We start from the raw sequence: 452,142 nt of genomic DNA on the forward strand, positions 1-452,142 counted from the left end.
GAGCGCGAAATGGCCGGTCATGGCATAGGGCGTCATCGCCGTGATCCAGAGCTGGCTGGACGAACAGCCAAGCAGCACCGTGACCCACACCGCATCGGGGCGATCGGGCATCAAGCGTAGCGCCACGCGCCAAAGCGCAAGCAGCCCGACCATCAGCAGCACCGGCCCTGCCAGATTGGGATCGCCCAATTGCCAGAACAAGGCCTGGATCGCGCTGTTCACCGGCAGATAGGCCGCAGTCCAATAATCCGCCGCGCCGAAGGGGGAGAAGAATTCGGGCATGATCGCCCGGCGATAGGGTTCCCATTCGACCGGGATCGGCCGGGCGAACAGCCCTTCGCGCATATAGGCGGCGGCGAAGCGGGCGACTTCCTCGTCACGGGAAATGGCGTAATTTTGGAACAGGGCGTAGTGGCCTGCCCAGGCCGCTAGCCCCATAAGCAGGACAAGAGGCACGATGATGCGCGCGGTCGGGCGTGGCAGGCGGATGCCCTTCCCCTCCGCAAAGGGTGCGGCCAGCGCCAGCAGCAACAGCGAGCCGAGGAGGAGCGGAAAATCCTGATCGAGGAACAGGATGACCGGTAGGCTGATCCCCTGCCGCCAGGTGACATGCCAGACGAAGGTGGCACCCAACCAGAGCGTCAGCCCGATCGCGCCGGCCAGGAACAGGCGGCGCGCGCTCACGAAGCTGGTCGCCCCGCCGCCGGTCACGCCGCGACCAATGTCCGGTTGACGAAGATGCCGTCCATTTCGACCAGCAGCGGGAAATGGCCCTTATTATTGGCGAAGAAGGCGGACGGCACGAAAGCGCGGGCTTCGAGCCAGTCGATCATCGCGCGATAGCCGGTGCCCCCTTCATAAATGGGACGGACGCCGAGTTCGGTCTGGATGCCCAGCATCTGTGCCAGCGCATCGCCCGCGCCTTCGCACACCGACAGGTCATGGCCCTGCGTGTCCATCTTCAGGAAGGGGCGGGTAAAGCCATGCTGCGCCTTTAGATCAGGCAACACAGAGTCGAGGCGGCGGCATTGCATTTCGACCGTTTTGGTCACCTTGTTGCGATCGGCGAAGATGGCATCCTGCTCGCCCGACGGTGCTTTGAGCGAGGAGAATTGATCGGCGGCCATGATGTTGAAGCTGGCGGTGCCGTCGAAGTCGGAGAGCGCCATGTTGAAGACATGCCAGTGGCGGTCGGACGCGGCGTGGCGCTGTAGCTCGGCGAACACGTCCGGGTTCGGCTCGAAGGAGAGGATCAGCCCCTTATAGCCCGCATCCTTGCGCAGCATCGTCGCATATTGGCCGCGATTGGCACCCACGTCGAACAGGCAATCGACGGCAAAGGTCGTCAGGAAGCGCCGGAGCGCCTGGATTTCGGGATATTGATGCACCCGCCCGGCCAGCGCCAGACGCGCGGCTAGCCTGCGGTCGGACAATTCGCGCCAATAGCGGTTCATGCGCGCGCGGCCAGCACGGTTTGATAGATGTTCATCGTCGCCACCGCCATGTCGTTCCAGCTTCCCATATCATCTCCATAGGCGCGCGCCGCCGCGCCCTGTGCCTGCCTGATGGCGGCGCTTTGCACCAACGGCAAGAGCGCTGCGGCCAAAGCGGGGACATTCCCCGCCGCCGCCCGGATCGCTACGCCGTCCGGCAATTGCCCGAACATGCCCGCATCCGACGTGACCATCGCCTTGCCATGATGCAGCGCAGAGAGGAAGGCACCGCTCGAATCGATGTGGCGATAGGGAAAGACCATGATGTCGGCGCGGGCCATATGCGCGTCGAGGCGGCCTTCGGTCAGGAAGCCGAAATCGGTGAGCAGCCGGTCGGCAAAGCCTGCTTGCGCTACCTGCGCCAGGAGCGGCGCGATGTCCATGAAGGGCTTGCCCGCCAGCATCAGATCGAAATCATGGTCAGCGCGCCAGAGCGAGAGGCAGGCGTCTATCGCGAGGTCTACGCCCTTATAGGGGCGGATCGTGCCGAAGAAGAGCAGGCGGGGTTTCGTGGAGGCGGGTACGGCGGCCAGGTCGGCGGCGCTGGCGGCTGCCAGCCGCATCGGCGGGTGCGGGGTGATGTGGATGCGGGCGCGGTCGATGCCCTGCGCGATGAGGGCGGCGCGGGTGGTGTCGCCATGGACGATCAGTGCATCCATGCCGTCAAGCAGCGCGCGGTAGCCCCGGCCCTGCAGCCCGGCATCGGCATGATAGGCGTCGGCATTATGGACGGTGTGGACCAAAGCAGTGCGCCCTTTGAGTCGCTTCAACATCAGACGGTCTGCGGGGGCGAGAGGGAGCCATTGGATATGGCCCACATCGGCGGCAAGGAGCGGCGTGAGGTCGCCCAGCGCGCAAGTCAGGCCATATTCTGCGGCCTTTGCCAGGCGAAAGGCACGGCCTTCGCCCAGGCGGTCGCGCAGCGCTTCGCTGCGGCGGAAGAAATGGGGGGCGTAGGCATAGTTCTGCGGCACGATCGCATCGGTGGCGCGCATGGGGCGGCCGAGCAGCGTGACGTCCGCACCCTGCCCCGCTAGCGCCGCGCAGAGGCTGTCGTCATAGCGCCCAGTGAAGAGCGACGGGTCAAGCATCGCGACCTTCATGCCCGCGCCAGCCTTTGGAGCGAGATGAGATGCAGGATGGCCGCGCCGGCGAGCGTCAGCGTGTAGAGACCCAGGAAGGTGAGGTCGAAGCCTTGGGGTGTCAGCGCCAGGGCCAAGGGCGCGCTGGCGAGCGATCCGGCGAGGAAGGGCAAGGAGCGATGCAGCAGGGTCGAGAAGCGGCCGAGCGCGCCCTGCACATAGACCGAGACACAGATGATCGTGAGCGCCGCCAAGGCCGCGACGATTAGGGCGAGTTCCGTCCGGTCGATCGTGGCACGACCGTCGAACAGCGTGGCGAACAGCCAGTCGCCGACGCCCAGCAACAGCGACGACAGCAGGACGGCAAAGACCAGCCCTGCGCCGAGCGAGCGGGCGAGCAACTGGCGCAGCCTTGCGCGGTCCCCGGCATGATAGGCGCGGGTGATGCGCGGCAAGGCGGCCTCCACGACGGCGCGGACCAGCATCGACAGGGCGCGCGACATTTTGAAGAAGAAGTCGAAGATTAGCATCGGGCGGGCGTCGGACGTGGCTATGGCGATGGTAAAATAGGGCGCATTATAGGCGATGATGTCGGAGACGGTGAAGGCCGCTGACGCGCCTATGTCGCGCAGATAATGGGCGCGGACATGACCGCCGCCGACGCGGAAGGCGAACCAGTGGCGCGCGCCCATCCCCAGTCGCCGGTGGACATGGGCGATAGCCCAGCCGATGACGAGCAGGCTGACCGCCAGTTGCAGCGCGATCGACAGGCGCGGGTCCATGCCCAGGAGGATGGCGAGCAGCAGCGTGATCGTCAGCACCCGCCGTCCGCAATCGAGCGCTTCCCAGAGGAAATTGCCGTCCACTGCCGCCAGCGCCCGCTTGGCCAGCAAGGCAGGCAGGTTGAGGCAGGCGGACAGGAAGAAGAGCAGGAACAGCAGCGGCATCGCCGTATCGAACCAGCCGAGCGTCAGCGCCCCGATCAGGATCGCCGTCCCGCCCAGCATGATGAGGCCAAGGAACAGGAACAGCACCCCCATTTCCTCCAGCCGGAAACCGCCATCCGCCTGATCCCCACCCAGCCAGTGCCGCCGCAACCGGGCGTAGATGATGCTGGTCAGGCCGAACTCAGCCGAAATGGTGAAGTTGCCGAACGCGACCAGCAGCAGGAACGCCTGAAATTCGGCCAGCGGCAACACGCGGACGAAGACGAAGGTGACGGCAAAGCCCCAGATCAGCACGAGGCCGACATTGGCGAGCTTGACCAGTGCGAGGATGCGGGCGGATGCCTCCATCCGCGCGAGGACGCTCACCGCGTCGCGGCTCCGCCGGGCTTGCGGGCGCGGAACAGCCGGTCGTCCAGTGCGTAATAATGGCGCGCGGCGACGTCGATGCTGCTGGCGTCGATTTCTTCGAGGTCGAAGCCGGCGGCGCGGATGCGGTCGGCGAAATCGGGGCCATATTGGCGCACATGATCCCACTGGCCAAAGCGGCGCTCGCGCTCGCGCGGGGGGATGTCGAAACTGCCATCTTCGGTCGGCTTGGTCCAGAGCGGCACGATCAGCCAGGCTTCGCCGCCCGGCTTCAAGGCGCGGTAGATGTTGCGTAGCACCGCCATGTCGTCGGGCACATGCTCCATCACATGGCTGGCGTAGAACAGGTCGTAGCGGTCGGTGACGGCCAGTTCCATCAGGTCGATTTGCGCCATGTTGGGGACGGTATAGCGCGACGGATCGAGATCGGCGGGCATATAATAAGCGGCGGCGGAAAAGCGGCGGACGAGGCTGGCTTCATTGGGCGCCATATGCAGGATCGCGCCTTCGGTTGGCACGGTCAGGCGGCCATTGGCGATCAGCCAGTTCATCAACCGTTCGCGCGGCGATGCGCCACATTCGGGGCAGCCCCATTCGCCATTGTCGCCATAGCGGAAGAAGCCCACCACGGTCGCGCCACAGGCCGGGCAGCCCCGCTTGCGCCGCACGCCCGCAGCTTTGCGCGCCTGGAGCGCGGTTCGGGTCAGATGCTTGCCGACGGCCTTGGCCACCCGCTGGACAGTAATCACGGCATTCTCCGCTTGGGAACAGGGGATGGGCTATACAATATCGCGGGCGTTTGACGAGGGGGGGGGGTGAGAGGCCTTGTATATTCTCGAAGGCATCTCCTTGCAGGGGAGATGGCTGAGCACAGCGCCGACGGAGGGGTGTTGCCCTATCGTGAGGGTGACACCCCTCCACCGGCTTCGCCGGTCCCCTTCAACAGAGTCACGTGCCTCTGTTGAACCTTCCAGGGGAGGATTTTTTTCGTCAGTCCACCACCCCATCCGCCGCCGCGATGATGGGCGCGAATTTTTCGGCGGTCAGGCTGGCGCCGCCGACCAGGCCGCCATCGACATCGGCGATGGCCATCAGTTCGGCGGCATTGTCGCCATTCATCGACCCGCCGTACAATATGCGCATGCCTTGCGCTTCGTCGCCGATCCGGCTGGCGAGCGCAGCGCGCAAGGCGGCGTGCATGGTCGCTACGGCCTCCATCGTCGGGATGCGGCCAGTGCCGATTGCCCAGATGGGTTCATAGGCGATGGCGAGCCAGTCCGCCGCTGCGCCGTCGGGCAAGGAGGCGAGCAGTTGCGCCGACACCACCGCTTCGGCATCGCCCGCGTCGCGCACGTCCAGGCTTTCCCCCACGCACAGGATGACGCGCAGGCCCGCGGCCTTGGCGGCCAACGCCTTGGCGGCGACATCGCTATCGGTTTCGCCCTGGTCCTGCCGCCGCTCGCTATGGCCGACGATGGTCCAGTTGGCCCCCGCTTCGGCCAGCATCGCCGCCGAGAGGCAGCCAGTATGCGCGCCGCTTGCCTGCATGTGGCAATCCTGCGCGCCGATGAAGGCACCGCCCTTGCGTGCGTCCGCCGCGGCGATCAGCGTGGCAGGCAGGCAGAGGCCGACCTCTACCGCTGGATGCTGCGCCGCGCGCGCGCCGATGGCGGCGACCTCGTCCAACGCAGCCTGCATCCCGTTCATTTTCCAGTTGCCGACAACCAGCTTGCGCCTGCCCATCGTCTATTCCCCTTATTCTTTATTGCTGCACGTCGCCCCGCCCCCGCCGCCGCGCGCCAGTCTGCTGTGGCGTCGCGTCTCCATCGGAAGGGACATGGACTGGTCAGAGGCGATGAACGGCGCTCGCGCATTTGTCCAGTGCAAGCCTTGCCGCCGCGCGCATCCGCCCTTAAAGCGGGCCGCCATCCCGCCGCAGTTCGGATATTTTCATGCTTTCTGTCTTTCGCCGCTTCATCAAATCCCGTTTCGGGGCAGTGTTCGCGCTGCTATTCTTAGGGACGATCGCCGCAGCCTTCATATTGGGCGACCTGTCGAGCGGTCAGTTCGGGACCAGCTTTGGCGGTGGCAGCACGGCAGCCAAGGCCAAGGGCTATAAATTGACCGAAACCGAGTTGCAGGAGCGGGTGCAGCGGGTGTTCGACAATGCGCGCCGGTCCGACCCCGGTCTGCAGATCAACGATTTCTTCGCGCAGGGCGGCGCGGCGCAGGTTTATGACCAGTTGGTCGCGTCACTGGCGCTGCGCGCTTTTGCCGACGATCAGGGCATGCACATCTCAAAGCGGCTGGTCGATGCGCAGATCGCGCAAATTCCGGCGTTTCAGGACGCAGCCGGCAATTTCAGCCAGGAGAATTTCCGCAATCTGCTGGCACGCGAGCGGCTGACGGAAAAGGATTTGCGCGACGATATCAGCCGCGAAATCCTGCAGCGGCAATTGCTGACCCCGATCGGCATGGGCGTGAAGCCGACCGACAGCCTGGTCTTGCCCTATGCCTCGTTGCTGCTGGAAGCGCGGCAGGGCACGGTTGCGGCGATCCCGGCGGTCGCGTTCCTGGACGAGAAAGACCCGACCGACGCGCAACTGGCCGATTTCTACAAGCGCAACGCCGATCGCTTCACCATCCCCGAACAGCGGCGCATCCGCTATGCCGTGGTCGATGCCGAGCGTTTCGCGCAAGCCTCGCAGCCAAGCGATGCGGAAATCACCGCCGCTTATAGCCAGAACAAGGCCGCCTATGCCGCCAAGCAGAGCCGGACGATCGAGCAGCTGGTGCTGCCGACCGAGGCTGCTGCCAAGGCGATTGCCGACAAGGTGAAGGGCGGCGTATCGCTGTCCGCCGCTGCACAGGGCGCTGGCCTGGCGGTGGCGACGCTGGCCGACCAGACCCCTGCGACACTTACCACCACGGCGGGCAAGGCTGCGGTCGATGCCGCCTTTGCCGCCAAGCAAGGCGATCTGGTTGGTCCCGTGCGCGGGCCGCTCGGCTGGCTGTTGCTGCGTGTGACGGCGGTCAAGGACATTCCTGCCCGCGCGCTGGCGTCGGTGCGGGACGAAATCGTCGCGACGCTGCGGACGCAGAAGGAAAAGCAATTGCTGGCCGACTTTACCGGCAAGCTGGAGGATCAGATCGCCGATGGCGGGACGTTCGAGGAAGTGGTCAAGGATAATGGCCTCAAGCTCGAAACCAGCCCGCTGCTGCTCGCCACCGGCAAGCAGGTCGAGGATCAGGCCTATGTAGTCGCGCCCGACGTGCAGCCGCTGCTGGCGCCCATCTTTGCGATGAGCGCGGATGATGATGCGCAGATGGTGCCGATCACCCCCGACAAGCGCTATGCGCTGATCGCGCCGGGCGAGATCGTCGCCGCAGCGCCCCCGCCACTGGCCAAGGTCAAGCCGATCGTGCAGGCGCAATATAAGCTGAACGCCGGGAACGATAAGGCCAAGGCATTGGCCGAACAGATCCGCGCCAAGGTGGCCAAGGGCATGAAGTTGGCCGACGCAATTGCACAAGCCGGCGTCAAGCTGCCCGCGCCGCAGACGCTGGGTGGCAAGCGCGCCGACATCATGCGCGGCGAGCAGCGCCCACCGGCCGAAATCGCCATCCTCTTCTCGATGGCGGCGAACACGGTCAAGACGCTGCCGATCGGCCAGGATCGCGGCTATTTCGTGGTCCAGCTCAACGCGATCGAACGGGGCGATGCCAAGAATCAACCCGAATTGATGGCGCAGATGCGCGACCAGCTGGGCGAAGTGATCGGCCAGGAATATGGCCAGCAGTTCGAGCGCGCGGTCGAAAAGCATCTGAAGGTCACGCGCAATGCCAATGCGGTCGAAGGCGTGCGCAGGGCGCTGGCCGCCACCACCAGCGGCAACCAATAAGATGATCGCAGGCGGGGGCGACGCAGCGGCGCGGGCGGCGTTGGAGCGCGGCGAGTCCGCGCTGGTGTGGCGGCGGCAGATTGCCGACACCGACACGCCGATTTCCGCCGCGCTCAAATTGTTCGAGGCCGATCGCGGCGACTATCTGCTCGAATCGGTCGAAGGCGGCGCGGTGCGTGGCCGCTACAGCCTGATCGGCCTGGCCCCCGACCTGGTGTTTCGCGCCCATGGGCAGAGCGCCGCGATCAACCGTCACTGGGCGACCGACCGCGACGCCTTTGCGCCGCTGGAGGCGGGTGCGCTGGATGCGTTGCGCGATCTGGTTGCCGAATGCCGGGCGGAGATGGACCCGGCATTGCCCGCGGCGCTGGCCTGCCTGGTTGGTTATTTCGGCTATGAGACGGTGGGTTTGGTCGAGAAACTGCCCCGCCCTGCCCCCAATCCGATCGACCTGCCCGACATGCTGTTCGTGCGGCCGACCGTCATCCTGATCTTCGATCGCTTGGCCGACCAACTCTATCTGGTCGCGCCGGTGTGGAAGGGCAGTTTTGCCGACGCGGATCGCGCCATCGCGCAGGCGCTGGAGCGGATCGAGGCCACCGCCGCGCGGCTGGCTGCGCCGATCCCGGCCGCCCCCGCTCCGGCCGACATTGCCGACGTTGCGGTGACCCCGGTGCTGGAGCCGGGCCGCTATGCCGCCATGGTCGATCGCGCCAAAGAATATATCGTTGCGGGCGATATTTTTCAGGTCGTGCTGGCACAGCGTTTCACCAGCCCCTTCACCCTGCCGCCGATCGCCCTCTACCGCGCGTTGCGGCGGATCAATCCGTCGCCCTTCCTCTATTATCTCGACCTGCCCGGCTTCGCGCTGATCGGTTCCAGCCCCGAAATCCTCGTCCGCGCGCGCGATGGCGAAGTCACGATCCGGCCGATCGCAGGCACCCGCCCGCGCGGCAAGAACGCCGTGGAGGATGCCGCCAACCGCGAAAGCCTGCTCGCCGATCCCAAGGAGCGGGCCGAACATTTGATGCTGCTCGACCTTGGGCGCAACGATGTCGGCCGCGTGGCGACGGCGGGCAGCGTGACCGTGACCGACAGCTACACCGTCGAATTTTACAGCCATGTCATGCATATCGTGTCCAACGTGGTCGGCCGCCTGTCGCCAGAGAAGGACGCGCTCGACGCGCTATTCGCGGGCTTTCCGGCGGGCACCGTGTCCGGCGCGCCCAAGGTGCGCGCCTGCGAAATCATCGCCGAGCTGGAACCCGAAACGCGCGGCGCTTATGCGGGCGGCGTCGGCTATTTCGGGCCGGACGGCAATATGGACAGTTGCATCGTCCTGCGGACCGCCGTGTTGAAGGATGGCGTGATGCATGTGCAGGCGGGTGCGGGCATCGTTGCGGATTCGAACCCCGACTATGAACAGCGCGAATGCGAGGCCAAGAGCGGCGCGCTGCTGGCGGCGGCGCGCGAAGCCGTGGCATTAGCGCGGGATGCGGGGTTCGGGCAGTAAACGGGGCTAAGGCTTATCGGCACGCCCGCCATCCGGTCGCACCGCGTTCGGCCTGGTCGAGATGGAAATGGTCGCGGTGCGCGGCATTATAGTCGGGTGACAGGACGGTCGCAAACAGGTCGCACGCCCCGTCGCGCACGGCGCGCAGGAATTGCGCATCCTCGCCCTCACCTTTCCAATCGCGCAGCACGCTGATGCTGCGGCCGTCGGCCAGGGTGAAACCGGCCACGTCGAGCGCATCGGCGGTCGCATGTTCGCTATAGTCGCCTTCGCTGCGGCCATACATGCGGCGGCAGCTATAGCTGCCCAGATGGCGCACGGACCGTACCGACTGGCCGTAGATGCGCTGGGCGGCGGGCTGCACGACCTGCCACTCCCATAGTTTGAGCGCGGCGACGACCGGGCAGGACGGCGCGACCGACGCCGGGGCCAGCGCGATCGCGTCCTTTTCCGCGCGCAATCGCACCGCATCGGCATAGGCGCACTGGTCGGTGCCGCCCGGCTCCACCGCGACATAATCGACGCCCGCCCGGTCGAGCAGCGCGCGGCATTGCGCGGCGTCACCGGTCAGCGCGGTCAGCTTGCGCCCGGTGAACATGCCGATCGGTTGGCTGAGGTCCAGGTCGGTCCAGGGCATGTCCTGCGGCCGCTGCCGCACCAGCGCATAGCCAAGCAGCAGGAGAAACAGCAGGACGGCGAGCAGGACGAGGCGGCGGAGGGTCACATGAAGTTTGCGCATGGCTCAAGCACGCCTGACCCGCGCCATAGGTTCCGACGTGACCGGATATCCCAGATGATCGGGGATGCATAAATGCCGCTCGCCATCCCGCTCCTCCTGCCAGGGCCGTACTTTTTCGACAGGATAGGCGCGCGCATGGGCGACGAGGTCAGCATAGTTGGCGCACAGGGCCAGCCGCTCCAGATTGCGCCGGGTCGGATAGATCACCTTCCCCTCCCCCGCATCGCATTGCGCCAGCGTGGCCGCCGCGCCGCTCCAGAACAGCTTTACATTTTCGGTCGTATCGACGGTGGCCATCTGCCCGTCCGGCGCGCGGGCGATGTAGAAGCGCGTGTCGAATATCCGCGTCGCCTGATCGAAGGGCGCGGGATGCCAGCGGGCGAAGGGCGTCAGCGCATCGAACGCGACGCTTAGGTCATGCCGGTCGAGCAGAGTGCGCAAGGGCACGCCATCCTGCAGCCCGTCACGCAGACGCAGCACGGTTGCCGCGTCCACCACGCCATGCAAGCCAACGCCCAGCCCGGCTTCCTCGATCGTCTCGCGAATCGCGGCGATGCGCGCGGCGGCTTCGTCCTGCTCCAGTCCATGGTCGATGCGCGCGGCCAGATCATGATCCTCCGCATCAACCGCGCCGCCGGGAAAGACCAGCGCACCAGCGGCAAAGGCCATGGTGCTGGCCCGTTCCATCATCAATATATCCGGCGGCCCATCGGCCCGGTCGCGCACGATCACGACGGTGGCAGCCGGACGGCTGCGCTGTTCCAATTCTGTCATGAGACCGCCTTAGGCGCGCGGGGCGCTGGCGGTAAAGTCCTTCGAGCAACCCCAAAGGGAGGGGTTGGTGGAGCCTAGCGGGATCGAACCGCTGACCTCGTCATTGCGAACGACGCGCTCTCCCAGCTGAGCTAAGGCCCCAAAGGAGCGCTGCCTATAGGCGAGGGATTTGGCGCTTGCAACGGTCTTTTTGCACGATCGCTTGCGCCGCCGCCGCGCGCGGTGCCAAAGCGTTGGCCCGTTCCACAAGAGGCCCCTATGCCGACCATCGCCCTGCTGATCATCTCCAATGTCTTCATGACCATTGCCTGGTATTGGCACCTCAAGGGCGGGATGGAGAAGCCGATCCTGCTGGTCATCCTGATCAGCTGGGGCATCGCGCTGGTCGAATATTGCTTTGCCGTGCCCGCCAACCGCATCGGCTATGCCCATGGCTGGAGCGCGGGGCAGCTCAAGGTCGCGCAGGAAGCGATCGCGCTAGTCATTTTCGGCGGCTTCATGGTCACCGTGCTGGGCGAACCGCTCCACTGGCGCCACCTCGCCGCCTTCGCCTGCATCATGGGCGCGGTGGGGTTTTTGTTCGTGGGGAAGTGAGTCGGATCAGGGCAGCAGGAGCGAACTGTCGCCATAGCTGTAGAAACGATAACCGCTGCCAATGGCGTGAGCGTAGGCGGCCTGCATCCGGTCGCGGCCCATCAGGGCGCTGACCAGCATGAAGAGGGTCGATTTGGGCAGGTGGAAATTCGTCATCAGCCCGTCGATGGCGCGGAAGCGGTAGCCGGGGGTTATGAAGATGCGGGTTTCGTCGGCGAAGGGGTGGATGATGCCGTCTGCGCTCGCCGCGCTTTCCAGCAGGCGCAGCGACGTCGTGCCGACCGCGATCAGGCGACCGCCCGCCGCGCGCGCGGCGTTCAGCCGGTCGGCGGTGGCTGGTTCGATCCGACCCCATTCGGCGTGCATGCGATGGTCGTCGGTGTCGTCGGCCTTGACCGGCAGGAAGGTGCCTGCGCCGACATGCAGCGTCAGCGTTTCCGTCAGGACCCCGGCGTCCGCCAGCGCCGCTATCAGGTCCGGCGTGAAATGCAGCGCGGCGGTGGGGGCGGCGACGGCGCCATCCTCGCGCGCGAACATGGTCTGATAATCGCTGACGTCGCGTTCGTCGGTCGGGCGCTTGCTGGCGATATAGGGGGGCAAGGGCATGCGGCCGGCCCGTTCCAGCAGCACTTCCACCGGCTCGGTGCCTTCGAAGTCCAGCGTCACGCCGCCATCTTCGTCGCGCGGCCCGGCGATCGCGGTGACGCCTGCGCCGAAGTCGATCCGGTCGCCATCGCGCACCCGCTTGGCATTGCGCAGAAAGGCCTGCCATTGGCGCAGGCCCAGGCGCTTGTGCAGCGTCGCGCCGATCCGCGCTTCGCCACGCGTCCCTTCCAACTGGGCAGGGATGACGCGGGTATCGTTGAAGACCAGGACGTCGCCCGCACGCAGCAAGCCCGGCAAGTCGCGCACCGTGAGGTCGGCGAAGTCCCCTGCCCCCGGCACCAGCAACAGCCGTGCGGCATCGCGCGGGCTGGCGGGGCGCAGCGCTATGTTTTCCGGCGGGAGGTCGAAGTCGAACAGGTCTACGCGCATCGGTCTATCTGTTTCGTGTGATCAAGCCAGCAACCGTTCGTGTCGAGACGGGCGCGCCGCTGCGCGAGCGGCTTCTCGACTTCGCTCGAAGCGAACGGAAAGCTGTGGCCTATTATTGTTCCGGTGCAGGCGCGGTGATCGAGGGGGCGGCGGGGGCGGCCATGCCGGGCATCGGCGTCGTCACCGGCGGCTTGCCGTCACTTTCGATCGAGGCCTGCAGGATCGTGCTGGGATTGGCGGGCGGTTCGCCCTGCGCGATCGAATCGACATATTGCATGCCTTCGATCACGCGACCGAAGACGGTATATTTCTTGTCGAGCTGCATCCGGGGCAGCAGGACGATAAAGAACTGGCTGTTGGCGCTGTCCTCGCTCTGCGCACGCGCCATCGACAGGGTGCCGCGCAGATGCGGCATCGGGTTGAATTCGGCCTTGAGGTCGGGGAGCTGCGATCCGCCGGTGCCGTCGCCCTTGGGGTCGCCGCCCTGCGCCATGAAGCCGGGGATGACGCGGTGGAATTTCAGGCCATTATAGAAGCCCTGGCGCGTCAGTTCCTTGATCCGCTCGACATGCGCAGGCGCGATGTCGGGACGCAACTGGATGCGGACGCGGCCGCCGGTCGACAGGTCCAGATCCCAGATATTCTGCGGATCGGCCGGGACGGTCGCGGGCGGCAGCTTGGGGGTAAGGTCGGTTTCCAGCGACTTGGCATTGTCCTGCGCGCGCACGGCAGCCTCGGCCCGCTTCGCTTCGTCACCCCCGCCGCCACCGGGCGCACCCTGCGCATAGGCAAAGCCGGAGGTTGCGAGGGCGACACCGATCGCCATGGTCTTGAGCGCGCAGGTGAAACGCATGAAGCAGACTTCCTTGATCTTATGGGCATAGGGCCAAGCCGCCCTGATAGCGCGCTGATCGCGATTGGCAACTGAACGCAGGCTGAGCGGAATTATACCCCGCCCTTGCGGCCCATCTTTTCGACCCGCGCCACGACTTCATCGCGCACGGCGGGACTGACGAATTTGTGGATCGGCCCGCCGTACAGCGCGATCTCCTTGACCAGGCGCGACGCGATCGGTTGCAGGCAGACGTCCGCCATCAGGAAAACGGTCTCGACACGCGCATTGATCTGCTGGTTCATGCCCGCCATCTGATATTCATATTCGAAGTCGGCAACGGCGCGCAGACCGCGCACGATGACGCTCGCCCCTTGCGATTCGGCGAAATCCATCAGCAGCGAATTGAAACCGATGACGACGATGTCGGCGTCGATTTCCGCACATTCGCGCCGCACCATGTCCAGCCGCTCTTCGTCCGAGAACATGGGCGATTTGGCGATATTGGTCGTGACCCCGATCACCAGCTTGTCGACCAGCTTCGCGCCGCGCCGGATGATGTCCATATGGCCCAGGGTGATGGGATCGAAGGTGCCGGGATAGACGCCGATACGCTGCTTGCTCATGGGGCTTAGCGATCCCTTTCGATGATATAGTCGGCGATGGCGCGCAACAGGTCGGCCTCCGCGCCATAGCCGTGCAGATGCGCCTTGGCCTGATCGACCAGCATATGCGCCTGCGCCCGTGCGCGGTCGACGCCCAGCAGCGACACAAAGGTTTCCTTGCCGGCCGCCGCATCCTTGCCCAAGGCCTTGCCCGCCAAGTCCGCGTCGCCCTCGACATCCAGCAGATCGTCGGCAATCTGGAAAGCGAGGCCAATGTCGCGGGCATAGCCATGCAGGCTGGTGCGCGCCTCCACCGGGATGCGCGCCATGATCGCGGCCGCCTCGACGCAGAAGGCGATCAAGGCCCCGGTCTTGAGATTTTGCAGGCGGGTGACGGTGGCGAGGTCGAAGCGCGATTTTTCCGCCTCCAGGTCCATCATCTGGCCGCCCGCCATGCCCGCCGGACCACTCGCGAGCGCGAGCGCCCTGACCAGGTCGATGCGGACAAACGGGTCGGCATGAGTCTGCTCGTCGGCCAGGATTTCGAAGGCGACATCGTGCAGGCAATCGCCGGCCAGGATCGCGCTGGCTTCGTCAAAGGCCTTGTGGACGGTCGGCTTGCCGCGGCGCATATCGTCATCGTCCATAGCGGGCAGATCGTCATGGATCAGCGAATAGACATGGATGCACTCGACCGCCAGGCCGACCCGCAGCGCCGATTCGCGCGCGATGTTGAACAGGTCGCAGGTCGCTTCGACCAGCAGGGGGCGCAACCGCTTGCCGCCACCGATCGCGGCATGGCGCATCGCTTCATAGAGGCGTGCGCGCGCATCGTCGGGCACGGGCAAGAGCAGGTCGAACGCATGATCGATCCGCGCGGCGACATCGCGCGAACGGCTGGTCAGCAACGCCGCCGACGAAACATCCCCCCCCATGCCGCTTAGTCCGCGCCGAACGGCTGCGCGCCGGTCACCGCGCCATTGGCGTCGACCGTCAGCTTGGCGATCCGCGCCTCGGCCGCCTGCAGCCGGTCGGCGCAGCGTTTGCGCAACGCTTCCCCCTGGGCATAAAGCGAGATCGACTCATCGAGCGGCACATCGCCGCTTTCGAGCCTGCGCACGATCGATTCGAGGGCGCGTAACGCATCCTCGAACGAAAGCTGGGTGGGGTCCGGGGCTTGCGTGCTGCTGTCGGTGGCCATGCCCTTGCATTGACCGCCACCGCTCGCCCGGTCAAGCCCGCAGCGGACAATCGGGCATATGCCTTATGGTTCGGACAGCCCACTGACTGCACTGCGGCATGACGTCATATCAAGCGCATGGCGGGAATAGCGCAGTTTTGCGTTGACGCATCATGCTGCACACGCACATAAAAGGATCGCTATGAAATCTTATATCACCCTGATCGCCGCCGCGAGCCTTGGCTTGCTGTCCGCCTGCAACCAGAATGACGAACCCGAAGTCGTGGGCGGCCCCGCCGACCCGATGGCTGCGGAACTCGCCAACGCCGCGCCCGTCGAGCTGCCGCCGTCGGTCAAGGCCAACAAGCAGTTCCGCTGCAAGGACAACAGCTTGCTGTTCGTCGATTATATGAGCGACGACAAGACCGCGCTGCTGCGCACCGAAAAGGGCGGCGCAGCCACCACCCTGAAGGCAGCCGAAGCCGGTCAGCCCTTCACCGCCGAGGGCGGCTACACCATCGACGGTTCGGGCGACAATGTCACCATCACCGTCCCTGGCAAGAGCGCGCAGGCCTGCCACGTTTAAGGCGGCCTGATCCTTTCAACCATTTCCAGGCCGGACCGCCCCTAACGGTCCGGCCTTTTTCTTGTCCGCGCATTGGGGGGTTTCGCCCAATTGTCGGTGGTCAGGTAGGGCGGTACCCGAACCCGAAAGCGACCATTAGCTAGACGTGATAGGACTTCTTAGATTTCAAAGGGCGGATCACGCTGTCAAACTACGGGATTAAACACCTAGGCAAATTTGGTGGTGCTGATATCTCTTAGGCCATGCTCACGCCCGAACAGATCGAAGCCATTCTGAACGACACTTTTTTTACTTGGGGCAAAGAGCGGGAATCCGAGATCGCTAGCGGCATCAAGTTCGCTCATTACACAAGCGCTCAGGTCGCCGTGGATATTATCAAGGCCCGCGATGAGGATCGTTGCCTGTGGCTCCGTAATGCCATGCTAATGAACGATTTCAGTGAGATCGAATATGGCCAGCAATTGCTCCGACTTACCCTAACGAATGAGCAGCTTTGCAATAGGCTTATTGAAGCTTGCAACGGAATTCATGAAAGTATTCTGAGCGCTTTCACTATGATGGACCAAGAGGTCTACGCCATCAAGCGCAGCACCTACCTATTAAGTCTTGCGCTTCATAAGGGAGCCGAACTTCATCAAGGCAAGCTCAGCATGTGGCGTGCCTATGGGGGAGATGCGAACGTCTGCATCCTTCTCAATCCCGAAGCTTTCATGACGCCCCAAACGGCCTACGACGTCGTGATAGCTCCGGTTGATTATGGCGGCCCTAGCAAGTTCGTGGCGGGCATCGCGCATATTGTTGAAGCGATGATAGCGAACCGGGATGCGCTGCGGCAGATCGATCCAGAAACGGTTAAGACAAACCTGAAATACGCAGTCGACGTAATGATCCTTTCGGCAAAACATCCGGGTTTCGAGGAGGAAAATGAGTGGCGAATTATTCACCGAGCACAACTAGCCCCCGTTGCAAATAGCCCCCCTAGCAAGATTGTCAGCATCAATGGTATTGTGCAGAAGGTATTTTACTTACCGATGCGAAACATACCCGAACATCAGGTGCAAAATGCGGACATAAACAGTTTGTTGTTTAAGATCCTCATTGGCCCGACTCCCAATCCGAATTTGGTTTGGGAGGGGTTTGTGACATTGCTGGATGAAAACGGCGTAAAAGATGCGGTAGACAAGGTGATCGCCTGCAACATACCTCTGCGACGATGAGCCAATTATCGTAGCTAAGGGTATGTAGATATTCGACCGGATCTAATCGAACCTGTTACCACCAAGCCGTGGCTGCCGATTGGGCTTCCTTTTCGGAAGAGCGGGAACTGGCGCAATGGCGCTTACTACCGCCCGTATTTCTTTGCCCCTCTGCGCGCAATGGCAGCAGGCAAGTACGGGAGAGGCGCGACAGCCTCTTATCCCGTTTCTCCCGCCCGATCGACGCATGTCCACCAAAGCATGCACGCCGCCATTGCTCTCCGCCCACGCGGCCGCTAAAGGCGCGGCATGTCCAGCACCGCCACCCAGATCACCCCGGAAATCGTCGCCGAACATGGCCTGAGCCCGGAAGAATATGACCGCGTTCTAAAGGCGATCGGCCGCGCGCCGAACCTGACGGAACTTGGCATATTCTCGGTCATGTGGTCGGAGCATTGCTCGTATAAATCCTCCAAGATCCACCTGATGAAGCTGCCGACCACTGGCCCGCAGGTGATTTGCGGCCCCGGCGAAAATGCCGGCGTGGTCGATATCGGCGATGGGCAAGCGGCGATCTTCAAGATGGAGAGCCACAACCACCCGTCCTATATCGAACCCTATCAGGGCGCGGCGACGGGCGTCGGCGGCATTTTGCGCGACGTGTTCACCATGGGCGCGCGGCCGATCGCCAACATGAACGCGCTGCGTTTCGGGCGACCCGATCACCCCAAGATGCGCCACCTGATCTCTGGCGTGGTGCGCGGCATTGGCGGCTATGGCAATTGCGTGGGCGTGCCGACCGTCGGCGGCGAGGTGAATTTCCACCCCGCTTATGACGGCAATATCCTGGTCAACGCCATGACGGTGGGCATCGCCGACACCGACAAGATTTTCTACAGCGCCGCGTCAGGCGTGGGCAATAGCATCGTCTATGTCGGCTCCAAGACCGGGCGCGACGGAATCCATGGCGCAACCATGGCGAGCGCCGATTTCGGCGATGACGCCGATGCCAAGCGCCCCACCGTGCAGGTTGGCGATCCCTTCACCGAAAAGCTGCTGATCGAAGCCTGCCTCGAACTCATGGCGTCGGACGCGATCGTCGCGATTCAGGATATGGGCGCGGCGGGCCTCACCTCCTCCAGCGTCGAAATGGCGTCCAAGGGCGGCGTTGGCCTGCTGCTCAACATGGATGCCGTGCCGCAGCGCGAAACCGGCATGACCGCCTATGAAATGATGCTCTCCGAATCGCAGGAGCGCATGTTGATGGTGTTGAAGCCCGGCCGCGAAGCCTTTGCCGAAGCCATTTTCCACAAATGGGAACTGGACTTCGCGATCATCGGCGAAGTGACCGACAGCGGCCGCATGGTGCTGGTCCATCATGGCGAAACCGTGTGCGACATTCCGCTCGCCCCGCTGGCCGATGATGCGCCGCTCTATGATCGCCCGTCGATGCCGGTGGAAGACTATAAGGCCTGGTCGGGCGTCAAGCCGCTCGGCGACATTCCCGAAAGCACCGACATCGGCGCGGACCTGCTCAAACTCATGGGCAGCCCCGACATCGCCAGCCGCCGCTGGATCTGGGAACAATATGATCACATGGTCGGTGCCGACACCGTCCAGCGCCCCGGCGGCGACGCCGCAGTCGTCCGCGTCCATGGCAGCCAAAAGGGCATCGCAATCAGCACAGATTGCACCCCGCGCTATTGCTATGCCGACCCCTATGAAGGCGGCAAGCAGGCGATCGCCGAATGCTATCGCAATCTGAGCGCGGTCGGCGCAACGCCCCTGGCGGTGACCAACTGCCTCAACTTCGCCAACCCGCAGCGCCCCGAAATCATGGCGCAACTGACGGGCTGCCTGGATGGCATGGGCGATGCCTGCCGGGCCTTGGACTTCCCGATCGTGAGCGGGAACGTGTCGCTCTATAATGAGAGCAAGGCGACCGGCGGCGGCAGCGCCATCTTGCCGACGCCTGCGATCGGCGGGATCGGCTTGCTGGCCGATGTGGATGCTATGGCGACGGTGGCATTCAAGAATGAAGGCGACGCCATCTGGCTGATCGGCGGAGAAGGCACGCATCTTGGCCAATCCATCTGGCTGCGCGAAATCGCCGGTCGCGAAGCAGGCGAAGCGCCCAAGGTCGATCTGGCCGCCGAACGCGCCCATGCCGACACCATCCGCGCCCTCGTCGCTTCGGGCACCGCCAACGCGGTCCATGATGTGTCCGACGGCGGCCTGATCGTCACCATCGCCGAAATGGCCTTGGCGGGTAAGATCGGGGCAACACTTGACCTCGCGCTCACGACTACGTCTGCCTTTGGCGAAGATCAGGGCCGTTACGTCCTGACGACGGCCAATGACATAGACGTGCCCGGCGCCGTCCGCATCGGCACCGTTGGTGGAGCCGCAGTAGCGGGCGTAGCCCTCACCGACCTGCGCGCCGCGCATGAAGGCTTCTTCCCCAAATTGATGGACAGCGAACTCTAACGATTGGGTATCACGCCTGTCCGCAGGCGAAGCATATGCCCAATCGCCATGTCTCGTAGATCCAGTGATCAGGCCGATTGGGCAGCGTCACATGAATCAGCCAGGGTTGCCCTGCGGTCAATGACTGCAGAACGACCCTGCACGTCACGCGCGCATAGCGATCGGCAACTGGCCTACCCTGCTTGATCGCCTCCGCCGCCCCACCATAGGCCCACCTGTATACGCATCGGCAATCTCGATAGCGACCGCGCCTCCTCCACGATATCGTTCTTATGATTCCGCACGCGCATCAGCCGCGCGCCTTGATAGATAATTATTCGCAATAGCATTGACTCTGCGAAACGTTCTCAATAATTCCCCGGTCAGCAATCAGGGGGAAACATTCCATGTCCAACACCACATCCACGCCATCATTCCTGGCCTTGTCCTGCGTCGGCGCAATGGCCTTCGCCACGGCCGCACAGGCCCAAGAGGCCACATCGGGCCAGCGTCTGGGCGGCATGACCGTCACCGACACGGTCATCGACGAATCCGCAGTCAAAGTCGAAAAGGCGGAATCGCCCAAATATGTGCGCCCCCTGCTTGACACGCCGCAAACCATCACGGTCATCGGCAAGGCTACGATCCAGCAGCAAAATCTGCTGACGCTACGCGATGTTCTTTCGACCGTACCGGGCATTACCTTCGGCGCGGGCGAAGGTGGGTTTGGCTATGGCGATCGGATCATCTTGCGTGGTCAGGATGCCAAGAATGATGTGACCATCGACGGTGTGCGATCGGGTGCCTTCCTCAACCGCAACGAGGTCTACAATATCGAGCAGGTCGAAGTGACCAACGGTGCCAATTCGGTCATGAACGGCGGCGGCTCGGTTGCCGGCACGATCAATCTGGTGACCAAGCGGCCGCTGGCGGACGATCAGACGATGCTCAGCGCAGGTATCGGCACGGACAATTATTACCGAGCGACCGTGGACACGAACAAGCGCCTGAACGACCTGATCGCGGTGCGGATCAACGCGGTCTATCATGAAAATGACGTACCCGGCCGCGATGTCGAAGATTATAAGCGCTGGGGCATCGCGCCCGCCATCACCATCGGCATCGATGGCCCGACCAGCCTGACCATTCAGGCCGAGCATCTGGATGACAAGGCGATGCCGCAATATGGCCTTCGCTATTATGCCAATAATGGCGGATTTCTCGAAGAATTCGACCGCAGCGGCTATTATGGCTTTGCCAATCTCGACCGGCAGGACAGCAAGACCAATAGCCTGCAAACCATTTTCAGCCATGCATTCAGCGATAAGTTGAAGATCCGCAACCTCACGCGCTATGAAAATATCCAGCAGAATACCGTTACCAGCCAACCCAACGGGACATTCTGCCTGTCCACCAATTTGCAGCCGATGGATATCAACGGTGCCAGCGCGCCCTGCACCGTGACGAGCGGAGGCGTCACCACCAGCGTTCCTGCAGGCTATTATCTGCCGACCGGCGGACGCGGCGTGCAACGGCTCATCTCCAACAGGACCGCCTATAATCAGTTCGACATCAGTGCCGATTTCGAAACCGCCGGGATTACCCACAGCTTGGTGCTGGGCGCATCGGCCATGTGGGAGCAATATCGCCAGAAGCAGGGCACGTTGCCGCGCAATGCAGACGGCTCCACCCCCGCCTTTCCGCTCGTCAGCATATCCAATCCCGGCGAAGTCGTCTCCGGTCCGGCAGGCTACACCTATGGCAGCAATATCTACACCGGGCCGGTCAACTTCATCCTCGCCAGCAATAATGTCGGCGAGCAGACCAGCTATGCCGCTTATCTATTCGACGCCATCAAGTTTAGCGACTTTTTCGAGATCAATGGTGGCGTCCGGTACGAAAAGGCCAAGGGCTTCAACCGTTCGTTCAGCTATGTGACAACGCCAGGTGCGGCCAATCTCGGCGCCATCAATGCCGTCACCGGCCCGTTCCGTGTGAACGACAATCTGTTTTCCTATCGGATCGGTGCCGTGGTGAAACCGACGCCCAACACCAGCCTGTATGTTGCCTATGGCAACTCCAAACTGCCCTCGAAAGTATCGGTCGATGGCTCCTGTGCCGCGCTGACCTGCAACGTTGAGCCGGAAACCACCAAAAATTATGAGATCGGTGCCAAGGCCGATTTGTTCGATGCCAAGCTCTTGTTGACCGCCGCCATCTTCCGCAACGATCGCGACCAGATCAAGGTCGTGTCGGGCGACCCGACCTTGCCGGACCAGGCGACCGATGGCCACCAGCGGGTCGAGGGGCTTTCGCTCGGCGCATCGGGCAACATCACCGGCAATTGGACCATTTCGGCCAATTATATGTATCTCAAGAGCGAGATCAAACAGGGTGTGTCCGACTTCTGTCTGGCCAATCCCGGTGCGACCGATCCGACAGCGGGTACGTGCGCCAACAGTGCGGCATTTATCGATCCGACGGCGGGCTATGCGCTGACGAATACACCCAAACATTCCGGCAGCCTGTTCACCACCTACCGCTTCGATTTCGGTCTGGAACTGGGCTATGGGCTGACCTACCAGGGTAAATTCCTGCTCAATCAACCGACATTGGCCCAACTGACGGCGGGCATTTATGTCGGCTATTCCGTACCAAGCTATACCATTCACCGGCTCATGGTGAACTATCCGATCACGGACCGGCTCAAGGCGCAGGTCAATGTTCAGAATTTCACGAACGAGAAATATGTGACGACGGTGCGCAATGCCGTCGGCGGCAGCTGGGCGCAACCCGCACCGACCCGATCGGCTGTCTTCAGCCTCAACTACCAGCTCTGATCCCGCATACCCCGACACTGTCCCGGTCGGGGAAGGACGGACGGCGATCTACCCTCTCCTCAGGTCGCCGTCCGCCCGCATTCGCACGAGGTCAAAGTCGCGATTGATTCGCATTAGTCATTGCCCTATTCAAGACCGAGCAACGGATGGAAAGGGGGGCGCTGTTATGCTTCACGCTGCAATTCAACCCATGACGGACGATGACAGTGCTACATTCGCCGACCGTCCTCCGGTGCCATCGGCCCCTCTCGTTTCGCCAACGATATACACTGCCGCCCGCGATCCCTATGGTTTCAGCAGGCAGCCCAATATTCCGGCGATTATGGTTATCATTCTGGTCCACGCCCTGTTGATCGGCATGCTGATCCAGGTGCGCAGCCATGTGATACGCGTGCAGGAAGCAAAACTGACTGTCGTCAACCTCGCACCGCCGCCACCCCCGCCTCCCTCTGCCTCGGCAGCGCCGCCGCAACCATCGTCACATGAGGTCATCGCCCCGCCGCCGATCGTGCAGACGCCCGTTCCCATGCCCCAGGCTGTCCAGACATCCCTCGCGCCACAGGCCGTTTCCGCCCCCGCACCGACTCTTGTGGCCGTCGCTGGCCCGGCCGCGCCGACCGCCCTGCCACCCGCCCCGCCCAGCCTCATTCAGGGTGGCGATATCGGGACGCAGATGGTGTCGGGCAAACCGCCCCGCTATCCGATCGAGAGCCGCCGCAAGCGCGAGCAGGGCACGGTCGTCCTCCAGTTGATCCTGGGGGTCGATGGGACGGTCGAAACGATCATGGTCAGCCAAAGCAGCGGCTTTTCCCGGCTCGACAACGCCGCACGCGATGCGGTGAAGCACTGGCGCTGGAAACCTACGCTGCGTGATGGTCAACCGATGCGGGTGCGAGGCCTTGTCGAAATCCCCTTCGTCCTGCGACCCGATCCTGATTAACGGAAGCCCCTTAATTCCATGCTGATCGCCATTCCTGACCTGCTCGATGCGCCGGGCATCGCCGCCATTCGCGCGCTGATCGACCCAACGACCTGGGTCGATGGCAATGTGACATCGGGCCATCAATCCGCGCTGGCCAAGCGCAATCTGCAATTGCCCGAAGACGCGCCCGCCGCCATTTCGGCGGGGCAGGTCATCCTCGACGCGCTGGGCCGGTCGTCCCTGTTCATCGCCGCTGCGCTGCCGCTCAAGATTTTTCCGCCGCTATTCAACAGCTACGAAGGCGGACAGGCCTTTGGCATACATGTCGATAACGCCGTGCGTATACAGGCGGGCACTGGCGTTCGGGTACGCTCGGATCTCTCGGTCACCGTGTTTCTGGAGGCACCCGACGCCTATGAAGGCGGCGAGCTGACGATCGAAACCAATTTCGGAGTGCAACAGGTAAAATTGCCAGCGGGTCACGCCGTGGTGTACCCGTCATCCTCCCTGCACCGCGTGGAGCCGGTTACGCAGGGACGTAGGGTCGCGAGCTTTTTCTGGGTCCAGTCGATGATCCGGGACGATGGAGCACGGCAGATGCTGTTCGACCTCGATCGCAGCGCTCAAGGCGTAGCCGCGGCATTGGGCCATGATCATGGCGAGGTCATCAGGCTCACCGGCGTCTACCATAATTTGCTGCGCCGCTGGGCCGAAGCCTGACAGGGCAGCGTAACCCGTGGCGGAGCGGCCGTGCCCTGATCGAACATCGTGGGGGCGGCTGTCGCCATCCCCCCGGATTCGCACATCCCCCTTGCACCCCTTGCGACACCCCGCCTATCAGCAGCGCAAAGGGATAAAGAGGATTGCGGGCCGATGAGCTATTATGATGTTCTGATCGTGGGTGCGGGCCATGCCGGCGCGCAGGCGGCGATTTCGCTGCGCCAGCACGGGTTCGAGGGCAGCGTCGCGATGATCGGCGACGAAAAGGACCCGCCCTATGAGCGCCCGCCCTTGTCCAAGGAATATTTCGCAGGCGACAAGAGTTTCGACCGCATCCTGATCCGTCCCGCCACCTTCTGGGGTGAGCGCAACATCGACATGCTGCTCGGCCGCCGCGTCAAGAGCGTCGATCCGGTCGGCAAGTTCGTGACGGTCGGCACCGAGGAAATCGGCTATGGCAAGCTGATCTGGTGTACCGGCGGCACCCCCCGGATGCTGACCTGCAACGGCGCAGATGCGTCCAACGTCCATGCGGTGCGCCGCCGCGACGATGTCGATGCGATGATGGCAAAGCTCGACAGTATCAATCATGTCACCATCATCGGCGGCGGCTATATCGGCCTGGAAGCCGCCGCCGTCCTGACCAAATTCGGCAAGACCGTCGTGCTGCTCGAAGCGCTCGACCGGGTGCTGGCGCGGGTCGCGGGCGAACAATTGTCGCGCTTCTACGAAGCCGAACATCGCGCCCATGGCGTCGACCTGCGCACCGGCGCGCGGATGGACTGCATCGAGGTTGTCGATGGCGAGGCAACCGCCGTGCTAATGGAAGATGGCGAGCGGATCGAGACCGATATGGTGATCGTCGGCATCGGCATCATCCCCGAAACCGGCCCGTTGATCGCGGCGGGCGCAGCGGGCGGCAATGGCGTCGACGTCGATGAATATTGCCGCACCAGCCTGCCCGACATCTATGCCGTGGGCGATTGCGCCGCGCACGCCAACCGCTTCGCCGGTGGCGCACAGATGCGGCTCGAATCCGTGCAGAACGCCAATGACCAGGCCAAGGTCGCGGTGGCGCACATCCTGGGCAAGGAAGAGGCTTACAACGCCGTGCCCTGGTTCTGGTCGAACCAATATGATCTCAAGCTCCAGACCGTCGGCCTCTCCACCGGCTTCGATCAGGCGATCACCCGCGGCGATCCAGCGACGCGCAGCTTTTCGGTCGTCTATCTGAAAGGCGGCAAGGTCATCGCGCTCGATTGCGTCAACATGGTCAAGGATTATGTCCAGGGCCGCGCCCATGTCCTGTCCGGCGCGGCGCTTGACCAGACGCAACTGGCCGATGCCAGCGTGCCGTTGAAGGAAGTCGGGCTGGCATAAAGTAAAAATCCGTTCGGCCCCGGACTTGATCCGGGGCTGTCGAAGCCCTTTTCTTCTACTTAAGAAGAGCGGCCCTTCGACAGGCTCAGGGCGAACGGAAACATATACCTACCCCCGAAAACTCGCCTTCATCGCCAGCTCCCAAGGCCCTCCGCGATAATGCCACGCCGCCAGCCCGGCGATCACGAAGGGTCGCGGCACAAAGTTCGCCCGCAACTGCTCTGCCAGCGCCTTCGCTTCCGCAGGCGCAACCTTGTTCTGCACCGTCACATGCAGCCGGGGTCGCGCCTGGTCCTGCGGCGTCAATAGCCCCGTAAACGCCTCCGCCAGTTCGTCGCGCATCGCCGCCAGTTCCGGGCTGTCGATCCGATAGGCCACCCCCCGCCCCAGCATCATGACCTCGCTCAACCGCGCCGCCGGAGCCGGTCCCCGACACAAGGCCTTGAGCCGATCCCTCACCTCCCCCAACACCGAAGGCGGCAGATGATGGAACAGCGTGATATGCGCCGACAGAAAATTGCGTTCAGGCGGAAAATGCGCCCGGCGCAGCCCGTCCGCCCAGGCGAAGTCCGCCGCCCCCATCAGCGCGCTGACGATGATGGGGGCCGGTGGGGCAGCCTCAACCAGCCGGATGCGCCTTCAACCATTCCAGCACGGGTTCAGGCTGGGTTTCGCCATAGGGGTCTTCATCTTCGCCACTATCGTTGATTCCGGGCTCCTCGAACCAGGCAACGATCTTACCGTCTTCCACGACCATGGCGTACCGCCAACTACGGTCGCCAAAGCCCAGATGGTTCTTCTTGATCAACATGCCCATCCGCCGGGTAAAATCCCCCGACCCATCGGGCAACAGCTTCACATTTTTGAGACCCAATTGCTTGCCCCACTGGAACATGACGAAGGCATCGTTGACCGATATGCAATAGACATCATCGATACCGACCGCCTTGAAATCATCGTACGAACGCTCGAACGCCGGGCATTGCTCGGTCGAACAGGTCGGCGTGAAAGCACCAGGCAGCGAGAACACCACGGCGCGCTTGCCCGCGAACAAGTCGCCGGTCTGCACATCCTGCCAGCGATAGGGGTTTGGCCCCTCGACGCTTTCATCGCGCACGCGCGTCTTGAGCGTCACATTCGGTACGGTTCTTCCGAGCATCAGTGCGTCTCCCAATCAGGGCCGCCTTGTCGCACAGGCGGCAAGCATCTTTATGGGGATTAGGAAGCCGGACGGCAATCGCGCCCTGCCTTCAATCGACGCAGCGCCTCAAAGCTCGCCGCGCGAACGCCTTATTTCGAACCATTTGCGCACATTCTCATTATGCTGCTGATAGGTGTCGGCGAAGATGTGGCCGCCCTTGCCGTCCGCGACGAAATAGAGCGCCTTGGTCTCGGCCGGATGCAGCACGGCGAGGATCGACAACCGCCCCGGATTGGCGATCGGCCCCTTGGGCAGGCCGACCATCGCATAAGTATTATAGTCGTTGACGTCGGCAATCTCCGACTTGCGGATGCGCCGACCCAACGGCTTGCCGCGCGTGATCGGGTAGATGATCGTCGGGTCGGCCTGCAACATCATATTGGTGCGCAGGCGATTGCTATAGACGCCCGCGACCGTCGGCCGCTCGGCGGCAACGGCGGTTTCCTTCTCGACGATACTGGCCAGGATGACCGCTTCCTTCGGCGTCTTTGCGACCGTATTGGGCGCGCGTTCGGCCCATAATTTGGCCAGCGCCTCGTCCATCGCCGCTTGCATGCGCTTCAGCACGGCGGCGCGCGGCTCACCCTTGTCGAAGGCATAGCTGTCGGGCAGCACGCTCCCCTCCTCCGGCACGGGAATGTCGCCGGTCAGTTGGTCATTCGCCATCAACCGCTCATGCACCAGGATGGAGGGCATGCCTTCGGGAATGGTGATCAACCGGGTCAGCGTCTTGCCGCCCTGCAGGATGGAGAGAATATCGCTGTTGCTGGCCCCGGCCGGAATGACGAACTCCCCCGCCTTGATCGGCGTGCCCGCCCCGAAAATCTTGGCCCGCGTCAGGAAAGCATCGGCCGACCGCACCGCGCCCGCCTGTTTCAACAGCACCGCCGCATCGGACAGCGTAGACCCCTCGCGCACGACCACGCTGACATCCTGGGCCGCCGGCCCCTGTTCGGTCCAGCCCGCCACGAAGCGAAAGGCAATGAAAGCCGCAACGGCGAGGCCGATCAGCAGGACGATACAGCCCAGTCGTTGCTTCGAATTCCGGTTCGATCGTCTTGCCATCATCACCATCGCCCCAGAGGAATATCCACGACCGCCAAATCCTCCCCTGATCCTCCCCTGTAAGGTTCGGCAGAGGCACGTGACTCTGCCGAAGGGGACCGCCGAAGGCGGTGGAGGGGTATCAACCTCTCGATAGGGTGACACCCCTCCATCAGGGCTACGCCCTACCACCTTCCCCTACAGGGAATTGTCGCGAAATTCATCACCCACAGGTTCTTCCGTCATCCCCGCGAAGGCGGGGATCCATCTCCGGACCTAAAATCAAGACGATAAGGTGGGAGATGGGTTCCCGCCTTCGCGGGAATGACGATGCTTCGTAAGCAATCCGCATTTCGCAACGATCCCCTACCAGGGGAGAAATTTCGTCCTCAGATCGCCTTCATGATCAACGACGCATTAGTCCCACCAAAGCCGAACGAATTGTTCAGCACCGCGCGCACCTTGCGCTGCTTGGCGACATGCGGGACAAGATCTACACCCTTGCAGCTTTCGCTCGGTTCATCGAGGTTGAGCGTCGGCGGCACGATCTGGTCGCGCATGGCAAGGATGCAGAAGATGCTTTCCACCGCGCCCGCGCCACCCAGCAAATGGCCGATCGCCGACTTGGTCGAACTCATCGACATCGCGCCGATCTGGTCGCCGAACAAACGGCGCACTGCGCCCAGTTCCAGTTCGTCGCCCATCGGCGTCGATGTGCCATGCGCGTTCACATAGTCGATATCTTCAAGGCTGAGGCCCGACTTCTTGAGCGCCATCTGCATCGAACGGAACGCCCCGGAGCCTTCCGGGTGCGGCGCGGTGACATGATAAGCGTCACCCGACAGGCCATAGCCCAGCACTTCGGCATAGATGTTCGCGCCGCGCGCCTTGGCCCGCTCATATTCCTCCAGCACGACGACGCCCGCGCCTTCGCCCATGACGAAACCGTCGCGGTTGACGTCATAGGGGCGGCTGGCGCGCGTCGGATCGTCGTTGAAATTGGTCGAGAGCGCCCGCGCCTGCGAGAAACCGGCGATGCCGATCGGGCAGATCGCGCTCTCCGCGCCACCCGCCAGCATGACGTCGGCATCGTCCATCGCGATCATGCGCGCGGCGTCGCCGATCGAATGGGCGCCGGTCGAGCAAGCGGTGACGACCGCATGGTTCGGTCCCATCAGGCCATATTTGATGCTGACCTGGCCAGAGATCAGGTTGATCAGGCGGCCATGGACGAAATGCGGGCTGACCCGGCTCGGCCCCTTGTTCGCCAGGACCAGCGATTCGCTCTCGATGCCCGGCAGGCCGCCGATGCCCGACCCGATCGAGCAACCGGCCCGGAACCGTTCCTCCTCGGTCATGTTGAGCAGGCCCGCGTCGCGCAGCGCCTCGCTCGCGGCGGCGATGCCGAAGACGATGAACAGGTCGACCTGGCGCTGGATCTTGTGATCCACCTCCAAATAGGGGTCAAAGCCATATTCATGCTCTTTGGGCTTCACTTCGCATGCGATGCGGCACTTATAATCGGTCGGGTCGAACCGCGTGATCGTCGCCGCGCCGGATTTGGACGCGATGATGTTCTTCCATGTGGTTTCCACATCCCCGCCAAGCGGGCTGACCATGCCAAGGCCGGTTACGACGACGCGACGCATATATTTGCTCCGAAATAGTCTCTTTGACGCAATGTAGGTCTGGCCGATCCGGCCTGCAAACGCTGCATCAGATACGAAAAAGCTCCCCGCGCTCCGGGGTCACCGGACAGGAGGAGCCATTTCCTAACACGAAAGGCGGCCCGCTTATTGCGGGCCGCGAAACGCCTTACTGCTTGCTGTCGATATAATCGATGGCATCCTTGACGGTGGCGATCTTCTCGGCCGCATCGTCGGGGATTTCGACGCCGAATTCTTCTTCGAACGCCATGACCAGCTCAACGATGTCGAGGCTGTCAGCGCCCAGATCGTCGATGAAGCTGGCATCCTCGGTCACCTTTTCGGCTTCAACGCCCAGATGCTCGACGACGATTTTCTTTACGCGATCCGCGGTCTCACTCATGAGTGGTCCTTCTTGACTGGTATCGTTGGTGGTTGTGAATAACCGTTAAGGCAATGCCCTAGAGCCATGCGCCGATAGAGGCAAGAGGCAAGGCCGCCAAGTCCTTTTCAATGTGCCGATCGATCATTTCCCGATGATCCGGCCCTTATTGCGGCATTTACCAAAATTTCAGCCGCATCTGCAAGGGTGGACGCCATGCCCGCCCTCTCCCCAACCGATCGGCTTGTCACGCGCGCGCGCATGCGGCTGGTGGCGCGCTGCATGCTGGCGGCGACCATCATCGGCCTGATCATCCTGTTTGCGGGCGCGCAGGGCACGGTGGATTCGCTGGGACGGCCGCTGGGCACGGACTTCTCCAATGTCTGGACCGCCGGATGGATGGCCGATCATGGCCGCGCGGCGGAGGCATGGGACTGGACGATTCAGCATGACGTGCAGCGGCAGGTCCATCATGACCCGGCCATTCCCTTCTATGGCTGGCATTATCCGCCCCCCTTCCTGATCATCGCCACCTTGCTGGCGCAGCTTCCCTATGTGGCGGCGTTGCTGGTGTGGCAGGGCGTGACGCTCTTGCTCACCCTGCTGCTGGTCAAGCGGATACTTCCCGCTGAACGCGATGCATGGCTGCTGGCGCTGGGCGCGCCTGTCGTGCTGATCTGCCTTGGCCATGGCCAAAATGCCTTCCTCACGGCCAGCCTGCTGGGCGGCGGGATGTTGCTGCTCGACACGCGCCCCTGGGTGGCTGGAATCCTGTTGGGGGCGCTCGTCTACAAACCGCAATTCGCGGTGCTGATCCCCGTCCTCATCCTGGCGCGCGGCAATCTGCGCGCGTTCGTTGCGGCGGGCCTGACCGTCGTTACGCTGTGCCTGCTGACATGGGCGATCTGGGGCTGGGCGGTGTGGCAAGCCTTCATCGATTCCCTGCCGCTGACCCGCCACATCATCATCGAAGCAGGCGCGACCGGCTGGGAAAAGATTCAAAGCCCCTTCGCCGCGATCCGCCAATGGGGCGGATCGATCCCCCTCGCCTATGCCGTGCAGGCGGTGATCACGATCGGCGCGATCCTGACGGCGGCGCTGGTCGCACGCCGGGGCAGCATGGCCTTGCGCGGCGCAGCCGCCCTCAGCGCGGCCCTGCTCTGCACCCCCTATGTGCTGGACTATGACCATGTGTTGCTCGGCGTCGCCATAGCCTTTGTCGCGGCGGACATGGCCAACCGTGGCGTCCTGCGGTGGGAGCCGACATGGCTCGCTTATGCCTGGCTCGCACCGCTCTTCGGACGGGCGGTGTCGGACCTGACCCTGATCCCCGTCAATCTGATCGCGGCGATCGCGATCCTCGCCATCACCGCCCGCCGCACAGCGCAGTTCGACGCGCTGATCTTGCCATGGCCCCCGCGCCTGACGGCCTATCGGCAATAGCCCTCCTGCCCGGTCGCCACGATCAGGCAGTCGGTCTTGTCGGCGAGATATTTGAACCCCGTCTCCGCCCCCCTGCCCGGCCGGATCGTCAGTTCCTTCCCATCGCGCGTGAAGCGGATCATCGCCCCCCCGGCCATGCCGACATAATCACCCTGCCGGTCGAGATTATCCTTGTTGGTCAACGCATAGCTGCCCGGCTTCCCGTCAGGTGCAGGCTGGATGTCGAGGAACAACCCCTCCGGCCCGGTCCAGCGCCCGATCCAGTCGTCGGTCGGCAACCGACCCGTCGGGCCATCCACGCTATTGATCGCGTCGCTATCCTCGATCGTCTCGACCGTCGGCACGCTGGCCGTGACATTGGCGACATTGTCCGTCTCGGCGGCAGGACCACATCCGGTCAGCAGCGCGCCAGCCAGCAACAACGGCAGCGTGAAGCGGGACGAAAGGCAGCAGGTCATCGGTCGATCTCCTTGGCTATCGGGCAGAACAAGTCGCGAAACGGCACATTCGATCCATATGCGCCTAAGACGTCGCCTTGCCAGCGCCGCCGTCTATCGCCAAACACGCAGACCGGGGGACGATATGACGAACAGCATGATGCAACGACCCAGGGCGAAATTCGTCCGGGAAACGCCCGACGTCCGGCGTCAGGCCTTGATCGAGGCGACCGCCCGCTGCCTCGCGGAAAAGGGCGTCGGCGGAACCTCCGTCCGCGCGATCTGCGCTCAGGCGGGCGTGTCCTCCGGCCTGCTCACCCATTATTTCGAGGGCGTCAACGCGCTCATCCTCGCCACCTATCTCGATGTCGGCGCAACCGTGTCCGCCGCGCTCGACCAGGCAGTGGAAGAGGCCGGCGATGACCCGCGCGACCGGCTGCGCGCCTGTCTCCAGGCCAATTTCCGCGCGCCCATATTGGACCCGGACCTGCTCGCCACCTGGATCGCCTTCTGGAGCCTCGTCAAAAGCGATCCCGCCATCGCTGCTGTCCATGCGCAAGTCTATGCCGCCACCCGCGCCCAGCTCGAAAGCCTGCTCCTCGCCGCGGTGCCGGAAATGCCGCCCGCCCGCGCCCGGCTCGCCGCGATCAGCCTGACCGCGCTCGTCGATGGCCTCTGGCTCGAACTCTGCCTCGATCCTTCCACCTTCTCGGCGGAAGAGGCGCAGGCCATGGTCGAACGCGCGATGATGCTGGCGCTCGGCCAATGGCGCGGTGAGTGGGTCGATCAATCCGATCGGCTGTGATCGCTTTTCTCACTCACCCCATCCGAGAAAACCAATTTCCATTACACTGCCCGCTTCCCTACATGGGTCAGGCAACAGCAACCCACATAAGGAACTGGACAGCCCATGGCTCTCATCAACACCACCATCAAGCCGTTCGCAGCGACCGCCTATAAGGAAGGCAAGTTCGTCGACGTCACCGATGCCGACGTGAAGGGCAAGTGGGCGATCTTCTTCTTCTACCCCGCCGACTTCACCTTCGTCTGCCCCACCGAACTGGAAGACCTGGCCGGCATCTACCCGACCCTCCAGGGCTTGAACGTCGAAGTCTATTCGGTCTCGACCGACACGCATTTCAGCCACAAGGCCTGGCACGACACCTCGCCCGCCATCGGCAAGATCAACTATTATATGCTGGGTGACCAGTCGGGCCAGATCACCAACAATTTCGACGTGATGCGTCCCGGCGTCGGCCTTGCCGACCGCGCGACCTTCCTGGTCGATCCCGAAGGCGTGATCCAGTTCATGGAAATCACCTCGGAAGGCGTCGGCCGCAACGCGACCGAACTGCTCCGCAAGGTGAAGGCTGCGCAATATGTCGCCGCCCATCCCGGTGAAGTCTGCCCGGCCAAGTGGGAAGAAGGCGAAACCACCCTCGCCCCCTCACTCGACCTGGTCGGCAAGATCTAAAAACGACCCGCAGCGCGGCCCCCTTGGCCGCGCTGCCCTGAACGGCCGCCGGGTTGCCCCAAAGGGCACGGAACCCGGCGGACCCTTCAACGCTATCTAAACCGTCATCCTATTCTCATCGGGGTCTTTGGGTCGCACCATCCCCCGAAGGGCCGCCGCACGCCCCCCTCCCTCAATATGCGGCGGCGGCCCGCTTTCATGCAACGGAGCAAGGCACGATGTTGGACGCAAATCTCAAAGGACAGCTGAAAGGCTATCTGGCGAACATCACTCAGCCGATCGAGCTGGTGGCTTCGCTGGATGAAGGCGCAAAGTCGCGCGAACTGGGCGAATTGCTGGGCGACATCGCCGAGCTGTCGGACAAGGTGACCGTTGTCACCGGCATCGACAAGCGCGTCCCCAGCTTCATGATCCGCCGCGCAGGCACCGACATCGGCGTGCGCTTCGCGGGCCTGCCGATGGGCCATGAATTCACCTCGCTGGTCCTCGCGCTACTCCAGGTCGGCGGCCACCCGTCAAAGGCGGCGCAGGACTTGATCCAGCAGATCAAGGATATCGACGGCGACTTCGCCTTCGAAACCTATTTCTCGCTCTCCTGCCAGAACTGCCCCGACGTGGTGCAGGCGCTCAACCTCATGAGCGTCCTCAACCCCCGCATCAGCCACGTCGCCATCGACGGCGCGCTGTTCAAGGAGGAGGTCGACAGCCGCAAGGTCATGGCCGTCCCCACCGTCTTCCTCAACGGCGAACCCTTCGCCAGCGGCCGGATGGAACTGGAACAGATCGTCGCCAAGATCGACAGCGGCGCGGCCACCCGCGCCGCCGAAAAGATCAAGGCCCAGGAACCCTTCGAAGTCCTCATCGTCGGCGGCGGTCCCGCGGGCGCGGCGGCGGCCATCTACACGGCGCGCAAGGGCATCCGCACCGGCGTCGCGGCCGAACGCTTCGGCGGCCAGGTGCTCGACACGATGGATATCGAAAATTTCATCTCGGTCTCGCGCACCGAAGGGCCAAAGCTCGCCTCCGCCATGGAAGCGCACGTCAAGGATTATGACGTCGAGATCATGAACCTGCAAAAGGCGGCGAAGCTGATCCCGGCCCGCACCGAAGGCGGCTATCATGAGGTCGTGCTGGAAAATGGCGCCTCGCTGAAGGGCCGCACCCTCATCCTCTCCACCGGCGCGCGCTGGCGGCAGATGGGCGTGCCCGGCGAAGAGGAATATCGCAACAAGGGCGTCGCCTATTGCCCGCATTGCGATGGCCCGCTCTACAAGGGCAAGCGCGTCGCAGTGATCGGCGGCGGCAATAGCGGCGTCGAAGCCGCGATCGACCTCGCCGGTATCGTCGCCCATGTGACGCTGATCGAGTTTGACAGCCAGCTCCGCGCCGACGCGGTGCTGCAACGCAAGCTCGCCAGCCTGCCCAACGTCAAGATCATCACCTCGGCCCTCACGTCGAAGGTCGATGGCGATGGCGACCGCGTCACCGGCCTGTCCTACAAGGACCGCAACAGCGGCATCGAACATGACATCGCACTGGAAGGCATCTTCGTCCAGATCGGCCTCGTCCCCAACACCGAATGGTTGAAGGATGCGGTCGCCCTGTCCCCCCGCGGCGAAATCGAAATCGACGCCCGCGGCGAAACCAGCGTCCCCGGCGTGTTTGCCGCAGGCGACTGCACGACGGTCCCCTACAAGCAGATCGTCATCGCCATGGGCGCAGGCTCGACGGCAGGCTTGTCGGCCTTCGATTACCTGATCCGCTTGCCTGCGAGCGAAGAGGCCGCGCAAGCGGCGTGATGCCAGGCGCCTTGCACGGGGTTTGAAAGAACGGCCGATCCGGCGACGGGTCGGCCGTTTTTTATGGGTGCTGGGCAATGGCCGGAGTGCGCCCATTCCAGATGTAAGATAAATCAAACGTGGTTCTCGAAATTACCACATCTTCACTCTCCCTGAACCGCCTCTACGAGTTCCCGTACATAGGTCACAAGAGGATGTAAAAATTCGGGATTATTAGCAATGATTAGCTTCACTATCTCAATGCCATCCGAAGTCTTATCGTACTCTATTCGTGCGTCACTAAGAGTAGTAAACAGTTTGGCCAAAAGCTTGGCTGCGTCAACTTGCCGGAGCCACTGCGTATCATTCAAGGCCGGATCCGTCCCTGAAATCGCCAGCGATCGTTCAGCAGCTAACTCCATGAGTTTTGCATGCACCGTATCCGCGTCCACCGCGCTTTCAGGATCCTTAACGCGTATTCTCGCTGCTACCGCTGCAGGATCAAGTAGGTAGCACTCTAGATGCCGCCGAGGGAGAAACCGCAGCCGTCCACGCGATTCCCGTACCATGTCCGCTTTCTCTAGGTCAGCCAGCATCTCCGTATCGAAACCAAAAATAACCTTTACCGGAAGAGTTGCTACCGCCGAACTGAGCCGTGAGTAGGCTTCGTATACAATTTTCTTATCTCTACGCTTGGCGCCGAAATCGCCGGTTGCAGCCACCGTGGTAAAAATTGTACCACGCGGAACCGGGCCAACCGTTTCACGATAAAGATACGGGAAAAGGGTTTCTTCAGTTTCACCTTCTACCCAGATAACGCGATCAGCAGCAAAAACATCCGCCATCGATACACCTAGATGAGAAGCTACCTCACGAAACGTGCTAACCTCTGCTGGATCGAGCCGACTGATTGTCGACTTGTACCCGTTTCGCTTAACTAAATGTACCGTGGATGGATTGGAAAATCCAACTACTTCGGGAGCATGGGTGGAGATGATATACTGATGTTGTGCATACTCAGTCTGGAGAATGCGGAGCAAAGCCTTAACGGCGGCAGGGTGAAGAAAACTATTAATCTCGTCCACAACAATCACAGTATCCTCGACTGTCATTATTGCAACCAGTAGTGCGAGTGTTTGAGCAACCCCGGTGCCACTTTGCGTTAGTGGAAAACTGAGACCCACGTTCTGCCGCTCTATCGTCGGCCAAACACGGATTTCAGTCACTCCAGGATTTCCAGGCTGTATACGCGTACTTATATTTCCAACAGTCGGAAACAACTCACGAAGATGTGATACGAGCTTGTCAAAAAGATCGCCCCGATCACCAGACAGTGTGGCCAGAACAGCGGCTAGATTAGAAGCATTCTGATCTAGTCGTTCAATATGAGCGGTCGATGTTTGCCCGATGCTATAACGTTCTGCGGAAAAGTAGAACATTTTTGATCGCCACAAGTTATGAATAGTAGCTGGCAAAGTGTCTTCGCTATTATTGTGTGCGCTTATTTCTATATTCCCATTATTCGTAACTAGCTTGGCCGCTACTGCCTGGCCGTATCCTAGCCATTTAAATAGCCCATGCGAAGGATATGGCGCTGCAAATTCGCGACCGGGACGATGTTCCAAGTTGATGAAGAAGGGTGGCCCATCGAGAAGTTGTTGAACGTAGCCTACCGGACTGCCCGGCACACCGGCCGGAGCGGGAATAATGCACGGCGCATTTCTGGAAACCGCGCGTTTTATTTCAGAACCGCTGACTTCGATACGCAGTTTAATCGAAGGTGATGGTAGCGCCTCGTCTCTCCACTCAATCGGGGTGCGATGTCGATCGTCCGAGAGCGTTGGTTGAAGCGCTCGCAGAAACGCACTTTTGCCAACGTTGTTTGGTCCTACGATTAAATTTGCGCCACTTCCAAAACATACGTCGTCGCTATCCTCAAAAGACTGAAAACCGGTAACCCGCGCTTGAAGCAATCGCATCTTTTTCTCCTGCTTAGGAAACATAGCGTGGACGTATCGATCCGTCACAGTCATTAGAGCGCTTTTCGATCAGTCCGGATCATATCCGCACGAGCTGAAGTAGTTGGCGCATTCTCTGGGCTGGAAGATATCCACGAGCCTGCCGATGAGGTCCCAGAGGCCGCTCACCGTGCGCTCGCCGATCTTCCTGAGCATGGCCTTGAGCTTGGAGAAGGCTTTCTCGATGGGATTGAAGTCTGGGCTGTAGGGCGGAAGGAAGCGCAAGGTTGCGCCTGCCGCTTCGATCCGCTCGCGCACCGATGCGCGCTTGTGGCTCGACAGGTTGTCCATAATGACAACGTCGCCGAGCCGCAGTTCGGGCACGAGAACATGGGTGACATAGGCTTCGAACCAGTCGCCGTTGATCGGGCCATCGAGCACCATTGGCGCGACCATTCCGGTCATGCGCAATCCGGCAACCAGCGTGGTCGTCTTGCGGTGGCCGTGCGGGAAGCCCATCCGCAGGCGCTCGCCCCTGGCGCAGCGGCCATGGCTGCGGGTCATGTTGGTCGCGGTCCAGGTCTCGTCGATGAACACGAGCCGTTCGGGGTCAAGATCGAGCTGGCCATCGAACCAGTCATGTCGTTGGCTCAGGACATCGGGGCGGTCCTGCTCGATCGCATGGCCAGTCTTTTTTTGCGCGTCATACCGTGACGAACGAAGAAGCGGTGAAGCCCGGCCACCGAGACGTGCAGGCCCAGATCGATCAACGCCGCCCGCAGTTCTTCAAGCGAGATGTCCTTGCGCGCTTCCCATATGGCGAGGATTTCAGCCTGCCGCTCCTCGATCCGGCGCGATCGCATATCGCCACCTTGAGGCTTGGGAGCAAAGCTGCCGGTCGTACGCCGCTGATCCTGCCAACGGATCGCTGTCGAGGGCGCTACACCAAACCGAGCCGCCGCAGCACGACAACTCATCCCGGCATCGATCGCCGCCAGAAGCCGCTTACGTAAATCCATCGATAGAGGTTGGCCCATCCATGCTGGCCTCCTTCACCAGCACAGACTCTGAATCAGAAATCACGCCCCGTGGAAATCCCTTAACGATTCATAACGGTCGAAAACCGCTTGTCTTATGACTTTGTGGTCCGTTCGGGTCAGGATGCGATGTCCGGTCCGGGGTGGCCACCCCGGACCGGACGGAAGGGGACGGATCGCAAAACCGCTGGTCGTGAAGGGACCGGGTTAGAGTAGGATCGCCCCTTTCTTTTTCATCAGGCCCGAACGGATACCGGGGCTTTTAAGGCCCGGATGACAAGCATGGGACAGCGAAAAAGATGAGCAACTCTCTACCACAAACCATCGGCATCGACATCTCCAAAGCGACGTTGGACTGCTATGTCCATCCCATCGGGATCGAGCGCCAGTTCCCCAACACCACCAAGGGCCACAAGACCCTGATCGCATGGGCCGGGCAATGGGAGGTCGAGCGGATCGCCTATGAGGCTACCGGCATCTACCACCGCGCGCTGGAGGTCGCGCTCGGCCATATGCCCTGCGTCAAGCTCAACCCGGAACGGGCAAGGCGCTTCGCTCAGGCGACAGGCACGCTCGCCAAGACCGATCGCATCGACGCCAGGCTGCTCGCACGGATGGCGGTGACGCTGAAACCCCCGGTCAGGCCCGCCCGAAGCCCGCAGCAGAACCAACTGGCCGAACTCGTCAACGCCCGCGATGGTCTGGTGCGTGATCGCACCGCGCTCAAAAACCGCGAAAAGAACCTCACCGTCACGCTGCTTAAGCGCCAGTGCAGCCAACGGCTCGAACAGATCGCTCGCCACATCGCTGCGCTCGACGCTGAAATCGCGGCCGTCATTGCCGCAGATGAAAAGCTCGTCCGGCGCCACCACATTCTCACCAGCATCGCTGGCCTCGGCACACTCACCGCCAACCAGATCATCGCCACCATGCCCGAACTCGGATCGCTCGATAACAAGCAGGCTGCCTCGCTCGCCGGACTTGCCCCGGTCGCGCGCCAGTCCGGCCAATGGAAAGGCAAAAGCTTCATCCGCGGCGGTAGGGCCAATGTCCGACAGGCTCTCTACATGCCTGCTCTGGTCGCCGCCCGATTCAATCCAAACCTCAAGGCCAAATACCAGCAGCTCATCGCTGCCGGAAAACCCGCCAAAATCGCCATCACAGCCATCATGCGAAAGCTCATCGTCACCGCAAATGCGCTACTCAGGGCAGATCGTCTCTGGACCACAGCATGCGCTTGACCATCACGGATACTCTAATGCGCGCCCTCGATAAGCGTTAAAGCACTAAAGGTCGCCTTTTCGCAATTCAGCCGTCTCGGGCGACGTGTGGCTCAGGCAACTAGTGACACCACGTCTGCTACACCCGATACCCTGGTCAGCAGCACACATTTTCTGCGATCGGCGATACCCGCAAAAACTGCCTAGCAGTTGGAGGTAGGTGCCCTACCTCACGCCAACTCTTGCAACCGCCGCACCATCGGCTGTCCATTCTCGCGCGCGCGCCACAGGTCGTAATTCGCCTGCATGGCCAGCCACGCCCGCGCCGTGCTTGTCCCCGCCTGTTCCAGCCGCAGGGCCAGATCAGGGCTGATCGCCGCCTTGCCATTCAGCACGCGCGAAAGGGCGACACGCGACATGGCGAGACGGCTGGCCGCTTCGGTGACGGACAGGCCGAGCGCCACAATGACTTCATCACGCAGCAATTCGCCGGGATGGGGAGGGTTATGCATCATCGTCATGGCCTCAATGATAATCCTGATAATCGACAAGTTCGGCATCGGTGCCGACAAAGCGGAACGTCACGCGCCAATTGCCATTGACCCACACCGACCAATGCCCCTTGAGATCGCCCTTCAGCGCGTGCAGTTTGAAGGACGGCAAATTCATATCCGCTGGCCCCGCCGCCACGTCGAGCAGGCCCAGGATATTGCGAATTTTCTTCGCATGGGATGCCTGGATGCCCCGCGTCGTGCCGCTGGTATAAAAGGCCTCAGGCCCCTTGTGCCGGAACCCGATGATCATGACGAAGTGTATCGCGTATCGTTACACGATGCAAGTGCGCTCGGAACGGGCCTTGATCCCGGTCGATACCCCTGTCCTACATCCCCCAACCTATGCCATGCTCGCCCGGCTCTTTCTCTCGGTCCGCCCCCTCATCCCTCGCGCGCGCGCCCGCACGTCACCCCGCACTTCGCAAAAATTCGCCTATTGCGAAGTTCACGCCACCCGTCCGTCCCCCGCACAAACGCTGGGCCAGCGACGGTGTGAACTTCACATGATTTTGCAAAATTGCGGAGCGGGCATCCGGCCCGTCACCACCGCCCCCAGCTCCCGAAAATCCCCGGATCGATCTCCAGACTCGGCGCGAGCGCCCCCGCCCCGCCGCGCATGTCTGCGCCCCCCATGCCAAAGGTCACCACACTGCTGCCAGCATCGCCCAGCACCAGCGGATCGAGCATCAGCGCGGCGCTCAGCCGGTCGGTCGTCACTTCCGTCAACGTGCCGATCCGCGTCAGCGCAAACAGCTTCTGCGCAAAGGCATAAGGGAGCCGGATGCAGCCATGGCTGGCGGGATAGCCCGGATTATGCCCCGCATGCAGCGCGATCCCGTCCCAGGTCAGCCGCTGCATGAAGGGCATCGGCGCATTGCTATAGAGATTGGAGCGGTGCCATTGCCGCTTTTGCAGGATCGGGAAGCTGCCGGTCGGCGTGGCCTTGTTTTTCGTCCCCGTCGACACGCTGGCCGCGCCGATCAGCCGGTCGCCGCGATAGACATGGACCTGCTGCCGCGCGAGGCTGACGATCAGGTAGAGCGGCCCGTCCGCGACCCCATCATCGCTCCAACTATACGCCCCCGGCCTGAGCGGCCCATCCGCGACCTGCGCCCGCACGGACGGCACACAAAAAGACGCGCAACACAGGAGAATAAGCAGCCGGAAGAAAAGCATAAGCCTTTCTTAACCATAACCCCGCCCCGCGCCAGAGGGGGAGAAAGCGCTTTATCGCATCGGTCCCGCCTTGGGACAGGGAGGTGGGGGAGTTGGGTTAGGAGGTTGGAGATAAACCAAGAGCCTCCACTCTCCGTTCGTGCTGAGTAGGGGCTGAGCGAAGTCGAAGACCCGTATCGAAGCATCATGCGACGCGCTTGATCCTTCGATACGCCATTTCGACTTCGCTCAATGGCTACTCAGGACGAACGGGAGGGGGAACACGGAAGAATGAGGAGAAACCCCCTAAAGCAGCACCAACTGCGCAACCGGCGCAAAGCTGCGCCGATGCAGCGGGGTCGGCCCATGCGTCCGCAGCGCGGCCAGATGCTGCGCGCTGCCATAGCCCTTGTTGCTGGCCCAGCCATAATGCGGATGCCGCGCCGCTGCCTCCACCATCATCCGGTCCCGCGCTTCCTTGGCCAGGATGGAGGCCGCGGCGATCGACAGGCTCTTGGCATCGCCACCGACGATCGCGCTCGACGCATGCGGCCAGTCCGGGCAGCGATTGCCATCGACCAGCACATGCGCGCAATCCCGCCCCAACGCCGCCACCGCACGGGTCATCGCCAACATCGTCGCCCAAAGGATATTGAGCCGGTCGATCTCCTCGACACTGGCAACCCCCAGCCCCCAGCACAGCGCCCGATCCTTGATCTCCACCTCCAGCGCCGCCCGGCGGGTCGCCGACAATTTCTTGCTGTCGTCCAACCCCTGTGGACAATCATCAGCGCGCAGGATCACGGCAGCCGCCACCACCGGCCCCGCCAACGGCCCCCGCCCCGCCTCATCCACCCCAGCGACAAGGCCGGGATGATACAGGCTTTCATGCGCAAAATCAGGCATGGAAAGTGAACGGTGCCCCCATCGGCCCATGCCCACCGCCAAAGCCCGGGGCCAGCATCAACGCCGCCCGCACATAGTCCCGCGCCCGCGCGATCGCGTCAGGCAAGTCCATCCCCTGCCCCAACCCAGTCGCAATCGCGCTGGCCATGGTGCAGCCGGTGCCATGGGTATGCGGCGTATCAATCCGCGCATCGCTCCAGGTTTCGGCAACGCCGTGGGGGCCGATCAGCCGGTCGGTGAGCATCACCCCCTCGCCATGCCCGCCCTTGGCCAGAACATGGGTGTCAAAACGCGCCGCGATCGCCTCCCCGCCGAGCGCCGCCAGTTCAGGAATATTGGGCGTGACCAAGGTAGCGATGGCCATCAGCTTGTGGAACGCGGCAATCGTATCCGCATCCGCCAACAACGATCCGCTCGTCGCGACCATGACAGGATCAAAGACGATCGGCACACCATCAAGCCCCGCCAGCTGCTCAGCCACCGCCATCGCCGTCTGCGCCGACCCGATCATGCCGATCTTCACCGCATCGACGCCGATGTCGCAGATACAGCTTTCCATCTGCGCCAGCACCATGTCGGTCGGGATCGGGTGAACGCCCTGCACCCCCAACGTATTCTGCGCCGTGATCGCCGTGATCGCCGTCATGGCAAAGCCGCTAAGCAGCGTCACGGTCTTGAGGTCCGCCTGAATCCCCGCGCCCCCGCCACTGTCGGACCCGGCAATGATCAAAATGCGCGCAGGCGTCATGGCTTATGCTTGCGTATGGTGGCCGCAGGATTGGCGGCCAGCGCCTTGCCCGTCCGCGTCGGCCGGTCCATCAACTCGCCGCCGCAATTGGGACAACGATCGTCCAGCGCCTCGGCACAGGTCGCGCAAAAGGTGCATTCGAACGAACAGATGAACGCGCCCGGCACATCGGCTGGCAAGTCCGCACCGCAGCGCTCGCAATCGGGGTGCATGTCAAGCATCGCCCATTTCCGTCATGCCAGCGCACGCTGGCATCTCTCTTTTCTTTTTACTCGAACCAAAACAAGCGAGATCCCAGCGTTCGCTGGGATGACGACGGGAATGGAGACTCACGCCGCCGCCCTCTCGACCGCAGCGCAGATCCGCTCGACCACGTCCCTCACCTGGTCCGCACTGTCGCCTTCCGCCATGACCCGGATCACAGGCTCCGTTCCCGACGGACGAATGACGAGGCGGCCCACACCGGCCAGTTCCGCCTCAGCCTGCGCGATGACGCGCTGCACGTCTCCATGCTCCAGCGGCTTGCCCCCGGCAAAGCGCACATTTTTGAGCAATTGCGGCACCGGATCGAACTGGTGCAATGTTTCGCTGGCGGGCTTGCCCGACCGCACCAGCGCGGCCAGCACCTGCAAGGCTGCAACCGTGCCGTCGCCGGTGGTAGCATAGTCGGACAGGATCATATGCCCCGACTGTTCCCCCCCGACATTGAACCCACCCTCGCGCATCCGCTCCAGCACATAGCGATCGCCGACCTTGGTGCGCTCCAGCGTGATCCCCTGCCCCGCCAGACAGCGTTCCAGGCCCAGATTGGACATCACCGTCGCCACCAGCCCACCGCCGCGCAACATCCCGTCGCGCGCGAAATTGGTCGCGATCAGCGCCATGATCTGATCGCCATCGACGATCTGGCCTTTCTCGTCGACCACGATCAGCCTGTCCGCATCGCCGTCCAGCGCAATGCCGATGTCGGCCCCCGACGAGACGACGGTTTCCTGGCACAGCAAGGGCGATGTCGATCCACAGCCGTCGTTGATGTTGGTGCCATTGGGGCTAACCCCCACCGCCACGACCGTCGCGCCCAATTCCCACAGCGCGGATGGCGCGACCTGATAGGCCGCACCATTGGCGCAATCGACCACGATCTTGAGGCCGTCGAGCCGCAGGTCGGCAGGGAAGCTGGACTTGACCGCATGGATATAGCGCCCGCGCGCGTCCTCGACCCGGCGCGCGCGGCCAATATCCTTGGACGGCGCAAGCGGAATCTCCTGCCCGATCAGCGCTTCGATCTTCAGTTCGTCCTCATCAGACAGTTTGTAACCATCCGGCCCGAACAGCTTGATACCATTGTCGAAATAGGGATTGTGGCTGGCCGAAATCATGACACCCAGGTCCGCGCGCATCGAATGAGCGAGCAGCGCGACGGCGGGCGTCGGGATCGGCCCGAACTGCACCACGTCCATGCCGACAGCGGTAAAGCCCGCGACCAGCGCATTTTCGACCATATAGCCCGACAGCCGCGTATCCTTACCGATCACGACGCGATGGCGATGGGCACCACGCAGGAAATGCGTGCCCGCCGCCATGCCGACCTTCATCGCCAGGTCTGGGGTCATGGGCCATTGGTTGGTGCGCCCGCGGATACCGTCGGTGCCGAAATATTGCCTGCTCATGCCCGTGTCATGCACCGGAGAGCTGCCCGGTATCAAGCCACAACCGCGACGCTGCAGCCGATAGGCGGGGCGCGGCAAGTTTTTCTTGATCGACAATCCACCCGTCGCCCGCCATCGGCGCAGGATGGAAAATTTCAACGCCATCGTCGATGCCATCTCGGCCGCCGTGTTCTTCAAGCTGCCGATGCTGGGGACGCAGATCGAATTGATCGTCCTCTACCTCGCGCTGCCGATGCTGTTCTTCACGCTATGGCTGGGCTTCCCGAATATCACCCAGGTCGGCCGCGCCATCCGCATCCTGCGCACCCAGCCCGAAAAGGGCGAAGCGGAGGGCGATGTCAGCCAATGGGCAGCGCTCAGCACCGCGCTGTCCGGCACGATCGGCCTGGGCAATATTGCGGGCGTCGCCGTCGCCCTGACGATGGGCGGGCCGGGCGCGATCCTGTGGATGTTCGTCATCGGTTGGTTCGCGATGACGGTGAAGATGGCGGAAGTCACGCTCGGCCTCAAATATCGCGTGTTCGACGCCCAGGGCCATGTCCATGGCGGCCCGATGTATGTCCTGAAGGCCGTCGGCGCAGCGCGCGGCTGGCCCAAGGTCGGGCTGGCGCTGGGCGGTGCCTACGCCTTTTTCGCTTTGTTCGGGGCGATCCCGATGGTGCAAGTCAACCAGAGTTTCGCACAGGTCAAGGTCGTCACAGGCCTCACCAACGGCTGGGGCTATGGCATTTTCCTCGCCTGTGCCGTGGCGCTGGTGACTCTTGGCGGCGCGGCCTGGCTGGGCGAAGTCGCCAAGCGGCTGACCCCGCTCAAGGTGGCCGTCTATCTGGTCGGGGTATTCGCCATCCTGATCCTGCACTTGGGCGCCATCCCCGGCGCGCTGGCGTTGATCTGGGACGGCGCTTGGACCGGCAGTGCGGCGACCGGTGGCGCGATCGGTGCCTTCGTCGCGGGCATGCGCCGCGCGGTCTTCGCCAGCGAGGCGGGTGTCGGTTCGGCAGTGATGGCGCACAGCCTCGCCCGCGCGCGCCGTCCCGTATCCGAAGGCCTGGTCGCGCTATTGGAGCCGCTGCTCGGCACGATGATCGTATGCGGTCTCGGCGGCTTGGCGCTGGTCGTGGCAGGCACATGGAATAGCGGGCTGGAAGGCATCGCCATCACCTCGGCCGCCTTCGCCCAGGTTTCGCCCTGGTTTCCCTGGCTGCTGGCTGTCGTGGTATTCCTGTTCGCTTATTCGACGCTGGTCGCTTGGGGCTTCTATGGGTTGCAGGCCTGGGGCTATCTGTTCGGCCACGGTACGCGCGCGCAATGGACGTACAAGATCCTCTACGTCGTCGCCCTGCCCCCTGCCGCCGCGATCGACCTGGGCCGGGTCGTCGGGATCGTCGATTCCAGCTTTTTCCTGATGGCCATTCCCAACGTCATCGCGCTCTATTTGTGCGCAGGGGAATTGCGGCGAGACGTGAAAGCCTATCTGACGCAAAAAGAAAGCCTCGCCGGTTAGGGCGGGGCTTCCTATTCATTTGGCAGCGGTGGCGTCAGATCTTGTCGCCGAGCGCACCCTTGACCGAACCAGCCACATCCTGACCGGTGCCCTTGACCTGCTGGGCCTTGCCCTCGGCTTCCAGACGATCATTATCGGTCGCCTTGCCAACGGCTTCCTTGACGTTGCCGGCCAGTTTGTTGCCAGCAGCCTTCAGCTTGTCAGTTGCTTCACCCATGTTCAGTCTCCTGTTGGTTGGTGTTGCCTATTCAACCGACAATCAGAATAAAGGTTGCCGTCAAACCGCTCCCGTAACGAAATCGCCGATAGCTGTTGCGATGATCACGGCTTGATGCCGAACCGCGCATAGTCCGCGTCGATGCGGGGGTTGATACGGCGCGCGATGGCGATGTCCTTGTCACCGTCGCTGGCCCGACCGAGCCGATGCAACACGATCCCGCGCATGAATTGACTCTCGTCCTTGCCTGGCACCTGGTCGAGGACGGCGGTCAAATCCTGAAGCGCGTCTTCATATTTGCCCATGCGGAACGACACCATGGCACGACTGTCGAGCGCTGCGACGCTGTACGTGCTGGTCTCGATCGCGCGGGTGCAATCCTTGAGCGCGCTATCGAGCATGATATCGCGCGTGCCCTTGATCCAGCAGCGCTCGTTGAGCAGCATGGTCAGGCCAGGCTTTTCCGCAATATGCGCGTCGAGCAGTTCGACCGCCTTGGCCGCATCGCCATAGGTGCCCAGCAGGCTGGCCTTGAGCCGGCGATAGGCATCGCGGGTTTCGCCGCCGATGGCGATCCGCTGATCCACCATCACCAGCGCCTCGTCCAGCTTGTCACTTTCGGCAAGATAAGTGGCAACCGCATTGATCGCGCCAATGGCAGACGGGTCGAGTTGCCGCGCCATCCGTGCATCGGCCAGCGCGCCGGGCACATCGCCCAGCCTGAAGCGCCGGTCAGCGCGGCTGAGATAAAGATCGACATCCGGCTCGATGGCAATCGCCTTGTCGAGATCGGCCAACGCCTTCTTTCGATCACCTACGCCCCAGCGGAAATTGGCGCGACTGCTATAGCCTGACACTTCCTCCGGGTCTTCGGCGATCGCCTTGGTGAACGCCTGCTCCCCCGCTTTGACCTGCGACCAGTTTGCCAACACCTCGTAAGGGGCATCCCAGTAGAAGGTCGGCTTGACCGGGGCGATCAAGCGCGGGGCCAATGCCTGCGCCGTGGCAAGCCGATCGCGTTCGTCGGGCACTTGCGCCGCCGCAATCTCGACCCCGGTCGAATCCATCCGCTCATCCAGTTCGAGTAGCCCGTCGCGCAGATGGACATTGCGCTTGATCGTGAAGCCCGCGATCGACTGGCTGACATTCTGGTCGCCTTCCAGCACATAGCCCTTGCCGCCATCGGGCAAGCGCAATTTCAGCCGATAGCGCACCCCCGACGGCGGCGGCGTCGCCACCGGAATATCGATCCACGCCGGACGCCCGCGATCAGGCGCGAAGCTGATGTCGTTGACGCCCCGGCCAATGCTACGCCGATGACGATTATCCTCCAGGCGCCAGGGCGTCGCCGTGACGCCGTGCGCTTTCAGCGTCGTGGTCGCCGTGGCGGCATCCATCGCGACACTGACGTCGCTGAACTGCGACTGTCCCATTTGCCGCATGAAGAATCCCCGCACCATGTCGGCGCGCTGCTTGGTATCGAGTTGGCCCAGGGCGACATTGATCATGGACGCCGCCGGGCCGCGCAACACGGCCACCGCATCGAAGACGCTGGGCAGCCGAACGCTACCGCTCTCGTCGGCCTCGATCGCAATGTCGATGATCGGCCGCGCGTTGGCGCGGGTCTGGATCGGCAGCAGGTCTGCACCCGCCGTCCGCACCGGCAGCACCGTGCCGAAAGGCGGCGTATCGCCCAGATCGTCGATCCGCGCGCCGCTGCCCGTGCCATCCATCCACAGCGTCTCGCCATCGATCGTCGCGCGCACAAGCACATGGTCGAACGCGGCGACGCTGGGCAACCGTTCCGGCACGAAATCACCCATGGCGGAACTGGCCAGCACTGGCTCCGCCTCTATCCCCATGCCCCGCAGCAATGCCAGCAACAGCAGTGTCTTGGCCTTGCAATCGCCATAGCGCAGCGTCCAGGTCTGCGCCGGGGTCTGGGGCACATAATTGCCACCATTCATGCCGATCGCCAGATAGCGGATACTATCCTGCACCAGTTGCAGCGCCGCGGCCGCCTTCGCGCGCGGCGACCCGCCCGACGCCTTCAGCCTGTCCAGTTCGCCCGCCAGCCCGCTACCCGGCGCGATCAGCCCCTCGGTCGCATAAAGCGGTGCCATCGTCTTCGATACATCGGCCCAGGACGCGAAGGTGGACAGTTCGAACAAGGGTGGATGGCGATAGCGCAGCGGCGCATCCTCCGGCATCTCCGGCTGCTTGACCAATGGCAGGGCGACGGTCAGTTCGTTGAACCCGCCCTTTTTCTGCTGCTTGACCACTGCATCCTTGGCCAGCAATTTCCACTTGGCCCCGCTGCGCTCATACCATTGGACACGCAGCCGCCCCTGTCCCATCCGCAACGGCGCAGCGAACAGCCCCATCGCACCCTGGACATGTCCACCGAGCGCATCATCCTTCATCGACGTCGTATAGCGCAGGCGGACAATATCGCCGACCTGCACCCCTTCGACCGCCAACGTCGCGGTAAGAACGCCAGTAATCTGCCGCGCTTCGAGATTTTCCTCGCGGCGCAGCACGGCAAAGCGCTTGTCGCCCGCCAGCGCATCGATCACCTGGTCACCGCGCAGGATCGACACTTCATGGATGATGAGGTCGCCCTTGTCGGGTGCCCATGGCAGGGTAAGCGAGGAGAGTTGCGCCAGCGCTTCGGCCGACCCTGCACGGGTCGCGACATCGGCATAGCTCCACAGGCGGCCATCCTCCACCCGCTGCTGGCTGTCGAACAACAGCATCGTCGGCGGTTCGCCCTCGAAGCTCGACAGCGGCGGCACGCTGGCCTTCTCCACCCAGGCGGGTGCCGCCTGATAGAGCGGCATTTCACCCGCCACAGCCGGCGCAGCAACCACCATGGCGATCGGCATCGCCATCCACATCGTCTGTCTCATAAACCCCCGAACATCCCCCGGCATCCGCCTGTCGCCACGCAGGCTATTGCATCGGGGCGGGGCACTCAAGCGATCAGACGAAGCGCGCATACGAAAAAAGGGGCCGGAAAACCGGCCCCTTTCCTGAACTTGCAGTCGGTATCGACTTAGCGCTTCGAGAACTGGAAGCTCTTGCGCGCCTTCGCCTTACCGTACTTCTTACGCTCGACGACGCGGCTGTCGCGGGTCAGGAAGCCTTCGGCCTTGACCGCACTGCGCAGCGCAGGCTCGTACTTGGTCAGCGCCTGGGCGATGCCATGCTTGACCGCACCGGCCTGGCCGGACAGACCGCCGCCCTTGACGGTGGCGATCACGTCATACTGACCGTTACGGTCGGTGACGCCGAAGGGCTGGTTGATGACCAGACGCAGGGTCGGGCGCGCAAAATAGATTTCCTGATCGCGGCCATTGACCGTGATCTTGCCGGTGCCGGGCTTCACCCAGACGCGGGCAACGGCATCCTTGCGACGACCGGTCGCATAGGCGCGGCCGAGGTTGTCGATTTCCTGCGCGCGCAGCGGCATGGTGGGCGCTGCAGGCTCGACCGGAGCGGTAGGCGCTTCGGCTTCAACCGGAGCAGCGGGCGTCGCGGCGGCTTCAGGAGCAGCGGGCGCAGCAGCCGGAGCGGCAGCCGCTTCGGCGGCGATCGCCGCGAGGTCGGACAGGGACTGGCGGTTATCGGACATTATGCACCCACCTTGTTCTTGCGGTTGCGCGACGCGAAGTCGAGCACTTCGGGGTTCTGGGCTTCATGGGGATGCTCGGCACCGGCGAAGACGCGCAGGTTGCGCATCTGCTGGCGGCCCAGCGGGCCACGGGGGATCATGCGCTCGATCGCCTTTTCAAGCACGCGCTCAGGGAAACGGCCTTCCAAAATCTTGGCGGGCGTGGTTTCCTTGATGCCGCCGGCATAGCCGGTGTGCTTGTAATAGATCTTGTCGGTCAGCTTTTTGCCGGTGAACTTCACCTTGCCCGCGTTGATGATGATGACATTGTCACCACAATCGACATGGGGCGTGAAGCTGGTCTTGTGCTTGCCACGCAGGATATTTGCCACGGTCGAAGCGAGACGGCCGACGACGAGGCCTTCCGCGTCGATCAGGACCCACTTCTTATCAACCGTTGCCGGGCTTGCCGACTTGGTCGTCTTCATCAGCGCCTTCATGGTGCCAATACTCCAGAATGAATTAAAGAACCGCAGGCCGTTACCGACCCCCGGAAGTGGGGCGCTAATGACTGGGGAAGCCGTCCAAGTCAAGCGATATGGCGGCTTTCCTGACGGGTAAAATAATACCTTCCTCTAAATCGCGCTCAATCCGGCGTCCGCCAACCCCCGCCACAGGTGCAAGGCCTGGACGCTTTCCTTCACGTCATGGACCCGCACCATCTGCGCACCGAGCTGCGCCGCCCGGAACGCCAGCGCGATGGAACCACCCAGTCGGTCGGCAGCGGGCGCTTCGTTCGACAGCGCGCCGATCAGCCTTTTGCGGCTGCCTGCAAACAGCAATGGCACACCCAACGCCTGAAACGTCGCCAGCCCATTCACCAGCGCAAGATTGTCGGCCAGCGACTTGCCAAAGCCAAGCCCCGGATCAACCATGATCCGATCGCGCGCGATGCCAGCATCGAGGCAGGCCGCGATCCGCCCTTCGAGATGATCGAACACATCCGCCACGACATCGCCATAGCCCGCAGGATTGTCATGCGGATCATCGCCCGCCGACGGCGCATGCATCAGGATGACCGGGCAGCCCGCCCCGGCCACGACCTCCATACTGCGCGGATCATGCGCCAGCGCGCTGACATCATTGACGATCTTGGCCCCCGCCGCCAGCGCCGCCTCCATCACCGCCGCCTTGCGCGTGTCCACCGACACCGGCACGCCCGCCGCCGCCAGCCGCTCGATCACCGGCGCGATGCGGGCGATCTCATCGCCTTCCCACACCTTGTCGGCGCGCGGCCGGGTGGATTCGCCCCCCACGTCGATCAAGGCCGCGCCCGCCGCCGCCATCGCGAAACCCGCATCGGCCGCCGCCTGCGGATCGCCGACATGCTTGCCGCCGTCCGAAAAACTGTCGGGCGTGACGTTCAGGATCGCCATCACCTGCGGCGCATCGAAACGGATGGTCCGCTCACCAAGGACCAAAGGCGCGCGGGTCGCGGAAATATTCGCGGCCAGCCTCTGCGCGCGCTCCGCCAAAACATCAGGCAAGTTGGCGATCGCATCGGCGAACCCAGCCACCGGCACCGTCACCCGCGCCACGCGGCCCCGCCCGACAAAGGCGCTCAGTTCATAGCCCTGGAACCAGATCAGCCCATTACCCATCCGCGCCACCGACCCGTCCGGCAAGCCGATCGGCGACGACACAAACCATGTCGGCCGCAGGTACAGGCGCGCATCGGCGGGAATGGCGGGCAATGTCATCGAGCGGGACTCCCCTCTTTCGTCATGCTGAACTTGTTTCAGCATCCATTGGCTCTAGCCCTGCAGAAACGTGCAACGCCAGAGCCAATGGATCCTGACTTTCGTCAGGATGACGGCGTAGTCATGGCAGCTTTTAAGGCTCGTTCGCCAGCAAATAGGTCTGACGCAGCGTATCGATCGGCTTCAACCCGCCCTCGGCCTCATGATGCCAGAAAGTCCAGCCATTGCAGCTCGGCGCATTCTGCAACGTCGCGCCGATCTTGTGGATCGACCCGGTATCGCTCCCCACCGCCAGCGACCCGTCGGCCCGCACCACCGCCTGCCAGCGCCGCTTGGCGTCGGTCAGCACCGCGCCGGGCTTCAAATAGCCCGTTTCGACCAGCGTCCCGAACGCGACCTTGGGCTGCGACCGGGCGCTCTGCATGATGGTGAGCGCGGACTCATCCAATGGCAGCGCCGCCTCGATCCGCTCCAGCGCAACCTCGATATAGGATTCCTCCCGCTCGATGCCGATCCATTTGCGCCCCAACCGCTTGGCCACCGCGCCAGTGGTGCCGGTCCCGAAGAAAGGATCAAGCACCACGTCGCCCGGCTTGGTGCAGGACAACATCACGCGATAAAGCAGCGATTCCGGCTTCTGCGTCGGATGCGCCTTGGTCCCGTTGCGCTTCAACCGCTCCTGCCCGCCGCAGATCGGCAACACCCAGTCGGAGCGCATCTGCAACTCGTCGTTAAGCGTCTTCATCGCCTTATAGTTGAACGTATATTTGGCGTCCTCACCCTGGCTGGCCCAGATCAGCGTCTCATGCGCATTGGTGAAGCGCGTGCCCTTGAAATTGGGCATCGGGTTGGCCTTGCGCCAGATGATGTCGTTGAGGATCCAGAAGCCCTCATCCTGCAACGCCGTGCCGACGCGGAAGATGTTGTGATAGCTGCCGATCACCCAGATGCTGCCATTGGGCTTCAGGATGCGGCGCGCCTGTTTCAACCACGCCTTGGTGAAGCGGTCATAGGCGCCCAGCGTATCGAACTTGTCCCAGTCATTATCGACCGCATCGACCCGCCCGCCTTCGGGCCGGAACAGGTCGCCACCCAGTTGCAGATTATAGGGCGGATCGGCAAAAATCATGTCGATGCAATTGTCGGGCAGCGCCGCCATCTGCGCGATGCAATCGCCCCGCAGCAGGCAATCGGTCGCAATCTCCGCCGCTGGAACCGCGATCGGTGCGATCGCCTTTTTCCGTCGCGCCGGTGCGACCCGCTCCATGAGACCCATGCGTAAAAACCCCCGTTCGTCTTGAACAACAGCGATGAGTCCTTGGGAGTCCGGCGTCAAGCCCGGCACCCTGGCCTGCCCGATACCAAACGACACAGATGTCGGGGAGAACGAAGCGGGGAACCACAAGATATGGAGTCTGGCGAGTCGCGCGGGACTCAAGATAGGGCGGTGTGACTCAAAAGACTCACGCCCATCCCCGCCCAAAGTTTTTTTGGTTAACGGCGCGCCAAGGTCCAGATCGGCAACAATGGTTGACCCATTGATAACCCTATGGTTATGACTTACCGATGACAGTTGGATTACAGGAAGATAATCGCGGCGCGACGATCGACGCCCAGTTCAAGGCCTTGTCGGACGGCACTCGCCGCGCGCTGCTGGAATATCTCGTCCGCGAAGGCGAACAGAGCGTTCATGCGCTGACCGCGATCGCGGGCGTATCGCAACCCATGGTATCGCGCCACTTGGGCAAGCTCAAACGCGCTAGGCTCGTGACGGCGCGCAGGGCGGGACGGGAAACCTTCTACAGCGCCCGCGCCAAGGGCCTCGCCCCGGTGGTGCAATGGATGGCGGTCTATGGCGCACTCTGGTCGCAACGCTTCACCGCGCTGGAGGATATGGGGGCTTAGGAACGCCCAATTCTGCTCCAACTGCCCCTTTTCTGTTCCCCGGCGCAGGCCGGGGTCCAGGGTTGCTGGGCGCTTCCCCTGCCGCTCCTGGACCCCGGCTTCCGCCGGGGAACAAGGATCGCCGAGGCGCTTAGCCTCAAATCATCGCCATGCCGCCATTCACATGCAGCGTCTGGCCGTTGACATAGCCCGCCTCGCGGCTGGCGAGATAGACCACGGCCGCGCCGATGTCCGCGCCATCGCCCAGATCCCCGACCGGAATCTTCTGCAGGATCGCACCCTTCTGCGCGTCGTTCAGCGCATCGGTCATCGCGGACCGGATGAAGCCCGGCGCGACGCAATTGACGGTGATGCCCCGGCTCGCCAATTCCTGGCCCAGCGATTTGGACATGCCGATGATCCCGGCCTTCGACGCGCAATAGTTGGACTGGCCCGGATTGCCGGTGACGCCCACGACCGACGTGATCGAGATGATCCGCCCGAAGCGCGCCTTCATCATCGGCTTGGCGGCGGCACGGCACAGCCGGAATGCGGCTTCCAGATTGACCGCAATCACGGTCGACCATTCCTCATCCTTCATCCGCAGGATCAGATTGTCGCGCGTCACGCCCGCATTATTGACCAATATGTCGAGCTTGCCGCCCAATGCCTCGACCGCCTGCGGCACCAGCGCATCGACCGAAGCCGGGTCCGACAGGTTGCACACCAGCGTCTTATGATCCCCGCCCAATTCGGCCGCGAACGCCTTGAGCTTCTCTTCATTGCTGCCCGACAGCGCCAGCGTGGCGCCCTGCGCGGCCAGCGACCGGGCAATCTCGGACCCGATCCCGCCGGACGCGCCCGTCACCAGCGCGGTCATTCCTGTGAGGTCAAACATGGTCAGTCTCCCTTGAACATTGGTGGGCGGCGGTCGAAGAAGGCGTCGATCGCCTCGTCATGGTCCGCCGTCGCATGGGCCAGCGCCTGCATCGCGCCCGCCATTTCGAGTATCTGGTTCAATTCCGCCGTCTGCGCCGCACGCAGCAGCCGCTTGGTCATGCGCGTGGCATGAGGCGGATTGGCGGCGATGGCGTCGGCTTGCGCACGCGCGACGTCCATCAGGTCCGCGTCGGGCACCACAGCACCCACCAACCCGATCCGCAGCGCTTCCTCCGCATCGATCGTCTCGCCGGTCAGCGACAATTGGCTGGCCTTGGAGAAACCGACGATACGCGGCAACAGCCACGCCCCGCCATCCCCGGACACCAATCCCAGCTTGACGAAACTCTCGGCAAAGCGCGCCGATTGCGCCGCAATGCGCAGGTCGCACATGCAGGCGAGGTCCATCCCCGCACCGATCGCAGGGCCATTGACGGCCGCGATCACCGGCAGTTCGATCGCCTGGAACAACAAGGGCAGCCGCTGGATGCCCGCCCGATAATTGCGCCGCGTCTGCGCCGGCAGTCCCGCGCGCAGCCCGCCCGCGTCGGGCCGCATCGCGTTCAGGTCGCCACCCGACGAAAAGGCGCTCCCCGCACCGGTCAGGATCGCGACATGGATCGACAGGTCGCGATCCGCCGCCTCGAACACGGCACACAGCGCATCGACCATCGCCGGATCGGAGATCGGATTGCGCCGGTCGGGCTGGTTGAGCGTGACCGTCAGGACCGCGCCATCCAGCTGGGTGAGGACAGCGCTCACAGCGCGCCCAGCGCCGCCTCGATATCGTCCATCGTCACGATGCTACGCACGGTGGCATCGGGCGCTATGCGCTTGATCATCGGGCTCAACACCTTGCCGCCAATTTCGACAAATTCGGTAACGCCCGCGTCCCACATCGCCGCCACGGATTCGCGCCAGCGTACCCGGCCGGTAACCTGCTCGACCAGCCGCAGCTTGATCTCGTCCGGCTCTGCAATCGGCGCGGCCAGCACATTGGCATAGACCGGCAGCAGCGGCGCGACCAGCGCGACCTCGGCCAGGGCCTGCGCCATCGCATCGGCAGCAGGCTGCATCAATTCGCAATGGAACGGCGCGGACACCGGCAGCAATATGCCGCGCTTGATGCCATGCTCCTTCACCATCGCCACGGCGCGGTCGATCGCCGCCTTGTGGCCCGAAATCACGACCTGGCTTGGATCATTGTCGTTGGCGACGGCACAGACTTCGCCCTGCGCCGCGGCATCCGCCAAAGCCTGCGCCTTTTCGATGTCGGCACCCAGCAAAGCGGCCATGGCCCCCTCGCCCACTGGCACGGCTTCCTGCATCGCATAGCCACGCCGCTTAAGTAGCCGCGCCGTCGTACCAGCATCGAGCGCCTCCGCCGCGCACAGCGCGCTATATTCGCCCAGGCTATGCCCAGCGACATAATCGCCCTTCTGCGCGATCGAGAAGCCGCCTTCGCGCTGCATGACCCGCAACGTCGCGATGGCATTGGCCATGATCGCGGGCTGCGCATTTTCGGTGAGGGTCAGTCGATCCTCCGGTCCTTCGACCATCAACCGAAACAGATGATGCGACAGGGCGTCATCGACCTCCTGAAACAGCTCCCGCGCGGCGGGACTGGCGTCGGCCAAGGCCTTGCCCATGCCGACCGACTGGCTGCCCTGACCCGGAAATACAAATGCGCGCATCATCCATCCTCTAACCATCAACCAAAAAAGCGCCGATATTCAACGTCGTTACACTTTGAGACATAAATGCCATTGAGACGTACACGACCCTGCGGCAGTCAGGTCGCGCACGCTTTCCCGCCATCTGTTTCGGCGCGTGGCGGCCCCTTTAACGATGACGGAGTGCTAGGAAAAGGTGCGATATCGCTTTGCAGGGATATGTGGGACGGCGCTGAGCCTGTCGGCCTGCGCCGTCGGCCCGGACTATCGACCGCCACAGGCCGTATCGATGGGGGTGCCCGCCACCTATTATCAGAATGTCGGCACGCCGCAGAATGAGGCCGATCTGGCCCAATGGTGGACCCGGCTCAATGATCCGACGCTCTCGGCCCTGATCGATACGGCGATCGCCAACAATCTGGATATCGTCCAGGCCCAAGCCCGGCTGCGCCAGGCGCGCGAAAGCCTGGCACAGACCAACGCCGCCTTCCTGCCGCAGCTCAATGCATCGGGCAATGGCGGCAAGAATTACCGCAGCCAGGCAGGCGGCACCCGTGTCGATGACAGCGGCAATGTCATCAGCACCGGTGCCAGCAACTGGTCGAGCAGCTATTCCGCCAACACATCCGCCAGTTGGCAGATCGACCTGTTCGGCGAACTCTCCCGCTCGGCCGAAGCCGCACGCGCCGAACTGGCGGGATCAGGCTATGACCTGGCGACCGTGCGGATGACGATCATTTCCGAACTGGTCACCAACTATGTCCAGGCGCGGCTGGCGCAGGAACAATTGCGCATCGCCCGCGAAACGCAGCAGGTGCAGCAGGATAATTTCGATATTGCCGGTTGGCGCTTGCAGGCAGGCCTCGTCTCCTCGCTCGATGAACAGCAGGCCCGCGCGCAACTGGCGCAAACCCGCGCCTCCATCCCGCAGCAGGAAGCGAACCTGCGCGGCAGCCTCAACCGCATCGCCGTCCTGACCGGACAGGCGCCGGGCGAAGCGACCCGCACGCTCGAAACGCCCGCCCCCATCCCCACCGCCACGTCGCAGATCGCCCTTGGCATCCCCGCCGATACGCTTCGCCAGCGGCCCGACGTGCGCAGCGCCGAACGCGCCCTTGCCGCGGCAACCGCGCGGATCGGCGTGGCGGAAGCGCAACTCTATCCCTCGCTTGGCATCAGCGGCAATCTGGGCACCACGTCCAATGCCTTCAGCGATCTGTTCAGCCTGATCACCGGCGGCCTCTTCGCCAATGTGTCGCAAGTCATTTTCGACGGCGGCCGCTTGGCCTCGCAGGTCCGATCGCAACGGGCGGCAACCGACGCTGCCTTTGCCGCCTACAAGCAAAGCGTGCTGACCGCCCTGGAGGATGTCGAAAATGCGATGGCCTCGCTCGCCAGCGCGCGGGCACGGCAGGCCGAATTCACCATCGCCTATGATGCATCGAACAATGCCGCCCTGCTGGCGCGCAGCCAATATCAGGCAGGCCTTATCGACTTCCAGACGCTGTCGAATAGCGAAACCACCCTTTTGAACGCCCGCAACAGCCTCGCCACCGCCCGTTCAGACGAAATTCTCGCCATCGCCCGCCTCTATGATGCCTTGGGCGGCGGTTGGCAGAGCATGGACAACCGCCCCATCGATGAGCAAAAATCATGAGCAATGACGTGACCACCGATCCGGCCCTCGACGAATTTCTGGGCGCCAAGCCCGCCAAACCCTGGCGCAAATGGGCGATCCGGGGCGGCGTCGGCGTCGCGCTGCTCATCGCCATCCTGTTGGTGTCGCAGTGTTTTTCGGGCGACGACAAGCCCAATTACGCGACCCGTGAAGTGCGCAAGGGCGACCTGACCGTTGCCGTCTCCGCCACCGGGAACCTCAAGCCCGTCAATCAGGTCGATGTGGGGTCCGAACAGTCGGGCAAGATCACCGCCGTCTATGTCGACGTCAATGATCGCGTCACGCGCGGCCAGCGGCTCGCCGAACTCGACACCCGCCGCCTGGTCGATTCCGTGAACCAGAACCGCTCGCAAGTCTCCGCTTCCCAGGCCAGCGTCGCCCAGGCCCAGGCCCAGGTCGCGCTTGCCAAGGCGACGCTCGACCGCCAACTCAACGTCTATCAATTGTCGGGCGGCAAAGTGCCCGCCAAGACCGAGATCGACACGGCGCGCGCCAATTATCAGGGCGCAGTCGCCAGCCTGCGATCGGCGCAGGCGCAGGTCGATGTGTCCCGTGCCCAGCTCTCGTCTGCCCAGACCAACCTGTCGATCGCGCAGATCGTCTCGCCTGTGACCGGCGTGGTCCTCTCGCGCGATATCGAGCCGGGCCAGACCGTGGCGGCGTCCTTCAACGCGCCGGTGCTGTTCACCATCGCCGAGGATCTGACCCAGATGGAAGTCGAAGTGTCGGTCGATGAAGCCGATGTCGGCCAGGTCAAGGACGGCCAGAGCGCGACCTTCGCCGTCGACGCCTTCCCCGGCCGCACTTTCCCCGCGACCGTGTCCCGCGTGAATGTCGGCTCGAACGCCAGCAGCACCTCGTCTTCCTCTACCACCACGACCAGCACGACCGGCACCGTGGTCGCCTACACCGCCGTTCTAACCGTGAATAACGAAGATGAAACGCTGCGTCCGGGCATGACCGCCACCGCCGACATCGTGACGCAGGAATTGCACGACGTGCTGCTGATCCCCAACAGCGCCCTGCGCTTCAAGCCGAGCGCGGGCGCAAAGGGCGGCGGCATCACCAGCGTCCTGCCCGGCCCCGGCCGGATGCGGCGCGGCGGCAATGCGCGCCAGGTCAATTTCGGCGCAGGCAGCAGCCAGACCGTCTATGTGCTGGGCGAAGACGGCAACCCCAAGGCGGTGCAAGTCACCATCGGCGCCAGCGACGGATCGCGCACCGCCATCACCGGCGGCGAGATCAAGGAAGGGATGCGCGTCATCACCGGGCAATTGGCTGCGGGCCAGGAAGCCCCGGCCGAAGACCAGCGCCCCGCCGCAACCGATGCCAAGGCCCCCGATCGCCAGCGCAATCCGGCAACGGACGGCAAGCCCGCCAGCGTCGGCTCGCTCGGCAATTCGGGCGACAAGGCCCCCGAAACCGCCCCCGTCGCCCCCACCGAAACGCGCGGCACTGGCCGGCCGAGCGGGACGTAAGGCGCATGGCGATTGCACCGATCATCTCGCTGCGCGGGGTCACAAAAGTCTATGGCGAAGGCCCGACCGCCTTTCAGGCCTTGAAAGGTATCGACCTCGACATCGAACAGGGTGATTTCGTCGCCGTGATGGGACCATCCGGCTCCGGCAAATCGACGACGATGAACATCTTGGGCTGCCTGGACGTCCCATCGGCGGGCACTTTCCTGTTCAAGGGGCACCATGTCGAAACGCTGGACCGTGACCAGCGCGCCCTGCTGCGCCGCCGCTATCTCGGCTTCGTGTTCCAGGGCTTTAACCTCCTCTCCCGCACCACCGCGCTCGAAAATGTCGAACTCCCGCTCATCTATCGCGGCGAGGACAAGAAGACGCGCTATGAGCTCGGCATGGCCGCACTCGACAAGGTCGGCCTCAAGGAGTGGTGGGACCATACGCCCGCCGAACTGTCGGGCGGCCAGCAACAGCGCGTCGCCATCGCCCGCGCCATCGTCACCAGCCCCGACGTGCTGCTGGCCGACGAACCGACCGGCAATCTCGATTCCGAACGATCGGTTGAAATCATGGAATTGCTGACCGATCTCAATCAGAACAGCGGCATCACCGTGCTGATGGTCACCCACGAACCCGACATGGCCGCCTTCGCGCGAACCATCGTCCATTTCAAGGACGGCCTGGTCGAACGCATCGACAATGAGGTGCCGGCGTGATGGGGATAGCGATCAAGCCGTCTCCCCGCGGGGGAGAAGGATACGCAGCCTTAAGCGCGAAGCGACTTAGGCGGAGTTGGAAGAGGGGGGTATGCCCTCGCGGCGGATCGCTGCCCCCTCTCCAAGCGGGGCTAGCCAGCAAGCTGGCAAGCGCCGCTATCCTCTCCCCCAAGGGGCGAGGAGACTTGGGATGCTAGGCACCACCATCACCCTCGCCTTCCGCGCGATCAACCGCCACAAGCTGCGCAGCTTCCTCACGACGCTGGGCATCATCATCGGCGTTGCCGCCGTCGTCACCATGGTGACGCTCGGCAATGGCGCGACCGCGGCCGTGCGCGAGCAGATCAGCTCGCTCGGTGCCAACGTCCTGCAATTGCGGCCCGGCCAGGGCTTTGGTCGCGGCGGCGGCGGCCCCCGCCCGCCCGATTTCAAGCCTGCCGACCTCACCGCCATCCAGAATCAGTTGACCGGCGTGCGCGCCGTCGCGCCGCTGGTGCAGTCGAGCGGCACCGCCATCTATGAAGGCAATAACTGGTCCACCACCGTCTATGGCACGACATCGGCCTATTCCGAGGTGCAGCAATGGACCACCGATGTCGGCCGCCTTTTCCTGCCCGAAGAGGAAGAGGCCGGTCGTCCGGTCTGCATCATCGGCAATACCGTGCGCACCAACCTGTTCCAGGGCGCGGACCCGGTGGGCAAGCGGATGCGGATCAAGGGCATTTCCTGCCAGGTGATCGGCGCGCTCAAGACACGCGGCCAGGGCGGCTTTGGCGATCAGGACGATGTCGTCGTGATGCCGATCAAATTCGTGCAACGCCGCTTCACCGGCGACCGCGACATCAGCCAGATTATGGTCGCGGTGGACGATGCCTATGACACCAGCACCGTGCAGACGAGCCTGGAAGAACTCATGCGCGAACGGCGCAAGATCAAAGCCGGGTCCGAAGACAATTTCAACGTCTTCGACACCAAACAGATCAGCGACACGCTGACCGGCACCACCACCATCCTGACCCAGATCGTCGGCGCGGTGGCCGCCATCTCGCTGCTGGTCGGCGGCATCGGCATCATGAACATCATGCTGGTGTCGGTGACCGAGCGGACCCGCGAAATCGGCATCCGCCTCGCCATCGGCGCGGTCGCGCGCGAAGTGCTGATGCAGTTCCTGGTCGAAGCAATCGTGCTGTCCTGCCTTGGCGGCCTGATCGGCCTGCTGCTGGCGCTGGCCGCAACCGCCGCCATCGCCCCGCTGATGCAGGTGCCCTTCCTCTTCGACATCAAGGTCAACCTGATCGCCTTCGTCTTTTCGGCGGCGATCGGCGTCGTGTTCGGCTATTTCCCCGCCCGACGCGCAGCCGCCCTCAACCCCATCGACGCCCTCCGGCACGAATAGCAGACAGTTCATCCTCCACCGGCGGGGGATCGTTGCGATATTCATCATCCACAAGTTTTTACGTCATCCCCGCGAAGGCGGGGATCCATCTCCGGACCTAAAATCAAGACGATAAGGTGGGAGATGGATTCCCGCCTTCGCGGGAATGACGATGATTCGTAAGCGATCCGCATTTCGCAACGATCCCCCGGCGGGGGAGGTGGCTGGCGCAGCCAGACGGAGGGGTGTCCAGCTATTAATCTAGAGCATGATGACTTTGAGTCGCATCACTCCGTTCGCCCTGAGTAGGGGCTGAGCTTGTCGAAGACCCGTATCGAAGGGTCGGCTGCGCTGTATATCCTTCGATACGCCATTTGCCCTTCGGTCGTCTGCGACTCCGACTTCGCTCAATGCCTGTCCTTGCATATTGGGGTTGGCATTTATTTCAGCCTTGGTTGAATTGGTGCCGACCTGTCTGGGGTCATGACCCCGGACAGGTCGGAGCGGATAGGCTGTGCCTGTCCTTGGGCATAAAGCTCGCGATCCTCAGCAAAGCCGTCCGCTCCATCCATGATCGTCTCGAACGGTTGCCTGAGCCTTGAGCTCGTATGCAAGGTGGAGAAACATGATGTCGAACCAATATGTTGCCGTCGATGTATCTAAGGCGGCACTCGATATTGCCTTACCGGGGGCTAACGGGGTTTGGCGCCGTACCAATTCGGTGGCAGGGATCGCGGCTTTAAGAAGGCGGCTCGCGACCCTTGAACATCCCCATATCGTCTGCGAGGCAACGGGCCGCTATGGCCGGTTGCTCGCTCGCCAGATGGGAGCGGCGGGGATCGCCATGAGCATCGTCAATCCCAGGCAAGTGCGGGATTTTGCTAGAGCGAGCGGTCAACTCGCCAAAACCGATGCGCTTGACGCTGGCATCATCCTACGCTTCGCTGACGCCATGCAGCCCGCCAGAACACCGCCAACACCTGAAAATCAGGCTCGCCTTGCCGAGCAAGTGCGCAGAAGGCGGCAACTGGTCGGTATGCTGGCTACCGAAAAGCAGCGTCTGTCCGGCCTCGATGACGCCGAAACGCTGGCTTCGATCCGCGAGCATATTGCCTTCCTGCAAGGACAAATCGGCCAGTGCGATGCGCGCATAACGGCTGAAATCGAGGCTGATGCCACGCTCGCGCGCAAAGCTATGCTGCTGGAGTCTATTCCAGGCATCGGCGCCACGACAGCGGCAGTGCTGATCGCCGAACTCCCCGAACTTGGTATCGCTGACAAAAAGCAGATCGCAGCCCTTGCCGGCATCGCTCCCATGAACCGTGACAGCGGCCAGTGGCGCGGTCAGGCGCATATTACCGGCGGCCGACTCTCGGTCAGATGCGCGCTCTACATGGCAACATTACCCGCCATCCGCTTCAATCCAACCATCCGCGACTTCTACCAGCACCTCCGCGCGGGAGGCAAAGCGCCCAAAGTCGCCATCACCGCCGCCATGCGAAAACTCCTCATTATCGCAAACGCCATCGTCCAGCAGGATAAACCATGGGCCAATCTCGCTTGACACCCAATACGGTTGCTGAGCGCCTGCCTTGGCAGGCAGTCGAAGGGGCTACTCAGGACGAACGGTTCTGAGTAAAGTCATCACGCTTGTCTTATGACTTTGTGGTCCGTTCGGGTCAGGATGCGATGTCCGGTCCGGGGTGGCCACCCCGGACCGGACGGAAGGGGACGGATCGCAAAACCGCTGGTCGTGAAGGGACCGGGTTAGAGTAGGATCGCCCCTTTCTTTTTCATCAGGCCCGAACGGATACCGGGGCTTTTAAGGCCCGGATGACAAGCATGGGACAGCGAAAAAGATGAGCAACTCTCTACCACAAACCATCGGCATCGACATCTCCAAAGCGACGTTGGACTGCTATGTCCATCCCATCGGGATCGAGCGCCAGTTCCCCAACACCACCAAGGGCCACAAGACCCTGATCGCATGGGCCGGGCAATGGGAGGTCGAGCGGATCGCCTATGAGGCTACCGGCATCTACCACCGCGCGCTGGAGGTCGCGCTCGGCCATATGCCCTGCGTCAAGCTCAACCCGGAACGGGCAAGGCGCTTCGCTCAGGCGACAGGCACGCTCGCCAAGACCGATCGCATCGACGCCAGGCTGCTCGCACGGATGGCGGTGACGCTGAAACCCCCGGTCAGGCCCGCCCGAAGCCCGCAGCAGAACCAACTGGCCGAACTCGTCAACGCCCGCGATGGTCTGGTGCGTGATCGCACCGCGCTCAAAAACCGCGAAAAGAACCTCACCGTCACGCTGCTTAAGCGCCAGTGCAGCCAACGGCTCGAACAGATCGCTCGCCACATCGCTGCGCTCGACGCTGAAATCGCGGCCGTCATTGCCGCAGATGAAAAGCTCGTCCGGCGCCACCACATTCTCACCAGCATCGCTGGCCTCGGCACACTCACCGCCAACCAGATCATCGCCACCATGCCCGAACTCGGATCGCTCGATAACAAGCAGGCTGCCTCGCTCGCCGGACTTGCCCCGGTCGCGCGCCAGTCCGGCCAATGGAAAGGCAAAAGCTTCATCCGCGGCGGTAGGGCCAATGTCCGACAGGCTCTCTACATGCCTGCTCTGGTCGCCGCCCGATTCAATCCAAACCTCAAGGCCAAATACCAGCAGCTCATCGCTGCCGGAAAACCCGCCAAAATCGCCATCACAGCCATCATGCGAAAGCTCATCGTCACCGCAAATGCGCTACTCAGGGCAGATCGTCTCTGGACCACAGCATGCGCTTGACCATCACGGATACTCTAGCGCACAAACCCCTGAAATCCGGCTCTTCCTGAACAGTCATTCAGGCAAAACCCCCATTTGATACATTTTCCGACACTCTTTGCCCCTTCCCGGCACATCCCTGCGACAAGCGGGGCCTATCTCTGTCTTCGACGCCAGAGACGGCGCCCGAAACACAGGCAAAGGAGCAAGCACATGTTCAAGAAGATCATCATGGCCCTGGCCACCACCACCCTGGTCGCCAGCCCCCTCATCAGCGCGCAGGCCCAGGCACAAAGCTACGGCGCGCAGCACCGCCAGGAACAGACCCGCACGGTCGTCAAGCAAAAGCCCAACGGCCGCACCGTGGTCAAGCAGAAGACCGTCGTGAACAAGACCGGGGTACGCAACAATGGCAATGTCGTCTATCGCGGCAACGCCTATCGCCCGAACCGCGCCGCCGTGGTCAATCATCGCTGGGCCAAGGGTCAGCGCTTCGACCGTCGCCAGGCCGCCAATTATCGGGTGATCAACAATTATCGCGGCTATCGCCTCAACGCCCCGCCGCGCGGCTATCAGTGGGTCCAGTCGGGGAACGACGCGGTCCTGATCGCCCTCACCAGCGGCATCATCGGCGCGGTCATCGGCGGCGCGATCCGCTAAATCCCATACCTCCCGACAGCCGGAGGGTCGCACGGATGCCCCAGGGGTTCTCTCTCCCCCCTGGGGCATTTTCCTGTCTAATCCAGGTTAAATACCCCATATTAAGGGATTTTCCTCTATAAGATACCAAAGCGCCGAGCCGGGACCATCCATGCCACTACATCATATCATGTATATCAGCACCGTCGTCGGCACGGTCACGCCGCAGGAGTGCGCCGCCGTCGCGCAACTCTCTGCCGTCAACAATCAGCGCGACGATGTGACCGGCCTCCTGCTGTTCAACTCGCGCCGCTTCCTCCAGGTGCTGGAAGGGCCAAGGGATGCCGTCGAACGCATCTTCGCCCGCATCTATGACGACCCACGCCACCGCGCCGTCGTCAAGCTGCGCGAGGGCACGATCGAGACACGCGAATTCGGCCAATGGGCCATGGCCTATGACGACCCCGCCCGGCCGTCGAACAGCTTGAAGGACAAGGTCGCCGCCCTGCTCGAACGGGCCGGTCCCTCGACCCGCGCGCACTTTATGGGATCAGCCGACCTGCACCGCCCGGCCGTCCGATAAGAGATCAGACCAGGCCGGTCAGATAATAGACCGCAATCACGACAAAGACGGTCAGCGTCTTGATGAGCGTCAGCGCGAAGATGTCCTTATAGGCCTGCCGGTGGGTCAGCCCCGTCACCGCCAGTAGGGTGATGACCGCGCCATTATGCGGCAAACTGTCCATCCCGCCCGACGCCATCGACGCAACCCGGTGCAGCACCTCGCGCGGAATCCCCGCCGCATCGCCCGCCATCAAGAACTGGTCCGCCATCGCCGCCAGCGCGATCGACAGGCCACCCGATGCCGATCCGGTGATCCCAGCGAGCGACGTCACCGTAATCGCTTCATTGATCAACGGATTGGGGATAGCCTTGAGCGCCTCCTTGACGACCAGAAAACCGGGCAGCGCCGCGATCACCGCCCCGAACCCATATTCCACCGCCGTATTCATCCCCGCCAGCAAAGCGCCGCCCACCGCCGCCTTCGACCCTTCGGCAAAGCGCTTGGCCACCGTTCGAAACGCGAAGGCAAGGATCGTCGCAATGCCGAGCAGCAAAGCGCCCTCCACCGCCCATAGCGCGGACACCTGCGCCACTTGCACCTCCACCGGCGCAGCCATCCCCACCAGTGACAAGGTGACGACATCGCCGCTCACCCAGCGCGGAATCGCCATCGTCAGCAGCAGATTGCCCACCCCCACCACCAACAGCGGCAGCAGCGCGATCAGTGGATGCACCGGGGCGGCGTCCTCCACCGGCTCCGGCTCGTTGACCAGCGTTTCAGGCGCGCCATAGCCCTCGCCCGCCGCCATCAGCGTCCGTCGCCGCCAGCCAAGATAGGCCAACCCCATCGCCGCGATGCAGACCGACCCGATCGTCCCCAGCACCGGCGCCGCCCAAGTGGTCGTGCCAAAGAAGCTCGTCGGAATGATATTCTGGATCTGCGGCGTGCCGGGCAACGCGTCCATGGTGAAGGTGATCGCGCCAAGGCCAATGGTCGCGGGCACCAGTCGCTTGGGAATGTCGGCGCGGCGAAACATCTCGGCGGCAAAGGGATAGACGGCGAACACCGCGACGAACACCGACACCCCGCCATAGGTCAGCAATGCCGTCACCAGCATGATTGCCGGAATCGCCCGCCCCGCGCCCACCACGCCGATCACCGCCGTCACGATCGCGCGGGAAAAACCCGAAATCTCGACCAGCTTGCCAAACAGCGCGCCGAGCAGAAACACGGGGAAATAGAGTTTCAGAAAACTCGCCACCTTCTCCATGAACAGCCCCGAAAAGGCAGCAGGCACGGCGGCCGGATCCGTCAGCAACACCGCCAGCATCGCCAGCACCGGCGCCATGATAATGACGCTCATGCCCCGATAAGCGGCGATCATCAGCAGGATCAGTGACAAGGCGGCAATCGCAACGGCCATATACTCTCCTGCTCCTCAAATTTTATGTCCGTTCCCCGGCGAAGGCCGGGGCCCAGTCCAAACCTAACAACTGGACCCCGGCCTTCGCCGAGGAACGCTTTGCCATGGTGGCGCACTATCTATATTCAATCTGCGCTGGCAAGTCTGGCGGATCACATAGCCACGCGAGCCCCTTGCCTTTCCCCCGCATTTCCGCCATAGGCCCGCCTTCGCGACGGACCGGGGTGACTCGCTCTAGTGCGAAGATACGGAACGAGACGACAGCCGGAGGGGCGCTGCACATGGGGTGCGCGTCAGCAATCGGCCAACAGAAAAGGCATTATCATGGCTCTGTACGAGCATGTGTTCCTTGCGCGCCAGGATCTGGCACAGGCGCAGGTGGACGCGCTGGCGGAAATCGCCACCAAGATCGTCGAAGAGAATGAAGGCAAGGTTACCAAGGTCGAGACCTGGGGCCTGCGTTCGCTCGCCTACAAGATCGCGAAGAACCGCAAGGCGCACTACGTCATGCTGAACATCGACGCGCCGGGCAATGTGATCGCGGAGCTGGAGCGCCAGACCCAGATCAACGAAGACATCATCCGCTACATGACCGTCAAGGTCGACGAGCTGGAAACCGGCCCGTCGGTGATGATGCGCAAGCAGGAGCGTTCGGAACGTGGTGATCGCGGTCCCCGCGGCGACCGTGGCGATCGTGGCCCGCGTGAAGATCGTGGTGATCGTGGCCCGCGCCGCGACCGCGAAGAAACCGCTGGCGAATAAGGAGACCTGAACCATGGCACGCCCATTTTTCCGCCGCCGCAAGAGCTGCCCCTTCGCCGCCAAGGATGCGCCGAAGATCGATTATAAGGATGTTCGTCTGTTGCAGGGCTTCGTGTCCGAACGCGGCAAGATCGTCCCCAGCCGCATCACGGCCGTTTCGGCCAAGAAGCAGCGCGAACTGTCCCAGGCCATCAAGCGCGCCCGTCATCTGGGCCTGCTGCCCTACATCGTGAAGTAAGGGAGTAAGCCCCATGGAAATCATTCTGCTCGAACGCATCGAGAAGCTCGGCGCCATTGGCGACGTCGTGACCGTCAAGGACGGCTACGCCCGTAACTTCCTGTTGCCGAACAAGAAGGCGCTGCGCTCCAACAACGCCAATAAAAAGGTGTTCGAGGCCAACCGCGCCAAGATCGAAGCCGACAACGCTGCCCGTCGTGCCGACGCGGAAGCCGCGGCCGATGGTGTCAACGGCACCCAGATCGTCCTGATCCGCCAGTCGTCCAACGCTGGTGCGCTCTATGGTTCGGTTGCGGTCCGCGACATCCTCGAAGCGCTCAGCGCCCAGGGCATCAGCAACGTGACCAAGTCGATGATCGTGCTGGAACGCCCGATCAAGACGCTCGGCGTGTTCGACGTCAAGGTTGCGCTGCACCCCGAAGTCGTGACCACCATCCAGGTCAACGTCGCCCGCTCGCCGGAAGAAGCCGATCTCCAGTCGCAAGGCGTGGACGTGATGGCTGATCTGTTCGAAAAGGACGAGAGCGGCTTCACCGAAGACTATGATCCCAATGCTGAGCCGGGCGAAATCGCCATGGACAAGGCTGAAGACGAAGCCCCGGCCGAAGACGCCTGAGCCTTATCGTCCGATCGAACGAGAAAGCCGCCCCGCAACGGGCGGCTTTTTTGTTGGTACGGCACAAAGGGTTGGCCCTCCGCGTCCAAGTAAATGCTGCACTGCGGGATCGAACCGGGATGCAGCCCGTTTCCCCATTCAGGCTTGCATCGTGGTTGGCCCTTAACCGCGCGTCAGCCAAGGGGACGTCCCATGAAAAATCCATTCGCCTCGGCCATGAAGGCCGCCAGACTGATGCAGAAGGGCCGCCCGATGTCGGCCGCCTTTGCCATGCATGGGCTACTGACGACTCCCGCCAAGCCCCTCAAAAAAGCGCCAGCCCGCAAACCTGCCACCAAACGGATCGCCAAGCCGACCCCGCCCGCCCGGCCTCTGCCCGGCAGCTTCATCGACGGCCTGTTCGAAAGCAAGCATGGCGCGATCCGCTATAAGCTCTACACCCCGACCGGCTCCGCGCGCCGCCGCATGCCGATCGTCGTGATGCTCCACGGCTGTTCCCAATCGGCGGGCGATTTCGCGACCGGCACTGGCATGAACCAACTCGCCGACGAACGCGGCGTCATCATGCTCTATCCCGAACAATCCCGGTCGGCCAATATGGCCCGCTGCTGGAACTGGCACCGGCCCGGCGACCAGCTGCGCGGCAAGGGCGAACCGGCGCTGATCGCCGGACTGACCCGCCACGCCATCGCGTTGGCCCGCGCCGACCCAACGCGCGTCTATATCGCGGGCATATCGGCAGGCGGCGTCGCGGCGGCCATCATCGGCCAGGCCTATCCCGAACTGTTCGTCGCGGTCGGCATTCATTCCGCCCTGACCCGTGGCGACGTCAGCACCGTCAGCGGCGCGCTGGCCGCCATGCGGGGCCGCTCAACGAGCGAGGCCCCCACCGGCCGCACACCCCGCCCCCGCCCCACCATCGTCTTTCATGGCGACGCCGACACCGTCGTCCACCCCTCCAACGCCGACGGTTTCCTATCTCTGCTCGAACGATCGCCCCACGGCCCGCTAGTCAGCCGGTCTGAGGAAGGCATGTCGGAGGGCGGCCGCGCCTTCACCCGCACCGAACATCGCGACGCAAAGGGCGACGTCATGCTGGAAAACTGGACCGTTCATGGCAGCAGCCACGCCTGGTCGGGCGGCGCGCGCGCGGGGTCCTACACCGACCCCGCCGGTCCCGACGCCTCGCGCGCCATGCTGCGCTTCTTCCTCGCCCGTAGGCGCAAGCCAGTGCGCAAGGCAGCACCCTGACGCACGGAACGCCGCCCCGCGCGGCGCGTTGCGCCATCATGAAAAACCCTGCCCTGATCGAAAAGCTGGCCCGCTATCTCGCCACGGACGCACCCGACGACTGGCCCGCCCGCGTTCAGGATGCGGCCAGCATCCTCGCCCTGATGAAAGAACCCGACGAAGCCATGCGCGCCGTCGGCGATGCGGCGATCTGGGAAGCGATGATTGACGCGGCCCTGCGCGAACGCTGGACTGTGGCACCGCCCGCTGCAAATGAAAGCGATTCGGGCGGGTCCGACGAAGAAGGCGAGATCCGGCTGACCTCCGAAGCGGTCGGTCATGATCCGGCCGACTGGGTCCACATACATCATGAGCGGGAGAAGCAATCATGAAGGGGCTATTCAAACTGGCCATCGTCACGGGTCTGGGTGCCATCGCGCTCAAGGGCTGGCGCGCATGGATGGGCGACGGCAAGGTGGCCGACGATCGCGGTCCCATCGGCTCATCCGGCATCGTCCGCGATGCCGGGCCGCAGGAGGGCATTGCGCAGGCGGATTGGAACTTGGTCGATGAACAGTCGGACGAGAGCTTTCCCGCCAGCGACCCGCCGGGCAATTACTGAACCAAACCTCCATTGCTCCCCCGCCACGCGCCCTCTATGAAGCGCGCGCACGGGGCGGCCAAACACCGCCCATAACAGGGGAATGACCGTCCATGCCTTCGGGTCTGATCGCGCTGCTCGACGATGTCGCGGGCATTGCCAAACTTGCCGCGACCTCGCTCGACGATGTCGCCGCCGCGGCTGGTAAGGCCGGCACGAAGGCGGCAGGCGTCGTGATCGACGACGCCGCCGTGACTCCCAATTACGTCATGGGCCTCACCGCCGAACGCGAATTGCCGATCATCTGGAAAATCGCCAAGGGGTCGATCCGCAACAAACTCCTCTTCCTGCTGCCCGCAGCCTTGCTCATCAGCGCGCTCGCGCCCTGGCTGCTGCCACCGCTGCTGATGATGGGCGGCGCCTTCCTCTGTTTCGAGGCGGCGGAAAAGCTGCTGGAAGCGATCCAGGGCGGCCATGACGTCGCCGAGGAAGCGCTGGCGACCCTCAATTCGACCGAGCTTGAAAACCAGAAAGTATCGAGCGCCATCCGCACCGATTTCATCCTGTCGGGTGAAATCATGGCCATTTCGCTCGGCACGGTGGCCGACAAGCCCGTCTGGGAGCAGGCGATCGTCCTGTTCGTCGTCGCCATCGGGATCACCGCGGGCGTCTATGGCGTCGTCGGCCTCATCGTGAAGATGGACGATATCGGCCTCCACCTCGCCCAACGCGCCTCCTACGTCACCCGCGCGATCGGCCGTGGCCTGGTCAAGGCGATGCCGATCCTCATGAAGATATTAAGCGTCGTCGGCACCGCCGCGATGCTGTGGGTCGGCGGCGGCCTCATCGTCCACGGCCTGCACGAATATCATCTCGATCTGATCCCCGACATGATCCACCATCTGGCGCAGGGCGCGGCCCAGGCACTCCCCGCCATCGGCCCGGTGGCCGATTGGGTGGTCAATGCGATCGGCGCAGGCATTGTCGGCCTGGCGATCGGTGCCATCATCGTCGCCGTCCTGCATCTGTTCAAGAAAAAGCACTAAGCCAACGGTCCGTGCCCCTGCGCAAGCAGGAGCCCAGGGCACGACGGCACACCCGATCTTCTGGACCATGGCCGTGACCCACCCCTCTCCATGGCGCATCGAAGCCAGCGCCCTCATCGCCCTCGCGCTGCCGATGATCGCGGGCAATATCGCCTGGTCCGCCATCGCCGCGACGGACCTGCTGCTGCTCGGCCGCCTCGGCGCAGAAGCGGTCGCGGCGGGTGCGCTCGCCATCAACCTGTTCCATGCCTTTCTGCTCTTTGGCATGGGCCTCGTCACCGCCGCCTCACCCCTGATCGCCAGCGAGCGCGGCCGCCGCCGCCATTCCGTGCGCGACGTGCGCCGCACCGTGCAACAGACGCTGCGCGCCGCCCTCTTCTTCGTCCTCCCCGCATGGGTGATCCTGTGGCAGTGCGAAGCGATTTTGCTCGCCATGGGGCAGGATGCCGACCTGTCGCGCGATGCCGGACGATTGATGCACGGCATGCAATGGGCGCTGCTCCCCTTTCTCGGCTTCACCACGCTGCGCACCTTCATCGCAGCGCTGGAACGGCCGATCTGGGGCCTGCTCATCATGCTCTGCGCGCTCCCGTTCAACCTGCTGATTGGCTGGGCGCTGATCTTCGGCCATCTCGGCTTTCCGCCGCTTGGCCTGTTCGGCGCCGGGCTGGCGGGCACCATCTCGTCGGCCTTCCTCTTCTTCGGCCTGCTCGGCGTCATCCTGATCGACCGGCGTTTCCGTCGTTATCGCATCCTCGGTCGTTTCTGGACGCGCGACCGCGAAAGGCAGCGACAGGTATGGGCGCTCGGCCTGCCAATCGCGATCACGCTCGGCTTTGAAACCACCGTATTCAACGCCTCGGCGCTGCTCATGGGGTTGATCGACCGCGACTCGCTCGCCGCCCATGCGGTCGCGATCCAGATCGCCGCTCTGGTATTCATGGTGCCGATGGGCATAGGCCAGGCCGCCACCGTGCGCGTCGGCATCGCCCATGGGCGGCATGACCGCGCCGGGATCGGCCGCGCCGGGTGGCTGGCACTGATCCTCGGCACAGGCTTTGCCGCCGCCGCTGCCGCCGCGCTCATCCTGATGCCCCGCACTCTTGTGTCCGTCTTCCTCGACCTCGACAACCCGGCCAATGCCCGGACGATCAGCCTCGCCGTCAGCTTCCTCGCCATCGCCGCGCTGTTTCAGCTTGTCGATGCCGCACAGGCCGTCGGCGCGGGCGTGCTGCGCGGGTTGCAGGACACGACCATCCCGATGATCTTCGCGCTCATCGGCTATTGGGTGGTGGGGATCGGCATCGGCAGCCTGCTCGCCTTTCCGCTCGGCATGGACGGCCTCGGCATTTGGCTCGGTCTCGCCAGCGGCCTTGGCGTTGTGGCCGTCATGCTGGTCATCCGCTGGTCCTTACGCGAACGGCTGGGCCTCGTTCCGGCCTGATTGCGTTGCGCGTCCATGGTGCGGCGCACAAAGCAATTGAAAGAATCGGCAAAATCAGTCATGAATCGGACATCATGCAAGCCCCGACCGAGATTTTTGAAGCGATCGCGCTCCAGAAGTGCCTGAAGGTGACCTATAACAAGATGGTCGTCACCCTGGCCCCGCACATCCTCTACACGCGCCATGACGAATTGTTCATCGACGCCGTGACCGTCGATCGCGACGGCACCCCCCCGCGCGAACTCAAGCTCGGCACGTTCAAGCTGGTCGGCCTGTCCGACCTCAAAGTGCTGGACGAGCAATTCGAGGCAATGCACGGCCTCTACGACCAGAATGACGACAAATACCGCAACGTTACCCTGTTCGCCGTAGCCCCGGAAAGCGCCGCCGCCTGATCGGCGGACGGCTACGCAACAATCCCACACCCGTCATGCTGAACTTGTTTCAGCATCCATTCGCTCTACGCTGGCCGTGTCTCACCCACGTAGAGCCAATGGATCCTGACTTACGTCAGGATGACGAACACTCCCCTCAGTCTTTTACTTCTTCAACCGATACCCCGTCCGGAACATCCAGGCGATAATGGCAATACACACCGCCAGCATTCCCGCGACGAACAACAGGCTGAACTCGATCCCCACATCGCCCTGGCCAAAGAAGGTCCAGCGGAACCCGGAGATCAGATAGACGATCGGGTTGAAGAAGGTGATCGTCCGCCACGGCTCGGCCAGCATCTGCACCGAATAAAAAGCCCCGCCCAGAAACGTCATCGGCATGATCAGCAGCATCGGGATCACCTGCAACTGCTCGAAACTCTGCGCCCATACGCCAAGGATGAAGCCGAACAGGCAGAAGCTGATCGCGATCAGCACCATGAACCCCGCCATCGCGAACGGGTGCGCGACCTGCACATCGACGAAAAGATGCGCGGTCAGGAAAATGATGCTGCCGACGATCAGCGACTTGGTCGCCGCCGCGCCGACATAGGCGATGATCGTCTCGGTCGCCGACACCGGCGCCGACAGCAATTCATAGATGGTGCCGGTGAATTTGGGCATATAGATGCCGAAACTCGCATTGAAGATGCTCTCGGTGAACATAGACATCATGATGAGGCCGGGCACGATGAAGGCGGCATAGGGAACCCCGTCCACCTCCGTCATCCGCGACCCGATCGCGCCGCCGAACACCACGAAATAGAGCGATGTCGTGATCACCGGCACGAGCAGTCCCGTCATCAACGTGCGCCGAAACCGGTGCAACTCGAACAGATAGATCGCCGCAATGGCGCGCAAATTCTGGAGCATCACGCCGCCTTCTCCTGATGAACCAGGCTCACGAAAATATCCTCCAGGCTGCTCTGCCGCGTATTCAGATCCTTATACGCGATGCCCAGGTCACCCAACCGCCGCAGCAACGACGACACCCCGGTCCGCTCCGCCGTCGTATCGAAAATATATTCGATCTCATGGCCATCATCTTTCAGCGTCACGTCCCATTCGGCCAGTTCGCCGGGCACACTCGTCAGCGGCTCGGCCAGCACGACGCTCAGCGTCTTCTTGCCCAGCTTTTTCATCAGCGCGACCTTATCCTCGACCAGCATCAACTCGCCGCGGTTGATCACCCCCACCCGGTCGGCCATTTCCTCGGCCTCCTCGATATAATGGGTGGTCAGGATGATGGTGACGCCGGTCTGGCGCAATTCGCCGATCAGCGTCCACATGTCGCGGCGCAACTCCACGTCCACGCCAGCGGTCGGCTCGTCCAGGAACAGCACGCGCGGCTCATGGCTCAGCGCCTTGGCGATCATCACCCGGCGCTTCATGCCGCCCGACAATTCCAATATCTTGCTGTTGCGCTTGTCCCACAGCGACAGGTCACGCAGCACCTTTTCGATATGGGCCGGATTGCGCGGCTTGCCGAACAGCCCCCGGCTGAACGTCACCGTGTCGATCACCCGTTCGAACTGGTCGGTGGACAATTCCTGCGGCACCAGCCCGATCGCCGACCGCGCCCCGCGATAGTCGCGCACAATGTCATGCCCGGCCACCGTCACGCTGCCGCCCGTCGCGCGCGCAATGCCGCAGATGATCGAAATCATCGTCGTCTTGCCCGCGCCATTGGGGCCCAGCAGCGCGAAAATCTCGCCCTCCTCGATGGTCAGGTCAACGCCCTTCAGCGCCTCAAATCCCGACGCATAGCGTTTGGTCAGGCCGTCGATGGTAATGATGGATGCCATGGATGGCTCAGCCCCTTTTTGCAGTGCGGCAAAGATAGGGAGAAGATTGCCAAACGCAACCTATTCGCCCTCCCTATTCTTCTCGACGTGTGAACCGAAAGACCGTCGCGGGCGGGAAATTGCGCACCGTCTGGCCGACACGCACGACGTCCAGCCCCAGCGCCTCGATCACCTCCCGATTGACCGGGTGCCGCATCGAATAGGTGAACTGCACGAAGCTGCCCCCCGGCTGCAACATGCGGAAGGACTCCGACAATATGTCGTGATGCATATAGCGGTCCATCGCCAGCAGCGGCAATCCGCTCACCACCACCTGATAATCGCCCGGCTCCCCCGCCGTCGCGGTCGATACGATCTGGGCCGGCGTTTCCAGCACCGATACCTGTGGAAAATGCCGCCGCAGCCCGCGCGCAAAGGCGGGGTTGATCTCCACCACCTCCAGCTTTTCGGGCGGCAGGCCAGTCTTCAGAATGGCGCGCGTGAACACGCCCGTCCCCCCGCCCAATTCCAGCACCCGGCCGTCGGTAGGATCGATCTGCGCCACCATCAACCGCGCGAGATAGCGGCTCGACGGCACCACCGACGCGGTCTGGCGCGGCTTCTGGACCCAGGCGGCCAGGAAATCGAGATATTCGGTGGCGCGGGCGCGAAATTCCCCGCTCGGAAGAGCGATTGCCCGGCTGCGCTTGGGCTTATGCTGCATGGGCGAAATACGACCGCTCTCTATCCATCGCGACTCCCTTAGCGAGCCGGAGCCGTCCCGTCGATTGGCTTTAACGTCTCGATGCGTTCTTGCAGCCAATCAGCCACCGCCGCGATCCGCGCCAGCTTGCGCAGGTCACCATGCATCACCAGCCAGAAGCTGCGCGTAATCTCCACCCGCTCGGCCATCAACGGCACCAACCCTGCGTTCCGCCGTCCGATAAAGTCCGGCAGCACGCCAATCCCCGCCCCCTCCGCGATCATCCGCTGCTGCATGATGATGCTGGTGGATCGCAAATGCGCCTCCAGCCCCGCCTCCACCTCGTCCAGATAATCCAGCTCCGGCGAAAAGATGAACTCCGGCACATAGCCGATCAGCGTATGTCCGCGCAGGTCTGCGGGCGTGTCCGGCCGCCCCGCCCGCGCCAGATAATCGGGCGCAGCATAAAGATGCAGCCGATAATCCCCCAGCCGCCGCACCATCAACCGCCCGCGCTGCGGCCGTGCCAGCATCACCGCCATATCCGCCTCGCGCTTGGACGGATTGAGGAAGCCCGATGCCGTGATCAGGTCAAGCCTGATGCCCGGATGCCGCCGGTTGAAATCGCCCATCCCCGGCGCCAAGACCCAGGTGCCGAACCCCTCCGCCACAGACAGCCGCACTTGCCCCGCCAGCGTGCGCTCCTGCCCGCGCATCTCCTCGATCGCCGCCAGCGCCGCGCTCTCGGCCGCCTCGGCATGGCCCAACAATTCCTGCCCCCGCGCCGTCAGGCTGCGCTCGCCCGCGCCCATTTCGAACAATTCGGCATCCAGCGCCTTCTCCAACCGCGCCAGCCGCCGCGCGATCGTGGTCGCGTCGATCCCCAGCGCGCGCGCCGCCGGTGCCACCTTGCGCGCCCGCGCCACCGCCAGAAACACCCGCAGGTCATCCCAATCGAACATGCCGCCCCACCCCTGCAAAATTGCAGGCCACCCATGCATAACTTCCCCATTGCTTGCAATAACGCAAGCAGCCTAGAAGGCGGCAACAATTTGAGAGGATGCCTTCCATGCGTGAGATTTCGCACAAGCTCGCCTTCACCCATGACGCGCCAGCGACACGCTATAGCGACGTGTTCGATCCCAATAATGGCGGCGTCCAGGCCCGCGTGGCCTTAGGCGATGCCGCCCTGCTCGACCTCGCCGTCGCCGCTGCCAAGAAAGCGCAGCCCGCCTGGGCCGCCGTCAACCCGCAGCGCCGCGCCCGCGTCATGTTCAATTTCAAGGCGCTGGTCGAAGCGAACATGAACGAGCTGGCCCATCTGCTCAGCTCCGAACATGGCAAGGTGATCGCGGATTCGAAGGGCGACATTCAGCGCGGCCTCGAAGTTATCGAATTTTGCTGCGGCATCCCCCACGTCCTCAAGGGCGAATATACCCAAGGCGCGGGGCCGGGCATCGACGTCTACAGCTTCCGCCAGCCGATCGGCATCGGTGCTGGCATCACGCCCTTCAACTTCCCCGGCATGATCCCGCTGTGGATGTCGGGCGTCGCCATCGCGACCGGCAACGCCTTCATCCTCAAGCCCTCCGAGCGTGACCCCTCGGTCCCTGTCCGCCTCGCCGAACTGTTCAGCGAAGCCGGTCTGCCCGACGGCATCCTGCAGGTCGTTCAGGGCGACAAGGAAATGGTCGACGCCATCCTCGACCACCCGGATATCAAGGGCGTCAGCTTCGTCGGCTCGTCCGACATCGCCCATTATGTCTATAATCGCGGCGTGGCCGCCGGAAAGCGCGTCCAGGCGATGGGCGGCGCGAAAAATCATGGCATCGTCATGCCCGACGCCGATCTCGACCAGGTGGTCAACGACCTGTCCGGCGCCGCCTTCGGTTCGGCGGGCGAGCGCTGCATGGCCCTCCCGGTCGTCGTGCCGGTCGGTGAAAAGACCGCCATCGCGCTGCGCGAAAAGCTCATCCCGGCGATCGAAGCCCTGCGCGTCGGCGTCTCCACTGATGCCGAAGCCCATTATGGCCCGGTCGTCACCGCCGCGCACAAGCAGAAGATCGAAAACTGGATTCAGACCGGCGTCGATGAAGGCGCGGAGCTGGTCGTCGATGGTCGCGGCTTCACGCTGCAAGGCCATGAGGACGGCTTCTTCGTTGGCCCCACCTTGTTCGACCATGTCACCACCGGCATGAGCGCGTACAAGGAAGAAATTTTCGGCCCCGTCCTGCAAATGGTCCGCGCCGACAGTTTCGAAGAAGCCGTCGCCCTGCCCAGCCAGCATCAATATGGCAATGGCGTCGCCATCTTCACCCGCAACGGCCACGCCGCCCGCGAATTCGCCGCCCGCGTCGATGTCGGCATGGTCGGCATCAACGTGCCGATCCCGGTCCCCGTCGCCTATCACACATTCGGCGGCTGGAAGCGCTCGGCCTTTGGCGACACCAACCAGCACGGCATGGAAGGTGTGAAATTCTGGACCAAGGTCAAGACGATCACCCAGCGCTGGCCCGACGGCGGTGTGGGCGACGCGGCCAACGCCTTCGTCATCCCAACAATGGGGTAAGGGGATGGGGGAGAGGCACCACCTCTCCCCCCTCGTCATCCTGACGAACGTCAGGATCCATTGGCTCTACGCCAGAGGCGGAAAACCCAGCATGACGCCCCGATCTTCCCAGAACGGATTAGCCCTCTCGATGAGCGCCACCTTCCACGCCCTCTTCCAGGCTTTCAACTGCTTCTCGCGCAGGATGGCCGCCTCCATCGTCTCGGCCACTTCATAATGGACCAGTCGCTTCACATTATAGCGCGATGTGAAGCCGGGAACTGCGCCGGTGCGATGTTGGTGCAACCTACCCATCAAATCAGATGTGACGCCGATATAGATCGTGGCATGACGACCACTGCTCAATAGATAGACGCAAGGTTGACGTTCCATTCCGGGGCCGCGCTAATGGATGCTGACTTTCGTCAGCATGACGGAAAATACAGTATGGACAAGCCATCATGACCCAATTCGACCTCACCGACGACCAACGCGAAATCCAGGAACTCGCGCGCCGCTTCACCGCTGACGCGATCACCCCGCATGCGGCCGAGTGGGACGAAAAACACATCTTCCCCCGCGACACGATCCGCGCGGCGGCGGAACTGGGTTTCGGCGGCATCTATGTCTCCGAAAGCGCCGGTGGCATCGGCCTCGGCCGCCTCGAAGCCGCGCTCATCATGGAAGCCATGGCCTATGGCTGCCCCTCCACCAGCGCCTTCATCTCGATCCACAATATGGCTGCCTGGATGATCGACAGCTATGGCAGCGACGCGCTCAAGGCCGCCTATCTCCCCGACCTCATCGCCATGACCCGCATCGCCAGCTATTGCCTGACCGAAGCGGGTGCAGGCTCCGACGCGGCCAGCCTCAAGACCAAGGCGGTCAAGGATGGCGACCATTATGTCGTCACCGGCTCCAAACAATTCATCTCTGGCGGCGGCGAGAATGAAGTCTATCTCGTCATGGTCCGCACGGGGCAGGAAGGGCCAAAGGGCATCAGCTGCCTCGTCATCGACAAGGACATGCCCGGCGTCAGCTTCGGCGCGCAGGAACGCAAGCTCGGCTGGCACAGCCAACCCACAGCGCAAGTGAATTTCGACGCCGTCCGTGTCCCCGCCGCCAATCTCGTAGGTAGCGAGGGACAGGGCTTCGCCATCGCCATGGCGGGCCTCGACGGGGGCCGCCTCAACATCGGCGCCTGCTCGCTCGGCGGCGCGCACCGCTGCATTGACGAAGCGGTCCAATATACCAAGGACCGCAAGCAATTCGGCCAGTCGATTGCGGACTTCCAGAATACCCAGTTCACGCTGGCCGACATGGAAACCGAGCTTCAGGCCGCCCGCACGCTCCTATACGCCGCCGCCGTCAAGGTGACCGACAATGCCCCGGACAAGACCCGCTTCGCCGCCATGGCCAAACGCTTCGCCACCGACACCGGCTCCTCCGTCGTGGACCGCGCGCTGCAACTTCATGGCGGCTACGGCTATCTGATGGACTATCCCGTCGAACGCTTCTGGCGCGACCTGCGCGTCCATTCCATCCTCGAAGGCACCAACCAGGTCATGCGCATGATCATCGCGCGGGATATGTTGCGGGATTAGCCCAGAGCAGGAAGGATAAAACACCGTCATTCCCGCGAAGGCGGGAACCCATCTCCCAGCCTCGCGTCCGTCGATAAGGCCGGAGATGGATCCCCGCCTTCGCGGGGATGACGAACGGATTTTGAGGAAAAGACATGACCGACCAAGTCCTGACCTTCATCGAAAACACCATCGGCCGCATCCGCCTCAACCGCCCCAAGGCGATCCACGCCCTGACGCCAGCCATGTGCGACGCGATCAACACCGCCCTGCTCGCCTGGCGCAGCGACGACAGCGTGACCGCCGTGATGATCGACCATGCCGAAGGCCGCGGCTTCTGCGCGGGCGGCGACATCGCGCTCATCGCGAACAGCGCCAAAACGGACTGCGTCGAGGCGGAACGCTTCTTCCATCTCGAATATCAAATGAACCATCTGTTGTTCGTCTATGACAAGCCGATCGTCGCCTTCATCGACGGCATCGTCATGGGTGGCGGCGTAGGCATCTCCCTCCCCGCCCGCTATCGCGTCGCAACCGAACGGACGACCTTCGCCATGCCCGAAACCGGCATCGGCCTCTTCCCCGATGTCGGCGGCGGCTGGTATCTCCCCCGCTTGCCCGGCCGGGTCGGCGCATGGCTGGCGGCGACCGGCGCTCGGATCGACGGCGCGGATTGCGCCGCCATCGGCATCGCGACCCACTATATGCCGTCCGACACGCTGGACGAGGTCAAGGGCCGCATCCTCGCCGACCCCGCCAGCTTGGCCGCGATCCTCGACGCCGCCACGCAAACGCCCCCGCCCTCCAAACTCGAAGCCGCCCGCCCCGATATCGACCGCCTCTTCGCCTCGAACAAGGCCGAGGAGATCGTCGCCGCGCTCGACGCCGACAGCAGCGAATGGGCCGCCAAGCAGCGCGCCACCCTCGCCACCAAATCGCCCCAGACGATCAAGGTGGCCTTGCGCCAACTGATCGAAGGCACGGCCCAGCCCGATTTCGCCTCCAACATGGCGATGGAATATGGCCTCGCCTGCGCGATCATCCGCCGCCCCGATTTCGTCGAAGGCGTGCGCGCGCTGATCTTCGACAAGGACAACAAGCCGCAATGGAACCCGGCCACGCTGGAGGATGTCAGCGACGCGATGATCGATACGATCTTCGTGCCCCTCCCCGCCGACCAGCAATGGACGCCACTCCCGGCGCTCGCGACCTGATCTGTCCTACACCGCAGGCACCTGCTATGGTCCTCATGCACGCTGCCTGCCCCACGCCGCCCGCTTTCCGATAGGATCGGGGCCGCGCACGAATATGTCCGTTTTTACGGGAAATATGCGAAGTTAAGCAGGAGAGAAGAGCATCATGACCCAGACCATCGCCTTCATCGGACTCGGCAATATGGGCGGCGGCATGGCCGCCAACCTGCTCAAGCACGGCTATGCCGTCCGCGCCTTCGACCTGTCGGAGGAAGCACTGGCCAAGGCGCAATCCTTGGGCGCCATCCGCGCCAGCAGCGCCGCCGACGCCGCGACCGATGCCGACGCCGTCGTCACCATGCTGCCCGCCGGCAAGCATGTCGAAAGCGTCTATTCGGGCGAAGTCTATGGCGCGGCCAAACCCGGCGCGCTGTTCCTCGATTGCTCGACCATCGACGTCGCCACCGCCCGCCGCGTGATCGACGCGGCGACCGACAGAGGCTTCGACATGGTCGACGCCCCCGTCTCCGGCGGCATCGCCGCGGCCAATGGCGGGACGCTGACCTTCATGGTCGGCGGCACCGACGCCGCCTTCGAACGGGCCAAGCCCATCCTCTCGGCCATGGGCAAGGCGGTCATCCACGCGGGCGGCGCGGGCAATGGCCAGGCCGCGAAAATCTGCAACAACATGCTGCTCGGCGCGACCATGGTCGCCACCTGCGAGAGCTTCGCCATGGCCAAGAAACTGGGCCTCGATCCGCAGACCTTCTATGACATTTCCAGCGTCTCGTCGGGCCAAAGCTGGTCGATGACCAGCTACTGCCCCGTCCCCGGCGTCGGCCCGCAATCGCCATCCGACAATGGCTATCAGGGCGGCTTCGCCGTCGGCCTGATGCTCAAGGACTTGAAACTCGCCACCGAAGCCGCCGCCTTGGTCGGTGCATCCGTGCCCATGGGCAATGTGGCGGAATCGCTCTACCAACTCCTCGCCAACCAAGGCGAAGCAGGGCGCGACTTCTCGCTCATGATCGAAATGCTGGAGGGGAAGTAACCCCCTCCGTTCGTTTCGAGCGAAGTCGAGAAACGCTGGCACCGCGCTTGCCGCTTCTCGACTTCGCTCGAAGCGAACGGTTTTGACTGTTACGTCCCCTTCCCCGCCTCAGCCGCCGCCAGCACGCGCAACACATTGCCCGCCCAGATCTTCTGCACATCCGCCTCGCCATAGCCCGCCTTCAACAACGCTTCGGTGATCCTTGGCAAGTCCAGCACATCCTCCATGCCGACGACCCCGCCGCCCCCATCCCAGTCCGCACCGATCCCCACATGGTCCGGCCCCACGACCTTGAGCGCATGCAGCATATGCGCCATGAAATCATCGAAGGTCGCCCGGTCGGTCTCAGGATAGAGCCGGTCGATCTCCTGCCGCTTGCTCAGCAGTTCCGCCCGCTTCTCCGCCGTCATCTTGCCGCCATCCCGCATCGACGCGAACAGCGCGCCCATCGCCTTCTGCCGTTCGGGGTTGGGCTTGGCCGCCTTCAGATAGGCCCCATAAGCATTCATCTGAATGACGCCGCCCTTGGCCGCCAGCGCCTTCAACCGATCATCATCGATATTGCGCGGATGGTCATAGACCGCCTTGCACCCCGAATGGGTCAGCAGCACCGGCGTCGTGGACAAGGCCAGCAAATCATCCAACACTAGGTCCGAACTATGCGATGCATCGGGCACGATGCCCAGCCGGTTCATGTCCTTGAGCAATTGCTTGCCCAACGGACTAAGCCCACCATAGCGCGGCTTCTTCGACGGGTCGGTCGAACTGTCGGCAAACTGATTATGCGCGAAATGGGCAAAGCCCACCACCCGCACGCCCATGTCATAGAAGGTCTGGAGCAGGCCGATATCCTCGCCCAGCGGATAGGCATTTTCGATCGACATATAGACGACCCGTTTGCCCGCCGCCGCGATCGGTGCCGCGTCCTTCGCCTCCAATGCCAGCGCGAAATTGGCCGGGTCTGCCGCCACCATCTCGCGGATCGACACGCCCCGCATCAGCGCGAAATCGCGCGCCTTGGCAAAACCCTCGACCGTGAACGGCCCTTGCCCCGTATAGATGGCCCAGAAACCGCCATCCAGCCCGCCCTTCTTCATGCGCGGCAAATCGACCTGGGTATAGTCGCTATGCACCCCATGTTCCTCGTCGATCGACCAGTCCGGCAGGTCGAGCGAGGCGGGCGTGTCGAGATGGCTGTCGAGCGTCAGCAGCTTCTGATGCAATTGCTGCACCTTCTTGGGCACGGCCTGCGCCGACACCGCGACCGGGAGCAGCGCGATCAGCGCTGCCCCCATCATATGTCCAACCCGCATCAGATTTCGCCCGAAATGGTGAACTGGAAGGTGCGCGGCGACAGCGGCCGGAAGAAGCCATCGCCCGTCACGGTCGAGGAAATATAGGACAGCACATCCTTGTCGAACAGATTGTCGACGTTGAATCGCGCCTTCACGCTCTTGACCGGCCCCAGGCTGAAACCATCGCCGACATCGACATAGGCGCTGAACACGGTGAAGCCCGGCACGCTCGAACCCGGCGAATTGACGAAGGTGGACCAGCGGCGGCTGGTATATTTGCCGGAGATATTGCCCACCAGCCAGCTCGCCGGTTCGATCGTCATGCCGCCATTGACGATCCATTTGGCGCTGTCGGGAATGAACTTGCCATCGGTCGCATAGGTCAGGGTGGGCGTGACGATATCGTCCTTGAACTTGGCGATATTATAGGTGGCGCTCAGGTTGAAATAGGCAAGGCCATTGAGCGCGGACGGTTTGAACGTGCCGCTGAATTCCGCGCCATAGGCCGTCACCCGGCCGACATTCTGAAAGAAGGTTTCGGTGACGTTGGTCGTGCCGGGCAGGATGCCCGTGATCGACTGGATGCGATTCTTGAACTTGGTGTAATAGCCCGCCAGCGAGGCATAGAATTGCCCCTGATTGGTGCGGATACCCGCCTCGAAATTCTGCGACCGTTCCGGTGCAGGAGCAGGCACGACGGCCGCGCTGCTGTTCAGTGCAACGGAGAAGATGTCGTCCATCCCCTTGGGCAAGGCCATATTTTCAGCATAGGAGGCGAAAATCTGGGTCTGGTTGTCGATCTTGTAGAGGACGCCCGCCATTGGCAGGAACCCGTCGCCATAGCTGGCCCGGTTGGTCTGCGGTCCCCAGCCCGCGACCCAGACGGGCGCAGCGGCGGTGCCCGCATTGCGATAATAGTCGTTGAAGTCGCGATAGCCGCTTTGGCGATAGTCGATATGCAACGCCTTGATCCCCAGGTCGAAGATCAGACTGTCATCCATCAGGGAAATGCGGTCCTTGACGAACGCCTGCGTCGTATGCCGTTCCGACTGATAATCGCGCCGCGCATAGACGAGCTCATCCAGATTGGGCGCGCTGGCGGGCGACCCGTCGGTCGTGTTGAAGCGTGCCTGGGTGCGATTATAGCTGTCGACCTCGGCCCACAGGCCCGCCTCCACGCTATGCGCGCCCATGTCCCAATGGAGCTTGGTGGTCAGGCCATAGCGGTCGCCGCCCACTGTCGACAGGCCATATTGCGTACCGCGCGGCGCCGTCAGCGCCAGGCCTGCCGCCGTTTGCCGCGTATATTGCAACAGGCTGTTGGCATAGCTGTCGGGCGACACGCCATAGCCGCCCTTATCCTCATAATAGGCCGTCGCTTCGGCCCATACACCATCGGCTATCCCCAGATGGACAGTGCCGCCATAGAGCTTGTCCTTCCGCACATTGAGCGCGAGATTATAGGTGTAGGTATAGTTGCTGTTGGAAAAGGCCGGGCCACCCGCCACCGGCGCAAAACCCGGCGTGCTATTGGGCACGACGGCGATATAGCCACGATCCCGGCCGGTGTTGCCGCCCACATCCGGCGTCGCGGAATTGTAGAGTGTGCGGCTCAGCGTCGGCGAGTCATAGTCGAAAAAGTCGTTCGACACGAATTTGAACCGTGCCCAGCTATCACCGCCCAGATCGGCGTGGAGTTGCGCCTCCCAATGCTCGCGATCGACCGTGCCGACGCCGCGCCACAGGTCGCTGTCCAGCTTGGTGCGGCTCACATAGGCGCGGAACGGCCCGACCTGCCCCGTGCTGGCGCGGATGAAGGTCCGCTTCAGCCCGAAATCGCCAAAGCTTTGCGACACGAACAGGCCCATATCCTCCTGCGGCGCGATGCTGTTATATTGCACCACTGGCCCCAGCGTCGAATAGCTGGGCAGGCCTACATCGCCTGCGCCGACGGCGGCTTCGACCACGCCCAGATTTTCATTGTCGACATAGCGGAACACCGGGCTGCCGCCAAACGCATCGCTGCGGCCGGTCGGGATACCATCGACGATGAAGCCGATCTGATCCAGGTTGAACGCGCGGGTCTGGACGCTGTTGCCGAATTCATAGAGGCCAAGCGCCCCATCGGTCTGCACATTGAAGCCGGGCAACTGCTCCAGCATCTTCAGGCCCGAAATGCCCGATGGCGCGGACAGCAGCGCCTCGCGCGTCACCGCCACGACATTGCTCACCTTGTCCTCGCCGATCGCCTCGGACGATTGGGAAATGCGGCGGCCGGTAACGGTGATGCTCGTCTCGTCATCGCCGACCGGCTCCTGCGCATGGGCGGCAGGAACCAGGGCTGCGGCGGCACAGGCCAGCAGCAGCGCGCGAGTGGACGGACGGACGACAAAATGGACGGACATGAAGAGGCTCCCTGGGTGTCATGAGCCGATCAGGGTGACGCGCAGGGCGTCGCACCTCTCCATATTTCGTTATTCAGTTTCCTTCTGAAACGAGGGTGCTGGGAAAAGCCGCCATCAATCTGTCACAAAATCCGTGCCTGTTGCCGATCAGTCACACAGACTTAGCGGCCCTTCCAGACGCCAGGCCGCTTCTCGACAAAGGCCGTCATGCCTTCCTTCTTGTCCTCGGTCGCGGTCAGGATCTGGAACATGCGCCGCTCGGTCAGCAATCCTTGGGCCAGGCCCGTCTCGAACGCGATATTCACCATTTCCTTGTTCACCATTGCGGCCATGGGCGGCATCGCGGCGATGGCGGCCGCGGTCTTGAGCGCATCGTCCAGCAGCTCGGCGGCAGGCACGATCCGGCTTACCAGGCCCGACCGTTCGGCTTCCTCAGCCCCCATCATCCGCCCGGTCAGGCACATGTCCATCGCCTTGGCCTTGCCGACCGCGCGGGTCAGGCGCTGCGACCCGCCCATGCCAGGAGCCACGCCGAGCTTGATTTCGGGCTGGCCGAATTTCGCCGTGTCCGCCGCAATGATGAAATCCGCCATCATCGCCAGTTCGCACCCACCGCCCAGCGCAAAGCCAGCGACCGCCGCGATCCACGGCTTGCGGGTGGCGACCACATGGGTCTGCCAGCCGGAAAAGAAATCCTGCAGGAAGAAATCGGCGCCGTCCTTGTCGACCATCTCCTTGATGTCCGCACCCGCCGCAAACGCCTTTTCGCTGCCGGTCAGGACCGCGCAATGCTGGGTCGGGTCGGCATCATAGGCGGCAAAAGCGGCGCTCAGGTCGCTCAGCACCTGGCCGTTGAGCGCATTCAACGCTTGCGGCCGGTTGAGCGTGATCAGCGTGACCGCGTCGCGCTGTTCGACCAGGATCGTTTCATAGGTCATTGCCATCTCCCATTATTGCGTTGCCAATCAAGACCGCATCAATTCCGATAAATCCTCCCTTGCAAGGGGAGGTGGCAGCCCGAAGGGCTGACGGAGGGGTGTCACCCTCTCGATAGCGGGACACCCCTCCGTCTGGCTGCGCCAGCCACCTCCCCTGCCAGGGAAGGATCCATTATCCACTCTGCTCTATGGACAAGCGACGCCATCCGCCACCCCCTTGCGCCCTAGCATTTCCGCCAAGCCTATCGGCACAGATGCATGAAATCCCGGTCATAGCTTTTGAGGTGCGCGCCGCCATCGACATAGAGCGTCTGCCCCGTCACCGCGGTCGCATCGGCCAAATAGAGGACAGCCTGCGCGATCTGCTCGGCCTGCGGCAATCGGCCAAGCGGCATCATCGCTTCCAGCCGGGCCATCTGGTCGGGATCATAATCGGGCGTCGCGATGGTCAGCCCCGGCGCGACCGCATTGACCCGCACCCTGGGCGCCAGCGCGTTCGCGCTCGTCTGCGTCAGTCCCGCCAGCGCGAGCTTTGACAGCGTATAGGCCAGTTGATCGCCATGCGGATGGTCGATCCGCTGATCCAGAATATTGATGATGCAGCGATCGCAGGTGCCCGCAGGAACCGTCGCGAACGCCTTGGTCAGCATCGCGGGCGCAGCGCAATTGACCGCATAATGGCGCATCAACTCATCAGCCGTCACCGTGTCGATCCGGTCCTGCCCGAACATCGCGGCGCTGTTGACCAATATGTCGGGCGGACGACCGAACCGCTCGGCCACCCGCGCGATCAATTCCTCCGCATTTTCCGGGTCGGCGAAATCGACCACGAAGCCATCCCACTCCGTGCCCTGCGCCTCCAGCGTCAGCGCCAGGTGGGAATCGAGCCGCGTATCATGGCTGCCATGGATCGCGAGCGAATGACCGGCCTTGGCCAACGCCCCGCTTATGATCCCGCCCAGCCGCCGATGCCCGCCCGTGACCAGCGCCAACCGCTTGGTCGCCAGCGGCAACGAACCGACCGGCTCCACCGAAGGCCGTGCGCTGCCCAATGGACGATAGGGACGCTCCTCTTCGATCATGAACCGATGAGCTTCAACACTTCCTCGCGCGACTTTTCATCGTCGCGGAACACGCCCAGCATCCGGCTCGTCTTCATGATGACGCCGGGCGTGCGGACGCCGCGCCCGGTCATGCAGCCATGCGTCGCCTCGATCACCACGGCCACGCCCTGAGGCTTCAAATGCTCCCAGATGCAGTTGGCGACTTCGGACGTCAGCCGTTCCTGCACCTGCAGCCGGTTGGCAAAGGCATGCAGAACCCGCGCCAGCTTGGAAATGCCGACCACATAATCGCCGGGTAGATAGGCGATATGCGCCTTGCCTACGATCGGTGCCATATGATGTTCGCAATGCGACTGGAACGGAATGTCCTTCAGCAACACGACATCGTCATATCCGCCCACCTCATGGAAGATGCGCGACAGATGATAGGCCGGGTCATCGCCATAGCCCCGGCAATATTCGCGCCACGCCCGCGCGACCCGCTCCGGCGTTTCCACCAAGCCTTCGCGTTCCGGCATGTCGCCCGACCATCGGATCAACGTGCGGATCGCATCCGCCACTTCGGACGGAACCGGCTCCTTGCCGTTGCCAACGGTTTCCGCATCGGGATCACATGCCATGAACAGCGCCACTCCTTCTTAATTGCCCCGCATATGAGGATTTGATCCTGTAATGGCCAGCCCTTTCGGGATGACTGGACATGGTATCGCACGGGTGGCAAATCGGCACCGAACGGGATCGTGAACGAACAATAATGACCTTCAAACAAATACCTCATGCGCACTGAACGGATCGCCGCCGTGCTTCTGGCCGCGGGCATGTCGTCCCGCTTTGGCGAAGATGACAAGCTGATGGCCGACCTGCGTGGCAAGCCCGTCGCGGCGCACACGTTGGAAACCGTCGCCTCCATGGCCTTTGCCGAACTGGTCGCGGTGGTCCGGCCGATCGAGGTCGCCCCGGTCCTCCACCGCAAACTGGATCGACGGGGCTACACTATCATCGTCAATGACCGCCCCGAAGACGGCATTTCGGGCAGTATCGTGCGCGCGGTCCAACATCTCATGCCGATGAACAGCGTGCGCGGCATCCTCATCTGCCTCGCCGATATGCCCGACGTGCCGCAAAGCCATTATAACCGCATCTGCCTCGCGGCCGAGGATATCCGTTCGGTCGTCGCCAGCACCGATGGCTTCTCCTCCTCGCCCCCCGCCTTCATCGGCCGCAAGCATTTCCCCGAACTGCTGCGCCTGCGCGGGGATCAGGGCGCGCGCGCCTTGCTCAGTCATGGGCTCCAGATCGACACCAGCGTCGGCATCCTCCACGATATCGACACGCCGGAGGATCTGGTGAACAGCGTACCGCCCCTGTCCGACGACTCAGCTTGACCGGGTCGGGTCGGTCATCGCATCGGCCATCTCGCGCGGATCGGGCGCGCGGCTGAGCGGCAGCGATCCGGTCTGCCGTTCCAGCATCCGATGCACCACCGGCGGCACCGGCCCGGTATGCAACGCCCATATAGCATCGCTATTGGCGATGTCGGCGACGGTCCGCCGCTGATTATGCCGCACATAATCGAGCCAGGTCGACACATGATAGCGCTCGATCCACAGTTCAGGATCGCTCAGATCCCGCATCAATGACCAGCCATGCGCCCCATCGCGCCGCCTGATCCGCCGCCGCTCGCTCATCGCGGTCAGGAACGGCACGACCGATCCCACCGGGATGCGATATTCGATCGTCACCACCACCGGCCCGCTGCGCGGTTCGACCGGCACCGCTGTATCCGGCTCCCGCCACCTATTCTGCAGGTCCAGATTATCGTCGCCAATCTGCGGCAGCGGGCGCATCAGGCCGATCAGCGCCGCCACGAACTGCACCGCCGCCGACGCATAGAGCGCCTCGACCACGCCCTGGCTTTCGGCCAGCCAGCCAAACAGCCAGGCGCCGATCGCCATCCCGCCAAAAGCGCTCATCTGATAGAGCGAAACCGACCGCGCCACCACCCATCGCGGCGCGGACATCTGCACTGACACGTTGAAGGTCGACAGCGCCGTGACCCAGCCGAATCCGGCCAGCAGATAGCCAAGCAGCGCCAGCCCCAGCCAACTGCTCATGCCGGTGATCGCGGTTCCCAGCGCCAGCATCAGCGCCGCATAGCGCACGATATGTTCGACCGACAGCCGCGCGCGCAAGTGCCGGGTCGACAGCGCGCCCGTCACCGCGCCCACCCCGAAGGCGCCGCTGGTGAGGCCAAAGGTCAGCGCGCCGCCCCCCAATATGTCGCGCGCGACCAGCGGCATCAGCGCCGACACCGCGCTCGCGCCAATACCGAACACCGCCGCGCGGAGCAGCACCAGCTGGATATTGGGCGACATCGCCACATAACGAACCCCCGCCCGCATCGCCAAGGCCAGCCGCTCGCGCGGCAATATCTTGGACGGCAGCTCCGGCTCCCAGCGAGACAGCACCACAAGCAGCCCGACATAGCTGACCGCATTGGTCAGGAACGCCGCCGCCGCGCCCGCCGTCGCGACGATGACGCCGCCCAGCGCCGGGCCGACGCTGCGCGCCAGGTTGAAGCCCATGGAATTCATCGCCACCGCGCTCGGCAAGATCGCGCGCGGCACCATGTCGCCGACCGCCGCCTGCCAGGCTGGCCCGTTGATCGCGGTGGCGCATCCCAGCGCAAAGGTGAAAGCGAGCAACAGCCAGGGCGTCATCCACCCGGCCCAGGCTGTCACCGCCAACAACGCCGACACCACCAGCATCCAGCTCTGGCAGGCGATCATCACCTTGCGCCGGTCCAGATTGTCGGCCACCGCCCCCGCCCATAGCGACAGCAGCATGATCGGCAGCGTCGTTGCCGCAGGCACCAGCGCGATCAGCATCGGCGACGCCGACAGCGAAATCATCATCCACGCCGCACCGACCGACTGGATCAGGCCGCCGAAATTGGACGCGAGGCTCGCCATCCAGATCGCGCGAAAGGTGGGGACGGAGAAGGGCGACGGCGCGGGGGGAGACTCGGCTGGTGACACGCCCTCCATGAAGCGGAATTGGACCGCAGCGTCAAACCCACAACGGGCGCAAACTGCCGCTACGTCACGGCCAGTAGGGGTAGAAAAACATATTTCCCGCTTGCACTTTACGTAAACGTAAATACATTCAGTGCCGGTATCCGATGCGCCCGGCAGGGGCGACCCACGGAGAGGAAAGCCACATGGAAGCTTATATTTACGACGCCGTCAGGACACCCCGTGGCCGGGGCAAGCCGGACGGTTCGCTGCACGAAATCACCCCCATCCAACTCGCGACCCAGGTGCTGGAAGCGATCCGCAATCGCACCGCGATCGACACCGTCGATGTCGACGACGTCATTCTGGGCTGCGTCACGCCGGTCGGTGAGCAAGGGGCGGACATCGCCCGCACCGCCGTCCTCAACGCCGATTATGCCCTCACCACGCCAGGCGTCCAGATCAACCGCTTCTGCGCCTCCGGCCTCGAAGCCGTCAACATCGCCGCGGCCAAAGTACTGTCGGGCGAAGCCCTGTTCGCCATCGGCGGCGGCGTCGAATCCATGAGCCGCGTGCCCATGGCGTCGGATGGCGGCGCGCTCGCGATGGACCCGGCGGTCGCGTACAAAACCTATTTCGCGCCCCAGGGCATTGGCGCGGACGTCATCGCCACCAAATTCGGCATCAGCCGCGACGATGCCGACGCCTATGCCGTCGAGAGCCAGAAGCGCGCCAAGATGGCGTGGGACGAGGGCCGCTTCGCCAAATCGATCGTCCCCGTTCGCGACGTGATGGGCCAGGTCGTCCTCGACCATGACGAACATATGCGTCCCGAAGCCACGATGCAGTCGCTGGGCGCGCTCAAGCCCGCCTTCACCGCGATGGGCGAGGAGATGCCAGGCTTCGACACCGTCGCCCTGCTCCGCTACCCCGAACTGGAGCGGGTCAACCATATCCACCATGCCGGCAACAGCAGCGGCATCGTCGACGGCGCGGCCGCCGTGCTGGTGGGCAACAAGGATATGGGCGACAAATATGGCATCAAACCCCGCGCCCGCATCCGCGCCATGGCCTCGATCGGCTCTGAACCGCTGATCATGCTGACCGGCCCCGAATTCGTCGCCGGCAAGCTGCTCGCCCGCGCGGGCATGACCACCGCCGACATCGACCTGTGGGAGCTCAACGAAGCCTTCGCCAGCGTCGTGTTGCGCTATATGCAGGCGATGAAGCTCGACCACAGCCAGATCAACGTCAACGGCGGCGCGATCGCCATGGGGCATCCCCTGGGCGCGACCGGCGCGATGGTGCTGGGCACCGCGCTCGACGAACTGGAACGATCGGGCAAGGGCACCGCGCTCATCAACCTGTGCGTCGGCGCAGGCATGGGCACCGGCATCATCATCGAGCGTATCTAACCCCCTTCTCCGTTCGCCCTGAGCCTGTCGAAGGGCCTTTCTTCTTGAAGAAAAGTGCAAGGCTTCGACAAGCTCAGCCCGAACGGAATTTTAGAGGCAGCATCATCATGCAGACCATCGCATTCACCACCGACGCCGACGGCATCGCCACGCTGACGATCGACGTTCCCGACCAGTCGATGAACGTCATCGGCCCGGACTTCCTGGCCGATCTCGACGCCGCCATCACCCGCATCGCGTCCGAGGACGCGATCAAAGGCGCGGTCATTGCGTCGGGCAAGGACAGCGGCTTCATGGCCGGCATGGACCTCAAATATTTCGGCTCCATGCTCGCAACCAGGGACGGCAGCCGCCCCGCGCCCGCCGCCATCTTCGACCAGGTCTTCGTCCTCAACCAACTGTTTCGTCGCCTCGAAACCTGCGGCAAGCCGGTGGCCTGCGCGATCGAGGGCACCTGCGTCGGCGGCGGTTTCGAACTCGCCCTCGCCTGCCATCGCCGCTTCGTCGGCGACAGCAGCAAAACGCAGCTTGGCCTCCCCGAAATCCTCATCGGCCTCTTCCCCGGCGGCGGCGGTTCGCAACGTCTGCCGCGCCTCATGGGCGTGCAGGCCGCGCTCATGTATATGCTGCAAGGCAAGCTGTTCCGCCCTGCCGAAGCTGCCATGCTCAAGGTGGTGGATCAGGTCGTGCCGCAGGGCACAGCGCTGGAAGCCGCGCAGGCCTGGGTAAAGGCGAACCCCACCGCCACCGCCCAGCCTTGGGACGTCAAAGGCTTCAAATTCCCCGGCGGCGTCGGTCAGTTCGACCCCGGCTTCGTCCAGACGATGGTCGGCGCGCTGCCCATGACCCTCAAGCAGACCCAGCGCAACATGAACGCGCCCGTCGCCCTGCTCTCGGCCGTCTATGAAGGCGCGCAACTCCCCTTCGACCGCGCCATCCGCATCGAAAGCAAATATTTCGCCAAGGTCGCCGCCGATCCGCAGGCAAGCAACATGATCCGCAGCCTTTTCGTCAACAAACAGGCCGCCGAACGTGGCGCGCGCCGTCCCAAGGCTGAACCCAAGGCCCCCACCATGAAGCTCGCCATGCTCGGCGCGGGCATGATGGGCGCGGGCATCGCCACCGTCGCCGCGCAGGCGGGGATGGACGTGGTCCTGTTCGATCGCGACATCGCCTATGCGGAAAAGGGCAAGGCCCATGTCGAAACGGTACTCAAGAAGCGCCTGGGCAAAGGCATGACGCCAGAGAAGATGGCGGCAACGCTCGCCCGCGTTACGCCCACCGCCGACCATGCCGATCTCGCCGGTGCGGACTTCGTGATCGAAGCGGTGTTTGAGGATGTCGCGATCAAGGCGGAAGTGACCAAACAGGTCGAAGCCATCCTCGGTCCGGATGTCATCTTCGGCTCCAACACCTCCACCCTGCCGATCACCAAGCTGGCGACCGCCTGGTCCAAGCCCGCCAACTTCATCGGCGTCCATTTCTTCTCGCCGGTCGAAAAAATGCCGCTGGTGGAAATCATCCTGGGCAAGGAAACAGGCCCGGCCGCCATTGCCAAGGCGCTCGATTTCGTCGCCCAGATCAAGAAGACACCGATCGTCGTCAATGATAGCCGTGGCTTCTACACCTCGCGCTGCTTCGGCACCTATGTGCAGGAAGGCGCGGAACTGGTCGCCGAAGGGATCAACCCGGCGCTCATCGAAAATGCCGGCAAGCAGCTTGGCATGCCGGTCGGCCCGCTTGCGGTCAGCGACGAAGTCTCGATCGAGCTGGGCTATAAGGTGATGACGGCAGCCAAGAAGGAATTGGGCGACGCCCATGTCGTGCAGCGTTCCGACGATGTCATGACGCAGATGGTCGAGCGCGACCGTCTCGGCCGCAAAAATGGCAAAGGCTGGTACGACTATCCCGAAGGCGGCAAGAAATTGCTGTGGTCGGGCATTGCCGACCTCTTCCCCCGCGCCGACGATCAGCCCGATGTCGAAGCGGTGAAGGAACGCCTCCTCTATCGCCAGCTTATCGAATGCGCCCGCTGCTATGAGGAAGGCGTGCTCGAAACGCCGGAAGATGGCGACATCGGCGCGATCTTCGGCTGGGGCTTTGCGCCTTATACCGGCGGTCCCTTTGCGCATATGGACACGGTCGGCATCGCCCATGTCGTCGCCGTGCTGGATCGGTTGCGGGCCGTCCATGGCGACCGCTTCGCCGCCACCGAGCAATTGCGCGCCATGGCCGCCACCGGCGCAACCTTCTACCAGTCGGTGCCAGACCGCGCAGCGGCATGATCGGACTGTAAATCTTAACGACGCTAAGCTACGTCTCCCCGGCAGCAGTTGGGGAGACGTTTTTCTTATGCGCGAAAAGCCGACGGTACTGGTCACGGGCGGCGCTGGCTATATCGGCAGCCATGCCGTGCTGGCGCTCAAAGATGCTGGCTATGGTGTGGTCGTGATCGACAATCTGGTCACTGGCTTCCGCTGGGCCGTCCCCGACGATGTGCCCTTCGTGCAGGGCGATATTGCCGACCAGCCGCTCGTTGAAGCGACGCTGCGCGACCATGGCATCACCGCGATCATGCATTTTGCAGGGTCCGTAGTGGTCCCGGAATCGGTCGAAAACCCGCTCAAATATTATCACAACAACAGCGCCAAGACCCGCGACCTGATCGACAGCGCGGTGCGCGTCGGCGTGCCCCATTTCATCTTTTCCTCCACCGCCGCCACCTATGGCACGCCGGACGTCGAAGCCGTGCGGGAAGACACGCCGCAACAGCCGATCAATCCCTATGGCATGTCCAAGCTGATGACCGAATATATGCTGCGCGACGTCGCGGCGGCGCATCCGATGAACTTCTGCGCGCTGCGCTATTTCAACGTCGCGGGGGCCGATCCGCAGGGGCGCACCGGCCAATCGACCGCGGGCGCGACTCATTTGATCAAGGTCGCCGTCGAAGCCGCCTTGGGCAAGCGCGAGAGCGTCGCCATCTTCGGCACCGATTTTGCCACGCCCGACGGCACGGGGGTCCGCGACTATATCCATGTCAGCGACCTTGCCGCCGCCCATGTGCTGGCACTCGAAGCGTTGATGGCGGAGCCGGATCGCAATCATCTGCTCAATTGCGGCTATGGCCGGGGCTTTTCGGTGCTGGACGTCCTCGACGCCGTGGACCGGGCCACCAACAATCCCATCCAGCGCGTCCTGGCCCCGCGCCGCGCGGGCGATCCCGCTGCGCTGATTTCGGACAATCGCGCCATCCTTGCCGCCTTCCCCTGGCAGCCGCGCTATGCCGATCTCGACCTGATCGTCGCCCATGCGCTCGCCTGGGAGCGTGCCTTGGAGACTCGGGCATGAGCGAAGCCTCGGTTCGCGCCTTCTTCGCCGCCCACGCGCCTGACGTGACGATCATCGATCAGGGCGTCAGTACCGCCACCGTATTGGAAGCCGCCGCCGCGCTCGGCGTCGAACCCGCCCGTATCGCCAAGACCCTGTCGCTGCGCGTCGGCGACCAAGTCGTGCTGGTCTGCACCCGCGGTGACGCGCGCCTCAACAATGGCAAGGCCAAGGCTGCCCTTGGCGCAAAGCCCCGCATGTTGGGCGCGGACGAGGTCGAGGCGATCACCGGCCACCCGGTAGGCGGCGTCTGTCCGTTCGGCCTGACCGCGCCACTTGCGATATATTGCGACATATCTTTGCAGGCCTTCGACACCGTCTTTCCCGCCGCCGGTTCCCGCACCACCTCGGTCGAACTCACACCCGACCGGCTCGCCGCCTTGACCGGCGGACAATGGATCGACATCTGCACCCTCCCGGAAACAGGGGACTAATTCCATGCCGACCGAACATCATTTCACCGACAGCGCCCAGGCCGCCGCCGACATCGCCGCCCGCATCGCCGCCACATTGGAACAGGCCATTGCCACGCGCGGCGTCGCGACCCTCGCCCTGTCGGGTGGCCGCTCCCCCCGCCCGGTACTCGAATCACTGTCCGCTTCGCTGTCCGATTGGAGCAAGGTCATCGTCACATTGGTCGATGAACGCTGGGTCGATCCCACCGACCCCGACAGCAATGAAAAGCTCGTCCGCGACAGCTTGCTGCAAGGGCCAGCCGCCACCGCGCGCTTCGTGCCGATGAAGAACGCCGCCGCCGACGCCTATCTCGGCCAGCTAGCGGCGGAAGCGGACTTCGCCGTCCTCCCCTGGCCGCTCGACATCATCCTGCTCGGCATGGGCGATGACGGCCACACCGCCTCGCTCTTCCCGGAGGCCAAGGAACTGGACGAAGGCCTCTCCATCTCCGCGCTGACCATCGCGGTCACGCCGCCTGCCGCCCCGCACCAGCGCCTCTCGCTCACCGCCCACGCCATTCTGTCCAGCCGCCACATCTTCCTGCAGATCAGCGGCACCGCGAAAAAAGCCGTCTATGATCGCGCCATGGCTGGCGGCCCCGTCGAGGAACTGCCGATCCGCGTCGCCCTGTGCCAGGACGCCGTGCCGGTCGATGTCTGGATCAGCCAGTAAGCCCGGCCAGTTCCACCGCGCGCGCAAACACCGCCTCGAACATCTCCGCCGTCAGTCGCCCAGTATTCTGATTATAGCGCGAGCAATGATAGCTATCGATCAGCATCCGCCCGTCTGGCATGCGATGTTCGGCCAGATGGGCAAAGCGCGCCTTGGGCAATCGTCCGCCCAACACCTTGACCGCTGACTGATGCGCGATCTGGCCGAGCGCCACGAACACCCGCGCATTGGGCAGCGCTGCAACGCCCTGCGCCAGAAACGGTCGGCACTTGTGCACTTCGTCGGGAACCGGCTTGTTCTGCGGCGGCAGGCAGCGGACCGAATTGATGATGATCGCGTCCTTCAGCACCAGCCCATCATCGACCCGCGCATCATAGACGCCCTCGCTAAGCCCAAATTTCGCCAGCGTCTCGAAGAACAATAGGCCCGAATCATCGCCGGTAAAGGGCCGCCCCGTCCGGTTCGCCCCCTGCTTGCCCGGAGCCAGCCCGATGATGCCGATCCGCGCCAGCGGGTCGCCAAAGGCCGGCACCGGCGCATTCCACCAATCGGGATGTTCGACGCGGCATTCCTCGCGCAAGGCGACAAGGCGCGGGCAGAGCGGACAGTCGCGCGGCGGTTCGGTCGGTTCAAGGGGGCTTTCCAGGATCATGGGCAGCAGATAGGCGCTGATCGATGGCCGACACAAGCACGCACATCTATGCCCTGGCGCTGGGATCGAACCGGCCTCTGTCCGCACGCCGCACGCCTGCGCGCCTACTCGACGAAGCGGTCGCGCTGATCGGTCTGCAGATGCGCGTCCTCGCGCTCGCGCCTACCATCGCAACGCCGCCCATGGGTCCATCCTCGCGCCTCTATGCCAACAGCGCGCTGCTGGTCGAAAGCCCCCTGCCCCCGCCCGCTTTGCTCGCCCTGCTCCAGTCTATCGAACACAGGCTCGGTCGCCGCCGCCATCGCCGTTGGGGGGCGCGCAGCGTCGACATCGACATCATCCTCTGGTCCGGCGGCACATGGGCCAGCCGCCTGCTCACCATCCCCCACAGCGCCTTCCGCCAGCGCGCCTTCGTCCTGACCCCACTCGTCGCGATCGCACCGCGCTGGCGCGATCCCCTTTTAGGCCTCACCATCCGCCATCTGCACGCCCGCCTGCAAAAGCACACGCGAAGAGGTTGACCATCGCGGTTCCCCCTATTAGGGCGACCTCCACCGCTAAACGGGTCCATAGCTCAGTCGGTAGAGCAACTGACTTTTAATCAGTAGGTCGCTGGTTCGAACCCAGCTGGACTCACCATTTTTCAAGAACTTAGGCGATCAGCGGTGCAGGGATGCACATCGTAGGTAACCATCTAGGTATCGAAGAATCAATTTGCCCCGATCCTTTCGAACCGGGGCGTCTGGAGGTTTGCGCCATGACCCGCAAACTCACATTGGGAGCGATTCCCGTGTTGTGGTGGTCGCAATATGGGCTGTCACGGCGTCGCGCCGGGCAACGTCGCCTGCAATCTCCTTTTGCAGCGCCAGAGGCTCGCAGTCTGCCGGGCTGAATATCCATATCCCGGAACTGGTATTGGCGTAGCGCCCGCCTGCCGCCACGAACTGGGCAAGCCACACGGCTGGATCAAAGGTGGAGTCGGTCATCGCGCTTCAGCCTCCCCGCCTGCGTCGCTGATCGGGCAGCCAGGCCCGCTCCAGAGGCACTGCAACCCACCCCCGGCCAGTTCCTCATCCTCCGCGTTGTTGGTGTCGTCGGCGTCGCCATCCTCCGCTGGATCATCGGCCTCCGCGTCCTCGCTGTCTTGCAGCAGCGCGGTGGTCTGCATTTCCGGCCCGCCACGCCGGAGGGTTCGCCGATCGCGGTTGTGCCACTCGATCCAACCGGGATCGCCCTGATCGTCCCCATCGTGGGCCTCTTGATCGTTGCCGTCCTCTAAGTCGGCATCGCCGTCCAAGAGGTCCATCAGGTCGATCGCGACAGAGACAAAGCCTTCCAATTGGCCGCGATCGAACCGGGCCAGGATGTTGGAGATTGCGGCCGGTGGCATTGGCATTGCGGCTGGGTGGTTGATGATGCCCATGTTACATTCCCCCGGTAAGGCGGCGGGCATCGGTCGAGATTAGCTTGAGCAACTCGTCGGGTATCTCAAAATCTTGATAGTGCTGGCGTAGCAGGTCGATCTTGGTTGCCACGTCCCGCCCGTTTCTCGACGGAATGCGCAGACAGATGTCCAGTTGCCGCCGAATTGCATTCAATGCCTGCCCCGAATCTTCGTCGGCCAAATCCCAATCCGGCGACGACATCAGCAGGTCGTGAACAGGGTGGCTGTCATACACGCCGGTAAGGCGGTGAAATTCGAAGATGGCCTCGGCCAGACTGTCAGCAGGCGCGCAGACTAGCATCGGCGCGGCAGTGGCGACGGCGGGCATGGCGATCAATGCGGGTAGAATGGCGAGCGAACACATTGCGTCACGCCGCGAAGTTGCTACTTCGTGCATAGTCGTAATCCCTCTTATCCAGGGGTTTCGGTTAGGAGCGAAGCAAGGGCGGCAACCCTTGCTTCGTTCTGATTTCCTGATATCAAGATATCTATGAGCCAGTCAAGCGAAGATATCAAAAAATCATCCCGTGGACGCCCCAGAGCAGACACCAGCCCGGTTATGGTTCGGATGAGCGTGGATGAGTTGGTCCGCTTAGACGCATGGATCGCTAAGCGGGGTCCGCCATTTGTCACTAGGCCAGAGGCAATCAGAACAATTCTGCGGGATACGCTAGTATGACTCCGGTCGATCGAAGCGATATTTTGGCCAAAGCTCAAGCAGAGGTCGCGCGTATTGCCATAGCGAATAACCAAGAAAATTTGGATAGATTGAGGGCCGAGTTCGAGCAGCGCGGATGGAAGCTGACCGGCACGCTAAAAAACAAGTCGTCTTTCACTTTACGCGATCCAAATGGGGCATCTATGACCGGCTTGAATCTCGCAGATGTGGGTTCTCTGTTAGTTGGAACTGCGCTTCAAGGGAAGTAACAAACAGTGGCATACAGGCCGACAAAACATGATCTAGCCTACCGCAATGCTACCGAAGGCGACGACATAGATCCGTTCGACGAGGCAATGTATTTGCGAAAAATAAGTCATGAATATTTGTCAGTTCTCGCGCATGACAATGTCGGTCCTGCAAGCACGAGTTTTAAGGCGATGATCGATGCAGAACTTGGCCGTCGAGGCTCATTGATCGCTAGGCGCGCAAACTGGATCGCCTTATCGGCAGTAGCTATATCGATAGTGGCGCTGTTTACTTAGTGGCATCAGGAATCGCTCTCTGGAGAGCCTCTTTTCTCGATTCAGGTGCCGCAAAATGCTGCACCTGAATTTTGGCACACGCCCCACTAAGGCCGGATCACGGCCCCGATCTCATCCCCCCAGTCGCGAAGGATATGGCGGGTAATGCCATCGGGGCCGATCGTCACAAGGGCCGCGCTACCGCCGATAAAAGACCCGCCTTCGAATAGATTTGCCTTCGTCCGCTGCGCCTCGATCATGGCCAGGCCATCCGTATGAGGATCGAAGCCGGTTATAGTGTCACTGGCGGTCGGATCATCATATTTGAATGGCCCGAACGGCATAAGCCCGGTGGTCCAGTAGCGGATCTGATAGAGCTTTAGAGGCTCCTGATCGCAGTTGAATCCACCGGTTTCATTGCTGATCATGAAGATCATCGGCTTAGCTTCGCGCGGGTCGTAAACGGCCGCGACAATGCCGATTTCGCATGGCGCTTGGTTGCCCCATTGCTCGCGCGTTACCCGCTCGATGTCCAGAATCACGTCGGGCAGCGCTTTCAGAACGTCGCGAGGATCGCAAAGCAACCGTTCGTTAAGCGCGGCCACCAGAAGCGCAGGAGCGATGTGCCCAGTCGCCGCTAGGGCCATCCGGCAGCCTCCGATAAGGCCATCCAGAACGATTGTCTTAGGCTCAAGGCGCAGGACCACGTTCGCATTGTCGTAAATGGCAGTGTCCGTCAGAAGATAGGCGTTCCGACCATCCTGCCAAATATTCAGTGCTGTCATGTTCAATGCTCCTGATAAAGCCCCGCGCTGGTGGCGCAGTTGTTGCGAGAGTTGCGCCAATCGTTGCTACGGTTGCGGCGAGGCTGGCATAGGTGCCGATGCTGGCAATCGTGGCGGTCGATACGCCTGCAACCGTTCCAGCAGCGCCAACGCCAGCCGCACCGAAAAGTCCGGCCCCGGCCGCCGCGCCGACACCGCTGGCGACCAAAGCGACAGCACCGGCTATCATTGCAACCTTTCGTAGCGTCCCCGACATGCAATCGTCCTTGAATGAGGCTCCCGGCAGCACCACGCCGCCGGGGTATAGGTGCGGTCTGGCGTCCGCTGCCTATTGGGAATCTGTGCCGTGTCGCGCGATTGTGCTTCTAAGGAACGGCATGAACGACCGCCCGCCCCAAGCATCGCGCTTGTCGCTATTGGGCGCACGGCGCGCCCTCATCGGTGGGGCGGTTTAGCCGCAGCCATCTTAAGCAATCTGATCGCGTTCGGGTCCAAAAGGCCCGCGCCGACACGCTTGACGCAATAGAAATGGACATAGGGCTTGTTGCTATACGGATCGCGCAGGATACGGGTGCCGATGCGATCGTTGATAAGATAACCCGCCTTGAAGTCGCCGAACGCGATCGGGGTCAGGCCCGCCGTGGCGGCGGCCATGTTCTCATCGAACTCGACCGGATAGCCCAGCAGCGTGGAAGGCTGGCCCTGAATCACGCTTTCGCGCCACAGATAATTTCCGTCGCCGTCTTTCAATTTCGCCAGCTTGGCCGCCGTCTGGCTGTTCATCAACCAGCTTGCGTTCTGCCGATATGGGGCGGTCAGCGAATAGGCGAAGTCGATCAACTCATCGAAAGTGATGGCAGTCGGACTCACTACAGTCGTGACGCTCAGGTCGCCGCCGGGATGGACGCCCGCGCCAGCGCCGCCGGTCACATAGGTCATGAGTCCCATCGGCTTGTTCGTGCCGTTGCCGCTGATAAAGGCCACGTCCTCCTGCCGCGCAAACTCGCCGTTCACTTCATTGGCCAGCCAGGTTTCCAGGTTGAAGTCCACATCGTCCAGCAGGCGTTGCGTGACCGCGACGTTCGCATAGATTTCGCCGGTGTTGAATATGAGGCTGCTCAGTGTCGGCGTGCTGGTTGCCGGGCGCGCGGCGGTTTCGCCGACCCAGCCGGACCCCCATGCTTCATTGCTCCAAACAGTCGAGAAGGCCCCAACGCCGGTTGTCTGGACCGTGGCCAGTCGCCGCATTGGGCTGGTCAGTAGGCGCGACTTGCGAATCTGACGATCCCATTCGACGGGCGCGAGATAGCCGCCATCCGAATTGGTGCCGACCGACATGGCAGCATGAATCTGCGCGCGATGGCCGGTGGCATTCAGGCCGCGCAATTCCTGTTCGGTTTCGCCATTGCGGAAATAAGCCGCGAAGGTCTTGGTATACTCCGGGTCATCGGGCCGCAGACTGCCGCCGCCGTTCAGAATGTCAGCCGCCGCTTTGACCGCGAGACTGTCCACCTCGCCCTCAAGCGCTGCGACGCGATCGTTATAACTGGCCTTGAACGTCTCAAAGGCCGGGATAAGTTTGGCAAGAACGGTTTTTGGGTCCGCCTCAGCCCTTACGCCCAACAGGCCAGATACGGCGCGCGGGAAGTGGTGCAGGTTGCTTTTCATCGTCAAATCTCCTTTTCGAGATTGACCATGCAGCGTGCCGATTTTCGTAAATACGGTTTATGCAAACTATTTCTCACGAAGGATTCGAGCGTATCGTTGCGCTAGTTTCGCCGTGACATTTCGCAGCGTGCGCCGGTCCTCGGCGGGCCAATCAGCTTCAGGCAAACGCCTCCCGCCGCGCGCCGCCGCTGCATCGGCGCGGTCAGCACGAATAAGAGCGCCGGTGTCGATTACCGGGTCCGTAGCCAACTGGTTGACAGGCGACCTCCCTATAGCGCGCAGCAGGCTTATAATGGCGTCAGCGTCATTTTCATCGATCTCGCGCAGGGCCTCCACCGCGACGGCGGCGGCAAGGCGCTGCGCCTGCGATGATATGGAACCGTGATAGGCCTGCACCGCGCGCTTTACCGCTTCCTTCTCAGAAGCAGGTCTAGCGGGGCGGCAAGCATATACGCGAAGGATGCCTGCCGGATACATCAATGCGCCTGCGCTGCCCGTGTGAGTAATTGCCGCTCCATCATGTCCAGCGCGGTGCGGATATACTCGATCGCTCCATGGGCATCGCCGCCATGCAAGTCGGTCGCCAAGTCATGCGTGCTGTAGATCGACGCTATCACAACGTCCGGGGCTTCGATCCCATGCGCCGCATACTGCCCCGCCGCGCTCCGGTTTATGCGTCGGCAAAGATCGATGGCCGTCGCTGTCTGGTCGCTGATTTCCATTTCGTTCTCCTTGGGTGTGCCTCGCGCGCGCACGCGCGGGCGAATTTCTGTGTTAGCGATTTGATCGTGGGACGGGCCGGTCATGAAGGGTGAAGTCCGCAGACTTTGCCCCGCCGGTAGCCCCTCACTCGACTGGCCATCCATCGGGCGCGATCTGGCGCTTAGGCCGGTAGGTGACGCCTCTGTCTGCCGCGTCCTTCACGTCCGCACATTCCTGACAGAGCCATTGATAATTGGAGCGGTCGCCCGTCCCGCCCTTGGCCAGTGGAATGATATGGTCGGCAATCTTACCGATCGCGGTCAGGCCCTTGGCGGTGCAATGCTCGCAAAGGATGACGGTGCGCTTCAATTCCTCGCGGATGCGTTGATGCTCTCGCCCATATCCGCGCTGGGCAGTAGTCTTGCCGCCGTGATCCCATTGCTTACGCATTGCCGAAAAACTCATCAGGCTCCGGCTCATCATCGCGCATGGTGGTGCGCGATCGATCGACCGGCGTAGCGCCCAACTTGGACAGGACGGCGCTATAGGTTTGCAGCACATTGATCCCCGCTTCGCCGCCCTGCTGAAACCGGGCGCGCAGGATACAAGCGATCTCGACCAGCGACCTATCGCTGGCGACCAGCCAAGGGATTTCAGCTTTGAAGCAATCCCACGCCTTGCGCTGGGCATCGTCCAGGAAGGCCGTGGGTTCGCCCAGCGGCGCGACGGTCGGGTCATTGCGCCCTGCGAAGCGGGACGGGTTGCGGGACGCCGTGCCGGTGACAGCGGCCTTCGCGTTCGGGGTGCGGTTTCTCATCGATCCTCCTATGATCTCAATCGTGGCTATGTGCGTTCTTGAACGGGGCGGTCCCCTAGGGCTCGGCCCTCCAGAGCTTCGATCACCCCCCCCACCGGTGCGCAGTGCGCAGACAATCAAACACCCGCACCCCGCGCACCTTCGGGCACAAGTCGCGGAATTGCTGGCGTTGGGCCGGTTCGCAGCGGTGCGCAGAATGAAAAGTGCGCACTGAAAATTCATAGCGCAGGAAAAAATCCGCGCGTGCGAACGGAGCCGGTTGGCAGGCATGGGGTTGCCGGGACTTTGTGCCTGCCCCCCTATCCATTGTCGTTCCAGCCGATCACGTCGCCCTTGTCGTCAAGGTCGTGATCGATAGGGCTATCAGGGGATGAATCTGCCTTTAGTCTATCCCCTGTCACATGTGTCACAATGTCACAAACAGGGCGCGCGCTAGGGGGGATTGGGACAATGTGACCGTTGTGACAGGTATATAGGCCACGTGCCGTTTTCTCGATCTCGCCCGCCTTCGCCATGCGTGTGAGGGCTTGCCTAACAGCCGCATTATTCTTGCCCAAAAGGTCCGAAACCGCCCGTGTTGTAAGGGGTTCGGGGTGCGCTTGGAGTATGTCTAGGATGGCTTGCCGTTCGTTCGTCTTGCCGACCTCATGCGCCGCGCCAAGGATGATCCATGTCCCAATGTCACGTTTGAACTCTAGGGCTGTCTCAACTTCCTCAACGTCTCTGCCGCGAACATACAGAACGGTCTTTGCTGTCCCAATGTCACGTTTGAGGACCATCACCGTATCGGCCGCACCGGTGAGGCCGCGCGTGCCGCTTACCGCGTCAAAGGGATCTTCCGCCTCCATTTTGCGAGTATGGTGGACCACGAGGACGGCAAGCCTATGGCGGGTCGCAAAGCCATGCAGGCCGGTCATGGTCCGATAGTCCGCGTCGTAAAGCTGGTCTTTGCCATTGGCGACCGGACGGACCTTGGCCAGCACGTCCACGATGACAAGGCGCGGCTTTTCAGCATTGTGCGCCCATGCCTCCAATTCATCTAGGCAGCCTTCATCAAGCGTCGGCCATTCCGTCATGAAGGTGAGGCGTTGCGGCGCGATCGTGCGGCGCATAACCTTGAGACGCGATTGCAGCCGCCTGGGGTTATCTTCTAGGGCCAGATACAGGGCGTCTCCCTGTTCGCATTTGATCGATCCGAACGCCAAGCCCCCAGCCGAGACCGCAATGCCTAAGTCGAGCGCAGTCCATGATTTGCCAATTTTGGGAGCGCCAGCAAACAGGGTCAGGCCTTCCGCGACATAGCCGGGAATGACATAACGGATGGGATCAAACTTCATCCCCATTAGGGCGCTTGCGGTGATCCCGTGCGCAGCGGCGAGGCCCTTGGCAGAGCCTTCGCCAATATATGGCATCTGGCGACGTTCGAATCCCCCCGCAGCCGGATCATTTTCAAGATCTTCCCAGCTTTTCATTCCGGCAAGGTCTCCAGCATCTCGGACGTTTCAGCGACGATCAGCAGACGGCGGCATTGCTCTGCCACCATTTCCAAAGCGCTGACTGTGGCGGGTGACAGCATCCATTCGGTCGCGGTATCGACCAATATCCAGCACAATTGCCGGGCGTATGGGGCTTCTTTCAGCTTCGGGATTTTGGCCGTCGCTATGTTCCGGGCAACTCGGATGCGGTCGCGCTGCTTATGCTCGTCATCGCTTATGTTCGGCAGGAAGACGCGGATCGGGTCCAAGGTCTTATCGAACTTGTGCGTCACGGCGTTCATGCGGCACCTCCTGACGGATCGAAGGCAGAGCCAAGGATTTCGTCCAAGGTGAGGCGACCTGGCCGCCGTGTCGGGTGACACGCGCCTTCCACAGCCGCCCGCCGCAGGTTTTCGCGACGCAGTTGTGCAGCGCGCCAGTGGCGCACGTCGAGAATGATTGCCGTCCGATCAGACATGGCCCGTCGCTCCGAAAGCGATCGGCGCGATCAGCGCGGCGCGATGGATGGAAAGCCCGTGACGCGCAGCCAGATATTGGATTTGCGAAAAGCGTGTGGTATGTGCGCCTTTGTCCCCGCCAAAGAGACAATCGACGCCTTCACCCTCGCGGGTGGGGGCGTTTTTGTTCATGGCGTTTACGCTGCATCCCGCGCAGCCATGCGGCCTTCAATCCAGCGGTTGATTTCCTCCATGGGGAAAGCGATGGCGCGCGCGCCGATCTTCACCGGTGCGGGAAATGTGCCAGCCTTGATGTCGTCATAAATGCGCGACCGGCTGCGGCCAGTGCGGCGGACAACTTCGGGAAGTCGAATAAGCGTTTGCATTTGCCATCTCCGTTAGGTTGGATGGCATGGGGCTTATCGGGACGCCCCTACCCTAATCACCCGGTCTAGGGTCGAATATGGCGCTCCGCGTAATAGTCAGCTTCGACGGCCTTTGCCGTCACTCCGTCCTCCTGTGCGACCAGAGATATCGCCGCCTTGGTCTGCTTCCCATTGGCGATATACTCCTTGATCGCGTCAAAACGCTGGCTCCGCGTTCGTCCTTTACGACTTGCCTGCCCCCCCGCAGCCACTTTCTGGCCCCACAGGGCTAGTTGTTCGACGGAACGGCCAAGTTCAAAATCGTTAAATTTCATCTCCATTTCAGTCATTAGGCGTCCAAGTTCGCAAGCGTGAATTATGGCTACTTCAATGGACCCACTTTTCGCAGAAGATGTAAGCAAATCGAGATTTGCCAAACAACGCTTAAAATACCAGCCACGATCTTCGTGGGGGCGAAAAAGGACAGGCGCACCGCCTTTCGATTTCTCAGCAGATGCCAGTTGCTCTGCAAGCCAGGCGCGGTCAGGAAAATAGGATGCCCAATCGCTGGCGTGTGCAGCCTTGGCTTGAAATTCTTTGCTCAGCTTCCCTGGCAGGCCGTTTTCAAACACAGGCGTGCTTTCAACGTCCAAAGTCACGATGCCGTGTTTTCTTCGCTCACCCATGCAATGCCACCACATTACTGCGGCGATTGCCCTTCACAATCCGCGCCAGCTCTGCAGCCCATGCAGTCAGAGCGTGTTGCTTTTCCTTGGCAAAGTCGTGCCGCTGGTAAACGCCCACGATGCCCGCCCGCGTCCCTGCAATGTGGTTTAGGACAGCCTCCGTCACCTCTAGGCGGATACCCATGCGCTGCATGTTGGTCGCCACGCTGCGCCGTATGTCGTGCAGCGACCATTCCGGCACCTCCGCGCTCATAACCTTAGTAAGATCGGCCCGAATGCGATTGACGGCCTTGGATATGCCGCTGGCCGCGTTGTCGGGATTGCCAGCGGCCGGGAATAGCTTGGCGCTGCCATCGATAGTGGGGATTTGTTCGATCAGGTCGATTACCGCCGGTGCCAGATGCAGGATATGAGCCTGCCCATTTTTGGCCCGCTCGGCTGGGATCGTCCAGATTTTGCGCTTCACATCAAACTCTGCCCGCTCGGCCTCAAATACCTCCGATCGCCGCGCCCCGGTCAACATCAGCAATTTCAGGCTTGCTCCCCAAGGCGCGGGCTGGGCTTCGGCAACTTGCCAGAGCGCCCGCAATTCTGCCTCGCTCAATATCCGAACCCTTGATTTCGGCTTAGGGGGCCGCCTGGCATCTCGGCAGGGATTGGCTGGCAGCCGGTCCAGGCCAGGAAGCGCCCACGTATAAAATGCCGACAATTGGGCATGGACCGCGCGCGCCATGACAGGGGCATTGGCTGCGACGTCATCGATTAGCCGCGTCACGTCTCCCCGCGTGATGGCATCCGCCATGCGGTCGCCAATCGTGGGCAGAACATATTTTTCAAATATGCGCGTCACCTCGCCGATCGATCGAAGATCAGCTTTTGCCGCTTGGTATGCAGGCCAAAGCGCACGGACGGTTCCAGCCCCTCCCCCGCCCCGCCTGGGCGTTGCCAGCGTCGCGGACGGGTCTTTGCCTTCCTCGATATCGTTTAGGACCGTGCGCGCCTTCTTGCGGGCCTCCGCAAGTCCGAACCGGGGACCGTAGCGGCCAAGTGTGATGTTACGAATACGTCCGCCCACACGCTTGCGGACAATAAATGTCTTTGTGCCAGATTTGCCAATGCGGAGGCGCAAACCCGGCACCTTGCCATCGCTGATTTCCGCCTGCCCCTCAGCCGGAGGCTTCATTCCCAGAATCTTCGAGTCGGTCAGGACAATGGCCTGCATCACTGCTATCCTCGTTCAGTGGGTCGGCAAATGTGTTACCTTAGGTAACAGATGGCCCGATATACCCCGGCATTAGCTGGAACGATACAGGACATAAAAATGGCTGAATTGCAAGCATTACGGGGTTTTTCGGGACATGCCGGAACACCGCCAACTATAACTTTTAATCAGTAGGTCGCTGGTTCGAACCCAGCTGGACTCACCATAGCCTTCCCCCATGTGCCTGATGATCAAGCCGATCCGCGCGTCGGTCTTTTTAGCGCTTGCCTCGACACCGCTGAGCGGGCATTCTCCTCTCGGTCGCATCACTATGCCGTGACAGGATTGTCACCCCCTGTGTCAATGCGAGGCCCCTATCCATGACCATCATCAATGCGCCCGCCCGTGCCTTTGCCGCCCGGCCATTTGCGGCTGCTGAAACGGCCACGCCCGATCCATGGTTCGATGCTGCGGCCTATGCCCAATTGCTGGGAACCAGTGACAATGATCTAATTCGTGGCGGCGCGGACGATGACGAGATTGGCGGTCTGGGCGGCGAAGACCTGCTTTACGGCGCAGCGGGCGATGATCTGGTCGAAGGCGGCATGGGCCAGGACATCGTCAACGGCGGTAGCGGCCATGACCGGCTATATGGCAACAGCATCGCCAATGATGGCGGTGATGGGGCCGACATTGTGATTGACCGGCATGGCGGCAGCGACATGCTCTACGGTCAGGCGGGCGACGACCTGCTCGAAGTCGAACGGCGCGACCTCTACAGCAACATCATCCTAATGGATGGCGGTGCCGGAAACGACCGGATCACCCTGCGCACGCATGGCCGTTTCTTCGACCATGTCACCGCATTGGGCGGTAGCGGCGATGACCGGATCATGATCGAGGGCGTGCTGACGGGCATGATCGATGCGGGAAGCGGCGACGATCTTGTCACCATCGACCCGCGCTTTGGCGACGTGACGGTCACGCTGGGCGACGGTGCAGACGTGCTGTTGCTCGCGGGCCAGTCTGACGGCCTGCTTGTCGGCCCGACCATCCATGTGACGGACTTTGACAGTGGCACGGATCGGATCGACCTGCAGGCGCTGTTCTGGACGTCCGTGCCTGGATGGACCAGAAGCGACGATCCGTTTGACGCGGGATTTTTGCGTCTGGTGCAGGACGGTGCAGACACACGGCTGGACATCGACCAGGACGGCGGCGGTACCGCTTATGATTTCCAGAGCCTGTTGACGTTCGACGCTACCCTTCCCTCTACCCTGTCGGCTGCGGATTTCGGCATGGCAGTGCCGGGACAGGTCGTTCTGGGCGTGGATCGCTCTTATTATAATGACGACCTGCTGCTGGCATGGGGTGGAACGGTGGAGATGCGCGGGTTGGACGGCTCCGACCGGATTGAAAATCGCGGCGGCGACGGCCTCCTGATCGGTCACACCGGCCGCGATTCTATCGTCGGCGGGATCGGTAACGACATCCTCTATGGCGACGATCCCGAAAATCCGAGCGTCGTTTACGGGGCCGCCGACACGTTGATCGACAGTCGCGGCGGGAATGATCAACTGTTCGGCCAGGCATGGGAAGATGTGCTGATCGTCCGGCGGTCGGGCATGATGGCAGCCAGCGACATCGTGATGGATGGCGGTCATCATAGCGACCTGCTGCTGTTCGATGCGGTCGGTCGGACGCTGGACAGTGTCACCGCCCTCGGCGGAAACGGCGAGGATCGGATCGAGATCGGATCGGTCCGACGTGCAAACATAGACGCAGGCAGCAGCAGTGATCGCGTTCATGTCACCCCGGCGCATGGCCTTGTGACGGTTACACTGGGCAGCGGCGCAGACAAGCTGACGCTTACACCCTCCAGCGTCCCCTGGTCGCCCGGCGGCCTGATCCATATCACCGACTTCACCATCGGCACGTCCCTTTACACAAGCGATCGCGTCGACCTCGACGCTTTTCTCCGCGACACACTGCTTGGCTGGAACGGCCTGTCCAATCCCTTTGCCGACGGCTATCTGCGTCTTGTGCAGTCCGGGCCGGACACGCTGTTGCAACTGGACCGGGACGGCAGCGCTGGCAGTGTCCACGGCTATGCGACGCTATTGGCGTTCGATGCATTCATGGCGAGCGATCTGACCGCATGGCAGCTTGGCTATGATCCGGCGGGCCTTATGGCCGCCCGCGCCGTCGATGACGGGGGGACCGGCAATGATCGGCTAACCGGATCGACCGGCAATGACCTGATCCGCGGTCTCGACGGCAACGACACGCTGATGGGCAGCAATGGCGATGATCTGTTCGAGGGCGGCGCTGGCGCGGACCAGATCACGGGCGGTTCGGGCAATGACATCATGCATGGCGACAGCGCCGGCAGTGATACGGGCGGCAGTGCCGACCGGCTCTATGACAGGACCAGCGGTGATGACCGGCTGTTCGGCCAGGGCGGCGACGATCTTCTGGAGGTGACGCGTGGCAATCGCTATGCCGTGCCAGACCGGGTGCTGCTCGACGGCGGCATCGGGGCCGATCAGATTAATTTCCGCGCGGTTGACCCCTATCACATCGTCACCGCTTTGGGCGGTGATGGCAATGACATCATACTGGTGGACGGGGCTGCGACCGGAAGGATCGACGCTGGCGCCGGTAATGATCGGGTGACCATTGGCGAGGGCAGCGATTTTCGCGTGACGCTGGGCGCGGGCGCGGACCGGCTTTCCCTGGAAGGTAACCGAAACGCCCCAGTGGTTGTGACTGACTTCCACCTCGCCGAGGACAGTCTGGTGCTAGACGCTCGTGCCATGGGCATCTCCCTGAACTCCAGCCAGTTGTTCCTCGATGGTCGACTGGCACTCGCCCAGCGCGGCGCAGACACATTGGTGCTGCAATATGATTATGCGGCCGCCAGGCCTTTTTTCGTCGTGCTGGTGCTTGAAAATGTCCTCGCCACTATGCTGACCAGCACAGACTTGGGCGGCATGACGCCGCCTGACGGCCTCATCTTTCTGCCGCAGTCGCAGGCGGACAGCCTGATCGGTACAACGGGGGACGATCGCCTCTACGGTCTGTTCGGCACGCACCAACTGGCTGGCGGCAGTGGCGACGATCTCTATCTTGTTGATGACGCAGGGGATATGGTCACTGAACAGGCCGGGGAAGGCACGGATGTCATTCATACGAACATGATGCATTACACCCTGCCGGACCATGTCGAACAGCTGACTGGCACATCGCAGTATAAACAATGGCTTACCGGGAACGACTTGGACAATGTCATCGAGGGTAGCGATGGCGAGACAGTGATCGACGGCGGCCTTGGGGCCGACCGGATGATCGGCGGCTGGGGCGGCGACGTGTATATGGTCGACAATGTCGGCGATGTCATCGAAGACGGTTACGGCATGGATGCCGTCCGCACGACACTCCCGACCTACACATTGAGAGGGCCGATCGAAAATCTTTACGGCATGCTCGACAGCGGCCAGACGCTGAACGGCAATCAGCTGGACAATCGCATCGCCGGTGGCGACGGCGCAGACATATTGACCGGATCCTTCGGCGACGACATTCTCAATGGCGGCCGGGGGGCCGATCAGATCGCAGGGGGGCCGGGCGATGACATATTGATCGTCGATCATGTGGCGGATACGGTGATCGAACTGGCTGATGAAGGCAGCGACACGGTCCGCACGGCATTGCTGACCTACACCCTGCCGGAGCATATTGAACATCTCATCGGCACCAGGGCATCCTCGGGTCAGACCCTGATTGGCAATGCCGCCTATAATGAGATTATCGGCACACGCGGCAATGATGTGATCGACGGCGGCGGCAACAATGACCGGCTTAGGGGGCGCGAGGGCGCTGACACATTCCTGTTCAGCACAGCGCCGCAGGCTGTCGGGTTCGACATCATCCTTGACTTCCAGTTGGGCGAAGATCGTTTTGCCCTGTCCCAGGCCGCCTTCGCCGACATCGGGCCGATCGGCACATTGGATGCTGGTGCCTTTCGTCTCGGCAACGCCGCGATCGACGCCGATGACCGCATCCTCTATGATGTCGCGTCCGGACTGTTGGCATATGACGCGGACGGATCGGGGCCGACCGCCGCGCGCCATGTCGCACAGGCGCGCGACCTGTTCGACCTGAGCGCAGCCGACATATTCATCGTGGCCTGATCCAGGAGCAACAACAGCAGGTGACAACCATCCTGTCGATCAACCCCCTCTACCAGGATTGGCTCAACCTGCTGATGGTGCGGATGCGCGCGCCCGATGGGCAGGAATGCGACCGGCATGTGGTGGAGATGCGCCGCGCGGTGGCGTTGCTCCCCTTCGACCCGGTGCGGCGCGTCGCGCTGACCGTATCGATGCCGCGCGCGCCCGTCATGATGGCCGGCTTGCCCGACATGCTCGAAGCGATTGCGGGCTTGCTGGAGGATGACCCTGAAGACTGCGCCAGGCGGGAGGCGATGGAGGAAGCGGGCGTGCAAATCGGTACGCTCATTCATCTGGGGCAAATCTGGAGCATCCCCAGCGTCGTCACCGAGAAGATCGATTATTATCTCGCCGAATATCGCGCCGCAGACCGGATCGCGGCGGGCGGCGGCCTGGACGAGGAGCAGGAGAATATCACCGTCCACGAACTGCCGCTCGATACGCTGTGGACGATGATGGCCAACAAGCAGATCAGCGATGGCAAGCTGGCGATCACGCTGATGGCGCTGCGCCTGCGACGGCCCGACCTGTTCAGCGTGCCGGTGGAATGACCATGACGGAGCGGGCAGCGACCTCGACCGCTTCGCCGTTCAGCCGGAACCAGCAAGCCTCCCCGTCGCCATTGACGCAGATCGTGAGGCCGCTGCCGCGATAGCGCAACGCGAAACGACGCCGCTGTGGGTCTTCCCATTGCGCGACACTCAGCGGCGCGCTGCCCTCGTCCAGCCAGGCGACGTCGGCGTCCGACAATATCGCCGTGCCGCGCAGATCCGCATTGCCCGCGCGCAAGGCCGCCAACGCAAAGGCCTCCGCCTCCAGCGCCATATCGCGCCCTGCCCAATCGACCCAGCCGATCGCATTATCCTGCGCATAGGCATTGTTATTGCCCTGCTGCGTCCGCCCGAACTCGTCGCCTGCGGTCAACATGATCGTCCCGCGCGAAGAAAAGAGCGTGGCGAGCAGTGCGATGCGATCGCGACGACGCGCCGCTTGCACGGCCGGGTCGTCGCTCGGCCCCTCGACGCCATTATTCCAGCTCAGATTCTCGCCATGGCCATCGCGATTTTCCTTGCCATTGGCGAGATTGTGGCGCTGTTCGTAAGATGTGACGTCCGCCAGTGTGAAGCCATCATGCGCGGCAAGGAAATTGACCGTCCGGGTCGTCGCGCCACCAAAAATGTCCGACGATCCCGCCAGCCGGGTCGCCACCGCGCCCAACATCCCGGCATCGCCGCGCCAGAACCGGCGCATATCGTCGCGATAGCGGTCATTCCATTCCAGCCAAGGATCGCCAAAATGGCCCAGTTGATAGCCGCCCGGCCCGATATCCCAGGGCTCGGCGATCATCACCCGGTCGGCCAGGATCGGATCGGCGCGCATCGCCTCCAGCAGCGGCGCGCGCGGATCGAACCCATCCGCCATCCGCCCCAGCGCTGGCGCCAGGTCGAAGCGGAACCCGTCCACCCCCGCCTGCGTCACGAAATAGCGCAGCGAATCGAGGATCAGGCGGCGGACCATCGGCTGGTTGCAGGTAATGGCATTGCCCGTGCCGGTATCGTTAATCAGTTGCCCATTGGCCGCATGCCGGAAATAGTCGCGCGCATTCAGCCCGCGCAGCGATAGCGTCGGCCCCTGGGCATCGCTTTCCCCATCATGATTATAGACCATATCGAGGATGACGCCGATCCCCGCCACATGCAGCGCGGCCACCGTCTCGCGCAGTTCGGCGATGCCGCCAGGCGCCAGGCGCGGGTCGAGCGCGAACCAGTTGACCGGATTATAGCCCCAATAATTGGTGAGGCCGAGCGGCCCCAGATGCCGCTCATCGATCCAGGCATTGATCGGCATCAGTTCGATAGCCGACACATGCAGTCGTTGCAGATGCGCGATCACCGCCGGATGCGCGAGCGCGGCGATGGTGCCACGCTGCGCTTCCGGCACATCGGGATGCAACATGGTGAAGCCACGCACATGGAGCTCGTAGATCAGGCCACCGGGACGGAAACAGGGTAGCGCGCTCGGCAAAGGCGCCAAGGGCGCTTCGACAACGCCTTTGGGCATAAGCGGCGCGGTATCGGGCCCCTCTCCGCGCGGCGCAGCCAGCGCGGGGTCATAGACGAAGGCGCGGTCGATCGCCGTCGCATAGGGATCGAGCAGCAATTTGTCGGGATCGAACCACAGCCCCGCTCCCGGATCATAAGGGCCATCGGCGCGATAGCCATAACGCGCACCTGCGCCCACGCCTGTCGCCTCGCTATGCCACACACCGCACTCGCCGCGCGTCATCGCCATCCGGGTTTCGCAGTCAGCCGCATCGAACAGGCAGAGCCAGACATGGCTCGCCTCCGGTGCCCAGACCGAAAAATGCACGCCACTTGCGCTCAGTCGCGGCGCGGCCGGACCTGCGCTCACGCCGCCGCCGTCAACAAGCTGCGATAAAGCGCCGCATAGCGCGCTGCGCTCTGGCCCCATGACACATCGGTCCGCATCGCCGCCCGCTGCATCGCCTGCCACACTGGCCGATCGCGATGCAGCCGCACCGTGCGCGCAATCGCGCCATACAAAGCCAGTGGGTCCGATGGGGCAAACACCACACCTGTCGCTGCGCCCGCCGCCACCGCCGCCGCATTGGCGTCGATCACCGTGTCCGCAAGCCCGCCAACCCGTGCCACCACTGGCAGACAGCCATAGCGCAGCCCATAAAGCTGGGTCAGCCCGCACGGCTCGAACCGCGACGGAATCAGAATCGCGTCGCCGCCTGCCTGCATCAGATGCGACATCGGCTCGTCATACCCGATCCGCACACCGATCCGCCCGCGATGGCGATCCGCCGCACCCAGAAAAGCGCCCTCCAGCGGATGATCACCCGACCCCAGCAGCGCGAGCTTCGCGCCCAGCCCCACCAGATGATCGAGCGCATCGACCATCAGGTCCATGCCCTTTTGCCAGGTCAGGCGGCTGACGATGATGAAGATCGGCGCGCCATCGGCATCCAGCCCGAACTGCTGCTCCAGAGCGCGCCGATTGGCCGCTCGCCCCGCCAGCGCCCGACCGCTGAAAGCCTTGGGGATCAGTGGATCGTCCGCCGGGTTCCAGATCGCGGTATCGACTCCGTTCAATATCCCGTGCAGCCGCTCCACCCGGCCATTGATCAGGCCGTCCAATCCCATGCCGTGAACGGGCGACCGGATTTCCTCGGCATAGGTCGGGCTGACCGTCGTGATCGCATCGGCCGACACCAGCCCCGCCTTCAGATAGCCCACGCCGCCATAATATTCGACGCCATCCACGCCCCAGGCTTCGGGCGGCAGACCCAATTGCCCAAATACATCAGCAGCATAGCGCCCCTGAAACGCCAGATTATGGATCGTCACGATCTTGGGCACCGCATGGGCTGGGCCAAAGCGCATATAGGCCGCCGTCAATGCCGCCTGCCAGTCATGGACATGCACCACATCGGGCCGCCAACCCTTGATCCCGTCCGCCGCCAAATCCGCCCCGACGCGCGACAGCGCGGCAAAGCGCCGCCAGTTATCGCCCCAGTCATTGCCCGCATGGTCGCCATAAGGCCCGCCTTCGCGCGCGAAGAAATCGGGCGCGTCCAGCACCAGCAGCTCCAGCCCGTCGACGCGCGCGGCCAGTACCGTCGCGGGCACGCCGAACAAAGCGTCATAGCGGCGCACGACCTTCGCCTTGCCGATCCGCGCGATAACCGCGGGATAGCCCGGCACCAGCGTTCGGGTCGCCACCCCCTCCCCGGCGAGCGCACCGGGTAGCGCGCCGGTGACGTCGGCCAGTCCCCCGGTCTTGATCAGCGGATAGAGTTCGGACGCGACCGAGAGCAATTGCATGGCGATCAGGCGACCAGACGTTCGATCATCGGCTGCGTCACCAGGCAGATGCCACTGTCCGTCCGCCGGAACCGTTGCGAATCCTCCGTCGGATTCTCGCCGATGACCAGGCCCGGTGGAATGATGATGCCGGAATCCAGCACGCATTTATGCAGCCGCGCGCCCCGCCCGATCTCGCAATTGGGCATGATGACGCTATCGGTCACCGACGAAAAACTGTGCGTCTTGACCCCGGAGAACAACAGGCTGCGATGCAGCGAAGAGCCGGACACGATGCAGCCGCCCGCGACCAGCGAAGAGGTCGCCGACCCGCGCCGCCCATCCTCATTATGCACGAACTTCGCGGGCGGCGTGACCTCCGAATAGGTCCAGAGCGGCCAGCTGCGGTCATACAGGTCGAGCGAGGGCACGACATCGGTCAGGTCGATGCTCGCCTGCCAATAGGCGTCGATCGTACCGACATCGCGCCAATAGGGCTCCAGCTCGCTTTCGGCCCGCACGCAACTGGCGGAAAAGCGGTGCGCGACCGCTTTGCCATGTTTGACGATATAGGGAATGATATCGCCGCCGAAATCGCGCTTGCTGTGCGGATCATCCGCGTCGCGCCGCAATTGTTCGATCAGGAAACGGGTCTGGAACACATAAATGCCCATCGACGCCAGCGCGACGTCCGGCTGGCCGGGGATAGAAGGCGGGTCTTTGGGCTTTTCGATGAAGGCGGTGATGACATCCTTTTCATCGACATGCATGACGCCGAAACCAACCGCTTCCATCCGCGGCACTTCCAGGCAGCCAACCGTGACATCCGCGCCGCTGTCCACATGCTGCTGCAGCATCAGCTCATAGTCCATTTTATAGACATGGTCGCCCGCCAGCAGCACCATATATTCGGGCGCATAGCTTTCGATGATGTCGATATTCTGGAACACCGCGTCGGCGGTCCCCTCATACCATTGGCTTTCCGACACGCGCTGGCTGGCGGGCAAAATGTCGAAACTCTCATTGCGTTCGGGCCGCAGGAAGTTCCAGCCGCGCTGCAAATGGCGGATCAGCGAATGGGCCTTATATTGCGTCGCGACGCCGATGCGCCGGATGCCGCTGTTGAGCGCATTGGACAGGGCGAAATCGATGATCCGCGCCTTGCCGCCGAAATGGACCGCAGGCTTGGCGCGCTTGTCGGTCAGTTCGGCCAGGCGGCTACCGCGCCCGCCAGCGAGCACATAGGCCATGGCATCGCGCGCGATCGGCTGGTGTCTTATCTGCATTATGGGCCTCTCCTCATTATCGCCCACGATCGCCTGCACGCGCCCGTTGGTGTCACATATCCAGTTCGAACATCAGCGTGGCGAACGGCGGCAGGGTGATGTTCGCCCAGCCCGTCTCATCCGCCATCACCATCCCCATATTCCCCGCGCCGCTACCGCCATAGTCGGCCGCGTCGCTGTTCAATATCTCGCGCCAGCGCCCCCCCGAAGGTAGCCGCATACGATAACCATGGCGCAGCACCGGGGTAAAATGGCTGATCACGACAATGGGTTTCGCGCCGGGCGCGCGTCGCTGCCAGGCGAACACGCTATCCACCGCGCCATCGACCAGCACCCATTCGAAACCCTCCGGCTCACAATCGCGGGCATGAAGCGCCGGGCGGCTGCGATAGAGGCGGTTGAGGTCACCCACCAGATGCTGCACCCCCAGATGGGCGGCATGGTCGAGCAGATGCCAGTCGAGCGCCCGCTCCTCGCTCCATTCGCCGCGCTGGGCAAATTCCTGCCCCATGAACAACAGCTTCTTGCCGGGATAGCCCCACATCAGGCCATAATAGGCCCGCAGCGTCGCGAATTTCTGCCAGTCATCGCCCGCCATCTTGTGCAGCAGCGACGATTTGCCATGCACCACTTCGTCATGGCTCAGCGCCAGCACGAAATTCTCGGCAAAGGCATACATGAGGCCAAAGGTGATGTCGTCATGATGATGGGCACGATGCACCGGCTCGCGCTGCAAATAGCGCAGCGTGTCGTGCATGAAGCCCATATTCCATTTGAAGCCGAAGCCCAGCCCGCCGCTCTCCACGGGATGCGACACATTGGGCCAGCTGGTCGATTCCTCGGCGATCGTCATGATGCCGGGATGCGCGGCATAGAGCGCCCGGTTCATCTCCTGCAGGAAAGCGACCGCCTCGACATTCTCGCGCCCGCCATGGTCGTTGGGTATCCATTCGCCCGGCTCGCGCGAATAATCGAGATAGAGCATGGACGCGACCGCATCGACGCGCAACCCGTCGACATGATAGCGCTCGGCCCAGAACAAGGCGTTGTTGACCAGGAACTGCGCCACTTCGCGCCGCCCGAAATTATAGATGGCGGTGTTCCAGTCGGGATGGAATCCCTTTTTCGGATCGGCATGTTCGTACAGCGCCGTGCCGTCGAAATGCGCCAGCCCATGTTCGTCGGTCGGGAAATGCGCCGGCACCCAATCGAGGATCACGCCGACTCCGGCCCGATGCGCGCCATCCACGAAGCGCGCGAGGCCCGCCGGATCGCCAAAGCGCGCAGTTGGCGCGTACAGCCCCAGCGTCTGATAGCCCCAGCTTGGATCATAGGGATATTCGCTGATCGGCAGAAATTCGATATGGGTAAAGCCCATGCCCACGACATAGGGGATGAGCCGCCGCGCCATCTCGTCCCAGTCGAGGAAACCGCCGTCATCGGCCTTTTGCCACGACCCGGCATGAACTTCGTAGATGGAGATCGGCTCGCGCCGCGCATCTGCCTTCTGCCAATAGTCACGGTGGCGCGCATCGCCCCAGCTATGGTCGAGCGGTCCAGCGACGATCGAGGCAGTGGAAGGCCGCAATTCGCTCTTATAGGCGAACGGATCGGCCTTGAGCGGCAGCGTCACGCCATCCGCGCCGACAATCTCAAATTTATAAGGTGCGCCCGGCTCGATCGCGGGCAGGAAGATTTCCCACACACCGCTATCGACGCGATGGCGCATCGCGCCCCGGCGGCCATCCCACTGATTGAAATCGCCGACCACCGACACGCGCCGGGCATTGGGTGCCCAGACCGCGAAATGCACGCCCGCCACCCCCTCATGGGTCATGACATGCGCGCCCATCTTGTCGAACAATCGGGCGTGGGCACCCTCAGCCAGGAAATGATCGTCCATCGGCCCCAGCACCGGACCGAATCCATAAGGATCGATCAGCGCATAGTCGCTGCCATCGGCATAGCGCGCGACGTAGCGCAGCGGCTGCCGCTTGCGCAGGGCGACCTTGCCATGGAACAACCCAGCCTTGTGCAGCGCAGCCAGCTCACCCACGGCCTTGCCATCGAGGGTCTGCGCGACGACAGATGTGGCTCCAGGCAACAGGACGCAGGCGGTAAAGCCCGTGTCGGCAGGATGCACGCCAAACGTGGCGAAGGGATCGTCATCGCGGCCTTCGACCAGCCGGTCGATCTGCTCGCCTGTCAGCACGATCCTGTCACCCAGCCTCCCATCCTCAGCCGATCTTCCAGATGTCCCGCGCATATTCGCGAATGGTTCGATCGGACGAAAACCATCCCATGCGCGCGACATTGTGGATCGCCATCTTTGCCCACAAGGGCTCATCCGTCCAGAGCCTATCGACATGCCGTTGCGCGGCCGAATAGCTGTCGAAATCGGCCGCCAGCATGAACCAGTCATTGTCGTAAATGCCCTGGATCAGCCCCTTGTACCGATCCGGGTCGTCGGGCGAAAAGACGCCGCTGGCGATCGCATGCAAGGCCTGAGCAAGTTCCCGGCTCTTGCCGATAACGTCCATCGGCACATAGCCCTCGGCGCGGCGGTCATTCACCTCCTGCGCCGTCAGGCCGAAGATGATGATATTGTCGGCACCGACATGATCGCGCATTTCGACATTCGCGCCATCCAGCGTGCCGATCGTCAGCGCGCCATTGACCGCGAACTTCATATTGCCCGTGCCCGACGCTTCCATGCCCGCCGTCGAAATCTGTTCGGACAGGTCGGCAGCCGGGATCATCATCTCGGCCATCGAGACATTGTAATTGGGCACGAACTGCACCTTGAGCAGCCCCTGCACCGCCGGATCATGATTGACCACGCGCGCGACATCGCCCGCCAGCTTGATGATCAGCTTGGCATTATGATAGCTCGACGCCGCCTTGCCGCCGAACAGCTTGACGCGCGGCACCCAGTTGCGTTCGGGATGCGAGCGGATCTGGTCATAGAGCGACACCGCCTCGATGATGTTGAGCAATTGCCGCTTGTATTCATGGATGCGCTTGATCTGGATGTCGAACATCGCCGACGGGTCGATCCGCGCATTCAACCGCTTGCGCAAAAGGTCCGACAGCGCCGCCTTGTTCGCGCGCTTCACCGCGATGAATTTCTCCTGAAACGCCGTGTCATCGGCAAAGGCGTCGAGGTCGCGCAGCGCTTCGGCATCGTCCAGAAACGCCTCGCCGATCGCCTCGCGAATAAGGCCGGTCAGTCCTGGATTGCACTGCATCAGCCAGCGGCGATAGGTCACGCCATTGGTCTTGTTGTTGATGCGGGTCGGATAGAGATTGTGCAGGTCGGCAAAGACCGTAACCTTCATCAGGTCGGTGTGCAGCGCCGATACGCCATTGACGCTGTGTGATCCGGCGAAAGCCAGATTGCCCATGCGCACGCGCCGGTCGCCGCCTTCATCGATCAGCGAGATCGCCCCGATCGCCGCGTCATCGAGTTGCCCTGCCCGTCGCGCTTCGGCCAGCAGGCGGCTGTTGACCGCATAGACGATCTGCATATGCCGGGGCAGCAACCGCTCGAACAACGGCACTGGCCAGCTTTCCAGCGCTTCGGGCAGCAAGGTGTGGTTGGTATAGCTGAATGTGCGCCGGGTAATGTCCCACGCCTCGTCGAAATCGAAGCCATGATCGTCCAGCAATATCCGCATCAATTCCGCCACCGCGACCGCCGGATGCGTGTCATTGAGCTGGATCGCCGCCTTGTCTGGCAGCGTCGCGATGGTGCCGAAATATTGGATATGCCGCCGGACGATGTCCTGCAGCGACGCGGAAGAGAAGAAATATTCCTGCCGCAACCGCAATTCCTGGCCAGCGGCGGAACTGTCGGCGGGGTACAGCACCCGCGTCAGCGCCTCGGCCCGATTGCTTTCGGACAGCGCACCGACATGGTCGCCGGCATTGAACTTGTCGAGCAGGATGGGATCGATCGGCTGCGCTTCCCATAGCCGCAACGTATTGACCCGCTTGCCGCGCCAGCCCGCAATCGGCGTGTCATAGGGGGTGGCGATCACGCGCTCGCTGGGCTTCCAGTGCATCTGGTGCGGCCCGCTATCCTCGCCCTCGGCCGGATCGACCAGCCCGCCAAAGCCGACCTCATAGCTCGCCTCGCGCCGCTCGAACTCCCACGGATTGCCATGCGCCAGCCAGTTTTCGGGCAGCTCGACCTGCCAGCCGTCCGAAATCTCCTGCCGGAACATGCCGTTCACATAGCGGATGCCATAGCCATAGGCAGGCACATCGACCGTCGCCATGCTTTCCATGAAGCAGGCCGCCAGCCTCCCCAAACCGCCATTGCCGAGCGCGGCATCCGGCTCCAGCGCGGCGATGATGTCGATATCGACGCCCAGCGAGGCCAGCGCCGCCTGCATGTCGTCCAGCATTTCCATGTTGGACGCCGCATCGCGCATCAACCGCCCGATCAAAAATTCCAGGCTCAGATAATAGACCCGCCGCCCTTCTTCCTCATAGGTTTTCTGGGTCGATGTGATCCACGCGTCGATCACCCGGTCGCGGATCGAGAGAATGACGGCGTGCAGCCAGTCATGCGGCTTGGCGGCAGCGGCATTCTTGCCGATGCGATAGGTCAGCCGCTCGACAATCTCATGCGCCAGGATTTCCGGGTCCATCCGCCGCGGCGCGGGTTTGGGAAGTTTGGTCTGGCCCTTGAGGTTCATGGCACACGGTCCCCCTGTCTGATCGACGGGGATGATGGCACAGCCGACAAGCCCGCGCCAACGCCAAATTTTGCAGCGCAGCAATTATTTCCGCTGTTTCGCGGGACTTGGGCCTACCCCCTGCGCACCAGCGCCTCTGCCACCCCAGCGCGCAATTGCGCGCGCACCGGATAGGCGCTCGACGGCAGCAATTGGGTCATGAATATCCCGATCAACCGCTCGACTGGATCGACCCAGAAATAGGTCGAAAACACCCCGCCCCAATAATATTCGCCGCGCTCTAAACCCATGGCGAAGCCCAGGCCGAAGCCCACATCCTGATAATCCGCCTCGCTGAACATCGCACTCGACAGGCTGGCAAGGTCGCCGCCGCCGGGCAATTGGTTGGACCGCATCTGCGCCACCGTATCGGCCCGCAGCAGCCGCACCCCGTCCAGTTCGCCCCCGCGCAGCAGCATCCGGGCAAAGCGGTGATAGTCCGCCACCCCCGACACCAGCCCGCCGCCGCCCGACAGGAAGCGCCCCTGCCGCCGCCACCCGCTCCGGGCACCCAGATCCGCGACCTGGCGCTCGCCCTGCTCGTCCAGCCGCCAGGCATCAGTCATGCGATCCGCCTTGGCATCGGGCAAAGCGAAGGTCGTATCGACCATGCCCAGCGGCGCGAAGATGCGCTCGCGAAACACGCTTTCCAGGTCGCGCCCCTCCAGCCGCTCGATCACGACGCCCAGCACATCGGTCGCCACCGAATAATTCCACCGTTCGCCTGGCGAAAATTCCAGCGGCAATGTCGCCAGATCGGCGATGAACTGGTCCGACGTGCGCGGCTGCTGAAATTCGTCCAGCCCCAGCTTGCGATAGCGCGCATCGATCGGCGTCTGCCGCTGCAACCCATAGGTCAGCCCCGACGTATGGCGCAGCAGGTCGATCATCAGCATCGGCCGCTTCAACCGCGCGCGATTGGCGCGCCCGACGCGCAAGTCGGCAAATTCGGGGATAAGCTCGACAACCGGCGTATCGAGCGCAACCTTGCCCGCTTCCACCAGCATCATGAAGGCGACCGACGTCACCGGCTTCGTCATCGACGCGATGCGATAGAGGGCATCGGCCGACAGCGGTTCCCCGCTCGCCCGCGCCGCCCCGCGTGCCCACGACACTACCGGCTGCTCGTCGCGCGACACCAATAATTGCATATGCGGCAAGCGGCCGCTGGCCAGATAGGTGCGGTCGAGAAAGTCCACCAGCGCGTCCAGCCGGTCAGGGTCCATCCCCGCCGCCTGTGCCGCCACCCTGTCCACGCCGTTCGTCATGCCTGCGCCGCTCCGATGCTTGCCCGGCTCCGCGCTAAAGCAGCGACGCGCGCAGGACAACAGCTTGGCGATTGCCAAGGGACCACCCCGCCCTCTATGGCAGGCTATCCGAACGGCAAGCAATTTCAGCACTGGACCCCGACAGGCATGGCCACTGGCCTTTCCGCGATCTTCATGGCCAACCGCGCGGCCCTGCTGCGCTTCCTGCGCGCACGCGGCGCGGGCGAGAATGCCGAAGATCTCTTGCAGGATATGTGGATGAAGCTGGAGGCCAAGGATCTTGGCCCCGTCTCCGACCCCGTTCCCTATCTGTATCGCATGGCCAACAACCTCATGCTCGACCGCTATCGCTCGGCGATCCGGCGCGAACGGCGCGAGCAAGACTGGGCCGAAGGGGCTGGCGGCGTCATGGCCGACCCGACCGACGATGTGCCGGTGGACGAGCGGATGATCCTTGTCCAGCGGCTGGATGAGGCGCGCGCCGTCCTGCGCGACCTTGGCCCGCGCGTCGAACTCATCTTCCGCCGCTTCCGCATCGAAGGCGTGGGACAAAAGGTCATTGCCGAGGAATTGGGGGTCAGCCTGACGACGGTGGAGAAGGACTTGCAAAAGGCCTATCGCGCCATGCTGACGCTCAAGCAAAAACTGGATACGGAATGATGGGGTCGGCGGCGTCAGTCTCTGTAAGGGGCAAAAAATGAACAGGGCTGGAGCAATGACGAACGAGGAGGCACTGGCGTGGGTCATCCGCACGCGCGATCCCGCCTTTACCGACTGGGACGGCTTCACCGCCTGGTTGGAGCGCGACCCCGCCAATGCGGAGGCCTATGATGTGCTAATGGCGGCCGATGCCGACCTCGACGCCATCATGCCGCCCGAACCCGTCGCCTTGCCTGCTCCCGCCAATGATGTAGGCGTGCCGCAACGCCGCCCGCTCCGCTGGATCGGCGGCGGCGCGATCGCCGCCGCGCTGGTCGCGGCCGTGTCGGTCGGCATGATGAACCGGGCCGACATCTACACCGTCACCACCCGCCCCGGCGAAACGCGCAGCATCGCGCTGGACGATGGCACCCGCATCGAAGTCAATGGAGGCACCCGCCTGCGCCTCGACCGCAACGACACCCGCTTCGCCGCGCTCGACAGTGGCGAGGCTGCCTTCACCGTGCGCCACGATGCGTCCGATCCGTTCCGCGTGACGGTGGGCGATGCCGTGTTCGAAGATGCCGGGACGGTCTTCAACATCGTTCACACCCCCGGCGCCGTCCGCATCGGCGTGTCGGAAGGCGAAGTCATCTACAATCCCGGCGCAGAGGCGATCAGCCTACCCGCCGGACGCGGCCTTGCCGATGATGCGCAAGGCTTGCGGGTGATGGATATTGCCCCGGCGGCCGTCGCCAGTTGGCGGCAGGGCCGCCTCGTCTACGCCAATGCCGCCGTCAGCGACATCAGCGAAGATATCGGCCGATCGCTCGGCATCGCGCTCCGCACCACGCCGGGCGCGCGCGCGATGCGCTTCACCGGCACGATCCGGCTGGATAAAGACCCGGCCCGATTCTTTGCCGGGGCCGCGCCGCTGATGGGCCTTTCCGCCGTGCGCCAGGGCGACACTTGGCTGCTGAAAGAAGGGGATGGGCCGCAAAGCTGACCTCTTCCTCGTCACCGCCCTTGCCATAACAAGCGCAGCGCCCGCGCATGGGGCGGACAGACACACCATCAGCATCGCCCCCGGACGGCTGGGCGAGGCGACGATCGCGCTCGCCCGTCAGACCAGGACCAGCATCGGCATGTCCGACCAGTCGCTCGCTGGCATTCGCACCCCGGCCGTTACCGGCAATCTCTCGGTAGAAGCGGCGTTGAAGCGGCTGCTCAAGGGCAGCGGCGCGACCGCGCGGCGCATCGACGGCGCGACATGGCGCATCATCCGCACCCGGCCCGCTCCGCCCGTGAGCGCTCCAGCGCCGATCCCCGCCGCCCCCGCCGACGATCAACCCGAAGCCCAGATCATCGTCACTGCCTCGAAGCGCGAAACGCCCCTGCCCCGCTATGCCGGCATGGTCGAAGCGCTCGACAGCCGCGCCTTTTCCAGCGGCGAAGCGGCAGGCGGCACCGCCACCTTGCTGGCGCGGGTCGCTAGTCTGAGTTCCACCCATGCTGGTGCGGGCCGAAACAAGCTGTTCATCCGCGCCATCGCCGATTCCGGCGTGGCCGGGCCGACCCAGGCCACCACCGGCCAATATCTGGCCGACATGCGGTTGAACTATGCCGCGCCCGACCCCGACCTCAAACTTTATGATGTCGGCCGGGTCGAAGTGCTGGAAGGGCCGCAGGGCACGCTCTATGGCGCGGGATCGCTGGGCGGCATCATCCGCATCATGCCCAACGCCCCCAATCTTGGCGAAATGGGCGGGCAAGTATCGGCGGGGCTTTCTGCCACCCAGCATGGCGACCCCGGCGGCGATCTGTCCGCAACGCTCAACCTGCCGATCGTCGCTGAAAAACTCGCGCTGCGGGTCGTGGGCTATGGCGTGCAGGACGGCGGCTATATCGACGACGTCAATCGCGGGAAGGAGGACGTCAACCGGACCCGTACCTGGGGTGGTCGCGCCGCGCTGCGCTTTGCCCCGGACGATGACTGGACGATCGATCTCAATGGTGTCTATCAACAGATAGAGGGCGATGACGCGCAATATGCGACCCGCTCGGTCGGCCGACTGGAGCGCGCCTCCGCCGTCGCCCAACCCTATCGATCCGACTATCTGCTCGGCAATGTCCGCCTGGAAAAACAATGGGACAGCCTGCGTTTCGTCTCGTCCACCGGCTTCGTGCGGCACGACCTGTCCGAAAGCTATGACGCGACCCAGCCCGGCGGCCCACCAGCGCTGTTCCGCCAGCGCAATGAAGTCGACATCTTCTCCACCGAAAACCGGCTGGTGCGGGATCTCGACAATGGGCTGGGCTGGATATTGGGCGGCTCCTACCTGCAAAGCAGGTCGAAAATCTATCGCTCGCTGACCGGCTTCGGCGCCGCCCTGATCCAGCCGGAGGTGCTTCCCGGCGTGCCCGTTTTCGGCCGGGGTCAGCCAGCGGCGGCGACGGGCGTGCGCAACAGCGTCAAGGAAGCGACGTTGTTCGGCGAAGCCTCCTTCGAACCGGTCCGGGGACTGATCGCCACCTTCGGCGGCCGCCTGACAAACAGCCGCCTGTCCGGCGAGGCGCTCGATCCGGTCGCCGCCCTCTCCTCGGCGGACCTCGCGCGGGCAGAAGCGCAGGCCGATCGCAGCGAGACGATCTTCCTGCCCTCCGCCTCCTTGCTCACCGACGCGATCCCGAACGTCACCCTCTACGCCCGCTTTCAGCAGGGCTTTCGCCCCGGCGGCCTGGCCGTCGATGATCAGCGGGTGCGGCGTTTCCAGAATGACCGCATATCGACCATCGAAAGCGGCTTCCGCATGGGCCTGCCCGGCCGCGACACGATCGCGCTCAGCGCCAATATCGCCTATACCGACTGGCGCGACATCCAGGCCGACGTGACCGACCGGATCGGCCTGCCGACCACCGCTAATATCGGCGATGGGCGCATCTATACGCTCGAAGGACGCATCGTTGCCCGCGCCACCCCGCGCCTGACGCTGGACGGCAGCATCATCTATAATGATAGCCGCCTGACCCGGCAGGCAGCCTTCATTCGGGCGCTGTCCTATGATGACCAATCGCTGGCCGTGCCCAATGTCGCCAATCTGGGCGGACGGCTCGCCTTCGACTATCGCGCGCCGCTGAGCGACCGGATGAACCTCCATCTTACAGGGTCCGCCCGCTATGTCGGCAAATCGCGGCTGGGCGTCGGGCCGATACTGGGCCAGACCCAGGGCGATTATGTCGATACCAGCCTTTCGGCCAGCGTGACGCGCGGGCCGGTGCAATATTCGCTATCGCTCACCAACCTGTTCGACAGCGAGGGCAACCGCTTCTCGCTCGGCACGCCGTTCGACCTTAATACCGACTATTATACGCCGCTGCGCCCACGCACGCTGCGCATCGGCGTCGATTTCGCTTTCTGAACATCCATTCATCGCAAAACGGCACGGAAAACCAAGTTCGGCATCGTCCCTCCCGCACGCGCGCACAGAATATCAAGCGCGGCACGCAGAGGAGACTATATGCGACATCTACTGGCCTGCACGGCCATCGCGCCGGTTCTGGTGGCCCTGACAGCGGCGCAGGCGATGGCGGAAACGACCATCAGCACCGCGACGACAGCAGCCGTCAAGACCTCCACCATCGCCAACGGCGCGCGCGACGATATCACCATCAGTTCGGCCGGGTCGATCACCCTGACCAGCGGCACGGCGGTCACGGTCGACAGCAACAACAAAGTCTCGAACGCGGGCACCATCACCATCAACGACGCCAATAATGTCACCGGCATCCTGATTACCCCCGGCACGAGCGGCGCGATCACCAACAGCGGCACCATCACGCTGACCGAAGACTATACCGCCACAGACAGCGACTCCGACGGCGATATCGACGGCCCGTTCGCCAAGGGCACGAATAAAAAGGGCATCTGGCTGCAGGCGGGCGCCCCCCATGTCGGCGACATCACCCATAGCGGCACCATCAGCATTGAAGGCAATCAGTCGGACGGTATCCGCCTCGACGGCCCTCTGACCGGCAACCTCGCCACCAGTGGCACGATCAGCGTCACGGGCGACAACAGCAACGGCGTCCTGGTCAATGACGTCACCGGTAACGTAACCCTGCGCGGGACGACGACGGCGGTTGGCGCGAACAGCATCGGCGCAGCCTTGCTTGGCGACATCGACGGCGCACTCAAGATTCAGGGCAGCATCGCCAGCACCGGCTATCGCACGACGACCCGGCCGTCCGACGTCACCAAATTAGATGCCGACGATCTGCTTCAGGGCGGATCGGCCCTGGTGATAGCGGGCAATGTCAGCGGCGGCATCATCTTCGACGTGCCGCCCACCGCCAGCGACGATGATGATGAAGATGACACCGATATCGACGATGATGGCCTGACCGACAGCACGGAAGGCACGGCCTCGGTCATCACCTATGGCTCGGCAGCCGCCGTGCAGATCGGCGCGGCGGACAGCGACACGGACATAGGTGCGGTAGCCGCCGATACGTCGGGCTATGGCCTGATCGTCAATGGCGGCATTGGCGGCTATGGCGTTTATGACGGGGTCGCGGCCAATGGCCTGGTCATTGGCGGGCTGGGCGGCGATGTCGACATTGCCAAGGGCGTGCTGGTCGCAGGCACGGTCGCGGCCGTCTCCTACGACAGCGATGCCACCGCCCTGCGGCTGGGTTCGGGCGCGCGGGCCGATACGGTCGAAGTCAGCGGCACCGTCGGCGCAAGCGGATCGGCCAAGACGGGGACGAGCGCGCGCGGGCTCGTAATCGACGCAGGCGCATCGGTCTCGGCGATCAAGGTCAGCGGCGCTGTCGCCGCATCGGCGCTCGACAATGCAAAGGGCACGGCGATCGCCATTCTCGATTCGTCGGGCACGGTATCCAGCCTGTCCAACACCGGCCGGATCAGCGCGACCGGCGGCCTCACCAACACCGCGATCGACCTCAGCGCCAACGGCAGCGGCGTCACCCTGACGCAGGCGCTTGCCTCCGCTACGGCCACCGCGCCGCAGATCGTCGGCGATGTCCGGCTGGGGTCGGGCAATGACGTCATGACCGTGTCGGCAGGCAGCATCACCGGCAACCTCAGCCTCGGCGCTGGCAATGACAGTGTCGCCCTGTCCGGAACGTCCAGCCTGACCGGCAATGTCGCGTTCGGAACCGGCACGTCCAGCCTGACCCTGGCCAACAGCGCCAGCCTGACGGGCAATGTCGATTTCGGCGGCAGCGCCGGGACGCTCGTCCTGAACGGCACTTCGTCCCTGTCGGGGGCGATCAACAATGGCGGCAACGTCGATGTGACGCTCAATGGCGGGACGCTCAGCACTACCAGCACGGGCAGCATCGCGCTGGGTTCACTGTCGGCCAGCGGCACCTCCACCATCGGCGTTGCCATCGATGCGGCGACCGGTGCCAACACCGTCTATGACGTTGCAGGCGCAGCCAGCTTCGCCAGCGGATCGCAGGTGAAGGTGCAACTCAGCCAGGTCGGCGATGCGGAAGGCGACTATGTCATCGTCCGCGCCGGATCGCTCAGCGGATCGCCGACGCTCGGCACCGCCACCCTGCTGCCCTATATGTTCAAGGGCAGCGTCGCGGGCGATGCCACGGCAGGCACCGTCACCCTCTCGATCGCGGCCAAGAGCGTGACCGACCTGGGCCTCACCGGCTCGCTCGGTAGCGCCTATTCCGCCATCTTCAATGCGCTCGACAATGACGCCGATATCGCCGACGCCTATCTCGCCATCAGCGATGGCGAGACGCTGAACGCCAATCTGCGCCAGATGCTGCCCGATCATGCCGGTGGCACGTTCGAAGCGGTGACATCGGGTTCCAGAGCCACCGCGCGCATCCTGTCCGACCCCAACGGCATCTATCGTACCAAGGACGGCCGCCTCGGCTTCTGGCTGCAACAGGTCGCCTTTGGCAGCAGCAAGAGCGTGGGCAATACCGCGTCCTACGATATCAACGGTTGGGGCGCGGGCGGTGGCGCCGAATATCTGACCGATCTCGGCGCATTCGGTGGCTCCTTCGCCTATATCCATAGTAGCGACACCGGCGGCGGCACCGACAATGCCGTCGATTCCGACCAATATGAGCTGGCGGCCCACTGGCGCGGCCAATGGGGACCGCTGCTGGCCTTCGCCCGCCTGTCCGCGGCGCATATCGGTTTCACCGGCACCCGCCATTTCTCCAATGGCGACGTCACCCGCACCGCCGATGGCGATTGGAATGGCAAGCTCTATTCGGCGACCGCCGGTGCCGCCTATCAGATGCAGATGGGCCGGTTCAGCCTGCGTCCGGCGCTCGGCATCGACTATTATCGCCTTTCCGAGAAGGGCTATAGCGAGACTGGCGGCGGCGATGCCTTCAACCTCACGGTGCTGGACCGCACCAGCGACGAAACCACCGCCAACGGCACGGTCACGGCGGGCTATGACTTTGGCAGCTTGAACCCGGAAGATGGCTGGCTGCGGCTGGAACTGGAGGGCGGCCGCCGCCAGATCATCGGCGGATCGCTGGGCGATACGGTCGCCTATTTCAAGGATGGCGACCGCTTCACCCTGACCGCCGAAGACCGCACCAATGGCTGGACCGGCCGCGCCCGCCTCTATGGCGGCACCGAAACATTCCGCGTGGGCGGCGAATTCGGCGCGGAGGAACAACAAAATCACGTCGCCATATCGTTTAGAGCGACGGTAAACTTCGTCCTGTGACGTCCTGACTATGAAAGGACGGGCCACACCCCACAGACCCTCCCGGTCCGTTCTTTCCGATCCGGCAATATCCCTCCCCAAGGGCGCCGGACATAAAGAGGGGCGTCACCGCTAGACCCGGTGGCGCCCCTTATTTATTTTACCCTTGCCATAATTGATCACCGTACTTGAATTATCGGTTGAGAAGCCTTTAACCTCCTAAATTCAAAAGGGGGCTATTCAATGCGTTCATTACTTCTCGTCACGGCAACGATTGGGTTGTCAGCATGTGCGTCTACACCTGCGCCAAACTACACGCCTATTCGAACGCCGATCAGTTTTCCAAAACTGGCCGAAGAAACTCAGGTGTCTTTGGGCGAAGACATGCTGCGGCAGGGATTTTATACCGAAGAGGATGGAATTGAACTGGTCGCAGAAAATAATATCAAAGGATATAGGCTTAGCAAAGGATTCTATCCTCAAATTGCGGAAGACAAAGGTAGCACATATCACTCCTATCGGATGTCCTCAAACCGAGAGGGGGCAGGTTATTTACTTCAAGCCCGCGATTTACTAGGCCTGCCATTACCATTCCCGCAATCGATCCGTGTTTCGAAAACGAAACAGGAAACATGCGTTATTACTGGCGGCTTAAACGGTCCCATATGCGATACGGAACACTCGTTTGAGAGAACCCGTCAGCCAGTCCTGTCAGACCGCGACCTGCAGCAGACATTGCTCTATAGTGGTCGTGTTGGGGATCGCATCAAGATCGGATACCGAGAAAGCAGTGGCAGCATCGCTCGCCCGGCCTTCTCGAATGAGGCTGAATATGACTTATCAGCTTCTAGCGAAATCGCTTACCGAGGTGCGCGGATAAAAGTCATAACGGCTGACAATCAAAAAATTCGCTATGTCGTTTTATCGAACTTCAATACGAATTAAATAACGATATTAAGGGGCTGGCGTTAAGCCAACCCCTTCTTCACCAGTTCATTCACGACCTGCGGGTTGGCCTTGCCCTGCATTGTCTTCATCGTCTGGCCGACGAAGAAGCCGAACAGCGCTTCCTTGCCGCCCTTATATTGCGCGACCTTGTCGCCATTGTCCGCGAGAACCTTGGCCACCACCGCCTCGATCGCGCCCGTGTCCGACGTCTGCTTCATGCCGCGATCTTCCACGATCTTGGCTGGTGCATCGCCGGTTTCCAGCATGATTTCGAACACCTGCTTGGCGAGCGATCCCGACAGCGTGCCGTCGGCGACCAGCGCCAGCAATTCGGCCGCTTGTGAGGGACTGACCGGGCTTTCCTCCAGGCTTTTGCCAAGGCGGTTGAGCGCGCCATACAGGTCCGACAGCAGCCAGTTGGCCGCTGCCTTCGCGACATCGCTCTCGCTCTTCTTCTGCGCGGCGGCGCTTTGCGTCACCAGCAGTTCGAACCAGCGCGCGGTATCGGCGTCCGCCGTCAGCGTCGCCGCATTATAGGGCGAGAGGCCGAGCGCCTGCTCATAGCGCTTGCGTTTGGCATCAGGCAGTTCGGGCAGCGAGGCGCGACATTCAGCCAGAAATGCCTCGTCCAGTTCGATCGGCAACAGGTCGGGATCGGGGAAGTAGCGATAGTCATGCGCGTCTTCCTTCGACCGCATCGACCGCGTTTCGCCCCGGTCGGGATCGTAGAGCCGGGTTTCCTGCACGATCTTGCCGCCTGCCTCCAGCACGTCGACCTGACGGTTCGCCTCATGCTCTACGACGGCCATGACGAAGCGGACGGAATTGACGTTCTTCGTTTCAGTGCGGGTGCCGAATTCCTCGCCGGGCTTGCGGACGGACACGTTCACGTCGGCGCGCATCGAACCCTGGTCCATATTGCCGTCGCACGAACCCACATAGCGCAGGATCGTCCGCAGCTTCGCCAGATAAGCCCCTGCTTCGGCGGGTGACCGCATGTCCGGCTTCGACACGATCTCCATCAGCGCGACGCCCGACCGGTTGAGATCGACATAGGAGCTGGTGGGATGCTGGTCGTGCATCAGCTTGCCGGCGTCCTGCTCGACATGGATGCGCTCGACACCGATCACCTTGGTGCTGGTTTCCGGGTTCTTCTCGTCCAGCACGATCTCGATCTGCCCTTCACCCACGATCGGGTGATAGAGCTGGCTGATCTGATAGCCCTGCGGCAGATCGGCGTAGAAATAATTTTTCCGGTCGAACCGTGACCATTTGTTGATCTGCGCCTCGATCGCCATGCCGGTGCGCACCGCCTGACGGATGCATTCGCGATTGGGCACGGGCAACATGCCGGGCATCGCCGCGTCGACCAGGCTGACCTGCGTATTAGGCTCGGCCCCGAACGCGGTCGCCGCACCGGAAAACAGCTTGGCATGGGTGGTGATCTGGGCATGCACCTCCAGGCCGATCACGACCTCCCACTCGCCGGTTGCGCCCTGGATGCGATAGGTTGATTCAGTCATCAGTCGTCCTTTGAAGGCGTGATCAACGGCACGCCGGGAAAATAGCTGCGATAGAAACGCGGGTCACGGGTTAGGATAGTCGCGTTCAGAGACTGCGCGTGGCCACCGATCAGAAAGTCGGCGAGGATGGATTTAGCCGCCATCGGTTGCTTTCGACGACGATGAACCTGAAAGGCTTTACCCGCCAGAAATGCCCCCTCCGGCATCAAGGGTTCCACATCGATAAGCATCGCAGCCAAAAGAACGCGCAGATCATCCAATGCCTCGAACCTTGGCGCCATTTCGCCAATCACTACCGGGTTTACAAATAGATAGGCACCAAATGCGGCACGATTGATATTGGCAGCGGACCATTCGAACCAATGGGGATCACGATCCAGAACATCAATGAGAACGTTGGAGTCGACAAGGATCACGGTTCGTAATTACCCCGTATCTCCCGCATATACTCATCCGTACTCATGCCGTCAGGATTGGGATATTTCCCGGCGATCGCATTGATCGCTTCGCGCACCCGTCGGCTTCGCTCCGCTGCTTCCTCAGGGCTGAACCCCAGCGGTGCAACCACCACTTGCCCCGCTTCATTCAGCACAACCTTGTAAGGCTGTCCCGGCACCAGACCGGCGGCATCGCGCATGGCTTTGGGGATCAGTATCTGACCCTTGCTCGTCATGGTTCCAGTGTCGATCTTGCTCTGCGCGTTCATTGCCCAATCTCCAGTGTTACCAAGGTAACACTTTGCAACCCTATCTACAATCGCCGGTTACGCGCTGGATGCGATGGGGTGATTCAATCATCGCTTTTTCCGTCTGTTCACACGCTGTTGAGCGCGCCGTTCGAGAATTTTTTGTCTTTCGCGCGTCAAAGGCTGAGACTTTCCTCGCCCAAATTTTCGCCGCATCAGACCCTCGATGAATCCCTCTCCAATAATTTGGACAAGGATTTCACCGATCCATCTCACCACCACTTGTCCGGCCGCGCCACAAACCCTGCCCGTTCCTCGATCGCCAAACCGGCGTTCAGCACGGTTTGTTCGTCCAGCGCCTTGCCGATGATCTGCAAGCCGAGCGGCAAGCCCTGACTGTCCACGCCACCGGGCACCGACATGGCGGGCAGCCCTGCCAGTGAGGCGGGCACGGTGAAGACGTCGTTCAGATACATGGCCAGCGGATCGGCCTGCTTCTCGCCCAGCGTGAAGGCCGCGCTCGGCGCGGTCGGGGTCAGCAGCAGGTCGCATTGCTCGAAGGCCAGATCGAAATCGCGCGCGATCAGCGCCCGGACCTTCTGCGCCTGCGTATAATAAGCGTCATAGAAGCCCGCCGACAGGACATAGGTGCCGATCATGATGCGGCGCTTGACCTCCGGCCCGAAGCCTGCGGCGCGGGTGGCGGCATACATGTCCTGCAGGCCTGCGCCATCGGGCAGGTCGCGCTGGCCATAACGCACGCCGTCATAGCGGGCGAGGTTGGACGAGGCTTCGGCAGGGGCGATGATATAATAGGTCGGCAGCGCATATTTCGTATGCGGCAGCGATACCTCGACCACATTGGCGCCAGCGTCCTTGAGCCAGGCAATCCCCTGATCCCACAGCGCGGCGATTTCCGCGTTCAGGCCATCGGGGCGATATTCCTTGGGAATACCGACCGTCTTGCCCTTGAGATTGCTGGACAATCCCGCTTCCCACTGCGGCACCGGCAGGTCGAGCGAGGTCGAATCCTTGGGATCGAACCCGGCCATCACCTCCAGCAGCAACGCATTGTCGCGCACGGTCCGCGCCATCGGCCCGGCCTGGTCGAGCGACGAGGCAAAGGCGACGATGCCCCAGCGCGAGCAGCGGCCATAGGTCGGCTTGATGCCGCTGATGCCGGTAAAGGCGGCAGGCTGGCGGATCGATCCGCCCGTGTCGGTGCCGGTCGCCGCCGGGCACAGCCGCGCCGCGATCGCGGACGACGACCCGCCCGAAGAACCGCCGGGAGCCAAAGCCGAATTGTCGCCGCCATCGCGCTTCCACGGGCTGATGACGTTGCCATAATAGCTCGTCTCGTTGGAAGACCCCATGGCGAACTGGTCGAGGTTCAGCTTGCCCAGCATCCCCGCGCCCGCATCCCACAGCTTGGCGGACACGGTCGACTCGTAAGTCGGCACAAACCCTTCGAGCATGTGGCTGGCCGCCGTGGTCTGCACGCCCTGCGTGCAGAAGAGGTCCTTCATGCCGATCGGCACGCCCGACAGCGGCTTCACGTCGCCCGCCGCCAGCGCCTTGTCGGCGGCATCGGCGGCTTCCAGCGCCTTTTCCGGCGTTTCGACGATGAAGGCGTTGAGCGCCTTGGCCGCGGCCACATTGGCGTTGAAGCCCTCGGCGACTTCGCGCGCGGAAAAATCGCCTGCGCGGAACCCGTCGCGGATTTCGGCTACGGTAAGGTCTGTAAGGTCAGTCAAAATCTTTATCCCGTTCGGGCTGAGCGAAGTCGAAGCCTTCTGCTGAGCGAAGCGAAGCAGCCTCCCTCCGGTCGGCAGAGCCCTTCGACAGGCTCAGGGCGAACGGGGGAGTGATACGCATCACTCGATAACTTTCGGCACCGCAAAAAATCCATGTTCGGCCTGGGGCGCATTCGCCAGCACCTTGTCGCGGACATTGCCGTCGGTCACGACGTCGTCGCGCAGGCGCTGGTGATTGGGGATGACGGCAGTCATCGGCTCGACGCCGCTGACGTCCACTTCACCCAATTGCTCCACCCAGCCAAGGATGTTGTTGAGTTCGGGCACCATCGCCTCGGCTTCGGCATCGCTCACCGAAATGCGCGAGAGGCTGGCGATCTTTTTTACGGTCTGAAGGTCTATCGACATGGGCCATGCCGCTACCACCCGCTTCCCTCCGCTTCAAGCCGGTTTCGCGCCTCTTGCGCACGCCGGTAGCTTGCGTAAGACAGGGGCGCGCAAATGGGGGCTGCGTCGCCCTTGAAAATCGGAGAGCATGGGTGGCCCGCAAATTTCTCTATGTCATCGCAACCCTCGTGGTTCTGGTGATCGCGGCGTTCGCCATCTATGCGATCTGGGGCATGCAATTGATCCGTGCGGTGATGGTGCCGCGCGAAGAATTTACCGAACTCGCGCCCCTGCCCGCCAACGCCTATGCCGACCCCAAAATGTGGGTCGCCCGCCCGGACATCACGCAGAATAATCCGGCGCTCTGGACGCCCGCAGGCGTCACCCTTCCCGCGACGCTGCCCAAAGCCGCGATCTTCTTCATCCACCCGACCAGCTATATCACGACCTTTGGCGACGCTCATTGGAATGCCGCGCTGGGCGAGAAGGAAGCTGACGCCACCGCCCGCCGCTTCGTGATGAGCCAGGCCAGCGCCTTCAACGCGGCAGGCACCGTCTGGGCACCACGCTATCGCCAGGCCAATTATGGCGCGTTCCTGACCGACAAGCCCGCCGGTGACAAGGCACTGGCCGCCGCCTATCGCGACGTTGCCCAGGCCTTTGCCGCCTTCCTCGCGGCCAACCCGACCGGGCCGTTGATGCTCGCCGGGCATAGCCAGGGGTCACGCCATTTGATGCAATTGCTGCGCGAGGAAGTCGCGGGCAAGCCCGTCGCAGATCGCGTGGCGGCGGTCTATGCCGTCGGCTGGCCGGTCTCGGTGGAGGCCGATCTGCCCGCGCTCGGCCTGCCCGCCTGCGCCCGCGCGGCCCAGTCCCATTGCATCGTCAGCTGGCAAAGCTATGCCGAACCCGCCGATCCGTCCGCCGTGGTCGAAAGTTTCGAGCGCAGGACCGGCTATACCGGCAAGCCCCGCAAGGGCACGCACATGCTCTGCACCAACCCCATCACCGGCGCGTTCAACGGCGCGGCTCCGGCCAGCGCCAACAAGGGCACGCTCGACGCGCGCGAGCAGGGCCAGCCGCCCAAGCTGCTGACCGGCATCGTCCCCGCGCGCTGCGACACCAGCGGCGTGCTGATGATCGGTGAGCCGGTTGACATGGGGCCGTTCACGCTGCCCGGCAATAATTATCATGTCTATGATTACAGCCTGTTCTGGGGCAATGTCCGCGCCGACGCGCAACAAAGGCTCGCCGCCTTTCAGAAGAAGTGACAGCCCGATAACATGCCATTGGTAACGACGGATCGCGTCGCCTTTCGCGAGGCTTTGCCCGAAGGCGGCCGCCTGGTCGGCATGGATGTCGGCACCAAGACCATCGGCCTTGCGCTGTGCGACGCGCGCTGGTCAATCGCCAGTCCCGCCCACACCATCACGCGCGGTAAATTCAGCAAGGACAAGCTGTTGCTGGCCGCCTTCATCACGCAGCAGCAGGTCAAGGGCATCGTCATCGGCCTGCCGCTCAACCTCGACGGCACCGGCAGCCCGCGCAGCCAGTCGAGCCGCGCCTTCGCGCATAATCTGGCGGATTTCGGCCTACCGGTCCTGCTCTGGGACGAACGCTGGTCGACCCAAGCAGTCACCCGCACGCTGATCGAGGCCGACGCCAGCCGCGCCCGCCGCGACGTGCTGGTCGACAAGCTGGCGGCGAGCTACATCCTGCAGGGTGCCATCGACGGGCTGGTCGCCGGGCTGGAATAGCTCACCCCTCGAACGCCGCGATGATCGGGCATGGCCCCTCGTCCGACGCATGGCATTGCCGCGCCAACCGCTCCAGCGCTGCGCGCGCCGCCTGCATCTCGGCGATCTTCGCGTCCAGCGCCGCGATCCGTTCCGACGCCAATTCCCGCGCCCGCGCCCGATCCTGCCCCGCATCCAGATGCAGCAATTCGCCGATCTGCTCCAGCGTGAACCCCGCCCGCTGCGCGCCGCGAATGAAGCCCAGCCGCCGCGCGTCCGCCGCGTCGTAGCGCCGGATACCCTCGCCCCGCTCCGGCGTGGCGAGCAGGCCGCGCCGCTGATAATAGCGCACCGTCTCCACCCCGACCCCGCTGCTGCGCGCGAGTGCGGAAATCGTCATGCTCATCCCTTGACTCCGTACCATGGTCCGCACCCTATATGGGTGGCATGCTCCCTTTGCCCAAGGATATGCCGTCATGACCCAAGCCCGATCCGCCGCCATCTACCGCATGGTGATGCCCGACCACATCTGTCCCTATGGTATCAAGGCGCGCTGGCTGCTCAAGCGGCGCGACTACCGGATCGAGGACCATTGGCTCACCAGCCGCGCGGAAACCGATGCGTTCAAGGCGGCGCATGACGTCAAGACCACGCCGCAAATCTTCATCGATGGTCAGCGGATCGGCGGCCATGACGACCTGCGGCGCTTCCTGGGTCTCACGGTGCGCGATCCCGATGCGACCAGCTATGTGCCCGTCCTCGCCGTCTTTGCGGTGGCCGCGCTGCTGGCGCTGGCGGTCAACTGGCTGACATTCGCCCCGCTCATCGCCTTCGTCACGGTCGAGCGTTTCATCGCCATCGCCATGATGCTGCTCGCCATGCTAAAATTGCAGGATGTCGATCGGTTCGCGACGATGTTCCTGAACTATGACCTGCTCGCCCGATGCCTTCCCCCCTATGGCCGCGCCTACCCGTTCCTGGAACTGGGCGCCGGCGTGTTGATGCTCACGCGCACGCTCGACTGGCTGTCGATCCCGGTCGCGCTCACCATCGGCGGCATCGGCGCGGTGTCGGTGGTCAAGGCCGTCTATCTCGAAAAGCGCACGCTCAAATGCGCCTGCGTCGGCGGCAGCAGCAACGTCCCGCTCGGCTTCGTGTCGCTCACCGAAAATGTGATGATGGTGGCGATGGCCCTATGGATGCTGACAGGCATCCATTGAACAAAAAGCGCGGATGACGGCAGGCATCCATTGAACGGGTCGTGCAGGGTGATGCAAAGGTCCAGGCCGGGGACGACCTCAGTCGACAACCCAATCGGCCGACGCGATCCCTTGCGCATAGAGCAGCACCGACAGGTCGCCATGGACGATCTCGGCCGCGGCGGCGGCGCGCGTCACCGGCTTGGCATGATAGGCGACGCCCAGCCCTGCCCCTTCGATCATCGGAATATCGTTCGCGCCGTCGCCCACCGCCAGGGTCAGGGCGCGATCAATACCACCCGCGATGGCCGCTTCCAGTTCCGCCCGCTTGCGCGCCGCATCGACGATCGGACGAGTGACGCTGCCCAGTAGCGCGCCGTCGGCAATCTCCAGCACATTGGCGACATGCATGTCGAAGCCGATCTCGGCCGCCACCGGCCCTGTAAAGCGGGTGAAGCCGCCCGACACCAGCAAGGTCCGCGCGCCCCGCGCCTTCATCGTGCGGACCAGCGCTTTCGCGCCGCCCATGATGACCACGCGCTCCTGCCGACATTGGTCGATGGCGCTGTCGGCCAAGCCCTTGAGCAGCGCGACACGGCCATGCAGCGCGCCTTCGAAATCCAGCTCCCCGCGCATCGCCCGCTCGGTGATCTCGGCGATCTGCGGCTTGATTCCGGCATAGTCGGCCAGTTCGTCGATGCACTCGACGGTGATCATGGTAGAATCCATGTCGGCGATCAGCAGCTTTTTCTCGCGCCCCTCGACCGGCTGGACGATCACGTCGATGCCCTGCCCGATATCGGCCAGTGCCGCGCGCCCGGATAGCGGGTCAGCGGCGAAGAACAGGTCCGCCGCCTTGTCGCGGTCGAGCCACAGGCTCTGCCCCGGCTGGCACCCCGCCTGCGCCAGCCTATCGGCGGCGGCCGCAATATCCCCCTGCCCGATCGAGCCACTTGCCACTAAGGTCGCGACGAACATGAACACTCCTGACACACAGCAGGGCGAATCCCGCCCACGGGTCGCGCTTATTGCCGGGCCGACCGCCAGCGGCAAGAGCGCGCTCGCCATTGCCCTTGCCAAAGCCACAGGCGGCATCGTCATCAATGCCGATGCCAGCCAGGTCTATGCCGAACTAGCCATCCTGTCCGCACGGCCAAGCGCGGAGGAGATGGGCGATGTGCCCCACCGGCTGTTCGGCCATATCGACGGGGCACAGGCCTGCACCGCGCCCCGGTGGGCGGCCGAGGCGAAGGCGCAGATCGCCGCTGCCCAGGAACAGGGCCGCCTGCCCATCCTGGTCGGCGGCACGGGCCTCTATATCCGCACATTGCTCGACGGCATCGCGCCGGTGCCGGACATCGACCCGGACATACGCGCGACAGTGCGCGCCTTGCCCGTTGCCGAGGCCCATGCCGCGCTAACCCGCGAAGACCCGGAGGCCGCCGCCCGCCTGGCACCCGCCGACACCACCCGCGTCGCCCGCGCGCTGGAGGTGGTACGCTCCACCGGCAAGCCTTTGAAACAGTGGCAGCAGCATAAGAGCGGGGGCATCGCCGACCAGATCACCCTTGTCCCCATGATCCTGCGCCCGCCGCGCGACTGGCTGATCGAGCGCTGCGACCGGCGTTTCGTACAGATGATCGACGCGGGCGCGATCGAGGAGGTCGAGGCGTTGCTCGCCCGCCACCTTCACCCCGACCTGCCGGTGATGCGCGCGATCGGCGTGCCCGAAATCCGCGCCTGGTTGGGCGGCGAGATCGACCGGGAAACGATGATCGAACGCGGCGCGCTCGCCACCCGCCAATATGCCAAACGCCAATATACCTGGTTCACCAACCAGCCCCCGTCGCATTGGCCGCGCGAAACAAGAGAAATTGATAACAATCTGATTGTTAAATTAGCAATTAAATTACAACAATAGCGCTTGACCCGTCATTTTATGTCCATTAGAGGCTGCCACCTTGCTATCGCAGGTCCGCTGTCGCAAAGGACGGGGCCTGCATCATATGAGAAGGATTTATCGTGGCCGAAAAGAGCGGCGCGGACATATTGGTTGAATGCCTGATCGATCTCGGTGTCGAGGTCGTGTTCGGCTATCCCGGCGGCGCGGTGCTGCCCATTTATGACGCGCTCTACAATCATCCCACGATCAAGCATGTGCTGGTCCGCCACGAACAGGGCGCGACCCACATGGCGGAGGGCTATGCCCGTTCGACCGGCAAGCCCGGCGTCGTCCTGGTCACCTCCGGCCCTGGCGCGACCAATGCGGTCACCGGCATCACCGACGCGCTGATGGATTCGATCCCCATGGTCGTCATCACGGGTCAGGTGCCCACGCAACTGATCGGTACCGATGCGTTCCAGGAAGCGGACACGGTCGGCATCACGCGCCACTGCACCAAGCATAATTATCTGGTGAAAGACCCCGGCAAGCTGGCGGGCATCGTTCATGAGGCATTCCACATCGCCAAGACGGGTCGCCCCGGCCCGGTCGTCATCGACATTCCAAAGAATGTCCAGATCGCGACCGCGCCCTATAAGCGGCCCGAACCGGTCCAGCATGCCAGCTACCGCCCGCAGATCAAGGCGGATGCGGCGGGCATCGACGCGGCCGTCGAAATGCTGGCCGCGGCGGAGCGCCCCATCTTCTACACCGGCGGCGGCGTAATCAACTCCGGCCCGCAGGCCAGCGCCCTGTTGCGCGAACTGGCCGCGCTCACCGGCGCGCCCGTCACCTCGACCCTGATGGGCCTGGGCGCTTTCCCCGCATCGTCCGACCAGTGGCTCGGCATGTTGGGGATGCACGGCACCTATGAAGCCAATTGGGCGATGAATCAGGCGGACCTGATCCTGTGCGTCGGCGCGCGTTTCGACGATCGCGTCACCGGGCGTCTGGATGCCTTCGCGCCCAACAGTCGCAAGGTCCATATCGACATCGACCGCAGCTCGATCAACAAGATCGTCGATGTCGATGTCGCCATCCAGGCCGACGTCGCCAGCGCGCTGGACGACATGATCGCCCTGTGGAAGCAGCGCGGCCATGAACAGGCCGACCTGTCGGCATGGTGGGACCGGATCGCGGAATGGCGGACGAAGCAATCGCTCGCCTATGTCGAAAACGGCATCGAAATCATGCCGCAACGCGCGATCGCGGACCTCTACACCGCCTGCCAGGCGACCGGCAAGGATGTCATCATCACCACCGAAGTCGGCCAGCATCAAATGTGGGCGGCGCAGCATTTCGGCTTCGAAGCCCCCAATAAATGGCTGACCTCCGGTGGCTTGGGCACGATGGGCTATGGCTTCCCCGCCGCCATCGGCGCGCAGATGGGCAATCCCGACAGCCTCGCCATCTGCATCGCGGGCGACGCCTCGGTGCAGATGAACATTCAGGAAATGGGCACCGCCAGCCAATATCGCCTGCCGGTCAAGCTGTTCATCCTGAACAATGAATATATGGGCATGGTCCGCCAGTGGCAGGAACTGACCTATGAAAGCCGCTATTCCAACAGCTATTCGGACAGCCTGCCCGATTTCGTGAAGCTGGGCGAGGCCTATGGCTGGACCGGCATCCGCATTGAACAGCCGGGCGATCTGGAAGCGGGCATCCGCCAGATGCTGGAAACGCCAGGGCCGGTGATCGTCGATTGCCGCGTCGCCAAACTGTCCAACTGCTTCCCGATGATCCCGTCGGGCGCGGCGCATACCGAAATGATGCTCGATCCCAACCAGATCGCGGGCATCATGTCGGACGAGGCGAAAGCCTTAGTATGAGGATGGGGGCGTGACGCAGCACCTCCAGCTGCGCGTCCATGTCAGCGAACCGTGGGATTTCGAGCGGATCGCGGGCACGGCCGAGCTGTCGGGCTGGACCATCGACCATGCCGACCCGGCCAATGACGAATGGGTCGTGCATCTGGACGAAGGGTTCGACTTTCACGAGCGGCATATCGGCACGCTGCTGGTCGGTCCCCGCTATGTCGGCGAACATCTCCACCGGATGTTCGATGCGGTGGCGGGCCTGCCCGTCCGCGTCGCCCACCGGCAGGATGATGGCTGGCATTATGCCTTTACGGCGATGATTTCGGAACGGGCAGATCCCAGTGACGCCCATGACGATAGGAATGACGGGACAAGCATGTGATGCATATCCAGGAAGAATTGAACCAGCGGCATGTCCTGTCGCTGACCGTTTCCAACGAAGCCGGCATATTGGCGCGCATCGCGGGCCTGTTCACCGCGCGCGGCTATAATATCGACAGCCTGACCGTGGCGGACATTACCGACGATCACAGCGTCAGCCGCATCACCATCGTCACCAACGGCCCGCCCAAGGTGATCGACCAGATCATTGCCCAGCTCGACCGTCTGGTGCCCGTCCACAAGGTCACCGACCTGACCGAAGTCGGCCCCTTCGTCGAGCGCGAACTGGCACTGGTCAAGGTCAAGGGCACGGGCGAAGACCGGATCGAAGCGCTGCGCCTGGCCGACGTGTTCCGCGCCAAGGTGGTCGACACGACGATCGAAAGCTTCATTTTCGAAATCACCGGCACCACCGACAAGATCGACAATTTCGTCGGGCTGATGCGCCAGATCGGCCTGGTCGAAGTCGGCCGCACCGGCGTCGTCGGCCTGATCCGGGGCAAAGAGCCGGTGTAACCACTTCCCCTCTCCCCGGCGGGGAGAGGGTTGCGCAGACTTGGCAGCTTGCTGCCTAGTCGAAGCTGGGAGAGGGGGCACGACGTTTCAGCGTCCCCACCCCCGCTCCAACTTCATCTAGGCCCGGCCGCGCCGAGCCAAGATTTCATATCCTCTCCCCGGCGGGGCGAGGAGATACGTTCGAGGGAAGAGACAGTCATGAAGGTTTATTACGATCACGATGCGGACATCGGCCTGATCAAGGGCAAGAAGGTCGCCATCCTGGGCTATGGTTCGCAGGGTCATGCCCATGCGCAGAATCTGCGCGACAGCGGCGTTACCGAAGTCGCCATCGCGCTGCGCGCCGGTTCCGCCTCCGCCAAGAAGGCCGAGGGCGCAGGCTTCAAGGTCATGCCGAACGCGGAAGCCGCCGCCTGGGCCGACGTGTTCATGATCCTGGCCCCCGACGAGCATCAGGCCGCCATTTATGCCAACGACGTCCACGCCAATCTGCGCCCCGGCGCGGCGCTGGCCTTTGCCCATGGCCTCAACGTCCATTTCGGCCTGATCGAGCCGCGCAAGGACGTGGACGTCATCATGATCGCGCCCAAGGGTCCGGGTCACACCGTTCGCGGTGAATATGTGAAGGGCGGCGGCGTCCCCTGCCTGATCGCCATCCATCAGGATTCGACCGGCAACGCGCATGACATCGCCCTGTCCTACGCCAGCGGCGTCGGCGGCGGTCGCAGCGGCATCATCGAAACCAATTTCCGCGAAGAATGCGAAACCGACCTGTTCGGCGAGCAGGCGGTCCTCTGCGGCGGCGCGACCGCGCTGGTCCAGGCCGGGTTCGAAACGCTGGTCGAAGCCGGTTACGCGCCGGAAATGGCCTATTTCGAATGTCTGCACGAATTGAAGCTGATCGTCGATCTGATGTATGAAGGCGGCATCGCCAACATGCGCTATTCGATCTCGAACACCGCCGAATATGGCGATATCAAGACCGGCCCGCGCATCATCACCGAAGAAACCAAGAAGGAAATGAAGCGCGTCCTGGCCGACATCCAGTCGGGCCGCTTCGTCAAGGACTTCGTCCTCGACAACCGTGCCGGTCAGCCCGAACTCAAGGCCAGCCGCATCGCCGCCCAGCGCCACCCGATCGAGGAAACCGGCGCCAAGCTGCGCGCGATGATGCCCTGGATCGGTGCCAACAAGCTGGTGGATCAGGAAAAGAACTGATTGTCGCCTCCTCCCTTCGACGAGGCCGGAAGGCGCGTTCGAAGGGAGGGGGATGATCAGCGATGGACCGACAGGATCGGCTCCTTTCTATTGCAGGATGCGCGCGATCATAGGCATGGCCTTGCGCAGGCGCACGCCATCGCAGTCCGGCTCGCCGCAGGTGCAGGCTTCGAGCGTATAGCGGACACCGCACATGACCAGCGTATCGCGGTCAAAGCTATAGTTGGAAATGCCCGCGCGCTCGACTTTTTCCTGGGCCATGGCCTTGAGAGACATGCGAGTCCTACCTTCTTGTTAGGCGTCGATAGTTGATGCTGCGCTGCACAATGTCAATTAACCGACATTGGTTCCGACACTATTTGTCATAATATTGTCTTGCGAATGCCACGGCTCGACGTAGCGCAGGCACCCGCTTGCACCGGACGCGCTCCCCTCCCATATGCCGCCCATGAACGACCAACATCGCAGCACCATGCCGGTCTGGCATGGCACCACCATCATGTCCGTCCGCAAAAATGGCAAAGTCGTCGTCGCTGGCGATGGCCAGGTGTCGATGGGCCAGACCGTCATGAAGCCCAATGCGCGCAAGGTGCGCCGCCTGCATGACGGCTCCGTCATTGGCGGCTTTGCCGGCGCGACGGCGGACGCCTTCACCTTGTTCGAGCGGCTGGAGGCCAAGCTGGAGCGGCATAACGGGCAGTTGATGCGCTCGGCCGTCGAACTGGCCAAGGACTGGCGCACCGACAAATATCTGCGCAATCTGGAAGCGATGATGATCGTCGCGGATAAGGATGTGACGCTGATCCTGACCGGTAATGGCGACGTGCTGGAGCCGTTGAACGGCGTTGCGGCGATCGGATCGGGCGGCAATTTCGCATTGGCGGCGGCGCGGGCGCTGGTGGACTATGAGGCGGATGCCGAGGCGCTGGCGCGCAAAGCGATGGCCGTGGCGGCGGACATTTGCGTCTATACCAATGATCAACTGACCATCGAGACGCTGGATTCCGTCGCCTGATATTTCCTAGCCCTCTCCCGCCTTCGCGGGAGAGGGATGGGTGAGGGTCTTTCTTGATTGCAAGGATAAGACCTCACCGACTTCGCCTAGATCGCTTCGCGATCAAGTCTCCGTAGCCTCTCCCGCGAAAGCGGGAGAGGAAAAGAAGAGATCGACATAGAGATGAACGACAATCTGACCCCCAAAGCCATCGTCGCGGCGCTTGACGCGCATATTATCGGCCAGAAGGATGCCAAGCGCGCTGTCGCTGTCGCGCTGCGCAATCGCTGGCGGCGGCAGCATCTGCCCGACGATCTGCGCGACGAGGTGACGCCCAAAAACATCCTGATGATCGGGCCGACGGGGTGCGGCAAGACCGAGATCAGCCGTCGTCTTGCAAAGCTGGCCGATGCGCCTTTCGTGAAGGTCGAGGCGACCAAGTTCACCGAGGTCGGCTATGTCGGCCGGGACGTCGAACAGATCGTCCGCGACCTGGTCGAGGAAGCGGTACGGCTGGAGAAGGACCGTCGCCGCGAAGCCGTGCGCGAAGCGGCGTCGGAGGCGGCGATGAACCGTCTGCTCGACGCGCTTACGGGCAAGGAAGCGAGCGAAGCGACCCGCCTGTCCTTCCGCCAGCGGATCGAACAGCACCAGATGAACGATGTCGAGGTCGAGGTGGAAATCGCCGACAGCCCGTCGATGCCGATGGATATTCCCGGCATGGGCGGCCAGATCGGCATGATCAACCTGTCCGACATGATGTCCAAGGCGCTGGGCCAGAATCAGAAGAAGCGCCGCAAGCTGCGCGTCGCCGATGCCTGGGACAAGCTGGTCGAGGAAGAGCAGGACAAGCGTCTGGACCAGGATGATGTCGCGCGCGTCGCCATCACCAGCGCCGAGCAGAATGGCATCGTTTTCCTGGACGAGATCGACAAGATTGCGGTCAGCGATGTGCGTGGCGGATCGGTCAGCCGCGAAGGCGTGCAGCGCGACCTGTTGCCGCTGATCGAGGGCACGACGGTCGCGACCAAATATGGCCCGCTCAAGACCGACCATATCCTGTTCATCGCGTCTGGCGCTTTCCATGTTGCAAAGCCCAGCGATCTGCTGCCCGAATTGCAGGGTCGCTTGCCGATCCGGGTCGAGTTGCAGGCGCTGACCGAGGAGGATTTCGTCGCGATCCTGTCGGACACCAAGGCGAGCCTGGTGGCGCAATATCGCGCGCTGCTGGCGACCGAGGGCGTAACGATTGACCTGACGCCCGAAGGCATCCGCGCGGTGGCGCGCATCGCGGCCGAAGTGAATGGTGAGGTCGAGAATATCGGCGCCCGCCGCCTGCAGACGGTGATGGAAAAGCTGCTGGAGGATGTGAGCTTCGAGGCTGAGGATCGGCGCGGTGAAACGCTGGTCGTGGATGCCGCCTATGTCGAAAAGCAGTTGGATGCGATCGCGCGCGACACCGACCTTAGCCGCTACGTCCTGTGATCGATAGGCCGCCGACCGATCCCGTGCGGATCGGTCGGCGGCCTGATCGCGATCAGTTCATCGCCAGGATCATGTTGCGCACCTGGGGATAGACCTGACTTTCCCATTTGCTGCCGGAAAAGACGCCATAATGGCCGACGCCGGGCTGGAGATGGTGGCGTTTCAAATGGGGTCGCAGGCCGGTGCATAGGCCATGCGCCGCTGACGTCTGTCCTACGGCGCAGACATCGTCCTTTTCGCCTTCGACGGTGAGCAAGGCGGTGTGACGAATGGCTCCTGGTTTGACCAGGCGGCCCCGGTGCATCAACTCGCCCTTGGCGAGCGAGGCTTTCTGGAACACCAGATCGACGGTTTCGATGTAAAATTCGCGGGTCATGTCGAGGACCGCGAAATATTCTTCGTAGAAATTCTTGATCTTGTCGGCTTCGACCGTCTTGCCGTCGGCCAATAGCTGATAGAGTTCGCGGTGCTGCGCGCCATGGCGCTCCATATTCATCGCCATGAAGGCAGCCAACTGGATGAAGCCGGGATAGACTTCGCGCCCGTGCCCCGCATAACGGAAGGGCACGACCGAAATCAGATTCTTCTCGAACCATTCGATCGGCTTTTCATTGGCCAGATCATTGACCGCGGTCGGCGCGGCATTGGGATCGATCGGCCCGCCCATCAGCGTCATCGACCGGGGCGTCGCCGCATCCTTGTCTTCCGCCATCAACGCCACGGCGGCGAGCGCCGGAACGCAGGGCTGGCACACCGACACCATATGCGCGCCCGGCCCCATATGCTGGAAAAACTGGATCACATAGTCGACATAATCCTCGAACCCGAAGCGACCTGCGGACAGCGGCACGTCGCGGGCGTTCTTCCAGTCGGTGATATAGACATCATGATCGCATAGCAGGGTTTCGACCGTGCTACGCAACAGGGTGGAGAAATGGCCGGACATGGGCGCGACTACCAGCACCTTGGGCTGGGCCGCATCGACCTCGTCCTTGACGAAGTGCAGCAGGTCGCCGAACGGCAGATCCAGAGCTACTTCTTCACGAACGCTCACTTGTGCGTTGCCGCTGGTAACAGTGCCAATATCATAGGAGGGGCGTTTGTGCGTGAGCTTGGCGCCCTGGAACACATCCATCAGCGCGAACAGGCGGCGAGGCATCGCCCATTGCGCCATCGGTCCCATTCTGTCCCGCATGCCAAGCGCAATTTGCGCGCCAAAGCGCGCTGGCGCCAACATGTCGTTCCAGGCCTGATAACCGCTGTAGAGCATTCGCATAATCGCAATCTTGCCTTGTTACATCACCGCCAACGAATCGGTCTTATCATGTAACGCTATACAATCTTTTTATGTTGCGCCGCATCATCATAAATGGGAGGTTCTTGTCAGCGGGAGGGATTGCCATGGCTATCGCGGAACTCACTTTATCCAGCAAAAATTATTCCTCCTGGTCGCTGCGGGGCTGGCTGTTGTGCCGGATTGCCGGGCTGCATGTCCAAGAAAAAATGATCGCGCTGAATGATCCGGAGAATCGCGCGGAACTGCTGTTGCTTTCGCCCTCCGTACTCGTCCCGCGCCTGACCCATGAGGGCGCGAGTGTGTGGGATACGCTGGCGATCGCCGAATATCTGCATGAGCTGTATCCCGATGTGGGCATGTATCCCGCCGACCGCATCGCCCGCGCCCATTGCCGGTCGGTGTCGGGGGAAATTCATTCGGGCTTTGCCAACCTGCGCTCCGCCCTGCCGATGAATCTGAAGGTCCGGCATGCGCGCTTTCCCATATTTTCCGGCGCGAAGCCGGATATCGAGCGGATCGAAACGATCTGGGCGGAATGCCTCGACAGCTATGGCGGCCCCTGGCTGTTCGGGGACAAGCCTACCGTCGCCGATGCGATGTTCGCGCCCGTCGCCGAACGTTTCCTGACCTATGCCGTGCCAGTGTCGGCGACCGCCGCAGCCTATTGCCAGACTGTCAATGGCTGGCCGCTGATGCGCGAATGGATCGACGAAGCGCGGATCGAGCCGGACGAGGTCGAGGAACTGGATATCGAATTCTGACCCGCCCTTCCCCCTGCCGTGGCATGGGGATAGAAGCGGGTCATGACGATACGCACGCTTGGCCTGGCTCTGGCCCTCACTGCCGCCCTTCCCGCCTCTCTCGCTGCGCAGACGACCGATCCGCAGCAATTGGCCCAATCCGTCCGCACGCTGGCGTCCGACCTGTTCGAAGGGCGCGCGCCCGGCACGATCGGGGAGGAGCGGACGATCGGCTATCTGGTCGGCCGGTTTCAGGCTTTGGGACTGGAGCCGGGTGGTCCCGATGGCCAGTGGGTGCAAAGCGTGCCCCTGCTCCACACCCGCCTCGGCAAGGCGCAGAAGCTGGGCATCGCACAGGGCGGCGTCACGACGGACTGGACCGTTGGCAGCCACGTCTATCTTTCCACCCTCCAGCCCAAGGACAAGGTTGCGGTGGAGGCCGCGCCGTTGGTGTTCGTGGGCTATGGGGTTTCCGCGCCGGAACGTGGCTGGGATGATTATAAGGGCGTGGACCTCAAGGGGAAGGTCGCGGTCTTCCTGATCAACGATCCTGATTTCGAAGCGAACAAAGGCGAGGATGCGTTTGGCGCATTCGGCGGACGCGCCATGACCTATTATGGCCGATGGACCTACAAGTTCGAGGAAGCCGCGCGGCGCGGCGCGATTGGCGCGCTGATCGTCCATGACACGCCCGGCGCTGGCTATGGCTGGAATGTGGTGGTCAGTCCCGGTGGCGAAAATTACGATCTGGTTCGTCCGGCAGACAAGTTGACCAGCCTGGCAGTACAGGGCTGGGTCGAGGGAGACGCCGCCAATGCCTTGTTCGATGGCGCGAGCCTCGATCTGGCTGCGCTGCGCAAGCAGTCGCGCAGCAAGGCCTTCCGTCCCGTGGAACTGACCGGCGCGCGCTTCTCCGCCGCCTTTCCGGTGACGCAGGAAGTGGTGCAGAGCGCTAATGTCCTGGCCCGCATTCCCGGCACCAAGCGGCCGGACGAAACGGTGATGTATGGCGCGCATTGGGACGCCTATGGCAAGGGCGCGCCCGACGCCCAGGGACGCATCTATCGTGCCGGGGCCAATGACGATGCGCTGGGCATCGCAGGCCTGTTCGAAATCGCGCGCGCGTTCAAGGCTGGCCCTGCCCCCGATCGCTCGGTCCTGTTCGCGGCGTGGACGGCGGAGGAGCGCGGGCTGCTCGGCTCCGAACATTATGCCCAGAACCCAGTCTGGCCCCTGGACAGCACCGTTGCCAATCTGACCCTCGACATCCTCCAAACCGCTGGCAAGGCGAAAGATGTCATTCTGGTCGGCAAGGGGCAAAGCACGTTGGAGGATGATCTGGCGAAAGTCGCTGCTGCCCAAGGCCGTGTCGTCACGCAGGAAAGCCTGCCCGAAGGCGGCCTTTTCTATCGGGCCGACCATTTCTCCATGGCCAAGCGTGGCGTTCCCGTGTTGCTGCTGATGGGCATTGCCGGGGCGTCCGACCTGGTCGAAGGCGGCCGCGCGGCGGGACAGGCCTGGGTCGATGCCTATACCGGCCAATGCTATCATCAGGCGTGCGACGCGATCGGCCCGGATTGGAAGCTGGACGGCGCAGCGCAGGATGTCGACCTGCTGCTGAACATCGGCCGTGACCTCGCCACCTCGACCCGTTGGCCGCAGTGGAAGCCGGGATCGGAATTCAAAGCGGTGCGCGACAAGAGCGTAGCGGCGCGCCGCTGACGCCGGAAGGCAGACTTTGCGCGCGATCCGGTCGCCGAAGCGCGGCAATAAAAAAGGGCTTCTCCCGCGTGGGAGAAGCCCTTTTTTGTTAGCTTAGCCTGTCAGCCGATCACGCGGCCAGCTTGCGCAGCACATATTGCAGGATGCCGCCGTTCAGGAAATATTCCAGCTCGTTGATCGTGTCGATCCGGCACAGCGCGGTGAAGGTGAAGGTCGAACCGTCGGCGCGCTTGACGATAACGTCCACATCCTGGCGCGGCTTGAGGCCCGCGACATTCTGGATGGTGAAGGTTTCGTCACCGGTCAGGCCCAGCGTGTCCTTGCTCTCGCCATCCTTGAACTGAAGCGGCAGCACGCCCATGCCGACCAGGTTCGAACGGTGGATGCGCTCGAAGCTTTCGACGATGACCGAACGGACGCCCAGCAGGTTGGTGCCCTTGGCCGCCCAGTCGCGCGACGAGCCAGTGCCATATTCCTTGCCGCCGATGACGACCAACGGCGTGCCGTCGGCCTTATGCTTCATCGCCGCGTCATAGATGGGCATGACTTCGCCTTCGTAACGGGTCATGCCGCCTTCGACGCCGTCGAGCATCTGGTTCTTGATGCGGATGTTGGCGAAGGTGCCGCGCATCATGACTTCATGATGGCCACGGCGCGCGCCATAGCTGTTGAAGTCGGCCTGGGCGACCTGATGCTCGCTCAGCCACTGGCCAGCCGGGCTGGATGCCTTGATCGAACCGGCGGGCGAGATGTGGTCTGTGGTGATCGAGTCACCGAAGATCGCCAAGGGCTTGGCTTCGATGATGTCGTTGACCGGTGCCGGGGTCATGCTCAGCCCTTCGAAATAGGGCGGGTTGGCGACATAGGTCGAGCCTGCGCGCCAGCTATAAGTGTCGCTGCCCGTCACGTCGATCGCCTGCCAGTGCTCGTCGCCCTTATAGACATTGGCGTAGCGCGCCTGGAACATCGCACGGTCCATGCAGCCTGCCATGGTCGAAGCGACCTCGGCATTGGTGGGCCAGATGTCCTTGAGATAGACGTCGTTGCCAGCGGTGCTGACGCCGATCGGCGTGGTGATGAAGTCTTCGATCACCGTGCCCTTGAGCGCGTAAGCCACGACCAGCGGCGGGCTGGCGAGGAAGTTCGCGCGCACGTCGGGCGACACGCGGCCTTCGAAGTTGCGGTTGCCCGAAATGACGGCGGCCGCGACCAGGCCGTTTTCGTTGATCGCCGCGCTGATCGCCGGGGCGAGCGGCCCGGAGTTGCCGATGCAAGTTGTGCAGCCATAGCCAACGAGGTTGAAGCCGATCGCGTCCAGATGCTCCTGGAGGCCTGCCTTGTTGAAATAGTCGGTGACGACTTGGCTGCCGGGGGCCAACGAGGTCTTGACCCACGGCTTGGGCTTGAGGCCCAATTCGTTCGCCTTCTTGGCGACGAGGCCCGCCGCGACCATGACGCCGGGGTTCGACGTGTTGGTGCAGCTGGTGATCGCAGCAATGGTGACGTCGCCGTCGCCAATGTCGAAATCCTCGCCTTCGACCGGAACGCGCTGCTGCGCCTTCTTGTAGACGTTGGCGAGGTCGGCGTTGAACACGTCATCGACTTGCGGCAGCGAGACGCGGTCCTGCGGGCGCTTGGGACCGGCAAGGCTGGGGACGACCGTGGACAGGTCGAGTTCCAGCGTGTCGGTGAAGACGAGATCGGCGGCAGGGTCGATCCAGAAGCCCTGCTGCTTGGCATAGGCTTCGACCAGCGCGAGATTTTCGTCGCTGCGGCCGGTCAGGCGCATATAGTCGATCGTCTTGTCGTCGATGCCGAAGAAGCCGCAGGTCGCGCCATATTCCGGGGCCATGTTCGCGAGCGTAGCACGGTCGGCGAGGCTGAGCGACGCCAGACCGGGGCCGAAATATTCCACGAACCGGCCGACCACGCCCTTCTTGCGCAGCATTTCGGTGCAGGTCAGCACCAAGTCAGTGGCGGTCACGCCTTCGTTCATCGTGCCGACCAACTTGAAGCCGACGACTTCAGGGATGAGCATGGAAACGGGCTGGCCCAGCATTGCCGCTTCCGCCTCAATGCCGCCGACGCCCCAGCCAAGCACGCCCAGACCGTTGACCATCGTGGTGTGGCTGTCGGTGCCGACGCAGGTGTCGGGATAGGCCACCATATTGCCATCGGTATCTTCGCTCGACCAGACGGCCTGGGCGATATTTTCGAGGTTCACCTGATGGCAGATGCCGGTGCCGGGGGGCACGGCGTAGAAATTGTTGAGCGACTTGCTGCCCCATTTCAGGAAGTCGTAGCGCTCCATATTGCGCTGATATTCGATTTCGACATTCTGTTCGAACGCCTTGGGCGTACCGAATTCATCGACCATGACCGAGTGGTCGATGACGAGATGGACGGGCACCTGCGGGTTGATCTTGCTGGCGTCGGCGCCGAGCGCGTTCATCGCGTCGCGCATGGCAGCCAGATCGACAACGCAAGGAACGCCGGTAAAATCCTGCAGCAGCACGCGCGCGGGGCGATACTGGATCTCGCGCTGCGCCTTGCCTTTGTCATTCTGCCAGTCGACGATCGCCTGAATGTCCTCGACCGTCACGGTGACGCCATCTTCGAAGCGGAGCAGGTTTTCGAGCAGCACCTTCATCGAGAAAGGCAGTCGCGAAACGTCTCCCAATTTCGCGGCGGCCTTTTCGAGCGAATAAAAAGCGATGTCCTTGCCGTCGACATTCAAAATGTCGCGGGTGCCGAGCGTGTCCTGTCCGATGGCGGTCATAAGTTGTGCGTCTCCTCGCAAATGCCGCGGCCATGCGGAGGCAAGTTGACGCTTTCCACCCGTCTCTCGCCGACCGGCCCGATGGTCCGGGCAGCAAGGTGGAGGGATGCGCCCCAACCGTCGGCCGAAGCGGGTATGTCCCGATGTTGCAGCGCCATACAGACTGCCGCGCCCAAGTCAAATGGACAAAGCAACCGTTGCACCTTTGGAGGAGGCGCATTTTTTGCGCTTGCCTGACCAAAGCGGGAAACAACTGCCGGCGGTTTCGATTTGAAGCGCGACATCCATGGGATGCGTAGCATTTCATCCAGGGTGGGGCGAGCCCCACCCTGGATGGCAAATCTACCGGGCGTTGAGGAGGGTGATTTGCTCTCCCAGAACGTCATGCGGGGTGCGATAGTTCAGGCACTTGCGAGGGGTGCTGTTGATGCGATCAGCAACGGCCTGGATTTCCTTATCCGATAGCAACGCCAGGTCCGTGTCAGACGGCAGGAAGCGCCGTATGCGACCGTTGCTGTTTTCCACGCTGCCCTTTTGCCAGGGTGCCGATGGCAGGCAGAAATAGCTCGTCATCGCGAGTTTCTTCTGGAGTGTCACAAAGGCAGCAAATTCCGTTCCCCGGTCAAAGGTGATGCTCTGACGCAGGGAAGGGGGCAGCATGTGCAAGTGGTGCTGGATTCCCGACATGACGCCGGCGGAATGCCGACTGGGATTGCGGGCGAGGATAGTAAACCGGCTGCGGCGCTCGACCAGCGAGGTGAGGTTGGCTTTGCCATATTCCAACCTGAAGATCATCAGGTCGCCTTCCCAATGACCAAAGCTGCTGCGATTACCGATTTCGGAAGGGCGTTTGCCAATGGTGTTGGCCAAAGGGATATGCAGACCGCGGGGCTTGCGCGCATAGCGCTGCCGTCGAGATCGACGGGCAACAGGCAGAAGGCGCCACAGGCCCTGGCTTCGTCCGTCCGGCCCATAGACGAACTGGTAGATGGTCTCGTGACAGACGGCTTCACGATTACCGCGATGGCGTCGAAGGTATCCCGCAATCTGCTCCGGCGACCAGGCTGCTGACAAGCGGTCGGCGATATAGGCGGCAAGCTCGGGCTTTCGGGCGATTTTGCCGCCACGCACCCGGCGCCTGTCCGCCATCGTTTGTGCGGCCGTTGGAAAATAGCCACGAAACACCGGCTCGTCATCGAGATGCTGATTACGTTTGAGCTCGCGATAGATGGTCGAACGATGTCGCTGCAGCGACGCTGCTATCTGATGCACGGACCGCCCGGTTGCAGCCAGTTGATAGATCTGTCGCCGCTCATCCAAACCCAGATGCTGGTAGCCGTTCATCATGTGCCTTCCTGGAAAGGGGATCAAACCCCTATAAATCCTAGGATTTCGCACTTCGATCTAGAATCCACCGCCTATAATGACGTTAGTGCGAGACAATGGGGGATTCTTCACATGCACCCTTCCCAAGTCCTGCCTAGCCACGACATGATCGCCGTCTATCGCCCCGGTGGCGTGATGCGCTGTCCCGATTGCGGGCAGAGCCAGTGGCTGATCGGTCGAGTAATGGCGGAATGCGCCTGTTGCGAAGCGGCCCTGCCGCTCGACCTGGGCTATCGGGCGTGGCTCGACACCGCCAACGCCCCGCCCCGATCCCTGCGCCTCTGATCAGCGGGCTTTTTCAGTCGCAATCCACCCTTTGATCTGGCTTTCCAGCACCGTCAGCGGCACCGCGCCTTGCGCCAGAACCGCGTCATGGAAGCGGCGCAGGTCGAACTTTGCGCCCAGGTCCGCTTCGGCCTTCGTCCGCAATGCCCTGATCCGGATTTCGCCGAGCTTGTAGCCCAGCGCCTGACCCGGCCAACTGATATAGCGATTGACCTCGGCATCGATATTGGCCGCGGACAGCGCGCTGTTGTCGGCCATGAAGGCGACGGCGCGCGCCTTGTCCCAGCCCTTGGCGTGGAGGCCGGTATCGACCACCAGGCGACAGGCTCGCCACATCTCGTAAGACAGGCGCCCCATCATTTTTTCAGGCGTGTCGTAGAGACCCATCTCCTCACCCAAATATTCGGTGTAGAGCGCCCATCCCTCGACATAGGCGGTGAAGCCCGCGAGATATTTGCGGAAGGGCGGGAGCGGCAATTCCTGTTGCAGGGCGATCTGGTTGTGATGGCCGGGCACCGCCTCATGCGCGGTGAGCGCGGGCAGTTCCCAGAAGGGGCGCTGGTCGAGCCTGGACGTGTTGACGAAGTACGTTCCCGCTATGCCGCTCTCCGGCGCACCGGGCATATAATAAGCAGTGGTCGTGCCTTCGGCCTCGGCCTCTGGAATGGGTTTGAGGCCGTAGGGCAGGCGTGGCAGGGTGTTGAAATAGCGTGGCAGCAGGCCATCGATCGCCTTGGCCTGGCGCGCGGCGACCTGGAGCAGTTCTTCGGGCGTCTTGGCATAGTAGCGTGGGTCGGTGCGCAGATGCTCGATGAAGGCGGCGCGGTTGGGATAGCCGGCCTTGGCTGCCACATCGTCCATGCGGGCGCGGATGCGGGCGACTTCGGACAGACCGATGGCGTGAATTTGGTCAGGGGTCAGGTCGGTCGTGGTATGCGTCCGAACCCGGCTGGCATACCAGGCCGCGCCGCCCGGCAGGGTGGAGGCGCTGTCGCTCTTGCGGCAGGCGGGCTGGTAATCTTTGACGAACAGGTCATGCCATTTGCCATATTCGGGCGTGATCACGTCGCGGATCAGGGTGATAGCGCGCGCCTGCATCGCGGACCAATCGGGGTCGCTGATCGTGCGGGGCTTGGGGCGGGTGAACGGCTCGTAGAAGCGGGTCGATTCCGGCTTGCCCGCCACGATGCCGCTGATGGTGGCCGCATAATTGCCCAGCACTGAGCAAGGCAGAACATAGCCGCCCTCGATCGCCTGACGGGTGATGGCGAGGGCGTCGCCATTTTGTTTCGGGTAGAGCGACAGGCGAGTGAGATAGCTGTCATATTCGGCGCGGTCGTAGAAAGGCAGGCCATCGCCCATGCCTGCAAAACCCTGGTGCCAGCCATAATAGGTGGTGAACAGCATCAGCCGTTCGGCCTGATGCGCCTCCCCCGCTATGTCGTCGCGCAGCATCCACAACAATACGGCGCGGTTGACCCGATCGGCGGGATCGAGCGTCGTTTCGCCGATCGCTTCCAGCCGGGCCACGAAGGCCTGCTCGGCCTTGATCTGCGCGGCGCGGGCGGTGAGCGACAGGTCATAGATGCGGTCATCATAGGTGCGGACGCCACGCGCGGTCGCCTCGACCGGATGGGTGGAGAGCCACCATGTCCAATGATCGTCCATGACCTGCGTGAGTGTGTCGCGGGGCGTTTGCGCCTGGGCGAAAACGGGCGTGGCGACGGAGAGGAGAAGTGGAAGGATCTTGCGCATGACGCAAGGGGATCGCGTGTCCCCGCTGCTTTGGCAAGGGGTTTCAGGCGGGCGCTACGCCATCGGCCTCGACAATATCGTCGCCCATATAAAAGCCCTGAACGCGCACCCGTTTTTCGACAAGATCGACGGGTACGCGGAGCAGGACGAGGCGGTAGGTGCCGCCAACATCGCGCCGGAGCAGAAAACCGGCGGCGTCGCGAACGAGCCGCCCGGTTTCATCTACGTCAGCGCCACTTTCTATCATGCGGTCAGTCTATCGCATCCTTGATGCCCTTGCCAGCCAGGATGCCGAGGACGAGGAACAGGACGAAGACGGCGAGCGCGATGAAGAAGAGGATTTTGGCGATGCCGACGAAGGTGCCAGCGGCGCCGCCGAAGCCGAGAACCGCCAGCACAGCGGCGATGACGAGTGAGATGACTGCGAGTTTCAACATGGTGATCCGTCCCTTTCGATGGAAATGCTATGATTTCCGAACGGATGACGGCGCACGGGGTTCCCGTCAGACCCAGCCTTCCAGCACTTGGTTGGGGGGACGGTGGCCATCGACCCAACTGCGGATATTGGCGATGACCCGCGCGCCGGTCGCATCGCGGCCTTCGAAGGTGGCCGATCCCATGTGGGGCAGCAATACGACATTGGCGAGGTCGAACAGGCGCGCATCGACCGCCGGTTCATGGGTATAGACGTCGAGGCCTGCGCCAGCGATCCGCCCTTCGTCGAGCGCGACGATCAACGCGGCCTCGTCAGTGATTTCAGCGCGGGAGGTGTTGATGAGATAGGCGTCGGGGCGCATGAGGGATATCCGCCGCACATCGATCAGCCCGCGACTGTCGGCATTGAGCGGACAGTGGATCGAGATGATGTCGCAAGCGGCGAGCAGGGCATCGACATCGCCCACCCATTCCGCTTCCAATTCCTGCTCCACCTCGAACGGCAGACGGTGGCGGTTATGATAAGCGATCGACAGGCCAAAGGCGCGGGCGCGGCGGGCAACGGCACGACCGATCCGGCCCATGCCGATAATGCCGAGCTTCTTGCCGCCGATGCGGTGACCGAGCATCCCCGACGGGCTCCAGCCGCGCCACTGGCCGGACCGGACCAGCTTTTCCCCTTCCGCCAAGCGGCGGGGAACCGAGAGGATCAGCGCCATGGTCATGTCGGCGGTGTCTTCGGTCAGGACGCCTGGCGTGTTGGTGACGATGATCCGCTTCGCCTGCGCCGCGGCCAGATCGATATGATCGACCCCTGCCCCGAAGCTGGCGATCAATTGCAATCGCTCCGGCGCGCCGTTCAGCAGGGCGGCGTCGATTGTGTCGTTGATGGTCGGCACCAGCACGTCGCACTGCGCCATGGCGCGGGCCAGTTCGGTGCGGCTCATCGGGGCGTCGCCGACATTGAAGCTGGCGTCGAACAGTTCGGCCATGCGCGCCTCCACATTGGGCGGCAGGCGGCGCGTGACGATGACGCGCGGCTTGGCAGGGCGCAGTTTTTTGGCCATGGCCCTGCCGCTATGCCCGCCTGCGGCGTCGGTCAAGCGGTTATGCGGGAATGACTGTCGCGATGCCGCGCGGCGGGCTAAGGGATGATCATGGGTGACATGGGAAATGGGTCTGGAATGAAGCTGTTGATGCGGGGCGCTGGCGTGGCGATGGCGCTGGCCATGACGGCGGCGAGTGTCGCCGCGCCAGGCAAGCCGGTGCCCTATTGGGCGTCGATCGCACAGGACGAGGCGCGGATGCGCGTGGGGCCGAGCCTGGATTACCCCTCCAACTGGGTCTATCGCCGCCGCGACCTGCCGGTGAAGGTCGTGCAGGTGCTGGGACTGTGGCGCAAGGTGCAAGACCCGGACGGCGCGCAAGGGTGGATGCATGTGCGCCTGCTCAGCGATACGGCGACCGGGATCGTCAAGGCAGAGGTAGCCCCGCTGCGGCAATCGGCGAGTGATGGCGCGCGGACATTGTTCCGGGCGGAGCGCGGCGTGGTTGGGCGGCTGTCCGACTGTTCGGGCGGCTGGTGCAGTTTCGACGTGCGTGGCCAGCGTGGCTATGTGAAGGCCAGCGACGTGTGGGGCGCGACCGACCAATAGGATCGGACGCGCTTAACTTCGCATATTTCCCGCAAATCTTGAAATTATCATATAGAAACTCGTAACTTTGTTACAATGGTTAGGCCGGGCTGCAATGTGACATGGCCAGCCCCAAGATGGCGAAAATCCGGCCTGTAGGACAGCAATATTTGCCGTTCAGGGTGCGCACTCACCAGGCATAGGCTTTGGGCAGCGCGCCTTCCTCCGGCGTTGCGTAGCGGTCGCGCAATTTGGTCTGACGGTTGTCGAGCGGTTGGGCGATGCCGTCGATCCAGACGGCGAGCGGCGCGGACGTCATTTCGAGCGGGTCGCCGTCCCACAGCACGACGTCCCCTGCCCGTCCGGCCTTCAGCGATCCGATGCGGTCGCCCAAGCCCATGGCTTCGGCGGGCGCGGAGCTGATCGTGCGGAGCGCCTGGCCCCAGCTCAATCCGGTCGCGCCGGGCACCTTGTTCAGCGCGACCATATTGCCCGCCTGCTGCGTGGCGAGGCGCAGTTGCAGCCCTTCGTCGCGGTCCATTAGGCCCATCGAGACGGCCACGCCCGCCTTGACCATGCGGCCGACATTGCTCTGGGTGGCGGCGAGTTTTTCGAAGCTGGAGGGGAGATCGTCGAGACCGCCCGCGATTACCGGCACCTTGGCGGCGGCGATTTGCGGCGCGACCATCCAGCCTTCGGCAGCGCCCGCCAGGATCAGTTTGAGCGCGGGGAAATCCTGCCTGAGCGCAAGGACGGCCAAAATGTCGCGTGCGCTTTCGACATGGACCATCAGCGGCATGGCGCCAGTGACGACCGGGACCAAGGATTCGGCGTCGATGCGGTTCAGAAGCGCGTCCTTGGAACGGCCGTCATAGCTGGCGGGGGCTTTGGCAAACTCCTGGGCTTCGCGCAGCATCGTCTTGAAGGTCAGGATCGCGGCAGGGCGGCTGCCACCGGCGTCCTTGGCGCCCTCCTCGCCCATTTCGACATATTGGAAGGCGCGTGGCTTGGTGATCGGGTTCATGTCTGCGCCGAGGTCCACGACCGCGCCTTGCCCGGCGAAAATGCCGGTGCCGGTCGAGGGGACGACGACGGCGCGGGTGATGCCCGCCGTGCGGCTGATCGCGACCGGGTTGGCGAGCGGGTTGATCGCGGGGGCGACGTCGATCGCGGCGGAGAAAGGCGAGCGGGCGCTGGCGTCGTTGGTTTCGTTGACGGCCGGGACTTCGACCAGGCCGACGCGGGAGAAGCCGGAGACGAGGCCGGGCGTGACCCATTTGCCAGCGGCGTCGATGGTTTTCGTGCCGGGTGGGATGGCGATGCCTGCGCCCGCTGCGGTCACCTTGCCGGCGGTGATGACGACCGTGCCGTTGCGGATCGGTTCGGAGCCGTCACCGATGGCGAGGGTTGCGCCGGTGATGGCGAGGGATTGGGCGAAGGCCGGGGAGGAGAGCAGCGCCAAGGCGGCAATGCCTACCGCCGTTCGGTTCGAGCAGCTTCGAGCGAAGTCGAGAAGCGTCGGTCGAGAACTGCGCCCAGACACGGTTCTCGACAAGCTCGAACTGAACGGATTTTTGGGGGTGCGCTTACTCATTTCACGTCTCCCGCGCCGATCTGGCCGACTTCGAAGTCGCTGACCGGGCGCAATTTGGGGTTGGCGCTGTCGTAGAGCAGCGCGCCGTCGATCCAGACTTTGTCCGGCCGGGTATAGGTGCTGAACGGATTGCCATTCCACAGGACGACATCGGCCATCTTGCCGACTTTGAGGCTGCCGGTCTGGTCGCTGATGCCCATGGCGCGCGCGGGATTGATGGCGAGCCAGGTCCAGGCGATTTCGTCGGAAATGTCTATGCCCATGCGGCGCCCCGCGCCCAAAGCCTTGGCGGCTTCCTGGTTCAGGCGCTGGATGCCGTTGTCGTCGTCGCTATGGACGATGGTGCAGGCACCAGCGCGGTGGACCAGGGGCACATTCTCCTTGATGCCGTCATAGGCTTCCATCTTGAAGCCATACCAGTCGCCCCATAGCGCCGAGCAGACGCCATTGTCGCGCAGCAGGTCGGCGATCTTATAGGCTTCGACCGCGTGGTGGAAGGCGGTGACGCGATAGCCGAACTCCTTTCCCATATCGATGACATTGGCCATTTCATCGGCGCGATAGCAATGATTGTGGACGAGGATCTTGCCCTCCAGCACATCGGCCAGCGTTTCCATGCCGAGGTCGCGGGACTGATCCTTTCCGGCAGCGCGCTTCTTCTGATAATCGCGCGCCTTGATCCAGGTGGCGCGGTTGACCGCCATATTGCCCATGCGGGTCGAGGGTTCGCGCCCCTTGCTGCCATAGACGCGCTTGGGGTTTTCGCCGCATGCCATTTTGAGGCCATGCGGCGCGCCGGGGAACTTCATGCCTTGCATGGTGCGGGCGGGGACGTTCTTGAGCGTGACGCTGCGGCCGCCGAACAGGTTGGCCGAGCCGGGGAGGATTTGCAGGCTCGTGACGCCGCCATTGGCGAGCGCACGGCTGAAGCCTGCGTCCTGTGGCCAGATGCTATGTTCGGCCCAGACATGGGCGGTGACGGGCGCGGTGGCTTCATTGCCGTCGGAATGGGCATCGACGCCGGGCGAGGGATAGTTGCCGAGATGGCTGTGAATGTCGATGACGCCGGGGGTGACATATTTGCCGGTGCCATCGAACACGGAGATGTCGGCAGGGATCGGCGTGTCCGGGCCGCCGATCGCCGTGACTTTCCCGTCCGACAGGAAGATGACGCCATTGTCGATGCGGCCGCCCTCCCCGTCGAAGATCGTCGCGCCACGAATGGCGGTGGCGGTGCCGGGATAGGCTTTGTAGGTGGACGGATAAGGGTTGTCCGGTTCGGCCGAGCTGCCTTGGGTGGCAGCCGGGGCATCCTTGTCCTTCTTCGCGCCGGCGGGACCGGCGACCCCGGCCAGCAGGGCGGCGATCAGCAACGGCGTTGCGCTTGTTCTCATGGCTTATTCTCCGAAGCGATCAGGTCGAGATGCATCAGGCGTTTGATATAGGGCGAGACGAGCAGGACAAGGCCGCCCACCACGATCGCGAACCATCCGATGCGGCTATACACATCCAGCACTTGGGTCACGCCGCCCGCATCGCCGCTGCCGGTGGCGCGGGCGATGAGGCCTGCGATGAAATTGCCCGCCGCCATGGCGAGGAACCAGGTGCCCATGACGAGGCCGACCATGCTGGGCACCGACAGGCGCGTCATCGCCGACAGGCCGACCGGCGAGAAGCAGAGTTCGGCCATGGTGTGGAAGAGGTAGATGAGGAAGACGAACAGGACGGGGGTGAGATTTTCGCCTGCCATCGCTGCACCCGCCACGAGCACCAGGAAGCCGGCTCCGCACAGGATGAGGCCGATGCCGAATTTCGCGGGCGAGGAGGGTTCGAGGCGGCGCTTGTCGAGGATGGTCCATAGCACCGCGAACAAGGGGGCGAGCAGGATGATGAAGACCGAATTGACCGACTGGAACATGGAAGCCGGGACTTCCCAGCCTAAAATGGCGCGATCGACATTGCGGTCGGTGAAGATGTTGAGCGAGGAGCCGGTCTGTTCGAACAATCCCCAGAAGAGCGGGTTGAGCGCGATCAGAAACAGCGCGGCGAACATGCGGTCGCGGTCGACCTTGCCGAGCGTCTTCATCGTGCGCCAGACGATATAGAGGACGGTCAGCGCGGCAAAGCCAAGCAGCGCATAGCCGAGCAGTTCGGCATAGCGGATCACCAGCCAGATGGCGACGACGCCAAGCGCTGCGCCGAGATAGATGGTCCATTCCTGGCTGAGGCCTGCCGCCACGGGCGCGCGCAGCTGGGTGGGCGCGGGCGGTTCGCCCTTGCCCAGCAACCAGGGTTTGAGCCAGACGAACATGACAAGGCCAAGCAGCATCCCGACACCCGCCGCGCCGAAGCCCCAACTCCAGCCGTAGAGTTCGCCGAGCAGGCCGCAGATGATCGGCCCCATCATTCCGCCGACATTGATGCCCATGTAGAAGATGGAGAAAGCAGGGTCGCGGCGGGCATCGTCGCGGGGGTAGAGTTCACCCACCAGCACCGAGATATTGGCCTTGAGGAAACCGGTGCCGACGATGATGCTGGCAAGGGCGAGATAGAAGCCATTGAGGTAGAAACCGTCCTGCCCCCCCGGCCCTTCAGTGATGGCGATCAGGAAATGGCCGATGGCGATGAAGACGCCGCCCACCAGCACCGCCTTGCGCGGTCCCAGGAACCGGTCGGCCAGATAGCCGCCGATGACCGGGGTGATGTAGACCAGTGAGGTGTAGGCACCGTAGAGCAGATAGGCGCGATCTTCGCCGAAGAGGAAATGTTTGGTAAGGTAGAAGATCAGGATGGCGCGCATGCCATAATAGGAAAAACGCTCCCACATTTCGGCGAAGAATAGCAGGAACAGGCCGCGCGGATGGCCGAGCCAGGTCTTGCCCGCTGCCTCCACGCCAGGAATCGAGGTCGCCATCGGGAACCCTTGTCATATGGTTTGACCGGCCCGCCGAACGGAGGCCGAATGATGCCCTGAGAGTAGAGCCAAATTCGCGTCTGTCAAAAACACAGGCGGCCCTTGCGTCATGGCGGTGGCCGGGCCATTTGTCGCGGCGATGTTCAATGACCTCTCCTCCCCGCTCGCCCTGCTCCAGACCCGCCGGTCGGGCAAACCCCGCGATCTGATCGCACCCGGCCCCGATGACGCGCAGTTGCGGCAGATATTGGAGGTCGCGCTGCGGACGCCGGACCATGGCAAGCTCGCGCCGTGGCGATTCGTGGTGGTGCCGTCGGCGCGGCGGGCGGCGTTGGCCGAACTGCTGGAGAGCGCCTATCGCGCCGAGAAGCCCGACGCCGGGCGGCTGGAGATCGAAGCGATGCACCAGTTCGCGCATCAGGCGCCGACCTTGGTGGTCGCCCTGTCCGCGCCAGTCGCGGGCAGCAAGATCCCTGTTTGGGAACAGCAATTGTCGGTGGGCGCGGCGATCATGAATCTGCTGCACGCCACCCATGCGCTGGGCTTCGCCGGTGGCTGGCTGACGGGATGGCCGACCTATAATGCGGATGTGCGCGCGGCCTTTGCGCAGGGGGACGAGACCATTGCGGGCTTCGTCTTCATCGGCACGCCGGGCAAAGCGCAGGAAGAGCGTCCCCGGCCAGATTATGACGCCATCGTATCGGTTTGGGACCGATAATTGCCGCTTTAACCATGATTCGCGCAATGGTCTGACTTGACCCGCATGGCTGTATTATGGCAGTGATGCACCCATGGCCGACGACTCAAAACCCGTCTATCTCCGCCTGCGTGAGATCATTGCCGCTTCCATATTGGACGGGGATTATAGCGATGGCGACCTGCTGCCATCGGTGCGCGCCTTTGCCGCGACGCAGGGGGCCAATCCGCTGACCGTGGCGAAGGCCTATCAGAGCTTTCAGGATGATGGGCTGGTCGTGGTGCGGCGTGGGGTCGGCATGTTCGTGGCCGATGGCGCGACCCGGCGGCTGCGGATAGCGGAACGCGCGCATTTCCTGGAGACGGTATGGCCGCCGGTGGCGGCGCAGATCCGGCGGTTGGGGATAAGGGCCGACGATCTGGACTTGCAGAAGGCCTGAGGGTTTCAGCGTCGGGCCTGCCCTCTCCATTGGGCTGTACGCTTCGTGAGCGTTTCTCGACTTCGCTCGAAACGAACGGATTTTAGTTAAAGCGCTGCCAGTGCGTCGACGGCATCCTGGCGGCGTGCAAAATTCCTGACCGAGACCGCCCGGCCCAGCGCCAGCTTGGCGTCATTCTTGCGCCCGGCAGCGGCATAGGCCTGACCCAGATGCAGGTTGAGCAGGGGATGGCCGGGCGCGCGGGCGACGGCCTTTTCCAGCAGATCGACCGTAGCCGGGCCTTTTTCGCCGGTTTCCAGCAACGTCCAGCCGTAGATGTCGGCGATCATCGGGTTGACAGGCATCAGGCGATAGGCGTGGGCGGCATAGGCGCGGGCCGCTGCCCGATCCCCCGTTTCGACGGCGGCGCGGGCAAGGTCCGCCATCAGCAGCGCGTCATTGTCGCCCAGTTGCGCGCGCACAGCCTGCAGCATCCGCAGCGCGCCGCGCCAGTCGCCCGCCTCCATCGCGACGGCGGCAGCGATACGGCGCATGGCGCTGTCGGTCGGGTTCTGGGTCAGGAAGAGTTGTACGATTTGGGCCGCACGGGCGGTGTCGCCCGCGCGGTTCCATGCCGCGACGAGGCGCAGCGCGACGGCGCGGTCGAAGCGGATATTGGCGGCGCTTTCATAGGCGCGGGCCGCCTCCCCTGCCCGTCCGGCCGCGCCCAGCGTATCGCCCAGCACGATCCAGGCATCCGGCGCGCCGGGGTTGGCGCGGCTGAGCATCCGGGCACGATCGACCGCTGCGTCGGTGCGGTTGGTGCTGAGCAAGGCACGGATATAGGGGATATTGTCGCGCGCCGTGGCGGCATTGGCGGGCGGCGGGCCATCGGCCAGTTGTGCGTCGCTTGGTCCGGCAAACGGATCGGCAGCGGCGCGCACTGGCCAGGCGGCGCGGGCGAGCATGTCGGCAGCCATGGCGCGATTGCCGAGCGCTTCCTGCACGCGCGCCGCGAGGGTCAGCACATAGGGGTCGGCGTCCCGCTGGGCGACGATCGGGGCAAGGGTGGTGGCGGCGGATGGCATGTCGCCGCCCATCTGATAGGCGCGGGCCAGCAGGGTGCGGGCGGTGCGGTTGTCGGGCTGCATCGCGACCAGCGGCGCGAGCGTGTCGGCGGCGAGGACGGCATTGCCATCCTGCAGATGCAACACGCCGCGCAGCAACAAGGTGGCGGGCTCGCCATCGAGCCGCCCCTGCGTCCGCGCCAGCAGCGATCGGGCGAGATCGGCCTTGCCCGCGCGGGCGGCCATGATCGATTGCATCATCCAGGCGCGGGCATTGTCGGGTTCGAGCGCGAGGATACGGCGGGTGAGGCCCAGCATCGCGCCGGCTTCCCCCGCGTCGGCGAGCGTCGCGGCATAGGATTCGAGCGTCGGCACCGATTCGGGGTTGGCTGCGAGCGCGCGTTCGAACCAGGGGCGCGAGGCGGTGAGGCCATATTGGCCGCGCGTCAGTTCAGCGCGCAGGGTCAGCGCCTTGGCATTGGTGGGGGCAAGGCTTACCGCGCGGTCCGCCGCGACGATCGCGCCTGCCTGATCGCCGGTTGCGAGGCGCAGGCGGCCAAGATCGACCCAGCTTTCGACGTCACCGGGCGCCGTCGCGAGAGTGCGCGCCAGCTCCGCCTGCGCCGCGCGCATATCGCCCTTTGCCATGGCGGCGCGCGCCCTGATCCGCGCGGCGGCCAGGCTATGCGCGGCAGGAACGTCGGGCGCGCGGGATTCGCGCAAGGCAGCATCCACGTCGCCCTGCAATAGCAGCGCGTGTGCCATCACGTCGCGGGTGTCGGCGGGTGGTCCGCCCAGTTTTCGAGCGCGTTCGACCTCGGCCTGCGCGCCTGCGCCGTCACCCAGTTCAGCCAGCGCCCGCCCTTGCGCTTCCCGCGCGACGACCGATCGGGGATTGCCCCTGATCGCGTTCATCAATTCGACGCGCGCGGTGCGGGCATCGCCCTTGTCGAGTGCGGTGAGGCCACGGGCCAGCGCGGCGCTGCCGTCGCGTTCATGCGCGCGCCATTGCCACAGGCCCGCCACCCCCAATAACAGCAATATTATTCCGACGATCAGGGCGATGCGGGTGCGGCTCATGGATTATCCCTGCATCTGATATTGTTTGAGAAGATCGTACAAAGTCGGGCGACTAATGCCCAAAATCTTGGCCGCGCCGGAGATATTGCCATCGGTGCGAGCGATCGCGCGGCGGATCGCGCGGCGATCAGCCATTTCGCGCGCTGCTTTGAGGTTCACCAATTCCCCGCCTTCGGCCCGCTCCTCGTCCAGGTCGAGATCGGCGGCGGTCACCAGCTTGCCATCGGCCATGATGACGGCGCGCTTCATGCGGTTTTCCAGTTCGCGCACATTGCCGGGCCATGGCCAGGCATCGAGCGCGGCGAGCGCATCGGGGGCGAGGCCCTTGACCGCCGGATTCATCTCGGCAGCGAAGCGGGTGAGGAAATGGCGGGCGAGCAGCGCCGGATCGCCCGCCCGATCCTTGAGCGCCGGGATGCGGATGACGATTTCGGCGAGGCGATAATAGAGATCCTCGCGGAAACTGCCCGCGCCGATCATGGCGTCGAGATCCTGATGGGTGGCGCAGACGATGCGGGTATCGACGGCGATGGGCGTGCGCCCGCCGATCCGTTCGATCACCCGCTCCTGCAGGAAGCGAAGCAGCTTGACCTGGAGCGCGAGCGGGATGTCGCCGACTTCGTCCAGGAACAGCGTGCCGCCCTGTGCCTGCTCGATCTTGCCTAGCGTCGTCTTGATGGCGCCGGTAAACGCGCCCTTTTCATGGCCGAACAGTTCGGATTCGAGCAGCGTTTCGGGGATGGCGGCGCAGTTGATCGCCACGAACGCGCCATGGCGGCGCGGGCTGGCATCGTGCAGACCCTGGGCGAGCAATTCCTTGCCGGTGCCGCTTGCGCCCAGCAACAGCACCGACACTTGCGCGCTGGCCACGCGCTCGATCATGCGGGCGACCTTCATCATTTCGGGCGCGCCGGTCAGCACCCGGCCCAGCACCCGGCTATCGGCAGGCGCGGTTTCGGCGAGGCGCGCATTTTCCTGTTCCAGCGCGTGGACGTGGAAAGCGCGGCGGACGATGAGGCCGAGTTCATCGATGTCGACGGGTTTTTGATAGAAGTCGTAGGCCCCGCCCGAAATGGCGTCGAGCGCGCTCTCGCGGGCACCATGGCCGGATGCGACGATGACCTTCGTATCCGGCTTGATCCGCAAGATGTCGGCGAGCGTGGCGAAACCTTCGCTGGTGCCGTCCGGGTCTGGTGGCAGGCCAAGATCGAGCGTCACGACATCGGGCGCATGGGCGCGGAGCAGTTCGATCGCCTCTTCCCGGTCGCCCGCGATGAAGAGTTGATAATCCTCATAGGACCAGCGCAATTGCCGCTGAAGGCCCGGATCATCCTCTACGATCAGCAATTTGGGGCGGGTGTCGCTCATCAGGCGGCCTTTTCCTGTGTGTGGGGTGCCCGTGGCAGGCGCAAGGTGAAGCGACTGCCGACGCCAGGGCGGCTGTCGACGTCGATCCGGCCGCCCATCGCCTGCGCCAGGGCGCGGGCTTCGAACGCGCCGATCCCGAAACCGCCCGCCTTGCTGGACGAGAAGGGTTTGAAGAGTTCGCGGCGGATATATTCAGCGCTCATGCCGCGTCCCTGGTCGATGATCTCGACCAGTATTTCGCTGGCATCGGCGGACAGGCGCAGTTCGACCGGCGCGTCGGGGGCGCTGGCGTCGATGGCATTTTGCATCAAATGGGTAACGATCAATTCGACCCGTGCCGGGTCGGCCAGCGCGTCGGGCGCTTCCCCGCTGACCCGTATCAGATGCTGACGCGCGCGCGTGGCGGCCGCATGGTCGAGCAGGCCGCGCAACGCGAACGGGCGCGGATCTTCGGCGCGGCCCTTATTATGCTGCGACAGGCGGGCGAGCAGGTCGTTCATCTTGCCGACCGATTCCTGCAGTGTCAGGATCATGTCGGCGCGAAATTCGGGGTTGTCGGCATGACGTTCGGCATTGCGGGCCAACAAGGAAAGCTGGCTCACGAGATTCTTGATGTCGTGGATGATGAAAGCGAAACGGCGGTTAAATTCGTCGAAGCGGGCGGCGTCGTCGAGCGCCTGCTGGCCCTGCGCCTCGCTGATATAGGTTGCGACCTGCCGCCCGGCGGCGCGCAACATGTCGAAATCCTCCCAGTCGAGCCGCCGGTCGATCGGCGGACGGGCAAGCAGGATCGCACCGGTCAGACGGTTGAAATGGATGAGCGGCACCAGCGCCCAGAGGCGGGCATCCTGCGTCATCCAGTCAGGCAGCGGCAAGGCGGCATCGGTGGCGCGGCGTTTGCCGAGGTCGATGATCCAGCCGCTTTGCTCCAGCCGGGCGACGATAGCGGGCGACAGGGATGCGCCTTCGGGCAGGTCATCGCCCCAATTCCAGTCGGTTTCGAGCATCAACCCGCCCTGATCGTCACGCAACAGCAACAGCGCGGCGGGCGAATCGGTGATGTCGGCAATCGCCTTGGCCACGCGCTCGCCCAACGGGGCGGGGTTTTCGCCGGGGCGGCCGATCGTTTCGCCAAAGCGCATCCATTCGGTGCGATAGTCGTAACGATGCTGAAAGAAATGCTTGGCGACCTGCACTTTCCACAGCGCGCGCAGGCGTGGTGATGGCAGCAGCACCAACGCGGTGACGGCGGCGAAGAAGACTGCGGCGATCTCCACCACCCGCGCATAAGGGCCAGCGATCAGTTCGATCAGGACGGCGGTGGCGGTCAGGAGGATGACATAGAGCGCGACGGCGAAAATCGAGAGCGACTGGAAGGTCAGCGTGCGCGAGAGCGTGAGCCGTTCCGCCATCCCCTTGCGCAGGCCGATGGCGATCACCGGTGCCAGCAGGGCCATCAGAAGGCCACGCAACGCGAAAAGCTCGCTGGCGCGGCCGGGCACGAGATAGCCGATCGCATAGAGCATCAGGTCGTAGGCCCACATCGCCGCCAGCGCGCCGAACAAGAGGGTCACGCCGCCCCGCTCGCGCGATGGCCATGCGGCATAGAGATGATGGAGCAGCAACAGGCTGCCGATCGCGGTCATCATGCGCAGGATGAGCGACACGGTGACGAGCGCGCCATGCAGATCCGGGTCGAGGGCAAGTTCGTACCATGCGAGATCCGTAAAGGTCTGGAGCAGGATCAGCCCCGCAACGGCGACATAGACGGCAACGATCCCCCCGGCCTTCCCGCCCCGACCGACCGGGCCGCGCCGCAGCATGACGAACATCGTCATCAGCCATGCGGCGTTACGCATATTTTCGCCAAGGCCGGACAAAGGTTTGGCAACGCCACCGAACGACACATAGAGTGCCCAGCAGGAGGTGAGCAGCATCGCCACCGATAGCATCCGCATTTCCGCCGCATCGTTGCGGCGACGAAACAGGAAGATGCCTAGCGCTGCGAACAGCACCGCCGCCAGGGCATGGCCCCAGTTACCGACAAATTGGAGCAATAGGCCCATCGCCCGCCGCCCTTAGCGCGCGCCGTCGGGCCAGAGGATGACCCGCACCGTCTGGATCAGGATCAACAAGTCGAGGAAGGGCGTGTAATTCTTGGCGTAATAGAGATCATATTCGAGCTTATTGCGGCTATCCTCGATCGACGCGCCATAGGGATAGTTGATCTGCGCCCAGCCGGTGATGCCGGGCTTTACCATGTGCCGTTCGGCATAATAGCGTAGATGCTGTTCCAGATCCTCGACGAACTGGCGGCGTTCGGGACGGGGGCCAACGAAGCTCATCTCGCCTTTCAAGACCGTCCAGGTCTGGGGCAGTTCGTCGATGCGCAGCTTGCGCAGCCAATAGCCGAGGCGGGTGATGCGCGGATCATCCTTTTCCGCCCAGACCGCCTTGCCCGCGACTTCCGCGTCCTGGCGCATGGTGCGCAGTTTGACGATCCAGAATTCCTGGCCGAACAGACCAACCCTTTCCTGGCGGTAAAAGGCCGGCCCCTTGCTGTCGAGCTTCACCAGCAATGCGGCGAGCAGGATGATGGGGCCGGTCAGCAATAGCAGCAGCGAACTGGCGATGATGTCGAACAGGCGCTTGGCGATGCTGGAGAGCCGGCGGCCGGCCGAGAAGCCATCGGAGAAGATCAGCCAGCTTGGGTTGACGCTATCGAGATCGACCCTGCCGGTCTCGCGTTCCAGAAAGGTCGAGAGATCGTTGACATGGACGCCGGTGGTCTTGATGCGCAGCAGGTCGGACATGGGGATGGCGTTGCGCCGTTCCTCCAGCGCCAGCACCACTTCGCTGGCGTTCAGGCGAACGACGAAATCGGACATGTTGAAGATAGCGCTGCGGTTGATCGCTTCCTGCACCACCTGCGGCCCGTCATTCATGGCGATATAGCCGACGACGAGAAAGCCCGCCCCCCGTTTCTTTTCCAGTTCGCGGATGCGATCGGCCCGGTTGCCCGCGCCCAGCACGACCAGCCGCCGCTTGAACGCTTCGCCGCCCAGCATCGAGCCGAGTAGCAGGCGAACGACGATCAGCAGCGCCATGGCGAGGCCCATGGCGTAGAGCGAATTGGAGCGCCACAAGGTCATGCCCGGCATAAGGAAATAGAGGACGGAAAGGAAGATCACGCCCAGCGAAACAGCAACCAGCAAGCGCGCAAAGGCGAAGCGGATCGATTGGAGCGCCTCGGTGCCATAGACGCCGACGGCGATCATCGCGGTCTGGACGGCAAAGGCGAAGCTGAGCAGCGGGCCCATTCGGGTCATGACATGGTCGATATCCATGCCGATTTGCCGCGCGCGCAATATCCAGCCGCCCTCCGCCGCACAGAGCAGCAGGACGAAATCGAACAGCCCAAGCAGCAGCACAGCGTGCGGCACATAATGTTTGAACAGCCTGATCATGCGTCGCGCCCATTTCCCCAGTCGCCACAAGCGATACTGACAAGGTCGGGAAAAGCCTTACAACCAGCTGTAAGGAAATCCGACAGTGGCGGCACCCTGCCGGAAAATGGCAAAGATTTCCTGAATCCCGCGCAATATCGGGGAATGGATCAGATTATTTGCGGAGCCGGTCGGCGGCGTTGCGGGCCGCCTCCTCCATCACGCGCGCGGCGTCATCGACGGACTGGGCCGCGCCAGTGACGGCGTCGGCCCGCCTGTCGTTGCGGCGATGTTCGGTGAGGTAGAAGAAACCAATGGCCAACATGAGGGCAATCGCCACCAGTGCGAATATGACCCCGCCCGTGCGTGGACGCTTGTCCGCGTCCTCCACGAAGGGCTTTACAGGCGGGTTGGGGTCGATAGGCACACTCATCTCCTTTGGAACAAGGACAACGGGTGGCACCATGCTATCGTTCCAGATCAGTCCTCTACGGACTGACCACCCCGCCCCCGGCTGAGACGATCGACATCCTCCATGATCTCATCGAGCACGGCGGTATCGGTCGTTTCCTGGCTGCGTCGCGAGGGTAGATCGCCGCTTTCCATGAGTAGTTCCAGCGCAGCGCGCCCGCGAGCGACGCGGCTCTTGATCGTGCCGACGGCGACACCGCAAATCTCGGCCGCTTCTTCATAAGCGAAGCCACCTGCGCCGACCAGGATCAGCGCTTCGCGCTGCGGTTGAGGCAATTGCAGCAGGGCGCGTTGCATGTCGCTGAGTTCGACATGCTTGTCCTGGCTGGCGGGTGCCGCAAGGATGCGGTCGGCCGTCAGGTCGTCCCATTCGCCGCGAAAGCGCGAGCGGCGCATCTGCGAGAGATAATGGTTGCGCAGGATGATGAAGGTCCAGGCGCGCATGTTCGTGCCGGCCTGAAACCGGGCGCGTGCCGCCCATGCCTTGAGCAGGGTTTCCTGCACCAGATCATCCGCGACATCACGGTTACCCGACAAGGAACGGCCAAAAGCACGGAGATGCGGGATGACCGCGGCCAGTTCACGCTTGAAATCCGAATCCGAAAGCGCAGCGCGCTCCTCGATCGGCTCTACGTCCTCATCCATGGAAACAACCCCCATATTGGCTGTCGCCCTCGCCGCAGGAACCGACGTCGTCAAAGCCATAAATGCGCCTATACCCTAATCAGAATTTTGCCAAAGGCCATAAGGCCTGAGAAGCATTGGTCAGAGCCAAAGCACCACCAGCATACCGATGACCACTAGCCCCAGCGAAATGCCGAGAACATAACGCACGACATGTTCCTTCGAACCGCCCCGCGCTTCGTTCGTCGTGATATGCTCTTCTTTGTCTGTCATAAATTCTCTCCCCGATCGTCACGCATGACTAACGCAACGACCGGCGGGGAGTTCCAAACGACATGGATATAAGCGTAACGATCAGACCGGCGCGGTCGCTTGATCGAAGAACAACGCCTGCGAAATGGCGGCCTTCACGGTCGAGCGCTGGAACGGCTTGGTGATGAGGAAGGTCGGCTCTGGCCGTTCCCCCGTCAGCAATCGTTCGGGGAAGGCGGTGATGAAGATCACGGGCACCGCGAACTCGGCGAGGATGTCCTTGACCGCATCGATACCGCTGCTGTCGTCGGCCAATTGAATGTCAGCAAGCACCAGCCCCGGACGATCGGCAAGCGCTTCGCGCACTGCGTCTTCGGCGGTCACGGCGATGGCGGTGACGTCATGCCCCAGATCGCGAACGATGGTTTCGATGTCCATCGCGATGATCGGCTCGTCTTCGATGATCAGCACCTTGGCGCGAGTCTGCGCCTCGATCTCGCTCAATGCTTCTTCGACCAAGCCTTCGACATCATTACTGTCCATATCGATCAGATAGGCGACATCATCGACGGTGAAGCCTTCCAGCGCGGTTAGCAGCAGCGCCTGGCGCGGCAGGGGCGTCAGACGGGCGAGGCGCGCCTGGGCAATGGCTTCCCGATCGCCATCGACGGTCAGCGGCACGTCTTCCAGATGGGACGACGACCAGATGGCATGAAAGGTGCGGTAGAGACCAAGACGCGGATCGACGTCAGACGGAAACTCCTCCGGCGCGGCAACGATCGCTTCGAGCGCGGCGCGAACATAGGCGTCGCCATGCGTCTGGCTGCCGGTCAATGCGCGCGCATAGCGACGCAGAAACGGAATATGGGGGTGTAGTTGCTGTCCAAGCGACATCGTCAATTCGTCTCCCTGCCCATGTGCGGGCCTGTTGTATCCGACGCGGGGAAGGATATGCGAAAGGATGGAATGTCGATGCCCATATGGCAACCCCCCACCCTTCGATGCCCCCCGAAACCGGCAGCGCTAAAAAAACGCTCGCTTGGCCGGAACCAACGAAGGGGGAATTTGTTTCGCAGTCACATGGTTTTTTCGGCAAGGGTGCGATTATCGTGGCTTTAATGCGGAACGACGAATTGACGCGCCGCAAGATTCCCGCAAATACGGACTGGCTGGCGTGACAGAGATTGCTTCAGAGGGGCAGATTTTGGTTTCTTCTACCACGGAACATAGTTCGACTGCAGCGGATGGGAAGGAAAGCGCAAAGATAGCCGCTTCCCCTCGCAAGGGCCGAGCCGCGCCCCCTATGGATGATGGCCATGTGTCGCAAGTCTTGCGCAATGTATATCAGCGCGCCGTCGATGAGGATATTCCTGCCGAGATGCTGGACCTGTTAAGCAAACTGGACTGAGTAGCAGATGATCCGGGGCAGCCTTCCTCCGGCAGCCCGATCGCTGACGGAACCCATTTTTCGACTTTTCCGGTCAACCGGCGTCAAGATGTTCCTCATCCTGACGCTGGCCCTATTGCCATTGGGGCTGATCGCCCTGATCGCCTCGCTACAAGCGATCCGCACCGCTGATCTGGAAAAAGAAGCGTTGCTTCGGATCGCGGTGACGCAGAGTGCACGCAAGCTGACCGCCGACCTCCAGTCCGATCGCACCGCGCTGCAGCTCACGGTCGATAGTCTCGCGTCCAACAGCGCCGACCGCGCCATCTGCAACCGGCTTTCGCTGTTTCTGGCCGCCAATGACGCCGAGGGCGGCCAATTTTATATCTACGACAGCGCAGGCCGTCGCCTGTGCAACTCCAGCGAACGCGAGCCCGCGTCGATGACGCCGACGGCGCGTTTCGATGGTCCCGCGACCGAGTTGCTGGCCGATGCCCCCTATCTGGTCAGCCGCGTGCCCAGCGCGAATAAGCGCATCACCGCGTTGATTTATTATTCGCGCACCCATCTTGAAAGCGTCGCCGATCCGGCGACGGCGCTGCAGAACCGCAAATTGACGTTGCGGCAGGGCGATCGCCGACTGGCGATCAGCCATGTCCGCAAGGATCCGCCGGGCGGCAAAAGAAGCAGCCTTTCGGCGCGGCTGGACCCCTATGACGTGGAATTGACGATGACGGTGCGGGAGCCGCCCGCGACGATCGCCCGCATGTTGTCCTTGTTCCTGCCCTTGGTCATGTGGTTCGCGGCGGCGGCGATCGGCTGGTTCGTGGTCAATCGCGTGCTGATCCGGCCGCTCGTCATCTTGCGGCGCGCGGTGGCTGCCTATCAGCCCGGCGAAGTGCTGGAGCCGTTGCAGCGGATGCGGACGCCGGCGCAGGAGATCGTCGCGCTGGGCGAAACATTCCGCGAAATCAGCGAGGATGTGGCGACCCATGAGGCCGAGATGGCCGAGGGTCTGGAAACGCAGCGCAAGCTGACGCGCGAAGTCCATCATCGGGTCAAGAATAACCTTCAGATCATCGCCAGCCTCATCAACCTTCACGCCCGGTCGGCGCATGAACCCGAAGCGGTCGAAGCCTATGCCTCGATCCAGCGGCGGGTCGATGCCCTGTCGGTGGTGCATCGCAATCATTTTGCCGAGCTGGAGGAAAATCGCGGGGTCGGCATTCGTCCGCTGATCAGCGAATTGTCGGCCAGCCTGCGCGGCACGGCACCGGCGACGGCGCGGCGGTTCGCCATTCAGATCGACAGCGATAATCTGCATATCAGCCAGGATGTCGCCGTGCCGATCGCGTTCCTGCTGACGGAACTGGTCGAACTGGCGATGATGCTTGACCCGCAGGGGACGATGCGGATTTCCGCGCATGTGCTGCCGGAGCAGGCCAATCGAGCGCTGCTGAGTGTCGTGTCGTCGGGCCTGCGTGCGTCGGAAGACATGACGGTTCACCTGTCCGAACGCTATGGCCGGGTGCTAACCGGCCTGTCGCGCCAGTTGCGTGCGGCGCTGGACCATGATGGCGAGGCGGGTAGCTACGCCATCGCGATCACGATCATTCCTTAGAAGTCACCCGCTGATAGTCGCGGCGGAAGGCGGCGGTGAAGGCCGTAAACTGCCCGGCCGCGATCGCATCGCGCATCCCCTGCATCAACGCCTGATAGAAATGGATGTTATGCTGGGTCATCAGCATCGCGCCCAGCATTTCGCCCGCCTTGACGAGATGATGGAGATAGGCGCGGCTCCAAGTGGTGCAGACGGGGCAGGCGCAGCGCGGATCGAGCGGCCCCTGATCTTCGGCAAAACGGGCATTGCGGATGTTGAGCGGTCCCGCCCAGGTGAAGGCCTGGCCATTGCGGCCAGACCGGGTCGGTAGCACGCAATCGAACATGTCGATGCCGCGCTCCACCGCGCCGACAATATCGTCGGGCTTGCCCACGCCCATCAGGTATCGGGGCTTGTCGGCGGGCAGCATGTCGGGTGCGAAGTCGAGCGTGGCGAACATCGCCTGCTGCCCCTCCCCCACGGCAAGCCCCCCCACGGCATAGCCATCGAAGCCGATGTCGATCAGCTGCTGCGCCGACTCCCGCCGCAGCCCTTCGTCGAGCGATCCCTGCTGAATGCCGAACAGCGCCGCGCGGTCGGCATGGTCGCCACCTGCGTCGAAACCGTCGCGCGAGCGTTTGGCCCAGCGCATCGAGCGCTCCATGGACTTGGTCGCCTCCTCATGGGTGCAACCATTTTTGGTACATTCGTCAAAGGCCATGACGATATCGCTGTCGAGCAGGCGCTGGATCTCCATCGATCGCTCCGGCGTCAGCATATGCTTGGACCCGTCGATATGGCTGGAGAAAGCGACGCCCTGCTCGCTCATCTTGGTCAGCGCCGACAGGCTCATCACCTGATAGCCGCCGCTATCGGTCAGGATCGGCCGGTCCCAGCCCATGAACCCATGCAGCCCGCCAAGCCGCGCCATGCGTTCGGCACCGGGGCGCAGCATCAGGTGATAGGTATTGCCCAGGATGATGTCGGCACCCGCAGCGCGCACTTCGGCCGGGCGCATCGCCTTCACCGTGGCGGCGGTGCCGACCGGCATGAAGGCGGGCGTGCGGATCTCGCCCCGGCGCATACTGATTGCGCCGGTACGGGCCTTGCCGTCGGTGGCGGCGATGGAAAAGGAAAAGCGGGGCTGGGTCATCTGCGCGCTCTAGGAGCGAACGTGCAGGCGTTCAACCCGCCTTGCGGACGCCGTCGAACAGCGCCAGGGCGTCGATATTGAAGCCTTCGACCCGGCGATAGGGACCGATGAAGCGCAGGCAGTCGGTCGAAAGGCGCAAGGGCCAATGCGCGCCAGTGTGGTCGTGCAAAGCCAGGGTGGCCATTTGGGGATCGGATCGCTCTCGACACATGACAGCCGAGATAATCGGCAAAGATTAACAAGATGCTTGTGACCCATCTTTACGATCGTCCGACAGGGCACTTTGTTGCAATATCGCAACTATCCGCGTGCATAGCCTTATTTTTGGGCGACCGGGGTGCAACAGTTGCGTATAAAGATGGTTAACAGGCTCGGTCGGACGTCCCGCCGATTGCATCCGGCTCACCGGCCTGTTTTGTTGAGACCCAACGAAAAATCGGGGGCGCACATGATTGATTCAGGACAATTTAATTCCGCGAGCGAAACAGGGGCGAAACCGATGGCCGCCGAGAGGAATATGGTTACCGAAGACGCTGCGGAACGGGCGCTTGTGGAGGATATTGCGCGCTCCACCCTGTTCGACCTGGGGCAGATCGACGTGCGGTGGGACGCGGAACTGGGGACTTTGTGGGCGTTCATGACACCGCTCGAACGGCCCAATTCCAACCTGTCCCTGATTCGCGATACGATGTCCTGGCAACGCGAGAGCCGCCGCCTGTTCGAAGACAAGGGCGGGATGCTGAAATTCATGGTGTTGGGGTCGCGCTTTCCCGGTGTGTTCAATCTGGGCGGCGATCTGGAGATGTTCGCCGAATGCATCCAGCGCCGCGACCGCGACACGCTGCTGCGCTATGGCATCGCCTGTTGTGAGATCGTCGATCGCATCTGGCACTGCAACGACATGAACATCATTAACATCGGGCTGGCGCAGGGGGATGCGCTGGGCGGTGGCCTCGAAGCGCTGATGTGCTTCGACGTCATCATCGCCGAGCGGCAGGCCCGCTTTGGCCTGCCCGAAGTGTTGTTCGGCCTGTTCCCCGGCATGGGCGCCTATTCCATCCTGTCGCGCCGGGTCGGCCCGGTGCTGGCGCGCCAGATGATTACCGATGGGCGCGTCTATAGCGCCGAGGAAATGTTCGACATGGGCATCGTGACCCAGGTCGTCGAAGAAGGCGAAGGCGAAGCTGCGACCGTCGCCTGGATCAAGGATCACCGGGCGCATCATGCCGGTTATGTCGGCATCAACCGCGCCGGGCGGCGGGTCAATCCGATGACGCTGGACGAACTGACCGATATCGTGACGACCTGGACCGATACGGCGCTGGCCCTGTCGGACCGTGACCTGCGGATGATGCGGCGATTGGCGGCGGCACAGACCCGCCTGCGCTGAGCGACGGCGGTTCAGGCGAGGCGGCGACGGCGGATGGCCGGGTCGGGTCGTTCCTCGCCATGGAGCGGCCCCGCCTCGATCAGTTCGATGATCCGTTCATGGGTGACCGGACGGCTGAACAAATAGCCCTGAACATTGGTGAAGCCAGCCTCGCGCGCGTGGGCGAGTTGGTCCTGCGTCTCGATCCCTTCGGCGACCGTGTCCATCGACAGGTCGCGCGCGAGATTGCCGATCGCGCGGACGATCGCGCGATCTTCGGCGTTGGCACTGGTCCCCGCCATGAAGCTCTGGTCGATCTTGAGCGTGTCGAACCGGTAGGAGCGCAGATAAGAGAGCGAGGAATAGCCGGTGCCGAAATCATCAAGCGCCAGGCGCAGGCCGATCCGCTGCAATTCGCGCAGGATCGTGCTGGTCTGGCCGCTATCATCGAGGAAGATGGATTCGGTGACTTCCAGTTCGAGCCGACGGGCGGGCAAGCCGGTTTCCAGCAGCGCGGCGATGACATTGCCGGGCAAGTCGTGCGATTTGAGCGAGGCCGGCGAGATGTTGATGGCCACGCGCACGTCGCCGGGCCAGGCCGCCGCGGCGATGCAGGCCTGACGCAGCACCCAGCCGGTCAAGGCTTCGATCAGGCCCATGCTTTCGGCGATCGGGATGAATTCGGACGGGGGGATGGCCCCCAGCACGGGATGGTTCCAGCGGATCAGCGCTTCGCAAGCGTCGATATCGCCGCCATCCAGCGCCACGATCGGCTGGAACATCAGTTTCAGTTCGTCGCCATCCAGCGCGCGGCGCAGGCCGGTCTCGATCTCGTGGATGCGGTTGAACCGCTCCTTGAGCGACCAGTTGAAGCTGGATGCCCGGTTGCGCCCCGCTCCTTTGGCTTCGTAGAGCGCGAGGTCGGCATGTTGCATCAGTTCGTCCATGTCGCGGCCATCCTGTGGCGCGACGGCATAGCCGATCGAAGCCGTGACCTGGAGATGATGGTCGGACAGATCGAAGCCATGGGCAAAATAGGCGATGATTTCCTGCGCGATCGCCGCTGCGGTGACGCGATCGGTATCGGGACAGATGATGACGAATTCGTCGCCGCCGAAACGGGCGATCCGCCCCCGCCCCTGCACCACGTCGGCCAAACGTTCCGCCACGGCGCGCAGCAGCCGGTCGCCGACCATATGGCCGAGCGAATCGTTGATCTCCTTGAACCGGTCGACATCCATCCACAGGATGGCGACGGCATCGGCGTGCTTTTCTGTGGTTTCGAAGATTTCGCGCAGGCGCATCTGCATCGCCATGCGGTTTTCGAGGCCAGTCAGATTGTCGTAGCGTGCGAGCCGCTCGAATTTCTCGGCCAGTAGCGACTTGTCGCGCTTGCCGATCAGCGCCTGGACGACGATTCGGTGCGTGGTCGAACTGATTTCGGCGAGGCCCAATATCATCGCGACCATCGCGATGGACAGAACGCGGTAGCCGGTCGATCCCTCCAGCCATAGGCCGAGCGCGGTTGGCAGCAATGCGAGGCAGACCTGACCGATGGCGATCTGCACCCGCCCGGCGTTGCGACCCGAAATGCCGCCGGCATAGCCGGTCGCCATCGACACGCTTAGCATATGGGTGATCGGATTGGCCGATCCGATCAAGGTGACGAATCCCATGAGGCCAAGCAGCCCGGAATAGGCCCAGGCGCCCAATTCATAGGCGAGTTCCCAGTTGCGCGATGCGACGGCGGTGCCGCGCACCAACTGGCTATGAAAGAAGATGGCGGAAAAAACACGCAGCGCCGCGACGATGCATAGGGTGGCGACGACGGCATGGATGGCCAAGCCATCCGATATGCTGCTGATGACGAGGCCGACGGCCGTGCCGGTCGCCGCGCCGATGGTCAGCGATGCGGGCGACGCATAGAGCGTTTCGACCAGGCTCCGCCGCACATCGGCATCCTGTTCCGACGAGAGCGCCCTGCGCTTTTCCAGCAATGTCCTCAAAGCGCGCAAATGGCCGGTCTCCGGTTCCTGCCCCCTCTTCGCAGTTTCCCTTTATTTTTTCGTTAACCGCAAGATCGCAGCCAACTGGCGCGTTTGCGCGCAGACGCCTATGCCGGTGCCCTGATTGTCGTGGACCGGGGAGCATCGCCATATCTGCCCAGTTGCTCATTGCCCTCGCCTATGTCGCCCTGCTGTTCGGGGGGACGGCGTTCGCGCATGTCCATCGCCATCGGCTGCGCCAATCGCGCTGGCGCATCCATGCCTATACGCTGGCGCTGGGGGTCTATTGCACCAGTTGGACCTATTTTGGCGCGGTCGGGACGGCGGCGACCGGGGGCTGGAGCTATCTGCCCATCTATCTGGGGCCGATCCTGCTGATGATCGCGGGCGGGCCGTTCCTGCGCCGACTGAACGCCGAGGTGCAGGAGGATGGCGCTACGTCCATTTCCGACTTCATCGGATCGCGCTTTGGCAAGAGCCGCACGGTGGCGGCGCTGGTGACGCTGATCCTGCTGTTCGGCACCATTCCCTATATCGCGCTGCAATTGCGGTCGGTGTCGCTGAGTTTCGCGCTGGTTTCCGGCATTACGCAGCCGACCGCGCCGCTGGCCGTGGCGGCGGCGGCCCTGGCGCTGTTCGCCATCGCCTTTGGTGCCCGGCGCTATCAGGTGGCGGGGCAGAATGAGGCGATATTGTTCGCCGTCGCGTTCGAATCGCTGTTCAAGCTGGTGGCGTTGCTGTTGGTTGCGGGGCTGGCGGTCTGGCTGCTGTGGACCGCCCCTGTCGATCGGATCGCCGATGGCATGGCGACCTTCCGCAGCGGATTTGCGCCCGCCCGGCTAGACGTGAACTTCGCCGTGACCACCTTGTTGTCGGTGCTAACGATCATCTGCCTGCCGCGGCATTTCTTCATCAGCGTCACGGAGTCGCGCACGCCCGACGATATATTAACGGCGCGGTGGGGCTTCGTCGCCTATCTGCTGGTGACGGTGCTGGCGGTCCTGCCGATTGCCGCGGCGGGCGTAGCGCTGCTTGGCCAAGGGGCGACGCCTGACCTGTTCGTGCTGAGCCTGCCGCAGGATTTCGGTTATCGCGGCCTGGCCTTGCTCGTCTTTCTGGGTGGCGTGTCAGCAGCGCTGGCGATGGTCGTTACCGAGATTGTGGCAATTTCGAGCATGATCTCGAACGATCTGTTCGCGCCCGTGCTGCTGCGGCGATCGACCGAAGATTCCCATTTGGGCGAGCGGTTGTTGTGGATACGGCGCGGCGCGATCATCGCGTTGATCGGCGCGGCGGTGCTCTATGCGCTGGCGCTGCCGTCCACCACGCAATTGGCCTCGGTCGGCCTGGTCGCCTTCGTCGCGATCGCCCAATGTGCGCCCGCGCTGATCTGCGCCGTCTATCGGCCGCATAATGATCCGCTGGCGGGCAAGGCGGGGCTGCTGACCGGCTTTGCGCTGTGGTTCGTCATCCTGTTCCTGCCCGCGATCGGCAGCGAGACGATCACTCCGCCTGCCTGGCGCGGCATCAGCGCGGTGACGGCGGGCACGCTCATCAGCCTGGGCGGCAATTTGCTGGCCTTCCTGCTGGTGTCGGCGCGGAGCGTCGGTACGGTACGGTTGGTCCGGCAACGCGGCATCGCGCCGGTCACGACGATGGCGGCGCTGGGTGATCTCGTCACCCGCTTCGTCGGAGCGGAGGCGATGATCGAGGCGTTCGGCGCGACCGAAGACAGTGACGCGCCGATCGACCGGGCCAGCGCGCGCGCGGCCGAGCGGCTGATAAGCAGTGTGGTTGGGGCATCGTCGGCGCGGGCCATCATGGCGTCAGCCATTTCCGGCCAGGGCATGGGCTTTGCCCAGATCGCCCAGGTGCTTGATGCATCCGGGCAATCGCTGCATTTCTCGCAAGGTCTGCTGGCGGCGACGCTGGAAAATATCGACGTGGGCGTCAGCGTGGTCGATCGCGACCTGCGGCTGGTGGCGTGGAACAGCCGCTATCTCGACCTGTTCGACTATCCATCCGGCTTGATCCGGGGCGGCGTGCCGGTCGCCGACCTCATTCGCTTCAACGCCGAGCGCGGCGATTGCGGTCCCGGCGAAGTGGAGGATCATGTCGCCCGGCGGCTGGCGCATATGCGCAGCCGTCGCCAGCATGCGTTCGAACGGCACCGCGCCGATGGCCGCTGGATCAAGACCGTGGGCGGGCCGATGCCCGATGGCGGCTATGTCATGTCCTTTACCGACATCACGGTCGAAGCGCAGGCGCGGGCAGCGACCGAGACGGCGCGGCGCGACCTGGAACAAGCGGTGGCGGCGCGGACGGCGGAACTGAGCGAGGTCAATGTGAAGCTGGCGGCGGCGATGGCGGACAAGACCCGCTTCCTCGCGGCGGCAAGCCATGACCTGCTGCAACCGCTGCATGCCGCGATGCTGTTTTCATCGGCCTTGCGGCGGCGGCTGGGGGAACCGGAGCGCGCGATGCTGTCGCGGCTCGATCGATCGATCGAGGGCGCGACCGACCTGTTACGCGCCTTGCTCGATATATCCAAATTGGACGCGGGCGGGGTGAAGCCGCAACCGACCCGCTTTGCCGTGCGGCCGATGCTGGTCGATCTGGCCGAGAGTTTTCAGCCCTTGGCGGCGGAAAAGGGCCTGGTGCTGCGGGTTGGTCCGGGGGATGGCTGGGTCGAAACGGACCGCAGCCTGTTGCGGTCGATCGTCCAGAATTTCCTGTCCAACGCTATCCGCTATACCGACCAGGGCCGAATCCTCGTCGCGGTGCGACGGCGCGGTGCGGCGGTGCGCATCGAGATATGGGATAGCGGGATCGGCATTGCGCCCGACAAGCTGGCGCTGATCTTCCGCGAGTTCGAGCGGCTGGGTCAGGGGAGCGAGAGCGGCATCGGGCTGGGGCTGGCGATCGTGGAGCGATCGGCCGCTTTGATCGGCGGGACGGTGGCGGTGCGGTCCTGGCCCGGCAAGGGAAGTTGCTTCGCAATCAGCCTGCCGCTGGCGGAAGCGTCGCCGGTGGTGGTGGCACCCATGGCGGCGACAGTCCTTGCGCCGACGACTGGCCTGCGCCTGCTGGTCGTGGACGATGACTCCGCCAATCGCGCGGCGATGCAGGCGGCTTTGGAAAGCATGGGGCATGGATGCGTGGTGGCGGCGACGGAAAGCGAGGCGTTGGGGGCCAGCGGGCCATTTGATGGCGCTTTGGTGGATTTTGCCCTGGGCACGGCTCGCGACGGCATCGACCTGATTGACGCGCTGCGCGATCGGTCGCCGGGGCTGGCGGCGGCGCTGGTCACGGCCGAGCGTAGTGAGGCGATGCTGGCGCGCCTCGCCGAGCGGGATATTCCGTTGCTCGCCAAGCCTTTGGCGGCGGCGGTGCTGGAACAGTGGATTGCAGAGGTGGCGCGGCGCGGCGCTGGCGGGTCAGCGGTTTCCTAACCCCAGCGCGCGGGCGGCGAGCGCGGCCTGGGTGCGGTTCTGGACGCCGAGTTTGGCGAGAACCGTGGTCATATGCGACTTGATAGTGGATTCGGCGACGCCCAGTTCCCAGGCGATCTGCTTGTTGAGTTGGCCGTCCAGCACACCGAGCAGGACGCGCAATTGGGTCGGCGTCAGCGAGGCGACCTTGCCGGCCATCTCGTCCACTTCATCGGGCATCAGGGGCGCGACGGCGGGGGTTTCACCCGCCAGAGCGGCGGCGATGGCGTCTTCGATGACGCTCAGATCCTGATCCTTGCCGATGAAGCCGACCGCGCCATAGCGGCGCGCTTCGGCGGCGGCGATCTGTGCATCGGCGCTGGAAATGACGAGGATGGGGACCGAGGGACGTTCGGCGTGGAGCAGGGCCACGCCCGAAAAGCCCGCCGACCCTGGCATTTTGAGGTCGAGAAGGATGAGGAGCAAGTCGCTGGCGGCTGTGGCGGTTTCCACGGCGCGGTCCAGCGTCGCCGCCTCCACGATCCGCGCATCGGGCGCGACGTTGGAGGCCGCCATGACCAAAGCCTGACGGAAGAGCGGATGATCGTCCGCCACCAAGATGGTGCCTATTGCCGTTGGCTTATCCTTCCCTCTCCGCCGCCATCCTGCCCTGCATTGGGCAGCGATGCAAATAGGGGTTGTCCCCTAGCCGGGCAAGCGGCTCAGGCCGCTGCCATCTGGCTGTCGGCGATCAGCGCTTCGACCACCGACGGGTCGGCGAGCGTCGAAATGTCGCCCAACGCATCGGTTTCGCCCTCAGCGATCTTGCGCAGGATGCGGCGCATGATCTTGCCCGATCGGGTCTTGGGCAGGCCGGGGGCGAACTGGATGATGTCGGGCGTGGCGATCGGGCCGATTTCGGTACGGACCCAGGCGACGAGTTGCTTGCGCAACTCTTCGGATGGTTCCTCATGCGCGTTGAGCGTCACATAGGCGTAGATGCCCTGCCCCTTGATCGGGTGCGGCATGCCCACGACCGCTGCTTCGGCGACCTTGGCATGAGCGACCAAAGCGCTTTCGACTTCGGCGGTGCCCATGCGGTGGCCGGATACATTGATGACGTCATCGACCCGGCCGGTGATCCAATAATAGCCATCGGCATCGCGACGGGCGCCGTCGCCGGTGAAGTACCGGCCAGGATAGGTGGTGAAATAGGTCTGGAAGAAGCGCTCATGATCGCCATAGACGGTGCGCATCTGGCCGGGCCAGCTTTTGGCGATGCAGAGGTTGCCCTCGGTCGCGCCGTCCAGTTCCTTGCCATCGGCATCGACCAGCAGGGGGTGGACGCCGAATAGCGGTTTGGTCGCCGAGCCCGGCTTCAAGTCGGTCGCGCCGGGTAGCGGGGCGATGAGGATGCCGCCTGTCTCGGTCTGCCACCATGTATCGACGATCGGGCAGCGGCCTTCGCCGACGACGCGGTGATACCATTGCCAGGCTTCCGGGTTGATCGGTTCGCCCACGCTGCCCAGGATGCGCAGCGAGGCGCGGCTGGTCGCCTGCACGAAGGCGTCGCCCTCGCGCATCAAGGCGCGCAGCGCCGTGGGGGCGGTGTAGAAGATCGCGACGTTCCATTTGTCGCAGACCTGCCAGAAGCGGCTATGGTCGGGATAGTTGGGCACGCCTTCGAACATCAGCGTGGTCGCGCCGTTGGCGAGCGGGCCATAGACGACATAGCTGTGGCCAGTGACCCAACCGATGTCGGCGGTACACCAATAGACTTCGCCGGGGCGGTAATCGAACACCTGCGCATGGGTCATCGCCGCCCAGAGGAGGTAGCCGCCCGTGCTGTGGAGGACGCCCTTGGGCGTGCCGGTCGAACCGGAGGTGTAGAGGATGAACAGCGGGTCTTCTGCGCCCATCGCTTCGGCCGGGCAATCCGGCGCAGCGGCATCGCGGGCGGGACCGTAGAAGAGGTCACGACCCTCCACCATCGGCACGTCCGCGCCGGTGCGCTGGACGACGAGGACGGTTTCGACCGAGGTACAATGGGCAAGCGCCGCATCGACATTGGCCTTCAAGGGCACGGCCTTGCCGCCGCGCAGCCCTTCGTCGGCGGTGATGACCAGGCGGGAGTCGCAGTCGCGGATGCGGCTGGCGAGGCTGTCGGGCGAGAAGCCGCCGAAGACGATCGAATGGACCGCGCCGATGCGGGTGCAGGCCAGCATGGCGAAGGCGGCTTCGGGGATCATCGGCAGATAGAGCGTCACCCGGTCGCCGCGGCGGACCCCCTGTTCTTTTAACACATTGGCGAAGCGGCAGACTTCCTCGTGGAGTTGTGCATAGGTGATGACCCGGCTTTCGCCCGGATTATCGCCTTCCCAGATGATCGCGGGCTGGTCGCCCCGTTCGGCCAGATGCCGGTCGATGCAGTTGGCCGAGACGTTGAGTTGACCGTCGGCGAACCAGCTTATGCCGAAATCAGCCTCATTGAAGCTGCTTTCATCGACCTCGGTGAAGGGGGTGATCCAGTCAAGGCGCTGCGCCTGATCGCGCCAGAAGGCGTCGGGATCGGCCAGCGCCTGCGCATGCATCCGGGCGGCGTCCGCGGCAGTGACCCGCGCATCGGCGGCGAGGGACGCGGGAACGGGATAGAGGGATTCGCTCATGGTTTTGGCCTCTCCAAACTCTTTCGCACTAGCGTAACGAAGCCAGGCCCGCCCGCCATCCTCGACCAAAGTTGGAGGGACTTGCGACCATGGTCCGCCTTATCCTTCCCCTGCCCCGACCCGCATGATGCAAGCATGGCCGGATCGCCACACCCCTTCGCAGAAAGGGGCGACCGGCGGGGAGAGGATGAATGATGACGAATAGAGCATTCATAAATCTAAGGCGCGGGATTGCGATGGGCGCGATGGCGGTGGCTATCGTCAACGCCCCTGGTGCCATGGCGCAGACGGCGCGCGAGGCGGAGCTGGAAGCGCGGCTCAACCAGCTGGAAGCTGCGGTATCGGCGCTGCGCAGCGAATTGACGCAGGCGCGATCCGAGCAACAGACATCGACGCAGATCGCGCAGAAGGCCGACAGCCGCGTCGCGGCACTGGAAGCCAAGCCAGCGTCGGACGGCTTCAAGGTCGGGGCCACCACCTTCAAGCTGGGCGGCTTCGTGAAGGTCGTGGGCAGCGCGACGCGCTATGACGATGGCGCGGTGCCGGGCGGATCGCTGGGCAAGGAATTCTACCTGCCGCAGCAGATTCCGGTGGGCGGCCAAAGCAGCCGCGACATCATCGGCCATGCGCGCCAGACGCGGCTGTCGTTCAGCACCTCCACGCCGCTGGGTGGCAAGGAGATCAAGAGCGTGGTCGAGTTCGACTTCGCACTGGCGGCCGCGCCGCTGGGCGCGCAGCGGGCGACCAACCCCTATACGCCGACCTTTCGCCGCGGCTTCATCAGCTATGGCAACTGGTTGATTGGGCAGGAATGGACGACCTTCCAAAATCCCGGCCATCTGCCCGAAACCACGGATTTCGTGGGGCCGATGGACGGCGCGATCTTCGTTCGGCAGATGATGGTCCAGTATAAGCAGCCGCTGGGCGGTGGGCTTGACCTCTATCTGGCGGCGGAAAATCCGCAGACCGAGACGGAGACGACGACCGCCCCTGCCCTGGTGGACAATGACCAGGATCGCATCCCCGATCTCGTCGCCAAGCTCGCTTATAAGGGCGCGATCGGCGAACTGCACGTGGCCGGGCTGGTGCGGCAATTGTCGGTGCGCAACAATGGCGTCGGCGATACGGCGATGGGCTGGGGCATCACGACCGGCGGCAAGATTCCGTTCGGGCCGGAAGGGCGCCACGACCTGCGCTTTCTGGCCACCTATGGCCATGGCATGGGCCGCTACTTCACCGTGGGCTACGCGCCCGACGCTATCTATGACAGCGCGATCGGCAACCAGTTGCATGTGGTCGACAATGTCGCTGGCTTTGCGGCGCTCAAGCTCGGCTGGACCCCGACGATCCGCTCGACCTTCATGGTCGGCTATCAACATGCCGACTATCCCGGCGGCATCCTGCTGCCGGATCTGGCCAACAAGGCGGCCTATAGCCTGGCCGGCAACCTGTTCTGGTCGCCGGTCAAGAATCTGGATTTCGGGATCGAATATCGTCATGCTCAGCGGGAAGTCGTCAGTGGCCTGAAGGGTCAGATGGACCGTGTCGAGATGGCCGCGAAATATACTTTTTAAGGGAGAGGGCAGATGGCGACAACATATGACGACGGCCAGCCAAAGCGCAGCGTGACGGGGCAGAATGAGAAGCTCGTCATCGCCGCGTCATCGCTGGGCACAGTGTTCGAATGGTATGACTTCTATCTATACGGCCTGCTGGCGACCTATATTTCGGCGCAATTCTTCTCCGGCGTGAATGAGACGACGGGGTTCATCTTTGCCCTCGCCGCCTTTGCCGCCGGTTTTGCGGTGCGGCCGTTCGGCGCGATCGTGTTCGGGCGGATCGGCGACATGGTCGGGCGCAAGAATACGTTTCTGGTCACCATGGGCATCATGGGCCTGTCGACCTTCGCGGTCGGCATCCTGCCCAACTATGCCAGCATCGGCGTGGCAGCGCCGGTCATCCTGCTGGTCCTGCGTCTGGCCCAAGGCCTGGCGCTGGGTGGCGAATATGGCGGGGCGGCAACCTATGTCGCCGAACATGCGCCGGAGGGGAAACGCGGCCTCTATACCAGCTGGATCCAAACCACGGCGACCTTCGGGCTTTTTGCGGCGCTGCTGGTGGTCATCGGTTTCCGCTTCGCGCTGGGCGAGGAAGCCTTTGCCGCCTGGGGCTGGCGCCTGCCCTTCCTGATCTCGATCTTCCTGCTCGGCGTGTCGATGTGGATCCGCCTGCAGCTCAACGAAAGCCCCGTCTTCCAGAAGATGAAGGACGAAGGCACCACGTCGAAGGCTCCGCTGACCGAAGCGTTCGGCAAATGGGGCAATCTGCGCTGGGTCATCATCGCGCTGTTGGGTGCGGTCATGGGTCAGGCAGTGGTCTGGTATGCCGGGCAATTCTATGCGCTGTTCTTCCTGGAAAAGACGCTGCGGGTGGATGGCGCGACGGCCAATATCCTGATCGCCATCGCGCTCGCACTGGCTACCCCCTTCTTCGTCTTCTTCGGCTGGCTGTCCGACAAGATCGGCCGCAAGCCGATCATTCTTGGCGGTTGTGCGCTTGCGGCGATGACCTACTTCCCGCTGTTCGGGGCGTTGACCAATGCGGCTAACCCCGCGCTGGCGGCGGCGCAGGCGTCGGCTCCGGTGACGATCGTCGCCTATAAGCCCGAATGTTCGTTCCAGTTCGATCCGGTCGGCAAGAACAAGTTCGACACGTCGAGCTGCGACGTCGCCAAGACCTATATGGCCAAGACCGGGGTCAGCTATGACAATGTCGAAGCCGCTGCAGGCACGCCTGCGGTGGTCAGGATCGGCAGCGTCAGCCTGACCGCGCCCGATGCCGCCACGTTGGCGGGACCGGACAAGAAAGCGGCGATCGCGGCCTATCAGGCGCAGTTGCAGGCAGGGCTGGTCGATGCGGGCTATCCGGCCAAGGCGGACACCGCGAAGATCAACAAGGTCGCGGTCGTGGCGATCCTGTGGGCGCTCGCGATGCTGGTGACGATGGTCTACGGGCCGATCGCCGCGATGCTGGTGGAACTCTTCCCCAGCCGCATCCGCTACACGTCGATGTCGCTGCCCTATCATATCGGCAATGGCTGGTTCGGCGGCTTCCTGCCAACGACGGCCTTCGCGATGGTCGCGGCGACCGGGAACATCTATTACGGCCTATGGTATCCGGTGGTCGTTGCAGCCGCCACCGTGGTCATCGGCCTGCTGTTCCTGCCGGAGACGTTCAAGCGCAATATCGACGACTAGTACAGCGACCCGTATAATGGAATCAGGGGCGGCCACCAATAGGAGGCCGCCCTTATTTTATGTCGCCCAGGCCGCGCCCGACTAACGTCGAATGGCCTTTCCTACAGATTTGCGGCAGGATTATTTCCAACATGGGAGAGAAAATCATGGCCCAGGCCTATCTGGACGCACAGATGCGCAGTCAGAACGATCGCGAACGCTATTGGCTGGACGCGGCGCAGGCGATCGAGTGGCAAGTGCCGCCTGTGCGCGCCTGGACCGAGGGCGAAGGCTGGTTTGCGGGCGGCCTGATGAACACATGCCATAATGCCGTCGACCGCCACGTCGCGGCGGGGCGCGGCGACGATCTGGCGCTGATCTACGAAAGCCCCGTGACCGACACGCGCCTGACCTTCAGCTTCGCCCAGTTGCAGGACGAGGTGGCGCGCACGGCAGGGATGATCGCGGCCCAGGGTGTCGGCAAGGGCGACCGGGTCATCCTCTATATGCCGATGGTGCCCCAGGCGGTGATCGCGATGCTGGCCTGCGCGCGGATCGGCGCGATCCATTCGGTGGTGTTCGGCGGGTTCGCCGCGCCCGAACTCGCCAAGCGGATCGACGATGCGACGCCCGCTTTGCTGATGACGGCATCCTGCGGGATCGAAGGCAGCAAGGTCATCCCGTACAAGCCCCTGGTGGACAAGGCGCTGCAAATGGCGACCCACCGGATCGAGCGCGTCATCCTGTTGCAACGGCCCCAGGCGATCGCGCCGATGCAGGAGGGGCGCGACCTCGACTGGGCCGATACGCTGGCACAGGCGCAGCCGGTCGAGTGCTTGGCAGTAGAAGCGACCCATCCGCTCTATATTCTCTATACTTCGGGCACGACCGGCACGCCCAAGGGGGTGGTGCGGCAGAATGGCGGTCATGCGGTGGCGATCGCCTGGAGCATGGCGCATATCTATGGCATTCGTCCGGGCGAGGTGTTCTGGGCGGCGTCCGATGTCGGCTGGGTCGTGGGGCATAGCTATATCGCCTATGGGCCGTTGCTGGCAGGCGCGACGACATTGTTGTTCGAAGGCAAGCCAGTGGGCACGCCGGACGCAGGCACTTTCTGGCGGACCATTGTCCGCAACGATGTCCGCATCTTCTTCACCGCGCCCACCGCAATCCGCGCGGTGCGCAAGGAAGACCCGGAGGGCGACTATATCCGCCAGATCGGCACGGGCAATTTGCGTGCGCTGTTCCTGGCGGGCGAGCGGGCGGACCCGGACACGATCCATTGGGCCGAAGCGCAGCTCAACCTGCCGGTGATAGACCATTGGTGGCAGACGGAACTGGGCTGGCCTGCGCTCGCGACCTGCTTTGGCCTGGGCGATACGCGGCGCAAGGCGGGGAGCGCGGGCTTCCCGGTGCCAGGCTATGGCTTTCGCGTGGTGGACGATGGCGGCGTGGACGTTGCGCCCGGCGAAACGGGCAATGTGGTGATGACGCTGCCGCTGCCGCCGGGCTGCTATGCCGGGCTGTGGAACAATGAAGCGGGTTTTGCCAAGGCCTTTGCCGGTTTCCCCGGCCATTATGAGACGGGCGATGCGGGCCATGTCGATGCCGACGGCTTCGTCAACATCATGGGGCGCACCGACGACATCATCAATGTCGCGGGCCACCGCCTGTCCACCGGGCAGATGGAGCAGATCGTCGCCTGTCATCCGCTGGTGTCCGAATGCGCGGTGATCGGCGTGGACGATGCGTTGAAAGGCATGGTGCCGATGGCCTTCGTCGTCGCGCGGACAGGCGAGTGGGACGCGTCGGCGCTGGGGGCCGAGATCATCAAGGCGGTGCGCGACGAACTGGGGCCGGTGGCGGCTCTGAAGGATGTGCATGTCGTCGGTGCCCTGCCCAAGACGCGGTCGGGCAAGATATTGCGCGCGGCACTGCGTCAGGTCGCGGCGGGGGAGCGGATCGCCATGCCCGCGACCATCGAAAGCCCGGCGGCGCTGGAGGCGATCATGGCGATATTCGCGAAGGTGGAGTGAGGGCGGCAGTGGCGGCGGTCAGACTGACTGACCCGCCGCCCAGCCGCTGGCCCAGGCCCATTGGAAATTATAGCCGCCGAGCCAGCCGGTGACGTCCACCGCTTCGCCGATGGCATAGAGGCCGGGCATCTTGCTGGCCTCCATCGTGCGCGACGACAGGCCAGCGGTGGCGATGCCGCCGACGGTGACTTCGGCCTTGGCATAGCCCTCTGTTCCGGTCGGGGCGAAGGGCCAATCGTGGAGGCGGGCACCAAGCTGGCGCAGCGCCTTGTCGGAGAGGTTGCCCATTTCGCCCTCAAGTCCGACCCGCTCAAGCAGCGCGTCGGCGAGCCTCTCGGTCAGCGCCTGCGCGACCACCTTGCGTAAGGAAGCGCGGGGGCGGTCCCGTTTCGTTTGGATGAGCCAGTCGGCATCGATGTCTGGCAGGAAATCGACCTGGATCGGGGTGCGGTGCTGCCAATAGCTGCTGATCTGTAGCATGGCAGGGCCTGACAATCCGCGATGGGTGAAGAGCGCCGCTTCGCGAAAGCGGGTCTTGTTCCAGCGTACCTCAACCGGAGCGGACACGCCCGACAATGCCTGGAACAGCGCGTCTTCTTCGCCCAGCGTGAAGGGGACGAGCGCGGGGCGCGGCTGGATGATGGCGAGGCCGAACTGTCGCGCGACATCATAGGCAAAGCCGGTCGCGCCCATTTTGGGGATGGATGGCCCGCCGGTCGCCAGCACCAAGGCGGGCGCGCGATGTTCGACTGCGCCCAGCTTGACCCGATAGAAGCCGTCGCCATGGGTGACGTCGCTCACGGGCTGCGCCAGCGCCATGGTCACGCCGCCGATAGCGCATTCCTCTTCCAGCATCGCGACGATCTGCTTGGCCGAGCCGTCGCAGAATAATTGCCCCAGCGTCTTTTCATGCCAGGCGATGCTATAGCGGTCGACGAGGGCGATGAAATCCTGCGCGCTATACCGCCCCAGCGCCGATTTGGCGAAATGGGGGTTGGCGGACAGATAGCGATCGGCGGCGGTGTGGATGTTGGTGAAATTACAGCGGCCACCGCCGGAAATGAGGATTTTCTTGCCCACTTGATCGGCATGATCGACCAGCAGCACGCGCTTGCCCCGCTGGCCCGCTGTCGCCGCGCACATCATCCCCGCCGCGCCCGCGCCCAGGATGATCGCGTCCCAATCCGCCATTATCGGACTCGCTTGAGGCGCACCAGCGCCTCGTCCAGCGCGGAGAGGAAGCGCGATCGGTCGGCCTTGCCGAACGGGGGTGGCCCGCCAATCTGATCGCCGCCCGCGCGCAAGTCCGCCATGATCGCGCGGGTCGCGATCGCCGCGCCGATGGAGCTATTGGTGAAGGGTTTGCCGTTGGACGAGATCACCACCGCCCCGGCCTTCAGGCAGCGATCGGCAAGCAGGATGTCGGCGGTGATGCAGACGGTCCCCGCGTCCGCCCTCTCCGCGATCCAGTCGTCCGCCGCATCGAAGCCGTCGCTGACCACCACCCGGTCGAGCAGGTCATGCGGGGGGATGCGGATCGGGCTGTTGCTGACGATCGTCACCGGCACGGCATGGCGAAAGGCGACCTTGTAGATCTCATCCTTGACGGGGCAGGCATCGGCATCGACCAAAATCTTCATGGAAGGCGCGATAAGCCAATACTCAGTCTCTGCTAAAGTGTTTTCTGTATAAAATTCGCCGTTACACTCTTAACGATAACATTCACTAAAAATATAATATAAAAATATCGGGTTAAAATTTAGTTTCAAACCAATAAGCTAAATGCCTAAGCAATGCTATTATACATTTAATAAAGAAATTCCCATCTGACCGACCTTCAAACGTTTCTCGCGGATATATGGATTCCATGCGACGCCTTACTTCACTAGGGGCCATGTATTTCAGCATTCGAAAATGAACAATAAGGTCAAACATGTCTTTCGATATCGGACACAATGCATTGAAAGAAAGTATATATGACTCTCTACCAGTTAGCTGACTTCTCAATATATTTGAATATCTAAATTTTTCTCTTTTGTTCAAATTTTTAGCGTTTTTTATCATATTTAATATAGTATATATTATACGAAAATATGGAGAAAAGGTTGACTCATTTTGCTTTAGAACTCCCTTCCTATATATCTCTCCAATTTTTTGTTTATCCGCAAAATCTTGTTCTTCCAAACTCATCCAGAAATTTAACTCGGACAATGCCCGTTCTACGGCATCGGGACCGTGATAGGTTTCCATCACATTGTTTGGTATTCTCCCAATTTTATAGCGTTGGGCAACAAACTCTTTTGAGTATGTAAACTTGAGATCGCCTCTTATATCGCGAAGAAGTTTTAATAGTTCAAAGAAATTTGATTCAAATTGCTGTCTGTGAAACTGATTTCCTTGAATTACTAATGTAACTATTATAGCTGCAGCACCGATCGCAGAAATTAAAGTACCCAATCCTCCAAATGACTGACCCCAGTTACTCGCAGCAATCAAATCGGCTATATCATTATTTGAAAAAATGCTGAAAATTCTATCGGATAACGAGCGTTGAGCAGCCAAGATGCCAATATAACAATCATTACAATTAAGGTAATGATAGTCCACACAACGTTAGCTCCCAAAAAAATTAACGATATTTACATCAATCCAGGACGTTGGGCAGATCCTCGAACCCTTTGCGCAGCGCAGCGCTCCAGCTTTGGGAGATCATGGCGAATTCTTCATTGTCGGCTTCGATGCGGGTGCGGACGCGGAAGTCGTAGGCGTCGGTGGGGATGACGGCGAGGTCGAGTGGCATGCCGACCGAGAGGTTGGAGCGCAGGGTCGAGTCCATCGAGACCAGCACCGCCTTGGTCGCATCCTCCAGGCTGGTTTCGCGGGCGATGATGCGGTCGAGGATCGGCTTGCCATATTTATGCTCGCCGATCTGGAAGAAGGGCGTGTCTTCGGTCGCTTCGATGAAATTGCCGGCGGAGTAGACGAGATAGAGGCGCGGCTTGCCGCCCTTGCGCTGGCCCGCGATCATGATCGAGGCGCTGGCGCCCGATCCGCCCATTTCGATGCTTTCGCGATAGCGGGTCTGCATCGCGCGCATGGCGTCGCCGACGATCTGGGCCACACGATACATGGTGCTGCAATTGAGGATGGTTTCGATTTCGGGGTCGAGCTTGGCGTCCTTGATCGCCTTGCTGAGCGTCGCCTTCACCCCTTGCGTGATCGACAAATTGCCCGAACAGAGCAAGGTGATCGCGCGTTCGCCGGGCACGACATAGGTGAAGCTCTTACGAAAGCGGGCGATATTGTCCATGCCCGCATTGGTGCGGGTATCGGACAGCATGACCAGCCCCTGGTCCACGCGCACCGCCACACAATAGGTCATTCCCCGCAGGCTCCCGAAATATCTGACTCAACCCTGTAGACCGGGCGGCGGACTATTTTGCTGTTGTTGCCGTTGCAACTGCCGTTCCTCGATCCCGTCATCCGCCTGCGCGATACGGACGTCCGCGTCAATCAGGATATCGCCAGCCACCATGATGGTGCCCCGGATCGGCGCGGCATCATCGGCATCCAGGCCGCTCGCGACGCGCAGATAGCGTTCGGTGACGCAGACGCGGTTGGAGGGGTCAAAACCGACCCAGCCAAGGCCCGGCACCAGCGCTTCGGCCCAGCCATGGGTTTCGTGCAGTTCATTGCCTTCGCTGGTCAGCAGATAGCCCGACACATAGCGGGCGGGGATGCCAAGGACGCGCGCGCCCGCGATGAAGATCTGGGCATGATCCTGGCATACGCCTGCGCCCAGCTGAAAGGCCTGCGCAGCCGTGGTGGCCGATGTGGTGACGCCAGCGCGATAGGTGACCGCGTCGGTGACGGCGGCGGCCAGCGCGTGCAGCCGGGCGAGCGGTCCGTTGCCGTCGGGCAGCGCCAGGGCCATGGCGGCGATGGCGTCCGACGCGCGGGTGAGCGGCGTGTCGCGCAGGAAATAGAGCGGGTTCACCCGGCTGATCGGGCCGCCGACGACGCCATGGGTTTCGCGTGTTTCAACCAGGCCTTCGGCGACGATCACCGCCTGGCCGAGCTGATCGTGCCGGACCCAGAGCGCTTCCATCTCACCATTGCTGTTGCGGTGGAAGCCGGTGACCGGCGCGTCATTGACGCTGACCTTCCAGTCCAGCACCGTCTGCGCGGGCGTGTCGACCGGCATCAGTTTCAGCCGCATGACCACCCGGCCCGCCGAAGGATCGTAGGAATAGACGGTCTGATGCCGAACCAGCAATTTCATCGCGAGCGCCCCCTCCCCCGATCAGCCGAAATGATAGGTCTGGGCGATTTCGACGCCCAACTGGTTGGTCATCGCCAGCCCCTGCTGCACCGTTTCATGCAGGCCGAAGCGGAAGATTTCGCCGCTGTCGAGCTGTTCCAGCGCGCTGACCATCTGTTCGATCGTGTCGTTGCACGGGCCGCGCCGGTCATGCCAGCCCGACAGGCGGTTGAGCCGATAGGCAAGCTGGTCATAGCAGAAGGCGACGCTGCGCGGGAACATGCGGTTGAGCATCAGGAAGTCGGTGATCTGCCAGGGGGTATAGGTGCCGCCATAGACATGATGATAGGCGCGCGCGCCGGACAGGGCGTAGAGGACCGAGGTCCATTGATAATGGTCGCGATTGCCGCCGATGACTTCGGTTTCGGGCAGCAGGACATAATATTTGACGTCGAGCAGGCGCAGCGTCATTTGCGCGCGCTCGAGCGCCGAGCCGCAGCGCAGGAAGTCGTGGCCTTCATTGCGTAGCTGCCCCGAATGAGTCGCGCCGCGGAAGGTCATGACGCGGGTCTTGACCCAGTCGATCAGCGTCGGGAGCTGCTGGCGGGCCTCGCCGACATCATAGCTGTCGAGCTTGCGCCAGCCATCGTTGAGCGCTTCCCACATATCCTGCGTCAACATGGTGCGGGCCGACTTGGCGTTGGCGCGCGCCTTGGCCAGGCAGGAGCGGATCGAGCTGCTATTGTCGAGGTCCAGCATCAGATAGGCGACGGCGTCGCTTTCGGTGACGGTCGATCCTTCGGGAAACTGGTGGCCGCAGCCCGCCGCGCGGACCACAGATCGCCATTCGTCGCGATGGTGCGCGCCGGGCAGAATCGCCATGCGCTGGCCCATGGTGAGGAGGCGCGCGGTGGCCTCCGCCCGCTCCATGTAGCGCGCCATCCAGAAGAGATTTTCGGCGGTCCGGCTCAGCATTTGGTCATGCCCTCTTCTTCCGTCATTCCCGCGAAGGCGGGAACCCATCTCCCAAGCGTTCCGCATGGGGTGAGGCCCGGAGATGGATTCCCGCCTGCGCGGGGATGACGTGTGGGGTGAATGGACGGGGTGGCCATCATCAATCCTGCAACACCCAGGTGTCCTTGACCCCGCCGCCCTGGCTGGAATTGACCACCAGCGACCCTTCGGTCAGGGCCACGCGGGTCAGGCCGCCGGGGACGAGGCGCAGTTGTTTGCCGACCAGGCAATAGGGACGGAAATCGGCGTGGCGGCCGACGACGGCGGCGGGGCCGAGCGTCGGGACGGTCGACAAGTCAAGCGTCGGCTGGGCGATGAATTCCTTGGGATTGGCGCGGATGCGGTCGGCATAGGCGGCGACCTCGTCCTTGGTCGATTTGGGACCGATCAACATGCCATAGCCGCCCGATCCATGGACTTCCTTGGCCACCAATTCGTGCAGATGTTCCAGCACATAGGCGCATTCGTCGGGCTTGCCGCATTGCCAGGTCTGGATATTGTCGAGGATCGGCTTTTCGCCGAGATAGAAGCGGATCATCTCCGGCACGTAGATATAGACCGCCTTGTCGTCGGCGATGCCCGATCCGGGGGCCGAGGCGAGCGTCACCCCGCCCTTGCGATAGACGTTGAAGATGCCGGGAACGCCGAGCAGGCTGTCGGCGCGGAAGACGAGCGGGTCGAGATATTCATCGTCGATGCGGCGATAGATGACGTCGACCGCCTTTGGCCCCAGCGTGGTCTTCATCCACACCCGGTCATTGTCGACGAACAGGTCGGCAGGCTCGACCAGTTCGACGCCCATCAGGTCGGCGAGGAAGCTATGCTCATAATAAGCGCTGTTGAGCGAGCCGGGGGTGAGGACGACCACGACCGGATCGCCCTTGCAGGCGGGCGGCGCGACTTCCTTGAGGCTTTTGAGCAGTTCGGCGGGATAGTCATCGACCGGCGCGACGATCCCGGCGGCGAACAGTTCGGGGAACATGCGCGTCATGATCTCCCGGTTTTCGAGCATGTAGGAGACGCCCGACGGCGTGCGGCAATTATCCTCCAACACTTCGAAACTGCCCGGCCCCGTGCGGACGATGTCGATGCCGACGATATGGCTGTACACTTTGCCGGGCGGGGAAAAGTCCGCCATTTCAGCGAGATAGGCGCTGTTCTTGTAGATGATGTCGGCCGGCATGATGCCAGCCTTCACAATCTCGCCGCGATGATAGACATCGTGCAGGAAGGCATTGAGCGCGCGGGCGCGCTGGCGGATGCCCTTGTCCAGCACGCGCCATTCCTGCGCGGTGAAGATGCGCGGCAGCAGGTCGAAGGGGATCAGCCGTTCCGGATCGCCACCCTCGCCATAAACGGCAAAGGTGATGCCGATACGACGGAAGATCGCCTCTGCCTCATCCAGCCGACGGTTGAGCCCGGATATGCCCGTTCGTTCCACCCATTTCTGCACTTCGGCGTAACAGGCGCGTATCGAACCATCAGGCTCAAACATTTCGTGGAAGGGCAAGTGGACGTTCCTCCCTCGGCCAGGACGGCCGGTTGTGCGTCGCAACATTAGGACGTGGCCCAAAAGGGATTGCAACAGAAAAATGACACGGGCTGCGCGGATTTCAATATTCCTTGCGCCGGGGCACGGATTGGGCAGAATGCGGCGCATGAACAGGATGATCGGCGGACCGCTGGCCGCCCTGCTGGCGCTGACCGCCTGCGCCTCCAACGTGCGCGAACAGATTTACCGCGCCGACGCCGCGCCGGTGCAGGTCGCGCAATGGACTCAGACGACGCCTGTGGCCCTGCCGGTGCGGAGTGAGGACGGGCTGGCGCTCACTGGCTATTATTGGCCGGGCGACCCGGCCGACCGTGACGTCATCCTCTTCTTCCATGGCCGCGGATCGCATCAGGGGATCGGCGCGCGTTACGCCGAACATCTGGCGGGCAAGGGCGACCATGTGGTCGTGGTGTCCTATCGCGGCTTTGGTGGCAATCCCGGCACGCCGACGCAGGCCGGGCTGATGGCGGACGGGCGCGCCTTCGTGGCGGCGGCGCGCAATCTGGTCGGGGCGGATGCGCGGCTGTTCCTGGTCGGCCATTCGCTGGGTGGCGCGGTGGCCCTGCATGTCGCGGCGACGGTGAGGGTGGCGGGGGTCGTTACCCTTTCGACGTTCGACAAGCTGGAAGAATCGGCGCCCGGCGGGGTCGGCCTGCTGCTGCCCGACAAATGGAATAATCTGGACGCGGTGACGAAGATCGGCGCGCCGTTGGTGATGATACAGGGCACCGCCGACGACCGGATCGACATGGCGCAGGCCGACGCGCTGTTCGCTGCTGCGCGTGCGCCTGCCGCCATGCTGACGGTGCCGGGCGCGGGCCATAATCCCGACATGACGCAACTTGGGCCGATGGTAAGCGCGGCGATCGGCGCGATCGATTCGGGCGCGATGGCGGGCTATCCGATGGCGCTGCCAGCGGGTTGGGGCGTGCGGCGCAAATAATCGCAAAAAGCCCCGTTGACCGACCCGCCGCCGCTGCGTATAGCGCCGCCTCACCGCAGGGCCATGTTGCCTTGCGAGGCCCCAAGGGGCGGAGTAGCTCAGCTGGTTAGAGCAGCGGAATCATAATCCGCGTGTCGGGGGTTCAAGTCCCTCCTCCGCTACCATTTTTCAGATAGTCAGATGTTCCCACGCAGACGGGATTGCTCGGCCCCGGCGCATGATAGCTTATGGGCGCCGCGCCTCGTCAGTTCGCGCGGCAGGTGCCGCGCGCCGCCCGCCTCAGCCCGGTATCGACGCGCCGAAGAGCAGCATGGGATCACCCGGCGGCGACAGGGCGATCTCGCCGCCCGCGCCAGTCACCAGCGCGCGCACCATCCAGGCTGCCGCTGTCCGCGATGCCAGTCCCTCGATCGGCAAGGTGCCTGCCAGCGCCGCGCGCAGATCGGGGTCGAGCACGACCTTTGGTCCTTCGCCACGCACCACGATTTCGGTCACGCCCGGCCGCACTTCCGCGCCGATGTCGAGTTGCCCGCCACGCACCAGCGCATCGCCCGCGATCAGCGCCAGGTTGAGCAACACCTTGACCGCCAGCTTGCCCAGCATCTGTTCATCGACCATCCAGCCGACCTTCACGCGGCCGGTGGTGACGAACATGCCCTCGATCGCGACCCGCGCTTCATGGGGCGGCACCACATCGCCGAACCCGCCCGCAGAGCCGAACGCCAGACGAAAGAATTTAAGCTTGTTGGCCGACGTCCGCGCGCTGTCGCCCAGCAGCTCCAGGCAGCGCTGGCGCATTTCCGGGTCCGTCTCGTCCGCCATCAGCTCAAGGCCATTGTTGAGCGCGCCGACCGGACTGAGCAGGTCATGGCACAGGCGCGAACAGAGCAGGCTGGCAAATTCGATGCTGTCGGTCGGGTTGGTCATGCGGGGTCTGGATCGCCGGATAGTGGTCAGGAAAGGAGGCTCTCACGGCTAATGCGCTGCCCCGCCGCGTGATGCAACCCCGGCTCGCCGCCTTTCCCTCACCTTATGTCGAGCAGCGCCTCCACGAACGCCACCGCCCCACCCTGCCCTGGCTGCGCGCGCCACAGGCGCACCGCCTCGCCAGCCACGATCAGCCACAGCGTTCCATCGGGCATCGCACAGGCCGCGTCCGTGGCGGAGGGTATAGCCACGCCCGACGGGTGCGAGTGATAATGGCCGATCACTTTTGGCCCACCCGACCGCGCCGCCCGGTGCGCGGCGATCAGCACCGCCGGGTCCAGTTCGAAATGGCGCGCCGGATCGGCCGCGACATTGGCCGCCGGGGCGATCGCCTCTATCCGCCCGGCCTGGCCCAGCAAAAGCCCACAGATTTCCCCATCGTCCGCCGCTGCCACCGCAACGATCCGGTCCCGTAACAGGCTTGAAATAGTCACGCTCATGCCTACATCCCTAGCCAATGGCCGCGGGGGTTTCCATCATCGAAGCAATTATCGACGCGGGCCAGCATGGCCAGCGGCTCGACCGTGCGCTCGCCGACCTTTTGCCCGACCTCTCGCGCGAACGGATCAAGGCACTGATCGGCGAGGGACATGTCCGCGCGACGGACCAGACTGTGAAACTCAGCGCCTCGGCCAAGGTCGCAGCCGGGCAGCGTTTCGCCGTCACCCTCCCCGCCCCAGTGGCGCTGGATGCGGTGGCGCAGGATATCCCGCTCACCATCGTCCATGAAGATGCCGACCTGATCGTGGTGGACAAGCCCGCTGGGCTGGTTGTCCATCCCGCCGCGGGCAATCTCGATGGCACGCTCGTCAACGCCTTGCTCCATCATTGCGCCGGACAATTGTCGGGCATCGGCGGTGTGGCCCGTCCCGGCATCGTTCATCGCATCGACAAGGATACATCGGGCCTGTTGGTCGTTGCTAAGACAGACCGGGCGCATGAAGGACTGTCCGTCCAGTTCAAGGATCACAGCATCGACCGGCTCTATGCCGCGATCGTCTATGGCCACCCCGCCCCGCCCGTTGCCAGGATCGATGCCTGGATCGGCCGATCCGACGCTGATCGAAAGAAGATGGCGGTTCATCGGGAAGGGCGCGGCAAACATGCCGTAACCCATTATCGGATGGAGGAGCGGCTGACAGGCGCGGCGATGGTCGAATGTCGCTTGGAAACCGGCCGAACGCATCAGGTGCGCGTGCATATGGCGCATATCGGACACCCCTTGATAGGTGATCCGGTTTACAGTAGGGATAGAAAAGGTTTCAAATCAATACTGGAAACGCTGGGTTTCAAAAGGCAGGCATTGCACGCCAAAACCCTGGGGTTCATACATCCGGTGACGGGCTCGCCGCTCCTGTTCCAAAGTGCATTGCCCATGGACATGCAGGAACTGTTAAGCGAGCTTAGAGTATAGGTTTCGACATGTTTGCGACGGCGATTTGGATGCCTCTTCTGGGTCCAGCCGCGCATGAAAGGGAAAGGTGAAGCGACATGGCCAACAAGAGCAATGTCCCCGCGGTTCCGGCGCTGGGCGGTGAAGCCAGCCTCAACCGCTATCTGTCGGAGATTCGCAAATTTCCGCTGCTCACCCCTGAGCAGGAATATATGCTGGCGAAACGCTATGAGGAGCATCAGGATCCTGAAGCGGCGGCGCAGCTAGTCACTTCGCATCTGCGCCTCGTGGCGAAGATCGCGATGGGCTATCGCGGCTATGGCCTGCCGGTCAGCGAGCTGATTTCCGAAGGCAATATCGGCCTGATGCAGGGCGTGAAGAAATTCGAGGCCGAGCGCGGTTTCCGTCTGGCGACCTACGCCATGTGGTGGATTCGCGCCTCGATCCAGGAGTTCATCCTGCGGTCCTGGTCGCTCGTGAAGATGGGCACCACCGCGTCGCAGAAGAAGCTGTTTTTCAACCTGCGCCGGATGAAGAACAATATCGAAGCGTTCGAGGATGGCGATCTCAAGCCGGAGGACGTCACCAAGATCGCAACCGATCTGGGCGTATCCGAACAGGATGTCGTGTCGATGAACCGTCGCATGGCGATGGGCGGCGACACATCGCTCAACGTGCCGATGCGCGAGGATGGCGAGGGCCAGTGGCAGGACTGGTTGCAGGATCATGATCCGCTGCAGGACGAGCGTGTCGCCGACGAGCAGGAGCGGACCCAGCGTCATGAGATGCTCGAAGAGGCGATGACCGACCTCAACGATCGCGAGAAGCATATCCTGGCCGAACGTCGTCTGGCCGAAGAGCCCAAGACGCTGGAAGAACTGAGCCAGGTCTATGGCGTCAGCCGCGAGCGGGTGCGCCAGATCGAGGTGCGGGCGTTCGAGAAGCTGCAAAAGGCGATGATGCGGATTGCAGGCGACCGGCTGGGCCAGATGGCGCGCTTCGCTGCCGCCTGACGGATCGGCCTACCGACATTAAGAGGCTCCGGCGTAAAGCCGGGGCCTTTTTTGTGTGTGCGGCTTGAGCGGCGTGGCGGGAGTGCGTTACGCTCATGCCATGACCGCAAAACCCCTCCGCTCTCCCCGTCGCCGTTCGCGCTGGATCGTCCTTCCCTTCAAGATCGTCTTTGGCTTCGTCGTCCTGTCGCTGCTGATAGTCGTCATCTATCGGTTCGTGCCGCCGCCGGTGACCATCACGATGCTGCTCGATGCCAATGGTATTACCAAGGACTGGATGCCACTCGACGAGATGGACCCGGACATGGCGCGCGCGGCGATCGCCGGGGAGGATGGAAAATTCTGTACCCATCATGGCTTCGATGTCGATGCCATCACCAAGGCCGCGTTGAACAATGCCAGCGGCGGGCGCATCCGGGGCGGCTCGACCATCAGCCAGCAGACAGCCAAGAATGTGTTTCTCTGGCAGGGCGGCGGCTTCGTGCGCAAGGGGCTGGAAGCCTGGTTCACGGTGCTGATCGAGGCGATCTGGGGCAAGCCGCGGATCATGGAAGTCTATCTCAACGTCGCGGAAACCGGCATCGGCACCTATGGCGCGCAGGCGGGCGCGATCCGCTATTTCAATCATGGCGCAGGCCAGTTGACGCGCGCGGAAGCCGCCCGCATCGCCGCCATCCTCCCCCTCCCCAAGAAACGCGCCGCCGTTGCGCCCACGGGGTTCACCCGCCGCTATGGCAACACGATCGCGGCGCGGATCGGCGCGGTGCAGCGGGACGGGCTGGATAGCTGTTTGCGGTAACGCATCCCCTTAACTTCGCACATTTCCCGCAGATTTCGACATAAAGTTGTGCGCGGCTGATCCCATCGGCAAGTACGGCCCAACGGGCCATAGCCTTTTATAGGCGGGCGTAGCCAAGTAGGACAGCGCCATTGCAGGCATAGAAAAAGGGCGGGGATTGCTCCCCGCCCTTTTCTGTTTGCGGTGTCGTTCAGGCTTAGAAGCCGACGATCAGCGAGGCGCTGATCGCGCGCGGCGAGCCGAAGTTCACGAAGGCCGACGAAGAGCTGGCGAGCGTGTCCAGACCACCGCTGAACGAGCCGACATAGAATTTGTCGAACAGGTTGCTGACGTTGAGCTGGATCGCGCCCTTTTCCATGCCCAAGCTGGCGAGAGAGTAGCGGATATCCAGGTCTACGACAGTGTAGGCACCAAATTTCGCACCAGGAGCGATCAACTTGGTAACGCCCGTGCTGGTCGTCGCGGTCTGCACGTTGCCGTTGATGTCGTTCATGAAGCGCGAGCTGGTCTTCTTGGCCTGAACGCCCATGGTGAAGTCGCCCAGATTGCCCTGGAGACGGCCACCAAACAGATATTTCGGCGCGCTGCGTTCCCGCTTACCGGCGGTGCGCAGAAAGTTGACGCCATCCTGCGTGTAGCACAGGCCGGCGAGCTGAATGTCACTGTCGAGAGCGCAGCTGGCCGTCACGGTGTCATTCTGGATTTCCGACTTGATGTACGAACCGAACAGGTAGGCGGTGATTTCCTTGATCGGGCTGTAGGAAATGCTGCTGTCGATGCCGTATTTCTTCACCGGACCCAGGTTGGTATCGGTGCCGTTACCGTCAATGTCATAAGCGGTTACGAGACGGTTCTTGTACTTCGAATACCAGCCGGTGATCGCAGCCTGCACCTTCGACGAATTGTAGCGGATGCTGGCGTCGAAACTGTCCGAGGTTTCGGCGACGCGGTAGGCCGAGTCGCTGTCCGCCGGGAAGACGAAGGCATTGTAGAGCGCGTCGGTGCTAGGCACCGAGATGTTCTTGGCATAGCTGCCCGCGATGCTGATTTCCGGCGTGATCTTGAAGGTCGCGCCGATGTTCGGCAGGAACTTGTCGTACTTCAGCTTGCGTTCCTGCGGCAGAGCAGAACCCGTCGCGCGACCGGTGGTCGCGTTATAGCTGTAGGGATGGGTCGCGATGTAGGCAGCCAGCTGATCTTCCGGCACGCAGTTCACGAAGCCGCCCGAGCTGGTGGTGAAGCAATTCTGATCAAGCTCACGCTTGAAGAACGGCATGCGCGCGCCGATCAGGACGGTCAGGCTGTCCTCGAAAAACTGACCGCGATATTCACCGGCGATCTGGTTCAGTTCGGCGATCGACTTGCGGTCACGCTTTTGCAGCACATTGCCTGCCGCGTCAGCGATCGGATCGTTGATCGGGAATACGTCAAAAGGCGTGCCGCCCTGATCCAGGAAGCCCGCAGCGCCGGTCTGGCGGTGGCGCGCACGGTCATAAGAGTAGGACAGGCGAACGCGGTGCGCATCGCTGATCTCGTAAGCGAGGTTGGCGATGCCGACCCAGCGGCGTGTGTTGGTCTGGCTGGGCTGCAACACGGTTACGCGACCAAGGACGCCGTCGCCGTTCAGATCCCGACCAAAGTAGAAGCTGCCATTATAGTTACCGGTGCCGGAGAAACCGGTCGCATCGGTGAAGAGGGTTTCATTGGCGCTGGTCGTGCCGCCGCCGTTGGCCTTCACCCACTGATAGGCACCGTCGACCGAGAAGATCAGGCGATCCGTCAGCGTGAACTTGGAGTTCAGACGGACGTTGCCGGTATTGGACGGGTTGAAGCGACGTTCGAATTCCGTGCCGCAGGTGTTTGGCGTGCTGGTTGCGCTGACATTGCACGGATAGCCGCCACCGGTGGCGGCGTTGCCGATATTGTAGAAGCGACCCGACTTGTCACCGGTGATGGCGTTAGCACGCAGCGGCGAACCACCGAAATTGTTACGGTTCTGGTTATAGTGACCCGACAGCGCGATGAAATCACCATTGTCACCAATGTCCTGCCAGATCTTGGCGTTATACTGCTGCTTGTACACCTTGCCATAGTTGGCGAAGGCAGCGTCGTTCTTGAGACGCGAGGCCGAGAACCAAGCCTTGGTGCCATGGCCGGTCAGGTCGCCGGTGTTCACAACGCCGAACATGCGGAAATAGGGGCGATCGCCCGCACCTTCGGCCAGGATGTTGCCGTAGCTGACGCTAGCCAGCACGCCATATTCGTCGCTCGGTTCCATCGTCTGGATGTTGACGGTGCCGCCGACGGCCGCAGCGGTCGGACTATCGACGTCGGTCGAACCCAGGTTGACGTTGACGTTCTGGATCAGTTCGGCATCGACCTGCTGGTTGGTGTAGATCGCATAGTTGCCGGAGTCATTGAGCGGGATGCCGTCGAATGTCTGCGAGATACGGTCCGAGCTGAAGCCGCGGATGGTGAAGCTGCCGCCCGACGAACCCCAAGGATCGTTGTTGGTGAAGCTGACGCCCGGCACCAGGTTGATGATTTCGTTGATGGTCTGGCCGGGGCGCTGCGCCTGGATGATTTCCTGGCCAAGGACGACCTTTGCTTTGGGCGAGTCAGGGATTTTGACGCCGCCGACACCCTGATCGACGCGCGCGCCGGTGACGATGATGCTGTCTTCGAAGTCCGACGAACCGGTCGATTGCGCGAAGGCGGCGCCCGGAATGGCGACGGCGATGATCGCGGCGCTGCCCATTAGAAACTGTTTCATTTGACCCTTTTCCCTTTTTCAAAGGTGGCGCGTGGGCGCCTGTGCTGTGCTGTTCTCTCAAGCCGGGACCGCATTTGGCGGTTACTGGCGACGGCCCTGTGATGCTCTGATTGCAAATTTGTTACAATGCAGCATCCAGACTGTCACATTCCTCCACCACCCCGCGCCGTTGCGCTTGGGGATGCCCCGCCTCTGGCCATAAATCATTGCATTTTAGTGACTTAATAGTGCGGTGGGGACTTAGTTTGACAGTGGTGCAATTTTGCAACGCAGCAGGAATTTTTGTGCGCTGCACCCGCAGATCATAAAAAAGGGGCCGACGATCGCGCGTCGGCCCCTTTGGGATCAGTTATGGACAGGAAGACGTCAGGCGGCGTCTTCGGCCCGATTCTGCTTTTCGCTGAATACGCGGACCGGCTCTTTCTTGCCTGCGACCACATCCTTGTCGACCACCACTTCGCCCACGCCCTGCATCGAGGGAAGATCGAACATGGTGTCGAGCAGGATCGATTCGAGGATCGAACGCAGCCCGCGCGCGCCGGTCTTACGTTCGATCGCGCGCTTGGCGATCGCGGTTAGCGCGTCGTCGGTGAAGCTCAAGTCGACATTCTCCATGTCGAACAGCTTGCCATATTGCTTGACCAGCGCGTTCTTCGGCTCGACCAAAATCTTGACCAGCGCGGAGACATCCAGATCTTCGAGCGTCGCAATGACCGGCAGACGGCCGACAAATTCGGGGATGAGGCCGAATTTGAGCAGATCTTCCGGCTCGCTCGACCGCAGCAATTCGCCGGTCTTGCGCTCTTCAGGCGCGGCGACATAGGCGCCGAAGCCGATCGACTTGGCTTCCAGACGGTCGCCAATGATCTTTTCCAGACCCGCAAAGGCCCCGCCGCAGATGAAGAGGATGTTGGTTGTGTCGACCTGCAGGAACTCCTGCTGCGGATGCTTGCGGCCGCCCTGGGGCGGTACCGACGCGGTAGTGCCTTCCATCAGCTTGAGCAGCGCCTGCTGCACGCCCTCCCCCGACACGTCGCGGGTGATTGAGGGGTTTTCGGCCTTGCGGCTGATCTTGTCGATTTCGTCGATATAGACGATGCCGCGCTGCGCCTTTTCGACATTATAGTCGGACGCCTGGAGCAGCTTGAGAATGATGTTCTCGACATCCTCGCCGACATAGCCCGCTTCGGTCAGCGTCGTGGCGTCGGCCATGGTGAAGGGCACGTCGAACGTCTTGGCCAGCGTCTGCGCGAGCAGGGTCTTGCCGCAACCGGTGGGACCGACGAGCAGGATGTTGGACTTGGCGAGTTCGACCTCACCCGGCTTCGAGCCATGGTTGAGGCGCTTATAATGGTTATGGACCGCGACCGACAGGACGCGCTTCGCCCGGTTCTGGCCGATCACATAATCGTCCAGCACATCGCAGATTTCCTGCGGGGTCGGCACGCCGCCATCCTTCTTGCCGACGAGACCGCCCTTGGTCTCCTCGCGAATGATGTCGTTGCACAGTTCCACGCATTCGTCGCAGATGAACACGGTCGGCCCCGCGATCAGCTTCCGCACCTCATGCTGCGACTTGCCGCAGAAGGAGCAGTAAAGCGTGCTTTTTGAATCGGAGCCGGTAAGCTTAGTCATTCGCCATTCTTTCTTCCCTGCCGGTTCCACGATCGACCTGATCGCATCGGCGAGGGATATTCTGGTCCAAAGGCCATCCTAGACCGTGGCGCGCCGTTTCCACAAGGGGAGAAGTGGCGCGCCGCGGCAAAGTCAGCCATCAACTATCCGACGGATCGGCCAAGGAAGGCCGCTGGTCGAACACTTCATCGACAAGGCCGAAAGCCTTGGCCTCGTCCGCTTCGAGGAAGGTGTCGCGATCCATCGCCTTCTCAACCTCTTCCAACGACCGTCCGGTATATTTGACATAGAGGTCGTTCAGGCGGCGGCGGATACGCAGGATTTCCTTGGCCTGGATCTCGATATCGGACGCCATCCCCTGCGCACCACCGGACGGCTGGTGGATCATGATCCGGCTGTTGGTGGTGGCAAAGCGCATGCCCGGCTCGCCCGCGGCCAGCAGGAAGCTGCCCATCGAGGCGGCCTGGCCAACGCACAGCGTGCCGACCTTGGGCCGGATATATTTCATCGTATCGTGGATCGCCATGCCGGACGTCACCACGCCGCCGGGCGAGTTGATGTACATCCAGATGTCCTTCTTCGGATTTTCCGATTCGAGGAACAGCAGCTGGGCGACGATCAGCGAGGCCATATGATCTTCGACCTGGCCGGTCACGAAGATGATCCGTTCGCGCAGCAGGCGCGAGAAGATATCGAAGCTGCGCTCGCCACGGTTCGACTGTTCGATCACGATGGGGACCAGCGCGGCCATGGGGTTGGTCATGATATCGGTCATTATGCTCTTTCAGTCAGCTGCTTTTGCCCACCCCTACATCGTCACAAAAGGCGGCAGGTTCAAGGGGGAACAGGTGCAGCGCAATCGGGCTAGTCGCGCGCGGCGTAATCGGACGGCGCGCGGTGGGCGAGATAGGCCAGACGACGCACTTCGCGGCGGCCGCGCACGACGGTATCGAGGATCAGGCCGCACATCGCCGAAAGGGTGGCGAGGATCATGAGGCCGGTCACCAGGATCGCGGTCGGGAAGCGGGGTACAAGGCCCGTTTCCATATAGGTGACGATCAGGGGCGCAGCGAGGCCGAGCGCGAGCAGAGCCAAGAAGGCGGCGATGATGCCGAAGAACAGCACCGGCCGCTCTATGCGATAGAGGGTGATGATGGTGCGCAGGATGCGGAAGCCATCGCGATAGGTGCTGAGCTTGCTGACCGATCCTTCGGGTCGCGCGCCATAGGCGGTGATGACTTCGGCCACCGGCATGGCGAGTTCGAGCGCGTGGACGCTGATCTCGGTTTCGATCTCGAATCCGGCGGACAGCACCGGGAAGCTTTTGACGAAGCGGCGGGAAAAGACGCGATAGCCCGACAGGATGTCAGTGAAGCTGCGGCCGAACAATTGTTTGAGCAGGCCGGTCAGCGCCCAGTTGCCGAGGCGATGGCCGGGGCGATAGGCTTCCTCCGCTTCGCTTTTGCGGCAGCCGACCACCATGTCGAGATTGTCGGCGAGCATGGCGGCCACCATCGCCGGGGCGGCGGCGGCTTCGTAGGTCGCGTCGCCATCGGCCATGATGTAGATGTCGGCATCGACGTCGGCGAACATGCGGCGCACGACATGGCCCTTGCCCTGTTGCGATACGCGGCGGACGATCGCGCCCGCATCGGCGGCCAGGTCGCGACTGCCATCGCTGCTGTTGTTGTCGAAGACGTAGATGACCGCCTGCGGCAAAGCGCGGCGGAAGTCGGCCACCGTCTGCACGATGGCCTCTGCCTCATTGTAGCAGGGCAGGATGACCGCGATGCGCGGCGATCCGGCGGCAGCATCGCTGGCGAGAGCCATATCCACGGGCGGAAATTCCTTCATCGTCAGCCTATCCTCTGGTCGTCCGCGCGCCAAGACATGGACCGGCAGGGTTAATATTTCCTCTGCCATAATGGCCCAGACATGAAAAGCGCCCGCGCTTCACGAGGAAGCCGGGCGCTCTTTCAGTCTGACGAAAGCCTTATTCGGCCTTGGCAGCGGCCTTCTTGGCAGGGGCCTTCTTCTTGGGCGCGGCCTCGGCGGCGGGTGCCTCCTCGGTTGCGACCGCGTCCTCGGCGACATCCTTCTTGGCGGCAGCCTTTTTCGGTGCAGCCTTCTTGGGCGCAGCTTCTTCCGCGGGGGGCGCTTCTTCGGCTACCGGGGCGTCTTCCGCCTCGGCCTTCTTCTTGGGCGCAGCCTTCTTGGCCTTCGGCTTTTCGTCATGGTCATGACCGCAATCGGGGCCATGCACATGCGGCTTGAGGTCGCCGTCTTCGGCTTCGATCGCTGCTTCCAGCTCTTCCTTGGTCACGGTGCGTTCGGTGACTTCGGCCTTGTCGAACAGATAGTCGACGACCTTGTCCTCATAGAGCGGGGCGCGCAGCTGGGCGGCGGCCATCGCGTCCTGGCGGACATATTGCACGAAACGCTCGCGATCCTGCGGGCCGTATTGCTGCGCGGCCTGCATGATCAGGCGGTTCATTTCCTGTTCCGACACGGTCACGCCATTGGCCTGGCCGATTTCCGAGAGCAGGAGGCCAAGGCGGACGCGACGCACGGCGATGGCGCGATAGTCTTCTTTCTCGGCTTCCATCTCGGCGAGTGCGGCGGCCGGGTCTTCTTCATGGCCCGCTTCATGCTGAAGCTGCGCCCAGATCTGCTCGAATTCGGCTTCCACCATGCTCGGCGGAACGTCGAAGTCGTGCGAAGCGGCGAGCTGGTCGAGCAGCTTGCGCTTCATGTGGGTGCGGGTCAGGCCGTTATGCTCCTGCTCGATCTGCCCCTTGAGCAGGTCGTTCAGTTGCTCCAGCCCTTCCAGGCCCAGCGACTTGGCGAACTCGTCGTCCAGCTTGGGCTTGTCGCCGTCCAGGATCGACTTGACGGTGACGTCGAAGGTCGCCGCCTTGCCGGCCAGATGTTCCGCGCCATAATCTTCGGGGAAGGTGACCTCGATGGTCTTTTCTTCGCCCTTCTTCACGCCGGTCAGCTGTTCTTCGAAACCGGGGATGAACTGGCCCGCGCCGATCTTGAGCCGGATGTCGTCAGCCGAACCGCCTTCAAAGGCTTCGCCATCGACCTTGCCGACGAAATCGATGACCAGCGTGTCGCCGTCCTGCGCGACATGATCGTCGGCATGTTCTTCCAGTGCACCCTGCTGGGTGGCGATGCGACCGGCCGATTCCGCGACCTGTTCGTCGCTCACGGGAACGGTCAGGCGCTCAAGCTTGAGGCCATCGACGCTGGGGGCGGCGATTTCAGGCAGCACTTCCAGCGCGACCTTGATCTCGGCATCCTTGCCGAACTCGAAACCCTCGTCCAGCTCGACCGAAGGCTGCATCGCGGGACGCAGCTTCTGGTCGGCGATCAGCTTCTGGATGCTTTCCTGGATGCTGTTGTTGAGCGCGTCGCGCTGCAAAGCCTCGCCATGCATCTTCTTGACCAGGTTGGCGGGCACCTTGCCTGGACGGAAGCCAGGCATCCGCACCTGCGGCGCCATGGTCTTGACTTCCTTTTCCACTCGCGCGTCGATATCCTTCGACGTGATGGTTACGGTGTAGGCGCGCTTAAGGCCCTCGTTCAACGTCTCGACAGTCTGCATCTCTTCTCTCAAACGCTTTCTTCAGCTGAATTTCGGTGGCGCCTGCGATGGGCCGGGGCCTGGCGCACTGGTGCGGGCGAAGGGACTCGAACCCCCACATCTTGCGATACCAGAACCTAAATCTGGCGCGTCTACCAATTTCGCCACGCCCGCATCGGTCGCCGGTCGGCGCGGCATAGAGAAAAGCGGGGAAAGAGGCAAGGGATAGTGGCATGATGCCGGGAACCCTGTTGCCGGGCCGTGCGTAGCCTATCGACCAACCCCATAAAGGAGTGCCGCAATCATGGCTACCCAGCCCGATCCCAATCCCGACGGCCTGCCCCCGCCCGACATCATCGAGCCGCAGTCGCCCGATGAGATGCCCCCGCCCGCGACTCCGGTCGAATTGCCGATGACCGAGCCGGACGAAATCGTGCCTGTCGGCCCGGATTATGACCAGCCCAACCGCGCACCGGCAGAGTTTCCCCCGGACTGAGTAACGAACAGTGTGATCAAAACCACATATCGATAATTTTCTTACCCAAAGATGGAACAATTTGGTCGATCGCAAAAATTTCGTCGCCGCGCCGCTGGACAGCCCCCTGCAAGCATGATTGAATTGTGAAAGAAAAAAGAAATCGGGAGAGGCGCGGCTGACAAAATAAGGGGGTCGACGTGCATAAGGTTCGCGCCAAATTAGAATGGTTCAAGACCGTGATATTGCCGCAGGAGGCCGCGCTGCGCGGTCGCCTTCGCCGCATCCTTCCCTCAGCCCATGAGCTGGAGGATATGTGCGCGGAAGTCATGGCGCGGGCCTATGCCACCGATAATTGGGAAAATGTGACGACGGGCCGCGCCTATCTGTTCACGATCGCCCGCAACCTCGTGATCGACACGGCCCGCCGCAACAAGGTGGTCAGTTTCGAAACGATCGCCGATCTGGAATTGCTGGGCGGCGACAATAATATCGAAGCGCAATTGCACGCCCGCGAAGCGCTGCGTCAGGTCGAAACCATTGTCGAATCGCTGCCGCCGCAATGTCGTCGCGTCTTCATTCTTCGTCGCATCCACGAAAAATCGATGCTGGAAATAGCGGAGGACATGTCGCTATCCGTTTCTACAGTTGAAAAACATCTAGCCAAAGCAATCGCAATAGTTATGCGGGCCTGGGCGGAACGTGAGGAAACGGATTTCGAGCGTGCAGGCGTCGGGGCCAACTTCAAGCAGCGGTCCCAGGGACGCGATCGAAGCGGAAGCCGCGCGCCTGCTGGCTAAGCTTCATAGCGATCCGACACCCCAGGAAGAAGCCGAGATTTGCGACTGGGTCGAGTGCGACCCACGCCATGCCGTAGCCTTTGCCCGTGCCGAAGCCGCATGGGACGCGGCCGAGCGCCTCAAGAGCGCCGCCGCCGATGTCACCCTGCCTTCGATGCCGGAGATCGTCAGCGAAGAGCAGCAGCGCCGCCTGTCGCGCAACATCATGATCGCCGCCGCCGTCGCGATCCTGTTCTTCATCTTTGCCGCCATCGTCACCGTCCGCACGTTCAGCGGCGTCGATCGCTATGACGCGGCGCTTGGCGAAATTCGCGACGTCACGCTCGACGATGGCTCAATCGTTCACCTCAACAGCGACAGCGAAGTGGAAGTCCGCTTTACCGGCCATGGCCGCAAGGTGCGGATCGTGAAGGGCGAGGCCTCTTTCGAGGTGGCCCCCGACAGCGAACGCCCGTTCGACGTGGAGGTGCGATCCGCCTTGATCCGCGCCGTCGGCACCGCCTTCAACGTGCGGATGCGGCCGGCGCTGACCGAATTGACCGTGACGCACGGCACGGTGACGGTCCATTGCGGCAACAAGGCGCAGCAACGGGTGACCGCTGGCAATGGCGCGGTGATCCAGCCGCGGACCATCGTGCTGACGCGGTTGGGCGACAGGCTGGTCAGCCAGCGCATCGCCTGGCGCCATCAGATGCTGGAACTGGATGGTGAAACCATCGAGCAGGCGACGGCCGAATTCAACCGCTATCGCAAAGCGCCGATCCTGATCGGCGATACCCGCGTGTCGCCGCTCCGAATCGGCGGCCGCTTCCGCGTGCATGACAGTCGCGCATTCCTATCGGCGCTGGAACGGACATTGCCCGTCCGTACTGTGCGGGGCGAGGATGGATCGGTCATGCTGCTCTATCGTGACGAAGAGCCAACGCAGGCGGGCGAGAGCGACAGGTCTTAACCCAGCAACTCCCGCACCAGTTGCGGCACGAGTTGGCTGGCCGGGCCGAGGCGGCTGTCTTCGAAATAGATACTGCCGGCCGACGGATCGAGATTGAGTTCCAACGTGCGAGCGCCGACATGGCGGGCGGTCTGCACGAAGCCGGCGGCGGGATAGACCGCGCCCGATGTGCCGATCGACACGAACAGGTCGGCGCGGCGCACCGCTTCGTCGATGGCATCCATCTGATAGGGCATTTCACCGAAGAAGACGATGTCGGGGCGCAAGCGGGGTTGCCCGCATCCGGCGCAGGCCGTCCCCGGCGGCAAGGCTTGCGTCCACGGCACCGCCTGGCCGCAGGCGGCGCAGAGCGCGGATTGCAGTTCGCCATGCATGTGGATCAGCCGCTTTGCCCCGGCGCGCTCATGCAGGTCATCGACATTCTGCGTCACGATCAGCAATTCGCCGGGCCAGGCGGCATCCAGCGCGGCTAGGGCTTCATGCGCCGGATTGGGGGAGACGGTTGCCAGCTTCTCCCGACGCTCGTCGTAGAAACGATGCACCAACGCGGGGTTGCGCGCCAGTGCCTCAGGGGTGCAGACATCCTCGACGCGATGCCCTTCCCACAGGCCATCCGGCCCGCGAAAGGTGGCAAGGCCGCTCTCGGCGGAAATGCCCGCGCCGGTGAGGATGACGACATTTGTAAAAAGTTGCTTCATATCTCCGCCCATGAAAATCGCTTCTTCGATATCGGCTATCTTTGCACCGATGTTTATAGAAGATGGCAGTTGCCTGCCTAAGCAATGTCACTTTGACCCAGAGAATGGATCAATAAGATGCAAGATACGATGGCTTTTTGCCTTGATGAGTTTAGGCGACTTCATATCAGCAATCCTGCGCTAAAACAGATGACAATCGAACGGTCATCCGCCTTCATTTATCATAAATCCGGGTCCATACCGACGCTCCTTTCAACTGTTGAGGAGCATTTAAAGAATCGTCGTGCTTTTTCTCTGATTAGAGTTGGAAATGGCGAAGGTAATGCCTTTAGTATGACGCAACCGAGGTCTCATCCGGCATTGTTCGAGACATTTTGTCATGAGTTTAACGGTCAAAATCATTTTCCAATTAGCGAAAAAGTGGCTGAACAGTTCTGCAAACGGGTAGTCATTGCGATCGATAATGCCGATTGGCGCGGCGTCCGAAGCTTTCGCATGAATGAATTGAAGCTCATCCCAGAGGTCATCGAGAAAAAAAGTGCCTATGCTGCGCTAGGACTTACATATGCACGTGATTATCTCAGACAAAGCCTGGAAGGCGATGCATTACGTAACACTATTATCACGTCCGCCTGGATTCATCTCGATCTAGTTGACGAGTTCGATGCACTCCTTGCGCTAGGCCGTGAGATTATTGTCATCACCGGCCGGCACGAGCTACACCACATCTTCAAAGAAAAACTAGGAAATCGCCTGATCGATTTTATCCCGGTTCCGGTACAGCGGTACATACCTGAAAGCTTCGAAGAATCTCATTTTGGAGGAAGATTCGACGAAGTTTGCTCAATCCTGTCAAAAGATCTGAGTGGCAAACTCGTTTTGGTTGGCGCCGGGCTATTCGGCAAAATTTATTGCGACGTAGCCAAGCGTCATGGCGCAGTGGCTTTGGATCTTGGTAGTTTATTCGACGTTTTGAGTGGAAAGACTACGCGACCGATCTTTAAAGACTATAATTTCAGAGGAAAGCGCTGGGTTTAGAGGATTGCGCAGATCGGTCCTAAATCGAAAGCCGTCGCGCCCGGTCCCGCCATGCTTCCGCCAGGACCGGCATATCGGCCAGTTGCGCCACCGCGCCGCGGTCTGCCTTGTGTCCGCCGCCGATCAGCAGGTGAAACACCCTGGCGATGGGCCAGTCCGGCAAGGGGCGGTTGAGCAAGGCCATGCGCTCGCCTGCCTGCGCCTCGCCCTCGCGGATCACGCGGAAATAGAGGCCGCATCGGCCGGTCTTGACGATGGTGGCCAAGACATCGCGCGCGCCGAAACGATGGTCGAGCTTCCAGCAGGGCTGGCGACCATGGCTGACCTCCACGATCGCGCTGCCCAGGGTGAAGCGATCCCCTAAGCAGATCGTCTCTTCGGTCATGCCGCGCGCGGCGATATTCTCGCCAAAGGCGCCGGGCGCGCCCAGCAGCGGGTGGCCGGGCTTGCGGTCGCGCCACCAGGCATAATGGTCCTGCGGGTAGAGATGGATCGCTTTGTCCCAGCCGCCATGATGGATGGGGTCGGCGACCTGATCGCCCTCCAGCCCGCCCCAGCCGATCCGCACCGGGCCGGTCACGGGGGTCTTGGCGATGGCGCTATAGTCGGGGCCGCGAAAGGGGGCCGGTTTGCCGACGAGCAGGGCATCGACCGTCATGAAGGGCGTATCCATGCCGCCATGTTGCCATGACTACGGACCGCTGGCGAGGGCCGATCGGCGGCAGGTGGCGTCAGGCCGGGCTGATTTCCGAACGCAGCTTGAGCACTTCGCCGCCATTGTCGGAATGGATCAGGAAGGCGGGATCGTTGGGCGATCCGTTGCGGCGGATCAGCGACCCTTCGATCGTGCGTTCGACATGACGGTCGAACCGCTCGGTAATGTGACCCCGGCCGACGCCCTGCCCCCAGTTCCACTTGACCCGCTTTCCCTTGCGAAATGTCTCGGTCATCAGGGCATCCTCTTCCTGTCGGGCGCATGCTGCGCCAGCCGGTTTACATGACAAGCGAAGGTCAAAATTCCCAACGGCTTAACCGGTTCCCTTGGGTTTTACATTCTGTTGGGCTAAGGGGCGGCGATGGATGCATCCGGCCTTCGCGTTGCCCTGTTCAGCGGCAACTATAATTATGTGCGCGATGGCGCGAACCAGGCGCTCAACCGCTTTGTCGGCTATCTGCTGCGGCAAGGCGCGGCAGTGCGGGTCTATGCGCCGACCACCGACACGCCGGCGTTCGCGCCTGCCGGTGATCTGGTCAGCACGCCGTCTTTCCCGGTGCCGGGGCGCAAGGAATATCGTGTCCCCTATCGCATGTCGGTGCAGGTTCGCCGCGATCTCAAGGCGTTCCAGCCCAATCTTATCCATCTTTCCAGCCCCGACCCGCTGAACCATCGGGCGCTCAGCTGGGCGCGCGACCATGGCCTGCCGACGGTGGCGTCGGTCCATACCCGGTTCGAAACCTATCCGCGCTATTATGGCCTCGCCTTTCTGGAGCCGTTGATCGAATCGATGCTGCGGCGTTTCTATCGCCGCTGCGATGCGATCGTCGCGCCGTCCGATTCGATGGCGCAGCTGCTGCGCGAACAGCGGATGAGCTATGATGTCGGCATCTGGACGCGCGGCATTGATCGCGACATCTTCAATCCCGGCCGCCGCAGCCTGGAATGGCGGCAATCGCTGGGCATGGCCGATGACGCACCGGTGATCGGCTTTATCGGACGGCTGGTGATGGAAAAGGGGCTGGACGTCTTTTCCGATGCGATCGACCAGTTGGCGGCGCGGCAGGTGCGGCATCAGGTGCTGATCGTGGGGGAAGGCCCAGCGCGTGAATGGTTCCAGAACCGCTTGCCGAACGCCGTCTTCACCGGCTTTCAGGGCGGGCCGGATCTGGGGCGGGCGGTCGCCAGCATGGACATGTTGTTCAATCCGTCGGTCACGGAGACCTTCGGCAATGTGACGCTGGAAGCGATGGCCTGTGGCTTGCCCACCGTGGCCGCGCGGGCGACCGGCAGCGAAAGCCTGGTGACGGATGGCGTCACCGGGCGGCTGATCCGCCCCGGCGCGATCGGCGATTTCGCCGATGCCTTGCAACAATATTGCGACGATGGTGCCGCGCGCGCCCGTGCAGGTGAAGCGGCGCGCACACGGGCGGAGCGCAATGGCTGGAATCAGGTCAACCAGGCGTTGGTCGACACCTATCTGCGCGTGATCCGCCAGCGGGCGCAGGGCATGGTGCTGCGATCCAGCCCCGTTCCCTGAGCGCCCTGCCCTCCCTATATAGTGTCCATGGCTGACCTGTTCGCTTCCGACGATGCTGCGCGCGATCATGCGCCCCTGGCCGACCAGTTGCGGCCGCGCACTTTGGCGGAGGTGGTCGGGCAGGAGCATCTGACCGCAGCGGATGGTGCGATCGGGCGGATGGTGACGGCGGGGCGGCTGTCGTCGATCATCCTGTGGGGACCGCCCGGCACCGGCAAGACGACGATCGCGCGGCTGTTGGCCGATGCCGTGGCGATGCGGTTCGAGCCGATTTCGGCGGTGTTTTCAGGGGTTGCGGACCTCAAAAAAGTCTTTGCCGCCGCGAAGGACCATGCGCGGCAGGGTGCCAAGACGTTGCTGTTCGTGGATGAGATCCACCGGTTCAACCGCGCCCAGCAGGATAGCTTCCTGCCCTTTGTCGAGGATGGCACGGTGACGTTGGTCGGTGCCACGACGGAGAATCCCAGCTTCGAGTTGAACGCGGCCCTGCTGTCGCGCGCGCAGGTCTTGATCCTGCGGCGGCTGGACGCAACCGCGCTCGAACAATTACTCGACCGGGCGGAGGCGTTGACGCAGCGGCCCCTGCCGCTCACCTCTGCCGCGCGCGATGCGCTGCTCGCCAGCGCCGATGGCGACGGGCGTTTTCTGCTGAACCAGGTCGAGACGCTCTATGCGATCGACCTACCCGAACCGCTCGATCCGGCGGGGCTGTCCGCCCTGCTCCACCGCCGCGTCGCGGTGTATGACAAGGATCGGGAGGGGCATTATAATCTGATTTCGGCGTTGCACAAATCGCTGCGCGGGTCGGACCCGCAGGCCGCGCTTTATTATATGGCGCGGATGCTGACGGCGGGCGAACAGCCGCTTTATGTGCTGCGCCGCCTGGTGCGCTTCGCGACCGAAGATATCGGCCTCGCGGATCCGCAGGCGGTGGTTCAATGCCTGGCCGCCAAGGACGCCTATGAATTTCTGGGTAGCCCCGAAGGCGAACTGGCGATCGTGCAGGCCTGTCTCTATTGCGCGACCGCGCCCAAATCCAATGCCACCTATGCGGCGATGAAAGCATCGTTCAAGTCGGCGCGCGATACCGGATCGCTGATGCCGCCGATGAACATCGTCAATGCGCCCACCAAGCTGATGAAACAGGTCGGCTATGGCAAGGGTTACCAATATGACCATGATACGGCCGAAGGCTTTTCCGGCGCCAATTACTGGCCGGAAGAGATGACGCCGCAGACTTTCTACGCGCCGAGCGATCGCGGTTTCGAAGCGCGGATTGCCGAGCGGATCGCGCATTGGAACCGGTTGCGCGCCGAGCGGCAGGAGGCATGACGCCGCGCTTCGACCGCTTTGTCGCCATCGACTGGTCGGGGGCGAAGGGTTCGCGGCACAAGGGGATTGCGGTGGCGGTATGCGATGCGGGCGATGCCGCGCCGCGCCTGGTCGCACCGGCCGAGCGTTTCTGGTCACGCAAGGCGGTCGCCGACTGGCTAATCGCGACTTGCGCGCAGGCCTCGACCTTGTTCGGCTTCGATTTCAGCTTTGCCCCGCCTTATGTTGCGCGCGGGGCCTATCTGCCGGGCGATGTGGTGCCGCAGGATGCGCCCTCCTTCTGGGCCTATGTCGAGTCGGTGTGCGACGATGTCGACCTGGGCGCGGCCAGCCTGTTGGAGATCGCCCATCGCCGTCATTTCTATTTCGGCAAGGCGGACGGGACGAAGGCCGATTATATGCATAACCGTGCCTGCGAAGCCCATTATAATGTGGGCGGCGGCGGCAAGCCGTCCACCGTCTATGACGCGATCGGCGCGGCGCAGGTCGCCAAGGCCAGTTTTGCAGGGATGCGGCTGCTGCACCATCTGCGCCCGCATGTGCCGATATGGCCATTCGATCCCCTGCCCACCACCGGTTCGCTGATCGTAGAAATCTACACCAGCATTGCCGCGCGCGCTGCGGGGCGGCCCAAGGGGCGGAGCAAGATGCGCGATCTGGAGGCGATCAACGCGGCGTTGGCGGCGCTGGAGTCTGCGCCCTATGCCGAATCGCTGCCCGATGACCATGGCGCGGATGCGATCGTCACGGCCGCCTGGATGCGGCGGGCGGCGCTGGAACCGGCGCTTTGGTCGCCCGCGCCCCTGACGCCGCATATCGCTGCAACAGAGGGCTGGACGTTCGGCATCATCTGATAGTAAGGGCGTTCGGCCCGATGGGCGCGCCGGATTAGCACAGGGGTAGTGCAGCGGTTTTGTAAACCGAAGGTCGCGGGTTCAAATCCTGCATCCGGCACCATTGTCCGCCCGATCAGACTCAAAACAAAAATGGGGACCGGCATTGCTGCCGATCCCCACGTCCGTCGGGTCAAGCGATCCGCGTCCCTGGCGGGATGCGATCATCGGCCCGGCGTTTGCGATCCGACCGCCTTCCCAAAGAAAGACTGCCGCATCGGGTGCTTCGGGGTGAGCCAAGGGCTGCTTTCCCGTCGCTGGTCGTACCTGTTCCGATGCCCGACGTTCACTTTCGCGCGTACCCGGCAGCGGCCCTGACGACCGACCCGGCTATTGGCTGCGCCCTTGCGGGCTTGCCCTATCGCCGGACCATCAGTCACATAGACAAAATACTGATAAATCAGCATTTTCTGAAATGGATCGCGCCATTTCCCTATGTTCCGATAGAGAGATGGTCTCACCTCGTCCGAGTCGTTCCAAGCGAAATCGGACAGAATCATGACGGTGCCACACGCAAATCTGTGGATAACTGTGGATAAGTTTTCCCCGCCCCTATTGCGGCGGTGCCCAGCCTGGCGGGGCCAGCGTGAAACCGGCAAAATCGAAGGCCGGGGTCACCGTGCAACTGACCAGCGTCCAGCCGCCCTGGGGTGCTGCGGCCTGCCAATGATAAGCGGGCACCCTGCCCTGCGGCATCTGCCCAGCCATGATGTCCGGGCCGAGGGAAATCGTCTGCGCCGGTTCGCCCTCTGCCGCGACGGACAGCGATAAAGACGCACCGGCATGCCAGAACCAAAGCTCGTCCGCATCCACCCTATGCCAATGGGAGGATTGATGGGCTTCGAGCAGGAACAGGATCGCCGTGCCCGCTGCGCGTTCGCCAGGGGCAGCGGCAGCGCGCCAGGTTTCGCGATACCAGCCGCCTTCGGGGTGGGGCGAGAGGTCGAGCGCGGCGATCAGCGCCCGTCCATCCCGTTCGTCGTCCGCGCGCATCGGCTTACCTCAACTTTTATCGATTTTAGTACAACTGCTTACGTCGTTGTCAGACGTTAATGCAACCTCGATCAATATGCGGGGGTTCAAGCATCAAGTCACGCAAATGGAGGAGAATTTCATGCGTAAAGCAATGCTGGCCCTGGCGGCCGTTTCGCTGGCCATCCCGATGTCGATGGCGATCCCGATCGAAGGTGCGGAAGCGCGCAAGAATCGTCGCTACAAGGAGTGGCGCGGTCGCGACGGGCGCACCTATTGCCGTAAATCCAACGGCACGACCGGCCTGATCGTCGGTGGCGTGGGCGGTGCCCTGCTGGGTCGCGCCATCGATACGCGCGGCGAACGCACGACCGGCACATTGCTTGGTGCCGCTGGCGGCGCGCTGTTGGGCAAGGAAATCGACAGCAAGCGTCGCTGCCGCTAACAAAAAAGGCGGCGTCCCGTCGGACGCCGCCTTTTTTTATTCGACGGATCGAAAAATCAGTTCGACGCTGCGCCGCGCGCTTCGTCGACCTTGAACGCGACATTCTGGCCGCCCGACACGCCCGACACGCGGCCGTTCTTGACCGAGAGGTTGAACGCGACGGCATCAGGGAAACGACGACCGGAAATCAGCTTGCCGGTTTTCGTGTCTTTTACTTCATACACATAGGTATAACCTTCGTGCGTGAAGCGCTGCTTGCCAGCTTCTTCAGCCTGGGCAGGGGCGGCGATGGCAACAAAAGCGCTCAGGGCGCTGGCGGCAACAAACTTGGACAGCATTCGCATGGGTTTTCTCCTTGTGAATGCCGATCAAACACCTCTGTATATTCTTGTTCTGTTGACGACGCTTTTATGTTGCAGCGCGGCATGACAGCAATCGCAAAGAACGACCATGCGGTTGCGCCGAACGCAATCCGCCTGCGGAGACCCTCATCCCTTGGACATGGCGACGATATGCTCAAACTGCGTTTGTGTCAGTGGCGACACCGACAGGCGCGACTGGCGCAGCATGACCATGTCGGCGAGCGCCGGATCAGCCTTCATGGCCTTGAGCGTGACCGGGCGATCCATTTTCCGATGCGGCGCGACATGCACCGCGATCCATTTTCCGCTATCGTCGGTGCTATCGGGCGCAGCCTCTTCGATGATCGTCATGATGCCGACCGCCTCCACCCCGATATTGCTGTGATAGAAGAAGGCCAGGTCGCCCTTGCGCATCGCCTTCATATGCCCCTGCGCCGCATGGTTGCGCACGCCGTCCCATTCCGCCTTTCCCTTGGTGACCAGGTCGTCATAGGAAAATACGTCGGGTTCCGATTTCATCAGCCAATAGTTCATTCTGCCTCCTTGCATCAGCGTCGTTGGCCGATCAAGGATGGCGTCATGCACCGCCGCGCCGCCAGCAGAGGGCGCGCAGCGACGATTTTTTGGAGATAATGACGTGTCGCAGACGATGATCGACCAAGTCCCGGTCCTGTCCATGGCAGAATTGGACAAAGCCGATTTTGCCCAGGCGTTCGGCCGGTCCTTCCAGCAGTTCGGTTTCGCGATGGTGCGCGACCATGGGATGGACCAGCCGTTAATCGACGCCGGATGGGCGATGGCGAGGGAATTCTTCGCCCTGCCCGATACGGTCAAGTGCCGCTATGACGCGAAGAATAATGGCGGGCAGCGCGGCTATACTGCGTTCGGCACGGAAATCGCCAAGGGCGCGAGCGAGAATGACCTCAAGGAATTCTGGCATGTCGGCCGGGATCTGCCTGCGGGCGATCCGCTGGCGCAAACCATGCCGCCTAATGTCTGGCCGGACGACATGCCGGAGTTCAAGGCAGTGTTCGCCCCGCTCTATCGCGAGTTCGATCGCGTCGGCGCGGAATTGCTGTCGGCGATCGCGCTGTATCTCGACTTGCCCGAACGCTGGTTCGACGGGCCGATCGACAAGGGCAATTCGATCCTGCGCCTGCTCCATTATCCCCCCGTATCGCCGCAGGCTCCGGGCATTCGTGCGGGCGCGCATGAGGACATCAACCTCATCACCCTGCTATTGGGCGCGGAGGAAGGTGGACTGGAGTTGAAGGATCGCAACGGCAACTGGTTGCCGGTGGTGCCGCCGCCCGGCGCGCTGGCGATCAATGTCGGCGACATGCTGCAGCGGTTGACCAACCATCTGCTGCCTTCGACCAGCCATCGCGTCGTCAATCCGCCACCGGAGCGGCGCGGCCATTCGCGCTATTCGATGCCCTTCTTCCTGCATCTGCGTCCGGATTTCCTGATCGACGCGCTGCCGCAATGCGTGAGCGATGAAAATCCGCGCCGCGATCCACCGATCACCGCGCACGACTATCTGACCGAGCGGTTGATCGAGATCGGGCTGATCAAAAAGGCCTGATCATTTCCGCCCGCGTCCGAGCGTGATGCCGATTTCCTCGCCCCGTTCGGACAGGGCGAGCTTGACGATCTTCATCTCGACATGGCTGACCATCGCATCCTGCATGAAAATGGTGTCGATGATATGGTCGGCCACCGCCTCGATCAGCGTGAAATGCACGCCTTCGGGTAGCGCGGTGGACGCGGCATGTTTGAGGTCCATGTAATTTTTGGACTGGCCAAGCGGCGTGTCCGGCGCATAATGATCGGCAATCTTCAGCCGTGCGCGGATGGAAATACGCAACGGCTGGGGGAGATGCGTCTCCTCCGAATAGATGCCGGTCAGCACGTCGACATGGAGATTATTGACCTCCAACGTCAGAAAATCGTCAAATCCAGTCTGCATGGCCCGCCATATGCAGCCCGTTGCTGCTGTTGCGACGGGCCTCTTTAGTCTTTCATTTTGCGACGCGAGCGCTAAAGCCCGCCGCTTCCGGCGCGGTCCATGCGCCATTGATGGCGGATCGGCAAGACGTGTCTCAGATTGTTCCCTTGAATAGTCAGCCTGTCATGGCGATCGAGGCGCTGCTGGATGCCGCCTTCGGACCGGATCGCCATGGTCGCACGGCGTATCGGATCAGGGATGGGATGCCCTGGCTGGCCGACTTGTCCGTCGCCACGCTGGACGCTGACGGGATGTTGATCGGATCGCTGCAAAGCTGGCCCGTCGCGCTGACGCAGGCGGATGGCACGCAGATGCCGCTCATCATGATTGGCCCGGTCGCGGTTGAGCCAGCCCATCAGAAGGGCGGCCATGGCCGCGCGATGATGGACGCCGTGATCGATGCCGCCCGCGACCGGCGCAGCGAGCCGCTGATGATGATCGGCGACCCGGAATATTATGGCCGCTTTTGGGGCTTTGATGCCCAGGGCACCGGCGGATGGGATGCGCCTGGCCCGTTCGAGCCGCGCCGCCTGCTGGCTCTGTCGGTCGATGGCCGTGCCGTGGGCGGTATCGGGATGCTCGGCCCCAGAATCGCGGTCGCGGCCTGAATCCCCCTTTGCCTTCGGGCAAGGCCGTGCCTATCTCGATCTCATGCCCATGGAGCCCCTCCCCGACCTCGCCACCCTGTCCCTGGCCGATATTGCCCGGCTGGCCGATGAAAAGCGCCTGCCGCCCGTAGAGCAATGGAATCCCGCCCATTGCGGCGACAGCGAGATGCGGATCGCGCGTGATGGCACCTGGTTTCATCAAGGGTCGCCGATCGGGCGGGAAGCGATGGTGCGGCTGTTTTCCACGATCCTGCGCCGCGAGCCGGACGGCAGCTATGTGCTGGTCACGCCGGTCGAGAAACTCGATATCGTGGTCGAAGATGCGCCGTTCGTCGCCGTCGAATTGAAGAGCGAAGGCGAAGGACGGGACCGCGCGCTCGCCTTCCGCCTCAACACCGGCGACCTGATCGCAGCGGGGCCGGATCATGAACTGGTCGTGCGCGAAACGGCGGATGGTCCCCACCCCTATCTCCATGTGCGTAGCGGGCTGGAAGCGCTCATTAACCGCAGCGTCTATTATGAGATGATGAACATGGCGCTGGAGGAAGCGGGCGAACGGGTCGGCCTGTGGAGCCATGGCCGCTTCTTTCCGCTGGACGGGACCGCATGACGCTGGCGGAGCGGTTGCGCGCCGCGCTTCGGGAAGGGCATCAGCGCGAGACGGATGTGCTGCTGTCGGACACGCGCGATCCGCGCATCGACGGGACGCTTGCGCTGGCCCCGGCGGCGGTGCTGGTGGCGGTCACCGACCGGCGCGAGCCGGGCCTGATCCTGACACAGCGGTCGGCAGCTTTGCGCAAACATGCGGGGCAGATCGCTTTTCCGGGCGGCCGTGTCGATGCCGAGGATGCGGACGAGATTGCGGGTGCCTTGCGCGAGGCGGAGGAGGAAATCGGCCTGCCGCGCCATGTGCCGCAGGTCATCGGCACGTCGGATCGCTATCATACCTTCACGGGTTTCGACATCGTGCCGGTGCTGGCGGTGGTGCCGCCCGACCTGCCTTTACGGGCGCAGGAGAGCGAAGTGGCCGACTGGTTCGAACTGCCGCTGGCCTATGCCCTCGACCCGGCCAACCGCACCCGCCATGTCGTGGAATTTGATGGGGTTATGCGGCATTATTATGAGATTATCTGGCAAAAGCGTCGCATCTGGGGCGTGACCGCAGCCATCCTCGCTAACCTTTCGCGCAGGCTCGGCCATGACCATCCTGCTGCCTGACGCCGAGTGGCGACACCGGCCAGGCCTCGATGGCCTGCTCCACGCGCTGGGCGCGGCGCAGGGGCAAGCGCGCTTCGTCGGCGGGGCGGTGCGCGACGGGTTGCTGGGGCTTGCGGTCAACGACCTGGACATTGCGACCACGCTCGATCCGCATGATGTGGTCGATCGGCTCAAGGCGGCGGGGATCAAGGCGGTGCCGACGGGCATCGACCATGGCACCATTACTGCGGTCCTATCGGGCTGGCCCGTGGAGATCACGACGCTGCGGCGGGACGTCAGCACCGACGGCCGCCGGGCGACCATCGCCTATACCGACGACTGGCGCGAAGATGCGGCGCGGCGCGATTTCACCATCAATGCGCTCTATGCCGATCCGTTGAGCCGAGAGGTCACAGATTTCTTCGGCGGTGTCGCCGATCTGGAGGCGCGACGCCTGCGCTTCATAGGGGACGCCGAGGCGCGCATTGCCGAGGATCATCTGCGCATCCTGCGCTATTTCCGCTTCCTCGCCCGTTATGGCGGTGATGTGGTGGACGATGACGCCTATGCCGCGTGCCGCGCCGCCGCCAAAAGCCTGATGGCTTTGTCGCGCGAACGCATTGCGGATGAACTGATCAAATTGCTGGCGGTTGCGGCGCCTCTCCGTGCGCTGCGGCTGATGGTCGATGGTGGCATATTGCGGGCGGTTCTGCCCGAAGTCGATATGGCAGGCATCGACCGGGTCGAGACGGTGATGGCGCGCGAGGCGGCTTCGGAGACGCCACCCTCGGCGCTCCGGCGACTGGCCGCCCTGTTACCGCCTGACCCGGCTGCCGTGGATCAGATCGGCGCCCGGCTCAAACTGTCGAACAAAGCGCGCAAGCGGCTGGTGCTGGCGGTCGAACCGGGACCAGCGGATGAAGCGCCGCGTGCCTTGGCCTACCGAGTGGGGCCGGAAAGCGCGGTCGATCGGCTGCTGCTCGATGTCGACCGGCCCTTGTCGGCGCTCGGTTCGCTTGACGGATGGACGCCGCCGACATTGCCGATCAGCGGCGGTGCGTTGATCGCGCGCGGTCTGCCGCCCGGCCCGGATGTCGCCAAGGCCTTGCACGAGGTGCAGAAAATCTGGGTGGAAGAGGGTTTTCCTGATGCAGAGCGCGTGGGCGTAATCGCCGATCAGACGGTTTCGAAGTTCCAGCGCGCACGCCAATAATCGAAGGCATCGGCCTCGTTCATTGGCTTGGCGAAATAATAGCCCTGCCCCTGCCAGCAGCCCATCTGCTGCAAGGCGAGCGCCAGTTCCTGCGTCTCGATACCCTCGGCCGTGACCTTGAGGTTGAGCGATTCGGCCAGCGACAGGATGGTGCGGACGATGACCGCCTTGTCGCGATCCTCCGCCATGGACGACACGAAACTGCGGTCGATCTTGAGAATATCGATCGGCAGGCTGTGCAAGCTGGCGAGGTTGGAAAAGCCGGTGCCAAAATCGTCCATCGCGATCGGCATCTGCAGATCCTTGAGTGCGAACAAGAGTTTGCGCGCCTTGTCAGGGTCGGCGATGATTGCGCTTTCGGTGAGTTCCGCCGTCAACCGGCTGCCGGCAACGCCCGAATAGCGCAATGCTTCCTCGAACATGGAGGCGACATCATCGCGCGCCATCTGGATGGGCGAGAGGTTGACGTTGACGCCGACCGGCAAGGGCTGGCCATAACGCACGTCCCAGCGCGATAGCGCCTGCGCCGCTTCATAGGCGGCCCAGCGGCCAAGCGACGTGATCAGGCCGCTTTCCTCCGCCACAGCGATAAATTCGACCGGTGGAACATGCCCCAATTCGGGGTCATGCCAGCGCGCCAGCGCTTCGAAACCGGTGATTTCGCCGGTCTGGAGATGGATGAGCGGTTGATAGGCCAGCGTCAGGCCACCATGGGCCAGCGCTTCGCGCAACCGGCTCTCGATCGAAAAGCGCCATTGCGCTTCCTTCAACACGCCGTTGCGATAGATTTCGACCTTGCCGCTGCGCTTCGCGATCTTGACCGCCGCCTGCGCCTTGCGCACCACATCGTCCGGATCATCGTCCAGGTCGATCGACAGCGCACACCCAATGGCACAGTCCACCCGGATCTGCAGATCGCTGAGCCGAATCGGGGAACTGAGCGCTTCCCTGATCCTCTGCACGATATGCAAAGCGTCTGATAGGCCATTGTTAAGACGCGCAAAAATGGCAAAGTCATTGCCGCCGATGCGTGCCAGCACATCGCCCTGCCGCAGGCTGGATTTCAGCCGCTTGGCCACCGTGATCAGCAGTTCGTCACCCGCCATCGGGCCGAGCGATTCATTGACGCGGCTGAAACGACTGAGATCGATTGCAATGATGCCAAATTGGGCATTGTCCGGCCAGACGCTGTTACTGAGCCGATCGTCAATCTCTTCACCGAACCCGGTCCGGTTGGGGAGCGCCGTCAAGCCATCCGACAGAAGCTCACGGCGCAGATTCTTCTCCATCGTCCGGTCGCTGGTGCGATCGATCGCCGTGAAGAGAAAATGGGGTGGGCCATCGGTGGGGAGTCGCCCGATCGTACACATGAAATATTCCGGCCCCAACGCGCCGTCGCGCCGCAGTTCGAAGCTATCGCAGGGTCGATCCGACCTTATGAAACTTTTGACCCGATCGCGCCATTCGGTAGCGACCTGTTCCATGATGTGCGATAGTCCACGCGATCGGAAGGCCTCGGTGAACGCGGCGTTGGCCTCCAGCACGACGATGTCGTCTTCATCCTGCACCGATAAGATGGCGGACGGCTGTGGCAAGGCTGCCAACCATTGGCGGCTGGCCACCATCTGATCGACCTGTGCAGCATCCCCCCCGCCGAGGGGATCTTCGCTGGACCTTTTCACTGGCCAATTGCACGCCGCAATGGATTCCATGGCCCCGCGATATCGGGAACCGGTAAATTTTCAGGAAACGTCTGGTCGCTCTTTGGATAAATCAGACATTAAAAGCGATTGTCACGGGGAAATCCGGTGGGCGGCATCCGTCCGGCCGCGCCGCGCGCGACTTTCCAGGGGGTCATGTCCGATTCGGTGCGCGTCCGACCGCTGTCGCCGCCCATCGTCCAACTCAGTCCATCGGCCAGGCGGAAGGCGATGGCGTCGGACAGCCCGCCATCGCGATAGCGCTGTAGCTGTACGCCCTGCCCCCGTGCCATTTTCGGCATCTCATCCAGCGCGAAGACCAGCAATTTACGGTTCTCCCCTATGATCGCGACGCTGTCCGCTTGCGGAGCGATGGGGTGGACGATGGCCAGCTTTGCGCCGGCGCGAATGTTCACGACCTGCTTGCCCTTGCGCGTTTCGGCAATGATGTCGCTGACCGCCGCAATGAAGCCGCGCCCATCGGAAGAGGCGAGCAATAATTCCTTACTGGTCCGGGCAGGCATGAAGGCGACGATCGTGCCCTCATTGTCCATATCGACCAGCGACCGCACCGGATCGCCAAAGCCGCGGCCGCCCGGCAACTTGTCGGACCCCAGCGTGTAGATGCGGCCCGTGCTGGTCGCCAGCAGCAGCTTGTCCGTCGTATAGGCGTGGAACGCATAATGCGGGCCATCGCCTTCCTTGAACTTGAGCGTGTCGGCCGCCGCCAGATCGCGATGGCCGCTCATGGCACGGATCCAGCCGCGCTCGGACAGGATGACAGTGATCGGCTCGCGCTCGATCATCGCTTCGAGCGGGATTTCGCGGGCCGGGGCGGCTTCTTCGACCAGTGTACGGCGACGCCCCAGATCAGTCTCCGGGCCATAGCGTTTGCGCAGCGCCGCCAGATCGCGCTTCAGGCGCTTGCGCTGCAGGCCGGTGTCGCCGACCAGCTTCTCCAACTCGTCCTTTTCCTTGACCAACTCGGCATGTTCGCGCCGCAATTCCATCTCCTCCAGCTTGCGCAGGCTGCGCAGCCGCATGTTGAGGATGGCTTCGGCCTGCCGGTCATTGAGCGCGAACTCGGCGATCATCACGGGCTTGGGCTCATCCTCGGTACGGATGATGGCGATCACCCGATCGAGGTTGAGATAGGCGATGATATAGCCGTCGAGCAGGTCGAGCCGGGCGGCGATCTTTTCCAGTCGATGCTGGGCGCGCCGGACCAGCACCTCGATCTGATGCTTGAGCCATTCGACCAGCACGGATTTTAGCCCCATGACGCGCGGCGTATGCGTGGCGTCCAGCACGTTGAGGTTGAGCGGGAAGCGATTTTCCAGGTCGGTCAGGCGGAACAGACTGTCCATCAGCATCTGCGGATCGACCGTGCGGGCGCGCGGTTCGATGACGATGCGGATTTCGGTGTCGCTCTCGTCGCGCACATCGGCCAGGATCGGCAGCTTGCGATCGTTGATCAGGGCCGCGATCTGTTCGATCAGCTTGGACTTTTGCACCTGATAGGGAATTTCGGTGACGATCGCGACCCAGGTGCCACGCCCGCCCTCTTCCTTGTGCCAGCGCGCGCGCGTGCGGAATCCGCCACGACCCGTGGCATAGGCTTCCGAGATCATCGCGGCATTATCGACCAGTACGCCGCCGGTCGGGAAGTCCGGTCCGGTGACGACCTGCATCAACCTGGCATGATCGGTATCGGGATTGTCGATCAGCAGATTGGCGGCATCGATCAGTTCGGCGACATTGTGCGGCGGAATGCTGGTGGCCATGCCAACCGCAATGCCGCTCGCCCCGTTGGCGAGCAGGTTGGGGAACAGGCCGGGAAAAACCTCCGGTTCCTCATCCTCGCCATTATAGGTGGCGCGATAATCGACCGTGCCTTCGTCCAGCCCCGCCATCAGATCGGCCGCAGCCTGGGTCAATCGGGCTTCGGTATAGCGCATGGCGGCCGCGTTATCGCCGTCGATATTACCGAAATTCCCCTGGCCATCGACCAAGGGCATGCGCAGCGAAAAATCCTGCGCCAACCGTACCATGGCGTCATAGACCGATGAGTCGCCATGGGGGTGATATTTGCCGATAACGTCGCCGACGACGCGGGCGCATTTCTTGTAGCTGGTCGTGTTGCGTGCCGGATTGGCCACCAGCACATCGGGCGACGCTCCGCCCGGTTCCATCTTGAGCAGCCGCATGGCCCAGAGCAGCCGACGATGGACCGGCTTCAACCCATCGCGCAGGTCGGGCAAGGAGCGCGCGGTGATGGTGGACAGCGCGTAGACGAGATAGCGTTGCGACAGCGCCGCGTCGAACGGATGGTCCTTGATGCTGTCGAAGGGATCGCGAAAATCGGTCATCGCGGCGGGAATAGCAGGGCTGCGCCGCTTGGCAAACGGGGATTGGCGATTGATGGCTGGTGACGCAAAAAGCTGTGACGGTTGCAGAACAAGGGTTGCGGTTTCGCGCACAGACGCCATTTTGCCTTCCGTGCTGATCATCGACCTCCCCCCCCCGCCGCCCGCGTTGCTGTCCGGCGCCGCGCTCTTCCTCGATTTCGACGGGACTCTGACCCCGATTGCAGAAACACCCGATGGGGTCGTGCTGGGTGATGACCTCCTGCCGATGCTGCATGGGTTGCGGGCACGGCTGGACGGGCGACTGGCGATCGTCAGCGGTCGGTCGATCGCGACGCTGCGGGATCTGGGCTTTGGCGATTTCCTGCTGGCGGGCACGCATGGCCTGGAATTTGCCCGTCCTGGCGAAGCGGCCGACGCCCCGCCGCGCCTGGCGGCGATCGACGCGGTGGAAGAGGCCTTTCAGGTCTTTGCGCAGGATAAGGTCGGCGTGCTGGTGGAGCGCAAATCGATCAGCGTCGGGTTGCATTTTCGCGGCGCGCCCGATTGGCAGCAGGCGGCGGGCGACCTGGCCGATGCCTTGGCGACACAGCATGGCTTGTCCGTCCAGCGGGGCAAGATGCTGTTCGAACTGCGACCTGGTGGGGCCGACAAAGGGAGCGCCGTCACACAATTGATGCGCGAAGCCCCGATGAAAGGTGGTAGACCCGTCTTCATCGGCGACGATGTGACTGACGAGGAAGGTTTTGCCGCTGCCGTCGATCATGGTGGTTCGGGCATCCTGGTCGGGCCGCCGCGACATACATTAGCGACTTTCTCCTTGGAACAGGTTGCCGATGTCAGGCATTATCTCGCCGAGGGGGCCGCCCGGTCAGACTGATCGGGGTGCGCCTGTGCGACCAGACAGCAAGGGGGCAGAACGATCCTACATTCCAGCGAGACTTTCATGGCCGGAGCGGCGCGTTCGCTCGATCTCTGGCCGATCGGCAATTGTCAGGCGTCTGCCCTGATCGACCGGAAGGGCCGGATGGTCTGGGGCTGTGTCCCCCGCGTCGATGGCGACCCGGTCTTTTCCGCGCTGCTGGACGACAAGGATTGGGACGACCCGCAAGCGCGCGGTTTTTGGGCGATCGAACTGGAAGATTGCGTTTCGGTCGAGCAATCCTATCTGCGCAACACCCCCATCCTGGTCACGCGTCAGGCCGATGCGCAGGGCAATGCGATCGAGATTTTAGATTTCTGCCCGCGCCACAAGCATAAGGGGCGGATGTATCGGCCGGTGGCGTTCATTCGCATCGTTCGTCCGGTAGCCGGAAGCCCCCGCATTCGCGTGCGCCTGCGTCCGACCACCAACTGGAATAACGAGCCTGTGCCGATCAATTACGGCTCCAACCATATCCGCATGGTGCTGTCCTATATGGCGATGCGGGTATCGACCAACGCCCCCATCGGCCTGATCGCGCAGGAAAGCTGGTTCCGGCTGGAACAGGACATGCATTTCTTCATGGGACCGGACGAAGGCTTTTCCGACGCCCTGCGTCCGGCGATCGAGCGGATGCTGGAGGATACGATCGAGGAATGGCGGCTGTGGGTCCGTGGCCTCGCCATCCCGCCCGAATGGCAGGAAGCGGTCATCCGCTCCGCCATTACGCTCAAGCTATGCCAGCATGAGGAAACCGGCGCGATCGTCGCTGCGCTCACGACATCGATCCCCGAACATGCCGATAGCGGCCGGAACTGGGACTATCGCTATTGCTGGGTGCGTGACGCCTATTACACCGTCGAGGCGCTGAATCGGCTCGGCGCGCTCGACGTGCTGGAAAGCTATCTCGTCTATCTGCGCAATATCGTCGATGATGCGAAGGGTGGGCATATTCAGCCGCTCTACGATGTGCGCGGCAATGCGACCTTGACCGAATGGGAGGCACAAAGCCTGCCGGGCTATCGCGGCATGGGGCCGGTGCGGGTCGGCAATGCGGCCTATGAACAGGTTCAGCATGACGCCTATGGCCAGATCGTGCTGTCCTCGGTGCAAGGCTTCATCGACCAGCGCCTGCTCCGTATGGCAGGTCACGCCGATTTCGAAGCGCTGGAAGCCGTGGGTGAACGGGCCTGGGCAGTCTATGACAAGCCGGATGCAGGCCTATGGGAATTGCGCACGCGCGCCCATGTCCACAGCTATAGCGCGGTCATGTGCTGGGCGGCCTGCGACCGGTTGGCGCACGCCGCCACGGCGCTCGACCTGCCGGTCCGCGCAGGCCTTTGGCAAAATCGTGCCGAGACGATGAAGGCCCATATTCTCGACGCCGCCTGGCGCAGCGACAGCAACGCCATCTCCGCCAATTTCGAGGATGATTCGCGCGACGCCTCGCTGTTGCAATTGCTGGACCTGCGTTTCCTGACCGCGGACGATCCGATGTTTCAGGGGACGCTCGCCGCGCTGGAGGCGGACCTGCGCCGGGGCAATGATATGCTGCGATACAGCGCACCCGATGATTTCGGCGAGCCGGTCACGGCCTTCAATGTCTGCACCTTCTGGTTGATCGAAGCGCTGCATCGCAGTGGACGGCAGGAGGAAGCCCGCACCCTGTTCGAGGAGATGTTGACCCGGCGTACTGCCGCCGGGCTGCTGTCGGAAGATATCGACCCTGTGACCGGGGAATTATGGGGTAACTATCCCCAGACCTACTCGTTGGTCGGCATCATCAACTGCGCCGTCCTGCTGAGCAAACCGTGGAGCATGATGCGATGAGCCGCCTGATAGTCATTTCCAATCGCGTGTCGCGCCCCTCCAAGGCCGGCAATCAGGGCGGCCTCGCGGTCGCGCTCGCTGAAGCCTTGCGCGAGAGCCGGGGCACCTGGATCGGCTGGTCGGGGGAAGTGACCGATCATTTCACGGGGCATATCGGGTTCGCCGAGGATGACGGGGTCAAGACCGCGACGATCGACCTGGAAGAACAGGATATCGACGAATATTATAACGGCTATGCGAACAAGACGCTGTGGCCGCTATTTCATTTCCGCATCGACCTGGCCGAATATGCCCGCGATTTCGAGGGCGGCTATAACCGCGTCAATCAGCGCTTTGCCGATACCGCGGCCCCGCTGATCGAACCCGAAGACATCATCTGGGTGCATGATTATCATATGATCCCGCTGGGGCAGATGCTGCGCGATCGCGGTCATCGCAACCGGATGGGGTTTTTCCTCCACATTCCCTGGCCGCCGACGCGCCTGCTGGTCTCGCTGCCGCATCATAGCAAGCTGGTGTCCAGCCTGTTCGCTTATGATGTGGTGGGTTTCCATACCGAAGAATGGCTCGAATCCTTCCGCCATTATGTCGAGAAGGAAATGGGCGGTCGGGTCGAGGGCGATTTCGTTACCGTGGGCGATCGCACCATCCAGGCGGTGGCCTGCCCGATCGGGATCAATGCCAAGGAATTTGCCGAAGCCGCCGTCAGCAAAGCCGCACGCGACATGGGCGATCGCCTGCGCGCGTCGCTGCAGGATCGCGCGATGATCGTCGGTGTCGATCGGCTTGACTATAGCAAGGGGCTGGAAGAGCGTTTCAACGGCTATGCCCGCTTCCTCAAGGATCATCCCGAACATCATCGCAAGGTGTTGCTGACCCAGGTCGCGCCGCCTTCGCGCGGCGACGTGGAGAGTTACCAGCAGATTCGCGCCACCCTCGATTCGCTCGCCGGGCGGCTGAACGGCGAATATAGCGATGTGGACTGGACCCCGATCCGCTACGTCAATCAGGGCTATCCGCGCGATAAGCTGGCGGGCATCTACCGCGCCGCCAAGATCGGGCTGGTGACGCCACTGCGCGATGGCATGAACCTGGTTGCCAAGGAATATGTCGCGGCGCAGGATCCTGAAGATCCCGGCGTGCTGATTCTCTCGCGCTTTGCGGGGGCGGCGTTGCAGCTCAAGGACGCGCTGCTGATCAACCCCTATAGCCCGGAAGAAATGTCCGACGCGATCAACCGCGCGCTTGCCATGCCGCTCGACGAGCGCAAGCGGCGCTGGCGCGCGATGATGGATAGCGTGGAACAGCAGGATATCAGCTGGTGGCGGCAATCCTTTACCGAACGGCTGATGGCGGTCGATCGGGACACGGCACGGGTTGAGCCGGAGCCGGCGGAAGGCTAATTCTGGTGCATGACCCAGGATGACGATGAACCCAATGGCCTTGTGGCCGCTTTGCAGGCCAGATCGGGTGTCGTCATCGCGACGGTCGGCATGATCGCGTGGTTCGGCTTGTTGTGGGCGATGTTCGGGGACGTATTGTAGCTTCGGCCCCACAATTGCACGCTCGCGCGCTTTGCTCTATGGGCGAGGCCCAAGCAGCCCCGGCACCCGCTGATCCTTATCGATTCGCGATTGTCGGGGCGCAGTATTTTTGACCAGACAGGAACGCGCATGGCCCGTCGCCGCCAGATTTACGAAGGCAAGGCAAAGATCCTTTATGAAGGCCCTGAGCCCGGCACGATCATCCAATATTTCAAGGATGACGCCACCGCCTTCAATGCCCAGAAAAAGGGTACGATTTCCGGCAAGGGCGTGCTGAACAACCGGATTTCCGAGCATATCTTCACCCTGCTTGGTCAGATCGGCGTGCCGACCCATTTCATCCGCCGCCTCAACATGCGCGAGCAGCTGGTGCGCCAGGTCGAAATCGTGCCGATCGAAGTCGTCGTGCGCAATGTCGCTGCCGGGTCGCTCAGCAAGAAGCTGGGGATCGAAGAAGGCACGCAACTGCCGCGCACCTTGATCGAATATTGCTACAAGGATGATGCGCTGGGCGACCCGCTGATTTCCGAAGAGCATATCGCCTGCTTCGGCTGGGCGACGCAGGAAGAGATGCACGACATTGCCGACATGGCGATCCGCATCAACGATTTCATGTGCGGGCTGTTCGCGGGCATCGGCATCCGCCTGGTGGACTTCAAGCTGGAGTTCGGTCGCTTGTATGACGGCGATTATAGCCGCGTCATCCTGGCCGACGAGATCAGCCCCGATGGTTGCCGCCTGTGGGACATGGTCACCAACGAAAAGCTGGACAAGGATCGCTTCCGTCGCGACCTGGGCGGCGAAGTCGAAGCCTATCAGGAAGTCGCGCGTCGCCTGGGCCTGCTGCCCGAAGGACTGGACACCACCGTCCTCGACCTCGACACCCATCGTAAGAAGCGCGAGAAGGAAGAAGGCTGACCTTCAGCCCGAATGTATCAAGGCCCGGCGAAGCATCCTGCTTCTGCCGGGCCTTTTTTTACGTCATGCCATCAGCGCATCGGCCACCAGCTTGATGCCCAGCAGCACCATCAATCCATAGATCAGCGTATAGAAGCGCGCCGGATCGACCCGCCGCACCAGCGCCACCCCGGCCAGCGTCGAGACGACCGCGACGGGCACCAGCATGGCGGTCGCCATCAGGTTCGCGCGCGTGAATTGCCCCAGCGCGGCATAGGCCGGCATCTTCATCCAGTTCATCGCGGCAAAGGCCAAAGCCGTCGTCCCGACCAGCATGTCGCGTGGCAAGCGCTTGGGCAGCACCCACATCTGGAACGGTGGCGACCCGGCATGGGCGATCTGGCTGGTGAAGCCGCTGGCGATGCCGAACAGGACGCCGACCCATCCGGGCGAATTGGAGGGCAGCACCACGGCATTGCCCCGTTCCACCCACAAGCGCTGCAAGCCGAACAGTATCGATATCGCGCCCAGCACGCCGAGGACGGCGGTTTCCGACACGCGGGTCGCAAAAAACCAGCCAAGCAGGATGCCGATCGCCGCACCCGGCAACATGACCTTGAGGATAGCCCCGTCCCAGCTGCGCCGATACACCCAGACGCTCACCGCATCCTGCAGGATCAATATGGGCAGGAGGATCGCCGCACCGCGCACCGGATCGACGCCAAGCGCCATCACCGGCATGGCAAGCGCACCCACCCCGGCAAAGCCGCCCTTGGCAAGGCCCGCGAGGATGACCGCGATGATGGCAAAGACATAATAGGATATTTCGGGGTTCATGCCCGTCGCTTAGGCAAAATGCCGCCTCTTGCAAAATGACTTTTGCCGCTGTCGCCACGCTATCCACAGGGATAATGGCTTGCCTCCCCGCTGTACCGGGACTAGGGGACCGCAAAGTCGATCCCAAGGAGTTCGCCCTTCATGAAAGCCCGTATCTTCGTCACCCTCAAGGGCGGTGTGCTCGATCCGCAGGGCCGTGCGATCCATCATGCGCTTGAAGGCCTGGGGTTCGACGGCATCAATGACGTGCGCGCGGGCAAGCTGATCGAACTCGACCTGGCCGACGGCACCAGCGACGAGGATATCGACGCCATGTGCCGCAAGCTACTGGCCAATACGGTGATCGAAAACTACCGCATCGAAAAGGTCGCCTGAGCCATGAAGAGCGCGGTCATCGTCTTTCCCGGCAGCAATTGCGACCGCGACCTGGCAGTGGCGTTCGAGGCGGCTACGGGTGCCAAGCCAGTCATGGTGTGGCATCGGGATACGGAATTGCCCGACGATATCGACCTGATCGGCGTGCCGGGCGGCTTTTCCTATGGCGACTATCTGCGCTCCGGCGCGATGGCGGCGCGCTCGCCGGTCATGCAGGCGGTCGCGCAGGCGGCGGATCGCGGCGTGTTCGTGCTGGGCATCTGCAACGGGTTCCAGGTGCTGACCGAAAGCGGGCTGCTGCCCGGCGCTCTGCTGCGCAATGCCGGTGGGCATTTCGTCTGCCGCGACGTCGCCTTGACGGTGGAGAATGCGCAGAGCGCTTTCACCAGCCGCTATGACGCAGGTGAGCGTATTTCCTATCCCGTCGCCCATCATGACGGCAATTATTTCGCCGATGACGCGACGCTCGACCGGCTGGAAGGCGAAGGCCGAGTTGCGCTGCGTTATGCGGAAAGCGTCAACGGGTCCGCGCGCAACATTGCGGGCATCTTGAACGACAAGGGCAATGTTCTGGGCATGATGCCGCACCCCGAACGGGTGATCGAAGCCGCCCATGGCGCGACGGACGGCAAGCGCCTGTTCGAGGGACTGGTCGAAGGGTTGATGGCGCGGGCCTGATCCGTTCATTACGCTGCGACGTAAAGAAAAAGCGCCTCCCATCGGGACGGCGCTTTTTTATTGGGCAGTAAGGGCCTTCGACACGCTCAGGCCGAACGGATGTGGGAGAATGCTACCCGCCCCGGTGATAATCATATTCCATCATGCGACCTTGCTGCTTGGTCAGGATTGCACCGATCAGCGTGCCGCCAGCCTGGCGCAGTCGCTCCACGGCGGCGCGCAGGCCGCCATGATGGTTGCGGCCCCATTCGACCACGAGCAGGCTCGCCTGCACTCGCGCGGCGAGCAGCGGCGTGTCTCCAAGCCCCAGAATCGGGGGTGCGTCGATTAGCACCGTATCATACTGGTCGCGCACCGCATCCAACAGGGCGTCGAGTGCCGGGGTCGCCAGCAGCTCGGCTGGATTGGGTGGCACTGCGCCGCAAGGCAGCAGGAACACGCCCGGCACGCCGCTGTCGATGATCGACTCCTGCGCAGTTGCCTGCCCGGTCAGCACTTCGCTGATGCCGCGGGCCGGGGTCACGCGGAACAGGCTGTGTTGCACCGGGCGGCGCATGTCGCCGTCGATCACCAGCACGCGCTTGCCCATCCGGCCCAAGGCCAGCGCCAGCGCATGAAGCGTCAGCGACTTGCCCTCCCCTTCCTGCGCGCTGGTAACCAGGATGGATCGCGGCAAACCCGCCGCCGATGCCAGCAGCAGCGACGAGGCGATGGGTGCGAAAATCTCCGGCGGCTGCGGATTGTCGCCGGTTACCGGCACTGAACCCAGCAAAGGCAAGCCAACCCGCTCGGCCAGCGTATCCGCGGACGTGACGGCATCATCGAATATGTGACGCGCTGCCACCAACAACAGTCCAAGACCAATGCCGCCGATCGCCGCGAGCAACAACGTCACGCCGATGCGCGGCGAAAAGGGCTTGGTCGGAACGGCGGCACGATCGAGCGGCTGGATACGTCCGGCCTGAAACCCCGCCTGCGATGCCATGTCGCGATAGCGCTGGAGCAGGCTGTCATGCAGCATCCGATAGGTATCGACCGACCGTTCATAGATGCCCAGTTGGACGTCGCGCCCCTGGGCCGCCTGTCCCTGCCGCTCCAGATCCGCGATCTCGGCGGTGATCTGGGTTTCGCCGTGGACGGCGACATCATAGCGTTCCTTGAGGGAGGCACGGATGCGGTTGGCCATCTCCTGCGCCTGATCGTCGAGCGCCGCGAGGCGTGCGCGGGCTTCGCGCATTTCGGGATGGGCGTCCTTGCGAAACTGCCGTTCTTCGACCAAGGCCGCGCGCGCCTGCGCCCGCTCCGCCATCAAAGTCTGCATCGCACCATTGTTCAGCACTTCGGGCAGCGTCTCGACGCTGGCGCGCCGCGCGCCCTCCCATGTCTTTTGCGCGGCGATGCGGTCGGCCAGCGCCTGCGCGCGAAAAGCATTGAGCTGCGCCAGCCGGGTGGTGATGCTATCTTCGGACGGTGGTGCGTCCTTGCCCGGCTCCATCCCCAATCGGGCGGCATAGACCGCGAGTTCCCGTTCCGCCCGCGCCAGATCGCGCCGTGCGCCATCCAGTTCGCCCAGCAGGAAACGTCGCGCCTGTACCCCGGATTCGAACCCGCGCTTGAGGTCAGCCCGGATTAGATTGTCGGCATAGCTGTTGGCGACGCGCGCCGATAGAACAGGGTCGGCGCTGACGAAGCTGATCCGCAACACGCGCGACTTGCCGGGTAGTTCGACTTCCAGATTGTCGCGCAGCAACGCCACCACCTGCTCCTGCTCGACCTGGCGCTGGCTCAGGCTCCCGGTGCCGCCAGTCGGACGTCTGTGCCCCATGCCCTTCAAAAAGGTCGGCGTGCCGACCAGCGCCAGATCCTGGGCCACCGCCTCGGCGAGCGCACGACTGCGCAGCACTTCGAGTTCGGTCTGCATCATCGCTTCGATATTGTCGGTCGCCGTGCGCGGCGTTGCGTCCGTGCCTGCAGCCCCGGCCGGCACATCCTCGACTTCGACCGAAGCCGTTGCGCAATAATCCGGCGTGGACATCAGGATCGCCAAGACGCCAGCCAGCAGGCACAGCGCCATGGTGACGAACAGGATGACCCGATGGCGGCGTAACACCAGCCAGCCCCGCCGTGCCGCAGCCGTCATCCGCGCGGCACGGCCATGGCCCGGCGTCGCGTCGAGATCGCGCTCGGTCAAGATCGGTGTCATCATCGCCCCCCATCCAGGGCAATGAAGCCCGTTGCCAGAGCGGGCAGCGCGATCAGGCCGCCGCCGATGATCGCCTTGGCCCGCGACAGGCCGATGATGATGCTATCGCCCGGCAGAATTTCAGGATCGGGCGCTTCGCCCTTGCGGATCGCCCCCAAGTCGAACATCGCGGCCTGCCGCTCGCCTTCGATCTGCCGGATCACGACGATTTGTGAAAGGCTGGCGAGCCGGGTCGGCCCCTTACCCAGTGCCACCGCCTGGCTCAGCGTCAATCGTCCTTCGACTGGATACAGGCCCGGTTCGCGGACTTCACCGTCGAGCGTCACGCGACGGCCCACCGCCTTCTTAACGAACAAGGTGACCTGCGGCGACACCAGATAGCGTTCGCCTAATCGCGCGGCGATGGCATCGGCCGCGACCCCGGCGGACAGACCTGCCACGGGCACATCGCCGATCAGCGGCATGCGGACCATGCCGCTCGCACTTACCTGCGCATCTTCCAGCGACAAGCCGGGTTCATGATAGACCTGGATGCGCAGCACGTCGTCGGGCGCGATGCGATAATCGATACCGACTTCGGGCGGTGCCGTGACAATGGCATAGGCTGCATCGCCGCGGGGCGCATCCTCCACGGTCGCACAGCCCCCGACCAGCCCACAGGCCGTCAGTGTCGCGATTACGCGTTTGATGCTGTTCGTGCGCGTCATAGGCGCTGCCACCCCGTCATGCCCCAATTGAAACCGGGGGTTAGCGACGCGACAGGGACATGGCAACCAAAGGCGGGACGGACGGAGGATGGCCCCCGGCGCTTAGAGTGCCATGCGTCCCGGTGCAGGCTCCGCGATCCGGCGCGGCTGATCCGACCAGATGCCGCGCGTGTCATAGACCGCCTTGTCGGCGCGCTCGTCGACGGGAACCGATTTGAACATGTCATGATCGACAAGAATGACGAATACGCCACATTGTTCCAGAGCCGTATCGAGATCCATCAATTCCGCGCCGGTCCCGGCAAATTCCATCGGCAATGCCTGGGCATAGGGTTCTACGAGCTTGATGCGGCGACCATAGCGGCGGGCAAGCCGGGCGGCGACCTTCACCGCCGGGCTTTCGCGGAAATCATCGATATTCGCTTTGAAGGCCAAGCCGAGGCAGGCGACATTTTCATGCGGAAAAGCATCGATCATGTCGGATGCCTTGGCCACGACATAGTCGGTCTTGCCGTCATTCACTTCGCGCGCGGTGCGGATGATGCGCGCATTTTCCGGGTCGCTGTGGACGATGAACCAGGGGTCAACGGCGATGCAATGGCCGCCGACGCCGGGGCCAGGCGACAGGATATTGACGCGCGGATGGCGGTTGGCGAGACGGATCACCTCCCACACATCGATGTCCATATTCTCGGCGATGACGGACAATTCATTGGCGAAGGCGATATTGACGTCGCGGAAGCTGTTTTCGACGAGCTTGACCATTTCCGCCGCGCGCGCCGTCGTGGTGATGCAGGCCCCGCGCACGAACTGGCGATAAAAGCCCAGCGCCTTGCGCGCGCAACGCGGCGTGATGCCGCCAATGCAGCGATCATTGTCGATCAGTTCGACCAGGATGCGGCCGGGCAAGACTCGTTCCGGGCAATAGGCAATGGCGATGTCCCCCTGCACACCCCGACCCGGCATTTTGAGGTCCGAGCGCATGTCGCCGATCACGTCACGCATCGCTTCCGTCGTGCCGACCGGAGATGTCGATTCCAGAATGACCGTGTCGCCCGCCTTCAACACGGGCGCGATGGTGCGGGCCGCTTGCAGGACGTAGCTGATGTCGGGCGCATGGTCTTCCGACACGGGGGTCGGCACCGCGATGATGAAGACATCGCTTTCCTCGACCGTCAGCGAGGCGCGTAGATTGCCGCGCGCCACGACGCCCTGCACCAGCCCGTCGAGATCGACTTCCTCGATATGCACCCGGCCCGAATTGACCGTTTCCACCACATGGGCGGACACATCGACGCCCACCACCTGGCAGCCCCCGCGCGCGATCAGCGCAGCGGTCGGCAGGCCGATATAGCCAAGGCCAATGACGGAAACCTTTTGCTTGGTGTCGACGGGCATGAAGCGGCAGTCCTTTTACGGCGATGATCTGGCCGACCTTCTGCCCGGAAAGGCTGAATATTTCGGTAACGCTGCGGTCTATTCCCCTGCGATGACGCGCGCAATCCGCTCCGCCGCCTTGCCGTCACCGAAGGGATTATGGGCGCGTGCCATCCTATCATAGGCGTCCTGATCGTCCAGCAGCGCCAGCACCTCGCGGACGATCCGGTCGCGATCCGCGCCCACCAGCTTGGCGGTCCCTGCGTCCACGCCTTCGGGTCGCTCGGTCGTTTCGCGCATCACCAGCACCGGCTTGCCCAGCGACGGCGCTTCCTCCTGCACGCCGCCGCTGTCGGTCAGCACCAGATGGCACATATCGAGCAAGCGCACGAAATGCGGATAGTCGAGCGGCTCGATCATCGCGACGTTGGGCAAGTCGCCCAGCACCGCGTCCATGACCGGCCGGACATGGGGGTTGGGGTGGACCGGGAAGATGACCGCGACATCGGGGCGCGCCGCAATGTCGGCGATCGACCGGGCGATGGCTTCCATACCGCCGCCGAAATTCTCGCGCCGGTGGCTGGTTACGGCAATGATCCGCTTGCCCGCGAAACGCGCTGCCAAGGCATTGAGTCCAGATGCCAACGACGGGTCCGCCAGCACGCGCTCGCGCGTCGCCAGCAAAGCGTCGATCACGGTATTGCCGGTAATATGGATGCTGGCCGCGGCTCGGCTTTCGGCCAGCAGTGCATCGGCCGCCGCCTGCGTCGGCGCGAAATTCATGTCGGCGATGCAGGCGACCACGCGGCGATTCACCTCTTCGGGCCAGGGGTGATGAATGTCGCCGCTGCGCAGCCCCGCTTCGACATGGGCCACCGGAATCTTGCGATAATAGGCGGCCAGGCTGGCCACCATGGTCGTCAGCGTATCGCCATGCACGACGACACGGTCGGGCTTTTCGGCGTCGAAGGCCTTGCCGAGTTCGACGATCAGTTTGGCGGTTAAGCCGTCAAGCGTCTGGTTCGGCACCATCACGTCGAGATCGATATCCGGCACGATTCCTGCGATCGCCAACACCTGGTCCAACAACCCCCGATGCTGCGCGGTCACGATGACCCGCGTCTCCACCCCGGATCGCGCGCGCAGGGCGTGGACGACCGGGAACATCTTGATCGCTTCCGGGCGAGTCCCGAATACCATGGCGACTTTCATCATTCATCCCTTGCCCGATTGCCGACCGGCCTGCCTTGGCAGATAAAAGTGTATAGGGGCTAAACGCTATGCTTGTGTCGTTGCTGCAATGCGGCGAATTGTAATATAGAAAGACTATGTTAAACCGCCATTGCACCTGTCCAATTCTATACGGAGCCTGACTATCTCATGAAAATCACGATGATCGGCACGGGGTATGTGGGCCTTGTGTCAGGGGCCTGTTTTGCGGATTTCGGCCATGATGTGGTCTGCGTCGACAAGGATGCGGGCAAGATCGCGGCGATCGAAGCGGGGCGGATGCCGATTTTCGAGCCGGGGCTGGACAAGCTGGTCGGCGACAATGCCGCATCGGGTCGCCTGACCTTCACCACGGACCTAGCCGCGGGCGTCAAGGGCGCGGATGCGATCTTCATTGCCGTCGGCACGCCTTCGCGGCGCGGCGATGGCCATGCCGACCTCTCCTATGTCTATGCTGCAGCGCGGGAAATCGTCGCCGCGCTCGATGGTCCGGCGGTCATCGTCACCAAGTCGACCGTGCCCGTCGGCACTGGCGACGAGGTCGAGCGAATCGCGCGGGAATTGAAGCCCGATCTCGACATCCAGGTCGTATCCAACCCCGAATTCCTGCGCGAAGGCGCGGCCATCGGCGATTTCAAGCGGCCCGACCGCGTCGTCGTCGGCACCACCGGCTCGGAACGCGCGATCGCGGTGATGAGCCAGGTCTATCGCCCGCTCAACCTCAATCAGGCACCGCTGATGTTCACCGGGCGGCGTACCGCTGAACTCATCAAATATGCCGCCAACGCCTTTCTGGCGACCAAGATCACCTTCATCAACGAGATGGCGGACCTGTGCGAAGCGGTCGGCGCTGATGTGCAGGACGTGTCGCGCGGCATCGGCCTCGACAACCGTATCGGCTCCAAATTCCTGCATGCAGGACCGGGCTATGGCGGCTCCTGCTTCCCCAAGGATACGCTGGCGCTGGTCAAGACCGGTCAGGATCATGACACGCCGATCCGCATTGTCGAGACGGTGGTGCAGGTCAACGACCTGCGCAAGCGCGCCATGGGCCGCAAGATCGTCAAGGCGCTGGGCGGCGATGCGCGCGGCAAGACAGTCGCGCTGCTTGGCCTGACCTTCAAGCCCAATACCGACGACATGCGCGATGCGCCCAGCCTCGCCATCGTCCAGGCGCTGGAGGATGCGGGCGCGAAGATCGTCGCTTATGACCCCGAAGGCATGGACGTGGCCGCACCGATGATGCCCAGCGTCACCATGGCCAAGGACGCCTATGAAGCGGCGGAAGGCGCCGATGTGCTGGTGCTGGTCACCGAATGGGATATTTTCCGCGCGCTCGACATGAAGCGCCTCGCCAGTGCGATGAACGGCAATGCGCTCGTTGACCTGCGCAACATCTATCCGCTCGCCGAAGTCACCGAGGCGGGCTTTACGCTGGCGCGCGTCGGTGGCGGCGCGACCCAGTGATCAGACCGCTATGATCTGGCCATGGCAGGAAGGGCGCGGCGATGACCGTGCCCTTCCCCGTTGGTATCACTGGATAATGGCGGCGTGTCTGATCGGGGTTGCGATGCTCGTCATACCGATCTTTGCGGCCTTCATCTGACCGGTCAGGCCTTGATCTTCCAGCCACGGCGCAACAGCGCATAGCATAGCCCGCCGAAGATCAGGTTCAGCGTCAGCAGCACGATGCTGCCAACGACGATGTCGGTGTCGGCCGCTGCGACGAAGCCATAGCGGAAGCCCGATATGATGTAGAAGAAAGGATTGGCGTGGCTTATCGCCTGGAAAAAGGGCGGCAAGCGGTCGATCGAATAGAAGGTGCCCGACAGCAAGGCCAGCGGCCCGATCACGAAATTGGTGATCGCCGCGCCATGATCGAACTTCTCCGCCCAGATTGATGTCAGCACGCCGAGAAACGCGACGAAGCTGGTGCCGAGCAGCCCGAACCAGACCACCGCCCATAAATGCGCCGGGGTCACATGCACGCCCGGCCACAACGCCATCGCGGCCCACAAGGCGCAGCCCACGAACACCGCGCGCGTCACGGACGATCCCGCCAGCGCGAACAGCAATTCGCCGACGGAAATCGGTGGCATCAGATAATCGACCAGCGTTCCCTGCACCTTGCCCACCATCAGCGCGAAGCTGGCATTGGCGAAACAGGCGTTGATCATGCCCATGACGATCAGGCCCGGCGCGATGAAATCGGCAAAGGGCACCGCTTCGCCGCGCAAGCCGACTGTCCGGCCGCTCCCGCCCAGCGCGACGATGAAAATCACCAGGAACATCAGCGTCGTGATCGCCGGTGCCCATACCGTCTGGAGTTGCACCTTCAGGAAGCGATGCACCTCTTTACGATACAGCGCCCAGGTTCCCGCCCAGTTGATGTTGCGGATCACAGGTACGCCAGGTTCGGCGAAGGGGGCGGCAACCGGGGTTGCGGGGGCAATTTTGGACTGGTCGTTCATGGTGGGATCGACTATCGGCTGGTGCGTTGTGCTGCAAGCGCGCCGTTCAAGGATTTGAACCTCACGCGCTCGTTCCCATATAGGGAAGCATATTGGAATTTGTGAGGAGTTTTTCATTGTCCTGGACCGACGAGCGTATCGACCAGCTCAAGGGGATGTGGGAGCGCGGCCTGACCGCCAGCCAGATCGCCGAAGAATTGGGCGGCGTCAGCCGCAATGCGGTGATTGGCAAGGCCCATCGCCTGGGCCTGCAATCGCGCCCGTCGCCCGTGAAGGCCAATGACGCGCCGAAGAAGGCTGCAGCCGCGCGTAAGCCCGTGGCCGCTGCCGAACCCGAAGCACCAGCGCAGCGTGCAGCGCCTGCGCCGGTAGCCCCTGCAACGCCAGCACCGGCGCGCGCCGCCGCACCGACGCCGCCGCCAGTGGCCGCTGCACCGGCGGCTGAACCAGTCGTGTCCGACGCGCCCCCTCCTCCACCCCAGCCGCGCATCGTTTCGGTTGGTCCGGGCGGGTTCTTGCGTCAGGGTCCGGGCGATCAGCAGGCGCCGATCCCGCCAGCGCCGCCGCGTCGCCTGGTTCCGGCCAAGCCCAGCGCAGAGATTGCCGACAAGACGTCGCTGCTCGACCTGACCGAGCGGATCTGTAAATGGCCGATGGGCCATCCGGGCGAACCCGACTTCCATTTCTGCGGGGTCGCGGTCAATCCGGGCTTCCCTTATTGCGTGGAACATTGCGGTCGCGCCTATCAGGCACAGTTGCCGCGCGGCACGCGTCGCCCTCCGCCGCCGCTTCCCTTTGGCGGCCCGCGCGTCCGATAATCCATAAAAAAGGCCGCCCCGAAAGGCGGCCTTTTTATTGTCCGATAGATAAAGGGCGGAGGCGAAGGCCCCCGCCCCTTTTCCGATCAGAAGCGGAAGCTGGTCGTGACCATGACGCTCTGCGTGTCGAACTTGTCGCCACGATTCATGCTCGCGCCGCCCGAAGGGGTGATGCGGAACGGATTGGTCGCAGGCGCGCTGCCTGCACCGACATCGACGCGATAGTCATCGACATTGTAGCGGGTCCACAGATAGCGGGCACCGATTGAGAAATTGTCAGAAACCTTGGCTTCGATACCGCCGCCCATGGTGTAGCCCCAGGCGTCTTCCTTCCGATCGACTTCGGTGAAGCTGTTGGCACCATTGCTGGTGGCGAAGCTGTTCTTCACCTTGGCATAAGCCAGACCGCCAGTGATGTACGGCATGATGCCGCCGGGGGTGGTGTAGCCCAAGCGCGCGCGCAGGTTACCATTCCAGTCGATCCGGCGCGTCATTTCATAGAAAGCCGGGGTCGTGGAATATTCGGTCACGCTGTCGCTGATATAGGCCTTACCGGCTTCGGCGACGACACCGGCGACGATGCTGCCGAACTGACGGTCGTAACCGACATGACCCATCCAACCGATAGCGTCCTTGTCATCGTTACAACCCGCACCCGGCGTTGCGCCACGGGCGGAACCGCCACATGTGCCGGGCGAAAAGGCATTGGCACCAGCGCCAGTGCGGATGATGTCGTCATATTCGCCGTCGGCATCGGCATCGAAGCGGATATGCTCTTCGCCGTCATTCTTCTGCCAGTTATAGCCGAACGAACCGCCGATATAGGGACCGGTCCAATCGACCGCACCGGTGCTGTCCTGCGCCATCACAGGGGTTGCCAGCACAAATGCCAGCGTGGCACCGAGCGGTGCAAAATGGCTCAACTTCATGTAAAATTCTCCTCGCCTGGGGGCGTCAATAACCCTCTTGCACGGCGCTAACGGTTTGAATGCGCGGTTTGTTTCACGCTTTATCGTAACTTTTCGTTGCTGTGCCGCATAAGACACAATGCTTGCGCGCCACGCCTGCCCGCCTATAGCTATTGTCATGTCCGAAGACCTGTTCGCTGCCGCACCATCACCCCCCCCTGAATATGATGCTTCCGCTATCGAGGTGCTGGAAGGGCTGGAGCCGGTGCGTCGCCGTCCCGGCATGTATATCGGCGGCACGGATGAGCGCGCGTTGCACCATCTCGCGTCCGAGGTGCTGGACAACAGCATGGACGAGGCGGTGGCGGGGCATGCCACCCGGATCGAAATCACGCTGGAACCGGGCAACCGGTTGACCATCATCGATAATGGGCGCGGCATTCCGGTCGATCCGCACCCGAAATTTCCCGGCAAGTCGGCGCTGGAAGTGATCATGACCACGCTCCATTCGGGCGGCAAGTTCACCGACAAGGCCTATGCCACGTCTGGCGGCCTGCATGGCGTGGGCATCAGCGTGGTCAACGCGCTGTCGAGCGACACCGTGGTCGAGGTCGCACGCAACAAGGAACTGTTCCGCCAAAGCTTCTCCCAGGGACTGCCCGTCACTGCGTTGGAAAAGGTCGGCGGCGCGCCCAACCGGCGGGGCACGTCGGTCAGTTTCATCCCCGACACCGAAATCTTCGGCGAGCAGAAGTTCAAACCCGCGCGTCTGCATCGGCTCGCCCGGTCAAAGGCCTATCTGTTCGCTGGCGTCGAAATCCGCTGGAAATGCGCACCGGAGCTGGTCAACGACGATACGCCCACCGAAGCTGTCTTCCAGTTCCCCGGCGGCCTTGCCGATCATCTCAAGGAACAGGTCGGCGACCGCGAATGCGCGACCAGCGTGTTTTTCGCGGGCCATCAGGATTTTCCCGACAGCGCAGGGCGGGTCGAATGGGCGGTGGCCTGGCCGCTCTGGTCGGATGGCAGCTATAGCTGGTATTGCAACACCATCCCGACGCCCGATGGCGGCACGCATGAGGCCGGGATGCGCGCCGCGCTGGTCAAGGGCATCCGCGCCTTTGCCGACCTGGTGGGGCACAAGAAGGCGAAGGACATTACCGCCGACGACATCATGACGTCATCGGAAATCATGCTGTCAGTCTTCATCCGCGAACCGCAGTTCCAGAGCCAGACCAAGGACCGGCTGACATCGCCCGAAGCGGCGCGGCTCGTGGAAAATGCCGTTCGCGATCATTTCGACCATTATCTGACCGACCATATGGACCGGGGCAAGGCACTGCTGGCCTATGTGCTCGACCGCATGGACGAGCGTTTGAAGCGCAAGCAGGAGAAGGAGGTCAAGCGCAAGACGGCGACCAACAGCCGCAAGCTGCGCCTGCCCGGCAAGCTGACGGATTGTTCGAACGATGACCCGGAGGGCGCCGAGATCTTTCTGGTCGAAGGCGATTCTGCGGGCGGTTCTGCCAAGCAGGCACGCGACCGCAAGACGCAGGCGATCCTGCCCCTGCGCGGCAAGATATTGAACGTCGCATCGGCGAATAACGCGAAGATCCTGGCCAATCAGGAAATTGCCGACATGATCCTGGCGCTGGGATGCGGCACGCGCAAGGACTGCAACCCTGATCATTTGCGCTATGAGCGTATCGTCATCATGACCGACGCCGATGTCGATGGCGCGCATATCGCGACACTGTTGATGACCTTCTTCTTTCAGGAAATGCCCGAACTGGTGCGGCGCGGCCATCTCTATCTCGCCCAGCCGCCGCTCTATCGCCTCGTCGCGGGCGGCAAGAGCGCCTATGCCAAGGATGATGCCCATCGCGCCGCGCTGATGCAGACCAAGGAGTTCAAGGGCAAGAAGGTCGATGTCAGCCGCTTCAAGGGGTTGGGCGAAATGAACCCGATGCAGTTGCGCGAAACCACGATGGACCCCAAGACACGGATGCTGATCCGCATCACCCTACCCGCCGATGTCGAGGAGCGTGCGGGGGTGCGTGACCTGGTCGACCGCCTGATGGGGACGAACCCGGCGCATCGCTTCGCGTTCATTCAGGAGAATGCGGCGGCGGTGGACGAAGAGGCGATCGATGCTTGAACCGGCGTTGACAGGTGCATGATGGAGCACCCTGGGCTCCTGCTTTCGCAGGAGCACGACAGCTTCTGAGCTTGGTTTTTCTATTTTTGTTAAGCATCGCCCTCACCGCGCAGGCGGCCCCCAATCCCACTTATCAAACCCGCGCCGAACAACTGCTTGGCCTTCTCACGTCGCCCGGCGACGAGGCCGATTATTTCTCCTCCCTCTTTCTTGATGCTGTCCCTGTGGATCGCTGGCGCGCCGTTGCTGCCGACCTGCGCGCGCAGCATGGCAGACCGCTCGCGCTGGGGGCTGTGCGGCAGGATAGCGCCACTGCTGGGCAGGTCGAAATCCGTTACGAGCGCGCTACAGTCGGGTTCACCCTGGTCGTCGCTCCTCAGCCGCCGGGCCGCGTAGTGGGCCTGCGCATCGTCGGCGCACGAACGGCCAATGACAGCATGGCCAAGGTCATGGCGGAGATCGCCGCCCTCCCCGGTACGACCAGTTTCGCGGTTGCGACATTGGGCGAGGGTCCGCCCAAGCTGCGAGCGGCGCATCGCGCCGATGCCGCGATGGCCATCGGTTCCAGCTTCAAGCTGACCATCCTTTCCGAACTGGCACGCGCCGTAGGCGCTGGCGAACGCCGCTGGAGTGACGTTATTCCGCTTGGTGCGAAGAGCTTTTCCGGTCGCCTGCTGCACTGGCCCGACCGCGCGCCGATGACGCTGCACAGCCTCGCCACGGCGATGATCGCGGAAAGCGATAATAGCGCGACCGATACGCTGTTGCTGGCGCTGGGTCGCGACAAGGTGGACGCGATGCTTGCGACAACCGGTCATGCCAACCCGGATCAGGCGCTGCCCCTGCTGACCACCGCCGAAGCCTTTGCGCTCAAAATGCCCGCCAATGCCGATCTGCGAGGGCGCTATGCCACGGCTTCCCCCGACGCACGCCGGGCGCTGCTACGCGATGCGGCGTCACGCCTGACCGCCGACAAGGTGGATGTGGGTAGCGTGGCCGAAGTCCCCACGGCGATCGACAGCATCGAATGGTTCGCATCGCCAAAGGACATGATCGGCCTGCTCGCCTGGCTGCGTCTGCATGGCGGCGAGGCGCTGCCGGTCCTGGCCGTCAATCCAGGCATTCCGCCCGCCGACGCGAAACGCTGGCGCTATCTGGGCTATAAGGGCGGCAGCGAACCCGGCGTCATGGCGATGAACTTTCTGGCGCAAAGGCAGGACGGCTCATGGTATGCTGTCAGCAGCAGCTGGAACGATGCGGCTGCCCGGCTGGACGAGCCAAAGCTGGTGGCGCTGATGACGAGGGCGCTTAACTTGCTGGCGGAATGAGGTTTGTCTGGTTGGCGGGAATGGTATCGACCTCTTCCGCCAGCCAGCCCTGTGCCGCTTCCATGGTCAGGAACACCCGGACTCTGGGGTGGACCAGGGTTCGTTCCGCCTGCGCCTTGTTCAATTGGCTGCCCACGACCACCGCCGTTCGTCCGCTGGTAAGGGTCATGCCCCCGCGCATGATGCCCGCCAGCAGATCGGCGACGTCGTTTGCCTGCACCGGGAAGTCGAAGGATAGGACGAGGACGTTGAAATCGCCCCGGATCGCCCTTGCCTGTTGCGCCTTCGCCCCGACCTCTTTGGCGAAAGCCACCACGTTTTCCGGCGTCCAGAAGCCTTCGACCTTCATCGTCAGGCAGTTGGTCCGGGCGTCATATTCTACATCAAACATCAGGGTCTCGATTGAAGGAACTTAGGCGGTCAGCGCTTCAACCAGCGCCTTGACCTTCTTCTGCCGCCATTGCGGCAAAGGCGCGATCAGCCAGTAGCTGAGCAAACTCGGCATCGCCTCCCCCACCTGCCGCACCCGGCCTGCCGCCAGATCGGCCTGTACCAATAGCAACGGCACGCGCGCCCGGCCAAAGCCATTGGCCGCCGCCTCGATCGCCAGCCCGCCATCGGCCACCCGGATTATCGCGGGCTTGTCCCCCGCCGGGCAGCCGGGCCAGTCGATCCGCTGTTCGGGCCCGCCCTGCGCGGCTTCCACCGTGACGAACGCCGCCTCGCCCAGCTTCACGCCCTCATGCTCGCCCGCCGCATCGGTCAGGCGCAAGGCGAGGTCGAGATTGGCTTCGGTAAAGTCCAGCGCCTCGTCCGCCGCGATCAACTGGAACGTCAGGTCTGGCTGGTGCGCGGCATAGGCGGCCAGGCGCGGCTGGAGCCATTTGGCGGTGATGTCGCGGGGTGCGGCGATGGTGAGCGCGCTGCTCGCCTGACCCGCCTGCATCGCCCGCACGGCATCTTCAAACTCCAGGAAACCGGCGCGTAGGGCATCCAGCCCCGCTTCGGTTTCGGGGGTGAGTTCCAGCCCCTTGGACGTGCGGCGGAACAGCACCACGCCCAGCAAATCTTCCAGCGCCCGAATCTGCTGACCAACCGCCGCTGGCGTTACCGCCAGTTCGTCGGCCGCGCGCGTGAACGATAAATGCCGTGCCGCCGCATCCAGCACGCGCAGGCCGTTGAGCGGCAAATGCGTCCGCTTCATTCGGCCACCGCAGGCGCGATCAGCGCGAAATGAGGGATGGCGACCTCGAACGTCTCGCCGCTGAGGCCGATCATGCGGTAGCTGCCCTTCATCGATCCGGTCGGGGTATTGAGCGGACAGCCGGACACATAATCATAGCTTTTGCCCGGCTGGACCACCGGCTGTTCGCCGACCACGCCGTCGCCATCGACCCGGTGCTGGGCACCGCGCCCGTCGGTGATGACCCAATGACGGGTCAGCAACTGGACCGGCTGACTGCCCTGATTTTCGATGCGGATATGATAGGCCCAGAACCAGCGGCCCCGGTCCGGCTCCGACTGTTCGGGCAGGAAGGAGACGGCGACATGGACGATGACGTCCTGCGTCTTGGCGTGGAAGGGGAAAAGTGCGTTCACGGCCTTACGAATGCGCCCTTACCCCCTTGCCCGTCAACGCCCGATCGTCCGCAATGCCTGATCGAGATCGGCGATCACATCGTCCGCATCCTCCAGCCCGACATTGAGCCGCAGCATGTCTTCGGTGATGCCGACTTCCAGCCGCGCGGCCTCTGCCATGCCAAAATGCGTGGTCGAGGCCGGATGCGTCATCAGCGAGCGCGAATCGCCGATATTGTTGCTGATGTCGACCAGTTGCAGCCCGTTCAGAAGCCCATGCGCTTCGGCCCTGCCTCCGCCGACATAGAGCGAGAAGATCGGCCCGGCCATCTCCATCTGGCGCATCGCCAGCGCATGTTGCGGGTGGCTCTCCAGCCCCGGATACAGCACCTTGGCGACGCGGCTTTCCAGAAATTTCGCGACCTTGAGCGCATTTTCGCTCTGTCGCCTGATCCGCAGGTCCAGCGTCTCCAGCCCCTTGAGCACGACCCAGGCGTTGAACGCGCTAAGCGTCGGCCCGGTGTTTCGGTGGAAGGGCAGCAACGTATTGGTGATCCATTCCCGCGTGCCACAGATCGCGCCGGCCAGCACCCGGCCTTGCCCGTCCATCATCTTGGTCGCGCTATAGGCGACCACATCCGCGCCGAACTCCATCGGCCGCTGCAGCGCGGGGGTGGCGAAGGCGTTGTCGATGACGCTGGTGATGCCATGCGCCTTGGCGATGACGCAGATCGCCGCCATGTCGGCGACATCCATCGTCGGGTTAGCGGGCGTTTCGAAGAAGAAAACCTTGGTATTGGGGCGGATCGCCGCTTCCCATGCCGCATTGTCGGTGGCGTCGACCGTGGTCGTCTCGATCCCGAATTTGGGTAGCAGCGTGTCGGTCAGCCAGCGGCAGGAGCCGAACAGCGCCTTGCCAGCCACGACATGGTCGCCCGCCGACAATTGGCAGAGCAAGGCCGCCGTCATCGCCGCCATGCCGGTCGCCGTGGCGCGGCAGGCCTCGGCCCCTTCCAGCAGGGCGATACGCTGTTCCAGCATTTCGACCGTGGGGTTTTGCAGGCGGCTATAGGTCATGCCCTGCTGCTCACCGGCAAAGCGCGCGGCCGCATCCTCCGCCCGGTCATAGCAATAGCCGCTGCTCAGGAAGAGCGCTTCGGATGTTTCGCCATATTCGGTGCGCGCCGTGCCGCCCCGCACCGCGATCGTCGCAGGCTTCCAATGCTTGGTGATTTCTGGGTCTTGCCCGCTTTTCCGCTTCATCGTCTGTTCCTCAGTCCAGCGCCGCCAGCACCGCGTCACCCATTTCCACCGTATTCATCGTGCCGCCCAGATCGGGGCTGCGCGCGCCGTTTGCCAAAGCCTTGGCGACGGCCCGTTCGATCCGGTCGGCCTGATCAGCCATTCCCAGCGAATAGCGCAGCAGCATCGCCGCCGACAGCACCGTCGCGAGCGGATTGGCCTTGCCGGTGCCCGCAATGTCGGGGGCGGAGCCGTGGATCGGTTCATAGAGCCCCTGCCCGCTGCCGTTGAGCGTTGCCGACGCCAGCATCCCGATGGAGCCGACGCACATGCTGGCCTGATCCGACAAAATGTCGCCGAACAGGTTGCCGGTGACGATTACGTCGAACTGGCCGGGGTTGCGGACCAGCTGCATCGCGGCGTTATCGACATACATGTGGCTGAGCGCGACGTCGGGATAGTCGGCCGATACCTCGATCACCACGTCACGCCACAATTGGCTGGTTTCCAGCACATTGGCCTTGTCCACCGAACAGAGCTTGCCGCGCCGGGCGCCGGCAGCCTGGAAACCGGCATGGGCGATGCGGCGCACTTCGCCCTCATTATAGGACATGACGTCATAGCCTTCGCGCTGGCCATCGGCGGTGGTGCGGAAACCTTTTTCGCCGAAATAGACGTCGCCATTGGTTTCGCGCACGATCAGCAGGTCGATCGCGCCCGCGACTTCGGGTTTGAGCGCGGATTCCCCCGCCAATTCGGGGAAGACCTTGGCTGGACGTAGGTTGGAGAAGAGGCCCAGTTCCTTGCGCAGGCCCAAAATGGCCTGTTCGGGGCGCAGATGGCGTTCCAGCGCGTCGCAATCGGGATCGCCGACCGCGCCAAAGAGGATAGCGTCGGCCCGTTTGGCGATCGCCAATGTTTCAGGCGGGAGCGGATGGCCGACAGCCTTGTAAGCGGCACCGCCGACCAACCCATGCTCATAGGTGAGGCCGTCAATCGCCAGCGCGTCCAGCACCCGCTTCGCCTGATCGACGATTTCGGGGCCGATACCATCTCCGGGAAACAGGGCGATCAACATGGGCAGCTCCTTACCAAATAGGTCGCTTGCCCCTTATGGAAGCAGGGACAGTCAGGCAACCGCCCTTTTCAGGCGATCGACCAGCCTTTCGCGCGCGGCCAATATATCGACGCGTCGATCTGTCAGGACCGAACGCTCCAGAAAGAAGCCGGTGAGGGCAAAGCCATCCATGATGTCGGCCCATTCGCCCGTCCCGCCCGCCAGCAGGAAGGACGGCAGCGGCAGGAGCAGATGCTCATAGCCGACCGCGCCCGCTCGGCTGACCGCCGCCGCGCTGCGCGGGCTGATATAAGCGAGATCGTCGGCGTCACCGAGCGCGGCGCAGCGGCTGAGGTCAAGGCCAAAGCCGAGTTCCGCCAGCAGCAGCAATTCGTACCGCACCAGCGCGACGGCCCAGCCGCGCGCCGCCGGGGCCGCCTCGATGGCACCCAGGACGCCGTCGAGCGCGCGATACAGGGCGGGATGGGGCGTGCCTTCGGACAAGGCAACGGCGGTCAGCGCGCAGCTCCAGTCGATCGCGGCGGCAGGCAGAGGTTCGGCATGGAGAGGCGCGCGGCTATGCGCCATTTCGACCGTCAGCCCGGCGAGTTGATCCTCGGTCCGGGCGCGGAATGTCGCCATGACGCTGTTGCCCGGCAAGAGCACGGGCCGCATCGTGCGGGATCGTCCACCGCGCACATAGCCTGCAACCAGGCCATGGTCGGGGGTCAGCAGGCGGGCAATGGCCCCATGTTCGCCATGGGGACGCAAGGCGCAGACGAGAGCGGGGGTGACGAGCGTTGGCACAAATCGGCCTTAGCTACGCATCCGCCCGCTATCCTGTCGGCTTACTTGGTCGAATATTGGCCCGGTTCGGCCTTGAAATTATCACGCGCATAGGCGCGGGCAGCCGAGGCCGACTTGAAAATTTCGTCCTGCATCGTCGCGGTGACGATCGGATAGCCCTGCGAATTGAAGCGGGTGTCGCGGACGGTCAGGCGGAATGCGCCTTCTTCATTCTTGCTGATCAAAAATGGTTTGAGGGTTTCCCTGCTCATAATGTGCCTTTCTGTAGAGAGTAACGATAGAAAACCGGGCAGCGAAAACGCGGTGCCCGGCACAGTGTCAGTCGACCATATCGGCCACGATTTTCTTCAATTCGCGGTTGCTCAACAGGCCGGTCAACGGCGATGCGACGCGGTGGGTCGGCGAAAGGCGATCAAGCCCATGAGCAAGTGCGGAACGGGTAGAGGAAGGAAAAATAATAGTCATCGAATCCTGGACGGCCTTTGCCGCCATAAAATGAACATGCGACGTGCAATAACGAACGCATGGCTAGAGTGTCGCCGGAGCGACCCATGAACTGAAGAGAAGCGAAGGCTTCGAGACAGACCCCGTCCACGCACAATAAGGGCCGGAGGGGGAAACATAGATCGTCATCAAAGGACGTCAGCCCATTACATGTAGCATAATGTGCGAGAATTGCAACTGGCTGGCCTCTGCCGCCTCAGCCATGGAAATAGTCGTACACCTGCTGCGCTACCGCCGTGGAGACGCCGGGCGCGCGGGCCAGATCTTCCAGTGCAGCGTCACGGACGGCGCGGGCGGTGCCGAAATGCATCAGCAGCGCCTTCTTGCGGGCAGGACCGATGCCCGGCACCTCGTCCAGCGAACTGACGGTGATCGCCTTGCTCCGCTTGGCACGATGCGCGCCGATGGCGAAGCGATGCGCCTCATCGCGCAACCGTTGCAGGTAGAAGAGCACGGGATGGTTGATCGGGAAGGTGACTTCGCGACCATCCATCAAGTGGAAGACTTCGCGGCCATCCCGGCCATGATGCGGTCCCTTGGCAACGCCGATCATGGTCACGTCTTCAATGCCCATTTCCTCAAGCATCGTGCGCGCCGCCGATAGCTGGCCCTTGCCGCCGTCGATCAGGACGAGATCAGGCCATTCGCCGCTGTCGCGATCCGGGTCTTCGCGCTGGGCGCGACCAAAACGCCGCTCGAACATGTCGCGCATCATCGCGAAATCATCGTTCGAAATGACGGGGTCTTTCATGTTGAACTTGCGATAGGCATTTTTGCGGAAGCCTTCCGGCCCCGCGACGACCATCGCGCCCAAGGCATGGGCACCCTGGATATGGCTGTTATCGTAGATTTCGATGCGGTCGGGTATGCCCTCCAAGCCAAAGGCTTCGACCATATCGTCCAGCACTTTGCCCTGGCTGGTGGTTTCCGCGAGGCGGCGGTCGAGCGCCTCGACCGCGTTGCGCTGCGCCTGTTTGATCAGGCGGGTGCGGTCGCCGCGCTGGGGGACTTCGATGCGGACCTTGCTGCCGATCCGTTCGGTCAGGGCCTGGGCGATCAGATCGCATTCGGCGGGCGCGCGGTCGGTCAGCACCAGCTTGGGCGGCGGCACTTCCTCGTAAAATTGCGCCATGAAGCTGGCCAGCACTTCATCCTCGGCAACTTCGGCGGTGTGGACCGGGAAGAAGCTGCGATGCCCCCAATTTTGCCCGCCGCGAATGAAGAAGGCCTGGATGCACATGGCTCCGCCCTTTGCCGCGAGCGCGAAAATATCGGCGTCGCCGAGCCCCTCGGCGTTGATCGCCTGGCTTCCCTGAATGAAGGTCAGAGCCTTCAGCCGGTCGCGGATGACGGCGGCTTGTTCGAAGTCCATCGCGTCCGACGCCGCCTGCATCGCGGTGCCGAGCTTCTTCTGGACGGCAGTGGACTTGCCACCCAGGAAATCCTGCGCATCGCGAACCAGTTCGGCATAGCCGTCCGGGTCGATCCGATCGACGCAGGGGGCCGAGCAGCGCTTGATTTGATAGAGCAAACAGGGGCGCGAGCGGTTGGCGAAGAAACTGTCGGTGCAGGAGCGGAGCAGGAACAGCTTTTGCAGCGCGTTGATCGTGCGCGTGACCGAGCCGGCGCTGGCGAAGGGACCATAATAGCGGCCCTGCGCCTTGCGCGCGCCGCGATGCTTCTGGACGCGCGGGAAGGCATGATCTTCGCGGAGCAGGATGAAGGGAAAGCTTTTGTCGTCGCGCAGCAGGACATTGTAGGGCGGGCGATAGCGCTTGATCAGTTGCGCTTCCAGCAGCAGGGCTTCCGCTTCACTGTTGGTGGTGACGATGGTCATGCTGCGCGTCTGCGCGACCATGCGTTGCAGGCGGCGCGGCAGCCGATCAACCTGGGTATAGTTGGCGACGCGATTCTTGAGCGCGCGCGCCTTGCCGACATAGAGTACATCGCCGCGCGCATCGTGCATCCGGTAGACACCGGGCCGGGTCGGCAGCGTCTTGAGCGTGGTGCGGATCGCTTCGACGCCCTGATCGAGATCGGGCACGCCGGACCCGCGCACCGTGTAGCTGGCCTTGTCCTCGTTGAAACGGTCGGGAGATTGGGGTTGCGACATGGGGATGAAATAGCGGTGGTGGCGAATATGACAATGGGCGCGCTTCGACCTGTTTCGCGATCGGCGAGCAAATCATCGGTCAAGATGGTCGGTAAGGCCTAACCCTGGTCGCCCATCGTTCCTACATATGCCTCGCCATCATCCCTCTATCCCGTGGGATTGTCGCATAGTCTCTTCATTGAAGGATATTCATCCATGGCCCTCCTTGCCTATGGCGCCCCTGCTGGCGACAAGCCCCTAGAACCCATGACGATCGAACGGCGCGCGGTAGGTCCGCGCGATGTGCAGATCGACATCGCCTATTGTGGCGTCTGCCATTCCGACCTGCACCAGGTCCGCGCCGAATGGGGTGGCACACTTTACCCCTGTGTTCCGGGTCACGAAATCGTCGGCCACGTCCGCGCCGTCGGGGCAGAGGTGTCCCGCTTCCAGGTTGGCGATGTCGTGGGTGTGGGCTGCCTGGTCGATAGCTGCCGCACATGCGCCAGCTGCGAAGAGGATCTGGAAAATTATTGCGAAAAGGGCTGGACCGGCACCTATAATGGCAAGACCGACGATGCGCCGGGTCATACGCTGGGCGGCTATTCGCAGCAGATCGTCGTCAACGACCATTTCGTGCTGAAAATCAGCCATCCGGTCGATCAGCTTGCCGCCGTCGCGCCCCTGCTCTGCGCCGGCATCACCACCTACTCGCCGTTGCGCCACTGGAATACCGGACCGGGCAAGAAAGTGGGCATCGTCGGCATCGGTGGCCTGGGCCATATGGGGGTCAAGCTCGCCCATGCGATAGGCGCGCATACCGTGGCCTTCACCACGTCCGAATCCAAGCGGCAGGATGCGCTGGACCTCGGTGCGGACGAAGTCGTCGTCTCGCGCAATCCCGACGAGATGGCCGCGCATGTCGGCAGTTTCGACCTGATCGTCAATGCGGTTGCGGCAAGCCATGATCTGGATGCCTTCACGGCGCTGCTGAAGCGCGACGGTACGATGTGCATGCTGGGTGTCCCTGAGCATCCCCACCCGTCACCCAATATCGGCGCGCTCATATTTGGCCGCAAGGCCATTGCCGGGTCGCTGATCGGCGGCCTGGCCGAAACGCAGGAAATGCTCGATTTCTGCGCGGAGAAGGGCATTGTCGCGGATATTGAAATGATCCGCATTCAGGACATCGAAAATGCCTATGACCGGATGCAGCAAAGCGACGTCAAATATCGTTTCGTGATCGACAACGCGACATTGGCAGCCTGATACAAAAAAGACCGGCACAGATGTCTGTGCCGGTCTTTTTATCTCATCCGGGTAGGCGGACTTAGTTGATCGTGCCCAGCCCACTGATTGCGCGGTCGACAAGCGCCTTGTCCGCCTGTGCGTCATGACCTTGGGCGATCAGAACCGCGGCAGCGGTGGTGGCGGCATTCACGGCCTTGGCGCGGATGGCGACGATGGCGGCGCGTTCAGCCGCACCGATCTTGTCCTCGGCCATTTTCTGGCGGCGGACAATCAGCGCATCGGCATTTACCTTGGCGTCGGCGATCAGCCCTTCGGCTTCATGTTCGGCGGCCTTGCGCATGGCGTCGGCTTCACCGGCCGCAGCGGCCAGCTTGGCTTCATATTCGCCCTTGAGCGCTTCGGCCTCGGCGCGCAGCCGGGTGGCTTCGGCCAACTGTTCCTTGATCTGCGCGATCCGGCCGTCCAGCACGCTGCCGATCAGGGCCGGCACCTTCTTGAACAGCAGGATGGCGATGAACGCCGCCATGGCGAGGCTCACCCAGGCGGTGGCATCCATGCCGACCGCTTCCGGGTCGGTGTGGGGGACCACGCCTTCATGCGCGACGGTGCCGACCGGCTCCATGCCTTCGGCATGGATCGCCTGGTCGAGCGTGGGGGGCGTGCCCCCTTGATGCTGTGCTGCTGCCTCAGCCATGGGCCAGTGCCGCCTTTACTGCGTTGCGGGCTGCATCGTCCGACGCTTCCACGCCGGAAATGCGAGCCACCATGTCGCGCGCTGCTTCGGCGGCGACGGTTTCGATTTCTGCCAGGGCTGCGGTGGAGGCAGCCTGGATGCGGGCTTCGGCAGCCGCGATCTTCGCAGCGACTTCCGCATCGGCGGCGGCAAGTTTGATTTCGGAAGCCTTGGCGGCTTCGCTCTTCGCCTTGGCCAGCATCGCCTGCGCGGCGGTGCGGCTTTCCGCGTCACGGACACGATAGTCCGCTTCCGCTTCGTCGGCACGGGCAAAGGCAGCCTTTGCCGCGTCCAGATCACCACTGATCTTCGCGTCGCGCGCGTCTGCCGTCCCCTGCACCTTGGGCACCATGCCGAGGCCGATGACGAAGAACACGAAGCCGAAGGTCAGCAGCAGCCAGAAAATCTGGCTGGAGTAGGTTTCGGCAATTTGCGCGATTTGAGGCATTTTTTCCGTCCGATCAGGGCGCGGTCAATAGTGCGGGACGAGCGTAGTGGCGTGAAGGCCACCCTGCCCGTCCCGTAAGGCGTGTCAGGCCACGAACACCAGGATCATGGCGATAACGAACGCCAGCAGACCCAGAAGTTCCGCCGCAGCGAAACCGATGAAAAGACGACCCTGCTGGCCATCAGCGGCACCCGGATTGCGCAGCGCGCCTTCGAGGAACGCGCTGAACACGTTGCCCACACCGAGGGCAGCGATGCCCGCACCGATGGCGGCCAGGCCAGCACCGAGCAGCTTTGCGGCTTCTGCGTCCATGTCGTAAACTCCTTCGTTAGAATATAGTGATTGTTGACGAAACTAGATGAAACTCAGTGCAGGTTCTCGGCATCGTTGAGATAGACCGATGTCAGCAGCGCGAACACATAAGCCTGGATGACCGCGACCAGCATTTCCAGCGCGCTGATGCCGATCATCAGGATGAAGCTGGCGGTGCCGACCGTCAGGCCCAGAGCGGGCGACGCGTTTGCGCTGTTGATGACGAACCCGGCAAGCACCTTCAGCAGAACGTGGCCAGCGGTCATCGCGACGAACAGTCGCAAGCCCAGGCTGAACGGACGCACCATGAAGGACACGAGTTCGATGAGGAAGAGCGGCGCCACCATCAGCGCGGGCGTGCCGTGCGGGATGAAGAGCGAGAAGAAGTGGAAGCCATGCTTGGCGAAGCCGACGATCAGGACGATCGAGAAGCTCATGATCGCCAATACGCCGGTCGCAGTGAAATGGCTGGTGAAGGTGAAGGGGTGAAGCCCGACCAGACCCAGCGGCAGCAGACCCAGCAAGTTGGCCAGCAGGATGAACATGAACAGCGAGAAGACGTAAGGGATATACTTCTTGCCGCCCTCTCCCACGTTCGCGATCAGCAGATTCTTGATGAAGCCGGTCATATATTCGACCGCCATCTGCCAGCGACCAGGGACCAGTTCGCGCTTCATGCCGCCGATCACGAAGATCCACAGCACGACGGCGGCCAGCACCATATAGAGCGCGCTGTTGGTGAAGGCGATGTTGAAACCGCCGAGCGACAGTTGATCCGTACCGAACAAGGGTTCGATCGCAAACTGGTGCATCGGATCGATTTTGCCGGATTCTGCCACGCTGGACCCCTGTAACGTCTTTACCGTCGGACTAAGAAGAAAGCGTCCCTTATTGCGGGGGACGCTTTATCGTCGTCAATCTGATGATGTTCCTGAACGCCGCCACGATCCCAAGACCGAGGAAGACGAGCAGGAGCCATGGGGATGTGCCAAACAGCCGGTCCAAGACCCAGCCGATCAACGCACCGCCGACAAGACCGCCGATCAGTTCCGCAAGAACCCTGTTGCCGAGGCGAGACCCATCGTCCGCCGCTTGCTCAGTAGCCCCCTGCCTGACCTTTTCGACAGATTCGGCTCGTGCGATCCGCTCATCCAACGAAGCGATCCGCGCGTCTTCCCCTGCCGGGTCCTGTCCGGGTGTCTCCGCAACCATGTTCGTCCTCCACCGGGGGTTGACCCCTTATGGCAGGCGGCATGGCGCTTGCGGCTGCACCCGTCAAGGCGCGGCCCGTTTAGAAAGGGGATGGCGGATAGTCAACCATGGTTCGGGCAGAGAATGAAGCCCTGGACGAAGGAAGGAGAAAAGTCCGCCAGAGCGGGATTTTCAGCCCGCCGTCGCGCAATAGGAAGGCAGCGCGATCGCGCCTGCGCCCTTGGTCTGCCACGCGCCTGCGCCGATGCGATAGGCCTGGCCGGTCTTGACCCGGCTGCTGAGCGTCTGACAACCGGTGGCGGCGGCAACATCCTGCACCGTCACGCCGCGCTGGCTGGCCAGTTGGGTGTAGGCGGCGCGGCGCTTGATGTTGATCGATTCGACTTCGGCGCGGACGTCGGCGCTAACCGAACCGGCGATACCGAGATAACCATCGGCCTGCTCGCCCACGGTTCCGGCCGCCATGGCCGACGCGACAGCACCCGTCTGCGCGCGGGCGGGTGCCGTCATGGCGAAGCCTGTGGCCAGCGCAACGGCAGCGCCTGCGGCGATTATGAGCATCTTGCGTGTCATTGCGGGAACAACTCCGGGTTATTCTGGATCAGATCCTGGGCATCGCGCTGCAAGCGCACCACGACCTCCTGCTGCACCTTGACGTTCAGATTGATCTCGATCGGCTTGTCGGGAGCCTTCACCTGAATGCAGCCCCCCAGCGCCGATGCGGCCAATCCGGCCATGATGATTGCGTGTTTCTTCATTTCGGCTCCCCGTTTGCCATCTTGTCGCTGTCCACAGGCTGAACCGCAAGCCCTTCCACTGACAACGCCCGCATCTTTTCCTGAGCCTGCTTGCCGATCTCGTCGCGGATCGTCTGGGTCGGGTCGATGACGGACTGCGCCGTACTCATCAGCCCGCGGAATGGCGCGGAGATGCGGACGTTGAAGAGGAAAGGCAGGCCGACGAAATTGCGCGCCAGGCCTGCGGGCGCGTCGCCGAGCTGGCCGCGATTGACGCCGTTGAACACGACATTGGTGACCATTTCACCATCGAGCGCGCCATCCATCAGGATTGTCAGACATTTATATTGGAGATTTTTGAGCGCGTCGAAGGCGATGCGGCCCATCACGCCTAATTGCTCGTTCGATACCGGGCCGACATAGGAGAGGACGCCGGACTGTCGCGCGGGATCGCAGGGAATGGAGGGCAGCACGCCTTCGGGCATGAGCAGCGGCGCCATCCCTTCCTGCCGCGCGACCAGCACGCCCCCCGCGACGCGACCGCCCTGGGCATTGAAGATCAGCGGCATGATGCCGTCGAACGTGCCGGTGGCGGAGACATTGTCCAGTTCCATCGCCTGGATGAAAGCCCCCGCATCAAGGCCGATGACGCGGAAGGTCATGTAGCGATCGACGTCGGCGCTGAAATCCATGGTGGTGGGGAGCAGTACCAGTTCGCCGCCGGAGAAGGGCCAGCCGCCGCCCTCGATCCGCACCTTCTGCCCCGCTTCCAGCCGATAGCGCACGATGCCGTCGCGCACTTCTATGCCCGGATTGACGGATTGGATTCGCGCTTCCTGACCAGGTGCGGAGACGAGATTGATGAGATCGGTGAAGCGCAATTCGCCGCTCAGCCCCTCGACCGGACCAAAAGCGGCGGCGAGGCTGGCATTGTCGGTGCGGAAGGTGCCGGTGGACGTGACATCGGAGCCGGTCCAGTCGATGCGGCCCTGCCCGTTCACCTTGGCCTTCACATTCGCGACCACGCCGAGCGCGAGCGGCGTTACGTCTTCGGGTTGAAGATCTTGGCCAAAGGCGAGGTCGGGGACGGTCAGGTCGGCATGGCCTTTGCCGTTGGTCAGATCATGGACAATGTCGGTGCGGGCGACGGTCGCGCCATTGCGCGGCGCGGTGAGCGTGCCGGTGGCGGTAATCCGGCTGTTCTGCATCGTCAGCGCGAAATCCGGCACGGCGAGCGGGATGAAGCGGGCGGGAACCTGCGAATCGCGCACGGTCATGGCGGCGCGGAAGGCGAGTGCGCCCTTGTCGAAGCGCCAATCGCCATTGCCCTGTTCGAGGATCAACGGGATGGTGCCGATGCGGCCACCTGCGCCGCTGGCCTTGCCATCAAAGCCCTTGGCCGTCATGCGGCCGTCCAGACTGGCGGCGGTGAGATGAACCGGCGCATCCTGCGGGCCGATCGACAGGTCGGCATTGGCCAGGGCGAAGCCCGTCTGACCGAGCGCGACACGGGCATGGTCGGCGGTCAGCCGCAGGGGACTGTCGCCGCTGGTGCCGGAGAGGGCGAGTTTGCGGATGTCCGCACCGCCGCTGATGCCGCCCGCTCCCATGGCGAATAAAGCGCCGCCGTCGAGCGGGCACAGCGTCTGGCGGGTCTGGCCTATCGCGAAACTGCCATAGTGGGCCTCTGTGACCGAGAAGGGAACGCAGCGCGGATTGATGCGCAGCGCGCCATTGGCGGCGAGTTGTCCTTCGATCGGTAGCGTCAGGCCGCGCAGATGGCCGTCGGGCAGCGGACCATCGAGCCGGAGCGAGGTGGCGAAGCGAGTCGTGCCATCGGACGCAGCGGTGAAACGGACGCGATCGAGCGCCAGGCGCGCATTGTCCGCCGCATAGGGATCAACAAACAGATCGCCGCCAAAGCCGCCGCCGGGTCGGCGCACCAGGCGCAGCGCGGCCTGGGGCAAGCCGCCGCCCCGCGTCGTGATCGCGCCGTCAAGCGCCCAATCAAGTGCTGCCCGCCCCTGCCCCGGCCAGCCCAGCGTCACCCGACCGTCGGGCGAGAGCGCCGCCTGCGCGCCACTGCGGGCGGCAAGGCGGCTGTTGGTGAGGACGAGGCTACCCTTGGCGCTGCGTTGTACGAGCGCGAAATTCGTGCGGAGTTGGTTATTGTCCCCTGCCCGCGCCACGGCGTCGGCGAAGCGCGCCGCCAATGGGGCGACGGGGGTGCCCGCCGTCGATGCGCGGAAAGCGGCGAGCGATTCGCGCGAAACGAGGCGGATGTTGCGGCCCGACAGATTGCCCTGCATCGTCGCTTCGTCGCTCTTGAACGTCCAGGCGCCGTTGAGCGCGGCCTGCTCGATCAATGTGCCACCACCCGCCAGCGTGGCCGCGTTGATACGGGCGCGGCCTTGCGACCCAGCCTTGCCGCCATCGAAATCGATGCGACCTGCCGGGCTGGCGAGAACCAGGCCGTTGGACTTGAGCGCTTCGCCCGACAGGTCGACATGGCCGGTCCAGCGTTCGAACGCCTTGCCGAGCGTCAAGTCGATGACGGCGACGGGTTGGGCGATAGCGGTGGCAGCCTCGCGGCAGGCGAACACGGCCGCGCGGATGGCGCCGGTCAGATGGGGCTGACCCTGGCGCATGGCGATATCGAGCAGCGCGCTGCCATCGGTCATCGCGCACCCGGCCATGGTCCCGCGCGGCATGACGGCGGCGACCTTCCCATCGAAACCGGATTGCAGACCACCAGTGCCGTCGATCCGCAAACCGAGCTGGCCCGCGTCGGTATCCAGCCGCAGTCGGGCGTCGGTAAGCGACATAAGAATGTCGGGCAGGCTGAAGGGCGCGGTCGAATTGGGATCGCTGAACTTGTCCAGCTCGCCAAGGTCCAGCACACCGCCCTTGTAGCTTCCATGGAGGCGCACGCCCCCTGCTCGCACTGCGGCCACGGCCGGCGTCACCCCGGTAAAGGCGATATCGACTTCGACCCACTCGGCGGTCAAATCGGGTTTGGCCGGGTCGCCCAGCACGATAGCCTCGATCCGCTGGGTGCGCAGGCCGACATCGACCAGGTCGTAATTGGCCCGCACGCCGCGCCGGTTGAGTTCGCGGCTGACGAAATTTTCTGCGATCGGCGCGCGCTGCGTCCACAGCCCGACCAGCACCAGCGCAAGCGTGCCCGTGCCGACACCCAGCCAGCGCAGCCAACCCCGGCGAATCGCCTCTTCGCCGTCCTGTTCTTCCATCCTTATGGCCAACCCCGGCTTTCGTGCGACACTCTATGGTCCGTGACGGGACCAGAACGTCCGACCCGTCCTAAATATCCTTGCCCCGCGATTCCGCAACGCATAGCGTCATGGTCGGTAGCAAGGGGGCGAGCTTGGCCGAGCAGGACGCAAAAGTCACGCATGACGGCGCAGGCCACCGGGCACGGCTGCGCCAGAAGCTGGCGGAGACAGGCGGGGACGCGCTGCACGATCATGAACTGATCGAATATCTGCTGGCGCTGGCGATCCCCCGTCGCGACACCAAGCCGCTGGCCAAGGCGTTATTGCGCGAATTTGGCGGCATAGGCGGGCTGATGGCGGCGGACTGGCATGCGATCGCGCGGGTGCCGGGCATGGGCGACACCAGCGTCGCCGCGATCAAGATCGTGCAGGCGAGCGCGCTGCGGATGCTCCGCAACGAGGTCGCGGCGCGGCCTGTGCTGGCGAGTTGGCAGGCATTGCTCGACTATCTGCGCGCCGACATGGCGCATCTGGGGGTGGAACGCGTGCGCGTGCTGCATCTCAACACCCGCAACATGCTGATCCGTGATGAGAATATGGGCGATGGGTCCATAGACCAGGCCGCCATCTATGTCCGCGAGGTTATACGGCGCGCCATCGACCTGGGGTCGGCGGCGCTGATCCTGGTCCACAACCATCCCAGTGGTTCGCCTGAACCCAGTCGTCAGGACATAGAGGTGACGCGGCAGATCATCGAGGCGGGCAAACGGCTGAATATCGCCGTGCATGACCATATCATCGTCGGCGCGCAGGGGCATGTGAGTATGCGGGCTAAGGGGTTGTTGTAGGGGGGGGGCTGGGTGAGAAGCGGTCAGTCGGCTTTACATTTTTTCTTACGCTAAGCAGACATTAGGGGTGTTGATGTAAGGCAGCCATATGGCATTTTTAGCGAACAACAAAGCGAGACAGACAGTTGACTCTCAACGTCATGTTGAACTGGTTCCCGCTGGCAGTTCGTCGGAAGGCGATCGATATTTTGAAATAAGAGGTGAACGGATCGCAGGACGCTTCGCTGCATACATTGCCACCCCAACGGCTAACGATGCGTTGAGACAAGCATGCGATTTTATCTGGATCGTTAACTCGGTTTCCTGTCCTCCGGAACAACGTTCCACCTTTAAGGAGGTTATAGTTGAGGCATTGCTCGCCTACAAATTCGCCCATGGCTATCCACAGGATCAGAGTGCTGGTGTGATGTTTGCGGATGACCCAAATGCGGCCACTCATCGGCATCCGTGATTTAGCCCGTTCTGCCTATAACTGGTCGGTGTCAATCATCCTCCCCTAGCAGGGGAGGTGGCAGGGCGTAGCCCTGACGGAGGGGTGTCATGCTATCGATAGGGTGACACCCCTCCACCGGCTGCGCCGGTCCCCCTCCCCTTACAGGGGAGGATTTTACGGGAATGATGGTCGGTTGGTTACGGGCTGCATCCGTCGCCCCTACCGCTTGCGAGCGTTGGGTCGGTCATGCCCCCGGCATGACCTGAACAGTCCGGGGGACTGTTCACCCGACGCTGGGCAGCGAGACTTAATGACCCCGGCCTTGTGCCGGGGGAATTTAGTCGCAGCGGGGTGGGCCAGCGCAGCCGTTGCGCTGGCCCACCCCCTAACCCCCTCCCGCCTGCGGGAGGGGGGAATGAGGTTGGTTTATGGTTTGCCCCCATCGTGCTGGGCTTGCACGTTGGCGGACAGACTCAAAGCCCGTCGATACCCAAATTCAGGCGTCGAAGCCGAAGTTCAGGAATTCGGGAACCGGGCCGTTCCAGCCATCGTCGGGACCGTCATCGGCCATTTCGTTACGGCGGCCACGGTTTGGCTGCGGCGCGCGCGGGGCGGCGGCGGGGCGGTCTCTTGGCTCTTCGCGGGGACGTTCGGTGCGGGGTGGGCGGGCTTCGCGGATCGGTTCAGCGGCAGGCTCCGCCGTGACCGGCGCTTCTTCGCGAGGCGGTGTGGCTTGCGCCTGCGGTTCCTTGGCACGGGCGGGCTTGTCGGCTGCGGGCTTTGCCGCGCGGGGCTTGCGGCCCCTCGGCGCACGCGAAGGGGCGGCTTCTTCGGTGGATTCAACCGTTGCAATAACTTCGGCTGCGCCAACGACTTCGATCTTGGTACCGATCAGCTTCTGGATATTGTCGATCGCTTCGGCGTCCGCTTCGGTGACGAAGGTGTAGGCGACGCCCGATGCGCCCGCGCGGCCGGTGCGGCCGATGCGGTGGACATAATCGTCCGGGTGCCAGGGCGCGTCATAGTTGAACACATGGCTGACGCCCTTGATGTCCAGCCCGCGCGCGGCGACGTCCGACGCGACGAGGATATTGACGGTGCCGGCGCGGAAGCGTTCCAGTTCGGCGATGCGTGACCCCTGGTCGATGTCACCATGGATTTCACCCGACTTGAAGCCGTCGCGCTGCAGGCTCTTGTTCAGATCCCGCACCGTGGTCTTGCGGTTGCAGAAGATGACCGCGCTCGTGACGTCGGCCTCTGCCAGCATTTTGGCAAGGACGGTCCGCTTCTTGCGTGCATCGACCTTTACCAACCGCTGGGTGATGTTGATCGAGGCGCTGGCAGGGCGCGCGACTTCGATCGACTTGGGGTTGGACAGGAATTTGTCGGCCAGTTTCTTTATGACCGGCGGCATGGTCGCGGAAAAGAGCAAGGTCTGGCGCTGCGCGGGCAGCTTGGTGCAGATTTCCTCGATATCCGGGATGAAGCCCATGTCGAGCATCCGGTCGGCTTCGTCGATGACCAGCAGCGAGCAGCCGTTGAGCATGATCTTGCCGCGACCAAACAGGTCCATCAAGCGGCCCGGCGTCGCGATCAGCACGTCCACGCCCTTTTCGAGCGCGGCGAGCTGGTCGCCCATGGACACGCCACCGATGAGCAGGGCCATCGAGAGTTTGTGATATTTGCCGTATTTCTCGAAATTCTCCGCCACCTGGGCGGCGAGTTCGCGCGTCGGCTCCAGAATCAGCGAGCGCGGCATCCGCGCGCGGCTGCGGCCATGGGCGAGAATGTCTATCATCGGCAGCACGAAGCTGGCCGTCTTGCCCGTTCCCGTCTGCGCAATGCCGATGATGTCGCGCATCATCAGGACGGAAGGAATTGCCTGCGCCTGAATGGGGGTGGGCGTGTCGTAACCGGATTCGGTTACGGCCCTGAGCAATTCGTCGGAAAGGCCGAGATCGGCAAAAGTCATTCAATGGTCCGGGAACAGGAGGTTGCCCCATCCTGCCAGTCCGCACGATGGAAATCGGCCGCGCATTGCGGAAATATCGGCCACTTGTCAAGAAAATCCCGTAATTCGGGGCCTTGGGGATCGCGATCAGTCGTCGGCGGCGACGAGGCGGCGGAAACTGTCGATCGCACAGCTCATGCCGCTGCGCGCCTGCAATTCGTCGCGTCCCGAACAGAGCGATCCGTCCGCATCCGGCTCGACATAGAAGCCCGAATAAAAGCCCGCCGAATCGCACCCCTTTTCCAGCCGGGCGCGGTAGCGATGCTGATCGGCGAGGATGAGATCCACGCCATTGCGCACGATGATGCTAGCGGCGCGAATCGAGCGGAGCGCGACGCAGCGTGGCCCTTTCTTTTCGTCCCAATCATCGGCGGCATCGGGTGTGATGCGCACAGGCGCCTTGCCCTTGCGGACCATGGGCACGCGCATGATGACGCGCCGCTCGATCGTCAATTGCGCCCATTGCACGGGCTGCGCGCCTGGCGCGGCAAGCAGTAGCAGGATGGAATGAAACAAAGCGGACCCCTTATGGGAATGGCACGCTATCGACGAGTGGTTGAACCGTCGATGAATTTGCGCGCATAGACGGTCCCATGATTGGACAGGATATCATTGCGCGCTTCGCCGCGCTGCTTGGCCCCAAGGGCGTCGTCACCGACCCGGACGACATCGCGCCATGGACGAGCGACTGGCGCGGGCGTTATCATGGCGCGGCGGCCGCGATCCTGGCACCTGCGTCGACGCAAGAAGTGGCCGCGACGGTCGCGTTGGCCGCAGAGTTGGGCGTCGCATTGGTGCCACAGGGGGGCAATACGTCGATGGTCGGCGGCGCGACGCCGCCCGCCGATGGATCGGCGCTGATCCTGTCATTGCGGCGGATGAATGCGATCCGCAGCCTGTCGGCCGACGATAATCTGGCGGTGTGCGAGGCGGGCGTGATCTTGAGCGTCCTGCATGACGCGGCGGAGGCAGAGGGGCGGCGCTTTCCGCTGAGCCTGGGCGCCAAGGGATCGGCGACGATCGGCGGGCTGGTGTCCACCAATGCCGGGGGTACGCAGGTGCTGCGCCACGGCACGATGCGCGCGCTGGTCGAGGGGGTGGAGGCGGTGCTGCCCGATGGGAGCATCTTCGACGGGCTGGACGCGCTGAAGAAAGATAATCGCGGCTATGACATCAAGCAATTGCTGATCGGCGCGGAAGGCACGCTGGGCATCGTCACGGCGGCGGCGTTGCGGCTGGTCCCCGCCATTGCCGCCCGCGCGGTCGGCTGGGTCGGCGTCGCTTCCCCTGCCGATGCGCTGGCGCTGCTGCGGCTGACAGAAGCGCAACTGGGCGACAGCGTGGAGGGGTTCGAGGTGATCGCCGACGAGACGCTGGGCTTCGTTTTGGGGCACATCCCCGGCACGCGCAGCCCGATCGAGACGCGCACGCCCTGGCATGTGCTGATCGAGGTAGACCATCCTGACCGCAACGATCCCAGCCCGGCCGAGCGGCTGGAAAGCGCGCTGGCCGATGCTTTCGAGCGCGGCCTTGCGATCGACGCGGCCATCGCTGCGAACGAGGCGCAGGCCGATGCTTTCTGGCGCATCCGCGAATCCCTGTCGGAATCGGAAAAGGCGCAGGGGCCAGCGCTGCAATATGACATCAGCGTGCCGGTCGCGCGGATGCCGGCCTTCATGATCGACGCGGCGCAGGCGGCGCAGGCGCGCTTCCCCGGCACGACCACCTCCTCCTTCGGGCATCTGGGCGATGGCAATGTCCATTTTCATGTCCGCGCGCCAAAGGGCACCAGCGACGGTCCGGCTTGGATCGCGGCGCAGGGCCAGGCGATCAATGGCTTCGTCCATGATGCGGTGGTAGCAGCGGGCGGATCGATATCGGCCGAACATGGCATCGGCCAGATGAAGCGGGCGGAACTCGGACGACTGGCCAGTCCAGCGCGGATCGGCGCGTTGCGCGCGATCAAGACGGCGTTCGACCCCAAGGGCATCATGAACCCCGGCAAGCTGATACCGTTGCCCGGAGAAGCCTGACCGCGACAAAGCGATTGCACGGCGTCGCCAAGGTGATTATCGCCCTGCCCCAATCATCGGACCTGCGGCGTGCCTGAAAAACCGCTGCCTGCAAGAATGGATATTTGATCATGGCCAGCGCGCCCGCGAACAATCTGCCGATCTTCTACAACGACCTGCTGCCGCTCAGCAGCGTGGACCATGTCGATTTCCACAGCCGCACGGTCGACGCCGCCCCCTTCCTGGTCAGCCAGCATGCCGTGCCGTTGACGATCGACGAATTCGTGTCGGCCCAGCGCTTCGTGCCGATCATCTTTTCGTCGGGCGCCGATTCGGTGCCGCTGGCGCTGATGGGCCTCAATGAAGGCGTGAACGTCTTCGTCGATGACGAAGGCAAGCTGCGCGGCCCGGCCTATGTTCCGGCCTATGTCCGTCGCTATCCCTGGATGCTGGCCAAGCTGCGTCCCGACAGCGAGGAATTGTCGCTGTGCTTCGACCCGACCAGCTCCGCGATCGGCGCGTTCGAGGAAGGCACCGCGCTGTTCCAGGACGGCAAGCCCAGCGAACTGACCCAGGGCGTGCTGAAATTCTGCGAGGATTTCGAACAGGCCGCCGCGCGCACCAGCCAGTTCGTGCGCGAATTGCAGGAAATGGACCTGCTGATGGATGGCGAAGTGTCGATTCAGACGCCGGTCAACGAACAGCCCTTCGTCTATCGCGGCTTCCGCATGATCAACGAGGAAAAGCTGCGCGACATGCGCGGCGACCAGCTGCGCAAGATCAACCAGAACGGCATGCTGCCGCTGATCTACGCCCATCTCTTCTCGTTGCAGTTGATGCGCGAGATTTTCGAAACCCAGGTCTCGCAGGGCAAGGGGCCGATCGCCCTTCCCGCCGCACCGCAGCCTGCCGAATCCTGAACCCCATATTAACCCGAAACGGTTCAAATAATTGATAGAAAGGGCGGTGCTTCCCCCCTTGTAAGGCGAAGCATCCTGCCCTATCTATCAATCATGCGGTGCACCTGCCCCCCTTTCGGGTGTATCGTATGGGCGCCTCCCCCTTTGGAGGCGTCTCCTCCCTGAACCTTGGCCACCCCATGCTCTGCATGGGGTGGTTTTTTATGAGGCTCGGTTGGCGGTGGGACGCTGTTTCGCTTGACGCGATTACGCCGTCTTCCTAAAGCGCGCCTCTGTGGACCGCCTGAGCGCGGTCACATGGCCCCTTCGTCTAGCGGTTAGGACGCGGCCCTCTCACGGCTGAAGCACGAGTTCGATTCTCGTAGGGGTCACCAAACTGTCAAAACCCTCATTTTGGGGTTGGTTTGCTGTGTCGAGAGTGACTGCCGCTCGTGACAGTTCTTCAAGCATTCCAAAGGGTTGCCTGAACTCTACGGTGAGCTGGCCATTGGCCCAAGTGCAGTTCGAAAGTACCAAATTTAGAGCGCGACGCCGGTGTTCCGGAGCCATATCCGCGAAACCCTGATGCGCCTGTCGGACGACATCAAGCAGCGCGACGCCATCGTCGACATAGGCCTCATCTACATTATTGAGATGCTCCAGGCCCCGGATGGCGCGCGCCCTCTCCTCTCGCCAGGTAGCCGCGATACGATCGTGAAACTCTCTGGTGATGCGACCTTCGATCTTGTCGAGATAGATCATGTCGAGCCGATCTTGAAGCCGATCCGCCTCGGCGATCAGCCGCGCCTTGGCTTCATCCCGTTCGCGACGTTCGTCGCCATGGCTCTCGCGAAGTGCTCGCTGTACGAGACCGAAAATCTCGTCGTCGAGGCGAAGCCGCGAAAGCATCTGTTCGAAATGAACGTCAAGCGCCTCCTGGCGAACATAACGCTCGGGGCATTTTCCTTTAAAGCCGGTGCAGTGATAGTAGATATATTTCTGCTTCTTTATCTCCGCGACCATTGCACAGCCGCAGTGGCCGCAGGTCATTAAGCCGGTGTAGACGAAATCTTTGGGGCTCGCGTGGACGTTGGATGCGCTGCGGCCATCGATCACCTCCTGAGCTAGTTCCCAAGCCTCCTGGACTTGTAACGGTTTTGTGCCGGTCACCTATCTCATTATGCCACCTTGGCTTCGAACGCGAGCGGGCTGATGCCGCCTAGATATGAATGGCGGCGACGGGTGTTGTAGAAGCCATTGATGTACTGAAAGATGGCGGCTTCTGCCTGACGCCGCGTCGGCCAGCTCTGCCGCCAGATGAGTTCCGCCTTCAGGGATTTGAAGAAGGTCTCGACGGACGCATTGAGGCTCCTATATTTGTCAAGCGCTGGTCAGAGATGCTTTTGGGCGACATAGGTGGGTAAAGATTTCGCGAACGATGTATCGCTTAAGGCAGCGTATAATCTCCCGGTTGCTCTTTCCCTCCATTTTTCGTTTGCTGACATAGGCAAGTGTCGGCGGATGGTTGCGCATCCGAACGATTGCAACCCGATATAGCGCGGCATTGGCTTGCCGGTTTCCACCACGGTTGAGTCGGAAGCGGTTGGTCTTGCCACTTGATGCGGGGATGGGACACACCCCGCAGAGCTTGGCGAGTGCAGCTTCGGAGCGGATTCGGGTGGGATCATCGCCGACCAGTATAAGCATTTCTGCCGCCGTCATCGTCGCGATCCCGTGCGATGCCAGCAACGTTGGTGCGTTGGCCATGACCAGTTGCTCGAGCGCCTTGTCGTGCGACTGAATTTCTTCGTGTAGAGCCAGCCAGCGTTGTGCCAAGGCCCGCAAGGCGGTTTTGGCCGATGCGATCGTCGAGGTCATTGCGCCGGGCCTGAGTGCAGCAATATATCGGATCAGCGCGATTTTTCCGTTTATCTGATCGAGCGTGTCGCGCAGCGCCGCAGGTGCGTTGATGATCAGGGTTTTCAGGGTCACCATGGCCTGCGACCGGCATTTGACTGCTGTGTCGCGTGCGATTTTGAGATGCCGGATCATCTCGACGGATCCTGTTTGCGTTTTGGGTTGGGCGATCGCCTGTCCGCCCAGCACCGACCGTGCGGCGCCTTCAGCGTCGAGGCTATCGCTTTTGCCATGTTGATAGCGCAACTGTCGATTAGGTCTGGTGACCTCGATGACTTTATGGCCCTGGGCCAGAAGATGGCGAGACAGCCCGGCTCCGTATGATCCAGTCCCCTCGATGCCAAAGGCTGTGATGGTGCCCAACGCACACGCCCAGTCCTCGAGCAATTTATAGCCCTTTGTTGTCGCTGGAGCCGAAAAGGCCGTCAATCGGCTGCCGTTGTTATCGATTGCCACGGCAACATGGATGGATTTATGGGTATCGACACCGATAATGACGCCGCTGATGTTGGTATTGGTCATGTCCTGTCCTTCTCTGAACGGTGCCCGGGCACCGTTCAGAGAAGGACAGGACTGTGAAGGGGCAAACCCGTCAGGCTCCTATCAAGTCACATCTCGCCCGTTGCCAGGGCGACTTGATGGCCGACACGTCAACGCAATGACACGGGGTCAATCGTAGCATGGGTCAGACCATCAAGCCGCAGCAACATAATCACAGTCGTAGCAATTTCCCTTGCCGCTCATTGATGGACGCAGGCCATAGGCCTGCAGCTTTTTCTGATAGTCGTAGGAGCAATATTGGCTACCGCGATCCGAATGGAAAAGGCAGCCCTCGGGAGGCTGGCGCAGGCGCACCGCCATATCCAGCGCCCTGATCGCCAGGTCTTTCTTCATCCTGTCGTTGACTGCCCAGCCTACGACGCGACGGCTATGCAGATCGAGAATGACGGCAAGGTAGAGCCAGCCTTCGGACGTCCAGATATAGGTGATGTCGCCGGCCCATTTACGGTTGGGCGCATCTGCGGCAAAATCGCCGTCCAGCCAGTTCGCTGCGACACCCAGGCGATGGTGGCTGTCAGTCGTAACCTTGTGCTTGCGCGTGCGGACTGGCTTGATCCCGTTGATCTTCATCAGCCGCCCGACCCGGCGCTCGCCAACATCGAGCCCTACCTCCTTCAACTCCATCGTCATGCGAGGACGGCCGTAGCTGCCAAGGCTCAGCCTGTACTGTTCCCGGATATGGGCCAGCACTTTCATATCTGTCCGCTCCCGCCTGCTGATCGGGCGCGAGCGCCAGGAACGATAGCCGCGTTCACTGACATCCATGACACGGCAGAGCAGTTCAACGGGCCACCGGTGCCGCCAGCTATGCACAAATGCGAACTTCACTTCACGGCCTTTGGCTCGCGAAGAACTGCGTGGCCTTTTTTAGCACTTCCCTCTCCTCCCGCAGCACACGGTTCTCAAGGCGAAGGCGTTCATTCTCACGCGCCAGATCTGCCTGCGGCGCTGAAACCAGATCACTGGGCCGATACTGCGATACCCACTTGCCCAGCGTCGACTTCCCTATCCCCAAATCCGATGCAACCCGATCGCGCGGCAACCCGCTGGTCAGCGCGATCCGTACCGCCTCTTGCTTGAACTCTTCTGTATGCTTGATCATCTCGTCGGTCTCCTGTTGCGAGCTCTAATCGCTCAGGTGACCGGCGCAAAACCGTTACAAGTCCATATCGCGTTCCGCCTTCAACTTGGCCACTTCGCGGCGAAGCCGCTCGATCTCCAACTGCTCCGGCTTCATCTGGCTGCCGCGCGACAATCAGGATGAGAGAGCAGCGTCAATCAAGATGAGAATCGCCACCTGCTGATGCGGCGTAGGGCGTAGCCCGGAGCCGGATCAGCAGGTGGCGATGTCGCCCTTTCCGGGGCGTTTCTGATGGTTGCGGCCGGTCAGGTATTCAAAGGCATAACTTCGCGAGAGGGGATGTCGTTCATGCCGGGCCGCCACGTCAACGATCATCAGATGAGGCTCTACATGAAGCTCCGACATACCCATGCCGTTCCGATCGCCGCCGCCAAGGCCAGTATCAGCACGGCGACCGGATATCGCATCGAGGGAGATCCTCGGCTTCCCTCGCAAAGGCAGGTCCAGCGAGAACGGCGACGCCCGGACCCGTTAGCCGGGATCTTCGACGAGGATGTTGTTCCCATGCTCCAGGCTGCGCCTGGTTTGCGGTCAGTGGCGATTTTCGAGGAGATATGTCGCCGTCACCCTGAGCTTGATGGGCGCATCCGGCGCACATTGGAGCGAAGGATCCGAACATGGCGGGCGATCCATGGTCCCGAGCAGGAAGTGATCTTCCGGCAGGTGCATGAACCGGGACGGCTTGGCCTGTCGGACTTCACCGAGATGAGCGATGAGCACGTAACGATCGTCGGCGTGCCGCTCGATCATCGCCTCTACCATTTTCGGCTGATATGGTCGGGCTTCGAACACGTCCATGTCATTCTGGGCGGCGAGAGCTATGTCGCGCTTGCAGAAGGGTTGCAAAACGCCCTGTGGGCCGTCGGCGGTGCCCCGGTTGAGCATCGCAGCGATAGCCTGTCGGCCGCGTTCCGCAACTTGGACGCCGATGCCCGGCAAGATCTGACGCTGCGATATGACGCGCTGTGCGAACATTATGGCATGACGCCGACGCGCAACAACCGCGGCGTTGCCCATGAGAATGGCGGGATCGAGAGTCCGCATGGGCATTTGAAGGCAGCAATAAAGGACGCGCTGCTGATGCGTGGTTCGCGAGACTTCGATGATCTGGCGAGTTACCGGCACTTCATCGACGAAGTCGTCAGCCGCAAGAACCGGCGCAACGGCCCACGCATAGACGCCGAACGTGCGGTATTGCAGCCTCTGCCTGGTGCGCGCACCAGCGATTATGAGGAGACGATCGTCACGGTCACCTCCACCAGCAGCTTCACGCTTCGCAAGGTGTTCTATACCGTGCCCTCACGGCTGATCGGGCATCGGCTGCGCGTTCGGCTTTACGATGATCGCCTCGATCTGTTCATCGGCGGCACTCACCTCATGACATTGCCGCGGGGGCGGTCGTTCAATAACGGCTCCCACGGGCATGTGGTCGATTATCGGCACGTCATCCATAGCCTGCGGCGCAAACCCATGGCGCTCCTGAAGTTGGTTTATCGTGACCAGCTCTTCCCAAGGGAGCCTTATCGTCAGACCTTCGACCGGCTCATCGCCGCATTGCCTGAACGGATCGCTTGTCGGCAGATGGTAGAACTGTTGGCAATGGCGCACGAAAGAGCCTGCGAGGCCGAACTCGCGGAACTCCTGGCAGCCGACGTGGCTGCTAACCGTCTCCCCGACATGGATGCCTTACGAATACGCTTCGCTCCCGATCCGGCGGCGCTTCCCGACGTGGTGGTGGAACTGGTCCCCCTGGTCACCTATGATGTTCTCCTGGCGGGAGAAGCCGCATGAGCCGGAACGCACCCGCTATCGACGCCCAGCGTCTGAGCCTCATCCTCAACGACCTGCGCCTGCCAGCAATCAAACTGATCTGGCCCGACTTTACCACGCGGGCAGACAAGGAAGGCTGGCCTGGTGCCCGTTTGCTTGCGGCGCTCGCCGAGCATGAGATCGCAGAACGGGACAGACGCCGGATCGAAAGGCATCTGGGCGAAGCCCGCCTGCCACCCGGCAAGACTCTCGACAGCTTCGCCTTCGATGCAGTGCCAATGATCTCCCGCGCCCGGGTGACGGCGCTGTGTTCTGGTGATGGCTGGCTCGAAAAAGGCGCAAACCTCATCTTCTTTGGTCCACCGGGTGGGGGTAAAACCCATCTGGCAGCCGCAATCGGCCTCGCGCTGATCGAAAATGGCTGGCGCGTCCTGTTCACCCGCACTTCCGATCTGGTCCAGAAACTCCAGGTCGCCCGCCGTGAACTGGCGCTCGAAGCTGCGATAGCCAAACTCGACAAATATCACCTGCTGATCCTCGACGACCTTGCATATGTGACCAAGGATCAGGCCGAAACGTCCGTCCTGTTCGAGTTGATCAGCGCACGGTACGAACGGCGTTCCACCCTCATCACCGCCAACCAGCCTTTTGGTGAATGGAATCGGGTCTTCCCCGATCCCGCCATGACGCTCGCCGCCGTGGATCGCCTCGTTCACCACGCGACAATCTTCGAGATGAATGTCGAGAGCTACCGCCGTCGCTCGGCGATCCAGCGACAATCACGCGCTGGTCGGCCACCGACCTTCGCGACAATCAAGTCCAACGAGGAAATGTCGCGCAGCGACAATCAAACCTGCGAGTAGCGCTTGCCAGCGTCAATCAAAGCAGGCACCACTTGAAAACCGCGACGATCAGTTCTCATCCTGATTGACGGAAACTTCTCATCCAGATCGCCGCGCCATAATCTGGCCGTGCCCTGGAAAGGCATGCCCCGGATCGGCGGCCAACTCCTTGACCCATTTGCGCAGCACGTTCTCGTGCACGTCCAGATCGCGAGCCACCTGGGCAACCGCCACGCCGCGCTCCCGGACCATCCTTACCGCCTCAAGCTTGAACTCGCGGGCGAACTTCCTTCGTTGCATTGATGCTCTCCGTTCGGTGAAAACACCTTATCTCGGTGTCCGCCAAACCGGCAGCAGGCCAGACGTCGATTCGTCGCTCATAGTCTCGGACGAGGCGCTTCCAGCGGGTCATCCAGCCGAAGGTGCGCTCGACGACCCAGCGATGGACTGCCAAACCACTAACTCGCAAAGATCGATTTAGCTCCGCTTGAGTGGCTCTCGCCACGACGATCAACTAGACATGGACAGTTGGGCGACTGCACCTGATAAGCTGGAGGGAAAGGAGCGATAATGACCTCGGATCAATCAGATGGCCCGCAAGCCCCCGGCCATGATCGTCCGCCGGGACGACCGGCGTTGCTGATCATCGACATGATCAACTGCTTCGATTTTCCTGGTGCAGAGTTGGTCGAGCCCAAGGCCGCTCGCGCCGCCGACAACATCCTGCGCCTCAAGAAGGAGATGATCCGCGCGGGCTACCCCGTCATTTACGTCAATGACAATTTCGGCGAATGGAATTCCGAGCGGTCGCGGCTGGTCGAGCAGGCGCTGTCAAAGCCCAATCCCGCGAGTGAGATGCTCAAACCGTCCAGGGATGACTTTTTCATCATCAAGCCGCAGTTTTCCGGGTTCTATGCGACCAATCTGCCGGTGCTTCTGCCCAAGCTCGGCGTCAGCCGCCTGATCCTGAGCGGGATTGCCACCGACATCTGCGTCCTGTTCACCGCCGCCGATGCGCATATGCGGGACTATGCGCTGTGGATCCCACAGGATGCTGTCGCGGCCGAAAGCGATGCCCGCGGCCAGTTAGCGCTCGACACGATGCGCGAGACGATGGGCGCCGAGACGGCGGCAAGTGACGCGCTCACCCTCGATGACTGGATGGAGCGGGTCGAAAGGCGGGAAAGCGAGCCCGAAGAAGGGTGAGCCCGCTCGTCACGCGCCTGTCTGGGCGTGGGACGCCGCAACCGGTTTGGATTCGGGTGACTCGCGCTGGCGCAGGAAGATCGACAGCACAACCAATATCGCGGTCGACAGGAACTCGCTTTGCCAGTTCTGCAGTGATTCAAACCAGAGTTGTGCATCGAACAGATAACCGAGCGTCGTCGGCGCGACCTCGCCGTGCACGAGTGCGTCTTGCGCGGCGACCTTCGCGCTTTGCGTCCAGTGGATAAGAAAGGACCCGAGAAACAGCAGCGCCAGCGCAATGCCAAGCGACCGGGCATAGAGTGCACGCCAGATGGCCCCCCAGCGCAGGATCGACGGCCCATCCGGTTTCCGCGCCTGGGCGGCAAGATACTGATCGCGCGGATCGGTCTCGTCCGGATCCTTTGACTCAGCCGAGCCGCGCTGGAACAGGATCGCGGTCAGCATGACATAGGCCGACATCTGCAGGAACTCGCTTTCCCAATTCTCGAACACCGACGACAGGAATTCCGGGCTGACCGCATAGGCCCACAGGCTCATCAACGGCTCGTCCTGGCGAAGCGCATCGTCGCTCGCGACATGCCAGCCGGCGACCCATTGGCCCAAAATACTCGCAGCAAAAAGCCCCAGCAGGGCAATCGTCAGGCCGTTATCGCGGAGCCAGCGCATGGTCTTCCCCTTTTCTCGGTTTTCTACGCTTGGGCTTGTCGGCAAGTTCGACCCACACCGGCGCGTGATCGCTGGTCTTTTCCCAACTTCGCACATGATTGTCGACCTGAGCATCGATCAGCCGCTCGGCATGAGACGGACTCAGCAGTAGATGATCGATCCGAAGCCCGTCATTGCGTTCAAAAGCGCCCCGCCAATATTTCCAGAATGTGTAAATCGTTTCGTCCGGATGAAGCGTGCGCAGTGCATCGGTCCATCCCAGGTCCATCAGCTTGAAATAGGCCGCGCGGATCTCGGTGCGAACAGCGCATCATCGAACCAGCGTTCGGGTTTTCGGACATCGCGATCGGTCGGGATTACATTGAATTGGCCGATGAACATGACGGGCATGCCTGTAGCCAACAGCCCATTTGCGTGCGCGATCAGGCGGTCGAACCAGCGTAGCTTATAGTCGAACTTGGGGCCGGGCCGGGAGTTGCCGTTGGTCAGGTATAGGCCGGCGATAAAGATCCCGTTCACCGCAGGCTTCGATATAGCGGCTGTGACTGTCGTCCGGATCGCCTGGCAGGCCGCGACGGGTCTCATATATTTCGCCGACCCGGCTAAGGATCGCGACGCCGTTCCAGCTTTTCTGCCCGTGCCAGATTGGATCATAGCCAAGATCCCTGATTGGATTCAGCGAGAATTTTGCTTCCGGGGCTTTTAGCTCCTGAAGGCAAGCGATGTCGGGCAGATCCTCTTCGAGCCAGCGCAAAAGCACCGGCAGACGCCCGTTGATTCCGTTTACATTGTAGATCGCGATCTTCACAGGTCGGGAAGCATCTGGTTGGCCCGCCCCCAATGGACGAGATTCTTGGACGCGGTCCGCTTGAGCATCTCGGGTCCGTCGCCGATGTGCCAGTGCGAGGGTTTGTCGAGATCCTGCAGTTCCTCCCAGGTCAGCGGCACAGCGATCGGTGCGAGTTCGCGCGAGCGCGCGCTGTACGGCATCACCGCGGTCGCTCCGCGCTGGTTGCGCAGATAGTGATCAAGATGCGACCGCTGCGCTTGGCTTTGGCGAGCGTGGCGGTGCAGCGATCAGGATCGGCCTGTGCCAGCGCCATGGCGAACCGATGCGCGAAATCCTTGACCGCAGGTCATTCGGGAGACGGCGTGAGGGGCGCAATCACATGAATGCCCTTGCCGCCGGTGGCCATCGGGAAAGTGATGAGGCCCATTTCTCCCAGTAGGTCGCGCAGGTGGAAAGCGGCCGAGACAACGTCTTTGAAATCGAGACCTTCGTCGGCATCGAGATCGAACACCAGACGGTCGGCCTTCTCGACATTCTCGATCCGCGCCCCCCAACCATGGAATGCGATTGTGGCCATCTGCACGCGGGTCAGCAGACCGGCCGGGCTGTCGACGAACAGATAGGGCTCCTGATGCCTGTCCTTTCGACGGGGATCGACACCAGCGCCAGTCTGATCTGACCTTTCCAATAGGGGCGTGCGGCCATGATCCTCTTCTTGAACAGACTCACATAATACTTGGTGCCCCGCCCCGTTCCGCCCGCGCACTTACGTTATCTGGCCCGATCAAGCGCTCCACCATCATTCTTGCCCTCGTTTTGAGACCAATCCGTTCGCTGGACGTTGTCCCAATATGCAGGCGCGCGGCCTCCGATCCTGCAGAGCCGCTGCCGAAATCAAGCCTTTGGGAGAATGCGCATGGCGATAGTAACGGATGATGCCCCGCCGACAACTTCGAAATCCCAGCAGGTTCGCGATAGTGGTGCCCAGAACCTCATCGAGCCAAAAGGTGACGAACTCATTGGCCGCACCGTAACCATCAACCGGCCGCGCGCCGAACTCTATGCCTATTGGCGCGACTTTACGAAGCTGCCGAGCTTCATGGACAATGTCGAACGGGTCGATATCGTCTCCGAAACCCGCTCGCACTGGATCGTTAAGGCACCCGCCGGCAAGACGGTCGAATGGGATGCGGTCATCACCGAAGAGAAGGAGGGCGAACTGATCGCCTGGAGTTCGGAGGATGGAGCGGACATCCCCAATAGTGGTCGGATCGAGTTTCGCGACGCGGGCGCGCGCGGCACCATCGTAACGGCGACGATCGCTTATGACCCGCCCGCTGGCGTCGTCGGCAAGGTCATTGCCAAGCTTTTCCAGCGCGACCCCGCGATCCAGGCGCGTCGTGATCTGCGGCGGTTCAAACAACTGATGGAAACTGGCGAAGTCGCGACGGCGGCCTGGACCAAAAAGCAACTCGCCGAGGAGAAAGCCTGATGCGCGCGCTCACCTGGCACGGCAAGCATGACGTCCGCGTTGATACCGTCGACGATCCGGAGATTATCAACCCGCGCGACGCGATCATCAAGATCACGTCGACGGCGATTTGCGGGTCGGACCTGCATCTTTACGACGGCTATATCCCGACGATGCAGGCTGGGGATATCCTCGGTCACGAGTTTATGGGCGAAGTCGTCGAGACCGGGCCGAAGTCGACCCTGCAAAAGGGCCAACGCGTCGTGGTGCCTTTCACGATCGCCTGCGGCAGCTGCTATCACTGCGGCAAGCATCAATATTCAGCGTGCGACAATGGCAATCCTGCGGACAACCAGGATATCGGCCAGGAAATGTACGGTCAGCCGATGTCAGGTCTGTTTGGTTACAGCCATCTGACCGGCGGCTATGCCGGTGGCCAGGCCGAATATGTCCGTGTGCCCTTCTCCGATGTCGGTCCGATCGTCGTTCCTGACGGTCTGGACGACGATCAGGTGCTGTTCCTGTCGGACATCCTGCCGACCGGCTGGCAGGCGGCCGAAAACGCCGACATCGAACCGGGCGACACGGTCGCGGTGTGGGGTTGCGGTCCAGTCGGTTTATTCGCGGTCCAGTCGGCCTTCCTGATGGGCGCGCATCGGGTCATCGCGATCGACCATTTCCCCCATCGCCTTGAACTCGCCAAGAAGTTCGGCGCGGAGACGGTCAATTTCGAGGAATCGAAGACCTATGAAGCGCTGATGGAGATGACCGGTGGGATTGGCCCCGATGCGGTGATCGATGCAGTCGGGCTCGAAGCGCACGGCTTTTTCGTCGACAATGTGATCGACCAGATCAAGGCGTCGATGTTCCTTGGGACGGACCGGACTCACTCGATCCGTCAGGCAATTATCGCTTGCCGAAAGGGTGGCCGCGTCTCGATGCCCGCAGTCTATGGCGGGTTTGTTGATAAGTTTCCGCTCGGTGCCTTCATGGAAAAGGGCCTGACCCTCAAGACCGGCCAGACGAGCGTCCAGCATTATATGCCCGCGCTGTTGAATGCGATCGTTGAAGGCAAGATTGATACGACCTTCTTGATCTCGCACCGCATGAGCCTTGAGGACGCACCCAAGGGGTACAAAATGTTTCACGACAGCCAGAACGAAGTCACCAAGGTCGTGCTCAAGCCCGATTTTGCCGTCGCTGACGAATAGGAGAGCCATGATGGCCAACAAATTTGCGATCATCACCGGAGCGTCGACAGGCATCGGATTAGAACTCGCAAAGCTTGCGGCAAAAGACGGCTACGATCTTCTCGTGGCTGCCGACACGCCGTTCGTCAATGCCTCGGCGGCCCTCCACAATCTGGGCGTGTCTGTCCAGACGCTCGAAGTGGACCTTGCGACAATCGAAGGGGTTGATCGGTTACTCGCGGCGGCAACCAGTCGTCCCGTCGATCTTCTCTGCGCCAATGCTGGCCATGGGTTGGGTCGTGCGTTCCTGGATCAGGATGTGACCGAATGGCGACATGTGATCGACACGAATGTCACTGGCACACTCTATCTACTCCAAAAAGTCCTACGAGAGATGGTCGCGCGCAACGACGGCAAGATCCTTGTCACAGGTTCAATCGCCGGTTTCATCCCAGGCAGCTTCCAGGCTGTCTATAATGGCACCAAGGCGTTCGTCGATAATTTCACCGACGCGATCCGCAACGAGATTAGGGACACCGCGGGCGTTACACTGACAACGTTGATGCCAGGCCCGGTCGAAACCGAGTTTTTCAAACGTGGCGACATGATGGATACGGCCGTTGGGACCGACGACCATAAGTCCGATCCAGCGGATGTCGCAAAGGACGGTTATGAGGCGATGATGGCCGGCAAGGCGAGCATCGTCTCGGGCTGGAAGAACAAGGTCCAGCAGGCGGTTGCGAATATCATGCCGGCTGAAATGCTTGCCGAGCAGCATCGCAAAATGGCGGAGCCCGGATCAGCTGATAAGAGCTGAAGGCGCTGGCCATCGACCGGCGACCCGCGCTGTGGACGAAGGTTTCGACGCCCTTCCGCGGACCAAGATAGACAATATGAACTCAAATAGATGGCGATTGCCCCATTTGCACACGCCTGGGCGCGAGCATCCGATAGCGACCGCTTTCGACATCCATAGGCCCATTTCCCGTTTTCGAAATCCGTCACCTGTTTTCGGCCGGAGAGACTCGCTTGTCCTTTTCGGCCCCTTCCAGCCTATCCCCTCGTGGCTGGTCCATCCCCCCTTACACCTTGGCTGCGAATTCCGTGGATGATATTGACTGGAAGTCTCGAGACGAATTTGCTGAGCGCCGTATGAAGCGCCATTCGGTTCAGAAATCATCCCGTTCACCTCGATACTTTTACGTTCTGGAATGACATCCTGCGCTTCGCGCGCCAGTATCAGCGAAACGAGGCGGTATCCGACGCTGATGCGATCAATCTGATCATCGAGCTTGAAGACGAGTTAGCTTTGGGAAAATAGGGGGGACGCGCTGTGAGCCTGCGATGGGCTCTTGGGTAGCCGTACGATCGACTGGCCGCCGCCGCAGCGGCACCGAGCCTACAGCTTCGATCGCTTGGCACGCGGTGAATGAGTGGAAACCACCCACTGACTTAGCAGTTCACCATGCGAAAGGACTTAGTTATGCCCCTGAAGCTCAATGGGTCGTGCCGCTGCGGCGAGATTCGCTTTTCCGCCGACAGTCACGCACCGGTACCGTTCATGCGATGCTATTGCTCGATCTGCCGAAAAACCGCAGGCGGAGGCGGATACGCAATCAACCTTCACGCCAACAAGCGGACGTTGACGATCGAGGGCGAGACTGCCGTGTTTAACGCCGAGCTGGACGACGGACATGGCGGATGCCGGCTCAGCACGGGTGAGCGGCATTATTGCCCCGCCTGCGCAAGTGCGCTCTGGGTGTTTAGTCCGGAGTATCCCGATCTCTTCCACCCGTTCGCGTCGGCCATCGACAGCGAGCTGCCGAAAGCTCCATCGAGCGTCCACATGATGCTCTCGTCGAAGGCATCCTGGGTTCAGCCCGAGATCGGCCCCGACGACCAGTGCTACGACGAATATCCGGAGAACGCGCTTGAGGATTGGCACCGCGCGCATGGTTTGTGGATCGAGTAGCTTTCCAGAGGAACGACCCACCGATTGTGCAAATCGCGACGAGGCGGGAACAGATGACTTCGGCGCTTACGTATGCGCCTTTGGCGATGCGTATAGGCAAGCGGTCGTCCGGCTCCGCGGTGCCGACCGATAGGAAGTGGCCTTGTTGTGGAGATCAACGGGGCTGGAACCGAATGACGCGCCAAAGGTAGCTGATCACAATTGCAACCATGATCGCGGTGCTGACCGGTCCGAGATAGCGCTCGACCTCGGAGAATTGCGTGCCCAGCAAATAGCCGGCGGCACCCAGCGCCGTGTTCCAGAGCCCTGCGCCGAGGATCGTCAGTCCGATAAAACGTGCAAGCGGCATTGAAAAAATGCCAGCAGGGATGGAGATCAGGGTGCGAAGGCCCGGGATGACATGGGCGGCCGGCAACGCCCAGCTTTGGTGACGGCAGAACCACCGCTCGAGCGAGCCGATATCATCGCCACTCAGGGTAACCCAGCGGCCATGCCGATTGGCCCAATTCCTCAAGCGGGCCTCCCCAAGCCAGCGCGCCACCGTGTACCAGAAGAGCGCTCCGGCGAGCGTGCCGACCGTGCCAGAGAACAGCACCCCGGCAAGGTCGAGCTTACCTTCGCTCGCGGCGAAGCCAGCGAGCGGCATGATGACCTCTGACGGGATCGGAGGAAACAGGTTCTCGAGGAACATCAGCAGCGCGATGCCCACATAACCCAGGCTCTCGACCAGCTGGGTGATCCATTCGGTCATCCGCCCCCTCCACGATTTCCCGCGTTTGCGGCTGCCGCCTCGCCTTCGGCCGGCATGCCGGCGAGCAACGCCACCCCGAGCGCGAAAACGGCAATCACGGCGGCGGAGTCGATGCCCATCCTGAAGATCGTCTTATTGCGATGCTCAAGCAATCCGACCATGAAGATTCCGATCAGTATAGCGCCGAGCAGTGCGGAGATCGTCTCGAATGCGCCCAGCGTGTTCATGACTGGGTCCCCGCTGTAGATGAGATCGCCCAGCGGAAGCAGCGACAGGTTGATGAAGTTGGTTCCCAGAACCTGCCCAAACGCCATTTCCGGCCGTTTGAGCTTGAGCGCCACGATCACGGTCACCAGTTCGGGAAGCGAGGTCGCAGTACCAATCAGCGCGAATCCGACGATCGCGCTCGTGAGACCTAACTGTCCGGCGAGCGCGTCGCCGGTCTGCGACAGTGCGTAGCCGGCCGCAAATAGCAGGGCGCCGTTGTAGAAGACGCGCCACCACAGCGTTCTGACCGGCGTGTCGGGAACGTCCGCATCCTCGGCCTCAACGCTCGGGTCTTCGCTTTCATCAACCGTCCAGGGCGAACGCTCGTCATGGCCCGTGGCGAGCCAGAAGAAGCCGAGGCTGGCCAGTCCGATGACCAGGCTGCCGATGCCGAGTGGCCCGGCCGCCACATCGCCGAGCACGACGAGCGCGGCGATGATAATCAATATGATCATCCCAAGCGCGCCCATCATCATTGTCGATGGTTGCGCGACGATCGAGGTGACCGCGCGGCGTCCGACGATCGCATCGGCAACCGCGAGCAGCAGGATGTTGATCGCCGCCGAACCGAGCAGATTATTGACCGCCAGCGCCGGGTTACCGATCGCCGAGGCCGTGGTCACGTTCGCGAGTTCGGGCAGCGATGTGATGCCGCCAAGGAGCAGCATGCCGACAAAGACGTGCCCAAGCCCCGTCTTCGTGGCGATCGCGTCGAGCGCGCGCGTCAAGCGCGCGCCGGCGAACCAGATCACCCCAGCCGCGCCTGCGAAGATGAGGAGGTTCACCCAGATCGGGTAAGTTGCGGCATCTGCAAGCGGCATGACATCTTAAACAGGGAGATGGCCGACCCGTTCCCCCCACTGACCTGAGCGATCAGACGATGAAGGCCGGCAGGGCCTGCCAGACAATCGCCACAGTAGACAATCCGAGGCCGCATAAAGCAACGGCGCGCATCCATGCGTCCGTCTGTGTCGGCACATCGCTGCGCAGGGTTTGCCTGAGCAGCAGCGCGCCGGCGACGAGACACGCCAAGGTGACGAGCAAGGCAAGCGCGCGCGCCAACGGCGTCGTCAGGAAGATGCTCGCGATGGTGTATAGCGCGAAGAAGTGCACGGCCCAGAGGATCAGCCCACCGAGCAGGAAGGTCCAGCCGCGCATCGGTTCAGTTTCCGCCGAAGGCGCGGGTGAGCAGCGCGGTCAGCGCGCCCTGGCCCGCCGCATAGACCACCCACAGCACGCACAGGTCGAGGCTGTTGTTACGCGGCCGCACGATCATGCCCCGGCTGTTACGCGCCGAGAGATAGGCGGCCATCAACAGACCGATCGCGGCCAATATGCCCTCGAGCGAGAGGAGCGCATAGATGGTGGCCCCCTGCCCGCTGACATCCGGGCGCAACCCGGACGCGATCCAGCTCCACAGATCGACACCAAAACCCGCCGCAAGTGAAGCCGCAGCGCACAGGAACAGCACACCCGGCGTCCACAGTTCGGTCGCTTCGCGGGCGAGCATATGCCGCGCGAGCAATGCCAGCCCGGCCGCCGCCGCATAGGCCGGCAAAATGCCAGAGAGCCATACCAAACCGGCTGGCGCGACCCAGAAGCGCGGCTGAACCCCGTAGAGATACAGGAAGCTGAACACCGCCATGACGAAGATCATGCCGACGACGACCAGCAGGATGATCATCGCCCACCATCCGTGGCTGCCCGGACCTGTGACATAGGTCGGCAGGCGAATGCCTGCACCGACATCGACCGTTTCCTCCTTCACCAGCCTGTCGGTATCCCACAGCCAACGCAGCACGCACAGAATACCAAGCACCCCACATGCGAAGGAGGGGGCATAGGCCTGCACCGTCAGCAGCAGGAAAAAGCCGGCGGTGAAGACTGCCGCCAGAAACGGCCATACTGATGGCCCTGGCATGATCTGCAGATATTGCGGCTCGGCACGCATTGGGCTGGTGATGATCGTCTCGCGCAGGCCTGTTGCTGAACCGGGCAGGAAGTAGCGTCCCTGCTCCACATTTTCGGCGAGGCCAGGATCGTCCCATAGCGGCTCACGGCTTTTCACCACCGGAATACTGCGCGTGGAATAAAGCCCGGTCGGCAGCCATTCGAGTGTGCCGCCGCCATAGACGTTGCCGGCATCGTCCTGGACGGTGAAGCGGAAGTTGCGGGCAACGTCGATCAGGAACACCAGCACGCCGGCCGCCAGCATGAACGCGCCGACGGTCGAGATCATGTTCGGGATCTCCCAGTCGTGCCCGGGCAGATAAGTATAGACGCGCCGCGGCATGCCCATCAGGCCGGTCAGGTGCATGGGCCAGAAGGTAACCTGCATGCCCACGAACATCAGCCAGAAGGCCCACTTGCCGAGCCGCTCGGACAAGGCGCGGCGGCTCGTCATCGGCGCCCAATAGTAGAAGGCAGCGAACATCGGGAACACCATCCCGCCGATCAGCACATAGTGGAGGTGGGCGACGATGAAATAGCTGTCATGGGCCTGCCAGTCGAACGGCACCATCGCCACCATCACGCCGGTAAGTCCGCCGACGACGAAGGTAATCAAGCCACCGAGCACGAACAGCGTCGGCACGTTGAAACGGGGTTTGCCGACCGCGAAAGTGGCAATCCACGAGAAGACCTGTATCCCCGCGGGTACGCTCACCGCCATGCTCGCAGCCGCGAAGAAGCCGACCGTCAGGTTGGGCATCCCAGTCGTGAACATGTGGTGCGACCAGACGCCAAAGCTGATGAAGCCGGTCGCGAGGAAGGCGAGGACGATCAGATAATGGCCGATCAGCGGAGTCCGCGCCAGCGCAGCGACCATCATCGAGACGAGGCCCGAGGCGGGCAGGAAGATGATGTAGACCTCGGGATGGCCGAAGAACCAGAAGAGGTGCTGCCAGAGCAGCGCGTCACCGCCGCGCGTCGGATCGAAGAAGGGCCAGTTGAAGGCGCGCTCAAGCTCGAGCAGCAACGTGCCGAGGATCACCGACGGGAACCCCACCACGATCATCACGCCGAACACCAGCATCGCCCAGGCATAGACCGGCATCTTGTCGAGGGTCATGCCGGGCGCGCGGGTCCGCAGCACACCGACGATGATCTCGATCGCGCCGGCAATCGCGCTGATCTCGATGAAGCCGATGCCGAGCAGCCAGAAATCGGCGTTGATGCCGGGGGAATAGGTGATGCTCGTGTAGGGCGGGTACATGAACCAGCCGCCATCGGGCGCGAGCCCCACGAACAGCGAGGCGAAGAAGCATAGCCCGCCGACAAAATAAGCCCAGAAGGCATAAGCAGAGAGGCGTGGGAACGGCAGGTCGCGCGCCGCCAGCATCTGGGGCAGCAGCAGCACACCGATCGCTTCGACCATCGGCACGGCAAACAGGAACATCATCACCGTGCCGTGCATGGTGAAAAACTGGTTGTAGGTTTCCTGCGGCAGGATGCCTTGCAATGGCAGCGCCAGCTGCACGCGCATCACCAGGGCGAGAATGCCGGCAAGCAGGAAGAACAGGAAGGCTGTCGCGACGTAGAAAAAGCCGACATAATTGTTGTTGACCGCGGTCAGCAGCGCCCAACCTTTGGGCGCGCACCAGATGCGCTCCAGTTCCTCCAACTCCTCTGGCGGGCGCTTCTCCTTCGTCGGAAAACGGTCGTAGAGCGCCGGATCGAACCCGGTTTCCGACGTCACTTCTGCGCTTCCAGATAGAGGGCAAGCACCTGTAGTTCGGCGGCCGATAGCGTCTTGTAGGGTGGCATGCGATTGCCCGGCTTGATCGACTGGCTGTCGCCGATCCAGCCCATCATCGTGCCGCGATTGTTAGGCAAGATGCCGGCACCCAGCGACCGGCGGGAGCCGACATGGGTGAGGTCGGGCCCGGCGGTGCCGTTGGCATCGGTTCCGGCAATGCGGTGGCAGGCGGCGCATCCAGTCGAACGAAACAGCGCCGCCCCCTGCCCCCCCTCAACCTGCCCCGCCTCAACCTGCCCCGCCTCAACCTGTCCCGCTGGCTGCGGGCGCGACGCGCGACGTGCCGCCATCATGGCCTCGAACGTGGCGGGATCGTGCGCGACAACGACAAACCCCATCAGCGCATGCGGGCCGCCGCAATATTCGGCGCATTGCCCCCCATATACGCCGGGTGCGTCGGCCTGGATCGGCAAGATGTTGCGGCGTCCCGGCACCATATCGAGCTTGCCCGACAGGCGCGGAACCCAGAAGCTATGGATCACGTCGTTGGATTCGAGCTCCAGCACAACCGGGCGTCCGGCCGGAATGTGGAGTTCATTGGCATCGAGCATATAAATGCGGTCCTGGCCGTCGAGATAGGCTACGCGCCACCACCACATCTCTCCGGTTATCCGGACCCGCATAGTGTCCGCAGGTACCGGCGCGGTCAGGTTTCGAGTGAGGGTCAGACCATAAACGAGCAGCAGCGCCAGCACGATGATCGGGAAGCCTATTCCGCCAATCCAGATCGTCTTCGTTCCGCCGATCTTCGCCTTGAGTCGTTCGCTGCCGAATAATGCGACCCACAGCGCGGCGACCACGACCACCAGCACGGCGACGCCCATCGCAACCAGAACCCAAGAAAGCGTCGTGATCGATCCGGCATAGGGTCCAGCCGGATCGAATATGGGGAAGCGGGAGGCATCGAACATATCAGCGCTTGCCCGTCGCATAGAGATAAGCGGCGACATCGCGCGCCTCCGGTGCGCTCAACGGCATCGCCGGCATCGTTGTGCCCGGCAGCGTCGCGGGCGCATTGCGGACATAGGCGGCAAGCAGATCTGGCCGGTTCGGTAGCCTTCCGGCGATGAGCCCTTGTTCCGCGAAGCCCGCCAGCGAAGGACCACTTTCTCCTCGTGGCCAATATAGGCCGGGGACCACGTGACAGGCGCCGCATCCGGCGCGCTTGATCAGGGCCATGCCATGCGCGATATTCGCCTGAGGCATATGATGCACTTCATCGGGTGGTGACGTGCAGCCAGCGGCGAGCAGGAGCGGCAACAGGGCGCGAAATATCTGCAATCATCTCCCTTTTCGCCCACGACTCTCATGTTGCACATCCGGAACCGTTACGGGGCGGCAGCGGTTCCCATCGGTACGATGATTTTACGCCAGCTATCAGCATTCACAATTGTGACGATCTGGCTGTCTGGCTGCGGTCCGGTCGAGCGAGGGGCGGCGGATGGCTTCATCGCGACCGGCGAAATGATAGCGCTGAGCGGCGGCGATGCCGGTGCGCCCAATGCCTGCTTCACCTGTCACGGCCTGGACGGACGCGGGAATGGCGACGGCACGCCGCGCCTCGCTGGCCTCAACCGCGGCTATATGACCGCGCAGCTTGAAGCTTATGCAAGCGGGCGCCGCCAGCATCCTGAAATGACGGCGATTGCTGGCAAGTTGACGCTCATGCAGCAGGACGCTGTCTCCGCTTATTATGCGGCGATGCCGTTCGTGCCGAAGTCCATGGAAGCCGGCCGACCTGCGGACCATACGTCGATCCTCTATCATCGCGGCGATCCCGCACGCGGCCTCGCGTCCTGCGCCTCCTGCCACGGAATGTTAGGTGAAGGCGTCGGCCCAGCCAATCCGCCCCTCGGCGCGCAGCCCGCGGCCTATCTTGCCGAACAGCTCGAACAATGGCGGTCAGCCAAGCGGCGCAACGATCCGCAAAATGTCATGCTGCGCATCAGCCAGGCGCTTTCGCGTCAGGAATCCGAGGCTCTCGCGGCGTATGCCGCAGCGCTCCCCGGGGGTCTTGCGCATCCGGAATCTCCGGGAGCATCCCGCGCAGCACATCGTGGCGATCCCAAAAATGATGCTTCAGCGCTGCCACAACATGCAGCGGAATAACGAGCAGCAGCGTGATGACCAGCATTTGGTGCACGCTCTCCGCTACACCCATCATCTGCCAGCGCAAGGTCAGCGGCATCTGGTCGAACGGCAATTGCGGCCAGGGCACGATCCCGGCGAGATAAAGCGGTCCCGGCTCGGCTATCGACGACCACATGACCCAACCGCTCAAGGGCAGGCCGAAAAAGGCGATGTAGAATATATAATGGATCAGATAGGCGACCCAGGTCTGCCAGCCCTGACTGTCCGCATCATTTTCCGGCCCCGGGATCATCAGCCGCCAACCGAACCGCGCGATGGCGAGAAGGAGTATCGGCAATCCGACCGCGCTGTGTACCTGGTAAGCGTAGAGCTTGTCGCCGCCCGCCGGAAGCCAACTCGTATAATAGCCCCAGCCGAGCTGGACCATCACGAGGAATGCCATCACCCAGTGAAAGGCTATTCCGACCGGCGAATAGCGGCTGCGCTCGGTATGCGTGCGCGCCCAGGCGCGAAGCTGACGGATCATATCGCGAGGGACGCCCTTCGCTCACCCGCGAACCAGCGCGATGCGAGCGCGAGCGCTGCTGCAAGGTAAAGCCCCGTACCGGGCGCCCACATGATCAAACCGGCGAGTTGCTGGTCCTCCAACGGCGTCAAACTCCAGGCAAGCGGGCCGAGGGCATGCGGCGCATAGAGCGGCGTGCCGGTAAAGGTGAGCAGCGCGCCGAGAAGTCCCATTTGCACCATCGTCGCCAGCAGCGCGGCGATCCCCGCCGGGAGCGACGCGTGTCGCACCGCGCGCCACAGAGCCAGCGCGGTCATGAGAAGGCTCGCCTGCATCAACCAGTACACGGCTTCGTTCGACAGCGCCGCCTCATAGGCGGGCGGCGCGTGCCAGATCCAGAAGGTCGCAGCATGGAGTCCAGCCCAAAGAGCCAGCCCGCCAGGAACGCGCCTCGCCGGCAGGGCGGCGGCCAGCAGCGGCGCAACGACCGCGGTCAGCGCCAGATGATGCACTGCGCGCGCCGAAAACAGCGCTGAGGTCAGCGCGCAGAAGGGCGAGACAAGCAGCAGCGCCAGTAGCGCGATCGCTGTCAGGAAATAGCGTCGCTCGGCACTCGTGGTCGGGCCGAACTTCAGAAAGACCGCAACTCCGAGCAGTAGTGCCGCGATGAGCAAGGGATCGAGATTCCACCGCGTAAGCAGCTCGCCCGGGACGGGTGCTGCGCCGCAATAGGGGAGCCAGACGGCGGATTGGTCCAACGCTATGGCCCCCTTGACTGAATTGTGCGCTTGTTACGGAACCGATCGCAGCCGTGTCGGTTCCCTTGCGAAGGGAGAGTCCGATGCCGGACGATATCACCACGCGTCCGCGCAACCGCTCGCTGCTGACAATAATCGTCGGTGCGGTCCTCGCGGCGATCGGACTTGTGCTCGCGATCGGCGGCGCCTGGCTCGCGCTGCTGGGTGGAAGCGTCTTCTATCTGCTGGCGGGCCTCTTCCTCGGTGTCTCCGGCATTCTTCTGATCCGGGGACGCGCACTTGGCGCCCTTGTGTACATCGGCGTCTATCTGTTCTCCATCATCTGGGGCTTCGCCGAGGCCGGCCTGGACGGCTGGGCACTCATTCCCTTCACTGTTGGCCCAACCGTGCTGCTGGTCCTGGTGCTGCTCACGCTGCCCATTCTCCAGCCCCACCGCTGGCATTGGCGCTCCGCACTGGGCCTGTCGGTGGGCGCTGTGCTTGTGCTGGCTCTCGGCGGTTTCGCGATCTCCCTGGTCAACCAGCCTCAGGCGGGTCCCATGCCGGGCCTGATCGCCTCGAGCGTTGCAGATCCCTCGCCGCTTCGGCCCGGCACCGACTGGCCGGCCTATGGTGGCAGCCACGCCGCGCAGCGCTTTTCTCCACTCGCCCAGATCACGCCTGAGAATGTCGGGAAGCTGACCAGGGCCTGGATCTATCACACCGGCGACCTGCCCAAGGGCGATCCCAAAGAGAGCAAATACGGCGCAGAAACGACACCGCTCAAGGTTGGCGACACGCTGTACCTCTGCTCGGCAACCAATATCCTGATCGCGCTCGATCCCGCCACCGGTAAGCAACGCTGGCGCTATGACCCGCAGGTGCCGGACGACTGGATTCCCTATACCGCAGCCTGCCGTGGCGTGACCTATTATGCCATGCCCGGCGCCGAGACGAACAGCGAATGTGCCACACGGATCATCGAAGGCACGCTCGACGGTCGCCTCATCGCGGTCGATGCGCCCACGGGCCGTCCGTGCTCCGGGTTTGGAACGAACGGCGCCGTCGACATCAAGCGCGGCATGGGCGCAGTCGCGCCCGGCATGGTATCGATCACCTCGCCACCCACCATCGTACGCGGGGTGATCGTCACCGGCCATCAGGTGCTCGATGGCCAGCAGCGCAGCGCGCCCTCGGGCGTGATCCAGGGCTATGACGCAGTGACCGGCGCAAAGCGTTGGGCTTGGGATATGGTTAATCCCGACTGGACCGGTGATCCACCGGCAGGACAGGAATATGCTCGCGGCACGCCCAATATGTGGACCATCGCGAGCGGGGACGAAGCACTTGGGCTCGTCTATCTGCCGATGGGCAACTCAGCCGTCGATTATTGGAGCGGCAGCCGTAGCCCGCAGGAGAACGCCTTCTCAACCTCCTTGGTCGCAATGGATGTAACCACCGGCAAGCCGCGCTGGCGGTTTCAGATGGTGCGCCGCGATGTGTGGGACTATGATCTGGGGGCGCAGGCCACGCTGATCGATTTCCCGAGCGGTCGCGGGTCGGTGCCTGCGCTGATCCTGCCGAGCAAGCAAGGTGACATCTATGTCCTGGACCGGCGCACCGGTCGGCCGATCTTTCCTGTGCAGGAACGCACCGTGCCACGGACCGGCGTGGAACCCCAGCTACGCAGCGCGACCCAGCCATCCTCAACCTATCACACGCTGGCCTTCCCGCAGTTAACCGAAGCCGACATGTGGGGCATGTCGCCGATCGACCAGATGATCTGCCGTATCCAGTTCCGCCGCGCCGAATATAGAGGGATGTACACCCCGCCCACGGCCGACAAACGCTTCATCGAGTATCCCGGCTATAACGGCGGGACCGATTGGGGCGGTATCGCGGTCGATCCGGTCCGCAGCGTGATCGTGGCTAACTACAACAACATGCCCAACTACAACCGGCTGGTCCCGCGTGAGGAGGCCGAACGTCTTGGATTTCCGGTACCCCGCAGCGAGGCGCGCGGCGGCGACATGGGCGAAGCGGGCCACGGCTCGCGCGACCCGCAGGCAGGCACGCCATATGCCATTTCGGTGAACCCGGGCTGGCGACTGCCGCTCACCGGATTGCTGTGCAAGCGCCCGCCCTATGGTGGGATCCGTGCCATCGACCTGCGGAGCGGCCGCACGATTTGGGATCGGGCGTTCGGCACGGCGCGGCGCAACGGTCCCTGGGGCATCGCCTCGATGCTGCCGCTCAACATCGGCACGCCCAACAATGGCGGGGCGGTGGTCACGGCGGGTGGATTGGTGTTCATCGCCGCGGCTACCGACAATCTTATTCGTGCGATCGATCTGAAAACGGGCAAGACGGTGTGGCAGGATACGCTTCCGGCGGGCGGGCAGGCCACGCCTATGGTGTACGAGGCCAACGGGAAACAATATCTGGTGATCATGGCCGGCGGCCATCATTTCATGGAAACGCCGATCGGCGATGCGCTGGTTGCCTACGCATTGCCCGAGTGATCCGGATTCTCTGATGACATAGGTTTCGTGTAACGGCATCCCCAAACACCCTCCCCCCTTAGTCGGTTCAGGCATTCAGATCGTGGTTGGTGAATGACCACATTTGCGGATGCCCCGCGCCAGCGATGAAGAACAAAACCGGCCCCTTCCGTTCGCGCCGGCGCACAAAGACGAGTGCGCGGCGGAGGTCGCCGAGGTCGGCGTTTTGGACGGTGGAGGTCCTAACGCTATGTCTCAAGGTCATTTGATGATAAGCTAGCCATGCACCCGCCGAACGTTCCTCAGAAAGCTCGAGCCGCGTGGCGCACTCATATTGGCGTCACGATGTGGCAGGGATCCAAAGCTAGGAACATTATATGCAACCAGATGCAGGACCCGCACGTCCCTTGGCCACAATGGGAAATCTGCTTGACCTTTCCCACGGCGACGGGATTGGGCTGATACTGGAGGCGCTGCCCGAAGCGATCTACCTGACCGATGCCGCCGGCCATATTGTTTTCTACAACGTTGCTGCCGCAGAATTATGGGGCATCAGGCCCGAACTTGGCGAAAGTGCGTTCTGCGGCTCCTGGAAGCTACGCCGGAGCGATGGTTCTGAACTGCGCCACGATGAATGTCCGATGGCGGTGGCGCTTCGAGAGGGCCACGCGATCCGAGGCGTTGAGGCAATCGCCGAGCGGCCCGATGGGAGTCGTGTCCCGTTTCTAGCCTGTCCAACCCCCCTCTTCGATGCGAGCGGAGCACTCATCGGTGGGATCAATATGCTCGTCGATCTTTCAGCGCGGATGGTCGCCGATGAGGCGACGCAGCGGCTCGCTGCGATCGTCGATTCCTCAGAGGATGCCATCCTGGCCAAAAGTCTTGATGGGACAATCACGAACTGGAACCGGGGTGCCGAGCGCCTGTTTGGCTACTCGGCGGAGGAGGCCATCGGAAAACCGATAGGCATGCTCATTCCGGCCGATCGCCACAATGACGAGCCGCATATCTTGGCTCGTATTCGCCTTGGCGAGCGGATTGAACATTATGAAACGGTTCGTCGGCGCAAGGACGGCAGCCTCGTCGAGATTTCGATCTCCGCATCGCCTATCCGGAATCGTGAAGGACGGATCGTTGGAGCGGCAAAGATCGCCCGTGACATCACCGAGCGTCGCCGCTTCGAGGAGCAGCAGCAACTCCTTCTCAGAGAGATGGATCACCGCGTCAAGAATCTGTTCACGCTGGCCTCAGGGATCGTGACGCTCAGCGCACGGGCTGCTGAAAACACCGACGAATTGGTTGCATCTGTCACCGCACGGTTGACCGCGCTTTCACAAGCACATGGCTTGACAGTCAAACGCGAATTGGAGCCCGGCGTTGTTGATGCGGCGCTATCTTTGCATACTTTGCTACGAACGATATTCGCACCGTATGACCAGAATGATTCTGTACTCACCCTTTCCTGCCCTGATATTGAAATCGGGGGAAGTGCCGTCACAAGTATCGCGTTATTAGTGCATGAGTTTGCAACAAATGCTGCGAAACATGGCGCACTATCAATCCCCAGTGGTCGCGTCGCGATTAGCGGCGGCGAGCAGGATGGGCGTTTCAAATTAACCTGGGCGGAGTCGGGAGGGCCAGCAGTTTCAGATCAGAACCATGGTATTGGCTTCGGAACATCACTTTCGGATGCAACCGTTCGGGGACAATTTGGCGGCACCATCCATCGCGAATGGAATGCCGAAGGGCTCACTATAAGATTGGATATTCCGATGGACCGCCTGATCGGATAGCTTCCGACCCGTAATTCGAGTCACCGAATGCCTCTCCAGGCGGGCTGCTACTCTTCAGCTGGCACCGGTACTCTGGCTAGCCAGCGAGGGGCGGCCCGCCTGACGTGAGGGATCTCGAAGTGTCCCCTTGCGCATGAGCAAAGCATCTCGATTGCAAGTTGGTACGGCTCCTTGAGGAAACATTCCGTGGCGCGAAGATTTTACCTCTTTTGGAGAGGACAGCACCATGCCGCTTCGGGCCATTGCGCTTAATTGCACACTCAAGAGCAGTTCCGCCGACGAGACATCATCCACCGATCGTATGATCGAGCTTCTTGGGGGCGCCCTGTTAGAACAGGGTGTCGAACTGGGCGAAGTCATCCGCATAGCTGATCATGACATTAAGCCGGGAGTCACTTCCGACGAGGGACCGGGTGACGCCTGGCCCGAGCTGCGACAACGCATTCTCGCCGCCGACATATTGATCGTGGGAACCCCGGTCTGGCTTGGACAGATGTCGAGCTTGGCCAAACGGGTGGTTGAGCGCATGGACGCATTTCTTGGGGAAACAGATGATTGCGGTCGGATGCCAAGCTATGGGAAGGTGGCTCTGGTCGCCGTTGTCGGCAACGAAGACGGCGCGCATGGAATAAGCGCGCATCTCTATCAGGCCCTGAACGATGTCGGCTGGACGATTCCGGCGTCCGCCCTGGCCTATTGGGTCGGCGAGGCCATGGGCTCAACAGACTTTAAAGACCTGAAGGATGTACCCGAAAAGGTCGCATCAACAGTGAAGCTGGTGGTTTCGAATGCTGCCCATCTTGCGCGGCTTCTTCGGGACTCGCCATATCCAGGGCCCGGCGAATAACAAGCTTAGGTCGCTGCGAGGCACGTGCACGCAGCCTGGCGATCAAGGTCCAAGCCGCAATTTAGATCCCCTCGCTCCTGCTCTCCATCAGCGCGCAACATATCCGTAGCGCCGGTTGCTCGGCGCCGTGCCCTGGGTGAGGTAGCTCGCCTTGAAGTCGTCGAACCGATCGGCCCTGTTCTGCGGCTCGAGGACGAATAGCCGCGATGCGTTACCGCTAAAGATCGCTGCCTTGGTCAGGCCATCCGCCTCGCCCAGCGGAGTGAAGCCATGCACCCGCTGCATCTCCTCGGGGATTTCGAGCCGGCGCAATCCTTCGATCTGCCATTGTGGGGAGCCGGTCCAGACAGCGTCGGTTCCCCAGATAACCCGTTCGGGTCCAAGGCCCTTGATAAGAATGCCGAGCATGGCTGCCGCGACGCGAGGGTCATCGACGATTGTGTTGGCGAAGCTCTGGCCGATGTCAGCATAGACATTGGTCACGCCGTGAGCTTGCGGGATTTCGGCGAGATCGCTGACCCAGGATAGCCGGCCGGTGCTGGAAAACTCCTCCCAGGCTTCCCCGGGCTCACCGCCGACGTGGCGATAACCAGCATGGTAGATGAGAAAGTTGAGCTGCGGCCAATCCCTTGCCGCCTTGGCGACATCGCTTACATCTGCGTAGCGGCGCAAATGCGGATAGCGCTTCTCGAGGGCGGTCGAGAACAGGCCCTTATGGATGCAGATATTGGCGAGGCCCGCCTTCGCCGCCTTCTCGTATAAGGGATAGACAAGCGCTTCGTCGTCAAGCCGCCAGGGTTTGGCGAGATCCTTGTGCGTGTTATCGCCGATCGTATAGCCTTTGAAAGCGTCGGGACGGAGCGCGATGTCCCGATCGATCGCCTCAAGCCAGCCTGGCGCCCCGGGCTGAATGACCGCATGGGCCATGGCGCGGCGCGAGCCGGCCTCGCTGTTAATCCGGTCCCGTGCGTCGATTGCCATCGGATTGGTCAGAAACCAGTCGCGCTCAACCTGCGAGGGCGCACCGGAGATCAGCGCCACCTTGGTGTCGCTGTCGAGGAACATCTCCTTAAACCAATTGTCGAACTTGAGCTGCTCGATCGTTTGCCGCTTGCCCGTTAGCGCCGGGTTCCAGCCTTTCGCGGCTGCGTCTTTGCGCATGTCGACAAAGCGCGTCAGGCGTGTGTCGTCGCGTAGAAAATGCGTGTGCACATCGACGATATGCTGTCCGCGCAACGTAGCAGCGCGCGCCTCGGCCGCGCCTGGTTCGGCGGCTTCCGCCGGATCGACCGCGAAGAGCGGCCCGAACATGCCGTTGATCGCGGCAAAGGCAGCGGCCATCCCACCCGCAGTACGCAAGAAATCCCGGCGGTCTAATCCATGCGATGGCGCGCAGGTATCGGCCATTTCGAGCAGCCGCCATTCTATCGCTCGCTGCCTTTCGGTCTGGGGCACTGGCACAAACTCGTCGCTCGCCACGATCTGCGTGGGGATGGGCAGGTTGGAGCCAAGCTCTTCAGCGCCCAACCGGCGCTTCCCGGGATAGGGAGACAAAGAACGCATATAAGTCCTTGTTCGTCCGATTTCAGACGCGCCCGGTCGTCGAAATCGATCAGGCGTTCCGTACGCAGGAACGAGCCAATCGATCGGCTGGAAACATCTGCAGCTGAGACAGTTAATGTTTTACGCGGGGATGCGGTTCCCGAAAGATGATGGCTGCTCAAGGGCCGTCCAGATTCCCACCATTTCCGGGGGTACCGATGGCCGACAAGCCGATTGTTCTCATCACAGGCGCCGCCGGCAATATCGGCGGTTCGTTGGCGCGCGCGCTTCAGAAGCAGTACGCAGTTGTCGGCCTCGACCGGGAAAGCGGCGACACCAATTATCCTGTCATTGAGGTAGATCTGACCGATGAGAAGAGCGTTGGTGAGGCCCTCGGCGAGATCCGGTCGGAATATGGTCGCCGCATCGCGAGCGTCGTGCACTTGGCAGCCTTTTTTGACTTCAGCGGTCAGGACAAACCGCAATACAAAACAGTGAACGTCGAGGGCAGTCGGAATCTCATGCGCGCCTTGCAACAGTTTGACGTCGAGCAGTTCGTCTATTCAGGAACGATGCTGGTCCATGAAGCAGGCCGTCCGGGCGAGCGTATCGATGAAGGCCGTCCCATCGCGCCGGGCTGGGCCTATCCCAAATCCAAGGCGGAAGCCGAACAGGCCATCAGCGAGGAACGGGGCGACATCCCGGTCGTCTTCCTGCACCTCGCCGGCGTCTATGACGAGCGCACGTCCGTGCCGACCTTCGCCAACCAGATGGCGCGTATCTACGAGCGGGATTTTCAGAGCCATCTTTATTCCGGCGATACCGACGCCGGGCAAGCGATGATCCACCGCGAAGACATGATCGACGCCTTCGTGCGCACCATCGACCGGCGCGACCAGTTGCGGGAAGAAACCGTCATTTTGGTCGGAGAGCCTGATGCAATCGGCTATGACGATCTGCAGGATCGCCTAGGATGCCTCCTCCATGGCGAGGATGACTGGGCCACACTGCGCGTGCCTTCGGCCGTCGCCGGGATTGGCGCTTGGGTGCAGGACAAGGCCGAGCCGGTCATCCCCGATGCGATAGATCACGGCGAACGCCCGTTCATCCAGCCTTTCATGACGCGCATGGCGAGCGATCATTACGCGCTTGATATCCGCCGTGCGCGCGAGTTGCTCGGGTGGGAGCCCAAGCATCGCCTCGCGGACGAGCTGTCCGCTATCGTGGCCGCGCTGAAGGAAGACCCGGCCGCATGGTACGAGGCTAACCGTATTCCACCCCCGGCTTTCGTCACGGAAGCCCACGCGATCGGCGAAGATCCTGAAGAACTGCGCGCAAGCCATGAGCAATGGCGGCGCGCGGCGCATGGCGACACGCGCTGGGCGCATTTCGTGAATATCGCGCTGGGCTGCTGGATTCTGGTTCAACCCGTCATCGTCGAGGTCGAGGAGCCGGCGCTTTTCTGGTCGGAGATCGTACTCGGCGCAGCGCTCATCCTGTTCGCCACGCTATCCTTGTCCTGGCGCCTGGCGTGGGCGCGCTGGGCCAGCGCAGCGGTAGCCGTCGGCATCATGGCAATCCCGTTCCTGTTCTGGACGACCAACCCGGCTGCATTCCTTTCGGACACGCTGGTCGGTGCCTTCGCCTTCGGCCTCGCCGTCGGTACTCGACCCGAGCCGGGAACATCGGTCATTGCCGCGATGACCGGCCCGGACACCCCGCCGGGATGGAGCTACAATCCATCGGGCTGGACTCAGCGGCTGCCGATCATCTTCCTCGCGCTCGTAGGGCTGCTCGTTGCGCGTTACCTCACCGCCTATCAGCTGGAGCAGATCGATGGCGTCTGGGAGCCATTCTTCCCCGGCCAGCCCGAGGATCCCACGAAGAACGGAACGGAGGCGGTGATCACCTCATCGGTGTCCGAAGCCTTCCCGATCCCCGATGCGGCGCTCGGCGGCTACACCTATGCGCTCGAGATCGTCACCGGCATCGTCGGCTCGCGAGCGCGCTGGCGCACCATGCCATGGCTGGTATTCCTGTTCGGCCTGATGATTGCGCCGCTCGGCATCGTCTCGATCCTGTTCGTGATCATCCAGCCGATCGTCATCGGCACCTGGGCGACGCTGACACTCATCGGTGCCGCGGCCATGTTGATCCAGATTCCCTATTCGCTCGACGAGCTGCTCGCCACGATCCAGTTCGTGCGGCGGCGGGCGAAGGCAGGACGACCGTGGCTGCGCGTCTTCCTGTTCGGCGACACCGACGAGGGCGGCCGCGAAGAGCGTTCCGATGAGTTTGAACGCGGTCCGAGGCCGGTGCTCCGCGACATGTGGGCGGGTGGCGTCAATCTGCCTTGGACTCTCACGCTGGCCGCCGTGCTGGCATCTTCGCTTCTGTTCACGCGGCTGACGTTCGGCGCGGGAGGGACGATGGCCGATGCCGATCATCTCATCGGCTTCCTCGCGTTGACGGTGATTTCGCTCGCCGCCGCCGAGGTGGCGCGTCCGCTGCGCTATTGCCTCATCCCGCTAGGCGCCGCACAAATAATCACGCCTTTCCTGTTCGACGCCAATGCAACCCACAGCATTGCTAGCGTCGCCATCGGCCTTCTGCTCATAGCGCTTAGCTTCCGGCGCGGCGCGATCCGGGAGCACTACGGAAATTGGGATCGCTGTATCGTTTGAGCGACGCCTTCTCCATGTGTGTCAGGCCTTGTCTTTTTTCTTTCGGCTGGAGTGGCGCTCATTCGGCTTGATGGGCTCGGTCACCGGTCTCGGCGGGTTTCCTTCCTCCGCAGGCGGGCAGATCATCTCATTTTCTACTTCGCGATTCTTGGGTCTTTTTTCCGGATTGCTCATTCTTTCTCTCCTTGGATGGCCGTGCCGATCGGCGGGGCTGATCGTGATCTCGGCCACCGGAGCGACCTACAGGCTGATCAATGGATCGGTCAGGGCCGCTTGTCCGAAAGCGGCTCGCCACCTTTCTCCTCTTCGAGCAGCACCGCCGCATCGCCCGCCGCCAACAAGCGAACCTGATTGCCCTCGACCCCAGCGACGAGACCGCCCGAGATATAATGGTGATGATCGCTGTGGGAGCCGCTGTCGGCCTTCGTCATTTTGATGCGATCCCCTTCCAGCCTGTCGACCGTCCCGATGTGCACGCCATCGGCACCAATGATTTCCATATGCTCCGCAATTTGGCTCAGATCAGTCATGTCCTTCTCCTATCGTTCGAGTTTTCATCTTTCGATGAACGTGCGAGCCCTTGGATCGGCTGCCTTGGACGCAACGGTTCGGCGCAGAAAATGCCCCTCGCCACTCGGGTCACAGCGGTGCTCGTGGTCAGCTTCCGCGGGATCGAAAATCCGCAGTCGCGGTTGATCAGCATATCGCCCGTAGCCGGAGGTCATTTTGCCGATCACCATCAACCCGGAATGGCAGCAGCTCGCGCTCCATGCCGTAGGCGCGGCTCTATTGTTGATCCTGCTGTTCAACCTTCCCTATGTCGGCCGTCTCTTGCGTTCGCTCTTCTCGTTCGCGCTCCTGGTATTCTGCCTTTTCCTGCTCTTGGAGCAGGCACCCTTCGACCCCACTCTTGCGCGGCTGACGACGAAGCTCGGCCTCGACAGCCAGGAGGTGGTTGGCGAGGAAGTCCGCATCCGAATTGCCCGCGATGGTCATTTCTGGGCGCAGGTGTCAGTCAACGGCATCAAGCGGCGTATGCTTGTCGACAGCGGCGCAACGGTGACCGCGCTATCCCAAACCACCGCCGAGTTGGCGTCGGTCGATCACGGCGTCGGCCTCCTCCCGGTGATCATGCGCACCGCCAATGGCACAGTGCAGGCCGAGACCGGCACGGTCGAGCGGCTGAACCTCGGCAACATCGAGGCCCATAACCTTAAAGTGGTGGTCTCGCCGGCGCTCGGCAATGTTGATGTGCTGGGCATGAACTTCCTGTCGCAACTGGCGTCTTGGCGGATGGAAGACGGGACGCTTATCCTCGTTCCGCGAAATCAACGTCCGGTGGAGCTGGATCAGCGCCGCCAGCCTGACCGAGATGTTGCTGCCTAACGGTCTTCAAGACTGGCGCCATTCAGTTTCACGCACGATTAAGCACTGTCTGTCGATACGAAGCATCCGGCCGTAACAGCTAAATCGTTCAGATCGGTGATCGATCGGTGAAATGTTCCAGAGACGACGGTTGCCCGAGTGCGATCGCCGCCGACCAGCGTCCAGGATCAGTCTCGGCTTCGCCAAAGCCAGGAAAAGGCCGCCAGCCGTCGACGTGATGCTCGAGGATATGCCCGCTAGCCGCGTTCACGAGCGCCAGGCCTCCAGCCACGTCCCAGATATTGGGCCGTTCGAACCATGCCATTTCCAAGATACCGGCTGCGACAAAGGCGCACTCGATCGCGGCGGAGCCTGTCTTTCGCCCATCCCAACCATGGGGAGCGCCGGTGCTCGAATAGGGCTCGCCGCCGAGTCGCCGCCGGATTGCGGGATTGGGCGCATTGTTGAGCGGTGCGCCGTTGAAGCGAAGAGGGCCGCCCATCGCTGCGTGATAGACGCCGGGTTCGAGCGAGTGGCTCGTGCTGCACCAGACCGCGCCTGCGATCGGCTGTCCACGATAGAGAACGCCCACCGACGACGCGAACAGTGGGAAACTGTTGATGAAATTGGCGGTGCCGTCGATCGGATCGACCGCCCACAGAAAATCATGACCCAGGCTAGGCCGGTGATCGATTTCCTCGCCGATGATGTCATGAGCCGGAAAGCATTCACCCAGCCGTTCGCGGATGAGCGTTTCGACCCGGCCGTCAATTTCTGACACTGGATCCTTGAAGCGCGTCGGATCCTCTTCGAGCCCCTTATATTTGATTCGCAACATGCCGCCCAGCGCAGCGCGAATTTCGGCGCCGCCCAGTTGCGCCAACTCGACCGCGATATGTTCAATTTCGGCGAGCAAAGTCGCCTCGGGCTGGAAAGGCTGTTCGTTCATGGAATCTCTCGCGGCTGGAGGATTTTGACTGACGTCGAGCGCACACGAATGTCCACCGTCCCCGACAGAGCTTCATCAGGTGATCGATCGTCCAGTCGAAAGGGGCGCTCCTTCACCGTCATGCGAACCTTCGCGGATCGGCGCGCCGGGATCGGACAAGGGCCGTCATCGGGCCGCTCCGCCCAACGACCCAGGCTATCGCGCTGATCCGGGGTCACGATCACCACGTCGAACAGACCATCGTTCGGCAAAGCGCCGTGTGCCAGCGCCAGACGCGAGCCGGCAAACCCAATGTTCATCACCTCGACCATCAGGCTTTCGCCTTCCCAGGACCAATCTTCCGTCTCAATGATGCAATAGAAAGGCTCGGCCTTGGTGAGGGCTGCCCGGAACGCAGCACGGCCATTGGCTTGCTTCTCGGCCGCGGTGGCCGGCTCCTCCTCTGCTTTATCGGCTGCGTCGGTCAGTACACCGGACCCCAGCGCCTCGACGAAATGCTTGCAACCCCATGGTCCGTCCGCCTCGCATCGATCGAGCCGCGTCCAGGAATCCAGCGACCAGCGTCGCGGTAGATCACGCCATGGCCCGTCAACGCCCAAGGCATGGGCGATATTGTTCGAGCCGCCCAAAGGCAGGATCGCGATCGGACGGTCCGGATCCTCGATTGCCGAGACGACATCGGCGACCGTGCCGTCGCCGCCCGCCGCGATGATAAAATCGACGGGCGTTCGCAGGGCAGCACCCAGATCTTCATTGCCATGGGCGCAATAGACAGTTTCAACGCCCGCATCATAAAGCGCCGCTTCAATTGCCTCACGCGGCTCGGGGTCGGTGCCGGCATTGTCATTGTGAACGAGAAGCGCGCGCATGAAGGCTCCGGTCGGGGCAGTGAACGCCTCAGCCCGTAAAGCGCTGCGAATGTCATATCGTTCCTAGTAGAGGCGGGATCCGCTGGAAGGATAAGAAAATGCGCATCTTGTGCTTTGGGCTGTCCCTGTCGGGCCACCCCTCGTTTCGCAAGCGCTGAAGACCCCAGCCCGTGCCGCCGAGCGTCTGATATCCGATGAAACTGAGCCGCGGCAAACACGTTGATGGACTGTATCGACGTTGGGCGAGGACAACTGATGGCAACTATCCATGCTTCCACTCAGAGGCAGAACGCGCCTCACGAGAAAGCACCCTGGCTCCAGGTCTCCGTGCGGGAATTCCTGCGCCGCCCCAAGCTTGTCGGCTCCGCCCTTCCGGCATCGCGCTATTTGGTCGAAGCGCTGCTGGCGCCTATCGACTGGGCCAATGCGCGGGTGGTCGTTGAATATGGGCCGGGTACCGGACCGCTCTCTCGCGCGCTCCTGGCAAGGATGCCGCGCGACAGCCGCCTGGTTACGATCGATGTCAGTCCTCGTTTCACACGCCATTTGCGGCGAACCATCAACGACCCTCGCTTGCTGGCTGTAACCGGATGCGCATCGTCAGTCCAAGCAGTTCTCGAAAACCATGGCCTTCGATCGGCCGATCTCATCATCACCGGTATCCCGTTTTCGACCATGTCACCAGACGAAGGCGGGCACATACTCGATACCAGTGCGCAGGTTCTGAAAGATGAGGGGATACTTCTCGCATACCAGATGCGCTCGACCATCGCGCCGATGCTTGCTGAGCGCTTCGCGGAAATCCAAAAATCCTATGTCTGGCGGAATATTCCGCCGTGCCATCTGTATTGGGCGCGTTTTCCGATCAAACCGAGAATCATCTGATCGGGCAGTCCGGTCTCGAAAGCAATTCCGAGATGTCCGGTTCGTTGAACGTCTGCCCGTTATCGAGACGCAGGCTGTAGCGCGACTGCTTCTGGCGTAGCGGAAAGAAACTGTCGCAGGACTTCTCGAAGAGGACCCGTGTTCCTATCCCGGCCGGCAAGGGGCGGCAGATCAATTTCGCCTTTTTCGTCTCGGTCAAGAGTCAAGGTGCCAACTTGATCCCAGATATTCTCTTCATTCGTCATCGTGCATACTCCTCAAGCAGCAAGAACGAGGGCCTGATCCAATTTGCTCCCTCAGCCCTGACGAGCTTCCTCGAAAGTCCAGGCCGCGTGCCTTGGTTTCCGAAGGCACTTCGCCATGACACTATTCACTGATCTATGCGTTGGGGAATTGGGCGGCTGCACAAGGAGAAGAACATGCCCCGCGGAGATAAGTCGAGCTATACCGACAAGCAAAAGCGCAAAGCTGAGCATATCGAGGAAGGCTATGAGAAGCGGGGCGTCTCGAAGGATGAAGCTGAAAGCCGCGCCTGGGCTACGGTGAACAAGGAATCCGGGGGTGGCAAGAAATCGGGCTCGGGCCGCGGCAAAAAGGAAAGTCACGAAAGTTCGCGCAAGGGCGGACATATAGGCGGCTCTAGCCAGAGCGCCGAGAAGCGCTCGGCCGCTGCCAAGAAGGGCTGGGAAACTCGTCGCCGCCAAGGGACGGGGTAAGCCATGTCTATCCACAAGATGATCGCCCTTCATCCCGATGTCGGCACTGACTTCAACGAGACGCTCGCGACAGCGGCGCGCCACGCTATGTTCTGCGCCGAGATGTGTACGTCCTGCGCCGACGCCTGCGTGGCTGAGCCCATGGACATGCGGCAATGCATCCGTTCATGCCTCGACTGCGCGGATGTCTGTTCGGCGACCGGGCGGCTTGCCGTTCGCCGCACTGGCCGGAACATCGACGCGCTACGCATCATGCTCGAGACCTGCGCACGGATTTGTGATCTCTGCGCTGAGGAATGCTCCCAGCATGAGCATGAGCATTGCAAGCTATGCGCCGAGATGTGCCGCGAATGCGCTCGGGATTGCCGATCGGCGATCCCGACCGTTCAGTGACGGCCATCCACACGATGCCCGTCACCGGATGGAAGCTCGATAGCGACGAACGCGAGGCCCTGCTTGAGCGGTTTCCGCCCGAGTGGCCGGACGTGATTGCCGACCACATCACGCTCAATGCCGAGGCCAGCGATAACGACGCGCTGCCTGATACCGAACAGGCCGAGATCGTTGGCGGCATCAATGATGGCGAGGGCCTGCAAGCAATGGTGGTGGCGATCGGCGGCTCCACCGACCGGCCTGACGGCAGCACCTATCACATCACTTGGTCGCTCGACCGTGAGCGTGGCCGAAAACCCGTGGAGAGCAACGATGTCATCGCCGCGCGTGGGTGGCGTCCGCTCGACGATCCGGTCCCGATCCGGATCAGGCCTGCCCGGTTCTAGCTCATGCAACTCTATCTAGACTGCGACGGCGTGCTTGCCGATTTTGACCGCGCCGCGGCCGACCTGCTTGGTATGCCCCCGCGCGTCTTCGAGAAGCGTCGTGGCATCGGCGCGTTCTGGCGCGAGCTCGCACGGCATCCGGATTTCTATGGTACACTTCCGCTGATGCCCGATGCGATGCGGCTGTTCGAGGCGGTCCGGCATCTCGCCCCTGTCATCCTGACGGGCTTGCCCCGCGGCAAATGGGCAGCACCGCAAAAGGTGCGATGGGCGGCCGAGCACTTTCCCGACACCCGTATCCTGACAGTGCTGGCCGTCGATAAGCGCAATCACGCACAGCAGGGCGACGTCCTCGTCGACGACCAGCTCAAGCACGCCCATCTCTGGGAAGGCGCGGGCGGCATCTTCGTCCACCATCAGAACGCGGAGAGCACGATTTCCAAGCTTGCGGCGCTTGGCGTGCCGGTCAGCAATCCCCAAGCAGGCAGGCTGCTCGTCGGAAAGCCAGCAGGAGGCGCCGATGGCTGATTACGCGAAACTCCGAGACAGGATGGTCGATACCCATCTTGCGCGGCGCGGCATCCGCGATAAGCGCGTGCTTGAAGCCATGCGCCGCGTGCCGCGCGAGCGGTTCGTCCACGAGGGGTTGGAAGAGTTCGCCTACGAGGATTCCGCGCTTCCGATCGAGGAAGAGCAGACAATCTCGCAGCCGTACATCGTCGCAGCCATGATCGAAGCGGCTGAGATCCAGTCCGGCGACCGAGTGCTCGAGGTCGGCGCTGGCTCGGGCTATGCTGCGGCCGTGCTGGGCCAGGTCGCGGGCAAGGTATTCGCGATCGAGCGCCACACGGCCCTGGCTAAGCTTGCCCGCAGGCGCGTCGCCGCGCTCGGCTATGACAATATTGACGTTCGCATCGGCGATGGCACACACGGCCTTGAAGACGAAGCTCCCTTCGATGCGATTCTGGTGGCAGCCGGCGGCCCCGACGTGCCGCGTGCGCTTAAAGAGCAGCTCGCCATTGGCGGTCATCTCCTTATCCCGGTCGGAGATCCGGGCAGCCAAAAGCTATGCAAGGTGACGCGCGTCAGCGAGGCTCGCTTCGAAGAGGAGAATCTCGGAGCCGTCATGTTCGTTCCACTTGTCGGCGAACATGGCTGGAAGGAGGATGGCAGGCGCTCCGCGAGCAATCATGTGCCCGGCGCCTCGCGCAGCCAGTCGCTCCCCGATATGATCGCCGACGCCGGCGAGGATTTGCCGACGTTCGACGATCCGGGCTTTGGAAAGCTGTTCGACCGCTTCGCGGATCGCCGGGTTGTGTTGCTGGGCGAAGCCAGCCACGGCACGAGCGAATTTTATCAGGCGCGTGCGGCAATCACCCGCCATCTCATCGCCCATCACGGCTTCACGATCGTCGCGGTGGAAGCAGATTGGCCAGACGCGGCGACTATCGATCGCTTTGTGCGTCATCACCCGTATCGCGCCGGGGCCGAAAAGCCGTTCCAGCGCTTCCCAACCTGGATGTGGCGCAACACCGACATCCAGACGTTGATCGATTGGCTGCATGATCACAATGGAGCGATCGATGAAATGGAAGCACGCGCCGGGTTCTATGGCCTCGACATCTACAACATGTCGGGCTCGATCGGGGCGGTGCTCGACTACCTCGACCGGATCGATCCCGAGGCCGCCAAGGTCGCCCGCGAGCGCTATGGCTGTCTGACGCCGTGGCAGAGTGATCCGGCAACTTATGGTCGAGCTGCGCTATCGCGCGGCTATGCCCAGTGCGAAAAGGCGGTCATCGATCAATGCCGCGACCTGCTGCGCAAGCGCCTCGACTATGTAAAAGACGATGGTGACGCCTTTCTGGATGCAGCCCAGAACGCGCGTCTGATCGCCTCCGCCGAGCGCTATTACCGGATCATGTATTATGGCGGCGCGGAGAGCTGGAATCTGCGTGATACGCATATGTTCGAGACTCTGCAGAATTTGCTGGAAGCGAAAGGCCCCAAGGCAAAGGCAATCGTGTGGGCTCACAACAGCCATATTGGCGACGCGCGCTTCACGGATATGGGCATCTCGCGCGATGAGCTCAATATCGGTCAGCTTTGTCGAGAGACGTTCGGCCACGACGCGGCGCTGATCGGCCTCGGGACCCACACCGGCACCGTGGCGGCGGCAACGGATTGGGATGGTGACATGGAAGTGAAGCGGGTCAACCCCTCCCGTCCGGATAGCTATGAGCGACAGTTCCATGACAGCGGCAAGGCCCGGTTCTTGCTCGATCTTTCGCCCGGCAAGCACGAGGCGCTGCGCCGGCGGCTGGACGAAGCCCGGCTCGAGCGGTTCATCGGCGTTATCTATCGACCCGACACCGAGCTTTGGAGCCATTATAGCCAAGCCGTCCTGCCCGAACAATTTGACGCCTTCGTCTGGTTCGACGAGACGCAGGCAGTCACGCCACTCGGCCCTGAACATCATCGCGGCGTGCCCGAAACCTATCCGTTCGGCGAGTAGCTGTGCCGATCGGTTCGATCGGTGCCGGTTCACAGCGCGCAACATTCAGCTGTCCGCAGGACTCAGGGCAGAGCGTACGGAAACCCAGGAGAAGGCGTCCTGATGAGAATGGGAATTCATGGCTAGCACATCCGGATCGTTGCGCCGGACAATAAGGGCGGCGGGCGGCCTGCCTCGATTTCGATAGAGTCGAAGCCCTCTTAATTCGATTAGCCGCTTTGATTCTGAGCATCGCGGTCCTGCTCTTTGCGGCAACCTGACTGAGCTATCAAAAGGTGAATGCCAGTAGTTTCGCTCGGCCCGCATCGGCTCTCCGGCCAAACGTCGATGTAGTTGGGAGATGTTCGCCAAGATGAACATTAGAAACCAATACGCCGCTTTACCCTACCAGGTGCAAGCAAATGACGAGTGGCAGGTGCTGCTCGTCACATCGCGCAGACGCGGGCGATGGATTATCCCCAAGGAGTGGCCGAAAAAGAATCGTAAGCCCCATCGCGCGGCGGCCGTTGAGGCTTTTGAAGAAGCCGGTGTCATCGGCACGATAGAAAAATGTCCGATCGGTGCCTATCGATATGAGAAACGCCTAGGAAAAGGTTCTACTGTGCCGTGCTGTGTTACGGTCTTTCCTCTTACCGTTGAAACCGTCCTGGGCAACTGGCCAGAGGCTGGAGAGCGGAAACGGCGGTGGTGCGAACCTCAAGATGCCGCCGATCTGGTCGATGAGCCGGGTCTTGCACGGATATTGCGGTCCTTCGGTCTCCCTCCGCAATAGCCCCAAGACCCTCTTTGCCGCGCCGTTTTGCGATCCCGGATCAAAGCAGCGGGTCGGCTAATATGCCTATCAATCCAGGCCACTGGCACACCTGCCAGTTCGCCCCTGCCGCAGAACTGGACCGTGGGCAGGATCGCTTTGACGGCAGCAGCCAGAATAAGGCCTCCAGAAATGGCGCTATCCCCTGGATCGAAAGTCTGTGCCTAGATCGCCGGAAAGGGATGGCCGCTCCCTTTACTGCGACAAGCGCCCGCATAGCCGGGAACGGCTGCCCCGCTTCATCGGTTTTCACTTACAATAGGAGACAGACCATGGCCAATGATGCAATCCCACAGACCAACCCCCGCGCGAACGCTTCCGACGAGGCGATCCGTAATGCCGATGCACAGTCTACCCCATCGCAGCAAGGATCAGCCGGTGGCGACATGGCCCGCAAGGTCGGGCAACGGGATGAGCGGAAGGCGGCGGAAGGCGGCGATCCGCTACCGACAAGCGTCGACGGTCGCGACAAGCCAGAGGGCGGCGACATGCCCACCCGCCTTCAGACCCGTGAGTGATAGAACGGAGCCTAACACTGCTAGAAAGTTAGGCGCAGCCGATTAGCTCCTGCCCTAACTTGCCCTGGTGCCCAGCTTTCCACCGGAAAGGCCTTGGCGATTGTGCGCTCGACGAAAGCATGGCGAGGATGTGGCGGCCGGGTTCTCACCCGGCCGCCTGGCTAGTCAGTAGGGATAATTGACGCCGTAGTAGCCGTAGACCTCTCGGCCATAGTCGCGGTCGAAAGTCGGCTCATTGTCACTCGCGTAACGCGGCGCTTTTTCCAGCACGGTCTTGTCGAGATCAACGACATAGCCGCCCTGATCGGTCTCGTAGGTGAGCACGTTCCAAGGCAGCGGATAATAGTCGCTCGCAAGACCGAACAAGCCCCCAAACTGCAACACGGCATATTCGGCTTGACCTGAGCGCTTATCGACCATGAAATTGTAGATCGAACCGAGTTTCTCGCCTTCGCGATTGTAGACCGTTGTACCTTCGACTTTGTTGGACGCGATCAATCGATTGGTTTCGTCGGTGGCAACCTGGGTATCAGCCATGGCATGTTCCTTAGAAATAAAGTGAAGCGTTCGGGTACAACGTCGCCAACGTCGAAGCTGTCCCGCCGATCTCGCCCCGAACGCGAAGCGATCGTCAGAGCGGGCACAAAATCGGATCGGCCGGGGAATGACGGAAGCGGCAGCAACATGAACCGCATCGCTCCAAATGCGCCCTTTCCGTGGGCGTACAACACATCCCGGAACCGCTGGCTGATTTAATATGGGAACCGCATGTCGAGGTTGCGGTTCTAGTTGGGAGTTGTCCGTCCATGATCGGCGGCCATCACGGCCGTCGTGCAACGACAGTCTCACAAAAAAACCTGGGCAGTGACCCATGCCGTCGAACCACATCGTGATTACAGGCGCATCGAGCGGGATCGGGCAAGCTACCGCCCTTCGCTTCGCAGCGGGCGGCGCTCCCTTTTGCTCGCAGCGCGCGGAACCACTGCCCTCGAATTGGTCGCACACCAATGCCGTGAGGCCGGTGGGTGGTGCAGACCGATGTTACCGACTCTGCGCAAGTCCAAACATTGGCCGAGCTTGGGCAGATCGATCTCTGGTTCAGCAATGTCGGTGTCGCGGCTGTAGGACTGTTCCAAGAAACGCCGATCGAGGCGCATTCCCGGATCGTCGATTCCAATCTGATGGGTCACATCAACGATGCGTGCCGTGGTACCCAGGCCGCGGCACCTTCGTCAACATGATCTCGCTCGGCGGGTTTGCCGCCGCGCCTTATGCAGTCGCCTACAGTGCCAGCAAGTTTGGTTTGCGTGGCTTTGCCGAAGCGCTGCGCGCCGAGCTGGCCGACTATCCCCATCCACATCTGCGATGTCTATCCCTCCTTCGTCGATACGCCTGGCCTCAGCCATGGCGCGAACTATGCGGGCAAGAAGATCGCCGCTCCGCCGCCCTTGGTCGATCCGCGCCGCGTTGCAGAGGCCGTGTACCGTCTCGCTGACCATCCGCAGGCTACGACCATGGTCGGCGCCTCGACTGCGGCGGTCCGGATGAGCCATTTCCTCGCGCCCAACCTCAATGCCCGCGCGATGGATGTCGGTCTCAAACGCTATTTTGAGACGGCCGAGAATGTGCCGGTCAGCGACGGCAATCTCTTCTCTTCGCTCCGCCCGCCGATCCTGGCGGAATCGATGGCGGCATGCGCTCGCCCGCCGCCCGGAAGATTGGCGCCAGCGTGGCTGCCACTGCCGCCGTCATTGCCCCAGCCAGTATCGGCGCATGGCTACTCCGGGAAAAGCCTTTAAGATCTCAAGGACCGGATGAGGACGACCATGCCTAACTTTCCGAACCGCCTTTCCCGGATCAGCCGCAGCCCATTCCGGGCAAGACGGCGCGGATGGACCCCGAGCCGGATCATGGCGAGAAAAGTTACAAAGGTTCAGGCAAGCTTGCGGGCAAGCGTGCAATCATAACCGGCGGCGATAGCGGCATTGGCCGCGCGGTTGCGATCGCCTATGCGCGCGACGGCGCCGATCTCCTGATCAGCTATCCCAATGAAGAGGAGGACGCCCAATGCGTCGCCGAGCTCATCGAAGCCGAGGGACAAAAATGCATTCTCATGGCCGGCGACATTTCCGAGCCTGCACATTGCCGGGCGATCGTCGAGCTAGCCGTCAGTGAGCTAGGTGGCGTTGATATCCTCGTTAACAATGCCGCCCACCAGGCGAACTTCGAGCAGATCGAGGAGATCAGCGACGAGGAATGGCAGTATAACCTTCGCCACGACATCTATGCAATGTTCTATCTCGTCAAAAACGCCACAAGGCATCTGGCGGCCGGCGGCACGATCATCAACACCGCCTCAGTCAATGCAGACATGCCGAAGCCGCAGCTTCTGGCCTACGCGACGACCAAGGGCGCGATCAAGACTGAATAGTCGTTCGATAATAGTTCGTAATGATAATCGCTGCTTTGATATCCTCGACCGCTACGTTTCCTCGACGGTATGACTCTGCTTCACGAACGCGGATCCGGATCGCGACGCTAACTCGCGTGCCTCTGCCTCATACTGGGTTGCCAGCAACCGATGAGCCGACGCGGCTTCTGATGACGTCGCCGAGGCCGCGGCCTCTGCTTCTTCTTGCGCGCGCCGTTGGTAATAGGCCAAATTATCGTCGGTCATGGACATTTCTCCATCAAAGCGGCACTTCCGATAAACTCTGCCGATCGCTCCCGTAAGGTTGAATATGGAGGTAGCCTGGATCGAACTCACCAGCGTTACGTAATCGGGCAATATCGGGAATGTTGATCACACGATGGGCGGTAACGATCAGCCCCTCGGTGCGAAGCTGCTGCATGGTACGGTTGACGTGGACCGAGGTGAGTCCGAGCGTATCGCCGAGCTGTTCCTGCGTGACATAAAGCCCGAAGCTGCTTTCGTTCTCTTCCTCGCCATCCAGGCGGGCGCTCAGCTCGCATAGGAGATGCGCGAGCCGCTGCCGAGCCGAAAGGCGGCCGAGGCAGAGCGCCCATTGATTGAGAAGAGCATTTTCAAAGAGCGTCAAGGACAGGAACATTCTTGCGATCCCGGCATGCTTGGCCGCAAGCGCCAAGGACCGGTCGCGGGGAATTGCCAGCACCTTCGTTTCGGTCAGAGCGCGGATCCCATATCCGGATCGCTCAAACGCAAGAATGTCGATATTGGCGGCATCACCGGGAACGAGCAGTGCCGAAATCTGCCGCAATCCGTCGCGCGTGGTCAGATATCGACACGCCCACCCCTCTACCACGAGATAAAGATTCTCGGATGTCTCTCCCTCGCGTATAAGGTCGGTGCCGGCGCGAACCAATCGTGGGGCCGTGGCGGCGTTGTCCAACGCCTGCTGCTCCTCCAGCGAAAGGAAAGGCGACGCCGCGAGTCGTGTGCCGCCAAGCGTCACGCGAGCCGGTCGCCGCTTTCCTGACATCTCGAGCGATTGCAGCCCCTCATGCATCTTCCATCGCCTCCGCCATCCCGGCTGCTTCGATGCGCTCAAGTTGGGCCTCGGCAAGTCGGCAATACGCCACTACATTCAAGATGTTCGCCTGGGGCGCTTGCTTTAGTTCAACATTGGCCCGGCTGCGGTCGTTCAGGTCGTCCACGGACATGATCGCTCTCCGATATGCCACGCCCAGGCAACGGCAGCACCCTCCGATGCCTTGGGAGCTAGCTGGATGATCAGGTAACCTAGATTAGCAGAAATGGTTCCACGCGGACCATTAGCCAGCCAGATTCCATTGCATCAGCGGTAGCACGCGATGTTCGCAACTGATCAACCGCCCGCGGGCCCTGTTCGGACAGTTTTCGAAGCTCCCGTAGGCCCTCCCCGACGTGCCGTGCCTTGGCCCAGCGCCGGGACTGGTCCGCGTTTTCTATAAGGTGGCAACCTCCTCGGGGTGCGACATCATCACGGCGTGACTGCTCCGCACTTCGTTAAACTAGCGCCGCTGCGCGGGCGGTGGAACCATTTGGTCTCAGTCGCAAGCATGAAGTAGCTGGGATTCGATTTCCGCGCCGCCTCGGTGACGACGCCGCCAACCGCGTTCCATCCCAAGGAACATGAGCCGCCGCCATGAACGAGGTAACGCCGGCCAAGTCTGTTCGCTGTTCGGTGCCGAGCGCGCCCGCAGTTTGCTGGATCAGGTAATGGGCGCCTGCGAGCGTATGCAGTCATCCGGACAAACCTCTGCCAAGTAGTCCACGGTTTGAGCGGCTCCCGCGCAGCCGCCGATCATCTTGAGCGCAATTCCTGCGAATCCGGCAAGGTTGGGTGCACTGTTGGCATATCGCCAATCCCCTCGATCGCCGGTTCAGCGCTCCGGAAAACTCGTTTGCTCAGGCGACCACCGACGGCGGTAAGCCGTTTACACGATCGACGTATAAGGTCTCAACTTTCGCCGGACTGAGCTAACCGGTCGGTTTGAACGAAGATCCTGATGCTAAGCAAAGCGCAGCACCGTTCTGCTTGGTCTGAATTCTTGAGCTGGCCCCCGTTTTGACCGGACGGATCTAAGCCTAAGAAGGAGGCTTAGGGCTATCCCCTGAGCATAGGCTTATGTCCGTGTCAGAGATCATCACCGATGGCGGTCGCCGCCGTCACTGGGGTGCTGTCGAGAAGCTGAGGATCGTCGAGGAGACGCTCGATGGCCGCGAGAGCATTTCGGTCGTCGCCAGGCGCAACGGCGTTGCGCCCAATCTGCTGTATCGCTGGCGCCGACTGATGCTGGAAGGCGGGAGCGTCGCGGTCGCCGGCGACGATGACGTGACCAGCAACCGCCAAGTCCGCGAGATGGACAATCGCATCCGAGAACTGGAGCGCCAGCTCGGCCGCAAGACGCTGGAGGTCGAGATCCTCAAGGAGGCGTTGGAGCGCTCGCGCCCAAAAAAAGCGACCTTGCTCATGCACTCGTCGCTGCCGGAGACTATCCGGTGAGCCTGGTTGCCAGCACACTGGGCGTCGGACGCTCGACGGTGTACGACCGCCTGACCGGCAGCACCAGGACGCGCAGGTCTTACGCCAAGGCGGGCGACACCGGTCTGCTGCCCCGTATCCGCCAGATCGCCGCGCAGCGGCCCACATACGGCTACCGCCGCATCGCGGCGGTCCTCAATCGACAGCTCCGCGCCGAAGGGCTGGCGCCGGTCAACCACAAACGGGTTTACCGCATCATGGCGGCGGACCGCCTGCTGCTGGCGCGGCGCTACACCGAGCGGCCCGACTACGGGCATGACGGCGTGGTCGTGGCGATCCGCTCGAACCTGCGCTGGTGCTCGGACGGCTTCGAGTTCACCTGCTGGAACGGCGAGGTCGTGCGCGGCGCCTTCATCATCGACGCGCACGACCGCGAGATCATCGCCTTTGCCGCCGTCGCCAACGCCGGCATCAGCGGCTCGCACGTGCGCGACATCATGCTGGAGGCCGTGGAGGCCCGCTTCGGCGGCATGCGAGCGACAACGCCGGTCGAGATGCTGTCGGATAACGGTTCAGCCTATACCGCCCGCGAAACCCGGACCTTTGCCCGGCAGCTGGGTCTGAAACCCTGCTTCACGCCTGTCCGCAGCCCGCAATCCAACGGCATCTCGGAGGCTTTCGTGCACACTCTCAAACGCGATTACGTCCGCGTCTCGCCGCTGCCCGATGCGCCCAACGCGTTGACATCACTCGCCGGATGGATCGAAGACTACAACGACAACCACCCGCACTCAGGGCTTAAAATGCGTTCGCCGCGCGAGCATCGCGCAATGGGTTCAGCAACCGCTTAAGTCCGTCCGGCGAAACAGGGGCCAGATCAATTCTCAAGGGGGTGTTTGAGCCTTTCACGCACCTCATCGGAGCAACAAGCGTTCATCCTTGTGCAAGGTATTTTCAAAATGCTCGAGAACGACCTATCCACAACATTGGCGCGATTAGGTTTGGCTACCATCTTGGGGCTGGCCTTGGGGTTCGAAAGGGAACGACAGGGCCATGATGCGGGTTTGAGGACGCATGGGCTCGTCTCGCTTAGCTCAGCCATGCTGACATTGTCCGCTTTGGAAATGGTCGAAGCGCACGGCGAAGGGGATCCGGTTCGGGTTGTTCAGGGTCTGGCGCAGGCGATCGGCTTCATAGCAGGCGGCCTTATTTTCGTGCGGGGCGGCGATGTCCAGAACATGACCACGGCGGCTAGCTTGTGGATGGCCGCAGCGGTAGGAATTACGGCCGGTGCCGGCCAATATGTGCTGGTGCTGGCGGGTACTGTGCTGGCGCTCCTCCTCCTGTCGGCAGTCCTGCTTGTGGAGCGGTACATGCCCAAACCCCATCGAAAGGAAAACAAGGATGGTGTTGATATGCATATGCCGAACCGACGCAGGTCGTCCGGCGAAAAACAAAGCGACTGATGATCGATGAGAACAGGCCACCGTCAGACAGACTTCGCGAGGCTGCTCCTGAGAACGGCGGTCGTCGTCACAACGATTCTTGGCGGGTGGAAATCTCAAATCTATCCGTAGCTGGCTCAGCCGATTTTGGCCATCAGTCGCCCGGCAGCACCACCCCGGCGGCAAGGTTGCGGTTGTAAGGCAAGGGCATGCGGGCGACTTCCAGCGCAGGAAATCCATGTGTGGACGGCCCCTGCGGTGCAAGAGCTTTCGTGTGGCGATGAGCACCGGTCGGGTGCATCCATGTGTTCGGCCTGTTCGCGCAGCACCGCCTGGCTGCTGGCCCTGATGAAGTCCGCGGATCGGGTCCCTAATCACGTCATCGCGCTCGAAGCGCTCTGCTCCCCTGGGCTTGTTCGATCCCCGGTCTGACCGGTTTGTCATCATCACTCAGCTGCCCTTAAACCCATCCCGCCCCTCGCTTCAGCGGGCGAAGAGGACAGCGGTCACGCAGCCGCGGCCGCGTAGACCTCCTTGTGCGCCATCACCGCCCAGGCGATGCGCGCTGTCTTGTTGGCGAGCCCGACGGTCGCGATCTTCACCGGCTTGCGCTCGAGCAGCTGTGCAACCCGGGGTTGGCGGGCGGCATCCTTGAGCGCCATCCGCATCACCGCGGTCGCGCCGACGACCAGCAACTTGCGGAGGTAGCCGTCGCCCTGCTTGCTGATGCCGCCAAGCCGCTCCTTGCCACCAGAGCTATGGGCCTCGGTGTGAGCCCAAGCCCTGCAGCGAACTGCCGCCCCGAGCGGAACAGCGATGCGTCGGGCACAGCCGCTGCAATCGCCGATGCGGTAATCGGACCAATGCCGGGGATGGTCGCGAGCCGGCGGCTGGTTTCATCGGCGCGGTGCCAGGCGAGGATCTGTGCCTCGAGCCGATCGATCTCGCTAGCAAGCGATCGCAGTTGAGCACCGATAGTATGCAGCGCCGACCGTGCATGTGACGGCAGCTTTACCTGTGCCTCGTGAAGGAGCTTCATCAGCACGGCGACGCCTCCGGGCCCCTTGCCACTGACGATGCTGCACTCCGCGAGGTGCGCCCGCAACGCGTTGATCAATGCGGTTCGCTGTCGCACGAGCAGGTCGCGGGTCTTGTGGAGCATCAGCACAGCCTGCTGATCGACGCTCTTGACCGCTACGAATCTCATCGTTGGCCGGGTCACCGCCTCGCAAATCGCCTCGGCATCTGCGGCGTCGGTCTTCCCGCGCTTCACTTATGGCTTTACATAGGCTGGCGGCATCAACCGGACATCATGGCCCAGCGCCAGAAGCTCTCGTCGCCAATGGTGCGCGGACGCGCAGGCCTCCATCCCAACCAGGCACGGCGGCAATGATGAGAAGAACTTGAGCACCTCACCGCGCCGGAGCTGCCGGCGCACCAACACCTTGCCATCGGCGCCGATCGCGTGGACCTGAAACACGTTCTTCGCCAGATCGACACCGACGATCACGACATCCTGCGGCATGGATCGACTCCTAGACGTGGCTCAACGACCACATCATTGCACAGCTACGCTAGTGCAGGGGCCGTCCACCCAATCACGTCAAGTTGTCGAAAAGGGAGCGGGTTTTGACAACGTCGAGCTGATCTGCAAGCCTTTCACAGCCGATGCCCTGATTGACCGTATCAACCGCTTGATCCGTGGTAGAGCTTTGGACACCACCGATCACATACCGCCCAATTGAGCGCCAGGGCGACACCTTGTGGTGCCGCCCTCTCGTCCGATCCCATTCCCAGCCGCAATATGTAAGCTCCGGTATACTGACAGGCTGAATCTGAAAAGCGTCGGGTGCGCGTCGGCCTCCGACGACTTCAGTCAACGCTGGGGTCGCCCGGCACCATCTCTGGATGCATCCTCAGCATTTCCGTGCAGCGCTTGTCCTTCATCATCGCGTCGCGCGTCATGGCCTGACATGCCTGTAGTTTCCGTTGATCGGAAGGGGACATTTTCGACATGGGATCCGGCTGCCTTGGGCTCGGCTGCGCCGGCGCGGGCGGAACGGAGTCTGGCGGTTGCTGCGTCGGGTCGGGTTGCATAGGCGGGGTTTGCTGCGAACCCGGTTGCGCCGGCGTTGTCTGCGTCGATCCGGGGGCCATTTGCGCCGATACGGGTGCAGCAATTACTGCTGTAATCAGCATAGCCGCACCAATCCATGTTCTCATTATCACGGCATCTCTCCTTGTTGGGCGGCGTAAAGCACCGCAGCCAACCAACCTTTCTTGGGCTAGTCAAATTGAGTGTAGTGTAAGCTTAGGGCGGGGAACCCGTGCAGGTTTCGTTTTTGCATCGTAAGCATCTGCCATCTCGCGATGTGCAGCCATTACGCTATCGTCTGTCGCGTTGCGGGCTTTGGCCCGTTCTTCTGCCGACCGACGCAGCAGGTAAACAAGATCGTCGTCCGCCATCACAACCTCCTTTTTTTCGGTTCGGTACAGCCTCACGGATAAGCGGATGAACCGCGCTAAGGTAAATTAGTTTGGGTGCAGGTTGTCGCCGACCCTGAACGGCTGGGCGCTAACCAGACCGCCTTCTTTGTGAAGACAAGGCAGGCGCTCCAGCATTCCCTCACTGCTGCGACGGATAATCCTCCGGCTTGACCGTGCTAACCGATGGCCGATCCTCCACCTTTTCCTGGGGCTGCCCGCCCCCGGTCCGGTTATCGCCTTCCGCTGCGTCTGGCCGGGCATCGCCCAGCGGCCCGCGTGGCATTTCGTCCTGATTGTTTCGGTCTTTCGACTTTCGTTTCATATCAAACTCCACTAATGATTGGCCCGCGTCAGCGCCGGCCAGCGCCTTCACGCCCTGCCTTTGTGTCATCCTCCTCGCCGTCGCGAGTCATCGTCTCCGGGTTGTAGTCGTCGGGAATGCTGCCGCCGCTCAGAGGATCGCGCTTCGGTTCGCGATCGAGGGTGTCGCTGGGGCGCCGCGCGGCGCCTTCGGGCTGGTTCTCTGTCGAGATATTGGGATTGCTTGTGTTTTCGGTCGGGACATCGCGGACCTTGCGGCTGTCACTCATGGGACTTATCCCGATGGGCTGCATCCGGTTCCTTGCCGAACGCCTCGCGCAGTTCGTCCTTGGCCTTTTCCAGTATCTCACGTTGGCCTTTGTCGAGATTGTCGCCGGCGCGATTGATATAGAAGTTGAGCATGCCCATCGCCGATTGCAGCGGCGTGCCCTTGCGCCGTTTACTGTGCTCGGCCGAACGCTTGAGCGATGCCGCGATTTTGGCGGGATCGTCCTGCTTGAAAACGCCATCTTCCAGATCGAGCGCATCGGAATGTTCGGTCACGTCTTGCGACCACTTCTTCTGGGCCATGGCTCAGTCCTTTCCGGCGCTGGGCTGCGCCATCCTGCGGTGCTGTTCGGCAAGGACCGACTGCGGGACTACTCCAGCCCCTGCGACTTGCAGCTTGTTGGAGAGGCCCGAGACGATATGACCCTTGCCTGCAAGCAGGGCTTTCCACCCGTCGCGCGCGACCTTCGCCGGATCGGCCTTCTCTTCCTGCCCGACCTTGGTATCGAGCATGCCGGCCCGCGCGAAAAACTCGGTATCGGTTGCGCCGGGCATCAGCGTGGTGAGCGTGACGCCGCCGACATCTTTGATCTCGTTGCGCAGCGCCTCGGTGAAATTGTCGATGAAGGCCTTGGTCGCGTTGTAGACGGCGTTGAAGCTGCCCGGAATGTACCCGGCGATCGATCCGGTCACGAGAACCTTGCCGGCATCGCGAGCAACCATGTCGCTCAGCACCTTCTGGAGCAGATGGACGGTGCCGGTGATGTTCGTGTCGACTGAGTGGCGCCAGGTCGCCGTATTTTGCTCGAGGAACGCACCGCCGGTGCCCACGCCGGCATTGGCGCACAGGACATCGACTGTTCGGCCATTGGCCGCAGCAAGCAGCTGGTCAACACCTTCCAGCGTCGAGAGGTCGGCTTCCATCGAACGGACATCGACGCCGTGGCGCCTGAAATCCTGCGCGGCGTCGTCGATCTGCGGTTCGTTTGCGACGACAAGGAGGTCATAGCCCTCCTGTGCCACGACATGGGCAAGTTCGAAGCCGATCCCGGTGGATGCGCCGGTAATGATCGCGAATTTATCAGCCATCCGTTTTCCTCATGGGGTTCTCAGGCGCGCAAGCGCCTCGATATGACGTTGGACGACCGTTGCGATCTCTCCGGCTGCGGTCTTGAGTTGTGGCGTGTCGCCGTTCGCCGCATAGGCTTGATGGAGAGCCAGTGCCTGGTCGTGCGCCGTGACTTGAGCATCGAGATAGACCCGATCCGAATCGGCGCCGGACGCCCTCTTGATTTCATCGAGGCTCTGCTGCTGATGCGGCTCCAGGGCAGGTGCTGCGACGGAAATGCCGGCCTGCTTGGCGGCCGTCTCTACCTTCGCTGTGGACTCCTTGTGATGCTTTATCATCATCTGGGCAAAAGATCGGATCTCCGCGTTCTTGGTCTTGGCGATAATCGCTTCGGAAGACTCGATTTCAAAGAGATCGCCGGCGCCGGCCTTGGCGAGATAGCCGGGCGTGTCGGTTGCCGGAACGGCCGGTGCGACATCGTTCTGTGATGGCGTGGCGTTCGTTGCGCCGCTGGAGACCTGATCGGTCCCGTCCGTCGGCTCCGTGGTTCTATTGCAGCCGGCAAGAAGCAGCGGGGGAAGCGCAAGCCATAGCAGTTTCTTCATGCAATCCTCCTGTAGGAGCCATTTTTGAAATTCAGACCGCGAGGTTCAGGGGACGGGACAGTCCGGCCGCAACATCAACTCAGCAATGTCGTGTGCGCTAAATGCCTGCCCATTCTCCATTACCAGGCTGAAGCGCGCTTGGACCTTTGGCGCTGCTGTGAGGAACGCGCCCAGAATCTCGCGCAGCGGTCCCGATCTGTCATCAGGTTGGTAGCGCGGGGGAAGGCTGAGGCCGCCTCGCTCTTCATGAGTCAGCGTCAGCGTACCGACCTCATCCCATATGTCGGCGTCGCTCTCCATCAGGCGCGATCCCGGAGTTCGGTGCCGCCTTCGTGCCCGGCGCAGTGCGCACAGCAATAGATCGCCTCGCCTTCCTCCACCCCGTGCCCAATGATCCGACACTGACAATGTGCGCAGCGTAAGCGTGGCCTGCGGACCGCGGTTCAGGGTAAGTGCGGTTTGTAGGCCACATTCTGTCATTTTGGCAGAGAGTGTCTGAGTTTGAAAAATTTACGATGTCGCTCGATCGTTTCTATTCCTTTCGCTATTATGCGGTTGGATTAGGGAGAACATGAGTGACTAATGACGAGTTGAAGGTATTGGTCATCGAGGCCGGGGCGATTTTTGACCAGATCGATGATCTCCCGCTGAATGATGATGGAACCCGCGAATTGCCTCCTGGAATGCTGGATCGTGCCAGAGAAATTGCAGCTATAGCATTCAGTTTGCGGTCACCGACATGATCCTTGGCCGGAGTGGCGTAAGAATCTAGCTTTGGCATCTCCACTAGGCAGCTTGAGCAACGTCTTGGTCGGTCAAGCGCCAGTTCCATGGCATGAGTTCATCCCATTTGGCTGCGGGCCAGTTGCCAGCGATCCTGCCCATGACATCGGCGATATAGGCCTGCGGTTCGAGGCCATTGAGCTTTGCAGTCTCGATGATGGAGTAGATGGCGGCGGCCCGATCACCGCCTGCTTTTGAGCCTGCGAACAACCAGTTTTTGCGGCCAAGGGCCACGCAGCGCATGGCGCGCTCGGCTATGTTATTGTCAATCTCCAGTCGGCCATCGTCGAGGAAGCGCGTCAGCGCGATCCAGCGCTTGCGGCCATAAGCGATCGCCTTGGCCATCTCCGACTTGGGCGCAAGACGGCGCAGGGCATCGTCGAGCGCCTGGCGGAGATCGTCGATCAATGGCTTGGTGCGGTCCTGCCGGCTTCGTCGTCGGATATCGGGCTGATGGCCGCGAACCTCTGCTTCGATCTCATAGAGCTGACCGATACGTTCCAGCAGATCAGTGGTGAGCGGCGTCGGCTTGGTCGCATGAATGTCGAATATCTTGCGCCGGAAATGTGCCCAGCAGGCGACTTCGGTGACGCGGTTGGTGTTGTAGAGCTTGTCATAGCCAGCATAGCCATCGGCCTGCAGATAGCCGGTGAAACTGGCCAGCTGGCGTCGGGGATGCGCGCCGGTGCGGTCGGTGGTGAACTCATACCAGACCAGTGGCGGCGAGGTCGCACCAGAGGCGCGATCATCGACGGCGTAGGCCCAGAGCCTGCCAGTCGCTGTCTTGCCACGTCCTGGATCGAGCATAGGCACCGGCGTATCGTCGGTGTGGATCTTTGAGGCGGTCAGGCCGACCTCGCGGATACGATTGATGATTGGATCGAGCAGCACGGATGCTTGGCCGACCCAGCCTGCCAGCGTCGAGCGGTCGATCTCGATGCCCTGCGCGGCCATGATCTCGGCTTGGCGGTAAAGTGGCAGATGATGGTCGAACTTGGAGACGACGACATGGGCCAGGGTGCCGAAGGTCGCCTTGCCCCGCGCTATCGCCTTTACCGGCGCGGGCGCCTGCACGATCTTCTCGCAGGACCGGCAGCTATACTTGGGGCGGATGGTCCGAATGACGCGCCACTGCACGGGCACGGCATCGAGCATCTCGTCGCTATCCTGCCCCAGCGGCCGCAGCGCGCCGCCGCAGTCGGGACAGGTGCAGTTACCCTGATCGGGCTCGATCCGCTGTTCCTCGCGCGGCAGATGGGCGGGCAGCGCCCGAACCGGTGATGGCCGAATGACGGCTACCGGATCGCCTCGACGCACGGCGGCAACGATGGCCTCGCCTTCGAGTTCTTCAAGGGCCAGCTCAAGCTGGGCAATCTGGGTATCGAGCTTCTCGGACGACTTGCCGAACTGCATCCGCTTGAGGCGTGCAATCTGCACGCGCAGCGTATCAATCAGGATGTCGCGGGCGGAAATATCGGCATGGGCGGCGGCCAATGCGGCTTCGAGCTCGGCGATCCGAGCATCTTTATCAGGAGTGAAAAGGCCTGCGTCCGACACCGCGATTATATAGCAGATTGGTGGTGGCAATGCTAATAGAAGTGCCAGAAAATGGGCGTTTTACCCCGCCAATGAAGGGGTGAAAGTGCGTTCAGGTCGCCGCCAGTCGATGCCTTCCAATAGCATCGAAAGCTGGGCCGCGGTCATGATCACCGACCCCGTCTTGGTCGACGGCCACACGAAGCGCCCCCGGTCCATCCGCTTGGAAAACAGGCACATGCCCTGGCCGTCATACCAGAGCAGCTTCACCAAATCGCCGCGCTTCCCCTGGAAGGCGAACAGCGCACCGGAATGTGGGCTCTGCTCCAGGATCTGCTGCGTCATCACCGCCAGGCCGTCGAAACCCTTACGCATGTCGGTCGCACCGCAGGCCAGGAAGATCCGCGTCGATGGCGGCAGCGGGATCATCGTGTCAGCGCGCCGATCACCCGCGACAGGGCCTCGGCATCGACCGTGGCGTCCACACTCACTTTGATGCCCGACGGCAGCTCGATCCCGATCACGCCGTTGCTGCGCGCCGCAACCGTTGGGGCGGGCAAGGCCGGCTGCTCGCTGATCTGCACCTGCGCAAATACAGGCTCGATCGGCTTGCACACCCCGGTCAACTCGCCTGACATCGCCTGTTGCCGCCATGTGTAGATCGAGCCGCTGCCGACGTCGTGGCGCTCACAGGCTGTCCGCACGCAACCGTCGGGGCCGAATGCATCCCGTAATACGGCCAGCTTCTGTTCCACCGTCCAGCGCCGACGGCCCGACACCCGGCTAACGACCTCGATCCGACTACTCATACGATTACTCGTATGATTAATCGCCCGTTCGCTTGCTGAATCCTCGATCTCGTCCGACACCCGCCACCTCGCTCAAAGAGCGGCAATCATCCCGGCGAATGGGCATTACGCAAGGCGGCCCTCAGGCCCCGCTTACTGCGCAGCGCGGCGCCAACGCCTCGATCGCGCACTCAAAACTGTCGAACGTGGACCTCTTGCCGCCCAGTTCTATCGTGAATGCCTTGTCGTAATCGTTGCCGCACTGGTCGCAGACCGCCATGTCAGTTCCTCGTCGTTCAGACGTAGGGCACGCCATAATAGCCGTAGACTTGCTCGCCATAGGCGCGGTCATAACGAGGCTCCTCGCTGCCGTAGCGTGGCGCCCCTTCGAGCTGGTCCTTGTCGATATTGACGACATAGCCGCCTTGATCGATATCATAGGTCAGCACTTGCCATGGAATCGGATAATAGTCCGATCCGAGGCCCAGGATGCCGCCGAACTGAAGAACGGCATATTCGGCTTGGCCAGACCGCTTGTCGACCATGAAATTGTAGATATTGCCGAGCTTCTCGCCGGCACGGTTATAAACCGCAGTCCCCTCGACTTTGTTCGAAGCAATCAGGCGTTCGGTTTCATCTGTCGATACGTCGCGATCCAAATCCGTCATTTGGAGCCTCCATATAATGAGTCTCCCCCGCCTCTCGAATCTGGCAGCAGATAGGTGACGGACAACCACATAGGATAGGATCGCGAACCCATATTACTCGCGCTGTCGCGATCGTCGCCCGGTTGGGCGTGATCGCCCATCAAGATGGCAGCGCACGTTAGCGGGTTGATAAGTCCGTTAGCCATCACGGCTGAACCCGTGTAACTGAACGATCCTCAAACACATGGTGAGGATCAGTGATCCTGTTCAAGGTGTTCCATGGGCTCAAACGCTCCAAAGCATCACGTCGACCGAGTGAGTTCTGCGAGGCTCGCCGCTAAATCAGCGTTTCGAAAGGGCTTCGTCAAGCGAGGCAGATCGGGCGCTATGCCCTCCGCCTCCGCATAGCCGGATATAACTAGCACCTTGACCCGCGGGTGGCTGTTCTGGAGCGTCCGAGCGAGTTCAGTGCCGGACATTCCGGGCATGAGGTGATCGGTGACGAGCAGGTCCAACTGCAAGCCGCGATCTACCAACCCGAACGCTTCTTCGGCCGAGGCAGCCTCGACCACCGTGTATCCTAGCTCGCTTAGCATGTCGGCCGTGCTCATGCGGACGATCTCCTCGTCGTCGACGAGCAGCGCTGTCCCACTGCTTTTTGTCAGCAGCTCCGTTTCGACGACATATGCAGTGCTTGCGATTGATCCGACGCTCTGTGGAAGCCAGAACTCAATATGGGTTCCAATGCCACGTGTGCTGCGGATCGTGAGTGCGCCGCCAAGTTGTGATGCAAGGCCATGCACCATCGACAGCCCGAGGCCCGTCCCTTTGCCCACGCCCTTCGTTGAAAAGAATGGCTCGACGGCGCGCTTAAGCGTAGCCTCATCCATCCCGTCGCCGGTATCGGCGACGGACAGGCGCAGGTATCGTCCTGGGCTTAGGTCCGTCCGATGCTGAGGACCGACGCTTTCCGCGTCGACCGAAATGCGCAAGGTGCCTCCGTCCGGCATCGCGTCACGGGCGTTCACGGCCAAATTCAAGATGGCCATTTCAAGCTGGTTGGGATCAGCGTTCGCTGGTGGCAGTCCCTCGGCTGCATCGACCACCACCTTGATCTGCGGCCCGGTCGTGCTCGAGATCAGGTCCGCCATGCCTTGCACGAGCGGAGTCAGGTCGACGGCCGTGGCCTGTAGCGGTTGACGGCGAGCGAACGCGAGCAGGCGCTGGACCAAGGTTTTGGCGCGATCGGCCGACTGAAGCGCGCCCGCAATCAGGCGCTGTTCGCGTTCGTTGCCCAGCCCCTTGCGTTGAAGCATGTCAAGCGAACCTATGATCGGGGTCAGCAGATTATTGAAGTCGTGCGCCACACCCCCGGTAAGGCTGCCCATCGCCTCCATTTTCTGCGATTGGCGCAGCGCCTCCTCTGCGTCCCTCAGACGAGCTTGTTCTTGTAGTCGCGCGGTGACATCCGAAACGAATTGGTAAGCGCCGGTTGCCCGCCCATTTGCATCGCGGAGAGTCCGGAACCGCATTTCGTAATGGCCCCGGCTCTGTGAGGGATCGCCGAACTCGTCGATTTCAACGAACTCCTCGCCTGCGAGCGCCCTCGACCAGACCGCCTCGACCGCTTGCCGATCGTCGGGGCGGTGCGCGAGCATCTCAAGCATATTGTCACCGGCCCTTGGGCGGCGCACACCAAAAATGCGCGCGAACTCGTCTGACGCTGCTTGGTTGATCGCGAGCCAGTTAAATTCACGGTCGGCGACTTGGACGAAGATATCGGTGCCGTCGATAACGTCGGCGAGTAGCCGACGCTCGGCAAGCGCCTCCACGACGCGGCTTTCGAGCGTCTCGTTCAGCTCGCGCAGCCGAGATTCGCTCTCGCGTAGCGCTGCGGCGACGCGGCGTTCCTCAGTCACGTCATTGGCGTTGTGGATGATGGCTTCCACTCCACCGCTTTCATCCAGAACTGCCGAATTAACCGGGCTCCACCAGCGCTCTTCAAAGCTGCCGTCCGGCCGTGCGATGTCGTACTTCAGGCCCGGCAACGCATCGGGCTCGTGCGTCGCCAGGACACGCTCAAGCGAGGCGCGCAATGTGCTCACACCCTCGATAGTTGGATCGTCAGGATTGTCTGGGAACGCCTCGAACACCCCGCATCCGACTATGCTTTCCCGTGTCGTCATAGTGGCGGCAAGGTAGGCGTCGTTCACTTCTTTGATTGTGAAACGCGGCGCGTCGGCTGCGAGTACGAGGAATGGTGCCGGCGAGGCTTGGAACAGGCGACTGAAGCTCTGATCGGCCTTGACGCGCTCAGTCACATCGCTGGCCGCCCCGAACCACTCGATGATATCGCCGGCATCGTCGAGCACTGGAATGGCCCGCGAAAGCGTCCAACCGACAGTGTCGTCGGCGCGCAAAACGCGATGTTCAAATTCGAACAACGTCTTTGCGCTGATCGCACGACCGATTGCCTTCCGCACACGGGATCGCTCATCGGCCGGAATGTATTTGTCGATCCAGTCTGTCGTCGGCGCGTCGGTGTCGACGAGGAAGCCGGCACCGTCGAGACCGCGCATCTCACGCCAGTCCGGACTCATTCGGTATAGTGAGGAAGATCCGACCGTGGCCAAGGCGCGAAAACGAGCTTCGCTATCGCGCAGGCCGGCTTCCGCGCGAGCGCGTTCGACCGCCGACCAAGTTCGCTCGGCTACTTCACGGACAAGGGCCTCATCACCTTGGGTCCACTTTCGCGGCGAACGAGAATGGGCATACAGCGCGGCCGCAAAGCGCCCGCCCTTGATTAGCGGGACGGTGATGGCCCCGCGCATGGTGATGGTTTCAAATGCTTCCGCTACCGCCTCTCCGGCCGTCAGTGCCTCGGCCAGCACATCCTCGAAGTTGACGGTTTGCCCGCCTCTAAACGCCGCGATTAGGTCTGGACCAAAGTCATCCAGATGATGGCGTCCGATGAAGCTTGCCATGTTGCCGTCGGACCAATCGCGCTCCACGACGAACGTCCGATCGTCGGCGGCCACTTCTGCATATCCGGCGCGATCGGCCCCAATCTCACGGCCGAGTGCCTCGGCCGCCGCCTGCATGATCTCGCCAGCGTCGTCCAACGAGCGGAGGCGGTCGCCTAAGGTGAGGATGAAGGCCTGCCGCCGCTCGGCAAGCACCATTTCAGTCTCATCGAGCGCCGTGACGAAAACGCCGCCGACGGAACCGGCATCGTCTCGGATCGGCGAGAAACTGTAGATCCAATAGGTATCCTCGAGGTGGCCGTGCCGATCCATCTTCAAAAGCTGGCGCTCGGTCGAAAAGCCGCAGCCGGTTTCGACGACCGAGGCGATCTGCGGGCCGAGCACGTTCCAGATTTCCGGCCACACATTGCCGAACGGTCGCCCCAGTGCCCAGGGGTGTCGCTCCGCCAGTGCCGGCGCATAGGCGTCGTTGTAGAGAATGCACAGGTCAGAACCCCAGTGCACGGCACTGACGATCGGCATGTTTAGACAAATTTGAAGTGCCAAGCGCAGCGGCTGCGGCCAGCCTTCGGGCGGGCCGAGCGGCGAAGTTGACCAGTCGTGAGCGCGTATCAACGCGCCCATTTCACCGCCGCCGGCTAGGATAGCTCGATCATGCTCGACTGGGGGCATTGGGAGCAATTCCTTCTTTTTGATCAAGTGCCCAGGCGCCGTTTTCGCTTTCTGCGCTAATCGCCTCTTGGGCCGAGGCCGGAAGATGGCGATAAAGCGTGGCCACCGAAACGCCGATCGTCGGCGCAATCTCGCGAGCGGTCATGCCTGAGGCAAGGAGCTTGCGTGCCGCTTCGATGCGCTTGGGGGTCATTACCGTTTTTCGGCCCCCGACCCGCCCATCGCGTTTGGCGATTAGAAGCGCTGCAGTCGTCCGCTCGCGGATCAGATCGCGCTCCATCTCTGCCATCGCGGCCATGATGTGGAAGACGAGCTTGCCGGCAGTACCGGCAGTATCAATGCCATCCGTGAGAGAGCGGAGGCCAATGTTGCGATCGGCCAGCTCGGCCGCGAGTTCGATGAGCCCCTTCATCGTTCGCCCGAGGCGATCCAGTTTCCATACGACCAGTACGTCGCCAGCCCGCGCATGTGAAAGCGCGTCAGCCAGACCGGCTCTGTTCGCCTTCGCGCCACTCGCCTTGTCAGAAAATAACTTCTCGCATCCCGCTTCGCCAAGCGCTGCGAGTTGCGGCTTCAAATCCTGCTCGGCGGTAGACACACGCGCGTAACCGATCAGCATGGAGCGTTCTCAAAACCCATCCTCGACGCCTAACACGTGGCCCATCAATCGCGAAAGTGTTTTGAGACGACGCTATCGGCTGCTATAGGTTCTCACACGGCCGCGTATCAAAATCGATGATGTCACAACCAGCTCACACGCGGAGGAAAGATTTCTGAGGAACCCTAATTCCCGGCGATGAACTGGTTCTGATACGCCCGGTACCGGGGAGGACTGTCCTAAATGCGGCGGAAGCGGCACGGTAGATGGCAAGGAGTGCGAGATTTGTGACGGTCTAGGCAGGGTTATCAGGGGAATTGGTGGCGCTTGAACTATCATTGATATTTGGATAGGAAATTGGCAGGGCAACTTTCTGCCTTTTACACATCGCAGGAGCCAACCCGTATCAAGGTCGTCGGCTTGACCTCCTGCCTAGCTGTCCCAAGCACCTTTGCTTTCAGCCACCGCGCGCGCTCACGATGAGACCTTTGACCGACTAAGCGGAAAGAGCTAGTCGTCGCCGCCATCTCACCGCCTCTTGAGGCCGTTGTTGTCTCCAATCAGCCATCTGAACGACCGGCGAAGCCTTGGCGTTGCATCCTCATCGAACCAGGCGCCATGGGCGAATATCACGCGAGCCGGCTTCATGGCCAGCAATCGCTCCACCGCCGCTTTGCCGGCCCTCCACTTCAGGAAGATGGCGGCGCGCAAATAAAAGGGTGCCCCGCCATGGGGGGACGCACTTCCGCCGAGCTTCATTAACAACGCCATGATGGTCGGAAGTTTGTTCGGTTCAAGATTGATGACAGTATCGGTCAAAACGAGCGTTGCCGTCTTTTTATGGAAGATGGCGACCTCGCAGAAGCCGGCTCCTGGAATAATGACATGTTCGATCTCGCCGCTCCATTCGGCGGGGGCCTGCGGGCCAAGCTCGCGATCGATCGGCAAACGTGCGCGCCTGACCGCAAGGCGTCCCGCTAACTTGGGCGCTGCCCATAGCTGTGTGCCCGGGATAGCATGCCGCCACTTTCCCGCAAAAATCCAGTGCGCAATGTTCGGTGCTACGAGGTGACGGATGCGTCCGAGCTGCTCCAGTTCGGCGTGCAGAGAAGCGATATAGCGGGTAGGCGAATGCAACAAAAGATCACCGTTGTTGAGCCGTATCACGGTCATTCGCACCGGCATGGGCATCCCGTAGGCACTGACCGGCCCGCTATCCACGATCCAGACATCGGGCGCGATGGGTTTCAGGATGTCCAACGGTGCATAGGTGACATCGATGCCACCATGCCCGCCCGAGCGCCCCTTGCCATCTGCTGAACTGGCCACCGGTTTCGCGACTAGATCAGGGGCTTGCCGCCGGTCACGGCTATGGTTGCTCCCGACATGTAGCTGGCTTCGTCTGTCGCTAGCATGACATAGGCAGGCGCAAGTTCCTTGGGCTGAGCAGGTCTGCCGAGCGGGGTATTCTCGCCAAATTTTTTCACCGCCTCCGGTGGCATCGTCGAGGGGATCAACGGTGTCCACACCGGACCGGGCGCCACGCAATTCACGCGTATTTTCTTCTCGCCCAAAAGTTGCGCGAGGCCTCCAGTGAAGTTCTGAATTGCTCCCTTGGTTGTTGCATAGGGAAGAAGAGTGGGGCGCGGCATGTCGGCGTTGATCGAACTGGTATTGATGATCGCCGCGCCTTCTCCCATGTACGGAACCGCGGCCTTGGCTAGATAGAACATCGCATGGATGTTGGTGGCGAAAGTTTTTTCCCACTGCTCGTCGGTGATGTCCTCCAGATTTTCGAAGCTCATCTGGTAAGCTGCATTGTTGACGAGTATATCGATGCGCCCGAACTGCTGGACTGCTTTGTCGACTATGACACGGCAATGCGCCGCATCGCTGATGTCGCCAGGCACCAATATAGCCGTTCGGCCTGCCTCCTGAACCCAGCGGGCGGTATCCTGGGCATCTTCATCTTCGCTTAGATAGGAGATCAGTATATCCGCGCCCTCCCGGGCATATGCTATCGCCACTGCGCGGCCGATGCCACTATCACCGCCAGTGATGATGACCTTCTTTCCCTCGAGCCGTCCTGACCCACGATAGCTATTTTCACCATGATCCGGTACCGGGTCCATGGCCGCAATTGTCCCCGGCACTTCCTGCTGCTGTTCAGGCAGGGGCGGCATCACAGCATCCAGTGTCTTGTCGTTCATGAACCAAGCCTCCGCTAAAAAATCTTACTGGAAGCGCTGAAGCTTTCAGTAGGTTCCTTCGCAACGACTGATCTTCGAAATCGTTCGTGACATATCGGTTCACGTCAGGGTCGAAAAAGCAGCCTCGCCGCCGACGGCGGAACGAAGCAGGACCTTGTTCGTCACCGGAAAGTCGAAGCGCGCGCTTTTGGCCAGTTCAGCTCGGGCCAAGGCAAATAGCAGATGAGGAAGCTCATGAGTGGAAGCCCGAGGAACGTTGTCATCACCGGTGCATCGAGCGGCATTGGCGCTGCAGCCGCGATTGCTTTCGCTGAGCAAGGTGCGCAGTTGGTGCTTGGGGCGCGAGGTGAGGAAGGCCTTGCTGATATCGCTCGCCGCTGCCGGGAAGCGGGGGGCCATGTCGAGGTGCGCGCGGTCGATGGCACCGACGCCGGCGCAATCGCAAACTTTGCCGCTGAAGCTCGAGACGCTTTAGGCTCAATAGATCTCTGGTTCAGCTGCGTGGGGGTGGGGGTTGTCGGCAAATATGAAGATGTCCCGATCGAGGATCACACCCGCGTCATCGCGGCCAACCTCCTCAGTCATATGAACGATGTTCATGCAGTCCTACCCATCTTTCTCGCGCAAAATCACGGCACCTGGGTGAATATGATCTCCGTCGGCGGCTTCGTCGCGACCCCATATGCCGCGGCCTATTCCGCCAGCAAATTTGCCTTGCGCGGCTTTTCACAGGCGCTCCGTGGGGAACTATCGAAAAGGCCTCACATCCATATTTGCGATGTTTACCCCACCTTCGTGGACACACCCGGCATCGACCATGCCGGCAATTACTCCGGTGCGAAGCTATCGCTGCCGCCAGGTTCTTTGGCGCCGGAGAAAGTTGCAAAAGCGGTCGTTAGACTTGCCCGCCGTCCCCGCAACACGACGGTGGTTGGGGCGCCCGCCATTGCTTTAAAGCTGGGACAGTTTGCTACGCCCAACCTTGGTGCCGCTGTTATGAATGGCTTTATGGATATTTGGGCAAAGAAGGCAGACCCTGGTGAGGATACAAGCGGAACTATCTATAATCCGTCCCACACTCCGAGCGGCATAGACGGTGGACGTCGCCGGCCCGATCAACGCCAAAAGGCGGCCGTGGCAACGGGCAGCCTTCTCGCTGTTGGCCTTGCTGGCATCGGTGCATGGCTCTGGCGTCGTCGGTCCTGAATGCCGTCAATGGTCGAGCAGCGGATGATTGCCACCTACAATGCATCACCCCGCTTCATTCTAGGTTCTCATGGCAGATCCTGTCGATAACCCTGCACCGGGAGGGAAATGCCGACAAACGTGGCAAACGAAAGCAATTTTGAATCCGAAGGTAAAATCTGGACGGACGCTTCTCCTCTCTGGCAGGTTCCGGCAAGGTCCGCTCGCTTGCGCGAGCACTGGACTGATCGAAGAGCCCTCTCGGATCGACCATAGATTGGTCTCCGGCGTTCCGAACGATGGCGCGGTCGATGTTCGACTCTCCTTCCCTGTCTAAGGCCAGGTCTGAGTGCGCGCTTTATTTTCACTGACCCCTATCGCAGAATTCACTGCCAAACACCGTGCATCCCCTGAAAAAATTCGGCTCCAGCTTCCGGGCCGAGATCTGGACCCAATGCGTCGTCGACACTCTTTCGGGCAAAACTCACCAAAACTATGGCGCCGCGCCTGCGCCCGCCAAACTGACGCCAAATCCATTCCGATAGAGGCAAAGCTACTCAGTGCAGCAGCGGCGCTTGAGGCAATGGTGGGCGTGGGGTCGATCGCAGTAGGTGAGGGCGGAACGCATCGCATTGTGTCCGCAGCTAATTCGCTTGCCGCAAATGCCGGCATGGTGCGCGCCCACACGCCTCGAAGGCGTGATTACTGGGCCGGGTGCGACGCGGCTCGTGCGATGGGCACTGCGCCGAACTACCGTGGCGAACCAGGTTATCGATCTGGAATGGATGGAGATGGCGATGGGATCGCTTGCGAGCCTTATCGCGGCAACTGACGTAGCCTTTGGACCAAAGGCATCGCCTCATGCTGCCCTTCTCGAACCTGCGCGATATACGCCATGCCGCACCTTAACGAGAAGACCCTCGTCGCACATGCGAGAAAGATAGCATCTGTGGACGCCGACATCGGTGAGGTCCTTCGTCCGAACCTCACCTTTCTCCAAAGCCAAGGCGACCGCTATCTGCCGAATTGTGGGCTTCGGTCCACCCGCGAGCCGTATGCGCTGCGCTCGATCGCGCTCGCGCTTCCGTACTCCATTGGTCGGTTGGCGGGGTTGTGGTAAAGGCGCGTCCCTAGCGAATCCCTCGATTGAAAAGCGCCGGTCGGTCACCGAGGATCGCATAATCGCCCTGTAGCGGGAAATCGTCTGACGCGCCTCATCCGTTGCGAGCCAAAAAAACTGTTTTGTTCGTGTCCTTTAAAGAGAGAGGCTCACGGAACGAAGGCTTCTCGGAAGGAAATTTCCGAAAACCGGAACCACAGTTCCTACCTCGTTGCCGACACCAGATTCCTTCGTCATCCTTCGCACGGTCGATTCGAATTTTGGCTTGCAATCTGTCGCTGGACGAACAGCCAGGTCCCTATCGATTGAACAAACATTGAACGAACGAGCAGGTGCGATTGAACCTGGACTCGAAGGCGCCACACGCTCGCCCCGAGCGATGAACCCCTCGCGTTCGGCGCCACGAAAGCATCAAAAAATGCGCTCGATAGCCGGATACGACTATGCTGCATCTGCAAATGCGGCACGGTATCGTTCCACAATTTTTCGAGATTCAGCTGACGGGACTCTGAAAAAGTTCGATATGTGAGCAAAGAGGATCACCAATTATTTCCCGATCGGGCGACCTTCACGGGTTGGGCTTCACCAGATCATCGACATGGTGGACGACTCCATTGGCGATCACGCTGCGCACCTTGAAGCTGTTGGCGATATTCTCGCGCGGATCGCCTTCCACCAGCGCGATGTCCGCGAGCTTCCCGGCTTCCAGTGTCCCGGCATCAAGGTTGAGCGCCTTGGCCGCGTTGACCGTAGCCGTCTGCAGCGCCTGGAATGGCGTCAGGCCTGCATCGACATAGGAGGCGATTTCCGCGTGGAGATTGGTCGCGATCATCGTGTCGGTTCCCGCGACGACTTGCGCCCCTGCATCATAGATTTTCTTGAGGCTGATGAGGCCCCCTGCCAGTAGCGGCCGAACCATCCGTGCCATGGGATCATTGTCGCCCGTCACGCTTTCCCGCGCCCAGCTGGGATAGAGGTTCACGCGCGGATCGGTTCGATAGTCGGGGTTCTTTTCCAGATAACCGGTCAGCGCCCCGAAATTGGTGGGCGTCAGCGTCCGGCCACTTCGGCCGAACAGTTGGATGACATCGTCATAGGCCATGCCGCCCGGTCCTTGCTTGGGCGAATAGCCGCGGCGGCTGGTCGCCCCCATATGTTCGGTGCCATCGACGCCGCTATAGGCGGCCGGATAGATTTCATGGCCCGATACGGGAATGCCCATGTCGTGCGCCGCCTCGACGATGCGCCGCTGGTAGAGGTCGGGCATGCGGACATAGCTTTTGACGACATCATATTGCAGCAGCCGGGCGCGTTCGAGTTCGCGTTCGAGATGCGCTGGTCCGGAAACGGCCACACCCATCTTGTAATAGACACGCTGCCATTCGAGCAGCGGTCCCCCGACATAGAGGCGCGGGCTGGGGCGCACGCCTGCCTCCGCCGCTTCCCGATCCTCGACGGCGTCATAGACTTGCGTGCCGGGATCGCGGACCGTGGTGATGCCATAGGCCAGCCACGCCTTTTCCAGGTTCGAGCCGAAATCCTTTTGGACATGGGAATGATATTCGATGAGGCCGGGCATGGCGGTAAGGCCGGTGCCGTCGATGACCGTGCCCCCCTCATGCAGCGCCGGGTCATGATCGCGGACCTGCGCGATACGATTGCCGTCGATGATGATGTCTTTGTCATGCTGGGTCGCATCAGTGACGGAGTCGATCAGATGGCTGACATGGACGACGGTGCGGCCCGTCGGCTTGGCCAGACGATAATGCAGGTCGATCGGCACGTCGGTCGTGACGCCGGTCGCCAGGTTGATCGTCTTCAGCATGTCGTTGGATTGATAGAGAAGCGTGTTCGAATCCGCTGTCCAGGTCGGGTAGAAGGCGGTGTCGTTCGTCTGGCTGCGCACTGGCCCCAATGGCTTGCCCGCCTTGTCCACGGGCCAGACCTTGAGCAGTCCTTCATAGATGCCCGCCATCTTCGTGCCGTCGGGCGACCAGGCGGGGCCGCTGCCGCTGCGCGTGTCGAGTGACATATTGGCCTGAGGTATCTGCCAGAATGGCTCGCCCTTGCCATCAGCCGGTATCACATAGACCTGGTTGGTGCCCTCGCGGAAACTGTTGGAAAATTTGTAGGAGAGGCTGATCGCTACATATTTTCCGTCCGACGACCAACTCGGACTGCCCGGCTGGCCAAGCGAGGTCTGCAGCCGTGTGACCTTGCCGGTCGCGACATCCACCACGCAGACACCCGCCACGCCCCAACGACCATCGACGTCGATGAAAGCGACGCGCGTGCCATCGGGCGACCAAGCCGCGCCGAGCGGCTGCGTATCGAGCTTGGTCAGTTGTCGATCCGTGCCCGTTTTCAGATCCTTGATCCACAGCTGCGGCAGACCACCGACACGATCCGAACTGAACACAATGCTCTGCCCATCGGGCGACCAGGCGGGATCGGCGTCGAGCGCGGCGTCCTTGGTCAGGTTTTCCGGCACCCCGCCCTTGGACGAAACGACATAGAGATCACCCAGTGCAACGAAGGCGATGCGACTGCCATCGGGGGAGATACGCGGATGCACGATGCCCAGCGCCCTGCGCGGCGCGGTCGAATCCCAATCGCGCTTGGCCCGCTTATAACTGGGTTTCACGACCTCCAGCGTTGCGGCGAAGTCGATCGTCGAGGGCGCCTTTGCCCCGCCCCGGCGGATCCTGCCGTCCGACACGTAGAAATAGCCGCCTGCCCCATCCCAGCTTATGCGGAAGGGAAAGACATTTTCCTTGCCACTGACGATCTTGCCGTCGATTGCCAGATGGCTGCCCGTGTCGTCCTGCACGACATAAGCCAGTTGCCCCGATGGCCCGAATGACGGCGCTTCGGCCCTTCCTTCGGCCTGTTTCAGCAGACTTTCCTGACCAGTAGACAGATCGACGACATAGATGGCGCTCGCCATCCCCTGCCCGCCGGAATAGGCGATCCGCGCGCCATCGGGTGACCAGGTCGGCAACCGGTCCTCGCGCGCGTGGCTGCTGACCTGCTTCATCGCGCCCGTGGCGATGTCGAGCGTCCAGATGTCATAATTGCCGCTGCGATCCGACGAAAAAGCGATCGTCTTTCCGTCAGGCGAAAAGACCGGCTCGCGATCATCGAACGTGCCTTCGGTCAGCTTGTGCATATCGCTGCCGTCGGGCTTGATGCTCCACAGGTCATAGCCACCATCGCGATAGGCGAAGTAGACAAGCCGCTCCCCATCGGGCGACCAGACCGGCTGACGTGCGTCATTGAAATAGTCGGTGATCCGCCTTGCCTTCCCGCCTTTGACCGGGATGATCCACAGACTGCCCTGCAGATCGACCGCCAGCCACTTGCCGTTCGGCGAAACGGACACGGCCATCGACGTCCCTTCATGCACGTCGAAGGCGATCGGTGTCTCGCCACCGGGCGGGGGCAGATTGGCAGGTTGGGCGATGGCCGGATTGGCAGTGCTGGCCATCAGGGCGATGGCGAAGGGTGTGAGCCGCATATTCATGATGATTTCCCCGTTCATTCCCTACCAGCCAAAGACGTAGCGTTCCCGCCGCACGTCCGCGCCGCCGCGCAAGGTGCCGGTTTCAGGCACCACGCCCGCAGCGACGATGCCCGTCGAGACGCCAAATGGCCCCAATACATCCAGCTTGTGCCCCCGCGCGGTCAGCGCATCGCGCACCGCCGGGGGCACGCGATCCTCAATCTCCAGCACGCCCGGCTCGTCCTTCTTGACGCCGAAGGAGCCGTGGAAATGATTGGAATTTATGCGCGGTGCCTCGATCGCCGCCTGGAGCGGCTCACCGAAGGCGAGGACGCGCAGCAGCACGTTCATGATCTGCTGGTCCTGATTGTCGCCGCCCGGCGTACCGATCGCCAGGAAGGGCGCGCCGTCCTTCAAGACCAAAGATGGCGACAACGTCGTGCGCGGTCGTTTGCCGGGAACAAGCACATTCGGGCTGTCGGGATCGAGATCGAAGATCGTCATCCGGTTGCTCATCGGCACGCCGGTATCGCCCGCAATATAGGCACCGCCCAGCATCCAGCCGGAGCTTGGCGTGCAGCTGAACAGATTGCCGTGGCGGTCCACCACTTCGATCGCGGTCGTATCGGCGGTGGGCACCGGCGGCTTTTTCAGCATGCGCGGGGTGAACGAAGGCGTGTCGCGCTTGCGTCCTTCAAAGGCCCAAGGGTCGCCATAGCGATGCTCCAATGACGCATGCGCCCGGATGTCCCTGGCGCGGGCGGCGGCATAGGGTTTGGACAACAGACCTTGCATCGGCACGCTGGCGAAATCGGGATCGCCGAAGAAGGCGTTGCGATCATCGAAGGCGAGTTTGATCGCCTCGGCGAGTATATGCAGATAGGCGTCGCTGCCCGGCGCCATCGCACCGATCCCGGCGGCTTCGGCAATATTCAGCGCCAGCAGCAGCGCTGGCCCCTGGCTCCAGAAGCCACCCTTGCACACGGTATAGCCGAACACTTCCGCAGTCGCCGGTGGTTCGACCCGGCCCTTATAATTGGCCAGATCCGCATAGCGCATCAGCCCGCCGTCCGCCTCCATCGCGGCACCGATGCGGCGAGCGATGTCGCCCTTGTAGAAGGCATCGCGCCCGGCCTGGATCGCGGCCTTGCGGTCCTTCGTCCGGGCAAAGGCCTGCCGATCGGCGGTGGCGATCGTCCGCATCGTGCGTGCGAGATTGGGCTGGCGAAATATCTCCCCGGTGCGCGGCAGCCTGCCGCCGGGATAATAGGCGTCATAGGCATTTTTATATTTGGATGTGGCTTTCTGCTGGCTGACGAACACTTCGGCCAGGAAATTATACATCACGAAGCCGTCCGCCAGTTCGATGGCCGGTGCCAACACCTGGTTCAGCGTCATCGTGCCGTTTAGCTGCAGCGCCAGCGCCATGGCGTCCACCATCGCCGGGACCGTGCCACCATTGGGGCCGTTGCCCGGTATCACGCCCAGCGCGGCGAACTGATCGACGGTCGCAAGCGCGGGGGCCGTTCCCTGGCCATTGATGACGGACGCCTTCTTCGTGGCCGCGTCATAGATGATGGTGGGGGCTTCACCGCCAAAGCCGAAATGGGAGATTTCAGTGACCGCTGCGGCAAAAACGGCGGCTACGCCTGCATCGGTGGCGTTGCCGCCCGCCATCAATATGCGGGTTCCGGCCGCGACCGCATAATGGCGGCCGGCCGCAACGATGCCGAACTGGCCGACGATTTCGGGCCGGAGCGTTTCGCCAGCGCTTTTGAGGCGCGTTGGTTCTGGCGGCGGCGTTTGCGCCTGGGCGCTGGTGCCGATCGGCCCGGCGATCGCGGCGGCTCCGGTCGCCAAAGCCCATTTGCCCAAGGCACGACGGTTCATTCCCGTAATCGGGTTCTCATCGTTCATCGTTGAAACTCCCCGTTTTTTCCTGCGCCGATACGCTTTATCCGGCGCCAATATGTCAGATGGGACCAAGGATGATCCGGTTACCGTCCATCCGCTTCGCCAGGCCCAGGCTTTCGGCTGCCGCCTTCGCAAAGCCATGCGGATCATTGGCGACAAACAGCCCCGTGATCGTTTCCTGCGCGATCAGCGGGTCGGCAATCATGATCTTCTCGTCATTATAACGCGCAAATTCCGCCGCCGCCTGCGCGAGGGAGGTGTCGCGAAAAGCGATCATCCCTTCGTGCCAATAGAGTTCCTGCGCGATCGCATCGGGCGAAATCCGGGCCGTCTCGATGGGGCTGGCCGCCGCCGGATCGAGCGCTGCGCGCATCCTCTGCACCAGCCTGACAGGCTGGGTCGCGACGTTGCGACGGCTCAGTTCAACGACGCCTTCACTGACGATCACGCCAACGGCGCGATCCGCTTGCCGCCGGACGGTGAAGGCCGTGCCGACCGCGCGAACCCGCGCATCGCCCGCTTCCACCACGAAGGGGACGGCCTTGTTTTTCGCGACATCGAACAGCGCTTCGCCCCTCGTCAGTATGACGGTGCGTGTTTGAGGCGTGAATCGCACTTCGATGCGGCTGGCCGTGTTGAGATTGACCACGCTGCCATCGGGCAGCGCCACCCGCAGCATTTCGCCCTTGGCTGTCTCATAATAGGTGCCCTGCCCCGACAGGTGCAGCCCTACGGCGGCGACTGCCGAGGCCGCAACCGCCGCGCCAGCGCCCCACAAAAGCTGCCTACGTGTCGCGCCGACCTTGGTTGGTGCGGCATGGATCGCCTGTTCGTCGGTTTGCGCCAGTTCGACGCGGGCGAGCGTCGCGCGGGCCATCGCCCAGGCACCCATGCGGCGGCTGTCCCCGGCCAGCCAGGCGTCCAGCTCCCGTCTGTCGGCGGCGCTGAGACCAGTCGCGTCACAGCGGGCCGCCCAGAGGGTCGCCTGTTGTTCTATCTCCGCGCTGCTTTCCCTGACTGTCATATGGCTCTGCATTTGAAATTCGGTCGTTAGACGCGACATGGCCGGTTTTTCCGCCACGTCCGAAAATATTTATCAGGGTGCGGATGCCGCGGCCGACATGTTTTTCGACCGTGCTTTCCGACAAACCCAGCTTTTGCGCGGTTTCGCGCTGCGACAATCCATGGACTTTGCGCAGGATGAAAACCTCGCGGCATTTGGCCGGCAATTGGTCAATTGCCTCCGCCACCAGCCGAAACTCCTCGCGCTGTTCCGCTTGCACGTCCGGCGGCAGAACCCCGGATTCGATGCTCAGCCGATCAATCTCGCTCAGCGTCTCCATCGAGACGACCGGCGCGCGTCGCACTTCGGTGACTATGACCGAAAGCGCGGCGCGGAAGAAATAGGCGCGTGGATTTTCGATATGGTCGACAGACGGCAGGGTCGCGAGCTTCGCATAGGTTTCCTGCACGACATCATCGAGCAGAAAGCCATATTGCACGCGCCCCGCCAGCCAGCGGCGCAGCGCTGGCTCATGCGGACAGATGTGGCGTGCCAGCCATATGGCTCTGCTATCCAGAATAGATCGACCCCTTACATCGACGATCGTCTGTAGCAACGAAAGGCACGCCCAAATCCGCCGCTAGAACAGCATGAAAAAAATGTGACAGGCGCGATGGCGGATATTTTCCGCTCTCGTGTCTTTCCACTGTGATCTGCGGCAGCATTCGCCTCCAAGCCGTGATCTGGAGAGGATGTCGGGCACCCGGAAAAGGGGCCGATCGGCATCGCCTGGCCGGGCGAATGAGTCGGCCCATGAACGGAATTTTCAGTGAGTGATCGACCATCGCGTGGCGCCTTGGCTGCGTGCGTCCGCTGGCGCGCGTCCGTGTGGGAGGGAAATGGGGGAACATGATGAACAAGACGAAAATCTTTACCATGCTGCTGGGGAGCAGCGCCGCTGCACTGGCGCTGACAAGTGGGACAGCCAGCGCCCAGCAACGCAATTTCGACCTGCCAGAAGGACGCGCGGTGGATACGCTGCCCTCCTTCGCGTTGCAAAGCGGCCTGCAGATCATCGCGCCGTCCAAGAAACTGCGCCACAGTCGCACGCCCCGTCTCTATGGCGCGCATGATGCGCGGCAGGCGCTCAAGCATATCATCCGGGGAACCGATCTCGTCATCTCCTCCGACCGTAACGATGTCGTCACCTTGCGCGATCGCAGCCTCAGCGCCGAACCCGGCGCGGTCGCAGCGTTGAAGCCGATTGCGTTTACGCAGTTGGAGACGGGCGGCACCATGTCGGACGCGCCGACCATGGGGTTGCCCGCCGAGCCGCAAGGCGAAAGCCGCGCCGAAATCGTCGTCGTCGGCACCCAGATCAGGGGCGCGAAGACAACGGGTGCCCTGCCCGTCACCGTCGTCGGTCAGGAACAGGTGGATGCCGTCGCGGCCGTTTCCGGCGCGGACCTGTTCCGCTCCATCCCGCAGCTCGGCGGCGTGACCTTCAATGAGCAGGTGCTGGGCGGCGGATCGGGCAATGCCGCGCGCGGCGACGTATCCACCGTGTCATTGCGCGGCCTGGGTCAAGGCAACACGCTGCTGCTGATCAATGGCCGCCGCACCGTCCTGCATCCCACATCGCAGGCGATTACCGGGGTGATCGATTCCGGCGTGCCGACCTTCGGCTTTAACGCCAACACCATACCCGTCGGCGCGATCGAGCGGGTGGAGGTGCTGCGCGATGGCGCGGCGGCGCTCTATGGGTCGGATGCCGTTGCGGGCGTCGTCAACAACGTACTCAAATCCAACTTCACCGGGGCGACCTTCGACGCGCAATATGGCGGGGCGGAAGGCACCAATTTGCGTGAGTTCACCGTCAATGGCCTCGTCGGGTTCAATTTCGGCGGCGGCCGGGGTAATGTCTCGCTCTTTGGCGGCTATGCGCAAAAGTCCAAACTCTATCTGCGTGACCAGGACTATACGGCCACGGCCGACCGGCGATCCTTCGTCGCGGGCACGCCCTTTGCCAACAATGCGAGCTTCAACGGGACATCGACCAGTACACCTTGGGGCACGTTCCAGGCCACCGGGACCGGAGTGATCACCAGCAATGGCGTCGCGCTTACCAACGCATCGCGCCAATTCCATATCCAGCCATCGACCAATGCCGGTTGCCAGGTTGCGGCCGGTACGCCGGGCATGTGCTATGATGATGGCAGCGGCACGACGCAGATGGCGAACGTCGATTCCAACCTCCGTTTCAACCCCAATGCCACATTCACGGACTTGACGACCCAGCCATCGGTCAAACGCATCAACCTGTTCAGCTTCATCAATTATGAACTGACGGACAATCTCGATTTCTTCGGTGAACTGGGCTTCTACCAGGGCAAGACCGAAGCCAATATCGGCACGGGCGGATCGCTCGCCAACATCCCGATCACGGTGGCGGCGGACGCCTATTGGAACCCCTTTGGCCCTGTCGGCTCGCCCAATCGTCTTCCCGGCCTCAACATCCCCGACGAAGGACTGCCCGTTACCATCCGCAGCCTCAACTATGTCGATGTAGGGCTGCGCAACGTTAATGTGACCAACCGGCAATATCGCATTCTCGGTGGCCTGCGCGGCATGTTCGGCGACTGGAACTGGGAATCGGCGGGGCTATATAGCTGGGCGACGGTCAAGGACACTATGGACGGCACGTCCAGCAGCCTGCTGCAAGCGGCGATCAACAAGACGACGTCTGATGCCTATAACCCATTCAATGGCGGCAGCCTGTCTGATCCCTCGGTTGGTGACGGCACACCCAATGCCGATGCGATCGTCGACAGCTTCCGCATTCAATCGACCCGTCGCAACAAGACATCACTGGCGCTTTGGGATTTGAAGATTTCCAATGCCAATCTGATCGGTCTTTGGGCCGGGAACAGCATCGGCATAGCGACCGGCGTCGAGTTTCGGCGCGAAACCTTCGATGACAATCGCGATCCTCGGCAAGGCGGTGTGGCCGGTGTCGACATTACCTATACCGATGCGGTCACGGGCATCTTCTACGGGTCGGACCTGATGGGGGCCAGCCCCAGCCCCGACGTGTCGGGCAAGCGCAAGGTCTGGTCGGCCTATGCCGAAATCGCGCTGCCTTTGGTCAGCCCGGACATGGAAATCCCCATGATCCGCTCCTTCGATATCCAGATCGCCGGACGCTATGAACGCTATAGCGATGTGGGTGACGTCGCCAAACCCAAGGTCGCGGCGAGCTGGGATCTGCTGCAAGGCTTCCGCCTGCGCGGTTCCTGGTCCCAGGGTTTCCGAGCGCCGAACCTGGAAGTCATCAACACCGCGACGCTGGACCGCGTCAATGGCGGCACCGAATATGTGCTGTGCGAAGCCGACCTGCGCGCCGGGCGCATCAGCAGCTTCTCCCAATGCGCGCGCAACGTGTCGGTACTGCGGCGGTCGGGCGGCAATCCTGATCTGAAGCCCGAAGAATCCACCAGCTGGAACTTCGGCGCCGTGTTCCAGCCGCCGCTGCCCGAAGGTTGGGGCAATGTGACCTTCACCGTCGATCGCTGGCGCATCAAGCAGAAGGGCGTCGTGGGTCTGCTGGATTATCAGAATGCGCTCAACCTCGACTATCTGTTGCGGGTCCAGGGCAGCAGCAATCCCGCCGTCGTGCGCCGCGAACCGACGGCGGACGACATCGCGCTGGTGGCGGGCACGGGCTTGGCACCAGTGGGTGAGCTGCTCTACGTGACGGCCCCCTTCCAGAACCTGTTGCCGATCCAGGTCGATGGCATCGACTTCAACCTCGACTATCGCGTCGGCACCACCAATTTCGGCAAGTTCGGGCTGAACGTGAACGCCGCGCGCCTCATCAAATATCAGCTCGACGCCCCGGCTGCCGTGCAGGCGGTGACCGATGGTCAGGCGGCTGGCGAGATCAACGCGGCCGTGCCTGTTCCCGGCGGTGGCGATGTCGTCGGACGCGACGGTCAGCCACGCTGGCGCATTTCCGCCAACCTGACCTGGGACTATGGCCCAGTGACCATCGGTGCCTTCACCCAGTTCATCGATGACGTCTATCAGGACGCGGTGTTCGATGCGGACGGCAACCGGTTCGTGGTCAAGGGGCAGACGACCGTGAACCTCTATGCCACCTATAAATTCGACAGCGGCATGATGAAGGGAACGGCGATCACCGTGGGCGCGCGCAACATCTTCGACAAGGATCCACCGCTCGCGTCGGGCGGCTATCTGTCCAGCCTGTATCAGCCGCAGGCGCGCTATTGGTACACCAGCATCAAAAAGTCCTTCTGATGTGGGATGAAGGTCTGGCCCGTCGCGATCTGATCGCGGCGGGGTTCGCAGGCGCAGCGCTGCTCGGCCTGCCTGGTCGAGCGGCTCTGGCCCAGTCGGGGAACAAGGCCCCCGATGCGCCGCGCAGCAGCCCGGCGGTGGCCAGGGCGCATCGCGTCGAAGTGCCGATGCCCCATGGCGGAGTCGCGGCGGGGCACCCGCTGGCGGCGATGGCGGGCACCCGCATGCTGATGCAGGGCGGCACGGCAGCGGACGCCGCTGTTGCCGCCATGGCGGTGATGAATGTCGTCGAACCCTGGGCATCGAGCGCGGCGGGCAATGGTTTTGCCACCTGTTTCGAACGACGCAGTGGCAAGGTTCAGTCGCTCGCCTTCACCGGTGGTGCGCCTGCCCTGCTCGACCCGAACGTCGATCCCAAGGAACTGGACAGCGGGCACAAGGCTGTGGCGGTGCCGGGCGCGTTCGGTGGGTGGATCGCGCTGGCCCAGAGATATGGGCGGCTGCCGCTGGCGACATTGCTCGAACCCGCCATCGGCTATGCGCGCGATGGGCATCCGCTCGATGCCTCGATCGCGATGTTCATCCGCCGCCAGCAAGCGGTGCTGGCGCGCCATCCGACCAGCGCGGCGATCTTCCTGCCCGGCGGCCAGCCGCCCGCGCCGCGCGCCATCTTCCGCAATCTGCCCTTGGCGCGCACCTTCCAAAGTCTCGCCGACGCGGAAACGCGGGCGCTCAAAAGCGGGGCCGACCGGGACCAGGCGCTGTCCGCCGCCTATGATCAGTTCTACATCGGCCCGATCGCGCAGGACATGACCCGCTTTTCGCAGGCCAATGGCGGCTGGCTGCGCATGGAGGATATGCGCAGCTATCGCCCGGTCTGGGACAACCCCGTTTCGACCGTCTATCGCGGGATGGATGTTTATTGCAGTCCGCTCACCTCGCGCACCGGGCTGGAACTATGCGAACAGCTCAACATCGTGGAGGGCTGGGATCTCGCGTCCCTTGCCAGCGATCGCGCCAGCCTCACGCATCTGCTGATCGAGGCGATCAAGATCGCCAAGGCCGATGTCTATCGCTACGCGGGCGACCCCCGCTTTGTCGATGTGCCCGTCGCCACATTGCTGTCCAAGGATTTCGCCGCGACGCGCCGCAAACTGATCGACCGCATGCAAGCCATCGCCTTTCCCGAAGGCGCTACGCTGGCGAGGAGCAAGCAGCCTGATCGACAGGCGGCCGCTGATGAAGACACACGCGGCGGCGACACCACGAGCCTGTCGGTGGTGGACAAGGAAGGCAATGCCATTGCCGTCACGACGACGATCGGCGGCGGCTTTGGGACTTCGGTGGTGATGGGCGACACCGGCCTGTTGTGCAATAATGGCCTGCGGGTTGGATCGACGGCCCCCTATCCCGGTCATCCCAACGCCGTGGCACCGGGCAAGCGTGCGCTGCTCGGCAACGGCCCCATCATCGTACTGGACAAGGGGCAATTGAAGCTGCTGTGCGGCACGCCGGGCGGCGAAACCATCGGGCAGACCCAGTTCCAGTTCCTCGTCAACGCCCTCGACCTGGACATGCCGATCCAGCAGGCGATTGAAGCGCCCCGCTTCGCGCTCAATGCCAGACCCAGTTTCTACAAGCCGGGTGCTGCCATCACCATACAATTGGAAGACCGTTTCGCGCCCGCGGATGTCTCGGCGTTGAAGGCCAAAGGCCATAGCGTCGAGATGGTCGGCGCCTTCGCCATCGGCAGCATCCAGGGCGTCATGGTCGACCCGTCCGGCGCACGCATGGGCGGCAGCGATCCCCGCCGCATGGGATATGCGGTAGGCTATTGAAAAGATTTTGCTGTTCATCCGGTATGATCATCAGTCTGATCATATTTGGTGCGGGCGGTCGGAATCGAACCGACACTCCTTGCGGAACCGGATTTTGAGTCCGGCGCGTCTACCAGTTTCACCACGCCCGCACGGCTGGGAGAGGCCAAATGGCAAAATCCGACGCGGGCGTCCAGCCGAAAATGGCTTTGGCTGTCGCCAACATCAATTGGCGGCGATTTTCGGCATATGTTGCGATGCGGGCCAAGGGGCGATAGCCTGACTTGCGCTATGATCCGCCCGCGTTATAAGTGCCGCTTCGTGCAGACATAGATAATTTCAACGGAGAAGGACCATCCTTTGACCGAATCGTCTGCCACGTTCCTGTTATTTGGTGCCACCGGTGATCTGGCGCGCCGCATGATCTTCCCCTCGCTTTACAATCTGTTGGCGGATGGCCTGCTGCCTGACGATTTCCTGATCGTCGCGTCGGCACGGTCGCCGATGAGCGACGAGGATTTTCGGGCCGATGTCGATGCCGCATTGCGCCAATTCCTGGCGTCGGATCGCTATGATGCCGCGACCGCCGAGACCTTCGGCCAGATGATCGTCTATCAGCCGGTCGAGGCGGGCAAGGCCGAGCAGTTCGTCGCGCTGGCTGATCGGATCGATGGGCGGTTGGAGCGCGGCCTGTCAGTCTATCTTTCCACCCCCCCGTCCCTGTTCGCGCCCACCGCGCAAGGGCTGGCGCAAGCGGGCCTTATCACGCCGCTGACGCGGATTGCGATGGAAAAGCCGATCGGCAAGGATCTGGCTTCTTCCAAGGAGGTCAATGACGGCATCGGCGCGATGTTCGCCGAAGAGCAGATTTTCCGCGTCGACCATTATCTGGGCAAGGAAACGGTCCAGAACCTGCTGGCGCTGCGCTTTGGCAATGTCATGTTCGAGCCGCTGTGGAATGCCACCGCGATCGACCATGTCCAGATCACGGTGGGCGAGACCGTGGGGCTGGAAGGGCGCGTATCCTATTATGACGGCGTCGGTGCGCTGCGCGACATGGTGCAGAATCATATGCTGCAAATCCTGTCGATCATCGCGATGGAGCCACCCGCCCGGATGGACCCGACCGCCGTGCGTGACGAGAAGGTGAAGGCCCTGCGGTCGTTGCGGCCGATGACGGCGGAAACGGTCAAGACGCATAGCGTGCGCGGCCAATATACGCCGGGCGCGGTCGGTGGCCAGATCGTGACCGGCTATGCCGACGAACTGGGCCAGCCATCGGACACCGAAACCTTCGTGGCCTTGAAGGCGCATATCGACAATTGGCGCTGGCAGGGCGTGCCCTTCTACCTGCGCACCGGCAAGCGGATGCCCGCGCGCCAGTCCGAAATCATGATCCAGTTCAAGCCGGTGCGCCACTCCATCTTCGGCCGCGACGGGCATGGGACCGGACTGGAGCCGAACACGCTGATCATCCGGTTGCAGCCGGAGGAATATATCCGCCTGCTCATCATGTCGAAGCGGCCGGGACTGGAGCGGCAGGTGCTGCTGGACGAAGTGACGCTGGACGTATCGCTGACCGCTGCCTTTGCCGGACAGCGTCGGCGCATCGCCTATGAACGGCTGATCCTGGACCTGCTGGCGGGCGATCAGACGCTGTTCGTGCGCCGCGACGAGGTCGAAGCGCAATGGGCCTGGATCGATTCGATCATTGGCGGATGGAAGGAGGCGAATATGAAGCCCGCCGCCTATTCATCGGGGAACTGGGGGCCGTCATCGGCCATTGCCCTTATCGAACGAGACGGAGCAAGCTGGCATGAGTGAACTACACCCCGTAATCGCCAAGGTGACCGAGCGCATCGTCGCGCGCAGCGCCAAGCGGCGGCGCGCCTATCTCGACCTGATCGAGCGCGGTCGCGAAGCGGGCACCAATCGCGATCAATTGTCCTGCGGCAATCTGGCGCACGGCTTTGCCGCCAGCGGCGAGGACAAGCCGGCGATCCGCACGGGCCAGGCGATGAATATCGGCATCGTCACCGCCTATAATGACATGCTCTCTGCGCATCAGCCCTATGGCCGCTATCCCGAACAGATCAAGATCGCCGCGCGCGAAGTCGGGGCCACGGCGCAGGTCGCGGGCGGCGTGCCCGCCATGTGCGATGGCGTGACGCAGGGCCAGTCGGGCATGGAATTGTCGCTGTTCAGCCGCGACACCATCGCGCTGTCGACCGCCGTGTCGCTCAGCCATGCGATGTTCGAAGGCGTTGCGCTGCTCGGAATTTGCGACAAGATCGTGCCGGGGCTGTTGATGGGGGCCCTGCGCTTTGGCCATCTGCCGACCATCCTCATTCCCGCCGGGCCGATGCCATCCGGCCTCGCCAACAAGGAAAAGGTCCGCATCCGTCAGTTGTATGCCGAAGGAAAAGTCGGCCGCGACGAATTGCTGGAGTCCGAAAGCGCCAGCTATCATGGCGCGGGCACCTGCACTTTCTACGGCACGGCCAACTCCAACCAGATGATGATGGAAGTCATGGGGTTGCACATGCCCTGCGCCTCCTTCGTCAATCCCGGCACGAAGCTGCGCAGCGAACTGACCCGTGCGGCGACGCATCGGCTGACCAGCATCGGGTGGGACGGCGATGATTATCGTCCACTCGGCCATTGCGTCGATGAAAAGGCGATCGTCAACGCCATCATCGGCCTGATGGCGACCGGTGGCTCGACCAACCATGCGATTCACCTGCCCGCGATTGCGCGGGCCGCTGGCATCAGCATCGATTGGACCGATTTTGCCGAGATCTCCGACGTCGTGCCGCTGCTGGCGCGGGTCTATCCCAATGGATCGGGCGATGTGAACCATTTTCATGCGGCAGGCGGCATGAGCTTCATCATCCGCGAGCTGCTGGATAGTGGCCTGCTCCACCGCGACATCCTGACCGTCGCGCGCGGCGACCTGACCGACTATGGTAAGGAGCCGGTGCTGGAGGACGAAGCGCTGCAATGGCGCGACGTGCCCGTATCGCGCGACGAGAATATGCTGCGGCCCGTGTCCAATCCGTTCAGCGCGGATGGCGGCATGCGCTTGCTGGCGGGCAATCTTGGCCGCTGCGTGATGAAGGTCAGCGCGGTCGATCCGGCGCTGTGGACGATCGAAGCGCCCGCCGCCGTCTTCCATACGCAGGACGATGTGCTGCGCGCGTTCAAGGCGGGTGAACTGGAGCGGGATGTCGTGGTCGTCGTCCGCTTCCAGGGGCCAAGGGCAAATGGCATGCCTGAACTGCACAAGCTGACCCCGGCGCTGGGGGTGCTGCAGGATCGTGGGTTCAAGGTCGCGCTGGTCACCGACGGGCGCATGTCCGGCGCATCCGGCAAGGTGCCCGCCGCCATCCATCTGTCGCCCGAAGCCCTTGGCGGCGGTGCCATCGCCAAGCTGCGCGATGGCGACATCGTGCGGGTCTGCGCGCAGCAGGGCGTGATCGAGGCGCTGGTCGATGCAGCGGAGTGGGACGCGCGCGATATGCCGCCTGCCCCGCCCGCGCCCTATGATACGGGCCGGGAGCTGTTCGCGCTGTTCCGCCATCATAGCGATCTGGCGGAACAGGGCGCATCGCCGCTGCTCGCCGCGATGGAAACCGAGCTTTGACCCACTAACCGCCGTCATTCCCGCGAAGGCGGGAACCCATCTCCCAGCGTTGCGGCCAAGGCCAAGGCCGGAGATGGATCCCCGCTTTCGCGGGGATGACGACCAGAATATGTTTGAGGGGCCTGACCATGACCGACATCATCGCCGCCGACATTGGCGGCACCAATGCGCGCTTCGCCCGTGCATCGCTCGACGACCGCGGCGTGCCGACGCTCGGCACCGTGCGCAAATATAAGGTCGCCGACTATCCCAGCCTGCAATCCTGCTGGCAGGCTTTCGTCGATGACGAGACGGCGGCCGATCCCACGCCGCTGCCCGACGCCGCCGCCATCGCCTTTGCCACCGCGATCGGGCGCGATGTCATCAAGCTGACCAACAGCAATTGGGTGATCCGCGCCGACACGCTGGCCGAAGATCTGGGCGTGAACCATGTGCGGCTGGTCAATGATTTCGAGGCCGTGGCCCATGCCGTGTCCCGTCTGCCCGATGAGAATCTTCCCCTGTTGTTCGGGGAGGACCGGCCGTTCCCGCGCGATGGCGGGGTGACGATCCTTGGCCCCGGCACAGGCCTTGGCGTCGCAATGATCGCCTACGACGATGATCATCCCCATGTCATCGCGACCGAAGGCGGGCATCTCGACTTCGCGCCGCTCGATCATATGGAAGAGAAGATCCTCTCCTATCTGCGCGACAAATTCCTGCGCGTCTCGACCGAACGGATCGTGTCGGGGCCAGGCCTCAACTATATCTACAAGGCGATGGCGACGATCGGCCATGATCGTGTCATGCTGATGGAAGACCCCGAATTGTGGCAGAGTGCGCTCGACGGGACCGATCCTTTCGCCCGCGCCGCGCTTGAACGCTTTTGCCTGTGCTACGGGTCGGTCGCGGGCGACCTGGCGCTGGCGCACGGACCCCATGCCGTCGTGCTGGCAGGCGGGCTGACGCAGCGGATGCGCGACTTCCTGCCGCACAGTGGTTTCCATACCCGTTTCAAGGCCAAGGGCCGGTTCGAAAGCCTGATGGCGAGCGTGCCGATCCGCCTGGCCGTCCATGATGAAATCGGCCTGTTCGGGGCCGCCGCCGCCTTTAGGGAGATGAAGAAATGAGCAAGCTGACCGTCGAACAGGTGATGGAACTCGCCCCGGTCATTCCGGTGCTGGTGGTCGATCGGGTGGAAGATGCGCTCACCATCGCGCGCGCGCTAGTGGCGGGCGGTTTGCCCGCGCTGGAAGTGACGCTGCGCACCCCCGCTGCGCTGGATGTCATCCGCGAGATGAGCAAGGTCGAGGGGGCGATCGTCGGCGCGGGCACGGTGCTGAACCCCGCCGATCTCGATGCCGCGATGGAAGCGGGCGCGCGCTTCATCGTCAGCCCTGGCCTCACCACGCCCTTGGGCAAGGCAGCGATCGGGGCGAAAATCCCCTTCCTGCCCGGCACGGCAACGGCGGGCGACATCATGCGGGGGCTGGACATGGGGCTGACCCATTTCAAATTCTTCCCCGCCGAAACATCCGGCGGCCTGCCCGCGCTCAAGGCCTTGGCCGCGCCGTTGCACATGGCGCGTTTTTGCCCGACCGGCGGCATCACCGCCAAATCCGCGCCCGAATGGCTCGCCCAGCCCTTCATCAAATGCGTTGGCGGCAGCTGGATCGTGCCCAAGGGGCCAGTCGATGGCGCAAAGATCGAGGCGCTGGCGAGGGAAGCCGCTGCGCTTCCCCGCTGAGGCCATTGCGCCTGCCCGCCCGCTTGCCTAGATGGACGCCATGAACCCGCGCCGCCTTCTTGCCACGCTTGCCCTGCTGCTGTCCGGTTGTACCGGATCGCAGCAAGGCTATCCCTCGCTGGCCAAGCGGGCGGTGGAGGGCGCGCCGATGGCGGAGATCGCGCCGCCCCCTGCCCCGAACGCGGCCGATGCGCCGCTGACGGCGGAAATCGCCCGCTATGTGGCGCAAGCGGACAAGGGGCGCAGCGCCTTCAATGACGCCTATGTCCGGGCCGATCGGGCAGCAAAGACCGCGTCGGGCGCGGCCGTATCGAGCGATGCCTGGGTTGCAGCGCAAGTCGCGATCAGCGCCCTCGAATCGGCGCGCAACGACAGCGTGTCGGCGCTCGCCAGCCTCGACACCCTCTATGTCCAGCGTAGCAATGCCATTGCCGATGGCCGGGAACGGGGCGGCCTGGCGGAAATCGATACTGCCCGCGCCGCGACGCTGGCGATGGTGGACAGCCAGAATGACCGGATCGATGCGATGAAGGGCCGCCTCGCGCAGCCCTGACCAGCCGTCAGTCCAGGGCGTCCTTCACCGCGCCCTTATGCGCCTTGGCATAATGAACGTAGCGGTCCGCCCCGCCGCGCAACTGGACCAGCGCATCATCCGACAGGTCGCGCATATATTTGGCCGGACGCCCCGCCCATAGCTGGCGATGGGGCAGCGTCTTGCCGGGCGACAGCAGCGCACCCGCCGCCAGCATCCCGTCGCTTTCGACCACGCAGCCATCCATGACGATCGCGCCCAGCCCGACGAAGGACCGGTCCTGCAAGGTGCAGCCATGGATCATCGCCATATGGCCGATCAGCACATCCTCGCCGATGATCGTCGGCCAGCCTTCGGTCGGGCGGCTGATGCCATCGCCGGGGCTGTCGCAATGGATCACCGTGCCGTCCTGCACATTGCTGCGCGCGCCGATGCGTATCCTGTTCACGTCGGCGCGGATGACGCAATTATACCAGATGCTGGCATCCTCGCCGATCTCGACATCGCCGATGATGCGGCATCCCGGCGCGATGAAGGCGCTGGGATGAATCAGCGGTGACTTGCCGTTGAAGGGGATGATGGAGACATCGGGATAGTCGCGCATCTTACGCGCCCAGCAGGCGCGCGGCGTGCAGCGCATGATAGGTCAGCACCCCGGAACAGCCCGCCCGCTTGAACGCCATCAGCGTTTCGAGGATCAGCGCGTCGCGGTCCCCCGCGCCCGCAGCGGCGGCATGTTCGATCATCGCATATTCGCCCGACACCTGATAGGCGAAGACCGGCACTTCAAACCGTTCCTTCACCCGTCGGACGATGTCGAGATAAGGCAGACCGGGCTTGATCATCACGCTGTCTGCCCCTTCCGCGAGGTCGAGCGCGACTTCGCGCAGCGCTTCCTCGCTATTGGCCGGGTCCATCTGATAATTTTTCTTGTCGCCCTTGAGCAGCCCGCGCGATCCCACTGCGTCGCGGAAGGGTCCGTAAAAGGCGCTCGCATATTTGGCGGCATAAGCCATGATCTGGACATTGGCGTAGCCGCTTTCCTCCAACGCCGCGCGGATCGCGCCGACCCGGCCATCCATCATGTCGCTCGGCGCGATAATGTCCGCGCCTGCCGCCGCCTGGTTGAGCGACTGGCCGATCAGCACATCGACGGTGGCGTCATTGACGACATAGCCGGTGCCGTCGAGCAGCCCGTCCTGGCCATGGGCGGTATAGGGGTCGAGCGCCACGTCGGTCAGGATACCGATGTCGGGCACGGCATCCTTGATCGCGCGGATCGCCCGGCACATCAGATTATCGGGATTGAGCGCCTCGGCCCCATCGTCGCTGCGCCGGTCGGGCTGGGTGTTGGGGAATAGCGCAAGGCAGGGAATGCCCGCGTCGCGCGCGTCGCGGGCGCGGTCGACGATGCCGTCCACCGACCAGCGCGACACGCCGGGCAGCGCAGCAATCGGCTCTTCGACCTGCTGCCCTTCGGTCACGAACAGCGGCCAGATGAAATCGCTTGGCGACAACCGGTTTTCAGCAAACATCGCCCGGCTCCAAGCCGAGGCACGAGTGCGGCGCAAGCGCAGCGCCGGATAAGGGGCATGGGTCATGCCGCAGGTCTAGGCGCGCGGTAACGGGGGATCAAGGGCAAGCCGGGATCGAGCCAGTTCAGCGCGCAGTACCCAACCCGGCCACGGCAAACCTATGAGCCGCTACCTTTCCTTATCTCGGCGGCATAGATGTGCGGCGCGCCGTCCATGTTGGAGCGGAAGATCATCCATTTGCCGTCGGGCGTGAAAGTGATGTTGGGTTCCAGCCGATAGTCATGCTTGCGCATGTCCACGATCTTTTCGACCCCGAACGTCCCCGGCGCGATCAGGTCGGCGGCGTTGTCCGCATGAATGCCGGCGACATCGGGTATGGCGCGCGGGGTGAAGAGGTAGAGATATTTGCCATCGGGCGCATGGGCGATCATCTCGCTATCGCCGCCATCGCCTGAAAAATGGCGCATGTCGGGCGCCTGATTATAATGGACCGACCACTGGTTGCGATCGACATGATACCATTGCCGCCGTCCGGTGGCGATCTCATAGCCCGCCAGCCAGAAGACTTCCCCGCGCGGCGTCTGGAGATCGTACCAGATCCAGGCGCCATCGGGCGAGAAGAACTCATGGCCCGCAATTTCCATGTTCATGATCCGCTTATGGATCAGTTGCTTGCCGCTGCCGTCAGTGCGGATCGTCCAGATCCGGTCGACCTTGTGCCACGGCCCTTCATGGCAATACATGATGAGGCCGGGATCGGTCGGCGAAAATTGGATATGGTTGAGCCAATCCGTCGAGGCGACGACGACCTTCCGCTCGCCGGTGCGGATATCGATGGTGAATATCTCCATCGGAATCTTCGCTTCCAGCCGTTCGTTCAGCCGCACTTCCTTCGCCTCGGCAAAGCTGAGCGGCTTTCCGTCCGGTCCATTGGCGGCATAATGCGCTTGGCCGAAGGTCTGCTTAATCTCCGGCGTCCCGGCCTTTTGCGTGCCGTCGGGTTGAAGCGGCTTGTCGCTGGCGGCCCATTGGCCAAGCAGCAGCGTTTCGTCGGCATTGATCGACCCTATCGAACCGCCATCGACCGTCGCGATTTTGCGGGTCTTGCCGCTGTCGATATCCGCCACGAAGATGGTCGTGCCGCCCGCCCCGTCATCGCGCTTGCGGCTGGCATAATAGGCCGTGCGGGTCTTGCGCCCGGTGAACAGCAGTTGCAGATCCTTGCCCTTGACCAGCGGCTTGATGGTCCAGTCGGCCAGCGTCATCACCGCGATGCCGTCGGGCGTCGATATCACCATCTTGTCGCCCTGGGGCGTATAGCTGTTCTGATGGAAATAGAGGCTGGCGCTGCCCGGCTGCTGCGTCAGCCGCAGGACACGGTGGCCGGTCGTCTGGTCGATCCATTCGGCGGCCGGCTTTGCCTGCACGGCCCCGGCGAGGCCAACTGCCGCCATCGCGGCCCATCCGATCATCGCTTTGCGCATCCTCAATTCCTCTTTTCTGCGGCGGCCCATTCCAGTGCGTCGGGAATGAGTGCCAGATTCTGGATCGCCGCCAATCCCCATTGCGATGCGGCGTTAGTGGAGACCCCCGGCCACTCGACGGTCAGGCGAACGAAATCGGGGCCGCTATGCGCGACCCGCGGGTCGCCATCCGACAGCCCCAATCCGGCCTCGCCCCCCAAAAATTCGCGCGCGGCGCGTGTCCATAGCGCGGCATCGCCGGTTTCCCGCGCGACATAGGCCGTCAGGCGGGAATGCCCTTCCTTCAGGTTCCGCTTGCCGAAGGGCAGAGAAAAATGCGCATCCCATTCCTGCGGCGAGGCATTGAACCAGCGGCAATAGTCCAGCCATGCCGCCCGATAGCGCGGCACGTCGATCAGTTGGAGCAATTCGGCATTCACTTCAAACGCGCCGAATACGGCGTTGAGATGCGAGATAGATATTTTGTCGCCCGGCCCGATGAAGCGCCCGGATTTGAGGTCATAGGGTGCGCTGCCCGCCAGCCAGCCATATTTCAATCGCCCGATACTATCCATGCCGGCGATCAGCCGGTCCCGCCACCGCACGTCGCCGGTCCGTTCCCATTCCGTCAGCCAGGCCGCCGCGAGCGACCCCCAGACGGTGCCGAAACTGAAATCCACGACGCCTTCGGGGAGGGTTTTGCGCTCGGCGCCGGGCACCTTGCGGCCGATCTCGACATGGGTCAGCACCTGGTCCGAGGGGACCAAAGCGCGCATCAGGTCGCCGACCCGTTCGTCGCCGGTCAGATAATAGAAGATGCGACGATAGGCCGCATTGCTGACGCGCGGCTGTTTGGAGCTGTCGCTCCAATGCTGAACGCCATGTCGCGTGCCAAGGCCCGCAAAGCGGCCAAGATGATAGACATCGACCTCGCCGGTATGACGGGTCATCGCTTCGGCCAAGCGAAAAGCGCGCGCCCGGCCGCTGCGCAGCACATCATACCAAAGCCACAGGTCAGGCGACAATTCGCTATTGGCCCAGGCATAGCCGCCAATATCATAGCGCCAGACGTGCCGATCCTCGTCATACGTGTGCATGACGTCGCCATGGTTCCAGAAGCCGTACCAGCCGCGCCGGTCGACCTCTTCGGCATAGAAATCGACCAGATTGACCAGTTGGTCCTCGATCCGCGCCTTCAGCGGGCTGGATCGGTCGGGCAAGCTCCAGATGCCCAGCACGTCGGCCGCATGGATGCGTTCGGGCGTCACCATCAGTTGCGGCGGCGTCGAATTGGCCTGCGCCATCGCCGCCAGATGCGCCGCTCCGGGCGTCGCCGCGCAGGCCCAGAGGGTCAGTTCGCTGGTGCGGGCCGCGCCGGTCGCGTCATCCCAGCCGGGCTCATAATCCTCATAGGTGATGTCCAGCCCTTCATTCTGGGCGGCATAGGCTTCCATGCCCATGACGTCCCTATAGGGGCGCATGTCCATCGGCTGTGCGTTGGGGGACCAGAGCCAGGCGGTGAGCGATGCCTGGTCAGTGTCGGCCCCGCGAATGTCGATCTGCGCGGGATACCGCTGCCAGAAATAGCGCGCCGCGATCGCGATGCCGCCGGTGGGCGATCCGACATAGCCCAGGCCCTGCGAGCGCGTTCCCGATGTCGCATCAATCCACGCCTGCCCAGCCTTGGTCCGCTTGGTGATGGCAAAGCCGTCAGCGGAGAGCTGGCTCAGCGTGAAATCGCCCCAAGTCGGGATGCGGCCGAGCAGATTGCGGACCGTCGGTGCCATGCTATCCAACGCCACGGCTTGGCCCGCAATCTGTGCCTTGCGCGCGGCCCCACCCGGATCGCGGCGGAGGCCGGTCAGCGGCCGCACCGCCTCGCTGAACAATCCGTCCGCGCCGGTGCTGATCCGCACATGACGGTCATGCGGGGCAGCATCCAGCGGCACTTGCGCCTGCAGGCCGAGGCCGCTGATGAAATCCCTGGCCGGATCGCCGTCGAAGATGAAACTATGCACGACGCGCAGATGATCGGCCCCTGCATAGGCATAAAGGCGGACGACAAACGGCAGCCAGGCGCGCCCTTGCCCCTCGTGCATCCCTTCCAGCTTCACGACGGCGCGCACCGGCCCTTTCTGCTCGACCGTCGCCTTGTCGATCCTGCCGGTGAAATGGCTGCGCTCACCGCCTTGCGGTGCGTTGTCCACGCTGGCGATCAGCGCCAGCGATCCCATGACGGTCCGCTCGCCTGCTTTGGCCGACTGGATGATGGCCTTGCCCGACGTGCCGATCGTCCATTGGACCGATCCGACGGTGATGACGATCCGGTCGGCGGTTTCGCGTAACAAGACCGGCGCTGGAGGAGCGACTGGCTTGCCCTGAACCACCGTCATGCTTGCGGTTGGGGTGTCTCCGGCTGGCAGCGCATGTGCGGTCCATTTGAGCGATCCATCCGGCCAGCTGGCCAAGGGCCAGTGCTGCGATGGCAGAGCCTTTCCCTCGGCGTCTTTGACGGACAGGGCGGTTCCGGCGCGCAATGCCCCTTGCGGCCATGGCACGCCAAAGGTCTGGCCCAGCGAAAGCGGCGGCGCGGCATCGTCGATCCAGCGCACGGGTGTCGGCGGCACGTTGCTGCCGCGTGCGTTCGCGGCCCGTGCAGCGGCAGGCAGGAGCGCCGAAGCGCCGGTCAGCAGGCCAAGCCTCAGGCTGTCCCGGCGGCTGACTATGATCCCTGTCTTCATCGGCCTTCCGCTCCTTTTGTCAGCCATGGGTGATGGTCAGGTTGCGGACCTGAATGTGGCTCTGCGTGGTGCGCAGCCCGAAATGACCACGACGATAGGGGGCGGGGTCGTCCATCTCGAACAGGGCCGCGCCATCGCGCTCGACCGCGATATGATGGCCGTCAGCGATCAGGCCAATGGCGAACCAGGCGTTGGGTGTCAGCATGTCCGCCTTTGCCAGTCGGTCATGCTCTGGCAGCAACGGTCGTTCCCCCACCCGGCCGACATAGCGGCGCATCCGCGTCGTGCTGTTGCGATTGCCGCCGATGCCGACATAATAGGTTTTCAGCCTATCATAATCCTCGAACGCGCCGCTGCGCCGCCGCCCCAGCACCGACCCATCGGGCACAGCGGGGTCGGTCGCCATCCAGAAGGCGTTGACGTCGCTGACCGCGTCATGGGGTCCGCCTTGGGCCACCGCCCGTACCTCATAGCGGATCGCGACGGGTGCCACGAGGGCGGGCAGAAACCAGAGCGTGACCCCGGCGGGGGCGTCGATGTCCAAAATGCCATCCCGCGCCGAGACGCGCGCATCGCCGATCGCTTCCATCCGCCATTGCTTGAGACCGCTTCGAAAAGCATCGCCCGAAACGGTCCGTCCGCCATCCGCGCGTGCGGCGACCGGTGCCAGCATCAGCGACATGAGCATCGTGCGGCGGTTGAACATGGCGCTATTCCCGGTTCAGGCTGAACGAAGAAATGCTGCGGGATCGGGAGAAGGAGGAGATCCCGCAGCAAGAGCCGTGGTCCAGAAGGGAACCACGGGGGAGCGGATCAGAGCTTGAACCGAATACCGCCATAGACACGACGCCCGAAGGTTTCGATGATCGTGCGGCGATAGATGCTGTTGGCATTCTCCTTGCGCGTGGCATCGAGCAGATTGACGCCTTCCAGGAACAGCGAGACATCCTTCATCAGATTGAGGTTGAGCGATGCGTCCAGCTGGCCATAGGCTTCGCCGAATTCGGGGTTGTTGCCACGCCCGACCGCCGTGATCAGATATTTCGAGCGCCAGTTATAGGCGCCACGGATGCTGAAGACATCATCCTCATAATAGGCCGAAATATTGTAGCTTTTGCGCGACAGACCCTGGAACGGCAGGGAATCGCCGGTGAAGAAGTCGGTGCCTTCGTAACCGCTATCCTTCGAGTAAGTGAAGTTCGCGATCACGCCCATATGTTTGACCACGGGTATGTTGATGAAGTCGAACGCGACCTGTGCGCCCGCCTCGATCCCGTTGATCGTCACCTTCTGCGTTCCGTTGCTGGGCACCGTGATCGCATAGGTGACACCGTTCGCGTCCGTGAACGGCTCCGTCGTATTCTGGATGAAGGAACCGATTTCCTTGCGGAAATAGGTGACCGAGGCAAAGCTCGTCTTGTTGATATAATATTCCAGACCCGCATCATATTGGCGTGCCCGGAACGGCTGGAGCGCGGGATTGCCGCGTGAGCCCGACAGGCCCACGACATCCAGGGTGAACCGCGGCGCAAGCTGCTGCGGCAGGGGGCGGGCCATCACTTCGCTGGCCGTCAAACGCGCCATCAGCGTGTTCGGGATCAGCTCGGCTTTGAGGTTGATCGATGGCAGGAACTCGGTGTTCTTGCTGTCAAAGGCAACCGGGCTGATCAGCGCGGGCTGACCGCCTGGCTGCGCCGTCCGCAGGAAACCGGACGTATCCACCTGCGTATTGACGACACGCGCACCGGCAACGCCGCTGACCGCGACCGATCCGACATCGAAGGCGAATGATGCCTGCGCATAGCCGGCAATGTTGCGCTCGCCCACTTCCCATGTGTCGGTGAAGACCTGGCATGTGCCGTCCGCATTGGCGGGGCAGCCGCCGGGCGCGAACGGGTCGGGCACACCCACCGCATCCGCGACTGCCTGGGTCATGTTCAGCCAGCCGGTATAGCCGCCATCGAAGCCCAGATTTCCGGTGTTGAAGAAGGGCGACGTGCCAAGGCCCGCATTGCCGGCGACGATGGCGCTGATCTGGCTCTGCACCGCAGGATCGCTAAAGCCGTTCAGCGTTGTCGTCCGGCTGAAGAAGCGGCTCTTGACGGTCAGGTCGCGATATTGACCACCCACCTTGATCGACGTGAGGAAGCCGGTATCGAACGTATATTCAGCGTCGAGCTTCGCCATTTTTTCCGCCTGATCGTCGTAACGCGGGCGACGCAGCACGGTTAGCTGGTTGATCCCGGCGATCGTCGTCGGATCATTGGGCAGGATGATCTGGGGCGCCTGCTGGGGATTGTCATAGTCGACGATCAGGCGGGACATGCCGGTCACCGCCGCCGTCGCGTTGATCTCATTATTATAGGCCTGCGCCTTGGAATAGGAGATTTTGGGGCTGAGCTTCAGATTGCCGCTGGTCCAATCGGCACCCACGGCGAGATTATAGGTGGTGCGGCGGATGTCGCCCAATATGTTGCGATAGGATACGCCCAGCTGGCTGGTCTGCGCCAAAGCCGGGTTGTTGATCATCTCAAGATGGGTGACGGTATTGTCCGGGCCAATGACGGTATTGGCGACATCGACCAATCCGCCACTGGTCCCTGTCTGCAGGAATTGCGATGTGACCGACTGGTCGGACCGGGTCCAATTCCCCTCCATATAAGCGGTCAGATCATCGCTCGGCCGCCATTCGAGAATGCCGTTCAGCGCATAACGCCACGTTTCGAGGCGGTTGATGACGTAACGGGGAATGTCGGGGAAGAAGTCGGCCGCGCCGTCTTCGTTCAAATCATAGGCCTGCAAGCCCGGCGTCGTCCGGTCGCTGTCCAACCGAACCCAGCCGGTGGTACGCGCCTGATGGCTTTCCACATTGCGGTTTTCGAACGTGCCCGACACCAACACGCCAAGTTTGCCGTCGGCAAAGGTGTCGCTGGCAATCAGGGCAACGCGCGGGTCCATATAGTCGGCAATGTCGGAATAGATGGCCTGGGCCGATCCGGCGACATAGGTTTTGCCGCCATTGTCGAACGGGCGCCGGGTAATGACGCGCACGGTGCCACCGACGCCGCCTTCCGTCATGTCGGCCGTTGCGGACTTGACGACTTCCAGCCGGTTGACGAATTCGGAGGGCAGGTCGCGGAAGTCGACATCGCGGCCGCCGCCTACCGTGGTGGACAAAGCGGTCGTGCCATTGATTTCGACGCGATTGAGCGACGGATCGGCACCGCGGATGGTCACGCCAGCGCCTTCGCCATCGGCGCGCGAAAGCTGCACACCGGTCACGCGCTGCAGCGCTTCGCCGATATTCTTGTCGGGGAATTTGCCGATATCTTCGGCCGAAATCGCGTCCAGCACTTGCGGCGCATTGCGCTTGGCGTTCAACGCGCCCTGCAAGCTGCTGCGAATGCCGGTGACGACGATGTCGCTATCGCTCGCCGCATCCTGCTGCTGCGCGGTCGCTGTACCGGCGGAAAGCAGAAACACAGCCATGGCGGCGCTCGAAACCAAGGCGCCGTTCCTGGAAAACTTCATCAACCATCCTCCCCAAATCAATGCACATAATGCTGGGCGTTGAGCCAGTGGGCGACTTGACCTGCCGCCTCGTTCAAACCCATTAGTTCCATATATTGGACTTACATATCTATATATGGACATTTTCCCAGAGGTAAAAATTGCGATGAAGCGAATAATATGCGCGGCGGACTGTTTATTTGAGAACGAAAATCATAGAAATCCCACATGGTGGAATATGATCGTTCCACATCCCAGGAAATCTTGCCCGTTACGGCGGTTATGACTCTTCGCTGGCGGAACCAGAGGTGCGCGCACGGATGGAGATGATTGACGTTCAAAGCTGGTGAATGGCGAGCAGAGCAGCTTTCGCCGGAAGCGGACTTCTAAAAGTCGTCGCTAAAACTTCGTCCGGGTTATTCGGCCCAGCAGCAACGCATAGCTGTCGCACCCGCCGCCAGCGTCATAAGCCGCCATCACGCGCCGCAATGCGCCGACGTCCAGCGGTTGGCGCCCTTCGCCCGGCACGACCGCGCCGATGCCCTTGAGATGCGCCAGCAGCGCCCGTGCGCCGACACCATCAAGCGCAACTGTCTCATCGAACGCGAAGGAGTCGTCATAGCCGGCCAGGATTGCCCGGAGCGCCGCCAAGGTCGGATAATCCGGCACGCCGCTGGCGACACCGCAGGCCGCGTGAGCCGCGCGCCATTGCGCGAAACTGCCCTGCCCCATGGTCGAGAAGATCAGGCTGCCCCCCGGCCGCAACAGGCCCGCCAGCCGCGCAATCGCCCCCGCCAGATCGTCAAACCATTGGAAAGTGAGGCTGGACAGGATGAGGTCGAACCACGGCCCCTCGAAGATCGGCGCTTCGCCGTCCATCGTCAGGAACCGGCCCGCAACCAGTCCGCCCGACGCGGCCTTGGCCAGCATGCCGGGCGACAGGTCGGTCACCACCAGTTCTGCGCCGGGCCAGCGCGCCTGCACGTCACGAGTCAGGAAGCCGGTGCCGCAGCCGATTTCCAATATCCGCTCTACCCCATGGGGTTTTTGCCGCTGCGCCAGGTCCGCGACCAGCCCAGCGGCCAGCCGTTGCGGCCCGGCATGATCCTCATAGCGGGCCGCCGCTGCGCCGAACGCATCGCTTATCCGTTGCTTGCGCCATTGCCTGGAGCCATCAATCATGGCTAGGCGAATGGCAGAGCCAGCCCCGCTTGACCAGTCACCCCAAGAGGAAATCGCCGCCCATGACCCCAGCCCCCCGCATCCCCGCCATGGACGTGCTGCGCGGATGCGCGGTGATGGGCATAGTGTGGATGAACATCACCGCCTTCGCCCTGCCCCAGACCGCTTATTTCAACCCGGCCGCGATCGGGCCGCTGTCGGGCGGCGATATTGGTTTCTGGGCGGTCAGCCTGATCCTGGTCGACGGCAAGATGCGCGGCTTGTTCGCGCTGCTGTTCGGCGCGTCGATGCTGTTGCTGATCGACCGGGAGGAAATGGCGGGTCGCGACGGTCGCCGCGCGCAGATGGTCCGCGCGGGCTGGCTGTTCGTCATCGGGGCCGCGCATTTCCTGCTGCTCTGGTGGGGCGACATTTTGCGGGTCTATGCGCTGGTCAGCCTGTTCGCGCTGCTGTTCGTACATCTCGAACCGCTTGCGCTGATCAAGCGCGCCTTCCTGTTCTTCCTGCTGCAATTCCTGCTGGTCGCAGCGTTCATTGGCAGTCTCTACCTGTGGAGCCATGCCGCAGGTTTGCCGGACGCCAGCGCCGCTACTCGCGCCGGTTTTGTCGAGTTCATGGGCACCTTGTCGGACCCGGCCAGCCCCGCCATCCAGAGCGAGATCGCCACCTACCGCAGCGGCTATGGCACGATATTGGCGCACAAGATTGCGGGGATTCCGGGCGAGTGGCTGTGGGGTTTCCTGTTTACGGCGTTCGAAACGCTGGGCTTCATGCTGCTTGGCATGGCGATGCTCAAGGGCGGCTTCCTCACCGGCCAGTGGGACAGCGAGCAATATCGCCGCACCGCGCGCCATTGCTTCCTGATCGGCGTGCCGCCCATGGCCGCACTGGCGCTATGGGTGTGGTGGAGCGGCTTTGCGCCGTTGCCCGCCTATGGCGTGGCGCTGACCTGGTCGCTGCCGTTCCGCATTCCGCTGACCGTGGGTTGGGCGGCGCTGATCCTGTGGCTCCTGGCGCGCTATGGCGAGCATAGCCTGGTCGCGCGGCTCGCCGCGACCGGGCGGATGACGCTCAGCAATTATCTCGGCACCAGCCTGATCATGACCGCCATCTTTTACGGTTGGGGACTTGGCCTGTTCGCGCATGTGTCCCCGGCGCTACTGCCGTTGTTCGTCCTCGCGTCTTGGGCGGTGATGCTGCTCTGGTCGCCCTGGTGGGCGGCGCGCTTTGGTCAGGGACCGATGGAGCGGGTGTGGCGCGGGCTAGCGCGGATCGGGCAGCGATGAGGGTCGTCAGCCAATGACGAAATCAGCCAGTCCGATCGTGACGGGTGCTATGTTCGAACCCAGTGATGCCATCTCATTCACTGCACCGCTGCCGTCGGCAAAGGCTGTATGATAGACGATCGCGTTGTTTTGCGCGTCGAGCGCGATGACAAACAGTGCCTCATCCGTTCGGCCCGTGCCATTAGCATCAAGCATCGCCTGTACCGCCGCCCCATCGGTCAGCACGCCGGTATAGATGAACAGGTCGGTCGTCGCGAGGTTGGCACCGCTACCACCCTGGCTGCGAACATCGAAGCTGGCGTCGGTAAGGCCAAAGGCCGCCCCGTCAAACTCCAGATTGTCGATCCCTGGCTGAAAATCGATCAAGACGTCGCCGCCCTCGACTGGCGCATCCCAGATGAAATGATCAGCGCCGCCCCCGCCAGTTAATTCGTCCGCACCCAGGCCGCCGACCAGCCGATCCGCTGCCGCACCGCCCTTCAGCACGTCATCACCACCATTACCTTCAAACAAAACAGTTCGCGCGCCAGTCACCGGCAGAGCGCTCATGATGTCGCGCCCAGTCCCGCCTGATATGACAATATGCGCACCCTCAACCCCATTGAAATTGGCGTCGTGCAGAACGACCCTGTTCCATCCGTCCGCCAGATTGATTTGCTCGATCCCGCGCACGCCGGAGAGAATGTTGCCCGATTGTGTGACAGGCGTTTCAATCGCCAGAATGTCGTGGCCGCCGTTGCCGAACAACCGATCACCGAACAAATGCGATGCAGCCGATCGGAACAAATCATCGCCGGAGCCACCCCGCAGTGTATCAATGCCCGCGCCGCCCAGTAACTCAACAGCATTCGACGCACCCAAGTCGCTGGCGTCTACGACATTGTCGCCAGTACCACCGATTACTTTAATCCTGATGCTCTCAATATTAACGAAGTTAACATCTGTGATTATTACGATGCCGCTTCTATCGAGTATAATTTGTTCGACGCCCTGCATACCGACGAGAGAGGGTATTGAGCCAGTCGTCACTTCCAGAATGTCAATACCGCCATTCCCCAATATGATATCTTGCTCTGTCAACTCGGAGCCTGCCCCTCGGAACAGATCGTTGCCGTTACCACCTGCGAGGTAATTATTTCCTCCGCCACCGCTCAATATGACTGAATAAGGGGCTGAAAGAGCAGTTGCATCGATTCGATCATCGCCAGCCGATCCAATAATTTGGAGACTGTTGTTGGCTACCCCGACAAGAGTCATGTCACCAACGCTAATGTCATTGGCGCCGGAAGCCAGGATTATGCGCTCCATTCCTTGCACATCGCGCAGGTCCGCCGCCGAAAGTATGCCCGAAGACGTCAGTCTGAGGACATCGTTGCCGCCATTACCGTGAATCACATCGTCCAGAAGTTCCGAAACGGTGACAGAAACAGAATCATCTCCTGCGCCGCCGCGAAACACATTGGCACCGCCACCGCCAAACATCACGACTTTGTTCGCGCTTGTCAGTGCCGTAGCATCCACCTCATCTCCGCTCGCATTGCCGACGATGGTGATGGTTGAGTTTGCGACGTCGACATAATTAATATTGGAGAGTTGGATGAGGTTGCGACCTGTAGCAAGCTCGAACCGCTCGATACCCTGCACATCGTTGAGGTCGAAATAGCTAAAAAGACCTGCCGACCGAATCGCAATCGTATCGCTACCACCATTACCTCGCACTGTATCTGCGCTAAGATCTGCACCGTAAAACGAGAATCGATCGTTCCCGGCTCCACCAAGCAGGGTATCGATGCCGCCGCCGCTAACGATCCCTACAGCATTTGCGCCGCCCAACCCCGACGCATCGACCACGTCAGCCGCGGCGCTGCCTGTTATCAGTATCCCATCGGACACAGCTTCGTAATTGGTATCGAGGAGCGTGATGCTATTGCCGCCGCTCGCCAAGGTGATGCGTTCAATTCCTGTCATGCCTGCCAACGCACTTGCTGCAAGCGCACCAGCAGTTGTAAAAAGCAGCGTATCTGTACCCTGCCTTCCTCGAAACACGTCGGCCGCATTTAGATTAGCTACCGCATATTGGAAAATATCGTCTGTAGCGCTACCCAAAAAGAAGTCATCGGAATTAGGTTGGCCCGTAAAGGTCGTCATCGCTGTCTTCCTTTAAAATTATTATCTGTTTCTATAACCAATTATGGGACATTAACCTATCCAAAATCGATAGTGCTAGAAAAATTTGGCGCGCATACGTAAGATATTTTGAAAAACTTTACATTTTCTGGAAATGTAAGCTATGTAAATATGCTGACTAACGTTGCGATCATAGACCTTATGCTTAGTGACGATGCTTTCAAAGAATACTTACGTCACCCCGTGCTCAACGTTATGGATTCGTTGAACGCAAAATCATGTAAATATGAGACCGCGTCGCAAAAGCGTGCATTTTACTATTGCGACCCATTATCATCCGCGCTATCTCTGTTCCAACAGGAGAGTGCTTCGATGGTCGTGTGCATCTGTAATGCCATTCGTGAGAAGGATCTGAAGGAAGCCGTGCGCGATGGCGCGGATACGCCGTGCAGCGCTTATGCGCGCTTCGGCCGTCGGCCCAAATGCGGCCAGTGCGTTCCCTTCGCCCGCACCATCATCGCGGCAGAGCGCGCTTCGGCCTGATAGCATTGCAAATCATCCGCACGAAACAATCGCGACCTTGACGCAATAGTGCCCCAAAAAACGTTGATTTTCCTAGGTTTTTTGACTTAACAGCATCCTGCACAGGGGTTATACGTCCGGCTTTCCCTAACAGCCGGAGTAAACGTCATGAAAGGCGACCCGAAAGTCATCGATTATCTGAACGAGGTGCTCCGCAACGAGTTGACCGCGATCAATCAATATTTCCTGCACTATCGCATGCTCAACCATTGGGGCATCGAAAAGCTCGCCAAGTTCGAATATTCCGAATCGATCGACGAGATGAAGCATGCCGACAAGGTAGCAGAGCGCATCCTCTTCCTCGACGGCCTGCCCAATTTCCAGCTACTCGGCCGCCTCAAGATCGGCGAGACGGTGGAGGAAATCCTCAAGTCGGATCTGGAGCTGGAATATGAGGCGCTGCCGGTGCTGCGCGACGCCATCGCCTATTGCGAGACGATCCGCGACTATGTCAGCCGCGACCTGTTCCAATATATCCTCGAAAGCGAGGAAGAGCATGTCGATACGCTGGAAACCCAGTTCGAAATGATCGAACGCATGGGCATCCAGAATTATATCCAGTTGCAGAGCAAGGCGAAGGAAGACTGATCTTCACGGGCACCGGGATACCGGTGCCCTTCGCTTTACAGCAGGGCTTCCAATATCCCGATCAGCGGCAGGTCCGCTGGCGGCATGGGAAGCGCATACATTTGCGCGGGGCGCACCCATTTGAGCGCCGTCGCATGATGGGGATGCGGCACCCCCTCCCACTTGCGACAGACATAAAGCAATAGCAGCAGATGCCGGTCGTCAAGCGGCTCGCTGGCGAAGGTTGCAGGGGCCAGGCAACTGGCGTGCGTGCGGATACCCAGTTCTTCTTCCAGCTCGCGGATCAACGCGGCTTCGGGCGTTTCGCCCGGCTCGACCTTCCCCCCCGGAAATTCCCACAAATCGGCCATCGCCTTTCCCGGCGGGCGTTGTTGCAGCAGGACTCGGCCATCCGCGTCGATCAGGGCGACAGCGACCACGAGCAATGGATAAGGTGTTGTCATATTGGTCCGTTGAAAGCGGTTTGTTAACCCTGCTTCCTTTACATGTCCGTCGGGGACTGTCTGTAGCGAACTGGGGATCCGATGCGCGCGCTAAGGAAGATCATCGGCTGCTTCACATCGCTGCGCTGCGAGCGTGGCGCAACCACGATCGAATATGCCTTCATTCTCGTCATGATTACGCTGTTCATCATGGTTGCTGTTGAAAGCCTTGCCAGCAACACCACGGGAATGTGGAATAACATGGCCGAACAGGTTAATGCGATTTAACTAAAATCTATTTACAATGTTTGGCGCGCATTAAAGATTCATCAACTGATATTCCCTAAACACAGCCTTGCTGACCACGAACTTCCAAGGCGGGGCGGCCGGGTAGTTATACATCGTTTCCCATCAGGAGATTTACAATGCAGTTCATTCGCAAGATGTTGAAGAACGAAGAAGGCGCGACCGCGATCGAATATGGCTTGATCGCTGCCTTGATCGCCGTCGCGGCTATCACTGCCATGACGAGCCTCGGCGACAATCTGAAGACGACCTTCACCAAGACGTCAACTGCTATCGCCAATGGCAACACGAAAAGCGGTACCTAAGATTTATCTGGCTTGATGCTATTACTATTTGAACAAGGGGGAGAAGCAATTCTCCCCCTTGTTTTTATTTCATTCAGATAACAATCTTCATCTTTTGCCCGGCGCGCAAGGATGCGTTCGCGTTCAGCGCGTTGATCGTCAAAAACCGTTCCAGCTTATAGTCGGGATAGGCCATCCGCTGGCTCAGCGACTGGACGGTGTCGCCGGATTTTACAGTCACGACATCGATGCGACGCGGCTTGATCGTCGCTGCATCCTGCGCGGATAGCCGCTGCATCGACTGGACCATCGCGGTGAATGGCGCGATCCCCTGGCCCGCGGGCGTCAGCAGCAGGAAATGATAGGCCTTCCCGCCCCCGAAGTCATAGGCGAATACCGTGGCATCAACTTGGCTTGACTGGCTGGTGGCGCGCACGGTCCGCCATGCCGCGGGCAGGCCGTTGACGGTGGTGCGACTGACGGTGCCGGTGGGGACACTCCCCTGCCCGCCGCCCATCTGCGCAAAGACACCGTCTATGTAGCTGGCCAGATTGCCCGAATAAGGGGCAGCGCTGAATTGGGCCTGCCCGCCGGAGCCCATGATCGACACCGCATCAGACCCATTTTCCATGCCGAAACCGGAGGGGGCGGCGAAGCTGAGGCGCAGGTCGGGGTGGCGGAAACGACTGCCTTCGATAATGCCCTGCTTGGGATCATCGCCGTACAGGATGCCATCGAGCGCGGCGAGAAAGGCATCGCGATTGCGCACAGTGGCCTTTGAACCACTACCGCCCGCGCCGCGTGCCGCGCGATTGACGCGCGAAGCGGGATCAGGGTGGGTACTGGCCCATTCCGGGGTCGATCGGGCACTGCCCGCCAGACGCGCGTCCAGATTGCTCTGTGCCGCCAGTGAAGCCAGCATGCCGGACAAAGCGCGCGGATCATAGCCGCCCGATGCCAGGTAGCGGATGCCCAGATCATCCGCCTCATATTCCTGGCTGCGCGAGAATTTTAGCGTCAACAATTGGCTGCCGGTGCCGATGCCCTTCTGAATGAGGTTGCCGAAGCCCGAATCACCCAGGAAGGCGCCCGCCAAAGCGCCGAGCAGCGCGCCCCCGATCGCGTTGCGCTGCGCGGTCTTTTGCCGCCGCTGGCCATGTTGGGCGGCGACATGGCCGACCTCATGCCCCAGCACGCCGGCCAGTTCCGCCTCATCATTCATCAGCGCCATCAGCTGGCGCGTGACATAGACATAGCCACCCGGAATGGCGAAGGCGTTGTTGACCGGCGAGTTGAGCAGGGTGACGGTGAAGTCGCTTTGGGCGTTGGACAGGCCGGACTGGACCGCGATCCGCCGCCCGACGCTTTCGACATATTTCGCCTGGGGACCGCTATAGCCGCCGCCAAATTCCTTGAGCAATTCCGGGTGCTGCTTGGCCCCGCTGCTCTTGTCCTGCGCGCTGATCGAACTCACCGTGCGGATCGCCCGCTGCTGCCCGATCACGGTAGGGGCGCTGGCGGCCACGACCAGGGCGGCCGCCGAACAGCCAAACATCATCTTCCGGTTCATCACTTTATCCCATCCCATTCCCATTACCGACACGTAACGAGAAAAAGGGGTCAGCTGTTCCAAAAAAGACGGTAGTTCAGGCGCCTATGGCCAGAAATTTATCGGCCCGGTCAGTGCGCAGCGCGCCGGCATCCATGTTCGACAACGCATCCAGTTCCGCTTCGATCTCGGTGCCCAGATTGGCGATCGCCTGAACCGGGTCGCGATGCGCGCCGCCCATCGGTTCCGGCACGATCCGGTCGATGACGCCCAGCGCCTTGAGATGCTGGGCGGTGACCTGCATCGCCGTCGCCGCTTCGCTGGCCTTGGCCGCTGTGCGCCACAGGATCGAGGCGCAGCCTTCGGGCGAAATCACCGAGTAGACTGCATGTTCGAACATCAGCACGCGATTGGCAGCCGCCAGCGCAATCGCACCGCCCGATCCGCCTTCGCCAACCACGGCGGCGACCATCGGCACGCCGAGCTTGAGGCAAGCTTCAGTCGAGCGTGCGATCGCTTCAGCCTGGCCGCGCTCTTCGGCCTGCACGCCCGGAAAGGCACCGGACGTATCGACCAGCGTGACGACGGGCAGGCCGAAGCGATCGGCCAGTTCCATCAGGCGGATCGCCTTGCGATAGCCTTCGGGCTTGGCCATGCCGAAATTATGCCGCACCCGGCTGGCGGTATCGTCGCCCTTTTCATGGCCGATGACCATCAGTCGCCGATCGCCAAGCGTTGCAAAGCCGCCGACGATCGCCTGATCGTCAGAGAAAGCGCGGTCCCCCGCCAGCGGCATGAAATTGTCGAACAGACCGGCGACATAATCCTTGAAATGCGGCCGTTCGGCGTGGCGGGCGACCTGCGTCTTCTGCCACGGCGTCAGCTTGGCATAGGTGTCGCCCAGCATCTTGGCCGCGCGCTGCTCCAGCGTCGCGATTTCGCCGTCAATGTTAATGTCGCCCGCGCTCGCCGTGGCGCGCAATTCGACGATGCGCGCCTCCAGTTCGGCGATGGGCTTTTCAAATTCCAGAAAGCTAACCATGGCACTGGCGTTAGGGCGGCGACGCGCCGTCGTCAACGCAGCGTTGCACCATCGTCGCCAGCGGATGGCGGCTATTGACCAATTCGATCAGGCGACGGCTGTCGACATGGGTGTAGATTTGCGTGGTGCCAATATCGGCATGGCCCAGCATCGATTGCAACGCGCGCAGATCCGCGCCGCCCTCCAGCAAATGGGTGGCGAAGGCGTGGCGCAGCACATGGGGGCTGACCCGTTCCGGCGCGATGCCCGCCGCGGCGGCCAGCGCCTTGACCAGTTGATAGAGGCGGATGCGGCTGAGATAGGATTTCCCCGACGGGAAGAGCCAGGGACTGTCGAGCGGCACATGGGTCAGCCAGGTTGCGACGGCGGCGCGGGCACGATCGGAGATCGGCACCAGCCGCTCCCGTCCGCCCTTACCCTTGAGGATCAGGAAGGGCCGATCCGAGGCCAGCGCGCGGCGCGGCAGCGACACCAGTTCGGTCGCGCGCAGGCCCGACCCGTAGAGCAGTTCGATCAGGGCCGACAGCCGCCGGTCGTGCGGCACAGGATGGGCCACCGCCAACCGCTCGTCGATCAAGGCGAAGAGCGAATCGACCTCGGCGGTGGACAAGATCTTGGGCAGGGATCGCCGCGTCACTGGACGGGGAAGCGCGGCGGTGGGATTATCGAGGCGCAGCCCTTCCTCTTCGAGAAAGGCGTAGAAAGCGCGCAGGGCCGAGGATTTGCGTGCGACCGACGAGGCGGCGAGTGCCGCCCATGCCCCGGCGAGATCGCCCAGCCGCTCCTTGCTCGCCGCCACCAGGCCGCCGACGATGGTCGCCGCCCCGTTCAGGTCCGCGCGATAGGCCAGTAGCGTGTTGCGCGACGCGCCACGTTCCGCCGCCATCATTTCGAGAAAGCGGTCGATCAGGGCGTCATCATCCGCCATGGTCAGGTCCGGCTGATCGCCTCCGCCGCGATCATCCGCGCTTCGGGGTCCAGCCCGACACGATGAAGCGCGGCGACGACATGATAGAGATGCGCTGGTGGCAGGCGGCGCCAGTCGCGCCCCTGCATGCCGACGGCTGCGAGCAAGGCGACGGTCCCCTTCTCGCCACGCTGCGCCGCTGCGCCGATCGCGCGCGCCCAGCGGCTGTTGGCGGCAAGCGTCACGCCATTATCCTGCGCCAGTGACGCGGCATCGTCGGCCGATAGTCGCGCAAGGCCTGCCAGCGCCGCGATCAGCATCCGGCCCTTTTCTTGTCCTACCTCACCGATATAGGTCGAAATGCGGCTGTCATTGATATCGACTACGGAGCTGGGTGCGCCAACCGCAAGCAGGCCCCAAAATTGGGCCGCGCCATCGCCGTCGATTTGGCCCAGCGCCCGCGCCCAACGCGCGGCATTGCGGTCATAGCCTGCTGTCAGCATCGACGCGACCAGATTGGCCGCATCGCGGGCATCGGCCTGCGCCACTGGTAGCGCCGCTGCCGCCCGTGCGGTCGTGATCAGGCCGACATAGTCGGGATTGCCATTGTCACGCCACAAGCGCTGCATCGCGCCGATACGATAGCCCACCGTCGCCCCGGCATGGGCGGTGCGCAGCGCGTCGATCCGGTCCGCCATGTCGGCAGGCGTGTCGCCTTCGGTGCTCATCTGGCCATAGAAGCCGACCAGCGCCGCGCTGGAAAACACGCCAAGGCGCGCCGCGACTTCGACGCCAGGTCGCCGCCGCACCGCGCTCAGGGCAGGCGCGCGCGCTTCCCAGGCGCGGACATGCGGACCCACCGTGCCAAACAGCGCATCGGGGATTTCGACATTGAGCGCCGTCGCGAGGCCAAAGCGCCAGGCAGTCAATTGACTGACCGTGTCCCATTCGATCTTCACCGATCGGCGGGCATTGAAGCCCGTGCCGACGACTTTCTCCGCCAGCCGATAATCGATACCGCGCACCACGCCGCGTCGCTGCGCCTGGTTGAGCGCGCCGCTGGCGGTGCCCTGATCCCCCGACAGGGCAGCGCAGATGGCGCGCGTCATGTCCCAGCCCGGTTCCTTGCTGACCCGCAGCGCGCCTTCTGACAGGGGGCAAAGCCCGGCCGGATCGGCGCTGCCAAGATAGGCCTGCATGGCAACGGCGTAGAGGCGCGGGGTGTAGCGATCGGGATCGACGCTTTGCACCATGGTCCGGGCGCTGTCCGCCTCCCCCATGCGCAGCAGCAGCCAGGCGCGCTCGGCCGCCCAGTCCGCGCCGTCAATGTCGGCCGGCGTATCCGTCGCCGACAAAAGCGTGCGCCGCAGCAGGATCGACGCCCAGCGCGACAGGATCGGCGCATGCGTCTCCTTCATCAGCGCGGCGAGATATTTGCCCGACTGGTTGCCAAACGCATCCGGCTCCAGACCGCGCGTCTGCGGCGTCAGTGCGCCGATACGGGCGAGCGAACGGCGCGCGCTATCCGGCAGATCATATTTCGCCTTTTCCGCCGCCAGTTCTTCGGGCGTCAGTTCTTCTTCGGCCGCTGCGTTTTCCGCTTCGGCCAGCAACGACAGATCGGGCGGCGTTGCCGGGTTGAGGGTCGGCAAGGCGGGCGCTGCAGGCGAGCCAGGTGCCGGGCGCGCGGGCGTTGGTGCAGGCGGCGGCGCTTCGGGCGCGTCGCCAAAGCCGGGCGGCAAGAGCGATTCGGGTGCCTGTTGCGCGACCACAGGCAAAGCGAGGGCCAGGGCAAAGCTGCCCAGCGCCCATTTCGCTCTGCTCCTTTTAGACGTGCCCCCCTTGACCCGCATATGCCTTACTGGCCCAGCTTCTCAGCGGGGATGGCCTTTTCGACCTGCGCCTGCGGCTGTTCGCCGCCGCGCGACCAGAAGAAGGCGAGCAGAAGAATGACCAGCAGGACAAGGGCGATGGGCAGGATCGGCAAGTTGGCGCCACGGCGGCGGCTGCTGCCTTCGAAACTGCTGAAATTGCGATTTTTCTTCATGTGTCCTTCTGCGGCTGAGCCGGGCGACGAGCAAAAGATGCGATTTGCCTCTGTGACGGGGGGCTGTATAGCCCCGCTCGGCATGCAGCGAAACAGCAAATTCCCCCCATCCGTCGACCGGCGCGGTCCCATCGTCCTGGTGGGGATGATGGGCGTGGGCAAATCGACGGTCGGGCGGCGGCTCGCGGCCCGGTTGGGGCTGGCGTTCGTCGATGCCGATGAGGAAATCGAAAAGGCGGCGGGCATGAGCGTGAGCGAGATTTTCGCCCGCTATGACGAAGCCTATTTCCGCGATGGCGAACGACGGGTGATCGCCCGGCTGATGGATGGCGCGCCCAAGGTGATCGCAACCGGCGGCGGTGCGTTCATGCAGGAGGACACCCGTGCCCTGATCCTGGAACAGGCGACGGCGATCTGGCTGGATGCCGACATCGACGTGCTGGTGGACCGGGTTTCGCGGCGTGAGGGGCGGCCGTTGCTCAAGGATCGCGATCCGCGCACGGTGCTGACCGAACTGACGGCGGTGCGCAATCCCATCTATGCGCTCGCCCCCATCCACGTCAAAAGCGTCGCCGCACCGCATGAAGTGACGGTCGAACGCATCATGGAGCAATTGACGGCATGGCAATAGTGCAGGTCGCGCTGGGTGCGCGCAGTTACGACATCCCGATCGAACAGGGCGCGCTCGATCGCGCGGGCGCGTTCCTCAGCCCCTATGCCCGCAACGGGCGGCTGGTGGTCGTCACCGACGCGCATGTCGCGGCCGCGCAACTGCCCCGGCTGGACGCCAGCCTGCGCGCGGTCGGCATCATGGCCGAACCGATCATCCTGCCGCCGGGCGAACAGACCAAAAGCTGGCGGCATCTGGAGCAATTGCTCGACGCGCTGCTAGCGCTGGAGATCGAGCGCGGCGACCATGTCGTGGCGCTGGGCGGCGGCGTGATCGGCGATCTGGTCGGCTTTGCCGCGTCGATCCTCAAGCGCGGCTGCCATTTTATCCAGGTGCCGACCACTTTGCTGGCGCAGGTGGATTCATCGGTGGGCGGCAAGACTGCGATCAACACGCAGGCGGGCAAGAATCTGGTCGGCAGCTTCTACCAGCCCGCTTTGGTGCTGATCGACCCATCGACGCTCGACAGCCTGCCGCCGCGCGAAACCCGCGCGGGCTATGCCGAAGTCGTCAAATATGGCCTGATCGACGATCCTGCGTTCTTCGCCTGGTGCGAGGCGCATGCCGGCGACCTGCTGGCGGGCGATCCCGACGCGCGGACCTATGCGATCGAACGCAGCGTCCGCGCCAAGGCGGCGATCGTCGCCGATGACGAGCGCGAGACATCGGGTCGCCGCGCGCTGCTCAACCTTGGCCACACATTCGGCCATGCGTTGGAGGCGGATACCGGCTTTTCCGACACATTGCTCCATGGCGAAGGCGTTGCGGCGGGCATGGCGCTGGCGTTCCGCTACTCGGCGCGGCTTGGCCTGTGCCCGCAGGCGGATGCCGACCGGGTGACCGCGCATCTGCGGTCGGTCGGCCTGCCCCATGACCTGGCCTCTGCGCATGTCACCGCCGATGGCGCATCATTGGTGGGCCATATGCTGCACGACAAGAAGATGGCGGCGGGCACCCTGCCCTTCCTACTAGCGCGCGGCATCGGCCAGACATTTCTGTCGAAGGATGTCGTGCTGGACGATGTGGCCGCGTTTCTCGATGCGGATCGGGCGGGCTAACGCCCTCGCGCCCGCAACGACATATATTATCGGAAGTCATCTCCGTTCGCTTTGAGCGAAGTCGAGAAGTGGCAAGCACTGTGCGGGCGTTTCTCGACTTCGCTCGAAACGAACGGAACCTCTCTTCCAGAACTAAAAAGGGCGCCCAGTGGGCGCCCTTTTCATTCAACCATCGAAGGCCGATTACTTCTTCAGCGTCAGACCACCGAAACGCTTGTTGAAGCGTGCCACCTGGCCACCCGTGTCCATCTGACGGTTGCCGCCGGTCCAGGCCGGGTGCGACTTGGGGTCGATGTCGAGCGCCAGCGTGTCGCCTTCCTTGCCCCAGGTCGAGCGGGTCTGGAAGGTCGTGCCGTCGGTCATCTGCACGGTGATCATGTGGTAGTCGGGGTGGGTATTGGCCTTCATGGCGTAACGCTCCGTATGTGCCGGTTCCGACCGGCTGTGGATGCTGTAAATAGCGAAGGCGCGCCGTTAGCGGGTTCGGCGCGCCTTGGCAAGGGATAACCCCCAGTCGTCATGCCAGCGGACGCTGGGATGACGGAGGGTTGGCTCAATCCTTGGGCGGATCGGCGATCATCGCGACGAACTGCGCTTCGGCGGCCAGCTTGTCGCCGATCATCGCCTTGCCGCTGAACTTGCAGATCGCGCCGCGATTCTGGGTCACTTCGACATGCAGGTCGAGCAAGCAGCCCGGCTCCACCGGCGAACGGAATTTCGCGCCGTCGATGCTCATGAAATAGACGAGCTTGCCGGTGTCAGCGAGCTGCATCGATTCCACCGCCAATACGCCTGCCGCCTGCGCCATCGCTTCGACGATCAGGACGCCGGGCATGATCGGCCGGGTCGGGAAATGCCCCTGGAAAAAGGGTTCGTTCACCGAAACTGCCTTGATCGCGTGGATCGACTGGTTGGGCACCAGCGACACCACGCGATCAATCAGCAGCATCGGATAGCGATGCGGCAACGCAGCCATGATCCGACGGACATCCATCGGGCCAAGCGCGGTCGTTTCAACCTCTCCCGTCATTCTTATCAGCGCGACTTGGGAGCCTGCGCCGGGGCAGCGGCGGGCGCTGCCTGGCGACCACCGGGCTGCCAACCGGCAGGCGGGGTGATCGATACGCTGGGGACCAGTGCGTTGAGTTCGGTGATGACAGCGGGGGTAATGTCAGCGCCCGCGCCGAAGCTCTCGGTCGCGGCCTTCTTGACCACGATTTCGGACTTGGTCTTGGCGGTTGCCGCCTTCAGCGCATCGTTCAGCTTGGCGACGAGCTGTTCCTCGACATAGGCTCGTGCGATGGCGATCGGCTGACCCATGCGCTGCAGTTCGGCCTGCGCGGTCTGCTGCGTCTGCTGATATTGCTGATACTGGGTTTCGATCGCCGGGGTCGGCTTGTTGCCCGCTGCCGTCAATGCGGCCTGGAGCGCATCGCCCTTGGTCTTGAGGTCCGCTTCGATCGCAGTGCGGCGCGTGTTGAGCGCGTCGATCTGCGGCTTATAGGTGGTCTGCATCTGGCTGATCGCGGTCGTGTAGGCCGTGCTCTTGGCAACAGCTTCTTCCAGATCGACGACGGCCAGGCCCGACTTGGTCTGGGCAACAGCCGGCATGGCGGTCAGGGCGATGGCGGTCATGGGCGCAAGAGCGAGCGCCGCGGCTTTGAACATGGTCTTCATCAGAATTGAGTCCCTACGTTGAAGGTAATGAGCTTGTTATCGTCGCCAGGTTCCTTGAGCAGCGCCCTGGCAATGTCGATGCGGAACGGGCCGAAGGGCGAGTTCCAGTTGACGCCAAAGCCAACCGACAGACGCGGCTTGAGCGTATCGCCGAGATAGACTTCTTCGAAGGCACCACCAGCATAACTGGCCACGAACCCGGTCGGCGCCGCATCGCAGTTGCCGATGGAGGGCGCCCTGACCTGTGTCGTCGAACCGGTATTGCCCGGTGCAGGCGCCACGGTGCAATAGCCCGCAAATGTGCCATCGCCATTCACAAGGGTCGGGTTCTTCAACCCAGCGACGGCACCGACATCCATGAAGATCGACGGACGAAGGCCCATTTCGCGTGCGCCGGAGCCAAGCGGAATTTCGACTTCGGCGCGAGCGAGATAGTAGATCTTGCCGCCCAGCGCGTCATCGGACACGTTATTGTTGCTATTGTCGCGAACATAGCTGGTCGAACCGTCGTCGTTGGTCTGCGGTTGCAGATAGAAGCGCTTTACGCGCGGGCCGACACCGCGAATGTCGAAGCCACGGAACTGCGGTTCACCCAGGAAGAAGCGATCGACCAGGCGGACCTTTTCGACCAGTTCGCCGGTTGCATCGCGGCGTTCGCCTTCCAGGCTGTGGATATAGCCGCCTTCGGCCGAGACCGAGAAGATGAAGCCACTGCCCAGCGGGAAGAATTTGGAGCCGTTGATCCGGGTCTTGATATATTTGACGTTACCGCCAAGCCCGGCAAAATCCTGGCTCAACACAACGTTATGGCCGCGCGTCGGGCGGATGCGGTTGTCGCGCGTGTCGTAGATCAGCGAGTAGCCAAGCGACGACGTGGTGCGCTTGCCGATCGCATCGCACAGATAACGACCCGCGATGAGGGGATCGCACTCGCGCGTGCCGTCGCCGTCCGTGTCCGAATAATAAGTATCTTCGTCCAGCGTCGTATCATCGAAATTGAGCTGATAGCGCAGCGCCAGCGACATATATTCGGTGATCGGCACACCCGCACGCAACTGGATACCCGTCGACGTATTCTCATAGGTCGTGTCGCGCGTGTTGCTGGTCAGATAGCGGAAGCTGTTGAGGTCACGGCGATAGATGTCGCCGCCCAGCGCGATATTCTTGTCCATGAAATAGGGCTCGGTGAAACCCAGTTCGATCGACTTGGAATAGGCCGAATAGTTGACCGAGGTGCGCAGTTCCTGGCCCTTGCCGCGGAAGTTGCGCTGCGTGATCGAGGCCGACACGATGAAGCGTTCCAGCGACGAGAAGCCCGCCGAGAGCGACAATTCGCCGGTCGATTTTTCCTGCACGTTGGTTTCGAGGACGATGCGGTCGGGCGCGGAGCCCGGCTTCTGCTCGATGTCGAGCTTTTCCTGAAAATAGCCGAGCGAATTGATCCGGTCCTTCGACCGCTTGACCAGGAAGCTGTTGAACGCATCCCCTTCGGCCAGACGGAATTCGCGACGGACGACCTTGTCCTGCGTCAGCGTATTGCCGTTGATGTCGACGCGCTCGACATAAACGCGCGGTGCGTTGGCGATGCGGAAATTAATCCCCATCGTCAGCGTATCCTTGTCGCGGTTGAAGTCCGGCGACACTTCGGCAAAGGCATAGCCGAACAGGCCGGCGGTCTCGCTCAGCGTATCGACCGTATCCTCGACCTGCTTGGCGTTATACCAATCGCCCTTCTTCATCGGCAGCCGCTTGGTCAGGCCATCGCCCGACAGGTCGCGAATGTCCGATTCGACCTTCACGTCGCCGAACTTGTAGCGCTCGCCCTCTTCCACCACATAGGTGATGATGAAGTCCTGCTTGTCCGGCGTCAGTTCGGCGACCGCCGAAATCACGCGGAAGTCGGCATAGCCTTCGGTCAGATAATATTGGCGCAGTTTCTGCTGGTCATAGGCCAAGCGATCGGGATCATAGCTGGTGCCTGACGAGAAGAGCCGGAACCAGCGCGACTGTTTGGTCACCATCTGGCTGCGCAGCGCGCCGTCCTTGAACTTCTCATTGCCGATGATGTTGATCTGGCGGACCTTGGACTTAGGCCCTTCGCTGATCTCATAGACGATATCGACGCGGTTCTGGTCCAACTGCACCAGTTTCGGCTCGATCGTCGCGGCAAAACGGCCCTGACGGCGATAGAGTTCGACGATGCGGGCGACGTCGGCGCGCACCTTGGACCGGGTATAGATCTGGCGCGGGGCGAGCTTGATTTCTGGCCGGATCTTGTCTTCTTTCAGCCGCTTATTGCCTTCCAGCACGATGCGGTTGATGACCGGATTTTCCTTCACCTCGACGGTCAGGGCACCATTGTCGTTGCGGATCTGGACGTCGGCGAACAATTCCGTCTCATACAGGTCGCGCAAGCCCTGATCGAGGCTTTCCTGGCTGTAGGGCTGGCCGATGCGCAGCTTGGTGTAGGACAGGACGGTGCCGGATTCGAGCCGCTGCGTGCCGGTGACGGTGATGCTGCTGATCGTGCCCTGTGCTGCGGGCAGCGACGCGGGCGCAACCACGGGCGCGGGCGCGGCAGCATCCTGTGCCATGGCCGGGAGCGCAGACAGACCTGCGATCATCGTCGTCGCCAACAGGGCGACCACGACCGGGCGCTGCCTCTTGCTGCTGTTCATCGCTGTCACCCGCATCACCTCAAAAACTCGAAAAATTTTGTTTCCGCCGCAACAGACGTCGCCAAACCGGGCTTCCCTGCCCGATGTGCGTCAACCGATCAAGCCGGACAGGCTCTTCCACAGCCCGAAAGACGACAAATCGTTGAAAGTCACCAGCACCATTACCGTCATCAGCAGCGCCAAGCCCGATCGATAGGCCCATTCCTGCACCTGCGGGCTGACCGGCCGACGCTGCAGCGCCTCAATCCCGTAAAACAGCAGATGCCCGCCATCCAGCATCGGGATTGGCAATAAGTTGATGAACCCCAAGTTAATCGAGATGAGCGCCATGAAGGTGAGGAAGCCGAACAGCCCCATCATCGCGGCCTGGCCGGAGACATCGGCGATCTTGAGCGGTCCGCCCAATTCCTTGACCGATCGGCGTCCGGTGATGATCTGGCCGAGGCCGTCCATGGCGGACACGAACATCTGGCCCGTCCGCAATGTACCGACCACCGGGATCTCCCACAGCGCGATGTCGCGGAATTCGACCTTGTCGGACATCACGCCCAATTGGCCGAGGCGGAAGATATTGCCGAACCGGTCCTTTTCGATCCGCTCGCCCGCTGCAATCGTCATGGCGGTGCGCTGACCATCGCGTTCGATGACATAGGGCAGGACTTCACCCGGACGCAGCGACACGATCGGCGCGATGTCGGTGAAGCTGTCGATCTGACGCCCCATGATCGACACGATGCGGTCGCCGGGGCGCAAGCCTGCCTTTTCCGCAGCCGATGCGGGCGCGACCTGCTGCACGACAGGCGGGCTGACCGGATCGCCCTTCCAATAGGCAAGGCCGCCGAGCAGCAGGATCGCGAACAGGAAATTGACCGCAGGCCCCGCCGCGACGATCGCTGCGCGCTGCCATACCGGCTTGGCGGGAAAGCTCTCGGCCCGATCCTGCGCCGACATTTGCAGCCAGGCGGGATCGGCCTGACTGGCCGCGTTCATGTCGCCCTTGAAGCGGACATAGCCACCCAAGGGGAGCGCCGCGAGCCGCCAGCGCGTGCCGCGCTTGTCCACCCAGGCCAGCAGTTCGGGGCCAAAGCCGATGGAGAAGGCCTCCGCCTTCACGCCGCACCAGCGCCCGACGATATAATGGCCGAACTCATGCACGAAAACGAGCGGCCCTATGACCGCGACGAAAGCGAGAACGGTCAGCAGGAAACCGGGATTTTCTAACAAGCCGTCAATCTTTCCATCACTTGGCCCGCCATGACGCGCGCCGCAGCATCCGCCGCCAGCACATCCGCAATGGCATGAGGCGCAGGCGCGCTATAGCGGGTCAACACTTCCTCCACAATCATGGCGATATCAAGGAAGCGGACGCGCCCGGCGAGAAAAGCGGCCACCGCGACTTCGTTGGCAGCGTTCAGGATTGCCGGAACGGCCCCGCCCGCCTCGGCCGCCTGCCGCGCCAAGCGCAGCGCAGGGAAGCGATCGGGGTCTGGCGCCTCGAAATCGAGCCGACCGATCCGCGCCAGATCGAGCGGTTGGCACGGCGTAGCGATCCGCCGGGGCCAGGCCAAGGCGTGGGCGATCGGAATCCGCATGTCGGGCGAGCCCAATTGCGCCAAGATCGACCGGTCGCGATATTCGACCATCGAATGAATGACCGATTGGGGATGGACCAATATCTCGATCCGATCGAGGCCGACCGGGAAGAGATAGGCCGCCTCGATAAATTCCAGCCCCTTGTTCATCATCGTCGCGCTATCGACGCTGATCTTCGCGCCCATCGACCAGTTGGGGTGCGCGACCGCCTGCTGCGGCGTGATGTCCGCCATCTCGGCGCGGCTGCGGGTGCGGAACGGGCCGCCGCTCGCGGTCAGGATGATCCTTGCGACATCGTTCAGAGTGCCACCCGCAAGACACTGGAATATCGCATTATGTTCGCTGTCCACCGGCAACAGGGTCGCGCCGGAGGCGCGCGCCGCCTCCATCATCAGCCCGCCCGCCGACACCAGCGATTCCTTGTTGGCCAGCGCCACGGTGCCGCCCGCCTTGAGCGCGGCCATGGTGGGCCGTAGCCCGGCGCAGCCCACGATCGACGCCATGGTCCAATCGGCCCCGGACCCGGCGACATCGACCAGCGCCTCTTCGCCTGCAGCCGCCTCAACGTTCGACCCCGCCAGCGCAGCCTTGAGCGCGTCATAGCGCGCCGGGTCGCCGATCACAGCAATCTGCGCGCCGGTTGCCTTGGCCGCTTGCGCCAGCCCCTCGACATCGCTGTTCGCGGTCAGCGCGACGACCTGATAGGCATGCGGCTCGCGCTGGATGAGGTCGAGCGTGGACATACCCACCGAGCCGGTCGCGCCAAAGATCGACACCGTCCGCATCACGCCTGTCCCACCATCAGATAGAGCAAGGCAGCGAGTGGCGCGGCGGCCACTACGCCATCCAGCCGGTCCATCACCCCGCCATGGCCGGGCAGCAGCATCCCGCTATCCTTGACGCCTGCGCGCCGCTTCATCGCGCTTTCGAACAGATCGCCCAATTGCGCCGCCACCGCCAGCAAGCCGCTCGCCGCCGCCAACTGGATCGGCAGGCCAGCGAAGCGATGCAGCAGAAAGCCGGTGATCAAGGCGGCAAGGACACCCCCGGCCAATCCGGCCCAGGTCTTGGACGGGCTGATGCGCGGCGCGAGTTTGGGACCACCGATCGAGCGGCCCGCGAAATAGGCGCCAATGTCGGTCGCCCAAACCAGCGCCAGCGCCCAGAAGGCGAGCAGAAGTCCGTAAAGATTGGGTTCCTGCCCGCGCAGGAACAGCAAGGCCATCACCGGCACACAGACATAGAAGATCCCGCAGGCCAGCCTGTAGCCCCGCGTCGCGGCCATCACGAACAGGAAGGCCGCGATCATCAGGCCGACCGCAAACCCATCCACGCCAGCCGCCAGCGGGCACAGGATCGCCAGCGGCACCGACACAGCGAACATCGACAGCTTTCGCTGTTCGGCGCTGGCGCCGTTCAGGTCCGCCCATTCGCCCTGCATCAGCACGCCTGCGACCGCGAGCAGCAGCCAGAAGAGCAGACCGCCCGACAGCAGGGCACCGACCGCCATCGCGATCAAAGCGACACTGACGATGGCGCGGGTCTTCAATTCGCTGGCCATCGCCTACAACCCGCCGAAACGGCGGTCCCTCAGACGGAAGGCATCGAGCGCGCGTGCCAGTTCCGCCGCGTCGAAATCGGGCCAGAGCATGTCGGTGAAATAGAGTTCGGCATAGGCGGCCTGCCACAACATGAAGTTGCTGAGCCGTTGTTCGCCCGATGTGCGGATCAACAGGTCAAGCGGTGGCAAATCGGCGGTGTCGAGCGCCGCGCCGATCGTCTCCACGCCAATCTCGTCCGCGCGTATCTCGCCGCGCGCGACGCGCCGGGCGAGGTGCTGGGCCGCGCGCACCATTTCGTCCTGCGCGCCATAGTTGAGCGCGATGGCGATCACGGGGCCGCTATTGGCGGCAGTACGGGCCACGGCGGCCTCGATCAGGTCGACCAGCGACGGGTCGAGAACGCGATAATTGCCGATCACCCGCAGGCGCACACCATTGGCGTGAAATTCGTCCAGATCCGCCTGGATGAAGTGGCGCAGCAGACCCATCAGGTCGGCCACTTCACTGGGTGGGCGCTTCCAGTTCTCGGACGAGAAAGCGTAGAGCGTGAGGCATTCCAACCCCATGTCGCGGGCCGCCCGCGCGACCCGGCGCACCGCTTCCACCCCGGCACGATGGCCGGCGATGCGCGGCAGCAGGCGCTTCTTGGCCCAGCGGCCATTGCCATCCATGATGATGGCGACATGGCGCGCGCCATGGGCAGGCGCGGTGCTGGTCAGGTCGGGTTTGGCTTGCGTGGCCATCAGATCAGGATGCGGGCAATGGCCACGAAAGGAAAGCCCCGGCTTACTGGCCGAGGATTTCCTTTTCCTTCGACGTCGCAGCGGCGTCAATGTCGGCGATGATGCTGTCGGTCAGCTTCTGGACTTCGGTTTCCAAGCGCTTGCGCTCATCCTCGCTGATTTCGCCTTTCTTTTCATCGGCTTTCAGGCTGTCCATGCCGTCGCGGCGGACGTTGCGTACAGCGATGCGTGCACCCTCGGCATATTTGCTGGCGAGCTTGGCCAGTTCCTTGCGCCGGTCTTCGGTCAGGTCGGGGATCGGCAGGCGCAGCGTCTGACCATCAGTGATGGGGTTGAGGCCAAGGCCCGCCGAGCGGATCGCCTTGTCGACCGGACCGACATTGGTCTTGTCCCACACCTGGACCGACAACATGCGCGGTTCGGGGGCGGACACGGTCGCGACCTGGTTCAACGGCATGGATGCGCCATAGACGGTGACGGTCACCGGATCGAGCAGCATCACATTGGCGCGGCCGGTACGCAGGCCGGACAGATCGCCGCGCAGCGATTCGACGGCACCGGCCATGCGGCGTTCCAGATCGGATTTGTCATATTGGGCCATGATGTCAGCGCTCCTGATTATGCACGATCGTCGCGACGCCCTGCCCCGCCAACACTGTCGCCAGGTTGCCGGTTTCGCGGATGTTGAACACGACGATGGGAATATTATTTTCGCGGCAAAGGGCAATGGCGCTTGCGTCCATAACCTTTAGGTTATCGGTCAAAACCTGGTCGAAGCTGATCTCGTCATAGCGGGTCGCGTCGGCCACCTTCTTGGGGTCGGCATTATAAACGCCATCGACGCTGGTGCCCTTGAAGATCGCGTCGCAATTCATTTCGGCGGCCCGCAGGGCGGCGGTCGTGTCGGTCGTGAAGAAGGGGTTGCCGGTGCCCGCCGCGAAGATGACAATCCGGCCCTTTTCCATATGCCGCACCGCCTTGCGCCGGATATAGGGTTCACACACCGACGCCATCGGGATCGCCGACTGGACGCGGGTGTCGTAGCCGAGCTTTTCCAGCGCATTCTGCACCGCCAGCGCGTTCATGACCGTCGCCAGCATGCCCATATAATCGGCGCTGGTCCGGTCAAACCCCTTGGCCGCGCCAGCAAGGCCGCGGAAGATATTGCCGCCGCCCACGACGACGCACAGCTCGAATCCCGCATCACGCGCCGCCGCAATCTCGCCTGCGACACGATTGACGGTTTCCGGCTCGATGCCGAACTGGCCCTGCCCCATCAGGACTTCACCGGACAACTTCAACAGGATGCGCTTGTAGGCAGGCCGGGTCATAGGCGGTGGGAAGTCCATGTTGCTAGCGGGAAGGCCAGCGATCATTAGTCAGCCCAGCGCCCAATGCCAAGGGGCGTTTGTCGTCAAATATTACGCAGCGCTATGGGATGGCCTTTGCGGTCCCGCAATTACCGTCATCCCGTGGGACCGTCAGCAGGGACGATCGGGCAGGCAGGGCGGTCCGCCACTGCCCCGTGGAGCCTTCCCGCCCCGCGACGGGGGCCGCAACTCATCCATGGTCAGCCAGCCATCATGATTGGCATCGGCCGCATCGAAGCGTTTGCCTTGATAGGCCAGCAATTCTTCGAGCGAGAGGCCCGCGTCATAATTGCTGTTGGCGTTGGTGATCAGGCCGACGCTGAGCGGCTCGATAAGCGCGGCGAGGCTCATGCTGCCAGGGTCATCGCCGACATCGGGAAGGAGGACTTCGGCGATCGGACCGTCCCGGTCACCGGTCCCGGCCACTTCCGACGAGGCCACCGAACCCATTTGCCGCTGCCAGGCGACGAATTCTTCATAACTCACCGCACCATTATGATTGCTGTCGATCCTGGTGAAGCGCGCGCGAATGAGGGTCTCGCGCCGGGCATCGAACAGGCTACGCAATTCGGCGATCATGACCATGCCATCGCGGTTGACGTCCGCTTCCCGGAACATCGCCGTCACGACCTTGTCGAACTGCGCCCGTTTGATCGGTTTAGGCGGCGTAGGTTGGCGCGGCCCGCCCCTATCGCCGGGTGGTCCGCCGCCGCCGCCACCGCCGCCGGGAGGGCCACCAGTGCCGCCGCCCTGCATATCGCCACCCATCCCACCCTGCGCCAGCACGGGGGCGATGCATAATAGCAGCGACGCCAGCGCGCCGGACAATATCTTGTGCATCGACAATGCAAACTCCGCCAAAGTCGAAGACAGGCAGGCGGATAGCCATCCGACCGCGCACGCCCCCGAAGCCACGTCTGCGGCAAAGACGGCACGGTGTTGGCAATTCAGTAGACGAGAAGATTGCTCAATGGCGCCTATCGCCCGATGCGACGGTCGCCAAAAAAAAGAGCGCCCAGCGGGGCGCTCTTTTCCTTGTTTCAGACTGTACGTCCGTATGTCAGACGCCGGCAGCCGCCGCGACTTCCGCCGCGAAGTCGCTGACTTCCTTTTCGATGCCTTCGCCCAGCTGGAAGCGGACATAGCCCTTGAGGCTGATCGACGCGCCGGCGTCCTTGGCCGCCTTGGCAACGACGTCGGCGACCGGGGTCTTGTTGTCCATCACGAACAGCTGCGAGAGCAGCGCGTTTTCCTTGGCGAACTTGGCGACCGCACCGTCGACCATCTTGGCGACGATCTCAGCGGGCTTGCCCGATTCGGCGGCCTTTTCAGCAGCGATCGCGCGCTCACGCTCCAGCAGCGACGGATCGATGTCCGACGCGGCCAGCGCCAGCGGGAAGGCAGCGGCGATGTGCATCGCGATCTGCTTGCCCAAAGGCTCCATGACCTCAGCCGACGCATCGCCTTCCAGCGCGACCAGCACGCCGATCTTGCCGAGGCCCGGCGCAGCAGCATTATGGACGTAGGGAACGACGACGCCCTGGCTCACTTCGACATGGCCGACGCGGCGCACGGTCTGGTTCTCGCCGATGGTGGCGATGTTGGCGACCAGCTTTTCAGCGACGGTGCCGCCCGACGGATAAGCAGCGGCCGACAGCGCTTCAGCGTCGGCAGCGCCGGTTTCGAGCGCGATCGTCGAGACGGTGCGGACGAAATCCTGAAACTGTTCGTTCTTGGCGACGAAGTCGGTTTCGCTGTTCACTTCGACGGCGACGCCCTTGGTCCCGGCAACGGCCACGCCGACCAGACCTTCGGCCGCGGTGCGGCTCGACTTCTTCTGCGCAGCGGCCAGACCCTTGGCGCGCAACCAGTCGGTTGCCGCTTCGATGTCGCCATTGGCTTCGGTGAGCGCCTTCTTGCAATCCATCATGCCCGCGCCCGAACGGTCGCGAAGTTCCTTGACGGAAGCGGCGGTAATATCGGCCATGTTTCGGCTCCTAAATCAGTGTGGTTCAAATATGCGGCAGGGCGCGTCTCTGAAAGAGCGCGCCCTAGCCTGTCATTCTTTCAGTTGCGCGACGCTCTTAGGCTTCGGCGACAACCTCTTCCGCCATCGGTTCGTCCATCGCGCCCAGGTCGACGCCCGAAGCCTGCTGCGCACCACGGTTGCCCTTGGTCGCGGCGGCCGCAATGGCGTCGCAATAAAGGCGGATGGCGCGGCTGGCGTCATCGTTCGCGGGAACCGGGAAGGCGATGCCGTCGGGCGAGACGTTCGAATCGAGGATCGCAACGACCGGGATGCCGAGCGTGTTGGCTTCCTTGATCGCCAGTTCTTCCTTGTTCGCGTCGATCACGAACATGACATCGGGAATGCCGCCCATGTCGCGAATGCCGCCGAGCGACATTTCGAGCTTCTCATGCTCGCGCGTCATCTGAAGCACTTCCTTCTTGGTCAGGCCGTGGGTGTCACCCTGCAGCTTTTCCTCAAGGGTCTTCAAGCGCTTGATCGAACCGGAAATCGTCTTCCAGTTGGTGAGCATGCCGCCCAGCCAGCGATGGTTGACGAAATGCTGGCCGGACTTGCGCGCGGCCTCGGCGATCGGATCCTGCGCCTGGCGCTTGGTGCCGACGAACAGCACCTTGCCACCGGCGGCAACCGTACCCGACACGAAGTCGAGCGCGCGGCCGAACAGGGGCACGGTCTGCGACAGGTCAAGGATGTGGATGCCGTTGCGCTCGCCGAAAATATACGGCTTCATGCGCGGATTCCAGCGATGGGTCTGGTGGCCGAAATGCGCGCCAGCGTCGATCAATTGGTGCATGGTGACAACAGGAGCCGCCATAAGATAATCTCCTTCCGGTTAATGCCTCTGGGAATCGGGAACCGCAGATGGTCTGAAAGACCGCTGCCAGCACCGGATATGATGATTCCCATGTGGAATGAGGCGCGCCTTTAACGCCGCAGAAAATAATGTGCAAGGCTTGACTTGCGCCGCAAACCGGAACATAAAGTGAACAAATGGAACAAAGGCGGTTCGCTGCCGTTGAAACCGTCATAGTGAGGCCAGCCGTGCAAATGGCAAGATGGAAAGTGACCGTTATGTTCACATTCGTTGCAGCGACCCTGTTTCTTGGCGCATTCCTGATGGCCGTGGGAACCATCGCATGGATGTTCCTGCTCTATCATGACAAGATGATCGCCGCGCTCCAGTTCGAGCCGATCCCGCACACGCCTGTTTACCATGTGCGTATCCGTCGTCCCCGCGCCGCCGATGCAGACCGCGTTTCCGCCGTCCGAGTACCGAACGGCGTTTTCGCGGCCTGATCATTTATTAAGCAGGCGTTGGCCGTTCCGCCTCGCGAGTCCGCACGACCTTGGCATAGGAGATGATGCCGAACGGGATCAGGGCCACATAGACGGCGCAAAGCAGCAACAGCGTCAGCCAGGGGTCGGTTACCAGCAACGCGGCCAGCAGTCCGGCAAAGGCAATGACTTCCAACCGGATGCGCTTGCGCAACCGCAGCGCCGACCAGCTATAGGTCGCGATGTTGGAGATCATCAGGAAGGCGACGAACGCCGTCCAGGGTGCCACGACATACCAGGCGCGGAACAGGTCTTCGCCCGTCACCAGCCACAGATAGAGCGGCACGAAGGATAACCCCGCCCCGGCCGGCGCGGGCACGCCGGTCATGAAACCGGCGGATTTATGCGGCTGTTGTTCCGCATCGATATTGGCGTTGAAGCGCGCCAGGCGCAGCGCGCAGGACAAGGCGTGGGCCAGCGCGAAGATCCAACCGAATTTCGGCATGGCGTGCAGCGACCAGAGATAGAGGATCAAGGCTGGCGCGACGCCGAATGCGATCGAATCGGACAGCGAATCCAGTTCCGCGCCGAATCGGCTTTCGCCGCGCAGCATCCGCGCGATCCGGCCATCCAGTCCGTCCAGCACCCCGGCAAAGATGATCGACAGCACGGCCCGTTCCCAATCGCCCGATATGCCGTAGCGCACGCCGGTCAGACCGAAGCACAAGGCCATCGCCGTGACGGCATTGGGGGCGAGCATGCGCAGGGTTATCCCCCGTCGCATGCCCTGCGGCACGGCGCGCCGCCGCCTCATTGCTGAATACCGGCAACGACCCGGCGATCACCCATTTGCCCCAGGATGGTTTCCCCGGCGATGGTGCGCTGGCCCAGGATCACACGCGGCGCGGTTCCGGCGGGCAGATAGACATCGACCCGGCTGCCGAAGCGAATGAGGCCGATCCGCTGTCCCGCCGCGACCATGTCGCCAGGCTTGACGAAGGGCACGATCCGGCGCGCCACGAGGCCCGCAATCTGCGTAAAGCCGATGCGGACGCCATCATGGCGTTCGACCAATATATGCTGGCGCTCATTATCCTCGCTCGCCTTGTCGAGATCGGCATTGAGGAATTTGCCCGAAATATAGACGACCGACTTGATCGTGCCGCCGATCGGTGTGCGATTGATATGGACATCGAACACGCTCATGAAAATGGACACGCGGATCATCGGCTGATCGCCAAGGCCATCCACGCCCGCCATTTCGCGCGGCGGGGGCACGCGCTGGATCAGCGTCACCAGGCCATCGGCCGGCGCGATGATCGCGCCTTCATCCTGTGGCACGGCCCGCACCGGATCGCGGAAGAAGGCGAAGACCCAGATCGTCACCATCAGCATCAGCCATCCCAGCACCTCCCATCCCACGAGGAACAGGAGCGCCGTGATTGCAACCGCGATCAGGCCGAATTTCATCCCTTCCGGGTGAACCGAAGGAAAGCGCCATTTGACATTGCCGCCAGCGGCGATCGTGATTTCGTTATTGTCCATGGCCACCATCTTTAGGGAGAGAGCTTCCCCCTGACAACGGCCGATCCCGGCGAAGGCTCCGGTCTGTCATATAACTATGCGTGCGCAGTTGAACATTCTGCCCGCTTTGCCTAGGGCGATTGCCAAATCCACCCACGATGAAGAAGGCGAACAGGCGCATGGCGAAGATCAAGGTGAAGAACCCGGTCGTTGAGATTGACGGCGACGAAATGACCCGGATCATCTGGGAATGGATCCGCGAACGGCTGATCCTCCCCTATCTCGACATCGACCTCAAATATTATGACCTGTCCGTCCAGAAGCGCGACGAGACGAACGACCAGATCACGGTCGATTGCGCCAAGGCGATCAAGCAATATGGCGTGGGCGTGAAGTGCGCCACCATCACGCCCGACGAACAGCGCGTCGAGGAATTCAACCTCAAGTCGATGTGGAAGTCGCCCAACGGCACGATCCGCAACATCCTGGGCGGCGTGGTGTTCCGCGAACCGATCGTCATCAAGAACGTCCCCCGTCTGGTCCCCGGCTGGACCGACCCGATCGTCATCGGCCGCCATGCCTTTGGCGACCAGTATAAGGCGACCGACTTCCTGGTCCCCGGCCCCGGCAAGCTGCGTCTGATCTGGGACGGTGAAAATGGCGAGAAGATCGAAAAGGAAGTGTTCGACTTCCCGGCCGCTGGCGTTGCCATGGGCATGTATAATCTGGACGAATCGATCCGCGATTTCGCCAAGGCGAGCATGAACTATGCGCTCGACCGTGGATGGCCGCTGTACCTTTCGACCAAGAACACCATCCTCAAGGCCTATGACGGCCGCTTCAAGGATCTGTTCCAGGAAGTGTTCGACGCCGAATTCGCCGACAAGTTCAAGGCGGCGGGCATCGTCTATGAGCATCGCCTGATCGACGACATGGTCGCGTCCGCGCTCAAGTGGAGCGGCAAGTTCGTCTGGGCCTGCAAAAATTATGACGGCGACGTCCAGTCGGACACCGTGGCGCAGGGCTTCGGTTCGCTCGGCCTGATGACCTCGGTCCTGCTCTCGCCCGACGGCAAGACGGTCGAAGCGGAAGCGGCGCATGGCACCGTCACCCGCCACTATCGCCAGCATCAGCAGGGCAAGGCGACCTCGACCAACCCGATCGCGTCGATCTTCGCCTGGACGCAGGGCTTGTCCTTCCGTGGCAAGTTCGACGGCACGCCCGAAGTCACCAAATTCGCCGAAACGCTGGAGCGCGTCTGCATCAAGACCGTCGAAGATGGCGCGATGACGAAGGATCTGGCGCTGCTGATCGGCCCGGAACAGGCATGGATGACGACGGAGCAGTTTTTCGAGCAGATCCGCGTCAATCTGGAAGCCGAAATGGCCAAGTGGAACTGATAGGCTCCTGGAGCTTTCAGTACGGAAACGGAATGAGGCGGTGCCGATTATTCGGCGCCGCCTTTTCCATAGCCATCGCGCCGAGGGAAAAAAGCCATGACGACAGCCACGCAGAAACGCCTTGAGGTGCGCCCGGCGGTGCCGACCGACGTACGCGCGATCATCCGGCTTATCGCCCGCGTCTATCCGGGCCTGCCCAATTATTCCCCCGCCACCGTGCGCGGCCAGATCAACAATTTCCCCGATGGCTGCTTCGTCGCGCTCTACGATAACAAGGTCGTGGGCTATTGCGCGACGATGCGGGTCAGCAAGGGCATGGCCTTTGCCTGGCACGACTGGGAAGAGATCACCGCCAATGGCTTCGGCACGCGCCACAGCGCGGCGGGCGAATGGCTTTATGGCTATGAGATGGCGGTGGACCCCAAGCTGCGCGGCCTGCGCATCGGCCAACGCCTCTATGACGAGCGCAAGGAACTGGCCGAACAGCTCGACCTACACGGCATCGTCATCGCCGGCCGGATGCCGGGCTATCTGCGCGCCAAGCGCAAGGTCGAAGGCCCCAAAGATTATCTCGACAAGGTCGCCGCGGGCAAGATCCGCGATCAAGTCGTCAGCTTCCAGCTCAAGAACCAGTTCGAGCCGCTGGGCGTGCTGGAAAATTATCTGCCCGAAGACAAGCAGTCCGATGGCCACGCCGCGCACCTCGTCTGGCGCAACCCCTATGTCGATCCCGACGAAGCGCCAGAAATGCGCGTGCCGCGCGGCGTCGAAAGCGTCCGCCTGGCCACCTGCCAGTTGCAGGCGCGCGCGGTCGAGGATTTCGAGGGGTTCGTCCGCAACATCGAATATTTCGTCGATGTCGCAGCGGATTATCGCTCCGACTTCATCGTCTTCCCTGAGCTTTTCACCCTGCCCCTGCTCTCGTTCGAGACCAAGAAGCTCAACCCGATGGAGGCGATCGACAAGCTCACCAGCTATACCCCGCGCCTGACCAAGGAACTGACGCGGATGGCGCTGCAATATAATATCAACATCATCGGCGGTTCCCACCCGACCCGCGCCGACGATGGCGACATTCAGAATATCGCCTATGTTGCGCTGCGCGATGGCTCGGTTCACACGCAGGAGAAGATCCACCCCACCCCCAATGAATCCTTCTGGTGGAACATCAAGGGTGGCGATTCGCTCGACGTGATTCAGACCGACTGCGGGCCGATCGGCGTGCTGATCTGCTATGACAGCGAGTTTCCCGAACTGGCGCGGCGGCTGGTGGATCAGGGCGCACGGATCATCTTCGTGCCCTTCTGCACCGATTCGCGGCTTGGCTATATGCGGGTGCGTTATTGCGCACAGGCGCGGGCGATCGAGAATCAATGCTATGTCGTCATGTCAGGCAATGTCGGCAACCTGCCCAATGTCGACAATATGGACATTCAATATGCGCAGAGCGCGATCCTGACGCCATGCGACCTGCCCTTCGCGCGCGATGGCATTGCGGCGGAATCGACCGAGAATGTCGAGACGCTGACGATGGCCGACGTGAACCTGGCGGACCTGAGCTGGGCACGGGCCGAAGGGACCGTCCGCAACCTGCGCGACCGGCGGTTCGACCTCTATCATATCGAATGGGACAGCAATCCCGACCATGGCCATGCGCCCAGTGGCGGTCTCGTTCCCGCCGGGGGCCATAATTCACCCGGCGGCGGCTAAGGCGATCAGGCCGCGACCGGTTCCAGCAGCCGGTCGCGCGTCGCCAGCAGCGCTTCGAGCGGCGGCTGATCCGCGCCGCGCGTAACGCTGGCCATCGCGCGGTCGAGCCGTAGGCGGGACTCCGCTCGCATATCAGGCAAGGCGTCGGCGATGGTGACCATATCGTCCATCCGCCCCCAGCAGTTGAGCGCGAGGTCGCACCCGGCCGCCACGACGCCTGCGGCCAGTTCCGCGATACTGCCATCCAGCGCCTTCATGTCGAGATCGTCCGACATCAACAGGCCGTCAAAGCCGATCGAATCTCGGATGATTCCGCCGATGACCTTGGGCGACAGGCTGGCGGGCTGATCGGCGTCCCAGGCGGTATAGACGACATGCGCGGTCATCCCCATCGGTGCCCAGTTCAGTGTGCGGAACGGGCCAAGGTCGGTTTCCAGCGCATTGAGGTCGGCCTTCACCACCGGCAGTTGCAGATGACTGTCGACCAGGGCGCGACCATGCCCCGGCATATGTTTGACGATGCCGACCACGCCGCCCTGCGCCAGCCCCTCCAGCGTCGCGCGACCCAAGGCCGCCACCCGCATCGGTTCGGCCCCCAACGTTCGGTCGCCCATGATATCGCTCGCGCCATCCTGCCGCACATCCAGCAAGGGCAGCGCATCAACGGTGATACCGACTTCGGCGAGCGTCAGGGCAATAGCATGGGCATTAGCCCGCGCCGCCGCGATCGCGCTCGACGGCGCGACGTCGTAAAGGCGATCGAACACAGCGCCGGGCGGAAAGGCAGCCCAAACCGGCGGTGCCATCCGTGCCACGCGACCGCCTTCCTGATCGATCATGATCAGCAGGTCGTCGCGCCCATGCAAAGCGCGCAGATCGTCGGTCAGCGCGCGCAGTTGCGCCCGATCGGCGATGTTGCGCTTGAACAGGATATAGCCTGCGGGCTGCGCCTCGGCAAAGAAGGCGCGCTCGTCAGGGGTCAGGACTGGCCCGGACAGGCCGAAAATAACAGGCTTCATGGCGTCGACGGTAACGATGTGCGGCGCTTCTGTCGAAGGGCTTTATCCGATCCTAATTGACCATCAGGCAGCTTTCGCCCGCCACCTTGAGCTTGCCGCAAATGACGCTCGCCTGCCCGCCCGCGCTGGCGCGGAGGCGATAGACAGTGCCGCCGCCGACTTGTGCCGGTTCGACGGTCATGGCGAGCGGCGCGAGATAGGCGAAGCGCTTGGACAGGCGGCTCCAGGCATCCTTGGCCCCCGCTGCGCTGCCATAGGCGCCCAGCTGGATCATCGCGCCGCCGCTCGCGGCCTTGGTGGCGGCAACCGGCGTGTTGCTCGTGCCGTCGGTCACGGGCGCGGAGACGCTTTGCGCAGGCTTGACCGGCACGACCGGCCGGGTGCCGGTGGGCGCAGGCGTGCCCTTGGCCATCGGCGTTTCAGGCACGCGGCTGGGGTCGATCCGCCCGTCACGCGCCACGCCTTCGCTCGCGGCGAAGCTGGCATCGCCCTCGCCATCGAACTTGCGCGCATCGGCTTCGTTTGCGGCGATCTTATAGTCCTGCGGCGGCGCGGCGATGAGTTGCCCTTCGCCGGCCAGATTAGCGCCGTTGCGATTCTGCACCCACCACACACCGGCGACGACCGCGCCCACCAGGATCAGGCCGAGCAGGATCAAGCCGAGCAGACGCAGCGGCGAAAGGCTTTCCGGGTCGCTATCGTCGATCGCGGGCTCCAGCCAGGGCAGCCGGTCCTCATCGTCGAAATCGAGTCGACCGCGCCCATAGTCGCTCATCGTCACTTCACTCCGCTTTCATTCACTGCATTTCGGTCAGCGCGACCACGCCCATCAGGGCGAGGCCGTTGCGGATAATCTGCCCTATTCCCTGCGCCAGGGAAAGCCGTGCCGCCGTCATCGCCGGATCGTCGGCCAGGATCACCCGCGCGCGCGGATCGTCATTGCCCATATTCCACCAGCCATGGAACGCGGACGCCAAGTCATTGAGATAAAAGGCAATACGGTGGGGCTCGCGCATCTGCGCTGCCCCTTCCACCACGCGCGGGAATTGCGCGGCGAGCTTGACCAAGCCCAATTCCGCCGTCCCAAGAAGGGACAGGTCGGCTGCGGGAAGCGCAATCCCTGCCTCCTGCGTCCGCCGTCCGAGCGACGAGATGCGCGCATGGGCATATTGGACGTAGAAGACCGGATTATCCTTCGAGGCCTCCACCACCTTGGCAAAATCGAAATCCATCTGCGCATCGGCCTTGCGCGTCAGCATGGTGAAGCGCACGACATCCTTGCCCACTTCGCCCACGACATCGGCGAGCGTCACAAAATTACCCGCGCGTTTGGACATCTTCACCGGCTCGCCATCGCGCAGCAGGCGGACCATCTGAATGAGCTTGACGTCGAACCGCGCCTTGCCTTCCGTCAGCGCAGCGACTGCCGCCTGAATGCGCTTGACAGTCCCGGCATGGTCCGCGCCCCAAATGTCGATCAACTGGTCAGCATACTGCGCCTTTTGGTAATGATAGGCCATGTCGGCGCCGAAATAGGTCCAACTGCCGTTCGACTTCTTGATCGGCCGGTCCTGATCGTCGCCGAACTTGGTCGAGCGGAACAGCGGCAGTTCGACCGGTTCCCAATCGTCGGGCAGTTCGCCCTTGGGCGCTTCCAGCACGCCATCATAGACCAGATCCTGCGCCCGCAGCCAGGCTTCGGCCTGTTCCGGCTTGCCCGCCGCCTGCAATTCCGCCTCGGACGAGAAAATGTCATGATGGATGCCGAGCAGCGCGAGATCATCGCGGATCATGTCCATCATCTTCGCCACGGCGAAGGTGCGGAAGGTCACCAGCCAATCACCCTCCGGCGCATCCACGAACCGATCGCCATATTCGGCGGCCAATGCTTGGCCCACCGGGACGAGATAATCGCCCGGATACAGGCCTTCGGGGATGGCGATCGTTTCGCCCAGCGCTTCGCGGTAGCGCAGGTGCGCCGAGCGGGCGAGGACATCAACCTGGCCGCCCGCGTCATTGATATAATATTCGCGGATCACCTTATGCCCGGCATATTCGAGCAAGGTGGCGAGCGCGTCGCCCACCACTGCGCCGCGGCAATGGCCCATATGCATGGGGCCGGTCGGGTTGGCGGAGACATATTCGATATTGACGGTGATGCCCTGCCCGACATCGGACCGGCCATAATCGTCGCTCTCGGTCTGGATCGCCGCCAGTTCCGCGCGCCATGTCGCATCGGTCAATGTCAGATTGATGAAGCCCGGCCCGGCGATCGAGGCGCTTTCCACCTCTTCGAGCGCTTGCAGCTTGGTGACGATGGCCTCAGCCAAGGCGCGCGGATTGGTGCCAGCAGGCTTGGCCAGCACCATCGCCGCATTGGTCGCCATGTCGCCATGGCTGGGGTCGCGCGGCGGCTCGACCGTCACGGGCTTGCGGTTGAGGCCAGCGGGCAGAATGCCATCAACTTCCAGCGCGTCCAGCACGGCGTCGAGATGGGCGGTAAAACGGGTGTAAAGGGACATCAGATTATATCCTGCATCACAAAATGCCGTTCGTCCTGAGTAGCCTCTTCGACTGCCTGCTAAGGCAGGCGCTCAGGCAGGCATTGAGCGAAGTCGAAATGGCGTATCGAAGGATCTGCGCAGCGTGTGATGCTTCGATACGGGCCTTCGGCTTCGCTCAGTCCCTACTCAGCACGAACGGAGATAGGTTAATCGGGTAAGATTAGCGGGTCGCGTTGTATCGCAACTGATCCTGGGTCAGGTTGAACCCGACCAGCAGTTCGAAGCTGGTTCGTGCCAGCGCCGCCTTGACGTCGGGCTGGGCGAAGGGGTCGATCGCGGCATCGGCGTCACCGGCCTTGCGCTTCTGGACGATCTTCGCCTGAATGTCGGCAGGCAGCGTGGCCGAGGATTTCTCGACATAGGAAGCAGCCTTCGCCTGCGCGCTGGCGCGATAATCGCCGGGCGCAAAATTCAGCGTGACCTGACCCACCCGCTTGGCGACCACGGCATTGCCGCCACGCACCACGGCGGAATAATAAGGCAGCGTCACCTGCCGCGCCGCGCTCGCGTCGCTGCGCCGGGCGTTCACGGTGAAGGTCGCTTCGGTATAGAATTGCGCGCCGTCGGTGCAGGTCGATCGCAGGTCGGTGATGTTGGCCACCACGTCGATCGCCGAGGCATCGGTGCTGTTGGCCGGGTTGAACAGCGTGATGTCCCCGGTATAGGCCGGCACCGCCGCCACCGGGCAGGCCGATCGCACTGCGACGATACCGCCGGACGCATCGATTTCTCCCCGGCGCGAACAGCCCGCCAGGGTCAAAGCCAGCATGGCAGTCAGGGCGACACGAGACAGACAGACGTTCCTTGGCACAGGCAGATAATCCTTGGCATGGCCCATCGGCCGAAAGCATCGCGCTTCCTTATCCATCCGCCGTCGCCCATGCAACCGGAAGGAAGCGGCTTTCCTCGTGGCTTACATTCGCCTAAGCGCGAAGACATGACCGAGCCCACCGCCGCCCGCCCGCCAATGACCCTCTTGATCGCTGCCCCGCGCGGCTTTTGCGCCGGGGTCGACCGCGCCATCATCATCGTGGAGAAGGCGATCGAAGCCTATGGCGCGCCGGTCTATGTCCGCCATGAAATCGTTCATAACAAATATGTGGTGGACAGCCTGAAGGCGAAGGGCGCGATCTTTGTCGAGGAACTGGACCAGGTGCCAGATGGCGTACCGGTGGTCTTTTCCGCCCATGGCGTGCCCAAGGCGGTCCCGGCCAAGGCGGAGGAGCGTGGCCTGTCCTATCTCGACGCCACCTGCCCCTTGGTCAGCAAGGTGCATCGCCAGGCCGAACGGCAGGTCGAGCTTGGCCGCCATATCCTCTTCATCGGGCATAAGGGGCATCCCGAAGTTATCGGTACGTTCGGCCAGGTGCCCGACGGATCGATGACGCTCATCGAAACGGTGGAGGACGCAGAAGCGTTCGCGCCGACCGATGCCGACAATCTGGCGTTCCTGACGCAGACGACGCTGTCGGTGGACGATACCGCAGCGATCGTCGCCGTCCTCCAGCGCCGCTTCCCCGACATCGCCGCGCCCAAGGGCGAGGATATCTGCTACGCCACGTCCAACCGCCAAACATCGGTCAAGGCGATCGCCCCTCGTTGCGACGCGCTCTATGTCATCGGTGCCCCCAATAGCTCCAACTCGCTGCGACTGGTGGAGGTCGCCGAGCGCGAGGGCACCCGCGCCCGGCTGATCCAGCGCGCCGATGAAATCGACTTCGATTGGCTCGACGGCGTGACGACTTTGGGACTGACCGCTGGGGCGTCCGCGCCGGAGATATTGGTCCGCGAAGTCGTGAATGGCCTCGCGGCGCGCTATGACGTGACCGAGGAGATCGTCGAAACCGCGCGCGAAAGCATCGCCTTCAAGCTGCCGCGCGGGCTGGAGGCCGTCTGATCCATGGCCGTCTATACCCAGGTTCCGGCCGAAGAGATCGACGCCTTCCTCACCCGCTATGACGCTGGTCGCCTCGTGTCCGCCAAGGGGATCGCCGAAGGGGTCGAAAACAGCAATTATCTGCTCGAAACCACCGGCGCGGACGGGTCAGGCCATCGCTACATCTTGACCCTCTATGAAAAGCGGGTGGATGAAGCCGACCTGCCCTTCTTCATGGACCTGCTCGACCATCTGGGCGCGCGCGGCTGCCTTGTCCCCCGCTTCATCGCCGATCGCAGCGGCCAGCGATTGCAGCAGCTCGCGGGACGCCCGGCCTGTCTGATCGAGTTCCTGACCGGCATTTCCGTGACCGAGCCGACCCCGGCGCAAGCGCGCGCGGCGGGCCAGGCGCTTGGCGAACTGCATCGCGCGGCCGACGGCTTTGCGAGCGAGCGGCCTAACGCGCTCGACAAGGCGGGCTGGCATGATCTGGCGCGCAAATGCGGCACGGATTTCGACCAGATCGCCGCCGGCCTTGCTGAACGGGTCGCCGACGAACTGGCATATCTCGACGCGCATTGGCCTGCCGATCTGCCACGCAGCGTCATTCATGCCGACCTGTTCCCCGACAATGTGCTGATGCTGGGCGACCGGGTCACTGGCCTGATCGACTTTTATTTCAGTTGCACGGATGTCCGCGCCTATGACCTGGCCATCACCCACAGCGCATGGACGTTCAGCCATGATGGCGCGACCTTCTTTGGCGACCGGGCGGCGGCGTTGGGCGCAGGCTACACGCAGGCGCACGGTTTAACCGATGCGGAACGCGCTGCCTTCCCGGTCCTGTGCCGGGGCGCGGCGCTGCGTTTCCTGCTGACCCGCGCCTATGACTGGATTAACACGCCGGCCGACGCGCTGGTGACGCGCAAAGACCCGCTCGCCTATTTGCGTCGGCTCGACTTCTACGCCAACGCCGACGCAGCCGACCTGCTCGGCGCATAACCCATGATCCGATCGCCTCTTTCGACGCGATCGGAGGAGACAGCATGACCGACCTGCCGACCGTAGAGATTTTCACCGATGGCGCGTGCAAGGGCAATCCCGGCCCCGGCGGCTGGGGCGCGGTGCTGCGCTTTGGCGCGAAGGAAAAGGAAATATCGGGCGGCGAGGCGCAGACCACCAACAACCGGATGGAGATGATGGCCGCGGTCGAGGCGCTCAATGCGCTGAGCAAACCGTGCCGCGTCACGCTCTATACCGACAGCAAATATGTGATGGACGGCATCACCAAATGGATTTTCGGCTGGCAGAAAAATGGCTGGAAAACCGCTGATCGCAAGCCGGTGAAGAATGCCGAAGTCTGGCAGCTATTGGTGCAGGCCACCGCCCGGCATCAGGTGACCTGGCAATGGGTCAAGGGCCATGCCGGTCACCCGGAAAATGAGCGCGCCGACCAGCTCGCCTGCGCCGCGGCGGAGAGCTTCCGCCGCTGACGCCTGCCTCGCGTCAAATATCCTGCGCGATCCGCCCATATAGCTCCGGCCGCCGATCGCGGAAGAAGCCCATGCCGGCGCGATGGGTACGCGCCTGCGCCAGGTCCAGCGTCGCCACCAGCGCACCAAAATCCTTGGCATCGCCATCAGCGATCAGGTCGCCCCATTCGTCGCTGATGAAGCTGTGGCCGTAGAAACGCTGGCCATCCTCCTCGCCGATGCGGTTGGCGGCGATCACCGGCATGCAATTGCTGACCGCATGGCCGATCATCGCCCGCCGCCACATGCGGCTGGTGTCGAGGTCCGCATCATAGGGTTCCGATCCGATCGCGGTCGGGTAAAACAGCATCTCCGCGCCCATCAGCGCCATCACCCGCGCACATTCGGGATACCATTGGTCCCAGCAGATGCCGACGCCGATCGTGCCATATTTGGTCGGCCACACCTTGAAGCCGGTATTGCCGGGGCGGAAATAATATTTCTCCTCATAGCCCGGCCCGTCAGGAATATGGCTCTTGCGATAGACGCCCATAATCTCGCCCTGATCATCGATCATCGCGAGCGAATTATAATGATGCTGCCCGTCGCGCTCGAAATAGCTGGTCGGGATATAGACGCCCAGATCCTTGGCCAGTTTGCGCATTTCCTGCACCGCCGGATGGCTGTCGGTCGGCTGCGCGAGCGCGAACAGCGCTTCGTCCTCGACACGGCAGAAATAGGGCCCTTCGAACAATTCGGGCGGCAATATGATCTTCGCCCCGCGCGCGGCGGCCTTGGTCACATGCTCAGCCACCTTGGCGATATTCTCGCCCATATCGTCCGAAAAGCTGAGCTGGAGCGCGGCAACGGTCACTTTGGTCATATCGTCTGTTTCTCCGTTCGCCCTGAGCCTGTCGAAGGGCTCCACCGAGCGATAGCGAGGTGCCTTCGCTTGCGCTCAGGCGCGGGCTTCGACTTCGCTCAGCCCGAACGGTTGATGTTAAACACTTGGCATTTGCTGGCTGCAGCAATGAAAACTGCCGCCGCCTGACAATATGGCATCGCTGCGCAGCCCGACAATATCCCGCCCCGGAAAGAAGGGTGCCAGCGCGTCGAGCGCCGCCTGATCATTGGGCTGGCCATAGATGGGCACGATGACGGCCGCGTTGCCGACATAGAAATTCATGTAGCTGGCCGGAATGGCCTCGCCATCGACCATCACCCGCCCCGGCGACGGCATGTCCACCACGGTAATGCCATGGGCGCTCGCTCGCGCGCGTGCGTCGGCGTAGATCGCCGCATTGGGATCGTCCTCCGTCGTCGCGATCGGCAGTGCCAGCAGCCCTTCGCCCACGAACCGCGCCAGATTGTCGACATGCCCATCGGTATGGTCATTCAGCAATCCATCGCCGAGCCAGAGCATGTCGGAGAGGCCTAGGCTCCCGGCCAGCAGCGTTTCGATCTTGCCCCGGTCGAGGTCCGGGTTGCGATTGGGATGGAGCAGACATTGTTCGGTGGTCACGAACAGGCCGGTGCCATCGGTATCGACCGCCCCGCCCTCGAACACCCACTGCTGCGTCGATGTCGGCAAGCCGGTGGTCGCCGCCAGCCGTGCGCCGATATCTTCGTCGCCCGCCATCTGATATTTACCGCCCCAGCCGTTGAAGCCGAAATCGACCAAAGCCCGCGCCTTGCCGTTCAGCACGGTGATAGGCGCGGTATCGCGCAGCCAGACGTCGCCCAGCGCCTGCAAGACGATCGACACGCCGGGCGCGACCAAGGCCCGCGCGGCGTCGGCATCACCCTCGTTCGCTGCGACCAGCCGCACCTCTTCGCCGCGCCCATCGGCATGGAGTGCGCTTGCAAAGGCGGCGATCTGCGCCCGCGCGGCATCGAATGCGCCGGGCCATTCATCCGCGTTGGTCGGAAAGCCGATCCAGGTCCAGTCGTGCGGTGCCCATTCGGCAGGCATACGAAAAGTCATGCAATGTCGTCCTTACTCGGCGGAAAGGCCGATCCGTGATAGCGGGCGTTAGGCGCGCTCCATAGCGTGCCGGATCGGGTCTGGACAGAGGGCGGGAGCCATGAAGAGAAGAGTTTCGACGATCATAGCGGCGCTGCTGCTGGCGCTGCCCGTCCACGGCAGCGCAGGCGAATTGCCCGATTGGCTGACCGGGGAATGGGTGCAGAAGCGCGACGATCGCTGGAGCGAGGAAGTGTGGACGCTGCCGCGCGGCGGCGTGATGATCGGCGTGGGACGCACGGGGCGCGGCGAAAAGCTGCAATCCTGGGAAGTGATGCGGATCGTTCGCGCAGCCGACGGATCGCTCGCTTTCCACGGCGCACCCGAAGGCGGCCCGGCGACGATTTTTCCCGCGATAGCCGAGGGCGTGCGGGACATCAGCTTTGCCAATCCTGCCCATGATTATCCGCAACGCATCCGCTACTGGCGGGAGGGGCGCCTGCTCATGGCCGAAACGGCGAACATGGATGGCAGCCGCGCGCAGAACTGGACCTATGCCCCAGCCGGTGAGTGACGTACAAAATCGCCATTCGTTTCGAGCGAAGTAGAGAAGTAGAAGCGCGGTGCCGGCGTTTCTCGACTTCGCTCGAAACGAATATAGGTTTGTTGACTGACTATTTCCCGGCCCGATCCTTGTCGCGGATGGCGCGAAATTCGTCGCCATCCACCCAGTTGGGCCAGTCCGTCGTATTCGCCAGATCGCGCCCGACCGTATAATAGAGCTTCAGGTCGGCCAGCACGCCGGTCCAGTCCCAATTGGGATCATATTCATCCTTTGGCCCGTGGTAGCGGTTCTTGGTATAATCTTCCGCTGCGGCCATGCCCGCCGCCGTGCCGCCATTGACCAGATCCTCGCCGCCCTCGAAATAGAGCATCGGCAGGCCGTGCTTGGCGAAGCTGAAATGGTCGGAGCGATAATAATAGCCCTTCTCCGGCGTCGGCTCCACCGTCGCGACCCGGTCCTGCGCGGCCAAGGCGCGGTCGAGATAGGCGTCGAGTTGCGACTTGCCCTTGCCGATCACCACCACATTCTTGGCGCGCCCTGCGACCGACAGTGCATCCATGTTCACGCCGCCAACGGTCTGGTTGAACGGCACCACCGGATTGCTGCCATAATAGGCCGATCCCAATAGCCCCGATTCCTCTGCCGTCACCGCCAGGAATACTTGGCTACGATCGGTCGGGCCCGCCTTCACATTGGCCTCCGCCAGCGCCACCAGAGCCGCCGTTCCGGTCGCATTGTCGACCGCGCCGTTGCAGATGCCATCGCCATCAGGCGCGGCCTGGCATCGACCCAGATGGTCCCAATGTGCGCTATAGAGGACATAGTCATCGGGGCGCGTCTTGCCGGGCAGCAGCGCGACGACATTCTTCGAACTATGTTTGCGCAAGTCGTTGTCGAACGACACCGACGCCTTGACCGCGCCCAGCGGCACCGCCTTGAACCCGGCTTGCTTGGCGGCTGCCATCTGCGCGGTCAGGTCCAGCCCGGCGCTGGCGAACAGGACCGCCGCCTTGTCCTTTTGAATCCAGCCGACCGCCGAAGATTGCTTGGCATTGCCATCCGCACTGTCGGCGACATGCTGCGCGCCAGTCCAGCTCGATTGCACGACGTTCCAGCCATAGGCGGCGGGCACCGTATCATGCACGATGATCGCGGCAGCCGCGCCCTGTCGCGCCGCTTCCTCATATTTATAGGTCCAGCGGCCATAATAAGTCATCGCCCGGCCATTGAACGGCCCGGTCAGGCCCGTCGCCTCATAGTCGGGATCATTGACCAGGATGATGACGGTCTTGCCCTTCACATCGACGCCGGCATAGTCGTTCCAGCCCTTTTCGGGCGCATTGATGCCATAGCCCACGAAGACGACCGGGCTGTCCTTGATCGCGATCTTCGGCTGGGTCGTGCGATAGGTGCCGACCACCATTTCGGGGCCATAGCTGGCGCTGACCGCACTCTTGCCACCCGTGAAAGTCAGCGGCGACACATTCTTGGCATTGATCTCGACCAGCGGGACATCCTGAAACCAGCTGCCCTTATTGCCTGGCTTCAGCCCCAGCTTGCTGAACTCCGCCACCAGCAGCGCCAACGTCTTCTCCTCGCCCGCAGAGCCAGGCGCGCGGCCCTCATAGGCGTCGGACGACATTTCCTGCACCAGCCGCTTCATCGTGTCGATCGATGGCTCGGCACCATTGGGCGCCGCAGCGACCGACGCGGGCGGCGCATCCATGCCATCGGTGGCGCAGGCGGAAAGGGCGAGAACGGCGGCAATCGCCGCGATGGAGCTACGCATGAAAGGCACCCTTTATTCTTGTGATAGCAGGGTGATGCCACTGTGCGGGACACAGGGCAAGCAAGGCCGTTGCCAAGTCTGCAGCGCTCGCCTAGCCATTTGTTACTGGGGCAATGGGGGAGTGAATGGGCATGATCGGATATCGCAAGGCAGTGATCATGGCGGCGCTGGCCACCGGAACCGCGCCGGTCGCGCTGGCGCAAACCCCGCCCGATGCCCTCGCCAAGGCCTTTGGCGCGCGCGAAACCGTGATTTCCGCCAGCATTTCGCCCGATGGCCAGAAAATCGCGCTGATCGCAGCGGGGCCAGGACGAACGAGCCGCGCCTATGTGTTGGAGGCCAAGGAAGGTGCGGAGTTGACGGTGGCGGCCACGACCACCGGTAAACCGGAATATCTCTCCAGCTGCGATTGGGTCGCGACCGATCGCCTAGCTTGCCAGATTTATGGCGAAAGCCGCTATGCCGACGACGTCTATGGCTTCAGCAACATTTTCGCGGTGGATGCATCCGGCGGCAACGCCAAACTGCTGAGCCAGCGGCGGGGCCAAAATGCGTTGCATGCCGATTTTCGCGGGGGTGACATCGTCGATCTGCTGCCTGGCGAAGACGGCGCGATATTGATGACCCGATCCTATGTCCCTGAAGCCAAGATCGGCAGCCTTGTGGAAAAGCGACTGGAGGGGCTCGGCGTCGATCGCATCGACACCCGCAGTGGCAGCGGGAAACGGGTTGAAACACCGGCCAAATTGGCAGTCGATTATATTTCGGACGGCGTCGGTACAGTTCGGATCATGGGACTGCAGGAGATCAAGGGAACCGGCTATTCCAAGGGAACCTATAAATTCCTCTATCGCCCACAAGGCAAGTCGGGCTGGGACGACCTTTCGACCTACGACGTGCGCGACAATAGCGGCTTCTATCCCCTCGCCGTCGATCCGCAGCAGAATATCGCCTATGGCTTTGAAAAGACAAACGGTCGCGACGCGCTGGTCTCGATCGCGCTTGACCCCGGCCAGGAAAAGAAAGTCGTCTTCGCCCATCCGCAAGTCGACGTGACCGGATTGATCCGGGTCGGCCGCGACCGCCGGGTCGTGGGCGTCAGCTATGTGCTAGAGCATCGCGAAGCCGTGTATTTCGACAAAGACGCAGCTTCTCTTGTTACCTCATTGGGTAAGGCGCTGGGTGGCAAGGCTGTTCACATCGGCGACATGAGCAGCGATGGGCAGCGGGTGCTGGTATGGGCCGGTAGCGACATCGATCCGGGCCAATATTATCTGTTCGATCGGACGGCGCGCAAATTGTCACCCCTGATGCCGGATCGCCCCGAACTGGCTGGCCGCCAACTGGCCACGATGCAATCGACGAGCTTCAAGGCAAGCGATGGGGTAACGATCCCAGCCTATCTGACGCTGCCGCCCGGCAAAGAAAGCGCCAAGGGTCTGCCCGCCATCGTCCTGCCCCATGGCGGCCCGGAGTCGCGGGACGAATGGGGTTTCGACTGGTTGGTGCAATATTATGCGGCACGCGGCTTCGCCGTCATCCAGCCGCAGTTTCGCGGTTCCTATGGTTTTGGCGAACAATGGCTGATGCAAAATGGCTATCGATCCTGGCGCAAGGCGATCGGCGACGTCGTGGACGCCGGACGATGGCTGGTGGCACAGGGCATTGCCGACCCGGCGAAGCTGACCATCGCGGGCTGGTCCTATGGCGGCTATGCGGCGCTGCAGGCGCAGGTCATCGACCCCGATCTGTTCAAGGCGGTGGTCGCCATCGCGCCCGTCACGGATTTCGGCGATCGATTGCGCCGCGCGCAATATGACAGCAGTTACCTCGTTCAGCAGCAGCGCATGGGCACTGGCCCGGAGGCCGAAGACGCTTCGCCATCCAGCCATGCCGCGCAGTTCCGCGCCCCGGTCCTGATGTTTCACGGCACAAACGACGGCAATGTCGACATCAGCCAGGCAAAAATCATGCAAGGCAAACTGGAAGGCGCGGGCAAGCGCAGCCGCTTGGTCATCTATGACGGGCTGGCGCACAGCCTGAACGACAGCGATGCGCGCGCCGACATGCTCCAGCAGAGCGCCGACTTCCTGCTGGCGGCGGGGAAATAGCCCCAGATAGAAAAAGGGCGGCTCCTTGCGGAACCGCCCTTTTTCGTAAGTCTGTCGGAAAACCGATTAGCGCGAATAGAATTCGACGACCAGGTTCGGTTCCATCTTCACCGGATAGGGCACTTCGTCCAGCGTCGGTACGCGGACATAGCTGACCTTGGCGGCACCGTCGGGTGCGACATAGTCGGGGATGTCGCGCTCGGCCAGGGCCTGTGCTTCCATCACCAGCGCCATTTCCTGCGCCTTCTTGCCCAGCGTGATCTCGTCGCCCGGCTTCACCAGACGCGACGCGATGTTGCACTTCACGCCGTTCACATAGATGTGGCCGTGTGAAACGATCTGGCGGGCCGAAAAGATGGTCGGCGCGAACTTGGCGCGATAGACAACGGCGTCCAGGCGGCGTTCCAGCAGACCGATGAGGTTCTGGCCGGTATCGCCCTTCATGCGGCTCGCTTCGAAATAGTTCTTCTTGAACTGCTTCTCGGTGATGTCGCCATAATAGCCCTTGAGCTTCTGCTTGGCGCGCAGCTGGATGCCGTAATCGGACACCTTGCCCTTACGACGCTGGCCGTGCTGACCCGGACCATATTCGCGCTTGTTGACAGGCGACTTGGGACGGCCCCAGATGTTCTCGCCCATGCGACGGTCGAGTTTATACTTGGCGCTTGTGCGCTTCGTCATGATAATTCCTTCGATATGCTAACAACGTTACCCCGGTATCGCCTACGTCCGTATTGCGTCGAAACACTCAGGGGCAGGGCCACCGCTTCACCGGGATGCGGGACCAATCGCGAAGGCGCGCCTATGGAGAGAAGGGCCGGGCATGTCAACCCTCGACACGGCTGGACGCGCGGCTTAGTCCGGCACTCATGAACCCTGAAGACTATAGCAGCATGGCGCAGGTGCGTGCGGGCGTCGATGCGCTGGATCGCCAGCTCGTCGCCCTGCTTGCCGAGCGCTTTGCGCATATGCGCGCCGCCGCCCGCATCAAGCCCGATCGCAGCGCCGTGCGCGACGAAGCCCGCAAGGCGCAGGTCATCGCCAATGCCTGCGCCGAGGCGGAGCGGCTGGGCGCGCCCGCCGACATCATCGCTGAATTATGGGAGCAACTGGTCGAAGCGTCGATCGCCTATGAGATGGCGACGTTCGACCGGACGCGCAGCTAAGCGCGGCGCTGCGCCGCGAACCAGGGGATCATTCGCGCGATCGCATCCTCGACCCGGTCGGTCGACACCGCAAAGCTGAAGCGGATGAAGCGATGCCCGTCGACGGGATCGAAATCGATCCCCGGTGCGGTCGCCACCCCCGTCTCGCGCAACAGCCGCTGGCAAAAGCCCAGGCTGTCCTGCGTCAGATGCCCGACATCGGCATAGATATAGAAGGCCCCGTCGGGCGGCGCGATCCGGGCCAGCCCTAGCGCGGGCAGCGCGTCGAGCAGCAATTGCCGGTTGCGGCGATAGGTTTCGACATGCGCCTCCAACTCATCGGCGCAATCGAATGCCGCCAGCCCCGCCTGCTGCGCCAGTACCGGCGGCGTCAGGAACAAATTGCCCATCCGCGCCCGCGCCGCGTCGATCAGCGCGGGCGGCACGATGATCCACCCAAGCCGCCACCCGGCCATGCTGAAATATTTGGAAAAACTGTTCACGATCACGGCGTCGGGCGCATATTCCAGCATCGAATGGGCTGGCTCGCCAAAGCTCAGCCCATGATAGATTTCGTCCGACACGATGCGAATGCCGCGATCGGCACAGACCTGCGCGATCCGTTCCAGTTCGTCGGCGGGAATGATGGTGCCGGTCGGATTGGCCGGGCTGGCCAGGATCAGTCCGTCGGGTGCTGGATCGATCGCCGCCAGCGCCTTGGCACTGATCTGATAGCGTTCGGCCGGGCCGCATCCGACCTCGACAGGCTCCAGATAGAGCGCCTTCAACGTATTGCGATAGGCGACATAGCCCGGCCGCGCCGTCGCCACCCGCGCGCCGGGCGCGAACAGGCTGGTCAGCGCCAGCACCAGACCCGGCGACGCGCCACAGGTCAACAGCACCTGCTCGGCCTCCACCGCCACGCCATGCCGTTCGGCATAAAGATGCGCGATCCGCTCTTTGAGCGTCGGGCTTTCCCAATAGCCCATCGGATCGGTGTCCAGCACATGATGCGCCCTGGCGATGGCGGCGGCAGGCGCGCCGGTCGATGGTTGGCCGAATTCCATATGCAGGATGGAACGGCCCTGCGCTTCGAGGGCATGGGCTTCGCGGCTGATGGCGATGGCGTGGAACGGGTCGATGCTGGCGATCATGCGCGCCTGCCTAGGCCGCTGCCTACCTGATCGCAACCATGCGGCTGGCCCGGCGTTCAAAGATCCATGTCCGACACCATCCTTACTACCCTGCAATATTATGGCGCGGGTGCCGCCACGTTGGCAGCCTTGATCGTCTCACTGAACCTTGGCCGACGGATCACCGGCTGGGCCTTTGTGCTGTTCGTCACCAGCTCGATCGCGTTGATTGGCTGGGGCTTTCTGGCCGAGGATAGCGAGGGGATTGGCTGGCAGAATGTCGCGCTGCTCGTCATCAACGCCGTGGGCGTATGGCGCTATCTGATTTCAAAGCACAAACCGCGCGATTGATCCCCGCCCTTATTCCGCTTCCTCGACCGATGCGCCAGGACCATTTTTGAGCACCGATTCAATCGCATTTCTGGCCCCTGCCTTGCTGGCATAGCCTTCGGTCCAGAAGATCGTCTCACTATTATATTTGAACTTGGCGACGAACTCACCGGCTTTGTTCTTTTCGATCACGAATTTATGCGCCATTTTCCGTCTCCAGACTCGTTGCATCAACGAAACCGTTCTGGACAATAGGCAGCGGCGTCGATCCCTGCAATGCTTTGTGGCAACGATCCCCCCCGGATGATGGCCGCCGCCAGCATCGCAGCAGCCGGTGCCGTCTGGATGCCGAAACCGCCCTGCCCCGCAAACCAGAAAAAGCCCGGCGTGTCGGGATCAAAGCCATAGACCGGCGCGCGATCGGGCGCGAAACTGCGCAAGCCGGCCCAGCGATGTTCAATGCCCGCGACGGGCCATTCAACCACCGCCTCGAACCGCGCCACCGCCTGCGCCACGGCCATCTCTTCCGGCGCAGCATCGCAGGGTGGCGAGGGCACTTCGTCATGCGGGGTCAGCCACACCCGGTCGCGCCCTTCCGGCTTGAAATAAAAGCCACCGCCAAGATCCATCACCAGCGGCAGGTCGGGCGACGGCAAGGACGGCACGCGCAATTGCGCCACCGTCCGCCGCAACGGCGTGATCCCGACCGGCGCGACACCACAGGCCTGCGCGACATCATCCGCCCAGGCGCCCGCTGCATTGACGATCAGCCCACAATCCAGCGGCCCGTCCGCTGTCTCGATCCGCCAGCCACTCCCCTCGCGCCGTGCGCTGATCAGCCGCGCGCCCAGTTGCATCGCCCCCCCGCGCCGACGCAATTGCCGCAACCATGCCTGATGCAGCGCCGCGACATCGATATCGCGGCAGCTCGCCTCCATCACGCCCAGCGTCCAGTCGGGCCTTAGTCCCGGCGCATAGGCGGCCGGATCGACCGGCTGCAAATCCACCCTGCCCGCAAAATCCGCGATCAGCGCATCGCGCGCCGCTTCATCCGAAGCCCGCCCGATATGCAGGGTGCGGCGCGGCGACAGGAAGCTGCCGTCATGAAAGTCGGGATCGGGGGCCGCCAGCATTGGTCCCGATGCCGTGGTCAGCGGCTGGACCGCCGGGCCGCCATAGGTTTCTTCCCAGAAGGCCACGGACCGGCCGGTCGCATGATAGCCCGCCTGCCGCTCCATCTCCAAAACCAGCACGCGGCCATGCGCCGCCAGTTCCGCACCCAGGCTGGCCCCCGCCATCCCGCCACCGACAATCACGATATCGGGCAGGCTCACCGGGCGGCCTCATCCAGAAAAGCATCGATCCGCCCCAGCGCATCCAGACGTACCCCGTCCAGTTCGCGCAGGATTTCATGCGCCGCCTCGCGCCCATAGACATGCAGTTGCGCACCCGAAATGCGGGCCGCCGCCGCCCGGATGGCGGGCGTGGACACCAGCTGATCCACGCGCGTCGCCAATATCAACAAAGGCACGTCGATCTGCGTGAGGCCGTCGCCTTGGCTTAGCGCTTGCGTCGATTCGAGCGCCTGCGCGACCCAGTTCCAGCTTGGCGGTCCCAAGGCGATCTCGCGACTATGGTCACGCCACCATAGTTCGTCGGCATAACGTTCCGGGTCATGCGTCAGGCGCTTCTGCCGCACTCGCCGCTGCCGCTCCGAATCCTCCTTCTGCGTCCAGGCACGCAGCCGCCCCTTGCCACGCCGGATCATCCCCTGTGCGACCATCACCGCCAGCCAGCGTGGCAGCGGCGCACTGTGCAGGCCCAGCATCGGCGCGACAGCAACCGCTACATCGGGTGGCGTCATCCCCTCGGCCAGCGCCCGCAACAGCATATGCCCGCCCATGCTATGCGCCACCATCGCGCTTGGCCCGCTACCCTGCGCCCGCCAATCATCGGCCAGGGCGCGCAGGTCCGTAATATAGTCGGCGAAATCGTCGATATGCCCGCAGAGCAGGTCATCCGTCAGACGACCCGACCCGCCCTGTCCGCGCCAATCGAAACTGGTGACGGCCCAACCGCGCGCCGCCCAATGGGCAATGACCTCCAGATATTTTTCGATCATGTCGCCGCGCCCGCCCATGACGAGCATGCGGCCGCGCGCGCCGCTGCCCAGTTGGTAACGGCGAATCGGCCAGCCGTCAGGCGCAGTCCAATAGTCCAGCCGCCCGCCCATCGGCCAGGCGCGCCGGTCCAGAACCGGTGTGTCGAAGGCCGGAGCCGGAGAAAGGGGCGAATCCATGAACCGCATGGTTACGGTTTGGTAAGTCATCAGGTCTAGGGAATAGTGCCCATGTTAGGGGAATATTTCCGGCTGGCGCTGATCGTCGCCCTGGGCGCGCTGCTGATTGCGGCGGCGATCACCGATTTGCGCGCGCGGATCATTTCCAACCGGCTCAACTCCGTCATCGCCGCGCTCGCACCGCTCTGGTGGATCGCCTGCGGCCTCAACCTGTGGCCCGATGTCGCGGTGCAACTGCTGGTGGGCGGCATCGTCTTCATCCTCTTCGCCGCCCTGTTTTCGATGGGCATGATGGGCGGCGGCGACGTCAAGCTGCTCGCCGCTTTGGCGCTTTGGTTTCCCTGGCAGGCGGTCATCTCGCTGCTGGTACTGATGGCGCTGCTGGGCGGTCTCGTCACCCTGATAACGGTGATCCATCACCGCATGACCCGGCGGCTGGGCCAGCCCGAAATACCCTATGGCGTGGCGATCTCACTCGCCGCTTTGTGGCTGCTACCTTGGCCAACGATATCTTAACCAATTTACGGGATGAGTAGGGCACTGGGGGCAGTGTAGCCGCTTGAGGGAGGCGAATTTCGTCATGGATGCCAAGAAGATCGTGCTGCTGGTGGGGGCGCTTATCATAGCAGTCACTACAGCCTTGCTTGCACGCAACATGTTGAGTTCTTCGAGCACGCCGCAGGCCACCGCCTCGTCGATGCCGACCGAAGCAGATCAGCCCCATGTGCTGGTTGCGACCAAGGCCTTGCCCGTCGGCACCATCCTCGACGCGGAAAGTTTCCGCTTCCAGCCCTGGCCCAAGGATCTGATCGAACAGGCCTATTATCTCAAGGGACAGGCCGATCCGGTCAAGCTGGCAGGCAGCGTCGTGCGCACCGCCATCTCCGCCGGGCAGCCCTTGACCCAGGGTGGCCTGGTCAAGCCGGGCGATCGGGGCTTCCTCGCCGCCGCGCTTGGCGCTGGTATGCGCGCCGTGACGGTGCCCGTTTCGGCGCAAAGTTCGGTTGCAGGCTTCGTTTTTCCGGGCGACCGCATCGACCTCGTCCTGACGCAAAGCGTTGCGGGCGGCGGCGATGGCGAACCGCTCCGCGTGTCGGAAACCATCCTGCGCAACATCCGCGTCCTGGCCACCGACCAGCGCATGGATGCCATGGGTGAAGATGGCAAGCCGGTGGTGCAGACCTATTCCAACGTCACGATCGAAGTGACGCCCAAGATCGCCGAGAAGATCGCGGTCGCTCAGACGGTCGGCTCCCTGTCGCTGTCGCTGCGCTCGCTGGCCGACAACTCCTCGGACCTCGACGCGGCCATTGCCGGTACGGATGTCGAACTGCCCGATGGGGCCAGCCCGAACGCTGAAAAGGCATTGCTTGCCAAGCTCGCGTCGCGCCCGGTCGATCGTGGTGCCACCTATTCCACCGGCGCCGACGTCTCGCGCTATCAGCGCAGTTCCGTCCCCGCCAAGGCCGAAGCGCCTATGCCACCGATGGTCGCCGCCAATGGCGCACCGATGGGCACGGTCGCCTTCAAAGGCCCAGTCATCCGCGTGGCCCGCGGTACCAGCGTGACCGAAGTTCCGGTCGGGGGGAAGTAAGATGAAGACCATTCACAGCTTCGCACGGCGCATCGCGGTCAAGCCGCTGGCCGCCCCGGCCATCGCCATCGGCCTTGCCATCCTGGCGACCGCCGTTCCCGGCACGGCCGTCAACGCAGCGCCATCCAGCGCGCAGGACAATGCCATCCTGATGTCGGTCGGCGGCAGCCGGGTCGTCAATCTGGGGGCCAAGATGTCAGATGTGGTGATCGGCGACCCGAATGTGGTCGACGTGCATGTTCGCTCGCAGAACCAGCTCTATCTGATCGCCAAGAAGCCGGGGGAAACCACGGTGTTTGCCACCGCCACCAATGGCAAGGTGCTGTTTTCCGGCACGGTGCGGGTCGGCAACAACCTGACCAGCATCGACGACATGCTGCGTCTGGCGATGCCCGGCGCGCAGGTTGCGGTCAACAAGATGAACGGCATGGTCCTGTTGACCGGTACGATCCAGGCGCCCGAAGACGCCGCCGAAGCCGAACGGCTGACGCAGGCTTTCGTCGGCAAGGATGTGACCGTGGTCAGCCGCCTGCGCATGGCGACGCCGTTGCAGGTCATGCTGCAAGTCAAGATTGCCGAAGTCGCCAAGGATGTCGGGCACAAGATCGGCACGAATTTCAGCTCAATCGACAGAAGCGGTGGCAGCACAGCCGGTTTTGTCGGCGGCGGAACCCGCGATTTCGTTGAGTTTAACGAAAATGGCGGGGGAACTTTCAACACTCCGATTAATGGTGGCTACAGCCTCGGCGGCGTCGCCCGCATCCTGGGGTTGGATATAGCCGGTGCGCTGGATCTGGCCGAATCGAGCGGCCTTGCCAGCACCTTGGCGCAGCCGAATCTGACCGCCCTGTCGGGCGAAACCGCCAGCTTCCTGGCGGGCGGTGAATATCCCTACACGATCAACAACGGTCAGCAGGGCAACAGCATCGAGTTCAAACAGTACGGGGTGCAACTCGCCTTCACGCCGACCGTGCTGGCCGATGGACGCATTTCGCTGCGGGTTCGCCCGACCGTGTCGACACTCGACTTCACGCTGAATGCCGATGTTCCCGCGCTCAAGAGCCGCACCGCGGAAACCACGGTGGAACTGGGGTCGGGCCAAGCCTTCATGATTGCTGGCCTGCTCAACAATGAAACGAGCAACGGCATCAACAAGGTGCCCGGCATCGGCAATATCCCGATCCTGGGCAGCCTGTTCAAATCGCGCCAATTCCAGCGCAGCGAGACCGAACTGGTCATCGTCGTCACCCCCTATCTGGTGAAGCCGATGAACGCATCGGACGTGCGCCTGCCGACCGATGGCTTCCGTAACGCGGATGTGGGGCAAGGTCTGTTCCTGCAACAAGGGCATGACGGCGTCAGCGGCGCTCGCGCGCCGATGCCGACCCGCGCGCCTGGTGGCGGCGTGCCGACCCCCGGCCCGCAGGCGATGGCGACCCCGGCCCCGGTCGTTGCCAGCGCCGACAGCCGCAAGGCCGGGAAATCCGGCGCGGCCGCCCCTGGCTTCAGTTTCTGACGGAAGGACGAACGACATGACCTCCCCTCTCCCGCCCCGTCTATCGCGCAAGTCCCTGGCCGTATTGGCCCTGATGGCTTTACCGCTGACAGCCTGCGTGACCGATAGCCAGAACCGCAGCGTCGATTCGGTTCATCAACCGGTCGTTAGCTACGCCGCCTACACCTATGATGTGCAGGCTGGCGCTGGCGATATGCTGACGCCCGCCGAAACCCGTCGCCTGGACGACTGGTTCACCTCCATTGGCCTCAGCTATGGCGACCAAGTGGCGATCGTATCGGACGGCTATTATGGTCCCGCCCTGCATGACGGCATCGCCGACGTGGCGGCGCGCCGGGGCCTGCTGGTCGGCACCGACAGTTCGGCAGCGGCCGGCGTCGCGCCGCAGGGCATGCTCCGCTTGGTCGTGCGCCGCGCCACGGCAACCGTGCCGGGCTGTCCCGACTGGTCGGCCAAGCAGGAAGCCGAAATGAACCTGGGCGCGTCGAGCAATTATGGCTGTGGCGTCAACAGCAATCTGGCGGCGATGGTCGCCAATCCCGAAGATCTGGTCCGGGGCCAGGGCACCGACAGCAATTTGCGGACGGCGACCTCCAACCGCGCCATCACGACATATCGCGAAAAGCCGCCGACCGGTGCTGGCGAACTTAAGGAAATGCAAGCCGGAGGAGGCGAGTAACATGAACGCACCCTGGAAACCCGGCGCGGCTGGTCCACGCGATCCGTTCCACGCCTTTGTCTGCGACGATCATAGCTTCGACATGGTTCGCGCCGTGGCGGCCGAAATGGGCTGGGCGCCTGAAAAAGTGAACAAGGGCGGGATGCGCAATGCGGTCCAGAGCCTGTCGATCACCGCTTCGCCCCAGATCCTATTCGTCGACATGTCCGAAAGCGGCGACCCGCTCAACGACATCAACAGCCTCGCCGAAGTGTGCGAACCGGGCACCGTCGTCATCGCGGCGGGCCAGGTCAACGACGTGCGCCTCTATCGCGATCTCGTTGCCAGCGGCATTCAGGATTATCTGCTCAAGCCGTTCGGCGCCGACCAGTTGCGCGATGCCCTGGCCAATGCACAGGCCGTGTTCATGGCCCCGCGCGATGCGACGCCGGACCGGCCGCATATGGCCGTCGCGGTCATCGGCACGCGCGGCGGCGTCGGCGCGTCCAGCCTCGCGACCTCGCTTGCCTGGTTGCTGTCGGACAAGAAGAAGCGCCAGACCGCGCTGCTCGACCTAGACGTGCATTTCGGCACCGATGCGCTCGCGCTCGACCTGGAGCCGGGCCGTGGCCTGACCGACGCGATCGAAAATCCGAGCCGGATCGACGGTCTGTTCATCGAACGCGCCATGGTCCGCGCCAGCGACACGCTGGCGATCCTCTCGGCCGAAGCCCCCATCAGCCAGCCGATGCTGACCGATGGTGGTGCCTTCTACCAATTGCTGGAAGAGTTCCGCTCGGTCTTCGAATGCAGCGTCATCGACCTGCCGCGCGCCATGCTGATTCAGCACCCTCATTTGATCAGCGAGATTCAGGTCACGATGGTCGTGACCGAACTGACGCTGGCGTCAGCGCGCGACACGATCCGCATTCTGTCCTGGCTCAAGACGAACGCGCCCAACAGCCGCGTCATCGTGGTCGCCAACCGCGTCCACCCTGGATCGCCGGAGATCAGCCGCAAGGATTTTGAACAGTCGATCGAGCGCAAGGTCGATGTCCTCATTCCCTTCGACCTGCGCGTGGCATCGCAGGCGGCAAAGCTCGGCAAAACGCTGGCCGAAACCGCCAAGGGCAGCAAGGTTGGGGCAGCCTGTTCCAGCCTGCTCGAAGAGATATTGGGTGCAGCGCAGGTGGACCCTGCCCAATCCGGTGGAAAATCTGCCGCGAAAAAGGGCGACTCCCTGCTCGGCAAGATCGACTTCAGGGCCATGATGCCGTCGCGACGCAAGGACAAGGCCGCCGCGCTGGAAGATTGACGACGCAGGTCGCCCGGTGGCGACGGCAGCCCATGAAGGACGGGGTAGATAATGGACGGCAATTTCATCCTGATCATGGTGTTGATGGCGACCCTCATGGGCCTCGCCGTCATCGCCTTTGCCGGTCCATCACCGGAAAAGGCGCGTAAGCGCCGCGTCGCGATGATCCGCGGCCGTCACAGCGATTCGGCCGAAGCATTGCTGGAAGCGCGCATGCGCAAGGCGATTTCCAACCGCTCCACCACCATCGAAACCAAGATGCTGGTCTCGCTCATCCCCAACCCGGAAAATCTGACCAAGCGGATCGTGATGACCGGCAAGAAATGGACGCTCAGCCAATATATGACGGCCAGCGCATTCATCTTCCTGGGGCTTGCCGCCTTGCTGATGCTACGCGGCTTTCCGCCGCTGATGGCGCTGATGTTCGGACTGGCTGCGGGCCTTGGCCTGCCGCACTGGTGGGTCGGTCGCCTGATCACCAAGCGGGTCAATCAATTCACCGCCAAATTCCCCGATGCGCTGGAACTGCTGACGCGCGGCCTGCGCTCTGGCCTGCCGATCGCGGAAACATTGGGCATCGTGTCGAGCGAAGTGCCGGGACCAGTGGGCGAAGAGTTCAAGCTCATCACCGAACGGATCAAGATCGGCCGGTCGATGGAACAGGCGTTGCAGGAAACCGCCGATCGCCTGGGCACGCCTGAATTTCAATTCTTCGTCATCACCTTGTCGATCCAGCGGGAAACCGGCGGCAACCTGGCCGAAACCCTGTCCAATCTGGCGACGGTCCTGCGTCAGCGCGCGCAGATGAAGCTCAAGATCCGCGCCATGTCGTCGGAATCCAAGGCGTCGGCCTATATCATCGGCGCCCTGCCCTTCCTGGTGTTCGGGATGATCTGCTACATCAACTTCGACTATATGAGCCCTTTCTTCACACCGGACCCGGCGGGCCTCTTTGGCCTTTCGCTGATGCAGGTCGTGGGCATAGGTGGCTTCTGCTGGATGGGCATCGGCGCGTTCATCATGGCGCAAATGGTCAATTTCGAAATCTGATCGGGACGGGAGAAAAGATATGGACGCCCCTGCCCCAGTCGGCACCTTATTTGGCCTGACGGCCACTGACGTCGGCACCCTGCTGGCCGCGCTGGCGACGCTCGCCATGCTTTTTGCCCTTTATGCGGTGATGACGGTGCGCGATCCGATGGCCAAGCGGGTCAAGGCGCTCAATGAACGGCGCGAACAGTTGAAGGCGGGCATTACCGCGTCCACCGGCAAGCGCCGGGCCAGCCTGGTCAAGAAGAACCAGACGACCGACAATATGCGCTCCTTCCTGTCGAGCCTGAAGGTCTTGCAGGACGACCAGCTCAAGGACGCCCAGATCCGCCTGGCCCAGGCCGGCATCCGGTCCAAGGATCTTGCCGTCGCTGTGATCTTCGGCCGCATGTTCATGCCGATCATCATCGGCGGGCTTGCCGTCACCCTGCTCTATGTCGTCGGCATCCAGCCGGAATGGGGACCGTTGAAGCGCTTTTTCGCCTTCGCCATCACCCTGATACTCGCTTACAAGGCACCCGATCTCTACATCGACAACAAGGTAACGAAGCGTTCGGCCGCCATCCGCAAGGGGCTACCCGATGCGCTCGACCTGCTGGTCATCTGCGCCGAGGCGGGGCTGACCGTCGATGCCGCCTTCAACCGGGTCGCACGCGAACTGGGCAAGGCTTATCCCGAACTGGGCGACGAATTTCAGCTGACCGCGATCGAACTGTCGTTCCTCACCGAACGGCGCATGGCGTTTGAAAATCTCGCGACGCGCGTCAAGCTGGATGCAGTCAAGGGCGTGGTGACGACCATGATCCAGACCGAAAAATATGGCACCCCGCTTGCCTCCGCGCTGCGCGTCCTCTCCGCCGAATTCCGCCATGATCGCATGATGCGCGCGGAAGAAAAGGCGGCACGCCTGCCCGCGATCATGACCGTGCCGCTCATCCTCTTCATCCTGCCGACCCTGTTCGTCGTCATCCTGGGTCCGGCGGCCTGCTCGATCAGCGAGGCCTTCTAAAAAATTGCGGCCACGCGCTGCGCGATGCCGTAGCGTTTCGCGCCAAACTGCCTGCTTCCGCCATAAATGGCGGTGGCGGGCACCGCGCATCCCGCCTATCTCTGGTCCCAAGACCAAGAGAGAGGATCGCATGAAGAGCATCGCATTCACCATCGCCACATTGGCCGCTGCCTCGGCCCTGCCCGCCCAGGCCGCTCAGCCCGTGACCGGCCGCTGGACCACCGTCGATGGCAAGGCGATCGTCCACATCGCACCGTGCGGCAAAAGCCTGTGCGGCAAGATCGAAAAGATCCTCAAACCCACCCCCGGCCGTCCGCACACCGACGCGGAAAACAGCGATCCTGCGCTACGCTCGCGCCCGCTGGTGGGCCTGCCCTTGTTGACCGGCTTTTCCGACGCGGGCGACATCTGGAAAGGGACGATCTACGATCCCGAAAGCGGCAAAAGCTACAAGTCCAAGATCAACCGCAACCCCAATGGCACCTTGAAGGTCCAGGGTTGCATCGCGTTCCTTTGCAAAACTCAGACCTGGACGCCGACGCGGTGAGCCGAAACGGGCGAGTCGGAACGATCGTTGACAAGTTTCCGACCAGCGTGAAGAAGGCCAAGGGCCAGAGCCGCAAGGCTGACCTATCAGCAGCAGGGTAGATTTCTATGTTCGCCAGTTCCGTAGCCGGCCGGTTGGATCGTCATAATTTCGCTGATAGACTGGTACAAGCGAACGGCGGATCCTGGCCAGATATGGAAGGATTGATCCGAGATCTTTATGTCGCCCATGCTCGGCCGGGCGATACGATGCTGGATGTCGGGGTCAATCATGGCGGTCATTTCATACAGATGGGCGAGGCCGTGGGCGAGGCCGGTCAAGTCGTAGGTTTCGAAGCAGCACCGGAACTTGCCCGGCGCACGATGGCAACGGTAGATCTCCATTATTCCCATCTTCGGCCGCGACTGACCCTCCATCAATGCGCCGTGTCCAATGAACCCGGCGAAGCCACCTTCTATTTCAGCAAGGCAAATGACTCTGGCCTTAGCGGCTTGGCGAACCGGGCCATTCTCGCCAGTGGTGAAGTCGAAGAAATAAAGGTAAAAATGCATACCATCGATAGCATGGTCGATGATTATTTTGTGGCCCTGTTACGCTTTGCCAAATTCGACATTGAGGGTGCGGAATATCATGCATTTTTAGGCGCTAAAAAAATATTCGACAGCCAACCTATCGTTACGTTCGAATGGGATTCGAGTGCGCCAGGCTATTTCAAATATCAGCCCGAAGATCTATTTGGCTTCATTGCTAACCGCGGCTATCGTATATTTGACCTATTTGGCTATGAATATTCCAGTGTAGCCGAGTTCGTCGGAGCGCGCGTTTGGAACTTCGTAGCAGTCCCCCTTGGGCTTGACCCGGCCCACATCCTGTCGCCCAGCCTTGACACCATGACAAAGGCATTCCCGGACATTTTCCGCTGACCAAGCGGCAGGGCACCGGACCTTGCCTTACCCCCCCAGGATGAAATCCACGCCTGCCATCGCGTGAATGCTGGTGCAGTCGTAGATTGGCAGCACATTGGCCTTCACGTCGACGATCAGTTCCAGCTCGGTACAGGCCAGCACCACCGCCTGCACATCCTGCTTGGCGATGTCGGTCAGCGCGCTTTTCATGAAGCGCTGCGAATCCTTGTTGATCCGCCCCGCCGACAATTCCTCATACATGATGTGATTGATCCGATCGGCCAGCGCAGGATCGGGCGGCAGCAGCGACATGCCATGGCCCACCAGTCGTTGGCGATAGAATTTCTCCATCATGACATTGCGCGTGCCGAGCAGCGCGGCGGTAGTGATACCGTCCCGCTTCATCGCCTGCCCCACCACGTCGGCGATATGAATGACCGGAATCGACACAGCCGCCTGCACCCGGTCATAGACGCGATGCATCGAATTGGCGCAGATCAGCAGCGCCTGCGCCTCGGCCGCCTCCAGCCGCCGCGCCGCCGTCACCAGCGGGACGGACGCGCAATCCCAATCGTCGTCCGACACGCATTGCGCCACCGCCGCGAAGTCCAGGCTTTCGATCGCCAATGGCGCACTGTGCAGCCCGCCCTGGGTCCGCTGCACCGCTTCGTTGATGATCTGATAATAGCGCGCCGTGGACGCCCAGCTCATTCCCCCGATCAGGCCGATCTTGCGCATCTGATGTTCTTGCCCCGCAATGAAAAAGGGACGGCCGAGCGGTCGCCCGGCCGTCCCCATGATGGTTAGGGGAAGCCCGGCTTAGTGGGCAAGCCCCTTGACGATTTCCTCGACCATCTTCTTGGCATCGGCCAGCAGCATCATGGTGTTGTCCATGTAGAAGACTTCATTGTCGACGCCGGCATAGCCCGCTCCGCCCATGGAGCGCTTGACGAACAGCACCGACTTGGCGTTGGCGACGTCCAAAATCGGCATGCCATAGATGGGCGACGTCTTGTCGGTCTTGGCCGCCGGATTGGTGACGTCGTTCGCACCGATGACGAAGGCGACGTCGCACTGGCCGAACTCGCTGTTGATGTCCTCCAACTCGAACACTTCGTCATAGGATACGTTCGCTTCGGCCAGCAGCACGTTCATATGCCCTGGCATACGGCCCGCGACGGGATGGATCGCATATTTGACGCTGACGCCTTCCTTCTTGAGCAGGTCGCCCATCTCGCGCAGCGCATGCTGGGCCTGGCTCACCGCCATGCCATAGCCCGGCACGATGATGACGCTGTCGGCCTGCTTCATCAGGAAGGCAGCATCCTCGGCCGAGCCGCGCTTGTAGGGACGGTCGATAACCGGCCCACCTGCGCCCGAAGGCCCGGACTCCGCGCCGAAGCCTCCCGCGATCACGCTGATGAAGCTGCGATTCATCGCCTTGCACATGATGTAGGACAGGATCGCGCCCGACGATCCCACCAGCGCGCCGGTGATGATCATCGCGCTGTTGCCCAGCGTAAAGCCCATCGCGGCGGCAGCCCAGCCCGAATAGCTGTTGAGCATCGACACCACGACCGGCATGTCCGCCCCACCGATCGGGATGATCAGCAGGAAGCCGATGATGAAGCTGAGCGCCGTTACGGTCCAGAAGATCCAGGGGCTTTGATCGGTCACGAAATAGGCGATCAGGCCCAATATCGCCGCCAGCGTGCCCAGGTTGATGACATGCCGCCCCGGCAGCATGATCGGCTTGCCCGACATATTGCCGTTGAGCTTCAGGAAGGCGATCACCGAACCGGAGAAGGTGATCGCGCCGATGGCGACGCCCAGACCCATTTCGATGCGGCTGGCACCATGGATTTCACCCGTCACGGCATCCAGAATCCCAAACGCACCGGGGTTGAGGAACGCCGCTGCGCCCACCAGCACCGCGGCCATGCCGACCAGGCTGTGGAACGCCGCGACAAGCTGCGGCATGTCGGTCATCGCGATCCGCCGTGCGATGATGAAGCCGATGCCGCCGCCGATGACGATAGCCCCGATGATTTCGGGCAGGCTCACCACATCATGGGTATAAAGCGTGGTGGCGACGGCAATCGCCATGCCGATCATGCCCATACGGTTGCCGCGACGGCTGGTGGCCGGGCTGGAGAGGCCACGAAGGGCCAGGATGAACAGGACGCCTGCGACCAGATAAGCGAGGCTCACGCCCCATGGGATCTGTGCGATCTCATGCATCACTTGCGCTCCTTCTTCTTGTACATCGCCAGCATCCGTTCCGTGACGGCAAAGCCGCCAAAGATGTTGACCGATGCAAAGACCACCGCGAGCAGCCCCAGATATTTGGCCGCCGCGCTCCCCGCCTCCGCCGACGCGACCAGCGCGCCGACGATGATGACGGATGAAATGGCGTTAGTGACCGCCATCAATGGCGTATGCAGCGCGGGCGTCACCGACCACACCACATAATAGCCGACGAAACACGCCAGCACGAAAACCGACAGGATGGAAATAAAGTCCATTCTAGTCCTCCCCTATTCTCTCTTTGGCCATCACCTTTACCCCGGCGACGGCTGTGTCCAGATCATTCAATATTGCGATGGCGGGTATGCGAAGGACATGAATGCCGCGTTCCGCAAACCAAGCATCGCGAATTGCATCGCTTTGTGGGGCATCGCCGCGATTATGGGCTTCGCCGTCCACTTCAACGATCATCCGGGCCTCATGACAGTAAAAGTCTGCCACATAAGGACCAGATGGATGCTGTCTGCGAAATTTCAGGCCATTAGTTTGATCGCGTAACGCATTCCACAGCAACACTTCGGGTAGCGACATGGCCTGCCTGAGAGACTTGGCCCTCGACATGCCGACATCGCCGCCTTGCAGCACCTATATTCCTCCCCTGTAAGGGGAGGTGGCACGCGCAGCGTGACGGAGGGGTGTCACCCTATCGATAGGGTGACACCCCTCCGTCAGGGCTTCGCCCTGCCACCTCCCCCCATGGGGGAGGATTATAGGGGCAAAATTCGCCATCAGCTCGCCAACAACCGCTCGTTCACGACCTTGCCGCCCTGCGTCAGGCGGATGGCGTTGCCGATTTCCTCGTCCAGCACCGGCGCTCCCTTGTCCTTGTCCCAGAAGGCGGACAGGAAGTTGAACAGGTTGCGCGAGAACAAAGCGGACGTGTCCGCCGCCAGTCGCGACGGCACGTTGCGGTGGCCCACGATCTTGACGCCGTGGCGCAGGGCCACTTCGCCGGGCACCGCGCCTTCGACATTGCCGCCCTGCTCGACCGCCAGATCGACGATCACGCTGCCCGGCTTCATCGTCGCGATCTGCGCGTCGCTGATCAGGCGCGGCGCGGGCCGCCCCGGAATGAGCGCGGTCGTGATAACGATATCCTGCTTGGCGATATGTGCGGACACGAGTTCGGCCTGCGCGGCCTTATACTCGTCGGACATTTCGGTGGCATAGCCACCAGAGCCTTCACCCTCGATGCCCGCGACTTTCTCGACGAAGATCGCCTTGGCGCCCAGCGACTCGATCTGCTCCTTGGTCGCGGCGCGCACGTCCGTCGCGCTGACCTGCGCACCCAGCCGCTTGGCGGTTGCGATCGCCTGCAGGCCTGCCACGCCCACACCCATGATGAAGACGCGCGCGGCCGACACAGTGCCCGCCGCCGTCATCATCATCGGAAAGGCCCGGCCATATTCGGCGGCAGCATCCAGCACTGCCTTATAGCCCGACAGGTTCGACTGGGACGAGAGAATGTCCATCGACTGCGCGCGCGTTATGCGCGGCATGAACTCCATCGCCAGCGCCTCATAGCCGGCCGCCGCATAGGCATCGACCCGTGCCCGGTCACCGAACGGGTTAAGCCCTGCCACGATCCAGGCACCTGGGTTCACGCCGGACAGGCTGGCCACATCCGGCCCCTGCACGCCCAGCACGATATCCGCGCCTGCAACCGTCGCGGCTCGATCGGCGACGGTCGCGCCCGCCGCCGCATAATCGGCATCGGCGATCGACGCGGTCAGCCCGGCCCCCGCCTCGACGGCGACCTGCGCGCCAAGGCCGATAAATTTCTTCACCGTTTCCGGCGTCGCGGCAACACGGGCTTCGCCCGCTGCCTGTTCTTTCACCACTGCTATTTTCATTATTATGGCATCCCCTCCCTGTACGTCGCGCCGTGCTTAGCTGGAGATCAGCAGCACCACGATCGCGGCCACCGCCACCGAGGCGATCGTGCCCCACTTCATCAGCCCCACAAACCCCGAATAGGTCTGGGTCGCATCCTTGATATTTCCGTCCGTGGCCATGCTGGGTCTCCCTATTGTGGTAAAATCAGGCCAACCTCTTATCCGCAACCTGCCCCCCCCTCAACCCGCCCAAGGCCAAGAAAATCTTTCGCAGTTAAGCGCGCCTTTACCCCGCGTCCCTATCGTCGGTCGCCTGTTGCAATTGAGGGGTGCGAATGGCGCGCGACGGCATACCGATGCTGATGCTAATCGACGACGAACCGGCGCAAAGGCGGCTGGTATCGGCGCTCGCGGCGCGTGCAGGCTGGCGCACGATCTTTGCAGGCGACAATGAAACCGCCATCGCGATGCTCGGCACGCAGGACGGGATGCAGCTTGATGCGATCATCCTCGACCAATGGAGCCCGGATTATGAGCCAGCCGGCTTGGTCGGCGAGATTCGTGCCCGTCGCCCGGCGCTGCCGATCCTGATCCTCACGGCCCATAACAATGTCGCCGTTGCGGTCGATGCCATGCGCGCCGGGGCCACCGACTATCTGTCCAAGCCGATCGCGCCCGAACGCCTGCTCGCCGCACTCAATGCCACGCTCACCGATGGCAGCGACGGCGAACTGCGCCCGCTCACGGAAAAAATCACCGCCCCGCTCTCTTTCGAGGATGTCGTCGGCTCCGCGCCGCAATTCCGTGCCGCCCTCGCCATCGCGGCCAAGGCGGCGCGCGCCCGCGTGCCGGTCCTGATCGAGGGCGAAAGTGGCGTTGGCAAGGATGTGATCGCGCGGGCCATCCACGCCGCCTCCCCGCGCCACAAGCAGGCGATGGTCACCGTCAATTGCGGCGCCATCCCCGCCAACCTCGTCGAATCGGAACTGTTCGGCCATGAGCGTGGCGCCTTCACTGGTGCCTTCGACCGGCATGTCGGCAAATTCGCCAGCGCGGACATGGGCACGCTCTTCCTCGATGAAGTCAGCGAAATGCCTATGGATGCGCAGGTCAAATTGCTACGCGTACTACAGGATGGCGAAGTCCAGCCGATCGGCGCGCGCCGCCCGATCCATGTCGATGTGCGCGTCATCGCCGCCACCAACAAAAAGCTGGCCGAAGAGATTGAGGCGGGCCGCTTCCGCGAAGACCTTTATTATCGCCTCAACGTCGTCCAGCTTACCATTCCCCCGTTGCGCGAACGCATGGGCGACATTCCGGCTTTGTGCCGCCACCTGCTGAGGCGGATCGCCGCGCAGCCGGGTCTGCGTGGCCTCGGCCTCACCGATGATGCGCTCGCGCTGCTGATGCAGCATGGCTGGCCCGGCAATGTCCGCCAGCTTCAGAACGCGCTGTTCCGCGCCGCCGTGCTATGCGAGGGCGACGCCCTTACGCCGCAGGATTTCCCGCAGATCGCCGCTCAGATCAAGGCGAGCGACCCGCTCGATCGCTTGTCCATCCGCCCGCGCGCCGCCAATCAGCCGCACCGCGACGGCGCAGGCATTACCCTGTTCGAGGGCGACGGCCATGTCCGCCAGCTTGCGGACATCGAAGCGGACGTCATCCGCCTCGCCATCGGCCATTATCGCGGTCGCATGACGGAGGTCGCCCGACGGCTGGGGATCGGGCGATCTACCCTTTACCGCAAACTGGCCGAACTGGGCATCGACAGCGCCGCCTGACCGGTGAACATGACGTCCTGTCGCCTCCTCTCGGGCAATGTCGTTGAATTATCGCCGCGCCTATGCTTTGGATCGCGCATGAACCGTTTTCCCCTTACCGCTTGCCTGCCCTTCCTGTTGCTCGCCGCCTGCGGCCGCACCGAGCCGGTTGCCGATATGCCGAGCCAGGAGGAATTGGCCGCCGCCGCCAATGCCGCCGCGGCAGAAGCACTCGCCACGCAGCAGAGCGACGAAGGCCTCGAATCGCTCGAATATGTGAATGCCGCGCGCGGCTTTTCCGTCACGCTGCCCGAAGGCTGGGTGAAGGATGAAAGCGCCAGCAATGCCGATGGCGTGGTCTATGAAGATCCCGGTGCCGGCGCGGACGTGCGCGTCTTCTGGCAGAAGAATGACGGCGACCAGACATTGCAACAGATTGTCGAGGCGGTCAGCGACGGGGCCGAAGGCGTCGATGGCGATTTCATCGGCGACAATGAATATCGCGGCACCGCCAATGACGGCGAAGGCAATAATGTCGCCGTGCGTCTGCTGCGCCAGCCGGACGGATCGATCGTGACGGCGACCTTCGTCTATCCCGAAATGCTGAGCGAACAATATCAGAGCATATCGGACGCGCTGTTGCGGAGCCTGCGACTATTGCCCGCCGCGACACCGGCCGCCGCGCCCGAAGCCGCCGCCAATGCGGCGAGCGCGCCGAAGCCCTGAGGCTGACGCTCTAACCCCGGCGTCGTCCGATGCTGTGCGCGCCCCATGCGAGCGCCGCCACGACGATCGCGCCGACCGCCTGATGCAGCACGGCGAGCGGCAGCGCGATACCGCTCATCACCGTGGCTATCCCCAGCAGGATTTGCGTACCTACGCTGGCATTGATCGCGATCGACGCACCGCGCTGTCCAGCCCGCTTGGCCCGGCGCGCCAGCATCACGGCCAGGATGGCGGCACCCCAGGCCCACCAGCGATGGATGAAATGGACGAGATAAGGGTCGCTTGACAGCGTCGCCCATAGCGACCCCATCCAGGCCATGCCGTCCGGCACGAAACGGTCATTCATCAGCGGCCAGGTGTTGGCGACATAGCCCGCATTCAGCCCGGCGGTGAACGCCCCGAACAGCAATTGCACGAACAGCCCGATCAGCACGACCAACGCGAAGGGCCGCAGCGTCGCCGGGCGCGCATTGCGGTCGCGCGCCAGCATCAATAGGTCGAGCGCGGTCCACACCAACCCACCGATGATCAGCAGCGCATTGAGCAAATGCACGGCCAGCCGATAATGGCTGACGTCGGTGCGTTCCGACAAGCCCGACTGTACCATCCACCAGCCGATCGCCCCCTGCAATCCGCCGAGCGCCAGCAGCGCCACCAGCCGCCAGCCATAGCCCTGCGGAATGGCGCGCTTCCACGCGAACCACAGCAAGGGCAGAGCAAAGGCCAATCCGATCACCCGCCCCAGCAACCGATGCGCCCATTCCCAGAAGAAGATGAACTGGAAATCATTGAGGCTCATGCCCCGGTTGATCTGCTGATATTCGGGGATTTGCTGGTAGAGGCGAAACGCCTCCATCCATTGTTCATGGGTCAGCGGGGGAATGGCCCCGGTGATCGGCTTCCATTGCGTGATCGACAGGCCGGATTCGGTCAGGCGCGTGATCCCGCCGACCACGACCATGAGGAACACAAGCGCTGCTACCGATAGCAGCCAGCGGGCGATGGCGCGCGGCGCAGGCGCGGCGGACGATCGGGGGAAGGTCGCGGTCATGGCCGGTCCATGCGCCGATGCCTGGCGCGTTTCAAGAGCGCATGCGCTGGACAAATGGGCAGGCCAGCCGCCGGGTCGACTACGCAAGCGGCGGTGCGCGCCCCGGATCGACGCCAAATTTGCGGCATCGGTCGCATGCACGCTTGAAACTGTATTTGTATGAGTATATCGGAATGGCGAGCGCGCAAAAAGCGCCATGCCTTATTCTCGTCAGGATGCCCCAATGAGCGATTCGTCCAACTCCGCCCCAAAACTGCGTAGCCGCGCCTGGTTCGACAACCCCGACAATATCGACATGACAGCGCTCTATTTGGAGCGCTATCTCAATTTCGGCCTCAGCCTCGACGAACTGCGTAGCGGCAAGCCGATCATCGGCATCGCGCAGACGGGCAGCGACCTGTCGCCCTGCAACCGCCATCATATGGTCCTTGCCGAACGCATGCGCGACGGCATCCGCGAAATGGGCGGCATCGCGCTCGAATTTCCGGTCCATCCCATTCAGGAAACCGGCAAGCGCCCGACCGCCGGCCTTGACCGCAACCTCGCCTATCTCGGCCTGGTCGAGGCTATGTACGGTTATCCGCTCGATGGCGTGATCCTGACCACCGGCTGCGACAAGACCACACCGGCGCTGCTGATGGCCGCCGCCACCGTCAACATCCCCGCCATTGCGCTGTCGGTCGGCCCGATGCTGAACGGCTGGTTCAAGGGCGAACGCACCGGTTCGGGCACGATCGTCTGGAAAGCACGCCAATTGCTCGCGGCGGGCAAGATCGACGATGAAGGCTTTATCAAGCTGGTCGCCTCCTCCGCCCCGTCGACCGGCTATTGCAACACGATGGGCACCGCCTCCACCATGAACTCGCTCGCCGAAGCGCTGGGCATGATGCTGCCGGGGTCGGCCGCGATCCCGGCCCCCTATCGCGATCGCCAGGAAGTCGCTTATCTGACCGGCAAGCGGATCGTCGAGATGGTGGCCGAGGATCTGAAACCCTCCGACATCCTGACCCGCGATGCCTTCCACAATGCGATCATGGTCAACAGCGCCATCGGCGGATCGACCAACGCGCCGATCCATCTGGCCGCGATCGCCCGCCATATCGGCGTCGACCTGCCGCTCAAGGATTGGGAGACGGTCGGTCACAAGATCCCGCTGCTGGTCAACCTCCAGCCTGCGGGCGAATATCTGGGTGAGGATTATTATCGCGCCGGTGGCGTCCCCGCCGTGGTCGCCCAGCTGATCGCGCAGGGGTTGATCCACGAGGATGTGATGACCGTCAATGGCAAGACCATGGGCGACAATTGCCGCGGCGTGGAAATTGAAGACGAAAAGGTCATCCGGCCCTTCGACCAGCCTTTGGTCGAGGATGCAGGCTTCCTGGTCCTGTCGGGCAATCTGTTCGACGCCGCCGTCATGAAGACCAGCGTCATCAGCCCGGAATTCCGCGACCGCTATCTGTCGAACCCCGAAGACCCGAACGCCTTTGAAGGCCCGGCGGTCGTGTTCGACGGGCCGGAGGATTATCATCACCGCATCGACGATCCCTCGGTCGGCATCACGGATCAGACCTTGCTCTTCATGCGCGGCGCGGGGCCGATCGGCTATCCGGGCGCAGCCGAAGTTGTAAACATGCGTCCGCCTGCCTATCTCATCACCGAAGGCGTTTCGGCCCTGCCCTGCATCGGCGATGGTCGCCAATCGGGAACGTCGGGCAGCCCGTCGATCCTCAACGCTTCGCCCGAAGCCGCGGCCATGGGCGGCCTCGCGCTGCTCGAAACCGGCGACCGGGTGCGGATGGATCTCAACACCGGCACGGTCAACGTGCTGATTTCGGACGAGGAACTGGCGGAACGCCGCGCAAAGCTGGAGGCCGCTGGCGGGTTCAAATATCCCGCGTCGCAAACGCCGTGGCAGGAAATCCAGCGGTCGGTCGTTGGCCAGATGGATACCGGCGCGATCCTCGAAGGCGCAGAAAAATATCAGCGCATCGCCCAGACCATGGGCCTGCCGCGCGACAATCATTAAGCCATCCTCCCCTTGCAGGGGAGGTGGCAGCACGAAGTGCTGACGGAGGGGTGTCACCCTCACGATAGGGTGACACCCCTCCGTCTGGCCTGCGGCCATCCACCTCCCCTACGAGGGGAGGATGAGGGGAAGCAGAAATATTCGGCATTGCATCATGAACCCATTTCAGGAGAATCCCATGTTCAACGGAGCCATCCTCATCGGCGCAAGCGAGCGCCAGGGCGGAGAGACTTTCTACGCCATCAACCCGGCGACCGGCGAAAAGGGCGACGTCGCCTTCTCCAGCGCCATGCCCGCCGAAGTCGAAGAAGCCACCAAGCTGGCCGATGCCGCATTCGACAGCTTTTCGACCCTGGCACCCGACGCCCGCGCGACGTTCCTGGAAACCGTCGCGGACAATATCGTCGCCATCGGTGACCTGCTGATCGAAACCGCCATGGCCGAATCCGGCCTGCCGCGCGCCCGTCTGGAAGGCGAGCGGGGCCGCACCGTCGGCCAGTTGCGCTTGTTCGCCAGCTATGTCCGCCTTGGTGACTGGTTCGATGCCACGATCGACCCCGCCATGCCCGATCGCGCGCCGATGCCCCGCGCAGACCTGCGCCGCGTCAACCATTCGGTCGGCCCGGTCGCCGTGTTCGGCGCGTCCAACTTCCCGCTCGCCTTCTCGGTCGCAGGCGGTGACACTGCATCGGCCTTCGCCGCTGGTTCGCCCGTCATCGTCAAGGGCCATAGCGCCCATCCCGGCACCGGCGAACTGGTCGCCCGCGCCATCCAGGCAGCGGTCAAGGCCTGTGGCCTGCACGAAGGCGTCTTCTCCTACCTGCCCGGTGCCAACCGCGCGCTGGGTGGCGCCCTGGTCGCTGATCCCCGCGTCAAGGCGGTCGGCTTCACCGGATCGCGCGGTGGTGGCGTTGCGCTCATGAAGATCGCGGCGGAACGCAACGAACCGATCCCGGTCTATGCCGAAATGTCGAGCATCAACCCCGTCGTTCTGCTCCCCGGCGCTCTGGCCGAACGGGCCGAAGCCATGGGCACGGCGTTCGTCGGCTCGCTGACCATGGGGTCGGGCCAGTTCTGCACCAACCCCGGCCTCGTCATCGCCCTCGATGGCCCGGACCTCGACACGTTCGTCGCCGCCGCCGCGCAAGCCATGTCCGGTGCCCAGCCGCAGGTCATGCTGACGCCCGGCATCCACGAAGCCTATGAAAAGGGCGTCGCTGCCCTGTCCGGCGCAGATGGCGTCACCACCGTCGCTCGCGGCACTGAAGCGGACGGCTGCAACCGTGGCCAGGCCGCCTTCTTCGCGACCGACTCCGCAACCTTCGGGGCTAACCCGCTTCTGGCCGAAGAAGTGTTCGGTTCGTCGTCCGTTTTGATCAAATGCAGCAGCATCGAGGAAGTCATCGCGACCATCGCCGGTCTCGAAGGCCAGCTGACCGCGACGCTCCAACTGACCGAAGCCGACAATGCCGACGCCGCCAAGCTGCTGCCCGTGCTGTCGCGCAAGGTCGGCCGCATCCTGACCAACGGCTGGCCCACTGGCGTCGAAGTGACCCATGCGATGGTGCATGGTGGTCCCTTCCCGTCGACCGCCGATGGCCGCTCGACCTCGGTCGGCACGCTGGCGATGATGCGCTTCCTGCGTCCCGTCTGCTATCAGGACGTGCCTGACGCCCTGTTGCCAGCCGCCCTGCAGGACGCCAACCCGCTCGGCCTGACGCGCCGCGTCGATGGCAAGCTGGTCGCCGCTGCATGAGCATCCGGGCAGGTCTGGTAGGGCTGGGTAAAATCGCGCGCGACCAGCACCTGCCCGCGATGGAAAAGACCGACGGCATCGATCTGGTCGCCGTCGCCAGCCGCAACGCGCAGGGGGAAGGGGTGAATAATTACCCCGACCTCGGCGCGATGCTGGCGGGCGAACCGGACCTCGACGCCGTGATCCTGTGCCAGCCGCCGCAGGCCCGCTATCATGCCGCGCGGCAGGCGTTGCTGGCGGGGAAACATGTTTTCCTCGAAAAGCCGCCCGGCGCGACCGTCTCCGAAGTCGAGGCGCTGATCGCGCTGGCAAAGGCGCAGAATGTCACCCTCTACGCCAGTTGGCACAGCCGCTACGCCGCCGCCGTGGCGCAGGCCAAGGCCTGGATCGCGCTGCGCCAAATCGAACGGATTTCGATCCAGTGGCGCGAGGATGTTCGCCATTGGCACCCCGGCCAGCCCTGGATTTGGGAAGCGGGCGGCTTTGGCGTGTTCGATCCGGGCATCAATGCCCTGTCGATCCTGACCGAAATCGTGCCCGAACCCGTCACCGTTCTGTCCGCCAATCTGGAAGTGCCCTCCAACAAGGACGCCCCGATCGGCGCGACGCTCGCCATGGCGACCGCGTCGGGCGCACCAATCGACACCGTGTTCGATTGGCGTCAGACCGGGCCGCAGACCTGGGACATCGCGGTCGATACCGACAATGGCAGCCTGCTCCTGTCCGAAGGCGGCAACACCCTGCGGCTGGACGGTGAAGTTCAACTCAAGGCCCCTGACGAGGAATATCCCGCCATGTATCGCCGTTTCGTCGCTCTGGTGGCTGACCGGGCGATCGACGCCGATATTGCCCCGCTCCGTCTTGTCGCCGATGCCTTCCTTTGCGGCCGACATTGTCCTACGGCTGTGTTCGAGGACTGATAAGGGAGCAAGGTTTTGGGCAGCGGGCGCAAGTTCGGATCGGACGAAAGCACGCTCCGCATCCATCAGACGATCGCCCGCGACCTGGGCACGGCCATCCTGACCGGCAAGCACAGACCGGGCGAATTGTTCGAGGGCGAGATCGAGGCGTCCGACCGTCTGGGTGTGTCGCGCACCGCCTATCGCGAGGCTGTCCGCATCCTGATCGCCAAGGGTATGCTGGAAAGCCGCCCCAAGGCCGGCACCCGCGTCCTGCCCCGCAATCGCTGGAACGTGCTTGATCCTGAAATGCTCGCCTGGATGTTCGCTGGCGAGCCGGATGCCAATTTCATCCGTGACCTGTTCGAGTTGCGCGGCGTCATCGAACCGGCCGCAGCGGAGTTCGCCGCGCGCCGCCGCACCGACGATCAATTGGCGGTGATGGAAGCGGCGCTCGCGGAAATGGGCCGCTACGGCCTCTCCACCCCCGAAGGCCGGGCCGCTGACCAGCGCTTTCACAATATGATCTTGGCGGCGACGCATAATGACGCGCTGGAGGCTTTGGCCAGTTCGGTCGGCGCAGCGGTCAGCTGGACCACCACCTTCAAGCATCGCAAGAAATTGCTACCCCGCGACCCCCTGCCCGACCACCGCGCCGTCTATCAGGCGATCGCGTCGCGCGACACGGCGGCGGCTCGCGCGGGCATGGCCGAACTGCTGCGCCTGGCGCTTGCCGACATGGACATCGCGCTGGCGGAACCGGGCGGCTGATCATCCTCCCCGATCCTTTATCGTCATCCCCGCGCAGGCGGGGATCCATCTCCGTCGCTATCCACTGGTGCAAAGTCGGGAGATAGATTCCCGCCTGCGCGGGAATGACGGAGTTTTATAGGCTTGCGCTAGATCTGCACCAGATGCGCGACATCCTTCGCGCTCTCTTCGGCGATCGCGCCCTGCCGGATGATCCGCCCATTCTGCATAGCGCAATAGCGGTCGGCAAAGCGCCACACGAAATCCAGATATTGTTCGACCACCAGCACCGTCATGCCCAGTTCGTCGCGCACATGAACCAAAGCCGCTTCGATCTGCTGCACGACGTTGGGCTGGATGCCCTCGGTCGGTTCGTCGAGCAACAACAGGCTCGGCTCGCCCGCCAATGCCCGGCCGATCGCCAATTGCTGCTGCTCGCCCCCGGACAGGAAGCCTGCCGCCCGACCGCGAATATCCCATAGCTTGGGGAAGAGGTCGAAAATATGCTGCGGCACCTTTGCGCTGCGCTTGCCGCGCCCGGCCAGCGCGGACAAGCCGGTTTCCAGATTTTCCATGACGGTGAGTTGCGGAAACACATGCCGTCCCTGCGGCACGAAGCCGATCCCCGCCCGCGCCCGGCCATGCGCGGGCATGGCGGTCATGTCGCGCCCGTCGAAATGCAGCGTCCCACCGGTCACCGGCCGCGTGCCCATGATCGTGTGAAGCAAGGTGGTCTTGCCCACCCCGTTGCGCCCGATTAGCGCCATCACCTGCCCACGTTCCAGCGTCAGGTCCACATCCCACAAGACCCGACTCTGACCATAGGCGCTCGACAGGCCCGCAATCTCCAGCAGCGCGCTCATGCCGTATGGCCCAGATAGACGGCGGCGACTTGCGGGTCGGCGCGCACTTCAGCGACGCTGCCTTGTTTCAAGAACTTGCCCTGATGCATCACCGTCACCGGCGCGGCCAATTGCTCGACGAAGCTCATATCATGGTCGATCACCAGCACGGTGCGGCTATCCCCCAGCCCCAATATCAATTGCGCAGTGCGGCTCGTTTCGGCCGGTCCCATGCCTGCGGTCGGCTCGTCCAGCAGCAGCAATTCCGCCCCCGTCGCCATCACCATCGCGATTTCCAGCCATTGCTTCTCGCCATGCGCCAGCGTGCCCGCCTCCACATCGGCACGATGCGTGAGCGCGACTGCCTCCAGCGCTTCTTCTACCGCCGCACGCTCTTCCACCGGGATGCCGATGCCCAAGCTTTTCCACCAGCGCCGGTCGCGCCGCGCCGCCAGCGCCAGATTGTCGCGCACGCTCAAGGTCGGCAACACGCCGGGTGCCTGGAACTTGCGGCAAATCCCCCGCCCGACGATCGCCTGTTCGGGCAGATTCTGGATGTCCTCGCCCTTGAAGACGATCCGCCCTTCGCTCGGCCGCACCCGGCCGATGATCGTATCGCACAGCGTCGATTTGCCCGCGCCATTGGGACCGATAACGACCCGCGTCTCGCCCCGGTTCAGCGTCATCGAAAAACCATCGAGCGCCTTGAACCCGCTATAATCGACGGTGACGCCATCGACGCTGAGCAGCAGTTCGGAAACCGCCGAACCGCTCATGCCGCCTTCCCCTTGGCCAGGCCAGCCAGCCCGCGCGGCAGCAGGGTCACGACGAAGATGAACAGCGCGCCCATCAGATAGAGCCACAATTCGGGGAAAGCGCTCGACACCGCATCGCGCGCCAGATTGACCAGCAGCGCCCCGACGATCGCGCCCGCCAGGCTGTAGCGCCCGCCGATCGCCACCCACACCACCATCTCGATCGAGGGCACGACCCCGATCAGCGCGGGCGACACGACGCCCGCATGCAGCGTGAACAATGCGCCGCCAATCCCCGCCAGCATCGCGGCGATGGCGAAGGCCGCGACCTTGAAAGGCGTCGGGTTATACCCCAGGAACCGCACCCTATTCTCGCCATCGCGAGACGCCCGCAGCAATATGCCAAAGCGCGATGCCAGCAGCCAACGCAGGGCGATGAACGCGACGCATAGCACCGCCAGCGTGACCCAGTAGAGCGCTGATCCCGTGCCGGGACTGGCCAGCCCCACGCCGAAGATCGAGTAGAAGTCGGTGAGGCCATTAAAGCCCCCCGTCACATCCTGCCGACTGATGATCAGCGTCGCGAAGGCGAGGCTGAGCGCCTGCGTGATCAGCGCGAAATAGGTGCCGCCCACGCGGCGATGAAACACCGCCCAGGAAAAGAGCGCCCCGGCCAGCGTCGGGATGATGACGATCGCGGCCAGCGTGAAGAGCGGGCTGGTGAACGGCTCCCACCACAGCGGCAGGCTTTCCCGCCCGCTCCACACCATGAAGTCCGGTATCTCACCGTCCGGCAGATCAGCCAGTTTCATGTGGATGGCGATGGCATAGCCGCCAAGGCCGAAAAACACCCCCTGCCCCAGGCTCAATATCCCGCCATGGCCCCAGATGAGGACGAGGCCCAGCGCCAATATCCCCATCGCCATGAAGCGGGCGAGCAGGTTGAGGTCATAGCTCGACAGCGCGAACGGCGCGACAAGGGCCAGCGCAAGCAGCAGCCAGGGCAGTAGCGGCTTGATCGGCGCAAAGCGCGCGGTGAGGGCGAAAAGATCAGGCATCGAGTTGGCGGGTCTTTACGGCGACGACGCCTTGCGGGCGCACCTGGATGAAAAGGATGACGAAGACGAGCAGCAGCATCTGCGCGACGCTGACATCAACGAATATCTGCGCCAGCGCCGCGAACAGCCCCAGGATGATCGCCGACGCGGTCGTACCAACGATGCTGCCCAGCCCGCCCATCACGACGACCAGGAAGGCGGGGATGATATAGCTTTGCCCGACATTGGGCGTCACCGGGCCAAGCAGCGCGAGCATGACGCCCGCAAGACCCGCAACACCTGAACCCAGGCAGAAGACGGTCAGGTCCACCCGGCGCACATCGATGCCGGTTGCCGACGCCATCATCCGGTCCTGATTGACCGCCCGCACCAGCAACCCGATGCGGGTCTTGAGCAGCACCAGCGCCAGCGCGCCCAGCACCAGCGCGGCGATCGCGATGATGAACAGCCGTGCCGATGGCAGCGTCACGCCGAACGCCACGAAGCTGCCCGTCAGCCATTCGGGCGCGCGCACTTCGACACCGACCGCACCGAACAGGTCGCGCGCGCCCTGTTGCAGGATCAGGCTGACGCCCCAGGTCGCCAGCAGCGTATCGAGCGGCCGTGCCGACAGGCGGCGGATCAACGTCGACTGGATCAACCCGCCCATGGCCGCCGCGCCGATGAAGGCGACCGGAATGGCGAGGATGATCCCCATCGCCCCCGGCACCACCAGCAGGGTCATCCAGGCAAGATAGCCGCCCAGCATCAGCATTTCGCCATGCGCCATGTTGATGACGCGCATCAGCCCGAAGGAGAGCGCCAGGCCAAGCGCCGCGAGCAGGTACAGCGACGCGAGCGACGCGCCATTGAACAACTGGTTGAGGAAGAGGGCGTCCATTATGCTGCGCGTCTCGCGATCAGAAGGGGCTGTGGCATATCATCGCCCTCCGTCATTCCCGCGTAGGCGGGAACCCATTTCCCAACCTTCCGTCTTTCGATAGAGCCGGAGATGGATCCCCGCCTTCGCGGGCATGACGGCGTTGCTAGGCATTGTTAGAGCTTGCAAGTCTTGCCGGGGAAGGCGAGCGCATCATAGGGTTCCGGCGCGATGTCCTTGCCGCTGTCGGCGATGATCTCGAACTGGCCATCGGCCTTGAGCTTGCCGATATAGGCCTTCTGCACCAGGCTCTGGTTCGCCGCGAAGCTGACCGTTCCCATCGGGGTCGCAAAGCCACCCAGCGATGCCGCCGCCTTGCGCACCGCATCCGGCTCGAAGCTCTTCGCCTTTTCGACCGCCGCCTTCCACGCATAGACGTCGAGATAGCCATGGACCATCGGGTCAGTGATGGCCGCATCCTTGCCGAACTTCGCTTTATAGGCGGCGATGAACTTCTCGTTCGCCTCGCCCGTCAGGCTTTGGAAATAATTCCACGCGGCATAGCTGCCCTCGACCAGGCCCGCGCCCATCGCCTGGGCTTCCTGCTCGCCGATCGAGAAGGACATGACCGGCATCGTCTTGGGGCTGATCCCCGCGGCCTGCATCTGCTTGAAGAAAGCGACATTGCTGTCACCGTTCAGCGTGTTGATGATGATGGCGGGCTTGGCCTGCGCGATCTTGGCGATCACGCCCGAAAAATCGGTGCCGCCCAAGGGCACATAGGCCTCGCCCAGCACCTTCATGCCGCCCTTTTCGATATGTTTTTTCAGGATCAGGTTGGCGGTGCGGGGATAGACATAGTCGGACCCGACGAGGAAAAAGCTCTTATAGCCCTGCGCCACTGCCCATTCGAGCGCGGGCAGCGCCTGCTGGTTGGGCTGTGCGCCCGAATACATGATATTAGGCGAACATTCGTTGCCCTCGAACTGCACCGGATACCAGAGCAGGTTCTTCGTCCGCTCGAACACCGGCAGCATCGCCTTGCGGCTGGCCGAGGTCCAGCCGCCGAATACGGTCGACACGCCATCGCTTTCGATCAGCTTCGATGCCTTCTGCGCAAAGGTGGACGGGTCCGACGCGCCATCCTCGACCAGGGCGTTGATCTGCTTGCCCAGCACGCCGCCGGTCGCGTTGATCTCCTCGATCGCCAGCATCTCGGCATTTTTCACCGTGATCTCGCTGATCGCCATCGTGCCGGTCAGCGACTGGAGCACGCCAACCGACACGCTGTCGCCCGCAGGCGCGCTCGCATTGTCGCCGCCGCCGGAACAGGAGGCCAGCGCCAACGCGCAGGCGGAAGTGGCAAGCATAAGCAGCCTGGAACGGATCATGATGTGTAGGTCTCCCCCTGGCAGGCCGGTGGTGGCGCTGCGGCACTCTGGATGGGATCAAGGCTATGGAATGCGGGCTATCCCCCGTATGCGTCATTTGACGTAGGCAGGGCGAAGCGCTTGCGCCTAGAGTTGGGACCATGGCGGGCAGGGCAGAGAGTATGGGGATCGACAGCAACGGCGCGGGGGCAACGCCCGGCCAAGCATTGCGCCCCATGCGCAGCCGGGTCGGCAAAGCCGTGCGCGATCCGCTCTTTGCTTTTCTGGTCGCGGGCGTGGCTCTGTTCGGCGGCTATCAGATCATCGAACGCGGGCAAAAGCCGCCGGTCGTCTTCACGCCCCAGGTCGAACAGGCGATGGTCGAAGACTATGAATTGCTTGTCGGCCGCCCTGCCACAGCCGCCGACAAGGCGCGGATCAAGCGCGACTATCTGGCCGAGGAACTGCTGTTCCGCGAAGCGATCGACCGCAACATGCACCTGACCGACGGCGAAACCCGCAAGCAACTGGTCGACAAGGTCCGCTACCTGATCGCGGGCGCTCCGCCCGAACCGACCGACGAACAATTGGTCAACCATTATGCCGACAATCTGGCGCAGTATCGCGCCGAACCGCGCACCAGCTTCACACAGGTCTACCGGGCACAAAAGCCCGCCGACGCGGCGTTGCAGCTGGCGCAGCTCAATGCCGGGGAGACGATCCCCAGCGACGATTTCTGGCTGGGTCGCGCCTTTCCGCGCTATGGCGATTCGATGGTACGCGGCATTTTCGGCCAGCCCTTCGTCGCCACGCTCAAGACCGCCCCGGACGGGCGCTGGTTCGGCCCGGTCCAGTCGCCGCGCGGCTGGCATTTCGTGCGCAAGAGCGAGAGCATCCCCGCCGCCATGATCCCCTTCCCCGCGATCAAGGATCAGGTGCGGCAGGATTATATGATTGCCCATAGCGAAGCCGCCATCGACAAGGCGCTGTCGGGCCTCAAGGAGAAATATGATGTGGAAGAATAGTCTGGCCGCCCTCCTGCTCGCGCTGGCGGCCTTGCTGCCGGGCACGGCGATGGCCGACATCTTCCTGTCCGCTGATTTCGCGTTGACGCGGGGCGAGGATGCGAACAGCTATGAATTCACCGCCGCCGTGCCCGAAACGGTGGGCCAGCCCGCGCCGATCGTTTGGCCGCAGGGCTGTCGCCAGACCGCGATGACGCGCCAATCCAGCGGCGGCCGGGCGCAATATGCCTATGAATTCGCCTGCGAACGCCCGTTCAGTGCGGGCGACGTCATCCAGACGCCATGGAAGGCCGATGGCGGCCGCTTCGTCACCAATGTCATGGGCAGCCAGGTCGATCGCAGCCTGACCGGCGACGCGAAAGGCATCGCCGTTCCAGTCGGGGAAACCGCGGTCGGCGAACGCCCCCTGACTCAGATCGCGCCGGAATTTCTGGCCCAGGGCGTCTGGCATATCTGGCTGGGCTGGGACCATCTGGCGTTCGTTCTCTGCCTCGCTCTGCTGGCGCGCGGGCGGGACTTGCTCTGGTTGGTCAGCGCCTTCACCGCCGGGCATTCCATCTCGCTGGCCGTCGCCTTTTTCGAACTGGTCCACGTCCCCGTTCCCCCGGTCGAAGCCGCCATCGCCCTGTCGATCGCCTTCATGGCACGTGAGGCTTTGCTGGTCGGGAAGGGCGAACAGGCCTTCGCCTTCCGCCGTCAGTTGACGGTCGTGTCGTTGTTCGGCCTGCTCCACGGCCTCGGCTTTGCGACGGCACTGGGCGAACTGGGCGTGCAGGCGGGCGAGAAACTGCCTGCGCTCATCTTCTTCAACATCGGCGTCGAAGCGGGTCAATTGCTGTTCGTCGGGGCCATCATGGCGACGCTGGCGGGCCTGCGCGCTATCTCGCTCGCCGCGCCGGTGCGGATTGCGGCGCTCTATGCCGTCGGTGCGATCGGCTGCTTCTGGATGGTCGAGCGGGTGGCGGGGTTTGGGATCGCTTGATCGTCCAGACGGTCCCGCGCGACGATCCCGCTGACATTAGCCACAGCGAAACTCACGCCATAGAGGTTGCGCCGTTGCTCGACGCCAGGGATCGGGCGGGGATGGCCGGAGGCATGGACGATCCCGTCCTGCACAACATAGGTTTCGCGCGGGCAGTCCCAATCCAGAGCGACGCCCAACACCCCATCCAGACTGCCCGGATAGCAGGGCTGGCCATCGACATCATGCGCGGCCACGATCATCACGCCCGCCGCTGCCGCTCGTTCCACCGCCGCCGCAAAGACCGGGGCGTGCGCCGGGTTGACGGTGCCAAGGCTGAGGTTGATCATATCCACACGCGCTTCCCCCGCCAGATCGATCGCGCGCACTAATGCCCGCGCGCTGGCCCGCAGCCCATCGTGAAACACCCGGATCGGTAGGCATAGCGCATCGGGAGCTTGCTCCATGATGGCGGCCGTCACCGCCGTTCCATGCCCCAGCCGATCGAGCGTATCGTCTGCCGTCACCGCCCCATCGCGCGCCACGGCAAAGCCGGGTAACAGCCGCACCGCGTCGATATGCGGATGGTCGGGATGGACGCCGCTGTCGATGACGGCGATACGGATCGGGTCAGGCATCGACCATTTCGCTGCGCTGCTCGACCCGCGCATGCCCATCGGCCAGGGTGACGACCATATCCGCCATTCGCGCCATAACGGGCTTGTGGGTGATGATGATGATCGTCGCATCGGGCAGCGCGCCGCGCAGCCGCCCGGCGATCAATTGCTCGGTCTCGCCATCCAGCGCCGAGGTCGGCTCGTCCAATATCAGGATGCTGGGCGAGCGCAGCAAGGCCCGCGCCAGCACGATCCGCTGCCGTTCGCCAGCCGATAGAGCCATGCCCCGTTCCCCGGCGCGCGTCGCATAGCCGAGTGGCAGCTTGGAGATGAAGCCATCCAACCCCGCCGCATGGGCCGCCGCTTCGATCTGCTCGCGCTTCACGTCGGGCAAGGCAAAACCGATATTCGCCGCAATCGTATCGTTGAACAGATAGGGCGACTGATCGACCAGAATGATCTCCCGCCGGACATCGTCGAGCCGATAGGCGCGCAGGTCGCGACCATTGACCAGCAGCCGACCTGTATCGGGATCGAGATAACGCACCATCAGGTCCGCCATGGTCGATTTGCCCACGCCGCTGGGGCCGAGAATGGCACACAGGCTGCCAGCGGGGATCGTCAGGTCGATGTCGCGCAACACCGCATCGCGATCATAGCGCATCGCCACCTGCTCGAACCGCATCGTGCCTGCCCGCTCCAGCGGCACCGCATCGGCGCGTTCGACCACCTCCGCTTTGGTATCGAACAGTTCGAATATCCGTCCCAGCGACACGCGCGCCGACGCAAGGCCCGACGTCAGACCCATCAGCGTCTGGATCGGCGAGAGCAGCCGCATATGATAGGTCATGAAGGCGACCAGCGTCCCGATGCTCATCCCATCCTCGATGATGCGCCAGCCGCCATAAAGGATCACTGCCGATGTCGCTGCCGTCATCAGCGTGCCGGGCAGCGCGCCTGTCATGAAGGAGGCCACCTGCATCTTGAGCATGGCACCGACAAAGGCATCGTTGCGGCCCTTGAACCGCTCCACCTCATGCTCGCCCGCGCGCAGGGACGCGACGACGCGCATCCCCATCACCGTATCGACCAGCAGGCTGCCAAGGTCCGCGCCCTTTTCGCGCATGTCGCGGGTCAGCGCGGTCAGGCGGCGCTGATAATAAGCGAAGGTCGCAAGGCTGGCGGGTACCAACACGACGCTCACCAGAAACAATTTCCAGTCGAGCCACAGCATCATCGCGACGCAGCCGACGAAGAACAGCAGATTGCTGACCACCGATAGCAGAGTGTCGGACGCGATCCGCTGCACATCGCTCACATCGCTGTTCATCCGCGACACCAGATCGCCGAGCCGGAAGCTGCCATAAAAGCGCGGCGAGAGCGTCTGGAGATGGCGCAACAGCGCCGCGCGAATGTCGTAGAGCATCGCCGCCGACAGCGCGACATAGCGATAGCTGGCGAGGATATTGACCGCGAACCCGGCGATGGTGACCGTGATCATGATCGCCGCGATCTTCACCAGCGCACCCATGTCCCGGCGCAACAGCGCTTCGTCGATCATGAGTTTCGAGAGATAAGGTTGCGCCAGCCCAAGCATGGTCGACACAAGGCTGATCGCCAGCACGACCACCAGCGCCCCGCGATAGGGTTTCAGGAAGGGGGTCAGCCGCTTATAGGCGCCCCAGTCCGCTACCGGCGCACGCGTCCCGTCGCTCATGCCGCCTGCTGCCGGGGCACGAGCCGCGTCCCTTCCAGCAGGAAGGCCGGCTCCGGCATCTTCGCGAGAAGCCCGGTACACCAGCGATGCCCCGCCAACAGCGCCTCCTGTTGCGACCGCCACCAATCCCCCGTACCGCCGGTCGTGTAGAATTGGGCGCACAGCAATAGGTGCCGCCGCATCGCCGCGATCAGCATGGATTGATAATGAGTCAGAAGCGCGGTGGCATCTTGCCCTTCGGCGATGCCGGTCACTACCGCTGCCGCCAGGATCGCCTCGCGCACCGACTGCGCCGTTCCGTCCCCGCAAATCGGGTCGAAGCCGAGCGCCGCCGTGCCGCAGGCGAGCCAGTCCTCCCCGCACAACGGCAAATGCAGGCGCGGCGCGGCGAGGAACGGCGTCGATGCGGCCCCCACCGCATCGACCACCGGTGCGATCAGGCGGCTGTCGGCGAGCAGATCGTCCAGCGATCCGCCCACGCCCAGTAGCCAGCCCTCCCCCGCCCCTGCGGGCACAAGGAAGAGCCAACCGCTGGCCACCGCCTCGACCCGGCCTTCCTCGCTGCAAGACGGATCGCGCAGCCCGACCTTGGCTGCGACGGCTCGCCGGTCGCCGAAGACATGCGTCTCCCCCTCCGGCATCGGCGGCGCAGCGTGGATAGTGAAATCCACGGGGCCATCCTCCGGGGCAGGCTTGTCCTTCGCCAGCACAGCCTGCACCTGGTCCTCCGACGCCAGCGCCGCGCCATGCGGCACGACGACCGGTGCGCCGCCGCCCCAGGCCACCACACGGCGCTTGATCCGGGGACTGTCGGCGAACAGGTCAGGCCGCTGAAATATGTCGCGCAGCAGCGCCAGTGCTGCATCGCTCAGCATGATCGTTGGGACGGGCGGACGATGAACGACCTTGGTTGCGACCCGGAGGCCCGCTGCCTTGAGCAAATACGCGCATGTCGTCGCGGCAATCCCGCTGCCCCTTATCCCGACGATCATGCGCCTGTCGGTCATTCCACCGCAACCATGCCCGCGCCGGTCGTGTCATAGCCAAGGTCCAGCGTCGTCTCATGCTTGAGCGTCCTGGCGTCATAGACCTCCAGGTCATAGCTCGCGCCATAGATGTAGAGCTTGGCTCCATCGATCGACATGCCCAGCCGGAAGCGCGAGCGGCAAGGAAACTCCGCCTTATCGACCACGGCATTGGTGGCCATGTCCATATGCCAGAATTCGCAGCGCTTATTGCCGAGCTTCCCGTTCGTCACCACGGTATAGGCGTGTTTGCCGTCGGGCGTGACCTGCAATCCCGCCATGGCATCGGGCGCGGGGCCAATCGGGGTAAAATCGAACTGCCGGGTGGACAGGTCGAAGCGCGCCATGCCGAACATCTTGTTATGCACATAGGGGTCGGCCGCGTTGAACAGGGCGACCAACTGCCCCGACGAGCGCACGGCATCGAGCGTGCCGCCAAAGCCGATATTCTCCATCCCCATGCCTTCGGGTTTGGCGAGGTCGATGCGGTCGGCGACCTTCAATGTCGCCAGATCGACGATCACGATCTTCTCGCCGAAGGAATAGAGATATTTGCCATCGGGCGACACCTTGTATCCGCCGCGTCCCCCGGCCCGCTCTTCCTCTTTTTCCAGCGCGGCGGTGCGGACGACCTTTTGCAGTTTCAGGTCGATGACACCATACATGGGCTTGCTGACGGTATAGCGGTCTATGCCCTTCTCGAATTTCGAGATGACGGTGTAGAAATAGCGCCCGGTCGGATCGGGCACCCCGCCCCAAAAGCGATAGCGGGTGGTGCCGTCGTTCAGGCTGAACTTGTTGATCACCTTGCGCGTCGCGGTGTCGATCACCTCGATCCCGCTGGTGGTGATGGTGGTCACATAGATGCGCTTGCCATCGTCGGACAATTGCATTGATGTCGGGAGACCCGTGTCCAGTTTGATCGTGCCGGTGACTGCGCCCTTGCCCTCTTCGAACACCAGTAGGCGATCAGGATAGGAGCCCATGAACAGCGTCGCGGCGGACGCGGGGATGGCGCTCAACAGGGCCAGGCCAGCGCCCAGCATCAGACGATATTTCTGCATCGCGCGCCTCATGGAAAAACGAGATCAAGACTGCGCCAGTCCTTCGTGGCGGTGGCGCAGTTGCTGGCCCAGTCGGGGGAGTAGTTGACATGGTCGGGCACCTGCACCGGCCAGAAGCAGGTGACATAGCAGTCGTAAATGTCGCGCTCGACCGGCTGGCACAGCCCCGCCGTGCCGCCGCCCGCATCGACTTCCCAGCCGGGCGAGAAAGAGAGCGAGCAACCCATCGGCACATGCGGGCGCGGGGCCTGCTGCAGCGCGACGACATCCTCCTCCATGTCGGCGTCGGGGGATACCGCCGCCTCCATCTGCGTCACGGCCTCGTCGATCCGCTGCGCCTTTTTATTGATGGCACGAAGATGCTTCATGACAGCCCCTTTCTTTCGGCAAAGCGTTCGAGGAAGCCTGGATTACGCACCGACAGCACGCCGTAAATGCGCAGGCAAGTGTCGGTCCACTGGTGTATCCAGTCGCAATAATGGAGGTTGGCATGGCCCGTGTCGCCATAGCGCACGAACGCCTCATGGTGGCACCCGCCCGCACAGAGCGGCCGCGCCCAGCAGCTTTGGCAATCATATTTCGCCTCGACATGCCCCTTGGCTAGGAACTCGCCCTGCTTGGCCCGGTCGATGCCGCTGGAGACATGGCCCATGCTGTGCGTGTCGGCGTCGGTGAAGCGGTGACAGGGGGACAGGTCGCCCGATGGGCTGACCCCCATAAGGCCCAAGCCCGCGCCGCAGGGATGCGATTTGTTGACGCCTGAAATCAGCTCGCTGATCGTCTCGCTGACATTGGTGAAGCCGTGGGACTCACCGCGCAGGGCATATTCGAGCCATTCCTCGGCCAGCAGGTTGAACTGCGCCAGCACGCTGTCCATGCCGTTGCCGTCGAGCGAATAGGCGCGTTCCTCCCCCGTCGTGACCGGCGCGAAGCCGACTTCGTGGAAGCCCAGATCATCCTTCAGATGGCGGAAGATGCGGACCACATCGGTCACACCCTCGGTCAACGTCACGCGCGCGGTGATGGCGCGGGTCTTGTGATGCGCGATCAGCGTGCGGAGGCGCGGTTCGATGACCGCATAGCTACCCTTGCCATTCTTGTAGACGCGATGCTTGTCCTGCAATTCCGGCGGGCCGTCCATGCTGACGGTCACGCCGACCCGATTGTCCGACAGGAAGGTGACGATCTCCGGCGTCAGCAGCGTCGCATTGGTCGTCAGGCTATAGGTGATCGCCTTCCCCGCCGCTGCGGTCGCTGCATTGGCGTACTCGACGACGTCGCGCAGCAGCTTGAAGTTCATCAGCGTTTCGCCGCCGAAGAAGGTGATATGCACCGCCTTGCGCCCGACCGCCTCGGCGATCAGCAGGTCGACCGACGCCTTGGCGGTATCCAGCGTCATATATTTGGGCTTGCCCGCAGGCGTCGCGATCTTGTCTGCGCCAAACTCATAGCAATAGGTGCAGGCGAGGTTGCACTGGTTGGTGACGTTGAGGACCAGCGCCTGCAGCGGGAAATCGGCGGGTGGCGCTTGCGGCACTTCCGCCACCGGCATGCCATGGCCGAGATGAATGAGCCGCGCCTGCCGCAATTCGCGCACCAGCCCGTCGGCTTCCTCCTGCGCCCGCCCTTCGCTCACCAGTTCGCGCACCAGCATGGCGTGGGTCAGTTCCTGCCCATCGAGCCGGTCGAGCACCGCGCGGACATCCGCGTCGATCTCGAAGATCGCGCCCGCGCTCACCAGATAGACGAAGTCGCTGCCGCCTGCATCGAAGCCATGATATTCCGCCCGGCGATAGGTGGGTGCCTGCATCACGGTCATTGCGACACCTCCGGTTGATCCCATTTCTGATAGGCGGGCACGGTCACCACCATATAGGCGCGCGCACTCATCGGCTTGCCGAACTTGTCCTTCTCGCTCTTGGCCGTCGCGACGACCCAGACGTCGCCATAATTGTTGCGACCAAAGCGGCGTTCGGGGTTCGGCCCTTCGACATTGGGGGTGAACAAAGCGGCGGGACTGAGCGCGCCGACATATTTGGCGTCGTCGTCATAATAGACGGCGAGGAATTCCTGCGTCGACCAGGTGACATCGACCGGCCCGACCGCAATGTCATCCGGCGTCCCCTGCTTCCCATCCATGCCATTTTCGAAGCCGATCGCTTCGAACTGGGCATAGCCTTTGGGAAATTTGATCCCGCCCAGGCGCGACACGGCGGTTTCGGGGGTCACCTTGATATAGTCGATCTTGCTGTAGACCGGATAGGCCTTTTCCAGCACCGCGCCGCCGATCGCGACATCGCGCTGCCCCGATGGCGCGTTCGCAGCGACATCGGCGGTCACGACCAATTCCTGCGGACTTGCCGAAACGATCTTCGTTGCGGTGACGCCTGCGCCCAGGTCGATGTCGGAAGCGGACAGCGAAGCGGACATGTTATGGCCTATTATGCGGAACTGCGCGCCCTTGGTTCCGGCCTTGACCGGCCCCGGCACGACCGCCAGCACGGCGGGCGCGGCGGTAGCGCGGATCAGTTTCACGTCGAGGCCGAATTCCTGATAATCGCCCCAATACCAGCGACCTTGTGCGCTTTGCTGATCGGGGGCGAACCACATGGTTTCGCGTGCGGCGCTGGCGAGGTCGTCGGGCTTGCCCGCTGCGGCCGCGCCCTTGGATGAGCCGCGCCAGCTATAGCCGGCATAGACGATGCCGATGCCGCTGCGGCTGACGGTGCCGCCATTGGTCAGCGACTTGAGGGTGCTGGCGGTCACGAATTCATCAGCACTCTTGCCGGGCTTGACGCTGAACGCCCCCACGAAGCGCCCCTGCCCCGGCGCCGACGCCACGACCAGCCATTCGCCGGCCAGGCGCGGGGTACTCTGGCGCGAACGCCAGGCCGCCCATTCGGGCGTGTGCAGCGGCGCGGTTTTCGCCATGTAGCCCAGTGCATATTCGCCGCGCAGCATCTTGTCCTTGGGGTCGCGGCCCGCAGGCTGTTCGCTATCCTCGGCCGGGCGGCGATATTGGGCGTCCGCCTGCGAATACATGGCGACGTGCAGATCCTGCAGCGACTTCCATTCCGTCTTGGACCGACGCCAGGATAGCGGCTGGGCAAAGCTGTGGCAGACGGCGCAGGCACCGCGCATCGTTTCGTTGGGGATGTTGGTTTCGTCGATTGTACGCTTTTCAGCGAGATACATGACCGGCAACGCCTCCTGCGGGGCGAGGCCGTGCGAGGCGGACAGCGACTTGACCACGGCGCGGGATTCTTCGGGTGTGATCGGCAGGCCGTTCAGGCGCACCATCCGCTTGATCACCTGCGCCCAGCCTTCGGGCGTGGTCCGCACCCAGCTGATCCGCGACATATTCCCCTTGTCGTCGGGCGCGTGGCAGGTGCCGCATTTTTCCTGGACCAGCGGATCAGTGACCGGAATGCCCGGATCGCTTTCCTTCATCGCCACGCCGTCCGGCCCGCCATCCGCCTGGGCAAAGACGACCGACGCGGAGAACAGGGCCAGCAAGCCGAATTTCGAGACCGTTGTCCGCTTCACCCTATGTCCCCCTTTACGCGATCCCTGTCCGCGTCGACCCAGAGCCTAAGCGGGTGCCAAGGCAGCGCCATTGCCCAAATGACGTATGGCCCGATGACAATCCGCCATATCAAACTGGACGACCGTCAAGATTTTTCAGCTTTTCTTCTTCGGCCCGTAATATGCGTCCTGGCCATGTTCGACCGACACCGGGTTGAAATAGCCGGGCGGCAGGCCTTTCTTGCGCATCGCAATGCCCGCCAGACAGGCGTTCAGCAGATAATTGCTGTTGAGCGCGGTCTTGTAGCTGGTGTCGAGATAGGGCGCGACTTCGACGATATCGATGCCGGCAATGTCATTCTCGGCGCACAGCCGCCGCATGATCGGCTGCGCTTCGCGCATGGTGAGGCCACCGGGGACCGGCGTCCCGGTGCCGGGCATGAAGGCGGGGTCCAGCACATCGACATCGAACGATATCCACAGCTTCTTGGTGTTGGTCCGCGCTTCCTTGAGCGCGCGTTCCATCACCTTTTCCCAGCCCCATTTCTCGACTTCGACCATCGTGTGATATTTCATGCCCTTATTGCGCATCCACCCGAATGTTTCGAGGTCCGGCCCGCGTGCGCGCAGCCCGACCTGAACATAATCCTGCGGGCGGACATGGCCTTCATGCAGGACGCGATAGACCGGCGAGCCATGGGTGATCCAATGGACGCCGTTGCGACCGACATCATAATGGCTGTCGAAATGGACGACGCCGACATTGCCCTTGCCATGGACATCCGCGGCGGCGGCGACATTGGGATATTCCAGACTATGATCGCCGCCGATGACGATCGGGATCGCGCCCGTCTGCGCGATTTCGCGCACCATCTCGCGGACATGGGCGACCGATCGCTCCGTGCTGTTCTGGTCGATCGCGATATCGCCATAATCGACGATCTCCAGCACGGAGCTGGGGTTGATCATCGAATACATGTCGTTGCCGCCCGCCCCGCCGGTCATGCGCAAAGCGCGCGGCCCGTCGATCGCGTTGCGCCAGCCTGAACCCATGTCCAGCGGTGCACCGACGATAGCAACATCGACCTTGCCCGCGCGCAGATCTTCGGGCGTCATCGCCACCGGCGCACCGGCGAAGGTCGCAAAGCCGCCGCGCCGCCCGCCGATATAGCGGCCCAGGTCCATCGGCCCCGGATCGCGCTTGGGGTCCATCACCAACGGCCGCTTGGCCTTCCACGCATTGAACCAGGCCGATCGGGTGTCGAGCGGAATGGTCTTGGCGTCGCGCCCTTCCTTATATTCCACCTGCTCGTGCAGCGCCGCGATCGCGTCGATATAGGTGACGAGTTCGGCGGCGGGCAGCGTGCGGATACGGTCGAACAGCACATCCTTTTCGACATAGCGGCCAGTGCGCCCCTGCTTGATGAGCGCGACCTTTTCCGGCGCGATGCCGGTCAGCTTGGCCGCGATATCAGCGG

The 452,142-nt window shown here is 62.8% G+C and carries 435 protein-coding genes, 7 tRNA genes and 9 pseudogenes (2 of these 451 only partly in view); 186 read left to right on the forward strand and 265 right to left on the reverse strand.

Features of this window, described 5'->3' with window-relative positions; all coding sequences use genetic code 11:
- From ACZ2HM_RS06025 to tpiA, 6 genes are all read right to left on the reverse strand, one after another.
- Positions 1-711, reverse strand: the 5' portion of a protein-coding gene (locus ACZ2HM_RS06025; protein ID WP_470426494.1) for an MFS transporter. It extends 1,038 nt beyond the left edge of the window; the window shows 711 of its 1,749 coding nt (coding positions 1-711); the start codon lies at positions 709-711; its stop codon lies off the left edge, out of view.
- Positions 708-1,454, reverse strand: a complete 747-nt coding sequence (locus tag ACZ2HM_RS06030) for an FkbM family methyltransferase (RefSeq protein ID WP_037476651.1) — start codon at positions 1,452-1,454, stop codon at positions 708-710. The genes ACZ2HM_RS06025 and ACZ2HM_RS06030 overlap by 4 nt, the downstream gene beginning before the upstream one ends.
- Positions 1,451-2,596, reverse strand: coding sequence for a glycosyltransferase family 4 protein (locus tag ACZ2HM_RS06035; protein ID WP_470426495.1), 1,146 nt, complete (start codon positions 2,594-2,596; stop codon positions 1,451-1,453). Before ACZ2HM_RS06035 ends, ACZ2HM_RS06030 begins: the two co-directional genes overlap by 4 nt.
- Entirely contained in the window at positions 2,593-3,870 is a 1,278-nt protein-coding gene (locus ACZ2HM_RS06040; RefSeq protein ID WP_470426804.1) for a hypothetical protein, read from the reverse strand. Before ACZ2HM_RS06040 ends, ACZ2HM_RS06035 begins: the two co-directional genes overlap by 4 nt.
- 14 nt (positions 3,871-3,884) lie before the next feature.
- Positions 3,885-4,637, reverse strand: a complete 753-nt coding sequence (locus ACZ2HM_RS06045) for a class I SAM-dependent methyltransferase (protein WP_037476653.1) — start codon at positions 4,635-4,637, stop codon at positions 3,885-3,887.
- Positions 4,638-4,878: 241 nt separating this feature from the next.
- Entirely contained in the window at positions 4,879-5,631 is a 753-nt protein-coding gene (tpiA, locus tag ACZ2HM_RS06050) for a triose-phosphate isomerase (RefSeq protein ID WP_037476654.1), read from the reverse strand.
- A gap of 209 nt (positions 5,632-5,840) precedes the next feature.
- On the opposite strand from tpiA, the gene ACZ2HM_RS06055 reads away from it, so the two are divergent.
- On the forward strand, positions 5,841-7,790 hold the full coding sequence (locus ACZ2HM_RS06055) for a peptidylprolyl isomerase (protein WP_470426496.1): 1,950 nt from the start codon (positions 5,841-5,843) through the stop codon (positions 7,788-7,790).
- 1 nt (position 7,791) lies between these two features.
- On the forward strand, positions 7,792-9,303 hold the full coding sequence (gene trpE, locus ACZ2HM_RS06060) for an anthranilate synthase component I (RefSeq protein ID WP_470426497.1): 1,512 nt from the start codon (positions 7,792-7,794) through the stop codon (positions 9,301-9,303).
- Between the two features lie 13 nt (positions 9,304-9,316).
- Here trpE and ACZ2HM_RS06065 read toward each other — a convergent pair whose 3' ends face one another.
- From ACZ2HM_RS06065 to ACZ2HM_RS06075, 3 genes are all read right to left on the reverse strand, one after another.
- A complete protein-coding gene (locus ACZ2HM_RS06065; protein ID WP_037476488.1) occupies positions 9,317-10,042 on the reverse strand; it encodes an extensin-like domain-containing protein in 726 nt (241 codons plus the stop codon).
- Between the two features lie 3 nt (positions 10,043-10,045).
- Complete coding sequence (locus ACZ2HM_RS06070) at positions 10,046-10,816, reverse strand: NUDIX hydrolase (protein ID WP_037476487.1); 771 nt, start codon at positions 10,814-10,816, stop codon at positions 10,046-10,048.
- Between the two features lie 65 nt (positions 10,817-10,881).
- A tRNA-Ala gene (locus tag ACZ2HM_RS06075) sits at positions 10,882-10,957 on the reverse strand.
- A gap of 117 nt (positions 10,958-11,074) precedes the next feature.
- Here ACZ2HM_RS06075 and ACZ2HM_RS06080 point away from each other — a divergent pair.
- Entirely contained in the window at positions 11,075-11,410 is a 336-nt protein-coding gene (locus ACZ2HM_RS06080; protein WP_037476486.1) for a DMT family protein, read from the forward strand.
- A 6-nt stretch (positions 11,411-11,416) separates the two neighbouring features.
- Here the strand turns inward: ACZ2HM_RS06080 and queA are convergent, their stop codons facing one another.
- From queA to ACZ2HM_RS06105, 5 genes are all read right to left on the reverse strand, one after another.
- Positions 11,417-12,445, reverse strand: a complete 1,029-nt coding sequence (gene queA, locus ACZ2HM_RS06085) for a tRNA preQ1(34) S-adenosylmethionine ribosyltransferase-isomerase QueA (RefSeq protein WP_470426498.1) — start codon at positions 12,443-12,445, stop codon at positions 11,417-11,419.
- 112 nt (positions 12,446-12,557) lie between these two features.
- Positions 12,558-13,298 (reverse strand): peptidylprolyl isomerase, encoded by a 741-nt coding sequence (locus ACZ2HM_RS06090; RefSeq protein ID WP_069066529.1) that lies wholly within the window; start codon positions 13,296-13,298, stop codon positions 12,558-12,560.
- A gap of 92 nt (positions 13,299-13,390) precedes the next feature.
- On the reverse strand, positions 13,391-13,903 hold the full coding sequence (gene coaD, locus ACZ2HM_RS06095; protein ID WP_470426499.1) for a pantetheine-phosphate adenylyltransferase: 513 nt from the start codon (positions 13,901-13,903) through the stop codon (positions 13,391-13,393).
- A gap of 5 nt (positions 13,904-13,908) precedes the next feature.
- The gene (locus ACZ2HM_RS06100) at positions 13,909-14,817 is read right to left on the reverse strand and encodes a polyprenyl synthetase family protein (RefSeq protein WP_310222688.1); all 909 of its coding nucleotides are present in this window, start codon (positions 14,815-14,817) and stop codon (positions 13,909-13,911) included.
- Between the two features lie 5 nt (positions 14,818-14,822).
- Positions 14,823-15,083: an exodeoxyribonuclease VII small subunit gene (locus tag ACZ2HM_RS06105; RefSeq protein ID WP_037476479.1), complete on the reverse strand. Its 261-nt coding sequence runs from the start codon at positions 15,081-15,083 to the stop codon at positions 14,823-14,825.
- A 181-nt stretch (positions 15,084-15,264) separates the two neighbouring features.
- Here ACZ2HM_RS06105 and ACZ2HM_RS06110 point away from each other — a divergent pair, with 181 nt between their 5' ends.
- The 7 genes from ACZ2HM_RS06110 (at position 15,265) to ACZ2HM_RS06140 (ending at position 25,172) form a co-directional block, all read left to right on the forward strand.
- Positions 15,265-15,648, forward strand: a complete 384-nt coding sequence (locus ACZ2HM_RS06110; RefSeq protein ID WP_037476478.1) for a hypothetical protein — start codon at positions 15,265-15,267, stop codon at positions 15,646-15,648.
- A gap of 242 nt (positions 15,649-15,890) precedes the next feature.
- Entirely contained in the window at positions 15,891-16,865 is a 975-nt protein-coding gene (locus ACZ2HM_RS06115; protein WP_470426500.1) for a DUF2971 domain-containing protein, read from the forward strand.
- Between the two features lie 288 nt (positions 16,866-17,153).
- The gene (gene purL, locus ACZ2HM_RS06120) at positions 17,154-19,331 is read left to right on the forward strand and encodes a phosphoribosylformylglycinamidine synthase subunit PurL (protein WP_037476472.1); all 2,178 of its coding nucleotides are present in this window, start codon (positions 17,154-17,156) and stop codon (positions 19,329-19,331) included.
- 386 nt (positions 19,332-19,717) lie between these two features.
- Positions 19,718-22,150, forward strand: coding sequence for a TonB-dependent receptor (locus tag ACZ2HM_RS06125; RefSeq protein ID WP_470426501.1), 2,433 nt, complete (start codon positions 19,718-19,720; stop codon positions 22,148-22,150).
- Positions 22,151-22,472: 322 nt separating this feature from the next.
- Positions 22,473-23,090: an energy transducer TonB gene (locus ACZ2HM_RS06130; protein ID WP_443210927.1), complete on the forward strand. Its 618-nt coding sequence runs from the start codon at positions 22,473-22,475 to the stop codon at positions 23,088-23,090.
- 18 nt (positions 23,091-23,108) lie between these two features.
- Complete coding sequence (locus tag ACZ2HM_RS06135; RefSeq protein WP_470426502.1) at positions 23,109-23,792, forward strand: Fe2+-dependent dioxygenase; 684 nt, start codon at positions 23,109-23,111, stop codon at positions 23,790-23,792.
- Between the two features lie 153 nt (positions 23,793-23,945).
- The gene (locus ACZ2HM_RS06140; RefSeq protein ID WP_470426503.1) at positions 23,946-25,172 is read left to right on the forward strand and encodes an NAD(P)/FAD-dependent oxidoreductase; all 1,227 of its coding nucleotides are present in this window, start codon (positions 23,946-23,948) and stop codon (positions 25,170-25,172) included.
- A gap of 108 nt (positions 25,173-25,280) precedes the next feature.
- Here the strand turns inward: ACZ2HM_RS06140 and ACZ2HM_RS06145 are convergent, their stop codons facing one another.
- The 5 genes from ACZ2HM_RS06145 to ACZ2HM_RS06165 all read right to left on the reverse strand — a co-directional run bounded on the left by ACZ2HM_RS06145 (position 25,281) and on the right by ACZ2HM_RS06165 (position 29,466).
- Positions 25,281-25,754 (reverse strand): 2'-5' RNA ligase family protein, encoded by a 474-nt coding sequence (locus ACZ2HM_RS06145; RefSeq protein ID WP_470426504.1) that lies wholly within the window; start codon positions 25,752-25,754, stop codon positions 25,281-25,283.
- A 37-nt stretch (positions 25,755-25,791) separates the two neighbouring features.
- Positions 25,792-26,331 carry a redoxin family protein gene (locus ACZ2HM_RS06150; protein ID WP_470426505.1) on the reverse strand — a complete coding sequence of 180 codons (540 nt, stop codon included), beginning with the start codon at positions 26,329-26,331 and terminating at the stop codon, positions 25,792-25,794.
- 108 nt (positions 26,332-26,439) lie between these two features.
- Positions 26,440-27,441 (reverse strand): endolytic transglycosylase MltG, encoded by a 1,002-nt coding sequence (mltG, locus tag ACZ2HM_RS06155; RefSeq protein ID WP_470426506.1) that lies wholly within the window; start codon positions 27,439-27,441, stop codon positions 26,440-26,442.
- 365 nt (positions 27,442-27,806) lie between these two features.
- Positions 27,807-29,066, reverse strand: a complete 1,260-nt coding sequence (fabF, locus tag ACZ2HM_RS06160) for a beta-ketoacyl-ACP synthase II (protein ID WP_470426507.1) — start codon at positions 29,064-29,066, stop codon at positions 27,807-27,809.
- Positions 29,067-29,232: 166 nt separating this feature from the next.
- Positions 29,233-29,466, reverse strand: a complete 234-nt coding sequence (locus ACZ2HM_RS06165) for an acyl carrier protein (protein ID WP_007689016.1) — start codon at positions 29,464-29,466, stop codon at positions 29,233-29,235.
- Between the two features lie 195 nt (positions 29,467-29,661).
- Between ACZ2HM_RS06165 and ACZ2HM_RS06170 the strand changes: the two genes are divergently transcribed.
- Positions 29,662-30,888: a glycosyltransferase family 87 protein gene (locus ACZ2HM_RS06170; protein WP_470426508.1), complete on the forward strand. Its 1,227-nt coding sequence runs from the start codon at positions 29,662-29,664 to the stop codon at positions 30,886-30,888.
- Here ACZ2HM_RS06170 and ACZ2HM_RS06175 read toward each other — a convergent pair.
- Positions 30,876-31,346, reverse strand: coding sequence for a hypothetical protein (locus ACZ2HM_RS06175; RefSeq protein WP_470426509.1), 471 nt, complete (start codon positions 31,344-31,346; stop codon positions 30,876-30,878). The two genes, ACZ2HM_RS06170 and ACZ2HM_RS06175, sit on opposite strands and share 13 nt — an antisense overlap.
- Before the next feature lie 136 nt (positions 31,347-31,482).
- Between ACZ2HM_RS06175 and betI the strand changes: the two genes are divergently transcribed.
- The 3 genes from betI (at position 31,483) to ahpF (ending at position 34,598) form a co-directional block, all read left to right on the forward strand.
- Positions 31,483-32,130 carry a transcriptional regulator BetI gene (betI, locus tag ACZ2HM_RS06180; RefSeq protein ID WP_470426510.1) on the forward strand — a complete coding sequence of 216 codons (648 nt, stop codon included), beginning with the start codon at positions 31,483-31,485 and terminating at the stop codon, positions 32,128-32,130.
- A gap of 105 nt (positions 32,131-32,235) precedes the next feature.
- Complete coding sequence (gene ahpC, locus ACZ2HM_RS06185; protein WP_037479631.1) at positions 32,236-32,799, forward strand: alkyl hydroperoxide reductase subunit C; 564 nt, start codon at positions 32,236-32,238, stop codon at positions 32,797-32,799.
- Between the two features lie 218 nt (positions 32,800-33,017).
- Complete coding sequence (gene ahpF / locus ACZ2HM_RS06190; protein ID WP_470426511.1) at positions 33,018-34,598, forward strand: alkyl hydroperoxide reductase subunit F; 1,581 nt, start codon at positions 33,018-33,020, stop codon at positions 34,596-34,598.
- 143 nt (positions 34,599-34,741) lie between these two features.
- On the opposite strand, the gene ACZ2HM_RS06195 is transcribed toward ahpF, so the two are convergent.
- Both ACZ2HM_RS06195 and ACZ2HM_RS06200 read right to left on the reverse strand, forming a co-directional pair.
- A complete protein-coding gene (locus ACZ2HM_RS06195) occupies positions 34,742-36,556 on the reverse strand; it encodes an ATP-dependent nuclease (protein ID WP_470426512.1) in 1,815 nt (604 codons plus the stop codon).
- A 69-nt stretch (positions 36,557-36,625) separates the two neighbouring features.
- A protein-coding gene (locus ACZ2HM_RS06200) for an IS630 family transposase (RefSeq protein WP_096063109.1) occupies positions 36,626-37,572 on the reverse strand; the annotation gives its coding sequence in 2 pieces (ribosomal slippage) (positions 36,626-37,236 and positions 37,236-37,572; 948 coding nt in all).
- A gap of 299 nt (positions 37,573-37,871) precedes the next feature.
- Here ACZ2HM_RS06200 and ACZ2HM_RS06205 point away from each other — a divergent pair.
- A complete protein-coding gene (locus ACZ2HM_RS06205; RefSeq protein ID WP_006966739.1) occupies positions 37,872-38,813 on the forward strand; it encodes an IS110 family RNA-guided transposase in 942 nt (313 codons plus the stop codon).
- Positions 38,814-39,022: 209 nt separating this feature from the next.
- Here ACZ2HM_RS06205 and ACZ2HM_RS06210 read toward each other — a convergent pair whose 3' ends face one another.
- From ACZ2HM_RS06210 to glmM, 7 genes are all read right to left on the reverse strand, one after another.
- Complete coding sequence (locus ACZ2HM_RS06210) at positions 39,023-39,307, reverse strand: HigA family addiction module antitoxin (RefSeq protein ID WP_470426513.1); 285 nt, start codon at positions 39,305-39,307, stop codon at positions 39,023-39,025.
- Positions 39,308-39,317: 10 nt separating this feature from the next.
- On the reverse strand, positions 39,318-39,596 hold the full coding sequence (locus tag ACZ2HM_RS06215; protein WP_470426514.1) for a type II toxin-antitoxin system RelE/ParE family toxin: 279 nt from the start codon (positions 39,594-39,596) through the stop codon (positions 39,318-39,320).
- Positions 39,597-39,886: 290 nt separating this feature from the next.
- A complete protein-coding gene (locus ACZ2HM_RS06220) occupies positions 39,887-40,522 on the reverse strand; it encodes a L,D-transpeptidase family protein (RefSeq protein ID WP_470426515.1) in 636 nt (211 codons plus the stop codon).
- Between the two features lie 285 nt (positions 40,523-40,807).
- Positions 40,808-41,407: a ribonuclease HII gene (locus tag ACZ2HM_RS06225; protein ID WP_037477615.1), complete on the reverse strand. Its 600-nt coding sequence runs from the start codon at positions 41,405-41,407 to the stop codon at positions 40,808-40,810.
- On the reverse strand, positions 41,400-42,155 hold the full coding sequence (gene thiD, locus ACZ2HM_RS06230) for a bifunctional hydroxymethylpyrimidine kinase/phosphomethylpyrimidine kinase (RefSeq protein ID WP_470426516.1): 756 nt from the start codon (positions 42,153-42,155) through the stop codon (positions 41,400-41,402). The genes ACZ2HM_RS06225 and thiD overlap by 8 nt, the downstream gene beginning before the upstream one ends.
- Positions 42,152-42,376, reverse strand: coding sequence for a DUF1272 domain-containing protein (locus ACZ2HM_RS06235; protein ID WP_037477617.1), 225 nt, complete (start codon positions 42,374-42,376; stop codon positions 42,152-42,154). Before ACZ2HM_RS06235 ends, thiD begins: the two co-directional genes overlap by 4 nt.
- Before the next feature lie 108 nt (positions 42,377-42,484).
- On the reverse strand, positions 42,485-43,825 hold the full coding sequence (gene glmM / locus ACZ2HM_RS06240) for a phosphoglucosamine mutase (RefSeq protein WP_037479300.1): 1,341 nt from the start codon (positions 43,823-43,825) through the stop codon (positions 42,485-42,487).
- 124 nt (positions 43,826-43,949) lie between these two features.
- Here glmM and ACZ2HM_RS06245 point away from each other — a divergent pair, with 124 nt between their 5' ends.
- Positions 43,950-45,329, forward strand: a complete 1,380-nt coding sequence (locus ACZ2HM_RS06245; protein ID WP_037477618.1) for an alanine/glycine:cation symporter family protein — start codon at positions 43,950-43,952, stop codon at positions 45,327-45,329.
- Positions 45,330-45,363: 34 nt separating this feature from the next.
- Here the strand turns inward: ACZ2HM_RS06245 and ACZ2HM_RS06250 are convergent, their stop codons facing one another.
- The 6 genes from ACZ2HM_RS06250 to ACZ2HM_RS06275 form a co-directional block, all read right to left on the reverse strand.
- Positions 45,364-45,546, reverse strand: a complete 183-nt coding sequence (locus ACZ2HM_RS06250; protein WP_037477620.1) for a CsbD family protein — start codon at positions 45,544-45,546, stop codon at positions 45,364-45,366.
- Positions 45,547-45,650: 104 nt separating this feature from the next.
- The gene (locus ACZ2HM_RS06255) at positions 45,651-48,455 is read right to left on the reverse strand and encodes a DUF3857 domain-containing protein (protein ID WP_470426517.1); all 2,805 of its coding nucleotides are present in this window, start codon (positions 48,453-48,455) and stop codon (positions 45,651-45,653) included.
- A gap of 146 nt (positions 48,456-48,601) precedes the next feature.
- The gene (gene rpsI, locus ACZ2HM_RS06260; protein WP_037473170.1) at positions 48,602-49,180 is read right to left on the reverse strand and encodes a 30S ribosomal protein S9; all 579 of its coding nucleotides are present in this window, start codon (positions 49,178-49,180) and stop codon (positions 48,602-48,604) included.
- Positions 49,180-49,659, reverse strand: coding sequence for a 50S ribosomal protein L13 (gene rplM / locus ACZ2HM_RS06265; RefSeq protein ID WP_037473167.1), 480 nt, complete (start codon positions 49,657-49,659; stop codon positions 49,180-49,182). The genes rpsI and rplM overlap by 1 nt, the downstream gene beginning before the upstream one ends.
- A gap of 135 nt (positions 49,660-49,794) precedes the next feature.
- Entirely contained in the window at positions 49,795-50,919 is a 1,125-nt protein-coding gene (folP, locus tag ACZ2HM_RS06270; protein WP_470426518.1) for a dihydropteroate synthase, read from the reverse strand.
- Positions 50,920-51,052: 133 nt separating this feature from the next.
- Positions 51,053-52,195: a DNA methyltransferase gene (locus ACZ2HM_RS06275; protein WP_470426519.1), complete on the reverse strand. Its 1,143-nt coding sequence runs from the start codon at positions 52,193-52,195 to the stop codon at positions 51,053-51,055.
- Positions 52,196-52,485: 290 nt separating this feature from the next.
- Here ACZ2HM_RS06275 and ACZ2HM_RS06280 point away from each other — a divergent pair, with 290 nt between their 5' ends.
- Complete coding sequence (locus ACZ2HM_RS06280) at positions 52,486-52,824, forward strand: ArsR/SmtB family transcription factor (protein ID WP_313923803.1); 339 nt, start codon at positions 52,486-52,488, stop codon at positions 52,822-52,824.
- 136 nt (positions 52,825-52,960) lie between these two features.
- Here ACZ2HM_RS06280 and fabG read toward each other — a convergent pair whose 3' ends face one another.
- The 3 genes from fabG to fabD are packed head-to-tail and all read right to left on the reverse strand — an operon-like array spanning position 52,961 to position 55,436.
- Positions 52,961-53,701: a 3-oxoacyl-[acyl-carrier-protein] reductase gene (gene fabG, locus ACZ2HM_RS06285; protein ID WP_470426520.1), complete on the reverse strand. Its 741-nt coding sequence runs from the start codon at positions 53,699-53,701 to the stop codon at positions 52,961-52,963.
- Between the two features lie 2 nt (positions 53,702-53,703).
- A complete protein-coding gene (locus ACZ2HM_RS06290) occupies positions 53,704-54,504 on the reverse strand; it encodes a crotonase/enoyl-CoA hydratase family protein (RefSeq protein ID WP_470426521.1) in 801 nt (266 codons plus the stop codon).
- Complete coding sequence (gene fabD / locus ACZ2HM_RS06295) at positions 54,501-55,436, reverse strand: ACP S-malonyltransferase (RefSeq protein WP_470426522.1); 936 nt, start codon at positions 55,434-55,436, stop codon at positions 54,501-54,503. Before fabD ends, ACZ2HM_RS06290 begins: the two co-directional genes overlap by 4 nt.
- A 175-nt stretch (positions 55,437-55,611) precedes the next feature.
- Between fabD and ACZ2HM_RS06300 the strand changes: the two genes are divergently transcribed.
- The 8 genes from ACZ2HM_RS06300 (at position 55,612) to ACZ2HM_RS06335 (ending at position 64,655) form a co-directional block, all read left to right on the forward strand.
- The gene (locus ACZ2HM_RS06300; protein WP_470426523.1) at positions 55,612-57,072 is read left to right on the forward strand and encodes an efflux transporter outer membrane subunit; all 1,461 of its coding nucleotides are present in this window, start codon (positions 55,612-55,614) and stop codon (positions 57,070-57,072) included.
- Positions 57,069-58,571 carry an efflux RND transporter periplasmic adaptor subunit gene (locus tag ACZ2HM_RS06305; protein ID WP_037476047.1) on the forward strand — a complete coding sequence of 501 codons (1,503 nt, stop codon included), beginning with the start codon at positions 57,069-57,071 and terminating at the stop codon, positions 58,569-58,571. Before ACZ2HM_RS06300 ends, ACZ2HM_RS06305 begins: the two co-directional genes overlap by 4 nt.
- 5 nt (positions 58,572-58,576) lie before the next feature.
- Positions 58,577-59,278 (forward strand): ABC transporter ATP-binding protein, encoded by a 702-nt coding sequence (locus ACZ2HM_RS06310; protein ID WP_470426524.1) that lies wholly within the window; start codon positions 58,577-58,579, stop codon positions 59,276-59,278.
- Positions 59,279-59,468: 190 nt separating this feature from the next.
- Entirely contained in the window at positions 59,469-60,674 is a 1,206-nt protein-coding gene (locus ACZ2HM_RS06315; protein WP_037479463.1) for an ABC transporter permease, read from the forward strand.
- A gap of 607 nt (positions 60,675-61,281) precedes the next feature.
- Positions 61,282-62,217, forward strand: a complete 936-nt coding sequence (locus ACZ2HM_RS06320; protein WP_470425211.1) for an IS110 family RNA-guided transposase — start codon at positions 61,282-61,284, stop codon at positions 62,215-62,217.
- Between the two features lie 295 nt (positions 62,218-62,512).
- A complete protein-coding gene (locus ACZ2HM_RS06325) occupies positions 62,513-63,454 on the forward strand; it encodes an IS110 family RNA-guided transposase (RefSeq protein WP_006966739.1) in 942 nt (313 codons plus the stop codon).
- A 192-nt stretch (positions 63,455-63,646) separates the two neighbouring features.
- Entirely contained in the window at positions 63,647-64,093 is a 447-nt protein-coding gene (locus ACZ2HM_RS06330; protein ID WP_037475149.1) for an RcnB family protein, read from the forward strand.
- 151 nt (positions 64,094-64,244) lie between these two features.
- Entirely contained in the window at positions 64,245-64,655 is a 411-nt protein-coding gene (locus tag ACZ2HM_RS06335) for a BLUF domain-containing protein (RefSeq protein ID WP_470426525.1), read from the forward strand.
- A gap of 4 nt (positions 64,656-64,659) precedes the next feature.
- Here the strand turns inward: ACZ2HM_RS06335 and ACZ2HM_RS06340 are convergent, their stop codons facing one another.
- Positions 64,660-66,060, reverse strand: a complete 1,401-nt coding sequence (locus ACZ2HM_RS06340; protein WP_037475145.1) for a GntP family permease — start codon at positions 66,058-66,060, stop codon at positions 64,660-64,662.
- Positions 66,061-66,384: 324 nt separating this feature from the next.
- Between ACZ2HM_RS06340 and rpsF the strand changes: the two genes are divergently transcribed.
- The 9 genes from rpsF (at position 66,385) to ACZ2HM_RS06385 (ending at position 72,392) form a co-directional block, all read left to right on the forward strand.
- The gene (rpsF, locus tag ACZ2HM_RS06345) at positions 66,385-66,822 is read left to right on the forward strand and encodes a 30S ribosomal protein S6 (RefSeq protein ID WP_037475143.1); all 438 of its coding nucleotides are present in this window, start codon (positions 66,385-66,387) and stop codon (positions 66,820-66,822) included.
- Between the two features lie 13 nt (positions 66,823-66,835).
- The gene (gene rpsR, locus ACZ2HM_RS06350) at positions 66,836-67,060 is read left to right on the forward strand and encodes a 30S ribosomal protein S18 (protein WP_006950194.1); all 225 of its coding nucleotides are present in this window, start codon (positions 66,836-66,838) and stop codon (positions 67,058-67,060) included.
- Between the two features lie 13 nt (positions 67,061-67,073).
- Positions 67,074-67,676, forward strand: a complete 603-nt coding sequence (gene rplI / locus ACZ2HM_RS06355) for a 50S ribosomal protein L9 (RefSeq protein ID WP_470426526.1) — start codon at positions 67,074-67,076, stop codon at positions 67,674-67,676.
- A gap of 192 nt (positions 67,677-67,868) precedes the next feature.
- Positions 67,869-68,927: an extracellular catalytic domain type 1 short-chain-length polyhydroxyalkanoate depolymerase gene (locus ACZ2HM_RS06360; protein WP_470426527.1), complete on the forward strand. Its 1,059-nt coding sequence runs from the start codon at positions 67,869-67,871 to the stop codon at positions 68,925-68,927.
- A 38-nt stretch (positions 68,928-68,965) separates the two neighbouring features.
- Positions 68,966-69,298: a hypothetical protein gene (locus ACZ2HM_RS06365; protein WP_470426528.1), complete on the forward strand. Its 333-nt coding sequence runs from the start codon at positions 68,966-68,968 to the stop codon at positions 69,296-69,298.
- Positions 69,295-69,528 (forward strand): hypothetical protein, encoded by a 234-nt coding sequence (locus tag ACZ2HM_RS06370; protein WP_470426529.1) that lies wholly within the window; start codon positions 69,295-69,297, stop codon positions 69,526-69,528. Before ACZ2HM_RS06365 ends, ACZ2HM_RS06370 begins: the two co-directional genes overlap by 4 nt.
- Before the next feature lie 92 nt (positions 69,529-69,620).
- On the forward strand, positions 69,621-70,553 hold the full coding sequence (locus ACZ2HM_RS06375) for a DUF808 domain-containing protein (RefSeq protein ID WP_470426530.1): 933 nt from the start codon (positions 69,621-69,623) through the stop codon (positions 70,551-70,553).
- A 67-nt stretch (positions 70,554-70,620) separates the two neighbouring features.
- Positions 70,621-71,997, forward strand: coding sequence for an MATE family efflux transporter (locus ACZ2HM_RS06380; protein ID WP_470426531.1), 1,377 nt, complete (start codon positions 70,621-70,623; stop codon positions 71,995-71,997).
- Between the two features lie 74 nt (positions 71,998-72,071).
- Positions 72,072-72,392 carry a hypothetical protein gene (locus tag ACZ2HM_RS06385; RefSeq protein ID WP_037479154.1) on the forward strand — a complete coding sequence of 107 codons (321 nt, stop codon included), beginning with the start codon at positions 72,072-72,074 and terminating at the stop codon, positions 72,390-72,392.
- Between the two features lie 144 nt (positions 72,393-72,536).
- Here the strand turns inward: ACZ2HM_RS06385 and ACZ2HM_RS06390 are convergent, their stop codons facing one another.
- From ACZ2HM_RS06390 to ACZ2HM_RS06405, 4 genes are all read right to left on the reverse strand, one after another.
- Complete coding sequence (locus tag ACZ2HM_RS06390) at positions 72,537-73,304, reverse strand: ABC transporter permease (RefSeq protein WP_037477388.1); 768 nt, start codon at positions 73,302-73,304, stop codon at positions 72,537-72,539.
- Positions 73,304-74,236 (reverse strand): ABC transporter ATP-binding protein, encoded by a 933-nt coding sequence (locus tag ACZ2HM_RS06395; RefSeq protein WP_037477391.1) that lies wholly within the window; start codon positions 74,234-74,236, stop codon positions 73,304-73,306. Before ACZ2HM_RS06395 ends, ACZ2HM_RS06390 begins: the two co-directional genes overlap by 1 nt.
- A 73-nt stretch (positions 74,237-74,309) precedes the next feature.
- A complete protein-coding gene (locus ACZ2HM_RS06400; protein WP_037477393.1) occupies positions 74,310-74,939 on the reverse strand; it encodes a class I SAM-dependent methyltransferase in 630 nt (209 codons plus the stop codon).
- A gap of 38 nt (positions 74,940-74,977) precedes the next feature.
- Positions 74,978-75,880 carry a LysR family transcriptional regulator gene (locus ACZ2HM_RS06405; protein WP_470426532.1) on the reverse strand — a complete coding sequence of 301 codons (903 nt, stop codon included), beginning with the start codon at positions 75,878-75,880 and terminating at the stop codon, positions 74,978-74,980.
- Between the two features lie 107 nt (positions 75,881-75,987).
- Between ACZ2HM_RS06405 and ACZ2HM_RS06410 the strand changes: the two genes are divergently transcribed.
- The gene (locus ACZ2HM_RS06410; protein ID WP_470426533.1) at positions 75,988-77,487 is read left to right on the forward strand and encodes a CoA-acylating methylmalonate-semialdehyde dehydrogenase; all 1,500 of its coding nucleotides are present in this window, start codon (positions 75,988-75,990) and stop codon (positions 77,485-77,487) included.
- A gap of 66 nt (positions 77,488-77,553) precedes the next feature.
- Here the strand turns inward: ACZ2HM_RS06410 and ACZ2HM_RS06415 are convergent, their stop codons facing one another.
- Positions 77,554-77,859 carry a GIY-YIG nuclease family protein gene (locus tag ACZ2HM_RS06415; protein ID WP_470426534.1) on the reverse strand — a complete coding sequence of 102 codons (306 nt, stop codon included), beginning with the start codon at positions 77,857-77,859 and terminating at the stop codon, positions 77,554-77,556.
- A gap of 68 nt (positions 77,860-77,927) precedes the next feature.
- Between ACZ2HM_RS06415 and ACZ2HM_RS06420 the strand changes: the two genes are divergently transcribed.
- The 3 genes from ACZ2HM_RS06420 (at position 77,928) to mmsB (ending at position 81,293) form a co-directional block, all read left to right on the forward strand.
- Positions 77,928-79,070 carry an acyl-CoA dehydrogenase family protein gene (locus ACZ2HM_RS06420; protein ID WP_470426535.1) on the forward strand — a complete coding sequence of 381 codons (1,143 nt, stop codon included), beginning with the start codon at positions 77,928-77,930 and terminating at the stop codon, positions 79,068-79,070.
- A gap of 134 nt (positions 79,071-79,204) precedes the next feature.
- Positions 79,205-80,263: an enoyl-CoA hydratase/isomerase family protein gene (locus tag ACZ2HM_RS06425; protein WP_470426536.1), complete on the forward strand. Its 1,059-nt coding sequence runs from the start codon at positions 79,205-79,207 to the stop codon at positions 80,261-80,263.
- Positions 80,264-80,408: 145 nt separating this feature from the next.
- A complete protein-coding gene (gene mmsB, locus ACZ2HM_RS06430; RefSeq protein WP_470426537.1) occupies positions 80,409-81,293 on the forward strand; it encodes a 3-hydroxyisobutyrate dehydrogenase in 885 nt (294 codons plus the stop codon).
- Between the two features lie 89 nt (positions 81,294-81,382).
- Here the strand turns inward: mmsB and ACZ2HM_RS06435 are convergent, their stop codons facing one another.
- The 5 genes from ACZ2HM_RS06435 to folE form a co-directional block, all read right to left on the reverse strand.
- Entirely contained in the window at positions 81,383-82,606 is a 1,224-nt protein-coding gene (locus tag ACZ2HM_RS06435; protein WP_470426538.1) for a dipeptidase, read from the reverse strand.
- Positions 82,606-84,993, reverse strand: coding sequence for a TonB-dependent receptor (locus tag ACZ2HM_RS06440; protein ID WP_470426539.1), 2,388 nt, complete (start codon positions 84,991-84,993; stop codon positions 82,606-82,608). The genes ACZ2HM_RS06435 and ACZ2HM_RS06440 overlap by 1 nt, the downstream gene beginning before the upstream one ends.
- 161 nt (positions 84,994-85,154) lie before the next feature.
- On the reverse strand, positions 85,155-85,931 hold the full coding sequence (locus ACZ2HM_RS06445; RefSeq protein ID WP_037480527.1) for an enoyl-CoA hydratase-related protein: 777 nt from the start codon (positions 85,929-85,931) through the stop codon (positions 85,155-85,157).
- Positions 85,932-86,173: 242 nt separating this feature from the next.
- Positions 86,174-87,013, reverse strand: a complete 840-nt coding sequence (locus tag ACZ2HM_RS06450; protein ID WP_037479765.1) for an SDR family oxidoreductase — start codon at positions 87,011-87,013, stop codon at positions 86,174-86,176.
- Complete coding sequence (folE, locus tag ACZ2HM_RS06455; protein ID WP_037480530.1) at positions 87,010-87,615, reverse strand: GTP cyclohydrolase I FolE; 606 nt, start codon at positions 87,613-87,615, stop codon at positions 87,010-87,012. The genes ACZ2HM_RS06450 and folE overlap by 4 nt, the downstream gene beginning before the upstream one ends.
- A 156-nt stretch (positions 87,616-87,771) precedes the next feature.
- On the opposite strand from folE, the gene ACZ2HM_RS06460 reads away from it, so the two are divergent.
- The gene (locus tag ACZ2HM_RS06460; protein WP_037479767.1) at positions 87,772-88,380 is read left to right on the forward strand and encodes a nucleotidyltransferase family protein; all 609 of its coding nucleotides are present in this window, start codon (positions 87,772-87,774) and stop codon (positions 88,378-88,380) included.
- Here the strand turns inward: ACZ2HM_RS06460 and ACZ2HM_RS06465 are convergent.
- On the reverse strand, positions 88,372-90,042 hold the full coding sequence (locus ACZ2HM_RS06465; protein ID WP_037479769.1) for an MFS transporter: 1,671 nt from the start codon (positions 90,040-90,042) through the stop codon (positions 88,372-88,374). The genes ACZ2HM_RS06460 and ACZ2HM_RS06465 overlap by 9 nt on opposite strands.
- 173 nt (positions 90,043-90,215) lie before the next feature.
- Here ACZ2HM_RS06465 and ACZ2HM_RS06470 point away from each other — a divergent pair, with 173 nt between their 5' ends.
- From ACZ2HM_RS06470 to pgl, 5 genes are all read left to right on the forward strand, one after another.
- A complete protein-coding gene (locus ACZ2HM_RS06470) occupies positions 90,216-91,424 on the forward strand; it encodes an acetyl-CoA C-acetyltransferase (RefSeq protein WP_470426540.1) in 1,209 nt (402 codons plus the stop codon).
- A 107-nt stretch (positions 91,425-91,531) separates the two neighbouring features.
- Complete coding sequence (locus ACZ2HM_RS06475; protein WP_470426541.1) at positions 91,532-93,709, forward strand: 3-hydroxyacyl-CoA dehydrogenase NAD-binding domain-containing protein; 2,178 nt, start codon at positions 91,532-91,534, stop codon at positions 93,707-93,709.
- A gap of 67 nt (positions 93,710-93,776) precedes the next feature.
- A complete protein-coding gene (gene galE / locus ACZ2HM_RS06480; RefSeq protein WP_470426542.1) occupies positions 93,777-94,775 on the forward strand; it encodes a UDP-glucose 4-epimerase GalE in 999 nt (332 codons plus the stop codon).
- Entirely contained in the window at positions 94,772-95,248 is a 477-nt protein-coding gene (locus ACZ2HM_RS06485; protein ID WP_470426543.1) for a YbaK/EbsC family protein, read from the forward strand. Before galE ends, ACZ2HM_RS06485 begins: the two co-directional genes overlap by 4 nt.
- A 4-nt stretch (positions 95,249-95,252) precedes the next feature.
- Entirely contained in the window at positions 95,253-95,942 is a 690-nt protein-coding gene (gene pgl / locus ACZ2HM_RS06490; RefSeq protein ID WP_470426544.1) for a 6-phosphogluconolactonase, read from the forward strand.
- Here pgl and ACZ2HM_RS06495 read toward each other — a convergent pair.
- Positions 95,932-96,594 (reverse strand): uracil-DNA glycosylase, encoded by a 663-nt coding sequence (locus tag ACZ2HM_RS06495; RefSeq protein ID WP_470426805.1) that lies wholly within the window; start codon positions 96,592-96,594, stop codon positions 95,932-95,934. The two genes, pgl and ACZ2HM_RS06495, sit on opposite strands and share 11 nt — an antisense overlap.
- 23 nt (positions 96,595-96,617) lie before the next feature.
- Between ACZ2HM_RS06495 and folK the strand changes: the two genes are divergently transcribed.
- Entirely contained in the window at positions 96,618-97,115 is a 498-nt protein-coding gene (gene folK, locus ACZ2HM_RS06500) for a 2-amino-4-hydroxy-6-hydroxymethyldihydropteridine diphosphokinase (RefSeq protein ID WP_470426545.1), read from the forward strand.
- 42 nt (positions 97,116-97,157) lie between these two features.
- Positions 97,158-97,233: transfer RNA gene (locus tag ACZ2HM_RS06505), tRNA-Lys, on the forward strand.
- A gap of 131 nt (positions 97,234-97,364) precedes the next feature.
- Here ACZ2HM_RS06505 and ACZ2HM_RS06510 read toward each other — a convergent pair.
- Genes ACZ2HM_RS06510 through ACZ2HM_RS06520 form a run of 3 tightly spaced genes read right to left on the reverse strand, consistent with a single transcriptional unit; the run spans position 97,365 to position 98,435 of the window.
- A complete protein-coding gene (locus ACZ2HM_RS06510) occupies positions 97,365-97,580 on the reverse strand; it encodes a hypothetical protein (protein WP_470426546.1) in 216 nt (71 codons plus the stop codon).
- Entirely contained in the window at positions 97,577-98,017 is a 441-nt protein-coding gene (locus tag ACZ2HM_RS06515; RefSeq protein ID WP_470426547.1) for a hypothetical protein, read from the reverse strand. Before ACZ2HM_RS06515 ends, ACZ2HM_RS06510 begins: the two co-directional genes overlap by 4 nt.
- 1 nt (position 98,018) lies before the next feature.
- Positions 98,019-98,435, reverse strand: a complete 417-nt coding sequence (locus tag ACZ2HM_RS06520; protein ID WP_470426548.1) for a hypothetical protein — start codon at positions 98,433-98,435, stop codon at positions 98,019-98,021.
- A gap of 278 nt (positions 98,436-98,713) precedes the next feature.
- On the opposite strand from ACZ2HM_RS06520, the gene ACZ2HM_RS06525 reads away from it, so the two are divergent.
- Complete coding sequence (locus tag ACZ2HM_RS06525) at positions 98,714-98,965, forward strand: hypothetical protein (RefSeq protein ID WP_470426549.1); 252 nt, start codon at positions 98,714-98,716, stop codon at positions 98,963-98,965.
- Positions 98,966-99,327: 362 nt separating this feature from the next.
- Here the strand turns inward: ACZ2HM_RS06525 and ACZ2HM_RS06530 are convergent, their stop codons facing one another.
- From ACZ2HM_RS06530 to ACZ2HM_RS06585, 12 genes are all read right to left on the reverse strand, one after another.
- Complete coding sequence (locus ACZ2HM_RS06530; RefSeq protein ID WP_470426550.1) at positions 99,328-100,065, reverse strand: hypothetical protein; 738 nt, start codon at positions 100,063-100,065, stop codon at positions 99,328-99,330.
- A gap of 375 nt (positions 100,066-100,440) precedes the next feature.
- Positions 100,441-101,673, reverse strand: coding sequence for a phage major capsid protein (locus ACZ2HM_RS06535; RefSeq protein ID WP_470426551.1), 1,233 nt, complete (start codon positions 101,671-101,673; stop codon positions 100,441-100,443).
- A 66-nt stretch (positions 101,674-101,739) separates the two neighbouring features.
- Entirely contained in the window at positions 101,740-102,150 is a 411-nt protein-coding gene (locus ACZ2HM_RS06540) for a hypothetical protein (RefSeq protein ID WP_470426552.1), read from the reverse strand.
- Positions 102,150-102,395, reverse strand: coding sequence for a hypothetical protein (locus ACZ2HM_RS06545; RefSeq protein ID WP_470426553.1), 246 nt, complete (start codon positions 102,393-102,395; stop codon positions 102,150-102,152). The genes ACZ2HM_RS06540 and ACZ2HM_RS06545 overlap by 1 nt, the downstream gene beginning before the upstream one ends.
- Positions 102,396-102,519: 124 nt before the next feature.
- Complete coding sequence (locus ACZ2HM_RS06550; protein ID WP_470426554.1) at positions 102,520-102,825, reverse strand: HNH endonuclease; 306 nt, start codon at positions 102,823-102,825, stop codon at positions 102,520-102,522.
- The gene (locus ACZ2HM_RS06555; protein ID WP_470426555.1) at positions 102,818-103,192 is read right to left on the reverse strand and encodes a hypothetical protein; all 375 of its coding nucleotides are present in this window, start codon (positions 103,190-103,192) and stop codon (positions 102,818-102,820) included. Before ACZ2HM_RS06555 ends, ACZ2HM_RS06550 begins: the two co-directional genes overlap by 8 nt.
- A gap of 299 nt (positions 103,193-103,491) precedes the next feature.
- Entirely contained in the window at positions 103,492-104,664 is a 1,173-nt protein-coding gene (locus ACZ2HM_RS06560) for an AAA family ATPase (RefSeq protein WP_470426556.1), read from the reverse strand.
- The gene (locus tag ACZ2HM_RS06565; protein ID WP_470426557.1) at positions 104,661-104,969 is read right to left on the reverse strand and encodes a hypothetical protein; all 309 of its coding nucleotides are present in this window, start codon (positions 104,967-104,969) and stop codon (positions 104,661-104,663) included. Before ACZ2HM_RS06565 ends, ACZ2HM_RS06560 begins: the two co-directional genes overlap by 4 nt.
- A 168-nt stretch (positions 104,970-105,137) precedes the next feature.
- On the reverse strand, positions 105,138-105,317 hold the full coding sequence (locus ACZ2HM_RS06570; protein ID WP_037475890.1) for a hypothetical protein: 180 nt from the start codon (positions 105,315-105,317) through the stop codon (positions 105,138-105,140).
- A gap of 5 nt (positions 105,318-105,322) precedes the next feature.
- Positions 105,323-105,511 (reverse strand): helix-turn-helix transcriptional regulator, encoded by a 189-nt coding sequence (locus ACZ2HM_RS06575; RefSeq protein WP_470426558.1) that lies wholly within the window; start codon positions 105,509-105,511, stop codon positions 105,323-105,325.
- A gap of 65 nt (positions 105,512-105,576) precedes the next feature.
- Positions 105,577-106,176, reverse strand: a complete 600-nt coding sequence (locus tag ACZ2HM_RS06580) for a hypothetical protein (protein WP_470426559.1) — start codon at positions 106,174-106,176, stop codon at positions 105,577-105,579.
- Complete coding sequence (locus ACZ2HM_RS06585) at positions 106,169-107,398, reverse strand: tyrosine-type recombinase/integrase (RefSeq protein ID WP_470426560.1); 1,230 nt, start codon at positions 107,396-107,398, stop codon at positions 106,169-106,171. The genes ACZ2HM_RS06580 and ACZ2HM_RS06585 overlap by 8 nt, the downstream gene beginning before the upstream one ends.
- Positions 107,399-107,757: 359 nt before the next feature.
- Between ACZ2HM_RS06585 and ACZ2HM_RS06590 the strand changes: the two genes are divergently transcribed.
- Complete coding sequence (locus ACZ2HM_RS06590; protein ID WP_470426561.1) at positions 107,758-111,570, forward strand: calcium-binding protein; 3,813 nt, start codon at positions 107,758-107,760, stop codon at positions 111,568-111,570.
- A gap of 20 nt (positions 111,571-111,590) precedes the next feature.
- The gene (locus tag ACZ2HM_RS06595) at positions 111,591-112,160 is read left to right on the forward strand and encodes an NUDIX domain-containing protein (RefSeq protein ID WP_470426562.1); all 570 of its coding nucleotides are present in this window, start codon (positions 111,591-111,593) and stop codon (positions 112,158-112,160) included.
- Here ACZ2HM_RS06595 and glgX read toward each other — a convergent pair.
- The 6 genes from glgX to ACZ2HM_RS06625 all read right to left on the reverse strand — a co-directional run bounded on the left by glgX (position 112,141) and on the right by ACZ2HM_RS06625 (position 122,735).
- A complete protein-coding gene (gene glgX, locus ACZ2HM_RS06600) occupies positions 112,141-114,021 on the reverse strand; it encodes a glycogen debranching protein GlgX (protein WP_470426563.1) in 1,881 nt (626 codons plus the stop codon). The two genes, ACZ2HM_RS06595 and glgX, sit on opposite strands and share 20 nt — an antisense overlap.
- On the reverse strand, positions 114,018-115,466 hold the full coding sequence (gene glgA / locus ACZ2HM_RS06605; RefSeq protein ID WP_470426806.1) for a glycogen synthase GlgA: 1,449 nt from the start codon (positions 115,464-115,466) through the stop codon (positions 114,018-114,020). The genes glgX and glgA overlap by 4 nt, the downstream gene beginning before the upstream one ends.
- Complete coding sequence (gene glgC, locus ACZ2HM_RS06610) at positions 115,466-116,725, reverse strand: glucose-1-phosphate adenylyltransferase (RefSeq protein WP_096062860.1); 1,260 nt, start codon at positions 116,723-116,725, stop codon at positions 115,466-115,468. The genes glgA and glgC overlap by 1 nt, the downstream gene beginning before the upstream one ends.
- A 52-nt stretch (positions 116,726-116,777) precedes the next feature.
- Positions 116,778-118,937 carry a 1,4-alpha-glucan branching protein GlgB gene (glgB, locus tag ACZ2HM_RS06615; RefSeq protein WP_470426564.1) on the reverse strand — a complete coding sequence of 720 codons (2,160 nt, stop codon included), beginning with the start codon at positions 118,935-118,937 and terminating at the stop codon, positions 116,778-116,780.
- A 25-nt stretch (positions 118,938-118,962) separates the two neighbouring features.
- Entirely contained in the window at positions 118,963-121,428 is a 2,466-nt protein-coding gene (locus ACZ2HM_RS06620) for a glycogen/starch/alpha-glucan phosphorylase (RefSeq protein ID WP_470426565.1), read from the reverse strand.
- 113 nt (positions 121,429-121,541) lie between these two features.
- Entirely contained in the window at positions 121,542-122,735 is a 1,194-nt protein-coding gene (locus tag ACZ2HM_RS06625; protein WP_037473022.1) for a serine hydrolase domain-containing protein, read from the reverse strand.
- A gap of 147 nt (positions 122,736-122,882) precedes the next feature.
- On the opposite strand from ACZ2HM_RS06625, the gene ACZ2HM_RS06630 reads away from it, so the two are divergent.
- From ACZ2HM_RS06630 to ACZ2HM_RS06650, 5 genes are all read left to right on the forward strand, one after another.
- Positions 122,883-123,395 carry an RNA polymerase sigma factor gene (locus tag ACZ2HM_RS06630; RefSeq protein WP_470426807.1) on the forward strand — a complete coding sequence of 171 codons (513 nt, stop codon included), beginning with the start codon at positions 122,883-122,885 and terminating at the stop codon, positions 123,393-123,395.
- 55 nt (positions 123,396-123,450) lie between these two features.
- Positions 123,451-124,380, forward strand: coding sequence for a FecR family protein (locus ACZ2HM_RS06635; RefSeq protein ID WP_037473001.1), 930 nt, complete (start codon positions 123,451-123,453; stop codon positions 124,378-124,380).
- A complete protein-coding gene (locus tag ACZ2HM_RS06640) occupies positions 124,364-126,793 on the forward strand; it encodes a TonB-dependent receptor (protein ID WP_470426566.1) in 2,430 nt (809 codons plus the stop codon). The genes ACZ2HM_RS06635 and ACZ2HM_RS06640 overlap by 17 nt, the downstream gene beginning before the upstream one ends.
- A 99-nt stretch (positions 126,794-126,892) precedes the next feature.
- Positions 126,893-130,108: an autotransporter outer membrane beta-barrel domain-containing protein gene (locus ACZ2HM_RS06645; protein ID WP_470426567.1), complete on the forward strand. Its 3,216-nt coding sequence runs from the start codon at positions 126,893-126,895 to the stop codon at positions 130,106-130,108.
- Between the two features lie 222 nt (positions 130,109-130,330).
- Positions 130,331-131,032, forward strand: coding sequence for a hypothetical protein (locus ACZ2HM_RS06650; RefSeq protein ID WP_150125811.1), 702 nt, complete (start codon positions 130,331-130,333; stop codon positions 131,030-131,032).
- A gap of 23 nt (positions 131,033-131,055) precedes the next feature.
- On the opposite strand, the gene gatB is transcribed toward ACZ2HM_RS06650, so the two are convergent.
- The 5 genes from gatB to gatC all read right to left on the reverse strand — a co-directional run bounded on the left by gatB (position 131,056) and on the right by gatC (position 135,405).
- The gene (gene gatB / locus ACZ2HM_RS06655) at positions 131,056-132,558 is read right to left on the reverse strand and encodes an Asp-tRNA(Asn)/Glu-tRNA(Gln) amidotransferase subunit GatB (RefSeq protein WP_470426568.1); all 1,503 of its coding nucleotides are present in this window, start codon (positions 132,556-132,558) and stop codon (positions 131,056-131,058) included.
- Complete coding sequence (locus ACZ2HM_RS06660) at positions 132,558-132,974, reverse strand: type II toxin-antitoxin system VapC family toxin (RefSeq protein ID WP_037477349.1); 417 nt, start codon at positions 132,972-132,974, stop codon at positions 132,558-132,560. The genes gatB and ACZ2HM_RS06660 overlap by 1 nt, the downstream gene beginning before the upstream one ends.
- On the reverse strand, positions 132,971-133,264 hold the full coding sequence (locus ACZ2HM_RS06665) for an AbrB/MazE/SpoVT family DNA-binding domain-containing protein (RefSeq protein ID WP_037477348.1): 294 nt from the start codon (positions 133,262-133,264) through the stop codon (positions 132,971-132,973). The genes ACZ2HM_RS06660 and ACZ2HM_RS06665 overlap by 4 nt, the downstream gene beginning before the upstream one ends.
- Positions 133,265-133,515: 251 nt before the next feature.
- Positions 133,516-134,997, reverse strand: a complete 1,482-nt coding sequence (gene gatA / locus ACZ2HM_RS06670) for an Asp-tRNA(Asn)/Glu-tRNA(Gln) amidotransferase subunit GatA (protein ID WP_470426569.1) — start codon at positions 134,995-134,997, stop codon at positions 133,516-133,518.
- A 120-nt stretch (positions 134,998-135,117) separates the two neighbouring features.
- On the reverse strand, positions 135,118-135,405 hold the full coding sequence (gene gatC, locus ACZ2HM_RS06675) for an Asp-tRNA(Asn)/Glu-tRNA(Gln) amidotransferase subunit GatC (protein WP_037480044.1): 288 nt from the start codon (positions 135,403-135,405) through the stop codon (positions 135,118-135,120).
- 131 nt (positions 135,406-135,536) lie between these two features.
- On the opposite strand from gatC, the gene ACZ2HM_RS06680 reads away from it, so the two are divergent.
- Positions 135,537-136,655, forward strand: coding sequence for a DUF3089 domain-containing protein (locus ACZ2HM_RS06680; RefSeq protein ID WP_037480047.1), 1,119 nt, complete (start codon positions 135,537-135,539; stop codon positions 136,653-136,655).
- Positions 136,656-136,667: 12 nt separating this feature from the next.
- A complete protein-coding gene (ruvX, locus tag ACZ2HM_RS06685; RefSeq protein ID WP_470426570.1) occupies positions 136,668-137,141 on the forward strand; it encodes a Holliday junction resolvase RuvX in 474 nt (157 codons plus the stop codon).
- 1 nt (position 137,142) lies between these two features.
- Here ruvX and ACZ2HM_RS06690 read toward each other — a convergent pair whose 3' ends face one another.
- Positions 137,143-137,526, reverse strand: coding sequence for a MerR family transcriptional regulator (locus ACZ2HM_RS06690; protein WP_037480051.1), 384 nt, complete (start codon positions 137,524-137,526; stop codon positions 137,143-137,145).
- A 70-nt stretch (positions 137,527-137,596) separates the two neighbouring features.
- Here ACZ2HM_RS06690 and ACZ2HM_RS06695 point away from each other — a divergent pair, with 70 nt between their 5' ends.
- Complete coding sequence (locus ACZ2HM_RS06695; RefSeq protein WP_470426571.1) at positions 137,597-138,340, forward strand: MauE/DoxX family redox-associated membrane protein; 744 nt, start codon at positions 137,597-137,599, stop codon at positions 138,338-138,340.
- A gap of 78 nt (positions 138,341-138,418) precedes the next feature.
- Here the strand turns inward: ACZ2HM_RS06695 and serB are convergent, their stop codons facing one another.
- On the reverse strand, positions 138,419-139,297 hold the full coding sequence (gene serB, locus ACZ2HM_RS06700) for a phosphoserine phosphatase SerB (RefSeq protein ID WP_470426572.1): 879 nt from the start codon (positions 139,295-139,297) through the stop codon (positions 138,419-138,421).
- On the opposite strand from serB, the gene miaA reads away from it, so the two are divergent.
- The 5 genes from miaA (at position 139,296) to ilvC (ending at position 144,196) form a co-directional block, all read left to right on the forward strand.
- A complete protein-coding gene (miaA, locus tag ACZ2HM_RS06705) occupies positions 139,296-140,240 on the forward strand; it encodes a tRNA (adenosine(37)-N6)-dimethylallyltransferase MiaA (RefSeq protein ID WP_470426573.1) in 945 nt (314 codons plus the stop codon). The genes serB and miaA overlap by 2 nt on opposite strands.
- Before the next feature lie 101 nt (positions 140,241-140,341).
- Complete coding sequence (locus tag ACZ2HM_RS06710; RefSeq protein WP_470426574.1) at positions 140,342-142,093, forward strand: acetolactate synthase 3 large subunit; 1,752 nt, start codon at positions 140,342-140,344, stop codon at positions 142,091-142,093.
- 10 nt (positions 142,094-142,103) lie between these two features.
- Positions 142,104-142,463, forward strand: coding sequence for a hypothetical protein (locus tag ACZ2HM_RS06715; protein WP_037479802.1), 360 nt, complete (start codon positions 142,104-142,106; stop codon positions 142,461-142,463).
- The gene (gene ilvN / locus ACZ2HM_RS06720; RefSeq protein ID WP_037479805.1) at positions 142,463-142,978 is read left to right on the forward strand and encodes an acetolactate synthase small subunit; all 516 of its coding nucleotides are present in this window, start codon (positions 142,463-142,465) and stop codon (positions 142,976-142,978) included. Before ACZ2HM_RS06715 ends, ilvN begins: the two co-directional genes overlap by 1 nt.
- A 198-nt stretch (positions 142,979-143,176) precedes the next feature.
- Positions 143,177-144,196, forward strand: coding sequence for a ketol-acid reductoisomerase (gene ilvC / locus ACZ2HM_RS06725; protein WP_037479808.1), 1,020 nt, complete (start codon positions 143,177-143,179; stop codon positions 144,194-144,196).
- 87 nt (positions 144,197-144,283) lie between these two features.
- Here the strand turns inward: ilvC and ACZ2HM_RS06730 are convergent, their stop codons facing one another.
- Positions 144,284-144,472 (reverse strand): hypothetical protein, encoded by a 189-nt coding sequence (locus tag ACZ2HM_RS06730; RefSeq protein WP_037479811.1) that lies wholly within the window; start codon positions 144,470-144,472, stop codon positions 144,284-144,286.
- A gap of 172 nt (positions 144,473-144,644) precedes the next feature.
- Here ACZ2HM_RS06730 and hslV point away from each other — a divergent pair, with 172 nt between their 5' ends.
- Positions 144,645-145,211: an ATP-dependent protease subunit HslV gene (hslV, locus tag ACZ2HM_RS06735; protein ID WP_037479814.1), complete on the forward strand. Its 567-nt coding sequence runs from the start codon at positions 144,645-144,647 to the stop codon at positions 145,209-145,211.
- Positions 145,212-145,373: 162 nt separating this feature from the next.
- Positions 145,374-146,675 carry an ATP-dependent protease ATPase subunit HslU gene (gene hslU / locus ACZ2HM_RS06740; protein ID WP_037479817.1) on the forward strand — a complete coding sequence of 434 codons (1,302 nt, stop codon included), beginning with the start codon at positions 145,374-145,376 and terminating at the stop codon, positions 146,673-146,675.
- Between the two features lie 52 nt (positions 146,676-146,727).
- On the opposite strand, the gene ACZ2HM_RS06745 is transcribed toward hslU, so the two are convergent.
- The gene (locus tag ACZ2HM_RS06745) at positions 146,728-147,951 is read right to left on the reverse strand and encodes a polyhydroxyalkanoate depolymerase (protein ID WP_470426575.1); all 1,224 of its coding nucleotides are present in this window, start codon (positions 147,949-147,951) and stop codon (positions 146,728-146,730) included.
- A gap of 125 nt (positions 147,952-148,076) precedes the next feature.
- On the opposite strand from ACZ2HM_RS06745, the gene ACZ2HM_RS06750 reads away from it, so the two are divergent.
- Complete coding sequence (locus ACZ2HM_RS06750) at positions 148,077-148,733, forward strand: glutathione S-transferase (protein ID WP_470426576.1); 657 nt, start codon at positions 148,077-148,079, stop codon at positions 148,731-148,733.
- Between the two features lie 42 nt (positions 148,734-148,775).
- Complete coding sequence (locus tag ACZ2HM_RS06755; RefSeq protein ID WP_470426577.1) at positions 148,776-150,434, forward strand: M28 family metallopeptidase; 1,659 nt, start codon at positions 148,776-148,778, stop codon at positions 150,432-150,434.
- A 109-nt stretch (positions 150,435-150,543) separates the two neighbouring features.
- Here the strand turns inward: ACZ2HM_RS06755 and acnA are convergent, their stop codons facing one another.
- Both acnA and ACZ2HM_RS06765 read right to left on the reverse strand, forming a co-directional pair.
- On the reverse strand, positions 150,544-153,213 hold the full coding sequence (gene acnA, locus ACZ2HM_RS06760; protein WP_037479826.1) for an aconitate hydratase AcnA: 2,670 nt from the start codon (positions 153,211-153,213) through the stop codon (positions 150,544-150,546).
- A 342-nt stretch (positions 153,214-153,555) separates the two neighbouring features.
- Positions 153,556-154,560 carry an IS30 family transposase gene (locus ACZ2HM_RS06765; RefSeq protein WP_069064301.1) on the reverse strand — a complete coding sequence of 335 codons (1,005 nt, stop codon included), beginning with the start codon at positions 154,558-154,560 and terminating at the stop codon, positions 153,556-153,558.
- Between the two features lie 111 nt (positions 154,561-154,671).
- Between ACZ2HM_RS06765 and ACZ2HM_RS06770 the strand changes: the two genes are divergently transcribed.
- The gene (locus ACZ2HM_RS06770; protein WP_156106317.1) at positions 154,672-154,884 is read left to right on the forward strand and encodes a hypothetical protein; all 213 of its coding nucleotides are present in this window, start codon (positions 154,672-154,674) and stop codon (positions 154,882-154,884) included.
- On the opposite strand, the gene ACZ2HM_RS06775 is transcribed toward ACZ2HM_RS06770, so the two are convergent.
- The 4 genes from ACZ2HM_RS06775 to ACZ2HM_RS06790 all read right to left on the reverse strand — a co-directional run bounded on the left by ACZ2HM_RS06775 (position 154,885) and on the right by ACZ2HM_RS06790 (position 158,141).
- Positions 154,885-156,639 (reverse strand): DUF885 domain-containing protein, encoded by a 1,755-nt coding sequence (locus ACZ2HM_RS06775; protein ID WP_470426578.1) that lies wholly within the window; start codon positions 156,637-156,639, stop codon positions 154,885-154,887.
- Positions 156,640-156,682: 43 nt separating this feature from the next.
- Positions 156,683-156,886, reverse strand: coding sequence for a DUF5818 domain-containing protein (locus tag ACZ2HM_RS06780; RefSeq protein WP_076605625.1), 204 nt, complete (start codon positions 156,884-156,886; stop codon positions 156,683-156,685).
- Positions 156,887-156,890: 4 nt separating this feature from the next.
- Positions 156,891-157,076: a DUF1328 domain-containing protein gene (locus ACZ2HM_RS06785; protein WP_037480476.1), complete on the reverse strand. Its 186-nt coding sequence runs from the start codon at positions 157,074-157,076 to the stop codon at positions 156,891-156,893.
- A 66-nt stretch (positions 157,077-157,142) separates the two neighbouring features.
- Entirely contained in the window at positions 157,143-158,141 is a 999-nt protein-coding gene (locus ACZ2HM_RS06790) for a 2-hydroxyacid dehydrogenase (RefSeq protein ID WP_069066386.1), read from the reverse strand.
- Positions 158,142-158,231: 90 nt separating this feature from the next.
- Here ACZ2HM_RS06790 and ACZ2HM_RS06795 point away from each other — a divergent pair, with 90 nt between their 5' ends.
- Complete coding sequence (locus ACZ2HM_RS06795) at positions 158,232-158,729, forward strand: SH3 domain-containing protein (RefSeq protein WP_037473694.1); 498 nt, start codon at positions 158,232-158,234, stop codon at positions 158,727-158,729.
- A gap of 169 nt (positions 158,730-158,898) precedes the next feature.
- Here the strand turns inward: ACZ2HM_RS06795 and ACZ2HM_RS06800 are convergent, their stop codons facing one another.
- Genes ACZ2HM_RS06800 through ACZ2HM_RS06810 form a run of 3 tightly spaced genes read right to left on the reverse strand, consistent with a single transcriptional unit; the run spans position 158,899 to position 163,216 of the window.
- Positions 158,899-160,302 carry an amidohydrolase family protein gene (locus ACZ2HM_RS06800; protein WP_470426579.1) on the reverse strand — a complete coding sequence of 468 codons (1,404 nt, stop codon included), beginning with the start codon at positions 160,300-160,302 and terminating at the stop codon, positions 158,899-158,901.
- Complete coding sequence (locus ACZ2HM_RS06805; RefSeq protein WP_470426580.1) at positions 160,299-161,696, reverse strand: amidohydrolase; 1,398 nt, start codon at positions 161,694-161,696, stop codon at positions 160,299-160,301. Before ACZ2HM_RS06805 ends, ACZ2HM_RS06800 begins: the two co-directional genes overlap by 4 nt.
- Entirely contained in the window at positions 161,693-163,216 is a 1,524-nt protein-coding gene (locus ACZ2HM_RS06810; protein ID WP_470426581.1) for a peptide MFS transporter, read from the reverse strand. The genes ACZ2HM_RS06805 and ACZ2HM_RS06810 overlap by 4 nt, the downstream gene beginning before the upstream one ends.
- 139 nt (positions 163,217-163,355) lie before the next feature.
- Here ACZ2HM_RS06810 and ACZ2HM_RS06815 point away from each other — a divergent pair, with 139 nt between their 5' ends.
- Together ACZ2HM_RS06815 and ACZ2HM_RS06820 are read left to right on the forward strand one after the other, a co-directional pair.
- A complete protein-coding gene (locus tag ACZ2HM_RS06815; protein WP_470426808.1) occupies positions 163,356-163,934 on the forward strand; it encodes a nitroreductase family protein in 579 nt (192 codons plus the stop codon).
- Between the two features lie 73 nt (positions 163,935-164,007).
- The gene (locus ACZ2HM_RS06820) at positions 164,008-164,352 is read left to right on the forward strand and encodes a GntR family transcriptional regulator (RefSeq protein ID WP_037472449.1); all 345 of its coding nucleotides are present in this window, start codon (positions 164,008-164,010) and stop codon (positions 164,350-164,352) included.
- 86 nt (positions 164,353-164,438) lie between these two features.
- Here the strand turns inward: ACZ2HM_RS06820 and ACZ2HM_RS06825 are convergent, their stop codons facing one another.
- From ACZ2HM_RS06825 to ACZ2HM_RS06860, 8 genes are all read right to left on the reverse strand, one after another.
- Positions 164,439-166,478 carry a tetratricopeptide repeat protein gene (locus ACZ2HM_RS06825; protein ID WP_470426582.1) on the reverse strand — a complete coding sequence of 680 codons (2,040 nt, stop codon included), beginning with the start codon at positions 166,476-166,478 and terminating at the stop codon, positions 164,439-164,441.
- Positions 166,479-166,481: 3 nt separating this feature from the next.
- Complete coding sequence (gene prsR / locus ACZ2HM_RS06830; RefSeq protein ID WP_037472445.1) at positions 166,482-167,846, reverse strand: PEP-CTERM-box response regulator transcription factor; 1,365 nt, start codon at positions 167,844-167,846, stop codon at positions 166,482-166,484.
- Positions 167,846-169,912 (reverse strand): XrtA/PEP-CTERM system histidine kinase PrsK, encoded by a 2,067-nt coding sequence (gene prsK, locus ACZ2HM_RS06835; protein WP_037472444.1) that lies wholly within the window; start codon positions 169,910-169,912, stop codon positions 167,846-167,848. The genes prsR and prsK overlap by 1 nt, the downstream gene beginning before the upstream one ends.
- A gap of 12 nt (positions 169,913-169,924) precedes the next feature.
- Positions 169,925-171,313, reverse strand: coding sequence for a TIGR03013 family XrtA/PEP-CTERM system glycosyltransferase (locus ACZ2HM_RS06840; RefSeq protein WP_037472442.1), 1,389 nt, complete (start codon positions 171,311-171,313; stop codon positions 169,925-169,927).
- Positions 171,314-171,467: 154 nt separating this feature from the next.
- Positions 171,468-171,713 carry a hypothetical protein gene (locus tag ACZ2HM_RS06845; protein ID WP_470426809.1) on the reverse strand — a complete coding sequence of 82 codons (246 nt, stop codon included), beginning with the start codon at positions 171,711-171,713 and terminating at the stop codon, positions 171,468-171,470.
- A gap of 59 nt (positions 171,714-171,772) precedes the next feature.
- Positions 171,773-172,408: a sigma-70 family RNA polymerase sigma factor gene (locus tag ACZ2HM_RS06850; protein ID WP_037472440.1), complete on the reverse strand. Its 636-nt coding sequence runs from the start codon at positions 172,406-172,408 to the stop codon at positions 171,773-171,775.
- Positions 172,409-172,528: 120 nt separating this feature from the next.
- On the reverse strand, positions 172,529-172,660 hold the full coding sequence (locus ACZ2HM_RS06855) for a hypothetical protein (protein ID WP_313923742.1): 132 nt from the start codon (positions 172,658-172,660) through the stop codon (positions 172,529-172,531).
- A gap of 81 nt (positions 172,661-172,741) precedes the next feature.
- Complete coding sequence (locus ACZ2HM_RS06860; RefSeq protein ID WP_470426810.1) at positions 172,742-173,533, reverse strand: response regulator; 792 nt, start codon at positions 173,531-173,533, stop codon at positions 172,742-172,744.
- A 145-nt stretch (positions 173,534-173,678) separates the two neighbouring features.
- Here ACZ2HM_RS06860 and ACZ2HM_RS06865 point away from each other — a divergent pair, with 145 nt between their 5' ends.
- Together ACZ2HM_RS06865 and ACZ2HM_RS06870 are read left to right on the forward strand one after the other, a co-directional pair.
- On the forward strand, positions 173,679-174,047 hold the full coding sequence (locus ACZ2HM_RS06865) for a NepR family anti-sigma factor (protein ID WP_156106041.1): 369 nt from the start codon (positions 173,679-173,681) through the stop codon (positions 174,045-174,047).
- Between the two features lie 88 nt (positions 174,048-174,135).
- Positions 174,136-175,647, forward strand: coding sequence for a sensor histidine kinase (locus ACZ2HM_RS06870; protein ID WP_470426583.1), 1,512 nt, complete (start codon positions 174,136-174,138; stop codon positions 175,645-175,647).
- On the opposite strand, the gene tgt is transcribed toward ACZ2HM_RS06870, so the two are convergent.
- On the reverse strand, positions 175,637-176,779 hold the full coding sequence (tgt, locus tag ACZ2HM_RS06875; protein WP_096062040.1) for a tRNA guanosine(34) transglycosylase Tgt: 1,143 nt from the start codon (positions 176,777-176,779) through the stop codon (positions 175,637-175,639). The two genes, ACZ2HM_RS06870 and tgt, sit on opposite strands and share 11 nt — an antisense overlap.
- Positions 176,780-176,810: 31 nt before the next feature.
- Positions 176,811-176,963, reverse strand: a complete 153-nt coding sequence (locus tag ACZ2HM_RS06880; protein WP_313923739.1) for a hypothetical protein — start codon at positions 176,961-176,963, stop codon at positions 176,811-176,813.
- A 333-nt stretch (positions 176,964-177,296) separates the two neighbouring features.
- Between ACZ2HM_RS06880 and ACZ2HM_RS06885 the strand changes: the two genes are divergently transcribed.
- Complete coding sequence (locus ACZ2HM_RS06885; protein WP_443211281.1) at positions 177,297-178,169, forward strand: crotonase/enoyl-CoA hydratase family protein; 873 nt, start codon at positions 177,297-177,299, stop codon at positions 178,167-178,169.
- 11 nt (positions 178,170-178,180) lie between these two features.
- Here ACZ2HM_RS06885 and ACZ2HM_RS06890 read toward each other — a convergent pair whose 3' ends face one another.
- Entirely contained in the window at positions 178,181-180,163 is a 1,983-nt protein-coding gene (locus ACZ2HM_RS06890) for a putative bifunctional diguanylate cyclase/phosphodiesterase (protein ID WP_470426584.1), read from the reverse strand.
- A gap of 152 nt (positions 180,164-180,315) precedes the next feature.
- Between ACZ2HM_RS06890 and ACZ2HM_RS06895 the strand changes: the two genes are divergently transcribed.
- Positions 180,316-183,606: a hybrid sensor histidine kinase/response regulator gene (locus ACZ2HM_RS06895; RefSeq protein ID WP_470426585.1), complete on the forward strand. Its 3,291-nt coding sequence runs from the start codon at positions 180,316-180,318 to the stop codon at positions 183,604-183,606.
- On the opposite strand, the gene ACZ2HM_RS06900 is transcribed toward ACZ2HM_RS06895, so the two are convergent.
- Both ACZ2HM_RS06900 and acs read right to left on the reverse strand, forming a co-directional pair.
- Positions 183,592-184,161 (reverse strand): response regulator transcription factor, encoded by a 570-nt coding sequence (locus ACZ2HM_RS06900; RefSeq protein WP_237748997.1) that lies wholly within the window; start codon positions 184,159-184,161, stop codon positions 183,592-183,594. The genes ACZ2HM_RS06895 and ACZ2HM_RS06900 overlap by 15 nt on opposite strands.
- A 146-nt stretch (positions 184,162-184,307) precedes the next feature.
- Entirely contained in the window at positions 184,308-186,251 is a 1,944-nt protein-coding gene (gene acs / locus ACZ2HM_RS06905; RefSeq protein ID WP_470426586.1) for an acetate--CoA ligase, read from the reverse strand.
- Between the two features lie 194 nt (positions 186,252-186,445).
- Here acs and ACZ2HM_RS06910 point away from each other — a divergent pair, with 194 nt between their 5' ends.
- The 3 genes from ACZ2HM_RS06910 to ACZ2HM_RS06920 all read left to right on the forward strand — a co-directional run bounded on the left by ACZ2HM_RS06910 (position 186,446) and on the right by ACZ2HM_RS06920 (position 191,523).
- The gene (locus ACZ2HM_RS06910) at positions 186,446-187,825 is read left to right on the forward strand and encodes a DcaP family trimeric outer membrane transporter (protein WP_470426587.1); all 1,380 of its coding nucleotides are present in this window, start codon (positions 186,446-186,448) and stop codon (positions 187,823-187,825) included.
- A 12-nt stretch (positions 187,826-187,837) separates the two neighbouring features.
- Positions 187,838-189,508 carry an MFS transporter gene (locus tag ACZ2HM_RS06915; RefSeq protein WP_037480366.1) on the forward strand — a complete coding sequence of 557 codons (1,671 nt, stop codon included), beginning with the start codon at positions 187,838-187,840 and terminating at the stop codon, positions 189,506-189,508.
- 146 nt (positions 189,509-189,654) lie between these two features.
- Entirely contained in the window at positions 189,655-191,523 is a 1,869-nt protein-coding gene (locus ACZ2HM_RS06920; RefSeq protein ID WP_470426588.1) for an AMP-binding protein, read from the forward strand.
- A gap of 18 nt (positions 191,524-191,541) precedes the next feature.
- On the opposite strand, the gene ACZ2HM_RS06925 is transcribed toward ACZ2HM_RS06920, so the two are convergent.
- The 7 genes from ACZ2HM_RS06925 to ACZ2HM_RS06955 form a co-directional block, all read right to left on the reverse strand.
- Entirely contained in the window at positions 191,542-192,714 is a 1,173-nt protein-coding gene (locus ACZ2HM_RS06925; RefSeq protein ID WP_470426589.1) for a BaiN/RdsA family NAD(P)/FAD-dependent oxidoreductase, read from the reverse strand.
- Positions 192,714-193,163 carry a YaiI/YqxD family protein gene (locus ACZ2HM_RS06930; protein WP_470426590.1) on the reverse strand — a complete coding sequence of 150 codons (450 nt, stop codon included), beginning with the start codon at positions 193,161-193,163 and terminating at the stop codon, positions 192,714-192,716. The genes ACZ2HM_RS06925 and ACZ2HM_RS06930 overlap by 1 nt, the downstream gene beginning before the upstream one ends.
- Before the next feature lie 112 nt (positions 193,164-193,275).
- Complete coding sequence (locus tag ACZ2HM_RS06935; protein ID WP_470426591.1) at positions 193,276-194,130, reverse strand: putative phage abortive infection protein; 855 nt, start codon at positions 194,128-194,130, stop codon at positions 193,276-193,278.
- A 37-nt stretch (positions 194,131-194,167) separates the two neighbouring features.
- A complete protein-coding gene (locus ACZ2HM_RS06940; RefSeq protein ID WP_470426592.1) occupies positions 194,168-194,905 on the reverse strand; it encodes a proteasome-type protease in 738 nt (245 codons plus the stop codon).
- 27 nt (positions 194,906-194,932) lie between these two features.
- Positions 194,933-195,805: a transglutaminase family protein gene (locus ACZ2HM_RS06945; protein ID WP_470426593.1), complete on the reverse strand. Its 873-nt coding sequence runs from the start codon at positions 195,803-195,805 to the stop codon at positions 194,933-194,935.
- A gap of 21 nt (positions 195,806-195,826) precedes the next feature.
- Entirely contained in the window at positions 195,827-196,759 is a 933-nt protein-coding gene (locus ACZ2HM_RS06950) for an alpha-E domain-containing protein (protein WP_069066362.1), read from the reverse strand.
- A gap of 139 nt (positions 196,760-196,898) precedes the next feature.
- Positions 196,899-198,308: a circularly permuted type 2 ATP-grasp protein gene (locus ACZ2HM_RS06955; protein ID WP_037476536.1), complete on the reverse strand. Its 1,410-nt coding sequence runs from the start codon at positions 198,306-198,308 to the stop codon at positions 196,899-196,901.
- 148 nt (positions 198,309-198,456) lie between these two features.
- Between ACZ2HM_RS06955 and ACZ2HM_RS06960 the strand changes: the two genes are divergently transcribed.
- Together ACZ2HM_RS06960 and ACZ2HM_RS06965 are read left to right on the forward strand one after the other, a co-directional pair.
- On the forward strand, positions 198,457-199,293 hold the full coding sequence (locus ACZ2HM_RS06960; protein ID WP_470426594.1) for an alpha/beta hydrolase: 837 nt from the start codon (positions 198,457-198,459) through the stop codon (positions 199,291-199,293).
- 87 nt (positions 199,294-199,380) lie between these two features.
- Positions 199,381-199,457 (forward strand) — tRNA-Met (locus tag ACZ2HM_RS06965).
- Between the two features lie 115 nt (positions 199,458-199,572).
- On the opposite strand, the gene ACZ2HM_RS06970 is transcribed toward ACZ2HM_RS06965, so the two are convergent.
- Positions 199,573-200,220, reverse strand: a complete 648-nt coding sequence (locus ACZ2HM_RS06970) for a histidine phosphotransferase family protein (protein ID WP_037476535.1) — start codon at positions 200,218-200,220, stop codon at positions 199,573-199,575.
- A gap of 98 nt (positions 200,221-200,318) precedes the next feature.
- A complete protein-coding gene (locus ACZ2HM_RS06975; protein ID WP_037476534.1) occupies positions 200,319-200,720 on the reverse strand; it encodes a M67 family metallopeptidase in 402 nt (133 codons plus the stop codon).
- Positions 200,721-200,737: 17 nt separating this feature from the next.
- Between ACZ2HM_RS06975 and ACZ2HM_RS06980 the strand changes: the two genes are divergently transcribed.
- From ACZ2HM_RS06980 to mtgA, 3 genes are all read left to right on the forward strand, one after another.
- Positions 200,738-201,694, forward strand: coding sequence for an RluA family pseudouridine synthase (locus tag ACZ2HM_RS06980; RefSeq protein WP_069066360.1), 957 nt, complete (start codon positions 200,738-200,740; stop codon positions 201,692-201,694).
- Positions 201,695-201,771: 77 nt separating this feature from the next.
- Positions 201,772-202,686, forward strand: a complete 915-nt coding sequence (gene rpoH, locus ACZ2HM_RS06985) for an RNA polymerase sigma factor RpoH (RefSeq protein ID WP_037474994.1) — start codon at positions 201,772-201,774, stop codon at positions 202,684-202,686.
- Positions 202,687-202,786: 100 nt separating this feature from the next.
- Complete coding sequence (gene mtgA, locus ACZ2HM_RS06990) at positions 202,787-203,485, forward strand: monofunctional biosynthetic peptidoglycan transglycosylase (RefSeq protein ID WP_470426595.1); 699 nt, start codon at positions 202,787-202,789, stop codon at positions 203,483-203,485.
- A gap of 196 nt (positions 203,486-203,681) precedes the next feature.
- Here the strand turns inward: mtgA and ACZ2HM_RS06995 are convergent, their stop codons facing one another.
- The 6 genes from ACZ2HM_RS06995 to ACZ2HM_RS07020 form a co-directional block, all read right to left on the reverse strand.
- On the reverse strand, positions 203,682-206,258 hold the full coding sequence (locus ACZ2HM_RS06995) for a TonB-dependent receptor (protein ID WP_470426596.1): 2,577 nt from the start codon (positions 206,256-206,258) through the stop codon (positions 203,682-203,684).
- A gap of 366 nt (positions 206,259-206,624) precedes the next feature.
- Positions 206,625-207,893 carry an ATP-dependent Clp protease ATP-binding subunit ClpX gene (gene clpX, locus ACZ2HM_RS07000; protein ID WP_069066358.1) on the reverse strand — a complete coding sequence of 423 codons (1,269 nt, stop codon included), beginning with the start codon at positions 207,891-207,893 and terminating at the stop codon, positions 206,625-206,627.
- 139 nt (positions 207,894-208,032) lie between these two features.
- Entirely contained in the window at positions 208,033-208,668 is a 636-nt protein-coding gene (locus ACZ2HM_RS07005) for an ATP-dependent Clp protease proteolytic subunit (RefSeq protein ID WP_037475003.1), read from the reverse strand.
- Between the two features lie 89 nt (positions 208,669-208,757).
- Positions 208,758-209,747 (reverse strand): glycosyltransferase family 2 protein, encoded by a 990-nt coding sequence (locus ACZ2HM_RS07010; protein WP_470426597.1) that lies wholly within the window; start codon positions 209,745-209,747, stop codon positions 208,758-208,760.
- A 139-nt stretch (positions 209,748-209,886) separates the two neighbouring features.
- Positions 209,887-211,503: a trigger factor gene (tig, locus tag ACZ2HM_RS07015; protein WP_037475007.1), complete on the reverse strand. Its 1,617-nt coding sequence runs from the start codon at positions 211,501-211,503 to the stop codon at positions 209,887-209,889.
- A 68-nt stretch (positions 211,504-211,571) separates the two neighbouring features.
- Positions 211,572-211,656: transfer RNA gene (locus ACZ2HM_RS07020), tRNA-Leu, on the reverse strand.
- Between the two features lie 130 nt (positions 211,657-211,786).
- Here ACZ2HM_RS07020 and ACZ2HM_RS07025 point away from each other — a divergent pair.
- The 3 genes from ACZ2HM_RS07025 to ACZ2HM_RS07035 all read left to right on the forward strand — a co-directional run bounded on the left by ACZ2HM_RS07025 (position 211,787) and on the right by ACZ2HM_RS07035 (position 213,709).
- The gene (locus ACZ2HM_RS07025; RefSeq protein WP_069066355.1) at positions 211,787-211,978 is read left to right on the forward strand and encodes a hypothetical protein; all 192 of its coding nucleotides are present in this window, start codon (positions 211,787-211,789) and stop codon (positions 211,976-211,978) included.
- Between the two features lie 179 nt (positions 211,979-212,157).
- The gene (locus ACZ2HM_RS07030) at positions 212,158-212,757 is read left to right on the forward strand and encodes an RNA polymerase sigma factor (RefSeq protein ID WP_037472959.1); all 600 of its coding nucleotides are present in this window, start codon (positions 212,158-212,160) and stop codon (positions 212,755-212,757) included.
- Positions 212,681-213,709 carry a FecR family protein gene (locus ACZ2HM_RS07035; RefSeq protein ID WP_470426811.1) on the forward strand — a complete coding sequence of 343 codons (1,029 nt, stop codon included), beginning with the start codon at positions 212,681-212,683 and terminating at the stop codon, positions 213,707-213,709. The genes ACZ2HM_RS07030 and ACZ2HM_RS07035 overlap by 77 nt, the downstream gene beginning before the upstream one ends.
- On the opposite strand, the gene ACZ2HM_RS07040 is transcribed toward ACZ2HM_RS07035, so the two are convergent.
- A complete protein-coding gene (locus tag ACZ2HM_RS07040) occupies positions 213,706-214,407 on the reverse strand; it encodes an NAD-dependent deacylase (RefSeq protein WP_470426598.1) in 702 nt (233 codons plus the stop codon). The two genes, ACZ2HM_RS07035 and ACZ2HM_RS07040, sit on opposite strands and share 4 nt — an antisense overlap.
- A 117-nt stretch (positions 214,408-214,524) precedes the next feature.
- On the opposite strand from ACZ2HM_RS07040, the gene ACZ2HM_RS07045 reads away from it, so the two are divergent.
- Positions 214,525-215,445 (forward strand): GT-D fold domain-containing protein, encoded by a 921-nt coding sequence (locus tag ACZ2HM_RS07045; RefSeq protein WP_470426599.1) that lies wholly within the window; start codon positions 214,525-214,527, stop codon positions 215,443-215,445.
- 19 nt (positions 215,446-215,464) lie between these two features.
- Here the strand turns inward: ACZ2HM_RS07045 and ACZ2HM_RS07050 are convergent, their stop codons facing one another.
- Together ACZ2HM_RS07050 and ACZ2HM_RS07055 are read right to left on the reverse strand one after the other, a co-directional pair.
- On the reverse strand, positions 215,465-216,118 hold the full coding sequence (locus ACZ2HM_RS07050) for an MOSC domain-containing protein (protein WP_470426600.1): 654 nt from the start codon (positions 216,116-216,118) through the stop codon (positions 215,465-215,467).
- Between the two features lie 58 nt (positions 216,119-216,176).
- A complete protein-coding gene (locus tag ACZ2HM_RS07055) occupies positions 216,177-216,395 on the reverse strand; it encodes a hypervirulence associated TUDOR domain-containing protein (RefSeq protein ID WP_037473443.1) in 219 nt (72 codons plus the stop codon).
- 126 nt (positions 216,396-216,521) lie between these two features.
- Between ACZ2HM_RS07055 and ACZ2HM_RS07060 the strand changes: the two genes are divergently transcribed.
- The 4 genes from ACZ2HM_RS07060 (at position 216,522) to ACZ2HM_RS07075 (ending at position 219,989) form a co-directional block, all read left to right on the forward strand.
- Entirely contained in the window at positions 216,522-217,700 is a 1,179-nt protein-coding gene (locus ACZ2HM_RS07060; protein WP_470426601.1) for a glycosyltransferase family 4 protein, read from the forward strand.
- Between the two features lie 27 nt (positions 217,701-217,727).
- A complete protein-coding gene (locus ACZ2HM_RS07065) occupies positions 217,728-219,032 on the forward strand; it encodes a replication-associated recombination protein A (protein WP_470426602.1) in 1,305 nt (434 codons plus the stop codon).
- Positions 219,029-219,886: a hypothetical protein gene (locus ACZ2HM_RS07070; protein WP_470426603.1), complete on the forward strand. Its 858-nt coding sequence runs from the start codon at positions 219,029-219,031 to the stop codon at positions 219,884-219,886. Before ACZ2HM_RS07065 ends, ACZ2HM_RS07070 begins: the two co-directional genes overlap by 4 nt.
- Before the next feature lie 28 nt (positions 219,887-219,914).
- Positions 219,915-219,989: transfer RNA gene (locus tag ACZ2HM_RS07075), tRNA-Thr, on the forward strand.
- A gap of 488 nt (positions 219,990-220,477) precedes the next feature.
- On the opposite strand, the gene ACZ2HM_RS07080 is transcribed toward ACZ2HM_RS07075, so the two are convergent.
- The gene (locus ACZ2HM_RS07080) at positions 220,478-220,918 is read right to left on the reverse strand and encodes a cupin domain-containing protein (protein ID WP_470426604.1); all 441 of its coding nucleotides are present in this window, start codon (positions 220,916-220,918) and stop codon (positions 220,478-220,480) included.
- 121 nt (positions 220,919-221,039) lie between these two features.
- Between ACZ2HM_RS07080 and ACZ2HM_RS07085 the strand changes: the two genes are divergently transcribed.
- Complete coding sequence (locus tag ACZ2HM_RS07085; RefSeq protein ID WP_470426605.1) at positions 221,040-221,342, forward strand: glycine zipper 2TM domain-containing protein; 303 nt, start codon at positions 221,040-221,042, stop codon at positions 221,340-221,342.
- A gap of 56 nt (positions 221,343-221,398) precedes the next feature.
- Here ACZ2HM_RS07085 and ACZ2HM_RS07090 read toward each other — a convergent pair whose 3' ends face one another.
- Both ACZ2HM_RS07090 and ACZ2HM_RS07095 read right to left on the reverse strand, forming a co-directional pair.
- Positions 221,399-221,680 carry a hypothetical protein gene (locus tag ACZ2HM_RS07090; RefSeq protein ID WP_037477094.1) on the reverse strand — a complete coding sequence of 94 codons (282 nt, stop codon included), beginning with the start codon at positions 221,678-221,680 and terminating at the stop codon, positions 221,399-221,401.
- A 150-nt stretch (positions 221,681-221,830) separates the two neighbouring features.
- Positions 221,831-222,238 carry an EVE domain-containing protein gene (locus tag ACZ2HM_RS07095; protein WP_470426606.1) on the reverse strand — a complete coding sequence of 136 codons (408 nt, stop codon included), beginning with the start codon at positions 222,236-222,238 and terminating at the stop codon, positions 221,831-221,833.
- 103 nt (positions 222,239-222,341) lie between these two features.
- Between ACZ2HM_RS07095 and ACZ2HM_RS07100 the strand changes: the two genes are divergently transcribed.
- On the forward strand, positions 222,342-223,289 hold the full coding sequence (locus ACZ2HM_RS07100) for an isopenicillin N synthase family dioxygenase (protein ID WP_470426607.1): 948 nt from the start codon (positions 222,342-222,344) through the stop codon (positions 223,287-223,289).
- On the opposite strand, the gene ACZ2HM_RS07105 is transcribed toward ACZ2HM_RS07100, so the two are convergent.
- Positions 223,290-223,673, reverse strand: coding sequence for a dihydroneopterin aldolase (locus ACZ2HM_RS07105; protein ID WP_470426608.1), 384 nt, complete (start codon positions 223,671-223,673; stop codon positions 223,290-223,292). It abuts the gene before it with no gap.
- A 110-nt stretch (positions 223,674-223,783) separates the two neighbouring features.
- Here ACZ2HM_RS07105 and ACZ2HM_RS07110 point away from each other — a divergent pair, with 110 nt between their 5' ends.
- From ACZ2HM_RS07110 to ACZ2HM_RS07125, 4 genes are read left to right on the forward strand one after another with little or no spacing between them, the layout of a single operon-like run.
- A complete protein-coding gene (locus ACZ2HM_RS07110) occupies positions 223,784-224,320 on the forward strand; it encodes a GNAT family N-acetyltransferase (protein ID WP_470426609.1) in 537 nt (178 codons plus the stop codon).
- A gap of 43 nt (positions 224,321-224,363) precedes the next feature.
- Positions 224,364-224,930, forward strand: coding sequence for a DUF1285 domain-containing protein (locus ACZ2HM_RS07115; protein ID WP_096063095.1), 567 nt, complete (start codon positions 224,364-224,366; stop codon positions 224,928-224,930).
- Positions 224,927-225,538 carry a CoA pyrophosphatase gene (locus ACZ2HM_RS07120; RefSeq protein ID WP_470426610.1) on the forward strand — a complete coding sequence of 204 codons (612 nt, stop codon included), beginning with the start codon at positions 224,927-224,929 and terminating at the stop codon, positions 225,536-225,538. The genes ACZ2HM_RS07115 and ACZ2HM_RS07120 overlap by 4 nt, the downstream gene beginning before the upstream one ends.
- Positions 225,519-226,730: a CCA tRNA nucleotidyltransferase gene (locus ACZ2HM_RS07125; RefSeq protein WP_470426611.1), complete on the forward strand. Its 1,212-nt coding sequence runs from the start codon at positions 225,519-225,521 to the stop codon at positions 226,728-226,730. Before ACZ2HM_RS07120 ends, ACZ2HM_RS07125 begins: the two co-directional genes overlap by 20 nt.
- Here the strand turns inward: ACZ2HM_RS07125 and ACZ2HM_RS07130 are convergent.
- Both ACZ2HM_RS07130 and parC read right to left on the reverse strand, forming a co-directional pair.
- The gene (locus tag ACZ2HM_RS07130) at positions 226,694-228,442 is read right to left on the reverse strand and encodes a putative bifunctional diguanylate cyclase/phosphodiesterase (protein WP_470426612.1); all 1,749 of its coding nucleotides are present in this window, start codon (positions 228,440-228,442) and stop codon (positions 226,694-226,696) included. The genes ACZ2HM_RS07125 and ACZ2HM_RS07130 overlap by 37 nt on opposite strands.
- Before the next feature lie 68 nt (positions 228,443-228,510).
- Positions 228,511-230,799, reverse strand: coding sequence for a DNA topoisomerase IV subunit A (gene parC, locus ACZ2HM_RS07135; protein WP_037477080.1), 2,289 nt, complete (start codon positions 230,797-230,799; stop codon positions 228,511-228,513).
- A 130-nt stretch (positions 230,800-230,929) separates the two neighbouring features.
- On the opposite strand from parC, the gene otsB reads away from it, so the two are divergent.
- The 5 genes from otsB to purC all read left to right on the forward strand — a co-directional run bounded on the left by otsB (position 230,930) and on the right by purC (position 236,010).
- Positions 230,930-231,676: a trehalose-phosphatase gene (gene otsB, locus ACZ2HM_RS07140; RefSeq protein ID WP_237748922.1), complete on the forward strand. Its 747-nt coding sequence runs from the start codon at positions 230,930-230,932 to the stop codon at positions 231,674-231,676.
- Positions 231,677-231,823: 147 nt separating this feature from the next.
- Positions 231,824-233,548, forward strand: coding sequence for a glycoside hydrolase family 15 protein (locus ACZ2HM_RS07145; protein WP_037479000.1), 1,725 nt, complete (start codon positions 231,824-231,826; stop codon positions 233,546-233,548).
- The gene (otsA, locus tag ACZ2HM_RS07150) at positions 233,545-234,951 is read left to right on the forward strand and encodes an alpha,alpha-trehalose-phosphate synthase (UDP-forming) (protein ID WP_037477077.1); all 1,407 of its coding nucleotides are present in this window, start codon (positions 233,545-233,547) and stop codon (positions 234,949-234,951) included. Before ACZ2HM_RS07145 ends, otsA begins: the two co-directional genes overlap by 4 nt.
- Before the next feature lie 9 nt (positions 234,952-234,960).
- Positions 234,961-235,092 carry a hypothetical protein gene (locus ACZ2HM_RS07155; protein WP_272945515.1) on the forward strand — a complete coding sequence of 44 codons (132 nt, stop codon included), beginning with the start codon at positions 234,961-234,963 and terminating at the stop codon, positions 235,090-235,092.
- Between the two features lie 129 nt (positions 235,093-235,221).
- The gene (purC, locus tag ACZ2HM_RS07160; protein ID WP_037477075.1) at positions 235,222-236,010 is read left to right on the forward strand and encodes a phosphoribosylaminoimidazolesuccinocarboxamide synthase; all 789 of its coding nucleotides are present in this window, start codon (positions 235,222-235,224) and stop codon (positions 236,008-236,010) included.
- Positions 236,011-236,073: 63 nt separating this feature from the next.
- Here purC and ACZ2HM_RS07165 read toward each other — a convergent pair whose 3' ends face one another.
- Positions 236,074-236,826: a sulfite exporter TauE/SafE family protein gene (locus ACZ2HM_RS07165; protein WP_470426613.1), complete on the reverse strand. Its 753-nt coding sequence runs from the start codon at positions 236,824-236,826 to the stop codon at positions 236,074-236,076.
- 141 nt (positions 236,827-236,967) lie between these two features.
- On the opposite strand from ACZ2HM_RS07165, the gene purS reads away from it, so the two are divergent.
- Together purS and purQ are read left to right on the forward strand one after the other, a co-directional pair.
- On the forward strand, positions 236,968-237,201 hold the full coding sequence (gene purS / locus ACZ2HM_RS07170) for a phosphoribosylformylglycinamidine synthase subunit PurS (protein WP_470426614.1): 234 nt from the start codon (positions 236,968-236,970) through the stop codon (positions 237,199-237,201).
- A 3-nt stretch (positions 237,202-237,204) separates the two neighbouring features.
- Positions 237,205-237,879, forward strand: a complete 675-nt coding sequence (purQ, locus tag ACZ2HM_RS07175; RefSeq protein ID WP_470426615.1) for a phosphoribosylformylglycinamidine synthase subunit PurQ — start codon at positions 237,205-237,207, stop codon at positions 237,877-237,879.
- Positions 237,880-237,991: 112 nt separating this feature from the next.
- On the opposite strand, the gene ACZ2HM_RS07180 is transcribed toward purQ, so the two are convergent.
- The 4 genes from ACZ2HM_RS07180 to wecB form a co-directional block, all read right to left on the reverse strand.
- A complete protein-coding gene (locus ACZ2HM_RS07180; RefSeq protein ID WP_470426812.1) occupies positions 237,992-240,082 on the reverse strand; it encodes a GumC family protein in 2,091 nt (696 codons plus the stop codon).
- Positions 240,082-240,789, reverse strand: coding sequence for a polysaccharide biosynthesis/export family protein (locus tag ACZ2HM_RS07185; protein WP_470426616.1), 708 nt, complete (start codon positions 240,787-240,789; stop codon positions 240,082-240,084). The genes ACZ2HM_RS07180 and ACZ2HM_RS07185 overlap by 1 nt, the downstream gene beginning before the upstream one ends.
- Positions 240,790-240,891: 102 nt before the next feature.
- Positions 240,892-242,187 carry a UDP-N-acetyl-D-mannosamine dehydrogenase gene (wecC, locus tag ACZ2HM_RS07190; protein WP_470426617.1) on the reverse strand — a complete coding sequence of 432 codons (1,296 nt, stop codon included), beginning with the start codon at positions 242,185-242,187 and terminating at the stop codon, positions 240,892-240,894.
- Between the two features lie 78 nt (positions 242,188-242,265).
- Positions 242,266-243,378, reverse strand: a complete 1,113-nt coding sequence (gene wecB, locus ACZ2HM_RS07195; RefSeq protein WP_470426618.1) for a non-hydrolyzing UDP-N-acetylglucosamine 2-epimerase — start codon at positions 243,376-243,378, stop codon at positions 242,266-242,268.
- Between the two features lie 168 nt (positions 243,379-243,546).
- Here wecB and ACZ2HM_RS07200 point away from each other — a divergent pair, with 168 nt between their 5' ends.
- Entirely contained in the window at positions 243,547-244,863 is a 1,317-nt protein-coding gene (locus ACZ2HM_RS07200) for a UDP-glucose dehydrogenase family protein (protein WP_069066335.1), read from the forward strand.
- Positions 244,864-245,006: 143 nt separating this feature from the next.
- On the opposite strand, the gene ACZ2HM_RS07205 is transcribed toward ACZ2HM_RS07200, so the two are convergent.
- The gene (locus ACZ2HM_RS07205; RefSeq protein ID WP_037477491.1) at positions 245,007-245,867 is read right to left on the reverse strand and encodes an ABC transporter permease; all 861 of its coding nucleotides are present in this window, start codon (positions 245,865-245,867) and stop codon (positions 245,007-245,009) included.
- A 116-nt stretch (positions 245,868-245,983) separates the two neighbouring features.
- Here ACZ2HM_RS07205 and ACZ2HM_RS07210 point away from each other — a divergent pair, with 116 nt between their 5' ends.
- Positions 245,984-246,685, forward strand: a complete 702-nt coding sequence (locus ACZ2HM_RS07210; RefSeq protein WP_037477493.1) for a GcrA family cell cycle regulator — start codon at positions 245,984-245,986, stop codon at positions 246,683-246,685.
- Between the two features lie 86 nt (positions 246,686-246,771).
- On the opposite strand, the gene ACZ2HM_RS07215 is transcribed toward ACZ2HM_RS07210, so the two are convergent.
- Positions 246,772-247,614, reverse strand: a complete 843-nt coding sequence (locus tag ACZ2HM_RS07215; RefSeq protein ID WP_037477495.1) for an outer membrane protein — start codon at positions 247,612-247,614, stop codon at positions 246,772-246,774.
- Positions 247,615-247,771: 157 nt separating this feature from the next.
- On the opposite strand from ACZ2HM_RS07215, the gene parE reads away from it, so the two are divergent.
- Positions 247,772-249,751, forward strand: coding sequence for a DNA topoisomerase IV subunit B (parE, locus tag ACZ2HM_RS07220; RefSeq protein WP_037477497.1), 1,980 nt, complete (start codon positions 247,772-247,774; stop codon positions 249,749-249,751).
- Between the two features lie 86 nt (positions 249,752-249,837).
- On the forward strand, positions 249,838-251,079 hold the full coding sequence (locus ACZ2HM_RS07225) for a serine hydrolase (protein ID WP_237748932.1): 1,242 nt from the start codon (positions 249,838-249,840) through the stop codon (positions 251,077-251,079).
- On the opposite strand, the gene ACZ2HM_RS07230 is transcribed toward ACZ2HM_RS07225, so the two are convergent.
- The 9 genes from ACZ2HM_RS07230 to uvrC all read right to left on the reverse strand — a co-directional run bounded on the left by ACZ2HM_RS07230 (position 251,060) and on the right by uvrC (position 258,380).
- Entirely contained in the window at positions 251,060-251,470 is a 411-nt protein-coding gene (locus ACZ2HM_RS07230) for a hypothetical protein (RefSeq protein WP_037477499.1), read from the reverse strand. The two genes, ACZ2HM_RS07225 and ACZ2HM_RS07230, sit on opposite strands and share 20 nt — an antisense overlap.
- A gap of 21 nt (positions 251,471-251,491) precedes the next feature.
- The gene (locus ACZ2HM_RS07235; protein WP_470426619.1) at positions 251,492-252,283 is read right to left on the reverse strand and encodes a LysR family transcriptional regulator; all 792 of its coding nucleotides are present in this window, start codon (positions 252,281-252,283) and stop codon (positions 251,492-251,494) included.
- Positions 252,280-252,678, reverse strand: coding sequence for a Co2+/Mg2+ efflux protein ApaG (gene apaG, locus ACZ2HM_RS07240; protein ID WP_037472674.1), 399 nt, complete (start codon positions 252,676-252,678; stop codon positions 252,280-252,282). Before apaG ends, ACZ2HM_RS07235 begins: the two co-directional genes overlap by 4 nt.
- A 33-nt stretch (positions 252,679-252,711) precedes the next feature.
- Positions 252,712-253,920, reverse strand: coding sequence for a trans-sulfuration enzyme family protein (locus ACZ2HM_RS07245; RefSeq protein WP_470426620.1), 1,209 nt, complete (start codon positions 253,918-253,920; stop codon positions 252,712-252,714).
- A 10-nt stretch (positions 253,921-253,930) separates the two neighbouring features.
- Positions 253,931-254,977, reverse strand: coding sequence for a 3-isopropylmalate dehydrogenase (gene leuB, locus ACZ2HM_RS07250; protein ID WP_470426621.1), 1,047 nt, complete (start codon positions 254,975-254,977; stop codon positions 253,931-253,933).
- A 51-nt stretch (positions 254,978-255,028) separates the two neighbouring features.
- Positions 255,029-255,763: a DNA repair protein RecO gene (gene recO, locus ACZ2HM_RS07255; protein WP_470426622.1), complete on the reverse strand. Its 735-nt coding sequence runs from the start codon at positions 255,761-255,763 to the stop codon at positions 255,029-255,031.
- Between the two features lie 41 nt (positions 255,764-255,804).
- Positions 255,805-256,014 (reverse strand): hypothetical protein, encoded by a 210-nt coding sequence (locus tag ACZ2HM_RS07260; protein WP_037475622.1) that lies wholly within the window; start codon positions 256,012-256,014, stop codon positions 255,805-255,807.
- A 67-nt stretch (positions 256,015-256,081) separates the two neighbouring features.
- Complete coding sequence (locus ACZ2HM_RS07265; protein ID WP_349636103.1) at positions 256,082-256,255, reverse strand: hypothetical protein; 174 nt, start codon at positions 256,253-256,255, stop codon at positions 256,082-256,084.
- 208 nt (positions 256,256-256,463) lie between these two features.
- Entirely contained in the window at positions 256,464-258,380 is a 1,917-nt protein-coding gene (uvrC, locus tag ACZ2HM_RS07270) for an excinuclease ABC subunit UvrC (protein ID WP_470426623.1), read from the reverse strand.
- A 195-nt stretch (positions 258,381-258,575) separates the two neighbouring features.
- On the opposite strand from uvrC, the gene ACZ2HM_RS07275 reads away from it, so the two are divergent.
- On the forward strand, positions 258,576-259,628 hold the full coding sequence (locus ACZ2HM_RS07275) for an NAD(P)-dependent alcohol dehydrogenase (protein ID WP_470426624.1): 1,053 nt from the start codon (positions 258,576-258,578) through the stop codon (positions 259,626-259,628).
- Between the two features lie 61 nt (positions 259,629-259,689).
- Here the strand turns inward: ACZ2HM_RS07275 and ACZ2HM_RS07280 are convergent, their stop codons facing one another.
- From ACZ2HM_RS07280 to ACZ2HM_RS07315, 8 genes are all read right to left on the reverse strand, one after another.
- Complete coding sequence (locus ACZ2HM_RS07280) at positions 259,690-260,304, reverse strand: F0F1 ATP synthase subunit B family protein (protein ID WP_470426625.1); 615 nt, start codon at positions 260,302-260,304, stop codon at positions 259,690-259,692.
- Positions 260,297-260,791, reverse strand: a complete 495-nt coding sequence (locus tag ACZ2HM_RS07285) for a F0F1 ATP synthase subunit B family protein (RefSeq protein ID WP_470426626.1) — start codon at positions 260,789-260,791, stop codon at positions 260,297-260,299. Before ACZ2HM_RS07285 ends, ACZ2HM_RS07280 begins: the two co-directional genes overlap by 8 nt.
- Positions 260,792-260,875: 84 nt before the next feature.
- Complete coding sequence (locus ACZ2HM_RS07290; RefSeq protein ID WP_006961951.1) at positions 260,876-261,103, reverse strand: F0F1 ATP synthase subunit C; 228 nt, start codon at positions 261,101-261,103, stop codon at positions 260,876-260,878.
- Positions 261,104-261,156: 53 nt separating this feature from the next.
- Positions 261,157-261,942: a F0F1 ATP synthase subunit A gene (locus ACZ2HM_RS07295; protein WP_037475631.1), complete on the reverse strand. Its 786-nt coding sequence runs from the start codon at positions 261,940-261,942 to the stop codon at positions 261,157-261,159.
- A gap of 49 nt (positions 261,943-261,991) precedes the next feature.
- Positions 261,992-262,315 (reverse strand): AtpZ/AtpI family protein, encoded by a 324-nt coding sequence (locus ACZ2HM_RS07300; RefSeq protein ID WP_470426627.1) that lies wholly within the window; start codon positions 262,313-262,315, stop codon positions 261,992-261,994.
- A 171-nt stretch (positions 262,316-262,486) separates the two neighbouring features.
- Positions 262,487-262,888 carry a YdbL family probable chaperone protein gene (locus tag ACZ2HM_RS07305; RefSeq protein WP_096063076.1) on the reverse strand — a complete coding sequence of 134 codons (402 nt, stop codon included), beginning with the start codon at positions 262,886-262,888 and terminating at the stop codon, positions 262,487-262,489.
- Entirely contained in the window at positions 262,885-263,073 is a 189-nt protein-coding gene (locus tag ACZ2HM_RS07310) for a YnbE family lipoprotein (RefSeq protein WP_096063075.1), read from the reverse strand. Before ACZ2HM_RS07310 ends, ACZ2HM_RS07305 begins: the two co-directional genes overlap by 4 nt.
- A complete protein-coding gene (locus tag ACZ2HM_RS07315; protein WP_470426628.1) occupies positions 263,070-266,303 on the reverse strand; it encodes an intermembrane phospholipid transport protein YdbH family protein in 3,234 nt (1,077 codons plus the stop codon). The genes ACZ2HM_RS07310 and ACZ2HM_RS07315 overlap by 4 nt, the downstream gene beginning before the upstream one ends.
- Positions 266,304-266,413: 110 nt before the next feature.
- On the opposite strand from ACZ2HM_RS07315, the gene radC reads away from it, so the two are divergent.
- Both radC and ACZ2HM_RS07325 read left to right on the forward strand, forming a co-directional pair.
- Positions 266,414-267,133, forward strand: coding sequence for a RadC family protein (gene radC, locus ACZ2HM_RS07320; protein WP_443019452.1), 720 nt, complete (start codon positions 266,414-266,416; stop codon positions 267,131-267,133).
- 88 nt (positions 267,134-267,221) lie between these two features.
- Positions 267,222-267,584, forward strand: coding sequence for a hypothetical protein (locus ACZ2HM_RS07325; protein WP_470426629.1), 363 nt, complete (start codon positions 267,222-267,224; stop codon positions 267,582-267,584).
- 478 nt (positions 267,585-268,062) lie between these two features.
- Here ACZ2HM_RS07325 and ACZ2HM_RS07330 read toward each other — a convergent pair whose 3' ends face one another.
- Positions 268,063-269,538 (reverse strand): DEAD/DEAH box helicase, encoded by a 1,476-nt coding sequence (locus ACZ2HM_RS07330; protein WP_470426630.1) that lies wholly within the window; start codon positions 269,536-269,538, stop codon positions 268,063-268,065.
- Positions 269,539-269,664: 126 nt separating this feature from the next.
- A complete protein-coding gene (locus tag ACZ2HM_RS07335) occupies positions 269,665-270,093 on the reverse strand; it encodes a hypothetical protein (RefSeq protein ID WP_037472844.1) in 429 nt (142 codons plus the stop codon).
- 77 nt (positions 270,094-270,170) lie between these two features.
- Here ACZ2HM_RS07335 and ACZ2HM_RS07340 point away from each other — a divergent pair, with 77 nt between their 5' ends.
- From ACZ2HM_RS07340 to ACZ2HM_RS07350, 3 genes are all read left to right on the forward strand, one after another.
- Positions 270,171-271,610 (forward strand): FAD-binding oxidoreductase, encoded by a 1,440-nt coding sequence (locus ACZ2HM_RS07340; protein ID WP_470426631.1) that lies wholly within the window; start codon positions 270,171-270,173, stop codon positions 271,608-271,610.
- A gap of 110 nt (positions 271,611-271,720) precedes the next feature.
- Entirely contained in the window at positions 271,721-272,509 is a 789-nt protein-coding gene (locus ACZ2HM_RS07345) for a SapC family protein (RefSeq protein WP_470426632.1), read from the forward strand.
- Between the two features lie 299 nt (positions 272,510-272,808).
- Positions 272,809-272,883 (forward strand) — tRNA-Glu (locus tag ACZ2HM_RS07350).
- On the opposite strand, the gene ACZ2HM_RS07355 is transcribed toward ACZ2HM_RS07350, so the two are convergent.
- The 4 genes and pseudogenes from ACZ2HM_RS07355 to ACZ2HM_RS07370 all read right to left on the reverse strand — a co-directional run.
- On the reverse strand, positions 272,843-273,538 hold the full coding sequence (locus tag ACZ2HM_RS07355; RefSeq protein ID WP_470426813.1) for a recombinase zinc ribbon domain-containing protein: 696 nt from the start codon (positions 273,536-273,538) through the stop codon (positions 272,843-272,845). The genes ACZ2HM_RS07350 and ACZ2HM_RS07355 overlap by 41 nt on opposite strands.
- Before the next feature lie 128 nt (positions 273,539-273,666).
- Positions 273,667-273,852: pseudogene (locus ACZ2HM_RS07360) on the reverse strand (IS3 family transposase); the annotation flags it as partial.
- A 16-nt stretch (positions 273,853-273,868) separates the two neighbouring features.
- Entirely contained in the window at positions 273,869-274,927 is a 1,059-nt protein-coding gene (locus ACZ2HM_RS07365; protein ID WP_470425396.1) for an IS110 family RNA-guided transposase, read from the reverse strand.
- Between the two features lie 195 nt (positions 274,928-275,122).
- Positions 275,123-276,068: pseudogene (locus tag ACZ2HM_RS07370) on the reverse strand (IS3 family transposase); the annotation flags it as partial.
- A gap of 327 nt (positions 276,069-276,395) precedes the next feature.
- On the opposite strand from ACZ2HM_RS07370, the gene istA reads away from it, so the two are divergent.
- Both istA and istB read left to right on the forward strand, forming a co-directional pair.
- Complete coding sequence (istA, locus tag ACZ2HM_RS07375) at positions 276,396-277,898, forward strand: IS21 family transposase (RefSeq protein WP_130752824.1); 1,503 nt, start codon at positions 276,396-276,398, stop codon at positions 277,896-277,898.
- Positions 277,895-278,740, forward strand: a complete 846-nt coding sequence (gene istB, locus ACZ2HM_RS07380) for an IS21-like element helper ATPase IstB (RefSeq protein WP_019054274.1) — start codon at positions 277,895-277,897, stop codon at positions 278,738-278,740. The genes istA and istB overlap by 4 nt, the downstream gene beginning before the upstream one ends.
- A gap of 99 nt (positions 278,741-278,839) precedes the next feature.
- On the opposite strand, the pseudogene ACZ2HM_RS07385 reads toward istB, so the two are convergent.
- Positions 278,840-279,019, reverse strand: a pseudogene (locus ACZ2HM_RS07385) (transposase); the annotation flags it as partial.
- Positions 278,982-279,161: pseudogene (locus ACZ2HM_RS07390) on the reverse strand (hypothetical protein); the annotation flags it as partial. The pseudogenes ACZ2HM_RS07390 and ACZ2HM_RS07385, both read right to left, overlap by 38 nt.
- Before the next feature lie 128 nt (positions 279,162-279,289).
- Here ACZ2HM_RS07390 and ACZ2HM_RS07395 point away from each other — a divergent pair.
- A complete protein-coding gene (locus ACZ2HM_RS07395) occupies positions 279,290-279,925 on the forward strand; it encodes a cysteine hydrolase family protein (protein WP_470426633.1) in 636 nt (211 codons plus the stop codon).
- Positions 279,926-279,934: 9 nt separating this feature from the next.
- Here the strand turns inward: ACZ2HM_RS07395 and ACZ2HM_RS07400 are convergent, their stop codons facing one another.
- The 4 genes and pseudogenes from ACZ2HM_RS07400 to ligD (ACZ2HM_RS07415) all read right to left on the reverse strand — a co-directional run bounded on the left by ACZ2HM_RS07400 (position 279,935) and on the right by ligD (ACZ2HM_RS07415) (position 282,150).
- On the reverse strand, positions 279,935-280,594 hold the full coding sequence (locus tag ACZ2HM_RS07400; protein WP_470426634.1) for a DUF6766 family protein: 660 nt from the start codon (positions 280,592-280,594) through the stop codon (positions 279,935-279,937).
- A pseudogene (gene xth, locus ACZ2HM_RS07405) lies at positions 280,575-281,402 on the reverse strand (exodeoxyribonuclease III). The gene ACZ2HM_RS07400 and the pseudogene xth overlap by 20 nt, the downstream one beginning before the upstream one ends.
- Positions 281,399-281,584 carry a non-homologous end-joining DNA ligase LigD gene (gene ligD, locus ACZ2HM_RS07410; RefSeq protein ID WP_470426635.1) on the reverse strand — a complete coding sequence of 62 codons (186 nt, stop codon included), beginning with the start codon at positions 281,582-281,584 and terminating at the stop codon, positions 281,399-281,401. The pseudogene xth and the gene ligD (ACZ2HM_RS07410) overlap by 4 nt, the downstream one beginning before the upstream one ends.
- Positions 281,585-281,730: 146 nt before the next feature.
- Entirely contained in the window at positions 281,731-282,150 is a 420-nt protein-coding gene (gene ligD, locus ACZ2HM_RS07415) for a non-homologous end-joining DNA ligase LigD (protein ID WP_470426636.1), read from the reverse strand.
- Positions 282,151-282,300: 150 nt separating this feature from the next.
- On the opposite strand from ligD (ACZ2HM_RS07415), the gene ACZ2HM_RS07420 reads away from it, so the two are divergent.
- The 4 genes from ACZ2HM_RS07420 to ACZ2HM_RS07435 all read left to right on the forward strand — a co-directional run bounded on the left by ACZ2HM_RS07420 (position 282,301) and on the right by ACZ2HM_RS07435 (position 286,017).
- On the forward strand, positions 282,301-282,876 hold the full coding sequence (locus tag ACZ2HM_RS07420; protein WP_470426637.1) for an SRPBCC family protein: 576 nt from the start codon (positions 282,301-282,303) through the stop codon (positions 282,874-282,876).
- Positions 282,876-284,066: a zinc-dependent alcohol dehydrogenase gene (locus ACZ2HM_RS07425; RefSeq protein WP_470426638.1), complete on the forward strand. Its 1,191-nt coding sequence runs from the start codon at positions 282,876-282,878 to the stop codon at positions 284,064-284,066. Before ACZ2HM_RS07420 ends, ACZ2HM_RS07425 begins: the two co-directional genes overlap by 1 nt.
- A 10-nt stretch (positions 284,067-284,076) precedes the next feature.
- The gene (locus tag ACZ2HM_RS07430) at positions 284,077-284,862 is read left to right on the forward strand and encodes an SDR family NAD(P)-dependent oxidoreductase (protein WP_470426639.1); all 786 of its coding nucleotides are present in this window, start codon (positions 284,077-284,079) and stop codon (positions 284,860-284,862) included.
- Positions 284,863-285,528: 666 nt separating this feature from the next.
- The gene (locus ACZ2HM_RS07435) at positions 285,529-286,017 is read left to right on the forward strand and encodes a GFA family protein (RefSeq protein ID WP_470426640.1); all 489 of its coding nucleotides are present in this window, start codon (positions 285,529-285,531) and stop codon (positions 286,015-286,017) included.
- Positions 286,018-286,171: 154 nt separating this feature from the next.
- Here the strand turns inward: ACZ2HM_RS07435 and ACZ2HM_RS07440 are convergent, their stop codons facing one another.
- The 6 genes from ACZ2HM_RS07440 to ACZ2HM_RS07465 are packed head-to-tail and all read right to left on the reverse strand — an operon-like array spanning position 286,172 to position 292,073.
- Positions 286,172-286,768 (reverse strand): DedA family protein, encoded by a 597-nt coding sequence (locus ACZ2HM_RS07440; RefSeq protein WP_470426641.1) that lies wholly within the window; start codon positions 286,766-286,768, stop codon positions 286,172-286,174.
- Complete coding sequence (locus ACZ2HM_RS07445) at positions 286,765-287,856, reverse strand: sodium:calcium antiporter (RefSeq protein WP_470426642.1); 1,092 nt, start codon at positions 287,854-287,856, stop codon at positions 286,765-286,767. The genes ACZ2HM_RS07440 and ACZ2HM_RS07445 overlap by 4 nt, the downstream gene beginning before the upstream one ends.
- A 52-nt stretch (positions 287,857-287,908) precedes the next feature.
- A complete protein-coding gene (locus tag ACZ2HM_RS07450) occupies positions 287,909-288,193 on the reverse strand; it encodes a hypothetical protein (RefSeq protein WP_470426643.1) in 285 nt (94 codons plus the stop codon).
- A 4-nt stretch (positions 288,194-288,197) separates the two neighbouring features.
- Positions 288,198-290,732, reverse strand: a complete 2,535-nt coding sequence (locus tag ACZ2HM_RS07455) for a cbb3-type cytochrome c oxidase subunit I (RefSeq protein WP_470426644.1) — start codon at positions 290,730-290,732, stop codon at positions 288,198-288,200.
- Entirely contained in the window at positions 290,729-291,703 is a 975-nt protein-coding gene (coxB, locus tag ACZ2HM_RS07460; RefSeq protein ID WP_470426645.1) for a cytochrome c oxidase subunit II, read from the reverse strand. The genes ACZ2HM_RS07455 and coxB overlap by 4 nt, the downstream gene beginning before the upstream one ends.
- Position 291,704: 1 nt before the next feature.
- A complete protein-coding gene (locus tag ACZ2HM_RS07465; protein WP_470426646.1) occupies positions 291,705-292,073 on the reverse strand; it encodes a c-type cytochrome in 369 nt (122 codons plus the stop codon).
- Positions 292,074-292,256: 183 nt separating this feature from the next.
- Here ACZ2HM_RS07465 and ACZ2HM_RS07470 point away from each other — a divergent pair.
- Positions 292,257-292,724: pseudogene (locus ACZ2HM_RS07470) on the forward strand (c-type cytochrome); the annotation flags it as partial.
- A gap of 13 nt (positions 292,725-292,737) precedes the next feature.
- On the opposite strand, the gene ACZ2HM_RS07475 reads toward ACZ2HM_RS07470, so the two are convergent.
- Positions 292,738-293,409 carry a cytochrome b gene (locus ACZ2HM_RS07475; RefSeq protein WP_470426647.1) on the reverse strand — a complete coding sequence of 224 codons (672 nt, stop codon included), beginning with the start codon at positions 293,407-293,409 and terminating at the stop codon, positions 292,738-292,740.
- Positions 293,406-294,146, reverse strand: a complete 741-nt coding sequence (locus ACZ2HM_RS07480) for a cytochrome c oxidase assembly protein (protein ID WP_470426648.1) — start codon at positions 294,144-294,146, stop codon at positions 293,406-293,408. Before ACZ2HM_RS07480 ends, ACZ2HM_RS07475 begins: the two co-directional genes overlap by 4 nt.
- Positions 294,147-294,229: 83 nt before the next feature.
- Here ACZ2HM_RS07480 and ACZ2HM_RS07485 point away from each other — a divergent pair, with 83 nt between their 5' ends.
- The 3 genes from ACZ2HM_RS07485 to ACZ2HM_RS07495 all read left to right on the forward strand — a co-directional run bounded on the left by ACZ2HM_RS07485 (position 294,230) and on the right by ACZ2HM_RS07495 (position 299,266).
- Positions 294,230-296,647 (forward strand): membrane-bound PQQ-dependent dehydrogenase, glucose/quinate/shikimate family, encoded by a 2,418-nt coding sequence (locus tag ACZ2HM_RS07485; protein ID WP_470426649.1) that lies wholly within the window; start codon positions 294,230-294,232, stop codon positions 296,645-296,647.
- A gap of 356 nt (positions 296,648-297,003) precedes the next feature.
- Positions 297,004-298,419, forward strand: coding sequence for a PAS domain S-box protein (locus ACZ2HM_RS07490; protein WP_470426650.1), 1,416 nt, complete (start codon positions 297,004-297,006; stop codon positions 298,417-298,419).
- Positions 298,420-298,645: 226 nt separating this feature from the next.
- A complete protein-coding gene (locus tag ACZ2HM_RS07495) occupies positions 298,646-299,266 on the forward strand; it encodes a flavodoxin family protein (protein WP_470426651.1) in 621 nt (206 codons plus the stop codon).
- Between the two features lie 87 nt (positions 299,267-299,353).
- Here ACZ2HM_RS07495 and ACZ2HM_RS07500 read toward each other — a convergent pair whose 3' ends face one another.
- Positions 299,354-300,502 (reverse strand): amidohydrolase family protein, encoded by a 1,149-nt coding sequence (locus tag ACZ2HM_RS07500; protein WP_470426652.1) that lies wholly within the window; start codon positions 300,500-300,502, stop codon positions 299,354-299,356.
- Here ACZ2HM_RS07500 and ACZ2HM_RS07505 point away from each other — a divergent pair.
- A complete protein-coding gene (locus ACZ2HM_RS07505) occupies positions 300,473-300,643 on the forward strand; it encodes a hypothetical protein (protein ID WP_470426653.1) in 171 nt (56 codons plus the stop codon). The genes ACZ2HM_RS07500 and ACZ2HM_RS07505 overlap by 30 nt on opposite strands.
- 383 nt (positions 300,644-301,026) lie before the next feature.
- Positions 301,027-303,492: an NAD-dependent epimerase/dehydratase family protein gene (locus ACZ2HM_RS07510; RefSeq protein ID WP_470426654.1), complete on the forward strand. Its 2,466-nt coding sequence runs from the start codon at positions 301,027-301,029 to the stop codon at positions 303,490-303,492.
- 21 nt (positions 303,493-303,513) lie between these two features.
- Here ACZ2HM_RS07510 and ACZ2HM_RS07515 read toward each other — a convergent pair whose 3' ends face one another.
- Positions 303,514-303,666 (reverse strand): hypothetical protein, encoded by a 153-nt coding sequence (locus ACZ2HM_RS07515; RefSeq protein WP_470426655.1) that lies wholly within the window; start codon positions 303,664-303,666, stop codon positions 303,514-303,516.
- A gap of 89 nt (positions 303,667-303,755) precedes the next feature.
- Positions 303,756-304,022 carry a DUF2171 domain-containing protein gene (locus ACZ2HM_RS07520; RefSeq protein ID WP_470426656.1) on the reverse strand — a complete coding sequence of 89 codons (267 nt, stop codon included), beginning with the start codon at positions 304,020-304,022 and terminating at the stop codon, positions 303,756-303,758.
- 196 nt (positions 304,023-304,218) lie between these two features.
- On the opposite strand from ACZ2HM_RS07520, the gene ACZ2HM_RS07525 reads away from it, so the two are divergent.
- Complete coding sequence (locus ACZ2HM_RS07525; protein ID WP_470426657.1) at positions 304,219-304,878, forward strand: retropepsin-like aspartic protease family protein; 660 nt, start codon at positions 304,219-304,221, stop codon at positions 304,876-304,878.
- Between the two features lie 88 nt (positions 304,879-304,966).
- Here ACZ2HM_RS07525 and ACZ2HM_RS07530 read toward each other — a convergent pair whose 3' ends face one another.
- Both ACZ2HM_RS07530 and ACZ2HM_RS07535 read right to left on the reverse strand, forming a co-directional pair.
- Positions 304,967-305,806: an inositol monophosphatase family protein gene (locus tag ACZ2HM_RS07530; protein ID WP_470426658.1), complete on the reverse strand. Its 840-nt coding sequence runs from the start codon at positions 305,804-305,806 to the stop codon at positions 304,967-304,969.
- A complete protein-coding gene (locus ACZ2HM_RS07535) occupies positions 305,803-306,675 on the reverse strand; it encodes a diacylglycerol/lipid kinase family protein (RefSeq protein ID WP_470426659.1) in 873 nt (290 codons plus the stop codon). The genes ACZ2HM_RS07530 and ACZ2HM_RS07535 overlap by 4 nt, the downstream gene beginning before the upstream one ends.
- A gap of 255 nt (positions 306,676-306,930) precedes the next feature.
- Here ACZ2HM_RS07535 and ACZ2HM_RS07540 point away from each other — a divergent pair, with 255 nt between their 5' ends.
- Complete coding sequence (locus ACZ2HM_RS07540) at positions 306,931-307,560, forward strand: class I SAM-dependent methyltransferase (RefSeq protein WP_470426660.1); 630 nt, start codon at positions 306,931-306,933, stop codon at positions 307,558-307,560.
- Here ACZ2HM_RS07540 and ACZ2HM_RS07545 read toward each other — a convergent pair.
- Entirely contained in the window at positions 307,553-307,759 is a 207-nt protein-coding gene (locus tag ACZ2HM_RS07545; protein ID WP_470426661.1) for a hypothetical protein, read from the reverse strand. The genes ACZ2HM_RS07540 and ACZ2HM_RS07545 overlap by 8 nt on opposite strands.
- Positions 307,760-307,979: 220 nt before the next feature.
- Here ACZ2HM_RS07545 and ACZ2HM_RS07550 point away from each other — a divergent pair, with 220 nt between their 5' ends.
- From ACZ2HM_RS07550 to ACZ2HM_RS07580, 7 genes are all read left to right on the forward strand, one after another.
- The gene (locus tag ACZ2HM_RS07550; protein WP_470426662.1) at positions 307,980-308,276 is read left to right on the forward strand and encodes a plasmid stabilization protein; all 297 of its coding nucleotides are present in this window, start codon (positions 307,980-307,982) and stop codon (positions 308,274-308,276) included.
- 102 nt (positions 308,277-308,378) lie between these two features.
- Complete coding sequence (locus ACZ2HM_RS07555; RefSeq protein WP_470426814.1) at positions 308,379-308,669, forward strand: four-helix bundle copper-binding protein; 291 nt, start codon at positions 308,379-308,381, stop codon at positions 308,667-308,669.
- Positions 308,639-309,055, forward strand: coding sequence for a hypothetical protein (locus ACZ2HM_RS07560; RefSeq protein ID WP_470426663.1), 417 nt, complete (start codon positions 308,639-308,641; stop codon positions 309,053-309,055). Before ACZ2HM_RS07555 ends, ACZ2HM_RS07560 begins: the two co-directional genes overlap by 31 nt.
- 3 nt (positions 309,056-309,058) lie before the next feature.
- Positions 309,059-309,583 carry a hypothetical protein gene (locus ACZ2HM_RS07565; RefSeq protein ID WP_470426664.1) on the forward strand — a complete coding sequence of 175 codons (525 nt, stop codon included), beginning with the start codon at positions 309,059-309,061 and terminating at the stop codon, positions 309,581-309,583.
- On the forward strand, positions 309,576-311,570 hold the full coding sequence (locus tag ACZ2HM_RS07570) for a protein-L-isoaspartate(D-aspartate) O-methyltransferase (RefSeq protein WP_470426665.1): 1,995 nt from the start codon (positions 309,576-309,578) through the stop codon (positions 311,568-311,570). Before ACZ2HM_RS07565 ends, ACZ2HM_RS07570 begins: the two co-directional genes overlap by 8 nt.
- Positions 311,571-311,910: 340 nt before the next feature.
- Positions 311,911-312,342: an NUDIX hydrolase gene (locus ACZ2HM_RS07575; RefSeq protein ID WP_470426666.1), complete on the forward strand. Its 432-nt coding sequence runs from the start codon at positions 311,911-311,913 to the stop codon at positions 312,340-312,342.
- Positions 312,343-312,653: 311 nt separating this feature from the next.
- Positions 312,654-312,899 carry a hypothetical protein gene (locus ACZ2HM_RS07580; RefSeq protein ID WP_470426667.1) on the forward strand — a complete coding sequence of 82 codons (246 nt, stop codon included), beginning with the start codon at positions 312,654-312,656 and terminating at the stop codon, positions 312,897-312,899.
- 165 nt (positions 312,900-313,064) lie between these two features.
- Here the strand turns inward: ACZ2HM_RS07580 and ACZ2HM_RS07585 are convergent, their stop codons facing one another.
- Positions 313,065-313,436 carry a PRC-barrel domain-containing protein gene (locus ACZ2HM_RS07585; protein ID WP_470426668.1) on the reverse strand — a complete coding sequence of 124 codons (372 nt, stop codon included), beginning with the start codon at positions 313,434-313,436 and terminating at the stop codon, positions 313,065-313,067.
- A gap of 488 nt (positions 313,437-313,924) precedes the next feature.
- On the opposite strand from ACZ2HM_RS07585, the gene ACZ2HM_RS07590 reads away from it, so the two are divergent.
- The 4 genes and pseudogenes from ACZ2HM_RS07590 to ACZ2HM_RS07605 all read left to right on the forward strand — a co-directional run bounded on the left by ACZ2HM_RS07590 (position 313,925) and on the right by ACZ2HM_RS07605 (position 315,330).
- Positions 313,925-314,140, forward strand: a complete 216-nt coding sequence (locus ACZ2HM_RS07590) for a hypothetical protein (RefSeq protein ID WP_470426669.1) — start codon at positions 313,925-313,927, stop codon at positions 314,138-314,140.
- Positions 314,137-314,187 (forward strand): annotated as a pseudogene (locus ACZ2HM_RS07595) (hypothetical protein); the annotation flags it as partial. The gene ACZ2HM_RS07590 and the pseudogene ACZ2HM_RS07595, both read left to right, overlap by 4 nt.
- Before the next feature lie 19 nt (positions 314,188-314,206).
- Positions 314,207-314,698 (forward strand): hypothetical protein, encoded by a 492-nt coding sequence (locus tag ACZ2HM_RS07600; protein ID WP_470426897.1) that lies wholly within the window; start codon positions 314,207-314,209, stop codon positions 314,696-314,698.
- Between the two features lie 92 nt (positions 314,699-314,790).
- Entirely contained in the window at positions 314,791-315,330 is a 540-nt protein-coding gene (locus ACZ2HM_RS07605; RefSeq protein ID WP_470426670.1) for an SDR family NAD(P)-dependent oxidoreductase, read from the forward strand.
- A 51-nt stretch (positions 315,331-315,381) separates the two neighbouring features.
- On the opposite strand, the gene ACZ2HM_RS07610 is transcribed toward ACZ2HM_RS07605, so the two are convergent.
- Genes ACZ2HM_RS07610 through ACZ2HM_RS07620 form a run of 3 tightly spaced genes read right to left on the reverse strand, consistent with a single transcriptional unit; the run spans position 315,382 to position 316,541 of the window.
- The gene (locus ACZ2HM_RS07610; protein WP_470426671.1) at positions 315,382-315,576 is read right to left on the reverse strand and encodes a hypothetical protein; all 195 of its coding nucleotides are present in this window, start codon (positions 315,574-315,576) and stop codon (positions 315,382-315,384) included.
- A 13-nt stretch (positions 315,577-315,589) separates the two neighbouring features.
- Entirely contained in the window at positions 315,590-316,387 is a 798-nt protein-coding gene (locus ACZ2HM_RS07615) for a Crp/Fnr family transcriptional regulator (RefSeq protein WP_470426672.1), read from the reverse strand.
- A complete protein-coding gene (locus tag ACZ2HM_RS07620) occupies positions 316,380-316,541 on the reverse strand; it encodes a hypothetical protein (protein ID WP_470426673.1) in 162 nt (53 codons plus the stop codon). The genes ACZ2HM_RS07615 and ACZ2HM_RS07620 overlap by 8 nt, the downstream gene beginning before the upstream one ends.
- Before the next feature lie 947 nt (positions 316,542-317,488).
- Here ACZ2HM_RS07620 and ACZ2HM_RS07625 point away from each other — a divergent pair.
- Together ACZ2HM_RS07625 and ACZ2HM_RS07630 are read left to right on the forward strand one after the other, a co-directional pair.
- A protein-coding gene (locus tag ACZ2HM_RS07625) for an IS3 family transposase (RefSeq protein ID WP_470426674.1) occupies positions 317,489-318,696 on the forward strand; the annotation gives its coding sequence in 2 pieces (ribosomal slippage) (positions 317,489-317,813 and positions 317,813-318,696; 1,209 coding nt in all).
- A gap of 45 nt (positions 318,697-318,741) precedes the next feature.
- Entirely contained in the window at positions 318,742-319,311 is a 570-nt protein-coding gene (locus tag ACZ2HM_RS07630) for an MgtC/SapB family protein (RefSeq protein WP_470426675.1), read from the forward strand.
- 485 nt (positions 319,312-319,796) lie between these two features.
- On the opposite strand, the pseudogene ACZ2HM_RS07635 reads toward ACZ2HM_RS07630, so the two are convergent.
- The 8 genes and pseudogenes from ACZ2HM_RS07635 to ACZ2HM_RS07670 form a co-directional block, all read right to left on the reverse strand.
- Positions 319,797-320,815: pseudogene (locus ACZ2HM_RS07635) on the reverse strand (IS110 family RNA-guided transposase).
- A gap of 764 nt (positions 320,816-321,579) precedes the next feature.
- Positions 321,580-321,756, reverse strand: coding sequence for a hypothetical protein (locus ACZ2HM_RS07640; RefSeq protein ID WP_470426676.1), 177 nt, complete (start codon positions 321,754-321,756; stop codon positions 321,580-321,582).
- A 160-nt stretch (positions 321,757-321,916) separates the two neighbouring features.
- Positions 321,917-322,099, reverse strand: coding sequence for a hypothetical protein (locus tag ACZ2HM_RS07645; protein WP_470426677.1), 183 nt, complete (start codon positions 322,097-322,099; stop codon positions 321,917-321,919).
- A gap of 28 nt (positions 322,100-322,127) precedes the next feature.
- Positions 322,128-322,367 (reverse strand): hypothetical protein, encoded by a 240-nt coding sequence (locus ACZ2HM_RS07650; protein ID WP_470426678.1) that lies wholly within the window; start codon positions 322,365-322,367, stop codon positions 322,128-322,130.
- Complete coding sequence (locus tag ACZ2HM_RS07655; RefSeq protein WP_470426679.1) at positions 322,360-322,668, reverse strand: DUF3175 domain-containing protein; 309 nt, start codon at positions 322,666-322,668, stop codon at positions 322,360-322,362. The genes ACZ2HM_RS07650 and ACZ2HM_RS07655 overlap by 8 nt, the downstream gene beginning before the upstream one ends.
- Before the next feature lie 3 nt (positions 322,669-322,671).
- Positions 322,672-323,454 carry an SDR family NAD(P)-dependent oxidoreductase gene (locus ACZ2HM_RS07660; protein WP_470426680.1) on the reverse strand — a complete coding sequence of 261 codons (783 nt, stop codon included), beginning with the start codon at positions 323,452-323,454 and terminating at the stop codon, positions 322,672-322,674.
- Positions 323,455-323,463: 9 nt separating this feature from the next.
- On the reverse strand, positions 323,464-324,039 hold the full coding sequence (locus ACZ2HM_RS07665) for a DUF4142 domain-containing protein (RefSeq protein WP_470426681.1): 576 nt from the start codon (positions 324,037-324,039) through the stop codon (positions 323,464-323,466).
- Positions 324,040-324,084: 45 nt separating this feature from the next.
- Positions 324,085-324,339 (reverse strand): hypothetical protein, encoded by a 255-nt coding sequence (locus ACZ2HM_RS07670; protein ID WP_470426682.1) that lies wholly within the window; start codon positions 324,337-324,339, stop codon positions 324,085-324,087.
- A gap of 275 nt (positions 324,340-324,614) precedes the next feature.
- On the opposite strand from ACZ2HM_RS07670, the gene ACZ2HM_RS07675 reads away from it, so the two are divergent.
- A complete protein-coding gene (locus ACZ2HM_RS07675; RefSeq protein ID WP_156106061.1) occupies positions 324,615-324,782 on the forward strand; it encodes a hypothetical protein in 168 nt (55 codons plus the stop codon).
- Between the two features lie 43 nt (positions 324,783-324,825).
- Here ACZ2HM_RS07675 and tnpC read toward each other — a convergent pair whose 3' ends face one another.
- From tnpC to ACZ2HM_RS07720, 9 genes are all read right to left on the reverse strand, one after another.
- A complete protein-coding gene (gene tnpC / locus ACZ2HM_RS07680; RefSeq protein WP_037472588.1) occupies positions 324,826-326,379 on the reverse strand; it encodes an IS66 family transposase in 1,554 nt (517 codons plus the stop codon).
- Between the two features lie 60 nt (positions 326,380-326,439).
- Positions 326,440-326,787 (reverse strand): IS66 family insertion sequence element accessory protein TnpB, encoded by a 348-nt coding sequence (gene tnpB / locus ACZ2HM_RS07685; protein WP_470425803.1) that lies wholly within the window; start codon positions 326,785-326,787, stop codon positions 326,440-326,442.
- Positions 326,784-327,167 (reverse strand): IS66-like element accessory protein TnpA, encoded by a 384-nt coding sequence (gene tnpA, locus ACZ2HM_RS07690; RefSeq protein ID WP_037472585.1) that lies wholly within the window; start codon positions 327,165-327,167, stop codon positions 326,784-326,786. Before tnpA ends, tnpB begins: the two co-directional genes overlap by 4 nt.
- A gap of 121 nt (positions 327,168-327,288) precedes the next feature.
- Positions 327,289-327,426 (reverse strand): hypothetical protein, encoded by a 138-nt coding sequence (locus ACZ2HM_RS07695; RefSeq protein ID WP_470426683.1) that lies wholly within the window; start codon positions 327,424-327,426, stop codon positions 327,289-327,291.
- Between the two features lie 16 nt (positions 327,427-327,442).
- Entirely contained in the window at positions 327,443-327,814 is a 372-nt protein-coding gene (locus ACZ2HM_RS07700; protein ID WP_470426684.1) for a PRC-barrel domain-containing protein, read from the reverse strand.
- 281 nt (positions 327,815-328,095) lie between these two features.
- A complete protein-coding gene (locus ACZ2HM_RS07705) occupies positions 328,096-331,449 on the reverse strand; it encodes a PAS domain-containing protein (protein ID WP_470426685.1) in 3,354 nt (1,117 codons plus the stop codon).
- Positions 331,430-332,068: a recombinase family protein gene (locus ACZ2HM_RS07710; RefSeq protein ID WP_470426686.1), complete on the reverse strand. Its 639-nt coding sequence runs from the start codon at positions 332,066-332,068 to the stop codon at positions 331,430-331,432. The genes ACZ2HM_RS07705 and ACZ2HM_RS07710 overlap by 20 nt, the downstream gene beginning before the upstream one ends.
- Positions 332,069-332,575: 507 nt before the next feature.
- Positions 332,576-333,376 (reverse strand): DUF4336 domain-containing protein, encoded by an 801-nt coding sequence (locus ACZ2HM_RS07715; RefSeq protein ID WP_470426687.1) that lies wholly within the window; start codon positions 333,374-333,376, stop codon positions 332,576-332,578.
- A gap of 11 nt (positions 333,377-333,387) precedes the next feature.
- Positions 333,388-334,257: an SDR family oxidoreductase gene (locus ACZ2HM_RS07720; protein ID WP_470426688.1), complete on the reverse strand. Its 870-nt coding sequence runs from the start codon at positions 334,255-334,257 to the stop codon at positions 333,388-333,390.
- Between the two features lie 222 nt (positions 334,258-334,479).
- Between ACZ2HM_RS07720 and ACZ2HM_RS07725 the strand changes: the two genes are divergently transcribed.
- Together ACZ2HM_RS07725 and ACZ2HM_RS07730 are read left to right on the forward strand one after the other, a co-directional pair.
- Positions 334,480-335,463 carry an SDR family oxidoreductase gene (locus ACZ2HM_RS07725; RefSeq protein WP_470426689.1) on the forward strand — a complete coding sequence of 328 codons (984 nt, stop codon included), beginning with the start codon at positions 334,480-334,482 and terminating at the stop codon, positions 335,461-335,463.
- Between the two features lie 712 nt (positions 335,464-336,175).
- Positions 336,176-336,274: an excalibur calcium-binding domain-containing protein gene (locus tag ACZ2HM_RS07730; RefSeq protein ID WP_470426815.1), complete on the forward strand. Its 99-nt coding sequence runs from the start codon at positions 336,176-336,178 to the stop codon at positions 336,272-336,274.
- Positions 336,275-336,301: 27 nt separating this feature from the next.
- On the opposite strand, the gene ACZ2HM_RS07735 is transcribed toward ACZ2HM_RS07730, so the two are convergent.
- A complete protein-coding gene (locus tag ACZ2HM_RS07735; protein WP_470426816.1) occupies positions 336,302-336,448 on the reverse strand; it encodes a type IV toxin-antitoxin system AbiEi family antitoxin domain-containing protein in 147 nt (48 codons plus the stop codon).
- Between ACZ2HM_RS07735 and ACZ2HM_RS07740 the strand changes: the two genes are divergently transcribed.
- Positions 336,392-336,562, forward strand: a complete 171-nt coding sequence (locus ACZ2HM_RS07740) for a hypothetical protein (RefSeq protein ID WP_470426898.1) — start codon at positions 336,392-336,394, stop codon at positions 336,560-336,562. The two genes, ACZ2HM_RS07735 and ACZ2HM_RS07740, sit on opposite strands and share 57 nt — an antisense overlap.
- A 568-nt stretch (positions 336,563-337,130) precedes the next feature.
- On the opposite strand, the gene ACZ2HM_RS07745 is transcribed toward ACZ2HM_RS07740, so the two are convergent.
- From ACZ2HM_RS07745 to ACZ2HM_RS07760, 4 genes are read right to left on the reverse strand one after another with little or no spacing between them, the layout of a single operon-like run.
- Positions 337,131-340,085 (reverse strand): amidohydrolase family protein, encoded by a 2,955-nt coding sequence (locus ACZ2HM_RS07745; RefSeq protein ID WP_470426690.1) that lies wholly within the window; start codon positions 340,083-340,085, stop codon positions 337,131-337,133.
- Positions 340,086-340,106: 21 nt separating this feature from the next.
- The gene (locus ACZ2HM_RS07750) at positions 340,107-341,981 is read right to left on the reverse strand and encodes a gamma-glutamyltransferase family protein (protein WP_470426691.1); all 1,875 of its coding nucleotides are present in this window, start codon (positions 341,979-341,981) and stop codon (positions 340,107-340,109) included.
- A 55-nt stretch (positions 341,982-342,036) separates the two neighbouring features.
- Positions 342,037-343,002, reverse strand: a complete 966-nt coding sequence (locus tag ACZ2HM_RS07755) for a FecR family protein (protein WP_470426692.1) — start codon at positions 343,000-343,002, stop codon at positions 342,037-342,039.
- Positions 342,938-343,597 carry an RNA polymerase sigma factor gene (locus ACZ2HM_RS07760; protein WP_470426693.1) on the reverse strand — a complete coding sequence of 220 codons (660 nt, stop codon included), beginning with the start codon at positions 343,595-343,597 and terminating at the stop codon, positions 342,938-342,940. The genes ACZ2HM_RS07755 and ACZ2HM_RS07760 overlap by 65 nt, the downstream gene beginning before the upstream one ends.
- Positions 343,598-344,277: 680 nt before the next feature.
- On the opposite strand from ACZ2HM_RS07760, the gene ACZ2HM_RS07765 reads away from it, so the two are divergent.
- Together ACZ2HM_RS07765 and ACZ2HM_RS07770 are read left to right on the forward strand one after the other, a co-directional pair.
- Positions 344,278-347,298 carry a TonB-dependent receptor domain-containing protein gene (locus ACZ2HM_RS07765; protein WP_470426817.1) on the forward strand — a complete coding sequence of 1,007 codons (3,021 nt, stop codon included), beginning with the start codon at positions 344,278-344,280 and terminating at the stop codon, positions 347,296-347,298.
- Entirely contained in the window at positions 347,298-349,136 is a 1,839-nt protein-coding gene (locus tag ACZ2HM_RS07770; RefSeq protein ID WP_470426694.1) for a gamma-glutamyltransferase family protein, read from the forward strand. The genes ACZ2HM_RS07765 and ACZ2HM_RS07770 overlap by 1 nt, the downstream gene beginning before the upstream one ends.
- A 46-nt stretch (positions 349,137-349,182) precedes the next feature.
- On the opposite strand, the gene ACZ2HM_RS07775 is transcribed toward ACZ2HM_RS07770, so the two are convergent.
- Positions 349,183-349,267, reverse strand: a tRNA-Leu gene (locus ACZ2HM_RS07775).
- Positions 349,268-349,475: 208 nt separating this feature from the next.
- On the opposite strand from ACZ2HM_RS07775, the gene zwf reads away from it, so the two are divergent.
- From zwf to ACZ2HM_RS07800, 5 genes are all read left to right on the forward strand, one after another.
- Complete coding sequence (gene zwf, locus ACZ2HM_RS07780) at positions 349,476-350,939, forward strand: glucose-6-phosphate dehydrogenase (protein ID WP_470426695.1); 1,464 nt, start codon at positions 349,476-349,478, stop codon at positions 350,937-350,939.
- Positions 350,932-352,758 (forward strand): phosphogluconate dehydratase, encoded by a 1,827-nt coding sequence (edd, locus tag ACZ2HM_RS07785; protein WP_470426696.1) that lies wholly within the window; start codon positions 350,932-350,934, stop codon positions 352,756-352,758. Before zwf ends, edd begins: the two co-directional genes overlap by 8 nt.
- A gap of 128 nt (positions 352,759-352,886) precedes the next feature.
- Positions 352,887-353,867, forward strand: a complete 981-nt coding sequence (glk, locus tag ACZ2HM_RS07790; protein ID WP_470426697.1) for a glucokinase — start codon at positions 352,887-352,889, stop codon at positions 353,865-353,867.
- Positions 353,864-354,484: a bifunctional 4-hydroxy-2-oxoglutarate aldolase/2-dehydro-3-deoxy-phosphogluconate aldolase gene (gene eda / locus ACZ2HM_RS07795; RefSeq protein ID WP_470426698.1), complete on the forward strand. Its 621-nt coding sequence runs from the start codon at positions 353,864-353,866 to the stop codon at positions 354,482-354,484. Before glk ends, eda begins: the two co-directional genes overlap by 4 nt.
- Before the next feature lie 40 nt (positions 354,485-354,524).
- Positions 354,525-355,037 (forward strand): hypothetical protein, encoded by a 513-nt coding sequence (locus ACZ2HM_RS07800; RefSeq protein ID WP_470426699.1) that lies wholly within the window; start codon positions 354,525-354,527, stop codon positions 355,035-355,037.
- A gap of 7 nt (positions 355,038-355,044) precedes the next feature.
- Here the strand turns inward: ACZ2HM_RS07800 and ACZ2HM_RS07805 are convergent, their stop codons facing one another.
- The 7 genes from ACZ2HM_RS07805 to ACZ2HM_RS07835 all read right to left on the reverse strand — a co-directional run bounded on the left by ACZ2HM_RS07805 (position 355,045) and on the right by ACZ2HM_RS07835 (position 365,447).
- A complete protein-coding gene (locus ACZ2HM_RS07805; RefSeq protein WP_037475946.1) occupies positions 355,045-355,620 on the reverse strand; it encodes a gamma carbonic anhydrase family protein in 576 nt (191 codons plus the stop codon).
- A gap of 1 nt (position 355,621) precedes the next feature.
- A complete protein-coding gene (hemB, locus tag ACZ2HM_RS07810) occupies positions 355,622-356,617 on the reverse strand; it encodes a porphobilinogen synthase (RefSeq protein WP_470426700.1) in 996 nt (331 codons plus the stop codon).
- Between the two features lie 92 nt (positions 356,618-356,709).
- Positions 356,710-358,035: an oligogalacturonate lyase family protein gene (locus tag ACZ2HM_RS07815; protein ID WP_470426701.1), complete on the reverse strand. Its 1,326-nt coding sequence runs from the start codon at positions 358,033-358,035 to the stop codon at positions 356,710-356,712.
- Between the two features lie 2 nt (positions 358,036-358,037).
- Positions 358,038-360,755: an exo-rhamnogalacturonan lyase family protein gene (locus ACZ2HM_RS07820; RefSeq protein ID WP_470426702.1), complete on the reverse strand. Its 2,718-nt coding sequence runs from the start codon at positions 360,753-360,755 to the stop codon at positions 358,038-358,040.
- A gap of 19 nt (positions 360,756-360,774) precedes the next feature.
- Positions 360,775-361,461: a DUF6250 domain-containing protein gene (locus ACZ2HM_RS07825; protein WP_470426703.1), complete on the reverse strand. Its 687-nt coding sequence runs from the start codon at positions 361,459-361,461 to the stop codon at positions 360,775-360,777.
- A 107-nt stretch (positions 361,462-361,568) separates the two neighbouring features.
- On the reverse strand, positions 361,569-364,286 hold the full coding sequence (locus tag ACZ2HM_RS07830; RefSeq protein ID WP_470426704.1) for a TonB-dependent receptor: 2,718 nt from the start codon (positions 364,284-364,286) through the stop codon (positions 361,569-361,571).
- A 378-nt stretch (positions 364,287-364,664) separates the two neighbouring features.
- Positions 364,665-365,447 (reverse strand): methyltransferase domain-containing protein, encoded by a 783-nt coding sequence (locus ACZ2HM_RS07835; RefSeq protein ID WP_037475930.1) that lies wholly within the window; start codon positions 365,445-365,447, stop codon positions 364,665-364,667.
- A 62-nt stretch (positions 365,448-365,509) separates the two neighbouring features.
- On the opposite strand from ACZ2HM_RS07835, the gene ACZ2HM_RS07840 reads away from it, so the two are divergent.
- A complete protein-coding gene (locus tag ACZ2HM_RS07840; protein ID WP_037475927.1) occupies positions 365,510-366,733 on the forward strand; it encodes a DUF418 domain-containing protein in 1,224 nt (407 codons plus the stop codon).
- 6 nt (positions 366,734-366,739) lie between these two features.
- Here ACZ2HM_RS07840 and ACZ2HM_RS07845 read toward each other — a convergent pair whose 3' ends face one another.
- Positions 366,740-368,881 (reverse strand): hypothetical protein, encoded by a 2,142-nt coding sequence (locus ACZ2HM_RS07845; RefSeq protein WP_470426705.1) that lies wholly within the window; start codon positions 368,879-368,881, stop codon positions 366,740-366,742.
- Between the two features lie 351 nt (positions 368,882-369,232).
- Between ACZ2HM_RS07845 and ACZ2HM_RS07850 the strand changes: the two genes are divergently transcribed.
- On the forward strand, positions 369,233-369,403 hold the full coding sequence (locus ACZ2HM_RS07850) for a (2Fe-2S)-binding protein (RefSeq protein ID WP_037476694.1): 171 nt from the start codon (positions 369,233-369,235) through the stop codon (positions 369,401-369,403).
- 147 nt (positions 369,404-369,550) lie between these two features.
- A complete protein-coding gene (gene bfr / locus ACZ2HM_RS07855; RefSeq protein ID WP_037476693.1) occupies positions 369,551-370,030 on the forward strand; it encodes a bacterioferritin in 480 nt (159 codons plus the stop codon).
- A gap of 35 nt (positions 370,031-370,065) precedes the next feature.
- Here bfr and ACZ2HM_RS07860 read toward each other — a convergent pair whose 3' ends face one another.
- A complete protein-coding gene (locus tag ACZ2HM_RS07860; protein WP_470426706.1) occupies positions 370,066-370,473 on the reverse strand; it encodes a (deoxy)nucleoside triphosphate pyrophosphohydrolase in 408 nt (135 codons plus the stop codon).
- Positions 370,474-370,554: 81 nt separating this feature from the next.
- On the opposite strand from ACZ2HM_RS07860, the gene ACZ2HM_RS07865 reads away from it, so the two are divergent.
- Together ACZ2HM_RS07865 and ACZ2HM_RS07870 are read left to right on the forward strand one after the other, a co-directional pair.
- Positions 370,555-370,740 (forward strand): Flp family type IVb pilin, encoded by a 186-nt coding sequence (locus tag ACZ2HM_RS07865; protein ID WP_470426707.1) that lies wholly within the window; start codon positions 370,555-370,557, stop codon positions 370,738-370,740.
- 137 nt (positions 370,741-370,877) lie between these two features.
- A complete protein-coding gene (locus tag ACZ2HM_RS07870; protein ID WP_037476691.1) occupies positions 370,878-371,063 on the forward strand; it encodes a Flp family type IVb pilin in 186 nt (61 codons plus the stop codon).
- Positions 371,064-371,136: 73 nt separating this feature from the next.
- Here ACZ2HM_RS07870 and ACZ2HM_RS07875 read toward each other — a convergent pair whose 3' ends face one another.
- The 5 genes from ACZ2HM_RS07875 to ACZ2HM_RS07895 all read right to left on the reverse strand — a co-directional run bounded on the left by ACZ2HM_RS07875 (position 371,137) and on the right by ACZ2HM_RS07895 (position 376,587).
- Entirely contained in the window at positions 371,137-372,612 is a 1,476-nt protein-coding gene (locus tag ACZ2HM_RS07875; protein ID WP_470426708.1) for a M48 family metalloprotease, read from the reverse strand.
- 76 nt (positions 372,613-372,688) lie between these two features.
- Positions 372,689-373,633, reverse strand: coding sequence for an acetyl-CoA carboxylase carboxyltransferase subunit alpha (locus ACZ2HM_RS07880; protein ID WP_470426709.1), 945 nt, complete (start codon positions 373,631-373,633; stop codon positions 372,689-372,691).
- A 10-nt stretch (positions 373,634-373,643) separates the two neighbouring features.
- A complete protein-coding gene (locus tag ACZ2HM_RS07885; RefSeq protein ID WP_470426710.1) occupies positions 373,644-374,561 on the reverse strand; it encodes a tyrosine recombinase in 918 nt (305 codons plus the stop codon).
- Between the two features lie 2 nt (positions 374,562-374,563).
- Positions 374,564-376,393 (reverse strand): hypothetical protein, encoded by a 1,830-nt coding sequence (locus ACZ2HM_RS07890; RefSeq protein ID WP_470426711.1) that lies wholly within the window; start codon positions 376,391-376,393, stop codon positions 374,564-374,566.
- A gap of 5 nt (positions 376,394-376,398) precedes the next feature.
- Entirely contained in the window at positions 376,399-376,587 is a 189-nt protein-coding gene (locus tag ACZ2HM_RS07895; protein WP_333972132.1) for a hypothetical protein, read from the reverse strand.
- 82 nt (positions 376,588-376,669) lie between these two features.
- On the opposite strand from ACZ2HM_RS07895, the gene ACZ2HM_RS07900 reads away from it, so the two are divergent.
- Together ACZ2HM_RS07900 and aroB are read left to right on the forward strand one after the other, a co-directional pair.
- A complete protein-coding gene (locus ACZ2HM_RS07900) occupies positions 376,670-377,218 on the forward strand; it encodes a shikimate kinase (protein ID WP_069066298.1) in 549 nt (182 codons plus the stop codon).
- Complete coding sequence (gene aroB / locus ACZ2HM_RS07905; protein ID WP_470426712.1) at positions 377,209-378,315, forward strand: 3-dehydroquinate synthase; 1,107 nt, start codon at positions 377,209-377,211, stop codon at positions 378,313-378,315. The genes ACZ2HM_RS07900 and aroB overlap by 10 nt, the downstream gene beginning before the upstream one ends.
- A 183-nt stretch (positions 378,316-378,498) precedes the next feature.
- Here the strand turns inward: aroB and rpmE are convergent, their stop codons facing one another.
- From rpmE to rpsB, 13 genes are all read right to left on the reverse strand, one after another.
- The gene (gene rpmE / locus ACZ2HM_RS07910) at positions 378,499-378,723 is read right to left on the reverse strand and encodes a 50S ribosomal protein L31 (RefSeq protein WP_037476683.1); all 225 of its coding nucleotides are present in this window, start codon (positions 378,721-378,723) and stop codon (positions 378,499-378,501) included.
- Positions 378,724-378,868: 145 nt separating this feature from the next.
- The gene (fabZ, locus tag ACZ2HM_RS07915) at positions 378,869-379,345 is read right to left on the reverse strand and encodes a 3-hydroxyacyl-ACP dehydratase FabZ (RefSeq protein WP_470426713.1); all 477 of its coding nucleotides are present in this window, start codon (positions 379,343-379,345) and stop codon (positions 378,869-378,871) included.
- Positions 379,346-379,350: 5 nt separating this feature from the next.
- Positions 379,351-379,992, reverse strand: a complete 642-nt coding sequence (locus ACZ2HM_RS07920) for an OmpH/Skp family outer membrane protein (protein ID WP_069066295.1) — start codon at positions 379,990-379,992, stop codon at positions 379,351-379,353.
- Positions 379,992-382,670 (reverse strand): outer membrane protein assembly factor BamA, encoded by a 2,679-nt coding sequence (bamA, locus tag ACZ2HM_RS07925; protein ID WP_193378863.1) that lies wholly within the window; start codon positions 382,668-382,670, stop codon positions 379,992-379,994. Before bamA ends, ACZ2HM_RS07920 begins: the two co-directional genes overlap by 1 nt.
- 90 nt (positions 382,671-382,760) lie before the next feature.
- A complete protein-coding gene (gene rseP, locus ACZ2HM_RS07930; RefSeq protein ID WP_096061900.1) occupies positions 382,761-383,894 on the reverse strand; it encodes an RIP metalloprotease RseP in 1,134 nt (377 codons plus the stop codon).
- Positions 383,888-385,048, reverse strand: a complete 1,161-nt coding sequence (locus tag ACZ2HM_RS07935) for a 1-deoxy-D-xylulose-5-phosphate reductoisomerase (RefSeq protein ID WP_470426714.1) — start codon at positions 385,046-385,048, stop codon at positions 383,888-383,890. The genes rseP and ACZ2HM_RS07935 overlap by 7 nt, the downstream gene beginning before the upstream one ends.
- Entirely contained in the window at positions 385,048-385,824 is a 777-nt protein-coding gene (locus tag ACZ2HM_RS07940) for a phosphatidate cytidylyltransferase (protein ID WP_037472043.1), read from the reverse strand. The genes ACZ2HM_RS07935 and ACZ2HM_RS07940 overlap by 1 nt, the downstream gene beginning before the upstream one ends.
- A gap of 3 nt (positions 385,825-385,827) precedes the next feature.
- Positions 385,828-386,568, reverse strand: coding sequence for an isoprenyl transferase (locus ACZ2HM_RS07945; protein WP_037472045.1), 741 nt, complete (start codon positions 386,566-386,568; stop codon positions 385,828-385,830).
- 43 nt (positions 386,569-386,611) lie between these two features.
- Positions 386,612-387,169 carry a ribosome recycling factor gene (gene frr, locus ACZ2HM_RS07950; RefSeq protein WP_037472049.1) on the reverse strand — a complete coding sequence of 186 codons (558 nt, stop codon included), beginning with the start codon at positions 387,167-387,169 and terminating at the stop codon, positions 386,612-386,614.
- A gap of 4 nt (positions 387,170-387,173) precedes the next feature.
- On the reverse strand, positions 387,174-387,899 hold the full coding sequence (gene pyrH / locus ACZ2HM_RS07955) for a UMP kinase (protein WP_037472051.1): 726 nt from the start codon (positions 387,897-387,899) through the stop codon (positions 387,174-387,176).
- Positions 387,900-388,049: 150 nt separating this feature from the next.
- Positions 388,050-388,778, reverse strand: a complete 729-nt coding sequence (locus ACZ2HM_RS07960) for an EF-hand domain-containing protein (protein WP_470426818.1) — start codon at positions 388,776-388,778, stop codon at positions 388,050-388,052.
- A 220-nt stretch (positions 388,779-388,998) separates the two neighbouring features.
- The gene (gene tsf / locus ACZ2HM_RS07965) at positions 388,999-389,925 is read right to left on the reverse strand and encodes a translation elongation factor Ts (RefSeq protein WP_069066290.1); all 927 of its coding nucleotides are present in this window, start codon (positions 389,923-389,925) and stop codon (positions 388,999-389,001) included.
- Between the two features lie 97 nt (positions 389,926-390,022).
- Positions 390,023-390,781 (reverse strand): 30S ribosomal protein S2, encoded by a 759-nt coding sequence (gene rpsB / locus ACZ2HM_RS07970; RefSeq protein ID WP_043152929.1) that lies wholly within the window; start codon positions 390,779-390,781, stop codon positions 390,023-390,025.
- 257 nt (positions 390,782-391,038) lie between these two features.
- Between rpsB and ACZ2HM_RS07975 the strand changes: the two genes are divergently transcribed.
- Positions 391,039-391,263, forward strand: coding sequence for a hypothetical protein (locus ACZ2HM_RS07975; protein ID WP_470426715.1), 225 nt, complete (start codon positions 391,039-391,041; stop codon positions 391,261-391,263).
- A gap of 7 nt (positions 391,264-391,270) precedes the next feature.
- Here the strand turns inward: ACZ2HM_RS07975 and ACZ2HM_RS07980 are convergent, their stop codons facing one another.
- Both ACZ2HM_RS07980 and ACZ2HM_RS07985 read right to left on the reverse strand, forming a co-directional pair.
- Positions 391,271-392,056, reverse strand: a complete 786-nt coding sequence (locus ACZ2HM_RS07980) for a CDP-alcohol phosphatidyltransferase family protein (protein ID WP_470426716.1) — start codon at positions 392,054-392,056, stop codon at positions 391,271-391,273.
- On the reverse strand, positions 392,053-392,787 hold the full coding sequence (locus tag ACZ2HM_RS07985) for a phosphatidylserine decarboxylase (protein WP_069067039.1): 735 nt from the start codon (positions 392,785-392,787) through the stop codon (positions 392,053-392,055). The genes ACZ2HM_RS07980 and ACZ2HM_RS07985 overlap by 4 nt, the downstream gene beginning before the upstream one ends.
- A gap of 158 nt (positions 392,788-392,945) precedes the next feature.
- On the opposite strand from ACZ2HM_RS07985, the gene ACZ2HM_RS07990 reads away from it, so the two are divergent.
- Entirely contained in the window at positions 392,946-394,166 is a 1,221-nt protein-coding gene (locus ACZ2HM_RS07990; RefSeq protein ID WP_470426717.1) for an NADP-dependent isocitrate dehydrogenase, read from the forward strand.
- A 96-nt stretch (positions 394,167-394,262) separates the two neighbouring features.
- Positions 394,263-395,876, forward strand: a complete 1,614-nt coding sequence (locus ACZ2HM_RS07995; protein WP_470426718.1) for a GNAT family N-acetyltransferase — start codon at positions 394,263-394,265, stop codon at positions 395,874-395,876.
- Between the two features lie 5 nt (positions 395,877-395,881).
- On the opposite strand, the gene nagZ is transcribed toward ACZ2HM_RS07995, so the two are convergent.
- From nagZ to ACZ2HM_RS08015, 4 genes are all read right to left on the reverse strand, one after another.
- Positions 395,882-396,895, reverse strand: coding sequence for a beta-N-acetylhexosaminidase (nagZ, locus tag ACZ2HM_RS08000; protein WP_470426719.1), 1,014 nt, complete (start codon positions 396,893-396,895; stop codon positions 395,882-395,884).
- Between the two features lie 52 nt (positions 396,896-396,947).
- A complete protein-coding gene (locus ACZ2HM_RS08005; RefSeq protein WP_069066284.1) occupies positions 396,948-397,670 on the reverse strand; it encodes an SPOR domain-containing protein in 723 nt (240 codons plus the stop codon).
- Positions 397,671-397,692: 22 nt separating this feature from the next.
- Positions 397,693-399,417: an arginine--tRNA ligase gene (gene argS, locus ACZ2HM_RS08010; RefSeq protein ID WP_470426720.1), complete on the reverse strand. Its 1,725-nt coding sequence runs from the start codon at positions 399,415-399,417 to the stop codon at positions 397,693-397,695.
- A gap of 202 nt (positions 399,418-399,619) precedes the next feature.
- Positions 399,620-400,228 (reverse strand): hypothetical protein, encoded by a 609-nt coding sequence (locus ACZ2HM_RS08015; RefSeq protein WP_037478756.1) that lies wholly within the window; start codon positions 400,226-400,228, stop codon positions 399,620-399,622.
- Positions 400,229-400,396: 168 nt separating this feature from the next.
- Here ACZ2HM_RS08015 and ispH point away from each other — a divergent pair, with 168 nt between their 5' ends.
- Genes ispH through rnhA form a run of 3 tightly spaced genes read left to right on the forward strand, consistent with a single transcriptional unit; the run spans position 400,397 to position 402,828 of the window.
- Positions 400,397-401,356, forward strand: a complete 960-nt coding sequence (gene ispH / locus ACZ2HM_RS08020) for a 4-hydroxy-3-methylbut-2-enyl diphosphate reductase (RefSeq protein WP_096061889.1) — start codon at positions 400,397-400,399, stop codon at positions 401,354-401,356.
- Positions 401,357-401,359: 3 nt separating this feature from the next.
- Positions 401,360-402,337, forward strand: a complete 978-nt coding sequence (gene thrB, locus ACZ2HM_RS08025) for a homoserine kinase (RefSeq protein ID WP_470426721.1) — start codon at positions 401,360-401,362, stop codon at positions 402,335-402,337.
- Between the two features lie 44 nt (positions 402,338-402,381).
- Positions 402,382-402,828 (forward strand): ribonuclease HI, encoded by a 447-nt coding sequence (gene rnhA, locus ACZ2HM_RS08030; RefSeq protein WP_037476600.1) that lies wholly within the window; start codon positions 402,382-402,384, stop codon positions 402,826-402,828.
- A gap of 13 nt (positions 402,829-402,841) precedes the next feature.
- On the opposite strand, the gene aguB is transcribed toward rnhA, so the two are convergent.
- Positions 402,842-403,690, reverse strand: coding sequence for an N-carbamoylputrescine amidase (aguB, locus tag ACZ2HM_RS08035; protein ID WP_043148608.1), 849 nt, complete (start codon positions 403,688-403,690; stop codon positions 402,842-402,844).
- 117 nt (positions 403,691-403,807) lie between these two features.
- Positions 403,808-404,791, reverse strand: a complete 984-nt coding sequence (locus ACZ2HM_RS08040; protein ID WP_470426722.1) for an agmatine deiminase family protein — start codon at positions 404,789-404,791, stop codon at positions 403,808-403,810.
- A 100-nt stretch (positions 404,792-404,891) separates the two neighbouring features.
- On the opposite strand from ACZ2HM_RS08040, the gene ACZ2HM_RS08045 reads away from it, so the two are divergent.
- Positions 404,892-405,344: a DUF6265 family protein gene (locus ACZ2HM_RS08045; protein ID WP_470426723.1), complete on the forward strand. Its 453-nt coding sequence runs from the start codon at positions 404,892-404,894 to the stop codon at positions 405,342-405,344.
- 100 nt (positions 405,345-405,444) lie between these two features.
- On the opposite strand, the gene ACZ2HM_RS08050 is transcribed toward ACZ2HM_RS08045, so the two are convergent.
- Positions 405,445-407,124 carry a M28 family peptidase gene (locus tag ACZ2HM_RS08050; RefSeq protein ID WP_470426724.1) on the reverse strand — a complete coding sequence of 560 codons (1,680 nt, stop codon included), beginning with the start codon at positions 407,122-407,124 and terminating at the stop codon, positions 405,445-405,447.
- Positions 407,125-407,255: 131 nt separating this feature from the next.
- Between ACZ2HM_RS08050 and ACZ2HM_RS08055 the strand changes: the two genes are divergently transcribed.
- A complete protein-coding gene (locus ACZ2HM_RS08055; RefSeq protein WP_069067038.1) occupies positions 407,256-409,235 on the forward strand; it encodes an alpha/beta hydrolase family protein in 1,980 nt (659 codons plus the stop codon).
- Positions 409,236-409,301: 66 nt separating this feature from the next.
- Here ACZ2HM_RS08055 and rpsD read toward each other — a convergent pair whose 3' ends face one another.
- On the reverse strand, positions 409,302-409,916 hold the full coding sequence (rpsD, locus tag ACZ2HM_RS08060; RefSeq protein ID WP_037476595.1) for a 30S ribosomal protein S4: 615 nt from the start codon (positions 409,914-409,916) through the stop codon (positions 409,302-409,304).
- Positions 409,917-410,104: 188 nt separating this feature from the next.
- Between rpsD and ACZ2HM_RS08065 the strand changes: the two genes are divergently transcribed.
- Positions 410,105-410,401, forward strand: coding sequence for a chorismate mutase (locus ACZ2HM_RS08065; RefSeq protein ID WP_037476594.1), 297 nt, complete (start codon positions 410,105-410,107; stop codon positions 410,399-410,401).
- On the opposite strand, the gene ACZ2HM_RS08070 is transcribed toward ACZ2HM_RS08065, so the two are convergent.
- A complete protein-coding gene (locus tag ACZ2HM_RS08070; protein WP_470426725.1) occupies positions 410,398-411,534 on the reverse strand; it encodes a pyridoxal phosphate-dependent aminotransferase in 1,137 nt (378 codons plus the stop codon). The genes ACZ2HM_RS08065 and ACZ2HM_RS08070 overlap by 4 nt on opposite strands.
- A 66-nt stretch (positions 411,535-411,600) precedes the next feature.
- Between ACZ2HM_RS08070 and ACZ2HM_RS08075 the strand changes: the two genes are divergently transcribed.
- Positions 411,601-411,864, forward strand: a complete 264-nt coding sequence (locus ACZ2HM_RS08075) for a hypothetical protein (RefSeq protein ID WP_037476592.1) — start codon at positions 411,601-411,603, stop codon at positions 411,862-411,864.
- Between the two features lie 9 nt (positions 411,865-411,873).
- Here ACZ2HM_RS08075 and ACZ2HM_RS08080 read toward each other — a convergent pair whose 3' ends face one another.
- Genes ACZ2HM_RS08080 through ACZ2HM_RS08090 form a run of 3 tightly spaced genes read right to left on the reverse strand, consistent with a single transcriptional unit; the run spans position 411,874 to position 414,151 of the window.
- The gene (locus ACZ2HM_RS08080; protein ID WP_470426726.1) at positions 411,874-412,050 is read right to left on the reverse strand and encodes a YegP family protein; all 177 of its coding nucleotides are present in this window, start codon (positions 412,048-412,050) and stop codon (positions 411,874-411,876) included.
- Positions 412,051-412,073: 23 nt separating this feature from the next.
- The gene (locus ACZ2HM_RS08085; RefSeq protein ID WP_470426727.1) at positions 412,074-413,177 is read right to left on the reverse strand and encodes an NAD(P)/FAD-dependent oxidoreductase; all 1,104 of its coding nucleotides are present in this window, start codon (positions 413,175-413,177) and stop codon (positions 412,074-412,076) included.
- A complete protein-coding gene (locus ACZ2HM_RS08090) occupies positions 413,174-414,151 on the reverse strand; it encodes an alpha/beta fold hydrolase (protein WP_443019534.1) in 978 nt (325 codons plus the stop codon). The genes ACZ2HM_RS08085 and ACZ2HM_RS08090 overlap by 4 nt, the downstream gene beginning before the upstream one ends.
- A gap of 42 nt (positions 414,152-414,193) precedes the next feature.
- On the opposite strand from ACZ2HM_RS08090, the pseudogene ACZ2HM_RS08095 reads away from it, so the two are divergent.
- The 9 genes and pseudogenes from ACZ2HM_RS08095 to ACZ2HM_RS08135 all read left to right on the forward strand — a co-directional run bounded on the left by ACZ2HM_RS08095 (position 414,194) and on the right by ACZ2HM_RS08135 (position 422,754).
- Positions 414,194-414,674, forward strand: a pseudogene (locus tag ACZ2HM_RS08095) (A24 family peptidase).
- Between the two features lie 48 nt (positions 414,675-414,722).
- A complete protein-coding gene (gene cpaB / locus ACZ2HM_RS08100) occupies positions 414,723-415,736 on the forward strand; it encodes a Flp pilus assembly protein CpaB (RefSeq protein ID WP_037476589.1) in 1,014 nt (337 codons plus the stop codon).
- Between the two features lies 1 nt (position 415,737).
- A complete protein-coding gene (locus tag ACZ2HM_RS08105; RefSeq protein WP_037476588.1) occupies positions 415,738-417,252 on the forward strand; it encodes a type II and III secretion system protein family protein in 1,515 nt (504 codons plus the stop codon).
- A 16-nt stretch (positions 417,253-417,268) separates the two neighbouring features.
- Positions 417,269-417,931 carry a CpaD family pilus assembly protein gene (locus ACZ2HM_RS08110; RefSeq protein WP_037476587.1) on the forward strand — a complete coding sequence of 221 codons (663 nt, stop codon included), beginning with the start codon at positions 417,269-417,271 and terminating at the stop codon, positions 417,929-417,931.
- A 1-nt stretch (position 417,932) separates the two neighbouring features.
- The gene (locus ACZ2HM_RS08115; RefSeq protein ID WP_037476586.1) at positions 417,933-419,225 is read left to right on the forward strand and encodes a nucleotide-binding protein; all 1,293 of its coding nucleotides are present in this window, start codon (positions 417,933-417,935) and stop codon (positions 419,223-419,225) included.
- Between the two features lie 51 nt (positions 419,226-419,276).
- Positions 419,277-420,275, forward strand: coding sequence for a type II secretion system F family protein (locus tag ACZ2HM_RS08120; RefSeq protein WP_037476585.1), 999 nt, complete (start codon positions 419,277-419,279; stop codon positions 420,273-420,275).
- Between the two features lie 19 nt (positions 420,276-420,294).
- Positions 420,295-421,284 carry a type II secretion system F family protein gene (locus ACZ2HM_RS08125; protein WP_037476584.1) on the forward strand — a complete coding sequence of 330 codons (990 nt, stop codon included), beginning with the start codon at positions 420,295-420,297 and terminating at the stop codon, positions 421,282-421,284.
- 130 nt (positions 421,285-421,414) lie between these two features.
- Positions 421,415-421,831, forward strand: a complete 417-nt coding sequence (locus tag ACZ2HM_RS08130; protein ID WP_069066267.1) for a DUF2147 domain-containing protein — start codon at positions 421,415-421,417, stop codon at positions 421,829-421,831.
- Between the two features lie 107 nt (positions 421,832-421,938).
- A complete protein-coding gene (locus tag ACZ2HM_RS08135) occupies positions 421,939-422,754 on the forward strand; it encodes an FkbM family methyltransferase (protein WP_083217150.1) in 816 nt (271 codons plus the stop codon).
- A 27-nt stretch (positions 422,755-422,781) separates the two neighbouring features.
- On the opposite strand, the gene ACZ2HM_RS08140 is transcribed toward ACZ2HM_RS08135, so the two are convergent.
- From ACZ2HM_RS08140 to ACZ2HM_RS08165, 6 genes are all read right to left on the reverse strand, one after another.
- A complete protein-coding gene (locus tag ACZ2HM_RS08140; RefSeq protein ID WP_470426728.1) occupies positions 422,782-423,474 on the reverse strand; it encodes an aspartate/glutamate racemase family protein in 693 nt (230 codons plus the stop codon).
- A gap of 81 nt (positions 423,475-423,555) precedes the next feature.
- Complete coding sequence (locus ACZ2HM_RS08145; RefSeq protein ID WP_037476580.1) at positions 423,556-424,977, reverse strand: NAD(P)(+) transhydrogenase (Re/Si-specific) subunit beta; 1,422 nt, start codon at positions 424,975-424,977, stop codon at positions 423,556-423,558.
- A complete protein-coding gene (locus ACZ2HM_RS08150; RefSeq protein ID WP_006950157.1) occupies positions 424,977-425,261 on the reverse strand; it encodes a proton-translocating transhydrogenase family protein in 285 nt (94 codons plus the stop codon). The genes ACZ2HM_RS08145 and ACZ2HM_RS08150 overlap by 1 nt, the downstream gene beginning before the upstream one ends.
- Before the next feature lies 1 nt (position 425,262).
- Entirely contained in the window at positions 425,263-425,628 is a 366-nt protein-coding gene (locus ACZ2HM_RS08155) for an endonuclease domain-containing protein (protein ID WP_076605514.1), read from the reverse strand.
- A gap of 143 nt (positions 425,629-425,771) precedes the next feature.
- The gene (locus ACZ2HM_RS08160) at positions 425,772-426,896 is read right to left on the reverse strand and encodes an NAD(P) transhydrogenase subunit alpha (protein WP_037476578.1); all 1,125 of its coding nucleotides are present in this window, start codon (positions 426,894-426,896) and stop codon (positions 425,772-425,774) included.
- A gap of 36 nt (positions 426,897-426,932) precedes the next feature.
- Complete coding sequence (locus tag ACZ2HM_RS08165; protein WP_037476577.1) at positions 426,933-427,058, reverse strand: aa3-type cytochrome c oxidase subunit IV; 126 nt, start codon at positions 427,056-427,058, stop codon at positions 426,933-426,935.
- 155 nt (positions 427,059-427,213) lie between these two features.
- Here ACZ2HM_RS08165 and ACZ2HM_RS08170 point away from each other — a divergent pair, with 155 nt between their 5' ends.
- Entirely contained in the window at positions 427,214-428,659 is a 1,446-nt protein-coding gene (locus tag ACZ2HM_RS08170; protein WP_470426729.1) for a sigma-54-dependent transcriptional regulator, read from the forward strand.
- Positions 428,660-428,737: 78 nt separating this feature from the next.
- Positions 428,738-429,364 carry a hypothetical protein gene (locus ACZ2HM_RS08175; RefSeq protein ID WP_096061869.1) on the forward strand — a complete coding sequence of 209 codons (627 nt, stop codon included), beginning with the start codon at positions 428,738-428,740 and terminating at the stop codon, positions 429,362-429,364.
- A gap of 10 nt (positions 429,365-429,374) precedes the next feature.
- Here the strand turns inward: ACZ2HM_RS08175 and ACZ2HM_RS08180 are convergent, their stop codons facing one another.
- A complete protein-coding gene (locus tag ACZ2HM_RS08180; protein WP_096061962.1) occupies positions 429,375-430,415 on the reverse strand; it encodes a COX15/CtaA family protein in 1,041 nt (346 codons plus the stop codon).
- A gap of 223 nt (positions 430,416-430,638) precedes the next feature.
- On the opposite strand from ACZ2HM_RS08180, the gene ACZ2HM_RS08185 reads away from it, so the two are divergent.
- The 4 genes from ACZ2HM_RS08185 to ACZ2HM_RS08200 all read left to right on the forward strand — a co-directional run bounded on the left by ACZ2HM_RS08185 (position 430,639) and on the right by ACZ2HM_RS08200 (position 435,867).
- Positions 430,639-432,441 (forward strand): IlvD/Edd family dehydratase, encoded by a 1,803-nt coding sequence (locus ACZ2HM_RS08185; protein WP_037476573.1) that lies wholly within the window; start codon positions 430,639-430,641, stop codon positions 432,439-432,441.
- Positions 432,442-432,619: 178 nt separating this feature from the next.
- Positions 432,620-434,197, forward strand: a complete 1,578-nt coding sequence (locus tag ACZ2HM_RS08190) for an aldehyde dehydrogenase (NADP(+)) (protein ID WP_470426730.1) — start codon at positions 432,620-432,622, stop codon at positions 434,195-434,197.
- The gene (locus ACZ2HM_RS08195) at positions 434,194-435,117 is read left to right on the forward strand and encodes a Gfo/Idh/MocA family protein (protein ID WP_037476572.1); all 924 of its coding nucleotides are present in this window, start codon (positions 434,194-434,196) and stop codon (positions 435,115-435,117) included. Before ACZ2HM_RS08190 ends, ACZ2HM_RS08195 begins: the two co-directional genes overlap by 4 nt.
- A gap of 15 nt (positions 435,118-435,132) precedes the next feature.
- Entirely contained in the window at positions 435,133-435,867 is a 735-nt protein-coding gene (locus tag ACZ2HM_RS08200; protein ID WP_037476571.1) for a FadR/GntR family transcriptional regulator, read from the forward strand.
- A gap of 128 nt (positions 435,868-435,995) precedes the next feature.
- Here the strand turns inward: ACZ2HM_RS08200 and urtE are convergent, their stop codons facing one another.
- The 5 genes from urtE to urtA form a co-directional block, all read right to left on the reverse strand.
- Entirely contained in the window at positions 435,996-436,709 is a 714-nt protein-coding gene (gene urtE / locus ACZ2HM_RS08205) for an urea ABC transporter ATP-binding subunit UrtE (protein ID WP_333971911.1), read from the reverse strand.
- On the reverse strand, positions 436,706-437,464 hold the full coding sequence (urtD, locus tag ACZ2HM_RS08210; protein WP_037475086.1) for an urea ABC transporter ATP-binding protein UrtD: 759 nt from the start codon (positions 437,462-437,464) through the stop codon (positions 436,706-436,708). The genes urtE and urtD overlap by 4 nt, the downstream gene beginning before the upstream one ends.
- On the reverse strand, positions 437,461-438,501 hold the full coding sequence (gene urtC, locus ACZ2HM_RS08215; protein WP_193378835.1) for an urea ABC transporter permease subunit UrtC: 1,041 nt from the start codon (positions 438,499-438,501) through the stop codon (positions 437,461-437,463). The genes urtD and urtC overlap by 4 nt, the downstream gene beginning before the upstream one ends.
- Positions 438,494-439,381, reverse strand: a complete 888-nt coding sequence (gene urtB, locus ACZ2HM_RS08220) for an urea ABC transporter permease subunit UrtB (protein WP_037475088.1) — start codon at positions 439,379-439,381, stop codon at positions 438,494-438,496. Before urtB ends, urtC begins: the two co-directional genes overlap by 8 nt.
- 155 nt (positions 439,382-439,536) lie before the next feature.
- Complete coding sequence (urtA, locus tag ACZ2HM_RS08225) at positions 439,537-440,751, reverse strand: urea ABC transporter substrate-binding protein (RefSeq protein ID WP_037475090.1); 1,215 nt, start codon at positions 440,749-440,751, stop codon at positions 439,537-439,539.
- Positions 440,752-440,912: 161 nt separating this feature from the next.
- Between urtA and ACZ2HM_RS08230 the strand changes: the two genes are divergently transcribed.
- Entirely contained in the window at positions 440,913-441,755 is an 843-nt protein-coding gene (locus tag ACZ2HM_RS08230) for a peptidyl-prolyl cis-trans isomerase (RefSeq protein ID WP_052027632.1), read from the forward strand.
- The gene (locus tag ACZ2HM_RS08235) at positions 441,742-442,737 is read left to right on the forward strand and encodes a HupE/UreJ family protein (RefSeq protein ID WP_037475092.1); all 996 of its coding nucleotides are present in this window, start codon (positions 441,742-441,744) and stop codon (positions 442,735-442,737) included. The genes ACZ2HM_RS08230 and ACZ2HM_RS08235 overlap by 14 nt, the downstream gene beginning before the upstream one ends.
- Here the strand turns inward: ACZ2HM_RS08235 and qhpE are convergent.
- The 8 genes from qhpE to ACZ2HM_RS08275 form a co-directional block, all read right to left on the reverse strand.
- Positions 442,671-443,354: a subtilisin-like serine protease QhpE gene (gene qhpE / locus ACZ2HM_RS08240; protein ID WP_470426731.1), complete on the reverse strand. Its 684-nt coding sequence runs from the start codon at positions 443,352-443,354 to the stop codon at positions 442,671-442,673. The two genes, ACZ2HM_RS08235 and qhpE, sit on opposite strands and share 67 nt — an antisense overlap.
- Positions 443,347-445,050, reverse strand: a complete 1,704-nt coding sequence (locus tag ACZ2HM_RS08245) for an ABC transporter ATP-binding protein (RefSeq protein WP_470426732.1) — start codon at positions 445,048-445,050, stop codon at positions 443,347-443,349. Before ACZ2HM_RS08245 ends, qhpE begins: the two co-directional genes overlap by 8 nt.
- Positions 445,047-446,057: a hypothetical protein gene (locus ACZ2HM_RS08250; protein ID WP_037472202.1), complete on the reverse strand. Its 1,011-nt coding sequence runs from the start codon at positions 446,055-446,057 to the stop codon at positions 445,047-445,049. Before ACZ2HM_RS08250 ends, ACZ2HM_RS08245 begins: the two co-directional genes overlap by 4 nt.
- Entirely contained in the window at positions 446,054-447,139 is a 1,086-nt protein-coding gene (locus ACZ2HM_RS08255) for a YncE family protein (protein ID WP_037472504.1), read from the reverse strand. The genes ACZ2HM_RS08250 and ACZ2HM_RS08255 overlap by 4 nt, the downstream gene beginning before the upstream one ends.
- Before the next feature lie 8 nt (positions 447,140-447,147).
- Positions 447,148-447,507, reverse strand: a complete 360-nt coding sequence (gene qhpC / locus ACZ2HM_RS08260; RefSeq protein ID WP_037472200.1) for a quinohemoprotein amine dehydrogenase subunit gamma — start codon at positions 447,505-447,507, stop codon at positions 447,148-447,150.
- Positions 447,504-448,958 carry a quinohemoprotein amine dehydrogenase maturation protein gene (gene peaB, locus ACZ2HM_RS08265; RefSeq protein WP_470426733.1) on the reverse strand — a complete coding sequence of 485 codons (1,455 nt, stop codon included), beginning with the start codon at positions 448,956-448,958 and terminating at the stop codon, positions 447,504-447,506. Before peaB ends, qhpC begins: the two co-directional genes overlap by 4 nt.
- Complete coding sequence (gene peaA, locus ACZ2HM_RS08270; RefSeq protein ID WP_470426734.1) at positions 448,955-450,685, reverse strand: quinohemoprotein amine dehydrogenase subunit alpha; 1,731 nt, start codon at positions 450,683-450,685, stop codon at positions 448,955-448,957. Before peaA ends, peaB begins: the two co-directional genes overlap by 4 nt.
- Positions 450,686-450,820: 135 nt before the next feature.
- Positions 450,821-452,142 carry the 3' portion of an agmatinase family protein gene (locus ACZ2HM_RS08275; protein WP_470426735.1) on the reverse strand. The gene runs 151 nt beyond the window's last position, so only the last 1,322 of its 1,473 coding nucleotides appear in the window; the start codon falls outside the window, past its right edge; the stop codon is at positions 450,821-450,823.

The sequence above is a fragment of the Sphingobium sp. KKT206 genome (assembly GCF_055640555.1).

Coding starts and splice junctions, on each gene's coding strand:
- ACZ2HM_RS06030 (WP_037476651.1), bottom strand. CDS start 1,454: ATGAACCGCTATTGGCGCGAATTGTCCGACCGCAGGCTAGCCGCGCGT.
- ACZ2HM_RS06035 (WP_470426495.1), bottom strand. CDS start 2,596: ATGAAGGTCGCGATGCTTGACCCGTCGCTCTTCACTGGGCGCTATGAC.
- ACZ2HM_RS06040 (WP_470426804.1), bottom strand. CDS start 3,870: ATGGAGGCATCCGCCCGCATCCTCGCACTGGTCAAGCTCGCCAATGTC.
- tpiA (WP_037476654.1), bottom strand. CDS start 5,631: ATGGGCAGGCGCAAGCTGGTTGTCGGCAACTGGAAAATGAACGGGATG.
- ACZ2HM_RS06055 (WP_470426496.1), top strand. CDS start 5,841: ATGCTTTCTGTCTTTCGCCGCTTCATCAAATCCCGTTTCGGGGCAGTG.
- trpE (WP_470426497.1), top strand. CDS start 7,792: ATGATCGCAGGCGGGGGCGACGCAGCGGCGCGGGCGGCGTTGGAGCGC.
- ACZ2HM_RS06065 (WP_037476488.1), bottom strand. CDS start 10,042: ATGCGCAAACTTCATGTGACCCTCCGCCGCCTCGTCCTGCTCGCCGTC.
- ACZ2HM_RS06070 (WP_037476487.1), bottom strand. CDS start 10,816: ATGACAGAATTGGAACAGCGCAGCCGTCCGGCTGCCACCGTCGTGATC.
- ACZ2HM_RS06080 (WP_037476486.1), top strand. CDS start 11,075: ATGCCGACCATCGCCCTGCTGATCATCTCCAATGTCTTCATGACCATT.
- queA (WP_470426498.1), bottom strand. CDS start 12,445: ATGCGCGTAGACCTGTTCGACTTCGACCTCCCGCCGGAAAACATAGCG.
- ACZ2HM_RS06090 (WP_069066529.1), bottom strand. CDS start 13,298: ATGCGTTTCACCTGCGCGCTCAAGACCATGGCGATCGGTGTCGCCCTC.
- coaD (WP_470426499.1), bottom strand. CDS start 13,903: ATGAGCAAGCAGCGTATCGGCGTCTATCCCGGCACCTTCGATCCCATC.
- ACZ2HM_RS06100 (WP_310222688.1), bottom strand. CDS start 14,817: ATGGGGGGGGATGTTTCGTCGGCGGCGTTGCTGACCAGCCGTTCGCGC.
- ACZ2HM_RS06105 (WP_037476479.1), bottom strand. CDS start 15,083: ATGGCCACCGACAGCAGCACGCAAGCCCCGGACCCCACCCAGCTTTCG.
- ACZ2HM_RS06110 (WP_037476478.1), top strand. CDS start 15,265: ATGAAATCTTATATCACCCTGATCGCCGCCGCGAGCCTTGGCTTGCTG.
- ACZ2HM_RS06115 (WP_470426500.1), top strand. CDS start 15,891: ATGCTCACGCCCGAACAGATCGAAGCCATTCTGAACGACACTTTTTTT.
- purL (WP_037476472.1), top strand. CDS start 17,154: ATGTCCAGCACCGCCACCCAGATCACCCCGGAAATCGTCGCCGAACAT.
- ACZ2HM_RS06125 (WP_470426501.1), top strand. CDS start 19,718: ATGTCCAACACCACATCCACGCCATCATTCCTGGCCTTGTCCTGCGTC.
- ACZ2HM_RS06130 (WP_443210927.1), top strand. CDS start 22,473: ATGGTTATCATTCTGGTCCACGCCCTGTTGATCGGCATGCTGATCCAG.
- ACZ2HM_RS06135 (WP_470426502.1), top strand. CDS start 23,109: ATGCTGATCGCCATTCCTGACCTGCTCGATGCGCCGGGCATCGCCGCC.
- ACZ2HM_RS06140 (WP_470426503.1), top strand. CDS start 23,946: ATGAGCTATTATGATGTTCTGATCGTGGGTGCGGGCCATGCCGGCGCG.
- ACZ2HM_RS06145 (WP_470426504.1), bottom strand. CDS start 25,754: ATGGGGGCGGCGGACTTCGCCTGGGCGGACGGGCTGCGCCGGGCGCAT.
- ACZ2HM_RS06150 (WP_470426505.1), bottom strand. CDS start 26,331: ATGCTCGGAAGAACCGTACCGAATGTGACGCTCAAGACGCGCGTGCGC.
- mltG (WP_470426506.1), bottom strand. CDS start 27,441: ATGATGGCAAGACGATCGAACCGGAATTCGAAGCAACGACTGGGCTGT.
- fabF (WP_470426507.1), bottom strand. CDS start 29,066: ATGCGTCGCGTCGTCGTAACCGGCCTTGGCATGGTCAGCCCGCTTGGC.
- ACZ2HM_RS06165 (WP_007689016.1), bottom strand. CDS start 29,466: ATGAGTGAGACCGCGGATCGCGTAAAGAAAATCGTCGTCGAGCATCTG.
- ACZ2HM_RS06170 (WP_470426508.1), top strand. CDS start 29,662: ATGCCCGCCCTCTCCCCAACCGATCGGCTTGTCACGCGCGCGCGCATG.
- ACZ2HM_RS06175 (WP_470426509.1), bottom strand. CDS start 31,346: ATGACCTGCTGCCTTTCGTCCCGCTTCACGCTGCCGTTGTTGCTGGCT.
- betI (WP_470426510.1), top strand. CDS start 31,483: ATGATGCAACGACCCAGGGCGAAATTCGTCCGGGAAACGCCCGACGTC.
- ahpC (WP_037479631.1), top strand. CDS start 32,236: ATGGCTCTCATCAACACCACCATCAAGCCGTTCGCAGCGACCGCCTAT.
- ahpF (WP_470426511.1), top strand. CDS start 33,018: ATGTTGGACGCAAATCTCAAAGGACAGCTGAAAGGCTATCTGGCGAAC.
- ACZ2HM_RS06195 (WP_470426512.1), bottom strand. CDS start 36,556: ATGCGATTGCTTCAAGCGCGGGTTACCGGTTTTCAGTCTTTTGAGGAT.
- ACZ2HM_RS06205 (WP_006966739.1), top strand. CDS start 37,872: ATGAGCAACTCTCTACCACAAACCATCGGCATCGACATCTCCAAAGCG.
- ACZ2HM_RS06210 (WP_470426513.1), bottom strand. CDS start 39,307: ATGATGCATAACCCTCCCCATCCCGGCGAATTGCTGCGTGATGAAGTC.
- ACZ2HM_RS06215 (WP_470426514.1), bottom strand. CDS start 39,596: ATGATCATCGGGTTCCGGCACAAGGGGCCTGAGGCCTTTTATACCAGC.
- ACZ2HM_RS06220 (WP_470426515.1), bottom strand. CDS start 40,522: ATGCTTTTCTTCCGGCTGCTTATTCTCCTGTGTTGCGCGTCTTTTTGT.
- ACZ2HM_RS06225 (WP_037477615.1), bottom strand. CDS start 41,407: ATGCCTGATTTTGCGCATGAAAGCCTGTATCATCCCGGCCTTGTCGCT.
- thiD (WP_470426516.1), bottom strand. CDS start 42,155: ATGACGCCTGCGCGCATTTTGATCATTGCCGGGTCCGACAGTGGCGGG.
- ACZ2HM_RS06235 (WP_037477617.1), bottom strand. CDS start 42,376: ATGCTTGACATGCACCCCGATTGCGAGCGCTGCGGTGCGGACTTGCCA.
- glmM (WP_037479300.1), bottom strand. CDS start 43,825: ATGAGCAGGCAATATTTCGGCACCGACGGTATCCGCGGGCGCACCAAC.
- ACZ2HM_RS06245 (WP_037477618.1), top strand. CDS start 43,950: ATGGAAAATTTCAACGCCATCGTCGATGCCATCTCGGCCGCCGTGTTC.
- ACZ2HM_RS06250 (WP_037477620.1), bottom strand. CDS start 45,546: ATGGGTGAAGCAACTGACAAGCTGAAGGCTGCTGGCAACAAACTGGCC.
- ACZ2HM_RS06255 (WP_470426517.1), bottom strand. CDS start 48,455: ATGAGACAGACGATGTGGATGGCGATGCCGATCGCCATGGTGGTTGCT.
- rpsI (WP_037473170.1), bottom strand. CDS start 49,180: ATGTCCGATAACCGCCAGTCCCTGTCCGACCTCGCGGCGATCGCCGCC.
- rplM (WP_037473167.1), bottom strand. CDS start 49,659: ATGAAGGCGCTGATGAAGACGACCAAGTCGGCAAGCCCGGCAACGGTT.
- folP (WP_470426518.1), bottom strand. CDS start 50,919: ATGACATTGCCCGCCATTCCCGCCGATGCGCGCCTGTACCTGCGGCCG.
- ACZ2HM_RS06275 (WP_470426519.1), bottom strand. CDS start 52,195: ATGGGTCTCATGGAGCGGGTCGCACCGGCGCGACGGAAAAAGGCGATC.
- ACZ2HM_RS06280 (WP_313923803.1), top strand. CDS start 52,486: ATGACAGTTGGATTACAGGAAGATAATCGCGGCGCGACGATCGACGCC.
- fabG (WP_470426520.1), bottom strand. CDS start 53,701: ATGTTTGACCTCACAGGAATGACCGCGCTGGTGACGGGCGCGTCCGGC.
- fabD (WP_470426522.1), bottom strand. CDS start 55,436: ATGCGCGCATTTGTATTTCCGGGTCAGGGCAGCCAGTCGGTCGGCATG.
- ACZ2HM_RS06305 (WP_037476047.1), top strand. CDS start 57,069: ATGAGCAATGACGTGACCACCGATCCGGCCCTCGACGAATTTCTGGGC.
- ACZ2HM_RS06310 (WP_470426524.1), top strand. CDS start 58,577: ATGGCGATTGCACCGATCATCTCGCTGCGCGGGGTCACAAAAGTCTAT.
- ACZ2HM_RS06315 (WP_037479463.1), top strand. CDS start 59,469: ATGCTAGGCACCACCATCACCCTCGCCTTCCGCGCGATCAACCGCCAC.
- ACZ2HM_RS06320 (WP_470425211.1), top strand. CDS start 61,282: ATGTCGAACCAATATGTTGCCGTCGATGTATCTAAGGCGGCACTCGAT.
- ACZ2HM_RS06325 (WP_006966739.1), top strand. CDS start 62,513: ATGAGCAACTCTCTACCACAAACCATCGGCATCGACATCTCCAAAGCG.
- ACZ2HM_RS06330 (WP_037475149.1), top strand. CDS start 63,647: ATGTTCAAGAAGATCATCATGGCCCTGGCCACCACCACCCTGGTCGCC.
- ACZ2HM_RS06335 (WP_470426525.1), top strand. CDS start 64,245: ATGCCACTACATCATATCATGTATATCAGCACCGTCGTCGGCACGGTC.
- ACZ2HM_RS06340 (WP_037475145.1), bottom strand. CDS start 66,060: ATGGCCGTTGCGATTGCCGCCTTGTCACTGATCCTGCTGATGATCGCC.
- rpsF (WP_037475143.1), top strand. CDS start 66,385: ATGGCTCTGTACGAGCATGTGTTCCTTGCGCGCCAGGATCTGGCACAG.
- rpsR (WP_006950194.1), top strand. CDS start 66,836: ATGGCACGCCCATTTTTCCGCCGCCGCAAGAGCTGCCCCTTCGCCGCC.
- rplI (WP_470426526.1), top strand. CDS start 67,074: ATGGAAATCATTCTGCTCGAACGCATCGAGAAGCTCGGCGCCATTGGC.
- ACZ2HM_RS06360 (WP_470426527.1), top strand. CDS start 67,869: ATGAAAAATCCATTCGCCTCGGCCATGAAGGCCGCCAGACTGATGCAG.
- ACZ2HM_RS06365 (WP_470426528.1), top strand. CDS start 68,966: ATGAAAAACCCTGCCCTGATCGAAAAGCTGGCCCGCTATCTCGCCACG.
- ACZ2HM_RS06370 (WP_470426529.1), top strand. CDS start 69,295: ATGAAGGGGCTATTCAAACTGGCCATCGTCACGGGTCTGGGTGCCATC.
- ACZ2HM_RS06375 (WP_470426530.1), top strand. CDS start 69,621: ATGCCTTCGGGTCTGATCGCGCTGCTCGACGATGTCGCGGGCATTGCC.
- ACZ2HM_RS06380 (WP_470426531.1), top strand. CDS start 70,621: ATGGCCGTGACCCACCCCTCTCCATGGCGCATCGAAGCCAGCGCCCTC.
- ACZ2HM_RS06385 (WP_037479154.1), top strand. CDS start 72,072: ATGCAAGCCCCGACCGAGATTTTTGAAGCGATCGCGCTCCAGAAGTGC.
- ACZ2HM_RS06390 (WP_037477388.1), bottom strand. CDS start 73,304: ATGCTCCAGAATTTGCGCGCCATTGCGGCGATCTATCTGTTCGAGTTG.
- ACZ2HM_RS06395 (WP_037477391.1), bottom strand. CDS start 74,236: ATGGCATCCATCATTACCATCGACGGCCTGACCAAACGCTATGCGTCG.
- ACZ2HM_RS06400 (WP_037477393.1), bottom strand. CDS start 74,939: ATGCAGCATAAGCCCAAGCGCAGCCGGGCAATCGCTCTTCCGAGCGGG.
- ACZ2HM_RS06405 (WP_470426532.1), bottom strand. CDS start 75,880: ATGTTCGATTGGGATGACCTGCGGGTGTTTCTGGCGGTGGCGCGGGCG.
- ACZ2HM_RS06410 (WP_470426533.1), top strand. CDS start 75,988: ATGCGTGAGATTTCGCACAAGCTCGCCTTCACCCATGACGCGCCAGCG.
- ACZ2HM_RS06415 (WP_470426534.1), bottom strand. CDS start 77,859: ATGGAACGTCAACCTTGCGTCTATCTATTGAGCAGTGGTCGTCATGCC.
- ACZ2HM_RS06420 (WP_470426535.1), top strand. CDS start 77,928: ATGACCCAATTCGACCTCACCGACGACCAACGCGAAATCCAGGAACTC.
- ACZ2HM_RS06425 (WP_470426536.1), top strand. CDS start 79,205: ATGACCGACCAAGTCCTGACCTTCATCGAAAACACCATCGGCCGCATC.
- mmsB (WP_470426537.1), top strand. CDS start 80,409: ATGACCCAGACCATCGCCTTCATCGGACTCGGCAATATGGGCGGCGGC.
- ACZ2HM_RS06435 (WP_470426538.1), bottom strand. CDS start 82,606: ATGCGGGTTGGACATATGATGGGGGCAGCGCTGATCGCGCTGCTCCCG.
- ACZ2HM_RS06440 (WP_470426539.1), bottom strand. CDS start 84,993: ATGTCCGTCCATTTTGTCGTCCGTCCGTCCACTCGCGCGCTGCTGCTG.
- ACZ2HM_RS06445 (WP_037480527.1), bottom strand. CDS start 85,931: ATGACCTATGAAACGATCCTGGTCGAACAGCGCGACGCGGTCACGCTG.
- ACZ2HM_RS06450 (WP_037479765.1), bottom strand. CDS start 87,013: ATGATCGAAGAGGAGCGTCCCTATCGTCCATTGGGCAGCGCACGGCCT.
- folE (WP_037480530.1), bottom strand. CDS start 87,615: ATGGCATGTGATCCCGATGCGGAAACCGTTGGCAACGGCAAGGAGCCG.
- ACZ2HM_RS06460 (WP_037479767.1), top strand. CDS start 87,772: ATGCGCACTGAACGGATCGCCGCCGTGCTTCTGGCCGCGGGCATGTCG.
- ACZ2HM_RS06465 (WP_037479769.1), bottom strand. CDS start 90,042: ATGGAGGGCGTGTCACCAGCCGAGTCTCCCCCCGCGCCGTCGCCCTTC.
- ACZ2HM_RS06470 (WP_470426540.1), top strand. CDS start 90,216: ATGGAAGCTTATATTTACGACGCCGTCAGGACACCCCGTGGCCGGGGC.
- ACZ2HM_RS06475 (WP_470426541.1), top strand. CDS start 91,532: ATGCAGACCATCGCATTCACCACCGACGCCGACGGCATCGCCACGCTG.
- galE (WP_470426542.1), top strand. CDS start 93,777: ATGCGCGAAAAGCCGACGGTACTGGTCACGGGCGGCGCTGGCTATATC.
- ACZ2HM_RS06485 (WP_470426543.1), top strand. CDS start 94,772: ATGAGCGAAGCCTCGGTTCGCGCCTTCTTCGCCGCCCACGCGCCTGAC.
- pgl (WP_470426544.1), top strand. CDS start 95,253: ATGCCGACCGAACATCATTTCACCGACAGCGCCCAGGCCGCCGCCGAC.
- ACZ2HM_RS06495 (WP_470426805.1), bottom strand. CDS start 96,594: ATGATCCTGGAAAGCCCCCTTGAACCGACCGAACCGCCGCGCGACTGT.
- folK (WP_470426545.1), top strand. CDS start 96,618: ATGGCCGACACAAGCACGCACATCTATGCCCTGGCGCTGGGATCGAAC.
- ACZ2HM_RS06510 (WP_470426546.1), bottom strand. CDS start 97,580: ATGACCGACTCCACCTTTGATCCAGCCGTGTGGCTTGCCCAGTTCGTG.
- ACZ2HM_RS06515 (WP_470426547.1), bottom strand. CDS start 98,017: ATGGGCATCATCAACCACCCAGCCGCAATGCCAATGCCACCGGCCGCA.
- ACZ2HM_RS06520 (WP_470426548.1), bottom strand. CDS start 98,435: ATGCACGAAGTAGCAACTTCGCGGCGTGACGCAATGTGTTCGCTCGCC.
- ACZ2HM_RS06525 (WP_470426549.1), top strand. CDS start 98,714: ATGACTCCGGTCGATCGAAGCGATATTTTGGCCAAAGCTCAAGCAGAG.
- ACZ2HM_RS06535 (WP_470426551.1), bottom strand. CDS start 101,673: ATGAAAAGCAACCTGCACCACTTCCCGCGCGCCGTATCTGGCCTGTTG.
- ACZ2HM_RS06540 (WP_470426552.1), bottom strand. CDS start 102,150: ATGTATCCGGCAGGCATCCTTCGCGTATATGCTTGCCGCCCCGCTAGA.
- ACZ2HM_RS06545 (WP_470426553.1), bottom strand. CDS start 102,395: ATGGAAATCAGCGACCAGACAGCGACGGCCATCGATCTTTGCCGACGC.
- ACZ2HM_RS06550 (WP_470426554.1), bottom strand. CDS start 102,825: ATGCGTAAGCAATGGGATCACGGCGGCAAGACTACTGCCCAGCGCGGA.
- ACZ2HM_RS06555 (WP_470426555.1), bottom strand. CDS start 103,192: ATGAGAAACCGCACCCCGAACGCGAAGGCCGCTGTCACCGGCACGGCG.
- ACZ2HM_RS06560 (WP_470426556.1), bottom strand. CDS start 104,664: ATGAAAAGCTGGGAAGATCTTGAAAATGATCCGGCTGCGGGGGGATTC.
- ACZ2HM_RS06565 (WP_470426557.1), bottom strand. CDS start 104,969: ATGAACGCCGTGACGCACAAGTTCGATAAGACCTTGGACCCGATCCGC.
- ACZ2HM_RS06570 (WP_037475890.1), bottom strand. CDS start 105,317: ATGAACAAAAACGCCCCCACCCGCGAGGGTGAAGGCGTCGATTGTCTC.
- ACZ2HM_RS06575 (WP_470426558.1), bottom strand. CDS start 105,511: ATGCAAACGCTTATTCGACTTCCCGAAGTTGTCCGCCGCACTGGCCGC.
- ACZ2HM_RS06580 (WP_470426559.1), bottom strand. CDS start 106,176: ATGGGTGAGCGAAGAAAACACGGCATCGTGACTTTGGACGTTGAAAGC.
- ACZ2HM_RS06585 (WP_470426560.1), bottom strand. CDS start 107,398: ATGCAGGCCATTGTCCTGACCGACTCGAAGATTCTGGGAATGAAGCCT.
- ACZ2HM_RS06590 (WP_470426561.1), top strand. CDS start 107,758: ATGACCATCATCAATGCGCCCGCCCGTGCCTTTGCCGCCCGGCCATTT.
- glgC (WP_096062860.1), bottom strand. CDS start 116,725: ATGCAGATAAGACACCAGCCGATCGCGCGCGATGCCATGGCCTATGTG.
- ACZ2HM_RS06620 (WP_470426565.1), bottom strand. CDS start 121,428: ATGAACCTCAAGGGCCAGACCAAACTTCCCAAACCCGCGCCGCGGCGG.
- ACZ2HM_RS06625 (WP_037473022.1), bottom strand. CDS start 122,735: ATGACGAACGGCGTGGACAGGGTGGCGGCACAGGCGGCGGGGATGGAC.
- ACZ2HM_RS06630 (WP_470426807.1), top strand. CDS start 122,883: ATGGCCACTGGCCTTTCCGCGATCTTCATGGCCAACCGCGCGGCCCTG.
- ACZ2HM_RS06635 (WP_037473001.1), top strand. CDS start 123,451: ATGACGAACGAGGAGGCACTGGCGTGGGTCATCCGCACGCGCGATCCC.
- ACZ2HM_RS06640 (WP_470426566.1), top strand. CDS start 124,364: ATGGGCCGCAAAGCTGACCTCTTCCTCGTCACCGCCCTTGCCATAACA.
- ACZ2HM_RS06645 (WP_470426567.1), top strand. CDS start 126,893: ATGCGACATCTACTGGCCTGCACGGCCATCGCGCCGGTTCTGGTGGCC.
- ACZ2HM_RS06650 (WP_150125811.1), top strand. CDS start 130,331: ATGCGTTCATTACTTCTCGTCACGGCAACGATTGGGTTGTCAGCATGT.
- gatB (WP_470426568.1), bottom strand. CDS start 132,558: ATGACTGAATCAACCTATCGCATCCAGGGCGCAACCGGCGAGTGGGAG.
- ACZ2HM_RS06665 (WP_037477348.1), bottom strand. CDS start 133,264: ATGAACGCGCAGAGCAAGATCGACACTGGAACCATGACGAGCAAGGGT.
- gatC (WP_037480044.1), bottom strand. CDS start 135,405: ATGTCGATAGACCTTCAGACCGTAAAAAAGATCGCCAGCCTCTCGCGC.
- ruvX (WP_470426570.1), top strand. CDS start 136,668: ATGCCATTGGTAACGACGGATCGCGTCGCCTTTCGCGAGGCTTTGCCC.
- ACZ2HM_RS06690 (WP_037480051.1), bottom strand. CDS start 137,526: ATGAGCATGACGATTTCCGCACTCGCGCGCAGCAGCGGGGTCGGGGTG.
- ACZ2HM_RS06695 (WP_470426571.1), top strand. CDS start 137,597: ATGACCCAAGCCCGATCCGCCGCCATCTACCGCATGGTGATGCCCGAC.
- miaA (WP_470426573.1), top strand. CDS start 139,296: ATGAACACTCCTGACACACAGCAGGGCGAATCCCGCCCACGGGTCGCG.
- serB (WP_470426572.1), bottom strand. CDS start 139,297: ATGTTCGTCGCGACCTTAGTGGCAAGTGGCTCGATCGGGCAGGGGGAT.
- ilvN (WP_037479805.1), top strand. CDS start 142,463: ATGCATATCCAGGAAGAATTGAACCAGCGGCATGTCCTGTCGCTGACC.
- ilvC (WP_037479808.1), top strand. CDS start 143,177: ATGAAGGTTTATTACGATCACGATGCGGACATCGGCCTGATCAAGGGC.
- ACZ2HM_RS06730 (WP_037479811.1), bottom strand. CDS start 144,472: ATGTCTCTCAAGGCCATGGCCCAGGAAAAAGTCGAGCGCGCGGGCATT.
- hslV (WP_037479814.1), top strand. CDS start 144,645: ATGAACGACCAACATCGCAGCACCATGCCGGTCTGGCATGGCACCACC.
- hslU (WP_037479817.1), top strand. CDS start 145,374: ATGAACGACAATCTGACCCCCAAAGCCATCGTCGCGGCGCTTGACGCG.
- ACZ2HM_RS06745 (WP_470426575.1), bottom strand. CDS start 147,951: ATGCGAATGCTCTACAGCGGTTATCAGGCCTGGAACGACATGTTGGCG.
- ACZ2HM_RS06750 (WP_470426576.1), top strand. CDS start 148,077: ATGGCTATCGCGGAACTCACTTTATCCAGCAAAAATTATTCCTCCTGG.
- ACZ2HM_RS06755 (WP_470426577.1), top strand. CDS start 148,776: ATGACGATACGCACGCTTGGCCTGGCTCTGGCCCTCACTGCCGCCCTT.
- acnA (WP_037479826.1), bottom strand. CDS start 153,213: ATGACCGCCATCGGACAGGACACGCTCGGCACCCGCGACATTTTGAAT.
- ACZ2HM_RS06765 (WP_069064301.1), bottom strand. CDS start 154,560: ATGATGAACGGCTACCAGCATCTGGGTTTGGATGAGCGGCGACAGATC.
- ACZ2HM_RS06770 (WP_156106317.1), top strand. CDS start 154,672: ATGCACCCTTCCCAAGTCCTGCCTAGCCACGACATGATCGCCGTCTAT.
- ACZ2HM_RS06775 (WP_470426578.1), bottom strand. CDS start 156,639: ATGCGCAAGATCCTTCCACTTCTCCTCTCCGTCGCCACGCCCGTTTTC.
- ACZ2HM_RS06780 (WP_076605625.1), bottom strand. CDS start 156,886: ATGATAGAAAGTGGCGCTGACGTAGATGAAACCGGGCGGCTCGTTCGC.
- ACZ2HM_RS06785 (WP_037480476.1), bottom strand. CDS start 157,076: ATGTTGAAACTCGCAGTCATCTCACTCGTCATCGCCGCTGTGCTGGCG.
- ACZ2HM_RS06790 (WP_069066386.1), bottom strand. CDS start 158,141: ATGGCCAAAAAACTGCGCCCTGCCAAGCCGCGCGTCATCGTCACGCGC.
- ACZ2HM_RS06795 (WP_037473694.1), top strand. CDS start 158,232: ATGGGTGACATGGGAAATGGGTCTGGAATGAAGCTGTTGATGCGGGGC.
- ACZ2HM_RS06800 (WP_470426579.1), bottom strand. CDS start 160,302: ATGAGTAAGCGCACCCCCAAAAATCCGTTCAGTTCGAGCTTGTCGAGA.
- ACZ2HM_RS06805 (WP_470426580.1), bottom strand. CDS start 161,696: ATGAGAACAAGCGCAACGCCGTTGCTGATCGCCGCCCTGCTGGCCGGG.
- ACZ2HM_RS06810 (WP_470426581.1), bottom strand. CDS start 163,216: ATGGCGACCTCGATTCCTGGCGTGGAGGCAGCGGGCAAGACCTGGCTC.
- ACZ2HM_RS06815 (WP_470426808.1), top strand. CDS start 163,356: ATGTTCAATGACCTCTCCTCCCCGCTCGCCCTGCTCCAGACCCGCCGG.
- ACZ2HM_RS06820 (WP_037472449.1), top strand. CDS start 164,008: ATGGCCGACGACTCAAAACCCGTCTATCTCCGCCTGCGTGAGATCATT.
- ACZ2HM_RS06825 (WP_470426582.1), bottom strand. CDS start 166,478: ATGAGCCGCACCCGCATCGCCCTGATCGTCGGAATAATATTGCTGTTA.
- prsR (WP_037472445.1), bottom strand. CDS start 167,846: ATGAGCGACACCCGCCCCAAATTGCTGATCGTAGAGGATGATCCGGGC.
- prsK (WP_037472444.1), bottom strand. CDS start 169,912: ATGGGCCTATTGCTCCAATTTGTCGGTAACTGGGGCCATGCCCTGGCG.
- ACZ2HM_RS06840 (WP_037472442.1), bottom strand. CDS start 171,313: ATGATCAGGCTGTTCAAACATTATGTGCCGCACGCTGTGCTGCTGCTT.
- ACZ2HM_RS06850 (WP_037472440.1), bottom strand. CDS start 172,408: ATGGATGAGGACGTAGAGCCGATCGAGGAGCGCGCTGCGCTTTCGGAT.
- ACZ2HM_RS06855 (WP_313923742.1), bottom strand. CDS start 172,660: ATGACAGACAAAGAAGAGCATATCACGACGAACGAAGCGCGGGGCGGT.
- ACZ2HM_RS06860 (WP_470426810.1), bottom strand. CDS start 173,533: ATGTCGCTTGGACAGCAACTACACCCCCATATTCCGTTTCTGCGTCGC.
- ACZ2HM_RS06870 (WP_470426583.1), top strand. CDS start 174,136: ATGTTCCTCATCCTGACGCTGGCCCTATTGCCATTGGGGCTGATCGCC.
- tgt (WP_096062040.1), bottom strand. CDS start 176,779: ATGACCCAGCCCCGCTTTTCCTTTTCCATCGCCGCCACCGACGGCAAG.
- ACZ2HM_RS06880 (WP_313923739.1), bottom strand. CDS start 176,963: ATGGCCACCCTGGCTTTGCACGACCACACTGGCGCGCATTGGCCCTTG.
- ACZ2HM_RS06885 (WP_443211281.1), top strand. CDS start 177,297: ATGGTTACCGAAGACGCTGCGGAACGGGCGCTTGTGGAGGATATTGCG.
- ACZ2HM_RS06900 (WP_237748997.1), bottom strand. CDS start 184,161: ATGGCGGCCTCCAACGTCGCGCCCGATGCGCGGATCGTGGAGGCGGCG.
- acs (WP_470426586.1), bottom strand. CDS start 186,251: ATGAGCGAATCCCTCTATCCCGTTCCCGCGTCCCTCGCCGCCGATGCG.
- ACZ2HM_RS06910 (WP_470426587.1), top strand. CDS start 186,446: ATGACGAATAGAGCATTCATAAATCTAAGGCGCGGGATTGCGATGGGC.
- ACZ2HM_RS06915 (WP_037480366.1), top strand. CDS start 187,838: ATGGCGACAACATATGACGACGGCCAGCCAAAGCGCAGCGTGACGGGG.
- ACZ2HM_RS06920 (WP_470426588.1), top strand. CDS start 189,655: ATGGCCCAGGCCTATCTGGACGCACAGATGCGCAGTCAGAACGATCGC.
- ACZ2HM_RS06925 (WP_470426589.1), bottom strand. CDS start 192,714: ATGGCGGATTGGGACGCGATCATCCTGGGCGCGGGCGCGGCGGGGATG.
- ACZ2HM_RS06930 (WP_470426590.1), bottom strand. CDS start 193,163: ATGAAGATTTTGGTCGATGCCGATGCCTGCCCCGTCAAGGATGAGATC.
- ACZ2HM_RS06940 (WP_470426592.1), bottom strand. CDS start 194,905: ATGACCTATTGTGTGGCGGTGCGCGTGGACCAGGGGCTGGTCATGCTG.
- ACZ2HM_RS06945 (WP_470426593.1), bottom strand. CDS start 195,805: ATGAAATTGCTGGTTCGGCATCAGACCGTCTATTCCTACGATCCTTCG.
- ACZ2HM_RS06950 (WP_069066362.1), bottom strand. CDS start 196,759: ATGCTGAGCCGGACCGCCGAAAATCTCTTCTGGATGGCGCGCTACATG.
- ACZ2HM_RS06960 (WP_470426594.1), top strand. CDS start 198,457: ATGAACAGGATGATCGGCGGACCGCTGGCCGCCCTGCTGGCGCTGACC.
- ACZ2HM_RS06970 (WP_037476535.1), bottom strand. CDS start 200,220: ATGACCAACCCGACCGACAGCATCGAATTTGCCAGCCTGCTCTGTTCG.
- ACZ2HM_RS06975 (WP_037476534.1), bottom strand. CDS start 200,720: ATGAGCGTGACTATTTCAAGCCTGTTACGGGACCGGATCGTTGCGGTG.
- ACZ2HM_RS06980 (WP_069066360.1), top strand. CDS start 200,738: ATGGCCGCGGGGGTTTCCATCATCGAAGCAATTATCGACGCGGGCCAG.
- rpoH (WP_037474994.1), top strand. CDS start 201,772: ATGGCCAACAAGAGCAATGTCCCCGCGGTTCCGGCGCTGGGCGGTGAA.
- mtgA (WP_470426595.1), top strand. CDS start 202,787: ATGACCGCAAAACCCCTCCGCTCTCCCCGTCGCCGTTCGCGCTGGATC.
- ACZ2HM_RS06995 (WP_470426596.1), bottom strand. CDS start 206,258: ATGAAACAGTTTCTAATGGGCAGCGCCGCGATCATCGCCGTCGCCATT.
- clpX (WP_069066358.1), bottom strand. CDS start 207,893: ATGACTAAGCTTACCGGCTCCGATTCAAAAAGCACGCTTTACTGCTCC.
- ACZ2HM_RS07005 (WP_037475003.1), bottom strand. CDS start 208,668: ATGACCGATATCATGACCAACCCCATGGCCGCGCTGGTCCCCATCGTG.
- ACZ2HM_RS07010 (WP_470426597.1), bottom strand. CDS start 209,747: ATGAAGGAATTTCCGCCCGTGGATATGGCTCTCGCCAGCGATGCTGCC.
- tig (WP_037475007.1), bottom strand. CDS start 211,503: ATGCAGACTGTCGAGACGTTGAACGAGGGCCTTAAGCGCGCCTACACC.
- ACZ2HM_RS07025 (WP_069066355.1), top strand. CDS start 211,787: ATGGCTACCCAGCCCGATCCCAATCCCGACGGCCTGCCCCCGCCCGAC.
- ACZ2HM_RS07040 (WP_470426598.1), bottom strand. CDS start 214,407: ATGAAGCAACTTTTTACAAATGTCGTCATCCTCACCGGCGCGGGCATT.
- ACZ2HM_RS07045 (WP_470426599.1), top strand. CDS start 214,525: ATGCAAGATACGATGGCTTTTTGCCTTGATGAGTTTAGGCGACTTCAT.
- ACZ2HM_RS07050 (WP_470426600.1), bottom strand. CDS start 216,118: ATGGATACGCCCTTCATGACGGTCGATGCCCTGCTCGTCGGCAAACCG.
- ACZ2HM_RS07055 (WP_037473443.1), bottom strand. CDS start 216,395: ATGACCGAGACATTTCGCAAGGGAAAGCGGGTCAAGTGGAACTGGGGG.
- ACZ2HM_RS07060 (WP_470426601.1), top strand. CDS start 216,522: ATGGATGCATCCGGCCTTCGCGTTGCCCTGTTCAGCGGCAACTATAAT.
- ACZ2HM_RS07065 (WP_470426602.1), top strand. CDS start 217,728: ATGGCTGACCTGTTCGCTTCCGACGATGCTGCGCGCGATCATGCGCCC.
- ACZ2HM_RS07070 (WP_470426603.1), top strand. CDS start 219,029: ATGACGCCGCGCTTCGACCGCTTTGTCGCCATCGACTGGTCGGGGGCG.
- ACZ2HM_RS07080 (WP_470426604.1), bottom strand. CDS start 220,918: ATGCGCGCGGACGACGAACGGGATGGACGGGCGCTGATCGCCGCGCTC.
- ACZ2HM_RS07085 (WP_470426605.1), top strand. CDS start 221,040: ATGCGTAAAGCAATGCTGGCCCTGGCGGCCGTTTCGCTGGCCATCCCG.
- ACZ2HM_RS07090 (WP_037477094.1), bottom strand. CDS start 221,680: ATGCTGTCCAAGTTTGTTGCCGCCAGCGCCCTGAGCGCTTTTGTTGCC.
- ACZ2HM_RS07095 (WP_470426606.1), bottom strand. CDS start 222,238: ATGAACTATTGGCTGATGAAATCGGAACCCGACGTATTTTCCTATGAC.
- ACZ2HM_RS07105 (WP_470426608.1), bottom strand. CDS start 223,673: ATGCAGACTGGATTTGACGATTTTCTGACGTTGGAGGTCAATAATCTC.
- ACZ2HM_RS07110 (WP_470426609.1), top strand. CDS start 223,784: ATGGCGGATCGGCAAGACGTGTCTCAGATTGTTCCCTTGAATAGTCAG.
- ACZ2HM_RS07115 (WP_096063095.1), top strand. CDS start 224,364: ATGCCCATGGAGCCCCTCCCCGACCTCGCCACCCTGTCCCTGGCCGAT.
- ACZ2HM_RS07120 (WP_470426610.1), top strand. CDS start 224,927: ATGACGCTGGCGGAGCGGTTGCGCGCCGCGCTTCGGGAAGGGCATCAG.
- ACZ2HM_RS07125 (WP_470426611.1), top strand. CDS start 225,519: ATGACCATCCTGCTGCCTGACGCCGAGTGGCGACACCGGCCAGGCCTC.
- ACZ2HM_RS07130 (WP_470426612.1), bottom strand. CDS start 228,442: ATGGAATCCATTGCGGCGTGCAATTGGCCAGTGAAAAGGTCCAGCGAA.
- parC (WP_037477080.1), bottom strand. CDS start 230,799: ATGACCGATTTTCGCGATCCCTTCGACAGCATCAAGGACCATCCGTTC.
- ACZ2HM_RS07145 (WP_037479000.1), top strand. CDS start 231,824: ATGGTCTGGGGCTGTGTCCCCCGCGTCGATGGCGACCCGGTCTTTTCC.
- otsA (WP_037477077.1), top strand. CDS start 233,545: ATGAGCCGCCTGATAGTCATTTCCAATCGCGTGTCGCGCCCCTCCAAG.
- ACZ2HM_RS07155 (WP_272945515.1), top strand. CDS start 234,961: ATGACCCAGGATGACGATGAACCCAATGGCCTTGTGGCCGCTTTGCAG.
- purC (WP_037477075.1), top strand. CDS start 235,222: ATGGCCCGTCGCCGCCAGATTTACGAAGGCAAGGCAAAGATCCTTTAT.
- ACZ2HM_RS07165 (WP_470426613.1), bottom strand. CDS start 236,826: ATGAACCCCGAAATATCCTATTATGTCTTTGCCATCATCGCGGTCATC.
- purS (WP_470426614.1), top strand. CDS start 236,968: ATGAAAGCCCGTATCTTCGTCACCCTCAAGGGCGGTGTGCTCGATCCG.
- purQ (WP_470426615.1), top strand. CDS start 237,205: ATGAAGAGCGCGGTCATCGTCTTTCCCGGCAGCAATTGCGACCGCGAC.
- ACZ2HM_RS07180 (WP_470426812.1), bottom strand. CDS start 240,082: ATGACACCGATCTTGACCGAGCGCGATCTCGACGCGACGCCGGGCCAT.
- ACZ2HM_RS07185 (WP_470426616.1), bottom strand. CDS start 240,789: ATGACGCGCACGAACAGCATCAAACGCGTAATCGCGACACTGACGGCC.
- wecC (WP_470426617.1), bottom strand. CDS start 242,187: ATGCCCGTCGACACCAAGCAAAAGGTTTCCGTCATTGGCCTTGGCTAT.
- wecB (WP_470426618.1), bottom strand. CDS start 243,378: ATGAAAGTCGCCATGGTATTCGGGACTCGCCCGGAAGCGATCAAGATG.
- ACZ2HM_RS07200 (WP_069066335.1), top strand. CDS start 243,547: ATGAAAATCACGATGATCGGCACGGGGTATGTGGGCCTTGTGTCAGGG.
- ACZ2HM_RS07205 (WP_037477491.1), bottom strand. CDS start 245,867: ATGAACGACCAGTCCAAAATTGCCCCCGCAACCCCGGTTGCCGCCCCC.
- ACZ2HM_RS07215 (WP_037477495.1), bottom strand. CDS start 247,614: ATGAAGTTGAGCCATTTTGCACCGCTCGGTGCCACGCTGGCATTTGTG.
- parE (WP_037477497.1), top strand. CDS start 247,772: ATGTCCGAAGACCTGTTCGCTGCCGCACCATCACCCCCCCCTGAATAT.
- ACZ2HM_RS07230 (WP_037477499.1), bottom strand. CDS start 251,470: ATGTTTGATGTAGAATATGACGCCCGGACCAACTGCCTGACGATGAAG.
- ACZ2HM_RS07235 (WP_470426619.1), bottom strand. CDS start 252,283: ATGAAGCGGACGCATTTGCCGCTCAACGGCCTGCGCGTGCTGGATGCG.
- ACZ2HM_RS07245 (WP_470426620.1), bottom strand. CDS start 253,920: ATGAAGCGGAAAAGCGGGCAAGACCCAGAAATCACCAAGCATTGGAAG.
- leuB (WP_470426621.1), bottom strand. CDS start 254,977: ATGTTGATCGCCCTGTTTCCCGGAGATGGTATCGGCCCCGAAATCGTC.
- ACZ2HM_RS07260 (WP_037475622.1), bottom strand. CDS start 256,014: ATGAGCAGGGAAACCCTCAAACCATTTTTGATCAGCAAGAATGAAGAA.
- ACZ2HM_RS07265 (WP_349636103.1), bottom strand. CDS start 256,255: ATGGCGGCAAAGGCCGTCCAGGATTCGATGACTATTATTTTTCCTTCC.
- uvrC (WP_470426623.1), bottom strand. CDS start 258,380: ATGTCGCAACCCCAATCTCCCGACCGTTTCAACGAGGACAAGGCCAGC.
- ACZ2HM_RS07275 (WP_470426624.1), top strand. CDS start 258,576: ATGGCCCTCCTTGCCTATGGCGCCCCTGCTGGCGACAAGCCCCTAGAA.
- ACZ2HM_RS07280 (WP_470426625.1), bottom strand. CDS start 260,304: ATGGCTGAGGCAGCAGCACAGCATCAAGGGGGCACGCCCCCCACGCTC.
- ACZ2HM_RS07285 (WP_470426626.1), bottom strand. CDS start 260,791: ATGCCTCAAATCGCGCAAATTGCCGAAACCTACTCCAGCCAGATTTTC.
- ACZ2HM_RS07290 (WP_006961951.1), bottom strand. CDS start 261,103: ATGGACGCAGAAGCCGCAAAGCTGCTCGGTGCTGGCCTGGCCGCCATC.
- ACZ2HM_RS07300 (WP_470426627.1), bottom strand. CDS start 262,315: ATGGTTGCGGAGACACCCGGACAGGACCCGGCAGGGGAAGACGCGCGG.
- ACZ2HM_RS07305 (WP_096063076.1), bottom strand. CDS start 262,888: ATGACACGCAAGATGCTCATAATCGCCGCAGGCGCTGCCGTTGCGCTG.
- ACZ2HM_RS07310 (WP_096063075.1), bottom strand. CDS start 263,073: ATGAAGAAACACGCAATCATCATGGCCGGATTGGCCGCATCGGCGCTG.
- ACZ2HM_RS07315 (WP_470426628.1), bottom strand. CDS start 266,303: ATGGAAGAACAGGACGGCGAAGAGGCGATTCGCCGGGGTTGGCTGCGC.
- radC (WP_443019452.1), top strand. CDS start 266,414: ATGGTCGGTAGCAAGGGGGCGAGCTTGGCCGAGCAGGACGCAAAAGTC.
- ACZ2HM_RS07325 (WP_470426629.1), top strand. CDS start 267,222: ATGGCATTTTTAGCGAACAACAAAGCGAGACAGACAGTTGACTCTCAA.
- ACZ2HM_RS07330 (WP_470426630.1), bottom strand. CDS start 269,538: ATGACTTTTGCCGATCTCGGCCTTTCCGACGAATTGCTCAGGGCCGTA.
- ACZ2HM_RS07340 (WP_470426631.1), top strand. CDS start 270,171: ATGATTGGACAGGATATCATTGCGCGCTTCGCCGCGCTGCTTGGCCCC.
- ACZ2HM_RS07345 (WP_470426632.1), top strand. CDS start 271,721: ATGGCCAGCGCGCCCGCGAACAATCTGCCGATCTTCTACAACGACCTG.
- ACZ2HM_RS07355 (WP_470426813.1), bottom strand. CDS start 273,538: ATGACCTGCGGCCACTGCGGCTGTGCAATGGTCGCGGAGATAAAGAAG.
- ACZ2HM_RS07365 (WP_470425396.1), bottom strand. CDS start 274,927: ATGACCAATACCAACATCAGCGGCGTCATTATCGGTGTCGATACCCAT.
- istA (WP_130752824.1), top strand. CDS start 276,396: ATGCCGGGCCGCCACGTCAACGATCATCAGATGAGGCTCTACATGAAG.
- istB (WP_019054274.1), top strand. CDS start 277,895: ATGAGCCGGAACGCACCCGCTATCGACGCCCAGCGTCTGAGCCTCATC.
- ACZ2HM_RS07395 (WP_470426633.1), top strand. CDS start 279,290: ATGACCTCGGATCAATCAGATGGCCCGCAAGCCCCCGGCCATGATCGT.
- ACZ2HM_RS07400 (WP_470426634.1), bottom strand. CDS start 280,594: ATGCGCTGGCTCCGCGATAACGGCCTGACGATTGCCCTGCTGGGGCTT.
- ligD (WP_470426635.1), bottom strand. CDS start 281,584: ATGCCGTACAGCGCGCGCTCGCGCGAACTCGCACCGATCGCTGTGCCG.
- ACZ2HM_RS07420 (WP_470426637.1), top strand. CDS start 282,301: ATGGCGATAGTAACGGATGATGCCCCGCCGACAACTTCGAAATCCCAG.
- ACZ2HM_RS07425 (WP_470426638.1), top strand. CDS start 282,876: ATGCGCGCGCTCACCTGGCACGGCAAGCATGACGTCCGCGTTGATACC.
- ACZ2HM_RS07430 (WP_470426639.1), top strand. CDS start 284,077: ATGGCCAACAAATTTGCGATCATCACCGGAGCGTCGACAGGCATCGGA.
- ACZ2HM_RS07435 (WP_470426640.1), top strand. CDS start 285,529: ATGCCCCTGAAGCTCAATGGGTCGTGCCGCTGCGGCGAGATTCGCTTT.
- ACZ2HM_RS07440 (WP_470426641.1), bottom strand. CDS start 286,768: ATGACCGAATGGATCACCCAGCTGGTCGAGAGCCTGGGTTATGTGGGC.
- ACZ2HM_RS07445 (WP_470426642.1), bottom strand. CDS start 287,856: ATGCCGCTTGCAGATGCCGCAACTTACCCGATCTGGGTGAACCTCCTC.
- ACZ2HM_RS07450 (WP_470426643.1), bottom strand. CDS start 288,193: ATGCGCGGCTGGACCTTCCTGCTCGGTGGGCTGATCCTCTGGGCCGTG.
- coxB (WP_470426645.1), bottom strand. CDS start 291,703: ATGTTCGATGCCTCCCGCTTCCCCATATTCGATCCGGCTGGACCCTAT.
- ACZ2HM_RS07475 (WP_470426647.1), bottom strand. CDS start 293,409: ATGATCCGTCAGCTTCGCGCCTGGGCGCGCACGCATACCGAGCGCAGC.
- ACZ2HM_RS07485 (WP_470426649.1), top strand. CDS start 294,230: ATGCCGGACGATATCACCACGCGTCCGCGCAACCGCTCGCTGCTGACA.
- ACZ2HM_RS07490 (WP_470426650.1), top strand. CDS start 297,004: ATGCAACCAGATGCAGGACCCGCACGTCCCTTGGCCACAATGGGAAAT.
- ACZ2HM_RS07495 (WP_470426651.1), top strand. CDS start 298,646: ATGCCGCTTCGGGCCATTGCGCTTAATTGCACACTCAAGAGCAGTTCC.
- ACZ2HM_RS07510 (WP_470426654.1), top strand. CDS start 301,027: ATGGCCGACAAGCCGATTGTTCTCATCACAGGCGCCGCCGGCAATATC.
- ACZ2HM_RS07515 (WP_470426655.1), bottom strand. CDS start 303,666: ATGAGCAATCCGGAAAAAAGACCCAAGAATCGCGAAGTAGAAAATGAG.
- ACZ2HM_RS07520 (WP_470426656.1), bottom strand. CDS start 304,022: ATGACTGATCTGAGCCAAATTGCGGAGCATATGGAAATCATTGGTGCC.
- ACZ2HM_RS07530 (WP_470426658.1), bottom strand. CDS start 305,806: ATGAACGAACAGCCTTTCCAGCCCGAGGCGACTTTGCTCGCCGAAATT.
- ACZ2HM_RS07535 (WP_470426659.1), bottom strand. CDS start 306,675: ATGCGCGCGCTTCTCGTTCACAATGACAATGCCGGCACCGACCCCGAG.
- ACZ2HM_RS07540 (WP_470426660.1), top strand. CDS start 306,931: ATGGCAACTATCCATGCTTCCACTCAGAGGCAGAACGCGCCTCACGAG.
- ACZ2HM_RS07550 (WP_470426662.1), top strand. CDS start 307,980: ATGCCCCGCGGAGATAAGTCGAGCTATACCGACAAGCAAAAGCGCAAA.
- ACZ2HM_RS07555 (WP_470426814.1), top strand. CDS start 308,379: ATGTGTACGTCCTGCGCCGACGCCTGCGTGGCTGAGCCCATGGACATG.
- ACZ2HM_RS07565 (WP_470426664.1), top strand. CDS start 309,059: ATGCAACTCTATCTAGACTGCGACGGCGTGCTTGCCGATTTTGACCGC.
- ACZ2HM_RS07570 (WP_470426665.1), top strand. CDS start 309,576: ATGGCTGATTACGCGAAACTCCGAGACAGGATGGTCGATACCCATCTT.
- ACZ2HM_RS07575 (WP_470426666.1), top strand. CDS start 311,911: ATGTTCGCCAAGATGAACATTAGAAACCAATACGCCGCTTTACCCTAC.
- ACZ2HM_RS07580 (WP_470426667.1), top strand. CDS start 312,654: ATGGCCAATGATGCAATCCCACAGACCAACCCCCGCGCGAACGCTTCC.
- ACZ2HM_RS07585 (WP_470426668.1), bottom strand. CDS start 313,436: ATGGCTGATACCCAGGTTGCCACCGACGAAACCAATCGATTGATCGCG.
- ACZ2HM_RS07605 (WP_470426670.1), top strand. CDS start 314,791: ATGGACCCCGAGCCGGATCATGGCGAGAAAAGTTACAAAGGTTCAGGC.
- ACZ2HM_RS07610 (WP_470426671.1), bottom strand. CDS start 315,576: ATGACCGACGATAATTTGGCCTATTACCAACGGCGCGCGCAAGAAGAA.
- ACZ2HM_RS07615 (WP_470426672.1), bottom strand. CDS start 316,387: ATGCATGAGGGGCTGCAATCGCTCGAGATGTCAGGAAAGCGGCGACCG.
- ACZ2HM_RS07620 (WP_470426673.1), bottom strand. CDS start 316,541: ATGTCCGTGGACGACCTGAACGACCGCAGCCGGGCCAATGTTGAACTA.
- ACZ2HM_RS07640 (WP_470426676.1), bottom strand. CDS start 321,756: ATGGCGGACGACGATCTTGTTTACCTGCTGCGTCGGTCGGCAGAAGAA.
- ACZ2HM_RS07645 (WP_470426677.1), bottom strand. CDS start 322,099: ATGAAACGAAAGTCGAAAGACCGAAACAATCAGGACGAAATGCCACGC.
- ACZ2HM_RS07650 (WP_470426678.1), bottom strand. CDS start 322,367: ATGAGTGACAGCCGCAAGGTCCGCGATGTCCCGACCGAAAACACAAGC.
- ACZ2HM_RS07655 (WP_470426679.1), bottom strand. CDS start 322,668: ATGGCCCAGAAGAAGTGGTCGCAAGACGTGACCGAACATTCCGATGCG.
- ACZ2HM_RS07660 (WP_470426680.1), bottom strand. CDS start 323,454: ATGGCTGATAAATTCGCGATCATTACCGGCGCATCCACCGGGATCGGC.
- ACZ2HM_RS07665 (WP_470426681.1), bottom strand. CDS start 324,039: ATGAAGAAACTGCTATGGCTTGCGCTTCCCCCGCTGCTTCTTGCCGGC.
- ACZ2HM_RS07670 (WP_470426682.1), bottom strand. CDS start 324,339: ATGGAGAGCGACGCCGACATATGGGATGAGGTCGGTACGCTGACGCTG.
- tnpB (WP_470425803.1), bottom strand. CDS start 326,787: ATGATCCCGCTGCCGCCATCGACGCGGATCTTCCTGGCCTGCGGTGCG.
- tnpA (WP_037472585.1), bottom strand. CDS start 327,167: ATGAGTAGTCGGATCGAGGTCGTTAGCCGGGTGTCGGGCCGTCGGCGC.
- ACZ2HM_RS07695 (WP_470426683.1), bottom strand. CDS start 327,426: ATGGCGGTCTGCGACCAGTGCGGCAACGATTACGACAAGGCATTCACG.
- ACZ2HM_RS07700 (WP_470426684.1), bottom strand. CDS start 327,814: ATGACGGATTTGGATCGCGACGTATCGACAGATGAAACCGAACGCCTG.
- ACZ2HM_RS07705 (WP_470426685.1), bottom strand. CDS start 331,449: ATGCCCCCAGTCGAGCATGATCGAGCTATCCTAGCCGGCGGCGGTGAA.
- ACZ2HM_RS07710 (WP_470426686.1), bottom strand. CDS start 332,068: ATGCTGATCGGTTACGCGCGTGTGTCTACCGCCGAGCAGGATTTGAAG.
- ACZ2HM_RS07720 (WP_470426688.1), bottom strand. CDS start 334,257: ATGAACGACAAGACACTGGATGCTGTGATGCCGCCCCTGCCTGAACAG.
- ACZ2HM_RS07725 (WP_470426689.1), top strand. CDS start 334,480: ATGAGGAAGCTCATGAGTGGAAGCCCGAGGAACGTTGTCATCACCGGT.
- ACZ2HM_RS07730 (WP_470426815.1), top strand. CDS start 336,176: ATGGGCACTGCGCCGAACTACCGTGGCGAACCAGGTTATCGATCTGGA.
- ACZ2HM_RS07745 (WP_470426690.1), bottom strand. CDS start 340,085: ATGAATATGCGGCTCACACCCTTCGCCATCGCCCTGATGGCCAGCACT.
- ACZ2HM_RS07750 (WP_470426691.1), bottom strand. CDS start 341,981: ATGAACGATGAGAACCCGATTACGGGAATGAACCGTCGTGCCTTGGGC.
- ACZ2HM_RS07755 (WP_470426692.1), bottom strand. CDS start 343,002: ATGACAGTCAGGGAAAGCAGCGCGGAGATAGAACAACAGGCGACCCTC.
- ACZ2HM_RS07765 (WP_470426817.1), top strand. CDS start 344,278: ATGTCGGACGCGCCGACCATGGGGTTGCCCGCCGAGCCGCAAGGCGAA.
- ACZ2HM_RS07770 (WP_470426694.1), top strand. CDS start 347,298: ATGTGGGATGAAGGTCTGGCCCGTCGCGATCTGATCGCGGCGGGGTTC.
- edd (WP_470426696.1), top strand. CDS start 350,932: ATGAGTGAACTACACCCCGTAATCGCCAAGGTGACCGAGCGCATCGTC.
- glk (WP_470426697.1), top strand. CDS start 352,887: ATGACCGACATCATCGCCGCCGACATTGGCGGCACCAATGCGCGCTTC.
- eda (WP_470426698.1), top strand. CDS start 353,864: ATGAGCAAGCTGACCGTCGAACAGGTGATGGAACTCGCCCCGGTCATT.
- ACZ2HM_RS07800 (WP_470426699.1), top strand. CDS start 354,525: ATGAACCCGCGCCGCCTTCTTGCCACGCTTGCCCTGCTGCTGTCCGGT.
- ACZ2HM_RS07805 (WP_037475946.1), bottom strand. CDS start 355,620: ATGCGCGACTATCCCGATGTCTCCATCATCCCCTTCAACGGCAAGTCA.
- hemB (WP_470426700.1), bottom strand. CDS start 356,617: ATGACCCATGCCCCTTATCCGGCGCTGCGCTTGCGCCGCACTCGTGCC.
- ACZ2HM_RS07815 (WP_470426701.1), bottom strand. CDS start 358,035: ATGCGCAAAGCGATGATCGGATGGGCCGCGATGGCGGCAGTTGGCCTC.
- ACZ2HM_RS07820 (WP_470426702.1), bottom strand. CDS start 360,755: ATGAAGACAGGGATCATAGTCAGCCGCCGGGACAGCCTGAGGCTTGGC.
- ACZ2HM_RS07825 (WP_470426703.1), bottom strand. CDS start 361,461: ATGTTCAACCGCCGCACGATGCTCATGTCGCTGATGCTGGCACCGGTC.
- ACZ2HM_RS07830 (WP_470426704.1), bottom strand. CDS start 364,286: ATGAAGTTTTCCAGGAACGGCGCCTTGGTTTCGAGCGCCGCCATGGCT.
- ACZ2HM_RS07835 (WP_037475930.1), bottom strand. CDS start 365,447: ATGATTGATGGCTCCAGGCAATGGCGCAAGCAACGGATAAGCGATGCG.
- ACZ2HM_RS07840 (WP_037475927.1), top strand. CDS start 365,510: ATGACCCCAGCCCCCCGCATCCCCGCCATGGACGTGCTGCGCGGATGC.
- ACZ2HM_RS07845 (WP_470426705.1), bottom strand. CDS start 368,881: ATGACGACCTTTACGGGCCAACCTAATTCCGATGACTTCTTTTTGGGT.
- ACZ2HM_RS07850 (WP_037476694.1), top strand. CDS start 369,233: ATGGTCGTGTGCATCTGTAATGCCATTCGTGAGAAGGATCTGAAGGAA.
- bfr (WP_037476693.1), top strand. CDS start 369,551: ATGAAAGGCGACCCGAAAGTCATCGATTATCTGAACGAGGTGCTCCGC.
- ACZ2HM_RS07860 (WP_470426706.1), bottom strand. CDS start 370,473: ATGACAACACCTTATCCATTGCTCGTGGTCGCTGTCGCCCTGATCGAC.
- ACZ2HM_RS07865 (WP_470426707.1), top strand. CDS start 370,555: ATGCGCGCGCTAAGGAAGATCATCGGCTGCTTCACATCGCTGCGCTGC.
- ACZ2HM_RS07870 (WP_037476691.1), top strand. CDS start 370,878: ATGCAGTTCATTCGCAAGATGTTGAAGAACGAAGAAGGCGCGACCGCG.
- ACZ2HM_RS07875 (WP_470426708.1), bottom strand. CDS start 372,612: ATGAACCGGAAGATGATGTTTGGCTGTTCGGCGGCCGCCCTGGTCGTG.
- ACZ2HM_RS07880 (WP_470426709.1), bottom strand. CDS start 373,633: ATGGTTAGCTTTCTGGAATTTGAAAAGCCCATCGCCGAACTGGAGGCG.
- ACZ2HM_RS07885 (WP_470426710.1), bottom strand. CDS start 374,561: ATGGCGGATGATGACGCCCTGATCGACCGCTTTCTCGAAATGATGGCG.
- ACZ2HM_RS07890 (WP_470426711.1), bottom strand. CDS start 376,393: ATGCGGGTCAAGGGGGGCACGTCTAAAAGGAGCAGAGCGAAATGGGCG.
- ACZ2HM_RS07895 (WP_333972132.1), bottom strand. CDS start 376,587: ATGAAGAAAAATCGCAATTTCAGCAGTTTCGAAGGCAGCAGCCGCCGC.
- ACZ2HM_RS07900 (WP_069066298.1), top strand. CDS start 376,670: ATGCAGCGAAACAGCAAATTCCCCCCATCCGTCGACCGGCGCGGTCCC.
- aroB (WP_470426712.1), top strand. CDS start 377,209: ATGGCAATAGTGCAGGTCGCGCTGGGTGCGCGCAGTTACGACATCCCG.
- rpmE (WP_037476683.1), bottom strand. CDS start 378,723: ATGAAGGCCAATACCCACCCCGACTACCACATGATCACCGTGCAGATG.
- fabZ (WP_470426713.1), bottom strand. CDS start 379,345: ATGACGGGAGAGGTTGAAACGACCGCGCTTGGCCCGATGGATGTCCGT.
- ACZ2HM_RS07920 (WP_069066295.1), bottom strand. CDS start 379,992: ATGAAGACCATGTTCAAAGCCGCGGCGCTCGCTCTTGCGCCCATGACC.
- bamA (WP_193378863.1), bottom strand. CDS start 382,670: ATGAACAGCAGCAAGAGGCAGCGCCCGGTCGTGGTCGCCCTGTTGGCG.
- ACZ2HM_RS07935 (WP_470426714.1), bottom strand. CDS start 385,048: ATGCGGACGGTGTCGATCTTTGGCGCGACCGGCTCGGTGGGTATGTCC.
- ACZ2HM_RS07940 (WP_037472043.1), bottom strand. CDS start 385,824: ATGGCCAGCGAATTGAAGACCCGCGCCATCGTCAGTGTCGCTTTGATC.
- ACZ2HM_RS07945 (WP_037472045.1), bottom strand. CDS start 386,568: ATGGCCACGCAAGCCAAACCCGACCTGACCAGCACCGCGCCTGCCCAT.
- frr (WP_037472049.1), bottom strand. CDS start 387,169: ATGGCCCAATATGACAAATCCGATCTGGAACGCCGCATGGCCGGTGCC.
- pyrH (WP_037472051.1), bottom strand. CDS start 387,899: ATGACCCGGCCTGCCTACAAGCGCATCCTGTTGAAGTTGTCCGGTGAA.
- ACZ2HM_RS07960 (WP_470426818.1), bottom strand. CDS start 388,778: ATGCACAAGATATTGTCCGGCGCGCTGGCGTCGCTGCTATTATGCATC.
- tsf (WP_069066290.1), bottom strand. CDS start 389,925: ATGGCCGATATTACCGCCGCTTCCGTCAAGGAACTTCGCGACCGTTCG.
- rpsB (WP_043152929.1), bottom strand. CDS start 390,781: ATGGCGGCTCCTGTTGTCACCATGCACCAATTGATCGACGCTGGCGCG.
- ACZ2HM_RS07975 (WP_470426715.1), top strand. CDS start 391,039: ATGTTCACATTCGTTGCAGCGACCCTGTTTCTTGGCGCATTCCTGATG.
- ACZ2HM_RS07980 (WP_470426716.1), bottom strand. CDS start 392,056: ATGAGGCGGCGGCGCGCCGTGCCGCAGGGCATGCGACGGGGGATAACC.
- ACZ2HM_RS07985 (WP_069067039.1), bottom strand. CDS start 392,787: ATGGACAATAACGAAATCACGATCGCCGCTGGCGGCAATGTCAAATGG.
- ACZ2HM_RS07990 (WP_470426717.1), top strand. CDS start 392,946: ATGGCGAAGATCAAGGTGAAGAACCCGGTCGTTGAGATTGACGGCGAC.
- ACZ2HM_RS07995 (WP_470426718.1), top strand. CDS start 394,263: ATGACGACAGCCACGCAGAAACGCCTTGAGGTGCGCCCGGCGGTGCCG.
- nagZ (WP_470426719.1), bottom strand. CDS start 396,895: ATGAAGCCTGTTATTTTCGGCCTGTCCGGGCCAGTCCTGACCCCTGAC.
- ACZ2HM_RS08005 (WP_069066284.1), bottom strand. CDS start 397,670: ATGAGCGACTATGGGCGCGGTCGACTCGATTTCGACGATGAGGACCGG.
- argS (WP_470426720.1), bottom strand. CDS start 399,417: ATGTCCCTTTACACCCGTTTTACCGCCCATCTCGACGCCGTGCTGGAC.
- ACZ2HM_RS08015 (WP_037478756.1), bottom strand. CDS start 400,228: ATGCTGGCTTTGACCCTGGCGGGCTGTTCGCGCCGGGGAGAAATCGAT.
- ispH (WP_096061889.1), top strand. CDS start 400,397: ATGACCGAGCCCACCGCCGCCCGCCCGCCAATGACCCTCTTGATCGCT.
- thrB (WP_470426721.1), top strand. CDS start 401,360: ATGGCCGTCTATACCCAGGTTCCGGCCGAAGAGATCGACGCCTTCCTC.
- rnhA (WP_037476600.1), top strand. CDS start 402,382: ATGACCGACCTGCCGACCGTAGAGATTTTCACCGATGGCGCGTGCAAG.
- aguB (WP_043148608.1), bottom strand. CDS start 403,690: ATGACCAAAGTGACCGTTGCCGCGCTCCAGCTCAGCTTTTCGGACGAT.
- ACZ2HM_RS08040 (WP_470426722.1), bottom strand. CDS start 404,791: ATGACTTTTCGTATGCCTGCCGAATGGGCACCGCACGACTGGACCTGG.
- ACZ2HM_RS08045 (WP_470426723.1), top strand. CDS start 404,892: ATGAAGAGAAGAGTTTCGACGATCATAGCGGCGCTGCTGCTGGCGCTG.
- ACZ2HM_RS08050 (WP_470426724.1), bottom strand. CDS start 407,124: ATGCGTAGCTCCATCGCGGCGATTGCCGCCGTTCTCGCCCTTTCCGCC.
- ACZ2HM_RS08055 (WP_069067038.1), top strand. CDS start 407,256: ATGATCGGATATCGCAAGGCAGTGATCATGGCGGCGCTGGCCACCGGA.
- rpsD (WP_037476595.1), bottom strand. CDS start 409,916: ATGACGAAGCGCACAAGCGCCAAGTATAAACTCGACCGTCGCATGGGC.
- ACZ2HM_RS08065 (WP_037476594.1), top strand. CDS start 410,105: ATGAACCCTGAAGACTATAGCAGCATGGCGCAGGTGCGTGCGGGCGTC.
- ACZ2HM_RS08070 (WP_470426725.1), bottom strand. CDS start 411,534: ATGATCGCCAGCATCGACCCGTTCCACGCCATCGCCATCAGCCGCGAA.
- ACZ2HM_RS08075 (WP_037476592.1), top strand. CDS start 411,601: ATGTCCGACACCATCCTTACTACCCTGCAATATTATGGCGCGGGTGCC.
- ACZ2HM_RS08080 (WP_470426726.1), bottom strand. CDS start 412,050: ATGGCGCATAAATTCGTGATCGAAAAGAACAAAGCCGGTGAGTTCGTC.
- ACZ2HM_RS08090 (WP_443019534.1), bottom strand. CDS start 414,151: ATGCGGTTCATGGATTCGCCCCTTTCTCCGGCTCCGGCCTTCGACACA.
- cpaB (WP_037476589.1), top strand. CDS start 414,723: ATGGATGCCAAGAAGATCGTGCTGCTGGTGGGGGCGCTTATCATAGCA.
- ACZ2HM_RS08105 (WP_037476588.1), top strand. CDS start 415,738: ATGAAGACCATTCACAGCTTCGCACGGCGCATCGCGGTCAAGCCGCTG.
- ACZ2HM_RS08110 (WP_037476587.1), top strand. CDS start 417,269: ATGACCTCCCCTCTCCCGCCCCGTCTATCGCGCAAGTCCCTGGCCGTA.
- ACZ2HM_RS08115 (WP_037476586.1), top strand. CDS start 417,933: ATGAACGCACCCTGGAAACCCGGCGCGGCTGGTCCACGCGATCCGTTC.
- ACZ2HM_RS08120 (WP_037476585.1), top strand. CDS start 419,277: ATGGACGGCAATTTCATCCTGATCATGGTGTTGATGGCGACCCTCATG.
- ACZ2HM_RS08125 (WP_037476584.1), top strand. CDS start 420,295: ATGGACGCCCCTGCCCCAGTCGGCACCTTATTTGGCCTGACGGCCACT.
- ACZ2HM_RS08130 (WP_069066267.1), top strand. CDS start 421,415: ATGAAGAGCATCGCATTCACCATCGCCACATTGGCCGCTGCCTCGGCC.
- ACZ2HM_RS08135 (WP_083217150.1), top strand. CDS start 421,939: ATGTTCGCCAGTTCCGTAGCCGGCCGGTTGGATCGTCATAATTTCGCT.
- ACZ2HM_RS08140 (WP_470426728.1), bottom strand. CDS start 423,474: ATGCGCAAGATCGGCCTGATCGGGGGAATGAGCTGGGCGTCCACGGCG.
- ACZ2HM_RS08145 (WP_037476580.1), bottom strand. CDS start 424,977: ATGCATGAGATCGCACAGATCCCATGGGGCGTGAGCCTCGCTTATCTG.
- ACZ2HM_RS08150 (WP_006950157.1), bottom strand. CDS start 425,261: ATGGACTTTATTTCCATCCTGTCGGTTTTCGTGCTGGCGTGTTTCGTC.
- ACZ2HM_RS08160 (WP_037476578.1), bottom strand. CDS start 426,896: ATGAAAATAGCAGTGGTGAAAGAACAGGCAGCGGGCGAAGCCCGTGTT.
- ACZ2HM_RS08165 (WP_037476577.1), bottom strand. CDS start 427,058: ATGGCCACGGACGGAAATATCAAGGATGCGACCCAGACCTATTCGGGG.
- ACZ2HM_RS08170 (WP_470426729.1), top strand. CDS start 427,214: ATGGCGCGCGACGGCATACCGATGCTGATGCTAATCGACGACGAACCG.
- ACZ2HM_RS08175 (WP_096061869.1), top strand. CDS start 428,738: ATGAACCGTTTTCCCCTTACCGCTTGCCTGCCCTTCCTGTTGCTCGCC.
- ACZ2HM_RS08180 (WP_096061962.1), bottom strand. CDS start 430,415: ATGACCGCGACCTTCCCCCGATCGTCCGCCGCGCCTGCGCCGCGCGCC.
- ACZ2HM_RS08185 (WP_037476573.1), top strand. CDS start 430,639: ATGAGCGATTCGTCCAACTCCGCCCCAAAACTGCGTAGCCGCGCCTGG.
- ACZ2HM_RS08190 (WP_470426730.1), top strand. CDS start 432,620: ATGTTCAACGGAGCCATCCTCATCGGCGCAAGCGAGCGCCAGGGCGGA.
- ACZ2HM_RS08195 (WP_037476572.1), top strand. CDS start 434,194: ATGAGCATCCGGGCAGGTCTGGTAGGGCTGGGTAAAATCGCGCGCGAC.
- urtE (WP_333971911.1), bottom strand. CDS start 436,709: ATGAGCGCGCTGCTGGAGATTGCGGGCCTGTCGAGCGCCTATGGTCAG.
- urtD (WP_037475086.1), bottom strand. CDS start 437,464: ATGAGCGGTTCGGCGGTTTCCGAACTGCTGCTCAGCGTCGATGGCGTC.
- urtC (WP_193378835.1), bottom strand. CDS start 438,501: ATGCCTGATCTTTTCGCCCTCACCGCGCGCTTTGCGCCGATCAAGCCG.
- urtB (WP_037475088.1), bottom strand. CDS start 439,381: ATGGACGCCCTCTTCCTCAACCAGTTGTTCAATGGCGCGTCGCTCGCG.
- urtA (WP_037475090.1), bottom strand. CDS start 440,751: ATGATCCGTTCCAGGCTGCTTATGCTTGCCACTTCCGCCTGCGCGTTG.
- ACZ2HM_RS08230 (WP_052027632.1), top strand. CDS start 440,913: ATGGGGATCGACAGCAACGGCGCGGGGGCAACGCCCGGCCAAGCATTG.
- ACZ2HM_RS08235 (WP_037475092.1), top strand. CDS start 441,742: ATGTGGAAGAATAGTCTGGCCGCCCTCCTGCTCGCGCTGGCGGCCTTG.
- qhpE (WP_470426731.1), bottom strand. CDS start 443,354: ATGCCTGACCCGATCCGTATCGCCGTCATCGACAGCGGCGTCCATCCC.
- ACZ2HM_RS08245 (WP_470426732.1), bottom strand. CDS start 445,050: ATGAGCGACGGGACGCGTGCGCCGGTAGCGGACTGGGGCGCCTATAAG.
- ACZ2HM_RS08250 (WP_037472202.1), bottom strand. CDS start 446,057: ATGACCGACAGGCGCATGATCGTCGGGATAAGGGGCAGCGGGATTGCC.
- ACZ2HM_RS08255 (WP_037472504.1), bottom strand. CDS start 447,139: ATGCAGAAATATCGTCTGATGCTGGGCGCTGGCCTGGCCCTGTTGAGC.
- qhpC (WP_037472200.1), bottom strand. CDS start 447,507: ATGAAGCATCTTCGTGCCATCAATAAAAAGGCGCAGCGGATCGACGAG.
- peaB (WP_470426733.1), bottom strand. CDS start 448,958: ATGACCGTGATGCAGGCACCCACCTATCGCCGGGCGGAATATCATGGC.